The 453,401-nt window shown below is 59.7% G+C and carries 435 protein-coding genes, 1 pseudogene, 1 riboswitch and 1 other annotated feature (1 of these 438 running past the window's edge); of the genes and pseudogenes, 209 read left to right on the top strand and 227 right to left on the bottom strand.

Annotated elements, in window-relative coordinates:
• Together AC2CGI_RS09375 and lrp are read right to left on the bottom strand one after the other, a co-directional pair.
• Positions 1–584: the beginning of a DNA translocase FtsK 4TM domain-containing protein gene (locus AC2CGI_RS09375; RefSeq protein ID WP_076740371.1), read on the bottom strand. 3,094 nt of this gene lie to the left of the window's left edge; only the first 584 of its 3,678 coding nucleotides appear in the window; it begins with the start codon at positions 582–584; its stop codon lies beyond the left edge, outside the window.
• A 120-nt stretch (positions 585–704) separates the two neighbouring features.
• On the bottom strand, positions 705–1,199 hold the full coding sequence (lrp, locus tag AC2CGI_RS09370) for a leucine-responsive transcriptional regulator Lrp (RefSeq protein ID WP_004928318.1): 495 nt from the start codon (positions 1,197–1,199) through the stop codon (positions 705–707).
• A 654-nt stretch (positions 1,200–1,853) separates the two neighbouring features.
• Between lrp and trxB the strand changes: the two genes are divergently transcribed.
• From trxB to infA, 5 genes are all read left to right on the top strand, one after another.
• The gene (gene trxB / locus AC2CGI_RS09365) at positions 1,854–2,825 is read left to right on the top strand and encodes a thioredoxin-disulfide reductase (protein WP_004928321.1); all 972 of its coding nucleotides are present in this window, start codon (positions 1,854–1,856) and stop codon (positions 2,823–2,825) included.
• 240 nt (positions 2,826–3,065) lie between these two features.
• A complete protein-coding gene (gene cydD / locus AC2CGI_RS09360; protein WP_076740372.1) occupies positions 3,066–4,832 on the top strand; it encodes a heme ABC transporter permease/ATP-binding protein CydD in 1,767 nt (588 codons plus the stop codon).
• Between the two features lie 2 nt (positions 4,833–4,834).
• Complete coding sequence (cydC, locus tag AC2CGI_RS09355; protein ID WP_076740373.1) at positions 4,835–6,574, top strand: heme ABC transporter ATP-binding protein/permease CydC; 1,740 nt, start codon at positions 4,835–4,837, stop codon at positions 6,572–6,574.
• 29 nt (positions 6,575–6,603) lie between these two features.
• Positions 6,604–7,329 carry a leucyl/phenylalanyl-tRNA--protein transferase gene (gene aat, locus AC2CGI_RS09350; protein WP_015377315.1) on the top strand — a complete coding sequence of 242 codons (726 nt, stop codon included), beginning with the start codon at positions 6,604–6,606 and terminating at the stop codon, positions 7,327–7,329.
• Positions 7,330–7,434: 105 nt separating this feature from the next.
• Positions 7,435–7,653: a translation initiation factor IF-1 gene (gene infA / locus AC2CGI_RS09345; RefSeq protein WP_002211347.1), complete on the top strand. Its 219-nt coding sequence runs from the start codon at positions 7,435–7,437 to the stop codon at positions 7,651–7,653.
• A 207-nt stretch (positions 7,654–7,860) separates the two neighbouring features.
• Here infA and clpA read toward each other — a convergent pair whose 3' ends face one another.
• Both clpA and clpS read right to left on the bottom strand, forming a co-directional pair.
• Positions 7,861–10,140: an ATP-dependent Clp protease ATP-binding subunit ClpA gene (gene clpA, locus AC2CGI_RS09340; protein ID WP_004928343.1), complete on the bottom strand. Its 2,280-nt coding sequence runs from the start codon at positions 10,138–10,140 to the stop codon at positions 7,861–7,863.
• Between the two features lie 27 nt (positions 10,141–10,167).
• Entirely contained in the window at positions 10,168–10,488 is a 321-nt protein-coding gene (gene clpS / locus AC2CGI_RS09335; RefSeq protein WP_004928347.1) for an ATP-dependent Clp protease adapter ClpS, read from the bottom strand.
• A 355-nt stretch (positions 10,489–10,843) separates the two neighbouring features.
• On the opposite strand from clpS, the gene cspD reads away from it, so the two are divergent.
• Positions 10,844–11,065, top strand: coding sequence for a cold shock-like protein CspD (gene cspD / locus AC2CGI_RS09330; protein ID WP_004928349.1), 222 nt, complete (start codon positions 10,844–10,846; stop codon positions 11,063–11,065).
• An 87-nt stretch (positions 11,066–11,152) separates the two neighbouring features.
• Here cspD and macB read toward each other — a convergent pair whose 3' ends face one another.
• Positions 11,153–13,099, bottom strand: a complete 1,947-nt coding sequence (macB, locus tag AC2CGI_RS09325; protein WP_076740374.1) for a macrolide ABC transporter ATP-binding protein/permease MacB — start codon at positions 13,097–13,099, stop codon at positions 11,153–11,155.
• Positions 13,099–14,214, bottom strand: coding sequence for a macrolide transporter subunit MacA (gene macA / locus AC2CGI_RS09320; RefSeq protein ID WP_031299864.1), 1,116 nt, complete (start codon positions 14,212–14,214; stop codon positions 13,099–13,101). Before macA ends, macB begins: the two co-directional genes overlap by 1 nt.
• Positions 14,215–14,408: 194 nt before the next feature.
• Here macA and AC2CGI_RS09315 point away from each other — a divergent pair, with 194 nt between their 5' ends.
• Positions 14,409–15,362 carry a VirK/YbjX family protein gene (locus AC2CGI_RS09315; protein ID WP_049241121.1) on the top strand — a complete coding sequence of 318 codons (954 nt, stop codon included), beginning with the start codon at positions 14,409–14,411 and terminating at the stop codon, positions 15,360–15,362.
• 14 nt (positions 15,363–15,376) lie between these two features.
• Here the strand turns inward: AC2CGI_RS09315 and AC2CGI_RS09310 are convergent, their stop codons facing one another.
• Positions 15,377–17,035 (bottom strand): ATP-dependent endonuclease, encoded by a 1,659-nt coding sequence (locus AC2CGI_RS09310; protein WP_015377311.1) that lies wholly within the window; start codon positions 17,033–17,035, stop codon positions 15,377–15,379.
• Between the two features lie 187 nt (positions 17,036–17,222).
• Here AC2CGI_RS09310 and AC2CGI_RS09305 point away from each other — a divergent pair, with 187 nt between their 5' ends.
• The 5 genes from AC2CGI_RS09305 (at position 17,223) to ltaE (ending at position 24,020) form a co-directional block, all read left to right on the top strand.
• The gene (locus AC2CGI_RS09305; protein WP_076740375.1) at positions 17,223–18,119 is read left to right on the top strand and encodes a LysO family transporter; all 897 of its coding nucleotides are present in this window, start codon (positions 17,223–17,225) and stop codon (positions 18,117–18,119) included.
• A gap of 181 nt (positions 18,120–18,300) precedes the next feature.
• Positions 18,301–19,950: a hydroxylamine reductase gene (gene hcp / locus AC2CGI_RS09300; RefSeq protein ID WP_076740376.1), complete on the top strand. Its 1,650-nt coding sequence runs from the start codon at positions 18,301–18,303 to the stop codon at positions 19,948–19,950.
• A gap of 56 nt (positions 19,951–20,006) precedes the next feature.
• Positions 20,007–21,008, top strand: coding sequence for an NADH oxidoreductase (gene hcr, locus AC2CGI_RS09295; RefSeq protein ID WP_076740377.1), 1,002 nt, complete (start codon positions 20,007–20,009; stop codon positions 21,006–21,008).
• 198 nt (positions 21,009–21,206) lie between these two features.
• Positions 21,207–22,928: a ubiquinone-dependent pyruvate dehydrogenase gene (poxB, locus tag AC2CGI_RS09290; protein WP_021504349.1), complete on the top strand. Its 1,722-nt coding sequence runs from the start codon at positions 21,207–21,209 to the stop codon at positions 22,926–22,928.
• A gap of 75 nt (positions 22,929–23,003) precedes the next feature.
• Complete coding sequence (ltaE, locus tag AC2CGI_RS09285; RefSeq protein ID WP_021504350.1) at positions 23,004–24,020, top strand: low-specificity L-threonine aldolase; 1,017 nt, start codon at positions 23,004–23,006, stop codon at positions 24,018–24,020.
• A 28-nt stretch (positions 24,021–24,048) separates the two neighbouring features.
• Here the strand turns inward: ltaE and AC2CGI_RS09280 are convergent, their stop codons facing one another.
• Positions 24,049–24,744 (bottom strand): N-acetylmannosamine-6-phosphate 2-epimerase, encoded by a 696-nt coding sequence (locus tag AC2CGI_RS09280; protein WP_076740378.1) that lies wholly within the window; start codon positions 24,742–24,744, stop codon positions 24,049–24,051.
• Positions 24,741–26,297, bottom strand: coding sequence for a PTS transporter subunit EIIC (locus AC2CGI_RS09275; protein ID WP_043137742.1), 1,557 nt, complete (start codon positions 26,295–26,297; stop codon positions 24,741–24,743). Before AC2CGI_RS09275 ends, AC2CGI_RS09280 begins: the two co-directional genes overlap by 4 nt.
• Positions 26,298–26,464: 167 nt before the next feature.
• On the opposite strand from AC2CGI_RS09275, the gene AC2CGI_RS09270 reads away from it, so the two are divergent.
• Positions 26,465–27,292 (top strand): MurR/RpiR family transcriptional regulator, encoded by an 828-nt coding sequence (locus tag AC2CGI_RS09270; RefSeq protein ID WP_076740379.1) that lies wholly within the window; start codon positions 26,465–26,467, stop codon positions 27,290–27,292.
• Here AC2CGI_RS09270 and AC2CGI_RS09265 read toward each other — a convergent pair whose 3' ends face one another.
• Entirely contained in the window at positions 27,293–27,640 is a 348-nt protein-coding gene (locus AC2CGI_RS09265) for a DUF1294 domain-containing protein (RefSeq protein WP_004928387.1), read from the bottom strand. It lies immediately after the preceding gene.
• Positions 27,641–27,789: 149 nt separating this feature from the next.
• Here AC2CGI_RS09265 and AC2CGI_RS09260 point away from each other — a divergent pair, with 149 nt between their 5' ends.
• The gene (locus AC2CGI_RS09260) at positions 27,790–29,229 is read left to right on the top strand and encodes a DUF2867 domain-containing protein (protein WP_076740380.1); all 1,440 of its coding nucleotides are present in this window, start codon (positions 27,790–27,792) and stop codon (positions 29,227–29,229) included.
• 158 nt (positions 29,230–29,387) lie between these two features.
• The gene (locus AC2CGI_RS09255) at positions 29,388–30,398 is read left to right on the top strand and encodes an NAD-dependent epimerase/dehydratase family protein (protein ID WP_004928393.1); all 1,011 of its coding nucleotides are present in this window, start codon (positions 29,388–29,390) and stop codon (positions 30,396–30,398) included.
• Here AC2CGI_RS09255 and AC2CGI_RS09250 read toward each other — a convergent pair whose 3' ends face one another.
• On the bottom strand, positions 30,399–31,235 hold the full coding sequence (locus AC2CGI_RS09250) for an N-acetylmuramoyl-L-alanine amidase (protein ID WP_015377303.1): 837 nt from the start codon (positions 31,233–31,235) through the stop codon (positions 30,399–30,401).
• Between the two features lie 187 nt (positions 31,236–31,422).
• On the opposite strand from AC2CGI_RS09250, the gene AC2CGI_RS09245 reads away from it, so the two are divergent.
• Positions 31,423–32,988 carry a DUF3300 domain-containing protein gene (locus AC2CGI_RS09245; protein WP_076740381.1) on the top strand — a complete coding sequence of 522 codons (1,566 nt, stop codon included), beginning with the start codon at positions 31,423–31,425 and terminating at the stop codon, positions 32,986–32,988.
• Positions 32,989–33,041: 53 nt separating this feature from the next.
• On the opposite strand, the gene AC2CGI_RS09240 is transcribed toward AC2CGI_RS09245, so the two are convergent.
• Positions 33,042–33,365, bottom strand: a complete 324-nt coding sequence (locus AC2CGI_RS09240; RefSeq protein WP_004928400.1) for a heavy metal-binding domain-containing protein — start codon at positions 33,363–33,365, stop codon at positions 33,042–33,044.
• A gap of 159 nt (positions 33,366–33,524) precedes the next feature.
• On the opposite strand from AC2CGI_RS09240, the gene AC2CGI_RS09235 reads away from it, so the two are divergent.
• From AC2CGI_RS09235 to AC2CGI_RS09200, 8 genes are all read left to right on the top strand, one after another.
• Complete coding sequence (locus AC2CGI_RS09235; RefSeq protein ID WP_015377301.1) at positions 33,525–34,067, top strand: lipoprotein; 543 nt, start codon at positions 33,525–33,527, stop codon at positions 34,065–34,067.
• Between the two features lie 262 nt (positions 34,068–34,329).
• Positions 34,330–35,058, top strand: coding sequence for an arginine ABC transporter ATP-binding protein ArtP (artP, locus tag AC2CGI_RS09230; RefSeq protein WP_004928406.1), 729 nt, complete (start codon positions 34,330–34,332; stop codon positions 35,056–35,058).
• Positions 35,059–35,090: 32 nt separating this feature from the next.
• Positions 35,091–35,822, top strand: coding sequence for an arginine ABC transporter substrate-binding protein (artJ, locus tag AC2CGI_RS09225; RefSeq protein ID WP_342204892.1), 732 nt, complete (start codon positions 35,091–35,093; stop codon positions 35,820–35,822).
• Between the two features lie 9 nt (positions 35,823–35,831).
• Positions 35,832–36,548 (top strand): arginine ABC transporter permease ArtQ, encoded by a 717-nt coding sequence (gene artQ, locus AC2CGI_RS09220; RefSeq protein WP_004928413.1) that lies wholly within the window; start codon positions 35,832–35,834, stop codon positions 36,546–36,548.
• Positions 36,548–37,216, top strand: a complete 669-nt coding sequence (gene artM, locus AC2CGI_RS09215) for an arginine ABC transporter permease ArtM (protein ID WP_015377298.1) — start codon at positions 36,548–36,550, stop codon at positions 37,214–37,216. The genes artQ and artM overlap by 1 nt, the downstream gene beginning before the upstream one ends.
• A 198-nt stretch (positions 37,217–37,414) precedes the next feature.
• On the top strand, positions 37,415–38,149 hold the full coding sequence (gene artJ, locus AC2CGI_RS09210; protein WP_015377297.1) for an arginine ABC transporter substrate-binding protein: 735 nt from the start codon (positions 37,415–37,417) through the stop codon (positions 38,147–38,149).
• Positions 38,150–38,250: 101 nt separating this feature from the next.
• Positions 38,251–38,502, top strand: coding sequence for a type II toxin-antitoxin system Phd/YefM family antitoxin (locus tag AC2CGI_RS09205; protein WP_004928423.1), 252 nt, complete (start codon positions 38,251–38,253; stop codon positions 38,500–38,502).
• Positions 38,492–38,776, top strand: coding sequence for a type II toxin-antitoxin system RelE family toxin (locus AC2CGI_RS09200; RefSeq protein ID WP_015377296.1), 285 nt, complete (start codon positions 38,492–38,494; stop codon positions 38,774–38,776). The genes AC2CGI_RS09205 and AC2CGI_RS09200 overlap by 11 nt, the downstream gene beginning before the upstream one ends.
• Here AC2CGI_RS09200 and rlmC read toward each other — a convergent pair.
• The 9 genes from rlmC to AC2CGI_RS09155 all read right to left on the bottom strand — a co-directional run bounded on the left by rlmC (position 38,773) and on the right by AC2CGI_RS09155 (position 47,042).
• The gene (gene rlmC / locus AC2CGI_RS09195; RefSeq protein ID WP_015377295.1) at positions 38,773–39,900 is read right to left on the bottom strand and encodes a 23S rRNA (uracil(747)-C(5))-methyltransferase RlmC; all 1,128 of its coding nucleotides are present in this window, start codon (positions 39,898–39,900) and stop codon (positions 38,773–38,775) included. The two genes, AC2CGI_RS09200 and rlmC, sit on opposite strands and share 4 nt — an antisense overlap.
• Before the next feature lie 69 nt (positions 39,901–39,969).
• Entirely contained in the window at positions 39,970–40,449 is a 480-nt protein-coding gene (locus AC2CGI_RS09190; protein ID WP_076740382.1) for a YbjO family protein, read from the bottom strand.
• A gap of 104 nt (positions 40,450–40,553) precedes the next feature.
• Complete coding sequence (gene potI / locus AC2CGI_RS09185) at positions 40,554–41,399, bottom strand: putrescine ABC transporter permease PotI (RefSeq protein WP_004938644.1); 846 nt, start codon at positions 41,397–41,399, stop codon at positions 40,554–40,556.
• On the bottom strand, positions 41,396–42,358 hold the full coding sequence (gene potH / locus AC2CGI_RS09180; protein ID WP_021504359.1) for a putrescine ABC transporter permease PotH: 963 nt from the start codon (positions 42,356–42,358) through the stop codon (positions 41,396–41,398). The genes potI and potH overlap by 4 nt, the downstream gene beginning before the upstream one ends.
• Before the next feature lie 24 nt (positions 42,359–42,382).
• Positions 42,383–43,516, bottom strand: coding sequence for a putrescine ABC transporter ATP-binding subunit PotG (gene potG, locus AC2CGI_RS09175; RefSeq protein ID WP_004938650.1), 1,134 nt, complete (start codon positions 43,514–43,516; stop codon positions 42,383–42,385).
• A 122-nt stretch (positions 43,517–43,638) separates the two neighbouring features.
• A complete protein-coding gene (potF, locus tag AC2CGI_RS09170; RefSeq protein WP_021504361.1) occupies positions 43,639–44,748 on the bottom strand; it encodes a spermidine/putrescine ABC transporter substrate-binding protein PotF in 1,110 nt (369 codons plus the stop codon).
• A gap of 406 nt (positions 44,749–45,154) precedes the next feature.
• Positions 45,155–45,634, bottom strand: a complete 480-nt coding sequence (locus AC2CGI_RS09165; RefSeq protein ID WP_004938666.1) for a type III secretion system chaperone family protein — start codon at positions 45,632–45,634, stop codon at positions 45,155–45,157.
• A gap of 136 nt (positions 45,635–45,770) precedes the next feature.
• A complete protein-coding gene (rimK, locus tag AC2CGI_RS09160) occupies positions 45,771–46,673 on the bottom strand; it encodes a 30S ribosomal protein S6--L-glutamate ligase (protein WP_076740383.1) in 903 nt (300 codons plus the stop codon).
• 54 nt (positions 46,674–46,727) lie between these two features.
• Positions 46,728–47,042: a YbjC family protein gene (locus AC2CGI_RS09155; RefSeq protein WP_015377290.1), complete on the bottom strand. Its 315-nt coding sequence runs from the start codon at positions 47,040–47,042 to the stop codon at positions 46,728–46,730.
• A 230-nt stretch (positions 47,043–47,272) separates the two neighbouring features.
• On the opposite strand from AC2CGI_RS09155, the gene AC2CGI_RS09150 reads away from it, so the two are divergent.
• Positions 47,273–47,536, top strand: a complete 264-nt coding sequence (locus tag AC2CGI_RS09150) for a GrxA family glutaredoxin (protein ID WP_004938676.1) — start codon at positions 47,273–47,275, stop codon at positions 47,534–47,536.
• A gap of 38 nt (positions 47,537–47,574) precedes the next feature.
• On the opposite strand, the gene AC2CGI_RS09145 is transcribed toward AC2CGI_RS09150, so the two are convergent.
• Entirely contained in the window at positions 47,575–47,964 is a 390-nt protein-coding gene (locus AC2CGI_RS09145; protein ID WP_015377289.1) for an inner membrane protein YbjM, read from the bottom strand.
• A gap of 294 nt (positions 47,965–48,258) precedes the next feature.
• Between AC2CGI_RS09145 and AC2CGI_RS09140 the strand changes: the two genes are divergently transcribed.
• Positions 48,259–49,947 (top strand): aspartate:alanine antiporter, encoded by a 1,689-nt coding sequence (locus AC2CGI_RS09140; RefSeq protein WP_004938680.1) that lies wholly within the window; start codon positions 48,259–48,261, stop codon positions 49,945–49,947.
• A gap of 458 nt (positions 49,948–50,405) precedes the next feature.
• On the opposite strand, the gene AC2CGI_RS09135 is transcribed toward AC2CGI_RS09140, so the two are convergent.
• Together AC2CGI_RS09135 and eco are read right to left on the bottom strand one after the other, a co-directional pair.
• Positions 50,406–50,774, bottom strand: coding sequence for a hypothetical protein (locus AC2CGI_RS09135; RefSeq protein ID WP_071824279.1), 369 nt, complete (start codon positions 50,772–50,774; stop codon positions 50,406–50,408).
• Positions 50,775–51,246: 472 nt separating this feature from the next.
• On the bottom strand, positions 51,247–51,759 hold the full coding sequence (eco, locus tag AC2CGI_RS09130) for a serine protease inhibitor ecotin (protein ID WP_015377287.1): 513 nt from the start codon (positions 51,757–51,759) through the stop codon (positions 51,247–51,249).
• A gap of 293 nt (positions 51,760–52,052) precedes the next feature.
• Between eco and AC2CGI_RS09125 the strand changes: the two genes are divergently transcribed.
• Positions 52,053–52,787: a phosphatase PAP2 family protein gene (locus AC2CGI_RS09125; RefSeq protein WP_015377286.1), complete on the top strand. Its 735-nt coding sequence runs from the start codon at positions 52,053–52,055 to the stop codon at positions 52,785–52,787.
• 5 nt (positions 52,788–52,792) lie between these two features.
• Positions 52,793–53,398 (top strand): undecaprenyl-diphosphate phosphatase, encoded by a 606-nt coding sequence (gene ybjG / locus AC2CGI_RS09120; protein WP_015377285.1) that lies wholly within the window; start codon positions 52,793–52,795, stop codon positions 53,396–53,398.
• A 36-nt stretch (positions 53,399–53,434) separates the two neighbouring features.
• Here ybjG and AC2CGI_RS09115 read toward each other — a convergent pair whose 3' ends face one another.
• A complete protein-coding gene (locus tag AC2CGI_RS09115; protein WP_033633477.1) occupies positions 53,435–54,271 on the bottom strand; it encodes an aldose epimerase family protein in 837 nt (278 codons plus the stop codon).
• A 218-nt stretch (positions 54,272–54,489) separates the two neighbouring features.
• Here AC2CGI_RS09115 and deoC point away from each other — a divergent pair, with 218 nt between their 5' ends.
• The 4 genes from deoC to AC2CGI_RS09095 all read left to right on the top strand — a co-directional run bounded on the left by deoC (position 54,490) and on the right by AC2CGI_RS09095 (position 59,826).
• Entirely contained in the window at positions 54,490–55,170 is a 681-nt protein-coding gene (deoC, locus tag AC2CGI_RS09110) for a deoxyribose-phosphate aldolase (RefSeq protein WP_021504366.1), read from the top strand.
• A gap of 152 nt (positions 55,171–55,322) precedes the next feature.
• On the top strand, positions 55,323–56,087 hold the full coding sequence (gene deoR / locus AC2CGI_RS09105; protein ID WP_015377282.1) for a DNA-binding transcriptional repressor DeoR: 765 nt from the start codon (positions 55,323–55,325) through the stop codon (positions 56,085–56,087).
• A 979-nt stretch (positions 56,088–57,066) separates the two neighbouring features.
• Positions 57,067–58,365 (top strand): HAAAP family serine/threonine permease, encoded by a 1,299-nt coding sequence (locus AC2CGI_RS09100; protein ID WP_004938697.1) that lies wholly within the window; start codon positions 57,067–57,069, stop codon positions 58,363–58,365.
• Between the two features lie 93 nt (positions 58,366–58,458).
• Complete coding sequence (locus AC2CGI_RS09095; RefSeq protein WP_015377281.1) at positions 58,459–59,826, top strand: L-serine ammonia-lyase; 1,368 nt, start codon at positions 58,459–58,461, stop codon at positions 59,824–59,826.
• Positions 59,827–59,880: 54 nt separating this feature from the next.
• On the opposite strand, the gene AC2CGI_RS09090 is transcribed toward AC2CGI_RS09095, so the two are convergent.
• The 9 genes from AC2CGI_RS09090 to AC2CGI_RS09050 form a co-directional block, all read right to left on the bottom strand.
• On the bottom strand, positions 59,881–60,546 hold the full coding sequence (locus AC2CGI_RS09090) for a helix-turn-helix transcriptional regulator (RefSeq protein ID WP_015377280.1): 666 nt from the start codon (positions 60,544–60,546) through the stop codon (positions 59,881–59,883).
• Positions 60,543–61,931, bottom strand: coding sequence for an FKBP-type peptidyl-prolyl cis-trans isomerase N-terminal domain-containing protein (locus AC2CGI_RS09085; protein WP_076740407.1), 1,389 nt, complete (start codon positions 61,929–61,931; stop codon positions 60,543–60,545). The genes AC2CGI_RS09090 and AC2CGI_RS09085 overlap by 4 nt, the downstream gene beginning before the upstream one ends.
• Positions 61,928–62,350: a hypothetical protein gene (locus AC2CGI_RS09080; RefSeq protein ID WP_076740408.1), complete on the bottom strand. Its 423-nt coding sequence runs from the start codon at positions 62,348–62,350 to the stop codon at positions 61,928–61,930. The genes AC2CGI_RS09085 and AC2CGI_RS09080 overlap by 4 nt, the downstream gene beginning before the upstream one ends.
• Before the next feature lie 24 nt (positions 62,351–62,374).
• Positions 62,375–62,929: a fimbrial protein gene (locus AC2CGI_RS09075; protein ID WP_004938719.1), complete on the bottom strand. Its 555-nt coding sequence runs from the start codon at positions 62,927–62,929 to the stop codon at positions 62,375–62,377.
• Positions 62,930–62,979: 50 nt separating this feature from the next.
• Entirely contained in the window at positions 62,980–63,618 is a 639-nt protein-coding gene (locus AC2CGI_RS09070) for a fimbrial protein (protein ID WP_076740409.1), read from the bottom strand.
• Positions 63,619–63,692: 74 nt separating this feature from the next.
• Complete coding sequence (locus AC2CGI_RS09065) at positions 63,693–64,457, bottom strand: fimbria/pilus periplasmic chaperone (RefSeq protein WP_015377275.1); 765 nt, start codon at positions 64,455–64,457, stop codon at positions 63,693–63,695.
• An 81-nt stretch (positions 64,458–64,538) separates the two neighbouring features.
• Positions 64,539–67,073: an outer membrane usher protein gene (locus tag AC2CGI_RS09060; RefSeq protein ID WP_076740410.1), complete on the bottom strand. Its 2,535-nt coding sequence runs from the start codon at positions 67,071–67,073 to the stop codon at positions 64,539–64,541.
• 46 nt (positions 67,074–67,119) lie between these two features.
• Positions 67,120–67,656 carry a fimbrial protein gene (locus tag AC2CGI_RS09055; protein WP_015377273.1) on the bottom strand — a complete coding sequence of 179 codons (537 nt, stop codon included), beginning with the start codon at positions 67,654–67,656 and terminating at the stop codon, positions 67,120–67,122.
• A gap of 78 nt (positions 67,657–67,734) precedes the next feature.
• The gene (locus AC2CGI_RS09050; protein ID WP_004938731.1) at positions 67,735–68,256 is read right to left on the bottom strand and encodes a fimbrial protein; all 522 of its coding nucleotides are present in this window, start codon (positions 68,254–68,256) and stop codon (positions 67,735–67,737) included.
• A gap of 663 nt (positions 68,257–68,919) precedes the next feature.
• On the opposite strand from AC2CGI_RS09050, the gene AC2CGI_RS09045 reads away from it, so the two are divergent.
• From AC2CGI_RS09045 to AC2CGI_RS09035, 3 genes are all read left to right on the top strand, one after another.
• Positions 68,920–69,249 carry a hypothetical protein gene (locus AC2CGI_RS09045; protein ID WP_004938734.1) on the top strand — a complete coding sequence of 110 codons (330 nt, stop codon included), beginning with the start codon at positions 68,920–68,922 and terminating at the stop codon, positions 69,247–69,249.
• A 243-nt stretch (positions 69,250–69,492) separates the two neighbouring features.
• Complete coding sequence (locus AC2CGI_RS09040) at positions 69,493–70,299, top strand: fimbrial protein (protein ID WP_021504374.1); 807 nt, start codon at positions 69,493–69,495, stop codon at positions 70,297–70,299.
• Positions 70,300–70,318: 19 nt separating this feature from the next.
• The gene (locus AC2CGI_RS09035; RefSeq protein WP_226882947.1) at positions 70,319–70,810 is read left to right on the top strand and encodes a fimbrial protein; all 492 of its coding nucleotides are present in this window, start codon (positions 70,319–70,321) and stop codon (positions 70,808–70,810) included.
• A 94-nt stretch (positions 70,811–70,904) separates the two neighbouring features.
• Here the strand turns inward: AC2CGI_RS09035 and AC2CGI_RS09030 are convergent, their stop codons facing one another.
• The gene (locus tag AC2CGI_RS09030; RefSeq protein ID WP_015377270.1) at positions 70,905–72,110 is read right to left on the bottom strand and encodes a serine hydrolase; all 1,206 of its coding nucleotides are present in this window, start codon (positions 72,108–72,110) and stop codon (positions 70,905–70,907) included.
• A 467-nt stretch (positions 72,111–72,577) separates the two neighbouring features.
• Between AC2CGI_RS09030 and AC2CGI_RS09025 the strand changes: the two genes are divergently transcribed.
• Together AC2CGI_RS09025 and AC2CGI_RS09020 are read left to right on the top strand one after the other, a co-directional pair.
• Complete coding sequence (locus tag AC2CGI_RS09025) at positions 72,578–73,945, top strand: pyridoxal-phosphate dependent enzyme (RefSeq protein ID WP_076740411.1); 1,368 nt, start codon at positions 72,578–72,580, stop codon at positions 73,943–73,945.
• Positions 73,946–73,957: 12 nt separating this feature from the next.
• Positions 73,958–75,103 (top strand): trans-sulfuration enzyme family protein, encoded by a 1,146-nt coding sequence (locus AC2CGI_RS09020; RefSeq protein ID WP_076740412.1) that lies wholly within the window; start codon positions 73,958–73,960, stop codon positions 75,101–75,103.
• Positions 75,104–75,162: 59 nt separating this feature from the next.
• Here AC2CGI_RS09020 and AC2CGI_RS09015 read toward each other — a convergent pair whose 3' ends face one another.
• Both AC2CGI_RS09015 and AC2CGI_RS09010 read right to left on the bottom strand, forming a co-directional pair.
• Positions 75,163–76,185 (bottom strand): isopenicillin N synthase family dioxygenase, encoded by a 1,023-nt coding sequence (locus tag AC2CGI_RS09015; protein ID WP_076740413.1) that lies wholly within the window; start codon positions 76,183–76,185, stop codon positions 75,163–75,165.
• A complete protein-coding gene (locus AC2CGI_RS09010) occupies positions 76,130–76,366 on the bottom strand; it encodes a hypothetical protein (protein ID WP_071796764.1) in 237 nt (78 codons plus the stop codon). Before AC2CGI_RS09010 ends, AC2CGI_RS09015 begins: the two co-directional genes overlap by 56 nt.
• 107 nt (positions 76,367–76,473) lie before the next feature.
• Here AC2CGI_RS09010 and AC2CGI_RS09005 point away from each other — a divergent pair, with 107 nt between their 5' ends.
• Both AC2CGI_RS09005 and AC2CGI_RS09000 read left to right on the top strand, forming a co-directional pair.
• Positions 76,474–77,130 carry an HAD family hydrolase gene (locus tag AC2CGI_RS09005; RefSeq protein WP_004938759.1) on the top strand — a complete coding sequence of 219 codons (657 nt, stop codon included), beginning with the start codon at positions 76,474–76,476 and terminating at the stop codon, positions 77,128–77,130.
• 89 nt (positions 77,131–77,219) lie between these two features.
• Positions 77,220–77,840: a glutathione S-transferase family protein gene (locus AC2CGI_RS09000; protein ID WP_048322642.1), complete on the top strand. Its 621-nt coding sequence runs from the start codon at positions 77,220–77,222 to the stop codon at positions 77,838–77,840.
• A gap of 13 nt (positions 77,841–77,853) precedes the next feature.
• On the opposite strand, the gene AC2CGI_RS08995 is transcribed toward AC2CGI_RS09000, so the two are convergent.
• Positions 77,854–78,954, bottom strand: coding sequence for a PQQ-dependent sugar dehydrogenase (locus AC2CGI_RS08995; RefSeq protein ID WP_076740414.1), 1,101 nt, complete (start codon positions 78,952–78,954; stop codon positions 77,854–77,856).
• A gap of 131 nt (positions 78,955–79,085) precedes the next feature.
• On the opposite strand from AC2CGI_RS08995, the gene AC2CGI_RS08990 reads away from it, so the two are divergent.
• On the top strand, positions 79,086–79,505 hold the full coding sequence (locus AC2CGI_RS08990) for a GNAT family N-acetyltransferase (RefSeq protein ID WP_016928392.1): 420 nt from the start codon (positions 79,086–79,088) through the stop codon (positions 79,503–79,505).
• A gap of 11 nt (positions 79,506–79,516) precedes the next feature.
• Complete coding sequence (locus AC2CGI_RS08985) at positions 79,517–80,500, top strand: magnesium and cobalt transport protein CorA (protein WP_021504379.1); 984 nt, start codon at positions 79,517–79,519, stop codon at positions 80,498–80,500.
• A gap of 74 nt (positions 80,501–80,574) precedes the next feature.
• Here the strand turns inward: AC2CGI_RS08985 and AC2CGI_RS08980 are convergent, their stop codons facing one another.
• The 3 genes from AC2CGI_RS08980 to speB form a co-directional block, all read right to left on the bottom strand.
• Complete coding sequence (locus tag AC2CGI_RS08980; RefSeq protein ID WP_076740415.1) at positions 80,575–81,384, bottom strand: nitrilase family protein; 810 nt, start codon at positions 81,382–81,384, stop codon at positions 80,575–80,577.
• A gap of 104 nt (positions 81,385–81,488) precedes the next feature.
• On the bottom strand, positions 81,489–82,874 hold the full coding sequence (locus tag AC2CGI_RS08975; protein WP_076740416.1) for a sodium:solute symporter family protein: 1,386 nt from the start codon (positions 82,872–82,874) through the stop codon (positions 81,489–81,491).
• Positions 82,875–82,951: 77 nt separating this feature from the next.
• Positions 82,952–83,884: an agmatinase gene (speB, locus tag AC2CGI_RS08970; RefSeq protein WP_015377259.1), complete on the bottom strand. Its 933-nt coding sequence runs from the start codon at positions 83,882–83,884 to the stop codon at positions 82,952–82,954.
• Positions 83,885–84,132: 248 nt separating this feature from the next.
• Here speB and AC2CGI_RS08965 point away from each other — a divergent pair, with 248 nt between their 5' ends.
• Complete coding sequence (locus AC2CGI_RS08965) at positions 84,133–85,047, top strand: LysR family transcriptional regulator (protein WP_015377258.1); 915 nt, start codon at positions 84,133–84,135, stop codon at positions 85,045–85,047.
• 6 nt (positions 85,048–85,053) lie between these two features.
• Here AC2CGI_RS08965 and AC2CGI_RS08960 read toward each other — a convergent pair whose 3' ends face one another.
• Positions 85,054–85,878 (bottom strand): SDR family oxidoreductase, encoded by an 825-nt coding sequence (locus tag AC2CGI_RS08960; protein ID WP_015377257.1) that lies wholly within the window; start codon positions 85,876–85,878, stop codon positions 85,054–85,056.
• A gap of 229 nt (positions 85,879–86,107) precedes the next feature.
• Between AC2CGI_RS08960 and hisL the strand changes: the two genes are divergently transcribed.
• From hisL to hisIE, 9 genes are all read left to right on the top strand, one after another.
• Positions 86,108–86,155, top strand: a complete 48-nt coding sequence (gene hisL / locus AC2CGI_RS08955; protein ID WP_100396937.1) for a his operon leader peptide — start codon at positions 86,108–86,110, stop codon at positions 86,153–86,155.
• Positions 86,131–86,257, top strand: a sequence feature (His leader region). (Overlaps the previous gene by 25 nt.)
• Positions 86,258–86,327: 70 nt before the next feature.
• Entirely contained in the window at positions 86,328–87,227 is a 900-nt protein-coding gene (hisG, locus tag AC2CGI_RS08950; RefSeq protein WP_015377256.1) for an ATP phosphoribosyltransferase, read from the top strand.
• 4 nt (positions 87,228–87,231) lie between these two features.
• Complete coding sequence (hisD, locus tag AC2CGI_RS08945; RefSeq protein WP_004938796.1) at positions 87,232–88,539, top strand: histidinol dehydrogenase; 1,308 nt, start codon at positions 87,232–87,234, stop codon at positions 88,537–88,539.
• Positions 88,536–89,624, top strand: coding sequence for a histidinol-phosphate transaminase (gene hisC / locus AC2CGI_RS08940; RefSeq protein ID WP_044031583.1), 1,089 nt, complete (start codon positions 88,536–88,538; stop codon positions 89,622–89,624). Before hisD ends, hisC begins: the two co-directional genes overlap by 4 nt.
• A complete protein-coding gene (gene hisB / locus AC2CGI_RS08935; RefSeq protein ID WP_015377254.1) occupies positions 89,621–90,688 on the top strand; it encodes a bifunctional histidinol-phosphatase/imidazoleglycerol-phosphate dehydratase HisB in 1,068 nt (355 codons plus the stop codon). Before hisC ends, hisB begins: the two co-directional genes overlap by 4 nt.
• Entirely contained in the window at positions 90,688–91,278 is a 591-nt protein-coding gene (gene hisH / locus AC2CGI_RS08930) for an imidazole glycerol phosphate synthase subunit HisH (protein WP_021504315.1), read from the top strand. Before hisB ends, hisH begins: the two co-directional genes overlap by 1 nt.
• A gap of 5 nt (positions 91,279–91,283) precedes the next feature.
• Positions 91,284–92,021, top strand: coding sequence for a 1-(5-phosphoribosyl)-5-[(5-phosphoribosylamino)methylideneamino]imidazole-4-carboxamide isomerase (hisA, locus tag AC2CGI_RS08925; RefSeq protein ID WP_033650627.1), 738 nt, complete (start codon positions 91,284–91,286; stop codon positions 92,019–92,021).
• Complete coding sequence (gene hisF, locus AC2CGI_RS08920) at positions 92,003–92,779, top strand: imidazole glycerol phosphate synthase subunit HisF (protein WP_015377252.1); 777 nt, start codon at positions 92,003–92,005, stop codon at positions 92,777–92,779. The genes hisA and hisF overlap by 19 nt, the downstream gene beginning before the upstream one ends.
• Positions 92,773–93,393 (top strand): bifunctional phosphoribosyl-AMP cyclohydrolase/phosphoribosyl-ATP diphosphatase HisIE, encoded by a 621-nt coding sequence (gene hisIE / locus AC2CGI_RS08915; protein ID WP_015377251.1) that lies wholly within the window; start codon positions 92,773–92,775, stop codon positions 93,391–93,393. Before hisF ends, hisIE begins: the two co-directional genes overlap by 7 nt.
• 74 nt (positions 93,394–93,467) lie before the next feature.
• On the opposite strand, the gene gndA is transcribed toward hisIE, so the two are convergent.
• The 17 genes and pseudogenes from gndA to AC2CGI_RS08830 form a co-directional block, all read right to left on the bottom strand.
• Positions 93,468–94,874, bottom strand: coding sequence for an NADP-dependent phosphogluconate dehydrogenase (gene gndA / locus AC2CGI_RS08910; protein ID WP_015377250.1), 1,407 nt, complete (start codon positions 94,872–94,874; stop codon positions 93,468–93,470).
• Positions 94,875–95,030: 156 nt separating this feature from the next.
• Positions 95,031–96,161 carry a glycosyltransferase family 4 protein gene (locus tag AC2CGI_RS08905; protein WP_021504313.1) on the bottom strand — a complete coding sequence of 377 codons (1,131 nt, stop codon included), beginning with the start codon at positions 96,159–96,161 and terminating at the stop codon, positions 95,031–95,033.
• Entirely contained in the window at positions 96,154–97,299 is a 1,146-nt protein-coding gene (locus AC2CGI_RS08900; protein ID WP_015377248.1) for a glycosyltransferase family 4 protein, read from the bottom strand. The genes AC2CGI_RS08905 and AC2CGI_RS08900 overlap by 8 nt, the downstream gene beginning before the upstream one ends.
• Positions 97,300–97,403: 104 nt before the next feature.
• The gene (locus AC2CGI_RS08895; protein WP_015377247.1) at positions 97,404–101,045 is read right to left on the bottom strand and encodes a glycosyltransferase; all 3,642 of its coding nucleotides are present in this window, start codon (positions 101,043–101,045) and stop codon (positions 97,404–97,406) included.
• Positions 101,045–102,382, bottom strand: a complete 1,338-nt coding sequence (locus AC2CGI_RS08890; protein WP_021504311.1) for a class I SAM-dependent methyltransferase — start codon at positions 102,380–102,382, stop codon at positions 101,045–101,047. The genes AC2CGI_RS08895 and AC2CGI_RS08890 overlap by 1 nt, the downstream gene beginning before the upstream one ends.
• Positions 102,379–103,596 carry an ABC transporter ATP-binding protein gene (locus tag AC2CGI_RS08885; RefSeq protein WP_015377245.1) on the bottom strand — a complete coding sequence of 406 codons (1,218 nt, stop codon included), beginning with the start codon at positions 103,594–103,596 and terminating at the stop codon, positions 102,379–102,381. Before AC2CGI_RS08885 ends, AC2CGI_RS08890 begins: the two co-directional genes overlap by 4 nt.
• Positions 103,596–104,381, bottom strand: coding sequence for an ABC transporter permease (locus tag AC2CGI_RS08880; RefSeq protein WP_033633692.1), 786 nt, complete (start codon positions 104,379–104,381; stop codon positions 103,596–103,598). Before AC2CGI_RS08880 ends, AC2CGI_RS08885 begins: the two co-directional genes overlap by 1 nt.
• Positions 104,382–104,392: 11 nt before the next feature.
• Entirely contained in the window at positions 104,393–105,766 is a 1,374-nt protein-coding gene (gene cpsG / locus AC2CGI_RS08875) for a phosphomannomutase CpsG (RefSeq protein ID WP_025302181.1), read from the bottom strand.
• Positions 105,767–105,780: 14 nt separating this feature from the next.
• Complete coding sequence (locus AC2CGI_RS08870) at positions 105,781–107,193, bottom strand: mannose-1-phosphate guanylyltransferase/mannose-6-phosphate isomerase (protein WP_015377242.1); 1,413 nt, start codon at positions 107,191–107,193, stop codon at positions 105,781–105,783.
• A gap of 609 nt (positions 107,194–107,802) precedes the next feature.
• Positions 107,803–108,819, bottom strand: a complete 1,017-nt coding sequence (galE, locus tag AC2CGI_RS08865; RefSeq protein ID WP_015377241.1) for a UDP-glucose 4-epimerase GalE — start codon at positions 108,817–108,819, stop codon at positions 107,803–107,805.
• Between the two features lie 143 nt (positions 108,820–108,962).
• Complete coding sequence (cpsG, locus tag AC2CGI_RS08860) at positions 108,963–110,336, bottom strand: phosphomannomutase CpsG (RefSeq protein ID WP_015377240.1); 1,374 nt, start codon at positions 110,334–110,336, stop codon at positions 108,963–108,965.
• Positions 110,337–110,348: 12 nt separating this feature from the next.
• Complete coding sequence (locus AC2CGI_RS08855; protein ID WP_015377239.1) at positions 110,349–111,773, bottom strand: mannose-1-phosphate guanylyltransferase/mannose-6-phosphate isomerase; 1,425 nt, start codon at positions 111,771–111,773, stop codon at positions 110,349–110,351.
• A 271-nt stretch (positions 111,774–112,044) separates the two neighbouring features.
• Positions 112,045–113,424: a TolC family outer membrane protein gene (locus tag AC2CGI_RS08850; RefSeq protein ID WP_015377238.1), complete on the bottom strand. Its 1,380-nt coding sequence runs from the start codon at positions 113,422–113,424 to the stop codon at positions 112,045–112,047.
• 2 nt (positions 113,425–113,426) lie between these two features.
• On the bottom strand, positions 113,427–114,758 hold the full coding sequence (locus tag AC2CGI_RS08845) for an HlyD family type I secretion periplasmic adaptor subunit (protein ID WP_076740417.1): 1,332 nt from the start codon (positions 114,756–114,758) through the stop codon (positions 113,427–113,429).
• A gap of 52 nt (positions 114,759–114,810) precedes the next feature.
• Positions 114,811–116,583 (bottom strand): type I secretion system permease/ATPase, encoded by a 1,773-nt coding sequence (locus tag AC2CGI_RS08840; RefSeq protein ID WP_031299834.1) that lies wholly within the window; start codon positions 116,581–116,583, stop codon positions 114,811–114,813.
• 391 nt (positions 116,584–116,974) lie between these two features.
• Positions 116,975–119,986, bottom strand: a complete 3,012-nt coding sequence (locus AC2CGI_RS08835; RefSeq protein ID WP_076740418.1) for a beta strand repeat-containing protein — start codon at positions 119,984–119,986, stop codon at positions 116,975–116,977.
• A 764-nt stretch (positions 119,987–120,750) separates the two neighbouring features.
• A pseudogene (locus AC2CGI_RS08830) lies at positions 120,751–120,875 on the bottom strand (IS3 family transposase); the annotation flags it as partial.
• A 105-nt stretch (positions 120,876–120,980) separates the two neighbouring features.
• Here AC2CGI_RS08830 and AC2CGI_RS08825 point away from each other — a divergent pair.
• Complete coding sequence (locus tag AC2CGI_RS08825) at positions 120,981–121,064, top strand: hypothetical protein (protein WP_484593951.1); 84 nt, start codon at positions 120,981–120,983, stop codon at positions 121,062–121,064.
• A gap of 630 nt (positions 121,065–121,694) precedes the next feature.
• Here AC2CGI_RS08825 and AC2CGI_RS08820 read toward each other — a convergent pair.
• From AC2CGI_RS08820 to galU (AC2CGI_RS08770), 11 genes are all read right to left on the bottom strand, one after another.
• Positions 121,695–123,710: a right-handed parallel beta-helix repeat-containing protein gene (locus AC2CGI_RS08820; RefSeq protein WP_015377233.1), complete on the bottom strand. Its 2,016-nt coding sequence runs from the start codon at positions 123,708–123,710 to the stop codon at positions 121,695–121,697.
• 30 nt (positions 123,711–123,740) lie between these two features.
• Positions 123,741–125,174, bottom strand: a complete 1,434-nt coding sequence (wbaP, locus tag AC2CGI_RS08815; RefSeq protein ID WP_049810889.1) for an undecaprenyl-phosphate galactose phosphotransferase WbaP — start codon at positions 125,172–125,174, stop codon at positions 123,741–123,743.
• Between the two features lie 176 nt (positions 125,175–125,350).
• On the bottom strand, positions 125,351–126,442 hold the full coding sequence (locus AC2CGI_RS08810) for a glycosyltransferase (RefSeq protein WP_015377231.1): 1,092 nt from the start codon (positions 126,440–126,442) through the stop codon (positions 125,351–125,353).
• On the bottom strand, positions 126,439–127,515 hold the full coding sequence (locus AC2CGI_RS08805; protein WP_015377230.1) for a glycosyltransferase family 4 protein: 1,077 nt from the start codon (positions 127,513–127,515) through the stop codon (positions 126,439–126,441). The genes AC2CGI_RS08810 and AC2CGI_RS08805 overlap by 4 nt, the downstream gene beginning before the upstream one ends.
• A gap of 23 nt (positions 127,516–127,538) precedes the next feature.
• Positions 127,539–128,654 (bottom strand): hypothetical protein, encoded by a 1,116-nt coding sequence (locus AC2CGI_RS08800; protein WP_126181207.1) that lies wholly within the window; start codon positions 128,652–128,654, stop codon positions 127,539–127,541.
• A gap of 341 nt (positions 128,655–128,995) precedes the next feature.
• On the bottom strand, positions 128,996–130,150 hold the full coding sequence (locus tag AC2CGI_RS08795; RefSeq protein ID WP_031299829.1) for a glycosyltransferase family 4 protein: 1,155 nt from the start codon (positions 130,148–130,150) through the stop codon (positions 128,996–128,998).
• Between the two features lie 245 nt (positions 130,151–130,395).
• A complete protein-coding gene (gene wzc, locus AC2CGI_RS08790; protein WP_015377227.1) occupies positions 130,396–132,570 on the bottom strand; it encodes a tyrosine-protein kinase Wzc in 2,175 nt (724 codons plus the stop codon).
• A 12-nt stretch (positions 132,571–132,582) separates the two neighbouring features.
• Complete coding sequence (locus AC2CGI_RS08785; protein WP_071796755.1) at positions 132,583–133,017, bottom strand: arsenate reductase/protein-tyrosine-phosphatase family protein; 435 nt, start codon at positions 133,015–133,017, stop codon at positions 132,583–132,585.
• Between the two features lie 9 nt (positions 133,018–133,026).
• Positions 133,027–134,163 carry a polysaccharide export protein gene (locus AC2CGI_RS08780; protein WP_015377226.1) on the bottom strand — a complete coding sequence of 379 codons (1,137 nt, stop codon included), beginning with the start codon at positions 134,161–134,163 and terminating at the stop codon, positions 133,027–133,029.
• 437 nt (positions 134,164–134,600) lie between these two features.
• A complete protein-coding gene (gene galU, locus AC2CGI_RS08775) occupies positions 134,601–135,494 on the bottom strand; it encodes a UTP--glucose-1-phosphate uridylyltransferase GalU (protein ID WP_015377225.1) in 894 nt (297 codons plus the stop codon).
• 53 nt (positions 135,495–135,547) lie between these two features.
• The gene (gene galU, locus AC2CGI_RS08770) at positions 135,548–136,444 is read right to left on the bottom strand and encodes a UTP--glucose-1-phosphate uridylyltransferase GalU (protein ID WP_015377224.1); all 897 of its coding nucleotides are present in this window, start codon (positions 136,442–136,444) and stop codon (positions 135,548–135,550) included.
• Positions 136,445–137,055: 611 nt separating this feature from the next.
• Here galU (AC2CGI_RS08770) and AC2CGI_RS08765 point away from each other — a divergent pair.
• Positions 137,056–138,639 (top strand): TerC family protein, encoded by a 1,584-nt coding sequence (locus tag AC2CGI_RS08765; protein ID WP_076740419.1) that lies wholly within the window; start codon positions 137,056–137,058, stop codon positions 138,637–138,639.
• A gap of 31 nt (positions 138,640–138,670) precedes the next feature.
• On the opposite strand, the gene dcuC is transcribed toward AC2CGI_RS08765, so the two are convergent.
• The 4 genes from dcuC to udk form a co-directional block, all read right to left on the bottom strand.
• Entirely contained in the window at positions 138,671–140,023 is a 1,353-nt protein-coding gene (gene dcuC / locus AC2CGI_RS08760; RefSeq protein ID WP_015377222.1) for an anaerobic C4-dicarboxylate transporter DcuC, read from the bottom strand.
• A gap of 175 nt (positions 140,024–140,198) precedes the next feature.
• Positions 140,199–142,031 (bottom strand): outer membrane assembly protein AsmA, encoded by a 1,833-nt coding sequence (gene asmA, locus AC2CGI_RS08755; RefSeq protein WP_015377221.1) that lies wholly within the window; start codon positions 142,029–142,031, stop codon positions 140,199–140,201.
• Between the two features lie 44 nt (positions 142,032–142,075).
• Positions 142,076–142,657 (bottom strand): dCTP deaminase, encoded by a 582-nt coding sequence (gene dcd / locus AC2CGI_RS08750; protein WP_004938917.1) that lies wholly within the window; start codon positions 142,655–142,657, stop codon positions 142,076–142,078.
• A gap of 125 nt (positions 142,658–142,782) precedes the next feature.
• Entirely contained in the window at positions 142,783–143,424 is a 642-nt protein-coding gene (gene udk / locus AC2CGI_RS08745; protein WP_004938922.1) for a uridine kinase, read from the bottom strand.
• Between the two features lie 237 nt (positions 143,425–143,661).
• Between udk and AC2CGI_RS08740 the strand changes: the two genes are divergently transcribed.
• The gene (locus AC2CGI_RS08740; RefSeq protein WP_015377220.1) at positions 143,662–144,291 is read left to right on the top strand and encodes a phosphatase PAP2 family protein; all 630 of its coding nucleotides are present in this window, start codon (positions 143,662–143,664) and stop codon (positions 144,289–144,291) included.
• 45 nt (positions 144,292–144,336) lie between these two features.
• Here the strand turns inward: AC2CGI_RS08740 and apbC are convergent, their stop codons facing one another.
• A complete protein-coding gene (gene apbC / locus AC2CGI_RS08735; protein ID WP_004938926.1) occupies positions 144,337–145,449 on the bottom strand; it encodes an iron-sulfur cluster carrier protein ApbC in 1,113 nt (370 codons plus the stop codon).
• A 159-nt stretch (positions 145,450–145,608) separates the two neighbouring features.
• Between apbC and metG the strand changes: the two genes are divergently transcribed.
• The 8 genes from metG (at position 145,609) to sanA (ending at position 155,367) form a co-directional block, all read left to right on the top strand.
• Complete coding sequence (gene metG, locus AC2CGI_RS08730; protein ID WP_484593943.1) at positions 145,609–147,636, top strand: methionine--tRNA ligase; 2,028 nt, start codon at positions 145,609–145,611, stop codon at positions 147,634–147,636.
• A 225-nt stretch (positions 147,637–147,861) separates the two neighbouring features.
• A complete protein-coding gene (locus AC2CGI_RS08725; RefSeq protein WP_021504296.1) occupies positions 147,862–148,929 on the top strand; it encodes a sugar ABC transporter substrate-binding protein in 1,068 nt (355 codons plus the stop codon).
• Between the two features lie 131 nt (positions 148,930–149,060).
• Complete coding sequence (locus AC2CGI_RS08720) at positions 149,061–150,275, top strand: MFS transporter (protein ID WP_076740421.1); 1,215 nt, start codon at positions 149,061–149,063, stop codon at positions 150,273–150,275.
• Positions 150,276–150,413: 138 nt separating this feature from the next.
• On the top strand, positions 150,414–150,821 hold the full coding sequence (locus AC2CGI_RS08715; RefSeq protein WP_004938939.1) for a CidA/LrgA family protein: 408 nt from the start codon (positions 150,414–150,416) through the stop codon (positions 150,819–150,821).
• Positions 150,818–151,513 (top strand): CidB/LrgB family autolysis modulator, encoded by a 696-nt coding sequence (locus tag AC2CGI_RS08710; RefSeq protein ID WP_076740422.1) that lies wholly within the window; start codon positions 150,818–150,820, stop codon positions 151,511–151,513. The genes AC2CGI_RS08715 and AC2CGI_RS08710 overlap by 4 nt, the downstream gene beginning before the upstream one ends.
• 137 nt (positions 151,514–151,650) lie before the next feature.
• A complete protein-coding gene (gene cdd, locus AC2CGI_RS08705) occupies positions 151,651–152,535 on the top strand; it encodes a cytidine deaminase (RefSeq protein ID WP_044031601.1) in 885 nt (294 codons plus the stop codon).
• Positions 152,536–152,756: 221 nt separating this feature from the next.
• Positions 152,757–154,454 carry an NAD-dependent malic enzyme gene (locus AC2CGI_RS08700; protein WP_004938945.1) on the top strand — a complete coding sequence of 566 codons (1,698 nt, stop codon included), beginning with the start codon at positions 152,757–152,759 and terminating at the stop codon, positions 154,452–154,454.
• A 169-nt stretch (positions 154,455–154,623) separates the two neighbouring features.
• Positions 154,624–155,367 carry an outer membrane permeability protein SanA gene (gene sanA, locus AC2CGI_RS08695; RefSeq protein WP_004938948.1) on the top strand — a complete coding sequence of 248 codons (744 nt, stop codon included), beginning with the start codon at positions 154,624–154,626 and terminating at the stop codon, positions 155,365–155,367.
• Between the two features lie 66 nt (positions 155,368–155,433).
• Here sanA and mglC read toward each other — a convergent pair whose 3' ends face one another.
• The 7 genes from mglC to AC2CGI_RS08660 all read right to left on the bottom strand — a co-directional run bounded on the left by mglC (position 155,434) and on the right by AC2CGI_RS08660 (position 163,805).
• Positions 155,434–156,444 carry a galactose/methyl galactoside ABC transporter permease MglC gene (mglC, locus tag AC2CGI_RS08690; protein WP_004938953.1) on the bottom strand — a complete coding sequence of 337 codons (1,011 nt, stop codon included), beginning with the start codon at positions 156,442–156,444 and terminating at the stop codon, positions 155,434–155,436.
• A gap of 11 nt (positions 156,445–156,455) precedes the next feature.
• A complete protein-coding gene (gene mglA / locus AC2CGI_RS08685) occupies positions 156,456–157,964 on the bottom strand; it encodes a galactose/methyl galactoside ABC transporter ATP-binding protein MglA (RefSeq protein WP_076740423.1) in 1,509 nt (502 codons plus the stop codon).
• 99 nt (positions 157,965–158,063) lie between these two features.
• The gene (mglB, locus tag AC2CGI_RS08680; protein WP_004938962.1) at positions 158,064–159,056 is read right to left on the bottom strand and encodes a galactose/glucose ABC transporter substrate-binding protein MglB; all 993 of its coding nucleotides are present in this window, start codon (positions 159,054–159,056) and stop codon (positions 158,064–158,066) included.
• Between the two features lie 264 nt (positions 159,057–159,320).
• Positions 159,321–160,358, bottom strand: a complete 1,038-nt coding sequence (galS, locus tag AC2CGI_RS08675; RefSeq protein ID WP_075685113.1) for an HTH-type transcriptional regulator GalS — start codon at positions 160,356–160,358, stop codon at positions 159,321–159,323.
• A gap of 127 nt (positions 160,359–160,485) precedes the next feature.
• Positions 160,486–161,658: a DUF418 domain-containing protein YeiB gene (gene yeiB / locus AC2CGI_RS08670; protein WP_076740424.1), complete on the bottom strand. Its 1,173-nt coding sequence runs from the start codon at positions 161,656–161,658 to the stop codon at positions 160,486–160,488.
• 79 nt (positions 161,659–161,737) lie between these two features.
• Entirely contained in the window at positions 161,738–162,403 is a 666-nt protein-coding gene (gene folE / locus AC2CGI_RS08665) for a GTP cyclohydrolase I FolE (RefSeq protein ID WP_004938969.1), read from the bottom strand.
• A 244-nt stretch (positions 162,404–162,647) separates the two neighbouring features.
• Entirely contained in the window at positions 162,648–163,805 is a 1,158-nt protein-coding gene (locus tag AC2CGI_RS08660; RefSeq protein ID WP_004938972.1) for a YbfB/YjiJ family MFS transporter, read from the bottom strand.
• Between the two features lie 105 nt (positions 163,806–163,910).
• On the opposite strand from AC2CGI_RS08660, the gene ptrR reads away from it, so the two are divergent.
• From ptrR to fghA, 3 genes are read left to right on the top strand one after another with little or no spacing between them, the layout of a single operon-like run.
• Positions 163,911–164,831, top strand: a complete 921-nt coding sequence (gene ptrR, locus AC2CGI_RS08655; protein ID WP_004938975.1) for a putrescine utilization regulator PtrR — start codon at positions 163,911–163,913, stop codon at positions 164,829–164,831.
• Positions 164,832–164,860: 29 nt separating this feature from the next.
• Positions 164,861–165,985, top strand: a complete 1,125-nt coding sequence (locus AC2CGI_RS08650; RefSeq protein WP_484593950.1) for an S-(hydroxymethyl)glutathione dehydrogenase/class III alcohol dehydrogenase — start codon at positions 164,861–164,863, stop codon at positions 165,983–165,985.
• Positions 165,986–165,999: 14 nt separating this feature from the next.
• The gene (gene fghA / locus AC2CGI_RS08645) at positions 166,000–166,842 is read left to right on the top strand and encodes an S-formylglutathione hydrolase (protein WP_076740426.1); all 843 of its coding nucleotides are present in this window, start codon (positions 166,000–166,002) and stop codon (positions 166,840–166,842) included.
• Between the two features lie 36 nt (positions 166,843–166,878).
• Here the strand turns inward: fghA and AC2CGI_RS08640 are convergent, their stop codons facing one another.
• From AC2CGI_RS08640 to AC2CGI_RS08605, 8 genes are all read right to left on the bottom strand, one after another.
• A complete protein-coding gene (locus AC2CGI_RS08640; RefSeq protein WP_015377213.1) occupies positions 166,879–167,193 on the bottom strand; it encodes a CcdB family protein in 315 nt (104 codons plus the stop codon).
• 2 nt (positions 167,194–167,195) lie between these two features.
• Complete coding sequence (locus AC2CGI_RS08635) at positions 167,196–167,432, bottom strand: type II toxin-antitoxin system CcdA family antitoxin (protein ID WP_015377212.1); 237 nt, start codon at positions 167,430–167,432, stop codon at positions 167,196–167,198.
• 107 nt (positions 167,433–167,539) lie between these two features.
• Positions 167,540–168,448: a glutathione ABC transporter permease GsiD gene (gene gsiD / locus AC2CGI_RS08630; protein ID WP_175628149.1), complete on the bottom strand. Its 909-nt coding sequence runs from the start codon at positions 168,446–168,448 to the stop codon at positions 167,540–167,542.
• A 9-nt stretch (positions 168,449–168,457) separates the two neighbouring features.
• Complete coding sequence (gene gsiC, locus AC2CGI_RS08625) at positions 168,458–169,378, bottom strand: glutathione ABC transporter permease GsiC (protein ID WP_004938995.1); 921 nt, start codon at positions 169,376–169,378, stop codon at positions 168,458–168,460.
• A 52-nt stretch (positions 169,379–169,430) separates the two neighbouring features.
• Positions 169,431–170,966: a glutathione ABC transporter substrate-binding protein GsiB gene (gene gsiB, locus AC2CGI_RS08620; RefSeq protein ID WP_004938996.1), complete on the bottom strand. Its 1,536-nt coding sequence runs from the start codon at positions 170,964–170,966 to the stop codon at positions 169,431–169,433.
• A gap of 23 nt (positions 170,967–170,989) precedes the next feature.
• On the bottom strand, positions 170,990–172,864 hold the full coding sequence (locus AC2CGI_RS08615) for a dipeptide ABC transporter ATP-binding protein (protein ID WP_015377210.1): 1,875 nt from the start codon (positions 172,862–172,864) through the stop codon (positions 170,990–170,992).
• A 19-nt stretch (positions 172,865–172,883) separates the two neighbouring features.
• A complete protein-coding gene (locus tag AC2CGI_RS08610) occupies positions 172,884–173,840 on the bottom strand; it encodes an isoaspartyl peptidase/L-asparaginase family protein (RefSeq protein ID WP_015377209.1) in 957 nt (318 codons plus the stop codon).
• Positions 173,841–174,198: 358 nt separating this feature from the next.
• Positions 174,199–174,735 carry a DUF924 family protein gene (locus AC2CGI_RS08605; RefSeq protein ID WP_004938999.1) on the bottom strand — a complete coding sequence of 179 codons (537 nt, stop codon included), beginning with the start codon at positions 174,733–174,735 and terminating at the stop codon, positions 174,199–174,201.
• 157 nt (positions 174,736–174,892) lie between these two features.
• On the opposite strand from AC2CGI_RS08605, the gene moeA reads away from it, so the two are divergent.
• Positions 174,893–176,131, top strand: a complete 1,239-nt coding sequence (gene moeA / locus AC2CGI_RS08600; protein WP_075685121.1) for a molybdopterin molybdotransferase MoeA — start codon at positions 174,893–174,895, stop codon at positions 176,129–176,131.
• Positions 176,132–176,133: 2 nt separating this feature from the next.
• Entirely contained in the window at positions 176,134–176,889 is a 756-nt protein-coding gene (gene moeB / locus AC2CGI_RS08595; RefSeq protein WP_076740427.1) for a molybdopterin-synthase adenylyltransferase MoeB, read from the top strand.
• A 51-nt stretch (positions 176,890–176,940) separates the two neighbouring features.
• On the opposite strand, the gene AC2CGI_RS08590 is transcribed toward moeB, so the two are convergent.
• Together AC2CGI_RS08590 and AC2CGI_RS08585 are read right to left on the bottom strand one after the other, a co-directional pair.
• Positions 176,941–178,533, bottom strand: coding sequence for an ABC-F family ATPase (locus AC2CGI_RS08590; RefSeq protein ID WP_004939011.1), 1,593 nt, complete (start codon positions 178,531–178,533; stop codon positions 176,941–176,943).
• Positions 178,534–178,669: 136 nt separating this feature from the next.
• Entirely contained in the window at positions 178,670–178,897 is a 228-nt protein-coding gene (locus tag AC2CGI_RS08585) for a tautomerase family protein (protein WP_004939015.1), read from the bottom strand.
• Between the two features lie 63 nt (positions 178,898–178,960).
• On the opposite strand from AC2CGI_RS08585, the gene AC2CGI_RS08580 reads away from it, so the two are divergent.
• Positions 178,961–179,428 (top strand): winged helix-turn-helix transcriptional regulator, encoded by a 468-nt coding sequence (locus AC2CGI_RS08580; protein ID WP_021504286.1) that lies wholly within the window; start codon positions 178,961–178,963, stop codon positions 179,426–179,428.
• 58 nt (positions 179,429–179,486) lie between these two features.
• Positions 179,487–179,918, top strand: a complete 432-nt coding sequence (locus tag AC2CGI_RS08575; RefSeq protein WP_015377196.1) for a hypothetical protein — start codon at positions 179,487–179,489, stop codon at positions 179,916–179,918.
• Here AC2CGI_RS08575 and cynR read toward each other — a convergent pair.
• A complete protein-coding gene (gene cynR, locus AC2CGI_RS08570; RefSeq protein WP_021504285.1) occupies positions 179,842–180,792 on the bottom strand; it encodes a transcriptional regulator CynR in 951 nt (316 codons plus the stop codon). The genes AC2CGI_RS08575 and cynR overlap by 77 nt on opposite strands.
• 111 nt (positions 180,793–180,903) lie before the next feature.
• Between cynR and AC2CGI_RS08565 the strand changes: the two genes are divergently transcribed.
• From AC2CGI_RS08565 to AC2CGI_RS08550, 4 genes are all read left to right on the top strand, one after another.
• A complete protein-coding gene (locus AC2CGI_RS08565) occupies positions 180,904–181,557 on the top strand; it encodes a carbonic anhydrase (RefSeq protein WP_004939026.1) in 654 nt (217 codons plus the stop codon).
• Between the two features lie 19 nt (positions 181,558–181,576).
• On the top strand, positions 181,577–182,047 hold the full coding sequence (gene cynS / locus AC2CGI_RS08560) for a cyanase (RefSeq protein ID WP_004939029.1): 471 nt from the start codon (positions 181,577–181,579) through the stop codon (positions 182,045–182,047).
• Positions 182,048–182,280: 233 nt separating this feature from the next.
• Positions 182,281–182,538: a YjhX family toxin gene (locus AC2CGI_RS08555; protein WP_004939031.1), complete on the top strand. Its 258-nt coding sequence runs from the start codon at positions 182,281–182,283 to the stop codon at positions 182,536–182,538.
• A gap of 62 nt (positions 182,539–182,600) precedes the next feature.
• Positions 182,601–183,107 carry a GNAT family N-acetyltransferase gene (locus AC2CGI_RS08550; RefSeq protein ID WP_021504284.1) on the top strand — a complete coding sequence of 169 codons (507 nt, stop codon included), beginning with the start codon at positions 182,601–182,603 and terminating at the stop codon, positions 183,105–183,107.
• Between the two features lie 325 nt (positions 183,108–183,432).
• Here the strand turns inward: AC2CGI_RS08550 and AC2CGI_RS08545 are convergent, their stop codons facing one another.
• Complete coding sequence (locus tag AC2CGI_RS08545; protein WP_015377191.1) at positions 183,433–184,329, bottom strand: LysR family transcriptional regulator; 897 nt, start codon at positions 184,327–184,329, stop codon at positions 183,433–183,435.
• Between the two features lie 132 nt (positions 184,330–184,461).
• On the opposite strand from AC2CGI_RS08545, the gene AC2CGI_RS08540 reads away from it, so the two are divergent.
• Positions 184,462–185,193, top strand: coding sequence for an isochorismatase family protein (locus AC2CGI_RS08540; RefSeq protein WP_015377190.1), 732 nt, complete (start codon positions 184,462–184,464; stop codon positions 185,191–185,193).
• 32 nt (positions 185,194–185,225) lie between these two features.
• Here AC2CGI_RS08540 and AC2CGI_RS08535 read toward each other — a convergent pair whose 3' ends face one another.
• Positions 185,226–185,573 (bottom strand): antibiotic biosynthesis monooxygenase family protein, encoded by a 348-nt coding sequence (locus tag AC2CGI_RS08535; RefSeq protein WP_015377189.1) that lies wholly within the window; start codon positions 185,571–185,573, stop codon positions 185,226–185,228.
• A 175-nt stretch (positions 185,574–185,748) separates the two neighbouring features.
• Here AC2CGI_RS08535 and AC2CGI_RS08530 point away from each other — a divergent pair, with 175 nt between their 5' ends.
• The 5 genes from AC2CGI_RS08530 (at position 185,749) to AC2CGI_RS08510 (ending at position 191,479) form a co-directional block, all read left to right on the top strand.
• Positions 185,749–186,432, top strand: a complete 684-nt coding sequence (locus tag AC2CGI_RS08530; RefSeq protein WP_015377188.1) for an ArsR/SmtB family transcription factor — start codon at positions 185,749–185,751, stop codon at positions 186,430–186,432.
• 74 nt (positions 186,433–186,506) lie between these two features.
• Positions 186,507–187,214: a glutathione S-transferase N-terminal domain-containing protein gene (locus tag AC2CGI_RS08525; RefSeq protein WP_004939065.1), complete on the top strand. Its 708-nt coding sequence runs from the start codon at positions 186,507–186,509 to the stop codon at positions 187,212–187,214.
• Positions 187,215–187,346: 132 nt separating this feature from the next.
• Positions 187,347–188,774: an alkaline phosphatase gene (phoA, locus tag AC2CGI_RS08520; RefSeq protein WP_044031625.1), complete on the top strand. Its 1,428-nt coding sequence runs from the start codon at positions 187,347–187,349 to the stop codon at positions 188,772–188,774.
• Positions 188,775–189,234: 460 nt separating this feature from the next.
• On the top strand, positions 189,235–190,815 hold the full coding sequence (locus AC2CGI_RS08515) for a malate:quinone oxidoreductase (RefSeq protein ID WP_015377186.1): 1,581 nt from the start codon (positions 189,235–189,237) through the stop codon (positions 190,813–190,815).
• 205 nt (positions 190,816–191,020) lie between these two features.
• Positions 191,021–191,479, top strand: a complete 459-nt coding sequence (locus tag AC2CGI_RS08510) for a helix-turn-helix domain-containing protein (RefSeq protein ID WP_004939075.1) — start codon at positions 191,021–191,023, stop codon at positions 191,477–191,479.
• Positions 191,480–191,554: 75 nt separating this feature from the next.
• Here the strand turns inward: AC2CGI_RS08510 and AC2CGI_RS08505 are convergent, their stop codons facing one another.
• From AC2CGI_RS08505 to AC2CGI_RS08490, 4 genes are all read right to left on the bottom strand, one after another.
• Complete coding sequence (locus AC2CGI_RS08505; RefSeq protein ID WP_015377185.1) at positions 191,555–192,592, bottom strand: fimbrial protein; 1,038 nt, start codon at positions 192,590–192,592, stop codon at positions 191,555–191,557.
• A gap of 11 nt (positions 192,593–192,603) precedes the next feature.
• Complete coding sequence (locus tag AC2CGI_RS08500; protein ID WP_076740428.1) at positions 192,604–195,219, bottom strand: fimbria/pilus outer membrane usher protein; 2,616 nt, start codon at positions 195,217–195,219, stop codon at positions 192,604–192,606.
• Between the two features lie 27 nt (positions 195,220–195,246).
• The gene (locus AC2CGI_RS08495; protein ID WP_004939085.1) at positions 195,247–195,930 is read right to left on the bottom strand and encodes a fimbrial biogenesis chaperone; all 684 of its coding nucleotides are present in this window, start codon (positions 195,928–195,930) and stop codon (positions 195,247–195,249) included.
• 66 nt (positions 195,931–195,996) lie between these two features.
• Positions 195,997–196,524 (bottom strand): fimbrial protein, encoded by a 528-nt coding sequence (locus AC2CGI_RS08490; protein ID WP_004939088.1) that lies wholly within the window; start codon positions 196,522–196,524, stop codon positions 195,997–195,999.
• Positions 196,525–197,038: 514 nt separating this feature from the next.
• Here AC2CGI_RS08490 and AC2CGI_RS08485 point away from each other — a divergent pair.
• The 3 genes from AC2CGI_RS08485 (at position 197,039) to AC2CGI_RS08475 (ending at position 200,176) form a co-directional block, all read left to right on the top strand.
• On the top strand, positions 197,039–197,755 hold the full coding sequence (locus AC2CGI_RS08485) for an EAL domain-containing protein (RefSeq protein WP_004939091.1): 717 nt from the start codon (positions 197,039–197,041) through the stop codon (positions 197,753–197,755).
• A gap of 21 nt (positions 197,756–197,776) precedes the next feature.
• The gene (locus AC2CGI_RS08480) at positions 197,777–198,367 is read left to right on the top strand and encodes a LuxR family transcriptional regulator (RefSeq protein ID WP_004939094.1); all 591 of its coding nucleotides are present in this window, start codon (positions 197,777–197,779) and stop codon (positions 198,365–198,367) included.
• A gap of 183 nt (positions 198,368–198,550) precedes the next feature.
• Complete coding sequence (locus AC2CGI_RS08475) at positions 198,551–200,176, top strand: FMN-binding glutamate synthase family protein (protein ID WP_015377182.1); 1,626 nt, start codon at positions 198,551–198,553, stop codon at positions 200,174–200,176.
• 108 nt (positions 200,177–200,284) lie between these two features.
• Here the strand turns inward: AC2CGI_RS08475 and betA are convergent, their stop codons facing one another.
• The 4 genes from betA to AC2CGI_RS08455 form a co-directional block, all read right to left on the bottom strand.
• Positions 200,285–201,952 (bottom strand): choline dehydrogenase, encoded by a 1,668-nt coding sequence (betA, locus tag AC2CGI_RS08470; RefSeq protein ID WP_015377181.1) that lies wholly within the window; start codon positions 201,950–201,952, stop codon positions 200,285–200,287.
• A gap of 135 nt (positions 201,953–202,087) precedes the next feature.
• On the bottom strand, positions 202,088–203,560 hold the full coding sequence (gene betB, locus AC2CGI_RS08465; protein WP_021504279.1) for a betaine-aldehyde dehydrogenase: 1,473 nt from the start codon (positions 203,558–203,560) through the stop codon (positions 202,088–202,090).
• A gap of 14 nt (positions 203,561–203,574) precedes the next feature.
• Positions 203,575–204,177: a transcriptional regulator BetI gene (gene betI, locus AC2CGI_RS08460; protein ID WP_004939107.1), complete on the bottom strand. Its 603-nt coding sequence runs from the start codon at positions 204,175–204,177 to the stop codon at positions 203,575–203,577.
• A gap of 71 nt (positions 204,178–204,248) precedes the next feature.
• Positions 204,249–204,587 (bottom strand): hypothetical protein, encoded by a 339-nt coding sequence (locus tag AC2CGI_RS08455; protein ID WP_126181001.1) that lies wholly within the window; start codon positions 204,585–204,587, stop codon positions 204,249–204,251.
• Here AC2CGI_RS08455 and AC2CGI_RS08450 point away from each other — a divergent pair.
• Positions 204,578–206,614 carry a choline transporter gene (locus AC2CGI_RS08450; RefSeq protein ID WP_015377179.1) on the top strand — a complete coding sequence of 679 codons (2,037 nt, stop codon included), beginning with the start codon at positions 204,578–204,580 and terminating at the stop codon, positions 206,612–206,614. The genes AC2CGI_RS08455 and AC2CGI_RS08450 overlap by 10 nt on opposite strands.
• 344 nt (positions 206,615–206,958) lie before the next feature.
• Positions 206,959–210,030 carry a DUF4214 domain-containing protein gene (locus tag AC2CGI_RS08445; protein ID WP_015377178.1) on the top strand — a complete coding sequence of 1,024 codons (3,072 nt, stop codon included), beginning with the start codon at positions 206,959–206,961 and terminating at the stop codon, positions 210,028–210,030.
• 120 nt (positions 210,031–210,150) lie between these two features.
• On the opposite strand, the gene AC2CGI_RS08440 is transcribed toward AC2CGI_RS08445, so the two are convergent.
• The 4 genes from AC2CGI_RS08440 to AC2CGI_RS08425 form a co-directional block, all read right to left on the bottom strand.
• Positions 210,151–210,618 carry a YkgB family protein gene (locus AC2CGI_RS08440; RefSeq protein WP_033640910.1) on the bottom strand — a complete coding sequence of 156 codons (468 nt, stop codon included), beginning with the start codon at positions 210,616–210,618 and terminating at the stop codon, positions 210,151–210,153.
• A 64-nt stretch (positions 210,619–210,682) separates the two neighbouring features.
• Positions 210,683–210,973, bottom strand: a complete 291-nt coding sequence (locus AC2CGI_RS08435; RefSeq protein ID WP_015377176.1) for a pentapeptide MXKDX repeat protein — start codon at positions 210,971–210,973, stop codon at positions 210,683–210,685.
• 59 nt (positions 210,974–211,032) lie between these two features.
• Positions 211,033–211,809 (bottom strand): molybdopterin-dependent oxidoreductase, encoded by a 777-nt coding sequence (locus AC2CGI_RS08430; RefSeq protein WP_015377175.1) that lies wholly within the window; start codon positions 211,807–211,809, stop codon positions 211,033–211,035.
• A 10-nt stretch (positions 211,810–211,819) separates the two neighbouring features.
• Positions 211,820–212,431 carry a cytochrome b/b6 domain-containing protein gene (locus tag AC2CGI_RS08425; RefSeq protein WP_015377174.1) on the bottom strand — a complete coding sequence of 204 codons (612 nt, stop codon included), beginning with the start codon at positions 212,429–212,431 and terminating at the stop codon, positions 211,820–211,822.
• Positions 212,432–212,581: 150 nt separating this feature from the next.
• Between AC2CGI_RS08425 and AC2CGI_RS08420 the strand changes: the two genes are divergently transcribed.
• Together AC2CGI_RS08420 and AC2CGI_RS08415 are read left to right on the top strand one after the other, a co-directional pair.
• Positions 212,582–213,295 (top strand): response regulator transcription factor, encoded by a 714-nt coding sequence (locus AC2CGI_RS08420; RefSeq protein ID WP_021504276.1) that lies wholly within the window; start codon positions 212,582–212,584, stop codon positions 213,293–213,295.
• A gap of 3 nt (positions 213,296–213,298) precedes the next feature.
• Positions 213,299–214,765 (top strand): sensor histidine kinase, encoded by a 1,467-nt coding sequence (locus AC2CGI_RS08415; protein ID WP_015377172.1) that lies wholly within the window; start codon positions 213,299–213,301, stop codon positions 214,763–214,765.
• A 13-nt stretch (positions 214,766–214,778) separates the two neighbouring features.
• Here the strand turns inward: AC2CGI_RS08415 and AC2CGI_RS08410 are convergent, their stop codons facing one another.
• Together AC2CGI_RS08410 and AC2CGI_RS08405 are read right to left on the bottom strand one after the other, a co-directional pair.
• Positions 214,779–216,197 carry a heavy metal sensor histidine kinase gene (locus AC2CGI_RS08410; protein ID WP_076740429.1) on the bottom strand — a complete coding sequence of 473 codons (1,419 nt, stop codon included), beginning with the start codon at positions 216,195–216,197 and terminating at the stop codon, positions 214,779–214,781.
• Complete coding sequence (locus tag AC2CGI_RS08405; protein ID WP_015377170.1) at positions 216,194–216,865, bottom strand: heavy metal response regulator transcription factor; 672 nt, start codon at positions 216,863–216,865, stop codon at positions 216,194–216,196. Before AC2CGI_RS08405 ends, AC2CGI_RS08410 begins: the two co-directional genes overlap by 4 nt.
• 140 nt (positions 216,866–217,005) lie before the next feature.
• Here AC2CGI_RS08405 and AC2CGI_RS08400 point away from each other — a divergent pair, with 140 nt between their 5' ends.
• The 4 genes from AC2CGI_RS08400 to AC2CGI_RS08385 all read left to right on the top strand — a co-directional run bounded on the left by AC2CGI_RS08400 (position 217,006) and on the right by AC2CGI_RS08385 (position 219,661).
• Positions 217,006–217,632 carry a hypothetical protein gene (locus tag AC2CGI_RS08400; RefSeq protein ID WP_484593942.1) on the top strand — a complete coding sequence of 209 codons (627 nt, stop codon included), beginning with the start codon at positions 217,006–217,008 and terminating at the stop codon, positions 217,630–217,632.
• Positions 217,633–217,645: 13 nt separating this feature from the next.
• Positions 217,646–218,251 carry a cytochrome b/b6 domain-containing protein gene (locus tag AC2CGI_RS08395; protein WP_015377168.1) on the top strand — a complete coding sequence of 202 codons (606 nt, stop codon included), beginning with the start codon at positions 217,646–217,648 and terminating at the stop codon, positions 218,249–218,251.
• On the top strand, positions 218,244–219,011 hold the full coding sequence (locus AC2CGI_RS08390; protein WP_075685805.1) for a molybdopterin-dependent oxidoreductase: 768 nt from the start codon (positions 218,244–218,246) through the stop codon (positions 219,009–219,011). The genes AC2CGI_RS08395 and AC2CGI_RS08390 overlap by 8 nt, the downstream gene beginning before the upstream one ends.
• Positions 219,012–219,133: 122 nt before the next feature.
• Positions 219,134–219,661, top strand: a complete 528-nt coding sequence (locus AC2CGI_RS08385) for a hypothetical protein (protein ID WP_021504270.1) — start codon at positions 219,134–219,136, stop codon at positions 219,659–219,661.
• Positions 219,662–219,816: 155 nt separating this feature from the next.
• Here AC2CGI_RS08385 and ygbI read toward each other — a convergent pair whose 3' ends face one another.
• Positions 219,817–220,587: a DNA-binding transcriptional repressor YgbI gene (ygbI, locus tag AC2CGI_RS08380; RefSeq protein WP_076740430.1), complete on the bottom strand. Its 771-nt coding sequence runs from the start codon at positions 220,585–220,587 to the stop codon at positions 219,817–219,819.
• 283 nt (positions 220,588–220,870) lie between these two features.
• Here ygbI and ltnD point away from each other — a divergent pair, with 283 nt between their 5' ends.
• The 6 genes from ltnD to AC2CGI_RS08350 all read left to right on the top strand — a co-directional run bounded on the left by ltnD (position 220,871) and on the right by AC2CGI_RS08350 (position 226,524).
• On the top strand, positions 220,871–221,785 hold the full coding sequence (ltnD, locus tag AC2CGI_RS08375) for an L-threonate dehydrogenase (RefSeq protein ID WP_031299813.1): 915 nt from the start codon (positions 220,871–220,873) through the stop codon (positions 221,783–221,785).
• A complete protein-coding gene (otnK, locus tag AC2CGI_RS08370; RefSeq protein ID WP_080497819.1) occupies positions 221,785–223,044 on the top strand; it encodes a 3-oxo-tetronate kinase in 1,260 nt (419 codons plus the stop codon). Before ltnD ends, otnK begins: the two co-directional genes overlap by 1 nt.
• Entirely contained in the window at positions 223,041–223,673 is a 633-nt protein-coding gene (gene otnC, locus AC2CGI_RS08365; RefSeq protein WP_015377162.1) for a 3-oxo-tetronate 4-phosphate decarboxylase, read from the top strand. Before otnK ends, otnC begins: the two co-directional genes overlap by 4 nt.
• A 3-nt stretch (positions 223,674–223,676) precedes the next feature.
• On the top strand, positions 223,677–224,453 hold the full coding sequence (gene otnI, locus AC2CGI_RS08360) for a 2-oxo-tetronate isomerase (protein WP_015377161.1): 777 nt from the start codon (positions 223,677–223,679) through the stop codon (positions 224,451–224,453).
• Between the two features lie 106 nt (positions 224,454–224,559).
• Complete coding sequence (locus tag AC2CGI_RS08355) at positions 224,560–225,930, top strand: GntP family transporter (protein WP_015377160.1); 1,371 nt, start codon at positions 224,560–224,562, stop codon at positions 225,928–225,930.
• A gap of 63 nt (positions 225,931–225,993) precedes the next feature.
• Positions 225,994–226,524, top strand: coding sequence for a GNAT family N-acetyltransferase (locus AC2CGI_RS08350; protein ID WP_004939196.1), 531 nt, complete (start codon positions 225,994–225,996; stop codon positions 226,522–226,524).
• A 4-nt stretch (positions 226,525–226,528) separates the two neighbouring features.
• Here the strand turns inward: AC2CGI_RS08350 and AC2CGI_RS08345 are convergent, their stop codons facing one another.
• Complete coding sequence (locus AC2CGI_RS08345; RefSeq protein ID WP_021504266.1) at positions 226,529–227,401, bottom strand: LysR family transcriptional regulator; 873 nt, start codon at positions 227,399–227,401, stop codon at positions 226,529–226,531.
• 91 nt (positions 227,402–227,492) lie between these two features.
• Between AC2CGI_RS08345 and AC2CGI_RS08340 the strand changes: the two genes are divergently transcribed.
• Positions 227,493–228,473 carry a nitrilase family protein gene (locus tag AC2CGI_RS08340; protein WP_004939199.1) on the top strand — a complete coding sequence of 327 codons (981 nt, stop codon included), beginning with the start codon at positions 227,493–227,495 and terminating at the stop codon, positions 228,471–228,473.
• A gap of 90 nt (positions 228,474–228,563) precedes the next feature.
• Here the strand turns inward: AC2CGI_RS08340 and ompX are convergent, their stop codons facing one another.
• Positions 228,564–229,082 (bottom strand): outer membrane protein OmpX, encoded by a 519-nt coding sequence (ompX, locus tag AC2CGI_RS08335; protein ID WP_004939201.1) that lies wholly within the window; start codon positions 229,080–229,082, stop codon positions 228,564–228,566.
• Positions 229,083–229,482: 400 nt separating this feature from the next.
• Between ompX and rhtA the strand changes: the two genes are divergently transcribed.
• Together rhtA and nanQ are read left to right on the top strand one after the other, a co-directional pair.
• On the top strand, positions 229,483–230,370 hold the full coding sequence (rhtA, locus tag AC2CGI_RS08330) for a threonine/homoserine exporter RhtA (RefSeq protein ID WP_004939202.1): 888 nt from the start codon (positions 229,483–229,485) through the stop codon (positions 230,368–230,370).
• 132 nt (positions 230,371–230,502) lie between these two features.
• Positions 230,503–230,970 (top strand): N-acetylneuraminate anomerase, encoded by a 468-nt coding sequence (gene nanQ, locus AC2CGI_RS08325; protein WP_015377157.1) that lies wholly within the window; start codon positions 230,503–230,505, stop codon positions 230,968–230,970.
• On the opposite strand, the gene AC2CGI_RS08320 is transcribed toward nanQ, so the two are convergent.
• Positions 230,952–231,503: a P-loop NTPase family protein gene (locus AC2CGI_RS08320; protein WP_021504264.1), complete on the bottom strand. Its 552-nt coding sequence runs from the start codon at positions 231,501–231,503 to the stop codon at positions 230,952–230,954. The two genes, nanQ and AC2CGI_RS08320, sit on opposite strands and share 19 nt — an antisense overlap.
• Positions 231,504–231,859: 356 nt before the next feature.
• Between AC2CGI_RS08320 and dps the strand changes: the two genes are divergently transcribed.
• The 6 genes from dps to ybiO all read left to right on the top strand — a co-directional run bounded on the left by dps (position 231,860) and on the right by ybiO (position 237,704).
• Positions 231,860–232,363, top strand: coding sequence for a DNA starvation/stationary phase protection protein Dps (gene dps / locus AC2CGI_RS08315; protein WP_004939215.1), 504 nt, complete (start codon positions 231,860–231,862; stop codon positions 232,361–232,363).
• A 140-nt stretch (positions 232,364–232,503) separates the two neighbouring features.
• Entirely contained in the window at positions 232,504–232,770 is a 267-nt protein-coding gene (locus AC2CGI_RS08310) for a DksA/TraR family C4-type zinc finger protein (RefSeq protein WP_015377155.1), read from the top strand.
• A gap of 338 nt (positions 232,771–233,108) precedes the next feature.
• Positions 233,109–233,852: a glutamine ABC transporter substrate-binding protein GlnH gene (gene glnH, locus AC2CGI_RS08305; RefSeq protein WP_004939223.1), complete on the top strand. Its 744-nt coding sequence runs from the start codon at positions 233,109–233,111 to the stop codon at positions 233,850–233,852.
• Between the two features lie 102 nt (positions 233,853–233,954).
• Positions 233,955–234,614: a glutamine ABC transporter permease GlnP gene (glnP, locus tag AC2CGI_RS08300; protein ID WP_004939229.1), complete on the top strand. Its 660-nt coding sequence runs from the start codon at positions 233,955–233,957 to the stop codon at positions 234,612–234,614.
• A complete protein-coding gene (glnQ, locus tag AC2CGI_RS08295) occupies positions 234,611–235,333 on the top strand; it encodes a glutamine ABC transporter ATP-binding protein GlnQ (protein WP_004939230.1) in 723 nt (240 codons plus the stop codon). The genes glnP and glnQ overlap by 4 nt, the downstream gene beginning before the upstream one ends.
• Before the next feature lie 154 nt (positions 235,334–235,487).
• A complete protein-coding gene (gene ybiO / locus AC2CGI_RS08290; RefSeq protein ID WP_015377154.1) occupies positions 235,488–237,704 on the top strand; it encodes a mechanosensitive channel protein in 2,217 nt (738 codons plus the stop codon).
• A 2-nt stretch (positions 237,705–237,706) separates the two neighbouring features.
• On the opposite strand, the gene AC2CGI_RS08285 is transcribed toward ybiO, so the two are convergent.
• From AC2CGI_RS08285 to rlmF, 5 genes are all read right to left on the bottom strand, one after another.
• Complete coding sequence (locus tag AC2CGI_RS08285) at positions 237,707–238,714, bottom strand: alpha/beta hydrolase family protein (protein WP_076740432.1); 1,008 nt, start codon at positions 238,712–238,714, stop codon at positions 237,707–237,709.
• Positions 238,702–239,340: a GNAT family N-acetyltransferase gene (locus AC2CGI_RS08280; RefSeq protein ID WP_141173979.1), complete on the bottom strand. Its 639-nt coding sequence runs from the start codon at positions 239,338–239,340 to the stop codon at positions 238,702–238,704. The genes AC2CGI_RS08285 and AC2CGI_RS08280 overlap by 13 nt, the downstream gene beginning before the upstream one ends.
• Positions 239,341–239,351: 11 nt before the next feature.
• Positions 239,352–239,921 carry a TetR/AcrR family transcriptional regulator gene (locus tag AC2CGI_RS08275; protein WP_004939249.1) on the bottom strand — a complete coding sequence of 190 codons (570 nt, stop codon included), beginning with the start codon at positions 239,919–239,921 and terminating at the stop codon, positions 239,352–239,354.
• A 178-nt stretch (positions 239,922–240,099) separates the two neighbouring features.
• The gene (locus AC2CGI_RS08270; RefSeq protein ID WP_015377151.1) at positions 240,100–241,404 is read right to left on the bottom strand and encodes a methyl-accepting chemotaxis protein; all 1,305 of its coding nucleotides are present in this window, start codon (positions 241,402–241,404) and stop codon (positions 240,100–240,102) included.
• 294 nt (positions 241,405–241,698) lie between these two features.
• Positions 241,699–242,664, bottom strand: a complete 966-nt coding sequence (gene rlmF, locus AC2CGI_RS08265) for a 23S rRNA (adenine(1618)-N(6))-methyltransferase RlmF (protein WP_175628150.1) — start codon at positions 242,662–242,664, stop codon at positions 241,699–241,701.
• Positions 242,665–242,782: 118 nt separating this feature from the next.
• Here rlmF and AC2CGI_RS08260 point away from each other — a divergent pair, with 118 nt between their 5' ends.
• From AC2CGI_RS08260 to AC2CGI_RS08250, 3 genes are all read left to right on the top strand, one after another.
• Entirely contained in the window at positions 242,783–243,412 is a 630-nt protein-coding gene (locus AC2CGI_RS08260) for a flavin reductase family protein (protein WP_015377149.1), read from the top strand.
• Between the two features lie 169 nt (positions 243,413–243,581).
• The gene (bhsA, locus tag AC2CGI_RS08255) at positions 243,582–243,842 is read left to right on the top strand and encodes a multiple stress resistance protein BhsA (RefSeq protein ID WP_015377148.1); all 261 of its coding nucleotides are present in this window, start codon (positions 243,582–243,584) and stop codon (positions 243,840–243,842) included.
• A 287-nt stretch (positions 243,843–244,129) separates the two neighbouring features.
• A complete protein-coding gene (locus AC2CGI_RS08250) occupies positions 244,130–244,765 on the top strand; it encodes a carbonic anhydrase (protein ID WP_004939270.1) in 636 nt (211 codons plus the stop codon).
• 63 nt (positions 244,766–244,828) lie between these two features.
• Here the strand turns inward: AC2CGI_RS08250 and AC2CGI_RS08245 are convergent, their stop codons facing one another.
• Genes AC2CGI_RS08245 through AC2CGI_RS08230 form a run of 4 tightly spaced genes read right to left on the bottom strand, consistent with a single transcriptional unit; the run spans position 244,829 to position 249,841 of the window.
• Positions 244,829–246,685 (bottom strand): M3 family metallopeptidase, encoded by a 1,857-nt coding sequence (locus AC2CGI_RS08245; protein WP_015377147.1) that lies wholly within the window; start codon positions 246,683–246,685, stop codon positions 244,829–244,831.
• A gap of 46 nt (positions 246,686–246,731) precedes the next feature.
• The gene (ybiB, locus tag AC2CGI_RS08240) at positions 246,732–247,691 is read right to left on the bottom strand and encodes a DNA-binding protein YbiB (RefSeq protein ID WP_049239870.1); all 960 of its coding nucleotides are present in this window, start codon (positions 247,689–247,691) and stop codon (positions 246,732–246,734) included.
• A gap of 38 nt (positions 247,692–247,729) precedes the next feature.
• Positions 247,730–248,359, bottom strand: coding sequence for an FMN-binding negative transcriptional regulator (locus AC2CGI_RS08235; RefSeq protein WP_076740433.1), 630 nt, complete (start codon positions 248,357–248,359; stop codon positions 247,730–247,732).
• 57 nt (positions 248,360–248,416) lie between these two features.
• The gene (locus tag AC2CGI_RS08230) at positions 248,417–249,841 is read right to left on the bottom strand and encodes an MFS transporter (protein ID WP_076740434.1); all 1,425 of its coding nucleotides are present in this window, start codon (positions 249,839–249,841) and stop codon (positions 248,417–248,419) included.
• A 99-nt stretch (positions 249,842–249,940) separates the two neighbouring features.
• On the opposite strand from AC2CGI_RS08230, the gene AC2CGI_RS08225 reads away from it, so the two are divergent.
• Positions 249,941–250,780, top strand: coding sequence for a helix-turn-helix transcriptional regulator (locus AC2CGI_RS08225; protein WP_004939285.1), 840 nt, complete (start codon positions 249,941–249,943; stop codon positions 250,778–250,780).
• Here the strand turns inward: AC2CGI_RS08225 and AC2CGI_RS08220 are convergent.
• From AC2CGI_RS08220 to prpB, 4 genes are all read right to left on the bottom strand, one after another.
• Positions 250,777–251,406, bottom strand: a complete 630-nt coding sequence (locus AC2CGI_RS08220) for a LysE family translocator (RefSeq protein WP_015377143.1) — start codon at positions 251,404–251,406, stop codon at positions 250,777–250,779. The genes AC2CGI_RS08225 and AC2CGI_RS08220 overlap by 4 nt on opposite strands.
• A gap of 79 nt (positions 251,407–251,485) precedes the next feature.
• The gene (locus AC2CGI_RS08215; RefSeq protein ID WP_049239873.1) at positions 251,486–252,937 is read right to left on the bottom strand and encodes a bifunctional 2-methylcitrate dehydratase/aconitate hydratase; all 1,452 of its coding nucleotides are present in this window, start codon (positions 252,935–252,937) and stop codon (positions 251,486–251,488) included.
• Positions 252,938–252,987: 50 nt separating this feature from the next.
• Positions 252,988–254,151, bottom strand: a complete 1,164-nt coding sequence (prpC, locus tag AC2CGI_RS08210; protein ID WP_004939298.1) for a bifunctional 2-methylcitrate synthase/citrate synthase — start codon at positions 254,149–254,151, stop codon at positions 252,988–252,990.
• Between the two features lie 33 nt (positions 254,152–254,184).
• Positions 254,185–255,075 carry a methylisocitrate lyase gene (gene prpB / locus AC2CGI_RS08205; protein WP_015377140.1) on the bottom strand — a complete coding sequence of 297 codons (891 nt, stop codon included), beginning with the start codon at positions 255,073–255,075 and terminating at the stop codon, positions 254,185–254,187.
• Between the two features lie 244 nt (positions 255,076–255,319).
• Between prpB and prpR the strand changes: the two genes are divergently transcribed.
• Entirely contained in the window at positions 255,320–256,906 is a 1,587-nt protein-coding gene (prpR, locus tag AC2CGI_RS08200) for a propionate catabolism operon regulatory protein PrpR (protein WP_021503920.1), read from the top strand.
• Positions 256,907–256,909: 3 nt separating this feature from the next.
• On the opposite strand, the gene AC2CGI_RS08195 is transcribed toward prpR, so the two are convergent.
• Positions 256,910–257,818: a DMT family transporter gene (locus AC2CGI_RS08195; RefSeq protein ID WP_004939309.1), complete on the bottom strand. Its 909-nt coding sequence runs from the start codon at positions 257,816–257,818 to the stop codon at positions 256,910–256,912.
• A gap of 136 nt (positions 257,819–257,954) precedes the next feature.
• On the opposite strand from AC2CGI_RS08195, the gene AC2CGI_RS08190 reads away from it, so the two are divergent.
• On the top strand, positions 257,955–258,389 hold the full coding sequence (locus AC2CGI_RS08190) for an Lrp/AsnC family transcriptional regulator (RefSeq protein WP_004939311.1): 435 nt from the start codon (positions 257,955–257,957) through the stop codon (positions 258,387–258,389).
• Here the strand turns inward: AC2CGI_RS08190 and dinG are convergent, their stop codons facing one another.
• From dinG to AC2CGI_RS08170, 4 genes are all read right to left on the bottom strand, one after another.
• Positions 258,390–260,588 (bottom strand): ATP-dependent DNA helicase DinG, encoded by a 2,199-nt coding sequence (gene dinG, locus AC2CGI_RS08185; protein WP_076740435.1) that lies wholly within the window; start codon positions 260,586–260,588, stop codon positions 258,390–258,392.
• Between the two features lie 66 nt (positions 260,589–260,654).
• On the bottom strand, positions 260,655–261,047 hold the full coding sequence (locus AC2CGI_RS08180) for a tautomerase family protein (RefSeq protein ID WP_015377136.1): 393 nt from the start codon (positions 261,045–261,047) through the stop codon (positions 260,655–260,657).
• Positions 261,037–261,369: a carboxymuconolactone decarboxylase family protein gene (locus tag AC2CGI_RS08175; RefSeq protein WP_015377135.1), complete on the bottom strand. Its 333-nt coding sequence runs from the start codon at positions 261,367–261,369 to the stop codon at positions 261,037–261,039. Before AC2CGI_RS08175 ends, AC2CGI_RS08180 begins: the two co-directional genes overlap by 11 nt.
• A 124-nt stretch (positions 261,370–261,493) precedes the next feature.
• The gene (locus AC2CGI_RS08170; RefSeq protein ID WP_015377134.1) at positions 261,494–262,150 is read right to left on the bottom strand and encodes a glutathione S-transferase family protein; all 657 of its coding nucleotides are present in this window, start codon (positions 262,148–262,150) and stop codon (positions 261,494–261,496) included.
• A 241-nt stretch (positions 262,151–262,391) separates the two neighbouring features.
• On the opposite strand from AC2CGI_RS08170, the gene ompC reads away from it, so the two are divergent.
• The 3 genes from ompC to AC2CGI_RS08155 all read left to right on the top strand — a co-directional run bounded on the left by ompC (position 262,392) and on the right by AC2CGI_RS08155 (position 265,368).
• Positions 262,392–263,489, top strand: a complete 1,098-nt coding sequence (gene ompC, locus AC2CGI_RS08165; RefSeq protein ID WP_004939326.1) for a porin OmpC — start codon at positions 262,392–262,394, stop codon at positions 263,487–263,489.
• Positions 263,490–263,668: 179 nt separating this feature from the next.
• The gene (locus AC2CGI_RS08160; protein ID WP_021503925.1) at positions 263,669–264,520 is read left to right on the top strand and encodes a GNAT family N-acetyltransferase; all 852 of its coding nucleotides are present in this window, start codon (positions 263,669–263,671) and stop codon (positions 264,518–264,520) included.
• 17 nt (positions 264,521–264,537) lie between these two features.
• Positions 264,538–265,368 (top strand): 5'-nucleotidase, lipoprotein e(P4) family, encoded by an 831-nt coding sequence (locus tag AC2CGI_RS08155; RefSeq protein WP_076740436.1) that lies wholly within the window; start codon positions 264,538–264,540, stop codon positions 265,366–265,368.
• A 3-nt stretch (positions 265,369–265,371) separates the two neighbouring features.
• Here the strand turns inward: AC2CGI_RS08155 and AC2CGI_RS08150 are convergent, their stop codons facing one another.
• From AC2CGI_RS08150 to AC2CGI_RS08140, 3 genes are all read right to left on the bottom strand, one after another.
• Complete coding sequence (locus AC2CGI_RS08150) at positions 265,372–265,890, bottom strand: GNAT family N-acetyltransferase (RefSeq protein WP_004939331.1); 519 nt, start codon at positions 265,888–265,890, stop codon at positions 265,372–265,374.
• Positions 265,891–265,892: 2 nt separating this feature from the next.
• Positions 265,893–266,462: a helix-turn-helix domain-containing protein gene (locus AC2CGI_RS08145; RefSeq protein ID WP_015377131.1), complete on the bottom strand. Its 570-nt coding sequence runs from the start codon at positions 266,460–266,462 to the stop codon at positions 265,893–265,895.
• A gap of 135 nt (positions 266,463–266,597) precedes the next feature.
• Positions 266,598–268,052, bottom strand: a complete 1,455-nt coding sequence (locus tag AC2CGI_RS08140) for an MFS transporter (protein ID WP_021503927.1) — start codon at positions 268,050–268,052, stop codon at positions 266,598–266,600.
• A gap of 103 nt (positions 268,053–268,155) precedes the next feature.
• Here AC2CGI_RS08140 and AC2CGI_RS08135 point away from each other — a divergent pair, with 103 nt between their 5' ends.
• The 4 genes from AC2CGI_RS08135 (at position 268,156) to AC2CGI_RS08120 (ending at position 270,791) form a co-directional block, all read left to right on the top strand.
• Positions 268,156–268,809 (top strand): helix-turn-helix transcriptional regulator, encoded by a 654-nt coding sequence (locus AC2CGI_RS08135; protein WP_015377129.1) that lies wholly within the window; start codon positions 268,156–268,158, stop codon positions 268,807–268,809.
• A 175-nt stretch (positions 268,810–268,984) separates the two neighbouring features.
• Positions 268,985–269,479, top strand: a complete 495-nt coding sequence (locus AC2CGI_RS08130; RefSeq protein ID WP_015377128.1) for a DUF2878 domain-containing protein — start codon at positions 268,985–268,987, stop codon at positions 269,477–269,479.
• Between the two features lie 108 nt (positions 269,480–269,587).
• A complete protein-coding gene (gene yedA / locus AC2CGI_RS08125; protein WP_015377127.1) occupies positions 269,588–270,511 on the top strand; it encodes a drug/metabolite exporter YedA in 924 nt (307 codons plus the stop codon).
• Between the two features lie 103 nt (positions 270,512–270,614).
• Positions 270,615–270,791, top strand: coding sequence for a hypothetical protein (locus tag AC2CGI_RS08120; RefSeq protein ID WP_165385137.1), 177 nt, complete (start codon positions 270,615–270,617; stop codon positions 270,789–270,791).
• Here the strand turns inward: AC2CGI_RS08120 and AC2CGI_RS08115 are convergent.
• The gene (locus tag AC2CGI_RS08115) at positions 270,779–271,690 is read right to left on the bottom strand and encodes a LysR family transcriptional regulator (protein ID WP_015377126.1); all 912 of its coding nucleotides are present in this window, start codon (positions 271,688–271,690) and stop codon (positions 270,779–270,781) included. The two genes, AC2CGI_RS08120 and AC2CGI_RS08115, sit on opposite strands and share 13 nt — an antisense overlap.
• 134 nt (positions 271,691–271,824) lie before the next feature.
• Between AC2CGI_RS08115 and AC2CGI_RS08110 the strand changes: the two genes are divergently transcribed.
• Complete coding sequence (locus AC2CGI_RS08110) at positions 271,825–272,544, top strand: SDR family oxidoreductase (RefSeq protein ID WP_076740437.1); 720 nt, start codon at positions 271,825–271,827, stop codon at positions 272,542–272,544.
• A gap of 6 nt (positions 272,545–272,550) precedes the next feature.
• On the opposite strand, the gene AC2CGI_RS08105 is transcribed toward AC2CGI_RS08110, so the two are convergent.
• The 8 genes from AC2CGI_RS08105 to AC2CGI_RS08070 form a co-directional block, all read right to left on the bottom strand.
• Complete coding sequence (locus tag AC2CGI_RS08105; RefSeq protein ID WP_021503932.1) at positions 272,551–273,312, bottom strand: phosphate/phosphite/phosphonate ABC transporter substrate-binding protein; 762 nt, start codon at positions 273,310–273,312, stop codon at positions 272,551–272,553.
• 28 nt (positions 273,313–273,340) lie between these two features.
• The gene (locus AC2CGI_RS08100) at positions 273,341–274,114 is read right to left on the bottom strand and encodes an ABC transporter permease (RefSeq protein ID WP_044031664.1); all 774 of its coding nucleotides are present in this window, start codon (positions 274,112–274,114) and stop codon (positions 273,341–273,343) included.
• Positions 274,111–275,046: an ABC transporter ATP-binding protein gene (locus tag AC2CGI_RS08095; protein WP_015377122.1), complete on the bottom strand. Its 936-nt coding sequence runs from the start codon at positions 275,044–275,046 to the stop codon at positions 274,111–274,113. The genes AC2CGI_RS08100 and AC2CGI_RS08095 overlap by 4 nt, the downstream gene beginning before the upstream one ends.
• A complete protein-coding gene (locus tag AC2CGI_RS08090) occupies positions 275,043–276,203 on the bottom strand; it encodes an ABC transporter permease (RefSeq protein ID WP_015377121.1) in 1,161 nt (386 codons plus the stop codon). Before AC2CGI_RS08090 ends, AC2CGI_RS08095 begins: the two co-directional genes overlap by 4 nt.
• A 61-nt stretch (positions 276,204–276,264) precedes the next feature.
• Positions 276,265–277,194 (bottom strand): glycine betaine ABC transporter substrate-binding protein OsmF, encoded by a 930-nt coding sequence (osmF, locus tag AC2CGI_RS08085; protein WP_004939374.1) that lies wholly within the window; start codon positions 277,192–277,194, stop codon positions 276,265–276,267.
• 13 nt (positions 277,195–277,207) lie between these two features.
• Positions 277,208–278,266 carry a fatty acid desaturase gene (locus tag AC2CGI_RS08080; RefSeq protein ID WP_031299703.1) on the bottom strand — a complete coding sequence of 353 codons (1,059 nt, stop codon included), beginning with the start codon at positions 278,264–278,266 and terminating at the stop codon, positions 277,208–277,210.
• Positions 278,267–279,195: 929 nt separating this feature from the next.
• Positions 279,196–279,558 (bottom strand): cell envelope integrity TolA C-terminal domain-containing protein, encoded by a 363-nt coding sequence (locus AC2CGI_RS08075; protein ID WP_075684837.1) that lies wholly within the window; start codon positions 279,556–279,558, stop codon positions 279,196–279,198.
• A 43-nt stretch (positions 279,559–279,601) separates the two neighbouring features.
• Entirely contained in the window at positions 279,602–280,513 is a 912-nt protein-coding gene (locus tag AC2CGI_RS08070; RefSeq protein WP_004939387.1) for a LysR substrate-binding domain-containing protein, read from the bottom strand.
• 140 nt (positions 280,514–280,653) lie between these two features.
• Between AC2CGI_RS08070 and AC2CGI_RS08065 the strand changes: the two genes are divergently transcribed.
• From AC2CGI_RS08065 to AC2CGI_RS08055, 3 genes are read left to right on the top strand one after another with little or no spacing between them, the layout of a single operon-like run.
• On the top strand, positions 280,654–281,298 hold the full coding sequence (locus AC2CGI_RS08065) for a hydrolase (protein WP_004939390.1): 645 nt from the start codon (positions 280,654–280,656) through the stop codon (positions 281,296–281,298).
• 48 nt (positions 281,299–281,346) lie between these two features.
• The gene (locus tag AC2CGI_RS08060) at positions 281,347–281,892 is read left to right on the top strand and encodes an antibiotic biosynthesis monooxygenase (RefSeq protein WP_004939393.1); all 546 of its coding nucleotides are present in this window, start codon (positions 281,347–281,349) and stop codon (positions 281,890–281,892) included.
• Positions 281,893–281,913: 21 nt separating this feature from the next.
• Positions 281,914–283,785 (top strand): amidohydrolase, encoded by a 1,872-nt coding sequence (locus AC2CGI_RS08055; RefSeq protein WP_015377117.1) that lies wholly within the window; start codon positions 281,914–281,916, stop codon positions 283,783–283,785.
• Between the two features lie 102 nt (positions 283,786–283,887).
• Here the strand turns inward: AC2CGI_RS08055 and AC2CGI_RS08050 are convergent, their stop codons facing one another.
• From AC2CGI_RS08050 to AC2CGI_RS08040, 3 genes are all read right to left on the bottom strand, one after another.
• On the bottom strand, positions 283,888–285,018 hold the full coding sequence (locus AC2CGI_RS08050; RefSeq protein ID WP_015377116.1) for a Gfo/Idh/MocA family protein: 1,131 nt from the start codon (positions 285,016–285,018) through the stop codon (positions 283,888–283,890).
• Between the two features lie 228 nt (positions 285,019–285,246).
• Entirely contained in the window at positions 285,247–285,870 is a 624-nt protein-coding gene (locus AC2CGI_RS08045; protein ID WP_004939402.1) for a glutathione S-transferase family protein, read from the bottom strand.
• Positions 285,871–285,879: 9 nt separating this feature from the next.
• The gene (locus AC2CGI_RS08040; protein WP_004939404.1) at positions 285,880–286,062 is read right to left on the bottom strand and encodes a DUF1127 domain-containing protein; all 183 of its coding nucleotides are present in this window, start codon (positions 286,060–286,062) and stop codon (positions 285,880–285,882) included.
• Positions 286,063–286,244: 182 nt separating this feature from the next.
• Here AC2CGI_RS08040 and AC2CGI_RS08035 point away from each other — a divergent pair, with 182 nt between their 5' ends.
• From AC2CGI_RS08035 to AC2CGI_RS08020, 4 genes are all read left to right on the top strand, one after another.
• On the top strand, positions 286,245–287,681 hold the full coding sequence (locus AC2CGI_RS08035) for an aminotransferase-like domain-containing protein (protein ID WP_076740438.1): 1,437 nt from the start codon (positions 286,245–286,247) through the stop codon (positions 287,679–287,681).
• 78 nt (positions 287,682–287,759) lie between these two features.
• A complete protein-coding gene (locus tag AC2CGI_RS08030) occupies positions 287,760–288,575 on the top strand; it encodes an SDR family NAD(P)-dependent oxidoreductase (RefSeq protein WP_242517205.1) in 816 nt (271 codons plus the stop codon).
• Positions 288,576–288,585: 10 nt separating this feature from the next.
• Complete coding sequence (locus tag AC2CGI_RS08025; RefSeq protein WP_076740439.1) at positions 288,586–289,611, top strand: AraC family transcriptional regulator; 1,026 nt, start codon at positions 288,586–288,588, stop codon at positions 289,609–289,611.
• Positions 289,608–290,273 carry a Rossmann-fold NAD(P)-binding domain-containing protein gene (locus tag AC2CGI_RS08020; RefSeq protein ID WP_044031670.1) on the top strand — a complete coding sequence of 222 codons (666 nt, stop codon included), beginning with the start codon at positions 289,608–289,610 and terminating at the stop codon, positions 290,271–290,273. Before AC2CGI_RS08025 ends, AC2CGI_RS08020 begins: the two co-directional genes overlap by 4 nt.
• Before the next feature lie 9 nt (positions 290,274–290,282).
• Here the strand turns inward: AC2CGI_RS08020 and AC2CGI_RS08015 are convergent, their stop codons facing one another.
• The gene (locus AC2CGI_RS08015; RefSeq protein ID WP_076740440.1) at positions 290,283–290,705 is read right to left on the bottom strand and encodes an NUDIX hydrolase; all 423 of its coding nucleotides are present in this window, start codon (positions 290,703–290,705) and stop codon (positions 290,283–290,285) included.
• Positions 290,706–290,811: 106 nt separating this feature from the next.
• Here AC2CGI_RS08015 and sseA point away from each other — a divergent pair, with 106 nt between their 5' ends.
• Entirely contained in the window at positions 290,812–291,657 is an 846-nt protein-coding gene (sseA, locus tag AC2CGI_RS08010; RefSeq protein WP_015377110.1) for a 3-mercaptopyruvate sulfurtransferase, read from the top strand.
• On the opposite strand, the gene AC2CGI_RS08005 is transcribed toward sseA, so the two are convergent.
• The gene (locus AC2CGI_RS08005; protein ID WP_015377109.1) at positions 291,654–292,523 is read right to left on the bottom strand and encodes a LysR substrate-binding domain-containing protein; all 870 of its coding nucleotides are present in this window, start codon (positions 292,521–292,523) and stop codon (positions 291,654–291,656) included. The two genes, sseA and AC2CGI_RS08005, sit on opposite strands and share 4 nt — an antisense overlap.
• Positions 292,524–292,628: 105 nt before the next feature.
• Here AC2CGI_RS08005 and AC2CGI_RS08000 point away from each other — a divergent pair, with 105 nt between their 5' ends.
• The 5 genes from AC2CGI_RS08000 to AC2CGI_RS07980 all read left to right on the top strand — a co-directional run bounded on the left by AC2CGI_RS08000 (position 292,629) and on the right by AC2CGI_RS07980 (position 295,683).
• Positions 292,629–293,198 (top strand): DUF4865 family protein, encoded by a 570-nt coding sequence (locus tag AC2CGI_RS08000; RefSeq protein WP_015377108.1) that lies wholly within the window; start codon positions 292,629–292,631, stop codon positions 293,196–293,198.
• A 76-nt stretch (positions 293,199–293,274) separates the two neighbouring features.
• Entirely contained in the window at positions 293,275–294,510 is a 1,236-nt protein-coding gene (locus AC2CGI_RS07995; protein WP_015377107.1) for an FAD-dependent oxidoreductase, read from the top strand.
• A gap of 68 nt (positions 294,511–294,578) precedes the next feature.
• Entirely contained in the window at positions 294,579–294,839 is a 261-nt protein-coding gene (locus tag AC2CGI_RS07990) for a type II toxin-antitoxin system Phd/YefM family antitoxin (RefSeq protein ID WP_015377106.1), read from the top strand.
• Positions 294,799–295,146, top strand: a complete 348-nt coding sequence (locus tag AC2CGI_RS07985) for a type II toxin-antitoxin system RelE/ParE family toxin (protein WP_015377105.1) — start codon at positions 294,799–294,801, stop codon at positions 295,144–295,146. Before AC2CGI_RS07990 ends, AC2CGI_RS07985 begins: the two co-directional genes overlap by 41 nt.
• Before the next feature lie 24 nt (positions 295,147–295,170).
• Complete coding sequence (locus AC2CGI_RS07980) at positions 295,171–295,683, top strand: GNAT family N-acetyltransferase (RefSeq protein ID WP_015377104.1); 513 nt, start codon at positions 295,171–295,173, stop codon at positions 295,681–295,683.
• A gap of 21 nt (positions 295,684–295,704) precedes the next feature.
• Here the strand turns inward: AC2CGI_RS07980 and AC2CGI_RS07975 are convergent, their stop codons facing one another.
• The 16 genes from AC2CGI_RS07975 to trpS form a co-directional block, all read right to left on the bottom strand.
• On the bottom strand, positions 295,705–296,217 hold the full coding sequence (locus AC2CGI_RS07975; RefSeq protein ID WP_076740441.1) for a DUF2165 family protein: 513 nt from the start codon (positions 296,215–296,217) through the stop codon (positions 295,705–295,707).
• Positions 296,218–296,335: 118 nt separating this feature from the next.
• Positions 296,336–297,034 carry an urea ABC transporter ATP-binding subunit UrtE gene (urtE, locus tag AC2CGI_RS07970; protein ID WP_021503947.1) on the bottom strand — a complete coding sequence of 233 codons (699 nt, stop codon included), beginning with the start codon at positions 297,032–297,034 and terminating at the stop codon, positions 296,336–296,338.
• A 12-nt stretch (positions 297,035–297,046) separates the two neighbouring features.
• Positions 297,047–297,853, bottom strand: a complete 807-nt coding sequence (gene urtD, locus AC2CGI_RS07965) for an urea ABC transporter ATP-binding protein UrtD (RefSeq protein WP_015377102.1) — start codon at positions 297,851–297,853, stop codon at positions 297,047–297,049.
• Entirely contained in the window at positions 297,850–298,926 is a 1,077-nt protein-coding gene (gene urtC / locus AC2CGI_RS07960; RefSeq protein ID WP_031299706.1) for an urea ABC transporter permease subunit UrtC, read from the bottom strand. The genes urtD and urtC overlap by 4 nt, the downstream gene beginning before the upstream one ends.
• Complete coding sequence (gene urtB / locus AC2CGI_RS07955) at positions 298,926–300,506, bottom strand: urea ABC transporter permease subunit UrtB (protein ID WP_004939455.1); 1,581 nt, start codon at positions 300,504–300,506, stop codon at positions 298,926–298,928. Before urtB ends, urtC begins: the two co-directional genes overlap by 1 nt.
• A gap of 56 nt (positions 300,507–300,562) precedes the next feature.
• Complete coding sequence (urtA, locus tag AC2CGI_RS07950; RefSeq protein ID WP_015377100.1) at positions 300,563–301,831, bottom strand: urea ABC transporter substrate-binding protein; 1,269 nt, start codon at positions 301,829–301,831, stop codon at positions 300,563–300,565.
• Positions 301,832–301,866: 35 nt separating this feature from the next.
• A complete protein-coding gene (locus AC2CGI_RS07945; protein ID WP_075684839.1) occupies positions 301,867–302,577 on the bottom strand; it encodes a GntR family transcriptional regulator in 711 nt (236 codons plus the stop codon).
• Positions 302,578–302,591: 14 nt separating this feature from the next.
• Complete coding sequence (gene uca, locus AC2CGI_RS07940) at positions 302,592–306,212, bottom strand: urea carboxylase (RefSeq protein WP_075684838.1); 3,621 nt, start codon at positions 306,210–306,212, stop codon at positions 302,592–302,594.
• Between the two features lie 2 nt (positions 306,213–306,214).
• Positions 306,215–308,044: an allophanate hydrolase gene (gene atzF, locus AC2CGI_RS07935; RefSeq protein WP_075684830.1), complete on the bottom strand. Its 1,830-nt coding sequence runs from the start codon at positions 308,042–308,044 to the stop codon at positions 306,215–306,217.
• A 223-nt stretch (positions 308,045–308,267) separates the two neighbouring features.
• On the bottom strand, positions 308,268–310,835 hold the full coding sequence (locus AC2CGI_RS07930; protein WP_015377096.1) for a putative mucin/carbohydrate-binding domain-containing protein: 2,568 nt from the start codon (positions 310,833–310,835) through the stop codon (positions 308,268–308,270).
• Positions 310,836–311,012: 177 nt separating this feature from the next.
• Positions 311,013–311,477, bottom strand: coding sequence for a YehS family protein (locus AC2CGI_RS07925; protein WP_004939471.1), 465 nt, complete (start codon positions 311,475–311,477; stop codon positions 311,013–311,015).
• Between the two features lie 230 nt (positions 311,478–311,707).
• The gene (phnE, locus tag AC2CGI_RS07920) at positions 311,708–312,607 is read right to left on the bottom strand and encodes a phosphonate ABC transporter, permease protein PhnE (protein WP_033633798.1); all 900 of its coding nucleotides are present in this window, start codon (positions 312,605–312,607) and stop codon (positions 311,708–311,710) included.
• On the bottom strand, positions 312,604–313,467 hold the full coding sequence (gene phnE, locus AC2CGI_RS07915; RefSeq protein ID WP_021503954.1) for a phosphonate ABC transporter, permease protein PhnE: 864 nt from the start codon (positions 313,465–313,467) through the stop codon (positions 312,604–312,606). The genes phnE (AC2CGI_RS07920) and phnE (AC2CGI_RS07915) overlap by 4 nt, the downstream gene beginning before the upstream one ends.
• Positions 313,468–313,545: 78 nt before the next feature.
• The gene (phnD, locus tag AC2CGI_RS07910; protein ID WP_076740442.1) at positions 313,546–314,478 is read right to left on the bottom strand and encodes a phosphonate ABC transporter substrate-binding protein; all 933 of its coding nucleotides are present in this window, start codon (positions 314,476–314,478) and stop codon (positions 313,546–313,548) included.
• 41 nt (positions 314,479–314,519) lie between these two features.
• A complete protein-coding gene (gene phnC, locus AC2CGI_RS07905; RefSeq protein ID WP_004939485.1) occupies positions 314,520–315,353 on the bottom strand; it encodes a phosphonate ABC transporter ATP-binding protein in 834 nt (277 codons plus the stop codon).
• 117 nt (positions 315,354–315,470) lie between these two features.
• On the bottom strand, positions 315,471–316,478 hold the full coding sequence (trpS, locus tag AC2CGI_RS07900; RefSeq protein WP_076740444.1) for a tryptophan--tRNA ligase: 1,008 nt from the start codon (positions 316,476–316,478) through the stop codon (positions 315,471–315,473).
• 290 nt (positions 316,479–316,768) lie between these two features.
• On the opposite strand from trpS, the gene AC2CGI_RS07895 reads away from it, so the two are divergent.
• A complete protein-coding gene (locus AC2CGI_RS07895; protein WP_021503956.1) occupies positions 316,769–317,644 on the top strand; it encodes an NAD(P)-dependent oxidoreductase in 876 nt (291 codons plus the stop codon).
• Positions 317,645–317,676: 32 nt separating this feature from the next.
• On the opposite strand, the gene AC2CGI_RS07890 is transcribed toward AC2CGI_RS07895, so the two are convergent.
• The 3 genes from AC2CGI_RS07890 to AC2CGI_RS07880 form a co-directional block, all read right to left on the bottom strand.
• Positions 317,677–318,204 (bottom strand): cysteine hydrolase family protein, encoded by a 528-nt coding sequence (locus AC2CGI_RS07890; protein WP_015377091.1) that lies wholly within the window; start codon positions 318,202–318,204, stop codon positions 317,677–317,679.
• A gap of 28 nt (positions 318,205–318,232) precedes the next feature.
• On the bottom strand, positions 318,233–319,336 hold the full coding sequence (locus AC2CGI_RS07885) for a suppressor of fused domain protein (protein ID WP_021503957.1): 1,104 nt from the start codon (positions 319,334–319,336) through the stop codon (positions 318,233–318,235).
• A gap of 162 nt (positions 319,337–319,498) precedes the next feature.
• The gene (locus tag AC2CGI_RS07880; protein WP_004939498.1) at positions 319,499–320,371 is read right to left on the bottom strand and encodes an oxygenase MpaB family protein; all 873 of its coding nucleotides are present in this window, start codon (positions 320,369–320,371) and stop codon (positions 319,499–319,501) included.
• Between the two features lie 242 nt (positions 320,372–320,613).
• Here AC2CGI_RS07880 and AC2CGI_RS07875 point away from each other — a divergent pair, with 242 nt between their 5' ends.
• The 4 genes from AC2CGI_RS07875 to AC2CGI_RS07860 all read left to right on the top strand — a co-directional run bounded on the left by AC2CGI_RS07875 (position 320,614) and on the right by AC2CGI_RS07860 (position 323,983).
• Positions 320,614–321,057, top strand: coding sequence for an acetyltransferase (locus AC2CGI_RS07875; protein WP_004939500.1), 444 nt, complete (start codon positions 320,614–320,616; stop codon positions 321,055–321,057).
• Between the two features lie 401 nt (positions 321,058–321,458).
• Entirely contained in the window at positions 321,459–322,484 is a 1,026-nt protein-coding gene (locus AC2CGI_RS07870; protein WP_015377087.1) for a methionine ABC transporter ATP-binding protein, read from the top strand.
• A complete protein-coding gene (locus AC2CGI_RS07865; protein ID WP_004939505.1) occupies positions 322,477–323,145 on the top strand; it encodes a methionine ABC transporter permease in 669 nt (222 codons plus the stop codon). The genes AC2CGI_RS07870 and AC2CGI_RS07865 overlap by 8 nt, the downstream gene beginning before the upstream one ends.
• 19 nt (positions 323,146–323,164) lie before the next feature.
• Positions 323,165–323,983, top strand: coding sequence for a MetQ/NlpA family ABC transporter substrate-binding protein (locus AC2CGI_RS07860; protein WP_004939506.1), 819 nt, complete (start codon positions 323,165–323,167; stop codon positions 323,981–323,983).
• A gap of 35 nt (positions 323,984–324,018) precedes the next feature.
• On the opposite strand, the gene AC2CGI_RS07855 is transcribed toward AC2CGI_RS07860, so the two are convergent.
• Entirely contained in the window at positions 324,019–324,663 is a 645-nt protein-coding gene (locus AC2CGI_RS07855; RefSeq protein ID WP_004939509.1) for a TetR/AcrR family transcriptional regulator, read from the bottom strand.
• A gap of 175 nt (positions 324,664–324,838) precedes the next feature.
• Between AC2CGI_RS07855 and bhsA (AC2CGI_RS07850) the strand changes: the two genes are divergently transcribed.
• The 3 genes from bhsA (AC2CGI_RS07850) (at position 324,839) to dapF (ending at position 326,536) form a co-directional block, all read left to right on the top strand.
• Positions 324,839–325,096 (top strand): multiple stress resistance protein BhsA, encoded by a 258-nt coding sequence (gene bhsA, locus AC2CGI_RS07850; protein WP_015377085.1) that lies wholly within the window; start codon positions 324,839–324,841, stop codon positions 325,094–325,096.
• A 193-nt stretch (positions 325,097–325,289) separates the two neighbouring features.
• The gene (gene bhsA, locus AC2CGI_RS07845; RefSeq protein ID WP_004939517.1) at positions 325,290–325,547 is read left to right on the top strand and encodes a multiple stress resistance protein BhsA; all 258 of its coding nucleotides are present in this window, start codon (positions 325,290–325,292) and stop codon (positions 325,545–325,547) included.
• 113 nt (positions 325,548–325,660) lie between these two features.
• A complete protein-coding gene (dapF, locus tag AC2CGI_RS07840; RefSeq protein ID WP_015377084.1) occupies positions 325,661–326,536 on the top strand; it encodes a diaminopimelate epimerase in 876 nt (291 codons plus the stop codon).
• Here dapF and AC2CGI_RS07835 read toward each other — a convergent pair.
• Together AC2CGI_RS07835 and AC2CGI_RS07830 are read right to left on the bottom strand one after the other, a co-directional pair.
• On the bottom strand, positions 326,511–327,809 hold the full coding sequence (locus AC2CGI_RS07835) for an SLC13 family permease (RefSeq protein WP_021503959.1): 1,299 nt from the start codon (positions 327,807–327,809) through the stop codon (positions 326,511–326,513). The two genes, dapF and AC2CGI_RS07835, sit on opposite strands and share 26 nt — an antisense overlap.
• A gap of 84 nt (positions 327,810–327,893) precedes the next feature.
• On the bottom strand, positions 327,894–328,799 hold the full coding sequence (locus tag AC2CGI_RS07830) for a bifunctional helix-turn-helix transcriptional regulator/GNAT family N-acetyltransferase (RefSeq protein ID WP_041922195.1): 906 nt from the start codon (positions 328,797–328,799) through the stop codon (positions 327,894–327,896).
• 481 nt (positions 328,800–329,280) lie between these two features.
• Here AC2CGI_RS07830 and AC2CGI_RS07825 point away from each other — a divergent pair, with 481 nt between their 5' ends.
• The 5 genes from AC2CGI_RS07825 (at position 329,281) to AC2CGI_RS07805 (ending at position 333,552) form a co-directional block, all read left to right on the top strand.
• Positions 329,281–329,952, top strand: a complete 672-nt coding sequence (locus tag AC2CGI_RS07825; protein WP_074054781.1) for a CsgG/HfaB family protein — start codon at positions 329,281–329,283, stop codon at positions 329,950–329,952.
• Between the two features lie 18 nt (positions 329,953–329,970).
• Complete coding sequence (locus tag AC2CGI_RS07820) at positions 329,971–330,327, top strand: DUF4810 domain-containing protein (RefSeq protein ID WP_060421091.1); 357 nt, start codon at positions 329,971–329,973, stop codon at positions 330,325–330,327.
• The gene (locus AC2CGI_RS07815; RefSeq protein WP_074054782.1) at positions 330,324–330,980 is read left to right on the top strand and encodes a DUF799 domain-containing protein; all 657 of its coding nucleotides are present in this window, start codon (positions 330,324–330,326) and stop codon (positions 330,978–330,980) included. Before AC2CGI_RS07820 ends, AC2CGI_RS07815 begins: the two co-directional genes overlap by 4 nt.
• Before the next feature lie 112 nt (positions 330,981–331,092).
• A complete protein-coding gene (gene amyA, locus AC2CGI_RS07810; protein WP_076740445.1) occupies positions 331,093–332,583 on the top strand; it encodes an alpha-amylase in 1,491 nt (496 codons plus the stop codon).
• A gap of 120 nt (positions 332,584–332,703) precedes the next feature.
• Entirely contained in the window at positions 332,704–333,552 is an 849-nt protein-coding gene (locus AC2CGI_RS07805; RefSeq protein ID WP_076740446.1) for a PA4780 family RIO1-like protein kinase, read from the top strand.
• A gap of 8 nt (positions 333,553–333,560) precedes the next feature.
• Here the strand turns inward: AC2CGI_RS07805 and AC2CGI_RS07800 are convergent, their stop codons facing one another.
• Complete coding sequence (locus AC2CGI_RS07800; RefSeq protein WP_015377079.1) at positions 333,561–333,779, bottom strand: DUF7661 family protein; 219 nt, start codon at positions 333,777–333,779, stop codon at positions 333,561–333,563.
• Between the two features lie 69 nt (positions 333,780–333,848).
• Between AC2CGI_RS07800 and AC2CGI_RS07795 the strand changes: the two genes are divergently transcribed.
• Complete coding sequence (locus AC2CGI_RS07795; RefSeq protein ID WP_015377078.1) at positions 333,849–334,676, top strand: AraC family transcriptional regulator; 828 nt, start codon at positions 333,849–333,851, stop codon at positions 334,674–334,676.
• Here the strand turns inward: AC2CGI_RS07795 and AC2CGI_RS07790 are convergent.
• The 3 genes from AC2CGI_RS07790 to lsrG form a co-directional block, all read right to left on the bottom strand.
• Positions 334,652–335,242 carry a LysE family translocator gene (locus tag AC2CGI_RS07790; protein WP_015377077.1) on the bottom strand — a complete coding sequence of 197 codons (591 nt, stop codon included), beginning with the start codon at positions 335,240–335,242 and terminating at the stop codon, positions 334,652–334,654. The genes AC2CGI_RS07795 and AC2CGI_RS07790 overlap by 25 nt on opposite strands.
• Positions 335,243–335,325: 83 nt before the next feature.
• Entirely contained in the window at positions 335,326–336,231 is a 906-nt protein-coding gene (locus AC2CGI_RS07785) for an EamA family transporter (protein ID WP_021503964.1), read from the bottom strand.
• 87 nt (positions 336,232–336,318) lie between these two features.
• On the bottom strand, positions 336,319–336,612 hold the full coding sequence (lsrG, locus tag AC2CGI_RS07780; protein WP_004939559.1) for a (4S)-4-hydroxy-5-phosphonooxypentane-2,3-dione isomerase: 294 nt from the start codon (positions 336,610–336,612) through the stop codon (positions 336,319–336,321).
• A 193-nt stretch (positions 336,613–336,805) separates the two neighbouring features.
• Here lsrG and lsrK point away from each other — a divergent pair, with 193 nt between their 5' ends.
• The 6 genes from lsrK (at position 336,806) to AC2CGI_RS07750 (ending at position 342,356) form a co-directional block, all read left to right on the top strand.
• The gene (gene lsrK, locus AC2CGI_RS07775) at positions 336,806–338,371 is read left to right on the top strand and encodes an autoinducer-2 kinase (protein WP_076740447.1); all 1,566 of its coding nucleotides are present in this window, start codon (positions 336,806–336,808) and stop codon (positions 338,369–338,371) included.
• Positions 338,372–338,591: 220 nt separating this feature from the next.
• The gene (locus tag AC2CGI_RS07770) at positions 338,592–339,776 is read left to right on the top strand and encodes an MFS transporter (protein ID WP_076740448.1); all 1,185 of its coding nucleotides are present in this window, start codon (positions 338,592–338,594) and stop codon (positions 339,774–339,776) included.
• A gap of 60 nt (positions 339,777–339,836) precedes the next feature.
• Positions 339,837–340,754 (top strand): LysR family transcriptional regulator, encoded by a 918-nt coding sequence (locus AC2CGI_RS07765; protein ID WP_076740449.1) that lies wholly within the window; start codon positions 339,837–339,839, stop codon positions 340,752–340,754.
• 54 nt (positions 340,755–340,808) lie between these two features.
• A complete protein-coding gene (gene yajD, locus AC2CGI_RS07760) occupies positions 340,809–341,150 on the top strand; it encodes an HNH nuclease YajD (protein ID WP_484593941.1) in 342 nt (113 codons plus the stop codon).
• 271 nt (positions 341,151–341,421) lie between these two features.
• A complete protein-coding gene (locus AC2CGI_RS07755) occupies positions 341,422–342,057 on the top strand; it encodes a division plane positioning ATPase MipZ (RefSeq protein ID WP_015377071.1) in 636 nt (211 codons plus the stop codon).
• On the top strand, positions 342,054–342,356 hold the full coding sequence (locus AC2CGI_RS07750) for a hypothetical protein (protein WP_004939584.1): 303 nt from the start codon (positions 342,054–342,056) through the stop codon (positions 342,354–342,356). Before AC2CGI_RS07755 ends, AC2CGI_RS07750 begins: the two co-directional genes overlap by 4 nt.
• A gap of 41 nt (positions 342,357–342,397) precedes the next feature.
• Here AC2CGI_RS07750 and AC2CGI_RS07745 read toward each other — a convergent pair whose 3' ends face one another.
• Positions 342,398–343,159, bottom strand: a complete 762-nt coding sequence (locus AC2CGI_RS07745) for a CDP-diacylglycerol diphosphatase (protein WP_015377069.1) — start codon at positions 343,157–343,159, stop codon at positions 342,398–342,400.
• A gap of 236 nt (positions 343,160–343,395) precedes the next feature.
• Here AC2CGI_RS07745 and AC2CGI_RS07740 point away from each other — a divergent pair, with 236 nt between their 5' ends.
• Positions 343,396–344,196, top strand: a complete 801-nt coding sequence (locus AC2CGI_RS07740; protein WP_080497820.1) for an alpha/beta fold hydrolase — start codon at positions 343,396–343,398, stop codon at positions 344,194–344,196.
• 73 nt (positions 344,197–344,269) lie between these two features.
• On the opposite strand, the gene AC2CGI_RS07735 is transcribed toward AC2CGI_RS07740, so the two are convergent.
• A complete protein-coding gene (locus AC2CGI_RS07735; protein ID WP_004939596.1) occupies positions 344,270–344,662 on the bottom strand; it encodes a hypothetical protein in 393 nt (130 codons plus the stop codon).
• A 354-nt stretch (positions 344,663–345,016) separates the two neighbouring features.
• Between AC2CGI_RS07735 and AC2CGI_RS07730 the strand changes: the two genes are divergently transcribed.
• Positions 345,017–346,045 (top strand): methyltransferase, encoded by a 1,029-nt coding sequence (locus AC2CGI_RS07730; protein ID WP_015377067.1) that lies wholly within the window; start codon positions 345,017–345,019, stop codon positions 346,043–346,045.
• Here the strand turns inward: AC2CGI_RS07730 and AC2CGI_RS07725 are convergent.
• The 3 genes from AC2CGI_RS07725 to AC2CGI_RS07715 form a co-directional block, all read right to left on the bottom strand.
• Positions 346,042–346,965 carry a DUF7916 family protein gene (locus AC2CGI_RS07725; protein ID WP_015377066.1) on the bottom strand — a complete coding sequence of 308 codons (924 nt, stop codon included), beginning with the start codon at positions 346,963–346,965 and terminating at the stop codon, positions 346,042–346,044. The two genes, AC2CGI_RS07730 and AC2CGI_RS07725, sit on opposite strands and share 4 nt — an antisense overlap.
• A 73-nt stretch (positions 346,966–347,038) precedes the next feature.
• The gene (bglX, locus tag AC2CGI_RS07720) at positions 347,039–349,336 is read right to left on the bottom strand and encodes a beta-glucosidase BglX (RefSeq protein ID WP_015377065.1); all 2,298 of its coding nucleotides are present in this window, start codon (positions 349,334–349,336) and stop codon (positions 347,039–347,041) included.
• A 112-nt stretch (positions 349,337–349,448) separates the two neighbouring features.
• Positions 349,449–350,369: a LysR substrate-binding domain-containing protein gene (locus AC2CGI_RS07715; protein ID WP_015377064.1), complete on the bottom strand. Its 921-nt coding sequence runs from the start codon at positions 350,367–350,369 to the stop codon at positions 349,449–349,451.
• Between the two features lie 118 nt (positions 350,370–350,487).
• Between AC2CGI_RS07715 and AC2CGI_RS07710 the strand changes: the two genes are divergently transcribed.
• Positions 350,488–351,642 carry a methionine aminotransferase gene (locus AC2CGI_RS07710; RefSeq protein ID WP_076740451.1) on the top strand — a complete coding sequence of 385 codons (1,155 nt, stop codon included), beginning with the start codon at positions 350,488–350,490 and terminating at the stop codon, positions 351,640–351,642.
• A 34-nt stretch (positions 351,643–351,676) separates the two neighbouring features.
• A complete protein-coding gene (locus AC2CGI_RS07705) occupies positions 351,677–352,456 on the top strand; it encodes an ABC transporter substrate-binding protein (RefSeq protein ID WP_033633826.1) in 780 nt (259 codons plus the stop codon).
• A gap of 34 nt (positions 352,457–352,490) precedes the next feature.
• On the opposite strand, the gene ddlA is transcribed toward AC2CGI_RS07705, so the two are convergent.
• Entirely contained in the window at positions 352,491–353,594 is a 1,104-nt protein-coding gene (gene ddlA, locus AC2CGI_RS07700; protein WP_076740452.1) for a D-alanine--D-alanine ligase, read from the bottom strand.
• A 168-nt stretch (positions 353,595–353,762) separates the two neighbouring features.
• On the opposite strand from ddlA, the gene AC2CGI_RS07695 reads away from it, so the two are divergent.
• The 3 genes from AC2CGI_RS07695 to dld all read left to right on the top strand — a co-directional run bounded on the left by AC2CGI_RS07695 (position 353,763) and on the right by dld (position 356,590).
• Positions 353,763–353,966 carry a ParD-like family protein gene (locus tag AC2CGI_RS07695; RefSeq protein ID WP_006324220.1) on the top strand — a complete coding sequence of 68 codons (204 nt, stop codon included), beginning with the start codon at positions 353,763–353,765 and terminating at the stop codon, positions 353,964–353,966.
• The gene (gene map / locus AC2CGI_RS07690; protein ID WP_015377060.1) at positions 353,963–354,757 is read left to right on the top strand and encodes a type I methionyl aminopeptidase; all 795 of its coding nucleotides are present in this window, start codon (positions 353,963–353,965) and stop codon (positions 354,755–354,757) included. The genes AC2CGI_RS07695 and map overlap by 4 nt, the downstream gene beginning before the upstream one ends.
• A gap of 126 nt (positions 354,758–354,883) precedes the next feature.
• A complete protein-coding gene (gene dld, locus AC2CGI_RS07685) occupies positions 354,884–356,590 on the top strand; it encodes a D-lactate dehydrogenase (protein WP_076740453.1) in 1,707 nt (568 codons plus the stop codon).
• 63 nt (positions 356,591–356,653) lie between these two features.
• On the opposite strand, the gene AC2CGI_RS07680 is transcribed toward dld, so the two are convergent.
• Genes AC2CGI_RS07680 through AC2CGI_RS07670 form a run of 3 tightly spaced genes read right to left on the bottom strand, consistent with a single transcriptional unit; the run spans position 356,654 to position 359,347 of the window.
• The gene (locus tag AC2CGI_RS07680) at positions 356,654–357,661 is read right to left on the bottom strand and encodes a FecCD family ABC transporter permease (RefSeq protein WP_015377058.1); all 1,008 of its coding nucleotides are present in this window, start codon (positions 357,659–357,661) and stop codon (positions 356,654–356,656) included.
• Positions 357,658–358,614: an ABC transporter substrate-binding protein gene (locus AC2CGI_RS07675; RefSeq protein WP_076740454.1), complete on the bottom strand. Its 957-nt coding sequence runs from the start codon at positions 358,612–358,614 to the stop codon at positions 357,658–357,660. The genes AC2CGI_RS07680 and AC2CGI_RS07675 overlap by 4 nt, the downstream gene beginning before the upstream one ends.
• 16 nt (positions 358,615–358,630) lie before the next feature.
• The gene (locus AC2CGI_RS07670) at positions 358,631–359,347 is read right to left on the bottom strand and encodes an ABC transporter ATP-binding protein (protein ID WP_075685290.1); all 717 of its coding nucleotides are present in this window, start codon (positions 359,345–359,347) and stop codon (positions 358,631–358,633) included.
• A gap of 598 nt (positions 359,348–359,945) precedes the next feature.
• Here AC2CGI_RS07670 and AC2CGI_RS07665 point away from each other — a divergent pair.
• Positions 359,946–360,797, top strand: coding sequence for a DMT family transporter (locus tag AC2CGI_RS07665; RefSeq protein WP_031299715.1), 852 nt, complete (start codon positions 359,946–359,948; stop codon positions 360,795–360,797).
• Between the two features lie 57 nt (positions 360,798–360,854).
• Here AC2CGI_RS07665 and AC2CGI_RS07660 read toward each other — a convergent pair whose 3' ends face one another.
• Positions 360,855–361,445 (bottom strand): Yip1 family protein, encoded by a 591-nt coding sequence (locus AC2CGI_RS07660; protein WP_004939641.1) that lies wholly within the window; start codon positions 361,443–361,445, stop codon positions 360,855–360,857.
• A 205-nt stretch (positions 361,446–361,650) separates the two neighbouring features.
• Between AC2CGI_RS07660 and AC2CGI_RS07655 the strand changes: the two genes are divergently transcribed.
• The 8 genes from AC2CGI_RS07655 (at position 361,651) to AC2CGI_RS07620 (ending at position 367,249) form a co-directional block, all read left to right on the top strand.
• The gene (locus AC2CGI_RS07655; RefSeq protein ID WP_004939644.1) at positions 361,651–362,118 is read left to right on the top strand and encodes an acyltransferase; all 468 of its coding nucleotides are present in this window, start codon (positions 361,651–361,653) and stop codon (positions 362,116–362,118) included.
• Complete coding sequence (locus AC2CGI_RS07650; protein WP_076740455.1) at positions 362,118–362,660, top strand: GNAT family N-acetyltransferase; 543 nt, start codon at positions 362,118–362,120, stop codon at positions 362,658–362,660. The genes AC2CGI_RS07655 and AC2CGI_RS07650 overlap by 1 nt, the downstream gene beginning before the upstream one ends.
• 104 nt (positions 362,661–362,764) lie before the next feature.
• The gene (locus AC2CGI_RS07645) at positions 362,765–363,607 is read left to right on the top strand and encodes a DUF1460 domain-containing protein (protein ID WP_076740456.1); all 843 of its coding nucleotides are present in this window, start codon (positions 362,765–362,767) and stop codon (positions 363,605–363,607) included.
• Positions 363,608–363,737: 130 nt separating this feature from the next.
• A complete protein-coding gene (locus tag AC2CGI_RS07640; RefSeq protein WP_015377051.1) occupies positions 363,738–364,550 on the top strand; it encodes a MetQ/NlpA family lipoprotein in 813 nt (270 codons plus the stop codon).
• A 152-nt stretch (positions 364,551–364,702) separates the two neighbouring features.
• Positions 364,703–365,152: a type II toxin-antitoxin system PemK/MazF family toxin gene (locus AC2CGI_RS07635; RefSeq protein WP_004939660.1), complete on the top strand. Its 450-nt coding sequence runs from the start codon at positions 364,703–364,705 to the stop codon at positions 365,150–365,152.
• 233 nt (positions 365,153–365,385) lie between these two features.
• A complete protein-coding gene (locus AC2CGI_RS07630; RefSeq protein ID WP_015377050.1) occupies positions 365,386–366,411 on the top strand; it encodes a MerR family transcriptional regulator in 1,026 nt (341 codons plus the stop codon).
• A gap of 111 nt (positions 366,412–366,522) precedes the next feature.
• Positions 366,523–367,062: a GNAT family N-acetyltransferase gene (locus AC2CGI_RS07625; protein ID WP_033645837.1), complete on the top strand. Its 540-nt coding sequence runs from the start codon at positions 366,523–366,525 to the stop codon at positions 367,060–367,062.
• A 103-nt stretch (positions 367,063–367,165) separates the two neighbouring features.
• The gene (locus tag AC2CGI_RS07620) at positions 367,166–367,249 is read left to right on the top strand and encodes a small membrane protein YohP (RefSeq protein WP_016928643.1); all 84 of its coding nucleotides are present in this window, start codon (positions 367,166–367,168) and stop codon (positions 367,247–367,249) included.
• Between the two features lie 42 nt (positions 367,250–367,291).
• Here the strand turns inward: AC2CGI_RS07620 and AC2CGI_RS07615 are convergent, their stop codons facing one another.
• From AC2CGI_RS07615 to AC2CGI_RS07605, 3 genes are all read right to left on the bottom strand, one after another.
• Positions 367,292–368,212 carry a DUF808 domain-containing protein gene (locus AC2CGI_RS07615; RefSeq protein ID WP_141173924.1) on the bottom strand — a complete coding sequence of 307 codons (921 nt, stop codon included), beginning with the start codon at positions 368,210–368,212 and terminating at the stop codon, positions 367,292–367,294.
• A 102-nt stretch (positions 368,213–368,314) separates the two neighbouring features.
• Positions 368,315–369,244 (bottom strand): alpha/beta fold hydrolase, encoded by a 930-nt coding sequence (locus AC2CGI_RS07610; protein ID WP_076740548.1) that lies wholly within the window; start codon positions 369,242–369,244, stop codon positions 368,315–368,317.
• Positions 369,245–369,360: 116 nt separating this feature from the next.
• The gene (locus AC2CGI_RS07605; protein ID WP_015377047.1) at positions 369,361–369,765 is read right to left on the bottom strand and encodes a VOC family protein; all 405 of its coding nucleotides are present in this window, start codon (positions 369,763–369,765) and stop codon (positions 369,361–369,363) included.
• A gap of 76 nt (positions 369,766–369,841) precedes the next feature.
• Between AC2CGI_RS07605 and AC2CGI_RS07600 the strand changes: the two genes are divergently transcribed.
• Positions 369,842–370,297 carry a GNAT family N-acetyltransferase gene (locus AC2CGI_RS07600; RefSeq protein ID WP_015377046.1) on the top strand — a complete coding sequence of 152 codons (456 nt, stop codon included), beginning with the start codon at positions 369,842–369,844 and terminating at the stop codon, positions 370,295–370,297.
• A gap of 34 nt (positions 370,298–370,331) precedes the next feature.
• On the opposite strand, the gene pbpG is transcribed toward AC2CGI_RS07600, so the two are convergent.
• The 3 genes from pbpG to AC2CGI_RS07585 all read right to left on the bottom strand — a co-directional run bounded on the left by pbpG (position 370,332) and on the right by AC2CGI_RS07585 (position 373,506).
• Positions 370,332–371,261 (bottom strand): D-alanyl-D-alanine endopeptidase, encoded by a 930-nt coding sequence (gene pbpG, locus AC2CGI_RS07595; RefSeq protein ID WP_048322449.1) that lies wholly within the window; start codon positions 371,259–371,261, stop codon positions 370,332–370,334.
• A 151-nt stretch (positions 371,262–371,412) separates the two neighbouring features.
• Positions 371,413–372,516, bottom strand: a complete 1,104-nt coding sequence (locus tag AC2CGI_RS07590) for an adenosylhomocysteinase (RefSeq protein ID WP_004939682.1) — start codon at positions 372,514–372,516, stop codon at positions 371,413–371,415.
• A 45-nt stretch (positions 372,517–372,561) separates the two neighbouring features.
• A complete protein-coding gene (locus tag AC2CGI_RS07585; RefSeq protein WP_015377043.1) occupies positions 372,562–373,506 on the bottom strand; it encodes a GlxA family transcriptional regulator in 945 nt (314 codons plus the stop codon).
• A gap of 91 nt (positions 373,507–373,597) precedes the next feature.
• On the opposite strand from AC2CGI_RS07585, the gene AC2CGI_RS07580 reads away from it, so the two are divergent.
• On the top strand, positions 373,598–374,275 hold the full coding sequence (locus tag AC2CGI_RS07580) for a DJ-1/PfpI family protein (protein ID WP_076740457.1): 678 nt from the start codon (positions 373,598–373,600) through the stop codon (positions 374,273–374,275).
• Between the two features lie 50 nt (positions 374,276–374,325).
• On the top strand, positions 374,326–374,889 hold the full coding sequence (locus AC2CGI_RS07575; RefSeq protein ID WP_076740458.1) for a DedA family protein: 564 nt from the start codon (positions 374,326–374,328) through the stop codon (positions 374,887–374,889).
• Positions 374,890–374,905: 16 nt separating this feature from the next.
• Here the strand turns inward: AC2CGI_RS07575 and AC2CGI_RS07570 are convergent, their stop codons facing one another.
• A complete protein-coding gene (locus tag AC2CGI_RS07570; RefSeq protein ID WP_076740459.1) occupies positions 374,906–375,799 on the bottom strand; it encodes a LysR family transcriptional regulator in 894 nt (297 codons plus the stop codon).
• Positions 375,800–375,910: 111 nt separating this feature from the next.
• Here AC2CGI_RS07570 and AC2CGI_RS07565 point away from each other — a divergent pair, with 111 nt between their 5' ends.
• Both AC2CGI_RS07565 and ansP read left to right on the top strand, forming a co-directional pair.
• Positions 375,911–376,348 carry a PACE efflux transporter gene (locus AC2CGI_RS07565; RefSeq protein ID WP_004939694.1) on the top strand — a complete coding sequence of 146 codons (438 nt, stop codon included), beginning with the start codon at positions 375,911–375,913 and terminating at the stop codon, positions 376,346–376,348.
• Between the two features lie 432 nt (positions 376,349–376,780).
• On the top strand, positions 376,781–378,247 hold the full coding sequence (gene ansP, locus AC2CGI_RS07560) for an L-asparagine permease (protein WP_004939697.1): 1,467 nt from the start codon (positions 376,781–376,783) through the stop codon (positions 378,245–378,247).
• Between the two features lie 38 nt (positions 378,248–378,285).
• On the opposite strand, the gene AC2CGI_RS07555 is transcribed toward ansP, so the two are convergent.
• Positions 378,286–379,065: a HalD/BesD family halogenase gene (locus tag AC2CGI_RS07555; RefSeq protein ID WP_015377040.1), complete on the bottom strand. Its 780-nt coding sequence runs from the start codon at positions 379,063–379,065 to the stop codon at positions 378,286–378,288.
• 117 nt (positions 379,066–379,182) lie between these two features.
• Here AC2CGI_RS07555 and AC2CGI_RS07550 point away from each other — a divergent pair, with 117 nt between their 5' ends.
• On the top strand, positions 379,183–380,079 hold the full coding sequence (locus AC2CGI_RS07550; RefSeq protein ID WP_076740460.1) for a LysR substrate-binding domain-containing protein: 897 nt from the start codon (positions 379,183–379,185) through the stop codon (positions 380,077–380,079).
• On the opposite strand, the gene AC2CGI_RS07545 is transcribed toward AC2CGI_RS07550, so the two are convergent.
• A complete protein-coding gene (locus AC2CGI_RS07545) occupies positions 380,064–380,816 on the bottom strand; it encodes an SDR family NAD(P)-dependent oxidoreductase (protein ID WP_004939703.1) in 753 nt (250 codons plus the stop codon). The two genes, AC2CGI_RS07550 and AC2CGI_RS07545, sit on opposite strands and share 16 nt — an antisense overlap.
• Positions 380,817–381,120: 304 nt before the next feature.
• Between AC2CGI_RS07545 and pyk the strand changes: the two genes are divergently transcribed.
• From pyk to AC2CGI_RS07530, 3 genes are read left to right on the top strand one after another with little or no spacing between them, the layout of a single operon-like run.
• Entirely contained in the window at positions 381,121–382,554 is a 1,434-nt protein-coding gene (gene pyk / locus AC2CGI_RS07540; protein ID WP_015377038.1) for a pyruvate kinase, read from the top strand.
• Positions 382,554–383,288, top strand: coding sequence for a TSUP family transporter (locus AC2CGI_RS07535; RefSeq protein WP_015377037.1), 735 nt, complete (start codon positions 382,554–382,556; stop codon positions 383,286–383,288). The genes pyk and AC2CGI_RS07535 overlap by 1 nt, the downstream gene beginning before the upstream one ends.
• Positions 383,289–383,295: 7 nt before the next feature.
• The gene (locus AC2CGI_RS07530; protein WP_015377036.1) at positions 383,296–384,228 is read left to right on the top strand and encodes an AEC family transporter; all 933 of its coding nucleotides are present in this window, start codon (positions 383,296–383,298) and stop codon (positions 384,226–384,228) included.
• On the opposite strand, the gene AC2CGI_RS07525 is transcribed toward AC2CGI_RS07530, so the two are convergent.
• On the bottom strand, positions 384,188–384,808 hold the full coding sequence (locus AC2CGI_RS07525; protein ID WP_021503991.1) for an HD domain-containing protein: 621 nt from the start codon (positions 384,806–384,808) through the stop codon (positions 384,188–384,190). The genes AC2CGI_RS07530 and AC2CGI_RS07525 overlap by 41 nt on opposite strands.
• A gap of 158 nt (positions 384,809–384,966) precedes the next feature.
• Here AC2CGI_RS07525 and AC2CGI_RS07520 point away from each other — a divergent pair, with 158 nt between their 5' ends.
• The 8 genes from AC2CGI_RS07520 to AC2CGI_RS07485 all read left to right on the top strand — a co-directional run bounded on the left by AC2CGI_RS07520 (position 384,967) and on the right by AC2CGI_RS07485 (position 394,856).
• Positions 384,967–385,731 (top strand): arylamine N-acetyltransferase family protein, encoded by a 765-nt coding sequence (locus AC2CGI_RS07520; RefSeq protein WP_015377034.1) that lies wholly within the window; start codon positions 384,967–384,969, stop codon positions 385,729–385,731.
• An 820-nt stretch (positions 385,732–386,551) separates the two neighbouring features.
• Positions 386,552–387,181, top strand: a complete 630-nt coding sequence (locus AC2CGI_RS07515) for a response regulator transcription factor (protein WP_015377033.1) — start codon at positions 386,552–386,554, stop codon at positions 387,179–387,181.
• A complete protein-coding gene (locus tag AC2CGI_RS07510) occupies positions 387,181–388,722 on the top strand; it encodes an MASE1 domain-containing sensor histidine kinase (RefSeq protein WP_015377032.1) in 1,542 nt (513 codons plus the stop codon). The genes AC2CGI_RS07515 and AC2CGI_RS07510 overlap by 1 nt, the downstream gene beginning before the upstream one ends.
• A 66-nt stretch (positions 388,723–388,788) precedes the next feature.
• Positions 388,789–390,111, top strand: coding sequence for an MFS transporter family glucose-6-phosphate receptor UhpC (uhpC, locus tag AC2CGI_RS07505; protein WP_255448225.1), 1,323 nt, complete (start codon positions 388,789–388,791; stop codon positions 390,109–390,111).
• Positions 390,108–391,139, top strand: coding sequence for an ABC transporter substrate-binding protein (locus AC2CGI_RS07500; RefSeq protein WP_033633861.1), 1,032 nt, complete (start codon positions 390,108–390,110; stop codon positions 391,137–391,139). The genes uhpC and AC2CGI_RS07500 overlap by 4 nt, the downstream gene beginning before the upstream one ends.
• Before the next feature lie 67 nt (positions 391,140–391,206).
• The gene (locus AC2CGI_RS07495; protein ID WP_015377029.1) at positions 391,207–393,285 is read left to right on the top strand and encodes an ABC transporter permease; all 2,079 of its coding nucleotides are present in this window, start codon (positions 391,207–391,209) and stop codon (positions 393,283–393,285) included.
• A gap of 11 nt (positions 393,286–393,296) precedes the next feature.
• Entirely contained in the window at positions 393,297–394,343 is a 1,047-nt protein-coding gene (gene fbpC, locus AC2CGI_RS07490) for a ferric ABC transporter ATP-binding protein (protein WP_015377028.1), read from the top strand.
• Positions 394,344–394,589: 246 nt separating this feature from the next.
• Entirely contained in the window at positions 394,590–394,856 is a 267-nt protein-coding gene (locus AC2CGI_RS07485; RefSeq protein WP_015377027.1) for a hypothetical protein, read from the top strand.
• 41 nt (positions 394,857–394,897) lie between these two features.
• On the opposite strand, the gene dusC is transcribed toward AC2CGI_RS07485, so the two are convergent.
• From dusC to rhlE, 3 genes are all read right to left on the bottom strand, one after another.
• Positions 394,898–395,830 (bottom strand): tRNA dihydrouridine(16) synthase DusC, encoded by a 933-nt coding sequence (gene dusC, locus AC2CGI_RS07480; protein ID WP_004939740.1) that lies wholly within the window; start codon positions 395,828–395,830, stop codon positions 394,898–394,900.
• An 84-nt stretch (positions 395,831–395,914) separates the two neighbouring features.
• On the bottom strand, positions 395,915–396,874 hold the full coding sequence (locus AC2CGI_RS07475) for a D-2-hydroxyacid dehydrogenase family protein (RefSeq protein WP_015377025.1): 960 nt from the start codon (positions 396,872–396,874) through the stop codon (positions 395,915–395,917).
• A 113-nt stretch (positions 396,875–396,987) separates the two neighbouring features.
• Positions 396,988–398,367 (bottom strand): ATP-dependent RNA helicase RhlE, encoded by a 1,380-nt coding sequence (gene rhlE / locus AC2CGI_RS07470; protein WP_076740461.1) that lies wholly within the window; start codon positions 398,365–398,367, stop codon positions 396,988–396,990.
• Positions 398,368–398,664: 297 nt separating this feature from the next.
• On the opposite strand from rhlE, the gene AC2CGI_RS07465 reads away from it, so the two are divergent.
• The 5 genes from AC2CGI_RS07465 to AC2CGI_RS07445 are packed head-to-tail and all read left to right on the top strand — an operon-like array spanning position 398,665 to position 404,383.
• Positions 398,665–399,363: a CerR family C-terminal domain-containing protein gene (locus AC2CGI_RS07465; protein ID WP_021503995.1), complete on the top strand. Its 699-nt coding sequence runs from the start codon at positions 398,665–398,667 to the stop codon at positions 399,361–399,363.
• 18 nt (positions 399,364–399,381) lie between these two features.
• Positions 399,382–400,368, top strand: a complete 987-nt coding sequence (gene hlyD / locus AC2CGI_RS07460; RefSeq protein ID WP_076740462.1) for a secretion protein HlyD — start codon at positions 399,382–399,384, stop codon at positions 400,366–400,368.
• Positions 400,369–400,376: 8 nt separating this feature from the next.
• Complete coding sequence (locus tag AC2CGI_RS07455; RefSeq protein ID WP_076740463.1) at positions 400,377–402,113, top strand: ATP-binding cassette domain-containing protein; 1,737 nt, start codon at positions 400,377–400,379, stop codon at positions 402,111–402,113.
• The gene (locus AC2CGI_RS07450; RefSeq protein WP_004939756.1) at positions 402,110–403,264 is read left to right on the top strand and encodes an ABC transporter permease; all 1,155 of its coding nucleotides are present in this window, start codon (positions 402,110–402,112) and stop codon (positions 403,262–403,264) included. The genes AC2CGI_RS07455 and AC2CGI_RS07450 overlap by 4 nt, the downstream gene beginning before the upstream one ends.
• Positions 403,265–403,276: 12 nt before the next feature.
• Positions 403,277–404,383: an ABC transporter permease gene (locus tag AC2CGI_RS07445; RefSeq protein WP_076740464.1), complete on the top strand. Its 1,107-nt coding sequence runs from the start codon at positions 403,277–403,279 to the stop codon at positions 404,381–404,383.
• A 70-nt stretch (positions 404,384–404,453) separates the two neighbouring features.
• Here the strand turns inward: AC2CGI_RS07445 and AC2CGI_RS07440 are convergent, their stop codons facing one another.
• The 6 genes from AC2CGI_RS07440 to moaA form a co-directional block, all read right to left on the bottom strand.
• The gene (locus AC2CGI_RS07440; RefSeq protein WP_004939761.1) at positions 404,454–405,164 is read right to left on the bottom strand and encodes a Bax inhibitor-1/YccA family protein; all 711 of its coding nucleotides are present in this window, start codon (positions 405,162–405,164) and stop codon (positions 404,454–404,456) included.
• A gap of 130 nt (positions 405,165–405,294) precedes the next feature.
• A complete protein-coding gene (gene moaE, locus AC2CGI_RS07435; protein WP_004939764.1) occupies positions 405,295–405,762 on the bottom strand; it encodes a molybdopterin synthase catalytic subunit MoaE in 468 nt (155 codons plus the stop codon).
• Positions 405,763–405,764: 2 nt separating this feature from the next.
• Positions 405,765–406,010, bottom strand: a complete 246-nt coding sequence (gene moaD, locus AC2CGI_RS07430; RefSeq protein ID WP_004939768.1) for a molybdopterin synthase sulfur carrier subunit — start codon at positions 406,008–406,010, stop codon at positions 405,765–405,767.
• Positions 406,007–406,486, bottom strand: coding sequence for a cyclic pyranopterin monophosphate synthase MoaC (gene moaC, locus AC2CGI_RS07425; RefSeq protein WP_004939770.1), 480 nt, complete (start codon positions 406,484–406,486; stop codon positions 406,007–406,009). Before moaC ends, moaD begins: the two co-directional genes overlap by 4 nt.
• Before the next feature lie 3 nt (positions 406,487–406,489).
• The gene (moaB, locus tag AC2CGI_RS07420; protein WP_015377018.1) at positions 406,490–407,005 is read right to left on the bottom strand and encodes a molybdenum cofactor biosynthesis protein B; all 516 of its coding nucleotides are present in this window, start codon (positions 407,003–407,005) and stop codon (positions 406,490–406,492) included.
• Between the two features lie 24 nt (positions 407,006–407,029).
• Positions 407,030–408,016 (bottom strand): GTP 3',8-cyclase MoaA, encoded by a 987-nt coding sequence (gene moaA, locus AC2CGI_RS07415; protein WP_076740465.1) that lies wholly within the window; start codon positions 408,014–408,016, stop codon positions 407,030–407,032.
• Positions 408,003–408,147, bottom strand: a riboswitch (molybdenum cofactor riboswitch). (Overlaps the previous gene by 14 nt.)
• Positions 408,148–408,407: 260 nt before the next feature.
• On the opposite strand from moaA, the gene AC2CGI_RS07410 reads away from it, so the two are divergent.
• Positions 408,408–409,325 (top strand): gluconeogenesis factor YvcK family protein, encoded by a 918-nt coding sequence (locus AC2CGI_RS07410; RefSeq protein ID WP_004939781.1) that lies wholly within the window; start codon positions 408,408–408,410, stop codon positions 409,323–409,325.
• Between the two features lie 6 nt (positions 409,326–409,331).
• On the opposite strand, the gene AC2CGI_RS07405 is transcribed toward AC2CGI_RS07410, so the two are convergent.
• Positions 409,332–409,598, bottom strand: coding sequence for a VF530 family protein (locus AC2CGI_RS07405; RefSeq protein ID WP_004939783.1), 267 nt, complete (start codon positions 409,596–409,598; stop codon positions 409,332–409,334).
• Positions 409,599–409,698: 100 nt separating this feature from the next.
• Positions 409,699–411,711, bottom strand: a complete 2,013-nt coding sequence (gene uvrB / locus AC2CGI_RS07400) for an excinuclease ABC subunit UvrB (protein WP_076740466.1) — start codon at positions 411,709–411,711, stop codon at positions 409,699–409,701.
• Between the two features lie 1,107 nt (positions 411,712–412,818).
• Here uvrB and AC2CGI_RS07395 point away from each other — a divergent pair.
• A complete protein-coding gene (locus AC2CGI_RS07395; protein WP_076740467.1) occupies positions 412,819–413,529 on the top strand; it encodes an ATP-binding cassette domain-containing protein in 711 nt (236 codons plus the stop codon).
• A gap of 129 nt (positions 413,530–413,658) precedes the next feature.
• Positions 413,659–415,290, top strand: a complete 1,632-nt coding sequence (locus AC2CGI_RS07390; protein ID WP_076740468.1) for a hypothetical protein — start codon at positions 413,659–413,661, stop codon at positions 415,288–415,290.
• Between the two features lie 53 nt (positions 415,291–415,343).
• On the opposite strand, the gene bioD is transcribed toward AC2CGI_RS07390, so the two are convergent.
• From bioD to bioB, 4 genes are read right to left on the bottom strand one after another with little or no spacing between them, the layout of a single operon-like run.
• Positions 415,344–416,024, bottom strand: a complete 681-nt coding sequence (gene bioD / locus AC2CGI_RS07385; RefSeq protein ID WP_076740469.1) for a dethiobiotin synthase — start codon at positions 416,022–416,024, stop codon at positions 415,344–415,346.
• Positions 416,017–416,784 carry a malonyl-ACP O-methyltransferase BioC gene (gene bioC / locus AC2CGI_RS07380; protein WP_015377013.1) on the bottom strand — a complete coding sequence of 256 codons (768 nt, stop codon included), beginning with the start codon at positions 416,782–416,784 and terminating at the stop codon, positions 416,017–416,019. The genes bioD and bioC overlap by 8 nt, the downstream gene beginning before the upstream one ends.
• Positions 416,768–417,919 (bottom strand): 8-amino-7-oxononanoate synthase, encoded by a 1,152-nt coding sequence (gene bioF, locus AC2CGI_RS07375; protein ID WP_076740470.1) that lies wholly within the window; start codon positions 417,917–417,919, stop codon positions 416,768–416,770. Before bioF ends, bioC begins: the two co-directional genes overlap by 17 nt.
• Positions 417,919–418,956, bottom strand: coding sequence for a biotin synthase BioB (gene bioB, locus AC2CGI_RS07370; RefSeq protein ID WP_025160023.1), 1,038 nt, complete (start codon positions 418,954–418,956; stop codon positions 417,919–417,921). Before bioB ends, bioF begins: the two co-directional genes overlap by 1 nt.
• 88 nt (positions 418,957–419,044) lie before the next feature.
• Here bioB and bioA point away from each other — a divergent pair, with 88 nt between their 5' ends.
• The gene (gene bioA / locus AC2CGI_RS07365; RefSeq protein ID WP_076740471.1) at positions 419,045–420,319 is read left to right on the top strand and encodes an adenosylmethionine--8-amino-7-oxononanoate transaminase; all 1,275 of its coding nucleotides are present in this window, start codon (positions 419,045–419,047) and stop codon (positions 420,317–420,319) included.
• A gap of 4 nt (positions 420,320–420,323) precedes the next feature.
• On the opposite strand, the gene AC2CGI_RS07360 is transcribed toward bioA, so the two are convergent.
• Positions 420,324–420,725, bottom strand: coding sequence for a YkvA family protein (locus AC2CGI_RS07360; RefSeq protein WP_004939804.1), 402 nt, complete (start codon positions 420,723–420,725; stop codon positions 420,324–420,326).
• A 2-nt stretch (positions 420,726–420,727) separates the two neighbouring features.
• The gene (locus AC2CGI_RS07355; protein WP_004939805.1) at positions 420,728–421,003 is read right to left on the bottom strand and encodes a metal/formaldehyde-sensitive transcriptional repressor; all 276 of its coding nucleotides are present in this window, start codon (positions 421,001–421,003) and stop codon (positions 420,728–420,730) included.
• 78 nt (positions 421,004–421,081) lie between these two features.
• Here AC2CGI_RS07355 and dmeF point away from each other — a divergent pair, with 78 nt between their 5' ends.
• Positions 421,082–422,050, top strand: coding sequence for a CDF family Co(II)/Ni(II) efflux transporter DmeF (gene dmeF / locus AC2CGI_RS07350; protein ID WP_072062295.1), 969 nt, complete (start codon positions 421,082–421,084; stop codon positions 422,048–422,050).
• Between the two features lie 32 nt (positions 422,051–422,082).
• Entirely contained in the window at positions 422,083–422,565 is a 483-nt protein-coding gene (locus AC2CGI_RS07345) for a kinase inhibitor (RefSeq protein ID WP_016928694.1), read from the top strand.
• Between the two features lie 64 nt (positions 422,566–422,629).
• Here AC2CGI_RS07345 and pgl read toward each other — a convergent pair whose 3' ends face one another.
• The gene (gene pgl, locus AC2CGI_RS07340; RefSeq protein ID WP_076740472.1) at positions 422,630–423,625 is read right to left on the bottom strand and encodes a 6-phosphogluconolactonase; all 996 of its coding nucleotides are present in this window, start codon (positions 423,623–423,625) and stop codon (positions 422,630–422,632) included.
• Positions 423,626–423,803: 178 nt separating this feature from the next.
• Between pgl and AC2CGI_RS07335 the strand changes: the two genes are divergently transcribed.
• Complete coding sequence (locus tag AC2CGI_RS07335; RefSeq protein WP_004939809.1) at positions 423,804–424,622, top strand: pyridoxal phosphatase; 819 nt, start codon at positions 423,804–423,806, stop codon at positions 424,620–424,622.
• 31 nt (positions 424,623–424,653) lie between these two features.
• Here AC2CGI_RS07335 and modC read toward each other — a convergent pair whose 3' ends face one another.
• From modC to AC2CGI_RS07290, 9 genes are all read right to left on the bottom strand, one after another.
• Positions 424,654–425,721, bottom strand: coding sequence for a molybdenum ABC transporter ATP-binding protein ModC (modC, locus tag AC2CGI_RS07330; RefSeq protein ID WP_076740474.1), 1,068 nt, complete (start codon positions 425,719–425,721; stop codon positions 424,654–424,656).
• Entirely contained in the window at positions 425,722–426,411 is a 690-nt protein-coding gene (modB, locus tag AC2CGI_RS07325; protein ID WP_015377003.1) for a molybdate ABC transporter permease subunit, read from the bottom strand.
• Positions 426,408–427,181, bottom strand: a complete 774-nt coding sequence (gene modA, locus AC2CGI_RS07320; RefSeq protein ID WP_015377002.1) for a molybdate ABC transporter substrate-binding protein — start codon at positions 427,179–427,181, stop codon at positions 426,408–426,410. The genes modB and modA overlap by 4 nt, the downstream gene beginning before the upstream one ends.
• Positions 427,182–427,339: 158 nt before the next feature.
• The gene (locus tag AC2CGI_RS07315) at positions 427,340–427,489 is read right to left on the bottom strand and encodes an AcrZ family multidrug efflux pump-associated protein (RefSeq protein WP_004939813.1); all 150 of its coding nucleotides are present in this window, start codon (positions 427,487–427,489) and stop codon (positions 427,340–427,342) included.
• Positions 427,490–427,634: 145 nt separating this feature from the next.
• Entirely contained in the window at positions 427,635–428,423 is a 789-nt protein-coding gene (locus AC2CGI_RS07310) for an ABC transporter ATP-binding protein (RefSeq protein ID WP_015377001.1), read from the bottom strand.
• Entirely contained in the window at positions 428,420–429,445 is a 1,026-nt protein-coding gene (locus AC2CGI_RS07305; RefSeq protein ID WP_015377000.1) for a FecCD family ABC transporter permease, read from the bottom strand. The genes AC2CGI_RS07310 and AC2CGI_RS07305 overlap by 4 nt, the downstream gene beginning before the upstream one ends.
• A 1-nt stretch (position 429,446) precedes the next feature.
• Complete coding sequence (locus tag AC2CGI_RS07300; protein ID WP_015376999.1) at positions 429,447–430,202, bottom strand: class I SAM-dependent methyltransferase; 756 nt, start codon at positions 430,200–430,202, stop codon at positions 429,447–429,449.
• 1 nt (position 430,203) lies between these two features.
• Positions 430,204–431,199, bottom strand: a complete 996-nt coding sequence (locus AC2CGI_RS07295; RefSeq protein ID WP_076740475.1) for an ABC transporter substrate-binding protein — start codon at positions 431,197–431,199, stop codon at positions 430,204–430,206.
• 4 nt (positions 431,200–431,203) lie between these two features.
• A complete protein-coding gene (locus tag AC2CGI_RS07290) occupies positions 431,204–433,366 on the bottom strand; it encodes a TonB-dependent siderophore receptor (RefSeq protein ID WP_076740476.1) in 2,163 nt (720 codons plus the stop codon).
• 188 nt (positions 433,367–433,554) lie between these two features.
• Between AC2CGI_RS07290 and modE the strand changes: the two genes are divergently transcribed.
• The 9 genes from modE to gpmA all read left to right on the top strand — a co-directional run bounded on the left by modE (position 433,555) and on the right by gpmA (position 442,614).
• On the top strand, positions 433,555–434,346 hold the full coding sequence (gene modE, locus AC2CGI_RS07285; RefSeq protein WP_049187129.1) for a molybdenum-dependent transcriptional regulator: 792 nt from the start codon (positions 433,555–433,557) through the stop codon (positions 434,344–434,346).
• A 90-nt stretch (positions 434,347–434,436) separates the two neighbouring features.
• On the top strand, positions 434,437–435,924 hold the full coding sequence (modF, locus tag AC2CGI_RS07280) for a molybdate ABC transporter ATP-binding protein ModF (protein WP_049278112.1): 1,488 nt from the start codon (positions 434,437–434,439) through the stop codon (positions 435,922–435,924).
• A gap of 94 nt (positions 435,925–436,018) precedes the next feature.
• On the top strand, positions 436,019–436,591 hold the full coding sequence (locus tag AC2CGI_RS07275; RefSeq protein WP_033633892.1) for a cysteine hydrolase family protein: 573 nt from the start codon (positions 436,019–436,021) through the stop codon (positions 436,589–436,591).
• Between the two features lie 166 nt (positions 436,592–436,757).
• Positions 436,758–437,576, top strand: coding sequence for a CPBP family intramembrane glutamic endopeptidase (locus AC2CGI_RS07270; protein ID WP_048322415.1), 819 nt, complete (start codon positions 436,758–436,760; stop codon positions 437,574–437,576).
• A gap of 286 nt (positions 437,577–437,862) precedes the next feature.
• Positions 437,863–438,915, top strand: a complete 1,053-nt coding sequence (galT, locus tag AC2CGI_RS07265; RefSeq protein ID WP_004939829.1) for a galactose-1-phosphate uridylyltransferase — start codon at positions 437,863–437,865, stop codon at positions 438,913–438,915.
• Positions 438,912–440,063, top strand: a complete 1,152-nt coding sequence (gene galK / locus AC2CGI_RS07260) for a galactokinase (protein WP_015376991.1) — start codon at positions 438,912–438,914, stop codon at positions 440,061–440,063. The genes galT and galK overlap by 4 nt, the downstream gene beginning before the upstream one ends.
• On the top strand, positions 440,057–441,100 hold the full coding sequence (galM, locus tag AC2CGI_RS07255) for a galactose-1-epimerase (protein WP_015376990.1): 1,044 nt from the start codon (positions 440,057–440,059) through the stop codon (positions 441,098–441,100). Before galK ends, galM begins: the two co-directional genes overlap by 7 nt.
• A 197-nt stretch (positions 441,101–441,297) precedes the next feature.
• Positions 441,298–441,645, top strand: a complete 348-nt coding sequence (locus AC2CGI_RS07250; RefSeq protein ID WP_028127665.1) for a PsiF family protein — start codon at positions 441,298–441,300, stop codon at positions 441,643–441,645.
• A gap of 216 nt (positions 441,646–441,861) precedes the next feature.
• Positions 441,862–442,614, top strand: a complete 753-nt coding sequence (gene gpmA / locus AC2CGI_RS07245) for a 2,3-diphosphoglycerate-dependent phosphoglycerate mutase (RefSeq protein WP_004939834.1) — start codon at positions 441,862–441,864, stop codon at positions 442,612–442,614.
• Positions 442,615–442,660: 46 nt separating this feature from the next.
• Here the strand turns inward: gpmA and AC2CGI_RS07240 are convergent, their stop codons facing one another.
• The 3 genes from AC2CGI_RS07240 to aroG all read right to left on the bottom strand — a co-directional run bounded on the left by AC2CGI_RS07240 (position 442,661) and on the right by aroG (position 446,216).
• Positions 442,661–443,698 (bottom strand): M48 family metallopeptidase, encoded by a 1,038-nt coding sequence (locus AC2CGI_RS07240; protein ID WP_004939835.1) that lies wholly within the window; start codon positions 443,696–443,698, stop codon positions 442,661–442,663.
• A gap of 7 nt (positions 443,699–443,705) precedes the next feature.
• On the bottom strand, positions 443,706–444,896 hold the full coding sequence (locus tag AC2CGI_RS07235; protein ID WP_015376988.1) for a YjgN family protein: 1,191 nt from the start codon (positions 444,894–444,896) through the stop codon (positions 443,706–443,708).
• Positions 444,897–445,163: 267 nt separating this feature from the next.
• The gene (aroG, locus tag AC2CGI_RS07230) at positions 445,164–446,216 is read right to left on the bottom strand and encodes a 3-deoxy-7-phosphoheptulonate synthase AroG (protein WP_015376987.1); all 1,053 of its coding nucleotides are present in this window, start codon (positions 446,214–446,216) and stop codon (positions 445,164–445,166) included.
• Positions 446,217–446,428: 212 nt separating this feature from the next.
• On the opposite strand from aroG, the gene AC2CGI_RS07225 reads away from it, so the two are divergent.
• The 3 genes from AC2CGI_RS07225 to zitB are packed head-to-tail and all read left to right on the top strand — an operon-like array spanning position 446,429 to position 451,193.
• Positions 446,429–447,034 (top strand): response regulator, encoded by a 606-nt coding sequence (locus tag AC2CGI_RS07225; protein ID WP_015376986.1) that lies wholly within the window; start codon positions 446,429–446,431, stop codon positions 447,032–447,034.
• A complete protein-coding gene (locus AC2CGI_RS07220) occupies positions 447,031–450,231 on the top strand; it encodes an ATP-binding protein (protein WP_021504599.1) in 3,201 nt (1,066 codons plus the stop codon). The genes AC2CGI_RS07225 and AC2CGI_RS07220 overlap by 4 nt, the downstream gene beginning before the upstream one ends.
• Positions 450,231–451,193, top strand: a complete 963-nt coding sequence (gene zitB, locus AC2CGI_RS07215; protein ID WP_015376984.1) for a CDF family zinc transporter ZitB — start codon at positions 450,231–450,233, stop codon at positions 451,191–451,193. Before AC2CGI_RS07220 ends, zitB begins: the two co-directional genes overlap by 1 nt.
• 36 nt (positions 451,194–451,229) lie before the next feature.
• Here the strand turns inward: zitB and pnuC are convergent, their stop codons facing one another.
• The 3 genes from pnuC to AC2CGI_RS07200 form a co-directional block, all read right to left on the bottom strand.
• Positions 451,230–451,955 (bottom strand): nicotinamide riboside transporter PnuC, encoded by a 726-nt coding sequence (gene pnuC, locus AC2CGI_RS07210; RefSeq protein ID WP_015376983.1) that lies wholly within the window; start codon positions 451,953–451,955, stop codon positions 451,230–451,232.
• A gap of 20 nt (positions 451,956–451,975) precedes the next feature.
• On the bottom strand, positions 451,976–453,037 hold the full coding sequence (gene nadA / locus AC2CGI_RS07205) for a quinolinate synthase NadA (protein WP_015376982.1): 1,062 nt from the start codon (positions 453,035–453,037) through the stop codon (positions 451,976–451,978).
• Between the two features lie 138 nt (positions 453,038–453,175).
• On the bottom strand, positions 453,176–453,401 hold a 226-nt coding region (locus AC2CGI_RS07200; protein WP_421127269.1), incomplete at its 5' end, for a hypothetical protein.

Below are 453,401 nucleotides of genomic sequence, written 5' to 3'. Positions count from 1 at the left end.
AGCACCGCCCCGCCGATCTTCTCGGCGATCACCAGCCAGGACCAGCCGGTAAACAGCGTCAACCCCGCCGCCCATACGCACAGCAGCGCCAGCGTAGCGCCGATGCCGTTGAACCACGGCAACATGGCGTTGCTCAGCAGGCTGCCGATCACGCCGCCGGAAGCGAAGTAATAGAGATCGTCGACGTTCAGCGCCGCCAGCCCGCAGGAGGTGAGCACTAACGCCAGGGTGCCGATCAGGCGCAGGGAAAGCGCGAAATAGTCGATGTAGTCTCTGTTGCTGCGTTGGCGATAAGCCGCCCAGCACAGGACCAGCATGATCGGCGGTATCGCGTAGGCGAGCACCCCGAAGGTGAAGAACAGCGTATCGGCCAACCAGGCCCCGACACCGCCGCCCAGATTGTGAATCGGCTCATGCCACGCGGTCTGCGACCAGCTTGGGTCAGACGGATTGAAACTGACCAACGCAGCCATGAGGTAAACGGCAAAAATCGCTACCACGATAAGCACAGCTTCCAGCAAACGCCGGCCACTGCTGAGTCTTTTCAGGGTAACTTCTTTATCTTCTGTATATTCCTGGCTCAAGAAAGGCTCTCCAGGTTCCTGTTAGCTGACATAGCAACAGCGCCGAGAAACTGCCCCGGCGCCGAAACTGTATGAATAAACAGGAGTGTAACCAATTTAATCAGGTTTTGCACCTGCACCTTACCGTGTTTTGATAACCAGACGGTTACTCTGTTTCACTTCTTCCATCACTACGTAGGTACGGGTGTCGTTAACCCCCGGCAAACGCAGCAAGGTTTCGCCCAGCAATTTGCGGTAAGCCGACATGTCCGGTACGCGGGTTTTCAACAGGTAGTCGAAATCGCCGGAAACCAGATGACACTCCTGAATCTCTTCAAGCTTCTGCACTGCCGAGTTGAATTGCTCAAACACATCCGGCGCGCCGCGGTTCAGCGTGATCTCCACGAAAACCAGCAGGGACGCATCCAGATAATGCGGGTTAAGCAATGCGGTATAGCCATGAATGAAACCCTGGCGCTCGAGACGGCGCACGCGTTCCAAACATGGTGTCGGGGATAACCCCACGCGCTTCGAAAGCTCGACGTTCGAAATACGCCCATCCTTCTGCAGCTCATTCAGGATGTTGCGGTCGATACGGTCAAGATCTTTACCCGGGCGTTTCTTGTTGTCTGCCATTATTATTGTCTCTCTTATTTTCTTCCGTGCACTTGCCACACCCTAGCCAACGTCAATGTGTAAGGGTTCGTTCCAAGCGAAGACCCGATGCCTGTCATATGCTTCTTCACTACCATCATTCCACGCCGCACAGCCTGTCTGTCCAACTCCGCGCGATGCAGGTAACGACGTTTAGGTCGAGAAAAAATCAGCAAACGCTTGCGCGCTCTGCTCCGCACACCCATCGCGCATTGCCGCCTCGCGGTGCAAATACGTACGATTTGCTGGTGTTACGGGGATAATTTCTTCTTCCTATGATGTTTTCGCAAATGCGCAGCGGATTGTCAAAGTAAAAGAAGCAAAATCAGAACAACGTACCGTCACGAAAAGTCTGCATCCCATTTTTGGTTATGAATCGCTGGCAGATAAACCCCGGCGGGGAGCGGCTGAAGTCGCAGAATGCGCCGTTTTTGCGCGGTTGGCGATTCAGCGGCCGAATGCGGCTTTGATAAGGTAAATTTCTGCGTTCGGCGTACGATTTGCCGACAGCGGGTGCATTAATAGGCGACAACTATCATACAAATCGTTAACAACGTCGCCCGGCGCTTTTTTTACTGCGCCATTTTCCCTACAATCGGCTTCATTGTCCGCCATTGTGGAATAAAGAGGTTATTCATGGGCACGGCTAAACATAGCAAATTACTGATTCTGGGCTCCGGCCCGGCCGGTTACACCGCCGCCGTCTACGCGGCGCGCGCCAACCTGAATCCGGTGCTGATCACCGGTCTGGAGCAAGGCGGCCAGCTGACCACCACCACCGAAGTGGAAAACTGGCCGGGCGACGCCGAAGGCCTGACCGGCCCGGCGCTGATGGAGCGCATGCGCGAGCACGCGGAGAAGTTCCAGACTGAAATCGTCTTCGATCATATCAACAGCGTCGATCTGCAGCAGCGTCCGTTCCGCCTGTTCGGCGACAGCGGCGAATACAGCTGCGACGCGCTGATCATCGCGACCGGCGCCTCCGCCCGCTACCTTGGCCTGCCTTCCGAAGACGCCTTCAAGGGCAAAGGCGTTTCCGCCTGCGCGACCTGCGACGGTTTCTTCTACCGCAACCAGAAAGTCGCGGTGGTCGGCGGCGGCAACACCGCCGTTGAAGAGGCGCTGTACCTGTCCAACATCGCCGCCGAGGTTCACCTGATCCACCGTCGCGACAGCTTCCGCTCGGAGAAGATCCTGATCGACCGGCTGATGGAAAAAGTGAAAAGCGGCAACATCGTGCTGCACACCGACCATACGCTGGACGAAGTGCTGGGCGATGAAATGGGCGTGACCGGCGTGCGCATCCGCAGCACCAAAGCGGAAAACGAAACCCGTGAACTGGAACTGGCCGGCGTGTTCATCGCTATCGGCCACAGCCCGAACACCGGCATCTTCGGCGGCCAGCTGGAGCTGGAAAACGGCTACATCAAGGTACAGTCCGGCATTCACGGCAATGCGACCCAAACCACTATCCCCGGCGTCTTCGCCGCAGGCGACGTGATGGATCACGTCTACCGCCAGGCGATCACTTCCGCCGGCACCGGCTGTATGGCGGCGCTGGACGCAGAACGTTACCTGGACGGCATCGCCGGCGCGGAAGTCTGCTAAGACGTTTTCATCATCGGCAAAAAGCGGCTCTCGAGCCGCTTTTTTTGTTTCTGGGTTTAGCAATCTCTCCTTCCCATCTGTTATAGCCATATTTGCCCGCTTTATTCTTTTCAGTCTGCCGGGTGACGAGGTAACATAAGGCCTCGCTTGTTTGTCGCCGATTGCGCCAAACACTATTATTTAACAGTACGTTAACCCAGCCCATAACAAACGGGCGCCGGCGACGCAGACGCATATCTGATGAAAAAAACCAGACAGCAACAGTTAACCCGTTGGCTTAAAACCCAGAGTTCGTTAGCGCAGCGTTGGCTGCGCCTTTCCATGCTGTTGGGGCTGTTCAGCGGCCTGCTGATCGTGGCGCAGGCGTGGCTGCTGGCCAGCCTGCTGCACGCCCTGATCATCGAGCACATCCCGCGCGAACAGCTGATCCCTTCGTTTATCTGGCTGATCGTCGCGTTCGCATTGCGGGCGCTGTTGAGCTGGCTGCGGGAGCGGGTCGGTTTCCAGTGTGGCCAGGTGATCCGTCAGCGCATGCGCCAGCAGGTGCTGGATAAGCTGCAGCAGCTCGGCCCGGCCTGGATCCAGGGCAAACCGGCGGGCAGTTGGGCCAGCATCATCGTCGAGCAGATCGAGGATATGCAGGACTATTACTCGCGCTATCTGCCGCAGATGTATCTGGCGGTCTTCATCCCGCTGCTGATCCTGATCGCCGTTTTCCCGATCAATTGGGCCGCCGGTTTGATTCTGTTGGCGACCGCGCCGCTGATCCCGCTGTTCATGGCGCTGGTCGGTATGGGAGCCGCCGACGCCAACCGCCGCAACTTCGTGGCACTGGCGCGATTGAGCGGCAACTTCCTCGACCGCCTGCGCGGCCTGGACACCCTGCGGTTGTTCGACCGCGCGCAGGCCGAAACCGCGCAAATCGCCAAATCCTCCGAAGACTTCCGCAGCCGCACCATGGAAGTGCTGCGCATGGCCTTCCTTTCTTCCGGCGTACTGGAGTTCTTCGCCTCGATTTCCATCGCCGTGGTGGCGGTGTACTTCGGCTTTTCCTACCTCGGCGAACTCAATTTCGGCAGCTACGGCCTCGGCGTAACGCTGTTTTCCGGTTTTCTGGTGCTGATTCTGGCGCCGGAGTTTTTCCAACCGCTGCGTGATCTCGGCACCTTCTACCATGCCAAAGCACAGGCGGTCGGCGCGGCGGAGGCGCTGGAAACCTTCCTCAGCGCCGAAGGCGAGCAGATGGGCAACGGCACGCGGCAGCTGCCCGCCGATCAGCCGCTGACGTTGCAGGCGAACGCGTTGGAAATCCTGTCGCCGAACGGCGTGCTGCTGGCCGGGCCGCTGAGTTTCACCCTGCAACCGCAGCAGCGCGTGGCGCTGGTCGGGCTGAGCGGCGCCGGTAAAAGTTCGCTGCTCAATCTGCTGCTCGGCTTCCTGCCCTACCGTGGGTCGTTGACCGTCAACGGCGTCGAGCTGCGTGAACTGTCCGCAGAAAACTGGCGTCAACAGCTCAGCTGGGTCGGGCAGAACCCGCACCTGCCGGCGCAAACCTTGCGCGCCAATATCCTGTTGGGCTGCCCACAGGCCGACGAAGCGCAGCTGCAGCAGGCGGTGGAACACGCCTACGTCAGCGAACTGTTGCCCTATCTGCCACAGGGGCTCGACACCGAAGTGGGCGACAACGCCGCCCGCCTGTCGGTCGGCCAGGCGCAGCGCGTGGCGGTCGCCCGGGCGCTGATCGGCCCGCGCCGCCTGCTGCTGCTGGATGAACCGGCCGCCAGCCTCGATGCCCATAGCGAACAACGGGTGATGCAGGCGTTGAATGCCGCTTCGCATCAGCAAACCACCCTGCTGGTGACGCACCAGTTGGAAGATACCGAAGACTACAATCAGATTTGGGTGATGGATAACGGGCGCATCGTGCAACAGGGCGATTACGCCACCCTCAGCGCCCAGCCGGGCCAGTTCGCCACGCTGATCGCCCATCGCCGCGGGGAGCTTTAATCATGCGCGTTTTGCTGCCGTTTTTGGCGTTGTATCGCCGCCATAGCCTGCTGATTAGCCTGGGCATCCTTTTGGCGATCGTCACCCTGCTGGCCAGCATCGGCCTGCTGGCGCTCTCCGGCTGGTTCCTGGCCGCCTCTTCGCTGGCCGGATTGGCGGGCCTGCTGACCTTCAACTATATGCTGCCGGCCGCCGGCGTGCGCGGCGCGGCGATCTTCCGCACCGCCGGGCGCTACGCCGAGCGCGTGGTCAGCCACGACGCCACCTTCCGCGTGCTGTCGCACCTGCGGGTGTTCACCTTCAGCAAGATCCTGCCGCTGACGCCGGGCGGCATCGCCCGTTTCCGCCAGGCCGACCTGCTCAATCGCCTGGTGGCGGACGTGGACACGCTGGATCACCTTTATCTGCGGGTGATCTCGCCGCTGGTAGGCGCGGCGGCGGTGATCCTGGTGGTCACCTACGGCCTGAGCTGGCTGGATCCTGCGCTTGCCCTGACGCTTGGCGGCATTCTGTTGCTGCTGTTGCTGCTGGTGCCGCCGGTGTTCTATCGCGCCGGCAAACCGATCGGCGGGCAACTCACCGCCCTGCGCGGCCAATACCGCACCGACCTGACCGCCTGGCTGCAGGGGCAGGCGGAGCTGGTGGTGTTCGGCGCCGTCAACGACTTCCGCCAGACGCTGAACGCCACCGAACAGCTGTGGCAACGCCGCCAGTGGCAGCAAGCCTCGCTGAGCGGCAAGGCGCAGGCGCTGATGATCCTCGCCAGCGGGCTGACGGTGACACTGCTGCTGTGGCTGACCGCCGCCGGCATCGGCGGCGATACCCAACCCGGCGCGCTGATCGCGCTGTTTGTCTTCGCCGCGCTGGCGTCGTTCGAAGCGCTGATGCCGGTGGCCGGCGCCTTCCAGCACCTCGGCCAGGTGATCGCCTCCGCCACGCGGGTCAAACAGATCATCGATCGCCAACCGGAAGTCTCCTTCCCGGCCGTCGGCCCGGCCGCCGCCGACCGGGCTCAGCTTAGCCTGCGGCAGTTGAGCTTCACCTACCCCGATCAGCCGCAGCCGGTGCTGCGCGACGTCACGCTCGAGGTGGCAGCCGGCGAACACATCGCCTTGCTCGGCCGCACCGGCTGCGGCAAGTCCACCCTGCTGCAGCTGCTGACCCGTGCCTGGCGCACCGACGGCGGAAAAATTCTGCTCAACGGCGAACCGCTGGAAGATTATGATGAAACCACGCTGCGTCGAATGACCACGGTCGTCAGCCAGCGAGTGCATATCTTCAGCGATACGCTGCGGGAAAACCTGCGGCTGGCCGCACCGGCTGCCGGCGACGCTCGCCTGAGCGAGGTGTTGCAGCAGGTGGGGCTCGGCAAATTGCTGGACAGCGACGGCGGGCTGAACGCCTGGCTGGGGGAAGGCGGCCGGCAGCTGTCCGGCGGCGAAATGCGCCGGCTGGGCATCGCCCGCGCGCTGCTGCACCCTGCCCCGCTGCTGTTGCTTGACGAACCCACCGAAGGGCTGGACGCCGAGACCGAGCAGCAGATCCTGGCGCTGCTGCGCCGGCATTGTCAGGGCAAGACGTTGATCCTGGTGACGCACCGCCTGTACGGCCTGGAGCATCTCGATCGCATTTGCGTAATGGATGACGGCCAAATTGTCGAACAGGGCGATCACGCCGCCCTAATGCGCCAGCAGGGCCGCTATGCCCGCTTTCGCAACCGTATCAGCAACCTGGCGCCGTAATCGGCCCGTAGAGGACGCAGAAACCCTGTATGCGCATCGTTAAGCTTTCCCCTCAGTCGCTGGCGTTTCCCTCGCCTGAGGGCGCCCTGCGCGATCCCAACGGCCTGCTGGCGATCGGCGGCGACCTGACGGCGCCACGGCTGCTGGCAGCCTACGAGCGCGGCATCTTCCCCTGGTACTCGCCGGGGGAAGCGATTCTGTGGTGGTCACCCGATCCGCGTGCGGTGCTGTTCCCGGCCGAGTTTCATCTCAACCGCAGCCTGAAACGCTTTCTGCGCCACGATCCGTTTCGCATCACGCTTAATCACGACTTCGCCTCAGTGATCGCCGCCTGCGCCCACCGGCCGGATGAAGGCACCTGGATCGGCCCGGAGGTACAGCGCGCCTATCAACATCTTCATCGCCTCGGCTACGCGCACTCGGTGGAGGTATGGCAGGATGATCAACTGGTCGGCGGCATGTACGGCGTGGCGCAGGGCGCGTTATTCTGCGGCGAATCGATGTTCAGCCGCGTCACCAACGCCTCAAAATGCGCATTGATGGCCTTTTGCCGCCATTTTGCCGCTTATGGCGGGGAATTGATTGACTGCCAGGTGCTGAACGCTCACACTGCCCGCCTTGGCGCGCGTGAAATTCCGCGCCGTCAATTTTTGCAGCAGCTCAGCACCCTTCAACGGCGGCCTTTGGCACCGGCGTGCTGGGCGCCGCAAGTCATATCCCCACAGCCGGTTGAACCGCCCTGCCCAGCAAACTAATTGGTGGAAACGGTGCAATGTTCACCGACACATCTTTACATAATGGGGGTTTTTCGGCATTATCTTGCCGGTTAAAAACTAAGGTAGTTAGACCTAGAGGATTCGATGGCCAAAGAAGACAATATTGAAATGCAGGGCACCGTTCTTGATACGCTGCCGAACACCATGTTCCGCGTTGAATTGGAAAACGGGCACGTGGTAACCGCACACATCTCCGGTAAAATGCGTAAAAACTATATCCGCATCCTGACGGGCGACAAAGTCACTGTAGAGCTGACCCCGTACGACCTGAGCAAAGGCCGCATTGTCTTCCGTAGCCGTTAATCGGCTCACCGCGCGCCACACGCTGGCGGCATCGAGGATGTAATATCCCTCGGGAGCCCTTTCCGTTTACCCCCGCAGCGACGTTACACAACGGGTTGCAGGTGCGCAGGTAAACTGAGAGGGCTCACTCGTTTCTGCTGTACGGTGAATCTCACCCATAAAAAAAGCGATGCCGAAGCATCGCTTTTTCTTTGCCTGAAGGCGGCCTTAGTGCACCGCGCCCTCGTCCGCTTTGCGCTTGGCGGCGCTGAGGAAGTGGTAGGTCAGCTGTTTCTTGTCCTTGTCCAGCTCGACCTTCACGGAACCGCCGTCCACCAGCGAGCCGAACAGCAACTCGTTGGCCAACGGTTTCTTGAGGTTCTCCTGCATGACGCGCGCCATCGGACGAGCGCCCATCGCACGGTCGTAGCCCTTCACCGACAGCCAATCGCGCGCTTCGTCGCTCACCTCCAGCGAGACGCCCTTCGCATCCAGCTGCGCCTGCAGTTCGACGATAAACTTGTCGACCACCTGCTGGATCACCTCGGTAGACAGATGGTTGAACCAGATGATGTTATCCAGACGGTTGCGGAACTCCGGCGTAAACACCTTCTTGATCTCTTCCATCGCGTCGGTGCTGTTGTCCTGCTGCACCAGGCCGATCGACTTGCGTTCGGTTTCCCGCACCCCGGCGTTGGTGGTCATCACCAGGATCACATTGCGGAAATCCGCCTTGCGGCCGTTGTTGTCGGTCAGCGTGCCGTTGTCCATCACCTGCAGCAGCAGGTTGAACACGTCCGGGTGCGCCTTCTCGATCTCATCGAGCAGCACCACTGCATGCGGATGCTTGATCACCGCATCGGTCAGCAGCCCGCCCTGATCGTAACCGACGTAGCCCGGAGGCGCGCCGATCAGACGGCTGACGGTATGCCGCTCCATGTACTCGGACATGTCGAAACGCAGCAGCTCGATATCCATCGCCTTGGCCAACTGTACGGTGACCTCGGTTTTCCCGACCCCGGTCGGCCCGGCAAACAGGAAGGAACCGACCGGCTTGCGCTCGTGGCCCAGACCGGCACGGCTCATCTTGATCGCTTCGGTCAGCGCTTCGATCGCCTGATCCTGGCCGAATACCAGCATCTTCAAGCGATCGCCCAGATTTCTCAGCACGTCGCGATCGCTGGCCGACACGGTTTTCTCCGGGATGCGCGCAATGCGCGCCACCACGGACTCGATATCGGCCACGTTGACGGTTTTCTTGCGCTTGCTGGCCGGCATCAACCGGCTGCGGGCGCCCGCCTCGTCGATCACGTCGATCGCCTTGTCCGGCAGATGACGATCGTTGATGTATTTCACCGACAGCTCCACCGCGGCGCGGATCGCTTTGGCGGTATAACGCACGTCGTGGTGCGCTTCATACTTGGCCTTCAGGCCGTTGATGATCTGAACGGTCTCTTCCGCCGTCGGTTCGGTGATATCGATCTTCTGGAAGCGGCGCGCCAAAGCGCGATCCTTTTCGAAGATGTTGCTGAACTCCTGGTAGGTGGTCGAGCCGATTACCCGGATCTTGCCGCTCGACAGCAGCGGTTTGATCAGGTTGGCGGCATCCACTTGCCCACCGGAAGCCGCACCGGCGCCGATGATGGTGTGAATTTCATCGATGAACAGGATGCTGTTCTGATCCTGTTCCAGCTGTTTGAGCAGCGCCTTGAAGCGCTTCTCGAAGTCGCCGCGGTATTTGGTGCCGGCCAGCAGTGAACCGATATCCAGCGAATACAGCGTGCAGTCCGCCATCACTTCCGGCACGTCGCCCTGCACGATACGCCAGGCCAGGCCTTCGGCGATCGCGGTCTTGCCCACGCCGGATTCGCCGACCAGCAGCGGGTTGTTTTTACGACGGCGGCACAGCACCTGAATCGCGCGCTCCAGCTCACGATCGCGGCCGATCAACGGATCGATGCCGCCCACACGGGCCAACTGATTGAGGTTGGTGGTGAAGTTTTCCATACGGTCTTCCCCTCCGGACTGCTCTTCGTTCACCGGGTTTTCCGCATTCGGCGCTTGGCCCGGCTCGTCTTTACGCGTGCCATGTGAAATGAAGTTCACCACGTCGAGACGGCTGACGTCGTGCTTGCGCAGCAGATAGGCCGCCTGCGACTCCTGCTCGCTGAAGATGGCCACCAACACGTTGGCGCCGGAGACTTCGCTGCGGCCGGAAGATTGCACATGGAAGACCGCGCGCTGCAACACGCGCTGGAAGCTGAGCGTCGGCTGAGTGTCGCGCTCTTCTTCGCCGGCGGGCAGCGTCGGTGTGGTTTGTTCGATGAAGGCTTCCAGCTCCTGGCGCAACGCGGCCAGATCCACCGTACATGCCTCGAGCGCTTCTCGCGCGGCAGGGTTGCTCAGCAACGCCAGCAACAGGTGCTCCACGGTCATAAACTCGTGTCTGTGCTCACGCGCCCTGGCGAAAGCCATGTTGAGACTGAGTTCCAGTTCTTGATTGAGCATAAGCACCTCCCCAATAGATTGCCTTATTCAGGCTTTTTCCAGCGTACAAAGCAACGGATGCTCGTTCTCCCTTGCGTACCGGTTCACATGGACGACTTTGGTTTCCGCCACCTCGGCGGTGAAAACACCACAGATCGCCTTGCCTTGATAGTGGACCGTGAGCATCAGTTGCGTTGCGCGTTCAATATCATAAGAAAAGAACTTTTGCAGAACGTCAATCACAAATTCCATCGGTGTGTAATCGTCGTTGTTAAGTATAACTTTATACATAGACGGCGGTTTTACCGCATCGATTTGTTTTTCTTCGGCCAAGTGTTCAAAATTTAGCCAGTCGTTGTTATTGCCCATCGCTGCTCATCTTCTCTGCTCTGCCCTCTGATATGGGGACAGGTTTCGGTTATTCAAAGTGGGGATAGTTACTATTTTATCATCTTCGCCATCGTCCCGCCGCACTGTAACGTGCGCAAAAAAACGGGCCAATTGTGACTGAATCGTGGCAATAGCGTTACCTGCTTCAAACTTTGGTGAACTGCTCCCCGCCGACAAAAGCCGATCCCTTGACGCCCCGATCATTTGCTCTAGAGTGTAAATTCGTGGCTGGTGGTCTTTTAACCACCCCTTGTCCACCCTGCTACCCGCCCACGGCGGGTGCGAATTCAGTTATTCATCTCACTTAAAATAGCGTTGCGAGGGATGTAAAAGCATGGAGACGGGTACTGTTAAATGGTTTAACAACGCCAAAGGCTTTGGCTTCATCTGCCCAGCCGGCGGTGGCGAAGATATTTTCGCGCATTATTCCACCATCAAGATGGATGGTTACAGAACGTTGAAGGCAGGTCAGCAGGTCAGCTTCGACGTGCATCAAGGGCCAAAAGGGAACCATGCCAGTCTGATTGTGCCGGTGGAAAGCGAGGCGCTGTCCTGAACGCCTCCAGCAGCGTCGCGCTGCATTGACCCTGACTGCGATAAAAATGCCAGCCGCCGTGTGACTGGCATTTTTTATGCCTTTTACTTACTCGCGCGCCAGCGCATCGATCGGATTCAGCCGCGCGGCATTGCGCGCCGGCAGATAGCCGAACACCACGCCGATACCGGTGGAACAGAGGAACGCGCTCAGCAACGCCGCCGGCGGGAAGCTGATCTGCCAGCCCGGCAATACCAACTGCACCGCCAGGCCGATGGCGAACGACAGCGTAATCCCCAGCGCGCCCCCCACCAGGCAGACCAACACCGCCTCGATCAAGAACTGCTGCAACACGTCGCCGGAACGGGCGCCCACCGCCATGCGGATGCCGATCTCGCGCGTGCGCTCGGTCACCGACACCAGCATGATGTTCATCACGCCGATGCCGCCCACCACCAGCGAAATCACCGCCACCAGCGTCAGGAACAGCTGCAGCGTGCGGGTGGTTTTCTCCGCGGTTTGCACCAGGCTGTCCATGTTATAGGTGAAAAAGTCCTTCTTGCCGTGGCGCAGCGTCAACAGGCGCGACAGTTGCTGCTCCGCTTCCTTGCTGTCGTAACCGTCGCGGATGCGCACGGTGATCGAATCGAAATAGCTGTTGCCCATCAGCCGGTTGGCCATGGTGCTGTACGGCACCCACACGTTCAGCGTCTTGCTGCTGCCGAACATCGACTGCTTCTCCTTGGCCACGCCGACCACCGTCGCCGGCATGTTGCCCACCAGGATCACTTCCCCCACCACGTTCTTCTGGTGCGGGAACAGCCGCCGTTGGGTATTGGCGTCAATCACCACCGTCTGCGCCTGCGACTGTACCTGCATCGGATCGATGCCGACGCCCTGGGTAAAGCTCATGCCGTACACGCGGAAGAACTGCTCGCTGACGCCGTTGACGTTGGCCGCCGCATCAACGTTGCCCAAGCGCAGCCGCATGCTGCTGCTGATGCTCGGCGACAGCGCACTGATGTAAGGCTGTTCGCGCAGCGCGTCGAGATCGCCGTATTTCAACGATTGCCGGTAGGTCGGATCGTCGTCGCCGAAATCCTTGCCGGGATAGATATCGACAGTATTGGTGCCGATGGATTTGATGTCCGCCAGCACCATCTGCTTGGCGGCGTCGCCGATCACCAGGATCGACACCACCGAGGCGATGCCGATAATGATGCCGAGCATGGTCAGCGCGGTGCGCATCTTGTTGGCCGCCATCGCGCGCCAGGCCATGATCAGCGCCTCGCGGAAACGGCCGCCCATCTGCCGCCAGGAAGGCGCCGCGGCGGCCAGCGCCAGCGGCTTGGCCTGCGCATCCTCCGACGGCATCGGGCGCGAATCGGAGATGATTTCGCCGTCGCGGATCTCGATGATCCGTTCAGCCTGGCGCGCCACCGCCGGATCGTGAGTCACCAGGATCACCGTGTGCCCCTGGGCGCACAACTGTTTAAGGATCGCCATCACCTCTTCGCCGGAATGGCTGTCGAGCGCGCCGGTCGGCTCATCCGCCAGGATCACCTGCCCGCCGTTCATCAACGCGCGGGCGATACTGACGCGCTGCTGCTGGCCGCCGGAAAGCTGGCTCGGCCGATAGTTGACTCGCTCCCCCAGCCCCAGACGGCGCAACAGCGCTTCCGCCCGTTCGCGCCGCGCCGCTTTGCCCAGCCCGGCATACACCGCCGGCACCTCGACGTTGTGCGCCGCGCTCAGATGCGGCAGCAGATGATAACGCTGAAAGATAAAGCCGAAATACTCGCGCCGCAGCTGCGCCAGCGCATCGTCGCTCAGCGTCGCCACGTCCTGGCCGGCCACCCGATAGACGCCGGCGCTCGGCTTGTCCAGGCAGCCGAGAATGTTCATCAGCGTCGATTTGCCGGAGCCGGAAGCCCCCATGATCGCCACCATTTCACCGGCGTCGATGCTCAGACTGATCCCCTTCAGCACCTCCACCGTCTGCTCGCCGGAACGGTAGCTGCGGCGAATGCCGTTCAGCTGCAACAGCGCCGCCATCAGCCGGCCTCCACGCCGCCGCGGCTGACGATCACCTCATCGCCCGCCTCGAGCCCGCTGAGGATCTGCACATCGATATTGTTGCGCAGGCCGATGGCCACCTCACGCTTCTCTTCCTTGCCCTGTTTCAGCACCGAAACGTGGTAGCGATTGTCGGCGATCTGATCGCCCAGCGCCGCCAGCGGGATCACCAGCGCCTGCTGGACGCCGGCCAACTGAATGTGCACCTGCGCCGTCATTTGCAAGCGCAGCAGCCTTTCCGGGTTGGGCACTTCGAAACGCGCGTAATAGAAGATGGCGTTGTTGACCTTTTCCGGCGTCGGCTGAATGTCTTTCAGCACGCCGTCGAAGCGCCGGGTCGGATCGCCCAGCACCGTGAACCAGGCCTTCTGACCCGGCTTGAGGTTAATGACGTCGGCCTCCGAGACCTGCGCCTTCACCAGCATGGTGCCGAGATCCGCCAGCGTCAGAATGTTCGGCGCCTGCTGCGCCGCGATCACCGTCTGGCCCTGCAGCGTGGTAATCTGCACCACGTCGCCATCCATCGGCGCTTCGATGCGGGTATAGGCCAGATTGATCTTGGCGGTATCCAGGCTGGCCTGGTTGCGGGCGATCTGCGCATTGATGGTGCCCACCTGCGCCTTCTTCACCGCCAGCTGCGTCGCCGCCTGATCCAAATCCTGACGCGACACCGCCTGCAGCCTGGCCAGCGCCTGGTTGCGCTGCAGCGTGACCGCCGCCAGCTGCTGTTCCGCCTGCGCCTGCAGCAGCTGCGCATGCAGTTCGCGCAGCGTCGCCTCGCCTTCGCGGATGCTGTTCTGCGCCTGTTGCGGATCGATAACCCCCAGCAACTGGCCTTTTTTCACCTTGTCGCCGATCTCGACATACAGTTTTTCCAACTGCCCGCTGACCTGCGCGCCGACGTCAACCTTGCGCACGGCGTCCAGCTGGCCGGTCGCCAACACGTTCTGCTGCAGATCGCGCTGGGTGACCTTCACCGTTTTGAAATCGGTCGGCGCCGGATGGCGAAAGTGCCAAACGGCCGCCGCGGCAAGCGCCGCAATCACCGCCAGTGCGAGTATCCAGCGGCGTTTATGTCCTTTAAACCCTGTCAAAATTGACCTGCCTGTGCTTGTGAATATCGACCGCCCATTGCGGCGGCGGAGCTAAATTAGCATGCAACGTAGGGAATAACTAAACCTTAGCTCAACACAATGTGGAGACACGCCTGGTTACAGTTCAGCATTGAACTCCCGTTTAGTGAAACCTTGATGAAATACCGCCATTCAACACAGCCAAGGATTTCATCATGTCACAGCTCAGCTACCCACTCGCCTCCCCCCGGCCGCTTAACGGCTGGCAACTGATGACGGCGCTGATCAATGGCGAAAAGGCGCCTAGCAACGCCTGGAAAAAAACCTCGTTTCGCCTGAAGTTTCTCGGCCGTTCGCTGCTCAACTGGCGCACCACCAGCGGCCTGCTCAGCACCCTGGCCAGCAACCCGCTGCTGGAAGAGATCCTGAACGCGCAGCCGAACCTGCCGTGCAAGCTGCATCGCCCCTACCTGGCGGCCAACATGAGCAAGATCGAATGCTTGTTCGCCCTGCGCGATCATTACGATCTCATCGTGCAGCGCATGCCGCTGAAGATGCGTCTCGGCCACCTCGGCCCACAGCCTTTCGTGCTGGCCCGCGCGATGGGCAAAAACGAAGCGCCGATCTCGCTGGAACTGGCGGCGATCGACAAACTGAATAAGGAAGGGGAAGCCACGCTGCTGCTGCGCAACGCCAACGGCGTGATGCTGGCGGAAATCACCTTTGCGCTGATGCATTATCAGCAGCAGCCGACGCTGTTCATCGGCGGCCTGCAGGGCGCGAACCATGAGGTGCCGCACGCCGAGATCCAGCACACCACCAAGGAGTGTCACGGTCTGTTCCCTAAACGTCTGGTGCTGGAAGGCGTTTGCACGCTGGCTCGGCATCTCGGCATCCGCCGGATCGTAGCCGTCGGCAATGCCACCCATATCTATCAAAACTGGCGTTACCAGAGTAAGAAGAAGGATCAACTGCACGCCGATTACGACCAGTTCTGGCTGTCGATGGGCGCCAAACCGCTCGACAGCGGCTATTTCCTGCTGCCCGAGCGCATCGCCCGCAAGCCGATCGAAGAGATTGCCAGCAAGAAGCGCGCCGAGTATCGCCGCCGCTATCAGTTGCTGGACGAACTGGAACAGGGATTGACGGCGCATTTCTGCGCCCGATAACGCCCGGCGGGCCGTCAGTCCGCCCGGCCGCGCGCCAGCCAGATCACCCGTGAGAACATTTTCTTCAGCAGCGGCGGCACCGAGTCCGTGCCCCATTCGCCGGCCTGCATCGCGACCTCGATCGCCAGATCCGGCTTCGACGAGTGGTGGACCGCTTTCAGGATCACCTTGCGCACCGGCATCTGCGCGTTGATCGGCACCGACGCCATTCGGTGATAGACCGGGGCGAACCCTTCGCGGAACATGAAGTGTTCCATGTCCGGCGCCGGCAGCGCGGTCAGCCGATCGCGTTCGTTGTCTTCATGATTGTCCAGCAGGCTGCGCACGGTATTGGCGTACTTTTTGCCCGCCTCGTCGCCGTCCACCAGCGCATGCCACTCGATACCCATACGGCGGGCGAAGCGCAGCAGCGGCTTCAGGCCGCACTGGGCGAATTCGATGACCCTCACCCCTTCCGCCTCGAAATGGTAGCCACACTGACGCGCCAGCTCGTTCAGCAGCCACACTTCGGTCTCGCCTTCCACCAGCAGCCAGCAGCGGGCAAACAGCGACGACGGCCGGTTGAAACGGATGTGAAACGCGATGCGCCGCCCGTCTTCGGCGCTCAGCCCGCGCGGCCCGAGACGGTAGGTCGCAACCCGCCCCGACTCGCGCACCAGCCGGCAGACGTGCTCCACCGGCACCAGCGACACCAGTTCGCTGGAGTTGGTGGTGGTGATACGCTGCAACGGCAGCTGATTGAGCAGCCCCCAGGCCACCGACAGCATGATCGGATGCAGGCGAGTTTCCGGGTCCTCCACCAGCAGCAGCGGCCGGGCATGGGGATCCAGCTTGACGTCACCCTTGGCCTGCAGCAGGGTGGAAAACATCCCCAGCAGGATCAGGCGCATGCTGCGGCTGTTCGGCTCGGCCACCATGCGGTTGATGCCGTCCAGCGCGCGCCAGGCGTCCTGCTCCGGTTCACCGCCGCGGCGGCGCGGCCGCGTCACCTGTGAACTCTGCTCTGCGAAATAGTGCTCCAGCAGCTGCTGCATCGCCGCCAGCCCCTGACGCAGCTCACCGTTGGTCAACTTCTGCGGATTACGCACCAGCTCGCGCGTCAGCTGATCCAACTGCTGCGCCAGCGCCTGGGTATCGGGTTTGCGTTCATCGCCGAGGCTGCTGGGGCGCAGGCGACGAATAAAGCGCGCGTCGCGCAGGCGCAATACCGGATGGATGCGGATAATGGCGTGGGCCAATTGTTCGATATGGTGCAGTTGAAAGGCGTTGCCGTCGGCGTCGAGAAAACCACGCCAGGTGCACACCGTGCCGTCGTCGGCCAGCTCGCCCTCGCAGCGGTAATGAATGCGGCTCAAGCCATCTTCGCCCTTGACCCACAGCGGCGTCAGGTGGCGATAGCGCGGCAGGTGCGCGTGGCCGATGTCTTTTTCGCAGAAGGTGAACACCACCTGCAGGTGGCGCTCTTTGGCCGCCTCCTCCCCGGGAGGGAAATGGAAGTCGTGCGCTTCAAACCGATACAGCTTCTGCTCCGGCGCCAGCAGCAGCGTCAGCGCATCCAACAGGCTGGATTTACCCCAGGCGTTTTCGCCGAGCAACAGCGTGTTGTCGTCCAGCATCAGCGACAGCCGGTTAATGCCGCGAAAACCTACAATTTCGATACGCTCCAAGAACATCCGCCGCCTCCCGTGCGCGCCGTCGCCTCTTCAATGAGGTGACCTTCACAGAGCATGGTCAAAAAACCCCTTGCAGGTCAAGCGGCCAACGTCAAATCTGCCGCTTTACTCCGGCCGGGCTTTTGGTTAGCGTGTGCTCCTCGCCGCCGTTCGGCGCGCTTCAAAACTCAAGGACACTCGTTGCACCATGTACTCAGGACTGTTGATTATTCTGTTACCGCTGATTGTCGGTTACCTCATTCCCTTACGCCATCGCCCGCTGCTGGTGCTGATCAACCGGCTGCTGAGCTGGATGGTGTACGTGATCCTGTTTTTCATGGGCATCAGCCTGGCGTTTATGGAGAATCTCAGCAGCAACCTGGTGCTGATCTTCCAGTACAGCGCAGTGTTTTTCTTCTGCATTCTCTGCGCCAACCTGCTGTTGCTGGCGCTGCTGGAGCGGCGCATGCCGTGGCGCAGCAGCCATAAACAGGAAAAGCTGCCTTCGCGCGTGCACATGGCGCTGGAGTCGCTCAAGCTGTGCGGCGTGGTGCTCGGCGGCTTCCTGCTCGGCCTGACGCAGTGGCAATGGCTGCAGTTCGCCCATAAAGGCAGCGAATATGCGCTGATCTTCCTGCTGTTGCTGGTCGGCATTCAGCTGCGCAACAGCGGCATGACGCTGCGCCAGATCGTGCTCAACCGCCGCGGCACGCTGGTGGCGCTGGCGGTGGTCATCGCGTCGCTGGCCGGCGGCGCGCTGGCGGCGCAGCTGCTGGGGCTGCCGGTCAAGGCCGGGCTGGCGATGGCCTCTGGCTTCGGCTGGTACTCGCTGTCCGGTATTCTGATCACCGACGCCTACGGCCCGGTGATGGGCAGCGCCGCGTTCTTCAACGATCTGGCGCGCGAGCTGGTGGCGATCATGCTGATCCCGACGCTGGTGCGCCGCAGCCGCTCCACCGCCCTCGGCCTGTGCGGCGCCACCTCGATGGACTTCACCCTGCCGGTGCTGCAGCGCAGCGGCGGGCTGGACATGGTGCCGCCCGCCATCGTGCACGGCTTCCTGCTGAGCCTGCTGGCGCCGGTGCTGATCGCCCTGTTCTCCTGATCCTTTCCCCCTGGGGGCCGCCTGGCCCCCAAAGCGTAATCATTCCCATCCGCACCGCAAAATTGCGCTAAATCAAACTTGCCCGCAGTAGTCGCACAAAAGCCTTTTGCAACCCCGATCGCCGATCTATGCTTTTAAACAAGCATTATAAATGCAACTTTAAAAATAAAAGGAAGCGACTATGTTCTGTGTGCAATGTGAACAAACCATTCGTACCCCGGCAGGCAACGGCTGCGCGTATGCTCAGGGCATGTGCGGCAAAACGGCGGAAACCTCCGATCTGCAGGATCTGCTGGTGGCGGCGCTGCAGGGCCTCTCCGCCTGGGCGCTGCAGGCGCGTTCGCTGGGCATCGTCGACCACGAGATCGACAGCTTCGCTCCGCGCGCCTTCTTCGCCACCCTGACCAACGTCAACTTCGATTCCCAGCGCATCATCGGCTACGCGCGCGAAACCCTGCTGCTGCGCGATTCGCTGGCCGCCCGTTGCCGGCTGCTGGACGCCGGCGTACGCGTCGATCACCGGATGGCGGCGCTGCAGCTGGCCGGTGACGATATGCCTGCGCTGCTGCAACAGGCGGCGCAGTTTGCCCTCGACAGCGACAAGGCCGAGGTCGGCGACGACGTACACGGTTTGCGCCTGCTGTGCCTGTACGGCCTGAAAGGCGCGGCGGCCTATATGGAACACGCGCACGTGCTCGGCCAGTTCGACGAACAGCTCTATGCCGACTACCACGCCTTTATGGCCTGGCTCGGCACCCGGCCGCGCGACGTCGACACCCTGCTGAACAACGCCATGGGCATCGGCAAGATGAACTTCAGCGTGATGGCGATCCTCGATCGCGGCGAAACCCAGGCCTACGGCGATCCGCAGCCCAGTACGGTCAACGTGCGCCCGGTGGCCGGGAAAGCCATTCTGATTTCCGGCCACGATCTCAAAGATCTGCGCATGCTGCTCGAGCAAACCGAAGGGCAAAACGTCAATGTCTACACCCACGGCGAAATGCTGCCGGCGCACGGCTATCCGGAACTGAAAAAATTCAAGCACCTGGTGGGCAACTACGGCAGCGGCTGGCAAAACCAGCAGACGGAATTCGCCAAATTCCCCGGCCCGATCGTGATGACCTCCAACTGCATCATCGATCCTAACGTCGGCAACTACGGCGATCGTATCTGGACCCGCAGCATCGTCGGCTGGCCGGGCGTCAACCATCTGGAAGGCGACGACTTCGGCGCCGTGATCCGCCAGGCACAGGGCATGAACGGCTTCCCTTACACCGAGATCGAACACCTGATCACCGTCGGCTTCGGCCGCCAGACATTGCTTAACGCCGCCGACACGGTCATCGACCTGGTGTCGCAGAAAAAACTGCGCCACGTCTTCCTGGTCGGCGGCTGCGACGGCAGCCGCGACGAGCGCAGCTACTTCACCGACTTCGCCCGCAGCGTGCCGCAAGACTGCCTGATCATGACGCTGGCCTGCGGCAAGTACCGCTTCAACAAACTGGACTTCGGCACGCTGGAAGGGTTGCCGCGCCTGCTGGACGTCGGCCAGTGCAACGACGCCTACTCCGCCATCATGCTGGCGGTCAAGCTGGCGGACACGCTCGGCTGCAGCGTCAACGAGCTGCCGCTCAGTCTGGTGCTGTCGTGGTTTGAACAGAAGGCGATCGTCATTCTGCTGACGCTGCTGTCGCTGGGGGTGAAAAACATCGTCACCGGCCCGACCGCGCCGGGCTTCCTGACCGACAACCTGATGGCGATCCTCAACGAGAAATTCGGCCTGCGCCCGATCACTACCGTCGAGCAGGATATCACCGCGCTGCTCGCCTGATGCCGTTACGTTATGGGGCCGCCTGCGCCGGCCCCTTTGCTTTTTGAGGTGCCCCGATGACTCAACCCACTCCGCTTTGCCCGAACCGCATGCAGGTGCATTCCATCCAGCGTGAAACCGCCGACGTCTGGACGCTGAACCTGATCTGCGACGTTTTCTATCCTTACCAGGCCGGCCAGTTTGCGCTGGTCAGCATCCGCAACAGCGAGGAGACGCTGCGCGCCTATACGCTCTCCTCCTCGCCCGGCCAGAGCCGCTTTCTCAGCATCAGCGTGCGCTGCCTGCCGGACGGCGTCGGATCGCGCTGGCTGACGCAAGAGGTCAAGCCCGGCAACACCCTGTGGCTGTCCGACGCGCAGGGCGAATTCAGCTGCGAGCGCCACCCGGCCGATCGTTACCTGATGCTGGCCGCCGGCTGTGGCGTGACGCCGATCGTCTCGATGTGCCGCTGGCTGACCGCTAACCGTCCGGCCTGCGATATCGTCGCGATCGTTAACGTGCGCACTCCCGCCGACACGATCTTCGCCGATCAATGGCGCGCGCTGTGTGCCGCCCATCCGCAGCTGCGCCTGACGCTGATGGCCGAGCAGGATCTGCAACCCGGCTACCTCAGCGGCCGCATCGATGAACAGACGCTGCGGCAGGCGGCGCCGGATATCGCCGAACGCACGGTGATGACCTGCGGCCCTGCGCCCTACATGGATCAGGTGGAGCAGCTGTGCCGCCGGCTCGGCGTGCCGGCCGAGCGTTTCCATAAAGAGCAGTTCCACACGCCGGCGGCGCAGGCCGACGCCACCGAAGGGCTGACGCTGCGCGCCGCGCGCCCGCTGCGCGAATTCCGCGTACCGGTTGGCAGCACGCTGCTGGCGGCGATGGAGGCCCATGCCCTGCCGGTCAACGCCGCCTGCCGCGCCGGGGTGTGCGGCTCGTGCAAAACCCGCATCCTTGAGGGTGACTACACCACCACCAGCACCATGACGCTGAGCGCGGAAGAAATCGCGCAGGGCTACGTGCTGGCCTGCAGTTGCCAACTGCAGGGCGATGTCACGCTGGCGTAATCCCTGGCCCCATCGCCGCGATGGGGCATTTATCGGCAAGTTCCCCCTCTTCAGCCCGGTTACACTTTTCCCCGTCCTACGCTCTTTACCCTTCCTGACCGCATCTCGTCCACAGCCGGTAAGCTATGCTTGCAGTTGTTCTGCTGCCACTCACCGGATCGAGTCCACATCGTTTTTCAAACCTTGTTTGGGGGAACCATGAAGCAAACCGTAGCCACACTGATCGCCAAAACGCTGGATCAAGCCGGCGTAAAACGCATTTGGGGCGTGACCGGCGATTCGCTCAACGGCCTTAGCGACAGCCTGCACCGCATGGGCACCATCGAATGGCTGGGCACCCGCCATGAAGAGGTGGCCGCCTTCGCCGCCGGCGCCGAAGCCCAGCTTACCGGCCAGTTGGCGGTGTGCGCCGGTTCCTGCGGCCCCGGCAACCTGCACCTGATCAACGGCCTGTTCGACTGCCACCGCAACCATGTGCCGGTGCTGGCGATCGCCGCACACATCCCTTCCAGCGAAATCGGCAGCGGCTACTTCCAGGAAACCCATCCGCAGGAGCTGTTCCGCGAATGCAGCCACTATTGCGAGCTGGTCTCCAACCCGGAACAGCTGCCGCGCGTGCTGGAGATCGCCATGCGCAAGGCGATCCTCAATCGCGGCGTCTCGGTGGTGGTCTTGCCGGGCGACGTGGCGCTGCGCATGGCGCCGGAAGACGCGGCCGTGACCTGGCATACCCCGGCGCTGCCGCTGGTGCAGCCGCCGATGAGCGAGTTGAACAAGCTGGCGGAAACGCTGAACAAGGCGAAGAACATCACCCTGATGTGCGGCAGCGGCTGCGCCGGCGCGCATGATGAAGTGGTCAAGCTGGCCGAGCTGCTGCAGGCGCCGGTGGTGCACGCGCTGCGCGGCAAAGAGCATATCGAATGGGATAACCCCTACAGCGTCGGCATGACCGGGCTAATCGGCTTCTCCTCCGGCTACCACGCGATGATGAACGCCGACACGCTGGTGCTGCTCGGCACCCAGTTCCCCTACCGCGCGTTCTACCCCACCAACGCCAACATCATTCAGATCGACATCAACCCCGGCAGCATCGGCGCGCACTGCCCGGTCAATATGGCGCTGGTGGGCGATATCCACACCACCCTCACCGCCCTGCTGCCGCAGCTGGAACCGAAGCGCGACCGGGCGTTCCTCGACAAGGCGCTGGAGCATTACCGCAACGCGCGCAAGGATCTCGACGGGCTGGCGACCGCCAACGACGACCAGCCGATCCACCCGCAGTATCTGGCGCAGCAGCTCAGCCAGTACGCCAGCGACGACGCCATCTTCACCTGCGACGTCGGCACGCCGACGGTGTGGGCCGCCCGCTACGTGAAAATGAACGGCAAGCGCCGCCTGCTCGGTTCGTTCAACCACGGTTCGATGGCCAACGCCATGCCGCAGGCGATCGGCGCTCAGGCCACCGCGCCGGATAAACAGGTGATCGCCATGTGCGGCGACGGCGGCTTCACCATGCTGATGGGGGATTTCCTGTCGCTGGCGCAGCTCAAGCTGCCGGTGAAAATCGTGGTGTTCAACAACAGCGTGCTGGGATTCGTGGCGATGGAGATGAAGGCCGGCGGCTACCTGACCGACGGCACCGACCTGCATAATCCGGACTTCGCGGCGATCGCCAACGCCGCCGGCATCAAGGGCATCCGCGTGGAAAAAGCCTCCGATCTGGACGGCGCGCTGCAGGAGATGTTGGCGCATCCCGGCCCGGCGCTGCTGGACGTGGTCACCGCCAAGCAAGAGCTGGCGATGCCGCCGCAGATCAAGTTCGAACAGGCGAAAGGCTTCAGCCTGTACATGCTGCGCGCCATCATCAACGGCCGCGGCGACGAAGTGGTCGAGCTGGCGAAAACCAACTGGCTGCGCTAAGCAAGCTGCCCCGGTAAAATAAAGGGTATATGATGCCATGTACCCTTTTCCTCTCCCTTACATTCCAGGAACCCTATGCTTATCGATCTACGCAGCGACACCGTTACCCGCCCCAGCGCCGCCATGCGCCAGGCGATGGCTCAGGCAGAAGTCGGCGACGACGTCTACGGCGATGATCCGACGGTCAACGCGCTGGAGGCCGAGGCAGTGCGTCTGTCGGGCAAAGAAGCGGCGCTGTTTCTGCCCAGCGGCACCCAGGCCAACCTGGTGGCGCTGCTGAGCCACTGCCAGCGCGGCGATGAATATCTGGTCGGCCAGCAGGCGCACAACTACAAATACGAAGCCGGCGGCGCAGCGGTGCTGGGCAGCATCCAGCCGCAGCCGATCGAGGCCGACGCCGACGGCACGCTGCCGCTGGACAAGCTCGCCGCCGCCATCAAACCCGACGATATCCACTTCGCCCGCACCCGGCTGTTGAGCCTGGAAAACACCATCAGCGGCCGAGTCCTGCCGCAGGCCTACCTGCAGCAGGCGTGGCAGTTTACCCGCGAGCGCCAGCTGGCGCTGCATATCGACGGCGCACGCATCTTCAACGCCGCCGTGGCGCTGAACCTGCCGCTGAAAGAGATCGTGCAATACTGCGACACCTTCACCATTTGCCTGTCGAAAGGGTTGGGCGCGCCGGTCGGATCGCTGCTGTGCGGCAGCGAGGCCTTCATTCAGCGTGCGCTGCGCTGGCGCAAGATGACCGGCGGCGGGCTGCGTCAGGCCGGCATCCTGGCGGCGGCCGGCCTCTACGCGCTGGAGCATAACGTTGCGCGGCTGCGCGAAGACCATGACAACGCGGCCTGGCTGGAGCAACAGCTGCGGCAGATCGGCGTGGAGATCGCCGCTCCCGGCGCGCAGACCAACGTGTTGTACCTGCGCCAACCGCCGGCGCTGGCGGCCAAATTCGGTCCGTGGATGCGCGAACGCGGCGTGCTGATCAGCAGCGGCCCGCTGACGCGCATTCTGACCCACCTCGACGTCAGCCGTCAGGATCTGCAGCGGGTGGTCGAACTGTGGCGGGAGTTTCTTCAGCAGCACGCCTGATTTCCCCTCCCGGTGCGCCGGGAGTCTCTTATCGCCCGCCGATGGCGTCGACAAAGCGGCGAGTGATCTGCTGCGGGCGCGTAATGGCGCCGCCCACCACCACCGCATGCGCCCCCAGCCTCAGGCAGCGCGCGGCCATCGCCGGCGTTTCGACATTGCCTTCAGCGATGACCGGCACCGATACCGCCGCCAGCACCGCACGCAGAAAGCCGAAATCGTTATCCGCCAGTCGGGCGCCCCGGCTTTCGGCGGTATAGCCGTACAGCGTGGTGCCCACACAGTCGAAGCCCAACCTGGCGGCCTCTTGCGCCTCCTCCAGGGTGGCGATATCCGCCATCAGCAACAGCCGGGGATACCTGGTGCGGATCGCGGCGACCAATGCCGCCAGCTGCAGCGACCCCGGCCGCGGGTGGCCGGTGGCGTCCAGCGCGATCATCTGCGGCGCCGCCGCCATCAACTCATCGATTTCGCGCAGGGTCGGCGTGATATACACGTCGCTGCCCGCATAATCGCGCTTTATGATGCCGATGACCGGCAGCGCCACCGTGCGCATGATAGCGTTGACGTCTTCGACGCCGTTGGCGCGGATCGCCGCCGCGCCGCCTTGCTCGGCCGCCAGCGCCATGCGCGACATGATAAAATCGCTGTGCAGCGGCTCGTCGTCCAGCGCCTGGCAAGACACCACCAGGCGCCCCTCAATCTGCTGCAAAATGGAAAGCGTCATAAATCCAACAACTCCTCGACTTCGTTTTTAATGATGGTGACGTGCGGGCCGTAGATCACCTGAACACCGTTGCCGCGAACGATAACCGCCCGTGCGCCGCTGGCCTTCAGCCCGCTTTCGTCCAACAACCGGCTCTGCTTCACCGTCACGCGCAACCGCGTGGCGCAACAATCCAGTTCGACGATATTCTCTTTGCCGCCCAGCGCCGCCAGCACCTGCTGCGAGCGTTCGGTGCCCGTCATCACCGCTTCCGGCGCGGTTTCCGCCTCGCGCCCCGGCGTTTTAAAGTTGAAACGCAGGATCAGGAAACGGAACGTGAAGTAGTACAGGAAGAACCAAGGCACGCCGACCAGCGGGACGTACATCCAGTGAGTTTTCGCTTCGCCCTGCAGCACGCCGAACAGCATGAAATCGATAAAGCCGCCGGAGAACGTCTGGCCGATGGTGATATGCAGGATGTGAGCGATCATGAACGCCAGGCCGTCGAACAGCGCGTGCACCACGTACAGCGCCGGCGCGACAAACAGGAACGAGAATTCGATAGGTTCGGTGATGCCGGTCAGAAACGAGGTCAGCGCCGCCGACAGCAACAGTCCGCCGACGCGTTTGCGGTTCTCGGGACGCGCACTCTGGTACATCGCCAGGCAGGCGCCGACCAGGCCGAACATCATGGTGATAAAACGGCCGGACATGAAACGCGCCGTGCCAATGTAGAACTGCTGAGTATTCGGGTCGGCCAACTGGGCGAAGAAAATGCGCTGTGTGCCTTCCACCAGCTGTCCGTTGATCACTTCGCTGCCGCCAAGCGCGGTGGTCCAAAACGGTAGATAGAAGATGTGATGCAGGCCGAACGGCCCGAGCATGCGCAATACGAAGCCGTAGATAAAGGTACCGAGATAGCCGCTGGCGTCTACCAGCCCGCCCATGCCGAAGATCAACTGTTGGAAATGCGGCCACACCACCGTCATCAGGGCACCGACCGCCATCGCCGCCAGCGAGCTGACGATCGGCACAAAGCGCGAGCCGCCGAAGAAACCCAGGAACGGCGGCAGCGCTATCTTGTTGTAGCGGCCATGCAGATACCAGGTCACCAAACCGATGACCACCCCGCCGAACACCCCGGTCTCCAGCGTCTGGATCCCGAGAATCGTTCCCTGCCCCACCGCGCCCGCGTTCTGCGTGGCCAGCGTGCCGTTGATTTTCAACAGCGCATTGATGGTGGCGTTCATTACCAGATAGGCGATCAGCGAAGCCAGCCCCGCCGTGCCCTTGTCGCTTTTGGCCAGCCCCACCGCCACGCCGACCGCGAACAACACCGCCAGGTTGGCGAACACGATAGCACCGGCACTGGCCATCACGGTAAATATGCTTTGCAACCAGCCGACATCGAGGAAGGGATACGCCTCGACGGTATTGGGATTGGACAGCGCACCGCCGATCCCCAACAGCAGGCCGGCAGCCGGCAGCACGGCGATCGGCAGCATGAACGACTTGCCGAACAGCTGGGCTTTTTCGAACCAGCCGCCGGAGCGCGGCAATTCTGGTGTTGACATAAATTTTCCCCCGATATCATTTTTATGATGAAAATTTTTATCACATTAAAATAGTTTTAATGAAAAATTTATTCATAACGATGATCGGCTTCACAATCCGTCGATTTAACTGGCGAGCCGCGGCGTCTTTCCGCCACAATAGAAACGGGAATACTCAGAAAGGTAACGTGATGAATACAGGCAACTTGTTATTGCGGCTGCGGCAGGATTTGGCGGGGTACAGCCCTACGCTGCAAAAGCTCGGCAACTATCTTCTTGCGGAGCCCTCCCGCGCCGTTTACCTGACCATCACCGAACTGGCGCGTGAAAGCGCCACCAGCGAAGCCAGCGTCACGCGGCTGTGCCGCCATCTCGGCTGCAAAGGCTATACCGAATTTAAAATGGCGCTGGCCCTCAGCTTGCAACAAAGCCAGCCGGAAGCGGCGACACGGCAAAGCGCGGCGGAAAATTTGGTGGAAGAGAGCGTACAGGCGCTGCGGGATACCGGCGCGCTGTTGGATCCGCAGGCGCTGCAACAGGCGGCGGACAGCCTGCAACGTTGCGCTTCGGTGCAGATTTACGGCGTCGCCGCCAGCGCCATCATCGGCGACTTCCTGCACTACAAGCTGTTGCGCCTCGGCAAACCGGCGCAGCTGTTCAGCGACATGCACCGGGCGGCGATGAATGCAGCCTCGCTGAGTGAGCGGGATCTGCTGATCGTCATCTCCAGTTCCGGCTCCACCAAGGACGTGCTGCATGCGGTGACGTTGGCCAAAGGGCGCGGCGCAGGCGTGATCGCCGTCAGCAATACCCAACGCAGCCCGCTGGCCAAGATGGCGGATACGCTGCTGGTGGCGGCCAAACCGGAAGGGCCGCTGACCGCCGGCGCCCTGCCGGCCAAGGTCGGCGCCATGCTGCTGGTGGAGTTGATGATCGCCGAACTGACTCAGCGCGATCCCACCTACGCTCAGGCGATGCAGACCACCGCCAGCGCGACTCTGCCGCTGCTGCTGTAATCAGAAGATCCAGCGGCCGTAAACCCAGTACCACAGCCCCAGCACCGCCGCCAGGTTGAGCGCCACGCTGAGGATGAACCAGGTTTTAAACGGCTGCTTCTGGGTCTTGTGGCGAAACAGCTGCTGCGCCAGCAGCGCGCCCAACCAGCCGCCCAGCGCGCCAAACAGCAACAGCGTCGTCTCCGGCACCCGTCGCCATCCCTTGCGCGCCGCCAGCTTATCGCCGCCGTAGATCAGAAACGTCAGCAGGTTCGCCAGCAGCAACCCCATCCACACCGGATGCGGCGAGAACAGGCTGGCGATCAGCGCCAGGCCCAGCAGGGCGTAACAAATCACATTGAGCTTCATGACATCCGGTCTTCGTTCGATAAGGGGCGCGTAGTGTGAACCTGCGCCGCGGCGGATGCAACTGGCTTATACCCATACAAAAAGTGCATTTAAACCCTGAATTTGGCATCCTGTCGTTCTGCGACTCTTTCACCGCACAAGGCGGCCCGATGACACCCCAACGCGTACTGGTTCTTGGAGCCAGCGGCTATATAGGCCAGAACCTGATCCCGCACCTGATCGAACAGGGGCACCAGATTACCGCCGCCGCGCGGCGCATCGAGTGGCTGCAGGAGCAGAACTGGCCGCAGGTCAACTGCCTGTATGTCGATCTGTACCGCACGGACACCCTGAGCGCGGCGCTGTGGGAGATCGATACGCTGTACTATCTGGTGCACGCGATGGGCGACGGCGACAACTTTATCGAAAAGGAGCGCCAGGCGGCGGAAAATCTGCGTGACGCGCTGCGCAATGCCGGCGTCAAGCAGGTGATCTTTCTCGGCGCGCTGCAGCCGAACGACGACAGTTCGCCGCACCTGGCGGCCCGCCGCCTGACCGGCGAGATCTTGCGCCAGAGCGGCGTGCCGGTGACCGAGCTGCGCGCCGGCATCATCGTCGGCCCCGGCTCGGCGGCGTTCGAAGTGATGCGCGACATGGTCTATAACCTGCCGGTGCTGACGCCGCCGCGCTGGGTGCGTTCGAAATCGTCGCCGGTGGCGCTGGAGAACCTGCTGGTTTACCTGGCCGATCTGCTGGCGCACCCGGCGCAAGAACACCGCATCTTTGACGTCGCCGGGCCGGAATACCTCAGCTATCAGGATATGTTCAAACGCTTTATCGCCATCAGCGGCAAGCGGCGCTGGCTGATCCCGATCCCCCTGCCGACGCGGCTGATTTCAGTGTGGTTCATCAGCCTGATCACCTCGGTGCCAACGCCGATCGCCCGCGCGCTGATCCAGGGGTTGAAGCACGATCTGCCCGCCGACGGCCGGCCGCTGCAAGCCTTGATCCCGCAGCGCCTGCACACTTTTGATCAGGCGGTCACCGCCACGCTGCAGCGCGAACTGGAAGTGGTCGACTCCGCCGACTGGGGCTACGATCCGGCGGCGCGGGCTCGCTGGCGCCCTGGCTACGGCTACTACCCCAAACAGGCCGGTTGCGCGCTGGACACCGCCGCCTCCAGCCAGGCCCTGTGGCAAACGGTGCAGCAGCTAGGGGGCGAGGAAGGCTATTTCTACGCCAATATCCTGTGGCGGATCCGCGCCCGCATGGACGACATGATCGGCAACGGCGTGGTCTATGGCCGCCCGGCGCGCGCGTCCCTGGCGCTGGGTGACGAGATCGACGGCTGGAAAGTCATCACGCTGAAGCCGCTGCGGCAGCTGGCGCTGCTGTTCGGCATGAAGGCGCCGGGGCTGGGGCGGCTGAGCTTCACCATCACCGATCGCGGCGATCGCCGCACGCTGGACGTGCGCGCCTGGTGGCACCCGGCCGGCTTCAGCGGGCTGCTGTATTGGTTCGCCATGATGCCCGCGCATCTGTTCATTTTTCGCGGCATGGCGAAGCGCATCGCCGAGCTTGCCGAGAACCTAGACCGCCAACAGCGCTGAACGGCGCTCATTTGTCGATCAACCGCACAGTTTGCCGCTGTGCTTCGGGGCTTTCCGATTGCATAGCGCACGAAATCACGGAAGAATGGCATCTTATTTGCTGGGAGCGCCGCAAGCGCCCGCCGGTATTCCGATTTTGGGTGAGAATAGAGTCCGTTATGAAGGTATTGGTCACCGGTGCCACCAGTGGGTTAGGCCGTAACGCCGTTGAATATCTGCGCCGCCAGGGCATCAAAGTGCGCGCCACCGGCCGCAACCAGGCGATGGGCGGCCTGCTGGAAAAAATGGGCGCTGAGTTCATTCATGCCGATCTCACCAACCTGATCTCTTCGCAGGCCAAAGCGATGCTGGCGGACGTCGATGTGCTGTGGCACTGCTCCAGCTTTACCTCGCCCTGGGGCACCGAAGAAGCCTTCGAACTGGCCAACGTCCGCGCCACTCGCCGCCTCGGCGAATGGGCGGCGGCCTATGGCGTGGCGCAGTTCATTCACATCTCTTCACCGGCGATCTATTTCGACTACCACCATCACCGCAACGTGACCGAAGACTTTCGCCCGCAGCGCTACGCCAACGAATTCGCGCGCAGCAAGGCCGCCGGCGAGCAGGTGATCCAGCAGTTGGCGCTGTCCAATCCGCAGACCCATTTCACCATTCTGCGCCCGCAGGGATTGTTCGGGCCGCACGACAAGGTGATGCTGCCGCGGCTGCTGCAGATGATCAAACGCTACGGCAACCTGCTGCTGCCGCGCGGCGGCGCGGCGATGGTGGACATGACCTATCTGGAGAATGCGGTGCACGCCATGTGGCTGGCGACGCTAAAAGAAGACACGCCGTCCGGCCGCGCCTACAACATCACCAACCAGCAGCCGCGCCCGCTGCGCACCGTGGTGCAGCAACTGATCGACGATTTGGGCATGAAGTGCCGCATCCGCTCCGTCCCCTATCCGATGCTCGACATGATGGCGCGCGGCATGGAGCGCCTGGGCAGCAAAAGCGAAAAGGAGCCGGTGCTGACCCATTACGGCGTCGCCAAACTCAACTTCGACCTCACGCTCGATACCACCCGCGCGCAGCAAGAGCTGGGCTATCAGCCGATCGTCTCGCTGGAAGAAGGCATCGCGCGCACCGCCCGCTGGCTGAAAGATCACGGCAAACTGCACGGCCTGTAATCAACGCCACGCGCCGTACTTCAACAGCAGCGCATCGATAATCGCCTCACTCTCTGCATCCGGTTCACCGCGAACATCGTCGGGCCGGAAATGCATCTGAAACGCCGCCAGCACATTGCGCTGCTGCCGCGCATCCCATGACGAATCAACCGCGTAGCCGTAACGCGCCAGCTTATCAAGCAGCGGCGCCAGCGGCACCGGCGCATGACGATCGCGCCCCGCCAGCAAACGCTGCACGTCTGCCTCGTCCGGCCAGGCGCCGATGCCGGCCTGCGCCAGTTGTCGCCAGGGGAACAGCGGGCCGGGATCCTGTTTGCGCTGCGGCGCGATGTCGCTGTGCCCCACCACGTCCTGCGGCTGGATGCCATAGCGTTGGATGATGTCGCGGCTCAGCGGAATCAGCACGGCGATCTGCTCCGCCGTATAAGGCTGCCAATGGGTGAACAGCATGCTGCGGGTGAACCCCTTGTTGACGATTTCAATGCCGATCGAGGTGTCGTTGAGATTGCTGCGGCCGCGCCAGGCGCTGGCACCGGCATGCCAGGCGCGCATCGCTTCCGGCACCAGCCGGTACACCGTCGGTTTGCCGTGTTCGCGCTGCGGGTGCGCCGGCAACAGGTAGTGTGCGCTGACGTGTTCATCGGTCAGCGTTTTCAGTGATGAATGAAAGTCTTCCGCCGTATAGTGCATCACCAGAAACCGAATACGCTGATCGGCGCCCTGCGCCTGATGCAAGGTTTCGAGCTGGTAAGCGCCACGATCGACGAGCGTGTTCTGCTGCGGATTTTGGCATCCCGCCAACAGCGCGGCGGCGATGATCCCTGGCCAAATTTTCACTTATCCTCCTGATTGACGTCCGTGAAAGATGTAACGCGACGCGATTGATCTGTATCCAATCATCACGCTCATCGAGAAATAATGACAGAGAGCGCCGATGTGCAAGCGAGTGTTGCTCCCGGCTGGCGGCCTTTCCCGCCCATGATAGTCTCAAAGTATCATCTGCGCTGAAAGAGCGGAGTCGAACATGTTCACGCCACGCTATCTGTCCTGGTTGCTCTGTGCCGTCATGCTGCCGCTCAGCGGCTGCGATCGGCAAAAAGTCGCCGATGCGATGGGCGGGAGCGCCCCGCCCTCGGCCGCGCCCGTCACGAGTGCCAGCGCGCCGGCCTATACGCCGCTGAGCGCCGATCAACTGTACCAGTTGGTCAGCCCGGTGGCGCTGTTCCCCGACAAGCTGCTGGCGCAGGTGTTGGCCGGCGCGGGCTATCCTGACCAAATCAGCGCCGCGGATGCCTGGCTGGCGCAAAACCGCGGCTTGCAACCGGCGGCGCTCAGCTCGGCGGCCGACGCTCAGCCCTGGGATCCCAGCGTGCGCGGCCTGGTGCAATTCCCCGACGTGCTCGATCAAATGGCGAAAAACATCCCCTGGACCACCACCCTGGGCAGCGCCTACCTGAACGATCCCACCGACGTGATGAACGCCATTCAGGTGATGCGTCAACGGGCGGCCAGCCAGGGCACGCTGAAAAACACCCCGCAGCAGCGCATCGTCGTGGCGCCGACGACGCGTTATGTCGAACAGCAGCCCTATCGCCAGCGCGTGGTGGCGGCGCCGGGCGAGACCATCGTTATCGAACCCAGCCAGCCGGATACGGTTTACGTTCCGCATTACGATCCCTGGGAGGCCTACGGCACGCCGATCCAGGCCTATCCGAGCTATCAGTATCAGCCCTCGGGCTACAGCGGCGGCGACATGCTGGCGGCCGGCGTGATCAGCTTCGGCGTCGGCATCGCGGTGGCCTCTTTGCTCAACCAACACAACAGCGGCTGGCACAACTGGGATATGCGCTGGGACGATCGGCGCCAGCCGGTGGTCTACCGCAATGCGCCTTACGTATCGCATTCCACCACCGTGGTGAATCGCGTCACTAACATCAACCAATATAACAACGTGAACACTGTGAATCGCAGCAGCACCAGCACGGTGAACAACTACAATACCGCCGCCGCGCCGGCGCCGCGTTTCAGCCAACCGGTGCCTAACGCTGCGCCGCAACTGCCGCGCGTCGCGCCTGCGGCCCACGCGCCGATGACCATGCCGAACTTTGCGCATACTCAGCCGGTGGCGCCTCACGTACAGCAGCCGATAACCGTACACCCGCCGGTAGCGGCCGCCCCACACGTGCAACAACCGGTCATCGCGCCCCATGCACAGCAGCCGATGAGCACGCCGACGTTCACGCATGCCGTTCCGACGGCGCCTCACCCACAGCAGCCGACAGCCGTACATTCAGCGCCGCTGCAGACGCATCCGATGCCGGCCGCTGCGGCGATGCATCCAGCCGTCGCGCGCCCGCAGATTCAGCCGGCTCCGCACGTCGCTCAGCCGGTGATCCGCGAACCGGCAGCGCCGCAGCATCCGGCGGCGATAAGCCCAATGCCGGCGCCGCAACAGCGCATCATGCCGCATGCGGCCCCGGCGCCGCAGCTCCATCAGACGTCCGTTCAGCCGATGCCGCATCGCCAGGAGCCGGTGCCCACGAAGCCGCAGGAACACCGCCCAATCGTCGAGCAGCACAAGGTGGGATAAATCAAGAGGATGTCGCCCCGGCGGAATGGCCGGGGCGAAAAAAAAGCATGGCGTTAGCGGCTCACTTTCACCGCGGTGCCGCTGACGGTCACCATCAGCATGCTGCCGTCTTTGCCAACGGTTTCATAATCGATATCAATACCCACCACCGCGTTGGCGCCCAGCTCTTTCGCCTGGTCTTCCAGCTCTTCGAACGCGATCAGTCGCGCCTTGCGCAGCTCTTTCTCGTAAGCGCCCGAACGGCCGCCGACGATATCGCGCACGCCGGCGAAGAAATCACGAAAAATGTTGGCGCCGAGAATCGCTTCGCCGGTGACGACGCCGCAGTATTCGGTGATGGTAAACCCTTCCAGGGTCGGGGTAGTTGAAAGCTGCATCAGAACTCCTTGTTTGATTAATTCAACGTATCTATGACCAGAAGATTGACATTATGTTCGCTTAATCAATGGCACGCAGTACGAATGCAAGGCCAAAAAACGCATTTATACTGTAAGCTATCGGTCTTCATGGTAGAGACTTTCACATAAGGTAATAAGATGAAAACAAAAACGATTGCGGCTGTTTTACCCTTAGCGCTGTTGCTGAGTGCCTGTACCACGGTGGAACCGGCATACAAGGATATCGGCACCCGCAGCGGCAGCTGTGTGGAAGGCGGCCCGGATACGGTCGCGCAAAAGTTCTATGACCTGCGCATCCAGCAGGGCGCCGGCCTGCCGGACAGCAACCGCCTGGCGCAGCTGCAGCCTTATCTGAGTAAAGTGCTGTATCAGGATCTGGTCAGCACCGCTCAAAACCCGGGCAAGCATCAGATTACCGGCGATCTGTTCTCCGGCAATGCGCAGGGGCCAAGCAGCGCATCCGTCGCCAGCGCCTCGACCATTCCTAACACCGATGCGAAGAACATCCCGCTGCGCGTTGACCTGAGCTACCAGAAAGACGCCAACAGCACCGTGAACTGGCAGGACGAAGTGCTGATGGTGCGCGAAGGCACCTGCTGGGTGGTTGATGATATTCGCTACCTGAATGTTCCAGCGCACGCCACCAACGGTAGCGTACGCCAGGTGCTGGAAAACCAGTAACCCGCTTCCCCCGGCCGACGCGGGCTTGCCGCGTCGGTCATCCCGCCGCCCGTCTACCGCTCGAATTTCGTCCAATAGAAAAAATTTCGCTACCGATCTCACAGCCTGCACCACAAATCCCCTCCCTCGGCTTGAGTCGCGGTATCTTGTGCTAATCTTTTACTGTCCCGCCGCACACTCATAAATTTTAACGCACAAAGATTGCATAAGTATTCTGTGGAAGTTAACATTTGCGGCATCAATGTCTATTCAATTCTGGCGCATGAGTATTCAACTTAACGGTATCAATTGCTATTACGGCGCTCACCAGGCGCTGTTTGACATCACGCTGGAATGTCCAGCCGGGGAAACCCTGGTGCTGCTTGGCCCAAGCGGCGCCGGGAAAAGTTCATTGCTGCGGGTGCTGAACCTGCTGGAAATGCCGCGTTCGGGCCAACTGCAGATCGCCGGCAACCAATTCGACTTCAGGCAGGCGCCGGGCGAGAAAGCCATTCGCGAACTGCGGCAAAATGTCGGCATGGTGTTCCAGCAATACAACCTGTGGCCTCACCTCACCGTGGTTCAGAACCTGATCGAGGCACCTTGCCGCGTGCTGGGTCTGACCAAGGCTCAGGCGATGGAGCGCGCCGACAAGCTGCTCAAGCGTCTGCGCCTGACCGACTTCGCCGATCGCTTCCCGCTGCACCTTTCCGGTGGCCAGCAGCAGCGCGTGGCGATCGCCCGCGCCCTGATGATGGAGCCGCAGGTGTTGCTGTTCGATGAACCGACCGCAGCGCTGGATCCGGAAATCACCGCCCAGATCGTCAGCATCATTCGCGAACTGGCCGGCACCGGCATCACGCAGGTGATCGTCACCCACGAAGTGGAAGTGGCGCGCAAAACCGCCAGCCGCGTGGTGTACATGGAAAACGGCCACGTAGTGGAGCAAGGCGACAGCAGCCACTTCACGCAGCCGCGGACCACCGAGTTTGCTAATTACTTATCACACTAACAATTAACTTGCTGTAATTTGGGGAGTTTGCGATGAAAAAACTAATAATCGCCGCCGTTCTGGCCGGCATCAGCGTTTCCGCCTCCGCAGCCGAAACCATCCGTTTCGCTACCGAAGCCTCCTATCCTCCGTTTGAATTTATTGACGCCGGCAACAAGATTCAGGGTTTTGATGTCGATCTGGCCAACGCGCTGTGCAAAGAAATGCAGGCCGAATGTACCTTCACCAACCAGGCGTTCGACAGCCTGATCCCGAGCCTGAAGTTCAAGCGTTTCGATGCGGTGATGGCCGGTATGGACATTACGCCAGAGCGTGAGAAGCAGGTGCTGTTCACCAAGCCTTACTACGATAACTCGGCGCTGTTCATCGCGCAGAAAGGCAAAATCGCCGACGTGGCGGCGCTGAAAGGCAAGAAAGTCGGCGTGCAAAACGGCACCACCCACCAGAAATACCTGACTGACAAGCACCCGGAAATCATCACCGTGCCTTACGACAGCTACCAGAACGCCATTTTGGATCTGAAGAACGGCCGCGTTGATGCGGTGTTCGGCGATACCGCGGTGGTCAACGAGTGGCTGAAGCAGAATGACGCGCTGGCGGCAGTGGGCGCCAAAGTGACCGACAAAGACTACTTCGGTACCGGCCTTGGCATTGCGGTGCGCCAGAAGAACACCGATCTGCAGGGCAAGTTCAACGCCGCTCTGGACAAGATCAAGCAGGATGGGACCTATGAAACCATCTACAAAAAATGGTTCCAGCAGTAATACGCCCAAATGAATGAATTACAACCTTTAGCAAGCGCCGCCGGCATGACCGTCGGCCTTGCCGTTTGCGCCCTGATCCTCGGGCTGATTCTGGCGATGCTGTTCGCCGTATGGGAATCGTCCCGCTGGAAAGCGGTCAGCTGGCTCGGCACCGCCTGGGTGACCGTGTTGCGCGGCCTGCCGGAAATCCTGGTGGTGCTGTTTATCTATTTCGGCTCGTCGCAGCTGCTGCTGATGCTCTCCGACGGCTTTACCCTCAACCTCGGTCTGTTCCAGCTGCCGATTCAGTTGGCGATCGACAATTTCGAAGTCAGCCCGTTCCTGTGCGGGGTGATCGCCCTGGCCCTGCTCTATTCCGCCTACGCCTCGCAGACGCTGCGCGGCGCGCTCAAAGCGGTGCCGCAGGGGCAGTGGGAATCCGGTCAGGCGCTTGGACTGAGTAAGGCGGCGATCTTCTTTCGCCTGATCATGCCGCAGATGTGGCGCCACGCCCTGCCCGGCCTCGGCAATCAGTGGCTGGTGCTGTTGAAAGACACCGCGCTGGTGTCGCTGATCAGCGTGAACGATCTGATGCTGCAAACCAAGAGCATCGCTACCCGCACCCAGGAGCCTTTTACCTGGTATGTGATCGCCGCGGCCATCTACCTGCTGGTGACGCTGTTCAGCCAATACGTCATCAAACGCATTGAGCTGCGCGCCACGCGCTTTGAGCGGGGGCCGGCCTGATGATTGAATATTTGCCGGAGATCCTCAAAGGGTTGCACACCAGCCTGACGCTGACCGTCGCCGCGCTGATCGTCGCGCTGGTGCTGTCGCTGCTGCTGACGGTGATCCTGACGCTGAAAACGCCGATCCTGACGCCGCTGGTCAAGGCCTATGTGACGCTGTTCACCGGCACGCCGCTGCTGGTGCAGATCTTCCTGATCTACTACGGCCCCGGCCAGTTCCCGGCGATCCGCGACTACCCTTGGCTGTGGAACCTGCTGTCGCAGCCCTGGCTGTGTGCGATGATAGCGCTGGCTCTGAACAGCGCGGCCTACACCACGCAGTTGTTCTACGGCGCGGTGCGCGCCATTCCCGCCGGGCAGTGGCAATCGTGCGAAGCGCTTGGCATGTCGCGCCGGCAGACGCTGCGCATTCTGCTGCCGTTCGCCTTCAAGCGCGCGCTGTCGTCTTACTCCAACGAAGTGGTGCTGGTGTTCAAAAGCACCTCGCTGGCCTATACCATCACGCTGATGGAAGTGATGGGCTACAGCCAGCTGATGTACGGCCGCACCTACGACGTGATGGTGTTCGGCGCCGCCGGCCTGGTGTACCTGTGCGTCAACGGCCTGCTGACGCTGCTGATGCGCCTGGTGGAGCGTCGCGCGCTGGCGTTTGAGCGTCGCAACTGAGGCCGCCGCCCCCATGAGCCCCGCCATTGTGCGGGGCTTTTTTTATCCTCAAGGCAATACTTAATCATTTATATTGCATTTTAATTCACTCAATGGCAGGGTTAACAACAGGCATTCGCGCAAAAACCTCTGGCGATTACCAGTAAAAACAAACGATAGCGAATAATCACTTTCAGGATCCAGACAGGAGCTCTACGCATGAAAAAACTGCTGCTTGCCGCGACGATGTTAGCCGGGATGACCTTTAACGCCACCGCGGCCGAAACCATCCGCTTCGCCGCCTCCGCCACCTACCCACCGTTCGAATCGCTCGACGCCAACAACCAGATCGTCGGCTTCGATATCGATCTGGCCAACGCGCTGTGCAAGCAAATGCAGGCGCAGTGCACCTTCACCAACCAGGCGTTCGACAGCCTGATCGCCGCGCTGAAATTCAAGAAATACGATGCGGTGATTTCCGGCATGGATATCACGCCGGAGCGCAGCAAACAGGTCGCTTTCACCCAGCCTTACTACGCCAACTCGGCGATCGTGATCGCGCAAAAAGGCAAGTTCAGCTCGCTGGCGGATCTGAAAGGCAAAAAGCTCGGCATGGAAAACGGCACCACCCACCAGAAATACATGCAGGACAAGCATCCGGAGATTAACACCGTTTCTTACGACAGCTACCAGAACGCCATTCTGGAGCTGAAAAACGGCCGCATCGACGGCGTGTTCGGCGACACCGCCGTGGTGAACGAATGGCTGAAAACCAACCCGCAGCTGGCGCCGGTGGGCGAGCACATCACCGATGCGCAATACTTCGGCACCGGTCTCGGCATCGCGGTGCGCCCAGACAACCAGGCGCTGCTGGCCAAGCTGAACGCCGCGCTGGACGCCATCAAGGCCGACGGCACCTACAAAGCCATCAACGACAAGTGGTTCCCGCAGTAAGTCCGCGTGTGGAGTCGCCCTCCTTCGGCGGCTCCATCTAATTGCCACCCCATCCGGTTAGTGCTAAATTTGATACTGAATTTAGCATCAAGGATAACATCATGACGGTTCAACCCATTCTTGCCGACTCGGCAGTCAGCATCAGCGATTTTAAGAAATCGCCCAACGCCGCCCTTAAAGAGGCACAAGGGCAACCGGTCGCCGTCCTGACCAACGGTAAGATTTCGGGATATTACGTCTCTCCGGAAACCTGGGAGGCGATCGCGGAGTACTTGGAAGATATCGAACTCGCTGAAATCGTTCGTTCACGGATGAACGGCAAACGCATTAAGGTCAATTTGGATGACTTATAAGCTTGAATTCGAAGAACATGCGCTGAAGGAATTTAAAAAACTGTCCCCGGTGATCCGGGAACAGTTCAAAAAAAAGCTGGCATCGGTGCTGGTTAATCCCCACATCCCCGCCAACAAACTCGCCGGTTTGCCTGATTGCTACAAAATCAAACTCAGAGCCTCAGGCTTTCGTTTGGTATATCGCGTCATGGAAACGGAGATCGTGGTTCTGGTCCTGTCTGTGGGCAAACGCGAACGTTCAGCGGCTTACACGGCTGCCAAAAAGCGCCTTTAACGCCGCACCAGCAGCGTCAGCACTTCGTAGTGCGAGGTATGCGGGAACATGTCGAACAGCTGCACCCGTTCGATGCGATACCCCGGCAACATCTCGATATCTTTCGCCATGCTCTCGGCGTTGCAGCTCGAATACAGAATATAGTCCGGCGCCATCCGGCTCAAATAGTCGCACAGCGCCTGGCCGATGCCGCGCCGCGGCGGATTGACCAGCACCAGCTGCGGCACCTGGCCTTCGGCGGTGGCGAAGCGGGTGGAATCGAGCGCTTGAAAATCTACCTGCAACAACCCTAACCGCTGCGCCGACTGGCGCGCACAGGCGATCGCCTCCGCGCTGATTTCGATGCCGGTCAGGCGCGTCTGCGGCTGCGCGCAGTGCAGGCCGAAACCGCCGACGCCGCAGAACAGATCCCACATGCTGTCGATACCCAGCGCGCGCACCCAGTCGCGGGCGGTGGCATACAGATCGGCGGCCACCTGCGGGTTGGTCTGAAAGAAGCTTTGCGGGCGGATGAACAGCGGCACCTGATTGAACTGTTCCTCCAGCGCCTGCTGTTCGGTCAGCGCGATCTCGCGCTCCCCTTCCATGATCGCCATATGCACCGGTTGAATATTGGCGGAGATCACCCTGAGCTGCGGCAGCTGCTGCTGCAGCCACGGCAGCGCGGCGCGCAGCTGTGCCAGTTTGGTTTCCGAGCGCAGCACGAAACGCAGCATCACGCCGCCGTCGAGCGTGCTTTCGGTCAGCAGCAGGTATTTCAGCTCGCCACGTTTGCGCGCCACGTTATACGGCGTCAGGCCGGCGCGGGCGATAAAGCTTTTCAGCACAGCAAACATCGGCGCAAAGCCGGCGGGGTACAGCGGGCAGTCGCTCAGATCGACCGGCGTGCCGTCGCGGTGCAGCATGCCGAGCAGCGGTCGCTCCACGCTGCCGCTGACCACCATCTTGGCTTTATTGCGAAATGCGCTCAGTTCCCCCGCCACCGGCTGCAGCCACTGCGCGACGTCGCGCCCGGCCAGCAGCGATTGCAGGTGATGCTGTTTGTCGGCCAGTTGCTGCGGATAGGGCTTTTCCAGCCACTGACAGGAACGGCAGGTGCCCGCCGTATACAAAGCGCAATGCATGAAGATTACCGTGAAGTTCAGGATGACGAATTAAGGGCGCAGAGTTTACCACTCCGCGCGCCTAAAATCTCACTTGCGCGCGGTGAAGAAGCGGCGGCTGGCGGCAGGAACGAACAGCAACGCCAGGATCACCACGTCGGGGATCTTTTGCAGGATCAGAACGTGCAGGATTTGGCCGCTGGTTTCCCCCTCCACGGTGAACACCTCGGGGAAGACGCTGCCGATGGTGGCCAGCAGCAGGTAAAGCACCACGATGCACTGGCAGACCACATAGCCCCAGCGCCCCCAATTGCGGCCGCGCATCACCGCAAAGCCGCAGCTGATTTGCAGGCACAGCAGCATCAGGCCGGCCAGAAAGATAAAGGTGGAATCCCACGCCTGCGCGCTGGTGTTGACGAACTCCTGCGCGCCGTCGACGCCCAGCTCACCCAGCAGCAGCAGCACGCTGATGCACTTGATCGCCACCATGGCGGTGCCCGCCACCATCACCGGCACCGGCGCATCCGAAGTCGATCCCATTCCCTGCCCGCTTTTCAGCATGTCTGACATATCCGTGTTCCGCTACGACGCGCCACCTATACAGGTGGCGCATGTAAAGTCAGGTAGTTAGTTGCAATATTTATTGATTGCAAAAATAGCAGGTTTGTTACGATTCAGCTACGGGCCGCCCGCTGCAATTCACGCGATCGTTGTTTTTCCGAGCGCGCCATAAACCACCAGGCGATCAGGCCGAGGATGCCCACCACCAGCAGGATCAGGCTGGCCAACGCGTTAATTTCCGGGTTCACCCCCATGCGCACGCTGGAAAACACCAGCATCGGCAGCGTGGTGGCGCCCGGGCCGGAGACGAAACTGGCGATCACCAGGTCATCCAGCGACAGGGTGAACGCCAGCATCCAGCCGGAGATCAGCGCCGGCGCAATCATCGGCAAGGTGATGACGAAGAACACCTTCAGCGGCGGCGCCCCCAGATCCATTGCCGCCTCTTCAATCGAGCGATCCACCTCGCGCAGACGCGAACTGATGACCACCGCCACATAAGCGGTACAGAAGGTGACATGCGCCAGCCAGATAGTGAACATGCCACGTTCCGACGGCCAGCCGAAGGCATGCCCCATCGCCACGAACAGCAGCAGCAGCGACAGGCCGGTGATCACGTCCGGCATCACCAGCGGCGCGGTCAGCATAAACGCGAAACCGGTTGAACCGCGAAAGCGGCCGAATCGCACCATCACCACGGCGGCGATGGCCCCCAGTACCACCGCGGCGGTGGCGGAGGCGGCGGCGATGGTCAGGCTGAGCCCCACCGCGCTGATCATCGCCGAATCGTGGAACAGTTCGCTATACCAGCGCGTGGACCAGCCGGCCCACACCGTCACCAGCTTGGAGCTGTTGAAGGAGTAGATCACCAGCATCAGCATCGGCGCATACAGGAAGGTAAAGCCGACAGTCAGGATGGCGATGCGCCACGGTGAACGCACTACCGGCAAGTTGTTCATTCCTGCCCCCCTATTTCCTTGTTCTGGTGTTTGTGGAACCACAAAATTGGCACGATCAGCAACAGCAGCATGATGGTGGCGACCGCCGAGGCCACCGGCCAGTCGCGGTTATTGAAGAACTCCTGCCACAGCACGCGGCCGATCATGATGCTGTCCGGCCCACCGAGCAGTTCCGGGATCACGAACTCCCCCACTGCCGGAATGAACACCAGCATCGAACCGGCGATGATGCCGCCGCGCGTCAGCGGCACGATCACGCTGAAGAAGGTTTTCAGCGGCCGGGCGCCCAGATCCAGCGACGCCTCCACCAGCGAGTAATCCAGCCGGATCAGCGCCGTGTAAATCGGCAGCACCATAAACGGCAGATAGGAATAAACGATGCCGATATACACCGCCAGGTTGGTGTGCAAGATCACCAGCGGTTGATCGATCACCCCTAGCCACATCAGAAAGTTATTCAGCGTGCCGTTGTTTTTCAGGATCCCCATCCAGGCGTAGACGCGGATCAGGAACGAAGTCCAGGAAGGCAGGATCACCAGCAACAGCAGAATGTTGCGGGTCGACGCCTTGCTGTGCGCCACCGCCCAGGCCAACGGATAGCCGATGATCAGGCAACACAGCGTCGAGACCGCCGCCACGCGCAGCGACTGCAGGTAGGCATCGATATACAACGGATCGTCGGTCAGCTGCAGGTAGTTGGCGAAGTTGAGCGCAATGTTTAGCTTGCCGTCCACCCAGCTCATCAGCTCGGTGTAGGGCGGCACCGCCAACGCCAGCTCCGCCAGGCTGATCTTGAACACGATCAGGAACGGCAGCATAAACAGCAGCGTCAGCCATAAATACGGCAATGCGATCACCAGCTTGCGGCCGTGAGCCATCAGCAGGCGATGGAACAGGGCCTTGAGGGTGGAGGGCGTTTTGGCCGGCGGTTCCGGCGTGCGTTCAGAAAGCAGGGTCATACGGGTTACTCCTCACCGGCTCTACTACACCGTCAACACGACGCAGCTGTCGGTTTCCCAACACAGACGCACTTCATCGCCCCAGGTGGGCATCCCCTTGCGGAAACGATGGCCGTTTTGCAGCTGGGCGCTGATAATCTGCCCGCTGTGCAGCTTCACGTGGTAGATAGACAGATCGCCCAGGTAGGAAATGTGCGCCACTTCCCCCACCGCGAAGTTGCAGCCGTCTTCCGGCACTTGTTCGCACAGCAGGATCTTTTCCGGCCTCAGCGCCACCTGGATCGGCACGCCATCCACCACCGAGGCATCCGGATCCACCTTGATCGCATGGCGCAACCCGGGGCTTTGCAGGATCAGCGCATCGTCGTGGCGCTCTTGCAGCACGCAGTCGAAGACGTTGACCGAACCGATAAACTCTGCGCTGAAGCGGCTGTTCGGATGCTCGTAGATCTCTTCCGGCTCGCCGATCTGCACGAACTTGCCGCGGTTCATGATGGCGATACGCCCCGCCATGGTCATCGCCTCCTCCTGATCGTGCGTCACCATCACGCAGGTCACGCCGACGCGCTCGAGAATGTCGGTCACTTCCAGCTGCATGCGATCGCGCAGCTTCTTGTCCAGCGCGCCCATCGGTTCATCCAGCAGCAGCAACTTCGGCCGCTTGGCCAGGCTGCGTGCCAATGCCACCCGCTGCCGCTGGCCGCCGGAAAGCTGGTGCGGTTTGCGTTTGGCGTACTCCTGCATGTGCACCAGCGCCAGCATTTCCGCCACCCGTTCGGCGATCTCCGCCCGCGGCATTTTGTCCTGCTTCAGGCCGAACGCGATGTTTTGCTCCACGGTCATGTGCGGGAACAGCGCGTACGACTGAAACATCATGTTGATCGGCCGCTGGTACGGCGGCACATGCGACATATCCTGCCCGTCGAGCACGATCTGCCCTTCCGTCGGCTGTTCAAAGCCGGCCAGCATGCGCAGCAAGGTGGACTTGCCGCAGCCGGACGGGCCAAGCAGCGCAAAGATCTCGCCCTTGTAGATGGTGAGGCTGACGTCTTCGACCGCATTCTGCCCGTCGAAGGTTTTGGTGAGGTTACGGATTTCCAGCAGAGGGGTGAAGACCTTCTGCGACTTGGCTTGAGGACGAGGGATGGCGTCGTTCAATCGGGGTGCTCTCCGGCGTAAAGCGGCACAAAACCACGGCGAGCGCCGTGGCCCAAAACGGCAATGCAGGCGGGGAGCGCCCGCCTGCCGGTTTACCGACGATGGGGGGATCCCCCCCATCATCACTTCCCGCTTTTAACTTTAGTCCATGCGCGGGTAATGACACGGTCCAGCTTCGGCGACTGCACGTTGAGCGTGAACAGCTTGGCGCGCAGATCGGCCGGCGGATAGACGTTCGGGTTCTCGCGCACTTCGGCGTTCACCAGCGGCGTGGAGTCTTTCACCGCATTGGCGTAATAGACATAGTTGCTGATGCCCGCCATCACGTCAGGTTTCATCAGGAAGTTCAGGAACTGGTACGCGGCGTCTTTGTTCTTGGCGTCCGCCGGCATGGCGAACATGTCAAAGTAGGTCAGCGCTCCCTCTTTCGGGATCGCGTAGGCCACGTTCACGCCGTTCTTCGCCTCTTTGGCGCGGTTGGCCGCCTGCATCACGTCACCGGACCAGCCGATCGCCACACAGATATCACCGTTAGCCAGATCGTTGATGTACTGAGAAGAGTGGAAGTAACGAATGTTCGGCCGCAGTTTCAGCAGCAGATCGTTGGCCGCGCCGGTGTAGTCCGCCGCATTGGTGCTGTTGGGATCCTTGCCCAGGTAGTGCAGCACGGTGGCGTAAACCTCGCTCGGCGCATCGAGGAAGGAGACGCCGCAGCTTTTCAGCTTCTCGAGGTTTTCCGGCTTGAGGATCAGATCCCAACTGTCGACAGGCGCGTCTTTGCCCAATGCCGCCTTCACCTTGTCGACGTTATAGCCGATGCCGGTGGTCACCATCAGGTATGGGATGCCGTATTTGTTGTCTTTATCGTTGTGTGCAACCAGCTTCAGCATCTCGGGATCGAGATTCTTGTAGTTGGGCATTTTGCTCTTGTCGAGCGGTTCGAAGATGCCGGCCTGCGACTGGCGTTCGAGGAAGTTGGATGAAGGAACCACCAGATCATAACCGGTGCTGCCCGCCATCAGTTTGCCTTCCAACACTTCGTTGGAGTCAAAGACGTCGTACACCACTTTGATACCGGTTTCTTTCTGGAATTTGGCCAGGGTATCCGGCGCGATATAGTCGGACCAGTTATACACGTGCAGCGTTTTCTCTTCGGCTGACGCCGTGACGGACGCGGCCATCAACAGGCCGGCAACCACACCCGATAACCACTTTTTACGTTGGGTGACCATCCGTAACTTCCTCCAAAACAGGGTGAATCATAGAATTGAACTTGTATCTGCAGCGATACAAAACCTTTCCTGATTGAGCGCAATCGTTGCAACCGCGAACTGAATGGCTATGCATATGATTGCATGCGCCTTTTTGCACTGCCCTGCTCGCGTGGTTACAAGGGAAATCGCAAGCCCTTTGCAGAATCAGCAGCATAGCCGCTGCCATCGCAACCCGCCAGCCCCCAGGGTAAAAAACGCCATTTATCGATTTTTTATGCAATTTTTCTCTATGTGATACGGCATTAATGGCGTAAAAGCCGAGAAAGATCGGGCGGCAGAGGCCTAAGTGCAGAATATTTAATTGCGGAGGGGAGTCACGACAGCATGCCGCCGGAGCGACGGCATGCTTAAGGTACAGCGAGGATCAGTGCAGCATCGGCTGACGCACGGCGCCAGCGGGGATCTCTTCTTCATCCCCCATAAACAGCAGATCGTTCGCCCGCGCCTCGAGGATCACCATCGAGACCTGCTCTTCGCCCTGCTGCATGAAGTGGGTGAACTGCTCGTAGGTGATGCCGACCGCCACGCTCAGCGACTGGCAGACGATCAGCTTCGGCAGGTTGTCGTCCTGAATGTCGACAAAGGCCTTGATGGTCAGCGAGCTGGCGTTGATCTGGCTCAGGTCCGCCACCAGCGGGATCAGCGCGGTCGGCTTCACCTCAGCCAGCGCGGAGAACAGGATGACGTTATCCACCAGATCTATCTTGGCGTCGAACACGCCGTCGAAGTTCTGCATGTGCGGCAGGTGCAGCGCCTGGCAGGAATCGCACTCAAAGAAAGAAATGCCCGACTGATCCAGCCAGCGCCGCAACAGCGCCAAATCGGGGACAATGAGTGAATCCATAATAACCAGCCTCACAATATTCAAAACGCGAAAAGGCGCATAGCTTACGGAATATTCACCCGATACGCCACGATCAATGCGGCTTAATTCACTAATTAAGATATTGCTCGGCGGGAAAAGCGCAACGCGCGTACCGTCAGCCGCCCGATTTCAGGCGGAACCCCGGCCGGCCGCGCTGCTCGATGTATTCGATCATCATGCCGGCAATGTCCAGCCCGGTAGTGGTTTCCACCCCTTCCAGCCCCGGTGAGGCGTTGACCTCCATCACCAGCGGGCCGCGCTCGGCGCGCAGGATATCCACCCCGGCCACGTCCAGCCCCAGCGTGTTCGCCGCTTTGACCGCAATCGCCCGCTCCCTGGCGGTGATGGTCACTTTGCGGGCGGTGCCGCCGCGGTGCAGGTTGGAACGAAACTCGCCGGGCTTCGCCTGCCGCTCGATGGCGGCCACCACTCGGCCACCCACCACCAGACAGCGCACATCGCACCCCTGCGCCTCGCGCACGTACTCCTGCACCAGGATGTGGGCGTTCAGGCCTCGAAAGGCGTCGATCACGCTTTCCGCCGCCTGACGGGTTTCCGCCAGCACCACGCCGATGCCCTGCGTGCCTTCCACCAGTTTGACCACCAGCGGCGCGCCGCCGACCAGCTCGATCAGATCGCCTGTGTCGTCCGGCGAATGGGCAAAACCGGTGATCGGCAGATCGATGCCCTGCCGCGCCAGCAGCTGCAGCGAACGCAGCTTGTCGCGGGCGCGGGTAATGGCCACGGATTCGTTTAGCGGGTAGCTGCCGAGCAGCTCGAACTGGCGCAGCACCGCCGTGCCGTAAAAGGTAATGGCAGAGCCGATGCGCGGGATCACCGCATCGTAACGTTCCAGCTGACGGCCGCGATAGTGAATGGTCGGCGCCGCCGGATTGATGTTCATATAGCAAGAGAGCGGATCGATGATATCGATACTGTGCCCGCGATCTTCCGCCGCTTCACGCAGCCGCTTGCACGAATAGAGCGATCCGTCGCGAGAAAGAATGGCAATTTTCACTCGTCACCCCAAAAGCCAACGCCTGCCCGGCAGGCGGGTTAGCGGCCGCGGCGCTCAGGCGCGCGGATCGCGATCCTGATTATCTTTCGATGCGTCTGCATCTTGCGGTTTGCGGCGATCGTTTTCCGGCGGCAAGCCGCCGCGCATCAGCGGCCCGAACCCCTGCACCACGCGCCATACCAGAAACGCCGCCGCCGGCACCATCAGCGCCACGCCGAGGAAAATCATGCCGACCGCCGCCTGTTGCGACGCCAGCCAGCCCGGCAGCTGCAGGTGGCCGTGAATACTGAGGTAGGCCAATACCAGCATCACGATGCCCAGCCCTTCCAACACCAGCACCGGGCGCGGTAAGTCACCGAATGAACGCATATTTTTCCTCTCCAGAAGGTCTGCCCCCAGTGTAGTGAATTCCCGCCGACGGCGACAGCCCCGGCAGACTAATTGGTTACATGAATCAGATTAACAGGTAATTCCTGCTTTTTTTTCACCGCCTCAACGGGCATAGTAGGCGCCATCTGACGCAGGTAATGACTTTTTCGGTGACGGGATGTCGTTGCAATCGCGAATAATTTATCGAAAATCCAATTAAGGAGCGTTGCATGTTTGCAGTAATCTTCGGGCGTCCTGGCTGTCCTTATTGTGTCCGCGCTAAAGAACTGGCGGAAAAACTGACTGAAGAACGCGACGATTTCAACTTCCGTTACGTTGACATCCACGCGGAAGGCATCACCAAGGCCGATCTGGAAAAAACCGTCGGCAAACCGGTTGAAACCGTGCCGCAGATCTTCCTGGATGAGAAGCACATCGGCGGTTGCACCGATTTCGAAGCTTACGCTAAAGAACACCTGAACCTGTTCCAGTAAGTTTTTGAACGACAAAAAGGCGCTTAATGCGCCTTTTTTTATTGCCGCTGCCGCCGGTGCAACTGCTGGAGCGTGTGCAACAAACCGAGGGCGAACAGCATCAGCATCGCGCCGAACACGCACCAGAACACCGCGCTGGTGGCGTAAGCCAGTTCCTGCCAAAACGACGAGGACGGCGTCAGCCAGAAGTGGCGGATCAGCAGGCACAGCGGCAATGCATACAGCGCGCCAAGCAACGGGCAAAGCAGCCGCTTGCGGCTCGACAAATAGCTGGCGATCGCGCCGGGGATCACAAACAGCAGCAGGCCGGTTTCACCGTGGTGCTCATGATCCGTGCTGCCGAACAGGCCGGTTTGCTGGCCGAGAAACACCAGGCTGAACAACAGAAAACAGCTGAGAATGCCCAGCCAATATCTATAACTCGTCATGCGAATTCTCCCCCGCCCAATTACCGCATCAATAGAAATCGGCCCGGTCACCCGTGCGGTGACGCTGAACCGAATTTTTTCCTTGGTCAAAAGAGAGTTAAATGCGCACGGCGGCGCAGGAAATCAGCTTTCTGTGCTGGCTGTCATCGGTCATAGCGTCTAGAATGAACGCCGCCGAACGATGGTTCGCTTCGCCTTACGCTGGTGGTGATTTATGATGTCGTTTTAAGGCTGAATTTATCTCTTATAGTTATCTATATCAAGCACTTACTGGTAAACAATAAGTTATCCTCCGTGAACATAAACGTCGCTAGTTTGTTAAACGGTAACTACATTCTGTTACTGTTCGTGGTACTCGCACTGGGGCTGTGCCTCGGTAAACTCCGTCTGGGCTCCGTCCAACTCGGTAATTCCATTGGCGTTTTGGTGGTTTCGCTGCTGCTCGGCCAGCAACACTTCGCCATTAACACCGAGGCGCTGAATCTCGGCTTCATGCTGTTTATTTTCTGCGTCGGGGTGGAAGCCGGGCCTAACTTTTTCTCGATTTTCTTCCGCGACGGCAAGAATTACCTGATGCTGGCGCTGGTGATGGTCGGTTCGGCCATGGTGATCGCCATCGGCCTCGGCAAGCTGTTCCACTGGGACATCGGCCTGACCGCCGGCATGCTGGCCGGTTCGATGACCTCGACGCCGGTGCTGGTTGGGGCCGGCGATACGCTGCGCAACACCATCGTCAACGGCCCGGCGCTGCTGGCGGCGCAGGATCATCTGAGCCTCGGCTATGCCCTCACCTACCTGATCGGTCTGGTCAGCCTGATCTTCGGCGCGCGTTACCTTCCGAAGCTGCAGCACCAGGATCTGTCCACCTCCGCCCAGCAAATCGCCCGCGAGCGCGGCCTGGACACCGACAGCCAACGCAAGGTCTACCTGCCGGTGATCCGCGCCTACCGCGTCGGCCCCGAGCTGGTGGCCTGGGCCGACGGCAAGAACCTGCGCGAGCTGGGCATCTATCGCCAGACCGGCTGCTACATCGAACGCATCCGCCGCAACGGCATTCTGGCCAACCCGGACGGTGACGCGGTGCTGCAGGTGGGCGACGAGATCTCGCTGGTCGGTTATCCGGACGCCCACGCGCGGCTGGATCCGAGCTTCCGCAACGGTAAGGAAGTGTTCGACCGCGATCTGCTCGACATGCGCATCGTGACCGAAGAGATCGTAGTGAAGAACAGCAACGCGGTGAACAAACGCCTGAGCCAGCTGAAGCTGACCGACCACGGTTGCTTCCTCAACCGCGTGATCCGCAGCCAGATCGAAATGCCAATCGACGACAGCATCGTGCTCAACAAGGGCGACGTGCTGCAGGTAAGCGGCGACGCGCGCCGGGTGAAGAGCGTGGCGGAGAAGATTGGCTTTATCTCGATCCACAGCCAGGTGACCGATCTGCTGGCGTTCTGCGCCTTCTTCATCATCGGCCTGCTGATCGGCCAGATCACCATTCAGTTCAGCAACTTCTCGTTCGGCATCGGCAACGCCGCCGGCCTGCTGATGTCCGGCATCATGCTCGGCTTCCTGCGCGCCAACCACCCGACCTTCGGCTACATTCCGCAGGGCGCGCTGAACATGGTGAAAGAGTTCGGCCTGATGGTGTTTATGGCGGGCGTGGGTCTGAGCGCCGGCGCCGGCATCGGCCACAGCCTGGGCGCGGTCGGCGGCCAGATGCTGATCGCCGGGCTGATCGTCAGCCTGGTGCCGGTGATTATCTGCTTCCTGTTCGGCGCCTACGTGCTGCGCATGAACCGCGCCCTGCTGTTCGGCGCCATCATGGGCGCCCGCACCTGCGCGCCGGCGATGGAAATTATCAGCGATACCGCGCGCAGCAACATCCCGGCGTTGGGCTACGCCGGCACCTACGCCATCGCTAACGTGCTGTTAACGCTGGCGGGTTCGCTCATCGTAGTGCTATGGCCGGGCATACTCGGCTGATCGATTAGCGGGAGAGATGGATCGGCGATAAAAATATTTTGATTTTTTTGTCGCCGGCCAGAACTTTCGTTGGGGGCCGCAGTCTGAATTAGTGCCACTGCTTTTCTTTGATGTCCCCATTTTGTGGAGCCCGATAATCCCGCCTTTTAGGTTCAAGATTATCGGGTTTTTTGTTGCCTGCACTCCACCGCCCGCGGGACCACCATCAGATGGCAGCAACACCTCAACTGACGACGTACAGCGCCGCGTCCGCTCCTTCCTGAAACATCGTTTCTCTTAACGTTTAGTGTCGGGCGGTCGGCTATCAGACAATGACTTCCCAAGGTTTGATTTCAGAAGGAGTGAGAGCGGAGTAACTGTATTAATTAGCAAGTGGGGCTGAACTCAACAACGGCCTTATCAATATCTTAATATCAAAAAAAGCAAGACACCTACGGTGCCTTGCTTTTCTTTTTACATTAGCAAGCGCCAAAAAGAACGACAGAGAACAGAACGGAACCGTTCAGATAAATAGTGGCCTTCAATCCCGTAGGAATAAAGGAACCACAGGTCTCTGCGCACACTTTAAGCTGCCCACCAATGGGAATTGGAATCGGCGAAGAAACGCAAAAGTCACCGTAGACAGGAATGGTAAAACAGATTTGGTTGTTTGCAGGGTTATAACTGGCCCCAACGCAAACCGAAAGTTTAAGCGCCAACACGCCCTGCTGCTTAAGGTCTACAGGTACCGGCGCCGGTGTTTTTTGCGAAAATCCAACCGCAGTAAAATCAGCAACATGTTCATTTTGAGCGTGCGGATCTTGTTCATTGCATTTACAATCAGCCATTGGAATATCCTCGTAAGTTTTTTTAGATATTAATTAGCGAACAATGTAATTGCCGTGGAGCTAATTACATTGATGAATCTAGCAGCACAATAATTAATTTCCATTCCTTCGCCATTAAATAAAATCAATAAAACAACAATAAAATGATTAATAAGAATATTTTTATTTATGTAACCGAAACGGTTTGTTATTACCGAAATAATTGCAATTCAAAATAATATAATCAGAGATGAAGGGAGATAAAAAATGAGGATATTGCGAGTGAAAATTAAAAAAATGCCCTTAAACCAAGGATGTTAACCTTGTTAGCTTGAGTCACTTTCCTTTTTCCCTCTGTAGGTTGAAAAAATTTGGCTAAGCACCCGGCTTTCCTACCTGAAAATAAAAAACCGCCTGAAGAGCCGCATATCATCGCAAAATGCTCTTCAAACGGTTTTGTACAAGATCATGTATTCACAGCGCTAATCGCGGATTACTTTGATTCAGCCTGGCTTACGGTATCTTCGGCTTTCCAGATGCGGTATTTCACTTCCGCGTCTTTCGGCGCATACACCACGATCGGCAGGCGGCTGTTGTAACGCTGCATCGCGGCGTCGCCCAGGTTGGCGGCGATGAATTTCTTGGTCTTGGTGTTATCCGGGCAGGCCATCATGGTCGAGGCCGGTTCGGACAGCTTCTCCAGCACCAGGTAGTCGTAGCCCCAGCCGGACAGGGTTTTGGTCTCTAGGGTGCCGCCAATCATATGGCGGTTGCAGTCCACTTCCAGCGTCTTGCCGATCAGCAGCTCTACCTTGTAGTTCTCTTCGTGCTCTTGCTTCGGCAGGTAGATCACCTGGCGGTTCATGCCCTTCTCGGCTTTCGGGTAAGGCGCGACCTTTTCCAGCGGCTGTTTGCTGATATCCGCATCGTCGCCAGAGGTGGCCGCCATGGCGCTGGCGGAAACGGCCATCAGCAGGCCGGAAAATACAACGGATGCCTTGTTCATGTTTATCCCTACACTTTTTGTCAAATAATCCGTCTATAAACTAATACACTACCGCCAAGCTCGCCACAGGTTTAATCTTCTTTACAATAGGCGATAAATAGTGACAATCGCCTGGCATTCCCCGTTAGCCGGAGCAATACCCCAGAAAAAACCGCCGATTAAGACGAGATAAACAGGTGATGATCTGCGCACAACCGGGTGTATCAGATAGGGTTTTCTTACCGGCGGACTAAGGTTTTCTTAAGACAGAATTATTACAGTGGCGCTATTCAATACTGTCACCGAGCCTGCGCGTGAATCCAGAATCGTCATTAAATCAATCCTCAACGGCACAGCAAATTAAGACAACCGCCCTTTACTCCCTGCCGACATCCTTTTACCGTTGGCAAGTTTTTGGCCTGCTGATCAGCGGTTTGGTGTTCCTGTGGCTCTCCCGCAACGAACAGCTGGACTGGGCGATCAGCAACTATTGGTACGATGCCGCCAGCGGGCATTTCCCGTGGCAAAACAATTACTGGCTGGATCTGATCAATCACCGTCTGTTGAAGCAGATAGTGATCGTGGGAGCGGTGCTGACGCTGTTTTGGGGCATCTATCGCCGCAGCGCGCGCCTGATTGTCAGCATGTTGCTTCTCGGCATCGGCCCGCTGGTGGTGGGCATTCTCAAGGCCACCAGCGCGCACTCCTGTCCGTGGGATCTGATCGAGTACGGCGGCAAGGCGATGTCCTTCCCGTTGTTCGGCGCGGTACCGGCGCTGCCGGGCCCCGGTCGCTGTTTCCCCGGCGGGCACGCCTCGAGCGGTTTCGCGGTCATGGCGTTGTTTTTCCTGTTTTATCCGCAGCGCCCGCGCCTGGCCTGGTGCTGCTGGTGCGGCGGTATTGCGCTCGGCATGTTGATGGGCTTTGGTCAGATCATGCGCGGCGCACATTTTCTTACCCATAACCTGTGGGCAGGTTGGTGGGTTTGGTTAAGCCAGTTGGCGATTTATTGGATAGTTAGCGGCTATTGGCGCCGCAAGACGAGGTAACGGTTATGGAGCAGTTAAACCATGTTCTTTTCGCCTGGATCAATGCGACCCCGGCATCTCCCGAATGGATGATCGATTTCGCCACCTTTCTGGCGCGCGATCTTATCATTATCGTGCCGCTGCTGATCGTCGGCCTGTGGCTGTGGGGGCCGCGCAGCCAGCTGGTTTCGCAGCGCGAAGTGGTGGCGAAAACCACGATCGCGCTGCTGTTCGCCATGCTTGCCGCCTCCGCTATCGGCGCGCTGCTGCCGCATGAGCGCCCGTTCGTCGCCGGCGTGGGTTATACCTTCCTGGCGCACGTGCCGGACAGTTCGTTCCCCAGCGATCACGGCACCGCCATCTTTACCTTTGCGCTGGCGTTCCTGTTCTGGCACCGGGTCTGGTCCGGCGCGCTGCTGATGATTGTCGCCGTCGGCATCGCCTGGTCACGCGTTTACCTCGGCGTGCACTGGCCGCTGGATATGGTCGGCGGTTTCCTGCTCGGCCTGGTCGGCTGCCTGTTCGCTCAGTTGGTATGGAATCTGTTCGGCGATGTCCTCGCCGACAGGCTGTCGCGCCTGTATCGCTTTCTGTTTGCCTTCGCCATTCGCCGCGGCTGGGTGAAAGAATAACCGCATAACATGACAGGGGCGTTACCGCCCCTGCTTTCACACCACGCCGGTGGTCACGCAAAATGCCCGCGTTTTTCCCGCTCCCAGCATCACTCCCGCCTCCCCTTCCGGCGCGTTAGGCCGGCAGTTTGCCGGCTGGATAAAAGCAAGCAGCCGCCTGTTGCCCTGGACAGCGATGCGCCGCAGGCCATAGTTGAATTGCCCGGTGGCAAAACGCGTCACATAGCGGCGGCCTTGCGGCGCCAGCATAAAGAACTCGGCCTGATCCACGTAGCGCGTCAGATCGTCGGAGCACAGCAGTTCCTGCCCGAGCATCTCTCCCAACAGCGCCGGCGTCGGCAAGTTTTGGCGGAACACCGCGTCGGGAATGCAATCGTAGTTGAGGCGGCACACATAGCGCAGCGGCTGCGGCCGATCGGCCAGGTTGGTAACCTTCATCTCTATGGCGAACTGCGCGCTCTGGGCCGCCAGACGCAGCGCCGGGCCGATGCGCCAACGCCCGCCCAACCGCTCGCCTTCACCGTGCAACGTCAGCTCATCGCCCGCCAGCTGCAGCCACACGCGTTGCATCTGGAGCGGCGCGCCGTCGTGACTCGGCCAGGCGGGACAGAACGCGGCGTCGTCAGCGCGCTTTCTTCCGGCGCCCCGCACGCTGCGGCGGCCCGATTTCAGCGAATGACCGTCAAATTCGGCGTCCCAGATCGCGAGGCCCTGATACGGCAAAACCGTCAGCGCGCCACGGCAGTTCGCCAGCGTCAGCATCGGCCCGCGTTCTGCGCAGCGATGCGCGCTCACCGCGAAATCCGCGTTACGGAACAGTTCCTGCCGATACGTCCCGAAAGCTTCAGGAGCCAGGTCGATGTTGATCTTCATCTTTTTCCCCTCGACGTTTCGCCCGCGCAGGCCGCGAGCGGTCGCTGAAAATGTTATTTAAATAACAAACCACCCTCCTCTAAGTTATACATATAACAGTGAAGTAACTATGATCTCGTCGACATTTTTCAAATCCCGCTAGGTTTATCGACATTGCAATGTTATTATTTTCACATTACCTATCCATGCTCTTTTCTCAACTTCACTAAGGAACCGCGATGACCACCGAAAACATCGATTACGCCAGCTATGTTGACCACACCCTGCTGGCCATGGACGCCACCGAAATGCAGATCGCCAAACTGTGCGAAGAAGCGCAGCAGCACAACTTCTATGCGGTATGCGTCAACTCCGGCTACGTGCCGCTGGCCGCCCAGCTGCTGCAGGAAAGCACGGTGAAAGTCTGCTCGGTAATCGGTTTCCCGCTGGGCGCCGGCCTGACCGTCGCCAAAGCCTTTGAAGCCAAAGCGGCGATCGCCGCCGGCGCGCAAGAGATCGACATGGTGATCAACGTCGGCTGGCTGAAGAGCGGCCTGCTGGACGAAGTGAAAGCCGACATCGCCGCCGTGCGCGAGGTTTGCGCGGCGATCCCGTTGAAGGTAATATTGGAAACCTGCCTGCTCAGCGATGCGCAGATCGTCCAGGTTTGTGAAATGTGTCGCGAACTCGATGTCGCCTTCGTGAAAACCTCCACCGGCTTCAGCACCGGCGGCGCTCGGGAAGAGCACGTCAAACTGATGCGCGAGACCGTGGGCAGCGAAATGGGCGTGAAAGCTTCCGGCGCCGTGCGCGATCGCGCCACCGCCGAGAAGATGATCAAAGCCGGCGCCACGCGTATCGGCACCAGCTCCGGCGTCGCCATCGTCTCCGGCGCTCAGGCGGCAGCGGGCAGCTACTGATCGTCGGTATGCCCTGAGGGGCATAGCCAATACACTCCGATGCGGGACAATACGGGCGGTTGATGCGGCCCGATATTGCCCCGCATCGTTCTGTTTAGCGCCGGAAATGCCGGCTCGCCTTTTATCTCTACTACCTGTGGGAAGACGGATCTATGGAAACGCGGCGCGAAGAACGTATCAACCGGTTAGTTCAGGCGTTAAAACGCGCTGACAAGATCCACCTGAAAGAAGCCGCCGTGCTGCTGGGGGTCTCGGAGATGACCATTCGCCGCGATCTGAGCGCCGAACCGGCGGCCGTGGTGTTACTCGGCGGCTACGTGGTGACCGATCCGCGCAGCAACGGCGTGACCAACTACTTCGTTTCCGATCAAAAAGCCAAACAGGTAACGGAGAAACGGCGCATCGGCCTGCTGGCGGCGCCGCTGATCAATGAAAACGACACGGTGTTTTTCGACTGCGGCACCACCACGCCGGCGATCATCGACGCCATCACCGACGAGCTGGCTTTCACCGCCGTGTGTCATTCGCTGAACACCTTCCTGGCGCTGCAGGACAAACCGAACTGCAAGGTGGTGCTGTGCGGCGGCGAGTTCAAGCCGAACAACTACATCTTTTCCAGCGTCGGCGGCCGCAACGAGCTCGATCACATCTGCCCGAACATCGCCTTTATCTCCGCCGCCGGCCTCAGCCTGCAGCACGGCGCCACCTGCTTCAACTTCGACGAGCTGGAGATGAAGCATCGCGCCATGGCGATGGCGCAGCAAAAGATCCTGGTGGCAGACCACAGCAAGTTCGGCAAAACCAAACCGGCCTGCATCGGCCCGCTGACGCAGTTCGATCGGGTGATCACCGATCGCCAGCCGGACGCCGACTTCATGGCGTTCTTCAACGATAACGCCATCGCTATCCGCTATTAGTCCGCCTTCAGCGCCGTCATAACCGACGGCGCACCGCTTCGATATCCCTCTTTCCCCGCCGAAAAGTGAACAAATAATGCGCAATCAATTCACGTTTTTCGCTTATCCGCACGCAACATCAGGTTAATAAAATGCAACAGCTCACCCGCGTGATTATTTTTTCGCAGGCTAACCACGCGGTCGGTTGGGTGAATTAACGGCTATTTATGGCTTTTATATGATAAATCGAGCCAAAGGCCAGGAAGTTTAAATAAACGGCGGTTTACGCAATTGCAGCAAATCTCGCCAATACCTGTTAGGTATCTGTTATTTATATGATGAATGGTTACGCATTTTTATCCGCTAACCACGTAAGTAATTTCCCTTCGTTACTAGCGGTGATTTTCAACAAAAACAAAATAAAAACAAAAAGATAAACGTCATTTACCTTAAAAACATAATGTGATCTACATCACTAAAACTGCTTAATCCGGGTTTTTCGCTAGATCCAAAACCACGCATAAAATATATTGCTCGGCTTGCTGCTGAGCACAGCGCTTTATCTGGTTAATTATTGTACATACCGCATAATCGCAGAAACTTTCATGAGAGCGTTCTCAGCACAAAATCTTACACAAATGTGCAACAAATGCGCGAAAAATCGATAAAAAAGCTGATAACTGCACATATTGCGCATTTGAGAGCAGGATCACGGTTGTTTCTACTGTAAATCGTTATCTTGCCGCCAACAAAAATCGACAGGCAAAGACCTGTCGGCAGCGGTAACGACTTTTATCGCCCGCGACGGTGAAAAGTCTTTAGTGAATTACCCGGCGCTGTGCCTTGGTAATGAACGCAATAAACAACCAGGGGGACGCCAAAACATCCCCGCAAGCAACACCTGATTCTTACCGCAAGCGTTGCCTGAATAGGACGTTTGACGGTTTAACCTTAAGTTTTGCCTTTTAATTTTAAATTCGTGTTCACTTCGGAGATATTTATGGACACTACACAGACCGGCACAATTGCCTCTGCGGCCTCGGGCTCCAGCAGTACCTGGCGTAAAACGGATACCATGTGGATGTTGGGCCTGTACGGCACCGCCATCGGCGCAGGCGTCCTGTTCTTGCCCATCAACGCCGGCATCGGCGGTTTGATTCCTCTGATCATCATGGCCATCATCGCTTTCCCGATGACCTTCTTTGCCCACCGCGGTCTGTGCCGTTTCGTTCTGTCCGGCAAAAATCCCGGTGAAGACATCACCGCCGTGGTGGAAGAGCACTTCGGCATCACCGCCGGTAAACTGATTACCCTGCTGTACTTCTTCGCCATCTACCCGATTCTGTTGGTTTACAGCGTGGCGATCACCAACACCGTCGACAGCTTCATCACCCACCAGTTGGGCATGACATCGCCGCCGCGCGCCATTCTGTCGCTGATCCTGATCGTCGGCCTGATGACCATCGTGCGCTTCGGTGAGCAGGCCATCGTGAAAACCATGAGCATCCTGGTCTTCCCGTTCGTCGCAGTGCTGATGCTGCTGGCGGTGTATCTGATCCCTAACTGGACCGGCGCCATCTTCGAAAACGTGTCGCTGTCCGGCAGCGGTACCGGCATGGGTCACGGCCTGATCATGACCCTGTGGCTGGCGATCCCGGTGATGGTGTTCTCCTTCAACCACTCGCCGATCATCTCCGCCTTCGCCGTCGCCAAACGCGAAGAGTACGGCGCAGACGCCGAGAAGAAATGCTCCCGCATTCTGGCTTACGCACACATCATGATGGTGCTGACCGTGATGTTCTTCGTGTTCAGCTGCGTGCTGAGCCTGACGCCGGAAAACCTGGCGGAAGCCAAGGCGCAGAACATCTCGATTCTGTCTTACCTGGCTAACCACTTTAACAACCCGATGATCGAGTACATCGCGCCGGTTATCGCCTTCGTCGCCATCACCAAATCGTTCCTGGGCCACTACCTGGGCGCCCGTGAAGGCTTCAACGGCCTGGTCGCCAAGTCGATGAAGAGCCGCGGCAAAACCGTCAGCACCGCCAAGCTGAACCGCATGACCGCTATCTTCATGCTGGTGACCACCTGGATCGTCGCCACCCTGAACCCGAGCATCCTGGGCATGATCGAAACCCTGGGTGGCCCAATCATCGCCATGCTGCTGTTCCTGATGCCGATGTACGCCATCCGTAAAGTGCCTGCCATGCGCAAGTACAGCGGCCACATCAGCAACGTGTTTGTGGTTGTGATGGGTCTGATCGCCATCTCTGCTATCGTGTTCAGCCTGCTCGGCTAATCACGTCCGGCCGGCGCCGCTGCGCGCCGGCCCTCCCGCACTGCCCCCATTTCCCGTATTCACCGCCTGAAACCTGAAGAAGGAGGCGAGACCATGGTCAGCGTTTTCGATATTTTCAAAATTGGCATCGGCCCATCCAGCTCCCACACCGTTGGCCCGATGAAGGCCGGCAAACAGTTCGTCGACGATCTGATCGCCCACCAGCAGCTGCAGGACACTACCCGCGTGGTGGTCGACGTGTACGGTTCGCTGTCGTTGACCGGTAAAGGCCACCACACCGACATCGCCATCATCATGGGCTTGGCCGGCAACCTGCCGCACGACGTGGACATCGACAGCATTCCGGGCTTTATCCGCGACGTCGAACAGCGCGGCCGCCTGCCGCTGGCCAACGGCCATCACGAGGTGGATTTCCCGCTGCACGGCGGCATGAACTTCCACAGCGACAACCTGCCGCTGCACGAAAACGGCATGCGCATCCGCGCCTTCGCCGGTGAACGCTTGCTGCACAGCAAAACCTATTACTCGATCGGCGGCGGTTTCATCGTCGACGAAGAGCACTTCGGCCAATCCACCGAGGGCGCCACGCCAGTGCCCTACCCGTTCAAATCGGCGCACGATCTGCAGCAGCATTGCAAAGAGACCGGGCTGTCGTTGTCCGGCCTGGTGATGCAGAACGAACTGGCGCTGCGCAGCAAAGCGGATATCGACGCGCACTTCGCCGACGTCTGGCAGGTGATGAGCGCCGGTATCGAGCGCGGCATCAACACCGAAGGCTTGCTGCCCGGCCCGATGAAGGTGCCGCGCCGCGCCGCCGCGCTGCGCCGCATTCTGGTGACCGGAGACAAGAACAATATCGACCCGATGAACGTGGTCGATTGGATCAACATGTTCGCGCTGGCGGTCAACGAAGAGAACGCCGCCGGTGGCCGCGTGGTCACCGCGCCGACCAACGGCGCCTGCGGCATCATCCCTGCGGTACTGGCCTACTACGACAAGTTCATCCGCCCGGTGAATGCCAACTCCTACACCCGCTATTTCCTGGCGTCCGGGGTGATTGGTGCGCTGTACAAGATGAACGCCTCGATCTCCGGCGCCGAAGTGGGCTGCCAGGGGGAAGTGGGCGTGGCCTGTTCAATGGCGGCGGCCGGGTTGACCGAGCTGCTGGGCGGCAGCCCGGCGCAGGTGTGTATCGCGGCGGAGATCGCCATGGAGCACCATTTGGGGCTGACCTGCGATCCGCTCGCCGGCCAGGTTCAGGTGCCGTGCATCGAACGCAACGCCATTTCCGCCGTCAAGGCAGTCAACGCCGCGCGCATGGCGATGCGCCGCACCAGCGAGCCGCGGGTTTGTCTGGATAAGGTGATCGAAACCATGTACGAAACCGGCAAAGACATGAACGCCAAATACCGCGAAACCTCACAGGGCGGGCTGGCGATCAAGGTCGTGGCCTGTAACTGATCGCCACGGCGAGGCACTAAAGGCGCCGGCCGGTCTGACTTGGCCGGCGCCGTTTCAATGCCGCTCTTTCCCTGCCGCAACGCCCACCTGAATGCCGGCTCGCCCCCCCACAGCCCCAGGACGAGCGCTGTGCCGCAGCCAACCGTAAAGTTCGGCATTACGCCGGAATCCCATTTTGCGCATCACGCTCATCTTGTGGTTGCTGACGGTTTTCACGCTGATGTCCAGCATCCGGGCGATTTGCGTCACCCCCATCTCGCGCGTCATACAGCGCATGATCTCCTGTTCGCGCAGCGTCAGGCCGCGGTGCTGGCATATGCAGTTTCTGCCACAACCCGGCCGGTTCGGCCATTTGCTGCGCCGCTCCAGCTCGGCGCTCACCTGATACAGCGCCGAAACCAACGGCATATCGTGGTAGATGACGCCGGCCTCCAGCGCGCAGCGGTTACCGACGGTGCGTTTATGCCGCCCCTCCGGCATTCGCAACGAGAAATACAGCGTTTTGCGCCCTGCGGTCTGCGCCTCAAAGAAGTGACAAAAACAGCTTTGCACGCCGGGGGGAAAATAGCAGAACACCAGATCGGCTTCGTGAACCTGCTGCGCATCCAGTAACAGCGTACGCTTGCCGTAAGTGCTGAAGTGCAGCGCCAGGGCCTCCTGCCAACCGGCGCTGAAGTAACGGTTTTCATCAAATAGCGCGATTTTTATCATCGTGTTCATCCCTGCCTCCCCGCCGTTCCGGCTTCCCGTTTAACCGCCTGGGCACCCTTTGTCGGCGCCTGACTGTTGTCGATGCGTAATTCATAAATCATGGTGGCGTTGGGTGGCACTTTCGGCGGATAGCCGGTTTCGCCGTAGGCCAGCGCTGGCGGCACGACCATCGTCAGCGATCCGTGGTTGTGCAGGTGGCTTATCGCCTCCCGAAACAGCGGCGGATACTCGGACAACGGTTGCGACAGCACCTTGCCGCTCAGTTCCATATCCTGGATCACCGTACCGTCGGTCAACGTCTCCTTCACGACCACATCAACCACCGTCGTTGGCGCCAGCGCGCCCTCCCCGGCGTAATCCACCCGATACCAGAAGCCCATCGCCGATTGCTTTACGTCCTTTTGTTGACTGAACTGCGTCAGGTAATCTTCATCACGCCGCCGCTGTTCGTTAACGCGTTTCTCACGCGCGGCCACGGCGTTGGCATCCGCTTGCGCCGTCAGCGCATTCAGTTCATCCGGCGGCAACCGCAAACGCCCCGAGACGCTATCGATGACGCCCGCCAACAGGCTGTCGCGATCCACCGGCACGCCCCAACTTTGACGCTCCGCCACTACCCCCTGAATGTCCCGCCCCAGCGCACTGCCCGCCGCATAGGACAGACGCTTGCGATCATCCTTCAACTGCTCCGGCGTCATCTCCCATGGCAGCCGCTTACGCAACGCCAGCAGGTCTTCGCGCGCCTGCTGAGTCGCCTTCTGCTCACCGGCCCGCTTCTGCTCGCTTTCTTCCAACGCGGCGCGCAGAGCGTTCAACGCCTCCTGGTGCTCGCGTTGGCGTTGTGCAAGCGTCTGTGCCGATGCCTGCGCGGCAGACTCAAGTTCGGTGACGCGCCGTTCGGCCTGCGCCGCCGTCGCTCTGCTTTGGGCGGTTTCCTGCGTCGCCTGACGCAGCAGCGCCTCGGCGCGCTGCGCGTCGGGCGAGCCGCGCCAGGCGGCGCCCAGCCCGGCGATCCACTTTTGCAGCGTTGACGAATCGGGCAACGTCGCGACGGATGGCGTCGCTTTCTCCGCCCGCAACGCGGCGAGTTCCTGGCGCAACATCGTCAGTTCCATTCGCTGGCGCGCCAGCTGTTGGTCACGCGCCAATAATTCCTGGGTCAGCGTAAAAGCTTTGGCCGGTGAGGCTGGCTTATTGTTGTCCGACGAGCGCTTCGCGGGCTCACGCTTTTTTTGCCCCGACTCGCGTTCGACTGGCGCCGCTTTTTCGTTCGTCGGCACGATGTTTTGCCGTTGATACTGCTCGGCAAACTGCAGCAGCGCCGGCACGCCGTCGTCCGCCAGCGCGACGCCGGAGAACAGCAGAGCGACGCAGCCCAGCAGGCGCAGCCTCATTTAATCTGCTCCCCACGATCCGCCAAGCCGGTCAACACCGCCTGATTCACCCCGGCGCACAGATAGTTGACCTTGTAGCGATACAGCGCATCCACCGTCTCCTGCGTGTCACCGTTTACCCGGGCGCGCAGGCTGGCGTACTGCGAAGCGCCGCTCATCAGGCTGTCGAAGGCCCGTTTATAGCGCTGATACTGTTTCTCGTCGATCGCGCGCAATGCGCCCAGTTGCTGCAGGCACTGCTGCAGCTGTTCGGCCTCACGCTGCTTGCGCAAAGCCTCTTCTGACGGAGGTTGCACAACCTGATTTTTAGTGTTCACGGCGGGCTTGCCCGACTTTTGGCTTTGGCAAGCGGCGGCGCTCAACGCCAACAGGCACAGCAGCCCCATGCGCAGGGCGTGATTGACGTGCTTTCTCATCATTGCGTTTCTTGTCCTTGTAGACGCTTATTCGTATTCCAACGTAAAAGTGGCCACCGCGCTGAAGGTGCCGCGGCCGATGGACTTCGTCTGGATAGCCTCCGGTTCCCCTTGCACATAGGCCTGCAGCGTAAGCGTGGTGTTGCCGGCACTCAGGCGGAATTTATCGCTGGCGCGATTGAGCGGCAGCGCCTTGCCGCTGCTGTCTTCCAGCCCGATGCCGATCCCCGACGCCAGGCTGCCGGCATCCAATGCCAACAGGCCGGGCAGTTTGGCGTTCTCGGTGCCGGTAAACGTGATAGCCACCGTATTGCCCAGGCTGAGATCGCACTCGGTCAGGTGCAATGCGAAGGTTTGACTGTGGGAGCGGGTGTTCAGATACAGGTATTTGTCGACGATGGTGCCGAAATCCAGCGGAATGTCCTCATCCCCTGGCTGAATGACGCACGGCTCGGCCACCAGCGTGCCGTGAAAGCGCATGTTTTCCGCCGCAGTCGCCGACTGCGCCATTATGCCGGCCGCCATGACCATGCCAGCCCCCAACAGCGCGCTCCGGCGCCGGTTCGTCTCTGTCGCGCGCATGACGCCACTCCCTTTGGTTGTGCTTGCGCCGACCGGGCGCAAGCGGCGTATTAGTCGTAGTAAAGCCGGAAATCGATCGCCGCACGGTAAGCGCCGGCGCTCAGCGTCGCCGGGGTGCGCACCGGCGTCACCGTATACGTCAGGGTGTTTTGTCCCGGCGTCAGCAATACCGGTTTGTTACGCGCGCCGAGGCGCACAGACAGGCCGCTGGCATCCGTCAGCTGCAACCCCAACCCGGTGACGCCGGCAACCCTGACCAACCCCGGCGCGTCGTCATCCGTCGGCGCGGCAAACGCCACGGACACCGCAGGCTGGCTGCCGCTCCAGGCCAGCACCCCGGTCCAGGCGTCGCGGCTGCTCGCCGGCGCCCGCAGACAGTCTTTCAGCGTCAGCTCGAACGCCACCGGCGTGCCGCGATCGCCCGGGCGCTGGAAGTGCGCCGTTCCCGTCTCACCCAACCACACTTCCTGACGAGCGGTGGTCATTTCCAGGCTGCAGGCGCTTTCCGTCAACGCGCCGTAAACGTGGAGCGTGCCGTTCGCCCCCTCCACGTCCCAGTTGTCCACCGCGCGGGCCGGCGGCATCAGCATCAGCATCGTGCCCGCCGTCAGCGGCACCATCAGCGCGGCCAACACCGTCAGGCCGATAGTGCGTCGCTGATGACGTTCATAGGCCTTTCCCAACAGCATGGGGATCTTTCGTTGCATGATTCGTTCACTCCGCTGTGTTCATGACTCGGTCTTCCCTGCTTGCGCGCGGCTCGTCATTTGGCGACCGGCACGACCTGGCAGGCACTGCCGGCGCAGCGGAAGTTCAACTGCGGCCGCCCGCCGTAATCGTTGATGTACGCCAGCGACGGACCGTTGCCGAGGCTCGCGGCGGGCACGTTCAGCGGGGCGCTGGCCTTCGGCGCCACCATCAACGGTTCAAAGCCGGCCGCCCCTTTGCCGCCCTTGCCGGCGCTCGCCTCAACGATCGTCACGTAATAAGGGGTCGGGTTGTTCACCACATACTTGTCACCCTGCCGGGTCAGCGTCAGTTGCTCCTGCCACGGCGCCGCGTTCTTCTTCGGGGCGAGCGCCGCCGGGCGATAAAACATTTTGATGCGGGTCTGCAACGCTATCTGCAGCGTGTTCGGCTTATTGCTGCGCGGCGGGATTTCCCGCAGGTTGAAGTAATACAGCGTCTCCCGGTCCTGCGGCAGCTGACGCGCGGCCGGCAGCGACTGGATCTTCACCTGGCTCGGTTTGCCCGGCTCCACCCGCTGCACCGGCGGCAGCACGGTGAAGGGGCTTTGGATCTTGTTGCCGCGATCGTCTTCGATCCATCCCTGCGCCAAATACGGCAACTGTTTGTTCTGGTTACTGATGTTGAGACTGACCGTTTTCAGGTCGCCGTCGAAAATCACGCGCGTGCGATCCAGCGCGATAGCCGCATGAGCGGGCAGGCCGACCGCGCCGAGCGTCAATGCGGCGGCGAGCGGGCCCACAAGGGAAACGGTCTTTCTGGTCATAGTCAGATTCATCATGTCTTCACGGTTCCAGTCGGCCGAAGGCGGGCAATCCCGCCCCGGCGGTTTAGCGGCGGAGCGCACTCCGCCGGGTGTAAGTCAGTTGGCGTCAGCCGCCGGCTTGTTGCCGGCCAGAGGACGGCAAGGCAGCAGCAGCGTGTTCATCAGCAATTCGGCCGGCAGCGGCGCCGGCAACTGGATTTCACACTGCGCCGCGCCGTTCCAATGCACGCGCATGCGCTCGCCGGGGTTGAGGCCGGACAGGTAAACGCTGCCGCCGTCATTGATGATGCCGGTCTCCTGTTTGCGGGCATTCAGCACCGTGGCGCCGAACGGCGGCTCGCTGCCGTCCGCCAGTTTGACGATCGCCATCGCCTTCTCGCCGGCTATCACCTCAAACTTGCGGTAGCCGATGGCCCCCTCGGTCAACGTGGCCTGCACCACGGAACGCGTCGCCTCGACGTTGTCGCTCAGGCTGTTGAGATCGATGCTGGCCTTGTTGCGGTAGTAGCTGTTTACATCCGCCACCACCGCTTTGCCGTAACGGTTGGTCAGCACCGTACTGCCGTAGCCGCGCACCGGCACGCCGGCGACGCCTTCGGTATCCAGCAGCAAGCGCGTGCCGCCCGGCGTATTGACCCGGTGCAGCACCGCCCCTTCCGCCGCCATCGTCAGCCCCCCCTGCGCGCCGATGCCGACAGCGCTGTAACGGCCGGCCTGGTAGCTGGCGTTGGCGTTGATCTGCGCCATATCGCCCTGATGGCTGTAATAGCCGCTGGCCGTCGCCCCGCTGCGCGCTGCGCCGGCGCTGATCTGATAGTTGTTGTGTTCATCGACCCGGTTGTAGTAACCGACCCGATGGGCGTTCTCTTCGCGATCGAGCGTCATGTTGTAACTGAGCGTCCCGGCGCTGCCCCAGGGCAGCGACAGCGACAGGTACATCCCGTCGTCATTGCGCTCGTTGTAACGGTTGCGATAGGCCGACAGCGATACGCTGACGTTCTTGAAATCGCCGATATCGAAGTAGCGCGATACCATCAGGTTGTAACGATCGTTCGGCGCCCGATCCCAATAGGTTTGGTGGCTGTAGTTGAGATAGGTGCTGAGCCCCAGATCGCGGAACTGTTTGTTGAAGGTGATGGTGTACATCTCCTTGCTCTTGCCGCTGCGTCCCCCTTCGTAACGCGCATCGAGGTAGTCCCCCATGCTCATGAAGTCCTCCTGGGAGAAGCGGTAGCCGGCGAAGGTGATCTGGCTGTCGTACTGGTCGAAGTTCTTCGAATAGCTCAACCGGTACGAACCACCGGTCAGAGCGCCCTCCTGCGGCAAGCGCGCACGCGACTGCGTGGCATCGAACGACAACGCCCCCAGCGCCATCAGATCGCGCCCGATCCCCAGCGACAGCGCGTTGTAATCGCCGCCGGCGATGCCCCCGCCGTACAGCGACCAGCCGTTGCTGATGCCCCAGGAGAACTCACCGGTGCCGAACATCGGCCCGCGCAGGTGATGCCCCCACTCCGACGGCTTGCCCGTCGCCAGCTTGTAACGCACCGTACCCGGTCGCGTCAGATAAGGGATGTTGGCGGTATTCATCTTGAACGCCTGCACGCTGCCGTCTTGCTCTTCGACACGTACGTCCAGCTCGCCGGAAACCGCGTCGTTGATGTCCTGAATGCGGAATGGCCCCGCCGCCACCTGCGTCTCATACAGCACGCGCCCCTGTTGGCTGACCACCACCTTGGCGTTGGTTTTCGCCACGCCCGTCACTTCCGGCGCATAGCCGCGCAGGTTGGGCGGCAACATGCTGTCGTCGGATCGCAGACTGACGCCGGTAAAGCGCAGGCTGTCGAAAATGTCGGAGTTCAGATAATCCTCCCCCATCGTCAGCCGCGAGCGCAGCGCCGGAATAGCCCGGTAGGCGTAATAGCGGCTCCAGTCGAACTGTTTGTCGGTCGACTGAGAAGAACCGGTCTGATGGCTGAGATTAGCCTGCCAGTCGGCGCGTAGACGCCAGGCGCCCAGATTGGCGCCGCCGGTGCCGTTGCCGCTCAGGCTGTAACTGCTGCCGCCTTTCTGATGTTTTTGTGTTTGAGCATTGACGTTATAGTCAAACAGCAGCCCGGGAATACCGTCATCCCAGCGCGAAGGCGGGTCCCAGTTTTCCGAGCTGTATTCCAGATAGGCCTGAGGAATGTTGAGGTACAGCGAGGAGCTGGCAAGATCGCCGCGGGCTTCCATCCCTGCCAGGCTGGAGGCGTCAAGGCAACGGCCGCCGTGCGTCCAGTTCAGCGTACTTAACAGTTTTTCTTTCAGCCCCAGTTGGTTGACCAACTCCGGCGAAAGACAGGCTTCGCTGCCTTTAGGATCGTTCTCGGGCGCCATAAACGTCACCGGCTGTTCCGCCAGATCGTTCTTATTGACGTGCACCACCATGGTATAAACGCCCGGCATGATGTAGCCGCTGCGCGTAAATTGGCTCAGATCGATATTTTTACGATCGTTGATGTCCAAGACGTCAGTATTGAATTGAATAACGTCGGCGGCATAAACCAACGCGATCGGATTTCCCAGAGAAAGGGCGACACAAAGCCCCAAGGCCTGAAGACGAAATAACTTCCCTGCCGGTGAAAGCATAATAAAGTCCTTTCAATAACGAATTAACCGTCAGTACGAAAAAAAATCAAAAATAATCCAGCTTAAAACGCACTGTGGAAAAATACGCTCCCACCTTCAACGGCTGGTGATTCGGCATTAACGTCATGGAATAATTCAGCACTCGGTTGCCCGGTATTATTCCCTCCATCGGCAACGGCTCCCCTGGAATAACCGGCCTGCCGCGGCTGTCTTTTATCTTCAATGCGATGCCGCGCGCATCGCCCTGTACGCCAAACAAAGCGCCTTCCGCCAAACCATCAAACGTGACCTGAAAGAATTTCCAATCAGGCTTGTTTTCCGGACGTTCCAAAATGCAATTAACCAATTCAATACTGAAAGGTTTAGTCATTCCCTGGCCGTCACGAATGATCTGTCCGATAGGAAGCGTGTCCATATCGATTGTCTGATCGCGGCTGCCGGCGGCAATGGCGCAGGCAGTGTCGATAATGGCGCCGTGCATACTGACTTTGCCCCACCCCTGTGCGGCGGAAATTGCACTGCCGGGCGCAAACGCCAACGACGCCAAAAGAACGGCACTCGCCCGATTCCTTGAAAAAAACATCGCGACATTCCTTTGACACAGAGAGTCACCAGGCATGCGGCGTGCCCCATGCCTGGTTGATTAGGCCTGCGGTCTCACTTACTGATAAGCCAGAGTGAAGTCGGCTACGGCGGTGAAATCGCCCGGAACGATGGCTGCGGAAGCGCCTTCACCCTGCAGGTAAGCGGCGAAGTTCAGGCTGTTGTTGCCAGTATTCAGCGTCTGTGCTGCAGTCGCCTGACCCAGTTTGATCGGCTGGCCGCCATAAGTGATTGCTACGCCGGCGCCGCTGGCGGTCCCCGCGATACCCAACAGATCTTTGTTGGTTGACGACGCAATGCCGCTGAAGGTGGTTTTAACGGTTTTCAGCGTAGTGGTATCACACTGCTCCAGCTTGATTTCAAACGGACGCGGGTTGGATTTGCCGCCGTTTTTCAACGCCACGTTAGAAACCTGGCCCAGATCTACGGTCTGATCGATCGACTCGGGTGCAATAGAGCATGGCGCATCAATAATAGAACCCGTGAAGGTCACTTTACCGTGTCCCTGATCGGCTGCCTGTGCAAAAGAACTTGCGCCAAATGCAATCACTGCAGCCATCATGATTTTGTTAAGTTTCATAGAACCTATATTCCTTATAAGAAAAAATGCATATTCCAATCAAGAAAAAGAGCAACAGGAAATCTGCTCGCGCTTATATATGCGCAGCCCTGATTCTTTAGCATCTTGCTGGTTGGTTAACTGCCAAAACCAAAGAAACCGACAATAGATACGTCGATAACGGCAAGTCTGCAGCGGTCTACCCATTAATGAATCCGTCATATAAAAATAAACGAAATCACAACAAGCAGAGACCAATACTTTCTAATCCGCCCTTCTTGTCTGGCGGTGAATATTCTGGCAAATGCCCACCAGCAAAAAAAGTCTTTTTTTGATCAAGACGAACATTCGCAATTTATTTCCTAATTAAAGTTAATTTAGTGTTATTTTTAGGCTCATAGATCGTAAAAAATACTTTTATAGTGCAATATCCTGTTTTTCTCTGTTTCACAATTAATCAGATCGCAAAGCCGCCATTTGTGAATATAATAAACCAAAACTTTAGGTTTCTGCGTGACACTCCCCCAGCCTGCAAACAGGTAGAAACGGAGTGGGAAACCCCTTTTTTTCAATCCTGATAAATAGATAGGATTTTTCTTGATTCGCGATTTACCTCGTTATTGGTAGGCAGTGAAACTTTGTTTTTTCTTAGGAATACAGCAATCGAAATACAGAGGAAGTGCTATGGAAGCGTTATCTCCAAAACAAAAGGAAATACGGCAATTGCAGCACGATCTGCTGCAAACATTATTCGCGCAGTCGCCCCGTCAATGTCCCGACACCGGACTGCCACCTCAGCATCTGTGGTTGTCTACCCGGCAACTGGCCAACGCCGTCAACGTCGGCGTTTACCGCGCCCGGCTACTGCTGTTGGAACTCGTCGCCAAACAAGAAGTGCTCGTAACGGACGGCTCCATCAACAACTCGTTGAGGTGGTACCCCACCGCCCTACTGCCAGCTGACAACAAGGAAATACCAGGAATAGATGCGCCTTATTCTCATTTAACGGAATAACGCCGGCACAGTCAGCCTAATTAGCCCTATTTCGTGGCGGCACCTAGCCAAATGACACTATATAATCGGGATATTATTGTGAGAAAAACAACCATCCTATTTTTACAACACTGCCTGGCATTATCTTTTTTCGTCCTCATTGGTAACGCCAATGCATTTACCTGTAAAACCTCCGACGGCGGGAACATTGGTCAGGGTGGTTCAATGACGCCGGTCGACGTCAGGGTAAAGATAGGCCCTGAATTGTCCATCGGGAAAAATGAAATCGTCAACGTCAGCCAGGTGACCTGTAAAAACGACGTCGCCAACTGGAAAGATATTTTACTCACCGGCAGCCCGGCGTTGACGATGAACACCGCCATTTTCGGTACGCTTGCCAACGGTATGACAATCAACGGCACCGACTACTTATCCCCGATCCAATCAGGTATCCAGGTGATGACGATTACCGGCCTAAACAGTGCCAGCATTTCCATCAGGGTTTACATCGTGCTCAACCGTTCGCCGACGCAGGATATCAAGGTGAACAAGGGCGACGTCATCGGCCAAATCAACTTTGAACAAAAAAATGACCAGTCAGGTTGCCCAAAATGTGGGCCTTATCGGTGGCGCCTGATCGCCGACAACGACGCCTACTTCGTCACCACCAGTTGCACTATCAACAACGGCCAGCAGATTAACGTCGACTTCGGTCAGATCCGCCAGGACTTTCTCACGCAGAGCGCCATCGACGCCCAAATCAAACAGGACAAGGCGCTCAGCTACCGGTGTGACGATCAGAGCGCGACACAAGACATTTTGGTTCGCATGGTCAGCGATGCCAGCGGCTTCTCCAGCGATTTCATCAAGACCTCCAATCCTAATGTCGGCGTAGCCATGGTGCACAATGGCGCGGTGGTGAAACCCAACAATACGTTCAGAACGCGCATCGTCAACGGGCTGGGCAACGACACCGTCACCTTTGTGCCAGTGAAGAACAATGTGCCTTACACCAGCATCGCCACCGGTCCGATGTCAGGCTCGGCCACGCTGATCTTCAGCGCACCTTGAGACGGGAGCCAGAATGAACATGACGAGGAAAACGCGTTGCGCTCTGCTGTTTACGCTGGGTGTGATCAGCGCCGCCCCCCAGGCCGCCGACCAGGGCACCAAGGTCAGTATCACCGCCACCGTGGTGGCGCCTCCGCCTTGCGTGATCAACGACGGGCGCACCATCGATATCGACTTTGGCAAGGTCGGCATCAAACGTATCGACGGTAATCGCTATATGCAACGCATCGATTACAGCATCAAGTGTGAGTTTCTGGATAACAGCCGCCAGCTGAAAATGAAGATCATGGGCAGCGCGGCGGCCTTTGACAGCAGCGTGTTGAACAGCAGCGTCAATGGGCTGGGCATCAAACTGCTGGCCAACGGCAAGGCTTTCGCCATCAATACGCCGCTGAACATCGATTACGCCAATCCGCCGACGCTTGATGCGGTGCCGGTGAAAAACAGCGCCGTCACCCTGGCGGAAGGTGACTTCTCCAGCGGAGCCACCATGCTGGTGGACTATTTCTGAAACGCCACGGATGCTGAAAATGAAAAAGCCGCAACGGAAGGTTGCGGCTTTTTCAGGAACCGCACGCGACGATGCGGCAGCGGTGTCAGGGCATTCAGCCGAAGATCCCGCCGAACCACTGGCTCAGCTTCATCATCACCATATCCCAGATGCGGCTGAAGAAGTTGCCCTCTTTCACCTCTTGCATCGCCACCAGCGGGTGCTGCTCGATGGTTTTGCCGTCCAGCTGGAAATCGATGGTGCCGACCACCTGGTTTTTCGCCAGCGGCGCTTCCAGCGTCGGTTGGGTCAGCTTGTAGCTGGCCTTCAGGTTTTTCATCTGCCCTTTCGGAATGGTGACCGAGGCGTCTTTCGCCACGCCGAGCGGCACTTCGCTGACGTCGCCGAACCACACTTTCTGGGTGACGAACGGCTTATCGGCCTTGATCGGCGTCGCGGTTTCATAGAAACGGAAGCCCCAGGTCAGCAGCTTTTCGCTTTCGCTAAAGCGCACGCGATCGCTCGGCGCGCCTAAAACCACCGAGATCAGACGCATCGGGCCGTCGGTGGCGGACGCCACCAGGTTGTGGCCGGCGCCGCTGGTGTAACCGGTCTTGATGCCGTCGACGTTCAGGTTGCTGCTCCACAGCAGACGGTTGCGGTTAATCTGGCGGATCTTGTTAAAGGTGAACTCTTTCTCTTTATGCAGCGCGTATTCGTCCGGCACGTCGCGGATCAACGCCTGGCTCAGCAGCGCCATGTCGCGCGCGGTGCTGTACTGCCCTTCCGCATCCAGACCATGCACCGTCAGGAAGTGGGTATTCTGCAGCCCCAGAGATTTGGCGTAGTTGTTCATCAGGCCAACGAACGAATCCTGGCTGCCCGCCACGTAGTCCGCCAGCGCGATGCTGGCGTCGTTGCCGGACTGGATCACGATGCCCTTATTCAGTTCCAGCACCGGCACCTGATCGCCCGGCTTGATGAACATCAGCGAAGAGCCGCGCAGCGCCGGGTTACCGGGCGCCCAGGCGTCTTTGCCGACGGTGACCATGTCTTCCGGCTTGATCTTGCCGGCCTTGATCGCCTGGCCGATCACGTAGCTGGACATGATCTTGGTCAGGCTGGCGGGATCGAGACGCGTATCGGCATTGCCTTCGGTCAGCACCTTACCGCTGTTGTAATCCATCAGAATGAAGGCCTTGGCGTCTACCTGCGGCGGCGCCGGCGGCTCGGCCGCGTGCACGGCCGGGGCGGCCAGCAACAGGATGCCTACGCTGAAGGTCAGTTTTTTCAGGGAAGTGGATAAGTTTTTTTTCATCATGACGTCGCCAGAGTGTCCATTCAAAACCATTGAAATAGCGTTAACTTTCAAACATGTTCACGTTTTAAGCCAACCAGCGAGAGTGGCCCGGTGCGCGCGTGCCGGCCGCAACCCCCTGCGGCGCCCGTAATGGGTAACGCAACGCACCGAAAATGCCCTTGCTGTGAGTTTATGTGATTTATCTTATTTTTGCAGGGTTTAGCGTGAATTTTCAGCATTTTTACATAACTGTACGCAGGCACGCACTTATCGTTCAAAAAAGCATCGCGACGCGCATTTTCGCATCTACCCACGGCTACACGGCCAAGCATCTGCACCGCTAAACATCTGCGCATCCATACGTCCAAAAAAGATTAATATATTCCATAATGGCATATAGAACCGCTATTTGTTCTTTTTAAAGCGCTTATCCTCAGCGCTATCATCCGCACAACGACTTTTATACCGAATAATCCTGGAGATGAGTCATGGCGATCCCCCATTCCGTCATCGAGATGATTGGCAATACCCCGATGCTGGAGCTGACCCAGTTCGATACCGGCCCATGCCGGCTGTTCGTCAAGCTGGAGAACCAAAATCCCGGCGGTTCGATCAAAGACCGCGTGGCGCTGTCGATGATCGAGCAGGCCGAGTGCGATGGCAAACTGCAGCCGGGCGGCACCATCATCGAAGCCACTGCCGGCAATACCGGCCTGGGGTTGGCGCTGGTGGCGGCATTGAAAGGCTATAAGCTGCTGCTGGTGGTGCCGGACAAGATGAGCCGCGAGAAGATCTTCCACCTGCGCGCGCTGGGGGTGGAAGTGCTGCTGACCCGTTCGGACGTCGGCAAGGGGCATCCGGCTTACTACCAGGATTACGCCAAACGCCTGGCGGAAGAGATCCCCGGCGCTTTTTATATCGACCAGTTCAATAATCCGGCCAACCCGGCGGCCCATACCACCACCACCGCGCCCGAACTGTGGCGGCAGATGGAGCATGACGTGGACGCCATCGTGGTCGGCGTCGGCTCCGGCGGCACGCTGGGCGGGCTGAGCCGCTATTTCGCCGAGGTTTCGCCGCAGACGGAATTCGTGCTGGCCGACCCTGCGGGTTCAATACTGGCGGACTATCTCGACCACGGCCATATCGGCGAAGCCGGCAGTTGGCTGGTGGAAGGTATCGGCGAAGACTTCGTCCCGCCGCTCAGCGACTTTGACCAGGTGCGCAACGCTTACCGCATCGGCGACGCCGAAGCCTTCACCACCGCGCGCGAGCTGCTGCGCAAGGAAGGCGTGCTGGCGGGATCGTCCACCGGCACCCTGCTGGCCGCCGCATTGCGTTACTGCCGCGCACAGACCGAACCCAAGCGGGTAGTGACCTTCGTCTGCGACAGCGGCAACAAATACCTGTCTAAAATGTATAACGATCACTGGATGCTGGAACAGGGCCTGCTGAGCAAGCCACAGCACGGCGATCTGCGCGATCTGATCGCCTACCGCCACGACGAGGGCGCCGCCGTTTCCGCCGCGCCGGACGACACGTTGGCGATCGTGCACGCCCGCATGCGGCTGTACGACATCTCGCAGCTGCCGGTGCTGGAAGGCGATCGGGTGGTCGGTTTGATCGATGAGTGGGATCTGCTGAACGCCGTCCAGGCCGACGCCGCCCACTTCAGCCTGCCGGCCGGCAGCGCGATGACCAAACAGGTTCATACGCTGCAAAAGGAAGCCGGCTACGAGGAATTACAGGCCACCTTCAACCATGGCCACGTCGCGGTGGTGCTCGACGGCGAGCGCTTCCTCGGCCTGATTACCCGCACAGACGTGCTTAACGCCTGGCGCCAAAAATTACGTTAATAAGGACCCATTATGGCCAAGTTTGATACGTTGACCGTTCACGCCGGTTACACCCCGGATGCGACCGGCGCAGTGATGCCGGCGATTTACGCCACCTCTACCTACGCCCAACCGGGGCCGGGCGAGCATACCGGCTATGAGTATTCCCGCAGCGCCAACCCGACGCGCACCGCGCTGGAAAGCGCCATCGCCGAACTGGAAGGCGGCAGCCGCGGTTACGCCTTCGCCTCCGGCCTGGCGGCCTGCTCCACGGTGCTGGAGCTGCTCGATAAAGACAGCCACCTGATCGCGGTAGACGACCTGTACGGCGGCACCTATCGCCTGCTGGAAAAAGTGCGCAGCCGCACCGCCGGCCTGCGCGTCACCTACGTGGCGCCGGCGGATCTCGCCGGGCTGGAACAGGCGATCGAGCCGGACACTAAAATGATCTGGGTCGAAACGCCGACCAACCCGCTGCTCAAGCTGGCGGATCTGAGCGCCATCGCCGCGATCGCCAAAAAGCACCAGCTCATCAGCGTGGCGGACAACACCTTCGCCTCGCCGTATCTGCAACGCCCGCTGGATCTGGGCTTTGACGTGGTGGTGCACTCCGCCACCAAATACCTCAACGGCCACTCCGACGTGGTGGCCGGCGTCGCGGCGGTGGGCGATAACCCGGCGCTGGCGGAACAGCTCGGTTTCCTGCAAAACGCGGTCGGCGGCATTCTCGATCCGTTCAGCAGCTTCCTGACGCTGCGCGGCGTCCGCACCCTGGCGCTGCGCATGCAGCGTCACAGCGACAGCGCGCTGCGCATCGCCCAGTGGCTGGAGAGCCAGCCGCAGGTGGAAAACGTCTACTATCCCGGCCTGCCGAGCCACCCGCAGCACGAGCTGGCGGCGCGCCAGATGACGCGCTTCGGCGGCATGATCTCGGTACGGCTGAAAGGCGACGACGCCTATGCGCGCCGGGTCATCCAGCGTTCGCGCCTGTTCACCCTGGCGGAAAGCCTGGGCGGCGTGGAAAGCCTGATCAGCCAGCCGTTCAGCATGACGCACGCCTCCATTCCGCTGGAACAGCGCCTGGCAACCGGCATCACGCCGCAGCTGGTGCGCCTGTCGGTGGGGATTGAAGATGTGGAAGATCTGATCGCCGATCTGCAGCAGGCGCTGGCGGAATAATCGCCGCATCAGCGCTCGATCAGCCCGGCCGACGCGCCGGGCTTTTTTACGCCCGGCGTTCAGAGGCCGATGACGTCCTGATAAAAACGGTGTGCCACATCGGGGTGAGAGCGGATGCGGCCTTTCAGGTAGTTATACCCCACATCGCGCAGCAGCGGATTGAGCGGATCGCTGGCCGGACCGCGCGCCTGCGCCGCCAGCTGCGGCGGCAGTTGGTACAGCGGCACCACCGCGTCCAGACGCGCGCCGAGGAAGAACGCGATCGATAATCTGTCACTCCCCGCCGGCGGCGTTTCCACCCGGTGCACCGTGGCGCGCAGATAGCCGTTGGTCGCCAGCTCCAGCAGCTCGCCGATGTTCACTACGAAGGTATCTTCACGCGGCTGCGCGTCTATCCATTGCCCCTCGCTGACCTCCACCTGCAGCCCTTTTTGCGCGTCCTGCAGCAGGAAGCTGAGAAAACCGGAGTCCTTGTGCGCGCCGACGCCCTGTGCGCTGGCGGTGGCGTCCCGCCCCGGGTAGCGGATCAGTTTGATGTGCTCGTTGGGCTTCTCGCCGTATAAGCGATCGAAAGCCTGCTCCGGCAGCGAAAGTGCCAACGCGAAAGCGCGCAGCAGCCGCAGCGACATGGCGGTCATCGCCTGTTGCCACTCCAGCAGCAGCGGTTTCAGCGCCGGCAGCGCCGCCGGCCACTGGTTTGGCCCCTGCAGACGCGCCCAGCGCGGCGTGTCGCCAGCCAGCGTCAGCGCCGGGCGTTCAGCGCCGATATCGAACTGCTCGCGCCAGTCAGGCTGCCCGCGCGTGAGTTCCGCCGCCGCCCGGTTGTAACCGCGAAAGTGCGGCGAATGCACCATCTGCACCGCCAGCTTGTCGGCTTCCGGCAGGGCGAAAAATTGTCGCGCGGCGTGCTGCAACCGCGCATTCAACGCGCCGTCCACGCCGTGACCGCGCAGATAGAAGAAACCGACGTCGCGCGCCGCCGTGCGCAAATCGTCAAGAAAAGCGCGCCGCCGGCGCGCATCACCGTCAAGCTGCGAAAGATCCAGCAGCGGCAACGTCTTCAGCGTCGTCAGATGCGTCATCATGCGGTTCCTCTTCTTCCCCGATTACGATCGGGCTGCCGTACAGGCGAATAATCAACATTGACCCTCCCCAGCGGGTGGCTGCATTTGCCCCATAGTTACCACCGCGCTCGCCGGGGCGGCCAATATTGTTGCGTTCTAAGTTATGCAAACGTTCAACAAACTGTCGCAAAACCGTCATCAATGTTTCTTATGCTCTGCGCAATTTCGCCGACGCCGCTGGCTGGCGACGTGCGCTATCCGCTATCCTGTAAACGACCTCATACCCTGCCTGCCGGAGAAATACTGATGGATTTAGCCTTATTCGACCTGGATGAAACCCTGATTGACGATGACAGCGCCAGTCTGTGGATCCGCTGGCTGGTCGGCCAGGGGTTCGCGCCGGCGGAGCTGGAACTGCAGGAGCAGCAGCTGATGCAGCTCTATTATCAGGGCAAGCTGTCGATGGAGGACTACATGCAGGCCACGCTGGCGCCGCTGACCGGCCTGAGCGTGCAAACCGTGGCCGGCTGGGTGCAACGCTACATCCGGCGCGACATCCTGCCGCGCGTCTATCCCGCCGCCCGTGAACGCCTGCAGTGGCACCGCGAGCGCGGCGACTGCATCCTGGTGATCTCCGCCACCGGCGAACACCTGGTGGCGCCGATCGCCGAACAGCTCGGCGCCGACGATGCGCTGGCGATCGGCGTGGAAATCAGCGACGGCCGCTTCACCGGCAACACCTACGGCACCATGACCTATCAACAGGGCAAGGTGATCCGCCTGCAGCACTGGCTGGCGCAGCACCCGCACCTGAAGTTCGAGCACAGCCACGGCTACAGCGACTCTCTCAACGACAAGGCGATGCTGCAATTCGTCGACAGCGCCACGGTGATCAATCCCGACAGCGAACTGAGCGCGCTGGCGGCGGAGCACGGTTGGGAAGTGTGCCGCTGGGAGCGTTGAGCGGCAGACAAAAAATGCCCTGCGGTGTGACAAAAAGCGCATTGTGGCGTAGGTATTAAGGGTCTTTAATCCGCTAACGGAGTTATCCCATGCTGACCATTTGGGGTCGTGAGAATTCGAACAACGTCAGGAAGGTGCTGTGGTGCGCCGCCGAACTGGGGCTGAGCTATACCCACATCAACGCCGGCGGGGCGTTTGGCAAGGTCAACGAAGAGAGTTACCGCGCGCTGAACCCGAACGGCCTGGTGCCGTTACTGCAGGACGATGACTTCGTGCTGTGGGAGTCCAACACCATCGTGCGCTACCTGGCGGCGAAATTCGGCGACGCGACGTTCTATCCGCAAGATCTGCAGGCGCGCGCCGCCGCCGAGAAATGGATGGACTGGACCACCTCGACCATCGTTCCGGCCTTCACCATCGTCTTTTGGGGCCTGATCCGCACTGCGCCAGAGTTGCGCGACATGGCGAAAATCGAAGCGGCGATCGCCACGCTGGAAAAACACTTCGACGTCATTGAACAGACGCTGGCGCACCAGCCTTACCTCTCCGGCGACGCGTTCGGCTTCGGCGATATCCCGCTCGGCAGCTTCGCCTACGCCTGGTTCGAAATGCCGATCGCCCGCCGCCCGCGGCCGAACATGGAGCGCTGGTATCAGCAACTGCGCGCACGCCCGGCCTATCAGCGCGGCGTGATGAGCGAGCTCACCTGACGCGTGCGGGGCGTTACGACGCCCCGACCTTCAGCAGCTTGCCGTCCCGTTCGTCCGTCAACAGATACAGGTAGCCATCAGGCCCGCTGCGCACCTCGCGAATGCGTTCGTCGCGATCGCCCAGCAGCCGCTCTTCCGCCACCACTTTGTCCCCCTCCAGCGTCAGGCGAATCAGTGCCTTTTGCGCCAGTGCGCCGATGAACAGCGAATGCCGCCAGGCGGGGAAACGCTGCCCGTCATAAAACGCCATGCCGCTGAGGCCGGGCGAAACCCGCCAATAGTGCAGCGGCTGTTCGGTGCCGGGCACCCGTTCCCCTTTGGCCTCCGGGATCGGTTGGCCGGAATAGTTGATGCCATAGGTGGCCAGCGGCCAGCCGTAGTTTTTACCCGGCAGCGGGATATTGAGCTCATCGCCGCCGCGCGGACCGTGTTCATGCTCCCAGATCGCGCCGCTCCACGGATTCAGCGCCAACCCTTGCGGATTGCGGTGGCCGTAAGACCAAACCTCCGGGCGTTTACCTGCCTGGCCGACCCAGGGGTTGTCCGGCGGTACCGCGCCCTCGGCGGTCAGCCGCACCAGCTTGCCCTGCAGTTTGTCAGTCTCCTGCGCCGTCGGCCGCTGGTTGTTTTCGCCCAGCGCGATAAACAGGTAGCCCTGCCGATCGAACGCCAGCTTGCCGCCAAAGTGATTGCCGACCGACAGCTTGGGTTGCTGACGGAAGATCACCTTAAAGTTTTCCAGCCGCGCGCCGTCGTCGCTCAGGCGGCCATAGCCGACCGCCGTGCCGGCTTTGCCGCCCTCGCCCGGTTCGGCGAAACTCAGGTACACCCGGCGGCTGGCGGCGAAGTCGGGAGCCGGCAACACCTCCAGCAGGCCGCCCTGCCCCTCGGCGTAGACCTGCGGCACGCCGGCGATCGGCGGCGACAGGCCCTTGCCCTGCAGCCACAGCCGCAGCCGGCCGGGCCGTTCGGTGATAAGCAGGCCTTGTTCCGCCGGCAAGAAGGCCAGCGACCATGGGTGTTCCAGGCCGTCCTGCAATTGGCTGACCGTCGGCGCGGCGTGCAGCAGGCCGCTGCACAGCAGCAAACCGGCCAGCAGAGTCAATCGGGGCATGGCGTCCTCCTGAAGATGAAATGACCCGTTTAGTGTAGCCCAGCCCGTCGCAATGGGTGTTTACATTACATTTCAACGGGTTGCCTTTTAGCCGCAGTGTGCTTAAGTTAATCCATAACCCAGGAGGAAAAATGGACATTACCGTTACCGACGCGATTGACGAACATACCCTCGATGCGATCAGGCAAGGCCTGCGCGCTTACAACCTGCCGCATATCGACGCCAGCCACCGCAAGCCGCTCAGCGTCTATGCGCGCGACGAGGCCGGCACGGTGATCGGCGGGCTGACCGCCGAAACCTGGGGCAACTGGCTGAGCGTCGAGTGGCTGTGGGTGGCGGATACCCAGCGCGGCAGCGGCCTCGGCGGCCGGCTGATGCGCGCCGCCGAGCATGAGGCGCAGGCACGCGGCTGCCGCTACGCCCGTCTCGACACCTTCAGCTTCCAGGCGCGACCTTTCTACGAAAAGCTCGGCTATCAGCTGCAAATGACGCTGAAAGAGTATCCGGTGGAACATGAGTGCTATTTTCTTACCAAAACCCTGACTGATTGATGGATGGACAGATGGACAGCAAAAGCATGGTGGTGAACTGTGTGGCGTACAAAGCCGGCCAACGGCTGGGCGAAGTGACCATCGACGATATCAGCGAGGTGGTCAAACAACCGGACACCTTCGTCTGGCTGGGGTTGCGGCAGCCGGAACCGGCGTTTATGCGCAAGGTGCAGGAGGAGTTCGGCCTGCACGATTTGGCGATCGAAGACGCGCTGTGCGCGCACCAGCGGCCGAAGCTGGAGACCTACGGCGACTCGCTGTTCATCGTGGTGAAAACCGCGCAGTGGGGCGAGCACGACGAAATCGAATACGGCGAAACCCACTTCTTCGTCGGCAAAAACTTTCTGGTGACGGTGCGCCACGGCGCCTCACCCAGCTACGCGCCGATCCGCGCCAAGGCGGAAGAGAACCACAAGCAGATGTGCCGCGGGCCGGGCTTCGCCCTCTATTCGGTGTTGGACTTCGTGGTGGATAACTACCGCAGCGTGGTAACGCGCTTCGAGAGCACTATCGAGAACATCGAAGCCAACATGTTTCAGTCGGAGTTCGATCAGGCGGCGATCGAGAACGTCTATACTCTGCGCCGCCACCTGCTGGCGCTGCGCAACGCCGCGCTGCCGATGGATGAAATCTGCAACCAGCTGATCCGTCTGCACGAAGAAGTGATCCCGAAAGAGCTGCGCGCCTACGTGCGCGACGTGCAGGATCACGCGCATCAGGTGGTCAACAACATCGACGACATGCGCGAAATGCTGACCAACGCCATGCACGTCAATCTGGCGCTGGTGACGGTCAAACAAAACGAAGTGGTGAAACGGCTGGCGGGGTGGGGGGCGATTTTGGCTATCCCGACGGTGATCTTCAGCCTGTACGGGATGAACTTCGCCGACATGCCGGAGTTGAAATTCCCGTGGGCCTATCACGCCACGCTGGGGGCGACCGCCGTCGGCTGTATTTTCCTGTATCAGAAGCTGAAGAAATCAGGCTGGCTGTAAGCGCCAAAACGGCGGATTTTCCCGCCGGAGAAACGATCGGCGGGGCAGCCGGATCCGCCGACTGCCCCGCCGCTTCAATACAGCATCGGCCGCCGATCGCGATGCACATGATTGTAGCGGCCGATGCGCTTGTCATCGGCCGTGCTGATATCCATCGATGCCAGCACCATGCCTTCGCCTGTCAGGCTCTGCGTCAACGGGTAGCCATCGGCGTCGACGATCACCGAACCGCCGATCCACGCAACGCCGCGCTCCGTTTCGCAGCGATCGCACACCGCGATGAACAGCCGATTGACGGCGGCGTTGGCCTGCGCCTTCACCATCTCCGCCGGCCGTTCGCCCTGCGGACGCGGCGCCTGCGGCCAGTTAACCGGTGCGCACAGCAGCTGAGCGCCGGCCAGCGCCGGCAGCCGCACCCACTCCGGGAATTCAAGATCGTAGCAGATCATCACCGCCAACCGGCCAAAGCGGGTCTCGACGACCGGCGGCGGCCGATCGCCGGGGGTAAAGATCGAACTCTCTTCATGCCACAGGTGCGCTTTGCGATAAATCGCCCTCACGCCCTGCGCATCGATCAATGCCGCGCTGTTGGCCACCCCGCCATCGGGCAGCCGCTCGCAGAAACCGGCGACGATCGCCACATCCAACTCACGCGCCAGGGCCCCCCACAGGCTGAGGCTAGGCCCGTCTTCGGTCTCGGCCAACGCCCACGCCTCCGCCTTATCGCGCAATACATAGCCGCTGTTCACCAACTCCGGCAACACGATGACGTTGGCGCCGCGCTGCGCCGCATGACGGATCGCCTGAGCGGACTGCGCCCGATTATGCTCTGCTTCCCCTACCCGCAGCGCTAACTGGCAGCATGCGACGCTGATTTTACCCATGACTCACCTTCTCCTTACCCTCACCGTTAAACCAACAGGGCGGCGATGCGCCCTGCACCTCAGTAAATCAGTAAAGGCGCCGTGATAAAAGCCCGGATCGCGCCTCAGCGTTCAGTTTGCGCCTGCAGCTGCGGCGTCGGGCGGCTCAGCAGGCTGCCCAGCACGAAGGCGACGCCGCCGCCCAGCAGACCGCCGTAGATCGGGCTGTTGGCGTCGATGCCGTGCCAGACCATCAGCCCCACCACGCACAGGCTGCCGGTCAGCATGCTGGCGATGGCCCCAACGCTGGTGGCGCGCGGCCAGAAGATCGCCCCCACCAGCGGGATCAGCATGCCGCCCACCAACAGGTTGTAAGCCAGCGTCAGCGCCGCCAGTACGTCACGCACCACAAACGCCAGCCCCAGCATGACCGCGCCCATGAAAAGCGTGGTGAAGCGCCCGGCGGCCAGCCCGCCGGAAGGTTTACGGCGGATGGCCGGCAGCACGTCCTCCAACGCGATGGTCGAAGACGCCAACAGGCAGGCACTGGCAGTGGACATCAGCGCCGCCAGGGCCGCAGCGGCCACCAGCCCGCTGACGCCAACCGGCAACACCGCCTGCGCGATGGCGGCGAAGGCGCCGTCGGTGTTGCTGAGCGACGGCAGCACGATCTTGCCGGCCATGCCGATCAGCGCGCCGGTCACGCCGTACAGCACGCAATAGACGCCCGCCCCCAGCCCGGCGAAGCGCGCCACATTGGCGCTGCGGGCGGTGAACACCCGCTGCCAGATGTCCTGGCCGATCAGAATGCCGAAGAAGTAGATCAGGAAGAACACCAGAATGGTGTCCAGCCCGATCGACGACAGCTGGTAGTAACCGGCGGGCAGCAGGCTGGTGAACGCCTCCCAGCCGCCGGCCTTGACGATGCTCATCGGCATCAGCACCAGCATCATGCCGACGGTCATGATGATGAACTGAATGATGTCGGTCAGCGTCAGCGACCACATGCCGCCCAGCGTCGAATACAGCACCACCAGCCCGCCGCCGAGCAGGATAGACGCGCTGAACGACAGGCCGAACATCACCTGCATCACGCTGCCGATGGCGATGATCGAGGTCACCGCCACCATCAGGTCATACGCCAGCATGATCGCGCCGCTGGTGACCCGCGCCGCCGGGTGATAGCGCCGCGACAGCACCTGGCTGACGGTATACAGCTTCAGTTTGAGCAGCGGCTTGGCCAGCACCAGACTCAGCACCACAATGCCCAGCCCCAGCGCGCCGCACAGCCAGACGCCGGAGATGCCGTAGGTGTAGCCGAGCTTGACGCTGCCGATGGTCGACGCGCCGCCGAGCACCACCGCCGACAGCGTGCCCAGATACAGCCCCGGCCCCAGGTTGCGCCCGGCCACCAGATACGCCTCTTTGGAATTGGCGCGGCGAATGCCCATCCACCCCACCGCGCCTATCACCAGAAAGTAAAACACCACGACCAGCAGATCGAGATTCATGGGTACCTCCACTCCGTAGTTATTGTTATCAGGGGCCCCGACGCAACCGCTCCGCCGGTAGAGTCAGTGCGCCGGCCTCAGCGGGCCGGCAGCACACACAACATTTCAAACAGCAGGTTGGCCGCCAGCAGCGCGGTGTTACCGGAGCGATCGTAAGGCGGCGACACCTCCACCACGTCGCCGCCGACCAGGTTCAGTCCATGACAGCCGCGCACGATCTCCAGCCCTTGCCAGACCGACAGCCCGCCGACCTCCGGCGTGCCGGTGCCCGGTGCGAAGGCCGGATCCAGCCCGTCGATATCGAAGCTGAGATAAACCGGCGCTTCGCCCATCTGTTCGCGGATCTCCGCCATCAGCGGCGTCAGCGACCGGTGCCAGCAGGCCTCAGCCGGCACCACACGAAAGCCCTGGCGGCGTGACCAGTCGAAGTCATCCGCCGCATAGCCGCTGCCGCGCAGGCCAATCTGCACCACTTTTTCCGGCGCCAGCAGCCCCTCCTCAAACGCGCGGCGGAAGGTGGTGCCGTGCGCCAGCTGTTCGCCGAACATCTCCTCGTTGGTATCGGAATGCGCATCGACGTGGATCAGCCCGACCGGGCCATGACGACGGGCGACGGCGCGCAGCACCGGCAGCGTCAGGGTGTGATCGCCGCCGAGCGTCAACGGCGTGCAGCCGTGCGCCAGGATCTCGTGGTAAGCCGCCTCGATGCGCTGCACGCTGTCCGCCAGGCTGTAGGGGTTGATGGCGACATCCCCCAGATCGGCCACCTGCAGCCGTTCAAACGGCGCAGAGCCGGTGCCCATGTTGTAAGGACGGATCATCACCGATTCCTGGCGGATCTGGCGCGGGCCATAGCGAGTGCCGCTGCGGTTGGAGGTGCCGATATCGAGCGGAATGCCGACAAAGGCGGCGTCCAGACCGCGCGCCTGTTCTGCCGCGGGCAGGCGCATCATGGTGGGGAGGCCGGCAAAGCGCGGCATATCGTTACCGCTTTGGGGTTGGTTCAGCATGGCGTTTCCTTGTCGTTATCTGCGATGGATTGAAACATTTGAGCAACATTCGCAGGCTACCCCGGTGGCCACCTCGGCTACCATTCCCGCTTTTGCATGTAAACATCGGAAAACGCGATGCAACTAACCTATTGAAGTATTGATTTTTATTTCAACCTCATGCCATAAGAAAGGCCATATCTTCAGCGCCGCACCTATTTCTTCGATGTTAAAAATGGGTTAACCGGCCGACGTTCTGCGGAGGGGGAATGCTCACCAACCTAAGCGATATCGATCTGAAACTGCTGCGGGTGTTCGTCGCGGTAGCGGAAGCCCAGGGCGTCAGCGCCGCGCAGGAAGCGCTGCTGATGAACCAATCCACCATCAGCACCCATCTGGCCTCGTTGGAAACCCGACTGGGTTTTCGCCTGTGCCAACGCGGGCGCTCCGGCTTCCGGCTGACGCCCAAGGGCGAACGCATGCTGATCGCCTGCCGTTCGCTGTTCAACGCCGCCCGCGACTTCACCCGGGTCAGCCAGTCGCTGAACGGCCTGCTGACCGGCGATCTGCAAATCGGTCTGGTGGACAATCTGGTTTCGCTGCCGGGCAATCCGTTCAGCCAGGCCATCAAGCACTTTCAGCGGCGCCATCAGGACGTGCAATTGCAGTGCCGCATCTGTTCGCCGAACGAGATTGAGCAAGGGCTGCTGCACCAGCAGCTCGATCTGGGCATCGGTTACTTCGGCCAACAGCTGGAGGAGTTACGTTATCAGCCGTGGCTGGAGGAAATACAGGCGATCTACTGCAGCACGGATCACCCGCTGTTCGCGGTGGAAGACCCCGAGCGCGAGCAGATTGAAAACGCGCGCTGGGTCAAGCGCGGCTACCTGCTGGCGCAGCAGCTGTGCCCGATCGCGCCGCCTCACTTGGCGGCGGTGGCTCACCATATGGAAAGCGTCGCCCATCTGGTGCTGAGCGGTACCTGTCTTGGCTATCTGCCCACCCACTACGCGGCGCGCTGGGTGGAACAGGGGCTGCTGCGGCAGTTGGGCGGCACGGCGCTCTCTTATCGCGCCACGCTTAGCCTGGTCAGCCGCCCCGTCCAGCCCAACGAGGCGTTGAACGCGCTGCTGGAGGATTTGGCGCGCGCCGGCGAAAAAAAGCCCCGCATGCGCGGGGCCTGACGGACGTTAACTGACCGGCATGCGCGCCGGATCGGGATACTGGTATTCAAAACCCAGCTCGTTGCAGATGCGGTTGCCGTCCACCAGCCGCTCGTCCTGCTCCGCCTCGTCGGCGAACTGCGGCGGCTCCAGATGCAACTGCTCGGCCAGCGCCGGATAAAATTCGCGCTTGGCCGGATGACGCGGCGCGCACAGGTTGTACACGTGGCCGCCCTTCGGCAGCTTCAGCAACAGCTGGATGGCGGCGATGACGTCGTCCTGGTGCACCAGATTCACCCCCTGCGAACCGCCCTTCACGTCGAGCTTGCCCGCCAGGAAGCGGCCGGGGTGACGATCGGCGCCCACCAGCCCCGCCAGGCGCAGAATGTCCACCGAGGTGTTCGGCAATTCATGCAGCCAACGTTCCAGCTCGGCCAACACCCGCCCTGACGGCGAGACCGGCCGCAACGGCGACTCTTCGCGCAGCGTGCCTGCGGTTTCGCCGTACACCGAGGTGGAACTGGTGAAGATCACCCGCGGCACGCCAAAGGCCATCGCGCTGTCCACCAGCATACGCACCGCATTGAAATAGTTTTCGCTGCCTTCGACGGTGCGGCGAGCGGGCAGTGTCACCACCAACGCATCCACGCGCAGCAGCGATTCCAGATCGTCCGGATCGCACACCAGCTCCGGCGTCAGTTCCAGTTGGTAGCATTCGATGCCGCTCATGCGCGCGGCCTCGACGCCGTCCGGCGTGGTTTTGCTACCGACCACGTCATACCCGCGCCCCATCAGCGACAGCGCCAACGGCATGCCCAGCCAACCCAAACCAATAATGGCTACCTTTTTCATCCTCTTCCTCTCCTGAAGATCGCAGCGCCCTACCCCTAAGGCTACGCCACTGCGCACGGCGATACAATCTGCCCGGCTTAAGGTCAGGTAAAGCTGTCTGTGGCTAATAACCTAACCTGTTTCAATAAATTAAATTTATGACGTTAAAAAAGGGTTGCGCGGTGGACAGCGGATAGTTTAGCTTAATTGGCATACGGTTTTTACCGGCTTTTGATTAGAGAAAAACACCATGACACGCGTTCAGTTCAACCACCATCATCACCATCACCCTGACTAGTCTTTCAGGCGATGAGTGCTGGAAGACGGTTTGTTAATCTTCCAGTGGCGCGCAGAACGCAAGAGAGAGCCCTCGGAAGATTTCTTCCGAGGGTTTTTTTTTGGCTCCGGACAGACAGAAAGAATAGTTTTTACAATAAATTCATAAAATTACAGATTAAACAGAGGTTACCATGCTGGACAAGACACGTTTACGGATCGCAATGCAGAAGTCGGGCCGCCTGAGCGATGAATCCCAGGAACTGCTGGCGCGCTGCGGCATCAAGATCAACCTGCAGCAGCAGCGTCTGATCGCCTTCGCCGAGAACATGCCGATCGATATCCTGCGCGTGCGCGACGACGATATTCCGGGCCTGGTGATGGACGGCGTGGTCGATCTCGGCATCATCGGCGAAAACGTGCTGGAAGAAGAGCTGCTCAGCCGCCGCGCCCAGGGCGAAGACCCGCGTTACTTCACGCTGCGCCGCCTCGATTTCGGCGGCTGCCGCCTGTCGCTGGCCACCCCGCTCGATGCCGAATACGCCGGCCCGCAAAGCCTGCAGGACGCCCGCATCGCCACCTCTTACCCGCACCTGCTGAAGCAATACCTCGACAAGCAGGGCGTGCGCTTCAAATCTTGCCTGCTGAACGGCTCGGTGGAAGTGGCGCCGCGCGCCGGTCTGGCCGACGCCATCTGCGATCTGGTCTCAACCGGCGCCACGCTGGAGGCCAACGGCCTGCGTGAAGTCGAAGTGATCTACCGCTCCAAGGCTTGCCTGATCCAGCGCGACGGCGAAATGCCGGAAGCCAAACAGCAGCTGATCGATCGCCTGATGACCCGCATTCAGGGCGTGATCCAGGCGCGTGAATCCAAATACATCATGCTGCACGCGCCGAGCGAGAAACTGGACGAGATCGTCGCGCTGTTGCCGGGCGCCGAGCGCCCGACCATTCTGCCGCTGGCCGGCGCGCAGAACCGCGTGGCGATGCACATGGTGAGCAGCGAAACCCTGTTCTGGGAAACCATGGAAAAACTGAAAGCGCTCGGCGCCAGCTCGATTCTGGTGCTGCCGATTGAAAAGATGATGGAGTAACGCCATGTCGACCTTCAACACGCCGATCGATTGGGCGACCAGCAGCGCCGAACGCCAGGCCGAGCTGCTGATGCGCCCGGCCATCGCCGCCTCCGACAGCATCACCCGCACGGTGAGCGAGATCCTCGACAACGTGAAGGCCAACGGCGATCGGGCGCTGCGCGACTACAGCGCCCGTTTCGACAAGGCGGAAGTCTCGGCGCTGCGCGTCAGCGCCGAGCAGATCGCCGCCGCCGCCGCGCGGTTGGGCGACGACATCAAACAGGCGATGGCGGTGGCCGTCGCCAACGTGGAAACCTTCCACAACGCGCAGCGACTGCCGCCGGTGGACGTCGAAACGCAACCGGGCGTGCGCTGCCAACAGGTGACCCGTCCCATCGACTCGGTCGGCCTGTATATTCCCGGCGGATCGGCGCCGCTGTTCTCCACCGTGCTGATGCTGGCGACGCCGGCACGCATCGCCGGCTGCCGCCGGGTGGTGCTGTGCTCACCGCCGCCGATCGCCGATGAGATCCTGTATGCGGCGCAGCTGTGCGGCGTGCAGGAAGTGTTTCAGGTCGGGGGCGCGCAGGCGATCGCTGCCCTGGCGTTCGGCACCGAGAGCGTGCCGCGCGTGGCGAAGATCTTCGGGCCGGGCAACGCCTTCGTGACCGAAGCCAAGCGGCAGGTCAGTCAGCGCCTTGATGGCGCGGCCATCGACATGCCGGCCGGCCCTTCGGAGGTGCTGGTGATCGCCGATGCCGGCGCCACTCCGGCGTTCGTCGCTTCCGATCTGCTGTCGCAGGCCGAACACGGCCCGGATTCGCAGGTGATCCTGCTGACGCCGGACGCGGCAATGGCGCAGGCGGTGGCCGAAGCGGTGGAAAGCCAGCTGGCCGAGCTGCCGCGCGCCGAGACCGCCCGTCAGGCGCTGGCGAGCAGCCGCCTGATCGTAGCGCGCGATCTGGCTGAGTGCGTGGCGATCAGCAACCGCTACGGCCCGGAGCACCTGATTATTCAGACCCGCAATGCGCGCGAACTGGTGGACGGCATCACCAGCGCCGGCTCGGTGTTCCTCGGCGACTGGTCGCCGGAGTCCGCTGGCGATTACGCCTCCGGCACCAACCACGTGCTGCCGACCTACGGCTACACCGCCACCTGCTCCAGCCTTGGGCTGGCCGATTTCCAAAAACGCATGACGGTGCAGGAGCTGACGCCGCAGGGCTTCAGCAACCTGGCCGCCACCATCGAGACGCTGGCTGCCGCCGAGCAGCTGATCGCCCACAAGAACGCCGTGACCCTGCGCGTCGCCGCCCTGAAGGAGCAAGCATGAGCATCGAAAAACTGGCGCGCGCCAACGTTCGCGAGCTGACCCCTTATCAATCGGCGCGCCGCCTCGGCGGCAAGGGCGACGTATGGCTGAACGCCAACGAATACCCGATCGCCCCGGAATTCCAGCTGAGCGCGCAAACCTTCAACCGCTATCCGGAGTGCCAGCCGGCGCAGGTGATCGAACGCTACGCCGCCTATGCCGGGGTGAAGAAAGAGCAGGTGCTGGTCAGCCGCGGCGCCGACGAGGGCATCGAGCTGCTGATACGCGCCTTCTGCGAGCCGGGCAAAGACGCCATTCTGTTCTGCCCGCCGACCTACGGCATGTACGCCGTCAGCGCCGAAACCTTTGGCGTGGAGCGCCGCACCGTGGCCGCCAAAGAGGACTGGCAGTTGGATCTGCCGGCCATCGCGGACAGCCTGGACAACGTGAAGTTGATCTACGTCTGCAGCCCGAACAACCCGACCGGCAACCTGATCGACCCGGACTCTCTGCGCAGCCTGCTGGAGCTGGCCAAAGGCAAGGCGATCGTCGCGGTGGACGAAGCCTATATCGAGTTTTGCCCGCAGGCTTCGGTAGCCGGTTGGTTGAGCGACTACCCGCACCTGGCTATTCTGCGTACGCTGTCAAAGGCCTTTGCGCTGGCCGGCCTGCGCTGCGGCTTTACGCTCGCCAATGAAGATCTGATTGCCCTGCTGCTGAAGGTGATCGCCCCTTACCCGCTCTCGACGCCGGTGGCGGATATCGCCGCGCAGGCGCTGAGCGAAGAAGGTATCCGCACCATGCGCCAGCGCGTCACCGACATCGCAGCCACCCGCAGCTGGCTGCAGCAACAGCTGGAAAAATGCGCCTGCGTCGAGCAGGTTTTCGCCAGCGACAGCAATTACCTGCTGGCTCGCTTCACCGCCTCAAGTAATGTGTTTAAAAGCTTGTGGGATCAGGGCATTATCTTACGAGACCAAAACAAACAGCCCGGGTTGTCCGGCTGCCTGCGCATCACCATAGGCACCCGCGACGAATGTCAACGCGTGGTGGACGCCTTGTCCGCCCTGCCCGGCGCCAACCAGACTCGCCAGGAGCCAATGTGAGCCAAAAAATCCTCTTTATCGATCGTGACGGCACGCTGATCGCCGAGCCACCGGAAGATTTCCAGGTTGACCGCCTGGACAAGCTGGCGCTCGAGCCAGACGTGATCCCTTCCCTGCTGGCGCTGCAACAGGCGGGATATCAGCTGGTGATGATCACCAATCAGGATGGGCTCGGCACCGCCAGTTTCCCGCAGGAAACCTTCGATCCGCCGCACAACCTGATGATGCAGATCCTCAGCTCGCAGGGCATTCAGTTCGCCGATGTGTTGATCTGCCCGCACCTGCCGGCGGACAACTGCGACTGCCGCAAGCCGAAGACCGCGCTGGTGAAGGGTTACCTCGAACCCGGCGTGCTCGATACCGCCCACAGCTACGTGATCGGCGATCGGCCGACCGACGTGCAGCTGGCGGAAAACATGGGCATTCAGGGGCTGCGCTACCAACGCGGCGTGCTGGGCTGGAAAGAGATCGTGCGCCAGCTGACCCTGCGCGACCGTCATGCGCGGGTTAACCGCGTGACCAAAGAGACGCAGATCGATGTCAACGTCTGGCTGGATCGCGAAGGCGGCAGCAAAATCAAAACCGGCGTCGGCTTCTTCGACCACATGCTGGATCAGATCGCCACCCACGGCGGCTTCCGCATGGAGATCGACGTCAAAGGCGACCTGTATATCGACGATCACCACACGGTAGAGGACACCGGCCTGGCGTTGGGTGAAGCGCTGAACAAGGCGCTCGGCGACAAGCGCGGCATCGCCCGCTTCGGCTTCGTGCTGCCGATGGACGAGTGTCTGGCGCGCTGCGCGCTGGATATCTCCGGCCGCCCGCACCTGGAGTACAAGGCCGAGTTCAACTATCAACGCGTCGGCGATCTCAGCACCGAAATGGTCGAGCACTTCTTCCGCTCGCTCTCCTACACCATGGGTTGCACGCTGCACCTGAAGACCAAAGGCAAAAATGACCACCACCGGGTCGAAAGCCTGTTCAAAGTGTTTGGCCGCACGCTGCGCCAGGCGATCCGCGTCGAGGGCAATACCCTGCCGAGTTCGAAAGGAGTGCTGTGATGAACGTGGTGATTTTGGATACCGGCTGCGCCAACCTGGCCTCCGTCACCTACGCGGTGCGGCGCCTGGGTTATCAGCCGGAGGTGAGCCGCGATCCGGAGATCGTGCTGCGCGCCGACAAGCTGTTCCTGCCGGGCGTCGGCACTGCGCAGGCGGCGATGGATCAGCTGCGCGAGCGCGATTTGATCGAACTGATCAGGGCCTGCACGCAGCCGGTGCTGGGCATTTGCCTCGGCATGCAGCTGCTGGCGGCCAGCAGCGAAGAGAACGGCGGCATAACGACGCTCGGCCTCATCGATACGCCGGTCAAGCAGATGACCGACTTCGGCCTGCCGCTGCCGCACATGGGCTGGAACCAGGTATCCGCGCAGGCGGGTCACCATCTGTTTCGCGGCATCGATGACGGCGCCTACTTCTATTTCGTTCACAGCTATGCGATGCCGATATGCCCCAGCACCATCGCCCAGGCGAACTACGGCGAGCCCTTCACCGCCGCCGTGCAAAAAGACAACTTCTTCGGCGTGCAGTTTCATCCAGAACGTTCTGGAGCAGCCGGCGCGCAACTGTTGAAAAACTTTCTGGAGATGTAGGCAGCATGATTATTCCGGCTTTGGATTTGATCGACGGCAACGTGGTGCGTTTGCATCAGGGCGATTACGGCCAACAGCGCGACTACGGCAACGATCCGCTGCTGCGCCTGCAGGACTATCAACAACAGGGCGCCCAGGTGCTGCACCTGGTCGACCTGACCGGCGCCAAGGATCCGGCGGCGCGCCAGATCCCGCTGCTGCGCAAGCTGTTGGCGGGGGTTAACGTCCCGGTGCAGGTCGGCGGCGGCATCCGCAACGAGCAAGACGTCAGCGCCCTGCTGGAGGCCGGCGCCACGCGCGTGGTGATCGGCTCCACCGCGGTGAAACAGCCGCAGTTGGTGCAAAGCTGGTTCGAACGCTACGGCGCCGACGCGCTGGTACTGGCGCTGGACGTGCGCATCGACGCGCAGGGCGTGAAGCGCGTGGCCATCAGCGGCTGGCAAGAAGACTCCGACGCCACGCTGGAACAGGTGGTGGAACAGTTCCTGCCCTACGGGCTCAAGCACGTGCTGTGCACCGATATTTCGCGCGACGGCACGCTGGCCGGTTCCAACGTGGCGCTGTATCAGGAAATCAGCCGCCGTTATCCGCAGGTGGCCTTCCAGGCCTCGGGCGGCATCGGCAATCTGGACGACATCGCCCAGCTGCGCGGCAGCGGCGTTGCCGGCGTGATCGTGGGGCGCGCCCTGCTGGAAGGTAAATTTAGCGTTGAGGAGGCGATCGCATGCTGGCAAAACGGATAATCCCGTGCCTAGATGTTAAAGACGGGCAAGTGGTGAAAGGCGTGCAGTTCCGCAACCACGAAATCATCGGCGACATCGTGCCGCTGGCGCAGCGCTATGCGCAAGAAGGCGCGGACGAGCTGGTATTTTACGATATCACCGCCTCGAGCGATGGCCGGGTGGTAGACAAAAGCTGGGTGTCGCGCGTGGCGGAGGTGATTGATATTCCGTTCTGCGTCGCCGGCGGCATTAAAAGCGCCGAGGACGCCAGCCAGATCCTGTCTTTCGGCGCCGACAAGATTTCGATCAACTCGCCGGCGCTGGCCGATCCCGATCTGATTAGCCGCCTGGCGGATCGCTTTGGCGTGCAGTGCATCGTGGTGGGTATCGATACCTGGTTCGACAGTGAAACCGGCAAGTATCACGTCAATCAATATACCGGCGACGAGAGCCGCACCCGCGTCACCCAGTGGGAAACCCTCGACTGGGTGCAGGAAGTGCAGCGCCGCGGCGCCGGTGAGATCGTGCTGAACATGATGAACCAGGACGGCGTGCGCAACGGTTACGATCTGCAGCAGCTGCGCCAGGTGCGCGAGGTCTGCAAAGTGCCGCTGATCGCCTCCGGCGGCGCGGGCACGATGGAGCACTTCCTGGAAGCGTTCCGCGATGCGGACGTCGACGGCGCGCTGGCGGCATCGGTGTTCCACAAACAAATCATCAATATCGGCGAACTGAAAAGGTTCCTGGTCGAACAAGGCGTGGAGATTCGCGTGTGCTGACAGAACAACAGAGAAACCAGCTGGACTGGGAAAAAACCGACGGCCTGATGCCGGCCATCGTGCAGCACGCCGTTTCCGGCGAAGTGCTGATGCTGGGTTACATGACGCCGGAAGCGCTGGCGACCACCGAGCAGAGCGGCAACGTCACCTTCTTCTCGCGCACCAAGCAACGCCTGTGGACCAAAGGCGAAAGTTCCGGCCACTTCCTCAAGGTGGTCAGCATCACGCCGGACTGCGATAACGACACGCTGTTGGTATTGGCCAACCCGATCGGCCCGACCTGCCACCTGGGCAACAGCAGCTGCTTCCATCCGGCCGCCAGCGACTGGACGTTCCTCTATCAGTTGGAACAGCTGTTGGCGGAGCGCAAGCACGCCAGCCCGGACAGCTCGTACACCGCCAGCCTGTACGCCAGCGGCACCAAGCGCATCGCGCAGAAAGTCGGGGAGGAAGGCGTGGAAACCGCGCTGGCCGCCACGGTCAACGATCGCGAAGAGCTGACCAACGAAGCTTCGGACCTGATCTATCACCTGCTGGTGCTGCTGCAGGACCAGGATCTGGATCTGAGCGCGGTGATCGGCCGGCTGCGCGAGCGGCATCAGAAAAAAGCATGACGTTAACTCGCACGCAATAAAAAAGCCGCCGGGCGTTAACCTCGGCGGCTTTTTTTATCGCTCAACGGGCGGGGTTATTCCATCCATTCGGTATGGAACACGCCTTCCTTGTCGGTGCGTTTGTAGGTGTGCGCGCCGAAGTAGTCGCGCTGCGCCTGGATCAGGTTCGCCGGCAGCACCGCTGAACGGTAGCTGTCGTAGTAGGCGATCGCGGCGGAGAAGGTTGGCGTAGGGATACCGTTCTGCACGGCGTAGGCCACCACGTCACGCAGCGCCTGCTGGTACTCGTCGGCGATTTGCTTGAAGTATGGCGCCAGCAGCAGGTTGGCGATATCGGCGTCCGCTGCGTAAGCGTCGGTGATCTTCTGCAGGAACTGGGCGCGGATGATACAGCCGGCACGGAAGATCTTGGCGATTTCGCCGTAGTGCAGATCCCAGTTGTTTTCTTTAGACGCGGCTTTCAGCTGAGAGAAGCCCTGCGCGTAGGACACGATTTTGCCCAGATACAGCGCGCGACGCACTTTCTCGATGAATTCAGCTTTGTCGCCAGTGAACGGCGCCACTTTCGGGCCGGTCAGCACTTTAGACGCGGCAACGCGCTGATCTTTCAGCGAGGACAGGTAGCGTGCGAATACCGATTCGGTGATCAGCGACAGCGGTTCGCCCAGATCCAGCGAGCTCTGGCTGGTCCATTTGCCGGTGCCTTTGTTGGCGGCTTCGTCCAGGATCACATCGACCAGGTATTTACCTTCTTCGTCTTTCTTGGTGAAGATGTCTTTGGTGATGTCGATCAGGTAGCTGTTCAGTTCACCCTTGTTCCACTCGGCGAAGGTTTCGGCCAGCTGCTCGTTGCTCAGATTCAACGCCTGTTTCAGCAGAGAATAGGCTTCGGCAATCAGTTGCATGTCGCCGTATTCGATGCCGTTGTGCACCATCTTCACATAGTGGCCGGCGCCGTCTGCGCCGATGTAGGTCACGCAAGGCTCGCCTTCCGCAACCGCAGCGATTTTCTCCAGGATTGGCGCCACCAGCTCGTAAGCTTCTTTCTGGCCGCCAGGCATGATGGAAGGCCCTTTCAGCGCGCCCTCTTCACCGCCGGAAACGCCGGTGCCGATGAAGTTGAAGCCCTGGTCGGACAGTTCGCGGTTACGACGGATGGTGTCCTGATAGTAGGTGTTGCCGCCGTCGATCAGGATATCGCCCTTGTCCAGGTGCGGAGTCAGCGAGGCAATGGTTTTATCCGTTGCTTCGCCCGCTTTCACCATCAGCAGGATGCGGCGCGGTTTTTCCAGTGATTCGACAAACTCTTCAACGGTGTAATACGGCGCCAGATTCTTGCCCGGGTTCTCAGCGATCACTTCGTCAGTTTTGTCGCCAGAACGGTTGAAAATGGAAACGGTGTAACCACGGCTCTCGATGTTCAGCGCGAGGTTGCGGCCCATTACCGCCATGCCGACAACGCCGATTTGTTGCTTGGACATTTAGGAACTCCTGTCTGAGGATGACCCTGCCGGCAACGTCGGCCAGCAGGTTTTGTGATGTGGCACACATGTTAACTCAGGATTGAGCCGGGTGGGTAGTGATTGGTGCGATAGGTCACATAACTCGTCTAAATTTTCAGTAACCTGCCAGACCATTCAATCGGGCTTATTATGCCTTCCCAGCAGGGATTCGTAGATTTTCGCGTATGCCTCGACCATTTGTTTGGAGGTGAACATCTCTTCGTAGCGTTCATACGCCTTATTACCGAATGTCTCCGCCAACTTGGGGTTCTCCCAAAGCTTATCCATTGCCTTTCTCAATGCCGAAGGATCCGATGGAGGGATCACCAGTCCCGTCTGATCATTGACGTTGATAAAGGTAGTTCCTGTCCCTATTTCACTTGAAATCATGGGTTTTCGGTACATGGCACCTTCCAGTAGCGAAATGCCAAACGCTTCCGAGCGTAAATGTGACGGAAATACAATACCATAGCTCAGCGTCAGTAGTGCCGATTTATCCTCATCCGGCAATGCGCCAAGAAAATGAACGTTTTTCAGTCCCAAGTTCTGAGCCTGCTCACGCAATTCACTTTCGATCGGCCCGGCCCCTACGATCACGATAGGATAGTTTGCACCGATAGCCGCCTCTAGCAGTATATGTAACCCTTTATAATAGCGTAACGTGCCAATAAATAAGAAAAATGGTTGGCCGAGCTGACGCTGCCATTTTTCCAAGCGGCTCGGCTCTGGCACCGGATATGTCTCTTTATCCAGACCTATCGGAATCACAGAGACTTTATTTTTGAACGTTTCCAATACGTCACTGGTGGCCACATAGTTCGGTGATGTTGCTACGATGCAATCTATTTTACGCAAGAACAGGTGCATCAGTGGCTTATATAACCTAAGAAGGTTTTTTTGCCTGATAATGTCAGAGTGATAACTAACTACTGTCGGCTTATTCACTCCCGAGAGGAAGTGTACAAGATCCATGTATGGCCATGGGAAATGATAGTGGATGATATCCGCTTGCTCGCTGAGCTCTTTAAATTTCTTTATGACACGAAATGAAAATGGGTTAGATGCAATGCTGAAATCTTGTCTGACTTTATGAGCTGTATGCTGTGAAATAGTTTCGCAACTATCCTTATCTGCAGGCGTTACGGACAAAACATCCGTCGATATACCCTTCTCTACCCCACCTTCAGCGAGTTGGTATATCACTTGCTCAATGCCGCCAAATGAGTCAGGATAATAGGTTTTATAAAAATGGAGTACTTTAATCATTATTAGTCAATTTTTGATAAACGTTTAAAGTTTGGCTAGTGCAATTTTTCCAGGAAAACGTTGCTGCATGTGACAAACCTAATGCAATTGCATCCTTTCTCCACGCTTCATCTGTCAGCCCTCTGATAATAAGCTGCGTTAATAAGCTGACATCCTCAGGAGAGTGAGTTAATGCCGCATCACCTGCGATTTCCGGCAAAGATGAACTGTTGGAACAAATCACCGGAGTTCCCGAGCTCATCGCTTCCAATACCGGAAGCCCAAAGCCTTCATAGTGTGATGGGAAAACAAACAGCCTGGCTGCAGAGTACAATAATGGCAATTCTTCTGCAGCCGCAAATCCCAGATACTTAAGCCATCCCTCACGCTGTCCTCGCTCTATTTCCTGCATAATGTCATCATTGCGCCATCCCTTATAGCCGGAGAGGACTAATGGATAACGGGCACGCAATCCGTCAGGCAGTTTTCTATAAGCATGAATAAGGGAAAGAATATTCTTCCTCGGCTCAATGGTACCAACGAATAAGGTGAAGGCTTTATAGCTTAAATCAAATTTTTTTAAAACTCCAGATACGTTTTCTACCTGACGAGGGTAAAAATCAGGCGAGCTTGCCAGATGAACCGTGTGGATTTTCTCAATTGGATAATCGAAATATTCATGAATCTCTTTACGAATATAGTTCGAGACCGTGATGAGACCATTCGCCCTCGATAATGCTTTCATCATTTCTTTCTTGGTATAACGATTCCTTTTAGGATCGAAACAGTGCTCCCATTTAAAAGGAGAAAGATCATGAAACGTTGCCACTGCAGGGCCGTCAAAAGGAGGGAGGAAATAATTAGGTCCATGAAAAAGGCAACGTTCGTAGCCACGCAGCGCCTTCTTTTTTAGTTGTGGCATAAGCAATCTGTAGGTCTCAATAGCCAATGAATTGCTCTGCACAATTTTTTTCAACCAGTGACTACTATCAGATGTATTTTTTGCCGTAGGTATGTTAGATAAAAAACGGGTACCGGAGAAAAAATTTAGTTCTTCAATTTCGTTGTGGCTTTGCAAGCCTTTTGCCAACTCATAGGTATAACGCCCTATGCCAGTCAACGGGAACTTGATAGGCTCAACGGAAAGAATTATTTTCATCTAAAGTCACATTCCATAGAATATCTATGCTTTCAACATAGTAGATTCAATGCAGTAGTAGAAATCACACCTACTGCATTGAATAAGGCTATAGCTAGAGGAGGTTATTTGAAATGTTTTGCTCTTAACAAGCCCGCACACATGTTTTCTAGCCGTCTGGCAACGGCATGATAATCATGCTGCTCGCACCACGCATCAGCACGTCGTTGCGTTTCAACTGCACTCGAAGAGTTTTTAACAATCTCAGAAATAATATCTGCAATACCTTCAGCAACATCCACTACGGAGGTTCCCTTCAATTTGAAGACAGCGTCACCAAGATCATCAAAAATAGCGAGCGGCGTCACTGCCACAGGTTTATGCGTCGCCATGCCGTAGCGAACGGCACCACTGGCCGATTCGCCGGTATTTTGATACGCGAAAACCAGCAGATCGGCGTCAGAGAGCAGACGTAAGCTTTCTTTATCATCAAGAAAATCGTTATGCATCTCAACCAGATCTTCAACCTTCAAATTAGCCGCAGTCTCTTTAAGCTCACGAACCAAAGCGGTGGATTCACTGACGGGGTATTCCGCATTGACCAACCTTAGTCGAATAGGGTTCCCCGCTTTTTTCAAATAGGCCACGGCTTCGATAAGTTCCTTCAACCCTTTATGCGGCAGGCAAAAACCATAGCTGGCAACCAAAGGCGGCAGATTACGATGAGCAGTCGATGCCAGAGCGGGATAGTTAATCACGCCATGTGGGAACAGAGTGACATTATTGACTAGTCCAAGCAACTTCAGGCGGTTGATATCAGCAATAGAATGAACCAGCAAACGGTCACACATTTTCAACGCGTCAGTCATTTCTGATAAACGGAAATTCCAATACGGCTCTTTTTCGATCGGATCAACCGTCGAATGCATGGCCATAACGATAACCCGTCCCGCCTGGTGATGCCTTTTGATAAAGGCAGATAACTCGCGGTGGTTAAAGAATCCATAGTTAAACTGGATGACCAAGGTATTCAGATTCAGGGTTTCAATTTGAGTATCTAAAGCATCAAGGTAGTTGTCTTCTTTTCCAACAACCCAACTCCTCAGAACGTTACCTTCGTCCGCATGTACCAGATCATTTGCTGTCGGTGCAAAAATCACAATTTGGTCGCTGGGCATGTCAGCTACCAAATGTTGGGAATAGGTGGCGATGCCGCATTTGGTATTCCACGTCGAGAGCCAGCCAATCCGGGGTTCCACTTGAGCGACGTCAAAATGCTTACGCAATTCGCCTACCGCAGCCTTTGATCGCTGCGCAACCGAGCTCCAGGTAAACTGACTAAGTATCAGTTCACGCCCTTTTGCTGCCATTGCCGATAGTTGCTTTTTGTCAGTCGCCGCCGCCTGCGCCATCGCCTCGGCCAGTTTATCAATATCGGCATGCACCCATGATGAAGAAAACAGGCCAAAATGGGTCTTCGCGCGTTCAAAACGATAATCAACCAGCCATGAATTTTCCTGCGTGCAAAAATCAAGCTGCCCGCTCCAACCAGTGGTGATAGCGGGTAAACCGCTCAACATCGCCTCCGCAATCGGCAAACCAAATCCTTCAGCACAGCTTGCCGCCACCAAGACATCACACTGTTCATAGAGCGCTTTCAGCTCTTGTTCCGGCATATCCTGCTCGATAATAATGACATGGGGATAATTGACGTGCCGCTTCTGAGCTTGCGTAAGCCATGCCTGAATTTCATTGTGCGGGTTAGGGAAAGTTTTGATGACCAGAGAAACATCATCCTCTCCGGTAAAAGCGGCGCCATAGGCCGCCAGCATCGCCTGAACCCCCTTCCGCGGGAAGCACGAAGAAACATGCAGGAATTTGAATGCTTTGGCGTTCAGTTGCGGAGGATTGGCTGACTGAATCCGCTCCCAGTGCTCGCAACCATTCCCGACATTAAAAACGGGAACTTTAGTACCATTATCAATCAATACTTTGCGCACATGTTCTGAAGTGCAAAGGATCGCATCCAATTCACGGTTGAAATTATTGATCCAACCTTGTGGAAAGCCACTTTCTTCCCATGCATAGCAATGCAAAAGCTTCACATCCGCAGCCATGTTGCTGACACGTGGCGGATAGATATTGCGGCTCAATACATTAACCTGCTGCTCACTCCGCTGCTGCAAACGCGAATGGAATGCCTTCAAATCCGCATTACTTTCATCACTTAGGAAGGTTTCATTTGGAGCAAAGTCGCCAGGCCCTTCCGTTGAATGCAGCAGAACGTCAACATTGTCGCGACTGAGTGCTCGCGCGAATTCTCGATTTACCAAAGCCAGGCTATAGGAGCTGTCAAAAGGTCCTTCAACGCGCCAAGAGAGAGACTCTAGCGCAATGCCTTGCAACTCGAGTCTTTTGGCATTTCTATCCATCGCCTCAGCGGTTGACCGCAGATCGTTATCCGAAGGCTCTTCACGACATTTGATCGAGGAAACGGCGGAGATCAATTGCGATGACGTTACCGATTCAAACTCCACATCTCCGGCCTCAGCAACTAACCGCTCAAAACGAGACAAGGCGATAGTTCCCGCCTTATCCCACGAAAACTTGGCGGATTGCTCCAAAGCGTGTTTCTTTAATTGAGCGAGGAAAACGTCATCGCTTAAAGCCTGTTGAAGCTTGTCGCTTATTGACTCAACAGAATAGGGATCAAACAGCGCATCGGCATAACCGATCACTTCCGGGATACTGGTGACGTTAGAACCGATTGTCGCCGCACCGCACGTCATGGCCTCCAGAATCGGTAATCCAAAGCCTTCATGCAACGAAGCAAAGACAAACAACTTGGCCAACTGATAAAACACGACCAGATCCTGTTCCGATACATATCCAGTCAGAACCATCTCGTCATCACGCAGTTGTTGATTACGCGCGATGGAATGCAGATAACTGCGATCGCTGTCCGATAGCTTACTAACGATAACCAGTTGATTTTTTTCACGCAATTCAGGCGTTAATTTGCTGTAAGCCTCAATCAACCTCTTGAAGTTTTTACGGGAGTCAAAACCGCCAGGAGCATAAAGTACGACATCACGGGTAATGCCATATTTCTCTTTTAATTCAGAAAAATTATTAGCGGAAATCTCGCTGATATCAAAATGTTCTTCGGTCGCCGCCGAAATCGTGCACACTTTGCTTTCGGGAATATCCAACCACTCAATCACCTCCGAAGAAGTATAGTCCGAGTTGGTCAGCAGCAGATCCGCGTTCTTCAACCAATTGATTTTCTTTAAATAATAATCTTTATAAACGTCATCTTGCAGGTAAACATCCGCTTGTACCAAAGGGATTAGATCGTGATGCAACACCGCCACTTTAGTTTTTGGCGTTAATTTAGCGATCGACGTCACCGCATTATCTACATGCCCTTCGAACAAACTGGTTATAAAAACGACATCAGGTTTAAGATTATGTAAGAAGGCTTCACGCACATATTCTGCACACTCACTGCGCCAAGCATTGTTTCTATCCATCGCTCTGACAGGGCCAGGCGCATACCAGATAACGATATTTTCGGCCGGCACTAAGCGAGCAAATTGCGCTTTAAGTTCAGCGATGGTTTCGGGAAACAGCGCAGACAAAGCAATAAAAATTTCGTGTTGACTGTTATTACGGATGATTGCCTTTGCAATCGAAAGAGTATAACGGCCAATACCCCGAAAACGGCTTTCCGTTTGTGCTCCTTGCAGGTCAATAACAATACGCATTATGAATCCCCGTGTTTCTTATTATTTATTCTCTTTAGCTGCTCATATATATCGATAGCTCTGCTCGTCATATTTTCCTTATACACAACATGACGTTCATTCACCATAAGATCGGCGTGATAGTCAGGTGCGGAAATTAAAACCCGTCTGAAAACAGATTGCAGAAATCGGTAAGCACCCAGCTTTCTAGCGCTGGAAAGAATGAATGCTTTGAATTTAGGATGTTCATGGAATAAAGCCAGAGCCGTATTTATTCCCTTTCTCAAAACCTTTTTGGCTGCTTTGCGAGCTCGAGTTTTAACGCCTTGCTCACGTACCGCTTTAAATTGATATGAAACCCAACGCAATGGGGAGGTCACACGCCAGGAATTGCTGGTATGCGCATCAAAAAGCTGTTGTTGCAGACTCTGATTGTTAGCATGCACGTCAATGAGCTGCTGCTGTAGGCTTTGATTATTAGCATGTACAGCCATCAGCTCTTGATGTGACTTGTCCAATTGGTGCTGAAAACGCTCCAATTGGTTACTCACTTCGTGGAACTTCACTGTCTGCGCACGCAACGCCGTGTTCATTCGCTTAAACTCGTTATTCAAGCGTAGGTCATAGCGATCGCTTAAGCCGTCGAGAGTAACCCCATATTCTTTATCAAAATAGGCGTCCAACTCACCGACAATCGATGCCTCACCCTCTTTTTGGGCAATCATGCTATAGTCTGGGCTGACACCTTTCAACACATCGACCAAATATACCGATGTCTCTTCGTCTCTCAGTGCCGCTTTTTCCTGCAAACGCAGTATTTTAGTTCTCAGAAAACCGTAATAGTTCGGAATGAATTCGAGCAACGCTGGAGGCAGCGGATGGTTGTGCGTCGGATCCATATAAAAAGAACAGGTTCCAACGCTTACATTTTCGGGGTTTGGCGTCTCCAGAATCAGCAAACCACCGGGTTTAAGCACCCGCAACGCCTCTTTCACCAAAGACTGTAAAAACTCGAAGGGCAGATGTTCTGCGATATGAAAACCGGTGATGGCCAGTAGACTGCCGTCCTCCTGCTGCTGGAGGAAATCCAGGCAGTCCATTTTCTTCACGTTCAGTCCAACCTGCAAAGCACGTTCGAGCATACCATCATCGAGATCAACCCCCATGGCAGGAATAGCATTATCTCGTAAGATCTCGAGCCATTCTCCACGCCCACAGCCAACATCGACAACTTCAGCTGAAGGGTAAATTTTTGCCAACGCCATAATAAAAGGAAGATATACAGATAAGCGTTGTTTGATATCTTGCACGCTCCCCCGATGTTTTTCCTCAAAAACGCGATAAAAATTACCACTCATTCAAAAATCTCCAACTTAGGGGGCAACCAAGCTACTCCAATAAAATCTTTCTCGTTTGAATTAACAACGTTGAAAACAACCGCCAGATCGCGCCATTCGTAATTTTTTCCAACATGAGTTCCTGCCGTATGTAACGCTACGGCAACCGAGTAAGACCCAACCCCCAAATTGGCAGAGAACGCAAATGAAAAGGTTCTCGATTCATTCTCTTTCAAATCGAATAATGGCTGTTTCAGATGATGAGTATTGGTACCAAAAACCGGCTGTCCCAATCGGTCTTTAATCAAATATCCCACGACAAGTTCAGGAACAGCCTCATTGACATGCACCTTCACCTGAAGGTTGACAGGTTGCCCTACCGCTACCACCTCAATACTTTCACCTTCGGTACTAAGAAGACTAATATCGGTAATAGTTGCCTCGCCTGAGCCAGAGAGCGTCTGCAATTTTCCATTATTTTCAACCTGACGAATCGACACATTTTGCTTATCAGCGAGTAGGGCATTATAGTAATCCATTACTGCTTCAGGCTCACCCTCCATTTCTACTCTGCCTTTGTTAAGCAAAATAGCTCTATCACATATGCTTTGGATCGCTTGTTTGTCATGTGACACGAGCAAGAGGGTGGTTCCTAGCTTGCGAAACTCACGTATCCGCTCGAAACTCTTATGCTGAAAATAAGCGTCACCAACAGATAAGGCCTCATCAACAATCAAAATATCCGGGCGAATCGCTGTTGCAACGCTAAATGCCAATCGAACTTGCATACCGCTTGAGTAAACACGAACCGGTTGATCGATATAATCACCGATCTCAGCGAACGCCTCGATTTCCGGCATAAGTTCCGTAATTTTTTCGACGGACATACCCAGCAGTTGCCCTGACATATAAACGTTTTGGCGCCCGGTAAAATCCGAGTGAAAGCCCATGCCAAGCTCCAATAATGCCGCAACTCGACCGTCGAGAGCAATTTCGCCGCAGGTTGGTTTCGCTGTGCCAGTAATCAATTTCAGTAATGTACTTTTACCGGCACCGTTAATACCAATAATGCCTAACGCCTCACCAGGCTCAACATGAAAACTGATGTTCTGCAGGATCCATTTTAGTTTATGTTTGACGGTGTTAAATGGCGAAATCCACTCAAGCAGACGCCCTGTCTTAGAGGCATACTGTTTGTATGCCTTGCCAACATTATGTACTTTTATGTAACTCATTATAACTCGTCCACCATATCTGCAGCGTGTTTCCTGAACAATCTCATACCAAACGCACAGAAAATTATGGCCAGAACCAATACTGGCCATAATGAGTACCAGTTAGGTTGCTGTTGGTATGCAAATATTGACTGGTATGCTTGCATAACTCGGGCCATTGGATTGTACATCAGCGATGTTCTGGCCCATTCAGGCAGCGAATTTAATACATAAACGATGGGTGTGAACCAGAACCAGAATTGCAATAATACGCCAACAAACTGCCCAACGTCCCGGAAGAAAACGTTCATCACGCCCAATGTCATACCCAGACCGACGGTGAACAGAACTTGCAGAGCCAAAACGGGTAAGACGGAGAAGAATAAAACCCCGGGAAAGTTTCCGGTAAAAACAAGAAAAATTAAAAACAGGCTAAATATAATGGCGAAGTTTAAAATCGCAGACGCGGTCACAATGACCGGTAAGCAAATTTTTGGGAAGCTGAGCTTTTTTATTAAGTTAGCATTAGTAATGAAGACACTTTGGCTTTTATCAAGAATTTCAGTAAATAATCCCCACGTCAGCACCCCAGAGCAAAGATAAATACTATAGGCAAAAGGGCCTGAATTATCAGGCATCCGTGCCTTCATCACTTCTGAGAATACCAGTGTATATACCAAAATCATCGCTAACGGCTGCAATACCAGCCATAAAGCTCCCAACATGCTGGTTTGGTAACGGGACTGAAAGTCCCGCTTAATACTGCTCCAAATAAAACCCCGGTAACCATAGATGGCTAATAACATTTCTTTCATCGTTATTCTCCGCCTAAGAGCGCCAGAATCTCTTTAGTTTTTTTCTGCATCAATTCAACATCCCCTTTTGACTCAACATTCAAACGTACAACAGGTTCAGTATTCGATGTCCGCAGATTAAAACGCCATTCATTGAATTCAAGGCTGATACCATCTGTCATGTCAAAAGCCACGGCATCATCTTTGTAAACGCCTAAAACACGCTCAATGGCAGCTTTAGCATCAGGCAATTTGCGATTAATCTCACCAGATGCTGGATACGCTTCCATACGATCCTTCACTAGCTGACTCAACACACTGCCTTTAACTGAAAGTAAACCCGCTACCAATAGCCATGGAATCATACCGCTGTCACAATAAGCGAAATCACGGAAGTAATGGTGCGCACTCATCTCGCCACCATAGATAGCATCTTCTTTGCGCATGCGCTCCTTGATAAAGGCATGCCCCGTTTTGGACATAACAGGGATGCCACCAGCTTGGGTAACGATATCGATGGTATTCCATGACAGACGAGGATCATGAATAATCTTGGAGCCAGGGTTGGCTTGCAGGAAAGCTTCTGCCAATAGGCCAACGATATAGTAGCCCTCGATGAAAGCGCCCTTCTCATCAAACAGGAAACAACGATCGAAATCACCGTCAAAAGCAATTCCCATATCCGCCTGATGCTCAAGCACGGCTTTTGCTGTGTCATCCCGACATTCAGGTAATAACGGGTTAGGGATACCGTTAGGGAAATTCCCATCAGGTTGATGATGAACCTTTACAAAGGTAACGGGAATATTTTCTTGCTGGAAACGTCGCTCTATTTCGTCGATAACATGGCCTGCAGCACCATTTCCAGAGTTAATGACCAATTTCATTGGCTTCAATGCTGTTGCATCAATATACTTCAGCAAATGATCTACATAATCGGTGAGAATGGATATTTGTTGATAACTACCACGTTTATCCTTCACTACCGCAGGAAACGTATTTTCTTCCGCTAATTTTTTAATCGCAAATAAACCGGTATCACCACTAATCGGCTGAGCATTTGCCTTAACCAGTTTCATACCATTATAATTCATTGGATTGTGGCTAGCAGTAACTTCAATGCCGCCATCCATATTCAAATGGAAAGTGGCAAAATAGACTTCTTCAGTGCCACTCATACCAATGTCATATACGTCAACACCAGCATCCTGCAATCCGTTGGCGAGAGCCACTTTAAGAGACTCGCTGGTCAGCCGTACATCGCCACCTACGATAACGCGCTGAGGTTTCAGGTATTCGCCATAAGCTCGGCCGATACGATAGGCAATATCCTCATTCAGCTCTTCACCTAGTTGACCACGGATATCATACGCTTTAAAACAAGTTAAGGCACTCATTAAAACCTCAAAAATTAGCAACGACCGTAATGATCTTTAATACGGATAATGTCATCATCACCTAAATAAGAGCCTGACTGAATCTCAATCAGCTCCAAAGGAATATTTCCGGGATTTTCTAAACGGTGGACAACCCCAATTGGAATGAATGTCGACTGATTTTCGGTAAGTAAGAACGTTTTATCCCCCGTTGTTACTTTAGCCGTACCAGAAAGAACCACCCAGTGTTCCGTGCGGTGATGGTGCATTTGCAGAGAAAATGCTTCCCCGGGATTAACGGTGATACGATTGACATTAAAACGCTTTTCAGCAACCAAAATATCGCAAATACCCCATGGTCGATAAACCTCGCGGTGTCTTCGATATTCACTCCGCTTATGTTTTTTCAGATACTCAACAACTTTTTTAACGTCCTGAACTTTCGACTTATCAACCACGAGAACGGCATCTTTAGTGTTAACAATAACCAGATTATCTACGCCAACAGCCGCAACTAATTTTTCATCAGTATTGATATAGCAATCACGGGTATTATGCAGGAAAGTGTCGCCGGTCAATGCATTACCAGCCCCATCTTTCTGGCTGACTTCCCATAATGCAGACCATGAGCCGACATCACTCCAACCGGCATCCAGCGGGATCATGACCGCATCTTGTGTTTTTTCCATTACCGCATAATCGACCGACTCGTCTGGGCAACTCGCAAAGGCGTCGCGATTGACATTGATAAAGTTTTTGTCACATTCGGTATCATCCAGCGAGCGGCGACAGGCAGCCAGGATATCGGGACGGAATGCCTCCAGTTCCTCCAGGTAACGCTTGGCACGGAACATGAACATACCACTGTTCCAAAAATATTCACCGGAGTCGACATAGGCCTGAGCGGTTGCGAGATCAGGTTTCTCAACAAAACGTTTTACGTTAGCGGCCACCGCTTTATCATCGCAGCACTCTCCACGCTGGATGTAACCATAACCAGTTTCTGGACCTGTCGGCACAATACCAAACGTAACCAGGCTTTTTTCCGCTGCGTAAGGCAATGCTGCTTCGATCGCCTGGTGGAAAACATTAACATCCTTGATGATATGGTCTGCTGCCAATACCAGCATGATAGGATCGTTACCTGCTGCGGTAGCATTCAATGCAGCCAAAGCAATCGCTGGCGCAGTATTTCTGCCAATGGGCTCCAGGATAATGTTGTGTGACAACATATCAATTTGACGCAGCTGTTCAGCCACCATAAAACGGTGGTCTTCGTTGCAGATTACAACAGGCTCACCGATCTCCACGCCATCGAGTCGTTTCAACGTTTCCTGAAGCATTGAATTTACGCTGTGCAAGCGCAAAAACTGCTTAGGGTGGAGTTCTCGTGACATCGGCCATAAACGGCTACCAGTACCGCCTGCCATAATTACAGGTAATAACATTTTTTGTCCTTATGACGCTAAAAATATATAAAGCTTTAAATACAATATGTTAAGTTAGGTCACACCAATACATAACGTTCAATTATCGCGCTTACTGTTGCCTTATGCAGTGCTTAGATGAAGGCCAAACAGCAACGAAGGGCATTTCGCTGGCAGTGATAATACAGGAGATTACTCAACCTCACACGGTGACGAAGGCCTGCAAAAATCACGCTACCGCCCTTGGCTCAACAGCTACCAACCGACTGATCTTGCTTTTGAATTTTATCCATGGCCAAAACTCGCCACACTGTTGTACCTCGCATATGGCACGAAAAGCCATACTCGTGTCCCCCCCTGTCAGGTATAGGGGACGGATATAATAAATATTTTTGCTGCGTATGCTACCACCTTAGCCATCAAAACACCTGTAGATTATCCGCTTTTTCAGGCTTATCTGAGATGAACGCTCACTCAGCGCCCGAAAAGGGCTTAACCCGTGTAACAATCGCGATCGCATTGTTAAATACGTTATAATATTTAAAGAATGTGTATCCTGGTGGGATGCATGATTGCGATCGCAAACCGCAATCATGATCTAACAAAGAGAGGGAGCTTATCTGTAAGGTATTACTTTTGGTAACCTTGTGGATTAGTGCGCTGCCAATTCCAAGTATCGCGCATCATATCATCAATCCCTCGGCTGACTTTCCATCCCAGCTCCTGATAAGCCAGATCGGCATTGGCCCAGAAAGCAGGCAGGTCGCCATCGCGACGTGGCAAGATCTGATAAGGGATCGTTACGCCTGACGCTTTCTCAAACGCCTGAACCATCGCCAGCACCGAATGCCCTACGCCAGCCCCAAGGTTGTAGGCCTTAAATCCATTGATCTTTGGCAGATGATCCATCGCCTTCAGGTGGCCTTCGGCCAGATCCATGACATGGATGTAATCGCGTTCTCCCGTTCCATCGTTTGTCGGATAATCCCCACCGAAAATACCCAGCTTCTCCAGCTTGCCGATAGCCACTTGTGAGATGTACGGCAGCAGATTATTGGGAATGCCATTGGGATCTTCACCAATCAAACCGGACTCGTGAGCACCTACCGGATTAAAATAACGCAAGGCGATAATCGAGAACTGAGGCTCTGCTTTAGCGAAATCTTGCAGGATCTGCTCCACCATCAACTTTGATGTCCCATAAGGGCTGGTTGTCCCGCCGATCGGTGTCGTCTCTACATAAGGTACCGGCGAATTGGCACCATAGACAGTGGCAGAAGAGCTAAAGATAAAGTCGTGCACGCCGGCACGACGCATAGCATCCAACAACACCAGCGTGCCGGTAACGTTATTCTGATAATACTCCAGCGGCTTGCGCGTTGACTCCCCTACCGCCTTAAGACCGGCGAAATGGATCACGGCAGTGATCTCATGAGCGCCAAAGATGCGCTGCAGGCATTCGGCATCCTGAACGTCTCCCTGATGGAACTCTGCGGCTTTCCCCGACAGTTTCTCCACCCGCTGCAATGACTCCGCAGATGAGTTGGACAAATTATCCAACACCACGACGTCCTCGCCACGCTCCAGGAGCGATAGCACGGTGTGCGATCCGATGTAACCAGCACCACCGGTAACTAAAATTGCCATATCCCCCCCTTATACTTCGCAACATTCTTGATTCGACAAAAACGCCCTCATCGATACCGGGCGCATCATACAACCTTCTGGGCGTACCATGAAGAGAAAGCGGTAAAACCGCTCTCATCCTAGACTATTCAATGTATTAAGCGTTAAATTTGTGCACCGAGCAACGCCAAAATCTCGTCGGTCTTCGCTTGCATCAGCGCAACATCGGCGCGCGATTCGACATTAAGACGCACCACAGGTTCCGTATTGGAGGAACGCAGGTTGAAACGCCAGTTTGCGAACGACATGCTGATGCCATCGGTATAGTCTACCTCATCCGCTTGAGCCAAATAGTATTGCTTGACGCTTTCAATGGACACGGCCGGCTGTGCCAGTTTGATATTGATCTCACCGGAAGACGGGTAGGCGGCAATGCGATCCTGTACCAGTTGCCCCAAAGTTTGTCCTTTCACACTGACCAGTTCGGCAACCAACAGCCACGGGATCATGCCGCTGTCACAATAAGCAAAATCACGGAAATAGTGGTGGGCGCTCATCTCACCGCCATAAATGGCGTCTTCCGCACGCATGCGTTCCTTAATGAAAGCATGGCCGGTTTTCGACATCACGGGCACGCCACCCGCATCGGTGACTACATCGACGGTATTCCAACTCAGACGCGGATCGTGGATGATCTTCGCTCCCGGCTGTTTCTGCAGGAAGGCTTCCGCCAGCAAGCCGACGATGTAATAACCCTCAATGAAATCGCCTTTTTCATCGAACAGGAAGCAGCGATCGAAATCGCCGTCGAACGCGATCCCCATATCAGCGCCATGCTCACGCACCGCATCGGCGGTATCCGCGCGACATTCAGGCAGCAAAGGGTTGGGAATACCGTTAGGGAAAGCCCCGTCCGGCTGGTGATGCACCTTGATAAATTCCAACGGCACGCCCCGCGCCTTGAGTTGCGCCTCGATGGCATCAATCACATGCCCTGCCGCACCGTTGCCCGAGTTGAGCACCAGCTTCAACGGCTTGAAGTTTTTCACGTCGACGTAAGACAGTATGTGCTCTACATAAGCCCCCAATACGTCCTGGCGGACATAGCTACCGCGCGTTGCTGCCGGCGCCTGAAAGTGATTTTTCTCCGCCAGTTCTTGAATCGCTCGTAGCCCGGTATCGCCGCTGATTGGGCGAGAGCCTTCGCGCACTAACTTCATGCCGTTGTAATCGATAGGATTATGGCTGGCGGTCACTTCCACGCCACCATCGGCTTTTAAATAGGTTGTGGCGAAATAGATTTCTTCGGTACCGGTTAAACCGATGTCTATCACATCAGTGCCTGAATCCTGTAACCCTTTCGCCAGCGCCAGTTTCAGGCTTTCACTGGTCAACCGCACATCGCAGCCCAACACGATCCGTTTGGGCTTCAAAAACTCGCCATAGGCACGTCCAATACGATACGCGATGTCCTCATTCAGCTCTTCACCCAGCTTTCCCCGGATGTCATAAGCTTTAAAACACGTCAATTTTTGCATTACCAAACCCTGTTAAATTCTGCCATAGCGATCTTGCAAACGCTCAATATCATCTTCTTCCAGATAGCGCCCCGACCTGACCTCGATCATTTCCAAATCGATTTTTCCCGGGTTTTCTAGCGTATGGACACTGCCCGCAGGAATGAAGGTAGACTGATTTTCCGACAAGAAGAACTCTTGATCATCAACGTTAACTCTTGCTGTCCCACTCACAACGATCCAATGTTCGGCACGGTGGAGATGGCGTTGCACCGACAATCCCTCCCCTGGCCGCACAATGATTTTCTTCACCTGGAAGTGCGTGCCGCTGTCGATGTCGCAAATCTTGCCCCAGGGCCGGTAGGCGGTGGAATGTTGGCGAAAGTGATGAAGATTGCGCTTTTTAAGCTCATCAACCACTTTCTTTACATCCTGTACTTTATCCTTGTGAGCGATCAGCAAGGCGTCAGTGGTGTTGACCACGATAAGATTTTCCAACCCAATGGTTGCCACCAACGCAGACTCCGACGAAATGTAATTGTCACTGGAGTCGATCGAAATAACGTCACCCACGTTGACATTGCCCAACGGATCTTTTTCGGAAACGTTCCACAGTGAAGACCAGGAGCCGACGTCGCTCCAGCCGGCATCAATGGGAATCACTACGGCATCACGCGTTTTTTCCATCACCGCATAGTCGATGGAATCACTTGGACAGTGTTTGAAGATGTCTTGCTCAACCCGGATAAAATTCATGTCGCGTTGGCTCTTACCCACAGACTGCTGGGTTGTGCTAAAGATGTCGGGACTGAACTGCCGCAATTCCTGTAAGAACTTGGCGGTCTTAAACATGAACATACCGCTGTTCCAGCTATAATCTCCGCTGGCGAGGTATTCGATCGCTTTCTCCAAACGTGGTTTTTCCACGAATGAATCAACCTTGAAACAATCATTGGACAGGTGACTGCCGCGTTTGATGTAGCCGTACCCGGTTTCCGGATGTTCCGGAATAATGCCAAACGTGACCAGATGGTTATTGCCTGCAAACGAGATAGCCGTCTGGATCGCCGCGTGAAAATTATCGACCTTCGTGATCAGATGATCTGCAGCCAGCACCAAGAGCATGCTGTCTTCGTCTTCTTCCGCTGCCAGATGAGCGGCTAACGCCACTGCCGGCGCGGTATTGCGCCCTACGGGCTCTAAAATGATATTGGTCGCTAATTGTCCGATTTCACGCAATTGCTCGGCAACCAAAAAACGATGTTCCTCATTGCAAATGACCAAAGGAGCGGCAATTTCAATACCGCCCAGCCCCGACAAGCGCTGTAACGTCTGTTGCAGCAGGCTCATCCCACTGTCATCAATAGAAAGAAACTGTTTAGGGAACGATTCTCGCGACATCGGCCACAGACGGCTCCCAGTACCGCCGGCCATAACCACAGGGATTAGTTTGGACATTATCTACCCTTTACTCAGTCATCGTTCTTATAAGGACGACGCCACTCATCAGCAGCATCATTCTAAAATTCGTACGATCGTCGACCAATCGCTACATTTTGCTAAAGTATAAATTCCCCTAACCTACCGCCCTTTGCCAGGAATTATGTTCAGAAATAAACCAGGCGAGTAAAAACACAGGAGGAACAACCTGCCGATAACATAACGTATTAACAAAAAAAGAGCAGCATAGCGCTGCTCTTTCAGATTAATGCTCATAGTGAATATGTTGCTAGCGACTGCGGGCAAAATACTGCGCGACCCGCATAACATCTTTTTCATCCAACGTACCGGAGTCGCTCAGCAAGGTGATCCATGATTTGATGTAGGCGTACTTGGCGGAAGCCAGATCGCGCTGGGCGCTATAGAGCTGCTGTTCGGCGTTGAGCACATCGACGTTGACACGTTGCCCGGCCAGCACGCTCTGCCGAGTCGCCGTCACCTGTGTAGTAGCCGATTGCACCGCCAACTCATAGGCCGCCACCTTGGCGCGGCTGCTGATGCACAAATTGTATTGCTTGCGCAGATCGTTGAGCGTGGTGCCCGTCTGTGCATCCATTTCATACATCGCCTGGCCATAGCGCGCCGCCGCCTGCCGGGTCGACGCCGAAACGCCGCCGCCGGAATAAATAGGCATGCTGACCTGCACGCCGATGCTGTCGGTACGGTATTTCTGGTTAACCGTATTATCGCTGCTGGAATCGTTTTCCGAATGCGAAGCATACAGCTGAACCTGCGGCATAAAGCCCGCACGATTCCTTTCGACATCATACTTGGCGGCATCCACGCCATGACGCGACGCGGCCAGCACCGGGTTGTTCTCCAGCGCGATCTTCTGCCAATCTTCGAACTTGGACGGGATCAGCGGTGCCACCTTGAACTTGCCCGGCCGCAAAACCTGCAATTCATCCAGTTGGTTCAGCGGCATGCCGATAATCACTTCCAGCTCGCGCTGTGCAGCGTCCAGCGCGTCGCGCGCTTCAATTACCTGCGCTTCGGCCAGGCTGTAGCGCGCCTGGGTTTCCGATACGTCGGTAATGGTGCCTTCACCCGCGCTCATCAGGCGATCGTTCAAGGTCAGCTGTTCCTTGTAAGCCGCCTTTTGCGCTTCGGCCAACGCGATTTGATCCTTGGAATAGGCGACTTCAACATAGGCGTTAATCACCCTAACAGCGAGATCCAGCAACTTGCCGCGATAGCGCTCGTCCGACATCATCGTCTGTGCCACGCCGGCTTTGTAGCGGGCGTACGCTTCATAGTCGAATAGCGGCTGCGTCAGCGTGATCGAACTGGAATGGCTGCGATACTGTTGTCGCTTGGTTGCCTCTCCAAGGCTATTTCCAAAAATGTCACTCGCCGGGTACTTCTGCGTTTGCCAGTTGCGCGGCGAATTCTGGTAGTTCAGCGATACCTTCGGCAGCAGCCCCGCCCTGCCGATGTTTTCGTTCTCATCTCCCGCTTCTTTCTCTTTTATAGCCGCCCGGTAGGTCGGGTCCTTTTCTAATGCCAGCGAATATGCGTCTAAAATCCCTATCGAATAAACCGGCGCAGATATCGCAAACAAAAGGGTGCCGATAACCAGACCGGCAGCCTGTCGTTTTGATTGAATCAAAATTATTCCTCGGTTAATGAAGTATGAGCGCGATCCAAAATAGGTTTAAACAGATAACTCAGCAGCGAGCGTGAGCCCGTTTTCACGAACACCTCGACCGGCATCCCCGGCTTGATGTCCTCGCCACTGAGCATCTTCATGCCCTCCGGCGAGACCGTGACCTGCATCTGGTAGTAAGGTTCTCCATTGGCTTTGTCGACCAGGCGGTCGGCGGAAACCAGCGTGACCGTCCCCGGAATTTTCGGGGTTTTGTTTTGGTTGAAGGCGGTAAACATCAGATCCACCGGCAACCCGTTGTACACCTTGTCGATCAAATCGACTTTCAGGCGAGAATCCACCACCAGCGTCGCCTGGCTGGGTACAACGTCCATCAGGTGGTCACCCGCTCCCACGACGCCCCCCTGAGTGAAAATATTCAATCCAACCACGGTGCCATCCACCGGTGAGGTGATGGCGGTGTTGCCCAGATCGAAGTCGGCCATTTGCAGCTTGTTGCGGAACTCGCTGGCGTCCATTTGGGTTTGCGCCAGTTGCGTCCTGACCTCGCGCTGATAGTCGGCGAAGCGCTGATCGATACGCTGCTGAGATTCCTGCAGCTGCTTTTGCAATTGACCAATCCGCCCGATGGTTTCATCGATGCTGCTGTTCACCTCAGCGAACTGGCGCTGGACTTCCAGATAACGGTTGCGCGGCAAATAACCGTCCGCCGCCAGTTGCTTCATGCTGTTCATCTGCTCACGCAGGCTGGAAAGTTGGATCTGCTTGTTGGCGCGCGAATCCTGCAGGCCTTTCAACTGGAAGCGGATCCCATCCATCGACTGCTTATAACCGTCAATTTCACTTTGCAGCCCCTGGCGGCGAGAGGCGAACAGCTGCGTTTGCAACGCAATGATTTCGGCCACGCGCGGCTGATCCTTAACCTGGGTGAAAACAGGGGAAAAAGTGACCTTGCTCAGACCATCGCGTTCAGCCAGTAAACGCCCTTCGGTGGCCAGCGTGGTGTAGTACTGATCGCGCAGCGAATCAACCTGAGCCTGTGCCTGCACCTGGCTCAATTGCACCAGAACCTCCCCAGCTTTCACCTTGTCGCCGTCTTTCACCGCGATATTCTTGATGATGCCGCTGGCCGGGGCCTGCACCGTTTTGCGGTTGCCGGAAACGGTTACCGATCCCGGTGATGCCACCCCTTTATCCAGAGGCGCGAACGCTGCCCAGAGCAAAAATCCGAACAGACCAATTCCCACTACCAGCCAGCCCATCCGGGTAAACCGCCGTTCATCCTGCGGGATCTCTTCAATATACGAGTCTTGCGGCTCGCCAATATGCGTCGACATACCAACTCCTTTAAACTGCAGACGGCAATAAAGCCATCAGGCAATTCACGGCTTAATTAATTTGCGTTTTTGGGATATTGCCTTCATCCGGCTCAGAATTTACCGCCCTCACCGCTTGCTGGGGCTGTTGCGTCTGCGCTTTTTGCGCATTGGCCAACGCCTGAAGCACTTGTTGAGTCGGGCCGAACGCGTTGACGTTGCCATTCACCAACAGCAACAACTTGCTGGTCATCGACAGCAAATTGGTGCGATGGGTAATCAGAACCACCGTTTTATTACGTTGCTTGAGGAACATAATGGCCTGGTTCAACGCTTTCTCGCCCGCATCATCCAGATTGGAGTTAGGCTCATCCAATACCACCAGCGAAGGGTCGCCGTACAAGGCGCGCGCCAGGCCGATACGCTGTTTCTGTCCACCGGACAACCCAGCGCCACCGTTGCCGAGCACCGAATCGTAGCCGTTAGGGAAACGCAGGATCAGTTCGTGCACACCGGCCAGTTTAGCGGCTTCAATGACTTTCTCTGAGTCGATATCGTTAAAGCGAGCGATATTCTCGGCGATAGTCCCGGCAAACAGCTCAATGTCCTGCGGCAGATAGCCGATATACGGCCCCAATTCATCCTTGTTCCACTGATAGATGTCGGCATTATCCAACCGAACAATCCCTTCACTGACCGGCCAAATGCCGACCAGCAAACGCGCCAGCGTCGATTTCCCCGACGCACTCGGGCCAATGATCCCCAGCACGTCACCGGGCTGGATGGCAAAACTCACGTTATGCAATACCGCATCGCCTTTGGAGCCCGGCGGCGTGGCGGTGACGCCTTCTACTGCGAGTACCCCTTCCGGACGCGGCAAGGACATACCGGTACCACGTTGCGGGTGCGTTTCCAGCAGCTTGACCAACCGGCCATAAGAAAGCTTCGCCGCGCTGTAGCTCTTCCAGACGTTAATAACCTGCTCAATCGGCGCCAGCGTTCGCCCCATCAGAATGGAGCCGGCGATCATCATACCGGGCGTAATGTGCCCATCGATCGCCAGCCAGCCCCCGAGCCCCAGCACCAGCGATTGCAGCGACATGCGCACAAACTTGGTGATCGATGTGACCCGCGATGCGCGTTCGCTGGCGATGCGCTGACTGTTCAAAAACCGCTGGTGCAGACCGAACCACCGGCGTTTCAGGTTAGGCAACATCCCCAAAGCCTCGATCACTTCGGCATTTCGCAGATTGGTGCTGGCCAGCGTACCGGACATAATCGACAGCTTGCTGGCCTCCGCCAGCGGCTTTTTCGACACCATTTCGTTGATCACCGCCAATGCGATCAGCAACAGCGCACCGACCAGGGCGAAAAGCCCCAACCAAGGGTTAAAGAGGAATATCACCAACAGATAGATCGGAAACCACGGCGCATCAAAGAAGGCGAACAGCGCGCTGCCGGTAAGGAATTGGCGCAGATTGGTCAAGTCGCTCAGCATCTGGCCGGCGTCAGACGAACCGTTTTTCAGATTCGCCTCGTAGGCCGCAGTGTAGACTCGCGTGTTGAGACGCATATCCAGCTGACTGCCGATACGGATCACCACCATGCTGCGCACGTATTCCAACAGCGACATCATGCCGAACATGCCCAGCATGATCAGCGTCAGCATTAACAGCGTGATTTCATTACGAGAAGGAAGCACCCGGTCATAAACCTGGAGCATATAGATAGAAGGAACTAGCATTAATAAATTAATAAATGCGGTAAATATGCCAACGGTCCAAAAAACCTTACTGCGAGTCCGTATAACATCCGCAATTTCATTGCGCGGTATAAATTGATTCACTTTCTGCCCTTACATCATGTGCACTGTCAGTCAAAATCCGCATTGGACTCTTATAAGGAAAATCCTAAAAAGGAAAAAAGTAAAATAAATCCTAAAGAACCCCCACCCCAGACATGCTCGAGACTGCAGATACTTTTTCTAACTATAGGTAGAGAAAGCGGATATCAGCAAGGCCGTAAGCAAAAAAAATCGCCTCACGAACCACAGAAAAAAACAAATGAAAACAGTAGGGTAAATAGTAGACAGGGCAAAGCGAGTTTAGTACGAAAGGGAATAAATCAGAGATAATGACGTGGTTCACAAAATTCAAAGAATACGGGGTGTTCACACACCCCGTATTCTTTATTGACTAACAGTTTCAATGGGAATTATTTCCCACTGGAACCCCTACTTACGCGTAGTGCAAAGTATCCACCAATTGCTGGTGATTCTGCCCGGTCAGGTATACCACGGTATCGTTGAGATCCAGCGCATGGTTATCGTTGTTGTCGATAATCACATAAGAGCTGGCAGTATTACCGCCACCGCTGAATACTACGGATGCCACACCCACTTTCGACGTCAACGAGTTGCTGCTGTCCAGACCGAGAATGCCGCCCAGCAGGCCGATAACGCCGTTGGTCAAACCGCCCACCAGAGTCCCCAACAGCGCATCCAATGTGTCTGCGGAACGTGTGCCGTAGTCCGCAACCGCCGTGCCGCTGGCGTCATTGGAGATAGTCAGGCCGCCATGGTTAACATCGACAATCTTGTCTTTGAGGCTGCTAAAGTCCTTGATGGTCACACCCGCCTGCGTGTTACTCGCCTTGATGTCATAGGTGTTGGCACCTGCGCCACCGGTCAGCGTGGTGTTGCCAATCACGCCCAGGGTATCGGCAGCACTGGAACCTTCCACGGTCATTTGGTAACCGTTCAGGCCCAACGCCGTCAACACTGGCGCCAACAGGTTGGTGGTAATGACGCTCAGCGGCAGAATGTTCAGCAACTGAACGATGATACCGTCACCGGTACCGCCATGGCTGGAGTCGAGATTCAGACCAGCGGTATTGGTGGACGCATTGATATCACGCACGTTGCTGAAACCGCTGCCCAGGGTCAGATCCAGCGCGTGATCACCGGTCACGTTGATGGTCTGAACCTGCGCATTGGTGCCAGCCAATGACAGAATGTTATCAAAGCTGCCAGTACCGCCTGAGGCCACGTTCACCGTGCTCAGCGCGGTACCCAACAGGGCGCTGCTGCTGCTGTTCAGGGTGATGGCACCGGCATTCACATTGGCGGAACTCACCGCATCGAAATTGATATTGAAGTGATCGGTAGCGTTCTGCACGAAGGTGAAGTTCAGCGTACTGGCGGAGGTCGCGTCCCCTTTCACTTCCAGCTGCGCGGCGTTGCCGCCGGCGGCGTTGATGACGTTGACGTTAGCCAAACCGGAGATCACAAATCCTTGCGTGCCCAGATTGGTGGCAGCTGCGTTCTGCGTAACCGTGCCGCCCGTGGTGCCTTCAACCGTGGATGTACCGTTGGTCAGGCCAAAGTCAAAGGTGTGGGTCGGTGTTGTGACGCTGGTGGTGGTCGGTGAACCGATCAGCGGAGTCGTAATCAGCGTACCAACAGACTTGCCGATATAGCCGGTCAGGTCGATCTTCTCGAAATTCGAGAAGTTATTGGCGTTGCTGGTCACAGTACTGGTGCGAACGCCCAAGGCGTTTTGGTTGGTCACCACGGTTTTGGTGATGAAGTTGGCGGAAATGGAGTCCGTCCCCGTGCCGCCGTCAGCCTTGACGGTGTTGGCGACAGTGTTAGCTCCGCCGGAAACGCCGTTCCCTGCCCAGTGCAGGCTATCATTGCCGGCACCAAGGTTAAACTGCGCCGTGCCGGCCGCAATGTTTGCCGTCGATGTGACGACTACGTCATCCGCACCCGAACTGGCATTCAGGATGACGTTGCCGTTATTGACGGTAATATCTACGCCTGGATTAACCCCATTGTCAGACAGGTTGACCGTTGCTGCGCTGGTGCCGTTGATAGTCAGATTCGCCAGATGGTCGGCGAACTTCAGGTTCACGGTGCTGGCGGCATTGGCGTTCAGTTGGACATCCGTTAAAACTGCCGTTTCGGCATTACTAATTTGGTGGGACGCGCCGGTGTTGACGGTGCCGGTTGCGTTACCGCCGGCGGCTGTAGTCGTCAGGCTAGCCGCGGTTTTGTACAACAGGCTGGTACCGATATCAAACTCAAATGCGTGCTGCTGAGTGACAGTAACCGCGTCAGTAGCCGTTGAAGTCCGCAGGTCATTAATGATGGCCTGGGTAATAACCGATTTATCAGTCCCCAAAGCACTGTAAAGCGCCAGCTGAGCAGCCGTAGCTGCAGTACCGTGAACAGCGGTGTAAACATGTTGGATAAAGTTATCACCAGTCAGCTGTGCACCTTTACGTTGGAACTCATCAGACGTCAGTAGATTACTTATAAACCCTTTGTATGTCGTCGTGCTTAATGAAAGGTATTTACTCCAATTATCCAACGCACCGGCATCAATACCGCGCTCAGGAACTGCCAAATATACTGCTGCAGCCTGTTCCTGAGCTGCAAGACCACCGATTTGACCTTGCGCATAGATAACCGTCGCATCATTAAAATGCTGCTGCGCAACAGAATCTGTAGGAGCGACCGACCCACGAAGCGCAGTGATGATTTCCGCAACAATTTGACCTCGAGAACTTCCACCAGTCAGTTCCCCTAAATAGTGCGAAAGCTCGGTCGACGATGGTGCACGCTCATAACTAGCTGCGAAGACGCGAACCAAGAAGTCATTGTTATTCAAAGACGTCAAATAGGAGCGATCAGCTACGAATTTATCAGCAACCTGAACAAGCGTTTTGGTCCCTGAGTTGATAAGTGAACCGAATAAATTAACATTGCTCGATTGAGATATCAGACCCAATACATGATATATGGCCTGAACATCCGATGCACCCGGACCAGCAGCCGCTGCCGGACTGGTTGCTGGATATAAAATTTTATTAATTTGTGAATCGAAGTTAAGCTGCGATGTCGTTGTTGCGGAGTCAAATCCATGATAATTAATGATATTTAAAACCACTGTAGAAATCGAGTCGGCAAGCGTAGAAGATGCCAGCAAAGCCTGAAGTGTTGCAACTGGAGCCGCACTTCCATACGCTTTAGTGTACACCGCCTGCAGAATATCTAAATCCGTTTTGCCCGCATATAACGCCACACCAGCAGAGGAGGTCAGCAAACTTGTTACATAACTGCCAGCTGAAAGGCTGCCTGTTTCTAACTGTGCGCCAACACTATCATAAGTTGAACTTGACGCACTTTGCCCCAGAACGGCATACATAACTGCAGCCGCCTCTTTTTGAAACGCCAGAGAAGCCATAAAAACCTCCTTCGAGGTAGATTTTTGATTAAGCAAAACCTGTCCCTTTATTAATCAAGAAGATGAGGGAAACAGGAAGTTATAAGAACCTCATAACTACTAATACTCTAACTAACTTAAAGATTGCTTTACCCCCTAACCGTACAGAACCATAGCGACACATACTAAAGAAAGGCCATAAACAGACCCTTGTCAAGGAGTAGGATTTTTTTTATTTAAATATAAAAAAATCACATCAGGTTGAATTTTAATGGATTTTAAAAATTAAAATTAAAAACCACCCAAAATCACCAAGTCAGGCCACTTACACAAGAAAATCAAAGGGAAGGTCAGAACCAAATTAAAATCACATAAAAAACAAATATATAATTAAATACAAAAGCAAATAAAATAGGACTTCCTTTAAACATCATACAATTAAGCCATAACATACCCACTCTGGAGCCAAGGTTATCATTGAGCCTCGAGTAAGAAACCTGAACGGATATCACTTGCACAGTTGATTTTAGTTTAAATACGTAACATGGTGTTGGCTCTCACAAAACCCGAAACTATTGTTAAGTGCATTAAGCAAGTAAGTAAACATACCGGTTTAGTTTTACGAACTTTTTGTAATTTACGGACTTTTCACCATCAGCCAGTACCTTTCCTATGCCGGGTTACTCAGGGATTAATGAGGCTGCTCAGTGTTTTATTTCGTAAACCAGCGCGTTGTGATTAGCGTGCTTCACTCAGAGTCATGAACAAGTATCGCTATTCGCGGCTACTTGCCTCGTTTTCGGACCATTCAGGAGAATTTCTATTGCCAGTACTTCACGGTTAAAACTATCCATCACGTCGAAAGTCCGGAATCGTCTGCCGCGGTCAGCACATCATGCATAAAATCGATGGGACAGGTCTGGTTCGATGATGAAAGGTCGCGTGCAGTACGGAATTACGCACCGGTAGATGTTGTTTACCAATGAGGCAAAAATAGAGCTTAAGCAGATGGCAGATGGCAGATGGCAGATGGCAGATGGCAGATGGGAGATGGGAGATGGGAGATGGGAGATGGGAGATGGTAGATGGTAGATGGTAGATGGTAGATGGTAGATGGTAGATGGTAGATATGATGAACGCTTCCATGGTTCCAGGGACGCCTCGGCATGCTAATCACCTGAAAAATTTTAAAATCCACGCTTTATCACTTATTTCAACGTTTTTAACAAATAATACATTTTCAGTATGAGGTTCTCGAAGCTCAGGTTCGAAAACATCTGTTTCAACTGACGGTTTTCGCCCTAGATATCTTTCATATTTTTGATATCAAAGGATTCGATACCGACGAACTTAGCTTTCAGCTTGTAATAACTGAGTGCAGAAATACCGGGTCTGATAGAATAAAAAACGGCGATGCTCTTGTGTTCGACGTATCGGAGGGGTAAGCATGGTGAACTCCTCAAGGGACATAATCAGCATGTCGGAAGACATCTAAATATGCATGGTACGGTTTACCAAGATATATATGTGTGCATCCCTAAATATGCTCATACAAAAAATCAACCAGGAAACTCCAATAGATCATGGAATAAAAAGAGTAATTACTATGAAATAAAGATAGAAATGCAAGTAGAAGGAATGCAGAAAAATACAGACACCAAAGGAGAAGTAAAGCGAAAGTAAAATGGGCTAAGTGTCTTCAGTTCATAAAAACAAGAACTCACCACGACTAATACCCCCTATTGATCACAACATTGAAAATGACTTTTTCTACATTCAAGTGAGCATCACCAATATTTCTTACTGTAATGGTAACAACACCATCTTCATCTAAAGAAGCATTCAGCGAGGCTTGCATCAGAGGTAGTGAACACCCTAACGAATTGATCGCCCACCCAGACTTAGCACCTAAAGCGACACTTTTGATGATTGCTTTTTCACTAGGAGCCAAATTGATTTTTTGAGGAGTACTGCGACAACTTATGTTGGCAAACTTCTCAATACTCCAAATACCCGGTGAACCACTTTCAATGCATACCCATTCAGAGGGCATACCTGGTTCAGGACAGCGCTGTATGGCTCTATCACCGGCTTTAAACTCACCATATTTGGGAACACCAAATAAACACACTTTATTTCCAAACGAAGAAAAATCCGTATCAACCATATGTGCTGCTGTCATCATACCAGTGAAAACATTCGTAGCGGGTGATTGAATATGATTATTTTTAATCAATACTGCTCCTGAAGGTGCCGATGCCAGATGGAAAACAGAGAATGACGAGCTTAGCTCTACTTGATTTCCAATAAAAACCAGATTGGAAATATCTAAAAGCCGAATATGCCCCATCCCTTTATTTTCAATGATATTACCTATAAAATTTATGGAGCCTCCGAGCTTAAAATCAGCAATGTTTTCACCTGCTGTTTTTTTTAAACTGCTTCCAAAAAAGTTAGCATTAATGATGCTATCCATAGCGTTAAGTAAAGTACGGCTATCGCTAATACGATTAGCTGATATTGTCGCATTAGTAGAAGAAATAGCTGGATAATCTCCACTCTCTTGCAACCCACACCTTTCTAAAATATTATCAGATATAATGGTATTCTGAACATCGATACCATTTGCACTAAAGAATGCCACCCCGGCTTGGCCCGTATTTTTCACCGTGTTACCAGAGACAATCGTTTTTTTAATTGGGTATTGCTGTGGGTTATTGTGAAGGGCATTATCGACGATAATGCCAAATCGAACTACCGTATCAATATCATTTGCAACTACTTTCAGATTTTGAATATTAGTAAAAGCAATACCATAAGAGGTATTACTAATAGAGTTACCGCTCACTAAAAGATTGCTAAAAGTAGTACTGGATCCAGTTTTCTCATCGTTAAGAGTAATACCTCCCCCCAGAGTTCCTTTTAAACCAAAGGCATCTGTAGCGGAAAATATCCTATTACAAATGATTTTCCCATCATATGATGGGGACCCACTTGTTTTCAGAAGGATACCGTCACCATTATGCTCATATATGTCATTGTTAAAAACAAGCCATGAGAAGCAGGCACGAATAGCAATTCCCTCTTCGCCTAACTTATGAACAAGACAATTCTCCACTCTAAAATGAGATGAATCTGATATTGATATTGCATCTGTACGGTAGCTTATGTTTAAACCGCTAAGTTCAAAATTTGAACACCCTCTAATTTCAATGCCATTGCATGTTTTCCCCCACAAATCGGTGGTTTTTGATGAAGATATTGTGATGTCCTTTAAAATAAAGTTCTGTTTATTCTCAACCTTAAAAACAGCCTGATCACTTTCCTCATTATCTAAAAATACTGTCCCTCCTCCGATAATATGACAATTGGATGGCAACTCGAAGTTACCTTTACTTACTCTATAATACCCTCCCAATGTAATTTCAACGATATTATTCGATGAGAGAACTCTAGCTTGCTGTAGCATTTTATCAAAACTATCATAGCTATCTCGCTGTATCTGCATATTAACTTCTGTCAGCGATTGATTGGTGCTATCCAAACTCCTCCCATTAAAAAACATTTCGGGGCTTAACTTTATCGTTTTAGCCCCATCATTCTTAAATGAGCCAGGGCGCAGCTTATCAAAACCTACAGAGTTAGAAGTGGCCTCACCACTGCTTTCAGCACTTGAAGATATACCAGCTACAGAAGCACCAGCCGCCGCAAGCAGCATGCTTTTTACAAGTTCTCGCCTCTCCATCCTCCCCCCTTATCATCCAACACTCAAAAGTTAATAAGCTCCATCCCGTTTCAAAACAACTGAAATAGTTTTAAACAAGATAGCGATATCGTTCCATAGAGCCCAATTTTTTACATACCAAGCATCAAAATAAACACGAGTATCATAATCAATATCATTGCGCCCACTGACTTGCCATAATCCCGTCATGCCAGGCTTAGCCATAAGATAATAGTCAACATCACCTGCATATCGTTCAAGCTCAGCCTCTACAACAGGTCTTGGGCCAACCAAGCTCATTTCACCTACTAAGACATTCCAGAGTTGTGGTAATTCATCAAGGCTAGTTTTACGTATAAACGCACCAATTTTAGTAATTCGAGGATCATTTTTGAGTTTAAAATCCTTGTTCCACTCCTCGCGAGCCGCTGGATCTCTTTCAAGTAACTCACTGAGGACCTCTTGTGAGTTAGTTACCATTGAACGAAATTTTAAGCACTTAAACTTCTTTCCATTATATCCAATGCGCTCATGTCCATAGATTGCCTTCCCACCGTCTCGCGATACTTTGTAAGCCAAAAAAATCAATATAGGCATTAAGGCAACGATAATAGAAAGAGATCCTACTATATCAAACACCCTCTTTAACAACCTTGATGAACGCTTAGCAAGATTATTACTGACACGCAAGATCATCACTTCATGGCTAAAGATGAATGACATATCAGTCCCATATAATGGAACACCTCGTAGTGTTGGAATGACAGAAACTGAACGGCAATTATGTTTCACCAAATTCTTTAACCACCAATCCCGTAATGCATGCTGCTCAAATTCAAGCGCAATAATGAATTGAGTGCTCTCAACATCAGAACACTTCCATAGCTCTCGCTCATCCCTAATAATAGGAATGTTAAATTTGTTTTCAGCACAAGAGTCATCTGAGCATACAAAGGCTGCAACCTCGAACCCGAGAACCTCTTCACTTTGTAGTGCAGCGTAAGCTTCAAATGCGTTTTTTCCAGTACCGATTATTATTGTGTGCTTCTTCCAGAGGTTGAACTTGTTAAGCATTCTTTTTGTTAATGATCTGCCTAAAGGAACAAGAAAAATAATCAACGCCCAAGATATAATCCATACATAACGTGAGAAATTCCATTTTGAGAAAGCAACTAGCGCCAAATCTAAAATAGCAAAAATAATGAGTGTTCTGACGATTTCTTTTAGCTCAAACCAAAATGGTTTTCTATATGTATAATGACGGAGTCTAGTCCAAAACCAAATAACACACAAAACAGAAAGAATAAATTGAGCTGCAGCCCTAACAGCAAATTCATCTTTCGGAATGAACTCCTCTATGCCACCAAAAACATTATAAATAATAAGATAGGAAAGATATACTGAAACATTAAATAAAAAAATATCAGACAATGCCAAAGATAACTTAGTAATATAATTTGCCATAGACCCTTTTTCCATACTCATGAGATTCGCCCAAGGAATATTATTTTATGAAATAGCGAAGAGTTATAATTTTCTTTCATGAAGTTGACATCCATAACATTTTAAAAGTGTCAGCACACAAAAAAAGTAATTAGCATAGAGTTGACTTATACTTTTACTCACACAGAAAAATAAATAAATCATATCCAATAGAACATTTATCGCTGCGTCTCAGCAGCCAAAGAGTTGTAAATAGATAGCGTATCTCTACACATTTTCACTGAGGTATAGTTTTTAAGAAAAACCTTTCTAGCATTCTCTCCCATTTTAGCCCACTGATCTTTAGATGTATTCCTAAGATAATTAGCCAAATCTTTTGAGTTTTCAGCCTCGAATAGAATTCCAGTATGGCCATCTTCAATCATTTCAGGAAATGAACTACAATTGCTCGCTAACACAGGCAGGCCATAGCTCATTGCTTCTAACGCTACCATAGCGAAGCCCTCCCAGCGACTAGGCATTACTAATACATCTGCATTAATAAGATACGGTGCTAACTCATCACTGCTGAGCCATCCCGTATATGATGTTTGCATCATTTCTCTTGGATTATCCTTGCCATGAACAGCACTACCGATGGCAGTCAAAAAAATTGCTTCCCCCTTAACTCTGGTCATGGCGTCAAGCAAAATATCGAACCCCTTCTGATAATCAAACCTTCCAACGAAAATAGCATTAATCACATCAGGCTCAAAGGGATTAGCAGTTGGTCCAGATGGTAGTTTATCCGGAACACCATTATGAACAACTTTCAGTTTTCTTTCTGATAAGCCGTATTCAATTGCGCAGCTTTTCTCATACTGGCTCACACAAATAATGACATCTGTGATAGGCGAAAGAGCACGCTCAAGTGCTGCATACAGTTTTAATTTTTTTGCCCCACCCTTCATCATAAATGAAAAAGCATGAGGGCAATAAATTACTTTGGGTCGGTAAAATGGCCACAATAAATAAAGCGCAACCCTCCCCATAAAACCAGAGAATGTACTATGAAGATGTACCAAGTCCGGTTTAAACGAAATAATAGTTTTAGTGAATGTAAGGAAGAAAATAAAAAATGAATAAATATCTCTGCCAGAGCGAGAGAAAACGATGATATTTTCTTTACCTACACCCAATTCAGACACTTGCTCAGAAGGAACAATGCATCTAACATCAATAGATTCGTCGTTAATCTGCCCTGCCACAAGTTGGCGCATTACAGTGGCAACGCCACCTTTTATTGTTTCCGCTGCATGTAATACTTTCATTTAGATGACAACCCGTCATTTTGAAAATCATCAACTATTTTACTAATCTTCTCCGCCGAGGAATGCCAAGAAAAACGTTTCACGTTATCATTACCTTTTCGCGAGAGCTCAGCCCTCAATTTATTGTCAGTGATTATTTTTATCATGGCATCAGAAATCGCTTCCGTATTATTCGGATCGAAATATATCACGCTATCCTGCAAAACTTCAGGCATAGATGCAGCATTTGATGATATAACTGGACAACCACAAGATTGAGCCTCTAACGGTGGAATTCCAAACCCTTCATAATATGATGGAAAAACAAAAGCCACCGCATTTTGATAAAGCTGTATAAGGGTTTTATCGTCGACCCTCCCCATAAATTCCACTTTATCAGTATTGGATATCAGTTTTGAGAAATCCTGTTGAGAAAAGCTCACCGCCGTTTTCCCAATTATTTTGAGTGATATTTCATACTTCTCTGATACAGATTCAAATGCCGATAGCATACCATGGAAATTTTTATGGTAATTAGGAGAGGAGACAGCAAGCAAGTAATCACCCCTCGTTATATCTTTCTCTTCTGTCTTTGAAAATGAGTTATTTACCGCATTATAAATAACTGAGATATTCTCCGTAGGGTAGCCAAAGAAATCATGAATTTCCCTCTTAGAAAACTCACTGACAGTAAGCAAATGTCGACTATTCTTCAACATTATCGGAACAAGAAGACCATATACAAATCTAAATTTCTTAGAAAAACTATCAGGGTAGCGTTTGTATGTCACATCATGATGAGTGACAATTTGATTCTTATAAAAAGCGGGGGCGGTACTGCACAAATTCAATAATAAGGGCCCACCTTTTTTCCTTAGAGCTCGAGGGAGATCGATTTGCTCCCAGTAATGACCTTTTTTTCCTTGTACAACCTCAATATTAAACTCACTAAATAATGACTTATTCAAAACGCCTTCTGGCGCTAGAACCACCACATCATCTCTTACTTTATTCAACTGGCGAGTTATTTCCTCAGCAAAACGCTGCACACCAGTCATTTCTTGAGTCAAGAACCTACCATTTATGTAAAGCATAAAAACCCCATTTGTAATAATGGCTAAACTTTAACTGTGGCATTATTGTTTTTTTCTCTTTCTCGCAACAAGTAGAACAACAATAATAACTTGGAGACAGTAACTATTGCTATTGGTGTCGGTTGAAGCATAATGCTGCCACTACACATAAACCACATTATATTAAAGCATATAGCGTTATAAAGAATATTAACAGGTAAGGAGATATTAATCTTAGCCATATATATGACAGCAAAGATAGCAAAGAAAATAGTTATGAAGAAACCTATCAAGCCCGCATTTTTGATTTGATTCAAGAACGGAGTTTGTATGCTTTTACGGTAGTTAGCAGTTCCATTCTCAACGTCGATTTGCTTTATCTCCCCCTGATCATCAGTATCTGATGGCGAATAGTATTGCCCACCAAAGCCAATTCCCAATGCAATAGCAGGAAATTTACTACCTGTATACTCCCAGTAGTCACCAAATTGTGTTGAACGCGTATTCATTGCCTTACTATTTGAAAGCATCAATACTGTAGACATTACTGCAACTAGGCCTACTGTTAGTAGCGACATTTTCACCACCGCTATTCGACCTCGAATTGCGTTGATGAAGAATTCATAAATAATATAGAGAAATGCCAAGGAGAAAACAAATTTGTACATATTGTAAAACATAAAAATGCCAATAAGCAGGGTCGATATGTAAATCACTTTGTTTTTTAATGGCCTGGTGAATAAAAGTGAAGTTATAAGCAATGCGTAGATAACAAAATATGCTGTGGCCTTATCTTGATCAATAATTGTTATTTTTACACCATACCGTTCCCATACATAGTCATGAAAAATTATGCTGGAAATAAAACCGGACATTAAATTAAGCACATCAATGACACAAAAGATTTTGAACAATTTATAAAAATCAAAACCTTTCAAATTTTCACATGATTTTTGAAATAAAAATATTGAAACCAGAAAATATATGACCCCTCTACAATAAATTAGTTGATCGTTTACCTCACCTTGCCCTCCATTTTTAATATAGGCAACAAATCCCATGCTGGAAATTATAGCCAACAGAACGCCCTGGAGAGTTATATATTTTGATATTACCGCCGAGTTTTTTACAATCTGATAACTAAACAAGCTTTTTGTCATTATTTTTTTCATAAAAACGAAAGCAAAAAGCAGCAAGAATATAATATCAATCGGAGCTAATGGCCCGATAACTTTGAAATGATAAATCCCCGTTCGTGGTATCGCTATGTTGAAGTCATGTATCGGTTTCACCATAATATTATATGATGAGTAAGAGCATATTATATAAATAGAAAATAAAATTATTGTATATATATTGAAGCCATTTTTTTTGGCAACAATGAGAAAATATATAAGCGCAATAGCTAGGAATAAAAAGAAAACTATTGAATCTTGTAATATAAGAAAGTCCATCTAGCACCCCAATATATTTCAAAAATTGGTAGCGATAAGTTTCATCACTAATTAACAGAACCATTTCTTATGGTGTGAAGATAAACTGAAAGATACTCTAAGGTTATTTTATCCTGACTGAACATCGTAAGTTGCTCGTTCGTAACTTCATTCACAGCACACCCTGCAATCACATCCTTTCCTTTATCAATAAAGTAAATGTTTGGGAGAAGCATAGCCAATTCAGAAATACCACCAACCGCATTTGTCAACACTATTTTGTTAGCAAATACACATTCAACTACCACCCTTCCAAACGGCTCTCGCCATTTTACTGGTAAAAAGGCCACATCAACCTGAGAGAAAAACTCATCAATAGATATAAAACCCATTAATTTAATATTACTTTTCTCTGCCAATCTTTTTAGTTCATCCCCTTCTTTGCCACTCGGAAAGCGACCAGCTGCATAGTAAACAGCATCGGGGTTGTTACTCGCAAACTCGCAGTAGTCATCAAACCCTTTATCTCTTGTCAATCGACCGATGAATCCAAAACGAGTCTTATTCCCTTTGTCCGATTGATAGTCAGGTCTATTCACCGCGTTATAGATATAAAAAGCGCTATCTCTTTTGAAGAAACCATTGTTGATGTGAAACGTTTTAATAAAATCACTTATGCCAACATAGGTATCAACTCTGTGGCTGGCTGAACGTTTAAAAAAGGACCACAACTTAACAGATAGTGCATTGACATTTATATTTTTATTTCTGGAATATAATGTAGAACTTGGATGAAAAAGATAATAATCTCGAGAAGTATGGATAAGTTTAATATCTCTTTTTTTGATCTCTTTCCAAATTGAAACTGAAAAACCACAAATATTATTAGTGTGAACTATATCGGGTTTAAAACTGTCAAGCTCCTCAGAAAATAATCTTGCCATTTTGAAATTATAATTATCGATAATATGCCAAGCGATTTTTTCCCACTTCTTCCTTTTCTCACCATCGTTGGAAAATGGCCAATAAATATTTTTAAGTGGCAAGTAATGAACATTCACACCATTTATAGTCGCCTTCTCTTTATTCGCCTTATCATGCAAAGTCACTACAAGTACTGAATGTCCATTTTTCACCAACTCCTCGGCTAATAGTTGTACAGAAACCTCGGCTCCACCGACTTTAAATGGTGCATATATTGTATTGACTATTAGTATTTTCATTATTTTTTGACCAAAAATAAAGTGTACTTGTAAATTTTCATTTGGGAAGAGTTTACGTTTTATAAAGCATTATAAGAGCATTATTTATATTATCGAAATACCTTTTCATGAAAAAATATAATCTAATCACCCGTATTTAATATTCTTTACAAGATAACTAATCTATAGATAACGATTTATTTTTCCTAAAAAAATATCAGGTGGGACTTAATCCCACCTGACATCATGATTATATATGGTGCTGACTATGCCTTATCATTCGAGCGGTACTCATATTGATAGTAGCCATATCCGCCATAATAGCTACTCGCTCTGCGCTCCACCGCATTCAGTATAACACCTTTAATATCAATGCCATTCTGTTCAAAGCGCCGCATACTGATCTCTATTTCTTTCACAGTATTCATGCTGAAGCGAGCAATCATGAGAGCGGTTCCTGCATGGTGGCCAATAATAGCAGCATCAGTTACCGCCAAGATTGGTGGTGTATCGACTAATACGATATCATATTTCTTGCTTGCCCAGTCAATTAACTCTTTGAGACGAATTCGCATTAATAGCTCAGAAGGATTGGGTGGAACCTGCCCACGAGGGATAAAGTCCATACCTTCAATTTCTGTTTTACGAATCGATTCCTCGAATGTTGTCTGCTGCGACAATATGTCTGACAGACCATTCTGCCAACCTACGCCTAACAAGGTGTGTGAATAGCCTTTACGCATATCAGCATCAATTACTAATACACGCTGTCCGGCCTGTGCAATAACAGCAGCTAAATTTATACTGACAAAAGTTTTACCAATATTCGGACTTGCACCAGAAATCATTAGTACATTATTTTTTGACTCTAACATGGCAAAGTGCAAACTGGTTCTCAAGCTTCGGATAGCCTCAATAGCCAAGTCGGCCGGATTGCCTACAGCTAAGAGACTATTAGAACGTGTATTTGATTTACGTTTTGAAGATAACAACGTCTCCCGATCTTTTTTCTGTTGCCATTCTGAAAGAGGAATGCTCGCATATACGTTAATTCCATCTTGCTCTAGCTGCTCTGGAGTTTCAATTCCTTTGTGCAACATTGTCTTCAACAAGACAATAGCAACTGAAATCATTCCCCCCAAGAACGTCGCCAACAAAATAATAAGCAATTTTCTGGGTTTAACGGGCTTTGGCTGTGTAACCGCAGGATCCACAATACGGACATTACCTACAGTACTTGCTTTGGTAATGCTTAACTCCTGCTGTTTATTCAGTAATTGCATGTAAATTTCTTTGCCAGCATCTACATCTCTAGTTAAACGAATGATTTCTTGCTGCGTTTTTGGCATACCTCCTACACGCTTATTTAGACGATTTTTCTCTTGCTCAAGCGTAGCGCGTTTTTCCATCAAAGCCCGGTAGGCAGGGTGTTCACGGGTATACAGCTTTGAAATTTCTGCTTCACGAAAAGTTAACTCGTTTAATTGTGCTTCTACCGCAACAATACTGTCCAGCACAGATTTAGCTTCAAGCGATAAGTCGACAGAATCATTTTGCTGCCTAAAACGATTGAGCTTATCCTCTGCAAGATCTAATGCTCCACGAACTTCAGGGAGTTGTTCTTTTAAAAACTCTAAGCTTTTTGCTGCTTCTTCCGACTTACGCTCAACGTTTTGCAGTAAATAATTGCGAGTGATGCTATCGAGGGTTTTACGCACCAATATTGGGTCGGCCCCAGTCAAACTAAGTGCCAATACCCCCGTATCTTTTCCTTTATCCTGGACCGACAGAACCGCGAGCAAATCATTAATAGCAACCAACTTTGGTTGCTGTACAATTGTAAACTCAGTGCCAATCTTGGCACCAAGCCCACTAATTAGCAGGGATACGCCATTACCACTTGCAAGCTCACCAACTTTTCCTTTTAATATTTCAACCCCATCATTACTTAAGCTATAAGTGTTATCACTAGTGACTTTAAGGTCTAATGGGATACTTTTCCATGACTCAGGTATCGTAAGGCGTGATAAGGCTATTTCTCCAGGTACCTCTCCCATCAAACGGGCCCAACCCTGGCCGAAAACTGGAAAATACTTTTGTTCAATAACCGTATCTAGATTCAAATCATCAATTGTCTTACCCGTCACCAATCTCGACTGAATCAGTTCGATTTCTGTCGAGGAACCTGGTTGGCTGGAAGGTAACATTTCTGTAAGATTGTTGAGTAACGAATTACCAGCGTTCTGTTCTACTTGGACTAACGCGTCAGATTGATATACCGGGGTCGCAAATAGAGAATACACAACCCCGACTACCGCAAACAATGCAGTTACACCAATAATCAACCAACGATGATCTAATAATGTACCTAACAATCGACCTAAATCGATCTCATCATTGCTATTATTTGCAGCAGTATTCATCTTTGTATTTTCAGTCATTGTAATCTCTGATTAACGATTTAATGCCTGCGCCCATTTTTCAGCGCCATCAGCAAGTAAGCGGTATACAAATTCAAAAGCCTCATGGCTTTTACCATACGGATCTGGAATTTCCCGCTGCCCAAGCCAATGGGCAAACAGCATCGTTTTACCCCTTACTTCGGGAGCCAAACGACATACAGCATCAATATGCCCTTTTTCCATAACTAATATAAGCGAATATTCTCGGCACATTTCTTTGGTTAATTGTGTAGCAATATGGCCGTCAAGCGATAAATTATGCTGATTAGCCACTTCAACAGCTACAGAATCAGCAGGTTTACCGACAAGAGCTCCAATTCCTGCTGAGGCTATTTTTTTTCCATGCGCCAATCGCTGCAATAATCGCTCTCCCGTTGGAGAACGGCAAATATTACCTACGCAAACAACCAAGATTGAATCAAACATCGTTCATTCCTATGGCCAATTACGAACGCGCAGCGCGCCTTCTGTAAGATCATTGAAGCTGGCTATCGTCGGGGCCAGTTGGCTCATTACGCGATTCCAGCGAACGATAGGTGCCGCAGTGACATAAACAATATCGTAAGGTTGTAGGTGGAACTCTGACCCCATAACCATCGCTGTCGCATCAGCCATATTCAACTGATATATATCCGCCAGCTTGTTGCCTTGGGAACCGTGAAGAGGGCGAATAACGAATACCCCCGTCGCGTCAGCAGCGGTTTGGCTGATCCCCTCAGTATTCCCTAAGGCCTCGGTCAGCGTCATACCACTACGATCCATTTTCAGCGTTGAAGGGGTTTTAACTTCCCCCATGACGAATACTTTTAGGTCATCATTCCGTGGCACGTAAAGAATATCGCCTGGATACAACAACCTATTCTGGGTCAAGTCACCGTTCTGCATCAGTTGCTGTAAGGAGAGACGCTGCTCTTTGCCATCATGCGTCAGAACGATATTACGCCAATCCGCGTTCTCACTGAGCCCTCCTGCAGCGTTAATGGCATCCAGAACAGTTAATGGCACGTTAGTGATCGGTTGTTGCCCCGATGTCTTGACTTCCCCGGTCACATACGTTTTCTGTGAACGGAAAGCCGCGATATTGACGTCAACCTGAGGACTTTCGATATACTGCGCCAAGCGGCCGCTTATTTCCGAACGTACCTGGCCAACTGTTTTGCCGACAACTTTCACTTTGCCTATATATGGGTAAAAAATAGTGCCATCAGATTGAACCCAGTTACCGGTATCACTGGCGCTGCGATACTGCCCTGCCGGCGTAGTCAGTTCAGGGTGGTCCCAAACAGTAACGTTTAATACATCGCCAACGCCAATTCGATACTCGTAATTGCGCAAGGAGGCTTCCAGCGATGAATTGGGCTGAGCAACCACTTTGGTAGGACGTAATTTCTGGATTAACTTGGGTGTAACAGGATAAACATTAACCAAGTCATCAATATTGAAGTCGCTATCTTCCTGTTTTACAGTATTTTTCCCCACAGTGTTCAAATGTTGACCAGGAAACACCGTGCATCCACTGATTACGCTGATTGATATCAATAGCGATATCACTTTCAATTGTCGTTTTGCCATCAAATTATCATCACTTTCAAGTAAATGTATCTGCAAAGCTACAATGCTAGCCAACCGTGGCTGCGTCGCTGTAACCTTATCAAAATGCCTGACACTTGCTGCGTCGTCTCTCAATAAGCGCCCTGTTGCAATTTTCCATAACGTTTATCTGCCGTTGATAAGAGCAAAGCTATTATTGGTAAGCTAAATAAGCTGAGAAGCCTCGCATTGGCGAAAAATCGATACCGGGGCCGATTAGGGCTTTAATTTGTATTAATAACAGTATGTTGCAGAACAGCTTGGCAAGCTCGAACAAAAATCACTCGCCAAGGCAACTCAGCAACCCGCTATTGAATGTATACTAATATAAAAATTGAGACAGTGAAATTCCCCAAAATTCAACCACTATCCTGACTTACTCGCCGTGTTCGGGCCGGTGGGAAACCATCCAGTCTTGTTCAAAACGCTAGCCGTTCAGCCCATTCACGGAAAGCTTTGCCTTGGGTTGGGTGACGCAACCCATAAGTGACAAAAGCGCGAAGGTAGCCCAGTTTTTCACCGCAGTTGAACGATTCCCCCACCAGCTCTGTCGCCTCTACCGGTTTGCGTTTCAACAATTCTGCAATCGCATCGGTCAGTTGAATACGCCCCCAGGCTCCCGGTTCCGTGGTCTCCAGCAGCGGCCAAATATCGGCGGACAAGACATAGCGCCCTACCGCAGAGTAGTTGGATTCCAACTTGGTTTCCGGCGCCGGTTTTTCAATAATCGATGTGATACGGGCACTTTCGCCAGGTTTCAGGTTGCTGGCCTCACACTCAACCACGGAATAATCATGCAGCACGTGTTCGTCTGCCTTTTGCACCAAAACCTGGCTCAGACCGGTCTGCTCAAAGCGCGCAATCATGTGTGACAGGTTGTCTTTCTTCAAATCGGCTTTTGCATCATCCAGCAAGATGTCCGGCAACAGAACGACAAACGGAGAATCACCGACCAACGGTTTAGCGCAGAGAACGGCATGTCCCAGTCCTTTTGGTTGCCCCTGGCGAATGTGCATCAGCGTTACGCCTTTTGGCGTTATCGACTGTACCTCATCCAGCAGTTGCCGTTTCACGCGTGCCTCCAGCATCGCCTCCAGCTCGAATGAGGTATCGAAATGGTTTTCAATGGCGTTCTTGGAAGAATGCGTCACCAGGATGATCTCTTTAATCCCCGCCGCGACGCATTCGTTGACAATGTATTGAATCAACGGTTTATCAACGATTGGCAACATCTCTTTCGGAATCGCTTTGGTCGCCGGCAGCATACGCATGCCCAATCCGGCAACGGGAATAACCGCTTTCAACTTCGTCATGGTAGACCTCATTCAATCTCGTGATCGCTTTCAGCCGCAGTGGCGACAGCCTGTTACTTTCCCAACGTCTGCTTCAACCAGCGGGTGAAGTTTTCGCCTTCGGAACCGTGACGCACCCCATACTGCACAAACGCCTTCATATAGCCAAGCTTGTCACCGCAATCATGGGACTTACCGCTCATATGGAACGCTTCCACCGTTTGTTCATCCATCAGCATCGCAATCGCATCGGTCAGTTGAATCTCATCACCCGCGCCGGGAGGGGTTTTCTCAAGTAGCGGCCAAATATCGGCGGCAAGCACATACCGGCCGACGACGGCCAGGTTGGAAGGGGCATCCTCGCGGGCCGGCTTCTCAACCACCGCCGTCATCGGTGCGCTTTCTCCCGCTGCGATCGTCGCGCCTGCGCAATCTACCACACCGTATTTGGACACATCTTGTTCCGGCACAGGTTCAACCATAATCTGACTGTATCCCGTCTCGTCGAAACGCTGAAGCATCTTGGCCAGATTTTCTGTGCGTAAATCCGCCGTTGCATCATCCAGCAAAACATCCGGAAGCAGCACCACGAAAGGAGAATCACCCACCATTGGTTTGGCGCAAAGCACCGCATGCCCCAGCCCTTTCGCCTGTCCTTGACGCACCTGCATCACGGTGACATCCGGCGGACAAATGCTTTGCACTTCAGCCAGGAGCTGGCGCTTCACGCGCGCTTCAAGCATCGCCTCCAGCTCAAACGAAGTGTCAAAATGGTTTTCAATCGCATTCTTTGATGAATGCGTGACCAATACGATATCTTTAATCCCTGCCGCCACGCATTCAGCAACAATATACTGGATTAAGGGCTTATCGACCACGGGCAACATTTCTTTAGGGATAGCCTTGGTCGCCGGCAACATACGGGTTCCCAGGCCCGCAACGGGGATCACTGCCTTAAGTCTTGTTTGCATTTTCATTCCAATTCATCGTAGCGCTGCATTCATCTGTGCAGCGTGAACAAGGGGATTCAATCGGGCACGCTACCGCCCTTGGCTTGCAGCTACCAAAGTACTGTTAATGGCGTATCCCCCCACGTCATTGCATGAGCCAGGCAATTTTTATGCAAAGCGGCACTCATTCTTCGTTTGAACTGTCATGCTGTTCACAAAAAAATAAAAAAAACGGTGCCTTTATAACCAAACAATGTTAGTTACTGCCGTTATATGACTAAGATTCTTATACTAATGTCTAAGTGATACAAGCCTTAGATCCCCCCAGTCAGCCGTTTTCAGAATAAGACTACTCGTGCCACATACCGATAAGAATCATAGCCAAAGAAAATTGTTTTAATGTTTTGATTTAAATAAATTTAATAAGGCGTTTCTTTTCTGAGCGTATGGCATCCCGGTAGATATTTGCTCCCCAGGCCCTTGATTCCTTTGGCCGCTCGGCGCCGATCGATGTTTACGGCAATCCTCCTGTTCTGAACCACATCCTCCCGATTAAAGTTGAATTTTGCCGCCTCAACGCCCATCATTCCCGTGCGGCATAAGCCGTAGAACTTACAGGTGAAATTGGGCGTATGGAATGGATCGCTGATCCAACAATTTGGGCCGGCCTGGCCACTTTGGTCGTGCTGGAAATCGTGCTGGGTATAGACAACCTTGTCTTCATCGCCATTCTGGCGGACAAATTACCAAAACAACAAAGAGATAAGGCCCGTGTCGTCGGTTTGTTGCTGGCGCTGGTCATGCGTCTGGCGCTGCTCGCCTCCATCTCGTGGCTGGCGACGCTGACCAAACCGATGTTCATCGTCGCGGAGCACCCCTTCAGCGGCCGCGATCTGATCATGTTGGTCGGCGGGATATTCCTGCTGTTCAAAGCCACCATGGAGCTCAATGAGCGGCTGGAAGGCAAGGACGAAGAGCAGCACGGCGCGCGCAAAGGCGCACGTTTCTGGCCGGTCGTGGCGCAGATCGTGGTGCTGGACGCCGTTTTCTCGCTCGACTCGGTGATCACCGCGGTGGGGATGGTCGATCACCTGGCGGTGATGATGATCGCGGTCTGTATCGCCATCGGCCTGATGCTGCTGGCCAGCAAACCGCTGACGCGCTTCGTCAACGCGCACCCGACTATCGTTATCCTGTGCCTGAGCTTCCTGCTGATGATTGGCTTTAGCCTGGTGGCGGAGGGCTTCGGCTATCACATTCCTAAAGGCTACCTCTACGCGGCGATCGGCTTCTCGGTCATGATCGAAGCGCTGAACCAGCTGGCGCAGTTCAACCGCCGTCGCTTTCTGTCGAAGGTGCGGCCACTACGTGAACGCACCGCCGAAGCGGTGCTGCGCATGCTGAGCGGCAAACATGAAGAAGCGGAAGTCGACAGCCATTCCGCCAACCTGCTGGCGGACAGCGACAGCGAAAACGGCGAGATCTTCAATCAGCAAGAGCGGCGCATGATCGAACGCGTACTCGGCATGGCGCAGCGCACGGTCAGTAGCATCATGACCTCGCGTCACGACGTCGAATACCTTGAGCTGAACGATCCGCAGGAAAAGCTGACGCAGTTGCTGGAACGTAATCAGCACACGCGCATCGTGGTGGTGGAAAGCAGCGCCAGCGACGAACCGCTGGGCGTGATCCACACCATCGACGTTCTCAAACAGCAACTGGCGCAGGCGCCGCTGGATCTGCGTGCGCTGATACGCCAACCGTTGATCTTCCCGGAGCAGCTCACGCTGTTAAGCGCCCTGGAGCAATTCCGCCAGGCGCAGACGCATTTCGCCTTCGTGGTCGATGAGTTCGGCTCCGTCGAAGGCGTCGTCACCCTGACGGACGTGATGGAAACTATCGCCGGCAACCTGCCGGAGGCCGGCGAAGAGGTGGACGCACGCCATGACATTCAGCAAAACGAAGACGGCAGCTGGATCGCCAACGGCTATATGCCGCTGGAAGATCTGGTGCTGTACCTGCCGATGCCGCTGGAAGACAAGCGCGAATACCACACGCTGGCGGGGCTGTTGATGGAACACAGTCAGCGCGTGCCGCAAGAAGGAGAACAGATCACGATCGGTGACTACCTGTTCGAACCATTGGAGGTCAACAGCCACCGCATCCTGAAAGTGAAGATCACCCCGCCTCCTCCACCGGAGGAGTACGAGGTTTAACATCGAGGCCGGGCATCGCCCGGCCTTCCTTTTACTGGGGAACCAGCAGCTCCGTCGCCACGATCACCACCACCAACCCGACAATTACCGGCACTGAAGTACGCTTCACCACATCAAACGGCGAGATTTTCGCCATACCGGAGACCGCCACCACCACGCCGGAGACCGGCGACAGCGTGCGGCCGAGATTCGAGGCCTGCAGCATCGGGATCACCAGATAGGCAGGATTCACGCCCATCTGTGCCGCCAGTTTCGGGATCAGTTCGACAAACGCATAGAACGGCGCATTGCCGGAGCCGGTGGTCATGGCCGCCAGCATGGTGATCACCACCAACACCAGCATCATGATCAAACCGCCGGTACCGAACGACTGCGCCAACCCGATCAAGCCGCTGATAAAGCCGACGGTGCTCAACCCTTGCGCGAAGACACCCGCGGCCACCAACAGCATCACCACGCTGGCGAAAGCGTCCGCCATACCGCGATACGCCACTTCCAGGCCGCTGAATACCTGTTTGGCGCTGAAGCTGCGCACAAACTCGATCGCTGCCGCCAACAGTATGCACCCTACCAGCACGGTAATAATGTGCAGCTCCGGGCCCCATTTGCCGTCGAAGATCAGCACGCCGAGGATCGGCGTAAACGGCAATATCGCGTAGAACCCCGGCGCATGGGTTTTGATCTCGCTGACGTCCATAATGTGGTGCTGTTCATCACTCTTCTTATCGAGATAACGCTGCCAGAAAAAGTGCGCCACGGCCATGCAGACGATGGCGGCAATCGAGATAGGCAGCGTGGTTTTGAACGCGAAGTCCACCAGCGGCATTTCCGCCGCCTTGGCTGCCAGTACCACGTCGCCGGAAGTCGGCGCCAGGATAATCGCCGCCGGCGAAGCGCAAATGGCCGCCGCGGCGCCGCGGCTAATGCCAACGTTCACCATCAATGGGAACAGCGTCGCCATCAGCAATACGCCGAGCCCGGTAGCGGAAGAGACCGCCAATGACATCAGACAAGCGACAAAATAGGCCGCCACCATCAGCAGATAAGGCGAATTGATCATCTGCAATGGGCGCGAGGCCAGCTTGACGACCACGTCGTTGGCGCCGATATGCGTCATATAGGCGGCGAAACCGCACAGCATCATGATCATCATGCCCAGATCGCCGCCGCGGCTCATCAGCAAAATCTTGACGTACTCGATCATATCGGTCGCGCGCCAGCCGGTAGATGCGGCGCCGGACGGCAACAGCGTTTTTCCCATCAGGGCGCTGATGCCTAGCAGCAGCAGCCCTCCCACCATCAAGACGCCCGTGGCGGAATACCCTTTGATGATGTAACGGCCCACGCCCGCCGCCACCGCCGCGCCAATAAGAAGCTCTATCATGTTTCCTCAACTCGTCATTTTTTCGCGCTCAGGCGCATAGTCATAGCAGAATGCGCCCTTACTCTGCACAAATTGAGCGCGGGTCTTCATGACCTTCATCAAGGTAACGGAGGGAAATTATCGCGGGAAACGTCGATACTGACGCGGGCCGCAAGACGGCCCGCGTCAGGAGGGATTACAGCTTGTCGAGCAGCTTTTTCAGATCCTGACCCTCGCGTGAATCCTTGTTCTTTTCAGCCCATTTGTTCAGCGCATCTTTGGCCCGATCGTGCAGCGTTTTACGCAGCACCTGATCGACCTGCAGTTGGTAATTCAGCTGTTGCCAAGGCCCATAGACCCGCAGCGGAATCGGCGTTTTTTGCAGTTGCTCGATCAGTTCGCCGCGCCCTTGCCAACCGCCAGTGACGCGCACATTAAGCGCCATATCGCACTGTTTTCCCGGCATATCGATACTGCCGGCGCCGGTCAGCGCCAGCAACGGCGAATCCGCCGTCAGGCTGCTGAGCTTGACAGTGCCTTGGCTCAGGCTGGCCCGCGCCGAGACGCTTTTGACTTCGGTATAGCGCTGATAGCTGTCTTGCCCGCGCACGCTGTTATCGTTACGCGCCACCGCCTGTTGGATCAATTGCTGAATGTTCAGGCCGTGCAGCTGCGCATCCTGCATCGCCAGCTGCGCCGTACCGCTCCAACGGTGCTCAAATGACTCTGAAGAAAGACGATCGCCGGTCAAATCCCCTTTCATGCTGAATTTTCCGGTCAGCATCTGCGGCATCTCGAAGGCTTTGAGCACCGCGCCGAGCTCAACCTGGTTCAGGGTCGGCTGCACGTTTATCACCGGTTTATTGCCGCGTGCGTCGAGCGATCCCGGCAAAGAGAAATCACCGCCGGCCAATTGCCCGGCAAGTTTATGCAGCGTCAGCAGGCCGCGTTGATTATCTGCCGCGACGGCTAACTGGGTAACGTTCATACCGCGGTAGGTCAACTGCGCCGCCTGCAGATTCAACTGTGCATTGAAATCGCGCAGCGCTTCCAGGTTCTGCTGCCGATCGTCGACCTGGCTGGCGATCACCGGCGCGGCGGTCACGGCGGGCTGTTCGGCGGTATTGGTGCTGGATTGCCAACCGGAAAGCGCGTCGAGATCGAGATTAGCCGAATTCAGGTTCACCACATAGCCGGGCACCGCTCCCAGGCTGGCGCTGATATCGCCGGTCAACTGGCTGTTATTGGCGCTGACGTTCAGCTGGGTGACGGCAATGTGCGCCGGCGTCTGTTGATAGACCACCTGAGCATTCCCCTCGCCTTGAATACCGCCGTTCGGAATATCTGCTCCCACCAATTGGTAATTGAACTGGGTCACCTTGGCGCCGATCTGGTGCGGGAACTGCTGCAGATCGATATCGGCCGCCATGCTGAAGGCCAGGTCGCGCTGATCGCGGTTGACCCGGCTGGAAATGTCCAGCTGCGCCTGCCGTTTCTCCGTTTGCTGCAGGGTAAGATTGATGTCCCGGACATTGATTTGCGCGTTGTCGGCGCGCTGCCAAATCAGCAAGCTGTCCACGACGCGCAAGTTATCGATGTCGAACTTCCAGGCCGTGTCTGCCGCATCAGCGCCGCTGCCGGCCGGCGCAATCGGGGCGTCCACTTGCGAGTGCTCTTCACTGTCGGGCGTGAGGCGAATGACGGCATTTTTCAACATCACCTGTTTCACAAACAGCTGATGCGACAGCAGCGGCAACAGTTTGACGTCAAGGCGCATGTTTTCCGCGCTCACCACCGGCGTCTTGGCGCCCGGCGCGGTCAGCGTCATGCGCCCGGCCAAAATACTGAGCTGCGGCCAGATATGCCAACGCAGGTCGCCTTCAAGCGTTAGCTGGTAGCCGCTCTTCTGCTCGACCTTTTTGACCATGTAACCGCGAAAATCATTCGGATTGACCAGCAGTACCAGCGCGGACATTCCCGCCACCACGACCACCAGTAAAATCGCCAATGTCGTCAGTAATCTTCTCATGCCACCCTCTTGTCAGCGCCACACCGACGGTGCATCTCGCGCCGTTAGTCCTTGTCGATTCGACTGGCTACTGCGCCCTGCTGATCGCGATATTTTGCGTCCTGCCGGCTGTTATATGGCCGGGCCGCCGGGCCGGACAACGGCTCAAAGCTCAAGGCGCCAATCAGCATCCCCGGCCGCAGCGCCAGCGGCAGCTTGCCGGAGTTGTAAAACTCCAGCACGATGCGCCCGTGCCAGCCCGGATCGATCCGGTGCGCGGTCACGTGCACCATCAGCCCCAGACGCGCCAGAGAAGAACGGCCGTCGAGCCAACCCACGAGATCGTTCGGCAGCGTCACGGATTCGAACGTCACCGCCAGGGCCAGTTCGCCGGGATGAAGGAAGAACGCCTCGCCTTCCGGCAGGACAATCTCGTCGCTCATCACGCGATCCAGCGCGGCGCTGACTTCATCTTTCGGCCCGCTGAGATCGATAAACGGCGCGGTATGGCCGCGGAACACGCGGAACTGATTGCCCAAACGGACATCTACTGTGGCCCCGTTGATGCGTTCGAGCGGCGGGCGCGGCGAAATCACCAGTTTCTCGCTATCCAGCCAGGCTTCTATATCGCGGTCGCACAGTCTCATGTCTTTCTTCTCCATCAAAACGCGTAACTAAACAAAAATTGCCACACAACGGGCGAAAGGTCTACGCCGGGGTGCAAATAGTTGGCCGTCGGCCGGAAATGCGCATTTCCGGCCATTAAGCGGCATTATTCAAAGAATTGGCTGATTTTGGCTTTCAGAATATCGATCGCGATGCGGTTTTTGCCGCCGCGCGGAACGATGATATCGGCGTATTGTTTGGAAGGTTCGATAAACTGCAGGAACATCGGGCGCACGGTCTTCTGGTATTGCGCCATCACCGAATCCATCGAGCGGCCGCGCTCGTTGACGTCGCGCTTCATGCGGCGCATCAGGCAGATATCCAGCGGCGTGTCGACGAAGATCGAGAAGTTCATCTCCTGGCGCAAACGGATATCCGTCAGCAGCAAGATCCCTTCCAGAATGATCACTTTTTTAGGTTCCAGGTGGACGGTTTCTTTCTTGCGCGTGTGTTCGGTGTAGCTGTACAGCGGCAGCTCGATCGCCTTACCGGCCTTCAGCATCTGCAGATGCTGGAACAGCAGGTTGTGATCCATGGCGCTCGGGTGGTCATAGTTGGTTTTGACCCGTTCTTCCATGGTCAGGTGAGTCTGGTCTTTATAGTAACTGTCTTCTGGAATAACGCCGATGTGCTCATCGCCGACTTGCTCGCGGAGTTCGCGGTACAACGTGCTGGCGATAAGGCTTTTTCCGGAGGCAGATGCGCCAGCTATACCAATAATGACGCACTGATGCGGATTGTCAGTCATAAAATTAAAGACCTGATTTCATAGTGTGAAGGGGGGGAACTAAAACGCGACAATTATAGGGAGTCGCCGGGGATTGCGCCACTGTATATTGATATTGCGCGGCGGCGGGCGAATTCGGGCTGCCACACCACGGCCACGCGGCATTTTAAGAATCTCGCAGCTAGGGCAACGCACCGTAACGGGTTACACTCCCCGGCGCTGACTTTTGCTCCCCGCCCCCTTTCATCGGAGATTGATGTGCTGGATTGGTATTTTCTGACTTTTTTCGGCGACAGCATGTTGCTGCTGCCCTGCGCGCTGATTCTGTTTTTATTGCTGCTCATGTCTCCCGCCACCCGCGCGGCGGGTTGGCAGTGGGCGCTGATCTTCGGGTTCACCGGCGGGGTGGTCTGCCTGTCCAAACTGGCCTTTATGGGCTGGGGCATCGGCAGCGAGCGCTATGATTTCACCGGATTCAGCGGTCATTCCGCCCTCGCGGCCTGCATCTGGCCGCCACTGCTCTGGACGTTGACCGGCCGATTTTCCCACCCGATACGTAGCATCGCTTTGCTGACCGGGTGGATATTGCCTTTCGCCATCGGCGTTTCGCGGCTGGTAATTCGCGTGCACTCGGTATCCGAGGTGATCAGCGGGCTGATTTTAGGCTACCTGGCCAGCGCCCTGTTCCTGCGGTTGCAGCGGAACAAAACGCGCCCGCATCTCTCCTGGCCACACTTCGCCATCGCGCTGGCCTTGCCGTTGGCGCTGATGGGGCAGCGGCAGCCGGCCCCCACCCAGGGATTGCTGGAGCATATCGCCAAAACGCTGGCGCAGATCGAACGCCCTTATACCCGTGCCGACCTGCACAAGCCTACCCCTATCCGATAAAAAAACCCGGCGCTTAAGCCGGGTTCTTTCACTGCCGCAAACAGATTACAGCGCGCGGAAGGCAATCTCCGTCGGGATCGCTTCGCCCTGCCAATACATCTGCGCCGCCACACGGCCGGCCAGTTGACGATACATGTCGGCGAATTCGCTCTCCGGACGGCTGATCACCGTCGGCGTACCGCGATCCAGATCTTCGCGCAGCGAGATATGCAGCGGCATCTGCCCCAGCAGACGGCTGTTATATTTCTGCACCAACTTCTCGGCGCCGCCGGTGCCAAAGATCGGTTCATGGTGGCCGCAGTTACTGCAGATGTGCACGCTCATGTTTTCCACGATGCCCAGCACCGGCACATGCACTTTCTCGAACATCACGATGCCCTTGGCGGCATCCAGCAGGGCGATATCCTGTGGCGTGGTGACTACCAGCGCACCGGTCACCGGAATGTTCTGCGACAGCGTCAGCTGGATGTCGCCGGTGCCCGGCGGCATGTCCAGCACCAGGTAATCCAGATCCGGCCACAGCGTATCCTGCAGCAGCTGCATCAGCGCCTTGCTGGCCATCGGGCCGCGCCACACCATGGCGTTGTCGTCGGTCACCAGATAACCGATGGAGTTGGTCGCCAGGCCGTGCGCCATGATCGGCGCCATGTGCTGCCCGTCCGGCGAAGTCGGCCGCTCATGTTCGGTGCCCAGCATATTGGGGATCGACGGGCCGTAAATGTCGGCGTCCAGAATACCGACCTTGGCGCCTTCGGCGGCCAGCGCCAGCGCCAGATTGACGGCGGTGCTGGATTTCCCCACCCCGCCTTTGCCGGAGCTGACGGCGATGATGTTGCGCACGCCTTTGATCCCGGCTTGGCCGTTGGCGCGTTTCAGCGTCGTGATATCGTGTTTCAGCTTCCAGTCGATGGCGGCGGCGCCGGTCACGCGCAACAGCTCAGGGCCGACGCTCGCCTGCAGCGCTTCAAAACCGCTCTGCCAGGCAAACGGCATCGTCAGTTCGATATGCAGTACGTCGTCCAATAATGCGCAGTGATGAATAGCCTTCAGCGCAGTCAGGTTGTTTTTCAACGTCGGGTGTTCAAAGGCGGCCAGTACACCGGTCACCAGGGCGCGCAGAACTTCGGGGTTGGTCTGCTCAGGGGATTTTGCGTTCATCCCGGCTCCTTGATTTTGAATGGGTAGCTTCCGGCTAAGCATACCAGAACTGCGCGGCGGCTGGCGCGTATAACCTGTAAGAAACCGCCCTAGCAGCGAAGGGCGCGATCGGTTAACATCGAAGGCCCTTTTATTCATTACAGAAAGCAAGTTCTCACTATGGCTCAAGTCGCGAAAAAATTATTGGTGACGTGCGCGCTACCGTACGCAAATGGTTCCATCCATCTCGGCCACATGCTCGAGCACATCCAGGCGGATATCTGGGTGCGTTACCAACGAATGCGCGGCCACGAAGTGCATTTCATCTGCGCGGACGACGCGCACGGCACGCCGATCATGCTGAAAGCGCAGCAACTGGGCGTTAAACCGGAAGAAATGATCGCGGAGATGAGCCAGGAGCACCAACAGGATTTCGCCGGCTTTGGCATCAGCTATGACAACTATCATTCGACCCATAGCGATGAAAACCGTGAGCTGTCCACCCTGATTTACAGCCGCTTGAAAGAAAACGGGTTTATCAAGAACCGCACCATTTCTCAGCTGTACGATCCGGAGAAAGGCATGTTCCTGCCGGACCGTTTCGTGAAAGGCACCTGCCCGAAATGCAAATCACCGGATCAGTACGGCGACAACTGCGAAGTGTGCGGCGCCACCTACAGCCCGACGGAACTGACCGATCCGAAGTCTGTCGTTTCCGGCGCGACGCCGGTGATGCGCGACTCGGAGCACTTCTTCTTCGATCTGCCGGCCTTCAGCGAAATGCTGCAGGCGTGGACGCGCTCCGGCGCGCTGCAAGAGCAGGTGGCGAACAAGATGCAGGAGTGGTTCGAATCCGGTCTGCAGCAGTGGGACATCTCCCGCGATGCGCCTTACTTCGGCTTCGAAATCCCGGATGCGCCGGGCAAATACTTCTACGTCTGGCTGGACGCGCCGATCGGCTACATGGGCTCCTTCAAGAACCTGTGCGACAAGCGCGGCGATCTGAACTTCGACGAGTTCTGGCGCAAAGACTCCACCACCGAGCTGTACCACTTTATCGGCAAGGACATCGTCTACTTCCACAGCCTGTTCTGGCCGGCGATGCTGGAAGGCAGCAACTTCCGCAAACCGACCAACCTGTTCGTGCACGGCTACGTGACGGTGAACGGCGCCAAGATGTCAAAATCGCGCGGCACCTTCATCAAGGCCGGCACCTACCTGCAGCATCTGGACGCCGACTGCCTGCGTTATTACTACGCCGCCAAGCTCTCTTCACGCATTGATGACATCGATCTCAATCTGGAAGACTTCGTGCAGCGCGTGAACGCCGACATCGTCAACAAGGTGGTGAACCTGGCGTCACGCAACGCCGGCTTTATCAACAAGCGCTTCGGCGGCAAGCTGGCCGACAGCCTGGCCGATCCGGCGCTGTACCAGACCTTCGTCGACGCGGCGCAGAGCATCGCCGAAGCCTACGCCGGCCGCGAGTTCAGCCGCGCGATCCGCGAAATCATGGCGCTGGCCGATCTGGCCAACCGTTATGTGGATGAGCAGGCACCGTGGGTAGTGGCGAAGGAAGAAGGCCGCGACGCCGATCTGCAGGCCATCTGTTCAATGGGCATCAACCTGTTCCGCGTGCTGATGACTTACCTGAAGCCGGTGCTGCCTTCGCTGACCGAGCGCGCCGAAGTGTTCCTCAATGCCGAGCTGAGCTGGGACGCGATCCCGCAGCCGCTGCTGGGCCATCAGGTGAACGCGTTCAAAGCGCTGTTCAACCGCATCGATCTGGACAAGGTCAACGAGATGGTCAATGCCTCGAAGGAAGACATGGCCGCCGCCAAGCCGGTGACCGGCCCGCTGGCTGACGATCCGATCCAGGAAACCATCACCTTCGACGACTTCGCCAAGGTCGACATGCGTATCGCCCTGATCAAGAGCGCCGACTTTGTCGAGGGCTCCGACAAGCTGCTGAAGCTGCAGCTGGATCTGGGCGGCGAATCGCGCCAAATCTTCTCCGGCATTCGCTCCGCTTACCCGGATCCGAAAGCGCTGGAAGGCCGTCTGACCATCATGGTCGCCAACCTGGCGCCGCGTAAAATGCGCTTCGGCGTGTCAGAAGGCATGGTGATGGCGGCGGGCCCCGGCGGGAAAGAGATCTTCCTGCTGAGCCCGGACAGCGGCGCGCAGCCTGGCATGCAGGTCAAGTAATCGCGCAGATGCGTGGCATAGGGAGGGTCGAGCTTGCTCGGCCCTTTTTTATTGCCCCAACCCCCACGTTATAAGCATGAAGAAAAAGTCATAACCGCCCTGATTCCCCTGCCCGCCGCATCCGGCTATGATGCTCCGAAACCCAAAATAGACGTCCAGACAGAAAGACTGCTATAACAGACCTTCACCGGGATCGTTTCCCTGCTTTTTTTGGAGCCTATAATAATGAAAAACCTCAAGACTTCGCTGCTCGCCCTCAGTCTGCTGGCTGCCCTGCCGCTGCAGGCGGCGGAAAACGCCGCCGTGCCGGCCGCCATCGCTCAACATCAGGGGCCGGTGCGCATCGCGGTGATCCGCAACCTCGGATCCGACGACAACACCACGCAATTTTTGGCAGGCGCCATTCAGGAAGGACGCAAGCTGGGCTTCAAGGTGGACACCTTCCTCAGCAACGGCGACGACGCGCGTTTTCAGGACTTCGTCAACCAGGCTATCAGCCAGAAATATGACGGCATCATTCTCTCGCAGGGGCGGGCTCCCTATTCCACCGACCTGGTCAAGCGCATCGCGGCGGCCGGCATCGCCGTCGCGGCTTTCGATACCGACGTCAGCGGCCGCGTTCCCGGCGTCACCGTCTCGCAGCAGGACGACGCTTCGCTGGCTAACGCCTCGTTCGGCCAGTTGGTGAAGGATTTCAACGGCCAGGCCAATATTGTCAAGCTGTGGGTGGCCGGCTTCCCGCCGATGGAGCGCCGTCAGGCCGCTTACCAGCAGTTATTGAAACAGCATCCGGGCATTCATGAGCTGGAATCGATAGGCGCGGTCTCATCCGACGTACAGGGCGATACCGCCAACAAGGTGGGCGCGGTGCTGGCGAAATACCCGAAAGGCAAGATCGACGCCATCTGGGGCACCTGGGATGCCTTTACCCAAGGGGCTTACAAGGCGTTGAAAGAGAACGGCCGCACCGAAATCAAACTGTACAGCATCGATATCTCCAACCAGGATTTGCAGCTGATGCGCGAGGCCGGCAGCCCGTGGCAGGTCAGCGTGGCGGTGGATCCGAAGCTGATCGGCGCGGTCAACCTGCGCCTGGTGGCCAACAAGATCGCCGGGGAAAGCACGCCGGACAGCTATCAGTTCAAAGCAGCGGTCATTCCGCAGGCGCTGCTGCTGGCGCAGCCGGGGCCGGTCAACGTCGCCGGGCTGGCGAAGATCATCCCCGGCTGGGGCACCAGCAGCGATTTCGTTCAGCCATGGTTCGCCACGCTGCAGGCCGAACACGGTAAATAATGCTGTTTTTGACGAGGCTGCCGACGCAGCCTCTGTTTTTAAACTAATTATCGGCTTTCCCCTTCCGTCCCCGCCAAAATGCGCTATGTTATCTGCATCGCCCAATAACTGTATGCATAAACAGGCCTCAAATGAAGGGATTCCCCTCGCTGATCAACGTACTGCTGGCCAGTTCGCTGGTGTTGACCATCGGCCGCGGCGTTACGCTGCCGTTCATCACCATCTACCTCACCGAACATTTCCATCTGCTGCCGAAGAGCGTGGGCGTGATCCTGGGCGTCAGCCTGACCCTCGGCATCCTTGCCAGCCTGTACGGCGGCTATCTGGTGGACAAATTCAGCAAAAACCGCCTGATCCTGCTGTCGATTTTATTGTTCGCGCTGAGTTTCTTCGCCATTCCCTGGATCCCGCGCCCCGGCGGCGTGATCGTGGTGCTGGCGATCCTGCATACCTGTTATTCGGTGTTAAGCATCACCATAAAGGCCTGCTTCGCCGACTGGCTGCCGGTCGAGCAGCGCATCAAGGCTTTCTCAATCAACTACACGCTGGTCAACGTCGGCTGGGCGATCGGCTCTGCGCTCGGCGTTCTGGTGGCCGGGCTTAGCCCGCTGCTGCCGTTTTACCTGTCGGGGGGATTGGCGCTGGCGACGGTGACGGCGCTAAGCCTGCGCTTGCGCGGCCGGGAACAGCGCCCGACAACAACCGCCGCCGCACCGGCGGCACTCCCCAACTTCCGTCAGACGCTGACCATCTTGCGAAACGATCGGCGGCTTATCTACTTCACCCTCGGCAGCACCCTGGGCGCCGTGGTGTTCGGTCAGTTCACCGGCTATCTGTCGCAGTATCTGATCACCGTCTCCAGCGCCGAGTTCGCCTACAAAATCATTGGGTTGGTGATGATCGTCAACGCCGGCATCGTCATCGCCCTGCAATACCTGCTCAGCCGCGGCATGCGCCAGGAAAACATGCTGCGCTGGCTGGTGCTGGGCACGCTATTTTTCATCGTCGGGCTGCTCGGTTTCATGGCGGCCGGCCAGGCGGTCTGGCTGTGGCTGGCGGCGATGGCGGTGTTTACCTTAGGCGAGATCATCGTTATCCCGGTGGAATACATGTTCATCGACTTTATTGCGCCGCCGCACCTGAAAGGCAGTTACTATGGAGTACAAAACCTCAGCGCGCTGGGCGGCGCCATCAACCCGGTGCTGTGCGGGGTGCTGCTCAGCTATGCCGCGCCGCCGTTGATGTTCGTGATGCTGATCGTCGCCGCCCTGCTCAGCCTGCTGTTTTTCTTCCTCGGCCACCGGCTGGCGGAACGTTCTGCGGCAACGGCCGAAAACGCGCGCTGATCCCGCAGGCAGCGGCCTATACGGGCTGTCAACCCGCCGCTCGGGCATAGCACCCATAGCGAGAATTCATGGTGCGATCTGTGGCATGGCTCACAGTTTAATTGTATGATGAATACATCAGTTAAACGGGAAAAGACAATGGCCAACGTGCTCACACTGTGCTGGAAATACCTGAGGGCCCTGCTCCTTATCTACCTGTGTCTGTTCGTCGGCAACGCGGTGGCGGCGCTGCTGCCGTTCGCCATTCCCGGCAGCATCATTGGCATGCTGCTGCTGTTCGCCCTGCTCTCTACCCAGATTATGCCGGCCAAATGGGTTAAACCCGGCTGCCATTTGCTGATCCGCTATATGGTGCTGCTGTTCGTGCCGATCGGCGTCGGGGTGATGAAATACTACGACCAGATCGTCGCGCATCTGGGCCCGCTGGTTATCTCTTGCCTCATCAGCACGCTGATGGTGTTGGTGGTGGTCGGCTATACCTCACACTATTTTCATCGCGAGCGCCGCATCGCCGGCAAGCCCGACGACACGGAGGGCAATTCATGATCCATGAAATCTGGTGGTCGTTGCCGCTGACGCTGGCGGTCTATTTCGCCGCGCGCTGGCTGGCGCGCAAGCTGAATATGCCGCTGCTCAACCCGCTGCTGGTGTCCATGGCGGTGCTCATCCCGCTGCTGCTGCTCACCGGTATTCCCTATGAACGCTACTTTCAGGGCAGCAAAATCCTCAACGATCTGCTGCAGCCGGCGGTCGTCGCGCTGGCCTTCCCGCTCTATGAGCAGCTGCACCAGATCCGCGCGCGCTGGAAGTCGATTATCGCGGTGTGCTTCATCGGCAGCCTGACCGCCATGATCAGCGGCGGCGCCATCGCCCTGTGGCTGGGCGCCACGCCGGAAATCGCCGCCTCTATCCTGCCGAAATCGGTCACTACGCCGATCGCCATGGCCGTCGCGGACTCGCTCGGCGGCATTCCGGCGATCAGCGCAGTCTGCGTCATTTTCGTCGGTATCCTCGGCGCCGTGTTCGGCCATACGTTGTTCAACCTGTTGAAAATCACCACCCACTCGGCGCGCGGCCTGGCGATGGGCACGGCATCCCACGCGCTGGGCACCGCACGCTGCGCCGAGATGGACTACCAGGAAGGCGCTTTCGGCTCGCTGGCGTTGGTGATCTGCGGCATCATCACCTCGCTGCTGGCACCGTTCCTGTTCCCGGTGCTGCTGCGCCTGTTCGGCTGAACAGGGTGAAACTTGCGATACATCTCGCATTTATGTATTTCATTGCATTAATTTCATCAATTAAGAGACATTAGTCACACTTTAATGTCTCTGGCCTGCCTAGAATGTTATCCCGTTAACCCGTAGAGAGACTTTCTATGCATCCGCGTTTTCACACCGCTTTCAGCGCACTGCCCGCGACACTGCAATCCGCCCTGCGGCCTTATCTGGACGCGCCAGACTTTCCGGCGATGTTCACGGCCGAGCAAGCGGCGGCGATCCGCACAGGCTGCGGGCTGGACGATGATGCGCTGGCATTCGCGCTGCTGCCGCTGGCGGCGGCCTGCTCGTTAACCCCGATATCGCACTTTCACGTCGGCGCCATCGCGCGCGGGCAAAGCGGCAACCTCTATTTCGGCGCCAATATGGAGTTCAGCGGCGCGCCGCTGCAGCAAACCGTGCATGCAGAGCAGTGCGCGGTTACCCATGCCTGGCTGCGCGGCGAGCCGGCGCTGGCCTCGGTCACCGTCAACTACACGCCGTGCGGCCATTGCCGCCAGTTTATGAATGAACTGAACAGCGGCGGCGAGCTGCAGATCCGTCTGCCGGGCCGCGCGCCGGCCACGCTGGCGGACTATCTGCCGGACGCCTTCGGCCCGAAAGATCTGGATATCGCTTCGCTGCTGATGGACAAGGTCGATCACGGCCACCGGCTGGCGCTGGACGATGCGCTGGCGCAGGCGGCGCTGGCGGCGGCCAATCAGAGCCATGCTCCGTACAGCAACGCCCACAGCGGCGTAGCGCTGGAAACGCAGGACGGCAGCCTCTACGCCGGCCGCTATGCAGAAAACGCCGCTTTCAACCCGAGCCTGCCGCCGCTGCAGGCTGCGCTGATCCTGCTGAACCTCTCCGGCGGCGATTGCCTGAACATCCGCCGCGCCGTGTTGGCCGAGCCGCAGAAGGCGATCCTCAGCCAGTGGGACGCCACCCGCGCCACCCTGGCGGCGCTGGGCTGCCAGAACGTCAGCCGCGCCGCCTTCTAAGCGCACCACGGCGGAGCCATCCGGTTCCGCCGCTAACAGCCCCGCCCGCCAAATACAATGCCCCGACGCCGCCAGAGACACTTTCTTTAGTTAAAAAATCATTTGATTGTCGATAATTACGCCAACCTGGTTCATCATCTGGCAACAAATGCTGTACATCTGCTCTTTATCTTTTAGGATCGTCGGCAATAAAGTTATCTGATACGTGAAGAGTAAAACTGATGGAACTAGAATACGAAAGCAAACGCCCGCTCTACATCCCTTACGCCGGCCCAATTCTGCTGGAATTTCCGCTGCTGAACAAAGGCAGCGCTTTCACCGAGGAAGAACGTAGCCACTTCAACCTGCACGGCCTGCTGCCGGAAGCGGTGGAGACCATCGAAGAACAGGTGGAACGCGCCTACCGTCAGTATCAGGATTTCAAGAACGATAACGATAAGCACATCTATCTGCGCAACATCCAGGACACCAACGAAACCCTGTTCTATCGCCTGCTGGACTCGCACCTGAGCGAGATGATGCCGATCATCTACACCCCGACCGTCGGCGAGGCCTGCGAACACTTCTCCGATATCTACCGCCGCGCGCGCGGGCTGTTCATCTCCTACCCGAACCGCGATCGCATCGATGACATGCTGCAAAATGCCACCAAGCAGAACGTCAAGGTGATCGTGGTCACCGACGGCGAGCGCATTCTCGGCCTGGGCGATCAGGGCATCGGCGGCATGGGGATTCCAATTGGCAAGCTGTCGCTGTACACCGCCTGCGGCGGCATCAGCCCGGCCTACACGCTGCCGGTGGTGCTGGACGTCGGCACCAACAACCCGCAGCGCCTCAACGATCCGCTGTACATGGGTTGGCGCCATCCGCGCATCTCCGGCGAGGAGTACCACGCCTTCGTCGAAGAGTTTATTCAGGCGGTCAAACGCCGCTGGCCAAACGTGCTGCTGCAGTTCGAAGACTTCGCGCAGAACAACGCCACCCCGCTGCTGAACCGCTACCGCGACGAGATCTGCTGCTTCAACGATGACATTCAGGGCACCGCCGCGGTCACCCTCGGCAGCCTGATCGCCGCCAGCCGCGCCGCCGGCAGCCAGCTGCGCGATCAAACCGTCACCTTCCTCGGCGCCGGTTCCGCGGGCTGCGGCATCGCCGAGCAGATCATCGCGCAGATGAAGTCCGAAGGGTTGAGCGAAGACGAAGCGCGCGCCCGCGTGTTCATGGTCGACCGTTTCGGCCTGCTGACCGACAAACTGCCGAACCTGCTCGATTTCCAGAGCAAGCTGGTGCAGAAGAGCGACAACCTGGCCGGCTGGGAAACCGCCAGCGACGCCATCTCGCTGCTGGACGTGGTGCGCAACGCCAAGCCGACCATTCTGATCGGCGTGTCCGGCCAGCCGGGGCTGTTTACCGAAGAGCTGATCCGCGAGATGCACAAGCACTGCGAACGCCCTATCGTGATGCCGCTGTCCAACCCGACCTCGCGCGTGGAAGCCCGTCCGGAAGACATCATCAACTGGACCGACGGCGCCGCCCTGGTGGCGACCGGCAGCCCGTTCGCGCCGGTAAGCTACAAAGAGCAGCTGTACCCGATCGCCCAGTGCAATAACTCCTACATCTTCCCGGGGATCGGTCTGGGCGTGCTGGCCTCCGGCGCCACTCGCGTCACCGACGCCATGCTGATGGCCGCCAGCCGCGCGCTGGCGGATTGTTCGCCGCTGGCTACCGACGGCCACGGCGCGCTGCTGCCGAATATCGACGATATTCAGGGCGTGTCGAAGTGCATCGCCATGGAAGTGGGTAAAGCCGCCCAGCTGCAGGGCGTGGCGATCGTCACCTCCGAAGATGCGCTGTCGAAAGCCATCGAGCACAACTTCTGGCGGCCGCAGTACCGCAGCTACAAGCGCACCTCGTTCTGAATGGTGAGCTGAAATGACCCAGCCCGGCTCCGCCGGGCTTTTTTGTGCGGCAAAACCGCCGAAAAATGCGGCGGCGCGCGTGCTTCAGGCGGTTCGCGTCTTGCGTCGGTCGGTCAGGTAAAGTAGCCTTGATCCATCTTTTTCAGCCCGGCGCGCGTAAGGCAACAACATGTGGAAACGCCTGATCATCAGCCTGTTCATCATCATTGCGGTGTTGATGGGTTCGGCTATTGCGCTCGATCGCTGGATCAGTTGGAAAACCGCGCCTTACGTCTACGACGAGCTGCAGGAATTGCCGCATCGCCAGGTCGGCGTGGTGCTCGGCACCGCCAAGTATTACCGCACCGGGGTGATCAACCAGTATTACCGTTACCGCATTCAGGGAGCGATCAACGCCTATAACAGCGGCAAGGTGAAATACCTGCTGCTGAGCGGCGACAACGCCCAGCAAAGCTATAACGAACCGATGACCATGCGCCGCGATCTGATCGCCGCCGGCGTGGCGCCGAGCGATATCGTGCTGGACTACGCCGGCTTCCGCACCCTGGATTCCATTGTGCGCACCCGCAAGGTGTTCGACACCAACGATTTCATCATCATCACCCAGCGCTTCCACTGCGAGCGCGCGCTGTTCATCGCCCTGCACATGGGCATTCAGGCGCAGTGTTACGCGGTGCCGTCGCCGAAAGACATGATGACGGTGCGCGCCCGCGAGATCTTCGCCCGCCTGGGCGCGCTAACCGATCTGTACATCCTCAAGCGTGAACCGCGCTTCCTCGGCCCGCTGATCCCGATCTCCGCCATGCACACCGTGCCGGAAGACGCCCAGGGCTATCCCGCCGTCTCGCCGGAACAATTGGTTGAGCTGGAGCACAAGCTGAAAGAAGAGAAGCAGAAAGCCAAACAGCCCTGACGGGTAATGCCCCAAAAAGAAAGGCCGGCATATTTTGCCGGCCTTGTCGTCTGTGCTGCGGTAGCTCTACTTCTTCTTGGCGTATTTCAACGAATCCAGCGCCACGGCGAAGATGATGATGCTGCCCTTGATGATGTACTGCCAGTACGGGTTGATGCCGATATAGGTCAGGCCGTAGTTGATGACGGTAAAGATGATCACCCCGGTCACCACGCCCCACACCGTACCCACGCCGCCGGCGAAGGAGACGCCCCCCACCACGCAGGCGGCGATGGCGTCCAGCTCATACATAAAGCCGAGGTTATTGGTGGCGCTGCCGATACGCCCCGCTTCCAGCAGGCCGCCGAAGGCGTAGAACACGCCGGACAGCGCATAGATCATGATCAGGTTCAGCGGCACGTTGACCCCGGACACCTTGGCCGCTTCCGGGTTGCCGCCGATGGCGAAGATGTTCTTGCCGAAGCGGGTCTTGGTCCACAGGATCCAGACGAAAATGATGGCAATCAGCGCGTAGAAGGTAATATACGACAGCTTAAAATCGCCGAAGCGCAAGAAGCCTTGGGCAAAGGTGGAAAACTTCGGATCAAAGCCCGCGACCGGCGACGCGCCGACCGAATCGTAATACAGCGAGTTGATGCCGTAGACGATGATCATGGTGCCCAAGGTGGTGATGAACGGCGTCACGTTGAGATAGGCGATAATCAGGCCGTTAACCAGGCCGATCACCGCGCCGACCGCACACACCAGCAAGATGACCAGGGGAATCGACCAGGTTTCCATGTGAGGGAACACCTTGTTGACGTTATCCATCGATTGCAGCAGCGTGGCCGCCACCACCGCCGCCAGCCCCACCTGCCGCCCGGCGGACAGGTCGGTGCCCTGGGTAACGATCAGCCCCGCCACGCCCAGCGCGATGATGATGCGCACCGAAGACTGCGTCAGGATATTGCTCAGGTTCATCAGGCTGAGGAAAGTCGGGTCCTGAATGATGATGATGGCCAACAGCACCAGCAACACCACGTAAATGCCGCCTTCCTTGAAATAGGTAAATAAGGTTTTTTTATTTAGCGCGTTCATAATTCGAATCCTTAAAGGTGCAGGGAGGCGAGACGTAAGATTTCATTCTGCGAGGTCTGCTTGGTATTAACGATGCCCGCAACCTGGCCGTTGCTCATCACCAAAATGCGGTCGGTGATCCCCAAAAGCTCCGGCATTTCGGACGAGACGATAATGATCCCCTTGCCCTTTTTCGCCAGCTCGGTCATCAGCTGATAGATCTCGAACTTGGCGCCCACGTCAATGCCGCGCGTCGGTTCATCCAGCATCAGGATCTCCGGCTGCGTCAGCAGCCAGCGGCCGATGATCACCTTCTGCTGATTGCCGCCGGACAGCGAGCCGATATGGGTGTGATGCCCCGGCGTTTTCACCCGCATGGCGTCGATCACCCATTGGGTGTCGCTCTTCATCCGCGCGTTATCCAGCAGGCCGAGCTTGTTTTTATAATTGCGGATATTGGAGATCAACGAGTTGAAACCCACGTCGAGGTAGGCGTAAATCCCGGTGGATCGCCGCTCTTCGGTCACCAGCGCAAAGCCGTGGTTGATCGCTTCGTTGGCGCTGTGGTTGTCGATCGCCTTGCCGTGCAGCTTGATGGTGCCCGCCACCTTCTCGCGAATGCCGAACAGCGTCTCGACGATATCGGTGCGTTTGGCGCCCACCAGCCCGGCGATGCCGAGGATCTCGCCCTGATGCAGATCGAAGGACACATCGCGGATCGAAGGCTGGCGCAGCGATGTCAGGTTCTTCACCTCGAGGATCACCTCACCCGGCGTATTCTGCCTGTCGGGGAAACGCTGGCTCAGCGAGCGGCCGACCATCATGGCGATGATCTTGTCCATATCCAGCCCTTCCAGCGGCTGGGTGGCGATCCACTGGCCGTCGCGCAGCACCGTTATCTCGTCGCACAGCTGGAAGATCTCCTCCATCTTGTGCGAGATATAGACGATGCCGCAGCCGCGCTCTTTCAGCTTGCGGATGATGGTGAACAGGTGATTGACCTCTTTCTCCGTCAGCGAAGAGGTCGGTTCATCCATGATGACGATCTTGGCGTCATAGGAGAACGCCTTGGCAATCTCGATCATCTGCATCTGCGACACCGACAGGTTGCCCACCTTTTCGCGCGGGTTGATGTCAATATCCAGCTCGTCGAAGATCGCCTGAGTGTCTTTGAACATCTTGTCCTGATCGACGAACAGGCCTTTGGTCGGGTAGCGCCCCAGCCACATGTTGTCCATCACGGTGCGTTGCAGCACCAGGTTCAGCTCCTGATGCACCATCGAAACGCCTTGTTCCAGCGCTTCCTTCGAGCTCTTGAAATCGATTTCCCGGCCCTGAAATACAATGCTGCCGCTGTCTTTTTTGTAAATGCCGAACAGGCATTTCAACAACGTCGATTTCCCCGCGCCGTTCTCCCCCATCAGGGCGTGAATCGAGTGCGGACGGACGCGTAAATTGACATTGTCCAAGGCTTTGACGCCGGGAAATGACTTACAGATATCCGTCATTTCCAGCAAAAATTCGCGTGAGCTATCGGCCATAAATACACCTGGCTTAACGATCTTGCAGTCGTAAACATCCCCGCCGGCGGTATCCCTGGTGTTGGCGCCGCAGGCGGGGTCTTAGCGGGATCTCAATTCTTATTTAACAAACTGAGACAGGTTGTCTTTATCTACGCCGACGTAAGGAATACGCACGACTTTATTTTCGATTTTATATTGGGTGCCTTCGGTGGCCGGCTTGCCCGCCGCCAGGTTTTTCGCCAGCTCGAAGGTGGCCTTCGCCTGGTTGTCGGCGTCGTTCAGCACCGTGCCCGCCATCGCGCCGGATTTCACCAGCGCCAGCGCTTCAGGCAACGCATCGACGCCGAACACCGGAATACTGGTCTTGTTGTGCGCTTTCAGCGCTTCCACCGCGCCCATCGCCATGGCGTCGTTGTTGGCGATCACCACTTCGATCTTGTTGGCGTTCGGGCCGGAGAGCCAGGCATCCATCTTGTCTTTCGCCTGCGCGGTATCCCACATCGCGGTATCCATCTGCAGCTGCTGGGTCTTGATGCCTTTTTCGTTCAGCGTTTTCACCACGTAAGTGGTGCGCGCTTCGGCATCCGGGTGGCCCGGCTCGCCCTTCAGCAGCACGAACTGGATCTGGCCGTCTTTATTCAGATCCCAGGCCGGGTTGGCTTGCCAGTGTTTGGCGATCAGTTCGCCCTGGATCACGCCGGATTCTTTGGAGTCGGTGCCGACGTAATATGCCTTGTCATAGCTGTCCAGCGCCTTGCGGGAAGGTTCTTTGTTGTAGAACACCACCGGGATATCGTTTGCGCGCGCCTTATCGATAACCACCGGCGCAGCGGCCGGGTCGACCAGGTTGATCGCCAGCGCTTTCACGCCCTTGGCCAGCAGCACGTCGATCTGATCGTTCTGCTTGGACTGGTCGTTCTGCGAGTCATTCATCAACAGGGTAACGTCCGGTGAAGCCTTGGCGTCTTTCTCGATCGCCTTACGCACCACCGACATGAAGTTGTCGTCGTATTTATAAATTGTGACGCCAATACGGGTATCAGCATGGGCTGCGGCGCCAAACATCATGGCTGCGGCCATGGCGGCCAGGGTGAAAACCTTCTTATTCATTGTCAGTCTCCGGTTCTGTGTAGGGTATTACTCGTCTTTGAGCCAATGGTCACCGGCAGTGCGTACACCCCAGGCCTGGCGATTTCCACTCAACACCTGTCGTCCGTGGATCTTGTTATTTCCGAGAAATGCTGTGTCAGCGCGAGATAAAGGTTGCAGCGGCAAGGGCCTTTGCGCCGGAAAACGCCTAGAGCATAGACGGCGCGATGTTAATATTCTGTGAATTTTCTCACAGATTGAAAACGGTTACACAAGATTAAATCGTCAGAGAGTGACCGTCGCCTCACTTTGCCAGGGGGCGACAGAATGGCGCCGCACCAGCGTCGGCATGAACAGATGAGCGGCCTGCGGCTCCGCCAGGCCTGCTGCGCCCTGCAATGCCAGCTCGGTCGCCAACGTGGCCATCGAAACGATCGGGTAACGCACCGTGGTGAGTTTGGGGCTGGTGTAGCGCGCGATGGGAATGTCGTCGAAGCCGATCAGCGAGAAATGCTGCGGCACCGTGATACCGTTTTCTTTCAGCACCGCCATGGCGCCGGCGGCCATGGCGTCGTTGTAGGCGAACACCGCGCTCAGCTGTAAGTTGCGCCCCAGCAGCTCGACCATCGCCGCCTCGCCGCCCTGCAGATCCGGCGAACCGTACGCGCGCCAGCTGTCGGGCGTCGCCAGCCCGGCGGCGGCCATCGCCTGAACATAACCTTGCTGACGCAGCGGCCCGTCCTCGATCGGGTGATTGGAGCCCAGATAACCGATGCGCCGATGGCCCTGCGAGAGCAGAAGACGCATCGCCATTTCTGCGCCGCAGACGTTATCCAGCCCGACGCAGCGCGACTCATAGCCGGGGATAATCCGATTGATCAGCACCATGCCCGGCACCTGCTCCAGAAAGCCGATCAGTTCGGCGTCGCTCAGGGCTTTGGCGTGAACAATCAGGGCGTTACAGCGCTGACGGATCAGCACTTCGATCGCATGGCGCTCTTTGTCCGCCTGATGATAGCTGTTGCCGATCAGCAGATACTTGTGGTGTTTCTGCGCCACCGTGTCTACCGCTTTCACCAGCGCGCCGAAGAACGGATCGGACACGTCCATCACCACCACGCCCAACGTATCGCTGCTTTGGGTCGCCAACGCCTGCGCGTTGGCATTGGGGCGATAGCCCAGATCCGCCACCGCCTGCAGCACCTGCTCGCGCGTCTCTTTGCTGGTCAGCGCGCTGTGGTTCAGCACGCGGGAGACGGTCGCTACGGAGACCCCGGCGCGTTTCGCCACGTCGCGAATGGTGATCGGATGAACTGGAGGCATGCGGGATCCTGAAATCGGGGTAGTGGCCGGTGGCGCTATCCTACCCCGATTGGCCCGCTGCTCTGCGTGAATTACGTCACAGGAAAGAAAACGTTTACATACATTTTTTTAACCTGCCGACGGGCGCTCACTTCAGCGCTTTGGATTCCGTTCCACCGGCGGCCATCTGCGTCAATTTGCGCCACAGCCATTCCATCGGCCCCTGTTCGAAGTAACGCAGCCACAGTGCGGAAAACGCCAGGTTGATCAACCAGACCAGCGGCACCAACGCCAACAGCTGCAGCCGGTCGAACTGCTCATAGAGACCGAAGCGATAAAACAGCGTGGTGCAGATCAGCGTTTGCAACAGGTAGTTGCTCAGCGCCATGCGCCCCACCTGGCTCAGCCAGTGGGCGATGCGCAGGCGCGACAGCGCGGGCCAGAAACCGTAACACAGCGCCAGATAACCCAGCGCCTGCAGCGGCGCGCCCAGCTCGCGCGGCACCTGCAGCAGGAAACCGCTCCAGCGATAGTCCCAGTGCACCTGCCATTGCAGCGCCACCGCCGGCAGTTGGATCAGCACGGACAGCGGCAACAGCCACGCCGCCTGCCGCAGGTAATAGCCGGAGGAATAGCTGCCGCGCAGCCAGCCGCTGCGCATCAGCCCGGCGCCGAACAGCATCAGCCCCGCCAGCTCCCAGCCATACTGCGCGCCGATGGCCAGCAGGCTGGACGAGAGCAGATCGGCGCGGCTGCGCCAGGCTTCGAAACCGCCCTGCAGCTTCCAGAACTTCTCGTACTGCAACTCCGCCACGCCCGGCTGCCAGAAGCTGCCCGGCTCACCGTGCGAGACAAAACCGAGCAGCAGCAGCACCGCCACGCCGATCAGGTACAGCACGACGCCGGTTTTCAGCAGTTGGAAGGTTTCTTTGGCCTCGCGGATCATGCGCCAGCACACCAGGCCGATCAGCCCGTAGGCCAGCAGAATGTCACCGTCCCACAGGAAGATGGCGTGCGCGAGGCCGAACAACACCAGCCACGACAGCCGCGCGCGGATCCAGCTTTTGCCGCGCCGCAGCAGCATTTGCAGCCCGGCGCCGAACAGCAGCGCGAACATCGCCAGGAACTTGGCCTGGGCGAAGATATCCAGCAGCGCCCAGATCCAGGCATCGCGCGATGACGGCATCCCCAGATAGGCCGGATTGAGGTAGGCTGCCTTCGGCAAGCCGAAGGCGCTGATGTTCAGCAATAAAATGCCGAGGATGGCGATGCCGCGCACGCAGTCCAGCGTGGCAATGCGCGGCAGAGGATGACTGTTCATTTTTTATCGCTGTCTTCCGCTCATGAAAAAGGCGCCCGCAGGCGCCTGTTGTCGTCTTGCGGGTCGCCCCGCAACGCCATCACCCCTGGTGGTGACGCACCGCACGCAGGAACTCCTGGCGGGTATTCTGGCTGGACTTGAACAGCCCCCCCAGCGAGGTAGTGGTGGTGGCGCTGGTCGCGTCGCGGATACCGCGCGCCTTGACACAATAATGGACCGCATCGATCGATACCGCCACGTTATTGGTGCCGAGCAGGGTCTGCAGCGCCACCAGGATCTGCTGGGTCAGGCGCTCTTGCACCTGCGGACGCTGGGAGAAGAACTGCACGATGCGGTTGATCTTCGACAGGCCGATCACCGAGTCTTTCGGGATATAGGCCACGGTAGCCTTGCCGTCGATGGTCACGAAGTGGTGTTCACAGGTGCTGGTCAGCGTGATATCGCGCACCGTCACCATCTCATCCACCTTCATCTTGTTCTCGATGACGGTGATTTTCGGGAAGTTGGCGTAGTCCAGCCCGGAGAAGATCTCGTCGACATACATTTTGGCGATGCGATGCGGCGTTTCCGCCAGGCTGTCGTCAGACAGATCGAGATTCAGCAGCTGCATGATTTCGGTCATGTGCTCTTTGATGCGACGCTTGCGCGTTTCGCGATCCAGCACTTCCCCGCGCAGCGGTGTCTCCAGACCACGCTCTTCCAGTGCCGCATGCACCAGCGCGGCTTCTTTACTTAATGATGTCATGTATTTGTTCTCCTGCGGACGGAACCCGCCGGCGGCCTGATAGGGCGTGCGGCCGGCGAATTGCTTGCTCTCGTGACGGCAGAGTTTTCGTGGTGGATAACGTGAACCCGGTCAAGATTTTGCCCCCACTGTAGATGAGAGCGCGGCGATTATCCAGTGATAGTACTTCATCCAGAGGTGAAATCTTCGCATTTAGCACAATCAGGCCGGCTGCGGGTCTCCACGCTTTTTGTATGGTTTTTAATCACCGAGTCGCCGTTTTTTGCGCCAACCGCCGCGCCGGGGTATTCACCACCAGCCCTCCGGCCGCCAACAGCGCCGCCACCGCCACATACAGCGCCGGCTCCAGCCGATGGGTCAAGGCGGTCGACAGCGCCGACAGCATCGGCCCGACCAGTTGGCCAATCGCATAACCGGTGGTCAGCAATCCGGCCATGTAACGCGCATGACGCGGCGCCAGCTCACGCCCGTGCTGAAGAGCAAGCTGCACCACGCAAAGGAAACCGCCGCCGGTCAGCAACGCCCCGAGCGCCAGGCCGGCCACGCCCGGCACCACTTCGGCGCTCAGTACGCCGAGCGCCTGTATCCACAGCGTGATCGCCAGCCGGGTCTGGGTGGTCAGCCGATGGCGGGTCAGAATGCCGATGACAATCCCCAGCACCGCCGCGCCGCCGAACACCGGCCAGACGAACTGCGCGAACAGGCTGGCGGGAAAGCGCGCCGCCGCCATCTGCGACAAGAAGGTCGCCGGCAGGATGTAGCCAAAGCCGGCCAGGCTGTAGCTCCACACCAGGCGTTTGAGCGCCGGCGTCAGCAGCAGCGGCTCCGGGGCCACGTCCGGGCGATGCAGCTCGCCGCTGCGCGGCAGAAAGGCGCTAATCCCCCCGACCAGCACCAGCGCCAGCCCGCCATACACCAACCAGGCCTGCGCCGCCGTCAGCCCCAGCGCGTTGATGCCCACCGCCAGCATGCCGCTGAGGAAGATGCCGGCGCCCGGCCCGGCGAACACCGCTGCGCTCAGCGCCGGCCGGCCGTAGTGCGCCAACCGCTCGTTGGTCCAGGCCGCCACCAGCACCATCGCCCAGCCGCTGGCCCAGCCGATGACGAAGCGCAGCGCGCCGTGCGTCCATTCATCCTGCGCCAGCGCCGACAGTAGCGTCAGCGCCATCGCGCCCCATACGCCCAGCCACAGGCGCCGCTCGACGTGGCGCGTAGCGCGCATCGCGTCGTAGGCGCCGCACAGGTAGCCCAAATAGTTGATCGCCGCCACCAGCCCGGCACCGGTCAGGCTGAACTGATGTTCCGCGATCATCAGCGGCACCTGAGGGGTGAAAGCGAAGCGGCCAATGCCCATCGCCACGATCAGCGCGGCAAACCCGCTCAAGGCAATACGTAAAGCCATATCGGCATCCAAAAGGTTAAAAGAAAGTTGCCAGTATCATGCCGCAGTATTAAACTCACAAAAACTGAATAATACTAATCAAGTTCATCACGAAACGAGAACATTATGGATCTGACCCAGCTTCGCATGTTCTGCTGCGTAGCGGAAACCGGCTCGGTCGCCCGCGCCGCCGAGCAGCTGCACCGCGTGCCGTCGAATCTGACCACCCGGCTGCGCCAGCTCGAGCAGGAGCTGGGCGCCGATCTGTTTATCCGCGAAAAACAGCGCCTGCGCCTGTCGCCGATGGGCCATAACTTTCTGTGCTACGCCAACCGCATCCTGGCGCTGAGCGACGAGGCGATGAGCATCACCCACGCCGGCGAACCGGCGGGCAACTTCGCCCTCGGCTCGATGGAGAGCACCGCCGCGACCCGCCTGCCCTCGCTGTTGGCGGCTTATCACCAGCGCTTCTCGCAGGTTTCACTGTCGCTGACCACCGGCACCTCCGGCGAAATCGCCGATCGGGTGCGCGCCGGCACGCTGGCGGCGGCGCTGGTCGACGGCCCGGTGCCTTATGACGAGTTGAACGGCTGTATCGCCTATCCTGAACATATGGTGGTGATCTCCTGTCTCGATCACGCGCCGATCCACAGCGCCAAAGACGCCAACGGCGAGACGCTGTTCGCCTTTCGCGCCAGCTGCTCTTACCGCCTGCGGCTGGAGGCCTGGTTCAAGCGCGAAGGCGCGCGGCCGGGGCAGATCATGGAGATCCAGTCCTATCACGCCATGCTGGCCTGCGTCGCCAGCGGCGCCGGGCTGGCGATGATCCCGCATTCGGTGCTCAGCCTGCTGCCGGGCCATGAGCGGGTTCGGGTTCATACCCTGCCGCCGGACGTGGCCGACACCGCCACCTGGCTGCTGTGGCGCCGCGACGCGTTCGGGCCGAACGTGCGCGCGCTGAAAGAATTGATTATTGAACAGACGGAAACCGCCGCTGTTGATGAAAGCACCCCCAACGATTTATCAGACGTTAGCGATATCGCCTGATTTAAAAGAAAACCACTGAGGAGACTATGATGGAGATGATCAAAACCCGCGCCGCCGTTGCCTGGGGCCCGAACCAGCCGCTGAAGATCGAAGAAGTCGATCTGATGCCACCGCAAAAAGGCGAAGTGCTGGTGCGGATCGTCGCTACCGGCGTCTGCCATACCGACGCCTACACCCTGTCCGGCAAAGATCCGGAAGGCGTGTTCCCGGCGATCCTCGGCCATGAGGGCGGCGGCGTGGTGGAAGCGGTCGGTGAAGGCGTCACCAGCGTGGCGGTCGGCGACCACGTGATCCCGCTCTACACCCCGGAGTGCGGCGAGTGCAAATTCTGTAAATCCGGCAAGACCAACCTGTGCCAGGCGATCCGCGCCACTCAGGGTAAAGGGCTGATGCCGGACGGCACCACCCGCTTCTTCAAGGACGGCAAGCCGATCTTCCACTACATGGGCACCTCCACCTTCTCCGAATACACCGTGGTGCCGGAAATTTCACTGGCGAAAATCAACAAGGAAGCGCCGTTGGAGGAAGTGTGCCTGCTGGGCTGCGGCGTCACTACCGGCATGGGCGCGGTGATCAACACCGCCAAAGTGCAACCGGGCGACACCGTGGCGATCTTCGGCCTGGGCGGCATCGGCCTGTCGGCGATCATCGGCGCGCAGATGGCCGGTGCGGGCCGCATCATCGGCATCGACATCAACACCAGCAAGTTCGATCTGGCGCGCAAGCTGGGCGCTACCGATCTGATCAACCCGAAAGACTATGACAAACCGACTCAGGAGGTGATCGTCGAGCTGACCGACGGCGGTGTCGACTTCTCCTTCGAGTGCATCGGCAACGTCAACGTGATGCGTTCCGCGCTGGAATGCTGCCACAAGGGCTGGGGGGAATCGGTGATCATCGGCGTCGCGGGCGCCGGCGAAGAGATCTCGACCCGGCCGTTCCAGCTGGTCACCGGCCGCGTCTGGCGCGGCTCGGCATTCGGCGGCGTCAAGGGCCGTTCGCAGCTGCCTGGCATCGTCGAGCGTTATCTGGACGGCGAATTCGCGCTGAACGACTTTATCACCCACACCATGGGGCTGGAGCAGATCAACGAAGCGTTCGATTTGATGCACGAAGGCAAATCGATCCGTTCCGTCATCCACTTCGACAAATAAGCCAGGAGGCAGAGATGACGTTGTCATTGGAACTTCTCGAAGAGCACCGCATGTTCGGCGGCTGGCAACAGCGCTATCGCCACGCGGCGCAGAGCCTGAATTGCAACATGACATTCAGCATCTACCTGCCGCCGCCGCGCGATGACAACCCGCCGCCGATGCTGTACTGGCTGTCGGGGCTGACCTGCAACGACGAGAACTTCACGTTGAAAGCCGGCGCGCAGCGCATCGCCGCCGAGCTGGGCCTGGTGCTGGTGATGCCGGACACCAGCCCGCGCGGCGACGAAGTGCCGAACGACGAAGGCTACGATCTGGGCCAGGGCGCCGGGTTCTACCTGAACGCCACCCAGGCGCCGTGGGATCGTCACTTCCGCATGTACGACTACATCAGCGCCGAACTGCCGGCGCTGATCGAACAGCACTTCAGCGTCAGCGATCGTCAGTCAATCTTCGGCCACTCGATGGGCGGCCACGGCGCGCTGATGATGGCGTTTCGCAATCCGCAGCGCTTCCGCTCGGTATCGGCCTTCGCGCCGATCGTCAATCCGTGCCAGGTGCCGTGGGGCCGCAAAGCCTTCACCGCCTATCTGGGCAGCGACGAAAGCCAGTGGCTGCAGTACGACAGCTGCCATCTGCTGGCCAGCGGCGCGGAGAAAATGCCGGTCCTTATCGATCAGGGCGACGACGACCAGTTCCTGGCCGATCAGCTGCAGCCGGCGCGGCTAGCCGAACTGGCGCGCCAGCGCGACTGGCCGCTGACGCTGCGCATTCAGCCGGGGTACGATCACAGTTACTTCACCATCGCCACCTTCGTGGAAGATCACCTGCGCTTCCACGCCGAGCACCTGTTCCGCTGATAAAAAAATCCGGGCGGTTAAACCGCCCGGATTTCTTCAAATACCGTCAAGAAGAAAGTCGATGGCGGCTTTTATCCTGCTCCGATACTGGGAAACATCACAAAATTCGGCCCCCAAAGCCCGAACCGGGATGCTGGCCATTTCATATGTCATCACGGCGTACTCGTTGTCATCAATCAATCTGATCAACGGGATCAAGCGCTCCGGTCGCGTACTCCCCGGGTATTTTTCAACGGGTAACAAAGGGATCACAACTCGGCGATTTAATTGCCCAATGATATCGCTCGTCACATCAAGCAGCAGGGGGTAAACCGCGCTGTTCCCGCTATTCGCATACACCGTAAATTGCATCGCTAAAACGTCCTGTATTCGTCGCTAAAGCAACCATGCTCATCATTAAATCGGTTAAGCGCTTCAAGTGCCTCTCGGTTTTCTTCCTGCCATTTTCTCCTCTCATGCTGACGCAACTCAGCATCTAAAGCAGCAGTCAGCGTCGCGCTGAGATTAATCCCCGCCTCACGCGCACGGCTCAACAAACTGCGTTCCAGCGTCATGGTCACACTTTGCGTCGTTCGTTGTTTTACTGGCATCGGCACCTCTGTCACTCATCTTCGTGCAAACAACACGGCTTATTGAACGAATAATAGCACTGAGAGGTCATGTGAGCCCGTTCAAATGTGCGCCATACGTTAAAGCATCACCCCTTCAGCTTCGGATCGAGCGCGTCGCGCAATCCGTCGCCCAACAGGTTGAAGGCCAGCACGGTGATGAATATCGCCAGGCTGGGGAAGATCGCCACGTGCGGCGCGATCACCATATCGGCGCGCGCCTCGTTAAGCATCGCTCCCCACTCCGGCGTCGGCGGCTGGGCGCCCAGGCCCAAAAACGACAGGCTGGCGGCGGTGATGATCGAGGTGCCGATGCGCAGGGTGAAATAGACCACGATCGAAGACAGGGTGCCCGGCAGGATGTGCCGCAGGATGATGGTCCCGTCCGAGGCGCCGATGCTGCGCGCCGATTCGATATAGGTCAGGTGCTTCAGCACCAGCGTATTGCCGCGCACCAGGCGGGCGAAGGCCGGAATGCTGAAGATCGCCACCGCAACGATCACGTTGGCCATGCCGCTGCCCATGATCGCCACCACGCCGATCGCCAGCAGAATGCCGGGAAACGCAAACAGTACGTCGCAGACGCGCATGGTGAGGCGATCCCACCAGCCTTCATAGTAGCCGGCCAGCAGCCCCAGCAAGGTGCCGATCGCCCCGCCCGCCAGCACCGAGAACACCCCGGCCGCCAGCGAAATGCGCGTGCCCATCAGGATGCGGCTGAAGATATCGCGCCCGAGGGAATCCACCCCCAGCCAGTGCATCAGCGAAGGCCCTTCGTTCAGCCGGTCGTAATCGAAATAGTTTTCCGCATCGAACGGTGCCAGATAAGGCGCCAGCAGCGCCGCCGCGATCAGCAGCAGCACCAACAGACCGGCGACCAACGCCGCCCGCTGGCGGCGAAAACGCCGCCAAAACTCACCCCACGGCGTGCGTACCGCGTTGGGGTCAATAAGCGGCATCGCCCTCAGTGCGGCGTTGCGCCGCCAATGCTTAATCATGCCGCGTCCTCATTGGTAACGAATCGCCGGGTTGATCGCCGCGTACAGCATATCCACCAGCAGGTTGATCAGGATGAACTCCAGCGAGAACAGCAGCACCTCGGCCTGGATCACCGGGTAATCGCGCATCTCCACCGAGTCCACCAGCAAGCGCCCCAGCCCCGGCCAGTTGAACACCTTCTCCACCACGATCGAACCGCCGAGCAGGAAGCCGAACTGCAGCCCCATCATGGTCACCACCGGGATCATCGCATTGCGCAGGCCGTGTTTCATCACCACCACGCTTTCCCGCACGCCCTTGGCTCGGGCGGTGCGCATGTAGTCTTCCTGCAGCACCTCGACGAACGAAGCGCGGGTGAAGCGCGCCATCACCGCCGCCACCGCCGCCCCCAGGGTTACCGAAGGCAGAATGTAGTGCCGCCAGCTGTCGGCGCCCACCGTCGGCAGCCACCCCAGCTCGACCGAGAACACCTGCATCAGCAGCATGCCGAGCGCAAAGGCCGGGAACGAGATCCCCGATACCGCCAGCGTCATGCCGAGACGATCCGGCCAACGGTTACGCCACACCGCCGACACCACGCCGATCGCCAGACCGAACGCCACCGCCCACAGCATGCTGGTGACGGTCAGCCAGAAGGTCGGCAGAAAGCGCGAGGCGATCTCTTCGCTCACCGGGCGTTTGGACACCATCGAGATGCCGAAGTCGCCCCGCAGCGCGTTGACGAAAAAGTGCGCGAACTGCTGCGGCAGCGGCTTATCCAGCCCCAAATCCTTGCGCACCAGCTGCACCACCGCCTCGTCGGCCTCCGGCCCCGCTGCCAGCCGCGCCGGATCGCCCGGCAGCAGGTGGACGAACAGGAACACCAGCACCGCCACGATCAGCAGCGTCGGGATCAGGCCCAGCAGTCGTTTCAGAAAATAATTGAGCATCTCATTCCTTCCCCCGCCCGCCGCCGTCTGGCCGCAGGCGGGGATGGGCGCCTTATTTCAGATCGGCGTTATCAAAGTTGAACGAGGTATCCGGCATCACGTAGAAACCGCTCAGCTGTTTGCTGTTGGCCGACAACAGACGTTCGGTCGCCAGGAAGATCCAGGGCGCGTCGGCCCAGATACGATCCTGCGCGTCCTGATACAGTTTCTGCTTCTCGGCGCGATCGGTGGTCGCCAGCGCGTCGGTCAGATCCTTGTCCACCTGCGGATTGCTGTAGAACGCGGTGTTGAACTGCTTCGGCGGCGCCGCCTGGGTGGAGAACAGCGGCGACAGCGCCCAGTCCGCTTCCCCGGTCGAGGCCGACCAGCCGGTGTAGAACAGCCGCACGCCGGTGTCTTTCACCCCGACGCTCTCCACCTGCGCCGCGCGCTGCCCAGCATCCATCGCCGTCACCGTCACTTTCACCCCCACCTGCGCCAGCTGCTGTTGGGTGAACTGCAGCACTTTCTGCGCGGTGCTGTGGTTGTGGGAAGACCACAGCGTGGTGGTGAAGCCGTTCGGGTAGCCGGCCTCTTTCAGCAGCTCGCGCGCCTTGGCCGGATCGTACGGCCACGGCTTATAGCGGGCGGCGAAATCGATGGCCGGCGGCACCGGCCCTTCCGCCGGCACCGCGTAACCGGCGAACGCCACCTTGATCAGCGCGTCCTTGTTGATGGCGTAGTTCAGCGCCTGGCGCACCTTCGGGTTGTCGAACGGCTTTTGGGTGACGTTCATGCTGATGTAACGCTGCAGGATCGACGGCGCGGCCACCACGTCCAGCTTGGCGTTGCCTTCCAGCACCTTGGCCTGCTCGTAAGGGATCGGGAAGGCGAAGGTCGCCTCGCCAGTCTGCAGCATCGCCGCGCGGGTGTTGTTATCCACCACCGGGCGCCAGGTGATGCTGTCGAGCTTCGGCAGCCCCGGCTGCCAGTAGCCGTCGAACTTCTTCACCTTGACGAAATCGGTCTGGTTCCAGGTCACGAACTGATAAGGCCCGGTGCCGACCGGGTGGAAACCGATCTCCTTGCCGTATTGCTTCAGCGCCGCCGGCGAGATAATCGCCGCCGCCGGGTGCGCCAGATTGTTGACGAACGCCGAGAACGGCGCCTTCAGCACGATCTTCACCGTATTGGCGTCCACCGCTTCGGTTTTGTCGATCATCTTGAACAGGTTGTAGCGCTTGAGGTGGCTGTCCGGGTTGCTGGCGCGATCGAGGTTGACCTTCACCGCCTCGGCGTTGAACGCGGTGCCGTCGTGGAATTTAATGCCCTGGCGCAGTTTGACGGTGTAGGTCAGGCCGTCTTTGCTGACCTCATAGCTGTCCGCCAGCACGTTTACCAGCTTCATGTCCTTATCAAAGCCGAACAGCCCCTGATAGAAAGACTTGGCCACCGCCTGCGACAGCGTGTCGTTGGCGTCGTAAGGATCGAGGGTGGTGAAGTTGGAGGCCACGGCGATCACCGCGTCCTTCGCCGCCCAGACCGGGCCGGTTCCCGCCGCCAGCAGTACGGCGGCCAACAGCGCATTGCGTTTGAATGTGTGCTTCATGTCGCTTGTCTCTCCTGAGGTCTTTAAAAAGCACCGGCGATCGGGTGGCGGGCGACAAAGTGCCCGGCGCCAACCTGCACCAGCGGTGCGGTAACGGGTTCATCGCCCAGCGCGCGCACCGGGCTCGGGATCTCATCGGCCGGCAGCGGCTGCCGTTTGTGGGCGTGAGCGGGATCGGCCACCGGCACCGCCGCCATCAGCTTGCGGGTGTAGGGATGCTGCGGATTGTCGAACACCGCCTGCCGCGGGCCGATCTCGACGATCTGCCCGAGGTACATCACCGCCACCCGGTGGCTGATCCGCTCCACCACCGCCATGTCGTGTGAAATAAACAGAAAAGCGATGCCGAACTCGCGCTGCAGATCGAGCAGCAGATTGACGATCTGCGCCTGAATCGACACGTCCAGCGCCGAAACCGCCTCGTCGGCGATCACCACTTTCGGGTTCAACGCCAACGCGCGTGCGATGCAGATACGCTGGCGCTGGCCGCCGGAAAATTCGTGCGGGTAGCGGCGCGCGTGTTCCGGCAACAGGCCGACGCGTTCCAACAGCCAGGCTACCCGCCGTTCCGCCTCCCGGCCGCGCATCACGTTGTGCACCAGCAGCGGCTCCATGATGGAAAAACCGACCGTCAGGCGCGGATCGAGCGAGGCGTAAGGATCTTGAAAGATGAACTGAATATCGCGCCGCAGGTGCTGCAGCGCCGGCCCCTTCAACCGATCGATTCGCCGCCCGGCGAAGGTGATGGTGCCGCTCTGGCTGTCCACCAGTTTCAGCAAAGAACGCCCGGTGGTGGACTTGCCGCAGCCGGACTCGCCCACCAGCCCCAGCGTCTCGCCGGGGTAAAGATCGAAACTGACGTTTTCCACCGCGTGCACCCGGCGAGTGACCCGATTGAACAGCCCGCCGCGCAGATCAAAACGCGTGACCAGATGATCCACCCGCAGGATCGGCGCGGCGCCTGGCGGCACGGTATCCTGCGGCGCTTCATCCTCCTCGCCTCCCGGCAGCGGAAACTTCGCCGGCAGCGGCCGATCGGCCATCGCCCCCAGCTTCGGCACCGCCGCCAGCAGCGCCCGGGTATAGGCCTGCTGCGGCGTGGCGAACAGCTCGCGCACCCGATTTTGCTCCACCTGCTCACCGCGGCGCATCACCAGCACCCGGTCAGCAATCTCCGCCACCACCCCCATGTCGTGAGTGATGAAAATCACCCCCATCTGCATCTCCTGTTGCAGCACGCGGATCAGCTGCAGGATCTGCGCCTGAATGGTGACGTCGAGGGCGGTGGTGGGCTCATCGGCGATCAACAGCGCCGGCTTGCAGGAGAGCGCCATGGCGATCATCACCCGCTGGCGCATGCCGCCGGAAAGCTGGTGCGGGTAGCGCCCCAGCACCTCTTTAGCCTCCGGAATACGCACCAGATCGAGCATGCGCAGCGCCTCCTGGCGCGCGCTGCGGTGATCCATGCCCTGATGCAAACGCAGCGATTCGGCGATCTGCTCGCCGACCGGAAACACCGGGTTGAGCGAGGTCATCGGCTCCTGGAAGATCATCGCCATATCGGCGCCACGCACCGTGCGCAGCGTGCTCTGCGAGGCGCGCGCCAGATCGAGCAGCGCGCCGTCGCGCCGGCGCAGCGTCATGGCGCCGCCGACGATGCGCCCGCCGCCCTGCTCCACCAGCCGCATCAGCCCCAGTGAAGTCACCGATTTGCCGGAACCGGACTCACCGACGATCGCCAGCGTCTCGCCGCGATCGAGCTCGAACGACAGGTTGCGCACCGCTTCCACGGCGCCTTCCGATTGAGGAAAGCTGATGCTCAGATCGCGCACCGACAGCACACGCTGCGGCGGCAATGGCAGCCCGTCGCCGGCGGGCCGGAATGAAACGTCGGTCATACACCCTCCCGGTGAACGCTTAGCGATAAATCCCGACGGACGGCGCATCGCCGACATAGCCAAAACCGCGGTACATCCCCTCGCTGTTGAACGGCAGCGCGATATTGCCGTGGCGATCGACGGCGATCATGCCGCCGCTGCCGCCCAGCGCCGGCAGCTTCTCCATCACCACCCGATCGCTGGCCTCTTGCAGGCTGAGGCCGCCGTATTCGATCAGGGCGGAGACGTCATAGGCCGCCACGCCGCGCATGAAGATTTCGCCGGTGCCGGTGCTGGAGACCGCCACCGTGGCGTTATTGGCATAGCAACCGGCGCCGATGATCGGCGTGTCGCCTACCCGCCCGGCCTGCTTGTTGGTCATGCCGCCGGTGGAAGTGGCGGCGGCGAGGTTGCCCAGCGCATCCAGTGCCACCGCGCCGACGGTGCCGAATTTGCGATCGGGATCGAGCGGATCGCCGGCCTGCGCCGCGCCGTCGTGATCAAGCAAGACCCGCCCCTGCTCCGCCTGGGCGCGGTGCAACTGATCAAAGCGTTCCTGGGTAAAGAAGAAGTCGGGAGTAACCATTTCCAGGCCGTGGGCGGCGGCAAACTTCTCGGCGCCTTCGGCGGCAAACAGCACGTGCTCACTGTTTTCCAGCACCGCGCGCGCCGCCAGCACCGGGTTGCGGATATGGCTGACGCCGGCGACAGCGCCGGCGTCGCAGGTGCGGCCGTCCATCACGCAGGCGTCCAGTTCGTGGGTGCCCTGATGGGTAAACACCGAGCCTTTGCCGGCGTTGAACAGCGGGCATTCCTCCAGCAGCCGCACCGCTTCGGTCACCGCGTCCAGCGCGCTGCCGCCCTGCGCCAGTACCGCCTGCCCGGCGGCCACGATCTCGGACAGCGCCTGGATATACTGCCGTTCTTTTTCCGCACTCAACGCCGCCCGGGTAATTGCGCCCGCGCCGCCATGAATGGCAATCACTGGTTTGCTCATTTGCCTGACACCCTGTGTTAATCCCGCCGTTGCGCAGCGAATAAGCTGAGCGCGGTATCATTATTATTCAGTCTTTTTCGACTCTATTTAGTCCTACAGTGGAAGTACAGCATAACGTCCACGTCCCGCTTTTAGCGTAGCGCGCTTAGACCATTTCGCACCTTGAAATAGCTTATTGGAATAAAAACAGCAGGTTATAAAAAGCGGCAAACCGCTGACAGTGCGGCTGGGATTATTGGTAATTTCGCGAGAGGAAATAGCGGCATGGCGTAATGAAATAAACGTTCGCGCTGAGTCACGCTTATTGTGGCGCCCGGCCTGCTGTTTTTCCCCCGGCCGGGCGCAGATGATCCGACGATTAAAAACCCGAGCCGGGCTGCCGTAAAAAGGCCTCTTCTTCCGGCGTGCTGATGCGCCCCAATATTGCGTTGCGATGCGGGTAGCGGCCGAAACGATCGATGATCGCCTTATGCCGTAGCTCGAACTCCAGCTGGTCGCCGTTATTAAGCTCGGTATATAACACCAGCGCCTGCTGGTGGATCAGCGGCGATTCCGAATGCATGAACGGCAGATAAAGGAAGCCGCGCTGCTCACGGCTCAGCCGTTCGCACTCGCCGCTGCGGATCGCCTCCTGCGCCAGGACCAGCGCCATGCCGTCGCAGGCGAACGACTGCGGCGTGCCGCGAAACAGGTTGCGGCTGAACTGATCGAGCACGATCACCTCCGCCAGGCGCCCTTCGATGGTGTCGCGCCAGTGCGCCAGTTCCCCCGCCGCCGCCGCCCGCCAGATTTCGCCGAAGCGGCTATGCAGCAGACGATCGAAATCATCGTCCTTTTTGAACCACATCACCGGTTCGATCTCGTCGAACCAGAACTCGATAACCTGTTTATGCATCATGATCCTCCTGTGTTTTAGGCAGTTTATACCCGTTCGCGCTTCCGGCGCAGTGCGAAAGATGGCGGGCATAACCCGTTCTCCCCCCCGGCGTTCTCTGCCATAATAGCCGCACTTTGTCGCTATCATTGCGCACCCTGATTACGGAGTTCCCCTTATGGATCATTGCCATACTTCCGATCTCATCTCCCTGGAGCAAGCGCTGGAAAAAATGCTCGGGCAGATCGCACCGCTGCAACAAACCGAATCCGTCGCGCTGACCGCCGCCGCCGGCCGCATCACCGCCGCGCCGGTGGTCTCACCGCTCGACGTGCCGCCATTCGCCAACTCGGCGATGGACGGTTATGCGGTACGCCTCGCCGATCTGGCGGCCAATGCGCCATTGCCGATCGCCGGGAAAGCCTTCGCCGGCGCGCCGTTCGACGGCCAATGGCCGGCCAACAGCTGCGTGCGTATCATGACTGGCGCGCCGATCCCGGCCGGGGCGGAAGCGGTTGTTATGCAAGAGCAGGCCGAAGTGAGCGACCAGGGCGTGCGTTTTACCGCCCCGGTAGAAGCCGGCCAGAATATCCGTCTGGCGGGTGAAGACATTCGCCAAGGCGCCAGCGTGTTGCCGGCCGGCGTGAGGCTGGGCGCCGCGCAGCTGCCGCTGCTGGCTTCGCTCGGCGTCGCCGAAGTGCAGGTGATGCGTAAGCTGAAGGTCGCGGTGTTCTCCACCGGCGACGAACTGCAGCAGGTCGGCCAGCCGCTGCAGGCAGGCCAGATCTACGACACCAATCGTTTCGCAGTGCGCCTGATGCTGGAGCAGCTGGGCTGCGAAGTGCTCGATCTCGGCATTATCCGCGACGATCGCGATGCGCTGCGCGCCGCCTTCGAACAAGCGGATAGCCAGGCTGACGTGGTGATCAGCAGCGGCGGCGTCTCGGTCGGCGAAGCCGACTACACCAAACAGATGCTCGACGAACTGGGCCAGGTCAGCTTCTGGAAGCTGGCGATCAAACCCGGCAAACCGTTCGCCTTCGGCAAACTGGGCCACGCCTGGTTCTGCGGCCTGCCGGGCAACCCGGTTTCCGCCGCCCTGACCTTCTACCAGCTGGTGCAACCGCTGCTGGCGAAGCTGGCCGGCCACAGCGACTGGCGCCTGCCGCCGCGCCTGCGCGCGCGGGCGCTGACGCCGCTGAAGAAATCGCCGGGGCGCCTCGATTTTCAGCGCGGCGTGTTCAGCAGCAACGCCGCGGGCGAACTGGAGGTCAGCACCACCGGCCACCAGGGCTCGCACGTCTTCAGCTCCTACAGCCAGGGCAACTGTTTCATCGTGCTGGAGCGCGAACGCGGTTCGGTGGCGGCGGGTGAAACGGTGGAGATCGAGCCGTTCAACGCCCTGCTGAGGAGCTGAACATGTTGCCGGAATTGACCGACGCCGAAGCGCTGCGCTACAACCGCCAGATCGTCCTGAGCGGCTTTGACTTCGACGGCCAGGAGAAGCTGAAGGCCGCCCGCGTGCTGATCGCCGGGCTGGGCGGGCTGGGCTGCGCCGCCGCGCCTTATCTGGCGGCGGCCGGCGTCGGCCATCTGGTGCTGGTGGATTTCGACACCGTCTCGCTCTCCAATCTGCAGCGCCAGATCCTGCACCGCGACGATCGCATCGGCCAGAGCAAAGTCGCCTCCGCCAGACAGGAGCTGAGCGCCATCAATCCGCATATCCGCATCGATGCCATCGACGGTCGTCTGGAAGATGACGCGGTCGCGGCAGAGATCGCCGCCTGCGATCTGGTGCTGGACTGCACCGACAACGTGGCGGCGCGCGACGCCCTGAACCGCCTGTGCCACGCACAGCGCAAACCGCTGGTTTCCGGCGCGGCGATCCGCATGGAAGGCCAGCTCAGCGTGTTCACCTATCAGCCGGGCGAGCCCTGCTACCGCTGCCTGAGCCGGCTGTTCGGCGACAGCGCCCTCACCTGCGTCGAAGCGGGCGTGATGGCGCCGCTGGTCGGCACTATCGGCACCCTGCAGGCGATGGAAGCCATCAAGCTGCTAGCCGAGTATGGTCAGCCATTGCGCGGCAAGCTGTTGATGTTCGATGCGATGAGCCTGCAGTTCCGCGAGATGAAACTACCGAAGGATCCGCACTGCGAGGTGTGCGGCGGGGAATGACGGATAAAAAAAGGGCGGGATAATTCCCGCCCTGATGCGTTGCCGCGAGGGTTACACGATGCCCTGGCTGCGCAGATAGTCTTCGTAGTTGCCGGTAAAGTCGATCACCTTGTTCGGGGTGATTTCCAGAATGCGCGTCGCCAGCGAGCTGACGAACTCACGGTCGTGGGAGACGAAGATCAGCGTGCCTTCGTACATCTCCAGCGCCATGTTCAGCGATTCGATGGATTCCATATCCAGGTGGTTGGTCGGTTCGTCCATCACCAGAATATTCGGGCGTTGCATCATCAGCTTGCCGAACAGCATGCGGCCCTTCTCGCCACCGGACAGCACCTTCACTTTCTTCTTGATGTCGTCCTGGCTGAACAGCAGACGGCCCAGCACGCTGCGCACCGCCTGCTCGTCGTCTTTTTCCTGCTTCCACTGGCTCATCCAGTCGAACACGCTCAGGGTGTCGTCGAACTCGTATTCGTGATCCTGCGCGTAGTAACCGATACGGGCATTTTCTGACCACTTGACGGTGCCGCTGTCCGGCTGCGCGTCGCCCACCAGCGTTTTCAGCAGGGTGGTTTTACCGATGCCGTTGGCGCCCAGCACCGCGACCTTCTCGCCCACTTCCACCATCAGGTTCAGCTTGCTGAACAACGGGCCCTCATCGAAGCCCTTGGTGAGCGCTTCCACTTCCAGCGCGTTACGGAACAGCTTCTTATCCTGTTCGAAACGGATGAACGGGTTCTGGCGGCTGGAGGCTTTCACCTCTTCCAGCTGGATCTTGTCGATCTGGCGGGCACGTGAGGTGGCCTGCTTGGATTTGGAGGCGTTGGCGCTGAAGCGGCTGACGAACGATTGCAGCTCATTGATCTGCGCCTTCTTCTTGGCGTTGTCCGCCAGCAGACGCTCGCGCGCCTGGGTGGCGGCGGTCATGTATTCGTCGTAGTTACCCGGGTAAACGCGCAGTTCGCCGTAGTCCAGATCCGCCATGTGGGTGCAGACCATGTTCAGGAAGTGACGGTCGTGCGAGATGATGATCATGGTGCTGTTGCGCTCGTTGAGCACGTTTTCCAGCCAGCGAATGGTGTCGATGTCCAGGTTGTTGGTCGGTTCGTCGAGCAGCAGGATTTCCGGATCGGAGAACAGCGCCTGCGCCAGCAACACGCGCAGCTTCCAGCCCGGCGCGATTTCGCTCATCGGACCGTAGTGCTGCTCAACCGGAATACCCACGCCGAGCAACAGTTCGCCGGCGCGCGCTTCGGCGCTGTAGCCGTCCATTTCGCCGTAGGCCACTTCCAGATCGGCCACTTTATAGCCGTCTTCTTCGCTCATCTCCGCCAAGGCGTAGATGCGGTCGCGCTCTTCCTTCACCGCCCACAGTTCGGTGTGGCCCATGATCACGGTGTCCAGCACGCTGTACTGCTCGAAGGCGAACTGATCCTGACGCAGTTTACCCAGGCGTTCGTTCGGATCGAGGAACACGTTGCCGCCGCTCGGTGCCAGATCGCCGCCGAGGATTTTCATAAAGGTGGACTTGCCGCAGCCGTTGGCGCCGATCAGGCCGTAACGGTTGCCGCCGCCGAATTTGACAGAGATGTTTTCAAACAACGGCTTGCTGCCGAACTGCATGGTGATGTTGTTAGTGCTTAACACAGCGCTCGCTCTTTATACATAGGGAATGTGATTTGGCGCGCATTATGCCACAACGGGGTGCAGAGATCGCGGGAAGTTTCGGTGACTTTTTGAGCGCCTGCGGCATCCTATCCTTTTCGCAGGCGGCATAGTTGAATTAACGCGGCGGGAACTTCGCGGCAATCATCGCCGCCGTCGGCTGCACACCGCCCAGGCTCCATTGTTCGGGCGCATGTTCATCGATTCTGACCCAAACCGACTGCCTGAACGCCGGATCGCCTCGCCCTTCTATCTCCACCAACAGATCGGTAATGCGGGACAGCAATTCGCTTTTTTGCCGTTCATCCAGCATGCCTTTCACCGTTTGCACATTAACAAATGGCATTATACTCTCCTTGAATATAGATAAGTCTAAAAACAAGACTTAGACTAGCGAAGGAAAATGCCCATGTCAAAATCTCCCGATCTCCCTACCGTTTCTCTTGCCCTGTGCGGGCTGGCGCAGGCCGCGGACCTGCTTGGCGATCGCTGGACGTTGCTGATCCTGCGCGAATCATTCTACGGCGTTCGCCGTTTTGAAGAGCTGCGCGAGAATATCGGCGCTTCGCGCCAGGCGTTGAGCAACCGTCTGAATGCCATGGTAGAACAAGAACTGTTGGCCAAACGCGCTTACCGGGAGCCGGGCGAGCGTGAGCGACATGAATATGTCTTGACGGACAAGGGACGCAGCCTGGGGCCCATCCTGGTTGCGCTGATGGCATGGGGCCACCGGCATATTCTGCATGACACCCCCCACGTTCAACTGGTGGATAAACACAGCGGGCTGCCGGTGCAGCTGGCATTTATCGATGCGCAGGCCCGCGTGGTGCCTGAAGACGCGCTGCAAATGTCGGCCGTTGAGCTCCCCCCGGCCTGACTTACCCATTCTGGTCTACGCTTGATGCCAGACATGTTGATGACAAGGATGCTGAACCATGCCACACCTCTATAACACCGCGCTGCTGATCGGCGCTGCGCTGAGCGCCATCGCCGCCCTGCTGCATATTTGGGTGATCACCGCCGGGCCGCGCGGCTATCGGCTGTGCGGCGCCGGCGATCGCTTCATTAAGGCGGCGGAAGCGGGTAAAAAGTTCCCGGCCGTCGTCACCGCCGGCATCGCGCTGGTGTTGTTTATTTGGGCGCTGTATGCGCTGTCCGGCGCCGGGCTGATCGCGCCGCTGCCGCTGCTGCGACCCGCGCTGTTTATCATCACCTTTATCTACCTGCTGCGCGGCGTCGCCGGCCCTTTCGCCCTGCGCGACACCGGCCGCAGCCAACGCTTTATCATCGTCAGCTCGCTGATTTGCCTCGGCTTCGGGCTGGTGCATCTGCTGGGGATGACGCAGCGCTGGGGGGCGTTGGCGTAACGCCCTGTTGCTGCAAAACGGCGATAAACGCCTGTGCGGCGGCGCTGCGGTAAGCGCCTTGGCGCTGCAGCAACACCGCCTGCCGAGCCGGCATGGCGTTGTCCAGCGCCACTTTTTTCAACTGCCGGTTCTCGCGCGCAATGGCGGCCGGCAACAGCGTGGCGAGCTGCCCGCGCCGCACGATCTCGACGATAGCGCCCAACGCATTGGCCTCCACCGCCACCAGCGGCCGGAAACCGAGCTGCGTGCAGTAGCGATCGATAAACTGGCGCGTGGCGAAATCGCCGCTCAGCAAGGCCAGCGGCAGATGCCGCCATTCCGCCAGCGTCAGCGGCCGACGCCGCGCCGCCAGGGGATGATCGGCGCCGACCATCAGCTCCAGCGTCTCACTGAACAACGGCGTCGCTTCCACCTCCGCCGACTGCGCCATCTCAAAGGCAATCCCCAGATCCAGCCGATCCTGCGTCAGCAGCGCCTCGATTCGTTCTTGCGCCATCTCCTCAATGCTCAGCGTAATCCCCGGGTAGCGGCGATAGAACGCATCGATCGTCGGTCCCACCAGATAGGCGGTGAACGTCGGCGTCATCGCCAGCCGCAGATGGCCGCGCGCCAGCGTCGCCACGTCATGGATCGCCCGCGCGCCGGCGTCCAGATCCTGCAGCGCCAGGCGCGCATAGCGCATCCAGGCCTCACCTGCGTCGGTCAGCTGCACCCTTCTGCCGCTGCGATCGAACAGCGGCGCTCCCAGCGCATCCTCCAGCTGTTTGATCTGCTGCGACAAGGTCGGTTGCGAGACGTGCAGCGCTTCGGCGGCACGGGTGAAATTGCCCTGTTCGGCCACGGCCAGAAAATAACGGATATGTCGCAGCAGCATAGCGCCCCAACTATTAGTAATACCTATAGCCATCATTATAAATGGGTCTTAGACCCTATAGCCAGAAGCGTTCATCATGCCGTCATCGCTTACCCCCCAGGGAGAAAAACAATGAAAGAGGTGATTGAGGGCTTCCTGAAGTTCCAGCGCGAAGCCTTTGTTGAACGCACGGCGCTGTTTCAGCGGCTGGCGACCCGCCAAAATCCGCGTACGCTGTTTATCTCGTGTTCCGACAGCCGCCTGGTGCCCGAGCTGGTCACCCAGCGTGAGCCGGGCGATCTGTTCGTTATCCGCAATGCCGGTAACATCGTGCCTTCTTTCGGCCCCGAACCCGGCGGGGTGACCGCCTCGGTCGAGTACGCGGTCGCCGCGCTGGGCGTGGAAGATATCGTGATCTGCGGCCATTCCGACTGCGGCGCAATGACCGCCATCGCCACCTGTCAGTGTCTGGATCACCTGCCGACGGTCGCCGGCTGGCTGCGTTACGCCGATTCCGCCAAGGCGGTCAATCAGGCTTATCCGCATGTCTCCGACGAGGCCCGGGTCGCATCGATGGTGCGCGAGAACGTCATCGCCCAACTCAACAACATCAAAACGCACCCTTCCGTCGCCCTGGCGCTGGATCAGGGCCGCCTGACGCTGCACGGCTGGGTCTATGACATCGCCAGCGGCGCTATCGAGGCGCTGGACGGCGAAACCCGCCGCTTCGTGCCGCTCGCCACCCATCCCGAGGTGACCGCCACGCCGGCGATCGCCCGTTTTTAAGCCAACAAAAGGAGCCAACATGACACACTCTCTGCATAACGCCGCCCCGCGCGAAGCGCTCACCGACACCATCATGGCCGCCAAGATCCGCCATAACCTGACGTTCGAAGCGCTGGCCGAGGGCACCGGCCTCAGCCTGGCGTTTGTCACCGCCGCCCTGCTGGGGCAGCATGCGCTGCCGGAACCGGCAGCGCGCACCGTGGCGGCCAAGCTGGGGCTGGATGAAGAGGCGGTACAGCTGCTGCAAACCATCCCGCTGCGCGGCAGCATTCCCGGCGGCGTGCCGACCGACCCGACCATTTATCGTTTCTATGAAATGCTGCAGGTCTACGGCTCCACGCTGAAAGCGCTGGTGCACGAGCAGTTTGGCGACGGCATCATCAGCGCCATCAACTTCAAGCTGGATATCAAGAAGGTCGCCGATCCGGACGGCGGCGAACGCGCGGTGATCACCCTGGACGGCAAATACCTGCCGACCAAACCTTTCTGATTGGCCTTGCGCCGGCGGCCCGCGTCGCCGGCAAATTGACAGCCAACCGGCCATTGGCTACATTAACTGCGCTTAAACGCCGTCCTGGCGTTTTTCACTGCCCGAGGCCTGTATGTTGGAGATTGTAACCACCCGATAGTCGCTTCCTTGCCGCATGGCGAGGGACTCTGACGTATCCGACGCGCGTTTGCGCGGGGATGCGCGTATCTGGGGTTATTACAGGATCTCCCAACATGAACATTTCCAAAGCGGAACAACGCGTGCTGCACGTGTTGGCCAAAGGCGGCTATATCGCCTTCACCCGCAACGACGCCGGTCGCGTCACCCACGTCGAATGCTACACCCGCGAAGGGCTCGGCCTGGCCGACTGCTCGCTGGCCGTTTTCACCAAGCTCAAAACCAAACGCCTGATCCTCTCTCGCCAGGGGCGCCCTTATCGCGTCACCTTCGCCGGGCTCAAGGCCGTGCGGGCGCAGCTGGATAACCGTTAATCATCGATACCGGCCGGGCAGGCAGCCCGGTCGGCACAGCGTTATTGAATCAGGATACAACCATGAACATCACGTTACGCCACGAAACGCCGGCCGACGTCGGCACCATCGCCACCCTGACCGCCGCCGCATTCCTGCACGCCGAACACAGCAGCCACACCGAGCAGTTTATCGTCAATGCGCTGCGCGCGGCGGGAGCCCTCACCCTGTCGCTGGTCGCCGAACGCAATGGCACACCGATCGGGCACGCGTCCGTCTCGCCGGTCGCACTCAGCACCGGCGCCGTCGGTTGGTACGGGCTGGCGCCGGTATCGGTGCTGCCGGCCTGTCAGAACCAGGGGATCGGCAGCCGGCTTATTCGCCGGCTGCTGGCCGAGCTGCAGGAGCGTGGTGCCGCAGGCTGCGTGGTGCTGGGCGATCCGAGCTATTACGGCCGTTTCGGCTTCCAGGCGCAGAGCGCGCTGACCCTGCCGGGCGTGCCGCAAGACTACTTCCGCGCCGTCGCCTTCCAGGGCGCGCTGCCGTGCGCGGAGGTCACCTTCCACAACGCGTTTAACGCCGAAGCCTAACCCTGTTGCCGGCGCCGTCATGGCGCCGGTTTTCAGTCCCGCTCGCCATAACGCAAGATAGTCATCCCTTCCTCTTCCGCCGGGGGAACAAAATACTGCGCCAGGTGCTCAAACTCCGCCTCGCTCAGTGCAAACGGGTTGCAGGATGGGTTTGCATAACGTTCTCCGGTCGTTGCCGGAAGGGGATAAAAAAACCCGCCTGCCGGCGGGTTTTTATTGGCGACACACGCGCTACCCCACCCTCTGGAGAAGGGTGATAATAATTTGCGCGAATGGGCGGTAGGATTTTTTCATAGCTAATGAATATGACAACCGTACGCCGTTGTCAATTCGCCGTCATCAATCCATGCTCTCGCACAAACTCGGTGAATAAACTCACTTTCTGCTGCACATGCCGGCGCGTCGGGTAAACCGCGAAGACCTGATGCACGTCGGCAATCTGTTCAGGGAACAGCCGCACCAGCCTGCCGGCGGCGATCTCGGGATCCGCCACGAACGACGGCAGCGAACCGATGCCCAATCCCGCCACCAACATATCCCGCAGCATCAGGCTGTTGTTGGCGATCAACCGGGGCGTGAACGCCACGCTCAGGCTCTCCTCGCCGGCGGTGAACTGCCACTGCCCCGGCCTTTCCGCCAGGGAATAGGCCAGACAGCTGTGTCGCTGTAATTCATTCGGCGTTTGCGGCATGCCGTGCTGCGCCAAATAGCCGGGCGCGGCGCAAATTCGCTGGTGCACTTCACCCAGCGCCCGGGCGCTGAGGGAAGAGTCCGGCAGCCGTCGGCGAATGCGCAAGGAAATATCGAAACCAGCCGCCACTACGTCCAATACCCTGTCGTCCAGCGTCAGTTCCACCTGCAACTGCGGGTAACGTTGCATAAACAGCGGCAACAGCGGCGACAGCACCGTCAGGCCGAATGAGAGCGGCGCATTGACCCGCAGCGTGCCGGAGACCTGCTGCGCGCTGGCGGCAACCGTCTGTTCCAGCGCGTCGAACTCGCCGAGCAACCGACAGGCTTCCTGGTAATAGATCTGCCCGGCTTCGGTCAGGCTCATGCTGCGGGTGGTGCGCACGAGCAACAGCGTCCCCAACCGACTTTCCAACTGCTTAATCTGCTTGCTCAACGCCGCCGGCGTGATCGCCAGATCCTCCGCCGCCTTATAGAAACTGTTGCGCTCAACCACGCGGCGAAAGGCGCGCATCGTCAGTAGCACGTCCATATTATGTCCTGATAGTTAATTATAAATTCAATAAAACACAGATTATTAACCCCAACAACCTAAGTAGACTTTATCCAACCGCTTCCCTGAGTGGTAAGTGAATTTAATCTACTGATAATAATGGAGTTAATAATGAAAAAGACCCTGTTCGCCCTGATGCTCGGCCTGAGCGCCGCCACCGCCCCCGTCGCCGCGCTGGCGCAATCCCCCGCCGCCGATAGCCGCCAGGCGGGTTATGTGCAGCCGCTGACCGCCGACAACAGCCTGTTGCTGTTGGTCGATCTGCAGGACATGTTCGGCATGACCATTTCCTCTATCGATCAAACCAATCTGGTGAATAACGCCGCCGGCATCGCCAAGGCCGCCAAAGTGTTCAACGTGCCGACCATTCTGGCCTCGGCCAACGCCAAAAGCTTCGCCGGGCCGGTATTCCAGCAGGTGACGCAGGCGCGCCCGGACCTGCAGGTGTACGACCGCACCGCCATCAACGTCTGGCAGGATCGGCGCGTGGTGGATCTGATCAAACAATCCGGCCGCAAGAAAATCATCATCGGCGGGTTGTGGACCGCCAGCTGCGTGATGCTGCCGGCGCTGTCCGCCCTGGGCGAGGGTTATGAGGTTTATATCCTGTCGGACGTCACCGGCGACATTACGCCAGACAGCCAAAACAACGCCATGCAGCGTCTGGTTCAGGCGGGCGCCACGCCCATCAACTGGGTAGCGTTGATGCTGGAATGGCAGCAGGACTGGAGCCGTAAAGCCACGGCGGGGGGCGTATTGCAGATCGCTCGCGACCACGGCGCCGCCTGGGGGATGGGCGCCAGCTACGCCGGGGCGATGAAGGTGGGCAGCGAGGCGAAATAGCGGGTGAAAGCCCGCCGGCGGCGGGCTTTTTCTCAGGTACGGTGATAACAACGGCTATCCTGCGGCACCTGGTCGCGACTTTCCAGCCCGTAGTCCCGCACCACCTCCGCCACCCGCAGCCGATACTGCGCCAGCACTTCGCCACGGCCGCGCGCCTGCGCCGCCCGGTGCTGCTCGAGATTGCGCCACTGCTGCACCGCCGCCTCGTCGCGCCAGAAGGAGAGCGACAGCAGGCGCGCAGGATCGGCCAGGCTTTGAAACCGCTCGATGGAAATGAATCCATCGATCTGCGCCAGCAGCGGCTTCAGCTCCGCCGCCAACGTCAGGTAGGTATCGCGCAGCCCGTCGGCGGCCTGCAGTTCAAAAATCACGGCAATCATCCTCGTCTCCTCTCAACGGTAAAATTCCGGCATGCGCGCATTCAGTGAACGGCGCCACTGCACCGATTTCAACGCCCGCTCATCAATATCCAGCGGACACGGACGCACAGCACCAGACTGCGATAGCTACAGGCTAGCGATGGACGCGCCGTCATACTTCGTCTAACCTCGAAGTATGCATAACATCGAGATAGAAGATCGTTTAGCGGCGCTGAGCGCCGCCATCGCCGACCGCACCCGGGCGCGCATGCTGTGCCTGTTGATGGATGGGCGCGCCTACACCGCCACCGAGCTCAGCGCGGCGGTCGAGGTCGCCCCGTCTACCGCCAGCGCACATCTGGCGAAGCTGCTGGAGCAGCGGCTGATTGCCTGCGTCAAACAGGGGCGCTATCGCTATTTTCGGCTGGCCGGGCAACCGGTGGCCGCAGCGCTGGAGGGTCTGATGGCGCTGGCGGGCGTGCCGCGCCCGTCGGTGAAAAGCAGCACGCCCACCTCGCTGCAATATGCTCGCACCTGTTACGACCATATGGCGGGCGAGGTGGCGGTGAAGCTGCACGATCGGCTGCATGCGCTGAACTGGCTGACCGGCGAGGAAGACTACCGGTTAAGCGACATCGGTCAGGCCGCGCTGGCGCGGCTGGGCGTCGATTGCTCCCCCGCTCCCACCCGCCGCCGCTTCGCCTGCGGCTGCCTGGACTGGAGCGAACGCCGCTCTCACCTCGGTGGCGCGCTGGGCGCCGCGCTGTTAGCCGCCTTTATCCAACGCGGCTGGATCGTCCGCCGGCTCGACAGCCGCGAACTGCAGCTGCCCCCCGCCGGTAAAAAAGCGCTGGCCGCACATTTTGACCTCACGGTGTAACCCGGCGGCGGGGTAGTTTTACTGCAATACTCAAGGGGTACGCTTAAGCAACCCCGCCAACCCGAGGAGTTTCCATGCTCGATTCCACCCAATTCCCGATCGTCAAACGCTGGCCGGCTCAGCACCCGGAACGGCTGCAGCTCTACTCTCTGCCGACGCCGAACGGCGTCAAAGTGTCCATCATGCTGGAAGAGATCGGCCTGCCTTATGAAGCGCACCTGATCGACATCGGCAACAACGAGACCTGGACGCCGGAATTCCTGGCGCTGAACCCGAACGGCAAGATCCCGGCGATCATCGATCCCGACGGCCCCGGCGGCCGGCCGCTGCCGCTGTTCGAATCCGGCGCCATTCTGCTCTACCTGGCGGAAAAGAGCGGCCGTTTCCTGCCGCAGGATCCGGCGCAGCGTTACGAAACCATTCAGTGGGTGTTCTTCCAGATGGCCGCCGTCGGCCCAATGTTCGGCCAGCTCGGTTTCTTCCACAAGTTTGCCGGGCGCGAATATGAAGACAAGCGGCCGCTGGAGCGTTACAAAAACGAATCGAAACGCCTGCTCGGCGTATTGGAAACGCGCCTTGAAGGCCGCGACTGGATCATGGGTGCGGACTACACCATCGCCGATATTTCGCTGCTGGGCTGGGTGCGTAACCTGATCGGCTTCTATGAGGCGCGCGAACTGGTGGCGTTCGACAGTTTCCCGCGCGTCGCGCAGTGGCTGGAGCGCGGTCTGGCGCGGCCGGCGGTGCAGCGCGGGCTGGCTATTCCGGCGCGCGCGGCCTGATTGTCAAACGGGGTGGCCGCCGGGCCATCCCGTCTTTCATTGTCATAAAATTGTCATCCCTCTGCTCTACTCTCCTTTCGTAACAATTTGATTGTTATTTACATTGTTGTATTACGACAAGGAGCTTACCCCATGCAACCTGCTGTATCCCTGATCGCCGGCGCCGTGCTGTCCGCCCTGCTCTGTTCCTCCGCCATCGCGGCGGAAACCTCGGCCAATGCCGATGGCCTGACCGAACGCGCCGCGCGCGGCAACCTCGCCGAACCGGGCGGCGCCCGTCGTCTGGCCGGCGATCAGACCGCCGCGCTGAAGGCGTCGCTGTCGGACAAAACGGCGAAAAACGTGATTCTGCTGATCGGCGACGGCATGGGGGATTCCGAGATCACCGCCGCGCGCAACTACGCTGAAGGCGCAGGCGGTTACTTCAAGGGCATCGACGCCCTGCCGCTGACCGGGCAATACACCCACTACTCGCTGGACAAGAAAACCCACAAGCCGGATTACGTGACCGATTCCGCCGCCTCCGCCACCGCCTGGACCACCGGGGTGAAAACCTATAACGGCGCGCTCGGCGTGGACGTGAACGGCAAAGATCAGCCGACGCTGCTGGAGATCGCCAAGGCGGCCGGCAAGGCCACCGGCAACGTCTCCACTGCCGAGTTGCAAGACGCTACGCCGGCGGCGCTGGTGTCGCACGTCACCTCGCGCAAATGCTACGGCCCGGAGGAAACCAGCGAGAAATGCGCCGCTAACGCGCTGGAAAACGGCGGCCGCGGCTCCATCACCGAGCAGTTGCTGAAAACCCGCGCCGACGTCACGCTGGGCGGCGGCGCGAAGTCCTTCAACCAGCTGGCGAAAAGCGGCGAATGGCAAGGAAAATCGCTGAAAGATCAGGCGGCGGCGCAGGGTTACCAGTGGGTGAGCAACGCGGATGAGCTGCAGGCCGTTACGCTGGCCAACCAGCAAAAACCGCTGCTGGGTCTGTTCGCCGACGGCAACATGCCGGTGCGCTGGCTGGGGCCGAAAGCCAGCTATCACGGCAACCTCGACAAGCCGGCGGTAACCTGCGAAAACAACCCGGCGCGCACCGCGGCCACGCCAACGCTGGCGGCGATGACCGAAAAAGCGATCGCACTGTTGAAAGATAACCCGAACGGCTTCTTCCTGCAGGTAGAGGGCGCGTCGATCGATAAGCAGGATCACGCCGCTAACCCGTGCGGGCAGATTGGTGAAACCGTCGATCTGGACGAAGCGGTGCAAAAAGCGCTGGCCTTCGCCCGCGCCGACGGCAACACGCTGGTGATCGTCACCGCCGACCATGCACACTCCAGCCAGATCGTCGCCGCCGACGCCAAAGCGCCGGGCCTGACCCAGATGCTGACCACCAAAGACGGCGCGCCGATGACCCTCAGCTACGGCAACTCGGAAGAAGAGTCGCAGGGGCACACCGGCACCCAATTGCGCGTCGCGGCCTACGGCCCGCACGCCGCCAACGTGGTGGGATTGACCGATCAGACCGATCTGTTCTTCACCATGCGCGATGCGATGGGCATCAAGTAACCGCCTTCTGCACGATGGCCGCCCGTAACGGCGGCCATTTATTATTGGTTACCGATAGGTATTTGCAATTTAACCGCAATTATTGTGTGATAACGAAATAACGTTTAATTGCGCGACAATTAACCCCCGAAAATAACGCGGTTATACGACCTTTCTTCCCTCTTTGTTTATTACTACGACAGCAACCGGCCTATTTTTGCTTATATTCATTTTTTTTAGTTACAAAAGTAGTTTTTAACATTCTCGCAAACAATAATACCCCGCCAGTAACGTGAACCGATCAATTTGCACCCGGACGGCCTGCAATAGTTCACTTTTCGTTAAAAACCCTATTAACAAAAAGGCATTATTGCTGCCTATCGGCTCACGCCGGGCGGTCGGCTTCATTATTTCCAGGGTAACTCCCGCTAAATTCTTTCACCTGCAATGAGTAGAATTTACACACAAGAGATTTAATTCAATGAGAAAATTACTCGTCCTGATTTTCAGTCTCAGCCTGTTTGGCGTTACGCAACAGGCGGCGGCTGAAGAGAAGAATAAAACCGTCGACGTGGTGTTGATCGGCGGCGGCATCATGAGCGCCACCTTGGGTACCTATCTGCATGAGCTGGAGCCGACCTGGACCATCGACATGTACGAGCGCATGAACGGCGTGGCGGAAGAGAGCTCCAACGGCTGGAACAACGCCGGTACCGGCCACTCCGCCTTCAGCGAAATGAACTACACGCCGGAAAAAGCCGATGGCACCATCGACATCAGCAAGGCGGTGAAGGTCAACGAGTCTTTCGAAATCTCCCGTCAGTTCTGGTCTTATCAGGTGAAAAACAATGTCCTGAAAGATCCGAAATCTTTCATTAACAGCGTGCCGCACATGAGCTTCGTGTGGGGCGACGACAACGTCAACTTCCTGCGTAAACGCTACGCGGCGCTGCAGCACAGCACCCTGTTCCGCGGCATGGAATACTCCGAAGACCCTGCGCAAATCAAACAGTGGGCGCCACTGGTGATGAACGGCCGCGATCCGGCGCAGAAAATCGCCGCGACCCGCATGCCGCTGGGCACCGACGTTAACTTCGGCGTGATCACCCACCAGCTGGTTGACGCACTGAGCGCCAGCGACAAGTTCAAGCTGAACCTGAGCCACGAAGTGCGCGACATCAAGCGCAACGCCGACCAGACCTGGAGCGTAACCGTTGCCGATCTGAACCGCGACGGTAAAGAAACCACCGTTAACGCCAAGTTCGTGTTCATCGGCGCAGGCGGCGCGTCCCTGACCCTGCTGCAGAAATCCGGCATCCCTGAGGCCGACGGTTACGGCGGCTTCCCGGTCGGCGGCCAGTTCTTGGTCACGACCAACCCGGAGATCGCCAACCAGCACCTGGCCAAAGTGTATGGCCTGGCCAGCGTAGGTTCGCCGCCGATGTCCGTGCCTCACCTGGATACCCGCATGCTGGACGGCAAGCGCGTGCTGCTGTTCGGGCCGTTCGCCACCTTCTCCAGCAAGTTCCTGAAGAACGGTTCGCTGTTTGATCTGCTGCACTCGCTGAGCACCTCGAACCTGATGCCGATGACCCACGTCGGTCTGGATAACTTCGATCTGGTGAAATACCTGGTCGGCCAGCTGATGATGAACGACGACGATCGCTTCGCCGCATTGAAAGAGTACTTCCCGGACGCCAAGCAGGAAGACTGGAAGCTGTGGACCGCAGGCCAGCGCGTACAGATCATCAAGAAAGACGCGGATAAAGGCGGCGTGCTGCAGTTCGGCACCGAAGTCGTCAGCTCTGAAGACGGCAGCATCGCCGCTCTGCTGGGCGCTTCGCCGGGCGCTTCCACCGCTGCGCCAATCATGCTGCACCTGATGGAAACCGTGTTCAAAGACAAAGTGGCGACGCCGGAATGGCAGAGCAAGCTGAAAGAGATCATCCCGTCCTACGGCCACAAGCTGAACGGCGATATCGAGATGACCAACAAGATCCGCGGTTACACCAGCAGCGTGCTGGGTCTGAACTACATTGAAGTGAAACCGGAAACTAACTGATTTTCCGTCACTTCCTACTGAAAAGGCCGCTTTATGCGGCCTTTCTTTTATTCCCCTGCCGTTCAAAGAGCATTTTTGGCCACCTTTTTATCCCCGGCTTACCCTTGCGTAACGGCGTAGTCACGCCTATTATCAAAGCATATTCTTGGATAATTAAGCTAAGTCACTGTGACCTGAATGTCGTTTTTGCGGGAGAACTAAAACCATGGATCGCGTCAATATCATTCACGATTTACTAGACTGGATTGAAACTCATCTGGATCAGCCGCTGCTGCTGGACAACGTCGCCGCCAAGTCGGGCTACTCCAAATGGCACCTGCAGCGCATGTTCCGCAGCACCACCGGCCACGCGCTCGGCAGCTATATCCGCGAGCGGCGTCTTTCGCAGGCGGCGCAGGCGCTGCGCTCCACTCCACGACCGATCCTGGATATCGCCCTGCAATACCATTTCGACTCTCAGCCTTCGTTCTCGCGTGCCTTCAAGAAACAGTTCGGCAAAACCCCGGCGGTCTATCGCCGCACCACCCGCTGGGACGTCGCAGAATGGCCGGCGCAGCCGATAGAAATGCAGGCCGAACCGCGCCACGATGCCCCCACGCTGCCCCGCTGGTACGCCGGCAAGCCGCCGGAAGGCGTTTGCACCAGCTGGATGGGGCTGCGTTAATCAGCGCGGTATAAGGCACAAAAAAGGGTTCAGTTCGCGAGAACTGAACCCTTTCTCTATTGACGAGACACCGAATTATTTGAAGGTGACGTCAATATTCGCCGATGCGCTGAACGGCCCTACCTTCGGGTTGGTGCTCAACCATTTCAGGCTGGCCATAAAGTTCTTTTCAACGATGGTGCCGTTGACCAGGCCCAGATCGACCGGGCTGTTCATCATGATCGGCGTATTTGGCGTCGCCGCCTGCGAGATCAAAATACCGAAGCCGCTGTCGCTGGTCGGCAGGATCACGCTGTTATCCTGCAATGGGTAGGTGGTGCTGAAGCTGGCCTGCAGCGTTTCCCCTTTGCAGTCTTGACCGGTCGTTGGATCGGACATATTGGCGGCGACCGAGAACGGCACCTGCTTCTCGATTTTACCCACCACCGCATTCTGACGCGGAATGGTGCCAAAGTTCACCGTCGAACCGTTGTTGGCCACTACGGTGATTTTCGGGTTGCAGGAGATAAACTGAATATTACCCAGCCCGGAGATGTAGGCGTTAAAGTTGCTGTTCGGACGGCTGTTCAAGCCGCCGACGCCATCAACCTGAAACACCGAATAGGCATTATTGTCTGTGATTTTTCCGCCCGCCGGCGGTGCCTTGCCGGTCGCTTTAATGTAGATAGAGTATGTTACGGTGACGCTTTGGCTCGTCGCCGGCCTGCTACAACGTGGCGGGTTGCTACATACTGTACCCGGACCAACATTCTCACGCTGATTCTTTACCGGCTTGACGTCAATCCCTTTAAATGTCACACCCACTTCGATTGAATTGTGGATGTTTTGCATTTTATTCTGCGGATCCCAATACAAAAATGCGTCTTCGCCTTTCGGCATATTGTCTGTATCAGAGCACTGGAACGTAGAGGTAAAGGGCTGCGAACGCCACAGCAATGCCCCCGGAGCAGTATTAGCCGTCGACACCTTGATGGCCTTATCCAGCACGATATCCTGGCGAATGCTGCCGTTCTGCTTACACGACAACGCATAGCTGCTCTGCGAAAACCCGCCCAGCGTGACCAGCAGCCCAGCCGCCAATCCGAGATTCTTATGCTTTAACAAAGAAGACATATCCTTTCCTTTTACGGTTTTCCGCAGGTCAGCGAAAGTTCCTGATAACCGATCAACTGTTCGGTCGCCGCTTTCAATTCCGGCACCACCAGTGAGCAGCTTTCGCCCGCGTCGTTGCCCCATTTCACCAGCAGACGATCCCCTGCGGAGGCACCTGAGATATAAATATCGCCGTTGGTACCGACAGTACCGTTGTTCTTACCATCCGCACTGAAGACGTTGGCACCAATCGGCGGTACGCTGCCGTCGGTCATCTTGCTGTGTACCAACAGGCTTTGGCCCGTGTGCGTTTCAAACTTCACGCGGGTGATTGCGCCGTAAGTCGGCACCACGTCTCTTGCCGCCATCGGGATATCCAGGCCGTTGCCGATATCTTCGGTGCGCAGCGCCACGCGGTTATGGCGGTATGGCGACGCAGAGGTCATCACCGCGTAACCGAAGCGGTCGATGGCGACGCCGGGTTGGTTTTCGATACGAACGCCCTTGGCGTCTTTGGCTTCCACCAGCACAAACGTATTCTGCAGCGGCTGGGTCAACGTCACGCCGCCGGAGTGTGCGACGATACCACCCGCCACGCCCAACGAAGACTGCTGATAATCTTTGCTGTAGCTATAACCGGCATTGATGGTCCCCATGCTGCCCTGATAACCGACGTTGGCCGAGCTGGTTTGGCCCGAATAACGATCATGACCGCTTTGCACCGCATAGTTCAAGCGGTTGTCATCCAGCGCGGTGCCACTCAGGCCGGCGCTGTAGGTGTTGCCGCTCTGCTTGCTGTGGCCAGCGTTGAAGCTGGCGGTCATGTCCGACGAATCCTTGCTGAAGAAGCTGAACGGAATCGATACGGTCAGGTTGACGCTGCGGTCTTTATAGCCGTAGTTGCTGCGGCTGTCCTGATAAAAGACGCCATAGCTGATATTTTTATAGCTGCTGTTAAAACCGGTTTGTACGGTACGGTCTTCACCGGATCCGCCCCAGTAAGACTGGTTGCTGAGGTTGGCGTACAGCGTCGAATTACCGGCGATGCGCTGGTTGACAGACAGCTCAACGCGCTGGCGTTTGTTGTTGAAACGGCTGGTGTAATAGCTGCGACGGCGAGATTCCGCCCAGTCCGGCACGCCCAGGTTGCGATCGTTTTGATCGTAGTAATCGTTACGGTAATAACCGTTCTCATAGCGTTCGCGCTCGGCAACCGCATCGGAGAAATCATAATAGCCGGAGGTCGAGTAACGGTAACCGGCAATGCGGAATTCCGTCCCCCAATCGTTGAGCGACTTGGAATACAGGAAACGGAAACTCTCCCCCTGCTTGTCATCGCCGTTCACCAGGTTGGTGTCGGAATAGGACATATCAAAAGAGACAGCCCCCCAGTTCCCCAGGTTTTTACCGAGGCCTACGACCGCTGAACGGTAGTTTTCCGCCACCAGCACGCCACCGTAAGGCGTGATGTCATACGCCATACCGTGCGACAAGGTGCCTTGGACAAACTTGGGCTGATAGCGGCTGGTGCCGTCGTGGTATTTACCGGCGGTCAGCTGATAGTTCCAAATCCCTTCGCGCAGCATGTTCGGCACCGAGGAGAACGGCACGACGAAAGAGGTTCTCGAACCGTTGGCTTCGATAACCGTCACGTCCAGGTTACCACTCAGGGTGCTTGGGAAAATGTCCGTCAGTGCAAACGGCCCTGGCGGCACGTTGGTGCTGTAAATGGTATAGCCGTTCTGACGCACTTCAACGCGCGCGTTGGTCGTCGCCACACCGCGCACCACCGGCGCATAGCCGCGCTGGCTTTCCGGCAGCATGTCGTCGGCGCTGGACATCTGCACACCGCGGAACTGAATGCTGTCGAAAACATTGTTATTGGTGTTGGTCTGGCCGATCACCAGACGGCTGCGCAGAGAAACGATGTCCGTTTCCGCCCAGCTGGAAATGTTCTTCCAATGCGTACCGGCGCCCGACTGTTGGTTCAACGTCGAGTTGTTGCGCAGGCGCCAATCGCCAATATTGAGGCCATTGTTAAGGCTCAGGAAGTAATAGTCGGAAGTCTTGTCGTTCTGATTGTTGCCGTAGCGGTTATGAGTGCCGCTAAAGTTATAGTTAACAAAGCCGGCATTGATGCCGCGATCGTAAACTTTCGGCGAAATGGCACCTTGCGGGCGTGGGATCAGAAACACCTGCGGCACTTCCAGATCCATACGCTGTACGGCGGCGTCATAGCTCAGCTTGGCGCCGGAGATCTGTTGTGGCAATGCGTAGCATTGCGCGGCACCGGCGGTGGTCAGATCGCCGGGCAGCTTTACGCCGTAATCCTGATAGTCCGCGGCCGTCAGGCACGGCGCTACCGGAGAGTCTTTGGATTCTTTCTTGAACTCGATTTCGCGGTGATCGATACGCTGCCCGTTGAGATAGATATCAAACGGATATTTACCCGGCAGAATGTCATCCCCGCTGGCCAACGACGCCACCTGGGCGATATTGTCATCGCCATGGATGAAGGAGGTGTTGAACTGCTCCTCCGCCATGGCCATATGTGAGAATGAAAAAGGCACAGCAGAAAAATAAATTACACCATTAATCAGCTTCACCAAACGTTTTGGCGCGAGGGTTGTTATTCTTTTGTGTGCCATTTCTTTCATTCCTTGAAGTGCTTCAAATCAATTCAGTGCGACGTTTTTAATCTCGGTGTGACCGCCATAGTCGTTGATATAGGTAAACGACATATTGTTGGCTGATTGCGCCCCCTGAGGCAGGGAAATACGCAGGCTGTCGTGTGGCTTGACCATGTCGGCGTTCACTTTCCAGCTCTTGCCGCCGCTCTTCAGGTTCAACACGCCCAGCGTGACAAACAGCGGGCCATCGTTAGTCACGACTAAATTGCCGCCCTGGCGCTTCCACTTCAGCGCTTCCGCCTGCTGTTGCAGGTTGGTTTTCAACGAATCCGGGCGATAGAACAGTTTGATACGAGTACGGATCGCCACCTGCAGCACGTTATCTTGCTTAGGCGTTGGCGGAATTTCCTGTACGTTGACCCAGAGCAGAGATTCTCTGTCCTGCGGCAAACCGCTGCCGGAATAGATAAAACGCAAAATGGCGTCTTTCTTGGCAGCCAGCTTCAAAATGGGTGGCGTCACCACGATCGGCAAATTCTTAGGCATCTGGCTTGCATCGCCAGTATCCAGCCAGGTTTGCACCATGTAGGTATCGTCGCTGTCATTGCTGATTGAGAGCGATGCGGATTTACTTGCGCTGTTATAGATGACACGCGTCGCATCAACCTGAATGCCGGCAAAGGCATTAACAGAGAATGCGAATAAAATACCAGTCAGAATTTTTTTCATCGGAATGTCTCAACTCTCAAAATTTAGCCATCCTTGGCCAATAACTCTATCTATCCTGCCAGCGAATTATTTGTATTCGATGGTGAAGGTAGCGTTAGAGTTTGCCTGACCGGCAGTTACCAGATCCTGGAAGGATTTGTAACGAGCGCGCAGGTTGAAAGTCGCAGCACCTGGGTTATCGCCATCAGCAGCAACAGTTACGGTAGCTGGGGTAGCCACTTCCTGAGAGATTGGCAGAGTAGAACCGTTGTTATCCAGAATTTCAACGCCAACGCCAGTCGCGCCGCCAGTTACAGCCAACAGCTCTGGGTGGCCAGCTGGGGTGTTACCGTCGAAACGCAGGGTGTAGTTACCCGCTTCACATTTCTCCAGGCTGATATCGAAAGCTTTAGCACCGCTGGTAGAACCGGCAGTTGGGAAAGCGGTGGTAGGATATTTACCCAGGTAAACTTCTTTATTCTGGTCTTTATCAACAACTTTACAGGTGGACTGTACAATTTCACCGGTGAATTTAACGTTGCCGTTTGCTGCCATTGCGTTGGAAGCAGTTGCAGACAATACCAGGGCAGCCAAAGGCAATAATACTTTTTTCATTTCCAGCTCCATAGAACAATAAAATAATCGATTCAGTGGCGGGCTTATATATATATTGCCGCCACTGAGCATACACTCAGCGATAGCACTCCCTTGCTGAAAAGGAGCGTTGCCTCGATGAACTCATTGCCGGACGAAATATAGACTAAGCATATTCTTAATGTTAAATCGTTTAAAACATTCATAAGCCCCCTCTTGATAGGAATAAACTATCGGCGGATACCTATCGATCGATGTTGACGATTCATATGAATAGGAATAATCTGTGTTTGGGAAAGCTGCAGAGTTCAAGATTTTGCGTTAAGGCCTGAAAATCAGAATATTATCCCGAATATTTACATTTAGTAACAGATTGCGACGTTTGGACTTTGGCACGAATTACGCGTTTAATGGTCTGTCGACACGTTTCGGCCATCCTGACGCTTTAAATAAGAAATTTACCAATAAACCTGGAGTAACTTTCTTTTTAATCATTTAAAATCAACAAGTTAAATATCAATCCAAGGATTGGGAAATGAGCGGTTCTTTCAGAGAGAAAAATAACGGCATTAATTATGTTTTTCAGCCAATGTTCGCGAAGTCGGGACAATTGCTGGCCGTTGAATGTCTGTCTCGCTTTACGTTTAATAGCGAATATGCCCATTTTTCTCCTGAACAGTTCTTTCGTCACGCCGACAGCGCCACCCGGATTGAGATTTTGATGGATCAGATCAATCTGATCGATAAATACAAACACTGGTTTCATGAAAACCAAGTGATAGCCACTTTGAATGTTGACGATTATTCCCTGCAATCGCTGGCGAATAGTCACTTTGCCGAGAGAATTAATGCCCTGCGCTGTATTCATTTTGAGATCAGCGAGAATTCAACCCGGCTGGTGAAAGATCGCGTGCACGGCGATCCGTCATTGAATAGTTATTCATTTTGGCTCGATGATTTTGGTTCTGGCTATGCGGGTTTTTCCGCGTTGTACAACAGCCAGTTCCGCTTCGTTAAGCTCGATCGTTTTCTGCTCTGGGACTTTATGAAAAAGTCCGGCGGCGAGGGCTTGATGCGCGCGTTACTGCGCTTCTTTTACCTTAATCATTACAAGGTAATTATCGAAGGAGTTGAAACTCCCGAACACAAGAAATGGCTGGATGAAATGCCATATTACGCACTGCAGGGAAAGCTGTGGAAGGAATCCAGCATCAAGGATTTGAACTCGCTTCTTACAGCTGAATACTTTTAACTCGGTATTGGTGTTTGCCCTATGTCTAAAAACAACGTTCTTGTGATTAGTGAGTGTAAGTACAGCTATGTTGGCCTGTCGGTGCTGCTGAAGAAACATTACGGCGCGTACGATATCCGCCTGTTTTCCGATTTCATGCACGGCGGCGCCAAAGCGGAAAAGATCACCAAGCACGATATCGCGCTGATTTTCACCTCGCAAAACCTGGAACAGAGCGTCAACGTGATCGAAAGCCTGGTGTCCCTGCACCAGCAGTACAACAGCAAGACGCGCCTGCTGGTGTTCTATGACGACGAGCGCGTAGTGAAACTGCTGTCGATCCTGGGGATTTCCGTTGAATTGGTCTCTACCCGCATTCCGCTTTATTCGCTGCAGGAAAAAATCCAGCGGCTGCTGGAAAGCAAAGAACCGGGCGGTATCCGGGTGCAGAAAACCCGCGAGCTCAGCCCGGCGGAAAGCGACGTGATCTTCAATCTGCTGCGCGGCGACAGCCTGCTGCATATCGCGGAAAAACGCGGCACGCACCCGAAAACCATCTTCTCGCAAAAATACAGCGCGATGAAAAAGCTGCGGCTGCGCAGCATGAGCACCATCTTCGTCGCCGGCAAATAAACATCTTGGCTTGTTGCGCGGCACGCCGCGCGGCAACCCCTCCCTTCCGCCAGGTTAAATTAATGTAACAACCGGCGACAAAGCAGCAACAGACACACAACATCCTCTCCTGTTGGTTACGATTTGCACACGGATTATCCGTGAGTCATGTCGTGTGGATTAAAATAAACATCAGGAGATGTTATGAAGTCGTCCTTATTCAGCCGCTATACCTGCTTTGTGCTGAGCATCTTGCTCACCCTGGTTTTCTTGATCATGATGCACAACCATCCCTGGTTCTGGCTGCCGGCCCTGGCCTGCGGTTGCCTGATGGTGCTGGGTATCTACGATCTCACGCAGCAGCGCCACGCCATCTGCCGCAACTACCCGATCATCGGCCGCCTGCGCTTCTTCTTCGAGTTCATCCGTCCGGAACTGCGCCAGTATTTCCTCGAGCAGGATAATGAAGAGATCCCGTTTTCGCGCACCCAGCGCACGCTGGTGTATCGCCGGGCGAAAAACGAGATGGGTGACAAACCGTTCGGCACCCTGCTGGACGTGTATCAAACCGGCTATGAGTGCATCGGCCACTCCATGCGGCCGGTGGAAGCCGCCGACCCAACCAGTTTCCGCATCACCATCGGCGGCGCCGACTGCCGCCAGCCCTACTCCGCGTCGATCTTCAACATTTCGGCCATGAGCTTCGGCGCACTCTCCGCCAACGCCATCCGCGCGCTCAACCTCGGCGCGGCCAAGGGTAACTTCTACCACGACACCGGTGAGGGCAGCATCAGCCGCTATCACCGCGAAAACAACGGCGACCTGGTGTGGGAGCTGGGCAGCGGCTATTTCGGCTGTCGCACCGCCGACGGCCATTTCGATCCGCGCCGCTTTGCCGAACAGGCGCAAAGCCCGCAGGTGAAAATGATTGAAATCAAGCTCAGCCAGGGCGCCAAGCCGGGCCACGGCGGCATTCTGCCGGCGAAGAAGGTAGATGCGGAAATCGCCGCCACCCGCGGCGTGCCGGAAGGCGTGGATTGCATCTCGCCGGCCTCGCACAGCGCCTTCACCACCCCGCTGGAAATGATGCAGTTCATCCAACAGCTGCGCGAGCTGTCAGGCGGCAAACCGGTCGGTTTCAAGCTGTGCATCGGCCACCCGTGGGAGTTCGTCGCCATCGTCAAGGCGATGCTGCACACCCGCATTCTGCCGGACTTCATCGTGGTGGACGGCAAGGAGGGCGGCACCGGCGCCGCGCCGCTCGAACTCTCCAACTATATGGGCATGCCGCTGCGCGAAGGGCTGCTGTTCGTGCATAACACGCTGGTGGGCTGCGGCCTGCGCGACCAAATCAAGATTGGCGCCAGCGGCAAGATCATCAGCGCCTTTGACATCGCCAGCGTGCTGGTGCTCGGCGCCGACTGGGTGAATTCGGCGCGCGGCTTTATGTTCGCCGTCGGCTGCATCCAGTCGCAAAGCTGCCACACCAACCACTGCCCGACCGGCGTAGCGACGCAAGATCCGCTGCGGCAAAAGGCGCTGGTGGTACCGAACAAGGCGGAACGCGTCTACCACTTCCATCAGAATACGGTGAAAGCGCTGGCAGACATGCTGGCGGCGGCCGGCGTCAGCCGCCCGGAGCAGCTGACCTCGCACCATATGCTGCGCCGCATCACGCCGACCGAGATCAAGGTGTACGCCGATATCTATTACTATCTGGAGCCGGGCGCGCTGCTGCAGCCGGAGATCAAAAGCGAGTTCTACGCCCGCATGTGGCGCATGGCGACGCCCACCAGTTTCGATCAGGCGATCTCGCTGCCGGCGGCATGATGGGATAAGGGATAAAAGAGAGTTGCCCCCTCGCCTTGGGGAAGAGCATATGGAGAGGGGTTGCTTGCTACGGCGGCCCTCCCCCTCAACGGCGAGAGGGCGTGTCGGTTACTGCTTGCGCACCGGCGCATCGCCGGCGACGTAGTAGTCGGCGGTGCTGCGCGGCAGCGGCGCGCGCTGGCGAATGCGGTCGGCGATCTTTTCGGCGATCATGATGGTGGTGGCGTTCAGGTTGCCGGTAATGATCAGCGGCATGATTGACGCATCCACCACCCGCAATCCTTCCATGCCGTGCACCCGGCCCTGGCCGTCGACCACCGCCATCTCGTCTTCGCCCATCTTGCACGAGCAGGACGGGTGGAAGGCGGTTTCGGCGTGCTCGCGCACGAAGGCGTCCAGCTGCTCGTCGGTCTGCACCTCCGGCCCTGGGCTGATCTCGCGGCCGCGGTATTCGTCCAGGGCAGGCTGCGCCATGATTTCGCGCGTGATGCGGATAGCGTCGCGGAACTCCTGCCAATCCTGTTCGGTCGACATGTAGTTGAACAGAATGCTCGGATGCTGACGCGGATCTTTCGATTTCACCTGCACCCGGCCGCGGCTCGGCGAACGCATCGAACCGACGTGGGCCTGGAAGCCATGCTCTTTCACCGCGTTGCTGCCGTTATAGTTAATCGCCACCGGCAGGAAGTGATACTGAATGTTCGGCCAGGCGAACTCTGCGCGGCTGCGGATGAAACCGCCGGCCTCGAACTGGTTGCTGGCGCCGACGCCGGTGCCGTTGAACAGCCATTCCGCGCCGATTTTCGGCTGATTGAACCATTGCAACGCCGGGTACAGCGACACCGGTTTCTTACAGGCGTACTGCAGATACATCTCCAGGTGGTCCTGCAGGTTTTCCCCCACCCCCGGCAGATCGTGCACCACGTTGATGTCCAGACTTTTCAGCAGCGCCGCCGGGCCGACGCCCGAACGCTGCAGAATTTGCGGCGAGGCGATGGCGCCGGCGCACAGCAGCACTTCGCGGCGCGCTTTGGCATGGGTCAGCTGATTGCTGTCGCCCTGCAGATAGTTGACGCCCACTGCGCGCTTGCCGTCGAACACGATATGGTCGGTCAGCGCATGGGTGACGATCTTCAGGTTCGGCCGAGAACGCGCCTGATCCAGATAACCGCGGGCGGTGCTGGCGCGGCGTCCCTTCGGCGTCACGGTGCGATCCATCGGGCCGAAGCCTTCTTGTTGGTAACCGTTCAGATCGTCAGTGCGCGGGTAACCCGCCTGCACGCCGGCTTCCACCATGGCGTGGAACAGTTCGTTGTTACCGGCCTTCGGCGTGGTGACGCTCACCGGGCCCTCACCACCGTGGTAATCGTTCGGGCCGATATCGCGCGTTTCCGCCTTACGGAAATACGGCAGGCAGTCCAGATAGGTCCAGTCTTCCAGACCCGGCGCCTTGGCCCAGTTGTCGAAATCCATCGCGTTGCCGCGAATGTAACACATGCCGTTGATCAGGGATGAACCGCCCAGCCCTTTGCCGCGGCCGCATTCCATCCGGCGGTTGTTCATGTGCGGCTCAGGATCGGTTTCATACGCCCAGTTATAGCGGCGGCCCTGCAGCGGAAACGCCAGCGCGGCCGGCATCTGGGTACGGAAATCCATCCGGTAATCCGGGCCGCCGGCTTCCAGCAGCAGGACGCTGACGTCGGCGTCTTCGGTCAATCGGGTGGCTAACACGTTGCCGGCGGAACCGGCACCGATAATGATGTAGTCAAATTCCATTCATTATCTCCTTACTTTATTGGCCTGCATGAGACGAAAACGCGAAACGCGGATCCGCAACAGGCGGTGTATTTGGCTCTCGGGGAGTGTCGGCCGCAGCCAACCCGGCTGCGGCTCGAAAGACGACGGGGATAGTTAAAATACCGAGGCGTAATCGCCCAGCTCAACCTGCACCGATTTGATCTGGGTGTAGTGCTCCAGCGTGGTCAGGCCGTTTTCGCGGCCGACGCCGGACTGCTTGTAGCCACCGACCGGCATTTCCGCCGCCGACTCGCCCCAGGTGTTGATCCAGCAAATGCCGGCTTCCAGCTGGTGGATCACGCGGTGCGCGCGGGCCAGATCGTGGGTCACCACGCCCGCGGCCAGGCCGAAGGTGGTGTCGTTGGCACGGCGCACCACTTCCTCTTCGCTCTGGTAGCTGAGAATGCTCATCACCGGCCCGAAGATCTCTTCGCGCACGATTTCCATGTCGTCACGGCAGTCGCTGAATACCGTCGGCGCCACGTAAGCGCCCTTGCCGAATTCGCCGTGGGTGACGCGTTCGCCGCCGCACAGCAGGCGCGCACCGCTGTTTTTGCCGCTCTCGATAAAGCGCAGCACCGATTCCATGTGCGCAAAGCTGACCAGCGGCCCGAAGTTGGTTTGCGGATCGGTCGGATCGCCGAGGCGAATGCGCTTCACGCGCTCGAGAATTTTCGCCTCAAACTGCGCCTGCAGCGCCGCCGGCACAAAGACGCGGGTGCCGTTGGTACACACCTGGCCGGAGCTGTAGAAGTTGGCCATCATGGCGATATCGGCGGCGCGATCCAGATCGGCGTCGTCGAAGATAATCAGCGGCGACTTGCCGCCCAGTTCCATGGTGACTTCCTTCAGCGTCGAACCCGACGCGTTAGCCATCACCTTCTTGCCGGTTTTCACCCCGCCGGTGAAAGAGACTTTGGCAATGCCCGGATGGTCGGTCAGGTATTGCCCCACTTCCGCCCCGCTGCCGGTCACCACATTGAACACGCCGTCCGGCAGGCCGGCTTCGGTGTAGATTTCCGCCAGCTTCAGCGCCGTCAATGACGTGACTTCGCTTGGCTTGAAGATCATCGCGTTGCCCGCCGCCAGCGCCGGCGCGGACTTCCACAGCGCGATCTGAATCGGGTAGTTCCAGGCGCCGATGCCGGCCACCACGCCCAGCGGTTCGCGGCGGGTGTAGACGAACGAGGTATCGCGCAGCGGGATCTGTTCGCCTTCAATGGCCGGGATCAGGCCGGCGTAATACTCCAGCACGTCGGCGCCGGTGACGATGTCCACCGCGGTGGTTTCCGACATCGCTTTGCCGGTATCCAGCGTTTCCAGCGCCGCCAGCTCATCGTTGCGCTCGCGCAGAATATCCACCGCGCGACGCAGGATGCGCGAACGTGCCATCGCCGTCATCGCCGCCCACACCTTCTGCCCGCTGGCCGCGCTGGCCACCGCACGATCGACGTCTTCAGCGCCGGCGGACTGGACTTCAGCCAGAATTTCGCCGTTCGCCGGGTTAATGGCGTTGAAGGTTTTTCCAGCGGTGCTGTCTACATAGGCGCCATGAATATAGAGCTTCTGCAAGCCAAAACGGGACATAGGATCTCCTTGAGTTATCCTCCGGGCGGCGTCTGCCCCCGGAGTTGGAACGTGATGTATTCGGTCGTGAGCGCCAGCGCCTGCGCCTGATTGAACGCGGAGCCGCGCAGCGCGCTGCGCAGCCACAGCCCATCGATCAGCGCCGCCAGCCCCTTGGCCGCCAACCGCGCCTGCGGCTGCGGCATGACGCGGCGAAACTCGGCGCACAGGTTGGAATAAAGCCGGCGGCCGTTCACCTGTTGCAGCCGGTTGAGCTGCGGCTGGTGCAGGCTGCTGGCCCAAAAGGCCAGCCAGGTCTTCATCGCCGCGCTGTTGATCTGGCTGTCGTCGAAGTTGCCGGCGACGATCGCCTGCAGCCGCGCCGCCGGGCTGTTATCGGTCAGCGCCTGCAGCCGCAGCTTCACCGCCTCGCCCAGGTGGCTGATCAGATAGCGCATCGTGGCTTCCAGCAGGCCGTTCTTGTCCTTGAAATAATGGCTGATGATGCCGTTGGAAACGCCGGCGCGCCGCGCGATCTGCGCGATGGTGGCGTCATGCATTCCCACTTCGTTTACCGCGGCGAGCGTGGCATCAATCAACTGCTGCCTTCTGATTGGCTGCATTCCTACCTTTGGCATATTTCGACTCTCACAAAACCGACTTCGGCCTTATCTCAGCGGGCAAATTTCACTGCCGTTTCGCCCGTGATTCAGGTCATCATGCGGACTATTAAACTTTTTTTTGATTGAACGTTCAATAAAAATTGCATATATTTTATTGCTGCCTGGTTAAAAATTTGTACTATCTGGTTGTGGAACTGGCTGATTTTTGTGAGGTAATTAACGAATCTGACCAAAATCAGTGGCTGTAAGCGGTTCCCACCGCGAAGCGCTCCGGTGCTTCGGCAACAGGCGAAAGCGGCGTTACTCAGGCCATTCCCATGGGGATGGTCGCCGCCTTCATTCGCCCGTTTTTCGGCGGCGCCAACGCGCCCCGAAATGCGGAGCGGCACGATTTTACTCAGTTCAGAGGATGACGATGACAACACGCGAAACCTCCTCCAAACCGCAGCAGGACCGCCTCAACCCTGTGGTTTTCTTCACCTCGGCGGGGCTGATCCTGGCCTTCTCGCTGATGACCATCTTTTTCACCGACTTCTCCGGGCAGTGGATCACCCGCACGCTGAATTGGGTGTCGACCACCTTCGGTTGGTACTACCTGCTGGCGGCGACGCTGTACATCGTGTTCGTGGTGTTTATCGCCGCCTCGCGCTTCGGTTCCATCAAGCTCGGGCCAGAGCAGTCCAAGCCGGAGTTCAGCCTGATGAGCTGGGCGGCGATGCTGTTCGCCGCCGGCATCGGCATCGACCTGATGTTCTTTTCGGTCGCCGAGCCGGTGACCCAGTACATGATGCCGCCGGAAGGCGACGCGCAAACGCTGGAGGCCGCGCGCCAGGCAATGGTCTGGACGCTGTTCCACTACGGCCTGACCGGCTGGTCAATGTATGCGCTGATGGGCATCGCCCTCGGCTACTTCAGCTATCGCTACAATCTGCCGCTGACCATCCGCTCGGCGCTGTACCCAATCTTCGGTAAACGCATCAACGGCCCGATCGGCCACAGCGTGGACATCGCCGCGGTGCTCGGCACCATCTTCGGCATCGCCACCACGCTGGGCATCGGCGTGGTGCAGCTCAACTACGGCCTCAAGGTGCTGTTCGAGATCCCGGAAAACCTGACGGTGCAGGGCTCGCTGATCCTGCTGTCGGTGATCATGGCCACCATCTCGGTCACCTCGGGGGTCAACAAGGGCATCCGCATCCTGTCCGAGCTGAACGTGCTGCTGGCGCTGGGCCTGATCCTGTTCGTGCTGTTCTTCGGCGACACCGAGTTCCTGCTCAACGCGCTGGTGCTTAACGTCGGCGATTACGTCAACCGCTTTATGGGCATGACGCTCAACAGCTTCGCCTTCGATCGGCCGGTGGAGTGGATGAACAACTGGACGCTGTTCTTCTGGGCCTGGTGGGTGGCTTGGTCGCCGTTCGTCGGCCTGTTCCTGGCGCGCATCTCGCGCGGGCGCACCATTCGTCAGTTCGTGGTCGGCACGCTGATCATACCGTTCGTGTTCACCCTGCTGTGGCTGTCTATCTTCGGCAACAGCGCGCTGTATCAGATCATTCACGGCAACGCCGAGTTTGCTCAGGAAGTGATGCAGTTCCCGGAGCGCGGCTTCTACAGCCTGCTGGCGCAATACCCCGGCTTCACCTTCAGCGCCTCGGTGGCCACCATCACCGGCCTGCTGTTCTACGTCACCTCGGCGGACTCCGGCTCGCTGGTGCTGGGTAACTTCACCTCGCGCCTGGCCGACATCAATAATGATGCGCCGAACTGGCTGCGGATTTTCTGGTCGGTGGCCATCGGCCTGCTGACCATCGGCATGCTGATGACCGACGGCGTGCCGGCGCTGCAGAAAACCACGGTGATCATGGGCCTGCCGTTCAGCTTCGTGATCTTCTTCGTGATGGCCGGGCTGTATAAATCGCTGCGGGTAGAAGACTACCGCAAGGCCAGCGCGCTCAGCACCCTGGCGCCGGTGCCGGTCTCCAGCCACGACGTGCTCAACTGGAAACAGCGCCTGTCGCGGGTGATGAACTACCCGGGCACGCAGTACACGCAGAAAATGTTGGATAAGGTTTGCCGCCCGGCGATGCAGGACGTGGCGCGCGAGCTGGAGTTGCGCGGCGCGAAAGTGGAGTTCAGCGAAGTGCCGCCGACCGAAGACGAACGCCTGAACCACCTGGAGCTGCTGGTACACCTGGGCGAGGAACAGAACTTCATCTATCAGATCTGGCCGATGCGCTACTCGGTGCCGGGCTTCACCTACCGCGCCCGCTCCGGCAAGTCGCACTACTACCGGCTGGAAACCTTCCTGATGGAAGGCACCCAGGGCAACGACCTGATGGACTACAGCAAGGAACAGGTGATTGGCGATATTCTCGACCAGTACGAGAAGCACCTGAACTTCCTGCACATTCATCGCGAAGCGCCGGGGGGCACCCTGACCTATCCTGATTAAAATAATGCCATTCCCACCAGCCTATTAGTTGGTGGGAATATCCCCCCCAAAAATTCAATACATATTTATTCTAAACCTCATCAAAAAACATCATAAGTATCTTTTTTGAAGATTAAAAGACACTCCAAGACAATTAAAACCCTATAAACTACAAATAGTTACTTTATTTTACATAAACAAAAAACATCATTTATACCTTACCAGCATCGATAAAATGATGACCATGCATCCAATATCAGAAATTTCCTCAGCCAGACTTTCAATTCTTTCCTATAATTACTTAGCCTTTAAAAGAGAACTGCAAGTCATTAGTAAAAAACATTATCACAATGAGGAATTAAATTATGGCTGAGATAAAATACGAAAAACAGATTGCCAGCATTTATTATGCAATCACTCGGAAAAGCCCACCTGAAAAAGATTTAAAATCACTTAGTGAAAATTTACAGAAAAATGGACCTGCGGGTTTAGAGGATTTAATCACAAGGCTAATGAAGACGCCTGAAGCAAAAGAAATATATGGTGGATATCATAATAACTTTGAGATCATGTTTTTCTTTTTTAACACCATTCACGGTAGAACCATGGGAGAAATAGAGTTTAAGCTCTGGTCAAACGAGTCATATATCAACCCTAACCTCAATAATAATCTCTTCAAAATTACTAAGGAACTTGTAACTAATACGGCACCATGGCCTCAATTGAACGACGACTGGAGTATAAATAATAGTTATGAATATAATTACCCGGTACAACGTCAGATAGATAGGGAGCATTTTGTAGACAACGGAAATCAGGCTCTTTATCCTGGCTCTCCCTCCCCATCATCAACGAATGAAACTGATAGCACAGCTGATATTCAAGGCGTTTTTCATATCTTAGGGGCAGGAATCACCCGTGATGTGATTGAGTATTGGGCTCCATTAATCAATAACCATGAAAGAACATTACTTCAAGCCACAGAAAAATTTATTAATGATCGTCCATATCTAAGTAAAGTAACTAATAAGACATTTATACAAAAGTTATTCGAGAATGGTTATGAGCGTTCAGCATCTGATAATGAATTGAACTTTTATGTCAATCTATTATCAACGGGAATATCTCGTGGAGAGATTGCAATAAAATTAATGAATACATTAAAAGAAAGTAACAATGAACAAGATCACGTTGCAAGGGAACATTTAAAAGGCGCTTCATATGTTTATAAAGCAGGAGAACTGCCTCCTTTAGAGTATCAGGAGTTTATCGCCGAACTTTATTTAGCTGGCGCGGGAAGAAATCTAAATTCTGAAGCACTATTTGGCTGGAGCCAAAAAATGGCCTCAGGTACCGGCTACGACAAAATGGTAGATATTTTACTCAATACTTCTGAGTTCACTCGCATATCAACATATTTAGAAATTACCGCATACGCGCAAAAAGTGTATAATTTTGTTTATGGGCATGATGCAGATAGCGCCACAATACAGCAACTTGTTACCCTATCCGATAAAGGTGAGATAATTAAAAGTGTAATAAACAGCGCACTAAATACAACCGCGGGCACAACAAATGAATTTCATGAGAAGTTCCAATTCATATTTAGAGTTGCAGACAGCCTGAATTATAAAACCTATGCAACATTGACAAACAATTCAGATAACTATCTTTCTAGTAGTGTTAATTCTGGGTTGCTACATAATATCAGTAAAATAGAAATGTCAAAATTAGAAAAAATAGATATCAATCTTGCAACAAAAAGCAATATTAACCTTAATCAGGCAGCAAACATTAAGCAAATAAGCATTAGCGGAAACCAACCTGTGAAAATAGCTTTGCCCGATAATAGTGTTAATGATTTCATTTTCGCTTATATGAACGGAAGCATTTCAGAGTTAACGTCTAAAAAAGCAAACACATTATTAATGTTAACACAGTCAGCTGATATCACCACAGCGCCAACTCATTTTAATTTTGGTATCGGTAACGATTTTCTTGGATGGACAGGAAATAATAGTAACAAATCCGGAAATAAAATAAACACTTTGTTTACGGCAGATGGCGGTAACGGAGTCAACTCAATATCTGCGAACTTTATCAATACTCGATCTGAAATAACAATCACCAAAGGTATTAATGGTGCTCCAGACACAAAGAGCATCCAATATACAAGCAATCTCGACCAGTTTAAAAACTTCTCGCTTATCGACTTATATAAATACACAGGTCAAATATCAACATTAACTTATACAAAAAATGTAGATGGTACTATATCCAGAACATCATCAGTAATCAGCAACACTTTAGATTATGATATATTTATTGAAAACACCAACATCATTAGTGGAGGGAATATTAATCAAATTGGCAAAGCAGGGTTCTCATTTATAAACACAGCGAATCAATCAAAACCTGCCACTGCAGATATAGTTTCCGTCATCAACATACCTAAAGAGGCGGCAAATTTTTATATTGGAAACCGCAGTGACGGACCTTACTCTGTGAGTAATGTAAATTACTCACTGAAATTTAAGAATGATGTAACAGAATTAAACTTCCTTACCAATCAAAAAAATGGTGAAGACACATTAACCAAATCGGTAGAATCATCTGGCACTAAAAGCGTTATTTATGCAGGAGCATTTGAGTTAATAGGGGAAAACCTGAGGAATGTTAATATAAAAACCGTAGGGGAATCAAATGACAAAAATGGTTTGACGTTAAAATTAACCAAGTCACATGTTGAAAAAATAACTATTGAAGGCACACACAAAATAAAATTGAATGCTATTCTTGGAGGAGATAACAATACTACTGAATTTACTATTGATGCTTCAAAAAACTCTGGTGTAGATCTTTCGATTGAACCTGATTTATTTACAACAATAAGTAAGAACATCGTCATTTTTGGCGGTTCGCAAGGCAATAAATTTGCACTCTCGAATTCAATATACCGAGAGGTATCAAGCACTATAAAACTCATCGGCGGCGATGGGGACGATTATTTTGACGTGAGTGATATCGTAACAGCCATTGGAGGAAAAGGGGCGGACATGTTTAATATTATGTCAATCGCTAAAAACACCAGTACTCTTTATGATTTTAATGCACGAGAAGATATTATCGCTCTCAGTGATGATAATTTTTATATTTCAGGAAGAAAAAAAGGGGAGAAAATACCTTTCGTAGATAACGTTAGTGGAGGGAGTAGCTTGGACAACTATGGATATATAGAGTTCATTTCAGACCCAGAAAACCCATTGCAATTTAAAGGGAAGGCTGGTGTCGTTTCCACTCTGGACAGTAATTTGAAAAAAGATACGTATATCGTGGTGGATCTTAATAATAACAAAATATTTGATAACTCAGATGCATTAATAAAAATATCCGGACAGCCAGATACTGAACTCCTTGCATCACAACTATATTATTAATAAAAAAAGGGATTGGTTAAAATACAAACATGCAGTAACCATTCTGTCGCTAAAATGTAAAAGCCCGATGAGTACATCGGGCTTTTTAGGGCTAAATTGTGTCAACCATATTAGTATTGGTCACTGCTCGGCCGGCAAGTCGGCTTTCAGCAGCACCAGGGAGCCGGCCAGCAACACCAGATCCTTGATTAAAAAGCTGGTGGCCCCGGCCATGGCGGGAAAACCGCCGGCGGAGGGCTCCCAGGCGCCCGGCGTGGAAAAGATCAGCGTCAGCGTGGTCAGGTAGGTCACCGTCGATCCGATCGCCCCCAGCAACCCCAACCGCCGCGACCAGAATCCCGCCAGCAGCAGCAAACCGAAGCTCCATTCAGCGACGCCTAATGCATAACTGGCGCCGCGAATGCCGAACGCCTGATGCATCCAGCTCAGCAGCGGGCTGTTGCCGATCAGCGGCACCAGCCCCTGCGCCTCGTAATCAAACCATTTGGCGTAGCCGAAGGCGGCGAAAATCACCACCAACGCCGCGCGCATAAAGATAACGTCCCCGTTCGAGCGCTGAAAGCGCCGCAGCCATGTCGCCAACATCATCCTCTCTCCTTATGCTGCCCGCAGCCGCCGCGGTTTGCCGCTTGCGGCCGCGGGGTGAGGCGGCTTAGTGCCCCATCGCATCCTTTTTCATCTCGTCTTTCTTCATGCCGTCTTTGGCCATACTGTCTTTCGCCATACCATCCTTTTTCATGGCGTCTTTGCCCATTTTGTCTTTCTTCATGCAGTCCTTGCCCATGCACTCTTTCTTCATCCCATCTTTCGCCATGCCGTCGTGCGACATCTGGCTCATGCCGTCCTTTTTCATCGCGTCTTTACTCATGCCGTCCGCGGCGTTGGCGCCGGCCACGCCCAGCATCAGCGCGCTGCACATCATCATTGCGAATAACTTTTTCATGGTATTTCCTTCCGTCATGTCAAAGGCACCGGAGTGCCGGAGAATGGCCGGCGGCCGCCTCAGCTGCCGCCAAACCAGTTGTAGCCCTGGTCTTCCCAGTAACCGCCCGGGAAGCGGTTGGTGACCTCGATCACCTGAATGTGTTTCGGATTCTTGTAGCCCAGCTTGGTCGGCATGCGCAGCTTCATCGGGTAGCCGTACTTGCGCGGCAAGATCTGGCCGTCGTAGGTCAGCGCGATAATCGTCTGCGGATGCAGCGCGGTGGCCATATCGATGCTGGTGTAGTAGTCGTCGGCGCATTTGAAGCTGACGTAGCGGGCGCTCAGATCCGCGCCGATTACCTTAAGAAAGGTGGCGAACGGCACGCCGCCCCACTTGCCGATGGCGCTCCAACCCTCGACGCAAATATGACGCGTCACCTGGCTGACCTGCGCCATCCGATGCAGCTGCGGCAGGCTCCAGGCGCGCTTGTCCTGCACCAGCCCCGCCACCTCCAGCCGATAGTCGTCGCCGTTGATGTCGGGCGCGTCCTCCTCGGCGTAAAAGGCGTTGAACGGGAATGGCCGGGTGATCATCGATTCCGGGTAGACCGGCGCCAGGCGATCGCCGTTGAACAGCCAGCCCTGCACCCGATCGTTGAGACGCGAAATGCGGCTCAGCGCCTGCTCGACGTTAGCGTTGCCGCTGAGATCGCAGCCGGTGAGCATGGCGATGCCGCCCAGCGTCAGGCCGTTGCGCAGAAAGCGGCGGCGGGACGACGCGGTCAACAAGCGCTGCGCTTCTTTGACGATCGCCTGCCCTTCAACGATCGTCATGATCGGTTTATCCTTTTTCATCGTGAACTCCTTAACGTCCGCGCAGCATGGCCAGCAGCGTGCGAGGCACCAGCGCCACCATCACCAGATGGATCGCGACGAAGGCCACCAGCGCCGACATGGCGAAAAAATGGATATAGCGCGCCGCTTCATAGCCGCCGAGCAGCGTGCGCAGCAGTGGAAACTGCACCGATTTCCACAGCACCAGTCCGGACAGCACACTCAGCACGCCAAGGAGCATCACCGACAGATAGGCCACGCGCTGCACCATGTTGTAGTGGCGCAGGTCGGCGTGCTGCAGCCGGCCGCGCAGCGCCGCGCCGACATCGGCGAGAAACTGCTTCGGGCTGAGCGGCCAATATTTGCGTTTGAAACGCCCGCTGGCGAGGTTAAGCAGCAGGTAGCACAGCCCGTTGACGCCAAACAGCCACATGCCGGCGAAGTGCCACTGCAGCGCGCCGCCCAGCCAGCCGCCGAGCGTCAGCTCGTTGAAAAAGCTGAAGTTGAACAGCGGCGAGGCGTTATAGATGCGCCAGCCGCTGGTGACCATGATCAGCATCGCCAGCGCATTCAGCCAATGCGTCAACCGCAGCCAGAGAGGATGTACCGTCTGTCGTTGTTCCGGGGTGAGGGTGAAGCTCATAGCGATTCCTGCCAGCTAACGATGCGATGAGCCCAGTATTCCCCGGATTTGTTCCCCAAGACCTCACGCAAAGTTAAATAAAATGTGATAACTCCGCCGGTGGCGGTTGTGTAGACTTCAGAGAGAATCGGGCAATCAGCGGTAATGAGAATGGACAAGCCAAAACGAATTTTGATCGTCGAGGACGACGGCGACATCGCCGATCTGCTGCAGCTGCATCTGCGTGACGAGGGTTACGCCATCAGCCACGCCGCCGACGGCAATCAGGGCATGGCGATGCTGGAACAGGGCGGCTGGGACGCCCTCATCCTCGATCTGATGTTGCCGGGCGTCGACGGATTGGAGATTTGCCGCCGGGCGCGCACCATGACGCGCTACACGCCGATCATCATCACCAGCGCGCGCTCCAGCGAGGTGCACCGCGTGCTGGGGCTGGAGCTGGGCGCTGACGACTATCTGGCCAAACCTTTTTCCATGCTGGAGCTGGTGGCGCGGGTCAAGGCGCTGTTTCGCCGCCAGGAGGCGATGAGCCGCAACCTGCGCCTGGACGCCGGCGCGCTCAGCTTCAACGATCTGACCATCGATCCTATCGCCCGCGAGGTGCGCCTGCACCAACAGCCGATCGAGCTGACGCCGCGCGAATTCGACCTGCTGTACTTTTTCGCCCGCCACCCGGGCCAGGTATTCTCGCGCCTCAGCCTGTTGAATCAGGTCTGGGGCTATCAGCACGAAGGGTATGAGCACACCGTCAACACCCATATCAACCGGCTGCGCATCAAGATTGAGCGCAATCCGGCGGAACCCGAGCGCATCCTCACGGTGTGGGGCATGGGCTATAAATTCGCGGCCGCGCCGCAAGAGTGAGCCATGAAAAACCTTACGTTAGCGCAACGCCTCACGATTATCTTCGCGCTGCTGATCGTCATCGGCTGCGCCTTTTCCGGTTGGATGCAGGTGCGCAGCAATACTCAGTACAGCCAGGCGGTGATCCAGCGCCTGTCCGGCAACCTGGCGCAGCATATCGCCGACAGCAATCCGCTGCTGGGGGTGAACGGGCCGGAGCCGCAGGCGGTGCATACCCTGTTCGACCAACTGATGGCGGTGAATCCCAGCGTTGAGGTTTACCTGCTCGACAAACAGGGCACGATTATCGGCAACGCCGCGCCGGCCGGGCATCTGAAGCGGCAGCGGGTCGCGCTGGCGCCGCTGCAGGCGCTGCTCGATGGTGCGCAGATGCCGGTGTACGGCGACGATCCGCGCAGCGCGGACGGGCGCAAGGTGTTCAGCGTTGCGCCGCTGAAGGTCGACGGCCGGGTCGAGGGCTATCTGTATGTGGTCTTGCTCGGTGAAGAGTACACGGCGCTGGCCAGCAACGCCCAGTTCAACTCGGCGGCCAGGATGGCGCTGTGGACCTCCGGGGTGATGGTGCTGTTCAGCCTGCTGGCCGGCGGTTTCGCGTTCTACTGGGTCACTCGCCCCATCCGGCGCCTGACCCGTCAGGTCAATGCGCTGGACAGCGGCGGCATCGAGGCGGTGCAGGCCTACGCGGCGCGGCCGGCGGCGCCGGCCGGGCGCGACGAGGTCAGCCAGCTGCAACAGGCCTTTCACCGCATGGCGCAGCGCCTCGCCGAACAGTGGCAAACGCTGGCGCAGCAGGATCGGCTGCGGCGCGAATTCATCGCCAACGTCTCGCACGATCTGCGCACCCCGCTCACCTCGCTGCACGGCTATCTGGAAACGCTGTCGGTCAAGGCCGCCACCCTGAGCGACGCCGATCGGCGGCGCTATCTGGAGATCGCCCTGGCGCAGAGCCGCAAAGTGGGCAAGCTGGCGCAGGAGCTGTTCGAGCTGGCGCGGCTGGAGTACGGCGTGGTGAAACCGCAGAAAGAGCCCTTCTCCCTCAGCGAGCTGTTGCAGGACGTGTTCCAAAAGTTCGAGCTGGCGGCGGAGGCGCGTAATCAGCGGCTGCATGCCGACATCGCCCCCGGCGTGCCGCCGGTGTTCGCCGATCTCAGCATGATTGAGCGGGTGCTGACCAACCTGCTGGACAACGCCATTCGCCATACGCCGCCCGGCGGCGACATCGGCGTGCGGCTGTGGCGGCAGGAAGATCGGGTGATGGTGCAGGTCAGCGACAGCGGCCCCGGCATTCCGCAGACGCTGCGCGCCGATCTGTTCGTGCGGCCGTCTGTCCTGAGCGGCGCCCGGCGCCCTGCGGGCGGGCTGGGGTTAATGATCGTGCGGCGCATTCTGCAGCTGCACGACAGCGATATTCAGCTGATCGAACAACCGCAAAGCGGCGCCTGCTTCCGCTTTGCCATTCCGCCGCGTTAATCCGGCTTAACGGTTATTGCGCTAACGGGAACCGCAGGCTGAAAATGAGGCTGGCGGCAGACGCGCGCCCGGTACATTCGGCGCGCGCCTCACCGCCGTGCAGCGTCATGATGGCGCGTACGATAGACAGCCCGAGACCGCTGGCATGGCTGCCGGCGCTGCGCGCGGGATCGGCGCGGTAGAAACGATCGAACAGTTTTTCCAGCTGTGCCGGCGCGATCGGCGGCCCCTGATTGATGACCTGCACCCACCAGGCATCGGCGCGCCGTTCAGCCCGCAATACGATCAGGCTGTTTTCATCGGCATAGCGCACCGCGTTGGCCACCAGATTGCTCAGCGCCCGCTGGAACAACATCGCGTCCGCCTTCAGCTCGCCTTCCCCTTCGCAGCTCAGCGCGATGCCGCGTTCTTCCGCCAGCCCTTCGAAGTAATCCGCCACCCGCCGCAGCTCGGCCGCCACATCCAGACGACTGTAGTTCAGCGCGGACTGCGCCTCACCGGCGCGCGCCAGAAACAAGATGTTTTCCACCATGCGCGAAATACGCTCCAGCTCATCCATATTGTTCGACAGTAGGGTTTCGTACTCCTCCACGCTGCGGGGCTGATACAACGCCACCTGACACTGGCCCATCAACGCGCCCACCGGGGTGCGGATCTCATGGGCCAGATCGGCGGAAAACTGCGTCAGCCGCTGATAGCCTTCATTCAACCGATCGAGCATCGCATTGAACGAACGGGTCAGCTGCTGCAATTCCTTCGGCGCCCCCTGTTCGCTGAGGCGCGTCGACAATGTATTGGGCGCGATCTGCGACGCCTGCGCCGCCATGCGCCATAGCGGCTTCAATCCCCGGCGCATGACCCCATAGCCCAGCAGCGCAATCAGCAGGAAAGCCACAATGACCGCCGCGACAATGCGCCACAGGTAACGCGCCAGCATTTTCTGTTCGTTGACCATCACGTGCGCGGCGGAAATCTGCAGCAAACTGCCGTCTTCCAGGCGCACCATTGCCGACGCCGCGCGCAGCGGCACCCCCTGCGCCGTTTCCCCGCCGCGCACGGCGGCCAGCGTCTGCGCCTGTTCGGGCGGCGTCGGCGCGATCGGCGGCAGGGCCACCCTGGCCGGATTCACATTGATGAGCGGTTTTTGCCCCAGCATTTGGAAAATCAACACATCCTGTTCATTGCCCAGCATATTTTCGAACAGGCCGTTATTAGCCGTCAGGCGCGCCAAAGGAAAGCGCTGCCCCAATAAATGGCGGAAATACTCTACGCGCCCGGTCACCTGCAGATCGCTGCGGAGCGTCATTTCCTGACGCATGGCGCCGAACAGATACCAGCCCGCCCCGCTCACCACGCAGGCGGCCACCAGCGCGAACAGCATGGCGGTGCGCAGCGTCAGCGACACCGGCCGACGTGAAGCGCGGGCGTTCACGGGCGCGGCTCGCAAACATAGCCGATGCCGCGCACGCTGTGGATCAGCTTGACGTCGAACGGCCGGTCGATTTTGGCGCGCAGGCGTTTGATCGCCACATCAACCACATTAGTGTCGCTGTCGAAATTCATGTCCCACACCTGGGAGGCGATCTGCGTGCGCGACAGCACTTCGCCTTCGCGCCGCACCAGCAGATGCAGCAGCATGAACTCCTTGTTGGTCAACGGGATCACCTGATCCTGGCGCACCGCCCGGCGGCGCAGCACGTCCAACTGCAGATCGGCGATGGCGTAATGATCGGCTTCGCGCGCCGGCCCGCGGCGCAGCAAGGTGCGCAAACGCAGCACCAGCTCGGTAAAGGAAAAGGGTTTGATAAGATAGTCGTCCGCGCCCAGCTCCAGACCGTGGATGCGATCCTGTACGCCGTCGCGGGCGGTGAGAAACAGGATCGGCACGTCGCTTTTCTTGCGCAACACCTCGATGATCTGCCAGCCGTCCAGCCCCGGCAGCATCACGTCGAGCACGATCGCATCGTAGTCCTGCTCCAACGCGCGAAACAGCCCGTCGGTGCCGGTGCGCGCCAAATCGACGCCGTAGCCCGCTTCCCCCAGCCCTTTCTTCAGGTAATCCCCTGTGCCGATATCGTCTTCAACTACCAGTATTCGCATGCTCGCCACCTCGTTACGTCTGCAAAAATACTAGCAGCTTCGGCGGACAAACTTGATGACATTAATGTCATCAAACGGCCATGGCGCTGACCCAATGGCTCAACCATGCTTAACCGGCAAACTCATTTCAGGAGAACGTTATGATTACCCGTCATCGTATAGCCGGTTTACTGTTATCCACCTTGCTGCTGTCCAGCGGCTTGGCCGCCGCCGCCCAACCGCCGGGCAAGGTGATTGCGCCGCTGCGCGGCACCATCAGCCAGGTTGCCGACGGCAATTTGCAGCTGACCGATCGCAAGGGCGAGACCCTCAGCGTCAAGCTGAACGATCAGACCAAAGTGCTCAGCGTTTCCAAAGCCACGCTGGACGATATCAAACCGGACAGCTTCATCGGCACCGCCGCCGTGCCGCAGCCGGACGGCACGCTCAAGGCGTTGGAGGTGCATGTGTTCGCCGCCAGCCTGCGCGGCACCGGCGAAGGGCACTCGGCCTGGGAATCCGCCGACGGCAAAGTGGACACCATGACCAACGGCACCGTCGGCAAACTGGTGAAATCCAACGGCCGCATCCTGACCGTCACCTACGGCAACCAGCAGAAAACCGTCGTCGTGCCGGAAGACGTGCCGATCGTGACGCTGGATCCGGGCGATCTGAACCTGCTGAAACCGGGCGTGCACATCGTGCTGTTCTCCGCCGCCAACGAAAAGGGCGAGCGCGTCGCCACCCGCATTTCCGCCGGCAAAGACGGCACCGTGCCGCCGATGTAACCGGAGGAATGCCATGAAGACCAACGCGTCGCCGCCGGTGCATCGCTGGCCGGTTCGCATCACTCATTGGATCAACCTGTTCGCCATGGTGTGCATGTTCATGAGCGGTTGGGAAATCTACAACGCCTCGCCGCTGTTCGATTTTCGCTTTCCGCCGCAGATGACGCTGGGCGGTTGGCTGGGCGGCGCGATTGGTTGGCATTTGGCGGTGATGTGGCTATTGGCGCTCAACGCCGTCTGCTATCTGCTGTGGAGCCTGTTCAGCGGTCATTTTCGCCGCGATCTGTTGCCGCTTCGCGCCGACGCGCTGCGGCAGGATATCTGGCTGGCTATGACGCTGCGCCTGCGCCACCGGCATGGCCACTATAACGCCATTCAGAAACTGATGTACCTCGGCGTACTGGCGCTGGGGCTATTACTGGTGCTGTCCGGCCTGGCGATTTGGAAACCGGTTCAGCTGCAGGGATTGGTCGCGCTGTTTGGCGGCTTCGACTTCGCGCGCTACGTGCATTTCTTCGCCATGGCCGGCATCGGCCTGTTTGTGGTGATCCACGTCTTTATGGTGGCTGTCGTGCCCAAAACCCTGTGGGCGATGATAACGGGTGGCAAACATGAATGAGAAAAAACAGCGGGCAACCGCGCCGACGCTGGAACCGGACCAAAAAAAGCAGCTGGTCAATCTGCAGCGCCGGCTGATGTTGCGCTCCGGGCTGACGCTGGGCGGCATCGCCATGCTGACCGGTTGCAACCTGCAAGACGGCGATCGGGTGGATAAGGTGCTGTGGGCCATGTCGCGCTGGAACGACCGGGTGCAGGCCTGGCTGTTCAGCGGCCAGCGGTTGGCGCAAACTTACCGGCCGGACCAGATCACCCACCCTTTCCCCTTTAACGCATTTTACCCGGAATACAACGTCCCCGAGATCGATCTCGCCGGCTATCGGCTTGAGGTCGCGGGGAAAGTGGAGAAAAAAGCGCCCTGGACGCTGGAAAAGCTGCAGCGGCTGCCGCAGCAAAGCCAGATCACGCGCCTGATCTGCATTGAGGGCTGGAGCGCCATTGGCCAATGGGGAGGCGTGCCGCTGCGCACCTTTCTGCAGCACGTCGGCGCGGATCTGAATGCCGGTTACGTCGGCTTCAAATGCGCCGATCGCTACTACGCCAGCCTCGATATGGCCACCGCGCTGCACCCGCAGACCATCCTGGCGCTGGATTTCGGCGGCAAGGCGCTGCCGGCAGACTACGGCTATCCGCTGCGGCTGCGCGTGCCGACCAAGCTGGGGTTCAAAAACGCCAAACATATCGCCGCCATCTTCGTCAGCGACGTCAATCCGGGCGGGTATTGGGAAGATCAGGGCTACAACTGGTTCAGCGGCATTTAGTTTTGCGCGGCGCTGCGCACAACCTTCATCGGCGGCTGGAGGAGCCTCTCCGTCGCGGTTAATAATCTGTTTGTCACAAAGGGGATAACTATAGGAAAAATAATAGTAAAAAGGATTTTATCATGGAGATTGATGTGAGGGAGTCACACACAGGGGTAGCAGACACATACAGGTATCAGATTGCAGTAAGTAAAGATGATGGTAAAACGGCCATCTATCATTTGGATTTCAAGAAAATTGGGCAAAACATGCACCATTGGTTTGCCCCAGTGTATGTGGACACTGCTCTCCTCAATAATGCTTTCTCTCTGGAGTTTTATGATGTTAAGGCGTTGAGCGACGCAAACAGGCATCGGCGCTCAGCTTTCGATACCTATACCGCAATGCGTTATACCCTTTTCCAACGCGAACGCTTATTCGTAGTTGGCATCGGGGAAACCCTTCTCAAGTTTGCCTATCAGTATCATGCCAGGCTCATCTTAAGCGCACCGTTAAGGCCAGCATTAGCTAAAATTTATGATTTATTGTTGAAAAAATACGCCCACAAAGGGCATTATTTATACAAAATAGAGTTTATAAAGGACGGCCTCTATGTCATCGAAATCCCGCGTAACCCCCATAGCATCCCACACTTACCAGCAGCACGTTAAGGAACAGCGCCTGAAAGAGATGCAAGCTTTCCACGAAGAGTGGTGGGAACAAAGGCGCCGCGAATGGCGTGAACGCGGCGGCGTTGAAGCCAGTGAACCGCCCGCACTTGGTATCGATACCGAACTGTCATCCTAATGCAGGTTCGTTCTTATTCTTATTCTTCTTCTTCCGCCGTCAGCAAAGCAATCCCCGCTTGCTCAATGGCCTCCCGCGCGGCGGCGGGCAACCCCTCATCGGTAATGATGGCGTCAAAGGCGGCGATCGGCAGCGCCAGATAGGTGGCGACTTTGCCGTATTTGGACGTATCGCTGAGCAGAATGCGGCGGCGGCTGGCCTCGACGATGGCCTTCTTCACCATCACCTTGTCTTCGTTCGGCGTCGACAGGCCGCGCATGCTCCACGAAGAGGCGGAGATGAACGCCAGATCGATAAACAGACCGCGCAGCGCCTGCGCCGCCGCTTCGCCGACGCAGGAGCGGTTTTCCCGGCACACGGTGCCGCCGGTGTGGATGATTCGGCACTGGCTGTGTTCGATCAGGAAGCCGGCGATGACAAAGTCGTTGGTCACCACCGTCAAATCGTCACGTTCACCGATCTGTTTCGCCAGCGCCAGCGTGGTGGTGCCAGCATCCAGATAGATACAGCTGTTGGCGGGAATTTGTCGCGCCGCCAGCCGGCCAATGGCGATTTTCTGCCGGCTGAACATCCCCTCTTTGGCCTGGTGCGAAGGTTCGCTCGCCACCCGCTCGGGCGCCTGTACGCCGCCCGAGACCGACTGCACCGCGCCCTGTTCCTCCAGTTTTTGCAAATCACGGCGGATCGTCATGTGCGACACCCCCAGCCGTTCGGTCAGCTCGGCAATGCTGACGACGCCGCGTTCGGATACCAGCGCAAGAATTTGTTGATGGCGTTCTACAGGTATCACGGTTCCCTCTCGTTGCTGCGGTGATAATAATTGTGATTTTACGTCAATTTTCGTTCGCCGATAGCCCTAAATTTTCGCGGCGTGACGGCGCACGCAGTTAGGCCAGGTAAACATAAACTTATTTAAAAACATAATAGTAATGTTGATTCAGGCCAGAAATCAGACGAAAAATCCGTTTCACACATTGTTAATTATTGTGATAACGATCGCGGATAATCGGCCGACAAGCGCTTACATTTAACACAACAAAACAAATTATCACTAAAATTAACAGGAGTGCAGTATGACACACCCAGGGAATTATGCCGTTTGCGTCATCGGGCTGGGGGCGATGGGCATGGGCGCCGCGCGTTCATGCCTCCGCGCCGGATTGACCACCTACGGCGCCGATCTCAATCCGCAGGCGCTGGCGGCGCTGCAACAGGCCGGCGCGCAACAAGCGTCTACCAGCGCGCGCGACTTCGCCGCCGAGCTGGACGCCGTGCTGCTGCTGGTGGTGAACGCCGCGCAGGTGAAGCAAATCCTGTTCGGCGAGCAAGGCCTGGCGCCACAGCTCAAGCCGGGCACGGCGGTGATGGTGTCTTCGACCATTTCCGCCGATGACGCCAAACAGATCGAGCAACGGCTGCTGGACTACGGCCTGGCGATGCTGGACGCGCCGGTTTCCGGCGGGGCGGCCAAGGCGGAGGAAGGCCAGATGACGGTGATGGCCGCCGGCGCCGACGCCACCTTCGAGCGTCTGCAACCCGTGCTGAACGCCATCGCCGGCAAGGTTTACCGCATCGGCGAGACCATCGGTCTGGGCGCGACGGTAAAAATCATCCACCAGCTGTTGGCCGGCGTGCACATCGCCGCCGGAGCGGAAGCCATGGCGCTGGCCGCCCGCGCCGGCATCCCGCTGGACGTGATGTACGACGTGGTCACCCACGCCGCCGGCAACTCCTGGATGTTCGAAAATCGCATGCGCCACGTGGTCGACGGCGACTATACGCCCAAATCGGCGGTGGATATCTTCGTCAAGGATCTGGGGCTGGTGGCGGATACCGCCAGGGCGCTGCACTTCCCGCTGCCGCTGGCCTCCACCGCTTTCACCATGTTTACCGCCGCCAGCAACGCCGGTTACGGTAAAGAAGACGACAGTGCGGTAATCAAAATCTTTGCCGGCATCGATCTGCCGCAAAAAAAGGAGGCGCTCTGATGCTGCTTGGCGTAATCGCGGATGACTTTACCGGCGCGACCGACATCGCCAGTTTTCTGGTGCAAAACGGCCTGCCGACGGTGCAGCTGAACGGCGTGCCGCAGGACGAAACGCAGGTAAACGCACAGGCGGCGGTCATCAGCCTGAAATCGCGTTCCTGCCCGGCAGAACAGGCGGTCGAACTGTCGTTGCAGGCGCTGGCCTGGTTGCAAAAACAGGGCTGCCGCCAGTTCTACTTCAAATACTGCTCCACTTTCGACAGCACCGCACAGGGCAATATCGGCCCGGTGACCGACGCCCTGCTCACCGCGCTGGGGGAAAATTTCACGGTTGTCTCACCGGCGCTGCCGGTAAACGGCCGCACGGTCTATCAGGGCTACCTGTTCGTCGGGGAGCAGCTGCTGTCTGAGTCCGGCATGCGTCATCATCCGGTCACGCCGATGATCGACAGCAACCTGCTGCGCCTGATGGAATCCCAGGCCGCCGGGCGCTGCGGGCTGGTGACGGCGGCGGAACTGGATCGCGGCGCCGAGGCGGTCAGCGAGAAGCTGCGCCAACTGGCGCAGGAAGGCGTGCGCTACGCGGTACTGGATACGCTCAACGAGCGGCATCTGCTCATCCAGGGTGAAGCGTTGAAAACGATGAAGCTGGTGACCGGCGGTTCGGGCCTGGCGATCGGCCTGGCGCGGCAATGGGCGCAAAGCGGCGATCGTGCGGCTGAGGCAGCCGGCGCGCCGCAGGGGGAAAAGGCAGCAGTGCTGTCGGGCTCGTGTTCTGTGATGACTAACCGGCAGGTGGCGCACTACCGCGAGCGCGCTTCGGCGCAGGCCATCGATATCAGCCGTTGCCTCGAACCACAGGCACGCGCCGCCTACGCCGCCGAGTTGGCGCACTGGGCGCAGCATCACGCCGGGGAAGCGCTTGCCCCGCTGATCTACGCCACTGCGCCACCGGAAGCGCTGCAGCAAACGCAACGGCAGCACGGCGCCGCCGCCAGCGAAGCGGTGGAAGCGCTGTTCGCCGAATTGGTGGTGCAACTGCGCCAGTTGGGATTCAGCCGCTTTATCGTCGCCGGCGGAGAAACCTCCGGCGTGGTCACGCAGGCGCTGGGCATTCGCGGCTTCCATATCGGCCCCGGCATTTCCCCCGGCGTTCCCTGGGTGCGCGCCAGCGATCGGGCGATTTCCCTGGCGCTGAAATCAGGCAATTTTGGCGATGAAGCCTTCTTCTCACGCGCGCAAACGGAGTTTCCAGTATGAGCATGACGACCGAACAGCAAGCGCGTGAAGAGATGGTGCGCCTCGGCGCCTCATTTTTCCAACGCGGCTACGCCACCGGTTCCGCCGGCAACCTCTCGCTGTTGCTGCCGGACGGGGCGCTGCTGGCGACGCCGACCGGCTCTTGCCTGGGCGAGCTGCAGGCCGATCGCCTGTCTAAAGTGAGCCTGAACGGCGATTGGCTGTCCGGCGACAAGCCGTCGAAAGAGATCAGCTTTCACCGAGCGCTGTATCTGAACAATCCGGAATGCAAAGCAGTGGTGCACCTGCATTGCACCTACCTCACGGCGCTCTCTTGCCTGCAAGGGCTGGACGTCGACAACGCCATCAAACCGTTCACCCCCTATGTGGTGATGCGCGTCGGCAAGGTGCCGGTGGTGCCCTACTATCGCCCTGGCGACGAAAGGCTGGCGCAGGATCTGGCGCGCCTGGCGCCGGCCCACCGCGCCTTTTTACTGGCCAACCACGGGCCGGTGGTGACCGGTAAAGACCTGCGAGCGGCGGCGGACAATACCGAAGAGATGGAAGATGCGGCGCGGCTGATCTTCACCCTCGGCGATCGTCCTATCCGCTATTTGACCGATGATGAAATTGCCGAATTACGGAGCTGACCCATGCCTAAATTTGCCGCCAATTTATCGATGATGTTTAACGAAGTGCCGTTCCTAGAGCGCTTCGCTGCCGCTGCCGAACAAGGCTTCAACGCGGTGGAATTCCTGTTCCCTTACGAGCATCCCGCCGAGCTGTTGGCCGAAAAGCTGCGCGAACACGGCCTGCAACAGGTGCTGTTCAATACCGCGCCCGGCGATGTCGCCGCCGGCGAATGGGGGCTGGCGGCGCTGCCGGGCCGCGAGCAAGATGCGCGCGCTGATATCGATCGCGCGCTGGCCTACGCCATCGCCCTTTCCTGTCCCTGCGTGCACCTGATGGCCGGCGTGGTGCCCGCGGGCGCGGATCGGCAACGTTATCTCGACACCTTTATCGCCAATGCGCGCTATGCCGCCGACGCCTTCGCCCCGCACGGCGTCAAGGTGCTGATCGAAGCGCTCAGCCCACCGGTCAAGCCCGACTACCTGTTCGCCAGTCAACATCAGGCGGCGGAGGTGGTGACGGCGATCGAGAGACCGAACGTGTTCATTCAGTTCGACTTTTTCCACGCGCAGTTAGTGGACGGCAATATCAGCGGGCTGCTGGAGACGCTGGCCGGGCGCTACGCGCATATCCAGATAGCCTCAGTGCCGGATCGTCACGAACCGGACGAGGGCGAACTGAATTACCCATGGCTGTTCGACAGGCTGGATGCGCTCGGCTATCAGGGCTGGATCGGTTGCGAATATCGGCCGCGCGGCGACACCGCCGCCGGGCTCGGCTGGCTGAAGCCTTACCGCTAACGTCGCACGCCGACACCAGGAAAACGATTTTATAACAATGAAACGCACCCGTATCGCCACGCGGCGATCGCGGTGCCCAACGCTTACCCAACGAAAGGCTTTTTTCATGTCTACCTCTCTGCTGTTGCTGATTGCCGTACTCGGCGTGGTGCTGCTGTTATTGATGGTGATTAAGGCGAAGGTGCAACCCTTTGTCGCGCTGTTGGTGGTCAGTCTGCTGGTGGCGTTGGCCAGCGGCATTCCGACCGGTGAAGTGATGAAAGTGATGACTGCCGGGATGGGCGGCGTGCTCGGCTCGGTAACCATCATCATCGGTCTGGGGGCGATGCTCGGGCGCATGATCGAACACTCGGGCGGCGCCGAGTCGCTGGCGCAACGTTTCAGCCAGGGGCTGGGGCCGAAACATACCGTCGCCGCGCTGACCCTCGCCGCATTTATCCTCGGCATTCCGGTATTCTTCGATGTCGGCTTTATCATTCTGGCGCCGATTATTTACGGCTTCGCCAAGGTCGCCAAAGTGTCGCCGCTGAAGTTCGGCCTGCCGATGGCCGGCGTGATGTTAACGGTACACGTCGCGCTGCCGCCGCACCCCGGCCCGGTCGCCGCCGCCGGCCTGCTCAACGCCGACATCGGTTGGCTGACCATCATCGGCCTCGCGATCTGTATTCCGGTCGGCGCGATCGGCTATTTCGCCGCCAACTACCTCAACCGCAAAACCTATCCGTTATCGATAGAGGTGCTGGAACAGCTGCAGCTGGCGGCGCCGGAGCCGCGGCCGGAAGGGCGAGCGCCGCTCAGCGATCGCATCAACCCGCCCGGCGCTGGCCTGGTGGCGGCGCTGATCGTCATCCCGATCGCCATCATCATGCTCGGCACCGTCTCCGCCACGCTGTTGCCGGCAGGCTCGGCGCTGCGCGATGCGCTGTCGTTGCTGGGGTCGCCAGCGGTGGCGCTGATGATAGCCCTGCTGCTGGCCTTCTACTTCCTGGCGCTGCGCCGCGGCTGGAGCCTGCAACACGCCGGTGACGTGATGGGCGCCGCGCTGCCAACCGCCGCGGTGGTGATCCTGGTGACCGGCGCGGGCGGCGTGTTCGGCAAGGTGCTGGTGGAATCCGGCGTCGGCAAGGCGCTGGCCGAAGTGCTGACGGCCATCGGCCTGCCGCTGGTGCCCGCCGCGTTTATCATTTCGCTGGCGCTGCGCGCTTCGCAGGGTTCCGCCACCGTGGCGATCCTGACCACCGGCGGCCTGTTGTCGGAAGCGGTCAGCGGGTTGAATCAGCTGCAGCTGGTGCTGGTGACGCTGGCGACCTGTTTTGGCGGGCTGGGGCTTTCCCACGTCAACGACTCCGGTTTTTGGATCGTCACGCGCTATCTGGGGCTGTCGGTGGCCGACGGCCTGAAGACCTGGACGGTGCTGACCACCCTGCTCGGCCTGAGCGGCTTTCTGTTCACCTGGCTGTTGTGGCTGGCGGTGTGATTTCTCTGGCATACTGAACGCCGTTGTTTTTCATCGCCTTTCACCCTGTGCAGGAGCAGCAACATGACCGTAATCAACACCGCGCCAACGCTTATCACCGAACGCCTGCGGCTGGACGCGCACACGCTGGACGACTTCGACTCGCTGGCCGCTCTGTGGGCCGATCCGCTGGTGGTGCGCTATATCGGCGGCACGCCGCGCGACCGGGAAGACTCCTGGGGGCGCCTGATGCGCTACGTCGGCCACTGGGCGCTGTTGGGATACGGGTATTGGGCGGTGCGTGACAAACAGAGCGGCGAGTATCTCGGCAGCATCGGCTTCTCCAACTTCCTGCGCGACATCACCCCGGCGCTCGACGCGCCGGAAATGGGCTGGACGCTGGTGAGCTCGGCGCACGGCAAAGGCTACGCCACCGAGGCGCTGCGGGCGGCGCTGGCCTGGGGTAAAACGCACCTGCCTGGCAAGCAAACCGTCTGCATCATCTCACCGGAAAACCAGGCTTCGCTGGCGCTGGCGAAAAAAGTCGGCTTTAGCGAAAGCCACCGCAGCGAGTATCACCAGAGCCCGATCGTCGTGATGCATTGCCCGCTTTGAATGCCTAAGTGCGTTGCGCCGCCAACGCCGTCTGAATGAAGTTGTCCCGCAGCGCATCGGCGCGCTGCGGATCCCAGGCGATACCGACCTGCCACTCCGTCTCCTCGCCGCTCAGCGGTAAAATGTCGATGCCGGCCGGCGCGATATGCGTGATGCTGTGCGGCAGCAGCGCGACACCGACGCCGGCGGCAACCAGCGCCAGCAACGTCTGGATATCGCCGGCCTGCTGCACCACGTTCGGCGTCAACCGGTGGGCGGCGATAAACCGCAGCGACTGATCGCTGAGCCCGCGCCCGCGTTTGGGAGTCAACTGCAACAGCGGCAGCTGATTGAAACGCGCCATCAGATCGTCGGCGCGCAGCGCCAGCGCGCCCGGCGCGGCCAGCACCAACCGATCGCTCAGCAATGCCACGCCGCACAGCGGCGTATTGACCGGCAAGCGCACGAACCCCGCCTGCAACTCTCCCTGCAGCAACAGCTGATACTGGCGTTCCGACGGCAAGTCCTCCAGGCCGATCGCCACCTCGGGAAACCGTTGGCGAAAGGCTGCCACCAGCTGCGGCGCCAGATGAAAGCTGGAAAGGCCAAACCCCAGCGCCAGCCGCCCCGCTTCCCCGAGCGCCACCCGCCGCGCGCGCCGCTGAAACTGCTGGTACTGCTCCACCAGCGCCTGCGCTTCCGGGTAGAGCCGCTGCCCGCCGGCGGTGAGCACCGCCCCCTGTCGGCCACGCTCGAACACTCGAACGCCGAGCTGGGTTTCCAGCGCCTGAATTTGCTTGCTCAGCGCCGGTTGGCTGATGCATAGCCGGCTCGCCGCCTGCCGATAGTTGCCCTGTTCAGCCAGCGCCACCAGGGCGCGCAGTTGTTTTATATCCATTCCATTAGGTTATCGAATAGGGAATTTAATTGATTATACAGTAATCAAACCACCTGCTGTAATCAACGCAGACCCTAATCGGAGAGACACCATGACCATCTCATTACGCGCCGCCACGGTGCAATTCCAGCATCGCGCCAACGATAAGAATTACAACCTGTCGACTATCGAGCGCTTTATCGCTCAGGCGGCCGAGCAGCAGGTACAGCTGCTGGCCTTCCCGGAAATGTGTATCACCGGCTATTGGCACGTGCGCCATCTGTCCGACGCCGAAGTGCGGGCGCTGGCGGAACCGATCGCGTCCAGCCCTTCGCTGGCGCGCATTCGCCCGCTGGCTGAGCGTTACAATATGGCGATCGGCGTCGGGCTGATCGAACTGGGCGACGACGGCCGTTGCTACAACGCCTACGCCGTATGCCTGCCGGACGGCGCGCTGCATGTGCACCGTAAACTGCACGCCTTCGAACACCCGGCTATCGCCAGCGGCGATCGCTATACGGTGTTCGACACTCCCTGGGGCGTGCGCGTGGGCGTATTGATCTGTTGGGACAACAATCTGGTGGAGAATGTGCGCGCGACGGCGCTGCTGGGCGCGGAGGTGTTGATGGCCCCGCACCAGACCGGCGGCACCCATTCGCGCAGCCCGCACGGCATGAAGCCGATCCCACAGGCGCTGTGGCAGCGGCGAGCGGAAGATCCGCAGGCGATAGAGGCCGCCTTTCGCGGCGAACACGGCCGCGGCTGGCTGATGCGCTGGCTGCCCTCGCGCGCTCATGACAACGGGCTGTTTTTGTTATTCAGCAACGGCGTGGGCCGCGATGACGATGAGGTACGCACTGGCAATGCGATGATCCTCGATCCCTACGGCCGCATCGTAGCGGAGACCTGGGCGGCGGAAGACCGGCTGGTCAGTGCCGATCTCGATCTGACGCTGATCCCGCTCAGTACCGGACGCCGCTGGATTTACGGACGCCGCCCCGAGCTGTACGGTTTACTGACCGAACCGCAAGGCTATGAGCGCGATGCCCGCAGCGCGCGCTTTTCGACGCAGCCGACGGGGCGCAGCGGCTAATGACAGATAAAAAAAATCCGCCCGAAGGCGGATTTTTTATCCGCGCGGCAACCTGTGCCGCGCATTCACGCCCGCAGGCATGAAGAAATCTTAGAAGCGGTAGCCTACGCCAACGTTCCAGCTGCCAACGTCCACGCTGCGGATGCGGCTCTGCTCGTAGCCAACGTCCAGGGCAACGTTTTCGATTGGGTTGAACTGCAGACCTGCACCGTAGGTGAAGCCGTAGTCGCTGTTGCCACCTTTGTTACCGCCAGCCTGGGCGTTGTCGATGTTTTTGCCGTAGCCAACACCGATCACACCGTAGATGCTCGCCCAGTCGTTGAAGCGGTAAGCTGGACCTGCGGTGATGGAATCGTACTGAGATTTCTTGTAGAAACCGCTTTCAGAACGATTTTTTTCCAGGTGGGTGAAGGAGCCGATCACACCCAGTGGGTTGTTGTCGAACTCGTAACGGTATTTCAGGTTGAAACCGTTGGCCTTGTTAGCAACGCCTTGGAGATCACCCTGCGCATAGCCAGCGGATACGGTGCTCTGACCAGCGAATGCGGTACCTGCGCTAACTGCTAATACGCAAGCTGCTACTGCGGAAAGACATGCAATTTTTTTCATAACCACCTCAAACGCGTTTTATTATTAAGTACATCCATTTGTTCATGCTTTGAAAATATAACAAAAATTAGCGTGAAACTCTGCCTTGAAATGAGTGTCTAATGCTTTATATCGTGTAACAGAAGATTTCAAGAACAGTGTATCTGCTTCTTTTCGCTCTATTTTCGGCCGTATTCTACGGCTTTCTGTGACAAAAATCACCAATTTAATATCCAGATAATTCTTAAGAAAAAGCGCACTTTTTGACCAAATCCGCCACATCTCATCCGAGGATCGGCGGATTTCACCGCGATGCGCGCTTTTCTCAGACAGATTTTCGCCATTTCATTTACACTGCTCGCATCCCCGTTTCGACCGTTTTCTCAAGGCTGAGGAACGGCGCAAAAAAGGCCCGTTAAGGATGTCGTTATCTACTTCCGGCAGAGCGCCCTCCGCGCTGCTGCCCATCTGTCTGTTAATCATCGCCATGGTGTCTATCCAAAGCGGTGCCTCGTTGGCCAAAAGCCTGTTCCCGATCGTGGGCGCGGAAGGCATTACGACGCTGCGTCTTTTCATCGGCACCCTGATTCTGTTCATTATCTTCCGCCCGTGGCGTATGCGCATCGTCGCCGGCAGCCGCTTGCCACTGCTGATTTACGGCCTGTCGCTCGGCGCGATGAACTACCTGTTCTACCTTTCGCTGCGCACCGTGCCGCTCGGCATCGCCGTGGCGCTGGAGTTTACCGGCCCGTTGGCGGTGGCCATGTTCTCGTCGCGGCGGCCGATCGACTTTCTCTGGGTGGCGCTGGCGATCGCCGGGTTGTGGTTCCTGTTGCCGCTCGGCCACGGCGTAGGCGGGATCGATCCGTTCGGCGCCGCCTGTGCGCTCGGCGCCGGCGCCTGCTGGGCGGTCTATATCATTTTCGGCCAAAAGGCCGGCGGCGATCACGGCCCCGGCACGGTGGCGCTCGGTTCGTTGATCGCTGCGCTGGTGTTCTGCCCGATCGGCGCCTGGCAAACCGGCAGCGTGCTGTTCAACCTCGATATTCTGCCGGTGGCGCTGGCGGTGGCGATCCTCTCCACCGCGCTGCCTTATTCGCTGGAGATCATCGCGCTGCCCAAAATTCCGGCGCGCACTTTCGGCACCTTAATGAGCCTGGAGCCGGCGATGGCGGCGCTGTCCGGCATGCTGTTCCTCGGCGAACACCTGAGCGGCGTGCAATGGTTGGCGCTGGCGGCGATTATCGCCGCCTCCATGGGTTCCGCCCTGACCATTCGCCCCAAACCGCGCCTCGAAAGCCTTTCTTGATCGCCTGACTCGCCTGCCGTCCGCAACGCCGGAATGCAGGCGGGTTAACTGTTTTCCTCGTGACAAATCGGCATACTTCCCCTTAGCCTGTATCGCAGGCTCTTTGGACTTTCGCTCACATGGAGAATAACAGTGATTCACAACAGCCTGTTCAACCCACGCTTCGGCCGCGGACTCGCGCCGGCGCTGGTTTCAACCCTGACCGAGTTGCGCCGATGCGACCTGCCCGAACTGGCGCTGGGCCATCACCCGATCGACGGCGACAACATCTTTATGGACGTGATGACGCTGACCACCGCGCCGGCGGCGGAGAAGCGCGCCGAAATGCATCAGGAGTACATCGCGCTGCATCTGCTGATCAGCGGCGAAGAACGCATCGAATACGGCCTGGCGGGCGACGGGCATCGCGAACATCCGCATGCAGAAAATAGCGATCTGCTGCTGCTGGACATCAAACGCCACCCGCAAACCCTTCACATGACGCACGGCATGTTCGCGATCTTTTTCCAGATGGAACCGCATAAGACCGGCTGCCTGTGGCAGCGGCCGCAGCACATCAAGAAAGCGGTGGTGAGGATCCATCACCGTCTGCTGCTGTGAGCCTGCGGCAGCGTCCGTAGAAAATCGGCGGCCTGGCGGGGAGAGCGCAAGCGCTTGAAACGGCCCCCTATATCGGTACGGGCCATCTCCGCCAGGTATTTTCGCCGGTTCTTCGAGTAAGTGCGGATCGTCCACAGCACGATCGACTCGCGGCTAAAGAAAGAACGGCGGAAACTTTCCCGATTGCCGGTGCCCGGCCACAGCTCGCTTTTGCTGGCCGCGCGGCGGTACGCGCGGCGCGCGGCCTGCCACAGCGTGCGGCAGAAACCGTAGTCCAGCCACAGGATATAATCGACCTCGCGCCACTTGATCGGTTGCGTGCGGCTGTAGTTGCCGTCCAGCACCCAGCCTCCTCCCGCTTCGGCCAGCGTCTGCTCAAGCCGCGCCAGAAACGCGCCATCGGGCGTCCCCTGCCACTCGGGCCGCCAATAGAGTCTGTCCATCTCGATATAGGGAACGTCAAGACGTTCCGCCAGTTGACGCGCCAGGGTGCTTTTACCGCTGCCGCTGGTGCCGACGACGTTAATTTTCATCACTCGCCAATAAAGACTGGGATAATTTCCATACTTTAGCCGTATCAATTACGCCTATCAATCTGAATAGGCTTGGCATTAACACCACGATAACAAAGTGGATATTTAACCAAACCTGCGCGCCCGCAGAAAATAAGATAACGGGGATAAATTGTCACTGACAAAAATAATAATAAAAAAACAAAATAACAATAAAATTCATAAAATTACACAATAGACAAAAACCAAATAAAAATATTGTCATTAGCCCCCCCCTATTTGTGCAATAGCCATTTTCGTGCGGCAAAAATAAACATCCCTGCTATAATTAATCCCGTAACGAAATAGGACAACGACTAATCAAGAGGATATCTGATATGAGTACCGCTAAACTGGTGAAAACGAAATCTTCTGATCTGCTGTATACCCGTAACGATCTGGACGAAAAAGTTAAACTGGCCGCCATCAAGGCGCTGAACCATCAGGTCGTGCAATTCATCGATCTTTCGTTGATCACCAAACAGGCGCACTGGAACATGCGCGGCGCGAACTTCATCGCGGTGCATGAAATGCTGGACGGCTTCCGCACCGCCATCATCGAGCATCAGGACACCTTCGCCGAGCGCGTGGTGCAGCTGGGAGGCGTGGCGCTGGGCACCGTACAGGTGGTCAACGATCGCACGCCGCTGAAAAGCTACCCGACCAATATCCACAGCGTGCAAGAGCACCTGAAAGCGCTGGCCGATCGCTACGGCGCGGTCGCGAATGACATCCGCAAAGCCATTACCGAAGTGGAAGACGAAGACACCGCCGATATGTTCACCGCCGCCTCGCGCGATCTGGACAAATTCCTGTGGTTCATCGAATCCAATATCGAATAACGCGAAAGCGTTGCAGATCGCCCGTCGTTCCGGGCAGCGCAGGCTGGGCTTTGCCCGGCCTGTTTTCTTTTGCGCGACCGTTGCATTGTACAAAAAACGGCCCATATTAAACGGTAGGGTTTCCTTGTCAGGAGGTGATGATGGCCAGCGGCTGGGCGGCGGACGGCGCCGTACAAGATCAGATTGATTCCACCGTCGACGATGCGGTGCAGCGCGCGCGTGAAGCGCTCGGGCACGGCGAGAGCGAACGCTATTGCCAGGAATGCGGAGAACCGATCCCCGAGGCGCGCCGCAAGGCGCTGAAGGGCGTGCGTTTTTGCGTCGCCTGTCAGGCCGAACAAGACAAAAAACACGCGGCCACCAGCCTGTACAACCGGCGCGGCAGCAAAGACAGCCAGTTGCGTTAGCATTATCTGCTCCCTTTTTGCCCCTCTCGCAGTCACCCTTGCACCGTCAATGGATCATGAAAGTTAGAGTTAGTTATCAATATTGAAGCAAAAACGTTAAAGAACGGTTGTTTCACAGCCAAAATTTGGTTAATGATAGCCCCGTGCACCAAGATAATTCTTACGCACCATTTCGGTGCCTCATTGTGGTGCATAACCATTACTATTCGCCGTCACGGCACAACATCACGCAGTAACTCTTTGTTTTTATATTAGTTGAAAACATGGCACGATTTTTTCATGGCACCAACTGCAATATAAAAAATGGGTAATCCGCAACCTGTACAGGAATTCCTCTCATGAAGTCGATTTTTAAAGTCTCCCTGGCCGCACTCTCCCTGGCCTTTGCCGTAAGTTCCCACGCAGCAGACAAACTGGTGGTCGCCACCGACACCGCTTTCGTTCCTTTTGAGTTCAAGCAAGGCGACAAATACGTCGGCTTCGACATCGACCTGTGGGCCGCCGTCGCCAAAGAGCTGAAGCTGGACTACACCCTGAAACCAATGGACTTCGGCGGCATCATTCCGGCGCTGCAGACCAAAAACGTCGATCTGGCGCTGGCCGGCATCACCATCACCGATGAGCGCAAGAAAGCCATCGATTTCTCCGACGGCTACTACAAGAGCGGCCTGCTGGTGATGGTCAACGCCGACAACAACAGCGTGAAAAGCATCGACGATCTGAACGGCAAAGTGGTGGCGGTGAAGAGCGGCACCGGCTCGGTGGATTACGCCAAGCAGCACATCAAAACCAAGGATCTGCGTCAGTTCCCTAACATCGACAACGCCTACATGGAACTGGGCACCAAGCGCGCCGACGCGGTGCTGCACGACACGCCAAACATCCTATACTTCATTAAGACGGCCGGCGCCGGCAAGTTCAAAACCGTCGGCGATTCGCTGGAAGCGCAGCAGTATGGCATCGCCTTCCCTAAAGGCAGCGACGAGCTGCGCGAGAAGGTGAACGGCGCGTTGAAAACGCTGCGCGAGAACGGCACCTATAACGAGATTTACAAGAAGTGGTTCGGCACCGAACCTAAGTAAGCTGTGAATTTGGCAAGCGATTAACTTAAGCACAGGGGGCGCTTAACCCCCTGCGCTTTGTTGTATCTGATACCCACGTTTGGGATCACCGGGAGAAATATCATGCAGTTCGACTGGAGCGCCATCTGGCCCGCCATTCCTATCTTGTTAGAGGGCGCCAAAATGACCCTGTGGATTTCGGTCCTCGGTCTGATTGGCGGCCTGATCATCGGCCTCGTCGCCGGCTTTGCCCGCACCTACGGCGGATGGATAGCCAACCACATCGCGTTGGTGTTTATCGAAGTGATCCGCGGCACGCCGATCGTGGTGCAGGTGATGTTCATCTACTTCGCCTTGCCGATGGCGTTCACCGATTTGCGCATCGATCCTTTCACCGCGGCGGTGGTGACCATCATGATCAACTCCGGCGCCTACATCGCGGAAATCACCCGCGGCGCGGTGCTGTCTATCCATAACGGTTTCCGCGAGGCCGGCCTGGCGCTCGGCCTGTCGCGCCGCGAAACCATCCGCTACGTCATTATGCCGCTGGCGCTGCGCCGCATGCTGCCGCCGCTGGGCAACCAGTGGATCATCAGCATCAAAGACACCTCGCTGTTCATCGTGATCGGCGTGGCGGAGCTGACCCGTCAGGGTCAGGAAATTATTGCCGGTAACTTCCGCGCGCTGGAAATCTGGAGCGCCGTGGCGGTTATCTATCTGATTATTACCCTGGTGCTGAGCTTCGTGCTGCGTCGTCTGGAAAGAAGGATGAAAATCCTGTGATTGAATTTAAAAACGTCTCCAAGCATTTTGGCCAAACCCAGGTGCTGCACAACATCGATTTGAAGATCGACAAAGGCGAAGTAGTGGTGATCATCGGGCCGTCCGGCTCCGGCAAATCCACCCTGCTGCGCTGCATCAACAAGCTGGAAGAAGTCACCAGCGGCGATCTGATCGTCGACGGCCTGAAAGCCAACGATCCGAAAGTGGACGATCGGCTGATCCGCCAGGAAGCCGGCATGGTGTTCCAGCAGTTCTATCTGTTCCCGCACCTGACGGCGCTGGAAAACGTCGCCTTCGGCCCGATCCGCGTGCGCGGCGCGAAGAAGTCCGATGCGGAAAAGCTGGCGCGCGAACTGCTGGCCAAGGTCGGTCTGGCGGAGCGCGCCCACCATTACCCGTCCGAACTGTCGGGCGGCCAGCAGCAGCGCGTGGCGATCGCGCGCGCGCTGGCGGTGAAGCCGAAAATGATGCTGTTCGACGAGCCGACCTCCGCGCTCGATCCGGAGCTGCGCCATGAAGTGCTGAAGGTGATGCAGGATCTGGCCGAGGAAGGCATGACGATGGTCATCGTTACCCATGAAGTCGGCTTTGCCGAAAAAGTGGCGTCGCGCCTGATCTTTATCGACAAGGGCCGGATTGCCGAAGACGGCAACCCGCACGATCTGATCAATCATCCGCCAAGCCCGCGTCTGCAGGAGTTCCTGCAGCACGTGTCCTGATCCTGGCGGTTTAACGGCGGGCGCACCACGCGCCCGCCGCTTTCATTCCGCACGCTCTCCCACGCCCCGTCGCGCCACCTTTCCTACTATATTCATTGTTTTTCATCGTATTGCTTTTACATCCGCCGATCACAGAACGCCAAAGAGAGGAACCATGCCGCCAAACGCAGACTCCCGACGAGGTTCTCATCTGCGAGAACACCTGCTTTTCCTGCTGCTGTTGCTGACCCTGAACGTCTTCGCACCACCGGCCCTGGCGCAAAATGCGCCGCCCGCGCCCGCCGACAAGAGCGAGCAGCAGAAAGCCGCCTACGCCGCGCTGGCTGAGCTGCTGCAAGACGACAAAGCGCGCGCGGAACTCATCAACCACCTGAAACAGACCGCCGGCGACGCCCCCGCCGCCGCGCCGGCAACGCCGGAGGAATCGACGCCCGCTACGCTGAGCGACAGCCTGAACTCGCTGGCGCAGGAAGGCATCGGCACCTTTAACCAAAAGCTCGGCGCGCTGCAAAAGCTGATCGACTCCGGCCCGAAGCGCGTTTTCAATCCCGCCGGCTTTTTCCGCGCGCTGGGCTACTTTCTGCTGACGGTGGCGGTCACCTTTGCGCTGTTCCACCTGATCCGGCGGCTGATCGCGCCGCTGTACAAACGCATGGGCAGTTGGGGACACAATGCGCGGCTACAGCGCGGCCCGTGGTATAAACGCCCCGCCGCCATTCTCGGCGCTTTCGCCATCGATCTGCTGGTACTGCTGCTGGCGCTGGCGGCGGGCAATCTGTTCGCCCGCCACGTCCACGCCGACAGCGCCACCATTCTGCGGCTGCAGACCCTGTTTCTCAGCGCCTTCGCGGTGATTGAATTTTTCAAGGCGGTGCTGCGGCTGATTTTCGCCCCCCGCTTCGACTATCTGCGCCCCTTCCCCTTCAGCGACCGGAGCGCGCACTACTGGAATACGCGCCTCGCCTGGCTCAGCGGCCTGATCGGCTACGGCCTGATGGTGGTGGTGCCGGTGGTGGCGGTCCAGATAAGCTACCCGGCCGCCGCCACCGTCAACCTGGTGGTGATGCTGGCGCTGACGCTGTACGCCATTTGGCTGATCCTGCACAACCGCAAGCCGATACAGCAACAGATCAACCTGCTGGCCGAGCGGTCGATGGCGTTTTTCAGCGTGATCCTGCGCGGGCTGGGGCATATCTGGCATCTGTTGGCGATCGCCTATTTTCTGGTGTTGTTCGTGCTGTCCCAGTTCGACATCGGCAACAGCCTGCGCTTTATGATGAGCGCCACGGTGAAAAGCCTGTTGGTGGTCGGCGTCGGCGCGCTGCTGTCCGGCATGCTGACCCGCTGGATTTTCCGCCGCATTTCACTGCCGACCGACGTCAATCTGCGCTACCCGATGCTCGAGCGGCGCATCAACTCCTACATCCCCAACGGGCTGAAGATACTGCGGGTGATGGTGGTGCTGGCGGTGACGCTGTTCCTGCTCGATGCCTGGCACCTGATCAACCTGTACCAGTGGGCGGGCAGCGAAAATGGCCAGCGGACGCTCGGCGGGCTGGTGCATATCCTGCTGATCCTGTTGATCGCCGTGTTCAGCTGGACGCTGATGGCCAGCATCATCGAGCACCGTCTGGCGCTGGAGCTGAGCAACGGCGTGCGGCCGAGCGCGCGCGAACGCACGCTGCTGACGCTGTTTCGCAACGTGCTGGCTATCGTTATCAGCACCATTACCGTGATGATCGTGCTGTCGCAGGTGGGATTGAACATCGCGCCGCTGCTGGCGGGCGCCGGCGCGCTGGGGCTGGCCATCAGCTTCGGCGCCCAGACGCTGGTGAAAGACGTGATTACCGGCGTGTTCATCCAGTTCGAAAACGGCATGAACACCGGCGAGTACGTCACCGTCAGCGGCATCACCGGCACCGTGGAGCGCATGACCATCCGCTCGATCGGCCTGCGCGACGACTACGGCGTCTACCACATCGTGCCGTACTCCTCGATCACCACGCTGGCCAACTATGCGCGTGAGTTCGGGGTATACCGCGCCAACTACACCGTCAGCCGCGACGAGGACATCGATCGGGTCAATGAGGTGCTGCATCAGGCCGTCGCGGCGCTGAAGCAAGATGAACAGGTGAAGCATTTCCTGATTGGCGAGCCGGTCTTCAACGGCGTGGTGGCGCTGGGAGACCGCTCGTTCACCACCCGCGTGACGGTGCGCACACAGGCGCTGAAACAGTGGGTGGTGCAATACGCCCTCGATCGGCTGGTGAAAATCCATTTCGATCGGGCCGGCATCGGCATGCCGCAGCAGGCGATGCAGATCTCCCGCGCGCCGCAGCCGCATGAAGAGCCGCCGCCTGCCGCGAGCTGAGGCTAACGCCCCTGGCCGCAAGGATGGGCGGCCAGGAAGGCCGCCACGTCCCGCCGGTAGGCGTCGTATTGCACCGAGCGCGGGGCAAACAGGCCCACCACGTTGATCAGCCACGGATGGCGGGCGAACAGCGGTTTGATCATCACGTGGTCTGCTTCGGCGATACGCGTCACCGTCAGCAGCGAGGCCGGGATCGTTTGCCGATACACGCGCTCGGTTTCGTCCGCGTCCACGTTGACGTCGCGCCCGCCCAGGATCAGGTGCACCGGCGTGGCGAAATGCCGCAATCCCGCCGTCGCGTCGCTGGCCATGTTGGCGCGGATAAAACGCCAGCGGTCGGCGCTCAATGCGGCGGTGCCAGACTCGCGACGGTACTGCGCGTAGCCGTCCGGTTGCTCGAGCAGGGTCTGGATATGGCGCCAATGCGCCTCGCGCGCCAGGATCTGCGCTTCATCGTCCCCTGCCGCCGCCATCGCCGCCCGGGTGTTATAGCGCCCTTGCCGCAGCCAGTTGATCGCCGGCGAGAGTGCAAGAGTGAAAGCAATGTCAGGCCGTAAACGCGCCACCTCCGGCATCACCCATCCCGCCTGGCTGGCGCCCCACAGCCCCACGCAGCGCGCATCGAAGCGCCCGTCCCGTCTGGCCCAGTCGATGATATCAGCGGTTTCCCGCGCGCGATCCGCCATGGTCTGATGCAGCCAGTTGCCGCTGGAGCCGCCTACGCCCGGCTTGTCGAAGGATAAAACCGCATAGCCCTGCTGCGCTATCGCCTCCCAAATGCCGTAATAGCCTTCGTCGCGGCTGGCGTTGGCCGGCCCATCGCCGTGTATGAACACCACCACGCCGGGTTTGACCGGCGCATGCTCTGGCAGCACCAGCGTGCCGCTCAGCCGGTTGCCGCCGGCGGTCACCGTGACCGGTTCGGTGACAAAGCGAAAGTCGTTGACGTAAATCACCCAGCCAAGCGCCGCCAAAACCAGCGCCACGAGGCACAGCCCTATTTTGCGCACATCGCCTCCCCGTTGCGTTTCTCCATCAATACCCAATCGGCCTGGCCGAACAGCACCCCCAGCAAGGCGTAGTGCTCTTCGCGCCGTACCAGAAAACCGCAGCGCCGGTACAGGCGCTGCGCATCGACGTTGCGCCGGCTGACGTGCAGATTCAGACGCCGGCCTGCGCCCTGTTCGGCGGCGTAGTCGTTCATCCACTGCAACAGCCGCCTGCCCATCCCTTTGCCGCGCTGGTTTTCCGCCACCGCCAGGTAGGAAAGATACAGCTCATCGGCCGCCGGAGTATGCTGCAATACCACAATTTGCAGATACATGCGCCAAACGTTCAGCCAACCGTAGCGGCGGCATAGCCGCCAAATCGGCAAGGCGCGCGGGCGCAGCCCGCCGTCGCCCTCTGCCTCGGCCGCATTGAGGGCAAAAGCCGCCACCACCTGCTCATCCTGTTTCACTACGAAGCTACGCTCCCGGCTGCCGCTTTGCTGCCAACTCCACAGCCGATAAAACAGACGCCACTGCCGGCGGGCGCTCAAACGGCGCGCGCGCTGGAACTTGTCGCAGAACGCGGCGTAGATCAGCGCCGCCGTTTGCAGGCGGTCAGCGTCGCGATAAGGCTCAATGTGCAGCATATCCACCTCGACTAGGGATGCCGGTAGAGCAGTTGTTCCAACAGCCGCACCGGCGTAGTCTCCTCCGGTGCAGGCGACGCAAAGATCGCCTGCCGCCAGGCCTGGCTTTCGATCACGTCCAGCACCAGCTGCGCGAGCGGTAACGGCGCTATCGCCGCCGCAATTTCACCGGTTTGCTGAGCCTCGGCGATCACCGTCGCCAGCGCCTCAATCAGCTGCCGCTGGTTGGCGCTGAACGGCTCGGCCAACGCCGGGTTGCGCGCCACCTCCGCCACGATCTCCGCCGACAGCTGAACATTGGCCGGTTCGGCGACAAAGGCATGATAGGCGGTGAAAAAAATCGACAGCGCCTGTTTCGGCCGCTTTCTGTCGGCCAATAATCCGGCGGCGAACTCGGCGAATACGCCGTTTTCCAGCAGCGCTATCTCGCCGATCAGCGCCTCCTTGCCGGAAAAATGGTTATAGAGGTTGCCCACGCTGACGCCCGCCGCCTGCGCGATATCCCGCATGCTGGTCTGGTGAAATCCCTGATGGGTAAAGCTGTGCAGCGCGGCCTCGACAATCTTTTCTCGGTTTCCCATCGTCAGTTCCCGAAACGGTGAAGGGGGCGCCTGGCGCCATAAATTGATATTAATGAACGAACGTTCGTTCACATCAAGTCTAGCATAGACCGGTAAAATTGAACCGCAGCTCAACGGCGCAGGCATCGGTGGGGGAAGGCAAACGCCGCCTCGTTTTCAGAGGCGGCGTCCGGCAGACTCAGTGCAGCGCATCGCCCTGCTTCACCGAGGTAAAGGCCTGCATCAGCTTCACGACGTCATGCATGCCGATATTGACCTGGTTAATCACTTCTCCGGCGTCATGGGTCAATGCCACACCGCCGCCGGCCTGTTCCACGCAGGTCGCCATGCCGGCGATCGCCGCCGCCACGCCTTGCTGGATAGACTTGGTCATGCGTTCGATCTCGGTCGCCGCCTTGCGCGACTGTTCCGCCAGCGTGCGCACCTCGTTGGCCACCACCGCAAAACCGCGCCCGTGCTCACCGGCGTGGGCAGCTTCGATGGAGGCGTTAATCGCCAGCAGGTTGGTTTGGGAGGCGATTTTACGAATGGCTTCGACGATGGTGCCGATCTGCTGAGAGCACTTGCCGAGCTCGGTGACCACGTCCGAGGTTTCGCGCGCCGCCGCTTCGACCTGCTGCATGCCCTTCACCGCCTGCTGCACGATGACCGCGCCCTGCGCCGCCTGCCGGTCAGTATCCAGCGACAGATGATGCGCGTTGCGCACCATCTCTTCTTCGTGCTGCTGCTGTTGCATCAATCGGGTGATGTCCTGGGCAATTTTCACCACTTTCACCACCTGGCCTTCATTATCGAGGATCGGGTTGTAACTGGCCTCCAGCCATACCCGTTCGCCGCGCCGGTTGACGCGCTCAAAACGCCCGGTGATGAACTCGCCGCGCGCCAGGCGCTGCCAGTGCCGCCGATAGTCGTCGGAAGCGGCGAACGCCGGCGGGCACAGCACCGCATGCGACTGCCCGCACGCCTCATCCAGCCGATAGCCCATCAGCGCCAGCATATTGTCGTTGGCGCTGACAATGGTGCCCTGCGGCGTGAAAGAAATCATCGCCATCGATCGATTCAGCGCCGCCAGCAGGCTGCGGTGTTCCTGCGCCTGGGTCACTCGCTCGGTCACTTCGCTGGCGATCTTGACGATTTCCACCACCTTACCCTGTTTATTCAGCACCGGCGCGTAGGTGCCCTGCAGCCATACCGTCTCGCCGTTTTTCGCGATGCGTTTTAGGGTGTCCGTGATGGGTTGCCCCTTATTCAGCGTCTCCCAATGCTTGCGGTACAACGGGCTGGCGACATAGTTCGGATCGCAGAAAATACGGTGATGCCGGCCAATCACGTCATCGCGTTGAAATCCCAGCGTGTTGAGGAAGAGATCGTTGGCGCGCAAGACCGTGCCGTCGGGCGAGAATACGATCATGGGAACGGCGTGTTCTATCGCGCCCAGCTCGGCGCCTTTGTGGGTAGTTAACTGACTGAATCGTAACAGCATAAGGTGTAGTCCTTGTGGCAGATGATGGCGCTTTTCTTATTTTGTCTGGCCACATGCCGCGCCCACACGCAGACGTGCCATCGCGGAAGGAACGGGCAGCGCCGAACCTTCTGGTTATTGCTATTAACCGGATTAAATTTATTTATTCAGTAAAGTAATTATTCGAATTTAAATAAACCGACAACCTAAGATTTTTATTATTAAATGCGTAATGAGAATAACGTAAGTGATGAAAATTGAAAGGTAAAATGCGGATTTTTGTCGGCGCCGGCAGGATAACCGGCGCCGGGGAGATTAGCGCCAGCGTTCGGCTGCCCAGGCGGCCTGTTGCTCGGCGTTATGGAAGGTCCAGGCGACGAAGCGGCTGATCTTCTGCCCTTGCGCCATCTCGATGGTGCGCACCTCGGCCGCCCCCGCCACTTTCAACGCATGGTAGATGGCCGGCAACGTGGTGTTTTTCGAGATGAGCGAGGTGAACCACAGGCAGTTGTTGGCCTTGCCGACGCTCTCTGCCACCATCTTGCGCACAAAGGCTTCTTCGCCGCCTTCGCACCACAGCTCGTTGTTCTTGCCGCCGAAGTTTTGCACCGGCTTGTCGGCCACTTCCCCTTTGCCCAGTTTATGCAGCTTGCGCCGGGTGCTGGCGCGCGCTTCCTGCTCGGACGCGTGGAACGGCGGGTTGCACAGGGTGGCGTCGAATTTCTCGGCCGCGCCGATAATGCCGCTGAAAATCAGCTCAGGCTGTTTTTGCAGCCGCAGGCGCACGCTGTTGCGCAGCGTCGGGTTCATCTCGACGATCATCTTGGCCGAGTTGAGCGACACCGGATCGATTTCGGAGCCGGTGAAACGCCAACCGTATTCGCGCAGGCCGACGATCGGGTAAATGCAGTTGGCGCCGACGCCGACGTCGAGGATCGCCACGCCCTTGCCGCGCGGGATCTCGCCGCCGTTGCTGGTCGCCAGCAGATCCGCCAGGTGATGCAGATAGTCGGCGCGGCCGGGGATCGGCGGGCACAGATAATCAGCCGGAATATCCCAGTGTTCGATGCCGTAAAAGTGTTGCAGCAACGCACGGTTGAGCATTTTCACCGCCGCCGGATCGGCGAAGTCCACCGAGACATCGCCCCAGGCGTTCGGTTTTACGAACGGCGCCAGCGCCGGGCAACTGGCGATCAGCGCCGGGAAGTCGTAGCGCGAACGATGACGGTTGCGCGGATGCAGGCCGCTTTTCTGCTGCGGGAAGGTTTTCTTTTTTTCCACCGTGACGGGCTCTCTTGAAGGGATTTCCGGCGCGTAAGATAACACATCCGGCCCGCAATGGCGCAGCGGCGGGAAACCCGGCACAATGAAAGCTTCATCGATTGCCGCAGGGTCTCCCATGAACCGTGAATCTCGTTATTATTATGAACCCGCCGCCGGCCACGGCCTGCCGCACGATCCGCTGAACGCCATCGTCGGCCCGCGCCCCATCGGCTGGATCTCTTCCCGCAGCGCCGCCGGCTTGCGTAATCTGGCGCCCTACAGCTTTTTCAACTGCTTCAACTATCGCCCGCCGATCATCGGTTTCGCCAGCACCGGTTGGAAAGACAGCGTGGCGAATATCGTGGAAACCGGTGAGTTCGTCTGGAACCTGGCGACACGCCCGCTGGCGGAAGCGATGAACCACAGTGCAATCAACCTGCCGCGCGGCGAAGATGAATTCGCCTTCGCCGGCGTCACGCCGCTGCCCGGACGCCGGGTCAAAGCCGAGCGCGTGGCCGAAAGCCCGGTGAACTTCGAATGCCGGCTGACCCAGTGCATTCAGCTGCAAACCGCCGCCGGCGAACAGGTGGAGACCTGGCTGATATTGGGCGAAGTGGTGGCGGTGCACCTCGATCCGGCGCTGCTGGACGAACACGGCGTCTACCAGACCGCCGCTGCCGAACCTATCCTGCGCGCCGGCGGCCCAACCGCCTACTATGGCATTTCCGAACAGCACCGTTTCGATCTGGCGCGCCCGACGCGCTGATCGTCTCCCCCCTGTTTATGCAGAAGATGAACGGGGGAATTAATAATCAAAAAATCTGAACAAAACTGTCAACACTCTCCGATTTCATCCCGCCTGTCACTGCGCAATAATCCTCCCATCGAAAGGCAAACCCCTTTCTCCCTAATTCACTTTGACAGGAATGACCAACATGAAAACCATCAAAACTTTTGCTGCCGCTATCGCCCTGGCTACCGTTTCTTTCACCACTTTCGCCGCTGAACACGTCAGCGCGCAGGATGCCGCCCAATTCGAAAAAGCCGGCGTGATCGTCGCCAGCGGCGCAACCGACCTGAGCAGCCTGAAGTCTCAGCTGGCCGCCAAAGCCGATGCGGCGGGCGCCAAGGCTTTCACCATCACCTCCACCAGCGGCAATAACCTGATGCACGCCACCGCGGTTATCTACAAATAATCGCCGCCCCAGACGTCAAAAAGCCCGCCGGCTATCACCCCGGCGGGCTTTTTTTATGTTCGCGTACGTCAGCGCTGAATGGGCACAACAGCGAATTTCTTGCCGTCCGCTTTGTCAGCAATCCACGCGCCAACAAGCCGGAAAATTCTGTCGCAAACAGGCAGAAACCCTGTATTCAATGGGGTTTGCGGGGGGCTTGCACACACATTTTTTTACCTGCCCATGGCTGGACTAACGGGAGAGGATGATTATCATGTTACGCAGACTACAGATGCAGAGAGCGTTGTATGCAACATATCATTGAAGGTTTCCTCAGTTTCCAGAAAGAGATTTTCCCGCAGCGCAAGGAACTGTTCCGCAGCCTTGCCTCCAGCCAAAATCCCAAAGCGCTGTTTATCTCATGCTCTGACAGCCGTTTAGTGCCTGAGCTGGTCACACAGCAAGAACCTGGGCAGCTTTTCGTTATCCGTAACGCCGGCAACATCGTCCCTTCCTTCGGCCCGGAGCCGGGCGGCGTCTCTGCCACCATCGAGTATGCAGTGGTGGCGTTGGGAGTTACCGATATCGTGATTTGTGGCCACTCGAACTGCGGCGCCATGAAGGCTATCGCGTCTTGCCAGTGCCTCGACCCTATGCCTGCGGTAGCTCACTGGCTGCACTATGCCGATGCGGCAAAAGCGGTGGTCGAGAAGAAAACCTGGAATAGCGAAACAGACAAAGTTAACGCTATGGTGGAAGAGAACGTTATTGCTCAGCTAAATAATATCAAAACCCATCCTTCTGTGGCGGTGGGTCTGCGCAACAGCGGGCTGCGCCTGCACGGCTGGGTGTACGACATCGAAAGCGGCGAAATTCGCACGCTGGATAGAAACACCAAGAGCTTCGTGTCTCTGGCCGATAATCCCGACGTCTATTTCGAATAAAATCACGCCTGGTTTTAACCATTAAATAAAATCCACGCTTCCGCGTGGATTTTATTGTCAGCCTTAAACCAAACGCGCCTCTATCGCCGCAGCGAAGTCGCGGCACATCCGTTCGTCACCGTCGGCATTGTCTGCCAATACCGTCTCGCCATCCACCACCCGAATATGCGCCTGCAAATCGAAATCCGCCGGCGGCTGCGGGCGGGCGGCGGCGGCGGCCATCGTCTGCTGCGCCTCATGCCACGCCTGCGCCACCGTCTGGTTGCAGGCCTGCGCCAGATAGTCCGGATTAAACCCTTCGCCGGTCAGGCTGCGCAGCGTGTCGTCGTGGCTGACGCTGTTACCCGGCAACCAGTAGTGTTGCGCCAGATCCGGGCCAATGGCCGGGTTATCCGTCAGATAACCGTCGCGCTGCAGGAAGAAGTGGCGGGTTTGTTCCACCGCCATCATCGCCAGCAAATAACCCTGATAGGAACAGGCGGACTCCAGCGACAGCAGATGAGGGATCGCCAGCGTCGGGCGCGGGCTGCCGCTGATGCCGAGGATCTTCTGCTCGACCTCGCGCGCCAGCGCGGTGATGGCTTCCGGCGTGCGCTGCTCGTCATCCCACTGATACAACGCCCACTCGAAGTACGGCACCAGCAGGATATGGCGTTCGTTGAACGCGCGCATCGGCTGGCGCGCCGCGATGCCGGCCTCAATCAGCGCATCGGGCACCGCTTCGCCGGCGGCGTTTTTCGCATAGCGCTTCAACCAGTCGGCATCGTCCAGCAGGCTGTCGCAGAACATCGACTGGGTTTCGGCATAGGCCATCGAGGTCGGCGGGAACTCCTGCGAGAAGCACGGCGCATTCTGGCGAATATTGGCGAAGTGCGCCGCGTGGCCGCCCTCGTGGAACAGGGTGTTGAGCCCGTAAGCGCCGCTGCCCACCTGCCCCGGCTGCGCCAGGCTGGTGAAGTTGATGCGCGCCGGCACCCATTCCCCCTGGCGCACAAACGGCGGCACCGGGCCGTGCATAAAGCCATTCTCATACTTGCCTTTGCGCACCAGCAGATCGAGATTCATCTCGGCGCCGCCAAAACCGATGTGCAGACGTTTGAAGCTGTCGACCCAGCGTTCCAGCGAACGGGAAAACGGGAAATAAGGATCCAGTTGGCGGGTGACGTCGCCGGCGCTAGCGAAGCGCACGTTCCACGGCTCCAGCGCCTGGTCGCCCTTGTCGGCCGCCAGCTGCTGCAGGCTGCGCGCGTTGGCCTCGCGGGTTTCCCGCTCGAAGCGATCCAGAATGGCGAACAGCTGCTCCGGCGTCATGCGCTCGGTTTTGTTCACCTTGTAGTCGAAATAGTTGCGATAACCCATCTGGCGCGCAAAGCGGTTGCGCAGGCCGATCAGCTCCGGCAGGCCGTTATGCAGCAGCCATTGCTCCAGATCGCGCAGCGCCTGCTGCGAGCTGCGGCGATAGTCTTCGTTCGGGTTGGTCGCCTGGTTGGTCAACAGCTCGCCGAGCGAAGCCGCCACGCGCTGGCCGTCGGCGTTCAGATGGGTGACCTGATAGCCCTTGCGGCGCGAGTAGAGATCGGACTCGGCGTGGATGATCTGATCCAACAGCGCCTGCGCCTGCGGATCTTCAATGGCGTTGCAGTCGAAAAAGCGCAGCCAACCCTGCAGGCCGTGGATCAGCGCATCGCGCTGCGCCTCCTGCGGCAACGCTTCCAATCCGGCCAGCAGAGTGCGGATCTCCGCCAGCCGGCGCGGTTCGGCGATAAAGCGCTTATAGGCGCTTTCGGCGGCGGAAAAGCGCGCCGAGACGTCTTCACCGCCGGTGCCCATGTAGTTTTGCCAGAACAGCTCTTCTTTGGCGCGGTGTACGTCGAGGTAATCCTGGTTCAATTGATTGAAGTAATCGAGAGCCTGTTGCATAACCGTCCTTCTCAGCCGATGAGGAAATATCCCAGTATAGTCGCGCTCAGGCCTGATGCAGGCGCTGCAGCCCCTGCTCCAGCGTCTCGCTCTCGCCGGCGGCCACCAGACAACAGGCGATCTGCCGCTGAATGGCCAGCGGGATCGCCACCTCGCCGGCCAGGCAGCGCTCGGTCCAGCGCGCGGTGGTTTCCGCGTCTTTCGCCGCCGGCAAGAGCGGCGTTTCATCCTGCAAGGTGCGTTCCAGCAAGATGCGCTGTTCGCCGCCGACGATATGGTGAATCTGCGGGCAGCGCAACGGGTTGGCGTAGGCTTCGCCTTCCGTGCCGTGCATCAACAGCCCGCGGGCGCCGATCTGGCGGAAAAACGACGCCACCCGGCCGACATACTCCGGGTGTGAGACACTGGCGAGGCGCAGCGCATCCTGTTCGCCGAACGGCGTCGCCAGCTTGGCCAACGTATGGGCGCTGTTGCGCACCCCCATGCGCCAACGCAGCCCGAGCTGCCGCGCCAGCGGCGCCGACAGCGTGGAAACCGGCATGAATACCGCCTCGCCGTTATCGAGACGCTGTTGGGCGTGAGCGGTCTGTTCCGACCATGGCAGCCCAAGCGCGCGGAAAATCTCGGCGCTGGTCACGCGGGTGCTGTCGTCCAGCACGCCATGCACCACCACCGGCAGGCCCACTTTCGCCAGCAGCAGCGCCAGCAGCGGCGTCAGGTTGGCCTGCTTGCGCGCGCCGTTGTAGCTCGGCAGCACCACCGGCAATGGCCTCCCCTGCGGCGCCTGCAGCGGCAAGACCTGCTGTTGCATCGCCTGGTAAAAACCCAGCATCTCTTCTTCGGCTTCGCCCTTGATACGCAGCGCGATCAGAATGCCGCCCAACTCCAGCTCGGGGACCTCCCCGGCCAGCATCGCCTGATACAGCTCAAAGGCGGTCTGTCGATCCAGATCGCGCGCATGGTTTTTGCCGCGGCCTATTTCTTTGATAATTTTGGTGTAATCCATCCGAAGGTTCCCTCAGCCCACTCTTCGGTTAGCATACCCTATCCGCGCCGCCGCTCAACCTCCGCCGCCAGTCGCCGCTGCGCTTCATCGCCATCGCGCAGCCCGGCGATCACCCCGCCGGCATCCTCGGCGCTGCGGTTTTGGCTCATTTTCCATTTGCCTTCGCGCCGGGTGACGGCGATCTCAATACCGACGATGCCTTTAAGCTGTGCGGCGATGTAGTTGGCCGGCGCATCCTCGAGCCGCCAGGGTTCAGGACGCCGCCCTTCCTGCTGCGCGGTGAGATCGATCAGTTGGCGGCGCAGCCAGGCCGGGTCGTCCGTCACCGTCGGCACGCCATGCAGTTGCACCACGCTGTAATTCCAGGTCGGCACCACCTTGCCGGTCTGGCGCTTGCTCGGGTACCAGCCGGGCGACACATAGCCCTCCTGGCCCTGAAAAATCACCAGACATTCGGCCACCTGTTGCAACCGCCGCCAGTGTTCGTTGGCGCGCGACAGGTGCCCCCGCAGCCGGAGCTGCCCTTGCTCGACATCGGCCACAAACGGCAGCGGATCGGCCGTCAATCCCTGTTCGCCGTGGCTGACCAGCAGCCCGAGCGGATGGGCGCGCACCAGCGCCAGTTGGGTATCGAGATCGTCTTCGCGAAATGCGGCGGGTTGAAACATCAGTGTGGCTCCTTATCGCTCTCTCATGATGACGACAGTAAAGCACCCGCCGGCGGCCTACTTAAGATCCGCTTTCTGAGTATTTCGAGTGATCCGGTTTAACAAGATCAGGGCGACGCCCATCGCCACCAAATTACAGAGCATCGCACCGGCAAAGGCCTGGGCATAGCGCTCCGCCGCGCCGCCGCTCGCCAACAGCGGCACAAAACCGACGCCGCTGACCACGATGCCCAACGCGCCTCCCACCTGCTGCACGGTGGCGACCAGACCCGCCGCCATCCCCGCCTGCCGCTCCTGCGCCAAACCCAGCACCAGATTCAGCAGCGGCGTCATGCTCAGCGCCTGGCCGAATCCCAACACCACCAACCCCGGCAGCAGCCGCAGCGGATGCGCCAGCGCCTCCCCCCATAGCGCCTGCGCCATCAATAGCGCCAACCCGGCGGCGTAAATCGCCACGCCCACGCTCAGCACGCCGTTGCCCCAACGCAGCGTCAGCCGGGGCGCCAGCATCGAGGCCAGCATAAAGGCCGCGCTGGCCGGGGCGAACAGGCTGCCCGCCTGAAAAGGCGTCAGCCCCGCCCCCGCCTGCAGCAACAGCGCGAAGCACAAGAAAAACGAGGAAGCGGTGGCATAAATCGCCAGCACCACCGCCATACCCGGCGCGAAGCCCGCCTGGCGGAACAGCGCCGGATCGAGCACCGCATCATCACCGCGCTGCGCCAGGCGGCGTTCCCAACGCAGGAAGCCCCACAGCGTCAGCAGCGCCAATGCCAACATCGGCGCGATCCACCACGGCCAACCGCGCGCCGGGCCTTCCAGCAACGGCAGCAGCAACAGCGACAGGCCGGCCGCCGCCAGCCACAGGCCGACGCCGTCCAGCCGCTGCGCCTGCGCCACCCGCGATTCGGGAATGCGCCGCGCCGCCCACAGCGCCAGCGCGCCGATAGGCAAATTGATCAAAAAGATCATGCGCCAGCCGCTGCCGAACAGGTTGGCCTCAATGATAAATCCGCCGAGGATCTGGCCGAAGATTGCCGCCAACCCCAGTGTCATGCCCAGCCAGGCGAAAGCGCGCCGCCGCTGTTGCGGCGCGTACAGCACCCGCATCAAGGCGTAAATTTGCGGGAACAACAGCGCCGCCGCCGCCCCCTGCAGGATACGCGCGGCGATCAGCAGGCTGAGCGATCCCGCCAGTCCGCACAACAGGGAACTCAGCGTGAATCCCAGCATGCCGAGGCTGAACAGACGCCGACGCCCGAAGCGATCGCCCAGACGCCCACCGGCGATCAACAGCACCCCAAACGCCAGTTCATAACCGGCGACGATCAAACCGATACCGGCGAAATCGGCGGCGAACTGTTGCTGGATCACCGGCGCCGCCACGTTGACCACAAACAGATCGAACACCGTGACGAAACCGCCCAACAGCAGCACCGGCAGGCCGGGTAATCCCCGCCGTTCAACAGATAATGAATGTTCCATACCACCTCCAGAGATTATGATGGTCGCAGTATGGAATAGAGTTTAAACTGTTACTATATAGCCATTTATACTATTACTGACAGCAACAGGACGGCCGACATGCCCCCACGCACCCTCGAACGCACCCGCCACGAACTGGGGGATTTTCTGCGGCAAAAGCGAGAACAACTGTCGCCGGAGGCAGTCGGCTTGCCGAGCGGCAGCCGCCGCCGCACGCCGGGCTTGCGGCGCGAGGAGGTGGCGGCGCTGGCCGGCGTCGGCCTCACCTGGTACACCTGGCTGGAGCAAGGCAGGGAAATCAATGCGTCGGTGACGTTTTTGGAAAATCTGGCGCGGGTGCTGCAGCTCGACGCCGCCGGCCGCTACCACCTGTTTTTATTGGCGCATCAGCGCCCGCCGGTGCCGGTCGGCCATCAGTGGTGCCAGGTTTCGCCGTTGGTGCGGCGCCTGCTGGACGACCTGACGCTGCGGCCGGCCTACGTCATGAACCTCAGTTGGGACATCATCGCCTGGAATCCGGCGGCGCAGCGGCTGTTCGCCATCGGCGAGCGCCCGGCGCAAGAGCGCAACATGTTGTGGATGCTGTTTGCCGATCCGCAGCTCAATGCGCGCCTGCTGGAGTGGCGGGCGCAGGCGCCGCAAATCCTGGCCAGCTTCCGCCGCGACTACGCCCGTGCGCCGGAGGATGAGGTGATGCGCCAACGGGTACAGGCGCTGGAGCAGGTATCGCCGCAGTTCCGCCAGCTCTGGCGGCAGCATGATATTCACGGACGTTGCCAGGGGCGGCGCAGCTTCACCCTCCCGGAGATCGGCCCGGTCACCTTTGACCACGCCTCTTTCATCGTCGACGAAGAGAACCACCTGCGGCTGGTGATGTACAGCGCGCTGCCGGACGAACCGGCCAGCGCGGCGTTTGAAGCGCTGCTGCGCGAAGATTAACGACGGCTGTCGAAAATGAGTTTGCAGGCCAGCCCGGCGAACACGCCGCTCAGCAGATAGTTCGGCCAGCGGGCGCTGAAACGGCGGCCGACAAAACGGCTTTTCATGCCGCTGACCGCCAGGATCACCCCGCCGTTAATCAGCAAGCCGACCAGATTCAGCACCGTCGCCAGCGCCAGCATCTGCACCACCACCGAGCCGGCGCGCGGATCGATAAACTGCGGGAACAGCGCCAGCACGAACAGCGCCATCTTCGGGTTGAGGATGTTGGTGAACAATCCCTGACGGAAAATGCGCGCCGTCGGCACCGCCTGCAACCCGGCGGAAGCCTGCAGACTGCTGCCGGATCGCAGCGTTTTCCACGCCAGATAGAGCAGATAGGCCGCGCCCAACATTCTCACCGCGTCGTAAGCCAGGGGTACGGCGACGAACAGTTGCGACAACCCCAGCGCCGCCGCCAGCGCGTGGCAGTACGTGCCGAGCTGGATGCCCGCCAGCGAAGCGAAACCGGCGCGCCGCCCCTGGCTGACGCTGCGCGAAGCGATCAGCAGCATATCCGGGCCGGGGGTCAGCGCCAGCGCCACGCAGGCGCCGGAAAACAACAACAGCGTTGCGGCATCAATCATGAATCACCTGATAAGAAGACGGACGGGGATGGAGCCTCCATCATAGCGACGCCGACGTGGCTTGTCAGCGCCGCTCGCGTCAGATCACCCACAAATCGAGGTACTCGTTGACCGGCATCTGCGCCAGCCGCTGCCGATCCAGCGACACCTCGAGAATGCGCTGCTGCTGCAGGGCCGGGAACTGGCGCGCCAGGTTGGTTTTGAACTTCTCGATCAGCAGCGGGATGCCCGCTTCGCGCCGCCGCGCATGGCCGATAGGGTACTCCACCGCCACCTCATCCAGACGGCTGCCGTCGGTGAACTCCACCGTCAGCGCATTGGCGATCGAGCGTTTTTCCGGATCGTGATAATCGCGCGTGAAGGCGGGATCTTCATGGCAGTGGATCTTGCCGCGCAATGCGTCGATGCGCGGATCCTCGGCCACCCGATCCTCGTAATCGGCCGCCGTCAGCCGGCCGAACAGCAGCGGGATCGCCACCATATACTGAATGCAGTGATCGCGATCCGCCGGGTTATCCAGCGGCCCTTGCTTGTCGATAATGCGCAGGCAGGCCTCGTGGGTGCGGATGCTCACCCTGGCGATATCGGCGGCGGTTTTGCCGGCGGCCTGCATCTGGCGGTGCAGCGTCATGGCCGCCTCCACGGCGGTCTGGGCATGGAACTCCGCCGGGAACGAAATTTTAAACAGCACATTCTCCATCACATACGCGCCGTACGGCCGCTGGAAGCGGAAAGGTTTGCCGTTGAACGAGACGTCGTAGAACCCCCAGGTCGGCGCCGTGAGCGCCGAGGGATAGCCCATCTCGCCGGTGGCGGCCATCAGCGCCAGCCGCACTGCGCGCGCGGTCGCATCCCCCGCCGCCCAGGATTTGCGGGTGCCGGCGTTCGGCGCATGGCGATAAGTGCGCAGCGACTGCCCGTCCACCCACGCCAGCGACACCGCGTTCAGGATCGCCTCGCGGCTCAGGCCGAGCAGCTGCGCCACCACCGCGGTGGACGCCACCTTCACCAGCAGCACGTGATCCAACCCCACCCGGTTGAAGGCGTTTTCCAGCGCCAGGCAGCCCTGGATCTCGTGCGCCTTAATCATGGCGATCAGCACCTGCCGCATGGTCAGCGGTGCTTTGCCCGCCGCCACCGCCTGGCGAGAGAGCCAATCGGCCACCGCCAGGATCCCGCCCAGGTTGTCCGACGGGTGGCCCCACTCCGCCGCCAGCCAGGTATCGTTGAAATCGAGCCAGCGGATCATGGCGCCGATATTGAACGCCGCCTGCACCGGATCCAGCTGGAAACGGGTGCCCGGCACCCGACTGCCGTTCAGCACCTCGGCGCCCGGCACCACCGGCCCCATCAGTTTCTTGCAGGCCGGGTAGCTCAGCGCCTCCAGCCCGCAGCCGAGGGTATCGAGCAGGCAATAGTGGGCGGTGCGGTACGCCGCCGGGGTATCGACGGCCTCTTTCATCACATAATCGACGATATCGACCATCTCGCGATCGAACGGCGGACGGCCGGTGTTGGCAGACTCAAGCATCATGATCCCCAAAGGCTCCATAGTGAAAACGACACGATAACGATCGGCGCTCAGCGCTGATCCAGCGGTACGAACGCCCGCGCTTCCGGCCCGGTATAGTTGGCGGACGGGCGAATGATTTTGTTGTCCTGCCGTTGCTCGATGATGTGCGCCGACCAGCCGCTCACCCGCGCCATGACAAACAGCGGCGTGAACATTTCGGTAGGCACCCCCAGCTGGTGGTAAGACACCGCCGAGAACCAGTCGAGGTTGGGGAACATGTTTTTGGTGTCGCGCATCACGCTTTCCAGCCGGTCGGCGATGTCATACAGCTTCATCGCGCCCGCTTCCTGCGACAGGCGCAGCGCGATCTCTTTGATCACCTGATGGCGCGGATCGGAGACGGTGTACACCGGGTGCCCGAAGCCGATCACCACCTCTTTGTTGTCGATGCGGCGGCGAATGTCGGCTTCCGCTTCGTCCGGCGTTTCATAGCGTTGCTGGATCTCCAGCGATACCTCGTTGGCGCCGCCGTGCTTCGGCCCGCGCAGCGCGCCAATGGCGCCGACGATCGCCGAATAGACGTCGGATCCGGTGCCGGCGATCACCCGGCCGGCGAAGGTCGAGGCGTTGAACTCATGCTCGGCGTACAGGATCAGTGACGCATGCATGGCCTGCTCCCAGCTGGCGGAAGGCGCTGCGCCGTGCAGCAGATGCAGGAAGTGGCCGCCGATGGAGTCGTCGTCGGTCTCCGGCTGAATGCGCTCGCCGTTGTGGCTGTAGTGATACCAATAGAGCAGCATCGATCCCAACGACGCCAGCAGCCGATCGGCGATGTCGCGTGCGCCGGCCGCGCCGTGCTGTTCTTTTTCCGGCAGGGTGCAGCCGAGGGCCGAAACGCCGGTGCGCATCACGTCCATCGGGTGAGACGCCGCCGGCAGCGCCTCCAGCACCGTGCGCACGCTGGCGGGCAGGCCGCGCAGCGCTTTGAGACGGTGTTTATAGGCCTGCAGCTCGTCGCGGTTGGGCAACTTGCCGTGGATCAGCAGATGGGCGACCTCTTCAAACTCGCAGTGGCGCGCGAGATCGAGAATGTCGTAACCGCGATAGTGCAGATCGTTGCCGCTGCGTCCTACGGAACACAGCGCGGTATTCCCGGCGGGCACGCCGGATAACGCCACGGATTTTTTCGGCTTAACGCCAGTCGGGCTTTGCGGGGGGATCGCTTGGCTCATACTGTCCTCATTTGGCTTCTGCGTGAATGGCGCTTATTCGTCGCGCTGGCGAGCGAACAGAGCGTCGAGTTTCTCTTCGAACAAATAGTAGTTGATGCTTTCGTACAGCTCGTTGCGGGTCTGCATGGTGTCGATGACGCTTTTCTGCGTGCCCTCCTCGCGCAGGGCGCGGTACACCCGCTCCGCCGCCCGGTTCATCGCCCGAAAGGCCGACAGCGGATACAGCGCCATATCCACCCGGGCGCTGCGCAGCTCGTCGGTGGTGAACAGCGGCGTCGCGCCGAATTCGGTGATGTTGGCGAGGATCGGCACCTGCGTCGCTTCGGCGAAGCGGCGGTACATGCCCAGCTCGGTGATCGCCTCCGGAAACAGCATGTCGGCCCCGGCCGCCACGTAAGCCTGAGCGCGCTCGATGGCCGCCTCCAGCCCCTCCACCGCCAGCGCATCGGTGCGCGCCATGATCACGAAGTCCGGATCGCTGCGCGCATCCACCGCCGCCTTGATGCGATCCACCATCTCTTCGGTGGAGACGATGGCCTTATTGGGCCGATGGCCGCAGCGCTTGGCGCCAACCTGATCTTCGATATGCAGCGCCGCCGCCCCGGCCTTGCTCACCGCGCGCACCGTGCGGGCGACGTTGAACGCCGATGCGCCGAAACCGCTGTCGACATCCACCAGCAGCGGCAGCGGGCAGACGTCGGTGATGCGGCGAATATCGGTCAACACATCGTCCAGCGTCGAAATGCCCAGATCCGGCAGCCCCAGCGAACCGGCCGCCACGCCGCCGCCGGAAAGATAGATGGCCTGGAACCCCGCCCGCTGGGCCAGCAGGGCATGGTTGGCGTTGATCGCGCCGGCGATTTGCAGGGGTTTCTCTTTACTCAGGGCCTGACGAAAGGCGAGCCCGGGTGAGCGCAGCGTCATGACGTTCTCTCCGATTAGCTAGATGGAACAGACAGAGCAAGGGACGGGCCAGGTTGCACTTTGGCGGGGAAAAAATTAAAAGCGATAAAAATAAGTGAGTTATAAAATTCGCGTCGCCATTGGGCAGACCAAGCGATAAAAAACGTTTCAGTTAACGTTTCAATCGCTGTTTCACGCGGCATGTTTGAAACATGACTGAAACAAGACTACACCTACTGCAGCCACTTTCATTCGGTAACCTACCATGAGCGATCACATCACGCCGTCCCGCACGCCTGACAAACCGGTGATCTGGACCGTCTCCATCACCCGCCTGTTCGATCTGTTCCGGGATATCAGTCTCGAGTTCGACCATCTGGCGACCATCACCCCGATCCGTCTCGGCTTCGAGGAGGCGGTGCAGCATATTCGCGATCGCCTGGCGACCGAGCCTTGCGACGCCATCATCGCCGCCGGCTCCAACGGCGCCTACCTGAAAAGCCGCCTGTCGGTGCCGGTCATTTTGGTCAAGCCCGGCGGCTTCGACCTGCTGCAGGCGCTAAGCAAGGCGCGCAGAACCGCCGATCGAATCGGCGTCATCACCTACAAAACGCCCCTGCCCGCGCTGCTGGAGTTCCAGCAAACCTTCGATCTGCCGCTGGAGCAGCGCAGCTACGTCACCGAAGAGGACGCGCGCGGCCAGATCGCCGAGCTGAAAGCCGCCGGCATTCAGGCGGTGGTCGGCGCCGGCCTCATCAGCGATCTGGCGGAAGAGGCCGGGCTCACCGCCATTTTTCTCTATTCCGCCGCCACCCTGCGCGCCGCCTTCAGCGACGCGCTGGACGTGACGCGCCTGATGCTGGGCGGCGCCAAACGTGGCGGTGACTACGCCGCGCGCAATACCCTGCAACCGCGCTATGGGCTGAGCGATTTACAGGGCGATTCCCCGCAGATGGAGCAGACGCGGCGCACCATCATGCTGTACGCCCGATCGCCGGCGGCGGTGTTGATCGAAGGCGAAACCGGCACCGGCAAAGAGCTGGCGGCGCAGGCGATCCACCGCGAATACTTTTCCCGGCGCGGCGCGACGCCGCCGTTCGTCGCCATCAACTGCGGCGCCATCGCCGAATCGCTGCTGGAGGCGGAACTGTTCGGCTATGAGGAAGGCGCCTTTACCGGCTCACGGCGCGGCGGCCGACGCGGGCTGTTGGAAACCGCCAACGGCGGCACCCTGTTTCTGGATGAGATCGGCGAAATGCCGCTGCACCTGCAAACCCGGCTGCTGCGGGCGCTGGAAGAGAAAACCATCACGCGGGTCGGCGGGCAACAGCCGGTGGCGGTCGATTTTCGCGTTATCAGCGCCACCCACAATCGCCTGGAGCAGGCGATTCAACACGGCGATTTTCGCGCCGATCTGTTCTACCGTCTGAGCGCCCTGCGGCTGCAGCTGCCGCCGTTGCGGGCGCGTGGCGACGATATTGCGATGCTGGCGGAACACTTTCTGAAACAGTCGCTGGCGGCGCTCGACGTGCCGCTGACGGAGCCGCTGCGCACCGCCCTGGCCGGCTGTTACGCCGCGCTCAGTCATTACGCCTGGCCCGGCAACCTGCGCGAGCTGCGCAACATGATGGAGCGGGTGGCGCTGATGCTGAGCACCGGCGCTGCGCCGAGCGGCGAGACTCTGCAGTGGCTGCTGCCGGAGCTGGCGGTGGCGCCGCCGCCCGAGACGCCGGCGGCGCCCGTCTCCGCCCACGAAGCCCTGGCGCGGTGCGGAGGCGACCACGCCGCTGCCGCCCGGTTGCTCGGGATCAGCCGCACCACTTTATGGCGCCGGCTGAAAAAACCGCGCTGAGCATCAGCCGGCGCGCCGGCCGTCCGAGGCCGGCAGCAGCCGCGCTCGCCGCTCGCCCAGCAGGTTCATGCCCGCCGCCGCCAGCAGGATGATCGCCGCGCCCAGCAGCTGCCACACAGACAGCCGGTGGCCAAACGCCAGGCGATCCACCAGCATAGCGGCGATCGGGTAGATGAACGACAGCGAGCCGATCAGATTGGTGGGCAGCTTCTGCAGGGCGCCGTACATCAACACGTACATCAGGCCGGTGTGCAGCACGCCGAGCGTCGCCAGCATCCCCCACTGCCCCACGCTGGCCGAAACGTGGAAATCCACCAGCGGCAACAGCATCACCGCCCCCACCGTCACCTGGATCAGCGCAATAAGATGCGGCGGCGTGCCCTTCAGCCGCTTGGCCGCCAGCGCCATCAGGGCGTAGAAAAACGCCGCGCCGAGCGCCAGCGCGATGCCCGCCAGATAATGACTCTGCTCCCCCGCCTGCCGCGGCTGCGCCAGCACCACCAGCATCATGCCGCCGAACGCCAGCCCCAGCCACAGCAGCTTGCGGGCGGTCAGCCGTTCCCCCAGAAACAGCGCCCCCAGCCCCACCAGCATAAACGGCTGGGTATTGTACACCGCGGTGGCGATGGAGATAGACGCATAGGAATAGGCGGCGAACAGCAGCAGCCAGTTGATCACCAGCGCGACGCCGCCGGCGATCGCCAGCAGCAGCGTGGCGCGCGTCAGCGCATCGCGCCGCAGCTGCCCCAATACGCCGCACACCGCCAGCAGCACCAGCGCGCCTACCGCGCAGCGCCAAAACACCACGTTGATAACCGGCTGGCCGGACATCAACACAAACCAGCCGATGGAGCCGGAAATCAACATCGCCGCCGCCATCTCCAGCGATCCGCGTTTTATCTCTGCATTCATTCTGCGTTCCTCGAAGCTTGCCCAGAGACATAGCTTGCGGCTTCGCTGGGCGGCTTTCCATAGCATAAAAAAGGCAGATATGCTTAACTGCCTTTTTCTCGCAGCTATAATAAATAAAATACCTAACGGAGGCGTTATGGATGATATCGATCGCCAAATCCTGACCATTCTGGCGGACGATGCGCGCGCATCGTTGAAGACGCTGAGCGCGCAGGTGGGCCTGTCGTCGCCGAGCACGTCGGAAAGACTGCGGCGGCTGGAGGAAAGCGGCGTGATCCAGGGCTATACCCTGAACGTCAATCTGCAGGCGGTGGGCTACGCCTTCGAGTCGCTGGTGCGCATCAAGCCGCTGCCGGGCATGCTGAAGAAGGTCGAGCAGCTGATTCAGGCGATCCCGGAAGTGGTCGAATGCGATAAGGTGACCGGCGAAGACTGCTTTATCGTGCGGCTGGTGGCGCACTCGATGGAACAGCTCGACCACACCCTCGATCGGCTGGCCGAGCATGCGCAGAGCAACACCTCGATCGTGAAAACCACGCCGGTCAAGCGCCGCCTGCCGCCGCTGCTTTGATTAACGCCGCCGCTTGCGGGCGAACGGGTTGCCGCGCTTCTTCTCTTTTTTGGCCGCGTCGGCGGCGGATTTCAGCGCCGCCAGATGCGCCTTGTCGGCCTCCGGCACCGCGCGTTGCTCGATCGGGAACACCGGTAGCGACGCCAACAGCCGCGAACCGTAATTTTTGGTCAGCAACCGGCGATCGTAGATCACGATCTCGCCGTAGCATTGGTTGCTGCGGATCAGACGGCCGACCTGCTGGATCAGATTGAACGAGGCGCTCGGCAGGCTCTGCACTTCGAACGGATAGCGCTTCAGCGATTTCAGCCACTCGCCTTCGGTGATGATCACCGGGCTGTCGATCGGCGGGAACGCGATTTTGTGAATATGCACCTGGGTCAACAGTTCGCCTTTCAAATCCAGCCCTTCGGCGAACGATTGCAGCCCCACCAGCACGCTGGCGACGCCCTTCCCCACCCGCTTGCGGTGCTCTTCCACCAGCCGGTAGCGCGGCTGGTCACCCTGCACCAGCAGCATCAGCCGCAGATCGGTCACGTAGCTGAGGAAAGTCTGCATCGCCCGATGGCTGCTGAACAGGATCAGCATGCCTTTGTGCTTGCCGCTCGCCTGCTCGGCGCGGAAAAACCGCGCCATCTCCTCGAGGTGCTCCGCCTCATTGGCGAGCGCCGGTTCATAGCGCATCTGCGGAATAACAATCTTGCCCTGTTCGACGTGATTGAACGGCGAAGAGAGCGTTTCGAAGCGATCGCCGGCCTTCTCGCTCAGCCCGCTCATCTCCTGCAAACGCGCGAAGCTGTTCAGTGAACGCAGCGTGGCCGAGGTGACCACCACGTGCGGCACCTTGCGCCACAGCAGCTTCTCCAGCTGATCGCTGACGCGGATGCCGACGCAGTGCAAATACAGATGGGTGACGTTATCGCGCAGTTCGCGCGTGACCCATTTGGAGATCGGCGCGTTGGACGACTTGTCGAGCGCCGCCAGCCGCCACAGCTTGCTCATCGCTTCCAGATAGCCCAGCGTGCGGCTCATCTGCAGGATGGCGCGGTGCAGGCGCATGATGTCGTGCTTGCCGGTCTGCTCAGTAAGATCGTTAAGCACGAACTCCGCCAGCCCGCGCAATGCATCGGTCAGTTTAAACAGCCGCGCGCAACTCTCCACCATCTCCGCCGGCAGCTCGCCCATTTCAAAACGGTGCTCGGCGGCCACGCTGTCGCCGGGCAGGTAGGCGCTGACCTGATGCTCGAAGATCTGCACCAGTTCGCGCAGCTCCTCGCAATGGTTTTTCAGCCGTTCGCTGTTGGCCAGCCCCGGCGGATTCTTCGGCCGGTACTGCGTCATGCACTGTTCGACCTGGCGCACGATCATGTCCAGCTGCAGGTTGGTCGACAGCGCAGTGATTTCGCCGTCGATCTCCAGCGCGTCGCGCGCCACCTCCGGCAAATGGTGGCCTTCGTCCAGCACCAGCAGCAACTCTTTCGGGTTCGGCAGCACCGATTCCGTCTCCAGCGCCGCCATCACCAGCGCGTGGTTGGCCACCACCACGTCGGCGCTCTCGATCTCTTTGCGGGCGATATAGAACGGGCATTCGCGAATGTAGTGACAGTTGCGCCCCAGGCAGTTGGCCTTGTCGGTGCTCAGCTTGGCCCACAGCGGATCGTCGATGCTCTGCTGATAGTGATCGCGCAGCCCATCCCACTCAAAGCGGGCCAGCGCCTTGGTCAGTTTCTGGCACAGCGCCTGCTCTTCGCCGCTGGACGGCGCCAGCTCGTCGTCGAGGAACAGCGTCAGATCGCCCTGTTGACTGACGTCGGTGCTCATCGCCGCCAGGTTGCGCGGGCAGACGTAACGCCCGCGGCCAAAGGCGCCGGTAAATTTCAGATCGGGGATAATCTTCTTCAGCAGCGGCAAATCCTTGCTGTAAATCTGATCCTGCAGCGCCACGTTGGCGGTGCTCACCACCAGCGGCTTGCTCTCCGCCCGCCCGACGGCGATGCCCGGGATCAGGTAAGACAGCGTTTTGCCGACGCCGGTCGGCGCCTCGATCGCCAGATGGCGCGGGTAGTCGCCGGCCAGCGTCTTGGCCACCTCGGCGATCATCTGGCGCTGGGGCGCGCGGGAAATAAAATCCGGTATTTGCTGCTGCAGGGCTTTGTACCACTGGCCAATCTGATCTTTAACTGCGGAGGAGAGCGCCATTCAACTCTTATCTAAACGAAATGATGGCGCTATTGTCCCACAGACCGCCGACGACGTCAGCCCGAGTTACGTCTGCGGATCGATCATTGAGGCGCGCCCGCCGCCGAATGACCACTCGTCCAACTGGGTGGTGGCGATCACCACCATCACATCCTCGGGGTTCAGCCGCAGGTTTTCCGCCAGCAGCGCCGCCAGCCGCCCGTAGAAGCGCCGCTTGGTGTCGCTGTCGCGCGGCCGCCCGGCGGTGATGTAAAACAGCACGAAATCCGCGCTGCGCGGCCCGCCGAGATAGTCGCGATCGTAGATAAGCTCACCGGGGCGGTATTGATCGATCGCCTGAAACCTGTCCGCCGGCGGCACCTCGAAGGCCTCCACCAGCGCCTGATGCAGGCTGTCGGACAAGGTTTGCAGATAGTCGGCGGACTTGCCCTGATGCAGGGCGATGCGGCTAAACGGCATGGGGCGCCTCCGGTTCCAGCTCGCGCAGGCGCGCCACGGCCGACGCCGCCGCGGGCCAGCCGGCGTAAAACGCCAGGTGGGTGATGAGCTCCGCCAATTGCGGGCGATCGACACCGTTGCGCTGCGCCAGCTGCAGATGAAACGGCAGTTGCTCCAGGCGGTTGAGCGCCACCAACGCGGCGACGGTGATCAGGCTGCGCTCGCGCGGGCTCAGCTCTGGCCGCTGCCAGACATCGTCAAACAAGACGCTGTCGCTGAGCTGCGCCAGCTTGGGGGCGATCTCGCCGAACGCCTGTTGCCCGGCCTGGGATTTTGATGGCATCACACTCTCCTGTCAGTTGCGGATAGCCTTACGCTACCCGCCGCCGAGGCGAGTGAAAATCGGGATTTTCGGCACTCTCGGTTCAGAAAAACGGGAGGGTTCCCCGCCAGGCGGCGGGGCGATTTCACGGTTCCAGCGAGGCAACGCCGTCGAAATGGGCGCTCAGCAGCGCATTCAGCTCCGGCCGCCGCTCCACCCGTTCGGCAATGGCGTAAAGCCGCGGGCAGTGTTGCCGGAACCACGCGCGGCCCGGCCGCCAGTTGCACATTACCGCCACGTACAGATCCAACGCGCTGAAGCTCTTGCCGAGAAACCACGGGCCAGACGCCCCTGCGGCGGCGTTCAACTGCCGCAATAAACGCTCACGATAATCCATTACCGCGTTTTTCAGCTGTTCCGCCCCTGCCGCCTGCGGCTGCCAGCGCTGCGGATGGTCGGCATAGGTGAAGGTGGGGTAAATCTCCGCGTTGATGAACAGCAGCCAGCGCAGAAAACGCGGCAACAGCGGCGAACCGCCGGGCGGCGCCAGCTCGGCATGCGGCGCGCGATCGTGCAGCAGCAGGATAATCGCCGCACTCTCCGTCATCACTTCGTCATTGGGCAGCACTAAGGTGGGCACCTGACCCAGCGGGTTCAGCGCCAACAGGCGATCGCGTTCCGGGCCGTCCTGCGTGTAATCCACCTCCTCATAGCCCCAGGGGAAAGCAGTCAACGCCAACGCGGCGGCCACGATGGTCGAACCGCAGCCCTGCGTACCGAACAAAGTATAAGTATCGTGCATGATTCCTCCCGCAGCGGAACAAGGTATCGGTAACTGTAGACCAGCCGCAGACCATCGGCTGAAGAAAAAATTCACCCTTTGCGCGACTTTTTTAATCGTTCGACATGAAAATGAATTTTTTGTCATAAATAGATCACATTACTACGGTAAAAATTCTCCGCCGCCAACAATCAGGCGGCACAGTAAAACAGCAATGCAACTGATGATAAGCGTCTTTCAATCGAATAAAGCAGGGTAACCCATGAAACGTAATCTTCTGGCCGTTATTATTCCGGCACTTTTACTTGCGCAAGCGGCACAGGCAGCAGAAATCTACAATAAAGACGGCAACAAACTCGATTTTTACGGCCGTGTGAAAGCCCTGCATTATTTCTCTGATGATGCCGGCAATGATGGTGATAAAACTTACGTCCGTATCGGCTTTAAAGGCGCGACTCAGATTAACGATATGCTGACCGGCTATGGCCAGTGGGAATATCAGATCGCCGCCAACCATTCTGAATCCGACGGCACCAAAGACACCAAAACGCGTCTGGGCTTCGCCGGTCTGAAATATAAGGACCTCGGCTCCTTCGACTACGGTCGCAACTACGGTATCATTTACGACGTAGGCGCCTGGACGGATATGATCCCTGAATTCGGCGACGATGCTTATATCAAGACCGACAACTTTATGAACGGCCGTACCAATGGCGTCGCCACCTACCGTAATAACAACTTCTTCGGTCTGGTTGACGGCCTGAAATTTGCCGTGCAGTACCAGGGCAAGAACGAAAACGACGGCCGCTCCGCCAGCAAGGCAAACGGCGACGGCTGGGGTCTCTCCTCCAGCTATGAAATCATCGACGGCCTGAGCGTGGGCGCCGCCTATGCTTCTTCCAACCGCACCGCCACGCAAAAGGCGGGCACCTTCGGTAAAGGCGACAAGGCCGATATCTGGGCTGGCGGTCTGAAATACGACAACAACAATGTCTACCTGGCCGCGACTTATTCGCAGAGCCGCAATATCGCGCCTATTTCCGGCACCGCTACCATCAATAATAACTCGACCTCCGTTAGCGGCTTCGCCAATAAAGCGGAAGGGATTGAATTGGTCGCGCAATATCAATTCGACTTCGGCCTGCGCCCATCGCTGGGTTACGTTCAGCAGAAAGGCAAAGATATTGAAGGCATCGGCGACGTCGATCTGGTGAAATATTTCGACGTGGCGGCGACCTATTACTTCAACAAAAACATGTCCACTTATGTCGAATATAAAATCAACCAACTTGATGACGACAACAAGCTGGGTCTGAAAAACGACGACGTCGTTGTTGTCGCCCTGACCTACCAGTTCTGATGTGATGAATGAATAACCACCACTGCAAACTTTAGCGTCACTTGATACCCAGAGTTTTATTTCGCCGGGCGGCTGCGTCCGGCTTTTTTGTTTTTATTTTCCCCGCCGGCGAATCCCTCCGCTTGCCTTGCAAAACAAACGGGTCTACATGTATAGCTTTCCCCCGAGCGGAATCAGCCATGCATAACGACGGACGCTTCGACTACCACAACGCCTTGCGCTACAGCAGCGACGAACTGGCCAACATCCTCAACCACTGTTTTGAAAACTACATCGTGCGTTTCGTGCTCGACGGGCCGACCTTCGCCGCCCGCTTCAGCGCCGAAGACCTCAGCCTGAACGACAGCCTGATCGTCACCCACCGCCATGAACCGGTGGCGGTGGCGCTGATCGCCCGCCGCGGCCGGCACAGCCGGGTGGCGGCCTTTTCCGTGCGCCCGGAGATGCGCGGCCAGGGGCTGGGCAAGGCGCTGATGCAGCGGCTGGTGGCGGATGCCCGCCAGCGCGGCGATCGGCGGCTGTCGTTGGAGGTGATCGAAGGCAACGACGCCGCGTTGGCGCTGTACCACCGCGCCGGGCTGCGCATCGTGCGCACCCTGACCGGCCATCAGGCGCCGGCGGAAGTGCCGCCAGGCACGGCAGCGCTGCAGGCGGTCGATCCGCTGACCGTCAGCCATCGCCTGACGGCGGAAGGCGCCACCGATCTGCCCTGGTTGATCGCTCCCGAATCGCTGTTCAAGCTGCCGGGCACACCGCAAGCCTATACGCTCAATCGTCAGGCCTACGCCGTGGTGATGCCCGGCGCCGAGCACTGCTGGCTGCGCCTGATCTACGTGCCGCCGCAGCACCGCGGCCAGGGGCATGCCCGCGCCTTGCTGGCCGCCCTGCAAGCGCAGTTCGCCCCTTTGCCGCTGACCGCCAACGTTTTTGTGCCCGAGGTGGCCGCCCCCTTCTTTACGCATCTTGGCTGGCGGCAGGATCCTCTGCGCCAGTTCGAGATGGATATGCTGCTGGACAGCCCACAAAAATAAAACCGGGAGAGATAACGATGGCAGGAAAACAGGCAAGGAAACTCACCCTCGGCGCGGCGGTTGGCGTCGCGCTGCTGGCGTTGGCCGGTTGCGCGCAGCCGCCGCACACCGACGCCCAGGCCCAGCAGCGGCTGGCGGATCAGTCGGTGCTGGCGGTGAACTGGTTCCAACAGTCCGGTGAATACCAGGCGCTGGCCCACCAAGCGTTCAACAGCGCGCAACGCGCCTTCGATCGGGCCAGGGCCGCGCCGGGCCGCAAAAAGGCGGTGGTGGTCGATCTGGATGAAACCATGCTGGACAACAGCCCCTACTCCGCCTGGCAGGCGCAGCAGGGCCAGCCGTATGACAGCGCCACCTGGGCCCAATGGACGCAGGCCGAACAGGCCGGCGCGGTGCCGGGGGCAGTGTCGTTCGCCCGTTACGTTAACGCCCACCAGGGGACGATGTTCTACGTCTCGAACCGCAAACAGAGCGAATATGCCGCCACGGTGGCCAACATGCAGAAGCTCGGTTTCACCGGCATGTCGGAAAAAACCGTCTTGCTCAGTACCGACACGTCCAATAAGCAGGCGCGCTTCGACGCCATCAAACAAGCCGGCTATGACATCGTGGTGTACGCGGGCGACAACCTGAACGACTTCGGCGCCGCGACCTACCACCAGGATAATGCGCAGCGCCGGGCGTTTGTCAGCGAGAACCAGAACAAATTCGGCACCGAATTCATCGTGCTGCCCAACCCGCTGTACGGCGATTGGGAGAGCGGCCTGGCTCGCGACTACAACAAGCTGACGCCGCAACAGAAGCTGCAGGTGCGCCAACAGGCGCTCAAGGCCTGGCGCGGGCGCTAAGCCTCACAGCAGTTTGTACATATAGCAGGTGGCCTCCAACGCCCCGCCGTCGCTGGCGCGGGCGTATTGCGGGATGTCGCCCGCCGCCTCGAACCCCAATTGGCGGTACAGCCCCTGCGCCGCGCTGCCGCTCAGGGTGTCCAGCACCAACAGGCTGCGGCGATGACGCGCCGCCAGCGCCTGCACTTCCTGCATCAACAGCCGGGCAACGCCCTGCCGCCGCGCCTGCGGGTGCACCATCAGCTTGACCACTTCCGCGCGGTGGCGGCCGTTGTCCGGCATCGCCAGCAGCAGTTGCACGGTGCCGACCGGTCGGCCGTTCGCGAGCGCCACCAGCATCGCACGCTCTCCCCGCGCCAGAGCCGGCAGCACCCCCTGCCAAAATGCCTGCGCCTGTTCCTGCGTAAAGGGCATGACAAAACCGATGCTGGCGCCGTGCGCCACGCTGGCGTGCAGCATCTCGGCCAAGTCGGCAATGGCGCTTTGCGCCGCAGCGGCATCCCACTGTTGCAATTCAATCATGGCTATGGCCTACAGATAACGAGCGTGTAATGAGCCGGCTCATCGCCGGGGACATGGAAACGGGAGGCGCCGAACAGGCGGTAGCGCAGGCAGTCGCCGGCCGACAGCCGGAAAACGCGCCCTTCCAGGGTCAATTCCAACTGCCCGGACAGCAACCAGAGGTGATGTTCCAGCGCCGGAATCGACGGCAGGTCGTAATCGATCTGCGCGCCGGCATCAAGCCGGGCTTCGATAAACTCGGCCTTATACAGCGCGGCGGGTGGGGAAACGGAGCGACGGTGAAAACCGCTGGCGCGATCGACCCAAACCGGTTGCTGCTGCGGCCGCAGCAGCTCCGGCGGCTCGTCTTCGATTTCGCTCAACAGGCGCGACATGGTCAACCCGTAGGCGGCGCACAGCCGGTTCAGCAACGACGCCGTCGGGCTGGTCTCGGCACGCTCCACCCGCGAGAGCGTCGCCCGGCTAAGACCGGTGCGCTGCGCCAATTCCTCCAGCGACCACGCCCGCTGCTGGCGCAAATCCGCCAGCCGCTGCGCCAACCTCAGGTCGGCAGTCTCCAAACCGTTATCCACCGCTCACACTCCGCTTGAAAATCCCATATAAGAGAAATAATCTCAAATTAGAGATATAGCAAGCGGATTTTAAAAAATATCGCGCAGGAAGAACGCCAGGATCACCGCAAACATCGCCGAATGAGGAGAAGCGTTCTAGCACTCGCGCGAGGGCGGAGTTTGTACAAAATTGCCCGTCTCTGCGACCGGCGGCGCGATCGCGGCGCAGCGCCAGGCGCTGAATACCGCCAGCAGCGGCGCCAGCGCGAACGCCAGGAACAGCCAACGCGCCGCCGATGCCGCGCCCGCCGCGCCGCCCGGATCGTTCAGCCCCGCCAGATTGGCGATCATCCCGGCCAGCGCCGCGCCGAATGCGGTGGCGAACAGCTGCACCGTGGTAATTGAAGCGCCGGCGATATCTTTGTCCGCTTCAGGCGCCACCTGCAAAATGCGCGTCAGCAGATGCGGCCAACCGAAGCCGATGCCGAACCCTACCAGCGACAATGCGATAACGATCGGCGTCAGCGCCTGCCAGTCACCGCCGGAGGGCGTCGGCATCAGGATCGCCAGCGCCAGCAGGCCCACCAGCACGAACAGCGGCCCGCTGACGATCGCCCGGCGAATGCCCGCCCCGCGCCAGCCGGAGCTGAGGATTTCGGACAACGTCCAACCGGCGGCCATGGTGGCGGCGATATAGCCGGAGATCAGCGGCGACTGGCCGTGCAACAGCTGCAGGAAATAGGGCACGAAGATTTCGCTGGTCATGCCGATCACCAGCAACGAGACCGTAATATAGAGCGCCGCCAGCGATGAGCCGCGCCGCAGCGAGCCATGCGGCAACAGGCGCGCGCGTGCGTGCGCCTCGCGCTTCATCAGCCAGGCCATCAGCACCAGCGAAAGCGCGATGCCCGCCAGATTGATCCAGACGCTGTGCGCCAGGCTGCCGGCGGACACCACCAGCACCGCCACGGTCAGCAACAGCAGTTGCGCAGTCGGCAACGGCGCGGCCGCCTGCTGCGCCTTGCCTTTGGGCAGGATCAGGAAGGTAAACGCAGCGTACAGCGCCATGATCGGCAGCAGAATGCCGAAGGCCCAACGCCAGGCGTGCAGCTCGGCAAAAATGCCGCCCACTGCCGGCCCCACCAGGGTGGCGATGCCCCACATCGCCGAGATAAGCGCCATGGCGCGCGGCCACAATCGCTGCTCGAACACCAGGTTGATCATCGCGTAGGAGAGCGCAAAGATCAGCCCGCCGCCGAAGCCCTGCACCGTGCGGCCGATCAGCATCACCGGCATGCTCGGTGCCAGCGCGCACAGCGCCGCCCCGACGATAAAGAACAGCGAAGCCACCAGATAGGCGCTACGCGCGCCGTAACCGCTGAGCAAGCGGGCAGACAACGCGGAGCCGAGGATCGACGCCACCACGAACAGCGTAGTGTTCCAGGCATAGAGATCCAGCCCGCCGATATCCTGCACCACCGAGGGCAGAATGGTGGTGGCGACCAGAATATTGATGGCATGCAGCGCCACGCCGAGCGAAAGCGCGATCGCACTGGCCGCATTTTTGCCGGAGAAAAGGTCGCTCCAGCGGCTGTCGTCATGGGTTATCACGGTTGTCGTCCTGTTTTCAGAGGAATGGCATTGAGTTGGTCATAAGATTGCGTTAAATTTAACAAGAGTTATCTTGGAATAAGTTAGGGCGAGGCGGAGAAATATGTCAAGAATAAACTTGGAAAATAGCGGCAGCACCGCACAATCGGTCAGTGACCGCTTGCTGACGTTATTGAAAACCCGCGGCCCGCAGCTAGCTTCTGACGCAGGAAAAGTGCTCGGCACCACCGGTGAGGCGGCCCGCCAGCAGTTCGTCAAGCTGGCGAAAGAGGGGTTGGTCGAAGCGGTGGCGGAAACGCGCGGCGTGGGCCGCCCGGTGCAGCTGTGGCATTTGACCTCTGCCGGGAACGCGCGCTTTCCCGATACCCATGCGGATCTGACGGTGCAGCTGCTGCGCACCGTGCGCGACAAGTTGGGCGAACAAGCGATCGACGTGCTGATCGAGACCCGCGAGCAGGAAAACCGCATCAACTACAAGCAGGCGATGATCGGCGCCACCGAGCTGCGCGAACGCGTGGCGCGCCTGACCGAGATCCGCTGCCGCGAAGGGTATATGGCCGAATGGCGCCAGGAGGAGGACGGTTCCTATCTGCTGGTGGAAAACCACTGCCCGATCTGCGCCGCCGCCACCGTCTGCCAGGGCTTCTGCCGGGCGGAATTAAGCATCTTCACCGAAGTGCTGCAGGCGCAGGTGGAGCGCGCCGAACACATTCTGGCCGGCTCGCGCCGCTGCGCCTACCGGATTTCCCGCCTGTAACACCGGTTTTTGCCCACGTTTTCAACCGGTACAGATTATTCTGCTTGTGCACCCCGCACCTTCCCTTCTAAGGTTGAACTAACGAACATTCAGGCAAACAGCGGGCCTCGCGCCCGCTCTGGCAAATCCGTCGGCGCTTGGCGCAGCGGCAGAGTAACCCCACGGGAGTTGAACGATGAAGAAGCCGCATGCCGGATTCTGGCTGGCGACGCTGGGACTGGGCGTTTGCTGGCTGCTGGCGCTGCTGACTCGCGATCGGCTCAACGGCATACTGCTGGCCGGCGCGGCGCTGGCGCTGATCTTTACTCCCGCCGCCCGCCGCAAAGGCGCGGCCCTGGCCGCCCTGGGCGGTATCGGCATGGATGGGCTGTGGAGCTACAGCGGCGTGCTGCACTACAGCGGGCAACACGGCCTGCCGCTCTGGACCATCGCGCTGTGGATCGGCTTCGGTTGCTGGTGGTATTGGTTGCTGGACGTGGTCAGAGCGGCCCCGTGGCCGCTGGCGGTGTTGGGCGCCGCCGTCGGCCCCTTCGCCTACGCCGTGTCCTGGAAGCTGGACGCCTTGTTGCCCGGCGTGCCGCCCGAGTTCATGCTGCTGCTGCTGGCCGTCGGCTGGTCGATTTACCTGCCGGCCGTCAGCTGGCTGCAGTGGAAACAGCAAGGCCATTGAACGGCTTTCAGCCGCCGGAAAAATAATGCCGAAGGCCATTGCTTATCGGTTGCCCGATCGGGTTTACTGAGCGTTCTAATAATAATCATTCCCGCAAAATACAATCCTATGCTTAGCCAACAAAGCCGTAGCGTCCTGCCGTTGATCGGGGCGTTGTTCACGTTATATATCGTTTGGGGTTCCACCTATTTCGTCATTCGCCTCGGTGTCGCGCAGTGGCCGCCGCTAATGATGGCCGGCATTCGCTTTCTGACAGCCGGTATCGTGCTGTTCAGTTTCCTGGCCTGGCGCGGCCACGCCCTGCCGACGCTGAAGCAGTGGCTGGCCGCCGGCGCCATCGGCATTCTGCTGCTGGCGGTGGGCAACGGCCTGGTGACGGTGGCGGAACACCAACATGTGCCCTCCGGCATTGCCGCGGTGATGGTGGCGACGGTGCCGCTGTTCACCCTCTGCTTCAGCCTGCTGTGGGGCATGCGCAACACCAAACTGGAATGGGCCGGCATCGCGCTCGGGTTGGTGGGCATCGTGCTGCTCAACACCGGCAACAACCTGGTGGGCAACCCGACCGGCGCGCTGCTGATTTTGCTGGCTTCGGCCAGCTGGGCCTTCGGATCGGTGTTGGGATCGCGCATCTCGCTGCCGGCCGGGCCGATGGCCGGCGCGGCGGAGATGCTGGTCGCCGGCGTGGTGTTATTGGCAGCCAGCCAGCTGAGCGGCGAGCGCCTCACTCAGATGCCGAGCACCGGCGGCTTTCTGGCGCTGGGCTATCTGATCGTCTTCGGTTCGATGCTGGCGATCAGCGCCTATATGTTCTTGTTGAAGAACGTGCGCCCGGCGGTCGCCACCAGTTACGCCTACGTCAATCCGGTGGTGGCGGTGCTGCTCGGCATCGGTTTTGCCGGCGAATCGCTGGCGCCGCGCGAGTGGCTGGCGCTGGTGATCATCGTGGCGGCGGTGGTGCTGGTGACGCTGGGAAAATACCTGTTCGCCCGCCCGGCCAACGTGCAGGCCATCGACTGCGAACGGCGGTGATCACAAAGGGCGGTCTGCGGGCCGCCGTTAAAAACGATTCTTGTTTCACCCGGCGAAGGGGCTATAATTCCCGCTGTTCCAAGCAACCTGCGAAATTATTCCTATGCTGAAAAAAGCGTTCGTCATCGTCATCGCCCTGTGCGCCTTCGGTTCTCTGGGCGGCGTATTCCTCGCCGGGCTGAACATCTACACCCGTTCCACCACCCCGCACGAAGAAAGCGCGCCTGCCGGGGATACCGCCGCTACGCCGGCGCAAATCGAAACTCTTCAGGCCAAGTGATCGTCCATCCAGCGCTGGCAGCGCTGCTGTAAAAAGCGCTGCAGTTGCCTGACGCGCTCCGACACCTGCGAACGATGCGGGCAGACCAGATTGATCGGCACCGCGTCGCTGCGCCATTCCGGCAACAGCTGCACCAACCGCCCGGCGCGAATATCCGCCGCCACGTCGATCGCCGACTTGCGCACCACGCCGTGCCCGGCCAGCGCCCAGCGCCGCGCCACCTCACCGTCATCGGTAAAATAGCTGCCGTTCAGCGGCAGCTCGACCAGCTCCTCACCGCGCCACAGCCGCCATTCCACCTGCCGTTTGCCGCTGGGCTGATACACCAGAATGCTGTGCCGAACCAGATCGGCCGGCGTTTGCGGCGCGCCATGCCGCCGCAGATAATCCGGGCTGGCGCAGATCAGCCGCCGATGCTGCGGCAGGATCGGCAGCGCCACCAGCGAAGAGTCGGCCAGCGGCCCGAAGCGCAACGCCACATCCACCGGTTCGCGGAACAGATCCGCCTGCCGATCGTTGATCAGAAGCTGCAGCTGAATGTGGGGATGCTGTTGCCGAAACTCGTCCAGCCAGCCGAGCAGCAGATTGCGGCCAAAATCCGACGGCGCGGAAATCTGCAGCACTCCGGACAGCCCCTGATGCTTCTCGCGGATCGCCTGCTCTCCTTCGGCCAACGCCCCCAGCGCCAGGCGCGCGCTGTCGAGATAGCGCGCCCCCTCCTCCGTTAACCTCAGGCTGCGGGTGGAGCGCACCAGCAGCCGCGCGCCCAACTGCTGCTCCAGCCTTTTCACCGCAATGCTGGCCGCCGCCGGAGTGATATCCAGCGCGCGCGCCGCGGCGGAAAAACTGCCGCCGTCCACCGTGCGGACAAACACCTCGAGATCGACAAATGAGGTCATCTGCTCCCTCTCTTTTTAGCCCAATCAATTATTAATATTAATTTACAAGTGTTTGCTATTAGGCGGGCTTTTTTCCTCATTTTCAATCAGGAAAGATAGATCCCGTTGAAACTTACCTAAAAAGAGGCCTTAACATGACGATTCCTGACTCCCCCCTGAAACGACAAAAGCTGGTGATCCTGGGCGGCACCAGCGGCATTGGCGCCGCGGTGGCCTACGCGGCGGCGGCGCGTGGCGCTGAAGTGGTGCTGGCTTCGCGTCGTCTCTCTCACGCCGGGGAGAAGAACGACGCGCTGCGCCTGATGCAGGCCGATCTGACCAATGACGCGTCGCTACGCGCGCTGTTCGCCGCCGTCGGCGCTTTCGACCATTTGGTGATCACCGCCGGGCCGTTGGTGGACGCGAAGCCGCTGGCGGAGACCGCCCTTGAACAGGCGCAGGCCGACTTCAACGTCAAATTCTGGGGAAGTTTGCGCACGGTGCAGGCGGCGCTGCCGACGCTGGCGCCGCAGGGCTCGATCACCCTGACCTCCGGCCAGCTGTCGCGCAAATACCTCGGCGGTCAGTTGGTCAAAACCGCCATCAACGCCGCGCTGGAAGCGGTCGGCAAACAGCTGGCGAAGGAGCTGGCGCCGCGGCGGGTGAACGTGGTCAGCCCCGGTATCACCGCCACCGAAGCCTACGACGGCATGAGCGCCGCACAGCGTCAGGCGCTGTTCGAACGGGTTGGCGTCAGCCTGCCGGTCGGCAGGGTCGGGCAGGCGGCCGACGTCGCGGCGGGTTATCTGCTGGCGATGGAGAATGGCTTCGTCACCGGCAGCGTGATCGACATCGACGGCGGCGGCCTGCTGTAACGGCGGCTAGAGCGCCGTCACGCCCTGCGCGGCGGCCTGCTGTTCCAGCACGGTGATAATCTGGTAGGCCGAACGCGGCACCAGGCTGAAATCGCCGATCAGCAGGCGGTCGCTGACCGCCTCATCCAGCATCGCTCGGGCACCGGCGCGCAGGATTTCCACCTGTTCCGGCGGCGTGCCGGCTGCGGTGATCAACGGCAGGCCCGGCACCGCCGCCGTGCGGCCGATGATTTTTAGCCCCTCCAGCGCCTGCGGCTGCGCGCGGCGCAGCAGTTCCATGCTGATCGAATCGATGGCGGCGATATCCGCCTGCCCGCTGCGGATCAGCTGCAGCGACTGATAATGCGCGCCGGAGGCGATAGCCGCACCGAAGAATTTCCCGTCCTGCGCCAGCGGCGCGATCAGCGCGCGCAGGCCGTTGTAGCCAGACTGGGAATCGGTGCTGTTATACGCCGCCGTTCGGCCGCGAAAATCCGCCAGCCGCTCGCCGGGGTCGTCCGCGCGCACCACCAGCCAGCTGCGGTAATTCGGCCCGTCGCACCCTTCCACCCGATAATGATAGGTGCCGATCAACTGTACCTGCGGCAGACTGCTGACCAACGGATAACCGCAGGTTTGGCTGAGCAAGAGATCCTCGCGTCGCCAGTGCTGCGCCAGATCGTCCGGCCAGCTGAGCCGTTCCGGCGCCGCCGGCAACCCCAGCCGCAGCAGCTTGTCGCGCAACACCTGCCAGAAGGATTCGGCCTGCTCCCGGCCAACGCCGTACATCGGTAGAGACACCTGCATCATTTCCCCCTTACCCCGCCGAAGTGGGCGCCAGCGTCTGCTGACGCCAGGCGGTGAGATAACGCACCCAACGTTCGAACAGCATATCGGTGATAATAGCCAACAACGCCACAACCGCCGCGCCCTGGATCACATAGGCGGTGTTAAACCCGCTCAGGCCGATAATGATCGGCGAGCCGAGCGTCTTGGTGCCGACGGTGGAAGCGATGGCCGCCGTGCCGATGTTGATGATCACCGAGGTGCGGATCCCGGCGACGATCACCGGCGCCGCCAGCGGCAGTTCAACCCGCCACAGAATTTGCCAGGCGCTCATCCCCACGCCGCGGGCGATCTCGCGCGTGGCGGGCGGCACCGATTCGATGCCCGCCAGCGTGCCCTGCAGGATCGGCAGCAAGCCATACAACACCAGCGCGATGATCGCCGGCTGCTCGCTGAAGCCCATCACCGGCACCGCCACCGCCAACACCGCCACCGGCGGGAAGGTCTGCCCCACCGCCACCACCGTTTCCACCAGCGAACGAAACTCCCGGCCGCTGCGTCGGGTCACGGCCACGCCTGCCGCCACGCCGAGAGCCACCGCGATCAGGCTGGAGATCGCCACCAGCGACAGGTGCGCCCCCACCAGCGCGATAAAGCTGTCCTGCTGATAAATGGGCCGCTCCAGATCGGGGAACCAGGCGGCGAACAGGCCGCGCAGATGATCCATGCCGAACACCAGCGCCAACAGCAGCGCCAGCGTCCAGGGCAAAGGATCGCGCAGCAGGCGCCCGATGCGCCCGCTCATGACAGCGCCTGCCCGGCGATCAGATCGTTGAAGTGCAACACCCCCAACGCTTCGCCCCGTTCATCCACCACCGGCAGGCAGTCGCTTCCGCGCGCCACGAACACCGACAGCGCCTCGCGCAGGCTCATGGCGGCGGCGATCGGCTCGCCCCCGGCGACACCGGGCCGCACCCGCTCCGCCACCGTCCCCAGCGACAGCAGCTTGATGCCGCGATCGCTGCGCCCGAAGAAATCACGCACGAAATCGTTGGCCGGGGCGGTCAACAGCGTCAGCGGCGTGCCCTGCTGCACCACCCGCCCCTGATCGAGCAGCACCAGACGATCCGCCAGGCCCAGCGCTTCGTCGATGTCGTGCGTCACCAGCACGATAGTGCGGCCGGAGAGCTGATGGATGCGCGCGATCTCCGCCTGCAGCGCCGCGCGGGTGACCGGATCCAGCGCGCCGAACGGTTCGTCCATCAGCAACACCTCGGGATCGGCAGCCAGTGCGCGCGCCACCCCCACCCGCTGCTGCTGCCCGCCGGACAGTTGGTGCGGATAGCGGCGGCGAAACAGAGCCGGCTCCAGATGCAGCAGCTCCAACAGTTCGGTCACCCGATCGCGAATGCGCGCGCGCGGCCATTTCAGCAGCTGCGGCACGGTGGCGATGTTCTCCTCCACCGTCCAGTGCGGAAACAGGCCGATCGATTGGATCGCATAGCCCATGCGCCGCCGCAGATCCTGCGGTTTGAACGACTGGATCTCTTCGCCGGCAAAGAGAATCTTGCCCCGATCGTGTTCGATCAGGCGATTGATCATTTTTAACGTCGTGGACTTACCGGAACCCGAGGTGCCGATCAACACGGTGAATTCGCCCTCGGCGATGTGCAGCGTGAGATCGTCCACCGCCGGCTTGCCCTGAAAAATTTTGCTGACTTGCTCAAAGTGAATCATCGGCGCGATACGTCCAGGATTGAAACCCAAAATTTAAACAGCGAATCGACGATGACCGCCATCATGACCACCGGGATCACCCCCAGCAGAACCAGATCCAGCGCGCTGCTGAGCAGCCCCTGAAATACGATGGCGCCAAAACCGCCGGCGCCGATCAGCGCCGCCACCACCGCCATGCCGACGGTCTGCACCGCCAGAATGCGCACGCCGGTCAGGAACAGCGGCAGCGCCAACGGCAGCTGCACGCGCAGGAAGATCTGCCCGCGCGTCAGCCCCATGCCGGTGGCGGACTCAATCACGCCGGCCGGCACGCTTTGCAGCCCCGCCACCACGCTGCGCACCAGCGGCAACAGCGCGTACAGCACCAGCGCCACGATCGCCGGCGCCATGCCGATACCGCTGACGCCGTGTTCCGCCAGCCAGGGCACCGCCACCGCCAACCCCGCCAGCGGCGCGATCAGCAGGCCGAACAGCGCGATCGACGGCACGGTCTGGATAATGTTCAACACGGAGAAGATCGGCCGCTGCCAGCGCTCGGAACGAAAACACAGCACCCCGAGCGGCACACCGATCGCCAGCGCCGGCGCCATCGTCGCCAGCAGAATGGTCAGGTGCTGCAACAGCGCGGCGTCAAACACCTCCTGCCGATTATGGTACTCCTTCAGCAGCGACAGCTGATCGAGCTGATGGCCGAACAGCAGCAGCGCCGGCGGCACCAGCACCAGCGCGTTGCCGAGCATCCGCCGCAGGTGCGACGCGGTGAGACGCGCCATGGCGTCGGCGGCGATCAGCAGGCTCAGCGCCATCGTCAACCAGCAGCCGCTGCCCCAGGAAGTGCGTGCCAGGCGCGATCCCTCCTGCGCCAGACGCCCGGCGGCCTGCCCGCTGATCCAGAACGCCAGCGTCAGCACCCCGCAGGCGGCCAACGCCGCCAGCAGCGCCCGCCCCCGCGTCGGCGGCAACAGGCTGAGGATCGCCAATGCCGCCAGCGGCAACAGCAGCCACAGCGCCGGGCCGTGCAGCAGGGAGAACAAGGAGAGGCTTTTGCCCGACAACAGGCGATTGGGGGCATAACTGAGGAACGGCAGGCCGAACGCGGCCAGCAGCAACAGCATGAACAGCGTCAACAAGACGCGATGTTTTACGGCGATAGTCAAAGAAACGCTCCGGCTCCCTCGGTTTACCCCCTCTCCCGACGGCAAAGGGGGCACCTCGGCATTATCCCTTAACAAACCCTTTCTCTTTCAGGTAAGCGGCCGCCACCTGTTTGGCGTCCTGGCCCTCCACAGCGATCTGCGCGTTGAGTTTTTGCAGCGTCGGCCCGTCCAGCGAGGCGAACACCGGCTTCAGCAGCTCAGGCAGATTGGCGTGCGCCTTCAGCGCCGCTTCACGCACGATCGGCGCCGGCGCGTAGATCGGCTGTACGCCTTTCGGATCCGCCAGCGTCTGCAGCCCCAGCGCCGCCACCGGGCCATCGGTGCCGTAGGCCATCGCCGCGTTGACGCCGGAGGTCTGCTCCGCCGCCGCCTTGATGGTCACCGCCGTATCGCCGCCGGCCAGGGACAGCAGTTGATCCTGATTCAGCTTGAAGCCGTAGGCATTCTGGAACGCCGGCAGCGCATCCGGCCGCTCGATAAATTCCGCCGAGGCCGCCAGCTTGAACTTGCCGCCGCCGTTGATCCACTTGCCGAGATCCGCCAGCGTTTTGAGATGGTTGGCGTCCGCCACGTCCTGACGAATGGCGATGGTCCAGGTGTTGTTGGCCGGCGCCGCATCGAGCCAGACGATTTTGTTTTTGTCGTAGTCGAGCTGCTTCACCTTCTCGAAGCCGGCCTGGGCGTTCTTCCACGCCGGGTCCTTCTCATCGGAGAAGAAAAACGCGCCGTTGCCGGTGTATTCCGGGTAGATGTCGATCTCGCCGGAAGTGATGGCGCCACGCAGCACCTTGGTGGTGCCGAGCTGCAGCTTGTTGGTGGTCTTGATGCCGTTGGCTTCCAGCACCTGCACGATGATGTTGCCGAGCAGCGAACCTTCGGTATCGATCTTGGAGCCGACGCGCACCGAGTCGGCCGCCTGCGCCAGACCGCCGACGGCCAGCAGAGCCAGCGCGACGGCAAAGGAACGTCCGCGTGATAAGGTGATTGCCATACTTTTCCTCTGGTTATATGTTTTCCGGCTCATGGGCCAGTTCGGTTGGAAAATCCTGAGAAACGCGCTTCCAGCGCGCAATAAGTTTTTTCTTCGGCAGGACATCGCGTTCCTCCCGCCGTTCGCCGGCGCTCAGCGGATGCACGCCGACGTCAATCGGCGTCAGCGCGTAATCGCGCAGCCACTCGCCATAACCCTGCGCGACGAATCCCTGGCTGCGGCGCTGATACGCCTCGCGTTCCGCCAGATAGACTTCGCGCAGGCCATACCAGGGCAAGCCGGGCAAATCGTGATGCACTAAATGGTAGTTCAGATTGAGAAACAGCAGCCGCCACGGCCAGCCCGCCTCATTAATAATAGAACGTGCCTGCGGTGCGTCCACGGCGCGATGCTCAAAAAACGATCTTACCTTGGTCAGCGCCAGCGCCGGGTAGCTGATGGCCAACAGGTAAAACGCCGCGCCGATGCCCTGCATCTGCAGCCAGTGCAGCAGCGCCGCCAACAGCGACAGATGCGCCAGCCACATCGCCCAGGCGCGCAGATCGCCCGCTGCAAGCGTCTTCACTGCGCCGAACAGCGTGGTGACGATATCCAGCGCCGGGCCGAGGAGCACCCGGCCGATCAGCGTATTGCGCACCGCGGCCAACAACGGCAGCAGGCGGGGATAACGCCGCCACTGCGCGGCGCTGAAGTAGTAACTTTCGGGATCTTCATGCGGATCGGTCAGGTGGTCGTTGCGGTGGTGGCGCAGATGCGAATCCCGATACAGCCCGTAGGGATACCACACCGCCAGCGGCAACAAGCCGAACAGCTGATTGACGCGCGGCCAGCGCGTCGGATGGCCGTGGATCAGCTCGTGTTGCAGCGACATATACCCGGTGGTCAGCAGGATCAGCAGCGGCGCGCCAAGCCACGGGCCCAGCGCCTGCCAATAATGCGCCACGCCAAACCAGCCGCCGTACACCGCCGCCATGATCCCCCAGGTGGGCAACTCCAGCCGCCAGTGCCAGCGCCGATGAAGCCGCCGGATCCGGTCGCGTTGTTCAGGGTGCAAATAGTGGGCGTGGGACATGCTGCGGCTCGCGGTTGGGGATTTTCCCCCAGTATCGGTGAGCCGCAGTGACGTTCAAAATAACGAAAATGGCAAAGCTAAGTGAAAATTCAGCGGGTTGCGTACGCGGCAAAGCGAAAAAACGGGCCGCGCAGGCGGTAATATCAGTCAGTTAAACCTGACTGGCATTTTTTATCCCATCTTTGTGTGTTTTGTGTAGCCTGAATTGCCGTAAATGTTCCGCATTTCTGTGTTACTACAATGAACGGCAATTGGAGGGGCCGAAGGCGCGGCCCCTCCACCCGCGCCTTCGCTTAACACCGTCTGTCCGCTGTGCGGATGCCCTCGCCGCGTCTGCATTGTCGGGCGGGTCGGCTACGACAAACGTCCCTGTTAGTCTCGCCTCAACCGGCCTTCCCTGGCCGGTTGCCCCTGACAACGCTGTCTTGCTCGGCAGCCGGTGATGCGCGCCAAAGGTCAACACCCGAGCTGGCAGCTACCGGGCAACCCATATATCGCAAAGAAGACGAATCGGAGATGAGCACGGTATTGGACGCCCTTGAAGACGCCGAACGCAGGCATAGCGCATTAGGCGAAACCGCCATGGACGGCGGTTTCAGGTGAGACAGGCAGGGACGCCTGTCGCAACCGGCCTCAATGCGGTATGGCGGAGCGAGGACAAATCTGCCTGGAGCAGATTTGAACGCTGCTTGCAGCGGCCCCGAAGGGGCGAGGCCCAGGGATGGGCTGAGTAACGTTGGCAAAGCCAACCGTCTGATAGGGCAAAGGCGCGGGTTGCCAGGGGCCGCGCCTTTCGGCCCCTGGCTCGGTCGAGGTGCAGGAGCCTCATGATGCACCTCTCATTTATCGACCGAAAACGTCACGAGTACTTCAAAAAAACGCTAACTGACAAGCATTGGCCGCGCAGACGGCCCGTCGGTCATATCCCTTCAGGGAACGAAATCGAGCACCACGGCGTTGAACAGCGCGTATTCGGTAGCGCTGGCCATCGGCGGAAGCTGCGCGCGCTGCACCGCAGCGCTCGCCGCTGCGCACAGGGGCGCATCGCCTCTTACGATCTTGCTGCTCGCCAGCTTGCCGTCCGGCTGCAAACGGATAGCGAGGGTACAACGCTGACCGTGCGCATGTTCCGGCAAGCGCAGCTCGCGGCTCACCGCGTTATGCACCCGCTCCGGGTAACTGAGCTGCGTTGCGGCCAGTGCCGGGGCCTGCGGCAACGGTATGCCGGCCTCACGCCCGGCGCCGCAGCCGCTCAGCAGCAACAACGCCAACAGGCTTAGTGTCTTTTTCATTCCCGATGTCCTTATTGGGGGATTTATCCTTATCGAGCGGCCCTCACTGCGCCGCCGGGTAGGCCTCGCCGTCGTCCGCGTAGCGCTGCAGCCGTTCGCGCCACCATTTGGCCGCCAGGCCGCTGGCGCTTTCCCGCCAACCGAAATAGGCGATGTCGCTGCAGCGTTCCGATTCAACGCGTTTCGCCACCAGTTCGCCGCTGTTCAGGTAAGGTTCCGCCAAAGAACGCGGCAGATAGCCGCAGCCCAGCCCGGCCAGCTGCGCCTGCAGCTTGGCGTCGAAACCGAAGACCGTCAGCGTATCCTGCTCTTCCAGCAGATTCAGGCTCTGCGGCGCGTTGACGCGCGAAGTGTCGCGCACCACCACCGCCCGGTGCTGACGGATTTCGTCCTTCGGCAAGGGTTCCGGCAATGCCGCCAGCGGATGCTGCGGCGCGACGGCGAACACGTAATCCAGCTGCCCCAGCCTGCTGAACGCATAGCCCACCCGTGACGGCGGCTCGCAGATGGCGCCGATGATAATGTCGGCGCAACCGTAGACCAGCGACTCCCAGGAGCCGGCCAGCACTTCGTGGCTGAAACGCAGCCGGGTATGGTGATGCTGCCGATAGAACTCGTCGATCAGCGGCAACAGGCGGGCAAACGGGAAAGAGGCGTCAATCCCGAGCGTGATTTCGCTTTCCCAGCCGTTTTCGACATAGCGCGCCTGCTGCTCCAGATCCTGCGCCGCCCGCAGCAGCACCCGCCCCTTTTCCAGCATCAACTTGCCGGTATCGGTGAACTTCGCCCGATGCCCGGAGCGATCGAGCAGGGTGATGTCGAGATCGTTCTCCAGCTTTTGCACCATATAGCTCAGTGCCGAAGGGGTTTTAAACAGTGCGGCGGCCGCGGCGGCGAAAGATCCGTGCCGGTCCAGCGCGTCCAAAATCAGCAGCGCTTCCAGGTTTAATCTCATGCTTTCTCCCGTGTATAAAAAAACTCAACAAGTCGGCAAAAATTCTGCGGTATCTTTGAAATCGCCCTCTGCCTACCATGGGTTTTATCGGCGTTACACTCATCAGATGTTCAACCGAAATATCACTGGGAAGGTAAATTATGTCCAAGTTTCAACTGCTTGATAAAGACAATTCCGCACTGATTTTTATCGATCATCAACCACAAATGGCCTTCGGCGTGGCTAATATTGATCGTCAGCAACTGAAAAACAACGTTGTTGGTTTGGCGAAGGCAGGCAAGATTTTCAACGTTCCCACCCTTTTCACCTCGGTCGAAACCGAAAGCTTCAGCGGCTATATCTGGCCGGAACTGCTGGCGGTACACCCTGAAATCACCCCGATTGAACGCACCTCGATGAACTCCTGGGAAGACGCGGCCTTCGTTAAAGCCGTGGAAGCCACCGGCCGTAAAAAGCTGGTGATCTCCGCGCTGTGGACCGAGGTGTGCCTGACCTTCCCGGCGCTGATGGCGCTGGAAGCCGGCTATGAAGTGTATGTGGTGACCGACACCTCCGGCGGCACCTCCGTCGATGCGCACGAACGTTCGATCGACCGCATGGTGCAGGCCGGCGCCGTACCGGTGACCTGGCAGCAGGTGCTGCTGGAGTACCAACGCGACTGGGCGCGCAAAGATACCTACGACGCGGTGATGGCGCTGGTGCGCGAACACAGCGGCGCGTACGGCATGGGCGTCGACTACGCTTACACCATGGTGCACCACGCACCGGCCCGCACGGTGAAATAATTCCCCTTGCCCCGGCCTCGCGCCGGGGTATTTTCAGGAGTCGGTTTTATGGCCCATCCGCAGCATGTCACGCTGGTGATCACCCACCGTTTGGCGCCGGGGAACGAACAGGCCTATGAGGCCTGGCTGAACCGCATCATGCCCGACGCCGCGGGCTTCACCGGCCATTTAGGCGTCAACGTGATTCGCCCTTCCGGCGACGAACAGGCCTATACGGTGCTGGTCCGCTTCGACAATCTCGACAATCTCTACCGCTGGCTCAACTCGCCGCAGCGCAAGCAATACATCGAAGAAGTCACTCCGCTGTTGCTGGAGAACGACCATATCGAGATCCGCCCCGGCGCAGAGTTCTGGTTTACCCCGCCCAACCCCAGCGTGCGCCAGCCGCCCCAGTGGAAGCAATTCATCATCACCCTGCTGGTGATCTTTCCATCCACCAATCTGGTGCCCTGGTTTTGGGGACGGGTGCTGCCGCAGCTGGACGGCTCGCTGCTCGGCCATTTTCTCAATGACGCCACCGTGGTCGCCCTGGTGGTGTACCTGTGGATGCCCATCGTGACTCGCGTTTTTCATCAATGGCTGACCCGCCGCTAGGCGGTTCGCCGGGAGAATGTTATGAACCACCACGCTTCATTGATCATCACCAACGGCAAGTTTCACACCGTCGATCGCCAACACCCCACCGCGCAAGCGGTCGCCATCCGCGACGGCAAGTTTCTGGCGGTCGGCAGCGAAAGCGAAGTCATGCAGCACGCCGGGCCGGAAACCCAGGTGATCGATCTGCACGGCCACACCGCCATTCCGGGCCTGAACGACTCGCACCTGCACCTGATCCGCGGCGGCCTGAACTATAACCTGGAGCTGCGCTGGGAAGGCGTGCCCTCGCTGGCCGACGCGCTGCGCATGTTGAAAGAACAGGCGCTGCGCACCCCGAGCCCGCAATGGGTGCGGGTGGTCGGCGGCTGGACCGAATTCCAGTTCGCCGAGCGCCGCATGCCGACGCTGGACGAAATCAACCAGGCGGCGCCGGACACGCCGGTATTTATTCTGCATCTCTACGATCGCGCGCTGCTCAACCGCGCGGCGTTGAAGGTGGTCGGCTACACCAAAGACACGCCGAACCCGCCGGGCGGCGAGATCCAGCGCGACGCCAACGGCAACCCGACCGGCATGCTGATCGCCAAACCCAACGCCATGATCCTGTACGCCACGCTGGCGAAAGGGCCGAAGCTGCCGCTGGAGCAGCAGGTCAACTCCACCCGCCAGTTCATGCGTGAGCTGAACCGCCTCGGTCTCACCAGCGCCATCGACGCCGGCGGCGGCTTCCAGAACTACCCGGAAGATTATCAGGTGATCGCCGAGCTGCACGAGAAAAAGCAGCTGACCATCCGCATCGCCTATAACCTGTTCACCCAGCGGCCTAAACAGGAGCTGGAAGACTTCGAGCTGTGGACCGATATGCTCAAACCGGGCCAGGGCACCGACTTCTATCGCCACAACGGCGCCGGCGAGATGCTGGTGTTTTCCGCCGCCGACTTCGAAGACTTCCTGCAGCCGCGCCCGGATCTGCCGCCGGGCACCGAAGACGAACTGGAGCGGGTGGTGCGCCATCTGGTCGAGCACCGCTGGCCGTTCCGCCTGCACGCCACCTATGACGAATCCATCAGCCGCATGCTGGACGTGTTCGAGAAGGTGAACCGCGACATTCCGTTCAACGGGCTGCACTGGCTGTTCGACCACGCCGAAACCATTACCGAGCGCAATATCGAGCGCGTCAAGGCGCTGGGCGGCGGCATTGCGGTGCAGCACCGCATGGCGTTCCAGGGGGAGTATTTCGCCGACCGTTACGGCATCGAAGCCACCAAACATACGCCGCCGGTGGCGAAAATGCTGGCGGCCGAGCTGCCGGTCGGGCTGGGCACCGACGCCACCCGCGTCGCCAGCTACAACCCGTGGACGGCGCTGTACTGGCTGGTTTCCGGCCGCACCGTCGGCGGCATGGCGATGTACGACGACAGCGCGCGGCTGGATCGCGAAACGGCGCTGATGCTGTGGACGCAGGGCAGCGCCTGGTTCTCCACCGAGCAGGGCAAGAAAGGCCAGATCAAGGTCGGCCAGCTGGCGGATTTGGCGGTGCTGTCGCAGGACTATTTCAGCGTGCCGGAAGAGCAGATCAAAGGCATCGAGTCGGTGATGACGGTGGTGGACGGCAAAGTGGTCTACGCCGCCGGCAGCTTCTCGCCGCTGGCGCCGCCGCCGCTGCCGGTGCTGCCGGAGTGGTCGCCGGTCACCCAGGTGCCGGGCCATTACCGCTCCGCACCGCCGTCGGCGGCGGCCCGCGTCGGGGTAGTGAGCCAGGCGCATCAATGTTGCGGCCCGTGCGGCGTGCATGCACACCAGCATGACATCGCGCGCCGCTCCAGCATCCCGGTGTCGGACGAGAATGCCTTCTGGGGCGCGTTCGGCTGTTCGTGTTTCTCGTTCTAAGTTATCAAGCCAATAACTTATTATAAAGTTAACTTAATAAGCTATTGAGCTGGCAACGTAATAAATTAATGGCGCTGTCCACGGGAGAGCGCCATTTCATTTTCAATCGCGGTTGATCTCCAGCCAGCGCCGCTGTTCGGCGGAGGCGGCTATCGCATCCAGCACGCACGACACCTTCCAGCCCTCTTCAAAGTCCGGCCACATGCGATCGCCCGCGGCGATGCCGTTGACTAGATCGCGGATCTCCACCGTCTTCTGATCGTTAAAGCCGATGCCGTGCCCGGCGCTGATGCAAAACGCCGCATAGTCCGGGTGCTTCGGCCCCACCAGCAACGTCTTGAACCCCTGCCGCTCCGCCGGTTCATCGTGCCGATACAGCTTCAGCTCCGCCATCCGTTCCTGGGTATAACTCAGTGTGCCTTTGGTGCCGGTAACCACATAGGTCAGCCCCATCTTGCGCCCGCAGGCAATGCGCGACGTTTCGATAGTGCCCATCGCGCCGCCGGCGAAACGCAGCAACGCACTGGCCTGATCTTCGTTTTCCACCGGGTGCAGGCGCGTCGGGTCCTGCGGATCCGGGCGCTGTTTGATCACGGTCTGCATATCGCCGGAAACCGCCACGATATCGCCCACCAGGTAGTGCGCCATATTGACGATGTGCGCCGCCAGATCCCCGAGCGCGCCTAACCCGGCGCTGGCACGGCGGCAGTGCCAGTCGATCGGCGTGCGCGGATCGGCCAGATAATCCTCATTGTGGGTGCCGTAAAAATGCACCACCTCGCCGATTTCGCCGTTGGCGATAATTTCGCGCGCCAGTTGGCTGGTGGGGTTTTTCATGTAGTTAAAACCGACCAGCGTTTTCACCCCCTTGGCGCGCGCGGCCTGCACCATCTCCGCCGCGTCGGCGGCGTCCAGCGCCAGCGGCTTTTCCGAATACACGTGCTTGCCGTGGCGGATCGCCGCCAGCGCCATCTCTTTATGCAAAAAGTTGGGGGCGCAGATGTCCACCACATCGATCGCCGGATCGGCCACCAGCTGCCGCCAGTCGCCGGTCGAGCGCGCAAAGCCGAATTCGGCCGCGCGCTGCGCTGCCAGCTCGGGCGTCACTTCCGCCAGCATCTCCAGCACCAGGTCCCCTTTCAGAGGAAAGACCGTGGCGGCCTGCGCATAGGCGATAGCGTGACAACGCCCGATATAACCGGTGCCGATTAACCCAACGCGTACCTGTTTCATCATTTTCTCCCGTGACCAAAATTCTGCGTAGAACCAGGCGTCGCTCAATGAAACACGCCGGTTGATAACGGGTTTATATGGAATATAAATTTCAATAACAAGCACACAGGAAAATAAAGTTCATATTCGTGATGCCGTTCATGAAACGTTGACGGGATGATGTAATGAGGAAAGTCCGGACACGGCGGGGCGTATCCGGACAAGATGAAATGAACCGTTTATTTCATATCACGGTAAACCGTTAGCACCGTGCTGCACGTAGCCAGGGCGTTGCAACAGGCGCTGCTGATAGGCCGCCAGCGCCGCATAATGCGGCCGCTCGAACGGCGTCATCAGCCAGCGGTTCAGCGACAGCCCCAGCACCACGTCCGCCAGCGTGAAGGCGGCGCCGGCGGCATAAGGGCCGTGCTGCGCCAGATGTGCGTCCAACAAGCCCATCAGCCGGTTCCATTCGCGCTCGGCGGCTGCCAGGCTGGCGGCATCCTGATAATCCGCATGCCCACGCACCCGCGACATAAACACGTAGCGCCAGGCGCCGTTCAGATCGGTGGCCTGCCAGTCCATCCACATCTCCACCGCCGCGCGCGCGCCGGGTGCCTGCGGCAGCAGATCTTGCCGCCCTTCCCGCCCCGCCAGATAGCGGCAAATGGTATTCGACTCCCACAGCACCCGCTCGCCGTCGATCAGCACCGGCACCAGGCCGTTGGGATTCAGCGCCAAAAACGCCGGCTCCTGCGTGGAGCGATAACCGCTGCCCCAGTCCTCCCGTTCCAGCGTCAGCCCCAACTCCTGACAGGTCCATAACACCTTGCGCACGTTGATCGATGAGGCTTTACCCAATAATTTCAGCATTGACTTTCCTTATTCTCTCCAGAACGGTTTATACCCTTCCCTCCAGGCCTCCGCCCGCGTCAGGCCGATATCCGCCAGCTGCCTGTCGTTCAGCAGCAGTAACTCTCTGCGCGTTCTGCGACGCAACAAATACCAACGCCAGCGTGACCAGCCTACCCGTCGCCACATCGTCATGCCATCAAACAGAGCCATCTTATTATCCCCCCTGATGTTTTCGCCTGGTAGTGATGATGCGCGCCAGGCAAAAAACAATACAGATTCACGCTGGCGCTATTTTTTTCATACAGCTGCGCCAAAAAACCCGCTGAATGGTTTATTTTGAACGTATCTGTACCGGTTTTTTTTAATCCTGCCCCCCGATGAGAGGCCTCTGTATGACACGCTACGCCACGCTGGCCGCCATTCTCAGCCAACGCATTCAGCAAGGGTTGTATCCGGCCGGCCATCGCCTGCCTTCGGTGCGCGCGTTGAGCCAGGAGCACGGCGTCAGCATCAGCACAGTGCAGCAAGCCTACCGGTTGCTCGAGGAACAGCGCCTGGTGGAAGCGCGGCCGAAGTCGGGCTACTTCGTGCATACGCGGCGCGCGCAGGCCGAGCTGCCCGCCATGACGGCGCCGGTGCAGCGGCCGGTGGACATTTCGCAATGGGAGCAGGTGCTGGAACTGGTGCGCAGCCGGCCGCGCGAAGGCCTGATCCAGCTGGGGCGCGGCATGCCGGATATCGCCGAACCGACGATGAAACCGCTGATCGTCGCCCTGCGCAACGCCGCCCGCCACGGCGACCTACGCAGCCTGTATTACGACAGCATTCAGGGCGTGGCCGCGCTGCGCGAACAGGTCGCCCGTCTGCTGCTGGACTCCGGCTGCCAAATCGGCCCCGATCAGCTGCTGATCACCACCGGTTGTCAGGAAGCAATCTCCGCCGGGCTGCGCGCCGTTTGCCAACCCGGCGACATCGTGGCGGTCGATTCGCCCTGCTTCCACGGCACCATGCAGACGCTGAAGGGGCTGGGCATCAAGGCGCTGGAAATCCCCACCGATCCGCTCACCGGCGTCAGCCTGGCGGCGCTGGAGATGGCGCTGGAACAGTGGCCGGTCAAGGCTATCCTGCTGACGCCCAACTGCAATAATCCGCTGGGCTACATCATGCCCGACGCCCACAAACAGCGGCTGCTGACGCTGGCGCAGCGTCACGACGCGGCGATCATCGAAGACGATGTCTACGGCGACATCGCCTATCACTACCCGCGGCCGCGCACCATCAAGTCATTCGACGACGACGGCCGCGTGCTGCTGTGCAGCTCGTTTTCCAAAACGCTGGCGCCGGGGCTGCGCGTGGGCTGGATCGCGCCCGGCCGCTACCTGGAACGGGTGCTGCACATGAAGTTCATCGGCTCCGGCGCCACCGCCACCCAGCCGCAGCTGGCGATCGCCGAATTTATCCGCGGCGGGCATTACCTGCAGCACCTGCGGCGCATGCGCGCACGCTACCAGCAGAACCGCGACCGCATGACCGATCTTATCCTGAAACACTTCCCGGCCGGCACCCGCGTCAGCCGGCCGCGCGGCGGTTTTATGCTGTGGATCGAACTGGACGAAGCGTTCGACACCCTGCGGCTGAACCGCCATCTTGAACAGCAAGGCATACAAATCGCCGTCGGCAGCATCTTTTCCGCCGCCGGCAAGTACCGCAACTGCCTGCGCATCAACTATGCGCCGACGCTGACGACAGAGATCGAGCTGGCAGTGCAGAAGGTCGGCGCCACCATCCAGCGGCTGATGCCGGCCGACAGTTTGGCGCAATCGGATTAAATCTTGACGCGATCGGATTATCGCTGCGCTGCCCGGCGCTCTAAAGTGGCATCACACCCACTCGCAATCAGGAAGGTCATGATGTCTCAGTCACAGGTATGGTTAATCACCGGCAGTTCCCGCGGCCTGGGCCAACAGCTGGCGCAGGCGGTGTTGGCCGCCGGGCACCGTCTGGTCGCCACCGCCCGTCAGCCGCAACAGCTGCAGCCGCTGGTGGAACGCTACGGCGATCGGGTCGCCACGATCGCGCTCGACGTCACCGACGCCGGCTACGGCAATATCGCGCCGGTGGAGGAAGCCGATGAAGCCGATTTTCGCGCGCAGCTCGAAACCAACTTCTTCGGCGTGTTCAACGTCACCCGCGCGGCGCTGCCGATATTACGCCGGCAGGGCAGCGGCCATATCATCCAGATCGCCACCATCGGCGCTCGCCTCGGCATTGCCGGCCTCAGCGCCTACCATACCGCCAAGTGGGCGGTCGAAGGGTTCTCCGAATCATTGGCCAAAGAGATGGCCCCCTTCGGCGTCAAGGTGACGATGGTCGAACCCGGCGGCTTCCGCACCGACTGGGCCGGTTCTTCAATGACCATTGCGCCGATCGGCGAAGCCTATCAGCCGACGCTGGGGCCAATGCTGGCCTTCCTGCAGCAGCATAACGGCAGCCAAACCGGCGATCCGGCCAAGGCGGCGCAGGCGATCCTGCAGCTGGCGGCGCTGGAAGCCCCTCCGCTACGCCTGCTGCTCGGCAGCGACGCAGTGCATATGGCGGCGCAGGTGTTGGCAGAACGCCAGGCGGAGGACGCCGCGTTTCGCACTCTCAGCCTGAGCACCGACCACGACGACAGCTCGCCGGATCACGCCGCGATGGCGGCGGTGGTGACGGGAAAACCCTAAGGAGCCCGCATTGAGCAGCGATCAAATTCCGGTTTCCGGCGCACTGGCGGTACACCTGGCGGCGCAGGGCGTCGATATCGAGCAGCTCGGCCGATTGGCCGGGCTACCTGCCGGCCTGTTCGGCGCGCGGCGCGACAAGATTAAACTCACCACGCAACAATTCTTCTCTCTTTGGCGCAGTCTGCCGCAGCTGACTGACGATCCCGCCTTCGGCCTGCGCCTGGGCGGCGAGGTCCCGCCGGAACACTATGACATTGCGTTGGTCGCCGCGTTGCATTCCGCCACGCTGGGCGAAGCGTTGCAAAAGGTGGCGCGCTATAAACGACTGGTTTGCCCGGAAGAGCTGATGCTGGAAGAAGACGGCGACAGCATGCGCCTGCACACCCGCTGGATCATGAGCGAGGGCCACGCGCCGGCGCTGCTGATCGACGCCATGTTCGCCGCCATCACGGCCCTGTGTCGGCGCGGCACCGGTTTGCCCCTGCAGCCGCAGGCGATCGAATTGACCCGGCGAGCGGACGACGCCTCGCCGCTGGCGCGCTATTTCGGCTGCCCGGTGACATTCAACGCCCCGCTGGACGTGCTGGTGTTCGATCGCGCGTTGATGCGTCAACCCTTCGTCACCTACAACCAGGCCATGCTGGCGGTGCTGCTGCCGGGGCTGGAGGCGGAGCTGGCCAAATCTCAGTCGGCGCACGATCTGCCCACGCAGGTGATGGCGATCCTCAGCCGCAGCATGCGCGGCCAGCGCCCCAGCGTCAACAGCGTGGCCGCTGAACTCTATCTCAGCCCGCGCACGCTGCAGCGCCGCTTGCAACAGCACGGCTACAGCTACCAGCAATTGTTGGACAAAACCCGCCACCGCACCGCCTGCCGGCTGTTGGCGGAAACCGACCTTGAACCGGGCGAAATCGCCTTTGTGCTGGGATTCGAAGAGCTGAATTCGTTCAGCCGCGCCTTTATTCAGTGGGAAACGCTGACGCCCAGCCGCTGGCGCACGCAGCGCGCCGCCGGCCAGTGGGAGAACAGAGCATGAAAGTGATTATTTTCGGCGCCAGCGGCATGGTGGGCCAGGGGGCGCTGCGGGAATGCCTGCACGATCCGCGCGTCAGCGAAGTGCTCAGCATCGGCCGAAGCCCGTTGGCCCAGAGCCACGCCAAACTGCGCCAGCTTTCTGTGCCCGATCTGCGTGATCTGTCGGCGCTGGAGCCGCAGCTCGCGGGCTACGACGCCTGCTTCTTCTGCCTGGGGATTTCGTCCTCCGGCCTGAGTGAAGCTGAATATCGCGCGGTGACTTACGATCTGACGCTGGCCGCCGCCCGCCCGTTGGCGACGCTGAATCCGTCGATGGTCTTCGTCTACGTCTCCGGCCTCGGCACCGACAGCAGCGAGCGTGGCCGCAGCATGTGGGCCAGGGTCAAGGGCGCCACCGAAAACGCGCTGCTGGCGCTGCCGTTCCACGCGGTGATGTTCCGTCCCGGCGCCATTGTGCCGCTGCACGGCATTCGCTCCAAAACCCGCCTCTACGATCTGGCCTATCGGCTGTTCAAGCCGCTGTGGCTCGGCGCATTGCGGCTGTTTCCCGCCCGGGTAAGCAGCACCGAACGAATCGGGCGGGCGATGCTGGCGGTGGCGCGACGGGAAAGCGCGCTGCGCATCATCGAACCGGCGCAGATCAACCGGCTGGCGGCATCCTGAACAACGGGGTTAACCGCCCTGCCGCCAATACTCCGCCACCCGGCGGCGCAGGTGTTCGATACCCTGCGGATGGTGAATAAACTGCTCCGCCGGCATCATCCGCCAACACTGCCCCTCGTCGCCGAAACGTATGGCGGCGATCTGCGCCGGAGTGATCATCCCGGCCATGAACCAGGTCGGCGGATAGCCGGGCAAAATGCCGTCGTAGCGCCGCCGCCAGACAACCTGACGTTCGGCGATCGCCACGCCGAACTCTTCCTGCGTCTCCCGCTGCACGCACTGCAGCGGCGTTTCGCCGTTTTCCCGCCCGCCGCCGGGCAGATCCCACAGGCCGGGCCACGGAATGCCCGGTTTATCGTCCCGTTGGTAAACCAGCAGGAAACCATCGCACAGCAGCGCGATCTTGGCCCCGCCAAACGCCTCGTCCGTCATGATTTTTCCGCTCCCTGCCCATTGCCTTTGACTGAACATCATACTTCATCCCCGCGCGGCCTGGTGTATAGTGAAAATCCGTTTTCACAACAGGCGAACAATAACGATGAACTCTCCGTTTCTGGTGACCCCTCAATGGCTTGCGCAACATATCAACGATGAAAATCTGGTGGTGATCGACGTCCGGATGTCGCCGGTGGGGCTAACGCCGAAAAAGGACATGCTTGCCGAGTTCGAACGCGGCCATATCCCCGGCGCGGTCTATTTCGACATCGACGAAGTGGCGGACAAAAATACCGCGCTGCCGCACATGTTGCCGACGGCGGCGGAGTTTGGCGCGGCGGTGGGCAAGCTGGGCATCAGCGAGCGCGATACCCTGGTGATTTACGATGAGGGTAACCAGTTCTCCGCGCCGCGCGGCTGGTGGACCTTCCGCAATTTCGGCGCCCAGCATGTTTACGTACTGGACGAAGGGCTGAACGGCTGGACGGCGCAGGGCCAGGCGCTGGCAACCGGCCCGGCGCAGCCTGAACCGCAGGCGTTCAACGCCCGGTTCAACGCCGACGCGGTGGTGGATATGCGGCAAGTGGAACAGGCGTTAGGCACGCCGGTGCAAATTCTCGACGCGCGCGCCGCGCCGCGCTTTTATGCCGAAGCGCCGGAGCCGCGCCCCGGCCTGCACCGCGGCCACATTCCCGGCAGCATCAACATTCCGTACGGCGAGCTGCTGGAAAACGGCCGCTTCAAATCGCTGGAGGCGCTGCGCCAAACCTTCAGCGACAAGGGCGTGGATATCAACGGCCCGATCATCACCAGCTGCGGCTCCGGCGTGACGGCGGCGGTGCTGGCGTTCGGCCTGCTGTCGCTCGGCGCCCCGCAGGTCAAGCTGTATGACGGCGCCTGGAGCGAATGGGGCCAACTGAGCGGCAAACAGCCCATCGCCAAAGATTAGGTTTCGATCCGCTCGACCACGATCTGCGCCAGCCGCTGCACGGCCGCCGAGGGCTGATCCTCGGCGCGGTGCAGCACCACGCCGAGCTGGCCGAGAACGGGCAGCAGTTCGGGCGCCAACGGTGACAGGCCGGGCGGCAAACCCGCCGCCGTGCGCACCGTGACGCCCAACCCGGCGCTCACCGCCGCCCAAACGCCGTTCAGGCTGCGGCTGGTAAAGGCGATGCGCCAGGGAATGCCGGCGCGATCCAGCGCCTGCGTCGCCGCGCTGCGCATCAGACAGGGTGCGTCGAACATCACCAACGGCAACGGCTCATCCCCTTCTCGCCACGGCGCCAGCGCGAAGCCGGGCGACGCGATCCAGTGCAACTGCCGCTGCCCCAGCGCCTGATGAAACGGCGTGCTCAAACCGCCGTCCCACGCCAGCGACAGATCCAGCTGGCCTTTCAGCACCCAGTCGATCAGTTCGGCATTGCGGGCGATGCGCGCCTCGATGCGCACCTTCGGATTGGCACGCGCAAAGCTGCCCAACACCTGCGGCAGAAACGTCTCGCCGAAATCCTCCTGCAGCCCCAGCCGCACCGTGCCCTGCAGATCCAACCCGCGCACCGCGGCGGCGGCTTCGTCATTGAGCTCCAGCAGACGGCGCGCGTAACCGAGCAGGGTTTCCCCCGCCTCGGTCATCACCATGCCGCGTCCGGCCTTGCGCAGGATCGGCGCGCCAACCTGCTGCTCCAGCTTTTTCAGGTGAGCGCTGACCGCCGACGTCGAACGCCCCAGCCGTTCCGCCGCCTTGGCGAAGCTGCCCAGCTCGACGCCGGTGACGAAGCTGCGCAAATCCTCGAGATCGAACGTGATTCGCCCCATGCTGACCATCCTGATTTTCTGAACCATCAATCAAAATAATACCGATTTTACTGATAAAGATGGCGTGTCACGCTCTCCCGGTCAATGTCTTTGCGGAGAATCCTTATGCTCGCGATGCAATACCGTTTCACCCTGCCCGCCGATTACGACATGGCGATCGTCCGCCGCCGCATCGCCGATTTCGGCCATCGGCTCGACGCCTGCCCGCAGCTGATCGTCAAAGCCTATCTGTACGCGCAGCGCAGCGAAGGCAGCGCCGAAAATCTCTACGCTCCCTTCTACCTGTGGAACAGCAGCGCCGGCATGAACGATTTCCTGGCCGGCGAAGGTTTCAGAGGCCTCAGCCAGGCGTTCGGCTGGCCGCGCGTCAATCATTGGCTGCCGTGGCTGACGCATTTCGATCGCCCTCATCTGGCCGAGGCCGCCTGGGCAACCTGCCAGGAACAGGCCATCATCCCCTACAGCGATCTGCCTGCATTGCGTCGGCAACAGCAGGCGGCGCCCGGCGCGCTGGCCTCCATCGTGGCGTTCGACCCCGCCGAGTGGCGGTTAGTGCGGCTGGATTTATGGCGTGAACCGCCGCAGGTAGGGCCGCAAAACGGCCAGCTGTTCCGCGTCGGCCATCTGTCCGCCCCCTTTGACCACACTGCGCCGCGGGTTGACAGCCAAACTTGATATTGATAATCATTATCAATACTAAACGTTCACTTGCGGCTCACGGGATGCGGGCCGCTCTCCGGGGTCAACCACCATGCCGTCATCACCGATCACACCTTACGCCACCACCTGCTGCATCGTGGGGGGCGGCCCCGCCGGGCTGATGCTCGGCTATCTGCTGGCGCGGGCGGGGATCGACGTGACGGTGCTGGAGAAGCACGCCGACTTTCTGCGTGATTTTCGCGGTGACACCATTCACCCGTCGACGCTGGAAGTCATGCATCAGTTGGGCCTGCTCGACGAACTGCTGACGTTGCCGCACCAACGCGCGGAATCCCTGCATGCCGAAGTCGCCGGCCGCGACATCAAACTGGCGGATTTCAGCCGCCTGCCGACGCGCTGCAAATTTATCGCCTTTATGCCGCAGTGGGAGTTTCTCAACTTTTTGGCGCAGCAGGCCGCCGCCTTCCCCCATTTCAGGCTGCTCACCTCGACGCAGGTTCATAAGCTGCTGTATGACCGCGGCCAGGTATGCGGCGTGCTGGCCGACGCGCCGGAGGGCCCGATCCGCGTGCGCAGCCGGCTGGTGATCGGCACCGACGGCCGCAACTCGGTGGTGCGCGAGCAGGCGGCGCTCAGCAGCCGCTCCTTCGGCGCCCCGCGCGACGTCTTGTGGATGAAGCTCAGCAAGCAGCCGGGCGATCCGGCCTGGTCGATGGGCCACACCGGGCCGAAGCAAAACTTCATCATGATCGATCGCGGCGACTACTGGCAGTGCGGCTATTCGATCGACAAAGGCAGCTTCGACGCGATCCGCCGCAGCGGGCTGGAGAAATTTTTGCTGCACCTCGCCGAGGTGGCGCCATTCCAGGACGATCGCCTGCAGGAGATCCTCGAGTGGGATCAGGTAAAACTGCTGAGCATTCGCATCGATCGTCTGGATCGCTGGGCCAAACCGGGCGTGCTGTGCATCGGCGACGCCGCGCACGCCATGTCGCCGATCGGCGGCGTGGGCGTCAACCTGGCGATTCAGGACGCGGTGGCCGCCGCCAACGCCCTGATCCCGCCGCTGCGCCAGCATCGGCTGCAGCTGAAGCATCTGCTGAGCGTGCAGCGCCGGCGCGAATTTCCCACCCGAGCCATCCAGTTTTTGCAGATCAAAATGAGTCAGCGTAAGCCGGGTCAGCGCCGCGCGGCGGGCGGCTCACGCCTGATCGCCCGCGTCGGCAACAGCCGCTGGCTGCCTCGCCTGTTCGGCCGCATCATCGGCCTGGGCTTTCGCCGCGAAACGCCGCGGCATCTGTCCAACGAAACCTGCCCGCCGGAATAACATTGGTGATTTTTTCATCGCGCCGTATAATGATTGAATCGAACGATTTAATTAACTGGAGCGATTAAATGTACGCACTCACCGCGAACGAGGCCAAAACCCAATTCGGCGATTTGCTGCTCAAAGCGCAGCGTGAACCGGTGCAAATCAATCGCAACGGCAAACCGGTCGCCGTCGTCATGTCGGTAGAAGACTACCAGGCGCTGGAAGATCTCAAATTACGCGCGCTGCAGCAAAAAATCGCGCAGGCTACCGCCGAGGAAGACGCCGGTAAGGCGGTAGACGGCGATGCCTTCTTCAACCGTCTGCTCACCGATGAAACCGACTGAGATGCCCGCGTTTCGCCTCACCCCGCAGGCGCAACAAGATCTGCTGGCTATTCGCCATTTCACCGTCGAGCACTGGGGCCAAGCGCAATCTCGCCGCTATCTTGAGCAGTTGAGAGAGGTCATGCATCATCTGGCGGATATGCCGGAAGCGGGTAAGGCCCACTTTCACGATCTGGGCGAAGAGATACGCAGTTTTCCTTACGCCAGCCATAGGATCTATTACCGCAGCCGCCCTGCCGGCATCACCGTTCTTGCCATTCTGCATCAGGCGATGGTGCCCCACCGGCATCTGGAACAACGGCTGTAATTTTTCTTACTCAAAGGGGCACTCATGTTCACCGTCCGTCAGGCATTGCTGGAAGATTTAACCCTGGTGCGCGATATCGGCATCCGCACCTATCGCGCCCACTTTGGTGAGCTGTGGCGCTACCCGCACGAGCTGGAGGCCTTTCTGGCGGAGGATTTTTCCGTCTCCGCGCTGGACCAGACGCTGCGCCAGCCGGACGTGTGCTGGCTGTTGGCCTATGAGGATGACGCCCTGGTCGGCTATGCGCGGGTGAACTTCGACAGCCTGCTGGCACCAACCGAACAAATCGGCGCAGAGCTGCAGAAAATCTATTTCCTGCCGGGCCATGCCGGCAACGGCTATGGCCAGCGCCTGTTCGAACAGGTGCAGCAGCGGGCCATCGAGCGCCAGCAGAAGACGCTGTGGCTGGAGGTGCTGCAACGCAACACCGGCGCCCAACGTTTTTATCAGCGCCAGGGATTGAGCATGTGTGGCGAGACCTGCTACACCAGCGCCCAGGGCTCGATAGGCATCTGGTATATGAGCAAGGCGCTGTAACCGCGCCCCGCTCCGCCTTCGTTAACGCGGCTCCCGCTGCAGCATCAGGAACAGCAAGGCAAACGCATTGGGCGCCAGATAGATCAGCGCCCCCAGCTGCACCGCCAACGGATCCTTCTTGGCCTGCCAGGCCATAAACCAGTCGCCGGCGACCACCATAAAGCCGACGCCCCACACCGCGATCGCGCAAAGCGCCCCCAACATCGCCCAGGCTTTGCCCTTGGCGAAGGCGGCGTAAGAGCCTTTCAATCGCCCGATCATCAGCGCCACGCCCGCCGCCGCGAATAGGCCGGCCAGCGTTTCCAGCGCGGTGATGACCGCCAACCCCAACATGCAGGCCCAGTCGGCGCGGATCGCGCGCCACATCAGCCCCGGCGTTTGATAAGTATCCTGCATGGCGAGCAGCGGCCCCACCGCATTGCGCGCGGTGCCGGCGAAATCCGCCGTATTGTTCAACAGACTGAACAACCCCCACAGGGCCGGAAACAGGGACAGGACGATGCAACCGAGGCGTGACACAGTGATTTCATTCATGATGATGTTAGCTATCCATGGCAAGGGATTAATAAAGAACGCCTTTTAGATTAATCCATAACATCAGCAAGGAAAAACAACGGCACGACTTTCAGACATGCGGCTCCCATTTTTTCGTTCAAATCGCCACCAGCGCGCGTACGCCGTCCTGTTCCATATTGCTGCCGGCGCCGCGCTGCACGATGCTGCCGCGCGACATCACCAGATAGCTGTCCGCCAGATCGGCGGCGAAGTCATAGAACTGCTCCACCAGCAGGATCGCCATATCGCCGCGCGCCGCCAGCTGTTTGACCACTGCGCCGATCTCCTTGATCACCGAAGGCTGGATCCCTTCCGTCGGTTCGTCGAGAATCAACAGCTGCGGCCGGCAGGCCAGCGCCCGGCCGATCGCCAGCTGCTGTTGCTGCCCGCCGGAGAGATCGCCGCCGCGCCGATCCTTCATCTGCCGCAGCACCGGAAACAGGTCATAGATCGGATCCGGCACCGCGCGCGCGTCGGCGCCGGAAAAGCGCGCCAGCCCCATCAGCAGATTTTCCTCCACCGTCAGACGCGGGAAGATTTCCCGCCCCTGCGGCACATAGGCGATGCCCGCCTGCACCCGCTGATGCGGCTTTTTACCGGTGATGGCTTCGCCCTGCCAACGGACGCTGCCGCTGCGCGCCGGGATCAGCCCCATCAGGCATTTCAGCAACGTGGTCTTGCCCACGCCGTTGCGCCCCAGCAGGCAGGTCACCTCGCCGATGCGCGCCTCGAACGACAGGCCGCGCAAAATGTGGCTCCCGCCGTAAAACTGATTCAATTCCTCTACCTGCAGCATGATTACGCCTCCTCAGCGCCCCAGATATACCTCAATCACCCGTTCATCGGCCTGCACCTGCGCCAGCGATCCTTCCGCCAGCACCTGTCCCTGATGCAGCACCGTCACGCGATCGGCAATGGTTTCCACAAACCCCATGTCGTGCTCCACCACCATCAGCGAATGCTTGCCCGCCAGCTCGCGGAACAGTTCGGCGGTGTAGTCGGTTTCGGCGTCGGTCATGCCGGCCGCCGGCTCGTCGAGCAGCAGCAGGTGCGGTTCCTGCACCAGCAGCATGCCGATCTCGAGAAACTGTTTCTGCCCGTGGGACAGCAACCCGGCGGGCCGGTGGCGCTCATGCCCCAGCCGCAGGGTCTTCAGCATCTCGTCGATGCGGTCGCGCTGCTCGCTGCTCAGGCGAGCGCGCAGGCAGGCCCACACCGACTTGCGGGTTTTCTGGGCGATCTCCAGATTTTCGAACACCGTCAGCGCCTCGAACACCGTCGGTTTTTGAAACTTGCGGCCAATGCCGGCGTGGGCGATCTGCATCGGCGCCAGCCGAGTCAGATCGACGGTCTGGTCGTAAAACACCCTGCCGCTGTCCGGCCGGGTTTTGCCGGTGATCACATCCATCAGCGTGGTCTTGCCGGCGCCGTTGGGGCCAATCACGCAGCGCAGTTCGCCGACGCCGATGCGCAGCGACAGATCGGTCAGCGCGCGAAAACCGTCGAAGCTGACGTTGACGTTGTCGAGCTGCAGCACCGGATCGGTTTGCTGCCGGTATTTGTCCGCCGGCAGCGGATGGGTAAACAGTTCGTCGGTCACTTGCATCGCCTTCATGAGGTTTTCCTCCGCCGCAGCAGGCCGATCACTCCTTTGGGCAGAAACAGCGTGACGACGATAAACATCAGGCCGAGGAAGAACTGCCAGTATTCGGGAATGGCCATGGTGAACCAGCTCTTGGCGCCGTTGACGATGCCGGCGCCGAGCAGCGGCCCCACCAGCGTGCCGCGCCCGCCGAGCGCCACCCAGATGGCGGCCTCGATCGAGTTGGTCGGCGACATTTCGCCGGGGTTGATGATGCCGACCTGCGGCACATAGAGCGCGCCGGCCAGCCCGCACAGCACCGCCGACAGCGTCCAGACGAACAGCTTGAAGCCCTTCGGGTCGTAGCCGCAGAAGGTCAGGCGGTTTTCCGCATCGCGCACCGCGGTCAGCACCCGGCCGAATTTGCTGCGCGCCAGGGCAAAGCCGATGGCCAGGCTGGCGGCCAGCAGCAGCACCGTCGCCAGGAACAGCGCCACCCGCGTGCCGGCGGCGGTGATGGGAAAGCCGAGCAGCGTGGTGAAACCGGTAAAGCCGTTATTGCCGCCGAAGCCGGTCTCGTTGCGAAAGAACAGCAGCATGCCGGCATAGGTCAGCGCCTGGGTCATGATCGAGAAATACACCCCTTTGATTTTCGAGCGGAAGGCGAAGTAGCCGAACAGGAAGGCCAGCAGGCCCGGCACCAGCACGATCAGGCACAGCGCCCAGGCGAAATGCTGGGTGCCGCTCCAGAACCACGGCAGCTCATTCCAGGAGAGGAACGCCATAAATGCCGGCAGCCCGTCGCCCGCCGCCTGCCGCATCAGGTACATGCCCATGGCGTAGCCGCCGAGCGCGAAGAATAGCCCGTGGCCGAGCGACAGCAGCCCGGCATAGCCCCACACCAGATCGAGCGCCACCGCCACCACCGCGTAGCACAGGATCTTGCCCGCCAGCGTCAGGGTATAGGTGGACACCGCCAGCGGATGATCCGCCGGCAACAGCGTCAAGAACGGCATCACCAACAGCGCCAGCAACGCCAGCGCGCCGATGCTCAACGCCAGCCGGGGCGCTTTCTGCACGCCGGTTACGGTCAATGGTTGGCTCATCAGTCAATCACCCTGCCCTTGAGGGCGAACAGCCCCTGCGGACGCTTTTGAATAAACAGAACGATCAGCACCAGGATCAGGATCTTGCCCAACACGGCGCCGATCTGCGGTTCGAGGATCTTATTGACGATGCCGAGGCCGAAAGCCGCCGCCACCGTCCCCGCCAGTTGGCCGACGCCGCCGAGCACCACCACCAGGAACGAATCGATGATGTAACCTTGCCCCAGCTCCGGCCCGACGTTGCCCAACTGCGACAGCGCCACCCCGCCGAGCCCGGCGATGCCGGAACCCAGCCCGAAGGCCAGCATGTCCACCCGCCCGGTGGGCACGCCGCAGCAGGCGGCCATCGCGCGGTTTTGCGTCACCGCGCGCACGTTCATGCCGAGCCGGGTCTTGTTCAGCAACAGCCAGGTCAACGCCAGCACCAGCAGCACGAACGCGATCACCGCGATGCGGTTCCACGGCAACACCAGGTTCGGCAACAGCTGCACGCCGCCCGACAGCCACGCCGGGTTGGCGACCTCGACGTTCTGCGCGCCGAACAGCACCCGCACCAGCTGGATCAGCACCAGACTGATGCCCCAGGTGGCCAGCAGGGTTTCCAGCGGCCGGCCGTACAGGTGGCGGATCACCGTGCGTTCCAGCGCCATGCCGATCCCGGCGGTGATGGCGAACGCCACCGGCAGCGCCGCCAACGGATAGAGCGCCAGCCACTGCGGCGCAAACTGTTGAAACAGCCCCTGCACCAGATAGGCCGAATAGGCGCCGAGCATCAGCATTTCGCCGTGCGCCATATTGATGACGCCGAGCAGGCCGTAGGTGATCGCCAGACCAAGCGCCGCCAGCAGCAGGATCGAACCGAGCGACAGGCCGCTGAACGCCTGGCCGAGCAGATCGCCGATCATCAGGCGATGCTGCACGCGCTGCAGGCTGCGCTGCGCCTCGGCGCGCACCGCGGCGTCCGGCTCATTGGCCGCGTCGGTCAAGGCTTGCAGCCGCGCGCGGGTTTCCGGCTCGCCCGATTCCCCCAGCAGCCGCACCGCATTGAAGCGCACCTGCGGGCTGGCGTCGGCCAATTGCAGGTTCGCCAGCGCAATGCTCAGCGCGTCGCGTACCTGCGGGTCTTGCTCCTGCGCCAGCCGCCGGGTCAACAGCGGCAACTGCTCGCCCTGCGCCTCGCGCTGCAGCGCGGTCGCCGCCTGCAGCCGCACCGCCGCGTCCGCACTGACCAACCGCTGCGCCGACAACGCGTTGGCGATCAGAATGCGCAGCCGGTTGTTCAGCCACACCTTCTTCGGCTCGCCAACCGGGGCCGCCTCACCTTCAAGCGGCAGATAGCGGTCGCCCTGGCGGATAAAGGCGCGTTTCGCCTCGTCGATCGCCACGGTTTCCTGCTGCAGCCCCTGCAGCAACGGCAGACGCGCAGGATCCGGCTCGGCCGCCCACGCCTGCAGCAGTTTGGCCTGCTGCGCGCGAGTGGCCGCCGCGAACTCATCGGCCGGCCCGGCCTGCGCCAGCAGGGGCCAGGCGCACAATAGCCACAGCCCGGCGCGCAGAGAGGATAAAAACGGAGATTGCATCAGTTGCCTCTTCTGTTGGGCCGGCGCGCGTCGAGCCGCGCCGGCGCTGAGTGACGTTACTTGCCGCCTTTCACCGGGTAATCCGGTTTTTTGTCGTTGCCGGCGATATACGGGCTCCACGGCTGCGCACGCACCGGCGCTTCGGTCTGCCACACCACGTTGAACTGGCCGTTGCTCTCGATCTCGCCGATCATCACCGGTTTGTGCAGGTGGTGGTTGGTTTTGTCCATGGTCAGCGTGAAGCCCGACGGCGCGGCGAAGGTTTGCCCGGCCATCGCCGCGCGCACCTTATCGACGTCGGTGGTGCCGGCCTTTTCCACCGCCTGCGCCCACATGTGCAGGCCGACGTAAGTGGCTTCCATCGGATCGTTGGTCACCGCGGTGGCGTAATTCGGCAGATTGTGCGCCTTGGCGTAGGCTTTCCACTGGCTGACAAACTGTTTATTGGTCGGGTTATCCAGCGATTCGAAGTAGTTCCAGGCCGCCAGGTTGCCCACCAGCGGTTTGGTGTCGATGCCGCGCAGCTCTTCCTCGCCGACCGAGAAGGCGATCACCGGCACGTCGGTGGCCTTGACGCCCTGGTTGGCGAGTTCTTTGTAGAACGGCACGTTGGAATCGCCGTTGATGGTGGAGATCACCGCGGTGTTGCCGCCGGCGGCGAACTTCTTGATGTTGGCGACGATGGTCTGGTAATCGCTGTAGCCGAACGGCGTATAGACCTCTTCGATATCCTTGTCCTGCACGCCTTTGCTGTGCAGGAAGGCGCGTAGGATCTTGTTGGTGGTGCGCGGATAGACGTAATCGGTGCCCAACAGGAAGAAGCGCTTGGCGCCGCCGCCGTCCTCGCTCAGCAGGTATTCCACCGCCGGGATCGCCTGCTGGTTCGGCGCCGCGCCGGTGTAGAACACATTTGGCGACATCTCTTCACCTTCGTATTGCACCGGATAGAACAACAGTCCGTTCAGCTCCTCAAACACCGGCAGCACCGACTTGCGCGACACCGAAGTCCAGCAGCCGAACACCGCCGCCACCTTGTCCTGGCTCAGCAGCTGGCGCGCCTTTTCGGCGAACAGCGGCCAGTTGGAGGCCGGATCCACCACCACCGGCTCCAGCTTTTTGCCGAGCACCCCGCCTTTGGCGTTGATCTCGTCGATGGTCATCAGCGCCACATCCTTCAGCGGCGTCTCGGAAATCGCCATGGTGCCGGAGAGCGAACTCAGAATACCGACCTTGATGGTGTCGGCGGCCTGCGCGCTCCAGGCCAGGCCCATGCCGATCGCGGCGGCGGACAGCGCAAAAGCTTTGATAAAACGACGACGTTGCATAGTTCAAACTCCTGATGTGTGTGAAATCAAAATCGTTACGCCGAGCGCACAGGCTGCTGAGCCCGCGCCTGGTGCAACATGTGCAGCGTTATTTTTCGTACCTCTGCCTTGCTGACGGCGATATGCTCGCCGAGCAGCGTTTGCGCCGCCCCGCTTTGCCGCTGCAGGATCGCCTGCAAAATGGCGGCGTGTTCGCGGTAGGTGGCGTCCACCCGCGCCTGCTGGGTGAAATCCAGCCGGCGAATGATGCGGATTTTTTCGGTCAGTTCGCGGTGAATGCGCGCCATTTCGCCGTTGCCCGCCGCGGCCACTAACGCCTGATGAAACTGCTCATCGTGCTGCGACACCGCCTTGCCGTCCGCCAGGTGCGGCGCTTCGGCCCAAAAACGGCTCAGCGCCGCCAGCGCGCCTGGCGTTTCCCCGGCCGGGCGTTCGCACAGCCGTTTCACCGCCTCTTGTTCCAGCACGATGCGCAGGTCGTACAGCTCTTCGAAGTAGGCGAAATCGAACGGCCGCACCTGCCAGCCGCTGCGAAACAGCACCTCGACATAGCCTTCGCGCTCCAGCCGAAACAGCGCCTGGCGCACCGGCGTGCGGCTGGCCGCCATGCGCTGCGCCACCTCGCTTTCGCTGAAGCGATCGCCCGGCAGCAGGCGAAACTCGAAAATGTCGGCCTTGAGCTGCAGATAAATGCGCTCCGCCAGCCCCTCCGGGCGCGCCTTGTGCTCTCCGTTGGTGATTTGCATCATCGCTTCTCCGTTCAGACCGCCTTTTCCAGCCACAGCAGGGCGTCGCCCGGCCCGACCGGCCGCCCCTGCCGGCAGCTGATGCGCTTAACGATCCCGGCGCGCGGCGCGGTGACCGCCAGCTCCATTTTCATCGCCTCGACCACGATCAGCGGCTGCCCGGCCGCCACCGCCTGCCCCGGTTCCACCAGGATCTTCCACACGCTGCCATTCAGATCGGCGCTGACCAGATCGCCGTCGATGGCGTCTTCTTCCTCCGGCGGCAACAGCTGCGCCTCGGCCTCGTCGTCATCGCTGCGCCAGCGCGCCACTTCGGCGCTGAACGCCTGCTGCTGGCGATGCTGGAAGTCGGCGATCGCCCCGGCGTTGTCGGCCAGGAAACGGGTGTAGGCGGCGAAGTCGAACTCGCTCTCGTCGATGCGCACCTGCATGCGCCCTTCGCGGAACGCTTCGCGCTGCTCGTCCAACTCTTGCTCGCTGACCGGGTAGAAGCGCACCTGATCGAAAAAGCGCAGCAGCCAGGGCTCACCGGCGGTGAACTGCGGGTTTTTGAGGAATTTGTTCCAGATCGGCAGCGTGCGCCCCACCAGCTGGTAACCGCCCGGCGAGTCCATGCCGTAGATGCACATGTACATGCCGCCGATGCCGACCGTCCCTTCGGCGGTATGGGTGCGCGCCGGGTTGTATTTGGAGCTCAGCAGGCGATGGCGCGGATCGAGCGGCACCGCGCAGGGCGCGCCGAGGTACACGTCCCCCAGCCCGAGGATCAGGTAGCTGGCGTCGAACAGAATGTCGCGCACCTGCTCGCGTCGGCTCAGGCCGTTGATGCGCTGAATGAAATCGACGTTGTTCGGCAGCCAGGGCGCCGAGGCGCGCACCGTCTGCTGATAGCGATCCACCGCCCCCAGCGTGGCCGAATCCTCGAACGCCATCGGCAGCCACACGGTGCGCGTCGGCACCTTCAGGCGGCTGACGTCCCCCAGCGCCCGTTCGCGCGCCAGCAGGCGCTGCAGCAGGTCGGCCTGGCTAATCTGCCGGCTGTCGTAGCGGATCTGCAGCGAACGCACGCCCGGAGACAGCTCCGCCACGCCCGGTATCGCCTCCTCACGCAGCGACTGCATCAGCAGATGAATGCGCAGGCGCAGCGCCAGATCGAGCACGTTGTCGCCGTACTCCATCAGGATGTAGCCGTCCCCCGCCTGGCGATACGCCACCGCCGGGCGCCCCTCCGCCGCCGGCAGCGCTGCCAGCACCGCGGCGGAAACGGTCTCCGCCGGGGCCAGATCCGGCGGCGGCAGGGTGATGGCCTTCACCGCCGCCAGCGCTTCGATGCTGCCGAGCTGCGCCTGCTCCAGCGACTGCGCCTGCCGGAAGCCGATCGGATGGAAACGGATGCGGTCGCCCGGCTTCACCTGCCCCACTTTCCACAGTTCGGCCTTGGCAATGGTCACCGGGCAGACGAAGCCGCCGAGGCTCGGCCCATCGCGGGTCAGGATCACCGGGAAGTCGCCGGTGAAGTTGATCGCGCCGATGGCGTACTCGCAGTCGTGCACGTTGGAAGGGTGCAAACCGGCTTCGCCGCCGTCCTCCCGCGCCCACTCGGGCTTCGGCCCCGCCAGGCGCACGCCGAGGCGGTTGGAGTTGTAATGCACCTGCCAGTCGGTGGCGAAGAAGGCCTCTATCGATTCGGCGGTGAAAAAGTCCGGCGCGCCGTGCGGCCCGTACAGCACGCCGATGTGCCATTGATCGCCGTAGTGCGGGATCAGGCTGTCGTCCATCGCCTGCGGCGCGGCGATCGGTGCCGGCGTGGTGCTGGCCGCCAGCGCCGGTTGGGCGATCGCCAGCATGTCCGCCACGCGCAAGGTGCGCCCGGCGTGGCCGCCGAACTGCCCGAGCGCGAAGGTAGAGCGGCTGCCGAGATATACCGGCACGTCGAAGCCGTTACGCACCGCCAGATAGGTACGGCAGCCGTGCGTAGCGCGCCCCAGCGTCAGCACCTGCCCGGCCCGCACCGTAATCGGCCGCCAATACGCAACCGCCTCGCCGTCCAGATCGGCCGGGCAGCTGGCGCCCGTCAGCGCGATGGTGGCGTCGCAGTGAAAGCGCAGCGTCGGCCCCTGCAGGGTAAACTCCAGCCCGGCCGCCGCCGGATGGTTGCCGACGATGCGGTTGGCCAGCCGAAACGCGAAGTCGTCCATCGGGCCGGACGGCGGCACGCCGATGTCCCAATAGCCGAGGCGGCCGGGATAATCCTGCACGCTGCTGTAGGTGCCGGGTTGCAGCACTTCGAGGCAGTGCGGCTGGAAACGCAAATCGTCCAGCAGGCGCGTCCAGACGTCGCCGCGCTGAAATTGCGGCGTGGCGATCACCTGCCGCAGATAGTCGAGGTTGGTGGCGATGCCGTGCAAACGGGTCGCCGCCAGCGCCACGCGCAGTTTTTCCAGCGCCTGCGCCCGATCGGCGCCGTGCACGATCAGCTTGGCGATCATCGGGTCGTAAAACGCCGAAACTTCGCTGCCGATCGCCACCCAGCCGTCGAGGCGCACGTCGTCAGGGAAATGCACCTCGGTCAGCACGCCGGGGCTGGGCTGGAAGTTTTTCAGCGGATCTTCGGCATAGAGGCGCACCTCGATCGCCGCGCCCTGCGGTGCGCGGCGCAACGCCGCCCAATCCAGCGCGTCGCCCGCCGCCACCTGCAGCATGCATGCGATCAGATCCAGGCCAGTGACCATTTCGGTAACCGGGTGCTCGACCTGTAAGCGGGTGTTCACTTCCAGGAAATAAAACTCGTCGCGCGCGGCGTCGTAAATGAACTCCACCGTGCCGGCGCTGCGGTAATTCACCGACTCGCCCAGCGCCACCGCCGCCCGATGCAGCGCCTGGCGGGTCGCCGCCGGCAGATGCGGCGCCGGGGTTTCCTCCACCACCTTTTGGTTGCGGCGCTGCAGTGAACAGTCGCGCTCGCCGAGCGCCGCCACCTGCCCCTGGCCATCGCCGAAAATCTGCACCTCGACGTGGCGCGCCCGATCGACGAAGCGTTCGATAAAGGCGCCGGCGTCGCGGAAGAACTGCTCCCCCAGCCGTTTGACGCTGTCGTACGCGTCGCGCAGCGCCGCCTCGTCGTCACAGCGCGTCAGGCCGATGCCGCCACCACCGGCGGTGCTTTTCAGCATCACCGGGTAGCCGATGCGCGCGGCGGCGGCGACCGCCTGCTCAACGCTCTCCAGCAAGCCGGTGCCCGGCGTCATCGGCACCCCGGCCAACGCCGCCAGCTCGCGCGCCCGGTGCTTGAGGCCGAACTCGCGCATCTGCGCCGCCGTCGGGCCGATAAAGGCAATGCCCGCCGCCTCGCAGGCCTCGGCAAACTCGGCGCTCTCGGACAAAAAGCCGTATCCGGGGTAGATCGCCTGCGCGCCGGTGGCCGCCGCGGCCGCGAGGATCTTGTCGATGCGCAGGTAACTGTCGGCGGCCTTGTCGCCGCCGAGCGCCACCGCCCTGTCGGCCTCGGTGACGTGCGGCGCATTGCGGTCGGCGTCGGAATAAACCGCCACGCTGGTGACGCCCAGGCGTTTCAGGGTGCGAATGGCGCGGCAGGCGATTTCGCCGCGGTTAGCGATCAGTACGGTAGTAAACATGTTCATGCCCCCTTAATGCTGACGAGATAGTCGCGCCAGCCGCCAAACTCAGTGATATCCGTGGCGCCTTCCAGCGCCCAGGCTTCGCAGATAAACCCCTTCACCCGCCGGCCGTCCGCCAGCAGCAGCGTGCCGATGCCCAATGGCGCCGGGATTTCCGCCACAAACTCGCCAAAACGGGCCAGCGGGATGTCCCACAGCTCTACGCGGATCGCCGCCCCCTGCGCCGCGCGCGCCAGCCCCGGCTTCGGCGGATCGGTATCGGCCAGCGCGTAGAGGCGATAACAGGGGGCGGTGACGGTTTGCTCTACCCACACCGCGTCGCGCTGCGTCAGCTGGGCGTTGAGCGGCATGCCGCTAAGGTGAGCGCCTACTACCGCCAGACGCACGTGTCCCGAAGACGGGGCCGGCGCCGGCTGCGGCGGCAATGCCCGGCCGATAGCGCCGAGCGGCAAGGCGCTTTGCCGTTGCCAGCGCAGGCCAAACGCCGCCAGCGCCCGGTCATGCCAGGCGGGCGCAATCAGGGTGATGCCCGCCGGCAGACCGTCTTCGCGCAGCGGTCCCGGCAGCGCCAGCGCGCTCAGATCGGCCAGGTTGGTGAAATTGGTGTAAGTGCCGAACTGCGAATTGAACAGCACCGGTTCCTGCGCCATCTCCGCCAGGGTGCGGATAGTGGGCGCGGTCGGCACCACCAGCGCGTCGAACGGCGCCAGCCGCTGGGCGATCTGCCGCGCCAGCTCGGCGCGCAGGTATTCCGCCTTGTAGGCGTCGCAGGCGCTGTAGCCGAGGCCGTTACCAACGATGCCGCGCACCACCGGATCGATAGCCTGCGGGTTCGCTTCCAGCACCTGCTCAATGGCTACCGTGCGCTCCGCTACCCAGGGGCCGTAATACAGCTGTTCCGCCAGGGTGCGAAACGGCGCGAAATCGAGGGGTTCCAGCGTGGCGCCGCCCGCCTGCAGCTGCGCCAGCGCTCGGTGAAACGCCCGCTCGGCCTGCACGTCGCCGAAAAACTCCAGCTGGGCGGGAACGGCGAAACGCGGCGCGGCGGGGATATCCGCCGGCGCGGTATGCGGATCGGCGCGGGAATACGGATCTGCCGCGTCAAAGCCGCTCGCCAGCTCCGCCACCTGCGCGGCATCGGCCACCGTCAGCGCGAAGATCGAAACGGTGTCGTTCAACCGGCAGGCCGGCACCACGCCGCGATTGGACAACCGCCCTTTGGTCGGCTTCAGCCCGACGATGTTGTTGAACCCGGCGGGCACGCGCCCCGAACCGGCGGTATCGGTGCCCAGCGCGAACGGCACCAGGCCGCGCGCCACCACCGAAGCGGAGCCGGAACTGGAACCGCCGCTGACGTAGCGGCTGTCGAAGCTGTTGACCACCGCGCCATAAGGTGAGCGGGTGCCCACCAACCCGGTAGCGAACTGGTCGAGGTTGGTTTTACCGAGGGCGATCGCCCCGGCGGCGCGCAGGTGGGCGACCACGGTGGCGTCCGCCGCGGCCTGATAGGTGAACGCCGGGCAGGCGGCGCTGGTCGGCCAGCCGCCGACGTCGATATTGTCTTTGATGGCAAAGGGCACGCCGAACAGCGGCAGGCGGCTGAGATCGCCGGCGACCGCTTCGAGCCTCTGCGCCAGCTGCCGATACTGCTGCTCGCGCTGCGCCGACGTGGCGAGATACAGCCAGGCGTTATCGTCCGGGTTCAGGCCGGCGACCAGCGTTTCGATCGTCGCACTGACGCAGGCAAGGCGCTCGCCCGCCGGACGGGTTTGATAATGGTGCTGCCATTCACTGAGGGTAAAACCGCACGCTTCAACAGGTTCGCTCATCGGCTGAATTCCATCTGGTACACAAGATGGGATCCAACAGAGCAACCGTCGTGCCAATTTTTAATCTCATGATTTCAATAAATTATAATTAAAACTTATGACAGCGGCGGGAAACGGGCTGCACCAGCGGTGCGCAGCGGAAGAACAAAAAGAGTGCAATGGCGGGATGACGCAGAGGAAAAAACGGGGCGGCGACACTCGCCGCCCCGCAGGCCGATGGGGATCAGTCGTTGATGCGTTTCAAACCGACCGGCGTAATGCAGTAGGTCTGTTGCTTGCCCTTCTCCGTCAGCCGCAGGTGCTGCATTTCGTTGACGATCGCCAAGCGGTTGTCCGGCTCTTCATGCCGCAGTTGAATCACTTCACCGCCGTAACCCGACAGCGGCAACACCCAGGTTTTGGCCGGTTGATTCTGGCTGCCGATGACGTCGTAACTGAGCAAGACATTGCCGTCCGCATCCGTCACGCTGAGGAAGGCGTAGCTGTCGGCAAAGTAGTGGTGAGCAATCCCCGCCGCCAGCGTGACAGTAACGGTTTTCTTCACCAGATCGATGGCGCCGGTCAGGAACTGGCGATCGCCGATCCCTTTGGCAGCCACGGTAAACGCATTGCCGACGTTGGCACCCGGCGGCGTATTGTCGGCCGGCAGGCAATCCCGATAGGTCGCCAACAGTGACTCGCGCTGCGGCTCGGCAAAGGCGCCGATCGCCAGATAAATATCATCTTTGAACGACGATGATGGCGCATAGTAAGCCGGCAGCAGATGGCGCAAACGCTGCGCCGCCTGTTCCAGGCGCGCCAGCAGCGCTTGTTCAGGATCGCCGGACAGCGCCGGGTTTTTCAGCCCGCTTTTTTCGATACGCAGCACGTTGGTTTTGTTTTTATTATCGATAACCCCGGTCGCCGCCGGATTCAGGCGCACCCGACTCGGCTCCACATGGTAAATCTCGATGTCATCGCCCTCGGCAAACGGCAGCTCGTCATGACTTAAGGTAGCCTGAGTGCCCTGAATCTCCTTGCTGAAGCGCACCGCGCCCTGCCGATCGCGCAGCGTCACCCGTGCATAGGTTTCACCCGGGAAGTAGGCGTGCGGCGTGGTGCTGGTCACGTCAACCACCACCGCTCCTTTGGCGCGATCGACGACCACGGTGGCAAAGACCGCATCGCTCAGGCCCAACAGATTGATCTCCTGAGAAACGATCGGCGAAGCGGCTTTGCGCTCAAAGCGAAGCGTCACCGCGTTTTTCCCCTGTTTCACCGTCAGGTATTCCGCCGTCGGCCGATATTTACGATCTTTACCGGTCGGCAACCGCAAGGTATACACGCCGACCGGCAGCGCGGTCAGCGCCAAGGTCGGCGTGTCGATACGGACTTTGTGGGCATAGCGCGCCCCTTCCATCAGGATCAGGTCTTCACCGTAGATCTGCGCAAAGTCATCGATATCCAGACTCAGGGTGACGTCGCCTTTCAGCCCGCTGGCCTTGAGCTGGCAGGAGTCGACCAGCCGCAGCGAGGAATCCAGCTTCAGCTGCGCCTGCACCGCCGGCAGACTCTGCGCGTCCACCAGTTGATACAGCGGATACACCGCCTTGGCGTGGCTGAACGCGTTGCGATCGCGCTGCGCTTGGGTGATCACGCCGCCGGTCAGCTCGACGAACGGCGTCACGTCGATCTGCTCACCGGCCGCGGCGAAGCTTGCCGACAGCAGATCCAGCAAGGCATGTTCCGACGGCACGAAGCCCGGCGTGTTGCAGCTTTGACGATATTGCTGATTAAAGTGCGTGAAGGCGTTCTTGCCTGCCTTGTCGACCATCAGCATCGCGAAGAACAGCTTGGAGCGCAGATCCCACTGGTTGAGCGGCGTGCCCTGAGCGATCAGATCGATGATTTTCTTCTCGACGCCGGCCGCGTTGCCGTAGTTATACAGCCACCCCTCCTGGTACTTGCGTTCCCCCAGCATCACGTCCTGATAGCAAGCGGCATAAATATTGTTCCACATTTCACCGGTGGAGAAATATTTGTCGCCCATAAAGTGCCCCTGATAGCCGTGCGCGATCTCATGCAGGCTGCCCCAGTTGCTGTCTTTCGGCGTCAGCCAGAAGCTGCTGACCGAGTTGCTGGTTTCCGCCGTCCAGCGGCCGCCGTAATACGCGGCGCCGGCGCCATGCTTATCGGCCTTCATAAAGTAGCGGTTGCGAATATTGCGATCGGATTCGTGTTCAGCCTCGAACGAGACGCCGGTCAGCGCATTGTAGAAAGTGAAAATGCGATCGTAGTAGGCGATCAGCCCGTCGATGTTTTTCGCGTCGCCCAGCGACTTCAGCGCCGGTTTACTGATTTTCGGCACCAGCAACACTGCGTACTCCGCATCGACCAGGGCAAACTCGGCGTCCCGATCGTCCCAGCGGGCAAAGAACGCGGCTTCGTTTTCGCCACGGCGATAAACCGGCAGCGCTTTCGCCGTGTCCGGGTACTCGAACTCCAGCACCGGCTCGCCCTGCCCATACGGCGTATCGATGAACGGCACCGAGACGGCATTGACCTGGGCCTCGACCCAGCTCGCGCCAACGCTGAATTCCGCCTCCGTTTTGCTGTCGTCATTCAGCAAGCGCAGCGTGAGCTTGCCGGTAAACGCCGCGTTGGTCTGGCGCACTCGCAGCACCTGCCCGGCGGCGAGAATGATGCCCAGGTGCTGGCGATCGTGATCGATGCCTTTGCTCATGCCTGCCGCATCCAGCCAGACAGGCCGGGTCAACGTGTAAAGTGATTGGGTTTTCGTGATGGTTGGCATCCTGCTTTCCTCATGGTTTGGGTGATTGAATTGACCATGAAAAAGTAACCGGATAGGCGGCACGCCCTCCATCGATGACGGATGGCTGAGGGCCAGTACAACAACGGCGGGCGGGAGAAAGATAATAAAAAAGGCGCAACCTTGCGATTGCGCCTGATGTTCGATGAACGCTGCGCGTTACTCGCCGCGAACGCGCTGCGCCAGCCCTTTGAGGAAGTAGCGCAGCATCTGATCGCCGCACGGGCGGTAGTTCTTGGTGCCCTCTTTGCGGAACAGCGCGCTCAGCTCCGGCTTGGAGATGCGGAAATCCACCGCGGTGAAAATCTGGTGCATGTCGGTGTCTTTCAGCTCGAACGCCACGCGCAGCTTTTTCAGCACCAGGTTGTTGGTGATTGGCAGCTCAACCGCCGGCGCCGGGAACTTGTCGTCCTTGCCGCGTTTGAAGAACACCAGGCCGTTGAGGAAGTGCGCCATCACTTCGTCCGGGCACTTCTCGTAGCCCGGCTCGCCTTCTTTGATCACGTAAGCGTCCATCGCCGACACCGCCACCTCGAAATCGTCCAGTTTGATAATCTCGACCATTTTGGCGTTGTTAATGCTCAGCATATAGCGCACGCTGCGCAGCACGTCGTTGTTCATCATGGGATTGCATTGCCTTATTTGTCTAACGGGGACGTGCGCATTGTAAAAAAATGCCCCATACCCAAAATAATTGGAGTTGCATCGCGGCGGCAAATTTGTAAGCCCCCGGAGCATAGTTAACTATGTGACCGGGGCGCGCAAATGCAGCCAACAAAGAGGCAGCTCCAAGTATGACGGGTATGGCCGCACACCTTGAATGTGCGGCAGTATAGGGATCGGCAAGGGGTTTCTCAATCGATTTGGCTTTTTTGCTGATACAGCGGGATGTCTTCGCCGATGATGTACTTGTTGCGCAGCAGCGACGAGACCTTGTCCATGATCATCACCACCACCACCAGGATCAGGGTGATGAACATCACCACGTCCCAGTTCCACAGCCGCATGTTCTCCGCGTACACCAGGCCGATGCCGCCGGCACCGACGAAACCCAGCACCGCCGCAGAGCGGGTGTTGGATTCGATCTGGTACAGGCTGAGCGCCAGGAAGGTGGGGAACGACTGGGTGAAGATGCCGTAGCGGTGCTTCTGCAACCCGTTGGCGCCCACCGCCGTCAGGCCGCGGCTCGGGGACTTGTCCACCGCCTCGTGCCCTTCGGCGTACAGTTTGCCCAGCAGCCCGACATCCTGCATCACGATAGCCAACACCCCGGCCAGCGGCCCCATGCCGACGGCGCGCACGAAGATCAGCCCCCAGATCGCCATATCGATACCGCGCAGCACGTCCAGCAAGCGGCGCACCAGCACCGAAATTGGCCGCAGCAACGGCGTCGACATCACGTTGCGCGCGGCGAAGAACGACAGCGGCAGCGCGATCAGCGACGCGGTGATGGTGCCGGCAAACACGATGGCGATGGTGATGCCAATCTGCTGGAAGTAGTACATGAACGGCCAGTTGGCGAAGTCATGCCAGACGAACATGCGCAGGAAATAGCGCCCCAGCTGCTGGCAGCCGTTGATAAACTGCGGCCAACTAATGCCGAAGACCAGGAAGAAGAACACGTAGTACAGCACGATCGCCAAGGCGATCAGGCCGACGGTGCGCAGGTAACGCCCCTGCTGCGCGAAGATCGCCGGATGCTGCTGTTTTAGCTGGCGCAGCGTTTCCGCCGACGCCGGAGTGCCCGCTGTCATTTTGCCCCCTCCACCACGCGCTTGCGCAGCTCGCCCGACACATAGTCGAGCACGGAAACCACCACGATGATCAGCAGCAGCGTCATGCTGACCTGATCGTAGCGGTCGAGTTTAATGTTGGTCATCAGCTCCTGGCCGATGCCGCCCGCCCCCACCAGCCCCAAAATGGTCGACTGGCGAAAGTTGATCTCCAGCCGCATGAAGCTGTAGGAGAGAAACACCGGCTTCACCTGCGGCCACAGGCCAAAGCGCATGCGCTGCAGCGGCGTGGCGCCGCAGGCCGCCAGCCCGCGCACCGGTTTGTTGGAGGCGGTTTCGATCGATTCGTAGAACAGCTTGGTCAGGCTGCCGATGGTGTGCAGCGCCAGCGCCAGGAAGCCGGGAATGGCGCCGATGCCGAACGCCATCACGAACATCACCGCCCACGCCAGCTCCGGCATGGTGCGCAGAAACGCCACCAGCGTGCGGATCGCCAGCCGCACCGAGGCCGGAGTATAGGTGTTGCCGGCCGCCAGGAACGCCAGCACGGTCGCCACCAGCACCGAAAAAATGGTCGCCGCCAGCGCCAGCTGCAGGGTCTCCCAGATCAGCGGCAACTGGATGTTCAGGCGATAGCCCCAATAGGCCAGCGAGCCTTCGGTGCGCCCGTCGGCGAACAGCAGGTGCCAGTGCAGCGTCGGCACGGTTTCGGCCAGATAGTCGAAGAAGTGCGGAATAGACACCCAGACGGTGTGCAGGTTGAACTCGGCGAGGTTGCCGGCGCCCAGGTACAGCACCACCAGCCCGAGCGACCACAGCAGCGCTTCGCGCTTTTGCTTGCTGCGGATCCGTTGGTAATAGTGTGCGAAATCGGTATTCAAAACAGGTCTTCCATCGTTATGGAACAAGGGGTTCAGCATGCTGAACCCCTTCATTCGGGCGGCCGAGGCAGCCGGGAATCAACGGTCGCCTTTGGTCAGCTCGCGCTTCATATCGATGATGGTCTGGTATTCCGCCAGGGTGGTGTCGCCGATGTGCTGTTTGCCGCCCATCGCTTTGATAAAGCACGCGTGATCGTCTTTATCCAGCTTCTTGATGGCGGTGACCACTTTGGCCTTAAAGTCGGCCGGCAGCGAGTTGCTCACCAGGATCGGGCCGTTCGGGATCAGCGGCGACTGCCAGATGATGCGGATCTGTTTCATCAGGTCCGGGTGATCCATGCGGATCATGCGGGTGAACGCGCCGCTGGTGTAGCCGGTGTTGTAGTCGCCGATCATCGACGCCCAGGTCACCGCGCCTTCAAACTGGCCGTTCAGCACGCCGAGGATGTCCTGCTCGTGGCCGCCGGAGAAGGTGACGCTGGAGAAGGTGTTGTTGTATTTGTTGTCGACCGTGCCGCCGAACAGCTTTTTAAACGCCTGGTTCGGGATCAGGAAGCCGGAGGTGGAGTCCGGATCGGCGAAGCCGATGGCCTTGCCCTTCAGGTCTTCCAGTTTCTGGTATGGGCTGCCGGCCTTCACCACCACCACCGAATGGTAGCCGCGCGACTGGTCGACGTCGTCGACCGCGATGCCGACGATGTCCACCGCTTTCGGATCCTTGATGTAGACCGAGGCGAACGACGACGGCGACATGCTCAGCACCAGGTCAATCTTGCCGCCCAGCAGGCCCTGGATCACGCCGGAATAGTCGGACGAGTTGCGCAGCTTGGTATCGACGTTCAACTCTTTATCCAGGAACTGCTTCACGCACTGGTTATCGCCGATCTGCTGGGTGGCGTTCTGGCCGCCGAGAATGCCCAGGTTCAGCTCTTTCGGCGTATCCGCTGCGGCAGCATTAAATACCATCATCGCGCCGGCCATCAGGGTGGTCAGACTCAATACTTTTTTCATTAGGTGTGCCTTGTGTGTAAAGGGTAAAGGTCAAAAGTGCTTCAATGGATCTGATTGGCTTCTTCGCCATACAGCTGGTGCAGGATCCGCTCGTTCAGTTGCGAAGGATGCCCGTCAAACACGATCTTCCCGTGGGCGATGCCGATCACCCGCGAGCAATACTCTTTCACCAGTTCGACCGAGTGCAGGTTCACCATCACCGCGATGCCGTCTTCGCTGATTTTCTGCAGCGCGTCCATGATGCGGCGGGTGTTTTTCGGATCGAGCGACGCCACCGGCTCATCGGCCAGCAGGATTTGCGGATTTTGCATCAGCGCGCGGCAGATGGCGACGCGCTGCATCTGGCCGCCGGAGAGGTGCTCGGCGCGCTGCAGCGCGTGCGGCAGCATGTTGAGCCACTGCAACAGCTCGATGGCGCGAGCGCGGTCGGCGTCATCGAACAGTTTGAAGAAGGATTTCAGGGTGGAGGTGTGGCTCAGGCGCCCCAGCAGCACGTTGGTCATCACGTCCAGCCGCGGCACCAGGCAGAAGTCCTGGAAGATCATGCCGCAGCGCGCGCGCCACTGGCGCATCTGGCGGCCGGCAAGCTGGGCGATATCCTGCGCCACGCCATCGTCTTCGAAGTGCAGCATCTCGCCGCAGCTGGAAGGAATGGTGCCGTTGAGGGTGTGCAACAGCGTGGACTTGCCCGCGCCGGAACGGCCGATCACCGCCACGAACTCGCCGGCGTGCAGATCGAAATTGATGTCATCCAGCACGCGCTGCTGCGCTTTGTAGGCCTTGCCGAGTCCCTTTACCGATAACACTTTGCGGGATGCGGCGGCGTGCTGCCCTGGGAACTCGTGCTGCGCCAATTTTAACAGTGCCTGAGCCATATGATTTCTCTGGTTTCAGTGGCTAATCATTATGGGCACCTATTAACGAATAAGTTTATGACAGTGGGATGATGGTTTTATGGCCGGGGCGTGACGCGTGCCGCCCCGGCGTGCGCATCATTCCAGGCTAAAGAAGTCCAGCCCCAGCGCCGCCTTGACCTGCTGCAGCGTCTGCCGGCTGACCTGATGCGCGCGGCGGGTGCCATGCTGCAGGATGCGCGTCAGCTCGCCTTTATCGGCGATGAATTCGGCGCGGCGGGTGCGGATCGGCTCGAGCAGGCTCTGCAGGCAATCCTCCAGCAGCCGTTTGATTTTCACGTCCCCCAATCCGCCGCGCCGGTAGTGCGCCTTCAGCTCCGCCAGCAGCGCGGCGTCTTCGCAGAAGGCGTCCAGATAGGTGAACACCATGTTGCCCTCCACCCGGCCGGGATCGCTGACGTTGAGATGACCGGGATCGGTGAACATGCTCATCACCGCCTTGTGCACCTCGTCGGCGCCGGCGCCAAGCGGGATGGCGTTGCCGCGCGATTTCGACATCTTGCCCTGCCCATCCAGCCCCGGCAGACGCCCGACGTTGCTCAACAGCGGCTGGCACTCCGTCAGCACCGGTTGGCCGACGATGTGGTTGAAGCGCCGCACGATCTCGTTGGTTTGCTCCAGCATCGGCAACTGATCCTCGCCGACCGGCACGTGGGTGGCGCCAAAGGCGGTGATGTCCGCCGCCTGGCTGACCGGATAGATCAAAAAGCCGGCCGGCAGGCTGCGGGCGAAATCCTTCTCGGCGATTTCACTTTTCACCGTCGGGTTGCGTTCCAGCCGCGCCACGCTGACCAGATTGAGGTAGTACATCGTCAGCTCGGCCAACGCCGGCAGCGCCGACTGCAGGCAAATGGTGGTCTTGTGCGGATCGATGCCGACCGCCAGATAGTCAGCCACTACGTTGAGCACGTTGGTGCTGATTTTTTGCGGATTGTTGCCGTTGTCGGTCAGGCCCTGCAAATCCGCCACCATCACCGTTTGGTTATGCTGGTGCTGCAGTTCCACGCGCTGGCGCAGCGAGCCGACGAAGTGCCCTAAATGCAGTGGGCCGGTGGCGCGATCGCCGGTAAGAATGGTGTAGCTCATGACAGTGCTCCTGAAGGTCTGTAGACCGCCGGATCAACGCCACAAAAAATAATGCCGCCAAACCGGCGGCATTAAAAAGAGATGTGAATACTCGTGCCGCCTCAGAAGAGGCGCCACCATGACTGATTGTGGGTGGAGTGCATCGATATATTCATAGCATCAAGGTATACCCGCTGCGGCAGCGCGTCAATAACCCGCCGCCGATGCGTAAGACGACGTTACATTCCGGCATTTGCGTTCCTGGCCCGGCGCGCTAGGGTAAAACCTTCAACCTGAAAAAGGAGCGCATGATGAAGATCGGATTTGCCGGACTGGGTGGGATGGGCAGCGCCATGGCGGCCAACCTGTTGCAGGCGGGCTTCGCCTTAACGGTATGGAACCGCTCGCCGCAGGCGGCGCAGCCGCTGGTGAGCGCCGGCGCGCGGCAGGCCGAGCGGCCGGAACAGTTGGCCGATGCCGACGTGCTGATCACCATGCTGGCCGACGATGCCGCCACGCAACAGGTGGTGGTGGACAGCGGATTGCTGCAGCGAATGAAACCGGGCGCGCTGCATATCAATATGGCGACCATCTCGGTCGAACTCGCCAAACGCCTGACGACGCTGCATGAGGAACACGGCATCGGCTATCTCGCCGCGCCGGTGCTGGGCCGGGTCGACGTGGCCGCCGCCGGCAAGCTGAATATTCTGGCGGCCGGCGATAGCGAGCGGCTGAAGCAAGCGCAGCCGCTGTTCGATGCCCTCGGCCAGAAAACCTGGCACTTCGGCGCCGATCCGGCGCAGGCCAACGTGGTCAAGATCGCCACCAACTTTACCTTGGCCAGCGCCATTGAAGCGATGGCGGAAGGCAGCGCGCTGGTGCGCAACTACGGCGTGTCCGGCGCCGACTACCTGCAGATGCTGAGCAGCACCGTCTTCGCTGCCCCGGCCTATCAGGGCTATGGCGCGCTGATCGCCGCCGAGAAGTATTCACCCGCCGGATTCCGGCTGGCGCTGGGGCTGAAGGACGTCGGGCTGGCGCTGGCCGCCGGTGCCGACAGCCATACGCCGATGCCGTTCGCCGGGGTGCTGAAAGACAACTTCCTCGACGCGATGGCGCAGGGGGATGCGGATCTGGACTGGGCGGCGCTGGCCAAGGTGGCGGCGCGGCGGGCGGGCCTGAAATAACGAACGGGGGCATTGGCCCCCGTTTTCCGTTCTCAGAACACAATGTCCGCCGCGGGCACCGCGCGGATCGGCACGCCGAAGCTGTCGATATTCGACAGCGTCTCGTTATGGTGGGTGCGGATCAGCAGGCCGTCGGCATAGGATTTGTCGTGGCAGGTATGCGCATCCGCCGCCAGCGTCACCGGATAGCCGCGCGCCGCCGCGCTGCGCACCGTGGTATCGATGCAAAACGGCGTGGAGTAGCCGCACACCACCAGCTGCGATACGCCGTTGGCGATCAGTAACGCGCCGAGCGAGGTGCGCAGGAACGAGTCCGGCGTGGTTTTCTCCACCCGATGGTCGCCCGGCGCCACCGTCAGCGCCGCGAGCACTTGCCAGGCGGCGCTGCCGTGCGGCAACTCATCGTCCGGCGTATGGTGCTGAATGACGACAACCGGCGCACCGGCCCGGCGGGCGCGCTCGCTCAGCTGATTGATGCGCGCAACGGTGCCCGCGGCATCCGCCGGCGGCGGCGTAAACAACCCTTCCTGCACATCGATAATCAACAGCGCGGTGGTCATGGCGGCTCCTGAAGAAAAGATAAGCGCGTCAGCACACCGGCTGGCGCGGGCGGAAAATATGGTCGACGCCCTGCTCGCGCAGCCTGTGCACCAGATCGTGCCCGCCATTCGGCGTGGCGTGCGCCAATTGGCGCTCGGCGGTAAACACCGGGCTGGCCCAGAACAGGTTAACCGGATCGCCATACTGCTGCGGCAGAGCCAGGTGCGCGTGATGCGGGTAGAAGGACGACGATAAAATATAGCCCTCATAGCCCAGCGGCGCCACGTCGGACTCCAGCGTATGTCCTTCGCCGATCCAGGTCAGCCGCGCCCACGGCGCATGAGCGAAACCGGCCAGCGCGCTGGCCATCTGCACCGCGTTGTCTTCGGTCATGTATTGACTGTCGATGGCGATCGCCATCTCCATGCGGCGATAGCGCGAAGCCTCGTCGTTGAACAGGATCTCCACCCACGGCATCGGCCGGATGCTGACCCCCATGGTGAGGAAGTAATAGATGCCGTCGCGTTCGTGCTGGGTGATGGCCATCGGCGGCCACTTGCCCTGATCGATGGCGTAGTATTTTACCGAAGGGCCGAAATGCGGCTCATAGCGCGCCTGAAAATCGCGCTGCATCTTCGGCCACGGATTGCCCTCTTCACGCTGCCAGCTGCGCCAAAACTGGCGGGTGCTTTCCGCCAGCGCATATTGGGTGTTGGTCGAGGCCGAACCGAGCGGATAGGCCAGTGGGCTCTCCTTGATACAGCTGGCCGAATAGCACACCGAATGATCGATATACAGGCTCCAGCCGGGGATCACCGCCAACAGTTGGCCGTAATACCACAGGGCCGCGCCGTCGTCGCTTTCGCTCCACACCACCATCAGCCCTTCCGGGTTCAGCGGCGCTTCCCCTTCCAGGTTGCGGCAAAACTCCGCCGCCAGCATCGGCGGCTGCCCTTGTTCCAGCGCGGCGCGATCCTCCTGCAGCGGCGCGGCGGCCAGATTGCGCAGCCAACAGGCGCGCACCTGATAGCGATCGCTGTAGGCTTCGGCGGGATAGATGTAAAAATAGGCTGCCCGGTGATCTTGCTGAACCACCGCGACCAGCGTCTGGTTCTCATTGCTGACTTCAGCAAGTACGTATGACTCGTTCATATCACCTCAATAGGGTCAGGGCGCGGCAGAATCGGCTGCGCGCCAAAAATGGAATGTGGCTTTGCCCCAAGTGTAAAACGCATTACTGGCCGGATCACCCGTAAAAGTCTCAAAAACGGCCGTAAACGAAGATAAACAAAGGCTAATTATAGCGGCTGCGGCTCATGATGGCTGAGTGATGCGCCGCACCGCACGCTGATAGGAACCGTTGCGCATCGACGCGCCCAGCACCTTGCCCAAACCGGCGGCGCCCGTTCGCACCAGCCGCCGCCGCAGCGCACCCGGATGAAAACCGAACTGCCGCTGCGCCCAATCGGGTAACAGATCGATGCCCGCCTGCATCACCACCCCGCCGAGGGGGCGCGCCAATGCGCTCGGCGCCGGCGCCTTCAGCAGAATGCGCGCCACCTCTTGCGTGCGTTCATCACACACCAGCTGCGGCCGCATCGCCTGCAGGTATTCTTCGACCTCCGCGCAGGACTGAGGAATTGCCGTCGCCCCCAGCGCGGCGGCCACGCGCGCCGCTTCACGATAGTATTGATCCTGCAAATCGCGGGAAAGGTGCGGGTTGCGGTAGCGCAGGTGGCTGGCCAGAAAACGGCTGCTCTCCGCCACGTGCACCCAGGTCAGCAGCGCCGGATCGCTGGCGGCATAAGGCGTGCCGTCGCTGCCGACGCCGGTCACCCGCAGATGGATGGCTTTGACTTTGGCGATCAGCCGCTGCGCCTCGGCGGTCGGGCCGAAGGTGGTGACCGAAACGAACTGGCTGGTGCGGCGCAGGCGGCCGATCATATCTTCGCGAAAATTGGAGTGATCCCACACCCCAGCCAGCGCCAGCGGGTGCAGCATTTGCAGCAGCAAGGCGCTGACGCCGCCGCACAGCATCGGGGTGAAGTCGCGATGTACCTGCCAGATGACAGACTGCGGGCCGAACAAGCCCGGATCGCCCGGCGGGTTCTCAAAATCAACGCCGCCGAGCGCCAGCCCGGTCAGGCTGAGCACCTGTTTTTCTATCGCTGCGCGTACCGCTTCCATCCTGCCGCCCTCTTGCTGGTTCAGCGGCCAGTGTATCACGCGACGAACGCCTCATTGCGCCCTGCGGCGGTTGAAAGCATTAACTTGCTGAATTACAGTTGTTATACCGCTTGCGAGAAGGCGGGCCTATTCGATCCACTGCAGAGGCGCTTTGCAGGGCGTTAACCCACGTTAATTCGGCACTAACCCCACAAAACCTCTATCTAGTTTCTTTTCCTTCAACTTAGATAGCAGAGAGTTCGATGATTACCATCAGAGCACGCGCGGCGGAAGACAACGCGCAATTGGCAGATATCTGGCTGCGTTCGGTGCGCGCCACCCACCATTTTTTAACCGAAGACAACATCGCGCAGCTGTTCCCGCTGGTGCTGAACGACTACCTGCCGGCGGTCAACGTTTGGGTGGCCGAAGACCGACCGGGGCATCCCTGCGGCTTTATCGGCCTGAACGGCAACAAGGTGGAGATGCTGTTTATCGACGCCGATCAGCGCGGCCAAGGCGTGGGCAAAGCGCTGTTGACCCACGCGGAAACGCTGCACGACGAGCTGCAGCTGGACGTGAACGAGCAAAATCCGCAGGCCAGCGGCTTCTACCGCCACTACGGGTTTGTCATCACCGGCCGCTCGCCGCTCGACGGCCAGGGCAACCCGTTTCCGCTGCTGCACATGAAGCTGGACAAACGCTAGCCCTCCGCCGGCCGCCCTGCGGCCGGTCAGTCTATTGACAAAGAGGGGAAAAAGCGTGGTTTTTCCCCTCTTTGTGGTGATCAGCCGAAAATCAATAAATTGATTTTCCTTGTTTTTTATTCGGTGCTCTCTGCCAACCCGGCAAGGGTATAAGGTTTGTCATCAATCTCGCCGGCCGCCCTGCGGCCGGTTTTCTTCCCCCGCCTCCCCCGCCGCCTTATATATCAAATCAGAATAAGTAATAGATTTTACATTCTTCCTGTCACTATCAACCCTCGGTAGGATTGCCCGGTATTCACCCGCAACAGAGGTTCCGTCAGCCGAAAAGCCGAACGATCTCTGTCCGGCGCACCGCGCTCTGGACGGAATGCTGTGATGTATCGATAAGGATCCGCTTCGCTATGATCGTTCTTTCGAACGTTTGCAAAACTTTTGACAGCACACAGGGCCGCGTCGTAGCGGTAGACAACGTCAGCCTGGCGGTAGAGGCCGGGCAAATTTACGGCATCATCGGCTACAGCGGCGCCGGCAAAAGCACCCTCATCCGCCTGCTCAACGGCCTGGAAACGCCCACCAGCGGCCGCATCGACGTCGGCGGCTTCGATATCGCCCGCGCCAAAGGCAGCCATCTGCGCCAGGCGCGGCTGAAAATCAGCATGGTGTTTCAGCACTTCAATCTGCTGTGGTCGCGCACCGTCAGCCAGAACATCGCGTTTTCCATGCAGATCGCCGGCGTGCCCAAGGCGCAGATTGCGCCGCGCGTGGCGGAACTGATCGCGCTGGTCGGCCTGCAGGGGCGCGAAAACGCCTACCCGTCGCAGCTCAGCGGCGGCCAAAAGCAGCGCGTCGGCATCGCCCGCGCGCTGGCCAATAACCCGAGCGTGCTGCTGTGCGACGAGGCCACCTCGGCGCTCGATCCGCAGACCACCGACGCCATTCTCGACCTGCTGTTGGACATCAACCGTCAGCTGAAATTGACCATCGTGCTGATCACCCACGAGATGCACGTGGTGCGCAAAATCTGCCACCGCGTGGCGGTGATGGAAAACGGCCGCATCGTCGAAGAAGGCCCGGTGCTCGACGTGTTCACCCGGCCGCAGCAGCCGATCACCCGGCAGTTCGTCAAACAGGTGTCGCAGTATGCGGACACCGAAGAGAGCTTCAACCCGCAGCTCACCGCCCACCTGCCGGGGGCGATTTTCAAGTTGACCTTCGTCGGCGTGCAAACCCATCAGGCGGTGATTTCTGAAGTGATCCGGCGCTACGCCCTGACCATCAACATTCTGCACGGCAAGATCAGCCACACCCTCAACGGTTCGTTCGGCGAACTGTACATCCACGCCGAAGGCAACGAACAACAAGTCGCCGACATGCTCAAGTTGCTGAACGAAAGAGACATCGCCGTCGAGGTTATCCAACATGATTGAATCCCTGTTCCCCCACCTGCGTCTGGACCAACTGTGGGACGCCACCTGGGAAACGCTGTACATGACCGGCATCGCCGGTTTGGCCACGCTGGTGCTGGGCATCGTGCTCGGCGTGCTGCTGTTTTTAACCTCGAAGGGCCAGCTGTTGCAGAACCGGGCGGTCTACTCGCTGATCTCCGTGTTGGTCAACGTCTTCCGCTCCATTCCGTTCATCATTCTGATCGTGCTGCTGATCCCGTTCACCAAGTCGCTTATCGGCACCATTCTCGGCGCAGATGCGGCCCTGCCGGCGCTGATCGTCGGCGCGGCGCCGTTCTATGCCCGGCTGGTGGAGATCGCGCTGCGCGAGGTCGACAAAGGAGTGATCGAAGCGGCGCGCTCGATGGGCGCCAAAAACCGCACCCTGATTTTCCGCGTATTGCTGCCGGAAAGCTCGCCGGCGCTGGTTTCCGGCATCACCGTCACCCTGATCGCGCTGGTGAGCTACACCGCGATGGCCGGGGTGATCGGCGCCGGCGGCCTGGGCAACCTGGCCTATCTGGAAGGCTTCCAACGCAACCACAGTGACGTGACGCTGGTGGCGACGCTGACGATCCTGCTGATCGTTTTCGTCATTCAGTTCATTGGCGACACCCTGACAAGAACGCTCGATAAACGTTAATTAACCAAGGAAAACGATGATGAAAAAGCACCTACTGATGTTGGCTTTCGCCTCCGTCGCCACTCTGGCTTCTTTTGGCGCCGCCGCGGCGACCAAGCTGGTGGTCGGCGCCTCCAACGTGCCGCACGCCGAGATCCTCGAACAGGCTAAACCGATACTGGCAAAAGAAGGCATCGATCTGCAGATCAAGCGCTTCCAGGACTACATCCTGCCGAACACTGCGCTGGCCAGCCATGACATTGACGCCAACTATTTCCAGCACGTGCCTTACCTGAACTCGGTGCTGAAAGACCACGCCGACGACAAGAGCTACGACTTCGTCAGCGCCGGCGCGATCCATATTGAGCCTATCGGTATCTACTCGAAGAAGTACAAGAGCCTGAAAGATCTGCCGGAAAACGGCAAAATCATCATGCGCGACGCGGTGGCGGAAGAAGGCCGCATCCTGTCTATTTTTGAACGGGAAGGCGTGATCAAGCTGAAGCCGGGGGTGAGCAAAGTGGACGCGCGCATCACCGACGTGGTGGAAAACCCGAAACACCTGAAGTTCCAGGCCAACGTTGAGGGCGCGCTGCTGCCACAGATGTATAACAACAACGAAGGCGACGCGGTGGTGATCAACGCCAACTACGCCATCGACGCCGGGCTGAATCCGACCAAGGATCCGATCGCGGTCGAAAGCGGCGAAAACAACCCGTACGCCAACATCATCACCGTGCACAAAGCCGACGTGAACAAGCCGGAGATCGTGGCGCTGGTCAAAGTGCTGCACTCAAAACCGATTCAGGACTTTATTCGCGAGAAGTACCAGGGCGCGGTGATCCCGGTCAATCAGTAATGGGTTAAACGGCCCGGTAAAAGCCGGGCCGGTTGTCACACCTTATTGCCAATCTGGCTGAGCCGCGGCCACACCAGCATCAACGCCTCCAGCAACCGCAGCAGATCGCTGCGGCTTGCCCCTTCGCGCGCCTGCACCGACATGCCTTCAATGGTGCAAATGACGTATTTCGCCAGCAGCGCGGTGTCGGTCTTCGCCAGCAGTTCCCCCTGCTGCACCTTGCGATCGAAACAGGCTTTCAGCGCCGCTTCCTGGGCATGATGTTTTTTGCGCAGCATCTGGGCGACGTCGTCGGACGCGGACGACAGCGCGGCGGAGGCGCACACCATAAAACAACCTGACGGCGTATCGGGATCGGTAAACACTTCGACGGAAGAACGCACGTAGGCCTCGACGATCTCGGCTACCGGCAACGCCTGTTCCAACAGTTGGTTGGTGCAGGTGGTGTATTTTTGCAGATAGCGTTCCACCGCCGCGCGGAACATCCCTTCCTTGTTGCCGAATTCCGCATACAGCGTTGGCGCTTTGGCGCCGGTCACTTCCACCAGATCGGCCAGCGAGGTGGCTTCATAGCCGTGCCGCCAGAACAGATCGAGCGCGCTTTCCAGCGCCCGGTCGCGATCAAATTGTTTCGGCCTGCCACGGCTCTTTTTGCCGCAGACCTCTTCATTGATGCTCATCATTCTCTCCTGTCCCGCTCCACAGCAGGGTTAGCACAAATAACTTAACGATCATTATAAAAAAATATTGCGCCCTCGTCGAGAACCGATTAGCATTTAGTTATCGATCGTTAAGATAATTTAGCGAAGCGGATTAAACCCCTCTATTCACCGTTATCGGAAAGGAATTAACATTATGAAAAACTTAAAATTAACCTTAGCAGCCCTCACTCTGGCCAGCATTTCCTTCGGCAGCTTCGCCGCTGATTTGGTCCAGAACCAACCGGCTGACCAGCAGAAAGTGGGCGTCATTACCGTCAGCGGCGCATCCGATCTGACCTCGCTGGAAAGCAGCCTGGCCGCCAAAGCCGATCAGGCCGGTGCAAAATCCTTCCGTATCATCGGCGCCGGCGGTAACAACCAGCTGCACGGGACCGCAGAAATCTATCAATAACAATAAATTAAACCAACGGATCGCGATAAGTTGTGCTCCCGACGCCAGGGCGTCAAAAAAAATTAATTAACGAGCATTAAAAAAATACTTGCAATCCGTCAAACCGGCATCTAACATTAAATTATCGATCGTTAATTAATTTAACGACCTTACAAAACAAACATCGTAAAGAACAAAGATAGGAAATAAGACCATGAAAAACCTGAAAATGACCATCGCCGCCATCGCACTGGCTTCCGTCTCCTTCGGCAGCTTCGCCGCCGAACTGGTTAACGCACAACCCGCCGACCTGCAAAAAGCCGGCGTCGTCACCGTCAGCGGCGCGTCCGACCTGAGCAGCCTGGAAAACAAACTGGCGGCCAAAGCCGATGCGGCGGGCGCAAAATCCTTCCAGATCATCGCCACCACCGGTGACAATAAACTGCACGGCACCGCGATCATCTACAATTAATGGCCGGATCGGCAATCGTGCAAAAGGGCGGCTCAGGCCGCCTTTTGCTTGCTTTAACGCCAACGTTCTGTTGTAAGCTGTAGCGACCTTTTTCCGCTGAGCCGAGCAACGCCATGACTCCCCTGCTGTTCCACAAATATCACGGTCTGGGCAACGACTACCTGGTATGCCACCGTTCGGTCGCCGATCGGCTGAGCCATGAACAGATCCGCCTGCTGTGCCACCCGCATTACGGCATCGGTTCCGACGGCCTGCTGATCGACAGCGGCGACGCCGTCAATCCCACCCTGCGCATCATCAACCCGGACGGTTCCGAAGCGGAGAAGAGCGGCAACGGCCTGCGTATCTACGCGCGCTATCTGTTTGACAGCGGCCGCGTGGGCCATCAACCGTTTTTGGTGCACACCGCCGGCGGCGACGTGCGCTGCCAGGTGGCGCAAGACGCGCATCAGATAACGGTGGAAATGGGGCGCGCCAATTTCAGCCCGGCGGCGCTGCCGGCGTTGATCGATCTGCCGGAGGCGCTGAACTATCCGCTGCCCCTGAGGGAGGAGACGTTAAGCGTTTCGCTGGTGTCGATGGGCAACCCGCACTGCGTGGTGCCGGTGGAAAAACTGGATCTGGCGCAGGTGCATCGGCTCGGACCGCAGATTGAACGCCATCCGCTGTTCCCGAAACGCACCAATGTACAACTGGTGGAAGTGGTCGATCGCCAGACGCTGCGCATCGGCATCTGGGAGCGCGGCGCCGGTTTTACCCTCGCCTCCGGCAGCAGCAGCTGCGCCGCCGCCAGCGTGATGCGCAAGTTGGGACGAGTCGGCGATCGGGTTAGCGTGCGGATGCCGGGCGGCGAGCTGCAGATCGCCTTCAGCGGCGATTTTCAGGTCAGCATGCGCGGACCGGTGCATAAAATCGCCACTCTGACGCTGGACGAAGATTGTTTTGCCGGCGGCGCAGGGCTGTTTACGGGATCCACCCCAGCAGTCTGAACCACAGATAATCCAACGGCACCAGCAGCGCAAAGCTGAGCGCGGCCAACAGCAGGCATAGCTTCAGCCCCTCACGCGCCGGCACTTTGCCCATCCCCATCGCCACCACGATCGGCGCAGCCTGATACGGCAGCAGCGGCGTGGCATAGCCGATCACCTGAGTCATCAGCACCGTCAGCAGCGGTAAACCGCTGCCCGCCGACAGCGCCTCCGCCAGCGGGGTAAACAGCGCCGGTACGCCATTGGCGGTCACCACGAAATTCAGCAACGCGGTGATCCCCACCAGCGAACCGAACGCAGCGAACGGTTTGTCATGCAGATCCGGCATCATCGCCAGCAGCGCACCGCCCAACCGATCGCCGAGCCCCGAGTGGCTGACCAATGCGGTCAGCCCCAGGATCCCCGCCACGTAGATACAGGTGCGCACGTTAACCCCGACGGCGAACTGCTCGCCGTTGAGAAACCCGATACGCGGCAACAGGCAGAAACACGCTGCCGCCAACCCCACCCAGGCGGGAGCGATGCCGTGCCAGCTGTCGGTCATCCACAACAGCACCGTGGCGCCCAACAGCGCGATCAGCCGCCATTCGGCGGCGCTGAGCGGGGTTTGCGCCGCCTCGGCCGCCACCGGCTGCGGCCGCGCACGGAACAGGCCGCAGATGCACAGCGTCAGCAGCGCGCCTTTGGCGATCCCGAGCACCGGGGCGTGCAACAGCAGGTAAGAAAGATAAGCGAAATGGCTGCCATAGGCGCTTTCCGCCGCGCCGCTCATCACCAGATTGGGCACGTTGGCCGGCAGGATGCTGGCGGAGAGCTGGAAGGTGCCGAACCCCACCGCCAGCGCCAAACCGATGCGGCCGCGCGAGCCTTCCGCCAGACCGGCGCGATTGGCCAACGCCATGACGATCGGCATCAGCAGCGTAATCCGCCCCATATTGGAAGGCATGACAAACGCCAGCGCGTAGCTTATCGCCACCACGCCGCCCACCAGCCGGGGCCAGGAACCGGCCAGATGCGGCAAGAGTCGGTTGGCCAGGCGATCCGCCAAACCGGTGCTGCGGATGGCGGAGCCCAGCACGAAACCGCTGAGCACCAGCCAGAATGCGGAAGACGCGAAACCGGAAAAGGTCACCGCGGCGGGCGCCAGCTGCAAGACCATCACCGCCGTAAAGAACAGCAGCGCGACCACATACTCCGGCAAGCGGGCGCTGGCCCATAGCGCGATGACCACCAGCGTGACCAGCGCGGGCAGCGCCATCGGATCCCCCAACATAGTTTCCTCCCTGATAAAACGTTGTGATTGTTATCAAACGGTTAACAGGGTGACACAAGGCGCGGGCGCTAACCTTGAAACCGCTCACATATCGTCGCTCTGGAGATTTTTCAGCATGCATACGTTGCAGCCGTGGTGGCCGGTATTGCCGCGCCGTTCCGTCAACAGCGTGAACCCCAGCGCATAGTACAACCCGATTGCCTCTTTCAACTGTTCGGTGGTTTCCAGGTAGCAGTAGCGATACCCCGCCGCCCGCGCCGCCTTCAGCGCCTGCACCACCATATGGCGCGCCATGCCCAGCCCGCGCGCGCCGGGTTTGAAAAACAGTTTTTGCAGCTCGCAATAGCCGGGCTCTTCGCCGGCCAGCGGCGCCATGCCGACGCCCCCCACCACCTGTCCGTCCCGCTCCAGCACCCAGTAGTGGCCGCCGTTGTCGCGATACAGACCGGTCAGCCGATCGAGATCCGGATCGTGCAGACTGACCCCTTCCATTTTGTCCATGCCGTACTCGCGAAACACGTCGCGAATGATCGCCGCCATCGCCGCATCGTCGCGCTCGGCGATCGGCCGCACCCGCAGATTGGCGTCGCGCTGTTTGCGCGCGCTGCGCAGCGCCGCGGTCATCTTTTTCATCGCCGCAGTGGTGCTCGCCAGCTCATCGTCGTCCAACTGCGCCAGCGCCGCCTGCATAAAACCGTCGGCGTCGCTCTCGATGCCGGCCAGCGTCTTGCCGCCCTGTTTACTCAGCCGATGCAGGTTGTGCCGCTTGTCATCAGGATGATCCACCGTTTCTATCACGCCGGCGGCCACCAGGCTGCGCAGCGCCCGGCTGGCGCTGGCCTTGTCGATGCAAAGCCGGGCCGCCAGTTCGGTGACGCCCAGCGGCTGCTCGCTGACTTCGATCATCAGATGGATCTGCAGCGGCGAAAAGCGCGAGCCGTTGCTCTGCTTGTTCAACATGCCGAATTCTCTGACCAAATTGCGCGCCAATGCTCTGAAATCCCTGATGTTCACAATTGATATCCCCGATTCTCTACCGATGAAAAATAACACTTGGTTGATAGTGTTACCTAATTTTCACTACCTTACCGGATCATCAAGCCGCCATGAACCCCGGAATAACACAGGAGCTGATGCAAAACGTAACATTAATCAATACAACAAACTGGTTAGTTAAAATATTTCAGGATTAATAGCCATGTATTTACGATTAAAAAGACAATAACCCAGACAAAAAATACACAATCGTGAAAAACGCTGTAATGAAGAGAGAAAATCGATACTAATTCATTGCATTCCAACAGGTTACAACAATGTTAATAGCGGCATTAATGCCGATATCTTGTTGTAATTTGTTACATATTCATGGCAGGATCGCGGCGTTTCTATAACGACGACAACGCTCGTTATATCAACGTCGGGCGCGGGTTGCTCCCGCGCTGTTTTATGCTCATGGAGAGATTGCATGCCAATGAAAAAATCACTCGCCGTCTGTTCCGTCGCCCTTTCCGTCACTTTGCTGGCGGGCTGTGCGACCGAATCCTCTCGCACTTTGGAAGTGCCAAAAGTAGCTTCCTACAACACCACTTATCAGGGCCCACGCAGCCCTATCGCCGTCGGTAAATTCGACAACCGCTCCAGCTACATGAACGGCATCTTCTCCGATGGCGTCGATCGACTGGGCAATCAGTCCAAGACTATCCTGATCACGCATTTGCAGCAGACTGGCCGTTTCAACGTGCTGGATCGCGCCAACATGGAAGAGCTGAAAACTGAAGCCGGCATTAAAGGGAAGGCACAAACGCTGAAAGGCGCCAATTATGTGATTACCGGCGATGTCACCGAATTCGGCCGTAAAGAAGTCGGCGATCATCAGCTGTGGGGGATTTTGGGCCGTGGTAAATCACAGGTCGCTTACGCCAAAGTCAATCTGAACGTCGTAAACGTACAGACCTCAGAAGTCGTCTTTTCCTCTCAGGGCGCCGGTGAATACGAACTGTCCAATCGCGAAATCATCGGTTTCGGGGGCACCGCCAGCTACGACTCCACCCTTAACGGCAAGGTGTTGGACCTGGCCGTGCGTGAAGCCGTCAATAACCTGGTCACCGGTATCCAAAACGGCGCATGGCGCCCTGCTAACTAACGGAATAGAAGCAGAAAGATGATAACTAAAAAAATGGGCGGGGCGCTGTTTGCAGCGACCCTGCTGGCCGGCTGCGCCGCGCCGAAAACGCTTTACAATTGGGATGGCTACCAAACTTCTCTCTATCAATACTACCAGCAGGAGGGGCAAAGCCCTGAGCAGCAGATCGCCACGCTGAAAGAGATCGTCGAGAAATCCCGCGCCAAGGATAAAGCCGTACCACCAGGTCTGCATGCGCAACTGGGGCTGCTGTACAGCAAAACCGGCAACGACGGACAAGCAATGAGTGAATTCAACACGGAAAAAACGCTGTTCCCGGAATCGGCGCCGTTTATGAATTTTCTGATGGCCAGGGATAAGGGGAGTTTTAAATGAAGCGTGTACTCACTTTACTCGGCGTTGCCGCCACCCTGTTGCTAAGCGGCTGTGCCAAGCAGACGCCTTATGATTATGCGGCGTTCCATGAGAGCAAACCGAAGTCGATCCTGGTCTTGCCGCCGGTTAACCAGTCGCCGGATATCAAAGCCAGCCACAGCGTACTCGCCAGCGCCACCCTGCCGTTAGCCGAGGCCGGTTACTATGTGCTGCCGGTCGCCGTGGTGGAAGAAACCTTCCTGCAAAACGGTCTAACCAACGCCAACGACATTCGCGCCGTCAGTCCGAAAAAACTGCACCAGATTTTCGGCGCCGACACCGTGCTGTACCTGGATGTCACGCAATACGGCACCAGCTACATGGTGATTAGCAGCGAAACCCGCGTTACCGTCGCCGCTCGTCTGGTCGATTTGCGCAACGGTAAACAGTTATGGGCCGGCACCGCCACCGCATCCAGCAACGAAGGCAACAACAACTCCGGCGGCCTACTGGGCATGGTGATCAGCGCCGCGATTTCACAAATCGCCGATACCATCAGCGACAAAGGATTTGATGTTGGCGCCATCGCCAACACTCGTCTGTTATCGGCGACAGGTCAGAACGGCGCCATTCTTTATGGCCCACGTTCACCTCATTACGCCAACCAGCGTTAAGCAGTCTCTCGGGCGGCCTTCTCGGGCCGCCTATGCCAAACTTGTCCCTTTTGCCAAAAGTAGCCCATGCTTTAACTGCTTCTCTCCTTCTGGCTAACCGGGACGCTGGCTCATGACGAAAAAAACCACCCTGCTGCAATTCTTCCACTGGTACTACCCCGACGGCGGCAAACTGTGGCAGGAGGCCGCCGAGCGCGCCCCGCACCTGGCCGAACTGGGCATCACCGCTCTGTGGCTGCCGCCCGCCTGCAAGGGCGCTTCCGGCGGCTACTCCGTCGGCTACGATACTTACGATCTGTTCGATCTGGGCGAGTTTGACCAGAAAGGCAGCGTGGCGACCAAATACGGCGACAAGGCGGCGCTGGAACATGCCGCCAATACGCTGCGCGAACACGGCGTGGGCGTGCTTTACGATGTGGTGTTCAACCACAAGCTCGGCGCGGACGAGAAAGAACGGGTGCACGTGTTCAAGGTGGACGCCAACAACCGCAACGACATTGACGATCAGGGCTTCGACGCGCTGGCCTACACCCGCTTCACCTTCCCCGGCCGCCAGGGCGTGCATTCCGAATTTATCTGGGATTACAAATGCTTCAGCGGCGTCGACTATGTTGAGCAGCCGGACGACAAAGGAGTGTTCAAAATCGCCAACGATTATGGCGACGACGGCTGGAACGATCAGGTCGACGACGAGAAAGGCAACTACGACTATCTGATGGGCGCCGACGTGGAGTTCCGCAATACCGCCGTGACGGAGGAGCTCAAATACTGGGCGCGCTGGCTGTTGGAAACCTTGCCGTGCGACGGCTTCCGCCTCGACGCTGCCAAACACATTCCCGCCTGGTTCTTCAAAGAGTGGGCGGATCACGTGCGCGGCAGCGCGCAACGCGACCTGTTTATCGTTGCCGAATACTGGTCGCACGATCTCAGCGCGCTGCAACAATACATCGAGTTGGTGGACGGCAAGGTGATGCTGTTCGACGTGGCGCTGCACCTGAAGTTTCATCAGGCGTCGAAGCAAGGCGACGGCTTCGACATGGCGCAGATCTTCACCGATACCCTGACCGCCGCCGATCCGGCCCACGCGGTGACGCTGGTCGCCAACCACGATACCCAGCCGCTGCAATCGCTGGAAGCGCCGGTGGAACCCTGGTTCAAACCGCTGGCCTACGCGCTGATCCTGCTGCGCGAACAGGGCGTGCCCTGCGTGTTTTACCCCGACCTGTATGGCGCCAGCTACCGCGACAAGGGGCGCGACGGCGGTGAATACCAGATCGACATGCCGGCGATCCCGGAGCTGGAGAAGCTGATCGCCGCGCGCCAGCGCTTCGCCAACGGCCCGCAAACCGACTACTTCGACGACAGCCACTGCGTGGCCTTCAGCCGCGCCGGCACTGCCGAGGCTCCCGGCTGCGTGGTGGTGCTGACCAACGGCGGCGAGAGCGGCAAGACGGTTACGCTCGGCGCCGATCTCGCGCACACCGCCTGGCGCGATTTCCTCGGCAACCGCCCGGAGGAAATCACCGCCGACGACCAGGGCAGCGCCCATTTCCCGGTTAACGCCGGCAGCGTCAGCGTCTGGGTGCCGGCCGCCAGCCTCTGATCGCCCGCCGCCGCGTAATGATGACGCGGCGGCAAAACTAATGTTTGCCTTTCGGGTCTAACTTACGCTATCAACTGCGCAAGCCATTCACACCGGAGCCTAAATAGGGTACAAGGCTGCATGAAAATTCCAAAACGACTCCAGCCGCTGGTGGATGACGGGTTAATCGACGACGTCATCCGCCGGTTGAAAAGCGGCAAAGAAGCCGACGTGTTTATCGTGCGCTGCGGCGATGAGATCCGCTGCGCCAAAGTGTACAAAGAGGCCGAGAAGCGCAACTTCAAGCAGGCCGTCCACTATCAGGAAGGGCGCAAGGTGCGCAACAGCCGCGACGCGCGCGCTATGAGCAAAGGCTCCAAATTCGGCCGCCAGCAGCAGGAAGAAGCCTGGCAAAACACCGAAGTGGACGCGCTGTATCTGCTGGCCAAGGCCGGGGTGCGGGTGCCGCAGCCGGACATCTGCCTGGACGGCGTGCTGCTGATGGAGCTGATCACCGACGAAGAAGGCCTGGTGGCGCCGCGCCTGAGCGATGTCATCCTGACGCCGGAACAGGCGCGCGCCGATCACGCCCTGATGATGAACTACGCGGTGCGCATGCTGTGCGCCGGGCTGGTGCACGGCGACCTGTCGGAATTCAACGTGCTGATGGATAAAGACGGACCGGTGATCATCGATCTGCCGCAGGTGGTGGACGCCGCCGCCAACAACCACGCCAAAAGCATGTTCGAGCGCGATATCGGCAATCTGGCCGAATTTTACGGCCAGTTCGCGCCGGAACTGCGCGACAGCCAATACGCCAAAGAGATTTGGGCGCTGTATCAGGAAGGCAACCTGACGCCGGACAGCGCCCTCAGCGGCCGGTTCAACGAAATCCAGAAGCGCGCCGACGTCGGCTCGGTGCTGGGAGAGATCCAGGCCGCCAGCGAGGAACATCAGCGCCGCCTCATGGCGCGCAATACGGAAGAGTAATGGCCGCGCTATTCGACGCGAAACACCTCCGGCCGCTGCGGCGTCGCGGCCTCGTGATAAATATCCCCCAGATAGCCGGCGATCTCCTCTTCGCGCAGATCCGCCGGCAGCACGATATCGTAGCTGGGAGCATATTTGCGCTCCGGCAGCGTCACGCGGAACAGCCGCCATTCGTCCCCGATGCGCTTCACGCCCAGCAGACGGCCGAATACGTTAAAAATCATCATCCGCCATTCCCCCACTCGTCGCTTTCAGGCTATAACACTGTGATGCCGCCGCAGTGAAAAGGAAAGCGTATGAGTGAAAAAACGCCGCAGTTCTGGCGCGATCCGCAGTTGCCGTTCGTCGAAGCCCGCGCCATCGCGGATGGCCGCCAGGTGTGCTACAGCCTGCACAGCCACGAATTCTTTTCCATCGGCGCCATCACCGGCGGCGTCAGCACCTATGTCAACGGCGAACGACGCATGCAGGTCAGCGCCGGCGATCTGGTTGTCATCAACCCGCAGCAGGCGCACGCCTGCAACCCCATCGCCGATCGCCGTTGGTCGTACGTCATGTTCTATCTCGATCTCGCCTGGCTCGGCGCGCTGCAGCAGGAGCTGCTCGGCGGCGAGGGCGACCGTTTTGTTCCGTTCAGCCAGCCGCTCAGCCGCGATCCGGCGCTGTTCCACGGGCTGAACCGGCTTTATGCGCTGCTGACGGATCCGCTGTGCAGCGCGCTGGAAAAACAGATCGCCATGGTGGAGTATTTCAGCGCCCTGCAGCTCGGGCTGGGCGATGTCCGCCAGCCGGAGACGCCGCCGCATACCCGGCTGGAAGCGGCGGCGGCGTTTATCGACGCGCACTGCACCCGGCCGCTGACGCTGGACGACATTTGCCGCGCCGCCGCGCTGTCCCCTTCTTACCTGATCCGTGCCTTCCGCCAGCGTTACGGCATGACGCCGCACGCCTATCTGGTCAACCGCCGCGTACAGCACGGCCATCGGCTCTTGAAAAGCGGCCTGCCGATCGCTGCGGCCGCCAGCGAAAGCGGCTTTGCCGATCAGGCGCACTTTCAGCGCACCTTCAAACAGCTGTTGGCCGCCACGCCCGGCCAGTATCAAAAACCCTCTGCCAACAGATAGCAAGCGCTGGCCGCCAGCAACGCCGCCATCGCGCGATTAAAGCGCTGCACGTTGCGCGCCTGCCTGAGCAGGCCGCGCAGCATCGCGCCGACATAGGCCCAGCAGGCTACCGAGGCATAGCAAATCACGAAGTAGAGCCCGGCGAACTGCCACAGCAGCCGAATGTCACCGTCGCCGACAAAGGCGCCGAGGCTGGCCACCGACGCCAGCCATGCCTTGGGATTCAGCCATTGCATCAGCGCGCCGTACCAACAGGAAGGCGCCTGCGCCGCGCCGTTGCCCAGTCTGCCGTCGTCAAACGCCAGCCGATAGGCCATAAACAGCAGAAAGGCCACGCCGGCCCACTGGATCAAGCGGGTCAGCCCCGGCCACAGGATCAGCAGTTGGTGCATGCCCAATCCCAGCAGCACCAGCAACAGGGTAAACCCCAGCGTGGCGCCGAACACATGGCGCTGGGTTGCGCCAAAGCCGAATTGCGCCCCGGCGCTCAATGCGACGATGTTGACCGGGCCGGGAGTGATGGAGGCCGCCAGCGCAAACGCGGCCATGGAAAGGTAGATATTCATGATGGACACCTGAGAAAATATTCACAGGCGCCAGAATGCCGACCGCCGCCGACAGCGTATTGAACAGAATTACCCTATTCGGTTTAGCGCACGGCGACGGCCCGGCGGCGCGGCAGCCCGAAGGTATTGACCGCCATGCCGGCCAGCACCAGCAATGCGCCGCCGAACTGCGCCGGCGACAACGCTTCGTCCAGCAACAGCCAGGCGGCGAACAGCCCGACCAGCGGCACCAGCAGCGTCAGCGGCGCAACGCGCCAGGTTTCATAGCGCCCCAGCAGGCTGCCCCACACCGAATAACCGAACAGCGTGGCGGCGAACGCCAGATAGGCCACCGCCAGCCAGGTGCCAACCTGCACATGGCTCAGGCTGCTCAGCACCACCTCAGGGCCGTCGAACAGCCAGCTGCAGGCCAGGAACGGCACGACCGGGATCGGCGCGCTCCACACCACCAGCGATAAGATATTACGCTGCGGGAAACCGGCCAGGATCTTCTTGTTGGTCAGGTTGCCCAGCGCCCAGGAAAACGCCGCCGCCAGCGTCAACAGCAGGCCCGCCAGAGGGACCGCGCCGCTGCCCGGCTTATGCAGGCTGGCCTGCGCCAGCACCAGCATGCCGCCGCTGGCGATAGCGATGCCGACGAAATGGTTGATCCGCAGCTTTTCTCCCATCAGCACAACGCCCAACAGCAGGGTGAAGAACACCTGCGCCTGCAGCACCAGCGAGGCCAGCCCCGCCGGCATGCCCACCTTGATGGCGACGAACAAAAACGCGAACTGCGCGAAGCTCATGGTCATGCCGTACAGCAGCAGCCATTTCCACGGAATAGTCGGGCGCGGGATAAAGAAGATCGCCGGCAACGCCACCAGTAAAAAACGCATCCCGGCCAGCAGAAACGGCGGCATACCCTGTAAACCGAACTTGATCACGACGAAATTCACGCCCCAGATCACCACCACCAACAGCGCCAACAGCCGATCGCGCAATGTCATCCTCGCCCCGCTTATCCCATTGAAAATTCGCTTTGCCTTGCAGGTTACAACCAAACCGGGCGCATGGACACCGGCAAACGCCGGCGATTATTCAGGCATCAGGCCGATAAAGGTGGTCTTCTTGCGCGGGCCGGTCATCAGCGCTTCCAGCTTCTCCACGCACTGCAGGTAGTGCGGGGTCTGCTTGTGCGCCGCCACCGCCTGCTCGTCGCGATAGGCTTCGTAGATGTAAAACCGCGTCGGGATCTGTTCATCCTGCAGCACATCGAAGCGCAGGTTGCCCGGCTCTTCGATCGCGCCCAGGTGATTGGCGCGGAAAACATCGATAAATTCGTCGATTTTGTCTTGTTTAACGTTGATCTCAACCAATGTGACGTGCATGGCAACTCCTTGTTTAAACGGCGCGCCGTAACATGGCGCTTTCCAACCATAGGTTTATTCCCGTCGATTGCCCTGCCGCAACGGCAATTTTGCCGCCTGGCTCACAAATCGCGTCGGCGACGCCCACTCCTCCCCCGGCGGGGTAAGGCGGCGGCATCTATAGTTAACATTCCTCCCCCTGAGAGCATAGGCTATGGATAACTACTTGATGGCGCTGGACGCAGGAACGGGCAGCATTCGCGCGGTGATCTTCGATCTGGCGGGTAACCAGATCGCGCACGGCCAGGCGGAGTGGCAACACCTCGCGGTGCCGGGCGTGCCCGGCTCGATGGAGTTTGACCTCAGCCGCAACTGGCAGCTGGCCTGCCAGTGCATCCGCCAGGCGATGCAACGTGCAGGATTGAGCGCTCAGGCGATCCGCGCGGTGGCCTGCTGCTCGATGCGTGAAGGCATCGTGCTGTACGACCGCAACGGCGTGCCGATCTGGGCCTGCGCCAACGTCGACGCACGCGCCAGCCACGAAGTCAGCGAGCTGAAAGAGCTGCACAACCACGGCTTCGAACGCGAGGTGTACCAGCACTCCGGCCAGACGCTGGCGCTGAGCGCCATGCCGCGCCTGCTGTGGCTGGCGCACCATCGGCCGGACATCTACCGCCAGGCGGCGACGCTGACCATGATCAGCGACTGGCTGGCCAACATGCTGAGCGGCGAACTGGCGGTCGATCCTTCCAACGCCGGCACTACCGGCATGCTGGATCTGACCAGCCGCGACTGGCGGCCGGCGTTGCTCGACATGGCCGGCCTGCGCGCCGATATTCTGTCGCCGGTGAAAGAGACCGGCAGCGTGCTGGGGCGCGTCACCGAACAGGCGGCGCAGGAGAGCGGGCTGCTGCGCGGCACCCCGGTGGTGATGGGCGGCGGCGACGTGCAGCTCGGCAGCCTGGGGCTCGGCATCGTGCACGCCGGGCAGACGGCGGTGCTCGGCGGCACCTTCTGGCAGCAAATCGTCAACCTGCCGGAGCCGGCCATCGATCCGGAGATGAACATCCGCATCAACCCCCACGTCATTCCCGGCATGGCGCAGGCGGAATCCATCAGCTTCTTTACCGGCCTGACCATGCGCTGGTTCCGCGACGCCTTCTGCGCGGAAGAAAAACTGCTGGCGGAGCGGCTGGGGGTCGACGCCTACAGCCTGCTGGAAGAGATGGCGGCCAGAGTGCCGCCGGGCGCCTACGGCGTGATGCCGATTTTCTCCGACGCCATGCATTTCAAAACCTGGTATCACGCAGCGCCGTCGTTCATCAACATGTCGATCGACCCGGAGCGCTGCAACAAACAGACGCTGTTTCGCGCGCTGGAGGAGAATGCCGCCATCGTCTCCGCCTGCAATCTGGAACAGATCGCCGCCTTCTCCGGCGTGCAGGCCCGTTCGCTGGTGTTCGCCGGCGGCGGGGCCAAGGGCAAGCTGTGGAGCCAGATCCTCAGCGACGTCACAGGGCTGACGGTGCGGGTGCCGGTGGTGAAAGAGGCCACCGCGCTGGGCTGCGCGATCGCCGCCGGCGTCGGCGCCGGGCTGTACGCATCGCTGGCCGAAACCGGCGAGCGCCTGGTGCGCTGGGAGCGCGAGCATCAGCCGGACATGACCCACCACGCGCTGTATCAGGAACAGAAAGAAACCTGGCGGCGGATCTACGCCGATCAGTTGACGCTGGTGGACAACGGCCTGACCACCTCGCTGTGGAAAGCGCCGGGGCTGTAAGCGCCTCGCGGCATTCGGTCATAACCTTATGCCGTTTTATTCCTTTCCCCTCGGCGCGGCGCAAGCCGCGCTTTAACTCACTGCCGCGATTGTTCCCCCTCAGAAACAGTGTAACCACCGAAGATGGATTTATCCGCCGCTCTCGCCTGCCGTAAATTGTGATTTCGGTCACGCTGCGCCCCGCGCGCGGCCTGCGCATTCACCTGAGAAGAGCGGCATTATGCTGAATCATAAAGATAACCCTGCATCATCCCCGTGGTTGGCGATCTTCTCGCTGACGGTTGCCTGTTTTGTCATGGTCACCACCGAGTTTCTGCCGATCGGTCTGCTGACCAACATCGCCCCCTCGCTCGGCGTCAGTACCGGCAGCGCCGGGCTGATGGTCACCATGCCCGGCATCGTGGCGGCGGTGGCCGCCCCCGCATTGAGCCTGATGTCCGGCCGCCTGGATCGGCGTTTATTGATGCTGGGGCTGTCGCTGCTGCTGATGGTGTCCAACCTGGTGGCGGCGCTGGCCGTCAACTTCCCGATGATGCTGCTGGGCCGCGTGCTGCTGGGCATCTGCGTCGGCGGCTTCTGGTCGTTCGCCGCCAACTACGGCCGCCATCTGGTGCCGGAAGCCAGCCAGGGCCGCGCCACCGCGCTGATCCTCAGCGGCATCTCGGTCGGCGCGGTGTGCGGCGTGCCGGCCGGGGCGCTGATCGGCGATCTGTTTGGCTGGCGCGCCGCCTTCTTCGGCGGTGCGGCGCTGGCGGTCGGCGTACTGTTGGCGCAGCTGCGTTTGCTGACCTCGGTGCCACCGTCCCGGCCGGTCACGCCGCGCGATCTGGTACTGCCGCTGCGCCTGCCGATGGCGCGCATCGGCCTGATCGCCATCGTGCTGTTGTTCATCGGCCACTTCGCCGCCTACACCTATCTGCGGCCCCTGCTGCAGCAGGTGTTCGTGCTCAGCCCGTCGGCGATCTCGCTGCAGCTGTTGGCCTATGGCGCCATCGGCCTGCTGGGCACTTTCCTCGGCGAGCGTCTGGGGGAATACAGCCTGCGCGCCACCTTTATTCTGATCGCCGCCATGCTGGCGGGCATTTTGATCGTTTCGCCGCTGCTCAGCGGCCTCGCCGGCGCCACGCTGATGGTGCTGGTGTGGGGGCTGGCCTTTGGCGCCGTCCCGGTGTGCGCCACCAACTGGATGTTCGCCGCGGTGCCGCAGGCGCCGGAAGCCGGCCAGGCGCTGTTGGTGTGCGTCATCCAGATCGCGCTGGCCTCCGGCGCGCTGCTGGGCGGCGAGGTGGTGGACTGGCAGGGCGTCAGCAGCGCCATGCTGTTCGGCGGCGCGCTGATCCTCTCCGCCACGCTGGTGTTCGGCCTCAGCTTGCGCTCCGGCGCGATTGGCGCTAAACAGTGTTAATCATTATCTATCTGCAGAAACATGCCCCGGTCACCGCCGGGGCATGGCGTTGAGAACCCTATGGACCATCATTTGCTCGCTATCCGGGTATTTAACCGCGTGGTGGAAACCGGCGGCTTTACCCGCGCCGCCGATTCGCTGGGCATGCCGAAAGCGACAGTCACCAAGCTGATCCAAAATCTGGAGGATCACCTGCAGACCAAGCTGTTTCAGCGCACCACTCGCAGCGTGTCGGTCACCCGCGAAGGCGAATGCTATTACCAAAATACGGTGAAATGGCTGGCGGATTTGGAGCAGATGGAGGGCTGCCTGACCGAGTCGCAAAGTTCTCCGCAGGGCGTGCTGCGCATCGACACCGGCAGCGGCACCGCTCGCCAACTGCTGTTGCCGGCGCTGCCCGGCTTTTTGGAACGCTACCCGCAAATCCAAATCGATCTCAGCATCGGCGATCGCGTTATCGATCTGATCAGCGACAGCGCCGACTGCGTGATCCGCAGCGGCCCATTGGCCGACTCCAGCCTGATCGCCCGGCGTCTGTTCGATCTGGACTGGGTCAGCTGCGCCACCCCGGCCTATCTGGCGCGCCACGGCACTCCGCGCCACCCGTGCGATCTGGAACAGGGCTTTCCGATGGTGCACTACCGCCATCCGGTCAACGACCGCATCCATCCGCAACGCTATGTCGAGCGCGGCAAAGAGATCGCCATCCAGCAGCGCTACCCGGTCAGCATCAATGAAGGCAACGCGCTGCTGGCGGCGAGCCTGGCCGGATTAGGCATCATCCAGATTTATCGGTTTATGGCGCAGCCACACCTCGAGCGCGGCGAGCTGGTCAGCCTGCTGCACGACTGGCAGCCGCCGCCGGAGCAGATGTACGTGGTCTACCCGTCCAATCGCCACCTCAGCGGCAAGCTGCGGGCGTTCATCGACTGGGCGGTGGAGACTTTTGACAGCGGCAAGATGAGCCGCACGTTGTAGCCGCACGCACTGTGGTATTATTGGCCGCATATTGATTCCCGACGGACAACCACCATGGCCTATATCCCCAAAAACTATGCGAAGCTGGAAACCGGCTACCGCGAAAAAGCGCTGAAACTGTTCCCCTGGGTGTGTGGGCGCTGCTCACGCGAATTCGTTTATTCCAACCTGCGCGAGCTGACGGTGCACCATATCGATCACGATCACAGTAACAACCCGGAAGACGGCAGCAACTGGGAAATGCTGTGCCTGTATTGCCACGACCACGAACACTCGAAATACACCGAGGCCGATCAATACGGTTCGACGGTGGTGGCCGGTGAAGATGCGCAAAAAGATATCGGCGTCGCCACCCACAACCCGTTCGCCGACCTGAAGGCGATGATGAAGAAATAATGTCGACAACAGCTTAATGAGTTACTAACTTATTAAGCTGTTAAATTAATAAAATCCCCCTCCGCATCGCCACTTCCCAGAGAATTCCTACTTACCCATCCGGGCCATCCAGCGCAAAATAAGCTGCACAGTTAACGACATACTGGCTTGGCAAGCCGCCGCAGTTGGTGCATATTGTTCGCGAGTTGTTCTTGTTAACCTGTTTGATTATCAACCTAATAAGCACATTAACTTAATAAGTTACCTGCTTAATAACTTGAGAGATGGCAGCATGATTGTTCTGATTGGCTCGCAAAAAGGCGGTGTCGGCAAGTCGACGAAAGCGGTGAATATCGCCGGGTATCTGATTCTTAAGCAAGGCAAGACGGCGATCATCGTCGATGCCGACGACCAGAAATCGATCATGACCTGGTACAACGACCGTCAGAACGTCGAGGGACTGCCGCACATTCCGGTGGTGGCCGCGTCGGGCAAAATCAAGGAAACGCTGCTGGAGCTCGATCGCCATTACGACTACGTGATCGTCGACACCGCCGGCCGCGACAGCGCCGAACTGCGCTCCGGCCTGTTGGCCGCCGATCTGTTCCTCTCGCCGCTGCGCCCTTCGCAGATGGATCTCGACACCATCGGCTACCTGTCGGAGATGTTCTCCACCGCGCAGGAATATAACGAGAAGGTCAAAGGCTACATCGTGCTGAACATGTGCCCGACCAATATCTTCATTAATGAAGCCAACGAAGCGGCGCAGGTGCTGAGCGAATACCCGGAGTTCACCCTGGTGAGCCACCGCCTGTGCGATCGCAAAATTTACCGCGACGCCTGGGGCGAAGCCATCACCGTGCATGAGGCGAACAACGAAAAGGCGCAGGCCGAGATCGAATGCCTGGTGAAAGAGGTGATCCTGTGAAGAAGCGCACCCCCACCCACCGCATGTCGGAAGACGAATTCATCAACAGCGCCACCTCGCATACGTTGCCGGTTGCGGCGCCCGCGCCGGAAGCCAAGCCGGCCGGCCGCAAGCGCACCTATAAGGCGATTTCCGTCAGCCTGACGGACAACCACATCGAAGCCATCGATGAGGTGATCGTGCAGGCGGCGCGCAATGGCATCGTGCGCATCACCCGCTCCGACATCATCAAGCTCGCCATCGACGGGCTGGCGGAGAAAAGCGAAACGCAGCTGCTGGCATTGCTGAAAAAACTCTGACCGCACGGCAGCCGCCGGCTGACCACGCCGGCGGGCCGTTATCATCTTGAGTTCCCCGCGACCTCGCACCGGTAGTCCTGAATTTCGCCGGCCGAGCCCAGGTTCAGATCGGTCAGCTTCAAACGGTTCGCCAACAGCAGCATCTCGCCCTGCGGGCTGACCGCCAGCGCCAGGCCGTAATTGCCAATGCTGTCGCCCTGCTCGACCACATAGTTCTGCAGTAAACGGAAAGGATCTTCCTGGGTTAAATCGGTGCCCGCCAATTTTCTGGCCAGATATTGGTGACCGAGCAATTTCACCGCCAGCGGCCGCCACTGTTGATCTAATTGTTCCGCCTGCTGCCCCAGCGCGTTATAGACATCCTGGCGCAAGCAGGCAACGTGAATATGCAGCTGATTCTGAGAGCGACCATATTTCGAATTGACCGCCAGAGAAATCCACGCATCTTTTAACGGTTTACCCAGCTCGCCGGATATATGTTCACGGTTATTCCAGGCCTGGGCGAAATAAGGCGGCGCGTGCTCTGTCTGCAATGCCGGGCTCTCGATACCGCTGACCTTTTCGGTCGGCATCACCAGATCGTGATAGGGGCCTTTGCTGTCCTTAAACAGCACATAACCCTCGGTTAAATCAACCTTTAAACAGGGCGCCGGATCGTTGTTCTGCTGCTGATTGGGCACGCACTGTTGGCTGACGATTTGCCACAGCGCATTCGGATTGCCGCGCCCGAAGAACCACCACAGCACCGCCGTCAGCAGCAAAATGACAAGCAAAATAATTAATAGTCTGAAAAGTCTTTTCATCGCGACGCCCTGTTTATCTATTCCATACCGAAAGGAGCGACAGCATAAACCAAGGCTCCGCTCACCACCAAAATATTAGCCTTAGCGTCACCTTTATTGACGTCTTGTTAGCAATGCAAATTAAAAAACCCGCGTCCACCTGAGTAATTTAAAGTAAATTAATACCGTGGGTTGAATATGAGTGTGATATAAGCAGCCGAACTCTCTTTATATAAGGAACCGACAAGATGCCAACGATGGGCAAATCCCTGCATTATCTCGACGTGGGCTCAGGCTTTCCGTTGTTGCTGGGCCACAGCTATCTGTTCGATCTGAACATGTGGGCACCGCAGTTCGAGGCGTTGGCCAAACGCTACCGCCTGATCGTGCCCGATATCTGGGGCCACGGCGACTCCCCGGCGCTGCCGCCTGGGCGAAACAGCCTGTCGGATATCGCCGCCGATCATCTGGCGCTGATGGATCATTTGGATATTGCAGAGTTCGGCATCGTCGGCCTGTCCGTCGGCGGCATGTGGGGCGCGGAACTGGCGGCGCTGGCGCCGGAACGGGTGAAAGTGCTGGCGCTGCTGGACAGCTACCTGGGCGACGAAACACCGGAGGCGCGGCAGCGCTACATGGGCATGCTGGCCGCCGTGGAACAGGCCGGCGCCATCACGTCACCGCTGCTGGAATATATCGCGGCGCAGTTCTATTCCGACGAAGTGCCCGCTGCGCTGTCGCAGCCTTTGCTGGCCCATCTGCAAAGCCTGCCCGCCGATCGGCTGCGCGACAGCATCGTGCCGCTGGGCCGGATGATCTTCGGCCGCCCCGACAAGCTGGCGCTGCTGGAAAACATCACCGCCGCCAGCATCGTCATCACCGGCGCGCAGGATAAACCGCGCCCGCCGACGGAAGGCCAGCGCATGGCGGACCTTCTCGGCTGTCGACATGTGCTGATCCCCAACGCCGGCCATATCAGCAACAAAGAAAACCCGACGGCGGTCAACGAAACGCTGCTGGCGTTTTTGGCTGAAAACACCACCCCGCTGTTTTGGTGAGAATCTCCGGGCCGTCAGGCCCGGAGATTCCCTTCAGACGAAGCCTTAGGGAGGGGGAGGCTACATCCGGCGTTTATTGGCCGATAGACGTCAGACCCTGGCGGATCCCTTCGTCAGCCTGCTGGCACCATGTCTGCAGACCCTGTGGCGCTTCCTTTTCCAACGCAACCACTTTGCCGTCGTCGTTCAGCACATTGCCTTCACGGCCCATCGCTTCACGCTTGTCACCGTCGCGGGTGTCGACACCGCCGGGAATGGCGGCCACGTAGGCCACCATTTTCTTGGCGTTGTCGATACTGTCCGCTTTCAGAAAACCTTTATCGACGCAGTAAGACATCAGCCCGCTGGTATTACGCGTAATGTCATAGACGTTTTTCAATGCAGCAGGGTCCATCCCTTCGGCATTAGCGGTATTGAACAGGCCCAGAGTCGCGGCAATCATGCCGGTCAGAATGCTCTTTTTCATTGTTATCTCGTTTTAATAATGAATTATTTAGCTTTGAATTATTCACAAAAAATAATGTGAACGTCGGTACGGTATAACGGCGGCTCAGATTAACACAACCCTAACGCGTTAATAACTGTGATTAAGTTAACCTCCAGTAAAATAAAAATGCATGATGGGGTTATTACTCCGCCCGACGTCAGTTTTTACGTTCGACATTAACCGTACCCCATTCAATTTTAAAATAGTATCACCAGGGAATTATTTACAACGTAAGCGTTGGCCTGCGGTCAATCGCGCCCCCGCCCTTTGCTAAAACCACAGGCGTAACATAGCCTGTTAAGACGCGCCATGCCTTAGTGGGAGGGGATTCACATGAACCATTCCGTCCGGCCGCCGCCATGCGACGACAAAACCATTCTCGATATCACGATGAATTTATATCTCTATCCGGCGGCGCTTATTGCGCACCGCCTGGGCATCTTTGAATTTATTGCATTGCGCCCCCGCAACCTGACCGATATATGCGCTCAGGCCAATGTGGAAAGACGCCCGGCAGAGACGCTGGTCATGGCGCTAGTGGCATTGAAATTGATAGACAGAGACGGCGAAACATTCTCTCTGACGCCGGAAGCGGAAACCTTTTTGATAAAAAACAACCCGCATTATTTCGGCTATTTTTGGGATTTGATGATTGAAAACAGCGAGATTTTCACGCTGAAAAACCTGGAAAGCGCCATCAGAAAGAATGCCTCGCAGGTGTACGGCGAGCAGGAGCTGTTTGAAACCCATACGCTCGACGCCGACAGAATGCGGCTGTTTACCCACGCCATGCACAGCCTGAGCATGGGCTCGGCCAGCGTTTGGCCTACGCTGTTGCCCCTCGGTGCCTGCCGCACGGCACTGGATATCGGCGGCGCCTCCGGCGCCCATGCCATCAGTCTGGCGACCCACTGGCCGGCGCTCACGTGCACCGTGTTCGATCTGCCGGAGGTGTGCCCGCTCGCCGCCGACTACGCGCACGATCACGGCCTCAGTCAGCGCATCGGCACCCACAGCGGCGATATGTGGCGCGATCCCTACCCGGCGGCGGATCTGCACCTGTACTCCAATATTTTCCACGACTGGCCGATGAACAAGAACCGCTTCCTGGCGCAAAAGAGCTATGCGGCCCTCCCGCCCGGGGGCAGGATCGTGATCCACGAAGTGCTGTACAACGATGACGGCGACGGGCCGCCTGCCGCCGCGGGGTACAGCCTGATGATGATGGGATGGACGCAGGGCCGCCAATACTCCGGCAAGGAAATCGGCGACCTGCTGCGCGACGTCGGCTTCGGGCCCGCTCAGGTGCTGCCGTCGCTCGGCTATTTCAGCATCGTCACGGCGCAAAAACCCCAGGCTTAGCGGTTCACCGAGCGCGCCATGCGGCTGTAGGTGTGGCGCACGCCGCGGATCGCCACGCTGTAGGCGAAGATGTTTTCCGGCAGCGCCAGCCCCAGATAGCCGGTATCGCCGATATGGTGCAGGTCCGCCCCGGCCATTTTGCTCATCAGCGCAATCTGCCGCACGGTCTGCACGTCGGCCCCCTCTTGCGAGGTGCCGATCGCCGTCATCGCCAGCGCCCCCTGCCGCTGGGCAAAGGCGATCAGCGCCGCCACTTTCTCCTGCGACATGCCGGGAATGGTGCCCGGCGCCGGCAACAGCACGATGTCCGCGCCGTTCTCCACGAACAGCGCGATGTCCTGCTCGCCGATCAGTTGGCTGCCGCTTTCGCGCACGATGCCGGCGCCGTGCATTTTGCCGGTCACCAGCACCATCTCGTCGCCCACTTCCTCGCGGATTGCTTTCAGCGCGGCGGCGATCGCCTGATTGCTGACGCCGTTGTTCGGGTTGCCGGTCAGCACCAGCATGCGCGCGCCGAGCTGATACAGCTTGCGCGCATTCTCGGCGGTGGCGGCGCGGCCCGCCGTCATCTGCCAGAAGTCGTTATGTTCGATGGCGAAGGCCGGATCGACGGCCTCCAGATTCACCCCGATCACTCGCCCGGTCAGCCGCTGCAGCGTGCGTAGCGCCTCCTGCGGCGGCACGTCGGCGGGCAGGCCCGCGATGTGCGGACGATCGACGTCGAACAGGTTCAACAGCAGCAGATCGGCGCCCTGGCTGGCCGCCAGCTCGGCGTTGGTGACATTATTGAGCAGCGGCTGAGTGACCGCAATGGTTTCGCTGACCAGAATGCGCCCTTCACTGGCGCGGATGGCATAGAGCAGATCGGCTTTGCCGATATCGGCCAGATCGCTGGCGCTGCAGTCCAGATACCGTTTCATGAGGCAAGCTCCGGTGACATGAGCGGAAAGGGATAGTGCCCCTCTCCCACCGCAGTGAAAGAGGGGGAAAAGGTTACTTCAGGGTAAAACTTTGCGCCTGCACGTTGTCGGAATCCAGGCCGACGAACACGTTGAATTTGCCCGGCTCCGCCCCCCATTTCAGGCTGGCGTTGTAGAACTTCAGATCCTCTTCGCTAATCGGCAGCTCAACCTGCTGCGACTGGCCGGCCTTCAGCGTCACTTTCTTGAAGTTGCGCAGCTCTTTCACCGGCCGGCTGACCGAGGCGGTGACGTCCTGCAGATACAGCTGCACCACCGTGGCGCCGTCGTACTTGCCGGTATTCTTCAGCGTAACGCTGGCGGTTAGCTTGCCGTTGCGCGCCATCGTCGGGCTGGACAATTTCAGATCCGACAGGCTGAAGGTGGTGTAGCTCAGGCCGTAACCGAACGGATACAGCGGGCCGTTCGGCGAATCGAAGTAGCGTGAGGTGTACTTGCCCGGATTCTCCTTGCCGAACGGACGGCCGGTGTTCAGGTGGTTGTAGTACATCGGGATCTGGCCGACCGAGCGCGGGAAGGTCATCGGCAGTTTGCCCGACGGGTTATAGTCGCCGAACAGCACGTCCGCCACCGCGTTGCCGCCCTCGGTGCCGCTGTACCAGGTTTCCAGCATCGCGTCCGCCTGCTCGCTCTCCCAGCTCAGCGCCAGCGGCCGGCCGTTCATCAGCACCAGCACCAGCGGCTTGCCGGTGGCTTTCAGCGCGGCGATCAAATCACGCTGGCTCTGCGGGATCGTGATGTCGGCGCGGCTGGAGGCCTCATGCGCCATGCCCTGCGATTCCCCCACCACCGCCACCACCACGTCGGCCTTGTTCGCCGCCTGCACCGCTTCGTCGATCATCTGCTGCGGCGAGCGGGTGTCGAACGCCACCGCCGGCTCATACTCGTTGAGATAGTCGATGATGCCTTTATCCTGCGTGACGTTGGCGCCCTTGGCGTACAGAATGCGCGCCTTGTCGCCCACCGCCCGCTCCAGCCCTTCGCGCAGGGTGACCGACTGCTTGACCACCCCGGCGGCTGACCAACTGCCCATCACGTCGCGCTGGCTGTCGGCCATCGGCCCGACCAGCGCAATGGTCGCCTGCTTGCTCAGCGGCAGCGTCTGTTTATCGTTCTTCAGCAGCACCATCGTCTTGCGCGCCACCACCCGCGCTTCGGCGCGGTGCAGACGGCTTTCGGCGTTGGTGTCCTGCGGATCGGAACCCGCCGGCCCCAGATGCACGTAAGGATTGGTGAACAGCCCCATGTCGTACTTGGTGTTCAGCACGTCGCGGCAGGCGCGGTCGATATCGCTTTCAGACACCAGCCCGTCTTTCACCAGACCCGGCAGGTATTTGTCGTAAAACTCGTCGCTCATGCTCATGTCGACGCCGGAGGTGATCGCCAGGCGCACCGCGTCGCGCGCGTCGGCGGCCACGCCGTGTTTAATCAGCTCTTTGATCGCGCCGTGGTCGCTGATGGTGATGCCTTTAAAGCCCCACTGCTCGCGCAGCAGATCTTTCAGCAGCCACGGGTTGGCGGTGGCCGGCACGCCGTTGATCGCGTTGAGCGACACCATCACCCCGCCGCTGCCGGCGTCCACCGCCGCTTTATAAGGCGGCAGATAGTCCTGATGCATGCGCAGCGGACTCATGTCGACGGTGTTGTAATCGCGGCCGCCTTCGACGGCGCCGTACAATGCAAAGTGCTTGACGCTGGCCATCACCGAACCGGGTTTGGCCGGATCGCCGTTCTGGAAACCGTCAACCATCACCTTGGCGATTTTCGAGACCAGCCAGGTGTCTTCGCCGAAGCCTTCGGAGACCCGGCCCCAGCGCGGATCGCGGGTGATATCGACCATCGGCGCGAAGGTCATGTTCAGGCCGTCGTCGCTGGCCTCCTGCGCCGCCACGCGGGCGCTGAGCGCGATGGCTTCCAGATCGAAGCTGGCCGCCAGCCCCAGGCTGATCGGGAACACGGTGCGCTGGCCGTGCACCACGTCATAGGCAAAGAACAACGGGATTTTCAGGCGGCTGAGCTGCATCGCCTGATCCTGCATCACCCGGATATCCGGCCGAGTGACGGTATTGAAGATGGCGCCGATCTGCCCTTTGCGGATCCCCTCGCGGATCGCTTCTTTCGGGTTATCCGGCCCGACGCTGATCAGCCGCAGCTGGCCGATCTTCTCTTCCAGCGTCATCTGCTTCATCAAATGGGACACGAAGGCATCGCGCTGCTGGGCGTGAATGCCCTGCGTTATCGGCGTTTCCTGCGCAAAAGCCGGGCTGAGGGCCAGACCGGACAACATACTCACCACACAAAGCCATTTCATCTTGTTTTATCTCAGGCGTGTTTCCGCCGCCAACGCCGCGGAGTTTAATCGGAGTGAAGAAACAGTTTGCCATACTCTGTTTCATCGCCAAGGGAATTCGCATCGCTAATGTTTACAAAGCATTACAGGTTATCGGCAGGTAATTCTGCAGCCGGGCGCGGCTGTCGGCGGCCTCCGCCGCCAGAAAATCGACCAGCGCGGTTAACGTCGGCGGCGCCACCGTGCGTTCAGGATAGACCAAATAATAGGCCGCGCCGCTGCTGACGCAGAGCGGGAACGGCGTGACGATGCGCTGCGCCTGAATATCCTCCTCCAGCAGGCACAGATCGCCGATGGCGATGCCGAATCCCTGCAGCGCGGCGCTCATCGCCAGATCGAGGGTATCGAAATGCTGGGCCTTGCCGGACGGCAACGCATCGGCGCCCGCCGCCTTCAGCCAGCGCAGCCAGTCGCGCCGATCGCGCGTCGGGTGCAGCAGAGTTTTGTCCGTCAAGTCCGTCAACCGGGCCGCCGGCGGCAGAAACGTCGGCGTGCAGACCGGCGTGAGAATTTCATCGAACAGCAAGTGCGCGGTCAGCTTTTTACCCGGCGGCCGGCCGAATACCACCGCGGCGTCAAACTGCTCGGTACTGAAATCCAGGCCGTGCGACACCGAGGCGGTCAGCTCGATATGCATGTCCGGCCGTTCATTTTGCAGGCGAATGATGCGCGGCAGCACCCAGCGCATGGCGCAGGTCGGGCATTTGATGCGCAGCGCCCCCGGCGGAGCGGCGGCCCGCGTCAGGGCTTCATCCAACTGCCCCAGCGCCTGCTGTACCGGCGCCAGCAGCTGCGCGCCCTGCGGCGTCAGCGCCAGACCGCGCGCCTGGCGGCTGAACAGCGGATAGCCCAGACGCTGTTCCAGCCCGAGGATTTGCCGACTGACCGCCCCCTGCGTCAGGTGCAGCTGCCGGGCGGCATGGGTAAAGTTAAGGCGTTGCGCCACCACCACGAAGGTTTTCAACACGTCGAGCGACGGCAAGGATATCGGCATAGCGAGCCTCGATTAGCTATGATCACAGTGCATGGCAAGTATGACAAACTTTCCCTTGTCCGCCTACGCCGGCTGATGCTTAATCGCTCAACACTTCCCTGTTTGCCTGGAGCCCATCATGCAGAGCGCCTGCTCATCCCGCTCGAAGCTGCCGGACGTCGGCACCACTATCTTCACCGTCATTGGCCAACTCAGCGCCGAACATCAGGCCCTCAACCTGTCGCAGGGCGCGCCCAACTTCGCCGGTGACCCGCAGCTGATCGAGGCAACGGCGCAAGCCATGCGCGCAGGTCATAACCAATACGCGCCGATGAGCGGCGTGGCGGCGTTACGTGCTGCCCTGGCGGAAAAAGCTGAACGATTGTATGGCGCGCGCTATGACGCCGACGAAGAAATCACGGTGATCGCCAGCGCCAGCGAAGGGCTGTACTCGGCGATCAGCGCGCTGGTGCATCCCGGCGACGAGGTGATCTATTTCGAACCGGCGTTCGACAGCTATGCGCCGATCGTGCGCCTGCAGGGCGCCACGCCGGTGGCGATCAAGCTGTCGCTGCAGGACTTTCGCGTCGACTGGGACGAAGTGGCCGCCGCCATCAACGGCAAAACGCGCATGATCATCGTCAACACGCCGCACAACCCGACCGGCGCGGTGTTTGACGCGCAGGATATCGACCGCCTGACCGCCCTGACCCGCGACACCGACATCGTGATCCTGTCCGACGAGGTCTACGAGCACGTGGTGTTCGACGGTGAAATTCATCACAGCATGGCGCGCTATCCGCAGCTGGCGGAACGCAGCGTGATCGTGTCGTCGTTCGGCAAAACCTACCACGTCACCGGCTGGCGCGTCGGCTATTGCCTGGCGCCGGCGGCGTTGATGGACGAGATCCGCAAGGTGCACCAGTTCATGGTGTTCTCCGCCGATACGCCGATGCAGCACGCCTTCGCCGCCGCGCTCGCCAACCCGCAGAGCTACCTGGGGCTGGCGGCGTTTTACCAACAAAAGCGCGATCTGCTGGCCAGTGCCCTGCTGGATTCGCGCTTTGAGCTGCTGCCCAGCCGCGGCAGCTTCTTCATGCTGGCCCGCTTTAGCGGCTTCAGTCACGAAAGCGACAATGATTTCACCGTGCGCTTGATCCGCGAAGCGAAGGTGGCGACGATCCCGCTGTCGGCGTTCTACAGCGACGGCACCGATACCGGCCTTATTCGGCTGAGTTTTTCCAAAGATAACGAGACCCTGCTGGAAGGCGCGCGCCGCCTGAGCCAGGTGTAATTTTTTGTCCGACCATGGGAAAGGGGCACTGCCTATGAAAGCTTTGAAAACGCTGTTCGCCGCCGGATGCCTGCTGGCCGCCGGCTCTTCTCTGGCGGCGGAAAACAGCCTGCGCTTCGGTCTGGAAGCGCTGTATCCGCCGTTCGAATCCAAATCCGCCAGCGGCAAACTGGAAGGGTTCGACATTGAATTGGGCGACGCGGTGTGCGCCGCCGCGCAGTTGCAATGCAGCTGGGTGGAAACCTCGTTCGACAGCCTGATCCCGGCGCTGCAGGCGCGCAAGTTCGACGCCATCAACTCGGCGATGAACGTGACCGAACAGCGGCGCCAGGCGATCGCCTTTACCGACGCCATCTATCAAGTGCCGAACCGCCTGATCGCCAAGGCCGACAGCGGCCTGCTGCCGGACGCCAAAGCGCTGGCGGGCAAACACGTGGGCGTGCTGCAAGGCTCAATTCAGGAGATCTACGCCAAAACCCATTGGGCGCCGGCGGGCGTGGATGTGGTGTCTTACCAGGATCAGAATCAGGTTTATCTCGATCTGGCGGCCGGTCGGCTCGACGCCACGCTGGTGATGGCGCCGTCGGGGCAAAGCGGCTTCCTGTCGCAGCCGGACGGCAAGGGCTTCGCCTTCGTCGGCGAGGCGGTGCGCGACGACAAGATCCTCGGTGAAGGCATCGCCTTCGGCCTGCGCAAAGGGGATGAGGCGCTGAAGAAGAAACTGGATGCCGCCATCGCCAAAGTGAAACAGCAAGGCACGGTGACGGCGCTGTCGAAGAAGTATTTCGGCGATATCGACGTGACGGTGAAGTGATGGACGGGGGCGGCACCGCCGCCCCCTGCCGCGTTTAGCGATCGAACACCGAACTGTTCAGCGCGCGATCCTGCTGGTGGCGCTCCAGCGCCAATTCGATCAGGCGCGTGATCAGCGCCTGGTAGCTGACGCCGCTGGCAGCCCACAGCTTGGGATACATGCTGATGTTGGTGAAGCCCGGCAGCGTGTTGATTTCGTTGATTACCACCTGGTTGTCCGGCGTCAGGAACACATCCACCCGCGCCAACCCGAAGCACTCCAGCGCGCGGAACGCCTTCAGCGCCACCTCGCGGATGTGGTCGCTCACTTCCGGCGCGATCGCCGCCGGCACCACCACCTGAGCGCCCTGCTCATTGATGTATTTGGTGTCGTAGGAGTAGAAAGCGTCGCTCAGCACGATCTCGCCGCATATGCTGGCCTGCGGATCGTCATTGCCCAGAACCGCACACTCGATCTCGCGGCCGACGATCGCCGACTCCACCAGCACCTTGTGATCGAAACTGAAGGCCAGCGCCACCGCCGCGTCAAACTCGGCGCGGTTTTCCACCTTGCTGACCCCGACCGACGAGCCCTGGTTGGCCGGCTTGACGAACAGCGGCAGGCCGAGGCGCTCGCTCAGTTGCTCAAACGTGAACCCGGCGCGGTTGGCGCGCGTCAGGGTGACGAACGGCGCCACCGCCAGCCCGGCGTCGCGCAGCAGGCGTTTGGTCACGTCTTTATCCATGCTGACCGCCGAGCCGAGCACCCCGGCGCCGACGAACGGCATATTGGCCATGCGCAGCAGCCCCTGCAGCGAGCCGTCCTCTCCCAGCGTGCCGTGCACGATCGGGAAGATGACGTCGAGCTGCCCCAGCGCGCCGGCGCTGCCCGCTTCGATCAGCTGCTGCTTTTCCTGGCCCGGGATCAGCGCCACGTTCTTGTTCGAGCGGTTCAGCGCGATTAGCGCCGGGTTCTCGGCATTGAGCAGATAGTTGGAGGCGTCGTTGATGTGCCACTGCCCCTGTTTGTCGATCCCCAGCAGCGTGACGTCAAACTTCTCTTTGTCGATTGCATCCACAATGTTTTTGGCCGACTGCAGCGACACCTCATGCTCCGCCGATTTACCGCCAAAAATCACCCCAACACGTAGTTTAGTCACGCCTTAAATCCTTCTGAAAAATCATGGCAAAAAAGTCGTTTATCACAATAAACGCATTGCCTGGCGGCGGCAATCGTTGTTGCCAGAATCTTCTTACGCCACAGAATGCCACATCGCGACCATCCCAAACGTATACACTTCGTATATTGTTCATTTATGGAGACGCCAATGGGCATCGTAAAAATTTCGGACGCGCTGCATGACGATCTGCGCCTCGCCAGCCTGACTATGACGCGTTCGATCAACGCGCAGGCCGAGTACTGGATCAAGATCGGCATGCTGGCGGAGTTCCATCCGGAACTGACTTACCCGCAACTGGTAAAAAAAATGATGAAAGATAACGCGCTGACGCTGAAGGAGATTGTCGGGTGAAACAGATTGTGATTAAAACGCCGGAAGAGATTGCCAAAATGCGCCATTCCGGCGCTCTGTTGGCTAAAGTGTTTGCTATGCTCGATGAGGTCATCGTCGAAGGCATCTCCACCATGGAGATCAACGACCGCGCCGAGGCGTTTATCGTCGAAGAGCTGAAGTCGCGCCCGGCCAGCAAGGGGCAGTATGATTTCCCCTTTGTGCTCAACACCTCCGTGGACGACGTGGTGTGCCACGGCGTGCCGTCGGCCAGCAAAATCCTGCGTTCCGGCATGATAGTCAACGTGGACATCACGCTGGAAAACGGCGGCTACATCGCCGACTCCAGCAAGATGTACTGCATCGGCCAGGTGACGCCGCTGGCCAAACGGCTGGTGAACAACGTCTATGAATCGATGTGGCAGGGCATTCGCGCGGTGAAACCGGGCGCCACTCTGGGGGATATCGGCCACGCCATCCAGCGACACGCCGAACAGGCCGGCTACAGCATCGTGCGGGAGTATTGCGGCCACGGCATCGGCCGCGACATGCACGAAGAGCCGGCGGTGCTGCACTACGGTCAACCCGGCAGCGGCATGGCGCTGCAGGAAGGCATGGTATTCACCATCGAGCCGATGATCAACCAGGGCGACCGCCGCATCAAGCAGAAGAAAGACGGCTGGACGGTGGTGACGCGCGACAAAAAACTGTCGGCGCAGTGGGAGCACACCGTGGCGGTCACCGCCGACGGCGTGGAGATCCTGACGCTGCGCGACGAAGAGCGCCAGGCCGGCTACGCCGAGCGCTACTAAACCCGCAAGCCATTAGCCCACCAAGCTGATAGCTTAATAAGTTATTTAATTGATAACCTCTTAGCTTATTGCGCGGCACCCCGGCGCCGCGATTAAGGCGACGGGGATGACAGGGAGACAGGCAGCATGCAGTCAGGCAATCAGACGTTTATCAATCAGCTCAAGGACATCGTCGGCGGCCCGCAGCTGTTGACCGGCGATCGCAACACCGAGCGTTATCGCAAGGGCTTCCGCTCCGGCGAAGGCCAGGCGCTGGCGGTGGTGTTTCCCACCAGCCTGCTGCAGCTGTGGCGCATTCTGCAGGCCTGCGTGGCCGCCGACAAAATCGTCATCATGCAGGCCGCCAATACCGGCCTGACCGAAGGCTCAACCCCCAGCGGCAACGACTATGACCGTGATATCGTCATCGTCAGCACCCTGCGCCTCGATCATATTCAGGTGCTGGACAACGGCAAGCAGGTGGTCGGTTTTCCCGGCAGCACCCTGCACCACCTCGAGAAATTGCTCAAACCCTACGGCCGTGAACCGCATTCGGTGATCGGCTCTTCCTGCATCGGCGCCTCGGTGATTGGCGGCGTGTGCAACAACTCCGGCGGCTCGCTGGTGAAACGCGGCCCGGCCTATACCGAAATGGCGCTGTACGCCCAGCTAGGGGAAGACGGCCAGCTGCGCCTGGTGAACCATCTGGGCATCCGGCTTGGCGACACGCCGGAAGAGATCCTCACCCGGCTGGAAAAAGGCGACTATCGCCCGGAGGACGTCGAATACGGTGAGCTGCGCGCCTCGGATAACGAATACGCCAGCCGGGTGCGCGACGTCGATGCCGACACCCCTTCCCGCTTCAACGCCGACAAACGCCGCCTGTACGAAGCTTCCGGCTGCGCCGGCAAGCTGGCAGTGTTCGCGGTGCGGCTTGACACCTTCGAGAAAGAGGGCAAAGAGCAGGTGTTCTATATCGGCACCAACGACACCGCGGTGCTGACCGAACTGCGCCGCCACATGCTGAGCAAATTCGAAAACCTGCCGGTGGCCGGTGAATACATGCACCGCGATATCTTCGACATCGCCGAGGTGTACGGCAAAGACACCTTCATGATGATCGACAAGCTCGGCACCGATCAGATGCCGCGCTTCTTCACCCTGAAAGGCCGCATGGACGCCAGCCTCAACAAGCTGCCGCTGCTGCCGCACAACCTGACCGATCGGCTGATGCAGGGCCTGAGCCATCTGGCACCGAGCCACCTGCCGAAGCGCATGAAGGAATACCGCGAACGTTTCGAACACCACCTGCTGCTGAAGATGGCCGGCCCCGGCGTAGACGAAGCGCAGCGCTACCTGACCGACTATTTCGCCCAGGCCGAAGGCGCCTTCTTCGCCTGCACCCCTGACGAAGGCAAAAAGGCTTTCCTGCACCGCTTCGCCGCCGCCGGCGCCGCGGTGCGCTACCACGCGGTGCACGCCGACAAGGTGGAGGATATTCTGGCGCTGGACATCGCCCTGCGCCGCAACGACACCGACTGGTTCGAAACGCTGCCGCCGGAGATCGACAGTCAGTTGGTGCATAAGCTGTATTACGGCCACTTTATGTGCCACGTCTTCCACCAGGACTACGTGGTGAAAAAAGGCGTGGACAGCCATGCACTGAAAGAAAAGATGCTCGAGATCCTCAACCGGCGCGGCGCCGAGTACCCGGCGGAGCATAACGTCGGCCACCTGTACCACGCCAAACCGGATCTGCAGGCGTTCTACCGCACCGCCGATCCGACCAACAGCTTCAACCCCGGCATCGGCAAAACCAGCAAACGCAAAGGCTGGGCCGAAGCCCCCCGCTAAGAGCGCCCGATTGGCCCGCCGACGCGGGCCACCTCACCTTCCTGTTGACCTTCAATGGCCCATTCAGCGTTCCGCACGCAGCAGCAAGGAGACGATGAACGCGCCCCCCAGCCCCGCCGTAATGATGCCGATGGGCAGCTCCTGATTGGGGATCAGGCTGCGGCTGAGCATGTCGCCGCCGGTCAGCAGCATCGCCCCCAGCAGGCCGCACATCGGCACGGACAAGCGGTGGCGCACGCCCACCAGGCGCCGGGCCAGATAAGGCACCATCAGCCCGACAAAACCGATCACGCCCGTCAGCGAAACGAGAAACGCCGTGGACAGTGCGCAGCACAGAAAGGTCTCGGTGCGCAGGCGTGCGACGTTGACCCCCATCGAATGGGCGGTGTGCTCGCCCGCCAGCAGCGCGTCCAACGCCCGCCAACGCAGCGCCGTAAACCCGGCCAGCAGCACGAAACTCGCCAACGGAATGAACAGATTATCCCAACGCGCCAGCCCCAGCCCGCCCAGCGACCAGAACAACACCGAGCCGGCCGCCCGCTGATCGCCGGAAAACACCAGGTAGCTGGTGAGCGCGCTGAACAAAAACGAGACCGCCAGGCCGCAGACGATCAGCTGCTCGGCGCGCCTGACCCGGCTGACGCGAAACAGGATCATCACCGCCATCGCGGACAAAATGCCGCCGGCGAAAGCGGACAGCGGCAACGTCAGCGCGCCCAGCGCATCGCCGAAGCGCGTGATGACCAGCACCGCGCCGGCGGAGGCGCCGGAGGAGAGCCCAAACAAAAAAGGATCGGCCAGCTCATTGCGGGTGGTAGTCTGCAGCAACGCGCCGGTCATCGCCAGCCCGGCGCCGGTCAACGCCGCCAACAGGGCTCTGGGCATTCGCAGTTGCACGACGATGGTATCCAGCATGCCGGAGAGGGGCGCCGAACCGAGCCCTAACGCCGCCAACGCCTGCCGCCATGACAGCGCAACGCTGCCCAGCTGCAGGCTCCAGATCATTAGCCCACACAATACCGACAGCGCCAGCGGCGCGAGCAGCATAAATCGCCGGGTCGGCGAGTTCATTCAGCCTCCGGCGCGTACAGCGCCCGCGCCAGCTTTTCCACCGCGCCGATGTTGGCCGGCCCCGGCGTCAGCTCCGCATACTGCAGTTTCAGATAACGGTGGTGCCGTACCGCGGGGGTCAATTTCATCAACGGGTGAGACTCGAGGAAACGCCGCAGCGCATCGGCCCCCGAACCGGTCTGGTAATCCAGCAGAATAATGAAGTCGGGCTCAGCCGCCGCCACCGCCTCCCAGGACGCCGTCGTCCAGCTCGCCGGTAAATCGTCCATCACGTTGCGGCCGCCCGCCGCTTCGATGATCGCCGTCGGCATGGCGTATTTGCCGCTGGTAAAAGGCTTCTCCTCCCCCGAGTCATAGACGAACACCTTGAGCGGCGTCTGACCCGCCGTCCTGACTGGCAGCGCAGCCAACCGGCGGCGCCAGCCTTCAACCAACGCGGCTGCCTCTTGCGGCTTGCCGAAAATCTTGCCGAGCTTCAGCTCATCGTCATACAGCAGGTTCATATCGGCCTTCTGCGGCCGCCCGCCGGCCTGCACGCAGCTCTCGCTCAACACCAGCGTTTTGATGCCGAACGGGGCGAGCTTCTCCGGCGTGACGTCGCCGCCGATCTTCATACCGTAATTCCAGCCGGCGAAGAAGAAATCCGGCTGCGCCGCCAGCAACGTTTCCAAAGCGGGATATTTCGGCGCCAGTTCGGGAATGGCGCCCATCGCCGCCTTGAAGTCGGGCGTCAGTTTGTACCAGCCGGTGATGCCGGTCAGCCCGACAATGCGATCCTGCAGATGGAGCGCAAAGACCATCTCAGCCATGTTGATGTCGTTGATGACGGCGCGTTGAGGCGCCTGGTTGAAGGTGATCGGCGAACCGCAGCTGTCTACGGTGACGGGAAATTTTTCGGCCGCCGCCGCCCCGCCGGCCAGCAGCAGGAGCAGGGGGAATACGCGTGTGTTCATATTTCTCTCTGGTTTATCAAGCGCAATGGGGAACGTCAAAAATACGCAGCGTTTTCCCGCTGACGGGGTGCGCCACCTTGAAACTGTTCATGCCGAACACCGGCAAAATCACCGGGGTCTGCAACACCGCCTCGGGCGTACCACAGGCTACCTGGCGGCTTTCGTTGAGCACCAGGATCCGATCGGCAAACGCCTCCGCCACGGGCAAATCGTGCAGCACCGCAATCACGGCAATATCTTTATTTTTCACTAACGACAACAGCGCCGAGCGCCCGGGCGGATCGAGGTGATTGGTCGGTTCATCCAGCAACAACAGGTCGGGAGACTGCGCCAACGCCCGGGCCAGTGCGGCGCGCTGACGCTGGCCGCCCGAGAGCCGCCCTAACGGGTGGCGCCTGAACGGCGCCAGCCCGGTTTCCCCGATGGCCTCATCAACGATGCGCTTTCCCGTCGCAGAGCGTTCGCCATGCGGTAAACGGCCCAACGCCACGTAATCCTCAACCGACAGCCGCAAATCCGGCAGATCGTTTTGCGCCAGAAAGGCGATGCTTCTGGCGCGCTCCGCCGCCGGCCACGCGGACAAGGCGCGCCCTCGCCAGTAAATGCCGCCGCTGTCCGGCCGCGTTTCGCCGATCAGGGTGCGCAACAGGCTGGACTTGCCGCTGCCGTTGGGGCCGATCACCGCCAGCTTCTCACCGGCGCGGAGCGCGAAATGGATGTTGTCGAGTATCAATGCCCCGCCGTGTCCGGTCAGGCTAACTCCATCAACATGGAGGATGTCGTGAGCTGAATTCATCATGCATAAATTGTTATATTATAACATATCAGTGTTTTTACCACGATTGCTCGCCTTCTGCAAAAGCGAATCGCAAACTCTTATGCCGCACGCGCTGCGTGAAGCAAGGCAGAGGGCAAGCCGCGCCCTGCGTCAAAACGGCGTGGTTAAAGCAACATAGCACACCTTTTTATTAATGATAATGATTTTCATTATCATTAATGTCTCTGTGATTTCCGATTGCACGCCCCGCTGAACTTGGTTATGTTTGAAGCGATTCGTCTCATTCCCGATTTTCAGGAACTCACATGACCTACCTGGCGCACAGTACAGATCCGACAAACGCGACCGTTCCGGCCGTCGTTTTGCTGTGTGCTTCCTCCGCCCCACCCGCCGTTTCTTCTGTCGTTTCTACGGTTGCCGCTTACCCGCCACGCCTTGTGGTTGTGCGTTAAGCCAAACCGACTTTTTACCTCCGGCTTAGTGATCTGTTGCGTTCAGGCGTAGACCGCCGCGCGCGCCGGAGCCTGTAATTTTCACGACAGGTGAAATTGATATGCGATTACCTTCTCTCTGGGCCAATGCCGGCCTGGCTACGCTGTTCGTCCTGCTCTGGAGCAGCGGCGCGATCATCTCCCGTTGGGGATTGGAGCACGCCTCCGCCTTCGCTTTTCTGTTCTTCCGCTGCGCCATCGCGCTGGCGGTGCTGTTTGCCATCGGCCTGTGGCGGCGCCAGTGCCTGCCCGCCCCCGGCACCCGCCGGCGCGTCGCGCTGATCGGCGTGTTGATGATCGGCAGCTATCAGATCTGCTATCTGCTGGCGTTGGAACAGGGCATTACGCCCGGCGTGCTGGCCACATTGCTCGGCGTACAGCCGATCCTCACCCAGTTCATCACCGAACGGCGCTGCACCGGGCTGCGCGCATTCGGGCTGGCGCTGGCGATGGCCGGGCTGACGCTGGTGGTGTACCAAAGCCTGATGGTGGCTCATTTCTCGCCGAGCGGCATGCTGTTCGCCTTTATCGCATTGGGGAGCATGACCGCCGGTACCCTGCTGCAAAAGGGCATGACACAGCCGCCGCTGGCGGTCTTGCCGCTGCAGTATGCCATCGGGCTATTGATGTGTACGCTGGCGCTGCCGTTTGAGCCGCTGCGGGTCGACTGGCGGCCTGAGTTCGTGCTGCCGCTGCTGTGGATGGCGGTGGTGATCTCGGTGCTGGCGACGTTCTTGCTGTATCGCCTGATCCAGCGCGGCAACCTGGTGCAGGTCACCAGCCTGTTCTATCTGATCCCGGCGGTGACCGCCCTGCTGGATTATCTGCTGCTCGGCCACGCGCTGGCCGCGCTGAGCCTGTTGGGGATGGCGGGCATCGTGCTCGGCGTGATGCTGGTTTTCCGCCGCGCATAAAAGCAAAAGCCCCCGCGCCGTTCCACCGGCGCGGGGGCGACAACAACAGCCGTTAACTCAGAATAACCAGGAACCGTACCCCCACAGCAGCACCGTCACCCCAAGCAGCAGCTCGAGCAACAGGATGCCGATAGCGAAGGTCGAGCTGGAGAAGATGAACCCTTCCTTACTGTCGATATTCAGGAAGTGCGGGATCCCCAGATTCAGCAGATAGCCCGAATAGCACAGGCCGATAATGCCGACAAACAGACACAGCCAGACGACCGGATAGAGCGCCACAATCCCGCTGAGGAACATCGGGGTCGCCACGTAGCCGGCGAACACCATGCAGCGGTGCAGGCTGGGGCGCGATTCATAGCGCCGCGCCATCCAGTGAATGACTTTCCCCATGGCCGCTACGCCCGCCAGCATCAGCAGGTAGAACGCCACGGCGGTATAAAGCGCGGTAAACATGTCGAGCCTGATGGCATGTCCCTCGCCGGAGAGCCAGCCCAACTGGGTGGTGCCGATAAAGGCGCAGACCACCGGAATGGCTGCCAAGAGCAACACGTGATGGGTGTATAGGTGCGAGACGCTTTCATTCTCGCTTTTGATCTGTTCGAACTCGGCGCTGGGATGCGCCAGAAGTCCCCAAACATGACTGACCATGAGACACCTCCAATCTCGCCGTAGGCCGCGATCGGCGAACGAATTTCACACCTCTGACGGACTGCTACCCGTGCGAGGATTGCGGCCACGGGGCTCTCTCCCCTGTACTAATTATAGTCTTTCGGCGAAAAAACGTGCGGAAAGCGCAACGCCGCGGCGCTTTGTCTTATACTCCCCCCATTAAACCAAGGCTGTGAGGAAGGTCATGTCATCCGTTATCACCACCCGCCAGGCGGGGATCGTCGACGTCGAAGCCGGGCGCAACGTTACCGTGATCGAACCCTGCAATCTGTACGGTTGCCGGCTCGGTGACGATGTCTTCGTCGGCCCGTTCGTCGAGATCCAGCGCCACGTCAGCATCGGCGCGCGCAGTAAAATTCAGTCGCACAGCTTTATCTGCGAATACGTCACCCTCGGCGAAGCGTGCTTTGTCGGCCACGGCGTCACCTTCGCCAACGATCTGTTCAAAGACGGCGCGCCCAATGCCGATCCGGCCAGCTGGGGGCGCACCTGCATCGGCGATCGGGTGTCCATCGGCTCCGGCGCCACGATCCTGGCGGTGGAGATCTGCAGCGACGCGGTGATCGGCGCCGGGGCGGTCGTGACCCGCGACATCACCCGCAAGGGGATCTACGCCGGCAACCCGGCGCGTCTGCTGCGGGAGCTGCCGTAATGACCCCGGCCGTCCGCATCGCGGCCATTGAGACGTTGCCCGACGATTATCTGGCCCGCGGCGATTTCAGCTTCACCATCGCCTGTTACGCCCTGCCGCAGTTCGACAGCCCGGTGGACAGCTGGCCAACCCGCCCGGTGGCACCGTTTCGCAAGCAGTATCCGCTGGCGCCGTTCGCCAACGAAGACAGCGTGACCTTCCTGGCGTATCGCCAGGACGACGCCGTTGGCCATATTACGCTGAGCAAAAACTGGAACGGTTACACCCTGATCGACGAGATCGCGGTCAGCGCTGACGCGCGCCGTCAGGGCATCGCCGGGGCGCTGCTGGACTGCGCCAAACAGTGGGCGCGGCAGCAGGAAACCTCGGGTATGATGCTCGAAACGCAGAACAACAATCTGGCGGCCTGCCGCTGCTACCAGCATTACGGGTTTATTCTCGGCGGCATCGATCGTTTGCTGTACCGCGCCGAGCCGGAGATCGCCGATCACGAAATCGCGCTGTTCTGGTATTTGCCGTTCAATAGCGAAATCGGTTACTGATTTATCGATTGCCATTGAGGCTATGTTTACTTTTTAACCCCTACCATCGGATGAGAACTGTTATCACTTACTCTGATAAACCAGCGACACCCAGGGAGGGCCGTATGAACAAGAACAAGGCTGTTTTACTGATGTTAGCTATCGCCATGAGCGGATGCGCCGAGCGCCCCACCCCGGCAACGCCGCCGACCGACGTCACCGTTGCGCCGCCGAGCGTGCAGCCGGAGATGGACGCCAGCACCCGCAGCAAGCTGCGTGAGATCCTCACGCTGCGCGCCGGTTGGCCCGCCGCGCAGCCGCATGGCCGCACCGTCGATTTGATTTCGCGTGAATTCCTCGGCACGCCCTACCTCGCCAACCGCCTGATCGGCTCGCAGAGCACGCCCGAGCAACTGGTGATCGACTTCCGCGGGCTGGATTGCTTCACCTACATCGATTATGTGGAAGCGCTCAGCACCGCCCGCAGCGAGACCGAGTTCGTTCAGCGTCTGGTAGACATTCGCTACGTCGACGGCAAAATCGCCTTCCCGCAGCGCAAACACTTCTTCACCGACTGGGCGCAGCGGCCGAAAAAAGTGGCCGAAGACATCACCGCCCAGCTCAGCCCACACGCCGTCACCCTCGTGAAAAACCTCAACCAGAAGGCGGACGGCAGCAGCTACCTGCCCGGTTTGCCCAACGTACAGCGCAGCGTGACCTACATTCCCAGCGACAGCGTCGACGACAAGGTGCTGGCCCAACTGCGCACCGGCGACTACATCGGCATTTACACCAACCTCGCCGGGCTGGACGTGACCCACACCGGCATCTTCGTGATGACCGACAACGGCCCGGTGCTGCGCAACGCCTCTTCGCGCAAAGCCAACATGCGGGTGGTCGATTCACCCTTTATGGATTACGTGATGGCTACGCCGGGCATCGTGGTGCTGCGTTCGCTCAGCCGATAACTCCCCGCTGCATAACGGCTATAAGCTATAGCCGTTTATGCTGAACGAGCGTTTGACTTCATCGGCGGTTCAGGCTTAGCTGTAAGAACAAAAACCAACTGATTTTATTGTTCTTTTCAGGGAGACTTCGATGACCTTACGCTGGCGTATCACCCCTCTGGCGGCGGCCTTCGCCGCCGTATTGGCGCTGCAGGGCTGCGATCAAAAAACCGACCAAAACCATATCAAAGTCGGCGTCATCAACGGCGCGGAACAGGACGTGGCGGAAGTCGCCAGGCAGGTGGCGAAAGAGAAATATGGGCTGGACGTCGAGCTGGTCGGCTTCAGCGGCTCGCTGTTGCCGAACGACGCCACCGACAAGGGAGAACTGGACGCCAATGTGTTCCAACACCGCCCATTCCTCGAACAGCAAAACAAAGATCACGGCTATAAGCTGGTGGCGGTCGGCAATACCTTCGTCTTCCCGATGGCCGGCTACTCCAAAAAGATAAAATCGCTGAAAGAGCTGCCGGACGGCGCGGTGATCGCCATCCCGCTCGATCCGACCAACCTGGGGCGCGCCCTGCTGCTGCTGGAAAAAACCGGGCTGATTAGCCTGAAGCCTGGTAAGGGGCTGCTGCCTACCGCCCTGGACATCAGCGCCAACCCGCATCGTTATCAGATCATGGAGCTGGAAGGCGCGCAGCTGCCGCACGTGCTGGACGATCCGAAAGTCACCGTCGCCGTCATCAGCACCACCTACATCAACCAGACCGGCCTGTCGCCGACCAAAGACGGCATCTTCATCGAGGATAAAGACTCGCCGTACACCAACATCATCGTCACCCGCGAAGACAACAAGGACGCGCCGAACGTGCAGAACTTCATCAAGGCCTATGAGTCGGATGAAGTGGCCAAAGCCGCCGAAAAAATCTTCAACGGCGGCGCGGTGAAAGGCTGGTAAATTCGGCCACCATCAAGGCGGATTCTGCGTACGAATCCGCAATATTTCACTTTCATTCCCCGTTTCCTTACGCCACACCTTTATCTAAAAGCAAAACGCCCGCATGCTCATTTCTCCATAACACGGATTGTTCACAACAAAAGAGTGTCTCGATGCCGATCAAATTTGCCCCCAAGGTCGGGGAAATTCTTGAGTGCAACTATGGCAACTATCCCCTATCAGTCTGCCAACCGCATGAAGCCGGCTTTTATGATGGCCACATTCCACCAGAAATGGTGAAGAACCGTTTAGTTGTTGTGTTAAATGGCAAAATTAACGGCAACGCCTGCATTATCGTACCGCTGTCGACCACCAGAGATTCGAACAAGATCGAACGGGGATTGCACATCGAAATTACGCGTGAACTCATCGAAGATATGAGATTCTTTCATCCGCAAACCCGCTGGGCAAAGGGCGATCTGGTGCAGCAAGTCAGCCGCCAACGGCTGAACAGAGCCCGTAAAGAGAGAGGCTTTCTTACCCAGTGTCTGTCGCGCGAGCTTGTTGCTGACATACAACGCGCCGTCATTAAGTCGATCAACGCCAAAAATATGCTGTTCTGACCAGTACGCTGTTGTTGACAAAACAGACAAATCAGGTGAAATTGTCGCCGTAGCCGATAAAGGCCCTTATGCTATACCCTCCCTTTCAGGGACCTGCGAAGCCCAGCCATCCAGCTGGGCTTTTGCCTATCAAGCGCCCACCGATTTTTAACACGTCATCTTTTCTTCCCGCTCTTGACCCTTACGTGGCGTCAGGCTTTAGTATCCTGGCACGCACAAGGGAGGAGCTACATATGTTATTGAAAGTCGGCGAACTGGCGCGCCGTTCCGGCATTACCGTTCGCACACTGCATCACTACGACAGCATTGGCTTGCTGGTCCCTTCTGCGCGTTCCGACGCCGGTTATCGTTTATACAACCGGGCTGACATCACCCGCTTGCACCACATCCAGGCGCTGCGCCGGATGGGCGTTTCGCTGGCGGAAGTCGGGGCAATTCTGGCGCGTTCAGGGCTGGCGCTTCCGGCGGTGATTGAGCAGCAGATCGCCATGTTGGACCAGCAGTTGGCACAGATCGCCGCATTGCGCGGCCGGCTGCAATACATGCATGCCCAACTCTCCGCCGGGCACGAACCAGAACTGAACGACTGGCTAACTACGTTGGAGTTAATGACCATGTACGATAAATACTTTACCGCCGATGAGCTGGCGCAACTGCCGTTCTACCAGGCCGATCCCACCCGCAATCAGGAATGGGCTGCATTGGTGAGCAGCGTGGGACAACTGATGGCGGAAGGCGTCGAACCTCAGGCGCCACAGGCACAGGCGCTGGCGCGCCGCTGGATGCTGATGCTGGAGCGCGACACCGCCGGCAACCCGGCCTTTCTCACCCGGCTGAACGCCATGCACGCCGACGAACCGTCGATGCGCGAACAGACCGGCATTACACCGACGATGACGGACTACATCACCCGCGCCTTTGCCGAAACCAAGCTGGCTGTCTATCAAAAATACCTGTCGGCGGAAGAGTACGCCTATGTGCGTCAACACTATTTCACCCGCCTGCAGGAGTGGCCGGCTCTGATCGCTCAATTCCATCAAGCGATGAACGACGGCATACCGTCCGATTCGCCGGAGGCAGTGCGATTGGCGGCCAGTTGGCTGGCGCTGTTCCAATCCTATGCAGGCACCAACCCGGCGACGCAAATGAAGATCCGCGAAGCGATGGAACGGGAACCCTCGCTGACCGAGGGCACCTGGCTGACTCCGCCGCTGCTGGCCTATCTGCGCCAGGCCGTGACCCGGCTGATGCGCGGTTGACGACCCCATAGGATTTTCTTATCTCACCATAAGAAAACCCGATTTACCCCGGCGGCAAGCGGCGCGCATAATGGCGTTTATCCACTGATTTTCAAGGTAAACAGACCCGCCATGACGCTCTCCGCTCCCGTACTCAGCCTCCTTGACGCCACACCGGACGATATGGCCGCCGTGCAGCGTATTTACACCCACCACGTGCTGCACGGAGCCGCCTCGTTTGAAGAACAACCGCCGACGCTGGCGGAAATGCAGCTGCGGCTGGCCAAGGTGCAAGCAGCCGGGCTGCCCTGGCTGGTGGCGAAAAGTGAAGGCCGTATTGTGGGCTACTGCTATGCCACGCCGTATCGCCCCCGGCCGGCTTACCGCTTTACCGTGGAAGACTCGGTGTACATCGCCGAAGGGCAGCAGGGCAAAGGCGTCGGCAAGGCGCTGCTGAGCGCACTGATCGCCCGCTGCGAGCAAGGCCCCTGGCGCCAGATGCTGGCGATCGTCGGTGATTCCGCCGCCAACCGCGGCTCGCTGGCGCTGCACCAGTCGCTCGGCTTTACCAGCGTCGGGACGTTAAAGGCCGTGGGATTCAAGCTGGGGGAATGGCGCGACACCCACATCATGCAGCGCGCGCTGGGCGCGGGCGACAATCAGCATCCTTGAAGGCATGGCGACGCACGATAGGGAGTTAGCGTCTATAGTGAAGAGTGATTTCATTGAGTTAGCGCCAATCGCACGCCACCTTTAACCGGTAAGGGAGAATCAAATGAAAATTATTCTGTGGATAGTCGCCATCATCTTTATCGTGGGTTTGTTGACGATTACCGGCGTTCTCAAACTGATCTTTTAATGCGCTTAATACGTCCCGCCCCTTCCGGGGCGAGACTTTTCATCATGCCTTGAAACGCGCGCGTACCGCCCCCAGCGCCGATACCACCGCCAGCACCACGCCGCCGGCCACCAGCCCGAACGCCACGTTCAGCAGGGCCGGAACCACACCCTGCAAAAGATGGCCAAACGTCGGCACCACGGTGGTGTACGAGGCCCAATCTTCGAACAGGTGATGCACCGGCGGCAGACCGTGGGTCAGAATACCGCCGCCGACCATAAACATGGCGACAGTGCCGACGATCGACAGCGTTTTCATCAGATAAGGCGCGGCACGCACGATGCCGCTGCCGATGGCGCGCGCCAACGCGCTGCCTTTGCGGCTCAGGTACAGCCCCAGATCGTCCAGCCTGACGATGCCGGCGACAATGCCGTACACACCGAGCGTCATCACGACGGCGATGCCGCACAAGACGATCACCTGCTGGCTGAAGGTGGCGCCGGCGACCGTGCCCAAGGTGATGGCGATAATCTCGGCGGACAGCACAAAATCGGTGCGTATCGCCCCTTTCACCTTGCGCTTCTCATAGGCTGCGGCATCCTCATTGGCGCCGGGCCCGTCCGATTTTTCCTCCTGTGCCGCCTTGCCGTGGCTCAGGCTGTGAAACACCTTTTCGAACCCTTCGTAACACAGGTAGGCGCCGCCCACCATCAGCAGCGGCGTAATCGCCCAGGGCGCGAAGGCGCTGATCAAGAGCGCCAACGGCACCAGGCTCGCCTTGTTGATCAGCGAGCCTTTAGCGACGCTCCACACCACCGGCAGCTCGCGGTCGGCTTTAACGCCGGTGACCTGCTGCGCGTTGAGCGCCAGATCGTCCCCCAACACCCCGGCGGTTTTTTTCGCCGCCATCTTGCTCATTAAAGAGACATCGTCCAGCAATGAGGCGATGTCGTCGATAAGGGTAAGTAAACTACTTCCTGCCAAAATGATTCATCCTTTTCATATTCACGGGCCATTCTATGTTTAGCATAGCGGTAAAGCGTCATAAAAGGATATGGGAGGATCTCGGAAAACGCCGGGTGGACGTTAAGCCCCCTCGCCCGCCAGCCCCTCATCGGATCCGATAGCGGACACACGCGAGATATGTTGAAGGACAAGGCGATGGGCATCAAAGACGCACGATAAATGCGTACTCCCCTCAAGCAAACCCAATGTCACATGCACGCTGCCATGCTGTTCAACGAAACGCTGCATCGCTTGCGCATTGAACAACTCGTCCTGCGCGGCCGCCAGCAGTAAGGTTGGCAATCGCAGCGCCGCCAGTTGCTTGGCCGGGGCGCGAGGCGTCAAGGCGTTAGCCATATTAACGCTGTATTGGCAGATAAAATCGGGGGAGGCGGCCAGTACGGCCAGGGGAAAATTCAGGCTGACCGCCCGAGATTGCCCGAACCATCGCCCACCGCTAAGCGCATTGGCCACAAAAGGCCATTGACGCACCTGAGCAAAACGGGCCGCCGCCGCCAGATCGCGGGCCATCCCGGAAAATGGCCCCAGCTCCGGCGCCAGCAGGATCAGGCTATCCGCCTGCTGCTCACCAGGATAGCGGGTCAGGTAGTTGAGCAACATCCCGGCGCCGCTCGAATGGCCCAGCAGGTGCCTGCGCGCCAACGGAAACCGGCGGCGCATTTCCGCCAGGATGACATCGACATCGCGCCAAATACGCTCAGGCCGCTCAACCGTCCCCCGCTCTCCCGTGGAATCGCCATGTCCGCGAATATCGACCAGGCACACCGCGAGCGTTGGCTCGGCCGCCAACTGGCGCGCCAGGACGTCATACCCGGCGGCGCTGTTAACCCCGCCGCCGTGATACACCACCATCACGTCTTCATTCGCGGCAGTTTGCCGATACAGGCGATAGCTCAATCCCTCAACGCGACCGGACGACATCTCCACATGCCCGCCCGGCCACTCGCCGTAAGACTTCGCTTGCTCAACATAGCGGTCAAAATCAATCAAAGCGCACCTTTCCATGAATGTTGTCGGTATTGCCCACGGCAGAATTCCCTGCCACCACGGGGGTAAGCATATGAAACAACCGCAGGCGCTACCATCCCTTTTGCACGCCCTTGGCGTCAGGGCAGATCCCCCGCCGGCACATTGAGCTGCCAGGAGAGGCCGAAACGATCGTTCAGCCAACCGAACCGGGCGCTGAAGCCGTAGTCATCGAGCGGCATCAGCACCTTGCCGCCTTCCGCCAGCCGGTGGAACGCCCGCTCCAACGCTTCTTCGTTAGGCAGGTTGATGAACAGCGACACCGCCGGGGTGAAGCTGAAGTCATGGCTGATCGGGCTGTCGATGAACACCAGGTTCTGCCGGTCGAAATCGATGGACGCATGCTTGATCAACCGCCGGCCGTCCGGCGTCGGATCGTAATGCTGCACCTGCATGAGCCGAAAACGCTCGAACACCTGGCTGTAAAGGTCGATCGCCCGCTGCGCCTCTCCCTGGAACATGACAAAGGTCGAAACCTGACTCATAACATCCCCTCCGACAATCGTTGTGGTATTAATGGAGGATAGCGGATTACCGTTGAAGCGGCGGAAAGGAGCAATCATGAGCATCATTCATCGCCTGGCGCAGCCGGACGATCTCAACGGCCTGTTAGCCTTGTATCGCGAGCTGCGCCCGCAGGACGCGCCGCTGCGCGCCGACGACGCGCGCCGTGCCCTGCAACGCCTGCTGGACGATCCGGCGATCCGCCTGGTGGTGGCGGCGGACGAGGAACAGCCGATCGCCACCTGCATGCTGGCGCTGATCCCGGGGCTGGCGCATCAGGCGCAGCCGTTCGGCGTCATCGAGCACGTGGTGACGGCGGAGCCCTATCGCGGCCACGGCGTGGCGCTCGCGATGGTCGAATACGCGCTGCAGCTGGCCTGGCGCAAGGGCTGTTACAAGGTGATGCTGCTGTCGGGACAGCAACGCACAGGCGCGCACCAGCTTTATCTCAAAGCGGGTTTCGACGGCGATCGCGAGCGGGGATTTGTCATCAGGCGGCCCGAGGGCCGATAGCGGCCTGCAGCAAAAGAGCAGGCCGCCAGGCGGGTTATTCGCTGTCGTTCTTCGCCAGACGGGCGTCTTTTTGGCGGCGATAGTCACGCGCGGCGGCCGGGATCGGCGTCACCTTGCCGGTTTCAATCCAGCTGCGCAGACGGTTGGCGTCGGCGAAATGGGTGTATTTGCCGAAGGCGTCCAGCACCACCAGCGACACCGAGCGGTTACCGATCACGGTGCGCATCGCCAGGCAGTGCCCCGCCTGGTTGGTGAAGCCGGTCTTGGTCAGCTGAATGTTCCATTTCGGGTTGTACACCAGGTGATTGGTGTTGCGGAACGGCAGCGTGTAGTTCGGATCCTTGAAGCTGGCCATGCGCTCGGTGGTGGTGCTGAGCTGGCCGATCAACGGATATTGCTTGGTGGCGATCAGCAGTTTGGTCAGATCGCGCGCCGTCGACACGTTATGAATAGAGAGCCCGGTCGGTTCCACGTAATGGGTGTTGGTCATACCCAGCGCCCTGGCCTTGGCGTTCATCGCTTTGATGAAGGCGTTGTAGCCCCCCGGATAGTGGTGCGCCAGGCTGGCGGCCGCGCGGTTTTCCGACGACATCAGCGCCAGCAGCAGCATATCTTTGCGGCTGATTTCGCTGTTCAGCCGCACCCGTGAATACACCCCTTTCATCTCCGGCGTCTGGTGGATGTCCACCGACAGCATCTCGTCGAGCGGCAGGTGCGCGTCCAACGTGACCATGGCGGTCATCAGCTTGGTGATCGAGGCGATCGGCACCACTTCATCCGGGTTGCGCGCGTACATCACCTTATGGGTTTGCATATCGACGACCATCGCGCTGCCGGAGGCCAGCTCAGGCTGGGTGGCGTGCAGGGCGGCAGCGTTGTCGCTGGCCAGCGCGCGCGGCGCAAAGCCTGCGCCCGCCTGCAAAGCGAGCAGGGTCAGAACCAAAACACGTATTTTCACAGGCATTACTCTGAAATGGGGGCTTGAACTCAGCGAATTATATGTGAGGGTTCAGCGCTTGGCACTGGGATTATAGGGCGGATTTGTGACAAATTCTGTCGGCCGAAAATCGGCACAGCCCGCGGGCGCTCTGGGATGAACGCCCGCGTAGAAAAAGTTACAGCGCCGGCTGCCAGGCCGACTGCGGCAACAGGTACAACCCCGGCGTTTGCCGCGCCCCTGCACCGACGATATGGCCGATGCCGGCCGCCATCACCGCCAGCGTGACGTCGAAGGCGTTGAGGCTGTCGCCGTAGCCGGCGGTCAGGTTGAACATCGAGCCGTTGGCCAGCAAATAAACCGTCTTCTCATTGAGTTGGTAAGCGTTCACATAAGGCATCGGCTCGTGGTGCGGCAGGCCCTTGAGGAAGCCGACGTCGATCTCTTCCGCCACGTGGCCGACGTTGAGGATAAATACGCCGTCCTGCGCCTGTTGCAGATGCTGCGCCGAAAGCACGTTTTTCGCGCCGGTCGCGGTGGCGATCACGTCCGCCTGCGCGACCCCGCTCGCCAGATCCACCACCTGCCAGCCGTCATAACGCGCCTGCAGCGCACGCGCCGGATCGATTTCCGCCACCATCACCTGGCCGCCGTAGGCCCTGGCCGCGGCCGCCGTCCCCTGCCCGACCAGGCCGTAGCCAATCACCAGCACGCGCTTTTCATGCAGCGTCAAATGGGTGGTCTGGAAGAAGGTGTGCCAGGCGGTCAGCCCAACCATATGCCGATTGTGCAGCCCTTCTTTCACCGGCAGATCGTCCCAGTTGAAGATCGGGTAGCGCGGCGCCACGCCGTTTAACCGATTGATGCCCGATCCGGTGGCCTCCAGCCCGGCGACGATCTGCGGGCCGTTCGGCGATTGGTGCAAACGGGTGGTCAAATCCGCTCCCATTTCGCACAGGTGGGTCGGCTGCCAGGCCAACGCGCGATCGAAAGATTCCGACCATTCGCCGGCGCTCATGTCACGCCAGGCATAGGCCTGCGCGCCCCGCCGTTCCAGCCAGGCCACCACGTCGTCCTGCACCGTAGTGGGATTGCAGGTGGTCAGAAAGATCGCCGCGCCCTTGTCCAGCAGGCCGGCCACCAGCGGCGCCATTTTCAGATCCAGGTGCATATTGCACGCCAGCCGCACCCCGTGCAGGTCCGGCAACGCCGCCACCGCCGCCCGGGTGCGCGGCATATGACGCATCGCCCAGCTCAATTCACTGTCAAAATCCTGATACATCCGTTGCTCCTCTGGTGTGCCCCGCCACCAGGCGTGGCAAAAAAGTTATCCCGCGCGGCCGAGCCGGCGGATCGCCTGCGGCGACAGGCCAAATACGCGGATAAACGCCCGCCTCATGCGTTCCGGATCGCTGAACCCCACCGAGCGGGCGATCGCTTCCAGCGGCTCGGCGCTCTCTTCGATGCGCACCCTGGCCGCCTCTACCCGCAATTGCTCGACCACCTTGGCCGGCGTCTGCCCGGTTTCAGCGCGGAACAGCCGGCCGAATTGCCGCTCGCTCAGGCAGGCGGCGTCGGCCAGATCCGCCACCGACAGCGGCTGGTGCAAATGTTCACGCGCGTACGACAGCGCGGCGCGCATGCGATCCGACGACGGGTTCAACGCCAGCAGCAGCGAGTACTGCGACTGCCCGCCGGGGCGGCGGTGATAGACCACCAGCTGCCGCGCCACGGCCGCCGCCAGGGTGGCGCCCAGATCGTCCTCGATCAGCGCCAGCGCCAGATCGATGCCGGCGCTGATGCCCGCCGAGGTCCAGATATCGCCGTCGCGGATGAAAATGCGGTTGCTGTCGACGCGGATACGCGGATAACTCTGCTGCAACCGCGCCGCATGATACCAGTGAGTGGTGGCGCGTTTGCCGTCCAGCAGCCCGCAGGCCGCTAGAATAAACGCCCCGGTGCATACGCTGGCGATACGCCGCGCTCGTCGGCTTTGGTTGGCCAGGAACGCCACCAGCGCCGGTGACTGCGCCGCCATCACGTTGCCGCTGCCGCCGGCCACTACCAACGTATCGAAACGCTCGTCGCCGCACGGCTGCGTGGCGATTTCCACCCCGGCCGAGCTGGCGACCATACCGCCCTGCGGCGAGATCGCCACGCAGCGGTAGGCCGGCGGGTCAGTGAACTGGTTGACGTTATCGAACGCCGCCAGCGGGCCGGCAAAGTCCAGCAGGTTGAAACCGGGAAAAACCACAAAACCGATCGTTTTCATGATGGCGCTTTTTGAGGGTTATCTGTCATATCAGCCAAATGTAGGGCGGCTATTATGGCTCAGGTCCAACGATAAAAATGAGGCGAATGTCATGTCTGAACCACTCGTGATTGTATTTCCCATCTATCAAGGCGTCACCCAGCTCGATTTCACTGGCCCACTGCAGTTTCTGCGCCGCATGCCGGGCGCGGAAATCATCGTCGCTTCAGTAGACGGCGCGGATGTCGAGTCGGAAGGCTTGCACTTCACCCAGCTGCGCCCGCTGCCGGAGATCGCACGCTGCGATGTGCTGTGCGTGCCGGGCGGCAGCGGCTGCACCCAGGCGCTGCAGGATAAAGCATTCATGCAGCAAATCCGGCGGCTGGGCGCCGATGCCCGCTATCTGACTTCGGTATGCACCGGTTCGCTGATCCTGGCCGCCGCCGGCCTGCTGCCGGGCAAACGCGCCGCCTGCCACTGGTCGATGCGCGACAGCCTGAAGCTGTTCGGCGCCATACCCAGCGCTGCACGCGTAGAGCGCGACGGCAACGTGATCAGCGGCGGCGGCGTTACCGCCGGCATCGATTTCGCGCTGGCGCTGATCGCCGAACTGCACGGCGAAGACACTGCCCAAACGATCCAACTCTATCTGGAATACGCCCCGGCCCCGCCGTTCACGGGCGGCACGCCGGAACTGGCCCCGCCGCACATTTACGCCAAGGTACAGGCACAAATGGCGGAAAGTCTGGCGCAGCGCAGAGCGTTGGTGGCCCAGATCGCCCAAGGCTAGCGATCGGGCGTATACTTGCCCTTATGCGTCAGTCACATAAGGAGTAAGGAATGACCGATTTGGCCCACTACATTACGGACTATGGCTACTGGGCGTTGTTTATCGGCTGCCTGGCTGAGGGGGAAACCATCACGCTGCTGGGCGGCATCGCCGCCCATGAAGGGCTGTTGCACTGGCCGTGGGTGATCGCAGTAGTGGCGCTCGGCGGCATGATGGGAGACCAACTGTTGTACTTCGCCGGCCGCCGGTTCGAAGGCAAAGTCATCTCGCGGCTCAAGGGGCAGGAAAAGCGCATCGCGCGCGCCAGAAGGCTGATCGCCCGCCACCCGATGCTGTTCGTTATCGGGGTGCGCTTTATGTACGGTTTCCGCATCATCGGCCCGGTGCTGATCGGCGCCAGCCGCCTGCCGCCGTCGCGCTTCGTACCGCTGAACATCCTCGGCGCCATTCTCTGGGCGACGATCTTCGTCATGCTCGGTTATTTTGGCGGCCAGGCGATCGAACGCTTCGTTACCGGCTTCGACAAAAAGTTCTCCAGCCTGCTGTTTGTCGCGCTGGCGATCGCCGCTATCCTGCTGGTGCGTTTCTGGTGGCGTAAACGCCACCCGGAGTAAGCAAACGCAGCGGGCGTCAGCTTTCCTGCGGCGCCGCGCGCATCAGCTCGACCAGCTCGCGCGCCGCCTTGTCCAGCGGGCGGTTCTTCAGCCAGATCAAATGCATCGGCAAGCGCAGCTCGTTCTTGGTGTTTTTGAATTTCAGCCGCACCAGACGCCCCTGCGCCAGCAGCGGCTCGGCCAACGACAGCGGAAAATTGCCCCACCCCAGGCCCGCTTCCACCATGTTCAGCGCCATCGGCAGGCTGTCGGTGCGCCAGTAAGCCTCCGCCACCTGGGGACGCAGATCGCCGATCGGCAGATCGCGGCTGGCCACCATGATCTGCCGCACGTTGACCAGATCCTCGAGAAACAGCTCACCCGCAGCGCCGTCCAGCGCCGGGTGCTGCGGCGACAGCATCGCCACCAGCGACTCCGCGCCGACGAAGTGGAACTGTTCCGCGCTGTTGACGTTCAGCCCGCCGAACGCCAGACAAACACCGATGCGCTCCTCGTGCAGCATGTGCAACACGTCGTCCTGCGGCGCGCTGAGCACTTCGATGTTCAGCAGCGGATAACGCTGCGACAGCGTTTTCACCGCCGCCAGCAGGCTGGCGCCGTTGATATCCGACGCCACGCCGATCGAAAGCCGACTCTCCAGCCCCTGGGACAGTTCGATGGCGTGCACCTGCAGCTGCTTGAGCTGCCCGGCGATCAGGCGGGCGTGCGGCGCCAGAGCCAGCGCCAGCGCAGTCGGCGTCGGTTCACGGTGAGAACGGTCGAACAAGGCAAAACCGAGCTCCGCCTCCATGTTGGCGATGGCCATGCTGACAGCGGAGGGCACGCGCCGCAGCGCGCGGGCGGCGGCGGAAAACGAGCCGCGATCGAGCACCGCCAAAAACAGTTCGATGTTGTCGCTGGAAAAATTCATTGTTCACCTGTCAGATTAACTGACAACTCCTGACTTTTTCTATCAATGTGATTGACGTTATCTTAGCCGCCGTCGCCACAGAGGCAACTAAAAACAGATCGGGAGAAAACGATGCAAGGCGTCAAACGCAAACTGGTGTATGTCACCGCTTATGAAATCATCGGCATGGCGATCTCGGCGCTGGGGTTGGCGCTGCTGTCGGGTCATGCGCCGAGCAGCACCGGGCCGCTGGCGGTGGTGATCACCACCATCGCGGTCAGCTGGAACTTTATTTACAACTATTTATTCGAGTGGTGGGAAAGCCGCCAGGTGTCGCGCACCCGCACGCTCAAACGCCGCATTTTGCACGCCGTCGGCTTTCAGCTGACGCTGGTAGTGTATCTGATCCCGCTGATCGCCTGGTGGATGGGCATCACGCTGTGGCAGGCGCTGCTGCTGGATATGGCGCTGATCGTCATCATTCCTTGCTACACCTTCCTGTTTAACTGGGCGTTCGACAAGCTGTTCGGCCTGCCCGCATCGGCACTGCCGGCCGGTGAATCGGCCTAAGACTCGTTACGCACCCACCGACCCGCTGCTTTATCCCATTTTCTGCGCGGGTCGCCATTTCCTTCCTCTTATTTCTCGCCGCGAAATATAAGAACAACACCCTGTAATTTGCACGGTAATTATTATTTTGTGATTTTAATCACTTTTTATTCTTCGATATTTCCGTCTTGATAAAACATCACATCTTTTTGAATAATATATCCTTTTATATTTGGATTAAAAAATAAACACACTTGTTCACGTTTTATGCGCAGTATTTTTTGCCACCATTACGGAGAAAAGGTAGCATGCTTCGCCGTTATTTTAATGATGGCTGTATACACAATAAACAGCGGAATGATGCCACGACCTCATTCTCATGACGATTGGTCATAGCAATCGTTTGCTCTCGGTAAGAGCAGGGTTAACATAGACAGGTAAACAGGACGGATAATGCACTCACAAAAAAAGTCGGCGGATGACAAACACGCCGCCAGAAGACGCTGGCTAGACTCTCATGAATCCGGTTATCACAAAAGCATGGGCAACCGGCAAATCCAAATGATCGCCATCGGCGGCTCCATCGGCACCGGCTTGTTCCTCGGTACCGGCGGCCGTCTCGAGTTGGCCGGGCCGGCGCTGGCGCTGGTCTATCTGGTGTGCGGGATCTTCTCTTTCTTCATCCTGCGCGCGCTGGGCGAACTGGTGCTGCATCGCCCTTCCAGCGGCAGCTTCGTTTCTTACGCCCGCGAATTCCTCGGTGAAAAAGCCTCTTACGTCGCCGGCTGGATGTATTTCCTCAACTGGGCAATGACCGGCATCGTCGACATCACCGCCGTGGCGCTGTACATGCACTACTGGGGCACCTTCGCCGACGTGCCGCAGTGGCTGTTCGCCCTCGGCGCGCTCGGTATCGTCGCCACCATGAACATGATCGGCGTGAAGTGGTTCGCCGAGATGGAGTTCTGGTTCGCACTGATCAAGGTCGCCGCCATCGCGCTGTTCCTGATTGTCGGCGTCGTCTTCCTCGGCACCGGCACCCCGGTCGCCGGCCACACTACCGGCATGCACCTGATCACCGAAAACGGCGGCATGTTCCCGCACGGCCTGTTGCCTGCTCTGGTGCTGGTGCAAGGGGTGATCTTCGCCTTCGCCGGCATCGAGCTTATCGGCACCGCCGCCGGCGAGTGTAAAGATCCGGCCAAAATGATGCCTAAAGCGATCAATAGCGTGATCTGGCGTATCGGCCTGTTCTACGTCGGCTCCGTGGTGCTGCTGGTGCTGCTGCTGCCGTGGAACGCCTATCAGGCCGGCCAAAGCCCGTTCGTCACCTTCTTCAGCAAGCTGGGCGTGCCTTACATCGGCACCATCATGAACATCGTGGTGTTGACCGCCGCGCTGTCCAGCCTCAACTCCGGCCTCTACTCCACCGGCCGCATCCTGCGTTCACTGGCGATGGGCGGCTCCGCGCCGAAGCTGATGGCCAAAATGAGCAGCCAGCAGGTGCCTTACGCCGGCATCCTGGTCACCTGCGGCATCTATGTGATCGGCGTGGTGCTCAACTACCTGGTGCCGGCGCAGGTGTTCGAGATCGTGCTGAACATCGCCTCGCTGGGCATCATCGCCTCCTGGGCGTTTATCATCGTTTGCCAGATGCGCCTGCGTAAAGCCGTGCGCGAAGGCCGCGCGCAGCCGGTGTCGTTCAGAATGCCGGGCGCGCCGTTCACCTCCTGGCTGACGCTGGCGTTCCTGCTGGTCGTGGTGGTGATGATGGCCTTCGACTACCCGAACGGCACCTGGACCATCGCCACCATTCCGGTGTTGGCGGTGCTGCTGACGCTGGGCTGGTTCGGCCTGCGCAAACGCGCGCAGGAAGTGAAGCTGGAACAGCAGGCTCACGAAGAACAGAGCCAACGCTGAATCGACAAACCGCCCTCCGGGGCGGTTTTTTTTATCCGCTATAACCGCCCGTAGAACGTCATTCTGGCGCTTTCCGACAGCATCACGTCCGGCTGCGCATTGTAGGCCAACACCACCAGCATGCGCGTGGTGTCGCCTTCGGTCGGCGTCACCCGGTGCATGGCGTTGCGCCCGCGAAACAGCACCAAATCCCCCTCCTCCATCGCCAGCCGTTTGACCGCCCGCTCGCCGTCCAGCACCTGCGTGACCCCGGCATAGTTCATCTCGCCGCGATCGGCGTCGCGCAGGTTCTCCACGTATTCGAAGCGCCCGCCCGCCTGCGGTTTCTGGATCAGCAGCGTGATGGCGAACGAGGAGTTGTCAAAATGCCAGCCCAGCTCCTGACCGGTATGGGCGTAATGCAGATTGATCGACGACAGCCGATCGGCGTAGGGGTAGAGCTGCGCCTCGCCCAGCACCGCACACAGGAACGCGCGAAACGCCGGGGCGTCGTACAGCGCGCGCAGCGGCGACTGCGGCGGAATATCCTCGTCGGTAATGCACCCCTTGGACGACACCACCAGCCGGTTGCGCGCGTGATCGGCCGGCAGCGCGTCGTCCTGCGGCCGTAGATACACGTTGTGTTTGCTGGTGGCGTAAAACGCCGCATGGTGCTGTTCAGCGCCCTCCAGCCGCACCGTCGCCAGCGCGGCTTCACGCAGAAATCCCGGCAGCACCAGCGCGCCGGCGCGCGCCAGCGTTTGTCGGCAGCGGGCGCGGAACGCGGCGTCATCGATGGGATGGGCGGACAGATCGATAATATCGGCAAGTGGCGGCATGACGTTCCCCTCGTGTGCGAAAGCCGGATGCCTCTCACTGTAGCGAATGCCGCATTGCCGCCATAACAAAAATACGTTATGGATAAGCTAACGAATTCTTAGCGATAAGCCCTGCTCATGCACTCACCGTCCCGTGCGCGCTTGCCCAAGCTGAGCGCCATTCTGGCGTTCGAAACCGCCGCTCGCACCGGCAGCCTGGCCCGCGCAGCGGATGCGCTGGCGCTGACCGCCGCCGCCGTCAGCCAACAGATCCGCCAGCTCGAACAACATCTGGGCATCACATTGTTCATTCGCGCCAAAAGCGGCGTCACGCTGACCGAACAGGGCGCGGACTACCTGGCCTATGTTCAGGAGGCGTTTGAAACGCTGCGCGTGGCGCAGCAACACGTCGAACGCCAGCGCGGCAAGCAGACGCTGACGGTGTTCACCTTGCCGGCGTTGGCCTCCAAATGGCTGAACCCGGCGCTGGGCGACTGGCTGGCGCAGTGCCCCGACGGCGATCTGCGGCTGCACGCGACCCATGCGGCGGTCGATTTCGCCCATTCGGCGGCGGATTTCGCCCTGTGCTTCGGCGATCAGGATTATCCGCTGCTGGAAAAGGTGCAACTGTTTCAGGATCGGGTGCAGCCGGTATGCAGCCCGGCGCTGCGCGATCGCGGCGACTGGACGCAGCTGCCGCTGATCCACGTCGACTGGGGCAAGGAGAGCCAGTTTCTGCCGGGCTGGCACGAGTGGTTCACCGCCGCCGATCGGTCGCCGCCGCCGCGGCGCGGGCTGACCTATAACCTGACCTCGCTGGCCATCGACGCCGCCGTGCAAGGGCGCGGGGTGCTGCTCGGCCAGCGGCGGCTGATCGCCGGTGAACTGGCGGAAGGCCGGCTGGTCACCCTGGCCGAACCGGCGCTGCCGCTCAGCAAACCCTACTACGTGGTTTACCCGCCGCGCACGCTGGAAAAACCCGGCGCAGCGGCGTTTCTCCGTTGGCTGCAGGCGCTGGCTCAGCAGGCGGTATAACCGCCGTCGATGCTGTAAAATGCACCGGTGGTGAAACTGCTGTCGTCCGAAAGCAGGAAAGCCACCGTTTTCGCCACTTCTTCCCGCGTCGCCATTCTCCCCATCGGGTGCGAAGCGGCCATCTGCGCCCGCGCCGACGCCGGCAGTTCCCCCATCGCCGGCGTATCTACATAACCCGGCCCGACGGCGTTGACGCGCACGCCGCGCGTAGCGAATTCCAGCGCCGCCGAGCGCGTCAGGCCCAGCACGCCATGCTTGGCGGCGGTATAGGGCGCAATCCCGGCAATGCCCACCACGCCGTTGGCGGAAGAGAGGTTCACCACTGCCCCGCCGCCGCCGGCGACGATCGCCGGCAGGCCGTACTTCATGCCGAAAAACGTGCCGCTCAGGCAAGTGGCGATCACCTCATGCCAATCTTCGACCGCGTACCGATCGATATCCACCTCGTGCGGGCCGGTGATCCCGGCGTTGTTGACCAGCAGATGCAGCGCGCCGCAGCGCCGCACGATCTCTTCAATACCCTGTTGCACCGACTGCGCGTCGCGCACGTCCATTCGCAACGTCATCAACCGCCGGCCGTCGGGATCGAGCCGCGCGGCGGCGGCGGTGAGAGGCGCTGTGTGGCGGCCGGTCATCACCACCGTGGCTCCGCGCCGAAACAGCTCGGCGGCGATCGCTTCGCCAATGCCGGTGGACGCGCCGGTCACCAGCGCCACCCGATGTTTGAAATCTTGCATAGCCGTTCTCCTGCAACGTTGAACTCAGGGGGACAGGCTAGCGCCGGCAAGTGACAGTTTGCGGCAGCAGTGATGCCCAACACGGCGAGGAATAAAAGGAGTAATGCTTATCAATATTTTATCTATACGATGGAAGTAAATTGTATAACCATTTTATTTTCATCATTAAATGTATAAGGCGCACCCGCTCTGACGCCAAAACTCATTATAACTTTTTATATATTAGTTAGATTAAACCCCTATTTTCTCCGCTGTCACAAAACTGTCATAGATAAATGCATCTTAACTTTTCGGAGCATTTATCATGGCAAAGACTCGCATTATCGCTACCATCGGCCCCGCCTCTCGCCATATCAACACGTTGGCAGCGCTGGAAAAAGCCGGCATGTCCGTCGCCCGATTGAACGGTTCACACAACACGCTCGACTGGCATGCGGAAACCATCGCCCTGCTGCGTAAAACGTTGCCGGATACGCCGGTGCTGTTGGACATTCCCGGTAGAAAAATCCGCACATTGCAACTGAAACACGAACCCTCATTCACTAAAGGGCAAACGCTGATCCTCACGACCGATACCTCACATAACGGGGAGGAAAAAGTCCCGGTGGGGTACGGCCGGTTGCATGAACGGCTGACGGTGGGTGATAAGGTTTTCGCCGATGATGGCACCCTCTCGTTCCAGGTCGTTAACATCGTCGATCGGGACATCTACCTGCAGGCCGACATGGACGGCCAACTGAAAAGCCGCAAAGGCATCAATGTGCCTGGCATCGATCTCGGGCAGGCGCTGATAACGGAGAAAGATCGCGACATGATCGCCTTCGCCAAAGCGCATCAAGTGGACTACATCGGCATAAGCTTCGTCGAAAGCGCGGCACACATCAACGCGATCAGAACGCTGATCGGAGGCGATACGCCCCGCATCGTGGCGAAAGTGGAAAACAGCGGCGGCATAGAGCATCTGGAGGAAGTCATCGCCGCCGCCGACGTTATCATGATCGATCGCGGCGATCTGGCGGTGGAAACCTCGATCGACCGCGTTTCTCTCTACCAAAAACAGATCCTCCGAGCCGCCTCCCATGCGGGCAAACCCACCATCGTAGCGACGGAATTGCTGCACAGCATGATAGAGAACCCGCTGCCAACCAAAGCGGAGGTCAGCGACATCACCAACGCGGTGCTGGATGGCGCCGCGGCGGTGATGCTCTCCGGTGAAACCGCCGTAGGCCGCTATCCTCTGGAGGCCGTTGCCCGTATCGCCAGCGTAGCCCATCAGGCGGAACAGCATTTAGCGCATGCGCCCCACTCATCCCCCCCTGCGCAGGTTGACGATATTCGACAGGCTGTCGGCGCCCTTATCCGCGCCTTGCCGATCTCCCGGGTGGTGGTGTTTTCTCGCACAGGTTACAGCGTGCGCATCGCCGCCATGGCCAACATCGGCATCCCGATCGTCGCATTCGGCAACGATGCGGCGACGGTGCGCAGCTGGAATATGCTGCCAGGCATCACCGGCCTGACATTGCCTCGGATCGATCTGACACAGCCGGAAACCGAACGTTTGGCTCTGAATGTCCTGTCAGACAATGGATTGATAAATCGGCACGATGTTTTGCTGCTGGTCAGCGCCCAGCAAGACAATCAGCATATCAGCGGGAATATCTTGCGCACGCTCAGCGCCGATGCCTACCTGCAATCTGACGCGGCGCGGGAACCCTACCGGAAAGAAGAGGTGGCCTGATGGATAATCATGCGTTGTTCTATCTGGTGATTGCGCTATTTGCCGTGATCCAATCGGTTTTCGGCATGGGCATCTTGGTATTCGGTACACCGACGCTATTAATGCTGGGCGTTGATTTCTCCTCCGTACTTGGGCTGCTGCTGCCGTCGTCGGTGCTGATCTCTCTGACGCAGACGCTTGGCGCCCGACGAATTGCTTTTCCCGCTCGCGAAAAGGTCAATATGCTGATTTGCGCCATTTTCGTCATTCTGGCGCTGAGCCTGGTCTTGCATTCGACGGTGAAGATGAATGTCGATCTGCTGGTGGGCGCCATCCTGCTGTTTTCCGCCTTGATGCGCTTTCGTCTGTCACTGCAGGAAACCGTGAAGCGTTATCTCGGCAAACATCAGCGCGCTTATATCGCAGTCATGGGCCTGATACATGGCGTCACCAACATGGGTGGCGCCTTGCTGGCACTCTACGCTACCGCCAGCCATCGCGAGAAACTGGAGATAAGAACCACCGTCTCCCGTTATTACCTGATGTTCGGTTTAATCCAATTGGCCACGCTGGCCTGCATTAAATGGCAAGCCCTGAACCTCGACGGTTTCGCCGCGGCACCGCTGGCTCTGCTGGTGTATCTGGTCGTCGGCAATCTGCTGTTCAAGAGAACCAGCGCTCCCGTTTATGAAAAAATGGTAACCGGCTTTATTGCCTTCTATGGCGTGGCCGTTCTCACTAAAGGCTATTTATAGGCTCCCCATGACGACGACTCTCTTTTCTCTGATCCCGGTGATATTTTTAATCGCCATGGGATTCACTCTGCGGCACAAAAACCTGATCGATCGGGCTTTCTGGCTGCCCTGCGAGAAGCTGAACTACTTTTATCTCTTCCCGGCGCTGATGTTTATTCAGGTCGGCAAAGCCGACCTGAGCCAGTTTCCGGTACGGCCGATCGCCCTGTCGGTCCTGGGCGCCGTGTTGATCGGCGCCTTGTCGTTGTACCTCTGGCGAATCTGGCTAAAACAGCCCGGGCCGGTTTTCTCTTCCGTCATACAGGGCGCTCTGCGCCCCAATACCTACATCGGGGTTGCCGCAGCGGCGGCGACTTTCGGCCACACCGGCCTGACGGTGACCTCAATCAGCATCGCCGTCGCCATCCCGCTGTTGAACGTGGCCTCGATTGTCATACTGATGCATTACGGCCAGGGCTCCCGCCCCGGCGGCAGACAGATCGCCAAAGCGCTGGGGAAAAACCCAGTGATCCTTTCGGTCTTGGCCGGTCTGGCCTTCAATGCCAGCGGCTGGTCGCTCGGCACGGCGCTGGAGAACATTCTCACCATTCTCGGCGGCGCCTCTCTGCCGTTGGGGTTGCTGGCGGTCGGCGCGGGGCTGGATATCAAAGCGGCGCGTACGGCACAGGGCCCCGTACTGCAATCGACCTTCGTCAAGTTACTGCTGGTACCGCTGTTGACGCTGGGAATCGGCATCACCCTGGGCATCTCCGGCCCGGTGCTGGCGACTATCGTCCTGTTTAACGCCTTACCCTGTACACCTTCCGCCTACATCATGGCGAAACTGCTGGGCGGCGATCATCGCTTGTCGGCCGGTATCATCACGATCCAAACGTTGCTGGCGGCGGTCACCATTCCTGTTATTTTGCTGCTGACCCAGTTTTCAGCTCATCCAGCTTAAGATGGGCCTCATACTTCCGCCACAACGCGTCGAACCAGCCGTCGTCTCCATGACGATCGTTGATGCGCTCGATCGCTTCCGCACACTGTCGGCGGGCCAAGGCCAACAGGCCGGCCTCGCCCGCCGATAAAACAGCCAATAAGCGCGCCATTTCCACCAGATAGTGACGGGCAAAGGAGACATCGTAATCGGTAATGTTTTTGCTGTTGTCAATCAAGTCGCACAGTTTGATGGTCTGCGCTTCCGCACAGGCCTGCGCGCTGTGCTGCAGATTGGCATTTTTACGGTGCAGACGCTCACCGCCGTAGCTGCGAGGCTGCACGTCGGTCAACATTTCCACATAACGCTCGACCGTCGGACCGAATTCTCGCCGGATATCCGCCAGGGTCACCGCCGTATCTTCTACCGTATCATGCAGCCAGGCAGCGGCGACCATTTCTGGCGTCGGCTCAGCCCGCTGCAGCAAATCCACCACCGCCGCGGGGTGCACGATATACGGCTCTCCGGTGAACTTGCGCCGCTGATTGCAGGCATGGTGAGCGTCATTGGCAAATCGCTGCGCTTTCAAGGTTAAATCCATACTTTCTCCTTATCCATATCGATTCAGTGTAACGGCAGCCATGCTGACATCTGAGTCGATTTGGTTATGAGTTATGCCAACAACGCAGCACGTAATGCGCTCACAAACGCCGCAAAGCCCGCTATTTTATGCCTACTTTTTCTCATGCGAGACACCCTGTGGATACCCAACGCTACCTGCAGCATATCGGCTTTGCCGGCACCGCCCGCCCTGACCTCCCCACGTTGCAACAGCTGCACCATCGCCACATGCTGAGCGTACCGTTCGAGAACCTGAGCATTATTTATCATCAGGGCATTCAGCTGGCGCCGGAGGCGCTGTTCAGCAAGGTGGTCGAGCGTAACCGCGGCGGTTTCTGTTATGAGCTGAACACGCTGTTCGCCCTGCTGTTGCGGGAGATCGGTTTCAAGGTGAGCTTCATCTCCGGCGAGATCCGCACGCGCGACGGCCATTTCGGCCCGCCCTACGACCATCTGGCGCTGCGGGTGGATCTGGCGGGGCAGGCCTGGCTGGTGGATGTCGGTTTCGGCGATTCCTTCCTGACGCCGCTGAAGATCGTCGTCGCCGAGCCGCAACCGCAGGCCAGCGGCACCTTCCACCTGGAGCGGGAAGGCGAGTATTACCTGCTGGAGCGCCGCAACGGCGACCAACGCTCGCATGCCAAAACGCTGTATCGCTTTACCGTTCAGCCGCGCGAGTTGCACGAGTTCGACGAGATGTGCCGATTCCACAGCACCTCGCCGCAGTCGCACTTCACCCAGCGCCTGGTGTGTTCACGGCCGACGGACCACGGCCGGGTGACCCTCAGCGACATGAAGCTGATCGTGACCGAAGATCACCAGCGCCACGAAACGACGTTGCATTCGGAAGAGGAACGGCGCGCCGTACTGTGGCAGCATTTCGCCATCGATGTGGATCGTTAACGCCGCCAGCGGCGTAATGCTGATCAGTTAGCGTTTTTCTGAACGTATTTGTGCAGTTTTCGGTCGATAAAGGTGAGATGCGCCATGAGGCTCATACGCCTCGACCGAGCCTGGGGCCGAAGGCGCGGCCCCTGGCAACCCGCGCCTTTGCCCTATCAGACGGTTGGCTTTGCCAACGTCCCTCTCTCCGCCATACCGCATTGAGGCCGGTTGCGACAGGCGTCCCTGCCTGTCTCACCTGAAACCGCCGTCCATGGCGGTTTCGCCTAATACGCTATGCCTGCGTTCGGCGTCTTCAAGGGCATCCAATACCGCGCTCATCTCCGATTCCTCTTCTCTGCCATGACCTCATAAAGGACGGGAGCTGCTAGCACGGGGTTGACCTTTGGCGCGCATCACCGGCTGCCGAGCAAGACAGCATTGTCAGGGGCAACCAGCCAGGGAAGGCCGGTTGAGGCGAGACTAACAGGGACGTTTGTCGCAGCCGACCCGCCCGACAATGCAGACGCTGCGAGGGTATCCGCGCAGCGGACAGACGGTGTTAAGCGAAGGCGCGGGTGGAGGGGCCGCGCCTTCGGCCCCTCCAATTGCCGTTCATTGTGGTAACAGAAAAATTCAGGGTATTTACGGCAATTCATCCTGCACATCACGTAAAGATACTGGATAAAAAATACCAGTCAGGCTTAAGTAACCAGCATTACACCGGCGGCGCCCTTTTATTACGATTCTGTTACACCGATTGCATAACCGCGCTTGGCTGATTGCCAGCACCGCGGCGGCAGGCATCATAGGGCCATGATTCGGCAACAGAGTGCGAAAAATGATCCGTGTGATACTGGTGGATGACCATGTGGTGGTGCGCTCCGGCTTTGCGCAATTGCTCAGCCTCGAGGACGATCTCGACGTGGTGGGGCAATACAGCAGCGCGGCGGCGGCCTGGCCGGCATTGCTGCGCGACGACGTCAGCGTCGCGGTGATGGACATCGCCATGCCGGATGAAAACGGCCTGAGCCTGTTGAAACGCCTGCGGGCGCAGAAGCCGCAGTTTCGCGCGATCATCCTCAGTATCTATGACTCCCCGACCTTCGTGCAGAGCGCGCTGGATGCCGGCGCCAGCGGCTATCTGACCAAACGCTGCGGGCCGGAAGAACTGGTGCAGGCGGTGCGCTCCGTCGATATGGGCGGCCATTACCTGTGCGCCGACGCGCTGCGGGCGCTGCGCGGCGGCGAGCAGCCGGCCACGGCGCTGGAAGCGTTGACCCCGCGCGAGCGCGAGATCTTCGATCTGCTGGTCAAAGGCGACAGCGTAAAGGAGATCGCTTTCAAGCTCGATCTCAGCCACAAAACGGTGCACGTACATCGCGCCAACGTCCTGGGCAAGCTGCAGTGCAGCAGCACCATTGAACTGGTGCATTTCGCCCTCGACCATCAGCTGCTGGCGGGGCATTGATGTCGCCCCGCTTCCGGCCCTGGGTTATCTCGCTGTTTATCCTGTTGGCCTGGGGCAGCGGCTGGCTGATGCTGTGGACGCTCGGTTTCTACCTGACCCACAACGGCAATCAGGCGGCGCTGTTTCTGCCTCACGGCGTCTATCTCGCGCTGCTGATCCTGCTGGCGCGCCGCTATTGGCCCGCCCTGATAATACCGCCGGTGCTGCTGCTGTTCTGGCTGCACGGCGAACGCCTGCTGAGCGGCTACAGCCTGCTGGCCGCGCCGTTCATCACCCTGCTCCCGGCCGCGCTCGCACAGCGATTCTGGCGCCGTTTTCCGCTCTACTGGCAACGGCTGACGCTGCTGCTGGCCGCAGTGACCGCCGCCTCGCTGCTCAATACCGCCCTGCTTGCGCCTTTCGCACACAGCCCGGCGATGCTGCTCGGCCTGGCGTCATTTACCGGTGGTGTCTTGCTGACCCCGTTCGTCTACCTGATTTTTGAATTTCTGCGCCAGCAGCACCGCTACCATCTGCTGGGGCTGGACACCAGCAACCCGCCGCTGCGCGCGTCCTTAATCATCTGGTGCAGCCTGTTTTTCGTTATCGGCATCGGCACCCAGATGGTGCTGTCGCCGGAAATCGAACGCCTGCTGCTGATCGTGGTGTTTTTGCCGAACGTGGTGATGGCGTGGAAGTTCGGCTGGCAGGGCGGCGTGCTGTCCGGCCTGCTCGGCAGCATGATGATCACCCTCGCGCGGCAGGTCGGCGTGGGGTTCGGCAATCTGGTCGAGCTGGAAATCTTTCTGGCGACGCAGGCGCTGCTCGGCATCGGTCTGGGCATCGCCATCAGCCGTCAGCAGCACCTGGCGCAAAACCTGCACCACTATCGCCGACGGCTGGAAGAAGAGCTGGCGGCGCGGCGGGCGTTGACCGAAAAACTGATCCACACCGAAGAAGACACGCGAAAGAACCTGGCGCGCGAGCTGCACGATGAAATCGGCCAGAACATCACCGCCATTCAAATTCAGTCGCAGCTGGTCAAGCGGGCGCGCGATCCGGCGCAAACCCAGGCCGCCGCGAACCAGATAGCCGATCTCGCCCGGCGCATACATCACTCCACGCGCCAGCTGCTGCGCCAGCTGCGCCCGCCCGCGCTGGACGAGCTGGCGTTCAAAGACGCGCTTCACCACCTGCTGAATGAATTCGCCTTCAGCGAACGGGGCATCCGTTGCCGTTTCGACTACCGGCTCATCGACACGCCCGCCGGCGAGACGGTGCGCTTCACCCTCTACCGGCTGCTGCAAGAGCTGCTCAACAACGTGTGCAAACACGCCGAAGCCAGCGAAGTCGCCATCGTTTTGTATCAACAGGGGGCACTTTTGCACCTCGAGGTGCGGGACAACGGCATCGGCATCCGGGCGGACAAGGCGCCCGGCCTCGGCATTCAGGGAATGCGCGAACGGGTCAGCGCGCTCGGCGGCGAACTGACGCTGGACACGCAGCGCGGCACGCGGGTAATTGTTAACCTGCCCACAAATTTGCAACAAACCGCCGACTAACTAGGAAAAAGTCTTAGCCAGTCCGGACTTTCTCTCATCCCCTTTCCCTTTCACCTTCTTATAGTCATCACCAGGGAGACGGCTATGCAGACACGCTCGGCATCTGAAATCGATCATCGTTACCGCGCGCTGCGCCCGCGACTGCTGCTGTACATGGTCATCGGCTACGCCGCCTTTTACCTGACGCGCAAAAGCGTGAATTACGTGCTGCCGGCGCTGCAAATGGATTTGGGGCTGGATAAAGGGGACATCGGCCTGCTCGGCTCGCTGTTTTATCTGAGCTACGGCCTGTCGAAATTCAGCGCCGGATTGTGGCACGACGGCCACGGGCAGCGCAGGTTTATGGGGATCGGCCTGTTCGCCACCGGCGTGCTGAACGTGGCGTTCGCCTTCGGTGAATCGCTGACGCTGCTGTTGGCGGTTTGGGCGCTGAACGGCTTCTTTCAGGGCTGGGGCTGGCCGCCCTGCGCGCGGCTGCTGACCCACTGGTATTCGCGCAACGAGCGCGGCTTCTGGTGGGGCTGCTGGAATATGTCGATCAACCTCGGCGGCGCGATCGTGCCGCTGATCAGCGCCTTCGCCGCCCAGCGCTGGGGCTGGCAGGCGGCGATGTTGATCCCGGGGGCCGTCAGCATGGTGTTGGGCCTCTGGCTGACGCGGCGGCTGACAGGCACGCCGCAGGAAGAAGGCCTGCCGTCGGTCGGCCGGTGGCGCCACGATCCGCTGGAGCTGCGCCAGGAACAGCAAAGCCCGCCGATGGGGCTGTGGCGGATGTTGCGCACCACGATGCTGAAGAACCCGATGATCTGGCTGCTGGGCGTCTCTTACGTGCTGGTCTACCTGATCCGCATCGCGTTGAACGACTGGGGCAATCTGTGGTTGACGGAAAGCCACGGCGTCAACCTGCTCAGCGCCAACGCGACGGTGATGCTGTTCGAGATAGGCGGCCTGCTCGGCGCGCTGTTCGCCGGCTGGGGATCGGATGTGCTGTTCGGCGGGCAGCGCGCGCCGATGATTTTGCTGTTCACGCTCGGGCTGATGGTTTCCGTCGCCGCGCTGTGGCTGGCGCCGGTGCATCACTACGCGCTGCTGGCGGGCTGTTTCTTTACGGTGGGCTTTTTTGTCTTCGGCCCACAGATGTTGATTGGCCTCGCCGCCGTGGAATGCGGGCACAAAGGCGCCGCGGGCTCCATCACCGGCTTTCTCGGCCTGTTCGCCTACCTGGGGGCGGCGCTGGCGGGCTGGCCGCTGTCGCGGGTCATCGAAGGCTACGGTTGGTCGGGCATGTTCAGTTTGCTGTCCATCGCCGCCGTTCTTATGGGTTTATTGCTGATGCCGCTGCTGATGGCGAGCGTTACCACCTCTACCGAGAGAAGGATAAAACAATGAAAAAAACGTGGGTCACTACCCTGATAGCGTCCGGCATCGCGCTGGCGACGCTGAGTGGCGGCGCGCACGCCAAGGGCCGCCTGGTGGTCTACTGCAGCGCCACCAATGAAATGTGCGAAGCGGAAACCAAAGCCTTCGGCGAGAAATATGACGTGAAAACCTCGTTCATCCGCAACGGATCCGGCAGCACGCTGGCGAAAGTGGATGCCGAGAAGAAGAACCCGCAGGCGGACGTCTGGTACGGCGGCACGCTCGATCCGCAATCCCAGGCCGGTGAAATGGGGCTGCTGCAGCCGTACAAATCGCCGAACCTCGAACAGGTGATGACGCAATTCCGCGATCCGGCCAAGCTGAAAGGCAACTACTCCTCGGCGGTCTACGTCGGCATTCTCGGCTTTGGCGTCAACACCCAGCGCCTGAAAGAGAAAAACCTGCCGGTGCCAAAATGCTGGAAAGACCTGACCAAGCCGGAATACAAAGGCGAGATTCAAATCGCCGATCCGCAAAGCTCCGGCACCGCCTACACCGCGCTGGCGACCTTTGCCCAGCTGTGGGGAGACGATCAGGCGTTCGATTACCTCAAGCAGCTGAACGCCAACGTTTCGCAGTACACCAAGTCCGGCATTGCCCCGGCGCGCAACGCCGCCCGCGGTGAAACGGCGATCGGCATCGGTTTCCTGCATGACTACTCGCTCGAAAAGGAACAGGGCGCGCCGCTGGAGCTGATCTCGCCTTGCGAAGGCACCGGCTATGAAATCGGCGGCGTCAGCATCCTCAAAGGCGCGCGCAACCTCGACAACGCCAAGCTGTTCGTGGATTGGGTGCTGTCGAAAGAGGCGCAGGAGCTGGCGTGGAAGCAAGGCAAATCCTATCAGATCCTGACCAATACCACCGCCGACACCTCGCCGAACTCGCTGAAGCTCGACGACCTGAAGCTGATCAACTACGACATGGACAAGTACGGCTCGACCGAGGTCCGCAAGGCGCTGATCAACAAATGGGTCAGCGAAGTCAAGATGGGTAAATAAGCCCACATTCTGCGCCTGTTGCCGGGTAAGCCTCACGGTTTGCCCGGCCTGAACATCCGGGAAACTTATGTCACATACACATGCACTCCATCTCGTGAAAAAACGAGATGCGATATTCCTTTGGGTTTTGCTCGGCTGGCTGGCGTTCGCCCTGCTGCCGAGCTGGAGCCTGGATTACGGCCTGCTGGAGTCCACCGGCGAAGAGATCCTCGCGGCCTACGGCTGGTCAAATCGCAATATCAGCTGGCTTTGGTGCCTGCTGCCGAGCCTGCTGCTGCTGCGCCCTTACGCTGCGGCGGGCGGTGAACGGCGGCGGCGCCACGCGTTCGACGCAGGCTGGGCGCTGCTGTGCATGGCCTTTATCGTCGTCAGCGCCACGCTGGCGGGGCGCGGTTTAGGCTACGCCACCCTGGTGCAGTTGACCGCGCTGGGCGCCATCATGACGTTGGCGCTGACCCGCCTCGACTGGCTGGGCGGCGACCGTTTCGTTATCGGCGCGCTGGTCACCATCGTGGCGCTGATCGGCGTCTTCATCGTCTGGCCGAGCATCGCGATTTTCATTCCGATGTTCACCGACCAGACGGGCGCTTTCGCGCCGCTGGCGTTTATGAATGTGCTGTCGCAGGCGCACATCGTCCAGGTGATCCTCAACTCCATCGCCCTGTCGATCGCGGTAGGCGCCGGCTGCACCTTCTTCGGCCTGGTGCTGGCGATTTACACCACCCGCATCGCCAAGCGCAGCGCCATTATCGGCCGCATCTTCTCCATCCTGCCCATCGTCACGCCGCCGTTCGTCGTCGGCCTGGGCGTCACGCTGATGATGGGGCGCTCCGGCTACGTGACCGAGTGGATGGTGGCCTGGTTCGGCCTGACCAACACCAACTGGCTGTACGGCTTTACCGGCATCTGGCTGGCGCAGGTGCTGGCGTTCACCCCGATGGCGTTCATGATCCTCGACGGCGCGATCAAGACCATTCATCCTTCGCTGGAAGAGGCCTCCTACACCCTGCGCGCCAGCCGTTGGCAAACCTTTAACGGCGTGTTCGTGCCGCTGCTGAAACCGGCGCTGGCCAACGCGTTTCTGATCGTGGTGGTGCAATCACTGGCCGACTTCAGCAACCCGCTGGTGCTCGGCGGCAACTTCGACGTGCTGGCGACGCAAATCTATTTCTACATTACCGGTTCACAGCTCGATTATCAGGCCGCCAGCACCCTCGGCGCCTTCCTGCTGCTGTTCTCGCTGTTGGTGTTCTGCATCCAGTATATGTGGATCGGCAAGCGTTCCTACGTCACCGTGTCCGGCAAATCCTATCGCGGCGACGTACAGCCGCTGCCGGTCACGCTGGTATGGAGCGTGATCGCGCTGCTGGCGGTGTGGGTAGCCTTTAACGCCCTGCTTTACGGCAGCATTTTCTACGGCAGCTTCACCGTCAACTGGGGGGTGGATTACACGCTGACGCTGGATAACTTCATCAAGCTGTTCGGCCAGGGCATGAGCGACGGCGCGTGGCCTTCGCTGCTCGATACGCTGCTGTACGCCGGGATCGCCGCGCCGATCACCGCCGCGTTCGGCCTGCTGATCGCCTGGATCGTGGTGCGCCAGCAGTTCAAGGGCAAAAAGACCATCGAGTTCACCACCATGCTGTGCTTTGCGGTGCCGGGCACCGTGGCGGGCGTCTCTTACATTCTCGCCTTTAACGGCGCGCCGGTGTACCTCACCGGCACGGCCGCCATCGTGATTATCTCGATGGTGATGCGCAACGTGCCGGTGGGCATTCGCGCCGGGATCGCCGGGCTGGGCCAGATAGACAAATCGCTGGACGAAGCCTCGCTCAGCCTGCGCGCCGGCTCGCTGCGCACCATCACGCACATTCTGCTGCCGCTGCTGCGCCCGGCGATCCTGTCGGCGCTGATCTACAGCTTCGTGCGCGCCATCACTACCGTCAGCGCCATCGTCTTCCTGGTGACGCCCGATACCCGCGTGGCCACCGCCTACATCCTCAACCGCGTGGAAGACGGCGAATACGGCGTGGCGATCGCCTACGGTTCAATTCTGATCGTGGTGATGCTGGCGATTATTTTCCTCTTTGACTGGCTGATCGGCGAGGCACGCATCTCCCGTTCAAAAGCCAAAAACCAGGCGTAATGGAGCCCATGATGAGCCAGAAAAATTTCGTTGAACTGCGCAACGTCTCCAAACGGTTCGGCAACAACACGGTAATCGATAACATCACGCTCACCATCCCGCGGGGGCAAATGGTGACGCTGCTCGGCCCTTCCGGCTGCGGCAAAACCACCATTTTGCGCCTGGTCGCCGGGCTGGAAAAGCCGAGCGACGGGCAGATATTCATTGATGGTGAAGACGTTACCCATCGTTCCATCCAGCAGCGTGATATCTGCATGGTGTTCCAGTCTTATGCCCTGTTCCCGCATATGTCACTGGGGGAAAACGTCGGCTATGGCCTGAAGATGCTCGGCATCCCGCGCGCCGAAGTGAAAGCGCGCGTGCAGGAAGCGCTGGCGATGGTAGATCTGGCGGGGTTTGACGATCGCTATGTCGATCAGATCTCCGGCGGCCAACAGCAGCGCGTGGCCCTGGCGCGCGCGCTGATCCTCAAGCCGAAAGTGCTGCTGTTCGACGAGCCGTTGAGCAACCTCGACGCCAACCTGCGCCGCAGCATGCGTGAAAAGATCCGCGAGCTGCAAAAGCAGTTTGATATCACGTCGCTGTACGTCACCCACGATCAGAGCGAGGCTTTTGCGGTCTCCGACACCGTACTGGTGATGAATAAAGGGCATATCATGCAGATGGGCTCGCCGCAGGATCTCTATCGGCAGCCCGCCTCGCGCTTTATGGCGAGCTTTATGGGGGACGCCAACCTGTTCCCGGCCAGCTTCAGCGCCGACCATGTCGATATCAGCGGCTATCGTCTGCCGCGCCCCGCGCACTTTGCCGCCCAGGGCGCCGGCACGGTGGGCGTGCGCCCGGAGGCGATCACGCTGAGCGAGCATGGCGATGAAAGCCAGCGCTGCGTGATCGAACATGTCGCCTACATGGGGCCGCAGTATGAGGTAACGGTGGCGTGGCACGGGCAGCAAATTTTGCTGCAGGTTAACGCCACCCGCCTGCAACCGAACGTCGGCGAGCAGTATTATCTGGAAATTCACCCCTACGGCATGTTTATGCTGGCGGACGCGGCATAATAAGCATCACTCTTAAGCGTTAGAATAACGGTCATCCCGTATGGGATGGCCGAAAATAATCGCCAAAAACACCGTATTTATCTATTTTTACAATTCCACCCAAGTCCTTGTTCAGCCGAACAATAAATATAGCCACACCCACTCAAAAATAACCACCCAGACCACCGAGGGTGATATTTTTATTTGGATAGGGTAAGCTTAGTCCCGCAGTCGAAATTATTTAACGGCCAACTCAAGGAGAAATTCATGAGCAACAATGCAAATGCACAGGCGCAGCTGGATAATTTACGCAACGTCGCTTCCCAGCTGAAGGAAATGCGCCACTACGCACAGTCGAATATCGAGACGCTCTCCGCACACTGGCTGGCCTTCGATCAGGGGGAATGCAAAAATAAGGTATTCGCCGAAGCCATTAACGACCTGTTGAATAAACAGGGCGCCTGTCTGGAAGGACTGGAAAAAACCATTCAGGATATCGAGATAGAATTAAACCGTCTTGATAAAGCCGCCTGATAATGCCGATTTAAATAAACCCGCTGCGCGCGGGTTTATTTTCAGCTGCGGCAGATGACGCGCGCAATATCCCCGGACGTCGTCAGCGCGCGTATTTCGCTGAACAGTTCAGTCGCTTCATCATATTCTTTACGCAAATAACCCAGCCACTGTTTAATGCGCGCCACGTGATACAGACCGGTGTCGCCCTGCTTTTCCAGATGGACGTATTTTTGCAGCAGCTCAACCACCTGCGGCCAGGGCATGCGCGGTTCGTTATATTTCACCACCCGGCTCAGGTTCGGCACGTTGAGCGCGCCGCGCCCCAGCATGATGGCGTCGCAGCCGGTCGCCTGCAGGCAATCCTGCGCGCTCTGGTGATCCCAGATCTCGCCGTTGGCGACAACCGGGATGCTCAGCCGCTGACGGATCTCGCCGATCGCCGCCCAGTTGATGCGATCCGCCTTGTAGCCGTCCTCTTTGGTGCGGCCGTGCACCGTCAGCTCACTGGCGCCCGCCTGCTGTACCGCATCGGCGATTTCAAAGCTGCGATTGGAGGAGTCCCAGCCCAGGCGCACCTTCACCGTGACCGGCAGATGGGCCGGCACCGCCGCGCGCATCGCTTTGGCGCCCTGATAGATCAATTCCGGATCTTTGAGCAGCGTCGCCCCGCCGCCGCTGCCGTTCACCAGCTTGGACGGGCAGCCGCAGTTGAGATCGACGCCGTAAGAGCCCAATTCCACCGCACGCGCGGCGTTTTCCGCCAGCCACTGCGGATACTGCCCCAGCAGCTGTACCCGCACCAGCGTGCCCGACGGCGTGCGGCTGGCGTGACGCAGCTCCGGGCACAGCCGGTAGAACGACTTGGCCGGCAGCAGCTGATCGACCACGCGCAAAAATTCGGTGATGCACAGATCGTAGTCGTTCACTTCGGTGAGTAACTCACGCACCAAAGAATCGAGAACGCCCTCCATCGGAGCCAATAATACGCGCATGACCAATCCCAGCTAAAAAAAGACCCGCAATGATACGGGTGAATGCCCGCGCCAGACAAGCCTCAGCGGGCATTAAAAATGCCGTCAGCCCAGCCGGCGGATCGGTTGGCCGGCAAGGAACGCCGCAATGTCCTCGACCGCCTCGGTGAAGTAGGCGCGGTAATTGTCGTCCGCCACATAACCCACATGCGGCGTCGCCAGCACGTTGGGCAGCTGGCGAAACACGTCGTCGGCCGGCAGCGGCTCCGTCTCGAACACGTCCAGCCCGGCGCCGGCGATCTTACGCTGTTGCAGGACGTCCACCAACGCCGCCCGATCGACGATGCCCGCGCGCGAGGTATTGATCAGGTACGCGGTGGGCTTCATCGCCGCCAATTCATCACGCCCCACCAACCCGCGGCTGCGATCGCTCAGCACCAGGTGAATGGAGACAAAGTCGCTCTGCTCAAACAGCGCCCGCTTGGACGGCGCCAGCTCAGCGCCCTCCTGCGCCGCCCGTTCCGCCGTCAGGTTCTGGCTCCAGGCCAGCACCCGCATGCCGAACGCCTGCGCCACCCGGGCCATCTGGCCGCCGATCTTGCCCAGCCCCAGCAACCCCAGCGTCTTGCCCTGCAGCGTGACGCCTAAGCCCAGCTGCCACGGGCCATTGTTTTGCAGCCCGACGCTTTCCGGCACGATATGCTTCGCCAGCCCGAGCAGCAGCGCCCAGGTCAGTTCCATCGGCGCGGCCGAGCCGCTGGCGGTGCCGCACACCACCACGCCGCGCTCGGCGGCGGCGGCCAGATCGATAGCGGCGTTGCGCATGCCGGAGGTGATCAGCAGCTTCAGCTTCGGCAGCCGAGCCAGCAGCGAGGCGGTCATCGGCGTGCGCTCGCGCATGATGACCAGAATGTCGCACTCCTGCAGATGCACCGCCAGCTCCGCTTCATCGGTAAAGTGCGCGCTGATGGCCGACACCTCCACCCGATCGGCCAGCGCCGACCAGTCCGCCATCTTGAGCGCCACCTGTTGGTAATCATCGAGAATTGCGCACTTCAATTTCATCTCCGTCTCCTGGAATTAGGTTTAGCCACCGTCCAGCCTAGTACGAAAATGCCGTTCCGCCAGGCAAAAAAAAAGCCGCCCGTATCGGCGGCTTACTCTTTGAGCAATCAGGCTTATTCGGCCGGTTTGCGGCTGCGCGGGCGGCGCGAAGACGGCGCACCGGAACGACGCTGGCCATCACCCTGCGGGCGGGCGTTACCGTTAGCGTTGCCACGGTTTTCACGCTGGCCGCCGTTCGCGTTACCGCTGCGCTGACCGCCGCCGTTACCGGAACGCTGGCCGCCGCCGTTGCCGCGCGGCGCGCCGCGCCCGCCACCCTGACGGCCGTTGATGATCGGCTCGGCCTTGATGGTCGGATCCGGCTCGTAGCCCGGCAGCGCAATGCGCGGAATTTCACGCTTCAGCAGACGCTCGATGTCGCGCAGCAGCTTGTGCTCATCCACGCACACCAGCGAGATAGCCTCACCGGTACGCTCCGCGCGGCCGGTACGGCCGATACGGTGCACATAGTCTTCCGGCACGTTAGGCAGCTCGTAGTTCACCACGTGCGGCAGCTGGTCGATATCCAGACCGCGCGCCGCGATGTCGGTCGCCACCAGCACGCGGATGCGGCCGTCTTTGAAATCGGCCAGCGCGCGGGTACGGGCGCCCTGGCTCTTGTTACCGTGGATCGCCGCGGCGGTGATGCCGTCTTTGTTCAGCTGTTCCGCCAGGTGGTTGGCGCCGTGCTTGGTGCGGGTAAACACCAGCACCTGTTTCCAGTCGCCTTCGCCGATCATCTGCGACAGCAGTTCCCGCTTACGCTTCTTGTCGACGAAGTGCACGCTCTGCTCAATCTGCTCGGACGCGGTGTTGCGGCGCGCCACTTCCACCGAGGCCGGGTTATGCAGCAGCTTGTTGGCCAGCGCCTTGATGTCGTCGGAGAAGGTCGCGGAGAACAGCAGGTTCTGGCGCTTGGCCGGCAGCTTGGCCAGCACGCGGCGAATGTCGTGGATAAAGCCCATGTCCAGCATGCGGTCCGCTTCATCCAGCACCAGAATTTCGATTTTGGACAGGTCAACCGCGTTCTGATGCTCCAGATCCAGCAGACGGCCCGGCGTCGCCACCAGGATATCGACGCCGCCGCGCAGCTTCATCATCTGCGGGTTGATGCTCACGCCGCCAAACACCACCAGCGAACGCAGGCGCAGGTGTTTGCTGTAGGCATCGACGTTTTCGCCGATCTGCGCCGCCAGCTCACGGGTTGGCGTCAGGATCAGCGCGCGCACCGGGCGACGGCCCTTGACCGGATGGTCATGCTTGCTCAGCAGCTGCAACAGCGGCAGGGTAAAACCGGCGGTTTTACCGGTGCCGGTCTGGGCGCTGGCCATCAGGTCACGACCTTCAAGCACGACAGGGATAGCCTGACGCTGGATTGGCGTCGGTTCACGATAGCCCTGTTCTTCAACAGCGCGCACAATTTCAGCACTTAAGCCGAGGGTTTCAAATGACATAAAGAGAAAAACTCCAGATCCCCCCTAACCTAACGGTGTTCGGTGCAGTTTCCTGGGAGGATGATCAGACGGGGCATTAAGCATGACCACGAGGGATTGGCACAAACTGCAGTGCACCAGGCGGCGATTGTAACAGAAGTCGCGCAATAAAAAGCACTTTTACGCACCCAGAGCACAATCTGCCGTAAATTCAGCATTGTCTGAAGCCGATCACATAACTCATTGTGGTTAGCGGTTGCGTTTTAGACAATCTGGCATAAAGTTAATCATATGATTGATTAACTTCGAGCGTGACCCATGCCAGCTTCCGTACCTCATCAGGCCGCCGGCCGGGCGCGCGGCGAGCAAACGCGCCGGCAACTGCTCGCCGCGGCGACCGAACTGTTCGGCGAATTCGGCCTGCAGGGCGCCACCACGCGCGATATCGCCCAGCGCGCCGGCCAGAACATCGCCGCCATCACCTACTACTTCAGCTCCAAAGAGGGGCTGTATCTGGCCGTAGCGCAGTCGCTCGCCGATTTCATCCAGCAGGCGTTCGCCCCGTTGGCCGAAGAGGTCGATCGCTTTGGGCAAGAAGCGCCCGAACAACGCTCACCCGACGCGGCGCTACGCTTGCTGCAGCGCGGCCTGCTGGCCTTCAGCGAGCTGATGACCCAGCCGCACACGCTGAACCTGAGCAAAATCATGTCGCGCGAACAGCTCGCCCCGACCGAGGCCTATCCGCTGATCCACCGCCAGGTGATCGCGCCGATGCACGAGCGGCTGTGCCGCCTGCTGTCGGCCGCCACCGGCATTGACGAGCACGCCACTCGCCTGGTGCTGCATACCCACGCGCTGATCGGCGAGGTGCTGTCGTTCCGCGTAGCGCGAGAGACCATCCGCCGTCAGGCCGGCTGGCAAGAGATTGGTGAAAGTGAAGCTGCGCAGATCGCGGCGGTGCTGAGCGAGCATATCGAGATTTTGGTTATTGGGCTGCGCCAACGTCACGGCGCGTAAATTCAGGCAGGGAGTGTTATGAACAAAAAACGCAGTGCCTTGGTCGTGTTGTTAATTCTGCTGATCGCGGCCGCCGCTTACGCGGTCTGGCATTACCAACAGCAGCAGGATAAGCCGCTGACGCTGTACGGCAACGTCGATATCCGCACGGTCAACCTCGGCTTCCGCGTCGACGGCCGCCTGGCGTCGCTGACGGTGGATGAAGGCGATACCGTTCAGCCGGGCCAGCTGCTCGGCAAACTGGACGATGCCCCCTATCGCAACGCGCTGCAGCAGGCCGAGGCCAACGTCGGCAGCGCGCGTGCCAAACTGTCGCTGCTTCAGGCCGGCTATCGCACCGAAGAGATCGCCCAGGTGCAGTCAGAAATGGCGCAGCGCCAGTCCGCCTTCGCCTACGCCGACAGCTTCCTGAAGCGCCAGCAAGGGCTGTGGGCGAAAAACGCCACGTCCGCCGACGCGCTGGAGGATGCGCGCACCGCCCGCAATCAGGCGCAGGCCAATTTGCAAGCGGCGAAGGACAAGCTGTCGCAATACCGCAGCGGCAATCGCCCGCAAGAGATTGAACAGGCCAAGGCCGAGGTGGCGCAAAGCGAAGCGGCGTTGGCGCAGGCGCAATTGAACCTGCAAGACGCCACGCTGGTCTCCCCGTCCGCCGGCACGGTGCTGACCCGCGCGGTAGAGCCGGGCACCATGCTCGGCGCCGGCGGCACGGTGTTCACCCTGTCGCTGACCCGGCCGGTGTGGGTGCGCGCCTACGTCAACGAGACCAGCCTGAACCAGGCGGTGCCCGGCACCGAGCTGGAAATTTACACCGACGGCCGCCCCGGCAAGCCTTACCACGGCAAGATCGGTTTCGTCTCGCCGACCGCGGAATTCACGCCGAAAAGCGTTGAAACACCGGATCTGCGCACCGATCTGGTGTATCGCCTGCGGGTGATCGTCACCGACGCCGACGACGCGCTGCGTCAGGGCATGCCGGTCACCCTGCGCTTCACCAAACCCTGAGGCCGGCCATGGAACAGGCGCACACCATCGAGTTGGAAGGGCTGGAAAAGCGCTTCCCGTCGCTTGAGAAACCGGCGGTCGCCAGCCTGACCACCACCCTGCGCAGCGGCGCGGTCATCGGGCTGGTCGGGCCGGACGGCGCCGGCAAAACCACCCTGCTGCGCATGCTGGCCGGGCTGCTGCAGCCCAGCAGCGGCAAGCTGCGGGTCGCCGGGCTGGATCCGATCGAGCAGGATCGTCAACTGCACGCGATCCTCGGCTACATGCCGCAGAAGTTCGGGCTGTATGAGGATCTGACGGTGATGGAGAACCTGACGCTGTACGCCGATCTGCGCGGCGTTACCGGCGATCTGCGGCGCCAGACCTTCGAACGGCTATTGAAATTTACCGATCTGACGCGTTTCACCGAGCGCCTGGCGGGCAAGCTGTCCGGCGGCATGAAGCAAAAACTGGGACTGGCCTGCACGCTGGTGGGCGAACCCCAGGTGCTGCTGCTGGATGAGCCGGGCGTCGGCGTCGATCCGATCTCGCGCCGCGAGCTGTGGCGCATGGTGCACGAGCTGGCCAACGACGGCATGTTGATCCTGTGGAGCACCTCTTATCTCGACGAGGCCGAGCAGTGCCGCGAAGTGCTGTTGCTCAACGAGGGTGAGCTGCTGTTCAGCGGCGCGCCGCAGGATCTGACCCAGCGCATGGCCGGGCGCACGGTGTTGATCGCCGCGCCGCCGGGCAGCCATCGATCGTTGCTGCAGCGGGCGATCTGCCTGCCGGCGGTCACCGACGGCGTGATCCAGGGCAAGTACCTGCGCCTGATCCTGAAAGAAGGCGAAGATCACCGGCAGCTGCTGCAGGCGCTGGATCTACCGGACGCCGAACTGGACGAAGCGGATCCGCGCTTCGAGGATGCGTTTATCGATCTGCTCGGCGGCGGCCCCAACCATCGCTCGGCGCTGGCGGAGATCATGCCGACCGTCAACGGTGAAAGCGGCGAAACGGTGATCGAAGCGGTGCAGCTGACCAAAAAATTCGGCGACTTCGCCGCCACCGATCACGTCGACTTTCAGGTGCGGCGCGGAGAAATCTTCGGCCTGCTCGGCCCGAACGGCGCCGGCAAGTCCACCACCTTCAAAATGATGTGCGGCCTGCTAGTGCCGTCCGGCGGCAAGGCGCTGGTGCTGGGGATGGATCTGAAGACCAGTTCCGGCAAGGCGCGCCAACGCCTCGGCTACATGGCGCAAAAATTCTCGCTGTACGGCAACCTGACGGTGGCGCAGAACCTGAAGTTCTTCTCCGGTGTCTACGGCCTGAGCGGCAAGGCGCAGCGCGACAAAATCGACGAAATGTCGCGCGCCTTCAACTTCGCGCCGATCCTCGATCAGACGCCGGACGCGCTGCCGCTCGGCTTCAAACAGCGCCTGGCGCTGGCCTGCGCGCTGATGCACGAACCGGATATTCTGTTCCTCGACGAACCGACTTCCGGCGTCGATCCGCTGACGCGGCGCGAGTTCTGGCTGCACATCAACGGCATGGTCGACAAGGGCGTCACGGTGATGGTGACCACCCACTTTATGGACGAGGCGGAATACTGCGACCGCATCGGCCTGGTGTATCGCGGCAAGATCATCGCCGCCGGCACGCCGGACGATCTCAAACAACAGGTGGCGCGCGACGACAATCCCAGCCCTTCGATGGAGCAGGCGTTTATCGAGCTGGTGCAGGGCTACGACGAGGAGGAAACGCGGTGAGCGATAACCGACCCCCAATCGACGACGGCGGCTTCTCCTGGCGCCGGCTGCGCGCGCTGTGCCTGAAGGAGACGCGGCAGATACTGCGCGATCCCAGCAGCGGCCTGATCGCCTTCGTCATCCCGCTGATGCTGCTGTTTATCTTCGGCTACGGCATCAACCTGGACTCCAGCAAGCTGCATCTGGGCATTCTGATGGAACAACAGAGCGAAGACGCGCGCGATTTGGCCCACGCCTTCGCCGGTTCGCCCTATATCGAACCGACCATCAGCGATAACCGCCAGCAGCTGATCCAGCAGATGCAGGCCGGCACGATCCGCGGCCTGGTGGTGATCCCGGTGGATTTCGACCAGCGCATGGCGCGCCCGCACGACAGCGCCCCTATCCAGGTGATCACCGACGGCAGCGAGCCGAACACCGCCAACTTCGTGCAGGGCTATGCCCAGGGCGTATGGCAAGTTTGGCAACAGCAACGCGCCGCCGATCGGGGGAGCAGCGACCAGCCGCTGATTGACGTGCAGATGCGCTACTGGTTCAACCCGGCGGCCATCAGCCGGCACTACATCATTCCCGGCGCCATCACCATCATCATGACGGTGATCGGCGCCATTCTCACCTCGCTGGTGATCGCCCGCGAATGGGAGCGCGGCACCATGGAGGCTCTGCTGTCCACCCAGGTGACGCGCAGCGAGCTGCTGCTCTCCAAGCTGATCCCCTATTACTTCCTCGGCATGATCGCCATGGCGCTGTGCATGGCGGTGGCGGTGTGGGTGCTCGGCGTGCCCTATCGCGGTTCGCTGCCGATCCTGCTGCTGATCAGCAGCCTGTTCCTCGCCAGCACCCTCGGCATGGGCCTGCTGATCTCCACCCTCACCCGCAACCAGTTCAACGCGGCGATGGTGGCGCTGAACGCCGCCTTTCTGCCGTCGATCATGCTGTCCGGCTTCATTTTCCAGATCGACAGCATGCCGGCCATCGTGCGCGCGGTGACCTACATCATTCCGGCGCGTTACTTCGTCAGCACGCTGCAAACGCTGTTCCTGGCGGGCAACGTCGGCACCGTGCTGGCGATCAATCTGCTGTTCCTGATCGCTTCCGCCGTGGTGTTCATCGGCCTGACGGCCTGGAAAACCCAGCGCCGGCTGGATTAAGGAGAAAGAGCGATGTTTCACCGTCTGTTGACGCTTATCATCAAGGAAATGCAGGCGCTGCTGCGCGATCCGCAAACCCGCGCCATCCTGATCATGCCGGTGATCCTGCAGGTGCTGCTGTTCCCGTTCGCCGCGACGCTGGAAGTCACCAACGCCACCATCGCGGTCTACAGCGAGGACAGCGGCCAGGCCTCGGTGGAGCTGACCCAACGCTTCGCCAAGGCCAAAGCCTTCTCCCATGTGCTGCTGCTGCTCAATCCTCAGGAGATAAAGACCACCATCGACAACCAGCGGGCGCTGCTGCTGATCCGCTTCCCGGCGCAGTTCTCGCGCGATATCGCCGCCGGCCACACCGCGCCGCTGCAGCTGCTGCTCGACGGGCGCAACTCCAACAGCGCACAGATCGCCGCCAACTACGTGCAGCAGATCGTGCAGGAATATCAGAACGAGCTGCTCGGCAACCGCGCCAAACCCAACAACAGCGAACTGGTGGTGCGCAACTGGTATAACCCGAATCTGGACTACAAATGGTTTGTGGTACCGTCGCTGATCGCCATGATCACCACCATCGGCGTGCTGATCGTCACCTCGCTGTCGGTGGCGCGCGAACGCGAACAGGGCACGCTGGAACAGCTGCTGGTCTCGCCGCTCACCACCTGGCAGATCTTTATCGGCAAGGCGGTGCCGGCGCTGATCGTCGCCAGCTTCCAGTCCAGCATCGTGCTGTTGATCGGCATCTTCCTGTACCAGATCCCGTTCGCCGGATCGCTGTTGCTGTTCTATGCCACCATGCTGCTCTACGGGCTGTCGCTGGTCGGTTTCGGCCTGCTGATCTCGTCGCTGTGCGCCACTCAGCAGCAGGCGTTTATCGGCGTGTTCGTGTTCATGATGCCGGCGATCCTGCTCTCGGGTTACGTCTCGCCGGTGGAGAATATGCCGGTGTGGCTGCAGGATCTGACCTGGGTGAACCCGATACGCCACTTCACCGACATCACCAAGCAGATCTACCTGAAGGACGCCAGCTTCAGCATCATCTGGCGCAGCCTGTGGCCGCTGCTGGTGATCACCGCCACCACCGGCAGCGCCGCCTACGCGCTGTTCCGCCGCAAGATCGCATAAAAAAAGCTCTGCATATCACATGCAGAGCTTTTTGATCGCCAGATACCCTAAGGCTTGAAAGACGACGGATTTAGCGGCGGTTGCCGAAGATGCGCAGCAACATCAGGAACAGGTTGATAAAGTCGAGATACAGCGTCAGCGCGCCGACGATGGCGTACTTGCGGAAGCCGTCTTTATCATCGGCGTTCAGCTGCTCGCCCATCGCCTTGAGTTTTTGCGTGTCGTACGCGGTCAGACCGACGAACACCACCACCCCAATGTAGGTAATCGCCCACATCAGCGCGGTGCTTTTCAGCCAGATGTTCACCAACGAGGCCAGCACGATGCCGATCAATGCCATGAACAGCATGCTGCCAAAGCCGCTCAGATCGCGCTTGGTGGTGTAGCCGTACAGGCTCATGGCGCCGAACATGCCGGCGGTGACCACGAAGGTGCTGGCGATCGAGCTGTAGGTATAAGCGATGAAGATGCTCGACAGCGTCAACCCGGTCAGCGCCGAGTAGAGCATGAACAGCGAGGTGGCCACCGCGCCGCTCAGGCGGTTGACCATGCCGGAAATCACGAACACCAGCGCCAACTGGGCGATAATCAGACCGAAGAAGGTGATCTGGCTGGAGAAGATGAAGTTGAGGATCGCGGGCGTATTGGCCGCATACCAGGAAACGAACGCCGTCAGCAGCAGACCGCAGGTCATCCAGCCGTAAACCTGCGCCATGTAGGCCTGAATGCCGCTGTTGGCACGTTCGACGATTGAACCATTAGAGCGTGGATATCGGTCCATGACGGTTACCTTTTGCGTTGTAAACAAGATTCCGAAGCCCCGCGAACGGGGCTTCGCCTGCTATAAGCGTACCACAGAATAGGCCGCGCGAAAGCGGCAAAGGTCTTGATTTGTTTCCGCTGTTGACGCGTTATTTAGCCGCGTCGTGCCAGCGCTGCGCGGCCTCGCGATCGCTGTCGCGAGCGTCCACCCAACGATCGCCCTGGCCGGTCGCTTCGCGCTTCCAGAACGGCGCGCGGGTCTTCAGGTAGTCCATGATGAACTCGCTGGCGGCGAACGCCATGCTGCGGTGCGCGCCGGTCACGCCAACGAACACGATCTCGTCGCCGGGATACAGCGCGCCAACGCGGTGGATCACCGTCACGCGCTGCAGCGGCCAGCGGCTGCGCGCCTCGGCCACAATCTCCGCCAGCGCCTTCTCGGTCATGCCGGGGTAGTGTTCCAGCGTCAGCGCGCTGACGTCGTCCCCAAGGTTATGGTTGCGCACCTTGCCGGTGAAGGTCACCACCGCGCCGTCGGCGTCGCACTGCGCCAGCCACTGATACTCGTCGCCGACGTTGAACGGCGCTTCGCCCACGCGAATGCGGGTGTTTTCCATGCTTACCCCCCGGTGACCGGCGGGAAGAAGGCCACCTCATCGCCGGCGCGCAGCGGATGATCCGCCGCCACCAGCGACTGATTGACCGCCGCCAGCAGTTTGCCGGACTCCAGCGCCAGCGCCCAGCGATCGCCGCGCGCGCACAGCGCCTGGCGCAGCGCCTCGACGGTCGGGTAATCCGCCGGCATCGACAGCGCGCCGGTACCCACCAGTTCGCGCACCTGCGCGAAGAAAAGAATATCGATCATGCGTTCACCTTAAAATCGCCGGATTTGCCGCCGCTTTTCGCCAGCAGGCGCACCGGGCCGATCACCATGTCTTTCTGTACCGCTTTGCACATGTCATAGATGGTCAATGCCGCCACCGAGGCGGCGGTCAGCGCCTCCATCTCGACGCCGGTTTTGCCGGTCAGCCGGCAGCAGGTTTCGATGCGCACCCGGCTGTGCTCCGTTTGCGCCTCCAGCTGCACTTCGACTTTGCTCAGCATCAGCGGGTGGCACAGCGGGATCAGCTCCCAGGTGCGTTTGGCCGCCTGAATGCCGGCGATGCGCGCCGTGGCGAACACGTCGCCCTTGTGATGGCTGCCGTCGACGATCATCGCCAGCGTGGCGGGCAGCATCTCGACGAAGGCTTCGGCGCGCGCCTCGCGCACCGTTTCGGCCTTGGCGGAAACGTCGACCATATGGGCTTCGCCGGCGGCGTTAATGTGGGTTAGCTGTGTCATGACTCAGGGCTTCTTTAAATGGGGCTGGAAGTTGCACGGCCGATGGCGCGCGTCCAACTGCTCTTCGATAATCCGCTCCCAGGCGGTGCGGCAGGCGCGGGTGGAACCCGGCATGGCGAAAATCACCGTGCGGTTGGCCAGGCCGGCCAGCGCGCGCGACTGGATCGTCGCGGTGCCGATCTCTTCGTACGACACCATGCGGAACAGTTCGCCGAACCCTTCCACCTCTCTGTCGAACAGCGGCAACAGCGCTTCCGGCGTGTTGTCGCGCGCGGTAAAACCGGTGCCGCCGGTGATCAGCACCGCCTGCACGTTGTCATCGGCGATCCACGCGGAAACCCGCGCGCGGATCTGGTAAATGTCATCTTTGACGATGGCGCGATCCACCACCTGATGGCCGGCTTCCTGCGCCGCGTCCTGCAGATATTGGCCGGAGGTGTCTTCCGCCGCGCCGCGGCTGTCGGACACGGTCAGGATGGCGATATGCGCCGCAATAAACTCGCTGCTCGCATGGCTCATGGTTCAATAAGCTCCTATTGGCTGTCAGCCGCCGATAAACGACAGGTTCTGGGTGATCCCGCTGTTGCCCTGATGCAGGAAATGGGTCTGCTTCTTGCTCAGCAGCCCGCTCTGAATGCGCGCCTTCAGCGCATCGAGCTGGCCGTCGTCCGCCAGCAGATCGCGCAGGGGCACCCCCTGCTCGCCGAACAGGCACAGGTGCAGATTGCCGATGGAAGAAACGCGCAGCCGGTTGCAGCTGGCGCAGAAGTCTTTCTCATACGGCATGATAAGACCCACCTCACCCTGGTAGTCCGGGTGGCTGAACACCTGCGCCGGGCCGTCGCTGCGGCCGCGCGCCTGGCGCTGCCAGCCCTGCTGTTCCAGCTGCCGGCGAATCACTTCGCCGGAAACGTGGTGTTTGCGAAACAGCTCGCCGCCCTCGCCGGTTTCCATCAGTTCGATAAAACGCAGTTGGATCGGCCGATCCTTGATCCAGGCGAGAAAGGCGCCGAGCTGCTGGTGATTGACGTCGCGCATCAGCACGGCGTTGACCTTGACCTTGCTGAAACCGGCGCTGAAGGCGGCATCGATGCCGTCCATCACCTGGCGGAACTTGTCCTGACCGGTGATGGCGTGAAACTGACGGGGATCCAGGCTGTCGATGCTGACGTTGATCGCCGTCAGACCGGCGTCACGCCAGGCGGCGACGTCGCGCGCCAGACGGTAGCCGTTGGTGGTGACCGCCAGCGTGCGGATGGCCAGGTTTTCCCGCACGGCGGCGATGATCTCGGCAAAATCACGGCGCAGCGAAGGCTCGCCGCCGGTCAGGCGCACCTTTTCGGTGCCCAGTTCGGCGAACGCGCGGCTGACGCGGCGGATTTCATCCAGCGACAGGAAGCTTTTCGGGCTGCCGCTCGGCTTGTAGCCATCGGGCAGACAATAGGTGCAACGAAAGTTGCACACGTCGGTGATCGACAAGCGCAGGTAATAGAACTTGCGCTCATAAGCATCAATGAGTTGCGGTACCATAACACCTTTCCAAAGTCGGGAGATGCGAGCGTTTCCCCTCTGCACCCTGGTGGCTGACTTCGCCACGGCCCAGGCGCCATATCGTTCCGGATGAACAACGTAGGCGCAGGGGCTAGGAGTTTGATTTCTCTTCCCGCTACCTTGAGTAGCCGGAATGAAACCGTGGTTTTCAGCAGAATTCTAGCGCTAATCGGCAACGATAGCCAACGCGTTAATTCGCTATATAATTGTCTATACAGCGTTTTTAGACGCCGTCTATTCGGGTAAACCATGATAAACATCGCTTGCGTGGACGAATTGACCAGAATCACGCAAATGACACTCTTTATCGCGTTTTTATGCCGGATCCGCTACCTTATGCGGGCAGTTCAGCCCCTTTGTAAGGAAATTTATGCGTAATCGTACCCTCGCCGATCTCGACCGCGTGGTGGCGTTGGGCGGCGGACACGGTCTGGGCCGTGTGATGTCGGCCCTGTCGTCCTTAGGCTCCCGCCTGACCGGCATCGTCACCACCACCGACAACGGCGGTTCCACCGGCCGCATCCGCCGTTCGGAAGGCGGCATTGCCTGGGGCGATACCCGCAACTGCCTCAACCAGCTGATCACCGAGCCGAGCGTCGCCTCGGCGATGTTCGAATACCGCTTCAGCGGCAACGGCGAACTGGCCGGCCATAACCTGGGCAACCTGATGTTGAAAGCGCTGGATCACCTGAGCGTGCGCCCGCTGGAAGCGATCAACCTGGTGCGCAGCCTGCTGAAGGTGGACGCGGCGCTGATCCCGATGTCGGAGCAGCCGGTGGATTTGATGGCGCACGATCACGAAGGCAACCATGTTTACGGTGAAGTGAATGTCGACCAACTGACTCTTATGCCGCAGGAGCTGATGCTGTCGCCCCCGGTCAACGCCACGCGCGAAGCGCTGGACGCCATCGCGCAAGCCGACGTGATCCTGATCGGGCCGGGCAGTTTCCTCACCAGCCTGATGCCGCTGCTGCTGCTGGACGATCTCACCCAGGCGCTGCGCCGCAGCAGCGCCAGCATGATCTATATCGGCAACCTCGGCCGCGAACTGAGCGTGGCCGCCGCGGCACTGTCGTTAAAGGATAAGCTGACGCTGATGGAAGAGAAGATCGGCCGCCGGATGATCGATGCGCTGATTGTCGGCCCGGCGGTGGACACCAGTGAAGTGCAGGATCGGGTGGTGATTCAACAGCCGCTGGAAGCGAGCGACATCCCCTACCGCCACGATCGCCAGCTGCTGCGCCAGGCGCTGGATCACGCGCTGGTGGAGCTGGCTGCCCGCCGCTGACCGAATTTAGCCGTCGCGCCCGCGCAGCCAGGGGTTATCGCTGGCCGGGGCGGGATGGCTGACCATATCGATATACAGATCTTCCACCTCTTTGCGCGCCCAGGGCGTGCGACGCAAAAACTTCAGACTGGACTTGATGCTCGGATCGCTGCGGAAACAGTTGATGCGAATGCGCGCGCCCAGTTCGGACCAACCGTAGTGATCCACCAGTTTATTCAGCAGTTGCTCCAGCGTCACGCCGTGCAGCGGGTCTTTAGACTGGTGTTGGCTCATGTTCGGTACTCTTCGTGGTCAAATCGGGCCGCACACCATAACAGCTTTGACGCGGCCGACAAGGAATTTTGACGCCCACAGCGCGGGCGCCGTCCAACGGTCAGGAAATCGCGATGAACTGCTCGCGCAGCTGGTGGATTTCGTCGCGCAGCGCAGCCGCCTGCTCGAACTCCAGGTTCTGCGCATGGGTGTACATCTGCGCCTCCAGATCGCGGATTTTCTGATCCAGCGCTTTCGGCGTGAGGTTCTGCAGTTGAGCGCCACCGTCCGCCGCCTTGCTCCTGCCTTTCCCCTTGGCGCGGTTGACCGGCTGACCGATCTGCAGAATATCGCCGATCTTCTTGTTCAGCCCCTGCGGCACGATGCCGTTGACTTCGTTATAGGCCTGCTGCTTGGCGCGGCGCCGCTCGGTTTCACCGATCGCCTTGGCCATCGAATCGGTGATGCGATCGCCATACAGGATCGCCTTGCCGTTCAGGTTACGCGCCGCGCGGCCGATGGTCTGGATCAGTGAACGCTCGGAACGCAGGAAGCCTTCCTTGTCGGCGTCCAGAATCGCCACCAGCGACACCTCAGGCATGTCGAGGCCCTCACGCAGCAGGTTGATACCCACCAGCACGTCAAACTCGCCCAGACGCAGGTCACGGATGATTTCGACCCGCTCCACGGTATCGATATCCGAGTGCAGGTAGCGCACGCGCTCGCCATGCTCTTCCAGGTATTCGGTCAGGTCTTCCGCCATGCGTTTGGTCAGGGTGGTCACCAGCACGCGCTCGTTGATCGCCGCGCGCTTGCGGATCTCGGAGAGCAGATCGTCCACCTGAGTAGCGACCGGCCGCACTTCCACGATCGGATCCAGCAGCCCGGTCGGCCTCACCACCTGATCGATCAGATCGCCGCCGGATTTCTCCAGCTCATATTTGCCCGGCGTGGCGGAAACATAGATGGTCTGCGGCGCCAGCGCCTCGAACTCCTCGAAGCGCAGCGGGCGGTTGTCCAGCGCCGACGGCAGACGGAAGCCGTACTCCACCAGCGTTTCCTTGCGCGCGCGGTCGCCTTTGAACATCGCGCCGATCTGCGGAATGGTGACGTGGGATTCGTCGACCACCAGCAGGCCGTCCGCCGGCAGGTAGTCGAACAGCGTCGGCGGCGGCTCGCCCTCGGCACGCCCGGAAAGGTAGCGCGAGTAGTTTTCGATGCCCGAGCAGTAGCCCAGCTCGTTCATCATCTCCAGATCGAACTGGGTGCGCTGCGTCAGGCGTTGCTCTTCCAGCAGCTTGTTGTTGGCCAGCAGCACCTTGCGGCGGTCCGCCAGATCGACCTTGATCTCTTCCATCGCCTGCATGATCCGCTCGCGCGGCGTCACGTAGTGCGACTTCGGGTAAATGGTAAAACGCGGCACCACCTGCTCAATCTGCCCGGTCAGCGGATCGAACAGCGACAGCCGTTCCACTTCTTCGTCGAACAGCTCGACGCGCAGCGCCAGCTCGTCCGATTCCGCCGGGAAGATGTCGATCACCTCGCCGCGCACGCGGAAGGTGGCGCGCTGGAAAGCCTGATCGTTGCGGGAATACTGCAGCTCCGCCAGGCGGCGCAAAATGGAGCGCTGATCGATGATCATCCCCTGGGTCAGGTGCAGCATCATCTTCAGGTAAAGATCCGGATCGCCCAGACCGTATATCGCCGACACCGACGCCACCACCACCACGTCGCGCCGCTCCAGCAACGCCTTGGTGGCGGAAAGACGCATCTGCTCGATGTGCTCGTTCACCGAAGCGTCTTTTTCAATGAAGGTGTCGGAGCTGGGCACGTAGGCTTCCGGCTGGTAGTAGTCGTAGTAGGAGACGAAGTATTCCACCGCATTCTCAGGGAAAAACGCTTTCATCTCGCCGTACAGCTGCGCCGCCAGCGTCTTGTTCGGCGCCAGCACCATGGTCGGCCGATTCAGATCGGCTATCACGTTGGCGATGGTGAATGTCTTGCCCGAACCGGTGACCCCCAGCAGCGTCTGGTGCGCCAGGCCGTCTTCCAGCCCCTCTTCCAGCTTGCGGATGGCTTCCGGCTGATCGCCGGCCGGTTTGAACTCGGAATGCAGTTTGAAAAGTTTACTCATTGCTCGGCTACCCTGTGGAGATGCGCGCGCTCAGGCGGCCAGCCGGCTCTGCGCCGGATATGGCCCCTAATTATGGAAAGTGTCGGCGATTTGCGCCAGTGCCCATGATACTGGATATAAAACCAGCTTCAAGCGGATTCGTCGCTGCGCCCGGCACGGCGGCGATGCCGTTGCACCGTGAGGTTACAGCCGGGTGACATTTTTATTGTCAATAACAGATTTATCCCCAGAACTTGCCGAAAATTAACTTATTGATAGCACCGCGTCGAAAAATCATACATAGAGACCTGATCAATACCCTTGTGTATTGATTTTAATTAATCTATTGATATATAACATTTTTAATAAAAAGACGAGAATGCGGGCAAAGCGAACAGAACCCGCGTCCGCTCTCGCTTTACAGCGTTTTTCTAAATCTAATGCACAAGGTTATCCACAGGAATAGTGGATAACTCTCACCGCCCCGCCCGGGGCGGGAGTTACAGAAAGAAAGCTTTTCGCCCTTTACACTCGCCAAAATGGCTTTTTTAGTTATTTTTTCATAAAAATATCGCTTTGTTTATGCCGATTAATACTAAAAATCCCCATTGCCAAAATCGCATCGGCCCCTTTCTCGCGGATCGCGCTTGACGGCGGCGCAATGCCTTGCACCACGCCCTCACCGCAGAGCACCACAAGAGTGCAAAAAACGTCCGGGTTAACTTCCCCGCGTATTTTCAGGCCGCCGCGGCAGAGCGCGTCAGGCCTGATTAGCGGTTAACAAGGCGATAACAATCCCCGTTTTCACCCGGCGGTAAAACTGGCCTGAGAGTTGCTTTATCTTCCTGCGTATCAATGCGGTGCGGCGGCGTGATGCGCTGCCAGCCACAGCGTGTACCCCTCGCGGTGCGATCGCCTGTAAAAGCGCAAGAACGACACCAAGTCGTCACAAGCGTCGTTTTTAACAACATATTGACTGTCATTCCGTCCACCGTAGACCTTGCTCTGGCTCATCGGACGGACGGCATCTTGTTCCAGACATTGCCACACTCGGGAAATTCGCCGCGCATGCGGCCTTTGCTGTCCCCCGCCAACGAGTGAAACGAGCGTCTATGAGGAGAATGCCAAATGCTGAGCCTGAGATCGGTCAATCAATTCTACGGTCAAAACCACACCCTGTGGGACATCAACCTGGAGCTGCCGCGCGGCCAGTGCACCGTGCTGCTCGGGCGCAACGGCGTGGGCAAGACCACGCTGGTCAACTGCATCATGGGGCATTTGCCGGTAGTGAGCGGCAGCATGACCTGGCAGCCGGCAGATCAGCCGCCGCAAAACCTTCTGCTGCAACCGATGGAGCGCCGCGCCGCACTCGGCATCAGCCACGTCCCGCAAGGGCGGCAACTCTTCTCGCAGCTGAGCGTGGAAGAGAATCTGCAGGTGGCGCAGATGGCCGTGCGCGGCGCCCCTCGCCGCATTCCGCCGCTGATCTACAGCCTGTTTCCCAATTTGCGCCAGATGCGTACCCGCCGCGCCGGCGATCTGTGCGAAGGCGCCCAACGCCAGTTGGCGATCGGCCGTGCGTTGGCCCAGGAACCGGCGCTGCTGATCCTCGACGAACCCACGGCGGGCGTGCCGCCGTCGATCGCCGCCGACATCGGCAACGTGATCCGCAGGCTCAACTATGAATTGGGCATGACCATTTTGCTGGTAGAGCATCAGCTGCCGTTCGTGCGCCGGGTGGCGGACCGCTTTTGTCTGCTCGATAGCGGGCGCACCGTGGCGCACGGCGCGCTGACGCAGCTGGATGAGGCGCTGATCGGCACCGGGCTGGCGGAGTGAGTGGTCGGGTTAGCGATTAGGTTGCTGTTGTATCAGCCACGGCCGGTCTGCGCCCAATAGGCACGGGCCCGCCGTCTTTTCATACTCGATAGGGGTCACACCGACACCATAATATCGAGGGATGTAAGCATGACAGACAACAACGCGGCATTTATTCAATACGCGGATTTGCGCAACAAAAACTGGAATCTGCAGGAACGTCTTAATATTGAAGGCATTTACGTCAGTTCGCGCGACGAACTGGTCGGCGCACAAGACTTTATCATCAAAACGTTAAAACGCCCTGCGATTGTCAGATTCGCCGCGCCTTTTGCCCTTTGGTCGGCGCCTAAAACCGATATCAATGTCGGGTTCGTCTATATCGACGGCAACGGCGTCAACATCACTACCGAGATCCCCAACGGCACGGAAAGCGACCATAACTATTTCCTGCGCTGCTATACCAGCAGCGGCGCGCTGGATAACAACGTTCCTATTCGCCCGGCGCCTATCATGAAAGATTTCACCGTAAAGGGCATCGGCGCCAGGATTAACAACAAAGATGAAACGACGATCGAATACACCTATATCGACGGCGTCCGTTTCGATTCGCCTGAAGGCCCGCTGGGCAACTTTTCCGTCAATAACGTCTATATTTCCGGCTTCTACTACGGCCTGTACTACGGCACCAATGCCTATATCGCCCACCACTACGCCTGTGAAGTCATTCGCTGTTTTGAGTGCCTGCATATGCCTTCAACGAACAGCGGCGCCCAAAACTTCGGCGAAGGCATCAACTTCTTCGGTGGCACCCTCGGCAATTCCCAGGGGTTGGCCGTTCGCAACGCTAACCCCAACGGCGCCTTCCGCCTGTTCGGTACTTCGATCGACTATGCCGGCTCGATTGCCGACGTTGAGGCCGGTAGCATTGAATTGCATGGCTGCCATATGGAATTCAACAACGGTAATAGTCCGCTTATGGAAATTCCCTTCCGTTGCAGCGCCAATCAAAATGCATCGCTGTTGATTCACGGCGGCGAAATCATCGTCGCCGGCGGCCGACTGGCGCAAGCGTCGCTGTTTTACGCCGAGGCCGGCAGTAGCGGGATTATCGTCGACAGCGTGAAGTTCTATGGCGTAAGAACCGCCAGCGGCCGCTATTTCAGCGGTACCGGCGACTTTGTCATCGTCAATAGCCGACTGGATGGCGGTGGGGGTGGCGCCGGGATCCAGACGCTGGTCGGCGCCGTGAATAACAAGTTAAAAGACGGTGAGTTCGCCTTTTCCGCTAAGCCGTTTGGCTGGGAAGTGACAGGCGGCACGATCAGCGAGCCCTTTACCTCAGACGCAGTGACTATCAGTATCGAAGCCGGCGCAGGCGTCAACGGCAGTAATGCCCTGAAAGTGACCAAGTTGGGCAACGCCAATACCAACGCCGGAGTGAGAGTGATCGTGCCCGCCGCGCAATATGAGCAGTTGGGCGCCTGTTTTACCCTGAAAACGGTCAACGGCGGTACCGGCAATCTGTTCGCGACGCTGCAATATGCCTGTATCCAGGAACATGCGGACAACGGCATCTCGCTCGTCGCCAAAGCCGCGCCGGCAGCCTGGGACGCCGCCTTGAAAGCCGATGCTTACGCCGAGTACACCGAATATCGTTTCAACGCCAATCGACGAAAAGTCCCGGTCTGGGCGACCCATGTCATCCTGACGTTCAACCTGTATGCCCTGGCGAAAAATGGCGTGCTTTATCTCGATAACGCCTGTATTACCGCCATGTAAAAGCCAACGCCGGGTCATAAGACCCGGCGTTGTGATTCATCAGCCAGAACCTCTCACTGCGCCAGCAGGCTGATGTCCAGATACTGCCCCAGCGGCGCCCGTTCGGCCTGCGGCAGGTGCGGGATTTCGCCTAGCAGCTGCGCCGGCAGCATGCGGCGCAGCGTGGCCAGGTATTCCTGATGCCGCCGCCCCGGCGGCGCCACGTCGTTGGCGATCCAACCGGCCAGCGTCAGCCCCGCCTGTTGCACCGCCTGCGCCGTCAACACCGCATGGTTGATGCAGCCCAGTTTGATACCCACCACCAGGAGCACCGGCAGTTGCTCCTGCTGCACCCAGTCGGCGAAGGTGTACTGCGCCGACAGCGGAGTAAACCACCCGCCGGCGCCCTCGACCAATACCCAGTCGGCGCGCTGTTCCAGCCGGCGCAGGCCGTCGGACAGCCGCGCTGCGTCGATCGGCCGGCCTTCATCGGCGCTAACGATATGCGGCGAAGTCGGTTCGGCAAAAACGTAAGGGTTCACTTCGTCGTACCCCAGCGCCACGCCGCTGTTGGCCTGCAGCGCCAGCGCGTCGCCGTTGCGCAGCCCCTCGGCGGTCATCTCGCTGCCGGAAGCCACCGGCTTATAGCCGGCGCTGCGGTAGCCCGCCAGATTGGCGGCCTGCAGCAAGGCGCTGCTGGCGACGGTTTTCCCCACTTCGGTGTCGGTGCCGGTCACGAACCAACGTTTAATCACGATAAATCACTCCATAAGCCAGATGATAGCTGAGCGGGAACTGCCCCTGCCGGCACGGGTAAGCCGCCTGCAGCGCGGCGAGGCGGCCGCGCGACATCAGGCCGCCCTCGCGTCCCTGGTGCAGATGCGTCGCCCCGATGCCCTTGAGCGAACGCATCAGCGTCATCACGTCCGGGTAATTCAGGGTACGCAGCTCCGTCACCAGCTCGTGTCGATAGTCGGCACAGGCGGCGCGGATCTGCGCCAGCGGCAGGAAGGCGTTCACGTGACGTTCGCCGTCCACCTGTTGCCAGGCGTCCCCCAATTCCTGCAGCGAGCCCGCCGCCAGCGTGGAGAACAGGATCACACCGCCGGGCCGGGTGACGCGATACAGCTCCGCCAACGCTGCGGGCAGATCGCTGCACCACTGCACCACCAGGCTGCTGAAACAGATGTCCATCGCCGCGTCGGGCAACGGCACCTGCTCGATATCGCCCAACAGATAATGGTGCGCCGCCTGTTGCTGGCGGGCGAATGCCAACATCCCCGGCGCCAGATCGAGCGCCGTCACCTGCTTGCCGCGCTCGCGCCACAGACGGCTGAAATAGCCGGTGCCGCAGCCGGCATCCAGCAGCCGTTCGCCCGGGTGGGAACTCCCCATCCCCAGTAAGCGCTCGCCAACGTCACGCTGCAGCGCGGCGGCGGCGTCGTAGCTGCCGGCCGCGCGGCTGAAGGCCGAGGCGACCGCCTGTTTGTTCACTGTGTCATTGGCTGACGTCATGCAATACCTCCAGCAGGCGATCGATATCCTGCGGCTGGTGCGCCGCCGTCAGGGTAATGCGCAGCCGCGCGCCGCCCGGCGGTACCGTCGGCGGACGGATGGCGCTCACCCACAGGCCGCGATCGCGCAGACGGGTCGCCAGATCGAGCGCACGCTGATTGTCCCCCACCAGCAGCGGCTGGATGGCGGTGTCGGAATCCGTCAGGGTCAGCGCCAGCGGCGCCGCGCCCTGGCGGAAACGCCGGATGTTGTCCTGCAGCCGGGCGCGCAGTTCATCACCCTCTCGAATGCAGGCCAGCGCCGCCTGCAGCGCGCAGGCCTGCGCCGGCGGCATCGCGGTGCTGTAGATCAGATGGCGAGCGAACTGCAGCAGATACTCGGCGGTCGCCTCATCGCACAGCACTGCCGCGCCGCTGACGCCGAACGCTTTGCCGAAGGTCGCCACCAGCAGTTCAGGACGCACGCCCTGCTGCCAGCAGCTGCCGCGGCCTTGCTCGCCGCGCACGCCGACGCCGTGGGCATCGTCCACCATCAGCCAGGCGCCCGCCGCGCGGGTTAAGCGATGCAGCTCCGCCAACGGTGCGCCGTCGCCGTCCATGCTGAACACCCCTTCGGTCACCGCCAGCCGCTGCCCGTCGCAGGGTTTAGCCAGCAGATCCGCCAACGCCTGCGGCTGATTGTGCTGGAAGCGGCGCAGCTCGGCCGGCGACTGCGCCGCCGCCTCCAGCAGCGAGGCATGGCTGAGGCGATCGGCCAAAATGCGATCGCCCTTCTGCATCAACGCCGCCAGCACCGCCTGGTTGGCGGCGTAACCGGAGATGAACAGCAGCGCGCGCGGATAGCCGAGCCACGCCGCCAGTTGCTCTTCCAGCGCCTGATGCGCCGCGCTAAAGCCGGTGACGTGGCCCGAACCGCCGCTGCCGACGCCGTAACGCTGCGCGCCCTGCTGCCAGGCGGCGATCACCCGCGCATCCTGGCTCAGCCCCAGGTAGTCGTTACCGGAGAAGTTCAGGTAGAGACGATCGCCGAGCCGGATCTGGCGGCCGTTGCCGCCCTCGGTGGCCTGTCGCCGGCGGTAGGCGGCGTTGAGGCGCCGCTCCGCCAGCGCCTGCTCGATGCGTTGCTGCCAGCTCATCACGGCGCCGCGTTGTAAAACTCGGCGGTATCGGCGTTCAGCAGTTGCTTGGCCAGCACCTGCTGTTGCTGGTTGTCGCCGTGTTCGGTTGCGGTCTGCTGCGGGTTGAGCCCCAGCTTGCGGAACAGCTGCAGGTCTTTGTCTTCTTCCGGATTCGGCGTGGTCAGCAGCTTGCAGCCGTAGAAGATGGAGTTGGCGCCGGCCATGAAGCACATCGCCTGCGTCTGTTCGTTCATCTGTTCGCGGCCGGCGGAGAGACGGACATAAGAGGCCGGCATCATGATGCGCGCCACCGCGATAGTGCGGATGAAATCGAACGGATCGACGTCATCGTTATCCGCCAGCGGCGTGCCTTTCACCTTCACCAACATGTTGATCGGCACGCTCTCCGGCGGTTTCGGCAGGTTGGCTAGCTGCACCAGCAGCCCGGCGCGGTCGCGCACCGTTTCACCCAGCCCAACGATGCCGCCGGAGCACACTTTGATGCCGGCGTCGCGCACTTTGTCGAGCGTATCCAGGCGTTCCTGGTAGCTGCGGGTGGTGATGATGCTGCCGTAGAACTCCGGCGAGGTATCGAGGTTATGGTTGTAATAATCCAGCCCGGCTTCCGCCAGCCGCTCGGCCTGAGTGCCGTCAAGCGTGCCCAGCGTCATGCAGGTTTCCATGCCCATCGCTTTCACGCCCTGCACCATCTGCTGCAGATAAGGCATATCGCGCTCGTGCGGGTTCTTCCACGCCGCGCCCATGCAAAAACGGGTCGAGCCGTTCGCCTTGGCCTTGCGCGCCGATTCCAGTACCTGCTCGACCTGCATCAACCGCTCCGACTCCAGGCCGGTCTTGTAGCGTGAGCTCTGCGGGCAGTATTTACAGTCTTCCGGGCAAGCGCCGGTTTTGATCGACAGCAGTGTGCTGACCTGCACCTGACGCGGGTCGAAGTGCTGACGGTGTACGGTTTGCGCTTCGAACAGCAGTTCCAGCAGCGGTTTATCAAACAGGGCCTGGGCTTGCCCTACTGTCCAGTGAATGCGGTCGGCCATCATGGCGTCTCCAAAACGAAAAAGTGTCGCCAGTTTAAATATTGCGGATATACTGTCAACCAATCTTAATTCAATTTGGTTTACAAGTATGTCTGTCACCGCTTCCGACCTGGCGTTTGACCAACGTCATATCTGGCACCCCTACACCTCCATGAGCCGCCCGTTGCCCTGTTACCCGATCGAGTCGGCCAGCGGCGTCGAGCTGCAGCTGGCGGATGGCCGGCGCCTGGTGGACGGCATGTCCTCCTGGTGGGCGGCGATCCACGGTTACAACCATCCGAGTCTGAATCAGGCCGCCAGCCAGCAGTTGGAGAAGATGTCGCACGTGATGTTCGGCGGCATCACCCATCCGGCCGCCATCTCGCTGTGCCGTCGGCTGGTGGAAATGACGCCGGAAGCGCTGCAGTGCGTGTTCCTGGCAGATTCCGGTTCGGTGGCGGTGGAAGTGTCACTGAAGATGGCGCTGCAGTACTGGCAGGCGCGCGGCGAGCGCCGGCAGCGCATCCTCACTCTGCGCCACGGCTATCACGGCGATACCTTCGGCGCGATGTCGGTCTGCGATCCGGACAACTCGATGCACAGCCTCTATCAGGGCTATCTGGCGCCGCACCTGTTCGCCACCGCGCCGCAGTGCCGCTTCGACGAGGAATGGCGCGAAGAAGACATTGCGCCGTTCGCCGCGCTGCTGGAGCAGCACGCCGATGAAGTGGCGGCGGTGATCCTGGAACCGGTGGTGCAAGGCGCCGGCGGCATGCGCATCTACCACCCAACCTACCTCAAGCGGGTGCGCGAGCTGTGCGATCGTCATCAGGTGCTGCTGATCGCCGACGAGATCGCCACCGGCTTCGGCCGCACCGGCAAGCTGTTCGCCTGCGAACACGCGCAGGTGGTGCCGGACATTCTCTGCCTGGGCAAGGCGCTGACCGGCGGTTACATGACCCTTTCCGCCACCCTGACCACCCGCCACGTGGCGGAGACCATCAGTAACGGCGCGGCCGGCTGCTTTATGCACGGGCCGACCTTTATGGGCAATCCGCTGGCCTGCGCCGTGGCGGACGCCAGCCTGGCGCTGCTGGCGGAAAATCGCTGGCAGGCGCAGGTGAGCGCCATCGAGGCCCAGCTGAAACAGGAACTGCTGCCGTTGGCGGCGCTGCCGAAGGTGGCGGACGTGCGGGTGCTGGGGGCGATTGGGGTGGTGGAGATGCGCGAACCGGTGGATGTCGCCGAGCTGCAGCGCGGGTTCGTCGAGCGCGGGGTATGGATCCGGCCGTTCGGCAAGCTGATTTACCTGATGCCGCCTTACATCATCGAAGCGGACCAGCTCAGCCGCCTGACCGCCGCCGTGGCTGCCGCCGCGCGTTAATGCCTTACCAATGCTGGTCGAGATAGCGGGCCAGCAATCCCAGGCACAGCAGCCAGAGTAAAATGATCATCGCCGCCGCCATGCGGCCGGTGGGGTTGTCGACGCGCTGTTGCGCCTTCTCGCGCAGCTCGGCCATCAGCGGCTTGGGGATCAGGCGCACCGCCAGCATGATGCCCAACGGTACGATAATCACGTCGTCTAGATAGCCCAATACCGGAATGAAGTCCGGGATCAGATCGATCGGCGAGATCGCATAGCCGGCCACCAGCAGTGCGATCAGCTTGGCATACCACGGGGTGCGCTTATCACGGGCGGCCAGCCACAGCGCGTAAATATCGCGCTTGATGCCTTTGGCCCAACGGCGCAGCCAGCCGAACCACGGCGTGCGTTTTTTCAGTGAAATCATGATTACTTCATATAAGAACGTAAAACGGTCATCAATTGCTCGATGTCCTGCTCGCGCTGCTGCGGCGTCGCGTCCGCGGCAGCCAGATGTTCGCGCACATGCCCTTCCAGCACCTGCGCCATTAAACCGTTGACCGCGCCGCGCACCGCCGCGATCTGCTGCAGCACAGCAGAACATTCGCCGCCGCTCTCCAGCGCGCGCTCCAGCGCTTCGGCCTGCCCTTTAATGCGGCGCACCCGCGCCAACAGCTTCTTTTGATCTCTGAGGGTATGGCTCATTATTTCCGCCTGATTGTTATTTACTATACTGGGGTATAGTATATTTCAGCACACTACCTTTTGCTGAGGAACTTCACCATGACGTCTCACGCGCCCGCTTTGCACCGCGAGCACAGCCACGTTTTTGACGATGGTAACCCATTGGCCGAAAGAAACACCAGATGGGCGGTGATACTCACCGCCAGTATGATGGTCATCGAGATAGCCGGGGGCTGGCTGTTTAACTCGATGGCATTGCTGGCCGACGGCTGGCACATGAGCTCGCATGCGCTGGCTCTGGGCCTGTCGCTGCTGGCTTACGGCGCCGCACGCCGGTTGGCCAAGGATCGCCGCTTCAGCCTCGGCACCTGGAAGATAGAAGTGCTGACCGGTTACACCAGCGCGGTGTTGTTGGTGCTGGTGGCGGCGCTGATGCTGTTTCAGTCAGCGCAGCGGCTGCTGAATCCCAGCCCGATTCATTATAACGAAGCCATCGCCATCGGTACGATCGGGCTAGCCGTCAACCTGCTCTGCGCCTGGCTGTTGCGCGGCGGCGGCCACCATCACCACCACGGGGATCACCACGATGACCATCATCATGACCTCAACCTGCGCTCCGCCTATATCCACGTCATCGCCGACGCCGCCACCTCGGTGTTGGCCCTCGTCGCGCTGTTCGGCGGCAAGCTTTGGGGCGCCGCCTGGCTCGATCCGTTGATGGGCATCGTCGGCGCGATGATGGTGGCCGCCTGGGCCTATAGCCTGATGCGCGATAGCGGGAAGATTTTGCTGGATGCCGAAATGGACGCCCCCGTGGCGCAAGAGATGCGTCAGACCCTGGCCACCTCCGGCCACTCGCTCACGCTGACAGATTTGCATTTAGGCCGCATCGGCAAAGGAAAATATCATTGCGTCATCGCCCTGAGCAGCGCCGATCGCGCCCTCACCGCCGACAGGATACGTCGACTGTTGGCCGTTCATCCCGAACTGGTGCATGTTACCGTCGAGATCAACCGCCCGCCGCTGGCGCAAGGGGTTGTATTGTTCCACCAAAAAGATCTAGCTTAAGGGCTCTGCTTTTATCGCAACTGGGAGTCATTATGGCTTTTCGTTTGTACAGCAACGATCTGCAGGACGGCGGCACAATGCCGCAGACGCAGGTTTTCAACGGCATGGGCTACCACGGCGATAACCTGTCGCCCCACCTGGCCTGGGACGGCGTGCCCGAGGGCACCAAGAGCTTCGTCGTCACCCTGTACGATCCTGATGCCCCAACCGGCTCCGGCTGGTGGCACTGGGTGGTGGCCAATATCCCGGCCGACGTGCGTGAGCTGCCGCAGGGCGCAGGCTCCGGCAAAGCGCCGCTGCCGAGCGCCGCGCTGCAAACCCGTACCGACTTCGGCTCGGCCGGTTACGGCGGCGCCGCGCCGCCGAATGGCGAAAGCCACCGCTATCAGTTCACCGTGCACGCGCTGGACGTGGAAAGCATCGAGGTGGATGAAGGGTCCAGCGGCGCGCTGGTGGGCTTTAACGTCCATTTCCACAGTCTCGGCAGCGCCACGCTGACGGTGATGTTCAACTGATCCCCCGCCAATAAAAAAGCGCGGTCAACCGCACCGCGCTTTCCACTCGAGTCTGGCTGACTAATTACTTCGCCAGCACGCTTACCCACATAGGGCCTTTGCCCACCGGATAACGCGCCAGCGTAGTCAGCTTACCGCTGGCCTGATCAATTTCATGCACCGCGATGTGATCGGACTTCTGGCCGGACGAAATCACGAAGCGGCCGCTGTGATCGATATTGAAACCGCGCGGCTGCGTTTCGGTCGGATAATAGCCGACCACGCTCAGCGTGCCGCCGTCTTCGGAAACGCTGAAGAGGGTCAGAATGCTGGCGGTGCGATCGCTGGTATACAGGAAGCGGCCGTTCGGCGTGATATGAATGTCCGCCGCCCAGCGGGTGCCGTCGAAATCGCTCGGCATGATGTCCAGCGTTTGCGTCACGCTGTACTTGCCGCCGTTTTCCGAAATGGCCAGCACGTCTACCGTGCCGTTCAGCTCATTGACGCAGTAGGCGAACTTGTCGTTGTGGTGGAACGCCATATGGCGCGGACCGGCGCCGGTAGCGATATCCACCGCGTCCTGCGCGTGCGGCGTCAGTTGGCCCGCCAGGCTCAGGTTGAACAGACGGATGCGGTCTTCTTTCAGACACGGCACCAGCACCAGTTGGTTGGTCGGATCGATGTTCGCCGAGTGCGGCGCATTCAGGCCGTCGATCTGCTGGATCGGCGCCGTGACCACGCCGTCGTGGCCGATCGGGCTGATGCTGGCGCAGTTGCCGCTGTAGGAAGCGGAGAACAGGTAACGCCCCTGCAAATCGGTCGAGATATGGGTCGGGCTGCCCGGCAGCGGCGCCATGCCGGCCTGCTGCAGCGTGCCATCCGCCTCGATGCGGTAGCTGACGATACCGAACGCCGGACGCACGCCGACGTACAGGTGAGTCTTGTCCGGATGAAGGGTCATCGGCTGCACCTGGCCCGGCACGTCAACGGTTTGCAGCAGCGCCAGCGCGCCGGCGTCGTCCAACTGCCAGACGTGGATCTGCTGGCTCTCCGGGCTGGCGACATAAACGATTTGCTTCATGTGTTCTCCTTGCAAAGGGTAAAAGAGGAACCGGTTTCAGGCCGTTCGCTTGCCCCTAGCTTACCGCACATCCGTCGCATGGCAACCCTGCTTAGCACCGGAAGCTCACGCGGTTTTCTCCATAGGCTATCCGGTGTACCATCGGATTAATTTTATGGCTAACGATAACGAGAACCCTATGAGCTACCGCGTCATCGCCCTCGATCTTGACGGCACCCTGTTGGACAACCAAAAACGCATCTTACCGCAGTCGCTGGAAGCGCTGGCGCAGGCGCGCGCCGCCGGCGTCCAGGTGGTGGTGGTCACCGGCCGCCACCACGTCGCCATCCATCCGTTTTACCAGGCGCTGCAGATAGATACCCCGGCCATCTGCTGCAACGGCACCTACCTGTATGATTTTCAGCAGAAAAAGGTGCTGGCCGCCGATCCCTTGGCGAAGGAGCAGGCCAAACAGGTGCTGCAGATGCTCAAACAGACCGACATTCACGGGCTGATGTACGTTGACGACGCCATGCTGTATCAGGAACCGAGCGGCCATGTGATTCGCTCGCTGGCCTGGGCCGAAACCCTGCCGGCGGCGCAGCGCCCGACGCTGCTGCAGGTCGGCAGCCTGACGCAGGCGGCCGACGACGCGCAGGCGATCTGGAAATTCGCCACCTCGCACGCCGATATTCCGGCGCTGCGCGAGTTTGCCGACACGGTGGAAAAAGAGCTGGGGCTGGCGTGCGAATGGTCCTGGCACGATCAGGTGGATATCGCCAAAGGCGGCAACAGCAAAGGCAAACGCCTGCGTCAATGGGTAGAGTCGCAGGGGTTGAGCATGGATCAGGTGGTGGCGTTCGGCGACAACTACAACGACATCAGCATGCTGGAAGCGGTCGGGTTGGGCGTGGCGATGGGCAATGCCGATGACGCCATCAAGGAACGCGCCGATCTGGTGATCGCCGATAACCTGCAGCCGGGTATCGCCGAGGTGATCCGCACCCGCGTGCTGTAATCTTTTCGCCCTCCCGCCGGGAGGGCCTGCCTTAGCGGCTCTCGCGGCTGATAGACACGCTCTTCACCTGCGCATACAGCCACTGCCCGGGGCGGATCGCCAGTTCATCGCGCGCCCAGGGCGTGATGCGCGCCCACAGCACGTGTTCGCCGACCGCCAGTTTCACTTCCACCTGCCCGTCCACGTCCAGACACTCGCTCACCTTGGCCGGCAAGACGTTGCGAATACTGCTGTTGACCGGCGGCTGCAGCACCAGCGAGACGTCGGCGGCGTTGATGCGAATGCGCAGCTGGGTGCCCAGTTCGGCGTCGAGGCCGCTGACCCACAGCCTTTGATCGCCAAGCGCCAGCGCGGTCATGGCATAACGTTGATGATGTTCAATCACGCTGACGCGCAGCACGCTGCTCTGATCTTCACGCTGCAGCCACGGCCGCAGCGCGCTGCTGGCCCAGACTTCTTCCAGCCCGCCGAACGCACGCACCTCGCCGCGATCCAGCACCAACACCTGCTCGGCCAGGCGCAGGATCTCGTCCAGGCTATGGCTGACATAGAGGATGGGAATGTTCACGTCCTGCGCCAACCGCTCCAGATACGGCAGCAGCTCGCGTTTGCGCGGCAGATCGAGCGAGGCCAGCGGTTCGTCCATCAGCAGCAGTTCCGGCGCTGTCAGCAGCGCGCGGCCGATCGCCACCCGCTGTTTTTCACCGCCGGAGAGCGTCAGCGGCAGCCGATTAAGCAGCGGCCCGATGCCCAGCAGCTCGACGATGGTGTTGAACTGCGCGCGCATGCCGGCCGCCATGCCGTACTGCAGGTTGCCGCGCACCCGATAGTGCGGGAACAGGCGCGCATCCTGAAACACATAGCCGATACGGCGCTTTTCCGGCGGCAGGCAGAGGCCGGTGGCGGTATCCGCCAGCGTGCGGCCATTGAGCGCGATACGCCCCTGCTGCAGGCGGGTCAGGCCGCCGATGGCGTTGATCAATGAAGTTTTGCCCGCGCCGGACAGGCCGAAAATCGCGGTGATGCCCTGCGCCGGCAAATCGGCGCGGACGTTGAGATTGAGGTCGCCCAGCTGCTGCGAGAAATCCAGCTCCAGCATTTACACCCCCATCCGTTTGCGGCCCCAGCGGGCCAGCCATTCGGACACCATCAGCGAAGCCAGCGACAGCACGATGGCGATCACGCACAGACGCGCGGCAGCGGCCTCCGCCCCCGGCGTTTCAATCAGCGTATACATCGCCAGCGGAATGGTGCGGGTTTCACCGGGAATGTTGGAGACGAAGGTGATGGTGGCGCCAAACTCCCCCAGCGAACGGGCGAAGGCCAGCACCACACCGACAATGACGCCGGGCAGCGACAGCGGCAGCGTGATGGTGAAAAACACCCGCCACGGATTGGCGCCCAGCGTGCGCGCCGCCTGCTCCAGCCGGGTATCCACCGCCTCCAGCGCCAGCCGGATGGCGCGCACCATCAGCGGAAACGCCACCACCGCCGATGCCAGCGCGGCGCCGCGCCAGCTGAAACTGAAGCTGAAACCAAACCAGTCGTACAGCCACTCGCCGATAACGCCGCGCCGCCCCATGGCGATCAGCAGCAAATAGCCGACCACCACCGGCGGCAGCACCAGCGGCAGGTGAATGACGCCGTCCAGCAGCGCCTTGCCGGGGAAGCGGCAACGCACCAGCACCCAGGCCATCAGAATGCCGAACGGCAGGCTGCAGACCACCGCCAAACCGGAGACTTTCAGGCTCAGCTCAACCGCCTGCCACTCGTACTCACTCAGAATCATTTACGCGGGGTGAATCCATAATGTTCGAAAATAGCGGCCGCTTCCGGGCTCTTCAGATAGGTATAGAAAGCGCTGACCGTCGGATTTTGACGATCTTTCACCATCGCCATCGGATATTCAACCGGTTTGTGGCTGTCTTCCGGGAACACGCCCACCACTTTCACCTTGTCGCTGGCGACCGCGTCGGAGCCGTAGACGATGCCGAGCGGCGCTTCACCGCGCTCCACCAGCGCCATGGCGCTGCGCACATTGTTGGCGCGTGCCAGTTTCGGCTCCAATGCGCTCCAGGCGCCCAGGTGTTCCAGCGCTTCCTTAGCGTAGATGCCGGCCGGCACATGATCCGGATCGCCCACCGCCAGGCGGCCGCCGTTGAGCAGCTTGGCCCAGTCGGTCTGCTTGTCGATGGCGATCTTGTCTTGCTTATCGCTCTTGGCGGCGATCAGCACCAGTTCGTTGCCCAGCAGCGTGTAACGGGTGTCTTTCACCATCTGCTGCTTGTCGATGGCGTAATCCATCCACTGCTGATCGGCGGAGATAAACAGATCGGCCGGAGCGCCCTGCTCAATTTGGCGCGCCAGCGTCGAGGACGACGCAAAGGAGGAAACCACCTGCACGTCCTTGCCTTTTTGATATTGGGTGGCGATGTCCTGCAGCGCGTTGGTCAGCGACGCGGCAGCGAACACGGTGATCTTTTCCGCCGCCGAAGCCTGAGCCACCAGGCCCGATGCCAGAACGATCCCGCCAACCCATTTGGTCCATTGCTGTTTCATTGTTTTTCTCCGCAAGTTAACGTGCATTATCACTCTTCGTTATATAAAAAATAATATAACGTTGCGCGAAAGCTTGTCATGCGGTTTATCGGCAAAGCGTGAGATAACTTGAGGAATGCCCGCCGGGGAATGCCGGCGGGTATCGGGATGGGGAACGGTCAGTGCTGGGTGCGGTTTTCTTTCGAACGGCCCACTTTGGAGAAGACGTTGAACACTTCGCCAAAACCGTAGATCAGGCCGAGAATGAGCGCCATCACCACCGGCACCATCACCACGGCGAACAACAGACTTTTCAATAATTCCAACATGATAGCCTCGCTTAACTGCCCATTGAGCGGCAAATACCTTTCACCGCATATCCGGTTATTCTAACCCAAAAAAATCGATAAAACGGAGTTATTTTAGCCAGCGAGGCGAAATTGTGATCGGCCAAACGTGCCCTTTCAGCCGCCCTCATCCCGGCGCGGGGTAATAGATCAACGGCGGCGCATAGCCGGCGGGCGCCGCCAGCCTGGCCTCCACACCGTATACCGCGCGAATGTTCTCCGGCGTCAGCGCCTGCCGCGGCGCGCCCGCCGCACAGATCCCGCCCCGCTGCAGCAGCGCGATCCGATCGCAATAACAGGCCGCCAGATTAAGATCGTGCAGCGTCACCACCACGCTGAGTTTCAGCCGCCGCAGCAAGGCCATAAACTGCTGTTGATGGGCGATATCCAGATGATTGGCGGGCTCGTCCAGCAGCAGCCACGGCGTTTGCTGCGCCAGCGCGCGCGCCAGATGCACCCGCTGCCGTTCGCCGCCGGACAGCCGCTGCCAATCGCGATCGGCCAGGTGGCTGATGCCCACTTGCTCCATCGCCTGCCCGGCGAGGCGGCGATCCTCGGCGCCGAAACCGCGCCAGCGGCCGGTATGGGCCAGGCGCCCCAGCAGCACCGCCTCCTTCACCGGCAGCGCGAAGGCGCCGGGGGCGGATTGCTCGAGAAAGGCGATGCGCCTGGCGCGCTCCCGCCCGGAAAACGCGGTAATTTCGCGCCCTTCCAGCCAAACGCGGCCCCCGGCGGCGGGCTGCAGCCCGGCCAGCAGCTTGAGCAACGTGGATTTACCGCTGCCGTTGACGCCGAGCACGCCGGTGACCTCACCGGGCAAGGCGCAGAAACTGAGATTTTCCAGCACCGTGCGTGCGCCCGCTCGCCAGCTCACCGCCTCGGCGCACAGGCCGGATCGCGCTTTTTCAATCGTCATGCATTGACCTTCCGATACAGCAACAGCAGGAATACCGGCACCCCCAGCAGTGCGGTCAGCACCCCGACCGGCAGCTCGCGCGGGGCAAACAGCGTTCTGGCCAGCGTGTCCGCCGCCACGGCGAACAGGGCGCCGCACAGCGCGCTGGCCGGCAACAGCAGCCGATGCCGCGAACCGACCAGCCGCCGGGCGACGTGCGGCACCGTCAGCCCGATAAACCCCACCGCGCCGCTGAACGCGACGATCGCCGCCGTCAGCGCGGTGGTCGCCACATACAGCAGCAGCTTCAGCGGGGCCACCGCCACCCCCAGCGAAGCGGCGGTCACGCCGCCAAACGCCAGCGCGTCCAGTTCGCCCGCCCGCAGCCAACAAAGCAGCAGCACCGCCGCCAGCGCCAGCCCGCACAGCCCGACCTGCGGCCAGCGCGCGTCGCTGAACGATCCCAGCAGCCAGAACATCACGCCGCGCGTGGCGTTGGCGTCCGCCTGCCAGAGGGTGATCAGTGAAGTCAGCGCGGAGAGCAGCTGCGTCACCGCCACCCCGGCCAGAATAAACAGCGTGGACTCCCCCTGCAGCGAACGCCCGGCCAGCAGCATCACCAACGCAAACGCCGCCAGCGCGCCGATAAACGCCCCGCCGGACACCGACAGCAGGCCGCCCCCCAGCCCCAACACCAACACCGTCACCGCCCCCACGCCGGCGCCGGAGGAGATCCCCAGCACCCAGGGATCGGCCAGCGGGTTGCGGGTCAGCGACTGCAGCACGGTGCCCGCCAACGCCAGCCCGGCGCCGGCCAGCGCCGCCAACAGCGCGCGCGGCATCCGCAGCGACCAGATGATGCGCTGATACACCTCGGCATCGGACGCTGCGCCGCCGCTGACGCCGAGTACAATGCGCCAGGCGTCGCGCCACGCGATCGGCGCGGGCCCCGACAAGGTGGCGCCCAGCAGGGCCAGCGGCAGCGCCGCCGCCAGCAGCAACAACCAGCCGCCCTCACGGCCGGGCAGTAACCGCCGGCTCATGCTATTTCCAGCCTGCAATCACATAGTCGTCCAACAGCTGCCATACCGTCCCCGCCTCGCTGAAACCGGCCTGTCTGAGGGCCGCGAGCTGGAAATCCACCGGCGTCGGCGGCGGTACCGGGCGGCCGGCGAACAGCGCTTCGCGCTCGGCCTGATAAGCGGCCAAGTCCGGCGATTGCAGCGCGCCGGCGAACCAACGATCCCAATCCTCAACTCCGCTGTCCCAGGCGCGCTGTTGAGTCTGCTCGTCGTGCCGCTCCGCCAACGCTTTCAACCTCGGCTGACGGTGATCACAGCGCTGATGATCGGCATTGAGGAATACGCCGCCGGCGGCCAGCAGCCCGGCGACGTTACGGTACAATGCCAGCTGCTGCTCCGGCATCAGCCAGTGCAGCGCCGTGCTGGACACCGCCGCCTGCGGCGTGGGGCCGGACAGCACGGAAAAACAGGCCGGATCCGCCAGATCGGCCTGCAGGATACGGATCCGATCGCCATACTCCGCCAGCGCGCCGCGCGCCACCGCCAGCAGCAGCGGATCGAGATCGATGGCAGTCACCCTGGCCTGCGGAAAGCGCTGCAAAATACGCAGGCTCAGCGATCCCGGGCCACAGGCCAGATCCAGCACGTGAAAATCCTGGCCGACGGCCAGCGCCAGCACGTCCAGCTGGGCGTTAAAACGCGCTTCGCGTTCGGCGATGTAGGCCGCCTGCTGGCGATCCCAGGAGTCCAGCAGCGAAGAGAATGAAACGGCAGTCATATCAAGGTTCCTTGTTGGAAAGCGTCGGAGCCTGCGGCGACAAGGCCGCCAGGCCCCGAATCAAACGGCCCAGCGCCGCCACGGTGCGGGCGGAAGGGTCCATGTCGTAACCGGGGAGGATCACGTAGCGCCGCTGACGCACGGCGCGCAGCGTCGCGGTCAGCGGGTGATGCTCCAGAAAGGCGATCTTGTCGGCCGCGCTGTCCCCGAAGCCGCCGCGCGGCAGATCGCCAAGCACGATCGCATCCGGATCGCGCGCGGCAATAATCTCCCAGGACACCGTCGGCCACAGCTCGGGCAGATCGCCGAACAGGTTCTCGCTGCCGACGCTGCGGCTCAGCAAGCCTGGCGCGCCGCAGCAGCCGGCCACATAGGGCGTCTGCGCGCCGGCATACCACCACAGCAGCCGCCAATGCGGCAGCTGTGCGCGCTGCGGCTCAAGCGCCCCCAACTGCCCGCGCAGCCGTTCGATCAGCGCTTCACCGGCGCGGCTGACGTTGAAGATACGCGCCAGCTCCCGCAGCTCGGTGAAAATGTCTTCGAACGTCAGCGCGGCGGCGATCGCGCTTTGCTGGCCGCTGCAGGCGCCGGGAGAGAGATAAGTGCCGATGCCCCATTCCGCCAGCCGCGCCCGATCGGGCGTTTCCGGGCTGTGCAGCCAGTAATAGCTGGCCGAATAGACAAAATCCGGCCGCATCAGCAGCAACGCTTCCGCCGTGGGCGGCGCCGGGCTGGCTGGCACCCGCAGCGCCTCGGCCGGCGCCGTCGGCGTGGGATCGCGCGCGCGGTCATACCCGACCACGCCGATCGCACGGCCGGCCAGCCCCAGCGCCAGCAGGTTTTCCAGCGCCGGGTTGGCGTAAACCAGCACCCGCTGCGGCGGCTGCGGGTAATCGCGCGTTACCCCGCAATTGTGCAGGCTGACGGCATCGGCACGCAGCGGCGCGCCCCAGCCCAATCCCAGGACGCACAACAACAGGTAAAGCGAACGTTTCACGCCGTCAGAACCTGACCGACACGAAGGTTTCATAGCTGCGCGGCGGCGCAATCAGCGCCTGATCCGGGTAGGTGCGCTGATAGGCGTACAGCTGGTTGGTGGCGTTGCGAATGCGGAAACCGACATCGACGATCGGCGTCAGCTGATAGTCCGCCGCCAGATCAAGCGTGGTGTACGCGCGCATCTTGCGCCGGTTAGCATCGTCGTTGTAACTGCTGCCGACGTAGCGCAGCGAAGAAGCCAGCCCCAAACGTTCCGTCGCCTGATAATGCACGCTGAGGTTGGCGGTCCAGTCCGGGATATAGGCCGGGCGATTGCCGTTGTAGCTGCGCAGCGGGCTACCGCCGCGATAGTCGTCGTAGCGGGCGTGCGCGTAGGCGGCGTTGCCGGCCAGCTCCCAGCGCTCGTCGGGACGCAGCACCACGCCAAGCTCAATGCCGCGCGACGTCTGCCTGCCTACCGCGTTCAACGCATCCGGCCGCTGCGCGTCGGGCACAAACAGGTTGTCCTTGCGCAGTTCGTACAGCGCCAGCGTCGCCTCGCCCTTGTTACCCCAAAATTGCCCTTTGGCGCCGGCCTCCCACTGGCGCGCTCGCGTCAGCGGCAGATCGATCTGCGCCGGGCTGAGGAAGAACAGATCGTTGCCCGGCTCCTGGCCGGTGGTGTAGTTGGCGTAGAGCGTGAGGTTATCGGTCAATGCATAGCTGGGGCCCAGGCTCCAGGTGCTGAAAACGTAGGTGCGCGCGCGGCTCTCTTCCTGCGGCCCCTGGAAGCGCCAGTCCATGTCCATATGGTTGTAGCGCAACTGGCCCAGCAACGCTAAACGCTCGGTCAGGCTGAAGCGATCTTCAAGAAAGGCGGCGTACTGATTCTGGGTGACGTGGCGCACCGGCGCGCGTTGGCGATCGGTGCCCTGCGCGAACGGCTCTCTGGGCGGCGCGCCGAGCGGCACGTCTTCGGAACCGGGGAAACCGTTGGAGTAGTACTGAAAATGCCGCTTGCTCAGGTCGAAGCCGACCAGCAACCGGTTATCGAAACCGGCAATGGCGCGATCGAACACCAGCGAACTGCGGTTGCCGATCAGATCGTCGTCGTGCGCCAGGGCGCCGAAAGAGTCGCGGTTGACGTCGCCGGGCCGGGCCGCCGCCGCGACGCGGAAACGCTCGACGTTGCGCCATTCGCGAAAGCCGCTGTAGTAATAGAATTGGTTATGCCATTCCACTTCGGGCGTCATAAACCAGTCCAGACCGGCCTGAAATGCGGTGGCGTTGCTCTGAATACGGCTGTCGGTCAGGTTGTTGTAATTGATGTCGCGCAGCTCGCCGGCAATGCGCCCATCCAGCAGCGGCGTGCCGTAGTAAGGGTTGTTGGTGCGGTTGAGCATGCGGTCCAGGCTCAGCGTCAACAGCGCATCGTCGGTCAGCTTAAACAGCAGCGAGCCGGAAATCCGCTTCTGCCGATCGCGCTCGTCCTGCACGTTGCTGCCGCTGTCGTTGCCGCTGACGTCCAGCCGATACGCCACCGCATCGTCCACCAGCGCGCCGCCGGCTCCCAGATGCAAACGCTGGCTGCGGTAGCTGCCGAAGCCATAGTCGAGTTCAACCGGCTGGCGGCTGAAGGTCGGCCGCCGTGAGATCAAGTTGACGCTGCCGCCCGCGGCGCTCAGGCCGTTCAGCGCCGATCCCGGCCCGCGCAGTATCTCGATGCTGTCGTAATGCGCCGGATCGCCCAGCTGCAGCGTGCTGCCGGGCATTTCTACGCCGTTATACAGCCAGGCGATCGGCCGGAAACCGCGCGCGGAAAAGTTATTGGATAACGTCGGCGAGGCCACGCCGGACAGGCCGGTGGCGTGCTCGACGGCGGCGGCCAGCGAGCGATCGCCCCGCTGTTGGATCGCCCGCGCGCTGATGATATCGATGCTGCGCGGCGTCTCCCGAGCGGTCAGCCCGAGCTGTGACGCGCTGCGGCTCACGGCGTTCAACGCATCGTAGCGCCCGGCGGGGGCTGCCGCCTCCACGGTGAGATGTTCTTCGCATCCCGTGGCATTGCGGGCTTTATCGCAGTCGGCGGCGAAAGCCAGCGGCGCCGTCAGTGCGCCACCGACCCAGGCGGCGGCCAGGCATAAAGATTTTCTGGGCGTGCCAAGACGCCGGCGTGTCGTACTCATGTGGAGCATCCCTGTGGTGAAATAAAAACCGGCCGCAGCCGGCGTAAAGCCTTATCGTTTTTCTGTTATGTTATATTATAACAACAAAACAATACCAGTCTTTATTACCCCGCTCTCCAGCGCACTGCGTTTGGCGCTTTGCCGCCAAATCGGCGACAATACGGTTTTTGCCGCCGACAGGATGCGCTATGCAGGCCGAAATTCTTCTGACTCTCAAACTCCAGCAAAAGCTGTTCGCCGATCCGCGCCGCATCGCGCTGCTGAAACAGGTGCAGCACACCGGCTCCATCAGCCAGGGCGCCAAACTGGCGGGCATCAGCTACAAAAGCGCCTGGGATGCCATCAATGAGATGAACCAGCTGGCGGAACAAACGGTGGTGGACCGCGCCACCGGCGGGAAAGGCGGCGGCGGCGCACAGCTGACGCACTATGGCCAGCGGCTGATCCAGCTGTATGACCTGCTGGGCCAGGTGCAGCAAAAGGCCTTCGACGTGTTGCAGCAGGACGATCTGCCGCTCGACAGCCTGCTGGCGGCCATCTCGCGCTTCTCGCTGCAAACCAGCGCGCGCAATCAGTTCTTCGGTACCGTCATCGAACGCGATCATCAGCAGGTGCAGCAGCACCTGGCGATTTTGTTGAACGACGGCAGCACTCGTCTGACGGCGGCCATTACCCAGCAAAGCGCCGACCGGCTGCAGCTGACGCCGGGCAAAGAGGTGCTGGCGCTGATCAAGGCGCCCTGGGTGCGGTTAAGCGTCGAGACGGCGGAACATGCCGGCGCGGATAACGCGCTGGCGGGCGTGGTGGCCGGCATTCAGCCAGGCGCCGAACACAGTGAGGTGCTGGTGACGCTGGCGGGCGGCGAAACCCTGTGCGCCACGCTGACGACGGCGGAGCTGCAGCGTCTGCAGCTGAGCGTCGGCGCCGCCGTACACGCCCTGTTCAACGCCGACCACGTGATTGTCGCCACGTTGTGTTAAGCGCAACGTAACGTTGCATTTTTGTTGATTGACATCCCCCTGCAATGCGCCTATTTCTAAGGCAAATAATTGCAAAAAAAGGAACAGGTGATGTCGTCGTTGCACATTTCGCAAGGTTCATTCCGCTTAAGCGATACCCGCACCCTGACGCTGGACGCGCTGGAAATCCAGGCCGGCGACAGCTGGGCCTTCGTCGGCGCCAACGGCAGCGGCAAATCTGCCCTGGCGCGGGCGCTGGCCGACGAACTGGTTCTGCTCGGCGGCGAGCGCCGCAGCGACTTTCAGCATGCGGTGCGCATCTCCTTTGAACAGCTGCAAAAAATGGTCAGCGACGAGTGGCAACGCAACAACACCGATCTGCTCAGCGCGGACGAGGACGACACCGGCCGCACCGCGGCTGAGATCATTCAGGAAGAGGTGAAAGACGCCGCGCGCTGTGAGCGGCTGGCCGCACAGTTCGGCATCACCGCCCTGCTGACGCGCCGCTTCAAATACCTCTCCACCGGCGAAACGCGCAAGACCCTGCTGTGCCGGGCGCTGATGCCCGAGCCTGACCTGCTGATCCTCGACGAGCCTTTCGACGGGCTGGACGTGCACTCGCGCGCGCAGCTCGCCACGCTGCTGAGCGAGCTTTCCGCCCAGGGCCAGACCCTGGTGCTGGTGCTCAACCGGTTCGACGAAATCCCGGATTTTGTCCGGCGGGTGGGCGTGCTGGCGGACTGCACCCTGACCAGCCGCGGGCCGCGCAGCCAGGTGATGGCGGACGCGCTGGTGGCGCAGCTGGCGCACAGCGAAAATCTCAGCGGGCTGGCGCTGCCGGAAACCGAGGATCCGACGCAAAAAGTAGCCCTGCAGGCGGATCGGCCGCTGATCGTCCTGCGTGACGGCGTGGTCAGTTATGACGATCGGCCGATCCTCAATCACCTCGACTGGCAGGTAAATCCCGGCGAACACTGGCAGATCGTCGGCCCGAACGGCGCCGGCAAATCCACATTGCTCAGCTTGATCACCGGCGATCATCCACAGGGCTACAGCAACGATCTGACGCTATTCGGCCGCCGCCGCGGCAGCGGGGAAACCATCTGGGAAATCAAACGCCATATCGGCTACGTCAGCAGCAGCCTGCATCTGGATTATCGCGTCAACACCAGCGTGCGCAACGTGGTGATGTCAGGGTTTTTCGATTCGATCGGCATTTATCAGGCGGTTTCAGATCGTCAGCGGCAGCTGACCGAACAATGGCTGGCGCTGCTCGGGCTCAACGGCGCGCGCGGTGACGCCCCGTTCCACAGCCTTTCCTGGGGCCAACAGCGGCTGGCGCTGATCGCCCGCGCGCTGGTGAAACACCCGGCGCTGCTGATCCTCGACGAGCCGCTGCAGGGGCTGGATCCGCTCAATCGCCAGCTGGTGCGCCGCTTCATCGACGTGCTGATCGGCCAGGGCGCTACCCAGCTGCTGTTCGTCTCGCACCATGCCGAAGATGCGCCGCAGTGCATCACTCACCGCCTCAGCTTCGTGCCCGACGGCGAAGGCGGCTATGGTTACCAACAGCAACGGCTGGAGGCGGCCTCCGCCTGAAACGCGGCGTAAACATATCCGGCAACACTTCACCGCAGCACATCACATTTGGCCTTTTATCATAGAAAGGAAGAAGGCCATTTTTGGAGACGCCATGTCCGCTGCGTTGATTATCATCGACCTGATCGAAGATCTGATCGGGCCCAAAGGGCGCGCCAACCACTGCCGCGAACAGGTGGCGGCGACCCACCTGCTCGCCAACGTCAATGCCGCCGCGGCCTATGCCCGGGTGCGAAAAATCCCGGTGATTTGGGTGCGGGTGGGATTCGCCGACGATTATCATGACATTCCGCCCCATTCGCCGCTGTTCAACCATCTCAAGCAGATCGGCGCGCTGCGGTTAAACGGCCCGGGCTGCCGCTGGATGCCCGAACTGCATCAGGAAGAGACCGATCTGCTGTTTGAAAAAACGGCAGTCAGCGCTTTCTCCGGTAACAATTTGTTAGCCTGGCTGCGGCAACATCGGTGCCACCATCTGCTGCTGGCGGGCGTCAGCACGCCGCTCGCCATCGAGAGCACCGCGCGGCAGGCGCACGACGCCGGCTTTCAGGTGACCGTACTGCACGATCTGTGCGCAGCCCCCACGCAGGAGATCCACCAGCAGAGCCTGGATACCCTGCAAAACCTGGCCGAAATCACCCGTTCGCAGGCCTGGATGAAAGGCTAACCCTCATCGCCGCCGGTCGTGTGGGCCAGCATCATGCACAAATGCATCACTGCCCCGACCTTTAGCGTCATCTTGGTGTGCTACTATCCGCTCTAGCGCTCAATTTCGCCATCATCGCACGCCGCAAAGGCGCTGAGCGCCGTGTACATATTTAAAGGGACATATTATGTGGGGCGTACTGGCTGCTTCGTTATTTTTCTTGCCGTTTAATCGGCTGATAGCCTGGGTGATCCTGGCCGCCTCGGCGGGCATGGGGCTTTATCATGGGGTACTGACGCCGCTCAGCCTGGGTTGCCTGTTGGCCATCGTGGCGTTGGCGGGGCTGCGCCACCATTTTCGCGAGCAGCGTAATCTGGCGATTGCGCTCGAAGGGCTGGTGGTCGCCGGCTGCGTGGCGCTGTTCTTGCATCTGGTGCCGGGCATCCACAATCAGCTGATGATCGACGGCGAAAAAGCCGGCCCGCTCAGCGCGCCGTTCACGATGTATTACAACTTCGATAAGGCGATGGTGCCCTTCCTGCTGTTCGCCTGCTTGCCCACGCTGTTTTCCGCCGAACGCGGCGGCAACGCTGGCAAAGCGGGCTGGATTGCGCTGCTGCTGGCCGTGCCGGCGCTGTTGCTGCTGGCCGTCGCGCTGGGCGGCTTAAAAATCGAGTTGCATGCGCCCGCCTGGATCCTGCCTTTCGTGATGGCAAACCTGTTCTTCGTCTGCATGGCTGAGGAAGCGCTGTTTCGCGGCTACCTGCAACAGCGTCTCAGCCAGTGGCTGGGCGCCTGGCCGGCGCTGATCGTCGCCTCCCTGGTGTTCGGCGCCGCGCATCTGGCGGGCGGTACGCTGATGGTGATCTTCGCGACCCTCGCCGGGGTGATCTACGGCCTGGCGTGGATGTGGAGCGGCCGTCTGTGGGTGCCGATTCTGTTCCATTTCGGGCTTAATCTGACCCATCTGCTGTTCTTCACCTATCCGCTGTACCAGCATTCTTAACGACTGAAGCCGGCAGAGAGCCCCCTCTCTGCCGGCTGGTCGGGTGAAAACGCTATCACCGGCACCTCACCGCAATGCCCTCAATCACGTTGTCGCCCGCTTTTCTTCGCCCTTCCTGCGCTTTTCTATGAAGTGTAAACGATTCCATTTTTCGCGTTAGATCACCTTTTTACCGCCGCGGGCGTGCTATCTTTCTGCGCAATAGCCTCTCCCTGTTCAGCAACGGGCGTCTCAAGACGGTAATTGGAAGCGATTACACTTTCGTCGGCGCCTAGAAAGGAACCGTATGACGGAATTTAACCCTATCGATCATCCGCACCGCCGCTACAACCCGCTCAGCGGCCAGTGGGTGCTGGTTTCACCGCACCGCGCCAAGCGCCCCTGGCAGGGCCAACAAGAAGCCGTCCCGACGGAAACGCTGCCAACGCACGATCCCGACTGTTTCCTGTGCCCGGGCAATGCGCGCGTCACCGGCGATCGCAATCCGGATTATCGCGGTACCTATGTTTTCGCCAACGATTTCGCCGCGCTGATGAGCGATACGCCACCGGCGCCCGATAGCCAGGATCCGCTGATGCGCAGCCAGAGCGCGCGCGGCGTCAGCCGGGTGATCTGCTTCTCTCCCGATCACAGCAAGACCCTGCCCGAACTGGCGCTGCCGGCGCTGGAACAGGTGGTCGCCGCCTGGCAGGCGCAAACCGATGAGCTGGGCAAGCACTATCCCTGGGTACAGCTGTTCGAAAACAAAGGCGCGGCGATGGGCTGCTCCAACCCGCACCCGCACGGGCAAGTCTGGGCCAACAGCTTTCTGCCGAACGAGGCCGAACGCGAAGATCGCCTGCAGCACGACTATTTTCGGGAACACGCCTCCCCGCTGCTGCTGGATTATGCGCAGCGCGAGCTGGCCGCAGGCGAGCGCATTGTGGTGAACACCGAACACTGGCTGGCGGTAGTGCCCTACTGGGCCGCCTGGCCGTTTGAAACGCTGCTGCTGCCGAAAGCGGCGGTGCAGCGCATTACCGATCTCAGTGCGGCGCAAAGCCGCGATCTGGCGCTGGCGCTGAAGAAGCTGACCAGCCGCTACGACAACCTGTTCCAGTGTTCCTTCCCCTATTCGATGGGATGGCACGGCGCGCCGTTCAACGGTGCCGACAACCGGCACTGGCAGCTGCACGCCCATTTCTATCCGCCGCTGCTGCGTTCAGCCAGCGTGCGCAAGTTTATGGTCGGTTACGAGATGCTGGCGGAAACCCAGCGCGACCTGACCGCCGAACAGGCCGCAGAGCGTCTGCGCGCCGTCAGCGATATTCATTACCGTGAAGCCGGAGCCCAAGCATGAGCCTGAAACCGCTTACCCATTCCCTGTTTACCGAACACTTCGGCTACGCGCCGGCGTTGACCATCCAGGCGCCGGGGCGGGTGAACCTGATCGGCGAGCATACCGATTACAACGACGGCTTCGTGCTGCCCTGCGCCATCGATTACCAAACCGTCATCGCCTGCGCCAAGCGCGACGACCGCCAGATCCGCGTGCTGGCCGCCGATTATCAGAATCAGCAGGATCAATTCTCGCTCGACGATCCGATCGTCAGCCATCCCGATCAGCGCTGGTCCGACTATGTCCGCGGCGTGGTGAAGCACCTTCAGCGCCGTAACGCCGATTTCGGCGGCGCGGATCTGGTGATTGCCGGCAATGTGCCGCAGGGCGCGGGGCTCAGCTCCTCCGCCGCGCTGGAAGTGGCGGTGGGCCAGGCGCTGCAGGCGCTCTATCAGCTGCCGTTGGACGGCGTGGCGCTGGCGCTGAACGGCCAGGAGGCGGAGAACCAGTTCGTCGGCTGCAACTGCGGCATCATGGACCAGCTGATCTCCGCGCTCGGCCGGCGCGACAGCGCTCTGCTGATCGACTGCCGCTCGCTGGAGACCCGCGCGGTGCCGATGCCGGACAACGTCGCGGTGGTGATCGTCAACTCCAATGTGCAGCGCGGGCTGGTGGACAGCGAGTACAACACCCGCCGCACACAGTGCGAAGAAGCGGCGCGGTTCTTCGGCGTCAAGGCGCTGCGCGACGTTAGCCCCGAACAGTTTGCAGCGCGTCAACATCAGTTGGATCCGTTGGTGGCCAAACGCGCGCGGCACGTCATCAGCGAGAACGCCCGCACGCTGGCGGCGGCCGACGCGCTGGCGGCCGGCGACCTGCAGCGCATGGGGCGGCTGATGGCGGAATCCCACGCCTCGATGCGCGATGACTTTGAAATCACCGTGCCACCGATCGATCGGTTGGTCGAGATCGTCAAAGCGACGATCGGCCCGCGCGGTGGCGTGCGCATGACCGGCGGCGGCTTTGGCGGCTGCATCGTCGCGCTGATGCCACAGGATCTCGTGGAGACAGTGCGTGCCGCCGTGGCGCACGAGTATCCGCGGCAAACCGGCGGATTGCAGGAAACCTTCTATGTCTGCCAGGCTTCGCAGGGGGCCGGCCCATGCTGACGGTGAGCACGGAAGCGGCGCCCGATGGGCAACCTTACCAGCTGACACTGCTGCAAAACGCCGACGGCATGACGGTGACGCTGATGGACTGGGGCGCCACCTGGCTGTCCGCCGTCTTGCCGCTCAAATCCGGTGAAAAGCGCGAGCTGTTGCTGGGTTGCCACAGCCCGGCGGACTACCCACGTCAGGGCGCCTATCTGGGCGCCACCGTCGGCCGTTACGCCAACCGCATCGCCAACGCCAGTCTGCCCATCGACGGGAAACCCCATGCGCTGGCCGCCAATCAGGGCGCCCATCAGCTGCACGGTGGCCCCGACGGTTTTCATGCCCGCCGCTGGCGCCGGGTGCAGCATGATGCGCAGCAGGTCTGCTATGCGCTGCATTCGGCGGAGGGCGATCAGGGTTTCCCCGGCAATCTCGACGTGCAGGTTTGTTACCGCCTGACCTCGGATAATCGCCTGGAAATCAACTATCTGGCGCAGGTCGATCGCCCCTGCCCGGTCAATCTGACCAACCACGCCTATTTCAATCTGGACGGCGCCGGCACCGACGCCCGCGCCCAACGGCTGCAGCTGTTCGCCGATCGCTATCTGCCCGTTGACGCCGAGGGCATTCCCTGCGCCGATCTGACGCCGGTGGACGGCAGCGGCATGGATTTCCGCCAGCCGAAAACGCTGCTGCAGGATTTCCTGCGCGATTGCGACCAGCAGCGGGTAAAAGGCTACGATCACGCCTTTCTGCTGCATCGTACCTGCGGGGCGCTGGAGAGCCCGGCGGCGCATTTGTGGTCCGCCGACGGGCAAGTGCAAATGAGCGTGTTCACCGACGCGCCTGCGCTGCAGCTCTACAGCGGCAATTATCTGGCCGGCACGCCGGCGCGCGATGGCGGCAGCTACGCCAACCATGCCGGCGTGGCGCTGGAGAGCGAGTTTTTGCCGGACAGCCCGCACCACCCCGAGTGGCCGCAGCCGGATTGTTGGCTGCAACCGGGGAGCCGCTACCGCAGCGCCACGCATTATCAGTTTTATCCTATCTGACCCGCTACGCCCCTCGCCGTGCGGCCGGGGGCAATTTGTTATAAATGCTTACCTTTTAGCGCCATCCCCCCACCGGCGCCCACCTTCCCTTATTCCAAAGCGCGCACTACACTCAGGCTACCGTGATAAGCACAACGCCTTGTGCAACGTCACAATTTTCGGCCGATGGCGGCCAATCAATAGCTGAAGGAACACCTATGCGTCTGATTACTGCACTTCCATTGCTGGCGGGCTTAATGCTGAGCACCAATCTGATGGCGGCCGACGCGACGACGGCGACGAAAACGCCTTCGCCGGCGCAGGCGGCCCAACAGAAACGCATGACCGATTGCAACCAGCAGGCATCCACCAAGTCGCTGAAAGGCGCCGATCGCTCCACCTTTATGAGCACCTGCCTGAAGTCCGAAGGCGCCGCTGCGTCCGGCAAAACCCTGACGCCGCAGCAGCAGAAAATGAAAAGCTGCAATGCCGACGCCAAGACCAAGGATCTGAAGGGCGACGCGCGTAAAACCTTCATGAGCAACTGCCTGAAAAAATCTGCCTGATTTTCCCTACGCCACGGCGCGTCCGGAGCGATTCCGACGTGCCGTTTCTCCCCCTTCCGCCTCAGCCTGAACGATTCAGCTTTTTCCTTTCGCCAGCCCTTACTTTGCGGCAAGAAATTGGCTATGGTTAGACACTATCGATTGCCGAGCCCCGGCCCGCGGCAATATAATGATTTTCGTTATCATTGAAATGTCAGATTATTAAGGAGTTAAGCTATGGCTGTAACTAAGCTGGTTCTGGTGCGTCACGGCGAAAGCCAGTGGAACCAAGAAAACCGCTTCACCGGCTGGTATGATGTTGATCTGTCCGACAAGGGCCGCACCGAAGCGAAAGCAGCAGGCAAGCTGTTGAAAGAAGAAGGTTTCACTTTCGACTTCGCTTACACCTCCGTACTGAAGCGCGCGATCCACACCCTGTGGAACATCCTCGACGAGCTGGATCAGGCCTGGTTGCCAACCGAAAAATCCTGGAAGCTGAACGAACGTCACTACGGCGCGCTGCAGGGTCTGAACAAAGCGGAAACCGCGGAAAAATACGGCGACGAGCAGGTGAAACAATGGCGTCGCGGCTTCGCGGTGACCCCACCTGAGCTGACCAAAGAAGACGAACGTTACCCTGGCCACGATCCGCGCTATGCTTCGCTGACCGAGCAAGAGCTGCCGCTGACCGAAAGCCTGGCGCTGACCATCGATCGCGTTATCCCTTACTGGGACGAAGAGATCCTGCCACGCATCAAGAGCGGCGAGCGCGTGATCGTTGCGGCGCACGGCAACTCCCTGCGCGCGCTGGTGAAATACCTGGATAACCTGAGCGAAGATGAAATCCTCGAGCTGAACATCCCAACCGGCGTGCCGTTGGTGTATGAGTTCGACGAGAACTTCAAGCCAACCAAACGTTACTACCTGGGTAACGCCGACGAGATCGCAGCAAAAGCGGCGGCCGTAGCGAACCAGGGTAAAGCGAAGTAATTTCGCCCGTTCACGAAAAAGCCCCCGGTTTTCACCGGGGGCTTTTTTATTGCTGCTGCGCCATCGCCTCATTCACCGCGTCCAGCCGTTCCTGCATCGCCGGATGGGTGCTGAGCCAGGCAGGCAGCGCCCAGTCATCGGTCTTTTCTCGTTCAGGCGCCTGCGCCAACGCGCGGTAGATCGCCGCCATTTCCGCCAGCGAACGCCCCTGGCGCTGCATTTCCGCTATCGCAAACGCATCCGCCTCACGCTCCATCCCGCGAGAAAACTGCATCTCATTCACGAAGGACGCAGACTGCAGCAGCGTATCGCCGATGCCGCTGACGTCACCCGTCATCCACATCAGCGTCAACGCCACCAGTGACGAACGCACTAACATGCGCATCGGGTGACGATGAGCGTGATGCCCCATCTCATGCAGCATCACCGCCGCCAGGCCATCGTCGTTTTTTGACAAGGTGACCAGGCTATCGCTGAGCACCAGCGTGCCGTCGGGCAACATAAAGGCGTTCGGCGCACCGGGCGCCGCCATCAGCTTCAGCGAGAGCGGCGTGCGCTCCTGGCGCATCTCGGCCGGCATCACCTGCCGGAATAGCTGCTGCAACGCCCGTTGCCGCTCGGCCGGCAGTGCAGAGGGCGCGAAGCCGCTCTGGTCCAAAAACGTCTGCGTATGTTTGCCCAGCGTCTGTTCCACCGAGGTGGGGATGCGCATGGCGATCTCGCTGCTCGCCCACGGCAGCACCACATAAACGTAAGCCACTACCGCCAGCAGCGTCATCAGCAGCGCCAGGGCGACGCCGCGTTTATGGCGTTCCAGACGATGCACCCACCCTGGCGAACGGCGCTGATAGAACCAGCGGCGAAAGGCCGCGTCGTCGTCAGGTACAAAGCGCCCGCCGCCCTTGAAGGTGAGCGTCAGCGGAATATTGCCCAGCGCGGCAGAAACGGTGATGTCCGTCAGCGGGATGTAACGCTGTTCATCCTGCCGCTGCAACGTCACGCCTTCGCCGCTTTCGTTCACCAGCAGACGAGCCGCCTCACGTGCGGCCCGTCCCGGCAACTGATAAGCGCCTTCAAGGATCATCGGCGCCTCAGAAGTTGCCGCCCAGATCCAGCGCCTGCAGCGCTTCTTCGGCCACCGCGCTGTTGGCGCTTTCCTGATGCGCCGTAATGTCCAGCAGCGCCAGATCGCCTTCAACCGCCGTGCAGGCCGCCAGATAACGGGCATGACGCACTTCCGCCACCGGCGTCGCCAAACCGAGCGAGAACAGGGTAATCAGGGTATTGGTGATCAACAATCCCATGTATGGCAGCGTTTTCATTGAGGAATGCAGCTTGATGTCGCCGTTCAGCCTTGCCTGGTTAAACAGATAATTGCGCTGGGCAACGACCTGGTAGCTGCTGGCCACCAGCGCGCCGATCAACAGCACCACCATCATCAGCAGAAGGCTGCTGATATTGTCCAGCACCAGCACATCAATGGCTTCGTTGGTCAACAGACCCATCAACACCATCTGATAGAGAGTAAAGAAGAACGAACCGATGCACACCAACGCGACCAACATAAATGGCAGGAATATGAGCAGGCCGATCAAGGCAAATTTGATAAAGGCCGATTTCTTCAGTTCGGCAATAAACGGTGTGCGCCCGAAGAACAGGTTATTAACGTACAAATCATGCTGCAGTGCGCTAATAATACCATTTACCGCCGCAAATGCCGGCACGGCCAAAATCAACGTCAGCACCAGCATAAAAGCGATGGCGTTGATGCTGCCAAGACCGCTGCCAATGCCGAGCAAGATGATCAAACCGACATACAGCCCGATAATCAGCAATAACGGGCAGAACAGTAAAGCCCAATAGGCGCGCCCGGTGCGGCAGACATAATTAAAACGCACGCCGCGATAGCTCGACATAATCGCATTGTAGCGCCAGCTGCGGATAACGATCCACGGCAGCAGGGCAAGCAACACCAGCAAAGCCAGCAGCCCCAACAGTGGCGTTATCGCCAGCAAGATATAAAACACGATGATGCCGCCGATCACCAACAGCCGCCCTTTCAGAATTTGCAGCGGTTGTGCATGGTAGTCGAAACGATCGCCGTCCAATTCCGTGTTGCCGTAAAAATAGCGGCGACGGCGCACCGTCGCCCAGGCGGAATAGATGCCCAGGGTCAGGGCGGTCAATAATGCATTGACTAACCAAATAGCGAAGTACTCACCACCTTTCCCATGGAATTTAATCCGGTGCAGCCCCAGCGGCTGCGAGGTATTGTTTGTCATAATTCTTTCATCCTGAAAGGAATAAGGTCATACCACTCCCCACTTATTAGGCCTGCGGGGTTTATGGAATAAAAAAAGCGTCTTATATAAGCACAATGCCGCGAGCAGTGACAATTATTCTTTTCTTAAATAGGAATAATGCGAAGGGGGTCGCTTAATGACTTAATTGGCCCATTAACTGTAAGCCTTAAAGTCGTGGAATATAGAGAAGTGCAATGGCAAAGATAAAACAAGGGCCCGCTATCGGGCCCTTTTCATTGTTTGCGGTTATCCGCGGCGCGCTTTTACCGCCGCCGCCAGATCGCGCAGCACGGTTTCGGTGTCCTGCCAGCCGATGCAGCCGTCGGTCACGCTCTTGCCGTAAACCAGCGGTTCGCCGCTTTCGAGGTTCTGGTTGCCTTCCACCAGGTGGCTTTCGATCATCACGCCGATGATCGCTTTTTCACCGCCGCCAATTTGCCCGCAAACATCGGCGCTCACGTCCAGCTGTTTTTTGAACTGTTTGCTGCTGTTGGCGTGGCTGAAGTCGATCATCACCTGCGCCGGCAGCCCGGCTTTGCTCAGGCCGGCTTTGACGTCCTTCACGTGCGCCGCGCTGTAGTTCGGCTCTTTGCCGCCGCGCAGGATAATGTGGCAGTCGCCGTTGCCGCTGGTATTAACGATCGCCGAGTGGCCCCACTTGGTCACCGACAGGAAGCAGTGCGGCGCGCCGGCGGCGTTGATGGCGTCGATCGCCACCTTGATGGTGCCGTCGGTACCGTTCTTGAAGCCGACCGGGCACGAGAGGCCGGAGGCCAGCTCGCGGTGCACCTGCGATTCCGTGGTGCGCGCGCCGATGGCGCCCCAGCTCATCAGATCCGCCAGGTACTGCGGCGTGATCATGTCGAGGAATTCGCCGGCGGCCGGCAGCCCGCTGTCGTTGATCTCCACCAGCAGCTTGCGCGCCAGGCGCAGGCCGTCGTTGATGTTGAAGCTGTTGTCCATCTGCGGATCGTTGATCAGGCCTTTCCAGCCCACGGTGGTGCGCGGTTTTTCGAAGTACACGCGCATCACCACTTCCAGCTCGCCGCTCAGTTCTTCACGCAGCGCCAGCAGGCGCCCCGCGTACTCTTTGGCGGCTTGGGTATCATGGATGGAGCAAGGGCCAATCACCACCAGCAGGCGATCGTCGCTGCCGCGGAGGATATTGTGAATTGCGCTGCGGGCCTGGGACACCGTCTTTGCCGCGCGTTCAGTGGCCGGGAATTTCTCCAGCAAAGCCACCGGCGGCAGGAGTTCCTTAATATCATTAATGCGTAAATCGTCGTTTTGGTAATTCATAGCTTTTCCATTCGGTATCGTGGGGTCTTTCGCAGTGCGTAACGGTGTAGATCCCAACAATCTAGCCTGTGAGAATGGCGCTGTAAATCACCTTTGCCCCCCGCCGCTGGAACCGCCAAATTAACAGCAGATTGTGCTGTTTCATCAGGGGAGCGCAGAGCCTCCTTTTTCGCTATGCTAGCGATCGGAATATAAAGTGACCCGAGTTGAACATGCCCTCTCTGTTATTAGTTGATGACCACCCGGTGGTTCATGTCGCACTGGAAGCGGCGCTAATGAAATCAGCCCGCGCCTACCGCCTGCAGGCGGCGCAGGACGACGTTCAGGCGCTGGCCCTGCTGGCCGAGGCCGCTTTCGGCCTGGTGATCCTGGATATCGGCCTGCCGCAGGTCGACGGGCTGCAGCTGTTGAAAAAAATCCGCCGCCACTACCCGCAACAAAAGATCCTGATCTATACCGCGCAAGAGGCCGATGTGTATGCGCGCATGGCGCATGCCGCCGGCGCCGACGGTTTCGTCAATAAAGGCAGCTCGCTGGCGGAGTTGGTGCAGGCGATCGAGCAGGTGCTGGACGGTGAAACCAGCTTCCCCGCCGCCGCGCTGGCCGAAGAGGCGCCGACGGCGGACGGCGGGCTGCTCACGCCCAAGGAGCTCGAGGTGCTGGGCTTGCTGAGCCAGGGGCTGTCCAACCTGCAGATCGCTGACCGGCTGCACATCAGCAACAAGACCGTCAGCACGCACAAGAAAAACATCCAGCGCAAAACCGGCGCCGGCAATTTGCTGGAGCTGGTGGCGGTGTTTAAAGAGCTGGCGCCATGATGCGCCGCGCCCTGCTGCTGCTGATCCTGTGGTGCGGCCTGGCGCAGGCGGCGGAGCCGGTGCGCTATCAGCTGGTCAGCAACCTGAATCCCCCCGAGAATATGCTGATCGTCGGCGAGAAAAATCCCTGGCGCGACCGCACGCTGCGCGTCGGCATCATCAGTGAGAACACCAGCCCGTACAACATCATTGTGGATGACGATCTGTATGGGCTGAACGCCGACTACCTCGGCTATATCCAGCAGGTAACCGGCATCCGCTTCGCCATTTACGGCTTCGCCGACCTGACCCAGCTGGAGCAGGCGCTGCACGACGGCAAGGTCGATCTGTTGTACGGCATCCCGCAGAGCGAAGCGCTGCACGGGCTGGAGATCTCCCAGCCTTACTACGTCAGCAACCTGCGCGTATTGCGCGATCGCAGCAACGATCGGCCGGTGATGCTCAATTCCGCCAACGCCCGCGTCGCGATCGGCGCGCTGACCGACATGCAGTCCGGCGGCGCCCTGCAGGCGGTGGCGTCGCAGATCCAGCGCTACGACAACAATCTGCAGGCGGTCTATTCGCTGCTGAACGGCAGCAGCGACTACTTTATCGCCGACGAGGCCAGCGCCAGCTTTATCATCGACCAGCTGCAGCTCGGCCAGCTCTATCAGATTGAAAGCAACGAGAACCTGGGCAACCTTTCCTTCGTGTTCGCCGCCGCCGACCCGCGCCTGATAGACACGCTGGACACCGCCATCGCCGACGCGCCGATGGAACTGATGAATGCCCTGCAGAGCCGCTGGAGCAAAAAGATCCCCAGCTACCTCGATACCGGCAATGCCGATCTGACGACGATGGAGAAGAATTGGGTGGCGAGCCACCGCGTGGTTTACTACGCCGCCATCGAGAACAACTTCCCGTTCGCCTACCGCGGTTCCGACGGCCAGCCGCGCGGCTATGCCATCGATATTCTCAACATCATCGCGCAAAACACCGGGCTGCGTTTCGCGCCGCTGTGGGCGCGCAACGCCGAGCAGGCCGATCAGCTGGTGCAATCCGGCCAGGCCAGCTTCCGCGCCGCCCTGCCGCTGGCGCGCGGCGTCAAGGCGCGCTACGGCGCCAGCATGCCGATCCACCGTTCGCTGTGGGGCGTTTACGTCGGCCAGTATGCCAACGGCGTCTCGACCTGGGGCGATCTGGCCGGCAAGCGCATCGGCGTACTGCAGGGCGATTTGGCTCAAGGGCTGGTGCCGGAGCAGGAACAGACCGTAAGCTTCGCCGACAGCAAATCGATGTACGACGCGCTGGCCAACGGCCAGCTGGATGCGCTGGTGGATAACGTCATCTCCGCCAACTTTTTGGCGCTGTCGCGCTATTCCGGCGCCATCAAGCTGGCCTTCGCCGCCAACAACATCCCCTATCCGGTGGCCTTCGGCGTGCGCCGCGATCAACCGCTGCTGCTGGCGATCCTCGATAAGAACCTGATGCAGATCCCGGCGGATACCCTGCAATCGCTGCGCGACGAGTGGATCGTCGACCGCAGCAACCTGATCGACGCGGTGAACGACAACCGCATGCCGCCGCAGACCACCTGGCTGCTGGCGCTGTTGGCCGCCGCCACCGTGCTGCTGCTGGCGCTGACGCTGCGCCGTTTCATGCTGCAGCGCCGTGAAAAACGCGAACGCGAAGAGCTCGAGCAGGCGCGCCGCCGCGCCGAAGCGGAAAATCGCATGAAGAGCAAATTCCTCGCCACCGTCAGCCATGAACTGCGCACGCCGATGCACGCCATCCTCGGCCTGCTGGAACTGGAGCTCAAACGCCAACCTGCGCCGGAAGGCCTGCCGGTGATTTACAGTTCGGCCTCATCGCTGCTCAACCTGCTCAACGACCTGCAGGATCACGCGCGGCTGGAAACCGGGTCGTTGACGCTGGCGCCGAAACCGGTGGCGCTGCGCCCCTGGGTCGCGCGCATCGACGCCCTTTACCGGCCGCTTATCGGCGAACGGCCGTTGACCTTGAGCGTGGTGGCGGATCCGGCGCTGCCGGAGGCGGTGATTATTGATGGTGAGCGTTTACTTCAGGTGGCTAACAACCTGATAAACAACGCGATAAAGTTCACGCCGCGCGGCGCCATTCAGGTCGACGTCGGCTGGCGCGCACAGGATGAACGACGGGGAGAGTTGCAGTTAACGGTGAACGACAGCGGCTGCGGCATCGCCGCCGATGAGGTAGGCAAGTTGTTCCAACCGTTTTACCGCGCGCGCGGCGCGCAACGCATCTCGGTGCAAGGTACCGGTTTGGGCCTGTCGATCTGCAAAGAAATCGTCGAACAGATGGGCGGCCGCATCGAGTTGCACTCGCAGCCGGGCGTCGGCACCCGCGTCGAGGTCGCGATACCGGTCGAGCTGAGCGGCGCCGCGACGGCTGGCGCCCAGGAGGAGCGCACCTTTGCTCTGCCGTCTTCCGCCTTGCGTACCGCGCTGATCGACGACCATCCCACCAATTTGTTGTTGCTGGAACGCCAGCTGCGCCACTTCGGGCTGCAGCCGGCCCGCTTTGAACAAGGCTATGCGCTGCTGAAGGCTCAGCGCCGGCAGCCTTTCGATCTGCTGTTTATCGACTATAACATGCCGCGCCCGGACGGCCTGACGCTGGCCAGGCTGATCCGCCGCGACGAACAGCGGCTACGGCGCCCGCCTTGCCGCATCGTGCTCTGCTCGGCAGACGTGCAGGAGTTTACCCGCATCCCGCCAGGGCTGGTGGCGATCGACCACTTCCTGACCAAGCCGATTTCACTGGCGGCGATCGGCCAGGTATTGGCTCAGCAACCGCAGGTTCAGGAAGAAAAGTTAGTCCTTACTGACCTGCGGCAAACGCTGGCCGACATGGCGGGCGGCGATCGCGCCATGCTGCAGCGGCTGGCGCAGACGCTCAGCGACACGCTGCGGCAAGACCGGCAGCGGCTCGCGGATGCCGTCGCCGCGAGCGACTGGTCACGCCTGGAACAGGCGGCGCACCGCATCAAGGGCAGCCTGCTGATGCTGCAGCTGCCGGAAGCCGCGCAGCTGTGCCAGCAACTGGTGGAAACCGCACGTCGGGGCGAGCTTGCCGCCGCCGCTTATACTAAATTAAAGGCGTTAGTGGCGCAGATAGAACCGGAGCTGGACGCTCTGCTCGCCGCCGCCCCCACTTTCGCTATGCATAAGGATGAATAATGTCGGACACTCCACACGTACACCTGCCGAAAGACAGTAATAGTAAACGCCTACTGACCGCTTTTTTAGTCACCGCCGTCTTTATGGTGGCCGAGGTGGTCGGCGGCCTGTTGTCCGGCTCGCTGGCGCTGTTGGCCGACGCGGGGCACATGCTGACCGATGCCGCCGCGCTGCTGGTGGCGCTGATGGCGGTGCACTTTTCCCAGCGCAAGCCCAACGCGCGCCACACCTTTGGCTATCTGCGCCTGACCACCCTGGCGGCCTTCCTCAACGCCGCGGCGCTACTGGTGATCGTGGTATTCATCCTGTGGGAGGCGATACGGCGTTTCTTCGAACCCCAGCCGGTGATGGGCACTCCGATGCTGATCATCGCCATAGCGGGGCTGCTGGCGAACCTGTTCGCCTTCTGGCTGCTGCATCGCGGCAACGAAGAGAAAAATATCAACGTGAGGGCGGCCGCGCTGCATGTACTGGGCGACCTGCTCGGCTCGGTGGGGGCCATCGTCGCCGCCATTGTCATTCTTGCCACCGGCTGGACGCCGATTGACCCGATCCTGTCGGTGCTGGTCTCCTGTCTGGTGCTGCGCAGCGCCTGGCGGCTGCTGAAGGAGAGCTTCCACGAGCTGCTGGAAGGCACGCCGCAGGAGGTCGACATCGCCAAGCTGCAAAAAGACCTGTGCCTGAACATCCCGGAAGTGCGCAATATCCACCACGTACACGTCTGGCAGATCGGCGAACAGAAGCTGATGACGCTGCATGCGCAGGTGATCCCGCCGCATGACCACGATGGGCTGTTGCAACGCATTCAGGCTTATCTGTTGGAACACTACAAGATTGGCCACGTGACCATTCAGATGGAGTACCGGCACTGTGAGACGCCGGACTGCGGCATCAACCGGGCGCCGGAGCCGAGTGAACACTCACATGCCGAAGCGCATTCGCACCTGGGGCATCGCCACTAAGCCAAGAGGGCGCCATCACGGCGCCCTCTGCTGTTATTACGGAGCGGAAGATAACGGATTGGAATGGTTGCGCCCGGCACTCTTGATCCACAGCCAGGAGCCGTTCAGGGCGATCAGCGTCAGAATGACATACTCCAGCGCCATAGCATACACGCCCTGGTAGGCAAAGATCGCCACGCTGATGACATCGATCACCACCCACAGCAACCAGTTTTCCACGTACTTGCGCGTCATCAGGATCATCGCCACGATGGACAGCACCATCATCGCCGAATCCCAGAATGGGAACGCGTCCGGCTGCAGCGTCGGCATCTGCACGTTCAGCCCCAGCCCTTGCATCACCGCCACCGCAATCTGCGTCAGCCAGGCGAACACGCGGTCAATGTTGAAAGTCATCAGGCCGATGCCGATGACGCAAACCGCCGCCCAGACCAACGCTTTCGGCAGCGGCAGCCAGCGGATCTGCAGCTCGGCCTGGTTATCCTGGGTTTGGCGGCTCCAGGCATACCAACCGTAAATATTGGCGCCGAAGAAAAACAGCTGCAGCAGCAGGCTGGCGTACAGCTGGATCTGGAAGAAAATCACCGCGAACAGCGTGACGTTGATCAGGCCGAACAGGTAGTTGATGATTTTTTCCTTGCTGGCGTACCAGATGCACAGCAACCCGAACAGTGTGCCGATGGCTTCGATCCACGACAGATCGTAACCGCCCGCGCCAAGCGGAATATGCACCAGAATATTGCTGGTACTGAAGAAGCTCATGAGGTCATCCTTTTAAACGGTTAAGCGTTGCCTTTAACCTGCATCTTAAGCTGAGCGGCAAAATCCAGCATGCGGTTCAGCGGCACCAGCGCCTTTTCACGCAGCGCGGCGTCCACGTGGATCTCATGCTGCGCGCCCCCCTGCTCCAGCCCTTCGGCAATCGCCTTCAGGCCATTCATCGCCATCCACGGGCAATGCGCGCAGCTGCGGCAGGTCGCGCCCTCTCCGGCGGTCGGCGCCTCGAACAGTTCCTTGTCCGGACAAGCCTGCTGCATCTTGTAAAAGATACCGCGATCGGTGGCGACAATCAGCTGTTGATGCGGCAATGTTTTCGCCGCCTGAATCAGTTGGCTGGTCGATCCCACCGCATCCGCCAGCTCGACCACCGCCTGAGGCGATTCGGGATGCACCAGGATGGCCGCCTGCGGATAGAGCGCCTTCATGCGCCGCAGCGCCTGGGTCTTGAACTCGTCATGGACAATGCAGGCACCTTGCCAGCACAGCACGTCGGCGCCGGTCTGCTTCTGCACATAGCTGCCGAGATGACGATCCGGCGCCCAGATAATTTTCTCGCCCAGGCTATCCAGATGCTCGATCAGTTCGACGGCGATGCTGGAGGTCACCACCCAGTCAGCGCGCGCTTTGACCGCCGCCGAGGTGTTCGCATAGACCACCACGGTGCGATCGGGATGACTGTCGCAAAACGCATGAAATTCCTCTTCCGGGCAGCCCAGATCCAGCGAACATTCGGCAAACAGCGTCGGCATCAGCACCTGCTTTTCCGGGCTGAGGATCTTGGCGGTTTCCCCCATGAAACGCACGCCGGCCACCAACAGCGTCGAAGCCGGATGCGCGCTGCCAAAACGCGCCATTTCCAGCGAATCCGCCACGCAGCCGCCGGTTTCTTCCGCCAGCGCCTGGATTTCCGGGTCGGTATAATAATGGGCGACCATTACCGCGTTGCGCTGCTTGAGCAGGGTTTTGATCTTCTCGCGATAAAAGGCTTTTTCCGCTACGTCCAGCGGTACCGGTTTCGGCGGGAAGGGATACACCGCCGCGTTGACATCAAACATTTCACTCATCGCTGCAATCTCATGCTAGGCTGGGCGCCTGCCGCGTGAATATCGCCTGCCGCAACGCCCCTCGTTTTATATACTAAACAAAATACCTAAAACCGCGCGAAAAGTCCGCTGATATTTTCATATTTACGCACTCAGTGTTTAATAGATTAAAAAGACAGACATTGACCACGCAGATCCCGGCGGATAATGTCCTGGTGGGGGCGTATGGCGTTCAGAGAAAAGCGGGATGATGATCGGTGTGTTGTTGAAACGAGAAAGCAGGGATTCAGGTTGGGGTGCTGCAGAGGCGAAAAAAGCGCCAAAAGGCGCTTTTTTCTGAATTGGTGGGTCGTGCAGGATTCGAACCTGCGACCAATTGATTAAA

Source organism: Serratia sp. LSHTC3 (assembly GCF_057197125.1).
This window is presented reverse-complemented; position numbering and strand designations above follow the sequence as displayed.

What these genes read in the sequence shown, in the direction of transcription:
- galU (WP_015377225.1), bottom strand. Translation starts at nt 135,494, where the DNA reads ATGACGAAGTTGAAAGCGGTTATTCCCGTTGCCGGATTGGGCATGCGT.
- AC2CGI_RS07305 (WP_015377000.1), bottom strand. Translation starts at nt 429,445, where the DNA reads ATGAGCCGGCGGTTACTGCCCGGCCGTGAGGGCGGCTGGTTGTTGCTG.
- AC2CGI_RS08440 (WP_033640910.1), bottom strand. Translation starts at nt 210,618, where the DNA reads ATGATGTTGGCGACATGGCTGCGGCGCTTTCAGCGCTCGAACGGGGAC.
- AC2CGI_RS08160 (WP_021503925.1), top strand. Translation starts at nt 263,669, where the DNA reads ATGCATAACGACGGACGCTTCGACTACCACAACGCCTTGCGCTACAGC.
- AC2CGI_RS08495 (WP_004939085.1), bottom strand. Translation starts at nt 195,930, where the DNA reads ATGAAAAAAATTCTGACTGGTATTTTATTCGCATTCTCTGTTAATGCC.
- wbaP (WP_049810889.1), bottom strand. Translation starts at nt 125,174, where the DNA reads ATGAGTATGGAAAAAGGGTCTATGGCAAATTATATTACTAAGTTATCT.
- poxB (WP_021504349.1), top strand. Translation starts at nt 21,207, where the DNA reads ATGAAGCAAACCGTAGCCACACTGATCGCCAAAACGCTGGATCAAGCC.
- AC2CGI_RS08190 (WP_004939311.1), top strand. Translation starts at nt 257,955, where the DNA reads ATGGATGATATCGATCGCCAAATCCTGACCATTCTGGCGGACGATGCG.
- AC2CGI_RS08510 (WP_004939075.1), top strand. Translation starts at nt 191,021, where the DNA reads ATGGATCGCGTCAATATCATTCACGATTTACTAGACTGGATTGAAACT.
- AC2CGI_RS09310 (WP_015377311.1), bottom strand. Translation starts at nt 17,035, where the DNA reads ATGTTCTTGGAGCGTATCGAAATTGTAGGTTTTCGCGGCATTAACCGG.
- AC2CGI_RS07455 (WP_076740463.1), top strand. Translation starts at nt 400,377, where the DNA reads ATGGAACAGGCGCACACCATCGAGTTGGAAGGGCTGGAAAAGCGCTTC.
- amyA (WP_076740445.1), top strand. Translation starts at nt 331,093, where the DNA reads ATGACGAAAAAAACCACCCTGCTGCAATTCTTCCACTGGTACTACCCC.
- bioA (WP_076740471.1), top strand. Translation starts at nt 419,045, where the DNA reads ATGTCTGTCACCGCTTCCGACCTGGCGTTTGACCAACGTCATATCTGG.
- AC2CGI_RS07990 (WP_015377106.1), top strand. Translation starts at nt 294,579, where the DNA reads ATGTACGCACTCACCGCGAACGAGGCCAAAACCCAATTCGGCGATTTG.
- AC2CGI_RS08170 (WP_015377134.1), bottom strand. Translation starts at nt 262,150, where the DNA reads ATGCACGATACTTATACTTTGTTCGGTACGCAGGGCTGCGGTTCGACC.
- AC2CGI_RS07465 (WP_021503995.1), top strand. Translation starts at nt 398,665, where the DNA reads ATGCCAGCTTCCGTACCTCATCAGGCCGCCGGCCGGGCGCGCGGCGAG.
- AC2CGI_RS07705 (WP_033633826.1), top strand. Translation starts at nt 351,677, where the DNA reads ATGAAAGCTTTGAAAACGCTGTTCGCCGCCGGATGCCTGCTGGCCGCC.
- pgl (WP_076740472.1), bottom strand. Translation starts at nt 423,625, where the DNA reads ATGAAGCAAATCGTTTATGTCGCCAGCCCGGAGAGCCAGCAGATCCAC.
- AC2CGI_RS08895 (WP_015377247.1), bottom strand. Translation starts at nt 101,045, where the DNA reads ATGCGTATTGTTATTGACCTGCAAGGAGCACAAACGGAAAGCCGTTTT.
- AC2CGI_RS07710 (WP_076740451.1), top strand. Translation starts at nt 350,488, where the DNA reads ATGCAGAGCGCCTGCTCATCCCGCTCGAAGCTGCCGGACGTCGGCACC.
- betI (WP_004939107.1), bottom strand. Translation starts at nt 204,177, where the DNA reads ATGCCAAAGGTAGGAATGCAGCCAATCAGAAGGCAGCAGTTGATTGAT.
- lrp (WP_004928318.1), bottom strand. Translation starts at nt 1,199, where the DNA reads ATGGCAGACAACAAGAAACGCCCGGGTAAAGATCTTGACCGTATCGAC.
- AC2CGI_RS08545 (WP_015377191.1), bottom strand. Translation starts at nt 184,329, where the DNA reads ATGGACGTGCTACTGACGATGCGCGCCTTTCGCCGCGTGGTTGAGCGC.
- AC2CGI_RS09030 (WP_015377270.1), bottom strand. Translation starts at nt 72,110, where the DNA reads ATGATGAAAAAAAACTTATCCACTTCCCTGAAAAAACTGACCTTCAGC.
- AC2CGI_RS07650 (WP_076740455.1), top strand. Translation starts at nt 362,118, where the DNA reads ATGACCCCGGCCGTCCGCATCGCGGCCATTGAGACGTTGCCCGACGAT.
- gpmA (WP_004939834.1), top strand. Translation starts at nt 441,862, where the DNA reads ATGGCTGTAACTAAGCTGGTTCTGGTGCGTCACGGCGAAAGCCAGTGG.
- hisF (WP_015377252.1), top strand. Translation starts at nt 92,003, where the DNA reads ATGCTGGCAAAACGGATAATCCCGTGCCTAGATGTTAAAGACGGGCAA.
- AC2CGI_RS09275 (WP_043137742.1), bottom strand. Translation starts at nt 26,297, where the DNA reads ATGTCAACACCAGAATTGCCGCGCTCCGGCGGCTGGTTCGAAAAAGCC.
- AC2CGI_RS08985 (WP_021504379.1), top strand. Translation starts at nt 79,517, where the DNA reads ATGGACAGCAAAAGCATGGTGGTGAACTGTGTGGCGTACAAAGCCGGC.
- AC2CGI_RS08550 (WP_021504284.1), top strand. Translation starts at nt 182,601, where the DNA reads ATGAACATCACGTTACGCCACGAAACGCCGGCCGACGTCGGCACCATC.
- hlyD (WP_076740462.1), top strand. Translation starts at nt 399,382, where the DNA reads ATGAACAAAAAACGCAGTGCCTTGGTCGTGTTGTTAATTCTGCTGATC.
- AC2CGI_RS08960 (WP_015377257.1), bottom strand. Translation starts at nt 85,878, where the DNA reads ATGAAAAAGGTAGCCATTATTGGTTTGGGTTGGCTGGGCATGCCGTTG.
- AC2CGI_RS08195 (WP_004939309.1), bottom strand. Translation starts at nt 257,818, where the DNA reads ATGAATGCAGAGATAAAACGCGGATCGCTGGAGATGGCGGCGGCGATG.
- AC2CGI_RS07645 (WP_076740456.1), top strand. Translation starts at nt 362,765, where the DNA reads ATGAACAAGAACAAGGCTGTTTTACTGATGTTAGCTATCGCCATGAGC.
- AC2CGI_RS07740 (WP_080497820.1), top strand. Translation starts at nt 343,396, where the DNA reads ATGGGCAAATCCCTGCATTATCTCGACGTGGGCTCAGGCTTTCCGTTG.
- AC2CGI_RS08435 (WP_015377176.1), bottom strand. Translation starts at nt 210,973, where the DNA reads ATGAAAAAGTTATTCGCAATGATGATGTGCAGCGCGCTGATGCTGGGC.
- AC2CGI_RS08580 (WP_021504286.1), top strand. Translation starts at nt 178,961, where the DNA reads ATGTCAAAATCTCCCGATCTCCCTACCGTTTCTCTTGCCCTGTGCGGG.
- AC2CGI_RS08270 (WP_015377151.1), bottom strand. Translation starts at nt 241,404, where the DNA reads ATGCTGTTACGATTCAGTCAGTTAACTACCCACAAAGGCGCCGAGCTG.
- AC2CGI_RS07335 (WP_004939809.1), top strand. Translation starts at nt 423,804, where the DNA reads ATGAGCTACCGCGTCATCGCCCTCGATCTTGACGGCACCCTGTTGGAC.
- AC2CGI_RS08990 (WP_016928392.1), top strand. Translation starts at nt 79,086, where the DNA reads ATGGACATTACCGTTACCGACGCGATTGACGAACATACCCTCGATGCG.
- AC2CGI_RS07550 (WP_076740460.1), top strand. Translation starts at nt 379,183, where the DNA reads ATGCACTCACCGTCCCGTGCGCGCTTGCCCAAGCTGAGCGCCATTCTG.
- AC2CGI_RS08555 (WP_004939031.1), top strand. Translation starts at nt 182,281, where the DNA reads ATGAACATTTCCAAAGCGGAACAACGCGTGCTGCACGTGTTGGCCAAA.
- AC2CGI_RS08425 (WP_015377174.1), bottom strand. Translation starts at nt 212,431, where the DNA reads ATGAGCTTCACCCTCACCCCGGAACAACGACAGACGGTACATCCTCTC.
- AC2CGI_RS08515 (WP_015377186.1), top strand. Translation starts at nt 189,235, where the DNA reads ATGAGAAAATTACTCGTCCTGATTTTCAGTCTCAGCCTGTTTGGCGTT.
- AC2CGI_RS07545 (WP_004939703.1), bottom strand. Translation starts at nt 380,816, where the DNA reads ATGCAAGATTTCAAACATCGGGTGGCGCTGGTGACCGGCGCGTCCACC.
- AC2CGI_RS07680 (WP_015377058.1), bottom strand. Translation starts at nt 357,661, where the DNA reads ATGAACTCGCCGACCCGGCGATTTATGCTGCTCGCGCCGCTGGCGCTG.
- AC2CGI_RS08120 (WP_165385137.1), top strand. Translation starts at nt 270,615, where the DNA reads ATGCTGAAAAAAGCGTTCGTCATCGTCATCGCCCTGTGCGCCTTCGGT.
- AC2CGI_RS07605 (WP_015377047.1), bottom strand. Translation starts at nt 369,765, where the DNA reads ATGAGTCAGGTTTCGACCTTTGTCATGTTCCAGGGAGAGGCGCAGCGG.
- potH (WP_021504359.1), bottom strand. Translation starts at nt 42,358, where the DNA reads ATGACCCTGCTTTCTGAACGCACGCCGGAACCGCCGGCCAAAACGCCC.
- metG (WP_484593943.1), top strand. Translation starts at nt 145,609, where the DNA reads ATGGCTCAAGTCGCGAAAAAATTATTGGTGACGTGCGCGCTACCGTAC.
- AC2CGI_RS08175 (WP_015377135.1), bottom strand. Translation starts at nt 261,369, where the DNA reads ATGCCATCAAAATCCCAGGCCGGGCAACAGGCGTTCGGCGAGATCGCC.
- cydD (WP_076740372.1), top strand. Translation starts at nt 3,066, where the DNA reads ATGAAAAAAACCAGACAGCAACAGTTAACCCGTTGGCTTAAAACCCAG.
- rlmC (WP_015377295.1), bottom strand. Translation starts at nt 39,900, where the DNA reads ATGCATTGCGCTTTGTATACGGCGGGCACCTGCCGTTCCTGTCAGTGG.
- AC2CGI_RS09070 (WP_076740409.1), bottom strand. Translation starts at nt 63,618, where the DNA reads ATGCTGTTGGGAAAGGCCTATGAACGTCATCAGCGACGCACTATCGGC.
- AC2CGI_RS09075 (WP_004938719.1), bottom strand. Translation starts at nt 62,929, where the DNA reads ATGCGCGCGACAGAGACGAACCGGCGCCGGAGCGCGCTGTTGGGGGCT.
- AC2CGI_RS08530 (WP_015377188.1), top strand. Translation starts at nt 185,749, where the DNA reads ATGCATAACATCGAGATAGAAGATCGTTTAGCGGCGCTGAGCGCCGCC.
- ltnD (WP_031299813.1), top strand. Translation starts at nt 220,871, where the DNA reads ATGACACACCCAGGGAATTATGCCGTTTGCGTCATCGGGCTGGGGGCG.
- artQ (WP_004928413.1), top strand. Translation starts at nt 35,832, where the DNA reads ATGAATGAATTACAACCTTTAGCAAGCGCCGCCGGCATGACCGTCGGC.
- AC2CGI_RS09060 (WP_076740410.1), bottom strand. Translation starts at nt 67,073, where the DNA reads ATGCTTTCACCGGCAGGGAAGTTATTTCGTCTTCAGGCCTTGGGGCTT.
- ansP (WP_004939697.1), top strand. Translation starts at nt 376,781, where the DNA reads ATGCACTCACAAAAAAAGTCGGCGGATGACAAACACGCCGCCAGAAGA.
- uvrB (WP_076740466.1), bottom strand. Translation starts at nt 411,711, where the DNA reads ATGAGTAAACTTTTCAAACTGCATTCCGAGTTCAAACCGGCCGGCGAT.
- AC2CGI_RS08095 (WP_015377122.1), bottom strand. Translation starts at nt 275,046, where the DNA reads ATGATTCACTTTGAGCAAGTCAGCAAAATTTTTCAGGGCAAGCCGGCG.
- AC2CGI_RS08320 (WP_021504264.1), bottom strand. Translation starts at nt 231,503, where the DNA reads ATGAAAATTAACGTCGTCGGCACCAGCGGCAGCGGTAAAAGCACCCTG.
- AC2CGI_RS07870 (WP_015377087.1), top strand. Translation starts at nt 321,459, where the DNA reads ATGATCGTTCTTTCGAACGTTTGCAAAACTTTTGACAGCACACAGGGC.
- sanA (WP_004938948.1), top strand. Translation starts at nt 154,624, where the DNA reads ATGTGGAAACGCCTGATCATCAGCCTGTTCATCATCATTGCGGTGTTG.
- AC2CGI_RS08040 (WP_004939404.1), bottom strand. Translation starts at nt 286,062, where the DNA reads ATGGCTCTGTTTGATGGCATGACGATGTGGCGACGGGTAGGCTGGTCA.
- AC2CGI_RS07895 (WP_021503956.1), top strand. Translation starts at nt 316,769, where the DNA reads ATGAAGATCGGATTTGCCGGACTGGGTGGGATGGGCAGCGCCATGGCG.
- AC2CGI_RS08890 (WP_021504311.1), bottom strand. Translation starts at nt 102,382, where the DNA reads ATGAGTGGTAATTTTTATCGCGTTTTTGAGGAAAAACATCGGGGGAGC.
- prpR (WP_021503920.1), top strand. Translation starts at nt 255,320, where the DNA reads ATGAGCGATCACATCACGCCGTCCCGCACGCCTGACAAACCGGTGATC.
- bhsA (WP_015377148.1), top strand. Translation starts at nt 243,582, where the DNA reads ATGAAAACCATCAAAACTTTTGCTGCCGCTATCGCCCTGGCTACCGTT.
- AC2CGI_RS08795 (WP_031299829.1), bottom strand. Translation starts at nt 130,150, where the DNA reads ATGAAAATACTAATAGTCAATACAATATATGCACCATTTAAAGTCGGT.
- AC2CGI_RS09265 (WP_004928387.1), bottom strand. Translation starts at nt 27,640, where the DNA reads ATGAAGCTCAATGTGATTTGTTACGCCCTGCTGGGCCTGGCGCTGATC.
- galU (WP_015377224.1), bottom strand. Translation starts at nt 136,444, where the DNA reads ATGCAAACAAGACTTAAGGCAGTGATCCCCGTTGCGGGCCTGGGAACC.
- AC2CGI_RS08220 (WP_015377143.1), bottom strand. Translation starts at nt 251,406, where the DNA reads ATGATTGATGCCGCAACGCTGTTGTTGTTTTCCGGCGCCTGCGTGGCG.
- AC2CGI_RS08235 (WP_076740433.1), bottom strand. Translation starts at nt 248,359, where the DNA reads ATGTTTCAACCCGCCGCATTTCGCGAAGACGATCTCGATACCCAACTG.
- AC2CGI_RS09025 (WP_076740411.1), top strand. Translation starts at nt 72,578, where the DNA reads ATGGCGATCCCCCATTCCGTCATCGAGATGATTGGCAATACCCCGATG.
- urtE (WP_021503947.1), bottom strand. Translation starts at nt 297,034, where the DNA reads ATGCTGCAGGTAGAGGAATTGAATCAGTTTTACGGCGGGAGCCACATT.
- AC2CGI_RS07790 (WP_015377077.1), bottom strand. Translation starts at nt 335,242, where the DNA reads ATGAATATCTACCTTTCCATGGCCGCGTTTGCGCTGGCGGCCTCCATC.
- clpA (WP_004928343.1), bottom strand. Translation starts at nt 10,140, where the DNA reads ATGCTCAATCAAGAACTGGAACTCAGTCTCAACATGGCTTTCGCCAGG.
- betA (WP_015377181.1), bottom strand. Translation starts at nt 201,952, where the DNA reads ATGGAATTTGACTACATCATTATCGGTGCCGGTTCCGCCGGCAACGTG.
- AC2CGI_RS08980 (WP_076740415.1), bottom strand. Translation starts at nt 81,384, where the DNA reads ATGGGTAAAATCAGCGTCGCATGCTGCCAGTTAGCGCTGCGGGTAGGG.
- AC2CGI_RS08045 (WP_004939402.1), bottom strand. Translation starts at nt 285,870, where the DNA reads ATGCTGAAATTATTGGGTAAAGCCTCATCGATCAACGTGCGCAAGGTG.
- AC2CGI_RS07795 (WP_015377078.1), top strand. Translation starts at nt 333,849, where the DNA reads ATGAGTGAAAAAACGCCGCAGTTCTGGCGCGATCCGCAGTTGCCGTTC.
- udk (WP_004938922.1), bottom strand. Translation starts at nt 143,424, where the DNA reads ATGACTGACAATCCGCATCAGTGCGTCATTATTGGTATAGCTGGCGCA.
- AC2CGI_RS07875 (WP_004939500.1), top strand. Translation starts at nt 320,614, where the DNA reads ATGATTACCATCAGAGCACGCGCGGCGGAAGACAACGCGCAATTGGCA.
- AC2CGI_RS08345 (WP_021504266.1), bottom strand. Translation starts at nt 227,401, where the DNA reads ATGGATATAAAACAACTGCGCGCCCTGGTGGCGCTGGCTGAACAGGGC.
- AC2CGI_RS08810 (WP_015377231.1), bottom strand. Translation starts at nt 126,442, where the DNA reads ATGAAAGTATTACATGCAGCGGAAACAATAAAAGGTGGCGTTGCCACT.
- AC2CGI_RS08485 (WP_004939091.1), top strand. Translation starts at nt 197,039, where the DNA reads ATGAGCGGTTCTTTCAGAGAGAAAAATAACGGCATTAATTATGTTTTT.
- AC2CGI_RS09015 (WP_076740413.1), bottom strand. Translation starts at nt 76,185, where the DNA reads ATGACGCATCTGACGACGCTGAAGACGTTGCCGCTGCTGGATCTTTCG.
- asmA (WP_015377221.1), bottom strand. Translation starts at nt 142,031, where the DNA reads ATGAGAAGATTACTGACGACATTGGCGATTTTACTGGTGGTCGTGGTG.
- AC2CGI_RS07555 (WP_015377040.1), bottom strand. Translation starts at nt 379,065, where the DNA reads ATGCCGCCACTTGCCGATATTATCGATCTGTCCGCCCATCCCATCGAT.
- osmF (WP_004939374.1), bottom strand. Translation starts at nt 277,194, where the DNA reads ATGGCAATCACCTTATCACGCGGACGTTCCTTTGCCGTCGCGCTGGCT.
- AC2CGI_RS07445 (WP_076740464.1), top strand. Translation starts at nt 403,277, where the DNA reads ATGTTTCACCGTCTGTTGACGCTTATCATCAAGGAAATGCAGGCGCTG.
- AC2CGI_RS08450 (WP_015377179.1), top strand. Translation starts at nt 204,578, where the DNA reads ATGACAACACGCGAAACCTCCTCCAAACCGCAGCAGGACCGCCTCAAC.
- AC2CGI_RS07360 (WP_004939804.1), bottom strand. Translation starts at nt 420,725, where the DNA reads ATGATTTCACTGAAAAAACGCACGCCGTGGTTCGGCTGGCTGCGCCGT.
- AC2CGI_RS08135 (WP_015377129.1), top strand. Translation starts at nt 268,156, where the DNA reads ATGTCAAGAATAAACTTGGAAAATAGCGGCAGCACCGCACAATCGGTC.
- modE (WP_049187129.1), top strand. Translation starts at nt 433,555, where the DNA reads ATGCAGGCCGAAATTCTTCTGACTCTCAAACTCCAGCAAAAGCTGTTC.
- urtC (WP_031299706.1), bottom strand. Translation starts at nt 298,926, where the DNA reads ATGAGCCAACCATTGACCGTAACCGGCGTGCAGAAAGCGCCCCGGCTG.
- AC2CGI_RS08005 (WP_015377109.1), bottom strand. Translation starts at nt 292,523, where the DNA reads ATGGGGCGAATCACGTTCGATCTCGAGGATTTGCGCAGCTTCGTCACC.
- AC2CGI_RS08405 (WP_015377170.1), bottom strand. Translation starts at nt 216,865, where the DNA reads ATGCGAATACTGGTAGTTGAAGACGATATCGGCACAGGGGATTACCTG.
- AC2CGI_RS07735 (WP_004939596.1), bottom strand. Translation starts at nt 344,662, where the DNA reads ATGAAAAAGAGCATTCTGACCGGCATGATTGCCGCGACTCTGGGCCTG.
- AC2CGI_RS07855 (WP_004939509.1), bottom strand. Translation starts at nt 324,663, where the DNA reads ATGAGCATCAATGAAGAGGTCTGCGGCAAAAAGAGCCGTGGCAGGCCG.
- AC2CGI_RS08395 (WP_015377168.1), top strand. Translation starts at nt 217,646, where the DNA reads ATGAAGACCAACGCGTCGCCGCCGGTGCATCGCTGGCCGGTTCGCATC.
- moaA (WP_076740465.1), bottom strand. Translation starts at nt 408,016, where the DNA reads ATGGTACCGCAACTCATTGATGCTTATGAGCGCAAGTTCTATTACCTG.
- potI (WP_004938644.1), bottom strand. Translation starts at nt 41,399, where the DNA reads ATGAACAACTTGCCGGTAGTGCGTTCACCGTGGCGCATCGCCATCCTG.
- AC2CGI_RS07495 (WP_015377029.1), top strand. Translation starts at nt 391,207, where the DNA reads ATGTCACATACACATGCACTCCATCTCGTGAAAAAACGAGATGCGATA.
- AC2CGI_RS07485 (WP_015377027.1), top strand. Translation starts at nt 394,590, where the DNA reads ATGAGCAACAATGCAAATGCACAGGCGCAGCTGGATAATTTACGCAAC.
- trpS (WP_076740444.1), bottom strand. Translation starts at nt 316,478, where the DNA reads ATGAGCTACACCATTCTTACCGGCGATCGCGCCACCGGCCCACTGCAT.
- AC2CGI_RS07475 (WP_015377025.1), bottom strand. Translation starts at nt 396,874, where the DNA reads ATGAAATTGAAGTGCGCAATTCTCGATGATTACCAACAGGTGGCGCTC.
- artM (WP_015377298.1), top strand. Translation starts at nt 36,548, where the DNA reads ATGATTGAATATTTGCCGGAGATCCTCAAAGGGTTGCACACCAGCCTG.
- AC2CGI_RS08710 (WP_076740422.1), top strand. Translation starts at nt 150,818, where the DNA reads ATGATCCATGAAATCTGGTGGTCGTTGCCGCTGACGCTGGCGGTCTAT.
- AC2CGI_RS08215 (WP_049239873.1), bottom strand. Translation starts at nt 252,937, where the DNA reads ATGCTTGAGTCTGCCAACACCGGCCGTCCGCCGTTCGATCGCGAGATG.
- prpC (WP_004939298.1), bottom strand. Translation starts at nt 254,151, where the DNA reads ATGAGCCAAGCGATCCCCCCGCAAAGCCCGACTGGCGTTAAGCCGAAA.
- AC2CGI_RS09035 (WP_226882947.1), top strand. Translation starts at nt 70,319, where the DNA reads ATGACGAGGAAAACGCGTTGCGCTCTGCTGTTTACGCTGGGTGTGATC.
- macB (WP_076740374.1), bottom strand. Translation starts at nt 13,099, where the DNA reads ATGGCGGCGCTGTTGCAGCTGAACGGCATTCGCCGCAGCTACCGTTCC.
- AC2CGI_RS07235 (WP_015376988.1), bottom strand. Translation starts at nt 444,896, where the DNA reads ATGACAAACAATACCTCGCAGCCGCTGGGGCTGCACCGGATTAAATTC.
- AC2CGI_RS09010 (WP_071796764.1), bottom strand. Translation starts at nt 76,366, where the DNA reads ATGACGGTTTTGCGACAGTTTGTTGAACGTTTGCATAACTTAGAACGC.
- AC2CGI_RS07815 (WP_074054782.1), top strand. Translation starts at nt 330,324, where the DNA reads ATGAAGCGTGTACTCACTTTACTCGGCGTTGCCGCCACCCTGTTGCTA.
- AC2CGI_RS08640 (WP_015377213.1), bottom strand. Translation starts at nt 167,193, where the DNA reads ATGCAATTTACGGTGTATGCGAATAGCGGGAACAGCGCGGTTTACCCC.
- AC2CGI_RS08715 (WP_004938939.1), top strand. Translation starts at nt 150,414, where the DNA reads ATGGCCAACGTGCTCACACTGTGCTGGAAATACCTGAGGGCCCTGCTC.
- AC2CGI_RS07865 (WP_004939505.1), top strand. Translation starts at nt 322,477, where the DNA reads ATGATTGAATCCCTGTTCCCCCACCTGCGTCTGGACCAACTGTGGGAC.
- AC2CGI_RS09255 (WP_004928393.1), top strand. Translation starts at nt 29,388, where the DNA reads ATGAAGGTATTGGTCACCGGTGCCACCAGTGGGTTAGGCCGTAACGCC.
- AC2CGI_RS09135 (WP_071824279.1), bottom strand. Translation starts at nt 50,774, where the DNA reads ATGGCTGATTGTAAATGCAATGAACAAGATCCGCACGCTCAAAATGAA.
- moeB (WP_076740427.1), top strand. Translation starts at nt 176,134, where the DNA reads ATGTTGCCGGAATTGACCGACGCCGAAGCGCTGCGCTACAACCGCCAG.
- glnH (WP_004939223.1), top strand. Translation starts at nt 233,109, where the DNA reads ATGAAGTCGATTTTTAAAGTCTCCCTGGCCGCACTCTCCCTGGCCTTT.
- galT (WP_004939829.1), top strand. Translation starts at nt 437,863, where the DNA reads ATGACGGAATTTAACCCTATCGATCATCCGCACCGCCGCTACAACCCG.
- AC2CGI_RS08355 (WP_015377160.1), top strand. Translation starts at nt 224,560, where the DNA reads ATGTCTACCTCTCTGCTGTTGCTGATTGCCGTACTCGGCGTGGTGCTG.
- hisC (WP_044031583.1), top strand. Translation starts at nt 88,536, where the DNA reads ATGAGCATCGAAAAACTGGCGCGCGCCAACGTTCGCGAGCTGACCCCT.
- AC2CGI_RS07290 (WP_076740476.1), bottom strand. Translation starts at nt 433,366, where the DNA reads ATGAGTACGACACGCCGGCGTCTTGGCACGCCCAGAAAATCTTTATGC.
- bioB (WP_025160023.1), bottom strand. Translation starts at nt 418,956, where the DNA reads ATGGCCGACCGCATTCACTGGACAGTAGGGCAAGCCCAGGCCCTGTTT.
- AC2CGI_RS08525 (WP_004939065.1), top strand. Translation starts at nt 186,507, where the DNA reads ATGCTCGATTCCACCCAATTCCCGATCGTCAAACGCTGGCCGGCTCAG.
- AC2CGI_RS08500 (WP_076740428.1), bottom strand. Translation starts at nt 195,219, where the DNA reads ATGGCACACAAAAGAATAACAACCCTCGCGCCAAAACGTTTGGTGAAG.
- AC2CGI_RS08505 (WP_015377185.1), bottom strand. Translation starts at nt 192,592, where the DNA reads ATGTCTTCTTTGTTAAAGCATAAGAATCTCGGATTGGCGGCTGGGCTG.
- nadA (WP_015376982.1), bottom strand. Translation starts at nt 453,037, where the DNA reads ATGAGTGAAATGTTTGATGTCAACGCGGCGGTGTATCCCTTCCCGCCG.
- prpB (WP_015377140.1), bottom strand. Translation starts at nt 255,075, where the DNA reads ATGACGCTGCGCTCACCCGGGCTCGCCTTTCGTCAGGCCCTGAGTAAA.
- phnC (WP_004939485.1), bottom strand. Translation starts at nt 315,353, where the DNA reads ATGGCTCAGGCACTGTTAAAATTGGCGCAGCACGAGTTCCCAGGGCAG.
- mglC (WP_004938953.1), bottom strand. Translation starts at nt 156,444, where the DNA reads ATGAACGCGCTAAATAAAAAAACCTTATTTACCTATTTCAAGGAAGGC.
- AC2CGI_RS08610 (WP_015377209.1), bottom strand. Translation starts at nt 173,840, where the DNA reads ATGAGCAAACCAGTGATTGCCATTCATGGCGGCGCGGGCGCAATTACC.
- AC2CGI_RS08065 (WP_004939390.1), top strand. Translation starts at nt 280,654, where the DNA reads ATGTCCAAGTTTCAACTGCTTGATAAAGACAATTCCGCACTGATTTTT.
- uca (WP_075684838.1), bottom strand. Translation starts at nt 306,212, where the DNA reads ATGTTTACTACCGTACTGATCGCTAACCGCGGCGAAATCGCCTGCCGC.
- galE (WP_015377241.1), bottom strand. Translation starts at nt 108,819, where the DNA reads ATGGCAATTTTAGTTACCGGTGGTGCTGGTTACATCGGATCGCACACC.
- phnE (WP_033633798.1), bottom strand. Translation starts at nt 312,607, where the DNA reads ATGACAGCGGGCACTCCGGCGTCGGCGGAAACGCTGCGCCAGCTAAAA.
- AC2CGI_RS08350 (WP_004939196.1), top strand. Translation starts at nt 225,994, where the DNA reads ATGACCGTAATCAACACCGCGCCAACGCTTATCACCGAACGCCTGCGG.
- AC2CGI_RS08420 (WP_021504276.1), top strand. Translation starts at nt 212,582, where the DNA reads ATGGACAAGCCAAAACGAATTTTGATCGTCGAGGACGACGGCGACATC.
- AC2CGI_RS07630 (WP_015377050.1), top strand. Translation starts at nt 365,386, where the DNA reads ATGTTATTGAAAGTCGGCGAACTGGCGCGCCGTTCCGGCATTACCGTT.
- AC2CGI_RS08150 (WP_004939331.1), bottom strand. Translation starts at nt 265,890, where the DNA reads ATGATTGAATTGCAACAGTGGGATGCCGCTGCGGCGCAAAGCGCCATT.
- AC2CGI_RS08905 (WP_021504313.1), bottom strand. Translation starts at nt 96,161, where the DNA reads ATGATTAAAGTACTCCATTTTTATAAAACCTATTATCCTGACTCATTT.
- AC2CGI_RS08390 (WP_075685805.1), top strand. Translation starts at nt 218,244, where the DNA reads ATGAATGAGAAAAAACAGCGGGCAACCGCGCCGACGCTGGAACCGGAC.
- AC2CGI_RS07500 (WP_033633861.1), top strand. Translation starts at nt 390,108, where the DNA reads ATGAAAAAAACGTGGGTCACTACCCTGATAGCGTCCGGCATCGCGCTG.
- AC2CGI_RS09100 (WP_004938697.1), top strand. Translation starts at nt 57,067, where the DNA reads ATGGACACTACACAGACCGGCACAATTGCCTCTGCGGCCTCGGGCTCC.
- otnI (WP_015377161.1), top strand. Translation starts at nt 223,677, where the DNA reads ATGCCTAAATTTGCCGCCAATTTATCGATGATGTTTAACGAAGTGCCG.
- fghA (WP_076740426.1), top strand. Translation starts at nt 166,000, where the DNA reads ATGACGTTGTCATTGGAACTTCTCGAAGAGCACCGCATGTTCGGCGGC.
- hisA (WP_033650627.1), top strand. Translation starts at nt 91,284, where the DNA reads ATGATTATTCCGGCTTTGGATTTGATCGACGGCAACGTGGTGCGTTTG.
- AC2CGI_RS07565 (WP_004939694.1), top strand. Translation starts at nt 375,911, where the DNA reads ATGCAAGGCGTCAAACGCAAACTGGTGTATGTCACCGCTTATGAAATC.
- AC2CGI_RS07785 (WP_021503964.1), bottom strand. Translation starts at nt 336,231, where the DNA reads ATGACATTGCGCGATCGGCTGTTGGCGCTGTTGGTGGTGGTGATCTGG.
- AC2CGI_RS07220 (WP_021504599.1), top strand. Translation starts at nt 447,031, where the DNA reads ATGATGCGCCGCGCCCTGCTGCTGCTGATCCTGTGGTGCGGCCTGGCG.
- cynR (WP_021504285.1), bottom strand. Translation starts at nt 180,792, where the DNA reads ATGCTGCTGCGACATATCCGTTATTTTCTGGCCGTGGCCGAACAGGGC.
- AC2CGI_RS09095 (WP_015377281.1), top strand. Translation starts at nt 58,459, where the DNA reads ATGGTCAGCGTTTTCGATATTTTCAAAATTGGCATCGGCCCATCCAGC.
- AC2CGI_RS08245 (WP_015377147.1), bottom strand. Translation starts at nt 246,685, where the DNA reads ATGCAACAGGCTCTCGATTACTTCAATCAATTGAACCAGGATTACCTC.
- AC2CGI_RS09315 (WP_049241121.1), top strand. Translation starts at nt 14,409, where the DNA reads ATGTCACAGCTCAGCTACCCACTCGCCTCCCCCCGGCCGCTTAACGGC.
- moaB (WP_015377018.1), bottom strand. Translation starts at nt 407,005, where the DNA reads ATGAGCCATGCGAGCAGCGAGTTTATTGCGGCGCATATCGCCATCCTG.
- AC2CGI_RS09065 (WP_015377275.1), bottom strand. Translation starts at nt 64,457, where the DNA reads ATGATGAATCTGACTATGACCAGAAAGACCGTTTCCCTTGTGGGCCCG.
- AC2CGI_RS07530 (WP_015377036.1), top strand. Translation starts at nt 383,296, where the DNA reads ATGACGACGACTCTCTTTTCTCTGATCCCGGTGATATTTTTAATCGCC.
- AC2CGI_RS09020 (WP_076740412.1), top strand. Translation starts at nt 73,958, where the DNA reads ATGGCCAAGTTTGATACGTTGACCGTTCACGCCGGTTACACCCCGGAT.
- hcr (WP_076740377.1), top strand. Translation starts at nt 20,007, where the DNA reads ATGACTCAACCCACTCCGCTTTGCCCGAACCGCATGCAGGTGCATTCC.
- AC2CGI_RS07410 (WP_004939781.1), top strand. Translation starts at nt 408,408, where the DNA reads ATGCGTAATCGTACCCTCGCCGATCTCGACCGCGTGGTGGCGTTGGGC.
- yedA (WP_015377127.1), top strand. Translation starts at nt 269,588, where the DNA reads ATGCTTAGCCAACAAAGCCGTAGCGTCCTGCCGTTGATCGGGGCGTTG.
- gsiB (WP_004938996.1), bottom strand. Translation starts at nt 170,966, where the DNA reads ATGAAGCACACATTCAAACGCAATGCGCTGTTGGCCGCCGTACTGCTG.
- AC2CGI_RS07390 (WP_076740468.1), top strand. Translation starts at nt 413,659, where the DNA reads ATGACAGACAACAACGCGGCATTTATTCAATACGCGGATTTGCGCAAC.
- AC2CGI_RS09165 (WP_004938666.1), bottom strand. Translation starts at nt 45,634, where the DNA reads ATGGATTCACTCATTGTCCCCGATTTGGCGCTGTTGCGGCGCTGGCTG.
- AC2CGI_RS08825 (WP_484593951.1), top strand. Translation starts at nt 120,981, where the DNA reads ATGGCAGATGGCAGATGGCAGATGGCAGATGGGAGATGGGAGATGGGA.
- hcp (WP_076740376.1), top strand. Translation starts at nt 18,301, where the DNA reads ATGTTCTGTGTGCAATGTGAACAAACCATTCGTACCCCGGCAGGCAAC.
- AC2CGI_RS08430 (WP_015377175.1), bottom strand. Translation starts at nt 211,809, where the DNA reads ATGAAAAAGGATAAACCGATCATGACGATCGTTGAAGGGCAGGCGATC.
- AC2CGI_RS08700 (WP_004938945.1), top strand. Translation starts at nt 152,757, where the DNA reads ATGGAACTAGAATACGAAAGCAAACGCCCGCTCTACATCCCTTACGCC.
- moaC (WP_004939770.1), bottom strand. Translation starts at nt 406,486, where the DNA reads ATGACACAGCTAACCCACATTAACGCCGCCGGCGAAGCCCATATGGTC.
- glnP (WP_004939229.1), top strand. Translation starts at nt 233,955, where the DNA reads ATGCAGTTCGACTGGAGCGCCATCTGGCCCGCCATTCCTATCTTGTTA.
- dps (WP_004939215.1), top strand. Translation starts at nt 231,860, where the DNA reads ATGAGTACCGCTAAACTGGTGAAAACGAAATCTTCTGATCTGCTGTAT.
- AC2CGI_RS07395 (WP_076740467.1), top strand. Translation starts at nt 412,819, where the DNA reads ATGCTGAGCCTGAGATCGGTCAATCAATTCTACGGTCAAAACCACACC.
- clpS (WP_004928347.1), bottom strand. Translation starts at nt 10,488, where the DNA reads ATGGGCAATAACAACGACTGGCTAAATTTTGAACACTTGGCCGAAGAA.
- hisD (WP_004938796.1), top strand. Translation starts at nt 87,232, where the DNA reads ATGTCGACCTTCAACACGCCGATCGATTGGGCGACCAGCAGCGCCGAA.
- dinG (WP_076740435.1), bottom strand. Translation starts at nt 260,588, where the DNA reads ATGGCGCTCTCCTCCGCAGTTAAAGATCAGATTGGCCAGTGGTACAAA.
- betB (WP_021504279.1), bottom strand. Translation starts at nt 203,560, where the DNA reads ATGTCCCGTTTTGGCTTGCAGAAGCTCTATATTCATGGCGCCTATGTA.
- AC2CGI_RS07820 (WP_060421091.1), top strand. Translation starts at nt 329,971, where the DNA reads ATGATAACTAAAAAAATGGGCGGGGCGCTGTTTGCAGCGACCCTGCTG.
- AC2CGI_RS07300 (WP_015376999.1), bottom strand. Translation starts at nt 430,202, where the DNA reads ATGACTGCCGTTTCATTCTCTTCGCTGCTGGACTCCTGGGATCGCCAG.
- AC2CGI_RS07930 (WP_015377096.1), bottom strand. Translation starts at nt 310,835, where the DNA reads ATGCCAACCATCACGAAAACCCAATCACTTTACACGTTGACCCGGCCT.
- AC2CGI_RS07585 (WP_015377043.1), bottom strand. Translation starts at nt 373,506, where the DNA reads ATGAAAACGATCGGTTTTGTGGTTTTTCCCGGTTTCAACCTGCTGGAC.
- AC2CGI_RS07510 (WP_015377032.1), top strand. Translation starts at nt 387,181, where the DNA reads ATGTCGCCCCGCTTCCGGCCCTGGGTTATCTCGCTGTTTATCCTGTTG.
- aroG (WP_015376987.1), bottom strand. Translation starts at nt 446,216, where the DNA reads ATGAATTACCAAAACGACGATTTACGCATTAATGATATTAAGGAACTC.
- atzF (WP_075684830.1), bottom strand. Translation starts at nt 308,044, where the DNA reads ATGAGCGAACCTGTTGAAGCGTGCGGTTTTACCCTCAGTGAATGGCAG.
- cydC (WP_076740373.1), top strand. Translation starts at nt 4,835, where the DNA reads ATGCGCGTTTTGCTGCCGTTTTTGGCGTTGTATCGCCGCCATAGCCTG.
- bioC (WP_015377013.1), bottom strand. Translation starts at nt 416,784, where the DNA reads ATGACGTCAGCCAATGACACAGTGAACAAACAGGCGGTCGCCTCGGCC.
- AC2CGI_RS09260 (WP_076740380.1), top strand. Translation starts at nt 27,790, where the DNA reads ATGACACCCCAACGCGTACTGGTTCTTGGAGCCAGCGGCTATATAGGC.
- AC2CGI_RS08275 (WP_004939249.1), bottom strand. Translation starts at nt 239,921, where the DNA reads ATGGGAAACCGAGAAAAGATTGTCGAGGCCGCGCTGCACAGCTTTACC.
- AC2CGI_RS09005 (WP_004938759.1), top strand. Translation starts at nt 76,474, where the DNA reads ATGGATTTAGCCTTATTCGACCTGGATGAAACCCTGATTGACGATGAC.
- AC2CGI_RS07440 (WP_004939761.1), bottom strand. Translation starts at nt 405,164, where the DNA reads ATGGACCGATATCCACGCTCTAATGGTTCAATCGTCGAACGTGCCAAC.
- AC2CGI_RS07730 (WP_015377067.1), top strand. Translation starts at nt 345,017, where the DNA reads ATGAACCATTCCGTCCGGCCGCCGCCATGCGACGACAAAACCATTCTC.
- AC2CGI_RS07985 (WP_015377105.1), top strand. Translation starts at nt 294,799, where the DNA reads ATGCCTTCTTCAACCGTCTGCTCACCGATGAAACCGACTGAGATGCCC.
- AC2CGI_RS08720 (WP_076740421.1), top strand. Translation starts at nt 149,061, where the DNA reads ATGAAGGGATTCCCCTCGCTGATCAACGTACTGCTGGCCAGTTCGCTG.
- AC2CGI_RS07995 (WP_015377107.1), top strand. Translation starts at nt 293,275, where the DNA reads ATGCCGTCATCACCGATCACACCTTACGCCACCACCTGCTGCATCGTG.
- folE (WP_004938969.1), bottom strand. Translation starts at nt 162,403, where the DNA reads ATGACATCATTAAGTAAAGAAGCCGCGCTGGTGCATGCGGCACTGGAA.
- AC2CGI_RS08880 (WP_033633692.1), bottom strand. Translation starts at nt 104,381, where the DNA reads ATGTTATTAGCCATCTATGGTTACCGGGGTTTTATTTGGAGCAGTATT.
- AC2CGI_RS09090 (WP_015377280.1), bottom strand. Translation starts at nt 60,546, where the DNA reads ATGAACACGATGATAAAAATCGCGCTATTTGATGAAAACCGTTACTTC.
- gsiC (WP_004938995.1), bottom strand. Translation starts at nt 169,378, where the DNA reads ATGCTCAATTATTTTCTGAAACGACTGCTGGGCCTGATCCCGACGCTG.
- AC2CGI_RS08050 (WP_015377116.1), bottom strand. Translation starts at nt 285,018, where the DNA reads ATGAAACAGGTACGCGTTGGGTTAATCGGCACCGGTTATATCGGGCGT.
- potF (WP_021504361.1), bottom strand. Translation starts at nt 44,748, where the DNA reads ATGGTCACCCAACGTAAAAAGTGGTTATCGGGTGTGGTTGCCGGCCTG.
- AC2CGI_RS07980 (WP_015377104.1), top strand. Translation starts at nt 295,171, where the DNA reads ATGTTCACCGTCCGTCAGGCATTGCTGGAAGATTTAACCCTGGTGCGC.
- AC2CGI_RS09085 (WP_076740407.1), bottom strand. Translation starts at nt 61,931, where the DNA reads ATGAGGCTGCGCCTGCTGGGCTGCGTCGCTCTGCTGTTCTCCGGCGTC.
- AC2CGI_RS08075 (WP_075684837.1), bottom strand. Translation starts at nt 279,558, where the DNA reads ATGAAAAAGACACTAAGCCTGTTGGCGTTGTTGCTGCTGAGCGGCTGC.
- AC2CGI_RS07570 (WP_076740459.1), bottom strand. Translation starts at nt 375,799, where the DNA reads ATGAATTTTTCCAGCGACAACATCGAACTGTTTTTGGCGGTGCTCGAT.
- AC2CGI_RS07270 (WP_048322415.1), top strand. Translation starts at nt 436,758, where the DNA reads ATGTGGGGCGTACTGGCTGCTTCGTTATTTTTCTTGCCGTTTAATCGG.
- AC2CGI_RS07580 (WP_076740457.1), top strand. Translation starts at nt 373,598, where the DNA reads ATGTCTGAACCACTCGTGATTGTATTTCCCATCTATCAAGGCGTCACC.
- otnK (WP_080497819.1), top strand. Translation starts at nt 221,785, where the DNA reads ATGCTGCTTGGCGTAATCGCGGATGACTTTACCGGCGCGACCGACATC.
- cdd (WP_044031601.1), top strand. Translation starts at nt 151,651, where the DNA reads ATGCATCCGCGTTTTCACACCGCTTTCAGCGCACTGCCCGCGACACTG.
- AC2CGI_RS08260 (WP_015377149.1), top strand. Translation starts at nt 242,783, where the DNA reads ATGAACCGTGAATCTCGTTATTATTATGAACCCGCCGCCGGCCACGGC.
- AC2CGI_RS08070 (WP_004939387.1), bottom strand. Translation starts at nt 280,513, where the DNA reads ATGAGATTAAACCTGGAAGCGCTGCTGATTTTGGACGCGCTGGACCGG.
- bhsA (WP_015377085.1), top strand. Translation starts at nt 324,839, where the DNA reads ATGAAAAACTTAAAATTAACCTTAGCAGCCCTCACTCTGGCCAGCATT.
- dapF (WP_015377084.1), top strand. Translation starts at nt 325,661, where the DNA reads ATGACTCCCCTGCTGTTCCACAAATATCACGGTCTGGGCAACGACTAC.
- AC2CGI_RS07880 (WP_004939498.1), bottom strand. Translation starts at nt 320,371, where the DNA reads ATGGAAGCGGTACGCGCAGCGATAGAAAAACAGGTGCTCAGCCTGACC.
- lsrG (WP_004939559.1), bottom strand. Translation starts at nt 336,612, where the DNA reads ATGCACGTCACATTGGTTGAGATCAACGTTAAACAAGACAAAATCGAC.
- AC2CGI_RS09245 (WP_076740381.1), top strand. Translation starts at nt 31,423, where the DNA reads ATGTTCACGCCACGCTATCTGTCCTGGTTGCTCTGTGCCGTCATGCTG.
- apbC (WP_004938926.1), bottom strand. Translation starts at nt 145,449, where the DNA reads ATGAACGCAAAATCCCCTGAGCAGACCAACCCCGAAGTTCTGCGCGCC.
- AC2CGI_RS07345 (WP_016928694.1), top strand. Translation starts at nt 422,083, where the DNA reads ATGGCTTTTCGTTTGTACAGCAACGATCTGCAGGACGGCGGCACAATG.
- AC2CGI_RS08130 (WP_015377128.1), top strand. Translation starts at nt 268,985, where the DNA reads ATGAAGAAGCCGCATGCCGGATTCTGGCTGGCGACGCTGGGACTGGGC.
- dld (WP_076740453.1), top strand. Translation starts at nt 354,884, where the DNA reads ATGCAGTCAGGCAATCAGACGTTTATCAATCAGCTCAAGGACATCGTC.
- AC2CGI_RS07675 (WP_076740454.1), bottom strand. Translation starts at nt 358,614, where the DNA reads ATGAACACACGCGTATTCCCCCTGCTCCTGCTGCTGGCCGGCGGGGCG.
- speB (WP_015377259.1), bottom strand. Translation starts at nt 83,884, where the DNA reads ATGCTGAACCAACCCCAAAGCGGTAACGATATGCCGCGCTTTGCCGGC.
- AC2CGI_RS07355 (WP_004939805.1), bottom strand. Translation starts at nt 421,003, where the DNA reads ATGAGCCATACCCTCAGAGATCAAAAGAAGCTGTTGGCGCGGGTGCGC.
- modA (WP_015377002.1), bottom strand. Translation starts at nt 427,181, where the DNA reads ATGAAACAGCAATGGACCAAATGGGTTGGCGGGATCGTTCTGGCATCG.
- wzc (WP_015377227.1), bottom strand. Translation starts at nt 132,570, where the DNA reads ATGACTGAAAATACAAAGATGAATACTGCTGCAAATAATAGCAATGAT.
- AC2CGI_RS07805 (WP_076740446.1), top strand. Translation starts at nt 332,704, where the DNA reads ATGAAAATTCCAAAACGACTCCAGCCGCTGGTGGATGACGGGTTAATC.
- AC2CGI_RS08995 (WP_076740414.1), bottom strand. Translation starts at nt 78,954, where the DNA reads ATGCCCCGATTGACTCTGCTGGCCGGTTTGCTGCTGTGCAGCGGCCTG.
- AC2CGI_RS08635 (WP_015377212.1), bottom strand. Translation starts at nt 167,432, where the DNA reads ATGCCAGTAAAACAACGAACGACGCAAAGTGTGACCATGACGCTGGAA.
- bglX (WP_015377065.1), bottom strand. Translation starts at nt 349,336, where the DNA reads ATGAAATGGCTTTGTGTGGTGAGTATGTTGTCCGGTCTGGCCCTCAGC.
- AC2CGI_RS09155 (WP_015377290.1), bottom strand. Translation starts at nt 47,042, where the DNA reads ATGCGTTCATTCGGTGACTTACCGCGCCCGGTGCTGGTGTTGGAAGGG.
- AC2CGI_RS08100 (WP_044031664.1), bottom strand. Translation starts at nt 274,114, where the DNA reads ATGAGCGGGCGCATCGGGCGCCTGCTGCGCGATCCTTTGCCCTGGACG.
- AC2CGI_RS08575 (WP_015377196.1), top strand. Translation starts at nt 179,487, where the DNA reads ATGCCACACCTCTATAACACCGCGCTGCTGATCGGCGCTGCGCTGAGC.
- deoC (WP_021504366.1), top strand. Translation starts at nt 54,490, where the DNA reads ATGACCACCGAAAACATCGATTACGCCAGCTATGTTGACCACACCCTG.
- hisH (WP_021504315.1), top strand. Translation starts at nt 90,688, where the DNA reads ATGAACGTGGTGATTTTGGATACCGGCTGCGCCAACCTGGCCTCCGTC.
- lsrK (WP_076740447.1), top strand. Translation starts at nt 336,806, where the DNA reads ATGGATAACTACTTGATGGCGCTGGACGCAGGAACGGGCAGCATTCGC.
- ompC (WP_004939326.1), top strand. Translation starts at nt 262,392, where the DNA reads ATGAAACGTAATCTTCTGGCCGTTATTATTCCGGCACTTTTACTTGCG.
- AC2CGI_RS07635 (WP_004939660.1), top strand. Translation starts at nt 364,703, where the DNA reads ATGCCGATCAAATTTGCCCCCAAGGTCGGGGAAATTCTTGAGTGCAAC.
- trxB (WP_004928321.1), top strand. Translation starts at nt 1,854, where the DNA reads ATGGGCACGGCTAAACATAGCAAATTACTGATTCTGGGCTCCGGCCCG.
- AC2CGI_RS08080 (WP_031299703.1), bottom strand. Translation starts at nt 278,266, where the DNA reads ATGTCCCACGCCCACTATTTGCACCCTGAACAACGCGACCGGATCCGG.
- pbpG (WP_048322449.1), bottom strand. Translation starts at nt 371,261, where the DNA reads ATGCCTGTGAAAATACGTGTTTTGGTTCTGACCCTGCTCGCTTTGCAG.
- AC2CGI_RS08835 (WP_076740418.1), bottom strand. Translation starts at nt 119,986, where the DNA reads ATGGCTTCTCTGGCGTTTCAAAAAGAGGCGGCTGCAGTTATGTATGCC.
- yajD (WP_484593941.1), top strand. Translation starts at nt 340,809, where the DNA reads ATGGCCTATATCCCCAAAAACTATGCGAAGCTGGAAACCGGCTACCGC.
- AC2CGI_RS07695 (WP_006324220.1), top strand. Translation starts at nt 353,763, where the DNA reads ATGGGCATCGTAAAAATTTCGGACGCGCTGCATGACGATCTGCGCCTC.
- AC2CGI_RS08105 (WP_021503932.1), bottom strand. Translation starts at nt 273,312, where the DNA reads ATGTACGGCGTTGGCCGGGAGCAGGCCGAATCCTTCTGGCAGGTGTTG.
- aat (WP_015377315.1), top strand. Translation starts at nt 6,604, where the DNA reads ATGCGCATCGTTAAGCTTTCCCCTCAGTCGCTGGCGTTTCCCTCGCCT.
- AC2CGI_RS07725 (WP_015377066.1), bottom strand. Translation starts at nt 346,965, where the DNA reads ATGAAACGGTATCTGGACTGCAGCGCCAGCGATCTGGCCGATATCGGC.
- AC2CGI_RS09080 (WP_076740408.1), bottom strand. Translation starts at nt 62,350, where the DNA reads ATGATGAGAAAGCACGTCAATCACGCCCTGCGCATGGGGCTGCTGTGC.
- AC2CGI_RS08975 (WP_076740416.1), bottom strand. Translation starts at nt 82,874, where the DNA reads ATGAATCTCGATCTGCTGGTCGTGGTGTTTTACTTTCTGGTGATAGGC.
- gsiD (WP_175628149.1), bottom strand. Translation starts at nt 168,448, where the DNA reads ATGATTAAGCATTGGCGGCGCAACGCCGCACTGAGGGCGATGCCGCTT.
- ptrR (WP_004938975.1), top strand. Translation starts at nt 163,911, where the DNA reads ATGGATCTGACCCAGCTTCGCATGTTCTGCTGCGTAGCGGAAACCGGC.
- modF (WP_049278112.1), top strand. Translation starts at nt 434,437, where the DNA reads ATGTCGTCGTTGCACATTTCGCAAGGTTCATTCCGCTTAAGCGATACC.
- AC2CGI_RS07660 (WP_004939641.1), bottom strand. Translation starts at nt 361,445, where the DNA reads ATGGTCAGTCATGTTTGGGGACTTCTGGCGCATCCCAGCGCCGAGTTC.
- galS (WP_075685113.1), bottom strand. Translation starts at nt 160,358, where the DNA reads ATGCCTCCAGTTCATCCGATCACCATTCGCGACGTGGCGAAACGCGCC.
- cspD (WP_004928349.1), top strand. Translation starts at nt 10,844, where the DNA reads ATGGAGACGGGTACTGTTAAATGGTTTAACAACGCCAAAGGCTTTGGC.
- dmeF (WP_072062295.1), top strand. Translation starts at nt 421,082, where the DNA reads ATGACGTCTCACGCGCCCGCTTTGCACCGCGAGCACAGCCACGTTTTT.
- AC2CGI_RS07860 (WP_004939506.1), top strand. Translation starts at nt 323,165, where the DNA reads ATGAAAAAGCACCTACTGATGTTGGCTTTCGCCTCCGTCGCCACTCTG.
- AC2CGI_RS09280 (WP_076740378.1), bottom strand. Translation starts at nt 24,744, where the DNA reads ATGACGCTTTCCATTTTGCAGCAGATTGAGGGGCGCCTGGTGGTGTCT.
- AC2CGI_RS09150 (WP_004938676.1), top strand. Translation starts at nt 47,273, where the DNA reads ATGTTTGCAGTAATCTTCGGGCGTCCTGGCTGTCCTTATTGTGTCCGC.
- bhsA (WP_004939517.1), top strand. Translation starts at nt 325,290, where the DNA reads ATGAAAAACCTGAAAATGACCATCGCCGCCATCGCACTGGCTTCCGTC.
- AC2CGI_RS07745 (WP_015377069.1), bottom strand. Translation starts at nt 343,159, where the DNA reads ATGAAAAGACTTTTCAGACTATTAATTATTTTGCTTGTCATTTTGCTG.
- AC2CGI_RS08225 (WP_004939285.1), top strand. Translation starts at nt 249,941, where the DNA reads ATGCCCCCACGCACCCTCGAACGCACCCGCCACGAACTGGGGGATTTT.
- AC2CGI_RS09190 (WP_076740382.1), bottom strand. Translation starts at nt 40,449, where the DNA reads ATGTCAGACATGCTGAAAAGCGGGCAGGGAATGGGATCGACTTCGGAT.
- eco (WP_015377287.1), bottom strand. Translation starts at nt 51,759, where the DNA reads ATGAACAAGGCATCCGTTGTATTTTCCGGCCTGCTGATGGCCGTTTCC.
- artP (WP_004928406.1), top strand. Translation starts at nt 34,330, where the DNA reads ATGAGTATTCAACTTAACGGTATCAATTGCTATTACGGCGCTCACCAG.
- AC2CGI_RS07755 (WP_015377071.1), top strand. Translation starts at nt 341,422, where the DNA reads ATGATTGTTCTGATTGGCTCGCAAAAAGGCGGTGTCGGCAAGTCGACG.
- AC2CGI_RS08615 (WP_015377210.1), bottom strand. Translation starts at nt 172,864, where the DNA reads ATGACCGACGTTTCATTCCGGCCCGCCGGCGACGGGCTGCCATTGCCG.
- AC2CGI_RS08820 (WP_015377233.1), bottom strand. Translation starts at nt 123,710, where the DNA reads ATGGAGAGGCGAGAACTTGTAAAAAGCATGCTGCTTGCGGCGGCTGGT.
- hisG (WP_015377256.1), top strand. Translation starts at nt 86,328, where the DNA reads ATGCTGGACAAGACACGTTTACGGATCGCAATGCAGAAGTCGGGCCGC.
- galM (WP_015376990.1), top strand. Translation starts at nt 440,057, where the DNA reads ATGCTGACGGTGAGCACGGAAGCGGCGCCCGATGGGCAACCTTACCAG.
- AC2CGI_RS08180 (WP_015377136.1), bottom strand. Translation starts at nt 261,047, where the DNA reads ATGCCGTTTAGCCGCATCGCCCTGCATCAGGGCAAGTCCGCCGACTAT.
- dcd (WP_004938917.1), bottom strand. Translation starts at nt 142,657, where the DNA reads ATGAGACTGTGCGACCGCGATATAGAAGCCTGGCTGGATAGCGAGAAA.
- AC2CGI_RS07975 (WP_076740441.1), bottom strand. Translation starts at nt 296,217, where the DNA reads ATGAATGAAATCACTGTGTCACGCCTCGGTTGCATCGTCCTGTCCCTG.
- bioF (WP_076740470.1), bottom strand. Translation starts at nt 417,919, where the DNA reads ATGAGCTGGCAGCAACGCATCGAGCAGGCGCTGGCGGAGCGGCGCCTC.
- AC2CGI_RS08015 (WP_076740440.1), bottom strand. Translation starts at nt 290,705, where the DNA reads ATGACGGACGAGGCGTTTGGCGGGGCCAAGATCGCGCTGCTGTGCGAT.
- AC2CGI_RS07715 (WP_015377064.1), bottom strand. Translation starts at nt 350,369, where the DNA reads ATGCCGATATCCTTGCCGTCGCTCGACGTGTTGAAAACCTTCGTGGTG.
- AC2CGI_RS09115 (WP_033633477.1), bottom strand. Translation starts at nt 54,271, where the DNA reads ATGAAGATCAACATCGACCTGGCTCCTGAAGCTTTCGGGACGTATCGG.
- AC2CGI_RS08020 (WP_044031670.1), top strand. Translation starts at nt 289,608, where the DNA reads ATGAAAGTGATTATTTTCGGCGCCAGCGGCATGGTGGGCCAGGGGGCG.
- AC2CGI_RS08340 (WP_004939199.1), top strand. Translation starts at nt 227,493, where the DNA reads ATGACCATCTCATTACGCGCCGCCACGGTGCAATTCCAGCATCGCGCC.
- AC2CGI_RS08540 (WP_015377190.1), top strand. Translation starts at nt 184,462, where the DNA reads ATGAAAAAGACCCTGTTCGCCCTGATGCTCGGCCTGAGCGCCGCCACC.
- AC2CGI_RS08780 (WP_015377226.1), bottom strand. Translation starts at nt 134,163, where the DNA reads ATGGCAAAACGACAATTGAAAGTGATATCGCTATTGATATCAATCAGC.
- AC2CGI_RS08605 (WP_004938999.1), bottom strand. Translation starts at nt 174,735, where the DNA reads ATGCATAAACAGGTTATCGAGTTCTGGTTCGACGAGATCGAACCGGTG.
- AC2CGI_RS07625 (WP_033645837.1), top strand. Translation starts at nt 366,523, where the DNA reads ATGACGCTCTCCGCTCCCGTACTCAGCCTCCTTGACGCCACACCGGAC.
- ybjG (WP_015377285.1), top strand. Translation starts at nt 52,793, where the DNA reads ATGGAGCAGTTAAACCATGTTCTTTTCGCCTGGATCAATGCGACCCCG.
- AC2CGI_RS08845 (WP_076740417.1), bottom strand. Translation starts at nt 114,758, where the DNA reads ATGTCGACGCATATTGGCGAGCCGCAAGACTCGTATATTGAAGAGATC.
- AC2CGI_RS07405 (WP_004939783.1), bottom strand. Translation starts at nt 409,598, where the DNA reads ATGAGCCAACACCAGTCTAAAGACCCGCTGCACGGCGTGACGCTGGAG.
- AC2CGI_RS08785 (WP_071796755.1), bottom strand. Translation starts at nt 133,017, where the DNA reads ATGTTTGATTCAATCTTGGTTGTTTGCGTAGGTAATATTTGCCGTTCT.
- AC2CGI_RS07835 (WP_021503959.1), bottom strand. Translation starts at nt 327,809, where the DNA reads ATGTTGGGGGATCCGATGGCGCTGCCCGCGCTGGTCACGCTGGTGGTC.
- AC2CGI_RS08965 (WP_015377258.1), top strand. Translation starts at nt 84,133, where the DNA reads ATGCTCACCAACCTAAGCGATATCGATCTGAAACTGCTGCGGGTGTTC.
- mglB (WP_004938962.1), bottom strand. Translation starts at nt 159,056, where the DNA reads ATGAATAAGAAGGTTTTCACCCTGGCCGCCATGGCCGCAGCCATGATG.
- AC2CGI_RS08310 (WP_015377155.1), top strand. Translation starts at nt 232,504, where the DNA reads ATGGCCAGCGGCTGGGCGGCGGACGGCGCCGTACAAGATCAGATTGAT.
- AC2CGI_RS07240 (WP_004939835.1), bottom strand. Translation starts at nt 443,698, where the DNA reads ATGATCCTTGAAGGCGCTTATCAGTTGCCGGGACGGGCCGCACGTGAG.
- AC2CGI_RS08650 (WP_484593950.1), top strand. Translation starts at nt 164,861, where the DNA reads ATGGAGATGATCAAAACCCGCGCCGCCGTTGCCTGGGGCCCGAACCAG.
- gndA (WP_015377250.1), bottom strand. Translation starts at nt 94,874, where the DNA reads ATGTCCAAGCAACAAATCGGCGTTGTCGGCATGGCGGTAATGGGCCGC.
- AC2CGI_RS08535 (WP_015377189.1), bottom strand. Translation starts at nt 185,573, where the DNA reads ATGATTGCCGTGATTTTTGAACTGCAGGCCGCCGACGGGCTGCGCGAT.
- dusC (WP_004939740.1), bottom strand. Translation starts at nt 395,830, where the DNA reads ATGCGCGTATTATTGGCTCCGATGGAGGGCGTTCTCGATTCTTTGGTG.
- AC2CGI_RS07620 (WP_016928643.1), top strand. Translation starts at nt 367,166, where the DNA reads ATGAAAATTATTCTGTGGATAGTCGCCATCATCTTTATCGTGGGTTTG.
- modC (WP_076740474.1), bottom strand. Translation starts at nt 425,721, where the DNA reads ATGCTGGAGCTGGATTTCTCGCAGCAGCTGGGCGACCTCAATCTCAAC.
- AC2CGI_RS09145 (WP_015377289.1), bottom strand. Translation starts at nt 47,964, where the DNA reads ATGACGAGTTATAGATATTGGCTGGGCATTCTCAGCTGTTTTCTGTTG.
- AC2CGI_RS08445 (WP_015377178.1), top strand. Translation starts at nt 206,959, where the DNA reads ATGGCTGAGATAAAATACGAAAAACAGATTGCCAGCATTTATTATGCA.
- phnD (WP_076740442.1), bottom strand. Translation starts at nt 314,478, where the DNA reads ATGAAAAAAGTATTGAGTCTGACCACCCTGATGGCCGGCGCGATGATG.
- AC2CGI_RS07315 (WP_004939813.1), bottom strand. Translation starts at nt 427,489, where the DNA reads ATGTTGGAATTATTGAAAAGTCTGTTGTTCGCCGTGGTGATGGTGCCG.
- AC2CGI_RS07250 (WP_028127665.1), top strand. Translation starts at nt 441,298, where the DNA reads ATGCGTCTGATTACTGCACTTCCATTGCTGGCGGGCTTAATGCTGAGC.
- ybiB (WP_049239870.1), bottom strand. Translation starts at nt 247,691, where the DNA reads ATGGATTACACCAAAATTATCAAAGAAATAGGCCGCGGCAAAAACCAT.
- AC2CGI_RS08800 (WP_126181207.1), bottom strand. Translation starts at nt 128,654, where the DNA reads ATGACAAAAAGCTTGTTTAGTTATCAGATTGTAAAAAACTCGGCGGTA.
- AC2CGI_RS07945 (WP_075684839.1), bottom strand. Translation starts at nt 302,577, where the DNA reads ATGCAAATCACCAACGGAGAGCACAAGGCGCGCCCGGAGGGGCTGGCG.
- AC2CGI_RS08000 (WP_015377108.1), top strand. Translation starts at nt 292,629, where the DNA reads ATGCTCGCGATGCAATACCGTTTCACCCTGCCCGCCGATTACGACATG.
- AC2CGI_RS08385 (WP_021504270.1), top strand. Translation starts at nt 219,134, where the DNA reads ATGGAGATTGATGTGAGGGAGTCACACACAGGGGTAGCAGACACATAC.
- modB (WP_015377003.1), bottom strand. Translation starts at nt 426,411, where the DNA reads ATGATTCTGAGTGAGTACGAGTGGCAGGCGGTTGAGCTGAGCCTGAAA.
- moaD (WP_004939768.1), bottom strand. Translation starts at nt 406,010, where the DNA reads ATGATCGATATTCTTTTCTTCGCGCAGGTGCGCGAACTGGTGGGTACC.
- moeA (WP_075685121.1), top strand. Translation starts at nt 174,893, where the DNA reads ATGGATCATTGCCATACTTCCGATCTCATCTCCCTGGAGCAAGCGCTG.
- phoA (WP_044031625.1), top strand. Translation starts at nt 187,347, where the DNA reads ATGCAACCTGCTGTATCCCTGATCGCCGGCGCCGTGCTGTCCGCCCTG.
- AC2CGI_RS08480 (WP_004939094.1), top strand. Translation starts at nt 197,777, where the DNA reads ATGTCTAAAAACAACGTTCTTGTGATTAGTGAGTGTAAGTACAGCTAT.
- AC2CGI_RS07885 (WP_021503957.1), bottom strand. Translation starts at nt 319,336, where the DNA reads ATGAACGAGTCATACGTACTTGCTGAAGTCAGCAATGAGAACCAGACG.
- deoR (WP_015377282.1), top strand. Translation starts at nt 55,323, where the DNA reads ATGGAAACGCGGCGCGAAGAACGTATCAACCGGTTAGTTCAGGCGTTA.
- AC2CGI_RS08415 (WP_015377172.1), top strand. Translation starts at nt 213,299, where the DNA reads ATGAAAAACCTTACGTTAGCGCAACGCCTCACGATTATCTTCGCGCTG.
- dcuC (WP_015377222.1), bottom strand. Translation starts at nt 140,023, where the DNA reads ATGATAGAGCTTCTTATTGGCGCGGCGGTGGCGGCGGGCGTGGGCCGT.
- galK (WP_015376991.1), top strand. Translation starts at nt 438,912, where the DNA reads ATGAGCCTGAAACCGCTTACCCATTCCCTGTTTACCGAACACTTCGGC.
- AC2CGI_RS07655 (WP_004939644.1), top strand. Translation starts at nt 361,651, where the DNA reads ATGTCATCCGTTATCACCACCCGCCAGGCGGGGATCGTCGACGTCGAA.
- AC2CGI_RS07640 (WP_015377051.1), top strand. Translation starts at nt 363,738, where the DNA reads ATGACCTTACGCTGGCGTATCACCCCTCTGGCGGCGGCCTTCGCCGCC.
- AC2CGI_RS07890 (WP_015377091.1), bottom strand. Translation starts at nt 318,204, where the DNA reads ATGACCACCGCGCTGTTGATTATCGATGTGCAGGAAGGGTTGTTTACG.
- AC2CGI_RS09305 (WP_076740375.1), top strand. Translation starts at nt 17,223, where the DNA reads ATGTACTCAGGACTGTTGATTATTCTGTTACCGCTGATTGTCGGTTAC.
- AC2CGI_RS08565 (WP_004939026.1), top strand. Translation starts at nt 180,904, where the DNA reads ATGAAAGAGGTGATTGAGGGCTTCCTGAAGTTCCAGCGCGAAGCCTTT.
- AC2CGI_RS08250 (WP_004939270.1), top strand. Translation starts at nt 244,130, where the DNA reads ATGCAACATATCATTGAAGGTTTCCTCAGTTTCCAGAAAGAGATTTTC.
- urtA (WP_015377100.1), bottom strand. Translation starts at nt 301,831, where the DNA reads ATGCAACGTCGTCGTTTTATCAAAGCTTTTGCGCTGTCCGCCGCCGCG.
- AC2CGI_RS08230 (WP_076740434.1), bottom strand. Translation starts at nt 249,841, where the DNA reads ATGGAACATTCATTATCTGTTGAACGGCGGGGATTACCCGGCCTGCCG.
- artJ (WP_342204892.1), top strand. Translation starts at nt 35,091, where the DNA reads ATGAAAAAACTAATAATCGCCGCCGTTCTGGCCGGCATCAGCGTTTCC.
- AC2CGI_RS08280 (WP_141173979.1), bottom strand. Translation starts at nt 239,340, where the DNA reads ATGCTGCACATTGAGCCTTATCGCGACGCTGACCGCCTGCAAACGGCG.
- AC2CGI_RS08805 (WP_015377230.1), bottom strand. Translation starts at nt 127,515, where the DNA reads ATGCTTTACATAAATGGTAGGTTCTTGACTCAAGAAATGACTGGTGTG.
- ybiO (WP_015377154.1), top strand. Translation starts at nt 235,488, where the DNA reads ATGCCGCCAAACGCAGACTCCCGACGAGGTTCTCATCTGCGAGAACAC.
- pnuC (WP_015376983.1), bottom strand. Translation starts at nt 451,955, where the DNA reads ATGAGCTTCTTCAGTACCAGCAATATTCTGGTGCATATTCCGCTTGGC.
- AC2CGI_RS07665 (WP_031299715.1), top strand. Translation starts at nt 359,946, where the DNA reads ATGCGATTACCTTCTCTCTGGGCCAATGCCGGCCTGGCTACGCTGTTC.
- AC2CGI_RS07310 (WP_015377001.1), bottom strand. Translation starts at nt 428,423, where the DNA reads ATGACGATTGAAAAAGCGCGATCCGGCCTGTGCGCCGAGGCGGTGAGC.
- AC2CGI_RS07225 (WP_015376986.1), top strand. Translation starts at nt 446,429, where the DNA reads ATGCCCTCTCTGTTATTAGTTGATGACCACCCGGTGGTTCATGTCGCA.
- AC2CGI_RS07590 (WP_004939682.1), bottom strand. Translation starts at nt 372,516, where the DNA reads ATGTATCAGGATTTTGACAGTGAATTGAGCTGGGCGATGCGTCATATG.
- AC2CGI_RS08490 (WP_004939088.1), bottom strand. Translation starts at nt 196,524, where the DNA reads ATGAAAAAAGTATTATTGCCTTTGGCTGCCCTGGTATTGTCTGCAACT.
- AC2CGI_RS09055 (WP_015377273.1), bottom strand. Translation starts at nt 67,656, where the DNA reads ATGTTTTTTTCAAGGAATCGGGCGAGTGCCGTTCTTTTGGCGTCGTTG.
- AC2CGI_RS09050 (WP_004938731.1), bottom strand. Translation starts at nt 68,256, where the DNA reads ATGAAACTTAACAAAATCATGATGGCTGCAGTGATTGCATTTGGCGCA.
- infA (WP_002211347.1), top strand. Translation starts at nt 7,435, where the DNA reads ATGGCCAAAGAAGACAATATTGAAATGCAGGGCACCGTTCTTGATACG.
- moaE (WP_004939764.1), bottom strand. Translation starts at nt 405,762, where the DNA reads ATGGAAAACACCCGCATTCGCGTGGGCGAAGCGCCGTTCAACGTCGGC.
- AC2CGI_RS07925 (WP_004939471.1), bottom strand. Translation starts at nt 311,477, where the DNA reads ATGATGAACAACGACGTGCTGCGCAGCGTGCGCTATATGCTGAGCATT.
- AC2CGI_RS08060 (WP_004939393.1), top strand. Translation starts at nt 281,347, where the DNA reads ATGGCCCATCCGCAGCATGTCACGCTGGTGATCACCCACCGTTTGGCG.
- rhtA (WP_004939202.1), top strand. Translation starts at nt 229,483, where the DNA reads ATGTCGTTATCTACTTCCGGCAGAGCGCCCTCCGCGCTGCTGCCCATC.
- AC2CGI_RS08660 (WP_004938972.1), bottom strand. Translation starts at nt 163,805, where the DNA reads ATGGCTTTACGTATTGCCTTGAGCGGGTTTGCCGCGCTGATCGTGGCG.
- AC2CGI_RS09205 (WP_004928423.1), top strand. Translation starts at nt 38,251, where the DNA reads ATGACGGTTCAACCCATTCTTGCCGACTCGGCAGTCAGCATCAGCGAT.
- urtD (WP_015377102.1), bottom strand. Translation starts at nt 297,853, where the DNA reads ATGAAGGCGATGCAAGTGACCGACGAACTGTTTACCCATCCGCTGCCG.
- AC2CGI_RS08900 (WP_015377248.1), bottom strand. Translation starts at nt 97,299, where the DNA reads ATGAAAATAATTCTTTCCGTTGAGCCTATCAAGTTCCCGTTGACTGGC.
- AC2CGI_RS08035 (WP_076740438.1), top strand. Translation starts at nt 286,245, where the DNA reads ATGACACGCTACGCCACGCTGGCCGCCATTCTCAGCCAACGCATTCAG.
- cynS (WP_004939029.1), top strand. Translation starts at nt 181,577, where the DNA reads ATGACACACTCTCTGCATAACGCCGCCCCGCGCGAAGCGCTCACCGAC.
- mglA (WP_076740423.1), bottom strand. Translation starts at nt 157,964, where the DNA reads ATGGCCGATAGCTCACGCGAATTTTTGCTGGAAATGACGGATATCTGT.
- AC2CGI_RS08855 (WP_015377239.1), bottom strand. Translation starts at nt 111,773, where the DNA reads ATGTCCAAACTAATCCCTGTGGTTATGGCCGGCGGTACTGGGAGCCGT.
- pyk (WP_015377038.1), top strand. Translation starts at nt 381,121, where the DNA reads ATGGCAAAGACTCGCATTATCGCTACCATCGGCCCCGCCTCTCGCCAT.
- AC2CGI_RS09235 (WP_015377301.1), top strand. Translation starts at nt 33,525, where the DNA reads ATGAAAACAAAAACGATTGCGGCTGTTTTACCCTTAGCGCTGTTGCTG.
- AC2CGI_RS09045 (WP_004938734.1), top strand. Translation starts at nt 68,920, where the DNA reads ATGGAAGCGTTATCTCCAAAACAAAAGGAAATACGGCAATTGCAGCAC.
- artJ (WP_015377297.1), top strand. Translation starts at nt 37,415, where the DNA reads ATGAAAAAACTGCTGCTTGCCGCGACGATGTTAGCCGGGATGACCTTT.
- AC2CGI_RS08765 (WP_076740419.1), top strand. Translation starts at nt 137,056, where the DNA reads ATGGAATGGATCGCTGATCCAACAATTTGGGCCGGCCTGGCCACTTTG.
- urtB (WP_004939455.1), bottom strand. Translation starts at nt 300,506, where the DNA reads ATGCAATCTCCGTTTTTATCCTCTCTGCGCGCCGGGCTGTGGCTATTG.
- AC2CGI_RS07525 (WP_021503991.1), bottom strand. Translation starts at nt 384,808, where the DNA reads ATGGATTTAACCTTGAAAGCGCAGCGATTTGCCAATGACGCTCACCAT.
- AC2CGI_RS07770 (WP_076740448.1), top strand. Translation starts at nt 338,592, where the DNA reads ATGCTGAATCATAAAGATAACCCTGCATCATCCCCGTGGTTGGCGATC.
- AC2CGI_RS08155 (WP_076740436.1), top strand. Translation starts at nt 264,538, where the DNA reads ATGGCAGGAAAACAGGCAAGGAAACTCACCCTCGGCGCGGCGGTTGGC.
- zitB (WP_015376984.1), top strand. Translation starts at nt 450,231, where the DNA reads ATGTCGGACACTCCACACGTACACCTGCCGAAAGACAGTAATAGTAAA.
- AC2CGI_RS07800 (WP_015377079.1), bottom strand. Translation starts at nt 333,779, where the DNA reads ATGATGATTTTTAACGTATTCGGCCGTCTGCTGGGCGTGAAGCGCATC.
- sseA (WP_015377110.1), top strand. Translation starts at nt 290,812, where the DNA reads ATGAACTCTCCGTTTCTGGTGACCCCTCAATGGCTTGCGCAACATATC.
- AC2CGI_RS07275 (WP_033633892.1), top strand. Translation starts at nt 436,019, where the DNA reads ATGTCCGCTGCGTTGATTATCATCGACCTGATCGAAGATCTGATCGGG.
- AC2CGI_RS08885 (WP_015377245.1), bottom strand. Translation starts at nt 103,596, where the DNA reads ATGAGTTACATAAAAGTACATAATGTTGGCAAGGCATACAAACAGTAT.
- AC2CGI_RS07825 (WP_074054781.1), top strand. Translation starts at nt 329,281, where the DNA reads ATGAAAAAATCACTCGCCGTCTGTTCCGTCGCCCTTTCCGTCACTTTG.
- AC2CGI_RS08110 (WP_076740437.1), top strand. Translation starts at nt 271,825, where the DNA reads ATGACGATTCCTGACTCCCCCCTGAAACGACAAAAGCTGGTGATCCTG.
- AC2CGI_RS08055 (WP_015377117.1), top strand. Translation starts at nt 281,914, where the DNA reads ATGAACCACCACGCTTCATTGATCATCACCAACGGCAAGTTTCACACC.
- ltaE (WP_021504350.1), top strand. Translation starts at nt 23,004, where the DNA reads ATGCTTATCGATCTACGCAGCGACACCGTTACCCGCCCCAGCGCCGCC.
- AC2CGI_RS07765 (WP_076740449.1), top strand. Translation starts at nt 339,837, where the DNA reads ATGGACCATCATTTGCTCGCTATCCGGGTATTTAACCGCGTGGTGGAA.
- AC2CGI_RS08725 (WP_021504296.1), top strand. Translation starts at nt 147,862, where the DNA reads ATGAAAAACCTCAAGACTTCGCTGCTCGCCCTCAGTCTGCTGGCTGCC.
- AC2CGI_RS08585 (WP_004939015.1), bottom strand. Translation starts at nt 178,897, where the DNA reads ATGCCATTTGTTAATGTGCAAACGGTGAAAGGCATGCTGGATGAACGG.
- AC2CGI_RS08400 (WP_484593942.1), top strand. Translation starts at nt 217,006, where the DNA reads ATGATTACCCGTCATCGTATAGCCGGTTTACTGTTATCCACCTTGCTG.
- AC2CGI_RS09000 (WP_048322642.1), top strand. Translation starts at nt 77,220, where the DNA reads ATGCTGACCATTTGGGGTCGTGAGAATTCGAACAACGTCAGGAAGGTG.
- rhlE (WP_076740461.1), bottom strand. Translation starts at nt 398,367, where the DNA reads ATGTCATTTGAAACCCTCGGCTTAAGTGCTGAAATTGTGCGCGCTGTT.
- AC2CGI_RS07515 (WP_015377033.1), top strand. Translation starts at nt 386,552, where the DNA reads ATGATCCGTGTGATACTGGTGGATGACCATGTGGTGGTGCGCTCCGGC.
- AC2CGI_RS07535 (WP_015377037.1), top strand. Translation starts at nt 382,554, where the DNA reads ATGGATAATCATGCGTTGTTCTATCTGGTGATTGCGCTATTTGCCGTG.
- AC2CGI_RS09240 (WP_004928400.1), bottom strand. Translation starts at nt 33,365, where the DNA reads ATGCAGCTTTCAACTACCCCGACCCTGGAAGGGTTTACCATCACCGAA.
- otnC (WP_015377162.1), top strand. Translation starts at nt 223,041, where the DNA reads ATGAGCATGACGACCGAACAGCAAGCGCGTGAAGAGATGGTGCGCCTC.
- AC2CGI_RS07600 (WP_015377046.1), top strand. Translation starts at nt 369,842, where the DNA reads ATGAGCATCATTCATCGCCTGGCGCAGCCGGACGATCTCAACGGCCTG.
- cpsG (WP_015377240.1), bottom strand. Translation starts at nt 110,336, where the DNA reads ATGCAAAAATTGACGTGTTTTAAAGCTTATGACATCCGGGGAAAGCTG.
- ompX (WP_004939201.1), bottom strand. Translation starts at nt 229,082, where the DNA reads ATGAAAAAAATTGCATGTCTTTCCGCAGTAGCAGCTTGCGTATTAGCA.
- fbpC (WP_015377028.1), top strand. Translation starts at nt 393,297, where the DNA reads ATGAGCCAGAAAAATTTCGTTGAACTGCGCAACGTCTCCAAACGGTTC.
- AC2CGI_RS08475 (WP_015377182.1), top strand. Translation starts at nt 198,551, where the DNA reads ATGAAGTCGTCCTTATTCAGCCGCTATACCTGCTTTGTGCTGAGCATC.
- AC2CGI_RS09200 (WP_015377296.1), top strand. Translation starts at nt 38,492, where the DNA reads ATGACTTATAAGCTTGAATTCGAAGAACATGCGCTGAAGGAATTTAAA.
- AC2CGI_RS08115 (WP_015377126.1), bottom strand. Translation starts at nt 271,690, where the DNA reads ATGACCTCATTTGTCGATCTCGAGGTGTTTGTCCGCACGGTGGACGGC.
- AC2CGI_RS07575 (WP_076740458.1), top strand. Translation starts at nt 374,326, where the DNA reads ATGACCGATTTGGCCCACTACATTACGGACTATGGCTACTGGGCGTTG.
- yeiB (WP_076740424.1), bottom strand. Translation starts at nt 161,658, where the DNA reads ATGAACAGTCATCCTCTGCCGCGCATTGCCACGCTGGACTGCGTGCGC.
- AC2CGI_RS08870 (WP_015377242.1), bottom strand. Translation starts at nt 107,193, where the DNA reads ATGTTATTACCTGTAATTATGGCAGGCGGTACTGGTAGCCGTTTATGG.
- AC2CGI_RS08030 (WP_242517205.1), top strand. Translation starts at nt 287,760, where the DNA reads ATGATGTCTCAGTCACAGGTATGGTTAATCACCGGCAGTTCCCGCGGC.
- cpsG (WP_025302181.1), bottom strand. Translation starts at nt 105,766, where the DNA reads ATGAGTGCCTTAACTTGTTTTAAAGCGTATGATATCCGTGGTCAACTA.